This is a genomic window from Sulfurimonas sp. C5, from assembly GCF_029872055.1.
Taxonomy (GTDB): domain Bacteria; phylum Campylobacterota; class Campylobacteria; order Campylobacterales; family Sulfurimonadaceae; genus Sulfurimonas.
Window position 1 is genome coordinate 1 of sequence record NZ_JARXNQ010000001.1, and the last position, 461,373, is coordinate 461,373.

A 461,373-nucleotide genomic window follows, 5' to 3' on the forward strand; every position below is an offset into this window, starting at 1 on the left:
TGACGCAAATACTAAGAAACCTTTCGCACCTGTTACTAACCTTCTATTGAGTAAAAAGAAATAGATGAAAAATGTTATCGGTAGAAAGAAAAATATGTACTCGTAGCTGTTAAATAGCATCTATTATCCTAAACGATATATTTACCAAATTTGTTTGTAAAAAAATGAAGTAATCCAATAAACTTAGCACGTAATTTTGCGCCTTTTTGATCTTCATATAAAAGGATCTTTGTTACTTCATGAATAAACAGGATGTTGAGAATTTTTAACATATTTAATTCTTTTGGAAAATACTTGCCGTATTTACTTGAAAGATATAAATAATTCCTAGCAAAGTAATAAGTTCTTTGAGGATTGTGTTCTCTTTTTGCTCTAGTTTTTTTAGTAAATAGATTTTTTCTTAAAAATACTGTTCCTAATGCATGCTTGACAAAGATATTTGGAAAATATAGAACTTTGAAATTATGTATTTGTGCTTTTATACAATAGTCATAATCAACAAGATCAATAAAGAGTTTGTCTTCAAATTTTCCAATTTTTTCAAATAGTTTTAAATTCAATAGGTTAGCTGATGTAATAGCAGAGAATTTTTCTTCATAACTGCATATAGCTTCATTTGGAATTTCCATCTCTTCATTATAATTAGTGTTTGCACTTAAGATCGCTATCTCATCAGTGTTTTTTAAATTTTCTAGACATGACAAGTAATGAGAAAAATTAATAAATCTGCTATCTTGATCCATTGTTAAGATCCAATCATAACCATCTTCTAAAGCTTTATTACATCCAATGTTTAGAGCTGTCGCTATACCTAGATTGTCATGATTATTGATATATTCTATATTTTGAAAAGTATCCAATATTTTTTGTATAAGTGTTTGGTTGTGCACTGTAGAATTGTCAACTATAATTAATGAACCTACATGTGCAACGTATGAAGAAATATTTTCAAAAATATCATCTTCAGGGTTGAATAAAACAACACATGCAGCAACTTTAGTTCTTTCCATATTTTTCCAAGTACCAATCTATAGTTTTCACAATACCAGTATCAAAGTTTTCATCAGCTTTCCAACCAAGAGTATTTTCCAGTTTTGTAGCATCTATTGCATAACGGCGGTCATGTCCTGCTCTATCTTCTACGAAAGTAATTAACTCTTTATAACTTTTACTATCTTGTGGTACTTTTTCATCTAATATTGTACAAATACGATCTACTATCTGTAAGTTTGTTCTTTCATTTCTTCCACCAATATTATATACATTGGCTTCTAAACCTGTATGGTACACTAGGTCGATCCCTTTACAGTGGTCTAGTACATATAACCAATCACGAATATTTTTACCGTCACCATAGATTGGAATTGGTTCATTCGCAAGTGCTTTACGGATGATTGTTGGAATCAACTTTTCATCATGTTGCTTAGGACCATAGTTATTTGAACAGTTTGTAATAACAGTGTTAAGTCCGTAAGTTTCTTGATATGAACGTACAACCATATCAGAACTAGCTTTACTTGCACTATATGGTGAATTTGGAGCATATGGAGTCTCTTCTGTAAATAGATCTTTTGGATCATCACTGAGTGTACCATATACTTCATCAGTAGAAATATGGTGGAATCTGCATTTATTGTACTTTTCTTTATATGTAAACGGTTTTTCCATCCAATATTTGTATGCTACGTCTATTAAAGTAAAAGTACCGTTAACATTTGTCTCTATAAAGACACCAGGATTTTTAATAGAGTTGTCAACATGAGATTCTGCTGCAAAGTGAATTACCCCTTGAATATCGTATTCATTAAAGATAAACTCTACTAATTCACGATTACAAATATCTCCTTTGATAAATTTATATCTAGGATTGCCTTCACACTCTTTTAGATTATCTAAGTTTCCTGCATAAGTTAACAGGTCTAAATTAACTAGCTTGTATTCCGGATATTTTTCTAAAAAATATGGTACAAAGTTTGAGCCAATAAAGCCTGCTGTTCCTGTTAATAAAATTGATTTCATTATTTTCTTTCTCCCATTTTTCTTAAACACTCATCGAGTGAATCTTTCCAGTATGGTATCGCAATACTGAAAGTTTGTTTGATTTTTGATTTGTTTAGTAAAGAGTAATGCGGTCTTTTTGCCGGTGTTGGGTACTCTTTTGTCTCAATCGGATTGATTGTACAATCAAGCTTTGCCATACGCATAATTTCTTTAGCAAAGTCATACCAAGAAAGCACACCTTCATTTGAGTAGTGGTATATGTCGACGTTACTATTTTCAATCTTTGGTAATATCTCTAAAATTGCTTGTGCTAAATCTTTTGCATATGTAGGAGTCCCTACCTGATCAAAAATAACACCAAGTTGTTCTTTTTCCTTCCCTAAGCGAAGCATTGTTTTTACAAAGTTTGCTCCATATGAGCTATATACCCATGATGTCCTGATAATTATAGAGTTTTTAGGATTTATCTCTTGTAATGCTTTTTCTCCACCAAGTTTTGTTTTTCCATATATACCGTTTGGAGCTACATTATCATCTTCTGTATACGGTTTGTAGTTCTCTCCGTCAAATATATAATCGGTACTAATATGTACGAGCTTGATATTTTTCTCTTTTGCTATCTCTGCCATATTTTGAACAGCTATATGATTTACCAAGTCTGCACTTACTTCATCAGATTCAGCTTTATCAACTGCCGTGTATGCTGCACAGTTGATAATTGTGTCTATATTATGCTCTTGAATATAATTAGATAGGATATTTTTGTCTGTAATATCTAAAGATTCTTTATCTGTAAAGAAATAGTTCGCTGGATAATTATTTGAAAGTTCTTTAATTTCCGAACCTACTTGTCCATTTGAACCAGTAACCAAGATATTAGGCATAATAGTTGACTCCATATTCAAAGAGATCATCTGTTTCGTTTAGTTTTGGTTGTGTTTTGTCTTTTGCAGAGAGATTTAGTTTTTCATGTTCAACTATCCAATCTATACCTATTGATGGATCATCAAAAGCAATTCCGCGGTCACACTCAGGTGAATAGTAACTATCAACTTTATACGCAAAAACAGTGTCATTTTCAAGTACTACAAAGCCATGGGCAAATCCACGAGGTACTAGAAGCTGGCGTTTGTTTTCAGCACTTAATTCAACAGCAACATGCTGACCAAATGTAGGACTTCCTTTACGGATATCTACAGCTACATCTAAAACTTTTCCTTGAATTACACGAACCAGTTTTGTTTGTGCATGTGGAGGAAGTTGGTAATGTAAACCTCTTAAAACTCCATATGAGCTTTTTGATTCATTGTCTTGGCAAAAGTTGATTTTATATCCTAAAAACTCTGAAAGTTTGTCTTCTCTAAAAGTCTCTACAAAATAACCTCTTGCATCACCATGAACAACCGGTTCACAAATAATTACATCAGGAATTTCTGTTCTTATAAAGTTCATTACTTACCAATCCTTCTCGGTTGATTAGCACGTTTAATTAAGTATTGACCATATTGGTTTTTCTTTAGAGGTTCTGCTAATTCTAGAAGCTGCTCTTTTGAAATATATCCCATTTCATAAGCTATCTCTTCGATACATGCTACTTTTAAAGATTGTCTATTTTCAATAGTTTGAATAAAACTACTTGCTTCTAAAAGTGATTCATGAGTACCTGTGTCTAGCCATGCATATCCGCGTCCCATCAATTCGACTTTTAATCTTTCTTCTTTTAAATACATTTCATTCAATGTAGTGATCTCAAGCTCCCCGCGATCTGATGGTTTTACCTCTTTGGCTTTTTTCACAACATCATTCGGATAAAAGTATAGACCTACTACAGCATAATTACTTTTAGGCTCTTCAGGCTTTTCTTCTATGCTGATAACATTACCGTTTTCATCAAATTCTGCAACACCGTAACGTTCAGGATCGTTTACATAGTATCCAAACACTGTTGCTTTACTTTCATCTTGTACATTTTTAACACTTTGTGCAAGAAGTTGTGTAAGTCCATGACCGTAAAATATATTATCACCGAGGACTAAACAAGCATCGTCACCGTCTAAAAACTCTTCTCCCAGTAAAAATGCTTGTGCAAGTCCATCAGGAGATGGTTGAACAATATACTCAAATCTCATTCCTATATGAGTACCATCACCTAAAAGGTTTTTAAAACTTTGTTGGTCTTCAGGAGTCGTAATAATAAGAATTTCTTTAATTCCGGCAAGCATTAACACTGATAGCGGATAGTAAATCATAGGTTTATCATAAAGTGGTACAAGTTGTTTAGAAACACCTTTAGTAATAGGGTAAAGTCTCGTTCCACTACCTCCTGCTAAAATAATACCTTTCATTTTACTGCTCCTTCATTTAGTTTTTCAAGTCCATTAATGCACACATAACGATTTGCATCAAGATTCTTTTTTAAAATTTTATTATTGATTTCACCTTCATTATTGCCAAAACCTTTTTTATGCCAAAGGTGGTAGACATTTGCAATATTTCTACATGAAACAACCTCTGTCCCACTAGCACGAAAACGCCAATTGATATCTACATCTTCACCGATAGCTGGAAGTTTATAGTCTTCATCAAAACCGTTAATAGCAACAATGTCTTTTTTAAAGCAAGAAAAATTACATCCGATAAGATAGTTTATATTCTTTTTTGCAATAAAGTGTTTAAAAATAAAGCTGGTAGGTTTTACGTATATGCCGTCTTCGTAATGTCTTACATTGTCTTTGTGGAGTGAAATAACACGTCTTAAAAAACTATTTGAAAGTTCTTTAATAGACAATTCTTTATCGTAAAGTTTTTGTGTATACCCTTGTCCAAGTTCAACGCGTTTTCCTGCACATACGCGACCTGGTTTTGCACAGCTCAGATGACCTTCAACAAATTTTTCGTGAAGTACTACATCTCCATCAATGAAAATAAGATATTCATTAGACGCTTTTTTTATTGACCTATTAAGTGCAATATTCTTTCTCCATCCTAAATCTTCTTGAGTTAAGTGAATTAAATTTGGAATATTAAGAGAGTCGATAAAAACTCTCATCTCATCAGAATTACCGTCTTCTGACACGATAATTTCATCAATTTTTATAGATTGATTCAAGATAGAGTCTAGAACTAATTCTAATGCTTTGACGTTTTTGTAAACAGAAATAATTATAGTTGTTTTTATATCACTTAGCAATGAATTCAATTACCTTATAATTAAAATTATTTGGATTTTACCACAACTTTGCTGATTTTATACTGTTGTAAACCATCTCTGTCGAGATCTGTTTCATACAAATATTATCACGACATTGTTTCATTCTTTCAGTTTTATAGCAAGGTGAACACTCTAAATTAACACTTAAAATATGTACTTTATTAAAAGGTGTTTTATATGGACCTGTCTGTTCAGCAGGTGTAGGTCCAATAAGTGCAAAAACCTCAGTATTCGTAGCTGAAGCGATATGTGCGGTTCCTGTGTCTGTAGCAACTAAAGCAGAAGCACCTTCTATCACCCCAATTAAATCGGATAAAGGTGTTTTTCCTACCAGATCAACAACATTTTCAGGGTAGGGGTGAAGTTCTTGAAAGAAAGCTTCTTCTCCTTTATTCCCAATGACAACAACTTGAATATGTTTGCTAAGAAGACTAATTAATTTAGTCCATTTACTATTCTCCCATGCACGGTAATTTAATCGTTGTTTTTTTTGATGAGAATTACTAGGACTGATAATTATATATTTTTCTTGAAAAGCATATTTTTTTATTGCATCATCTGATCTTGTTCCAATAATTTTTGGATAACTTGAATCAAGAACTTTCTTGGAAACAACATTTCTATATACATGCTTGATAATATCTACCATATGAATGATATTGTCAGGTATGCCATGAAAATCAAAAAAACTGCCAAATTTCTTTTTTGCATGAATGGCTGTTGTTAAGTCTTTAAACTGTTTGCCATGTTCAAAGTTGATTAAGATATCATAAGGATGTTGTTTTGAATATTTAACAATCTCCCTTTTCTCTTTACTAAAGAAGAGAGGAATCTTTTTATGTTTTAAATTAAAAATTTTATTGATTCTTGGATCGTTTTGAAATAGTTTTGCACTACCTGGGGTACATACAAAATCTATTGTAGTATCTTCACCATATTCTCGTTTTAATGCATCTATAACGCTCGTTGCATACACTAAATCACCTAGTGCCCCGCATCTGATTACTATAACTTTCATAAATTAAGACTCCGGGTAAATATGTTTAATTATTTGTTGTGCAATCTCTTCTAGTGAGAAGTCATTTATATCGATATTTAAATTATGTTCACCCAATGTTCCATATGCGGCAATAATTGTATGATTAAATAAACCTATAGAAGTCGCTTGAGAAGCAGCGGCTAGATGCAAAGGACCTGTATCAGCACTGATATACGCATTACACGCTCGGAAAAATGCACCTAACTCTCTTAAGTTTTTATTGGAATATTCAATTACGTCATCATTGAGCTTTGTAGGAATGTCCGGAGATAAAATATCAATAACAGTGATGTTGCTTTTAAGTTGTTTCATCTGAGCGATTAAATGTTCCCACCATATATCTTCTATTTTTTTGTCAAATCGTGCATTTCTAAAAATAGCTATAATTTTTTGAGTATCTGTTACATTGTTGTTTTGCAGTAGTGTCTGTAAGGTTTGTTCACCCGTTTTAATTTCTTCTTGAGTTAATTTAATATCTAGTTCAAGAGGGTGCTTATAATTAGAGATACCAAAACCATCCAATATCTCTAAAGGTTGCAGACTCGCGTGAGAAAATAGCCATCTATGTGGTACTTTATGTGTGATAGGTACCCAGCTTTTTTCATCTTCAAAACTAAGCGTGTATTTTGAATTTATAAATAAAGTAACTATCTGAGAACTTAAAGAACGAGAAGAAATGTTGATGCAAAGATCATATTTTTTCGCTCGAGCATTTTTTATAAAATGAAAAAGTTTGATGGGATTAATAAGTAGTTTTCTTGAAATATCAATAATTTGATCAACATTTGGCATTGGTTGCACTACTTTTCCAACACTTTGACTGCCTATAAAAAGATCAATCTTTATATCTGGATTCTGTTCATGTATCTCATTGATAAGTGGTGTTAAAAAAATAATATTTCCTATACGATAGTTAGGTCGAATTAGTGCGATAGTTTTTATGTTCTTGATATCTAACAATTCTGTTTGCGCTTTTGGCGGAAAAATTTTTGCTAATAAAGAATTAAATAGAGAATTAAAATTTCTTCTGATTTTTAAATGCAGCGGTATTTTCATTGTTTGTTTGCTCTCCTGATCGTGAAATTGTAGCATAATTTATTGTATCAGAAGTTGTGGTAGTGTAGAATGTTATTGAAATTTAATGGAGAGATTATTTGAAAGAGATTATTAAAAGATTTTGGCCTTATATTAAAGAGTATAAATTTCATTATATTATGGTCGTATTCGCAGGCTTGTTAATTGTTGCAGCTACGGCAGGAAATGCACATATTATGAAACCTTTGATGGATGATATGTTTATTGAAAAAAAAGAGGAGATGCTTTATCTTATTCCTCTTGGGCTTATAGGTATTTATCTAACTAAAGCTATTGGAAAATATTTACAAACAATTTTTATGGAATATATCGGTCAAAGTATTATTACACGTTTTCGTGAGATACTACTTGAAAAAATGATCTCTATGGATATGGCTTATTTATATCAAAACAGAAGTGGTGAGCTGATCTCTAGGGTGACAAACGATATTGCTCGTCTCCAATTTTTTGTGTCAAATATGCTGCCGGATATGTTTCGTGACCTTTTAGCTGTCATCGCTTTGATAGGTTATGTAATTTGGCTAAATCCTGTCTTAGCGTTTTATTCGCTTGTTGTCGTACCTGTTGTTATTTTACCTATTATGTCTATTGCAAAGAAATTAAAAAAATATTCTCACAGGTCACAGGCTAAAAATGCCGATGTTGTTTCTCGTTTAACGGAAGTGTTTAACAACTCTGAAGTGATTAAGGCTAATGCTACTGAAAAATTTGAAGTGAGTCGTTTTGCCGAGCAAAACTGGCAGTTCTTTAAAATTAATATGAAAGCAGTTTATGTCAGTGCAATTGTTTCTCCAATTCTGGAAATAGTTGGGGTTTGTGGATTGGCAACTGTAATTTATGTTGGTGGACGCGAAGTGTACGATGGCAATATGACTGTAGGAGAGTTTACTGCTTTTATAACGGCAATTATACTTGTATTTGAGCCGATTCGTAAACTTGGTGGAACATATTCCAAAATTCAAGATGCTCTTGCAGCAAGTGAGCGTGTGTTTGAAGTGTTAGACGAAGAACCAAACGTTATAAATGGTACAAAAAAATTAGAAGAAGATATTAATAAGATTGAATTTGAGAATGTTTCATTACGCTATGAAGGTTCATATGCGCTTGATAATGTAAATATTACGATCAAAGAGGGTGAAAATATTGCACTTGTTGGAGACAGTGGAGGTGGAAAATCTACATTTATCTCAATGCTACTTCGTTTTTATGATCCAGATAATGGGGTTGTAAAAATTAACGGTGAAGATGTGAAAAATTATGATCTTAACTCTCTCAAGCACCATATCTCTTTTGTAACACAGAGAATTTACATTTTTCAAGATACGCTTGCAGCAAATGTTGCATACGGGGAAGAAAATATTGACGAAGAAAAAGTTTTTGAAGCTTTAAAACTTGCCGATGCATTGACGTTTGTAAATGAGCTTGAAGAGGGAATTCATACTATGATGAGTGAAGCGGGAACAAATCTTTCAGGCGGACAACGTCAGCGTATAGCAATAGCCCGTGCAATATATAAACACTCTTCACTTATTTTATTTGATGAAGCAACATCGGCTCTTGATAATGAAACTGAAAAGAGAATCCAAGCTGCACTCGATAGTTATACGAAAGATAAAATTACTATCACAATTGCTCACAGACTCTCTACGATTGAGCATGCAGATAAAATTTTAGTGATGCAAAAAGGGAAAATAGTAGACAGTGGAACTCATCAAGAACTACTAAAAAGTTCAGAAGTGTATCAACGTTTAGCAGGTGAGATGAAACAATAGTTTTACTTCATATATCGTTTATGTGTTTTTTTGCTATAATCTATGGCAATGAAAGGTGATGACTATGGAGTTAGTTTATAATGTTTTAATTGTAGATGATATAAGCGATAATATTAAAGTTGCGATGAATATCCTTAAAGAGAATAATTATAATTTCTCTTTTGCCCTCAACGGTAAGGAAGCTTTAGAGGTTGTAACAACTAAAAAGTTTGATCTTATCCTATTAGATATTATGATGCCTGAAATGAATGGTTATGAAGTATGTAAACACCTGAAGGCTGATCCTCGAACACAAGATATCCCCGTTATTTTTCTCACTGCAAAAGCTGATGTTGACTCTATCACTGAAGGACTAAAGCTTGGTGCTGTAGATTATATTACAAAACCTTTTCATTCCGAAGAACTTATAGCAAGGGTGACGACTCATTTAGAGCTTTACCATGCAAAAGAGGTTTTAAAACAGAACAACCTTGATTTAAATGTCAAGATTGTTGAACGTGAAAAAAGATATTTAAGTGAACTGGAACAAACACAAAAAGAGATTATCTATCTTTTAACAGAGTTAATGGAATCAACTTCTGATGAAACAGGCAAACACATAAAAAGAGTTGCTGATGCTTCAAAACTATTAGCAACACTTCACGGATCACTCAGTGAAGAAGAGATTCATGATGTTTATTTTGCATCACCGCTCCACGATATTGGAAAGGTAACCATCCCGCATGAAGTACTGAATAAGCCGGGCCGTTATACCGATGAAGAGTTTAAGATTATGCAAGAACATACGACAAATGCACATAGGTTCTTACAACATTCCAAAAGAAGGTTGATCAAAGCAGGTGATGTTATTGCTTATCAGCACCATGAAAAATGGGATGGTACGGGTTATCCTCAAGGTCTTGCAGGTGAGGAGATTCATATTTATGCTAGGATTGTCGCACTAGCTGATGTCTTAGATGCTTTAACTCATAAACGGGTCTATAAAGATGCTTGGAGTTTTGAAGAGGTAGTTAAATACATCACAGGTCTCAAAGGGAAACAGTTTGACCCATATTTGATTGAACTTTTTGAGAACAATTTAGAAAGTTTTAGAGCAATTATTGAAGAAGAGTAATGAAACTGTTCTTTCGAATTTTTTGTCTTTTTGTTCTCTTAATTGTTAGTGCAGAGGCAAATGTAGTTTTTACAAATGAGGAAAAAGAGTATATAAAACAACACCCGGTTGTAACATTGGGAAGTGATTACAGATGGCCCCCTTTTGATTTTGTTGATTCACAGGGTAGGCATAGCGGTTTATCGGAAGATTTTATTCGGCTTATTGAAAAGAAAAGTGGTTTAAAGTTTCGTATAAAATCTGAGGTGTGGGCACAAACACTTCAAAATGCAAAAGAGAAAAAGTATGGCGGACTTGTATGTGCCGTTAAAACAAAAGAGAGAGAAAAGTATTTTAATTTTTCAACACCTTATCTTACTGTACCGATGGTTGTTATTACCCAGATCGGTAAAGATATCCATACCATTGAAGACCTTAAAGGTAAAACAGTTTCTATCAATACGTCCTCTTACATTCATGAATGGCTTCAAGAAAAATACCCACAAATTAAGATAATCCCATCATCTTCCAATGAAGAATCACTTGAATGGGTTTCCTTAGGCAAAGCAGATGCCTATATAGGAAATTTAGCTGTTGGAACCTACATAATCAATAAAAATCTTCTAAATAATTTACGTGTTGTAGAGAAGCTCAAAGAGTTCAGTACCTCTGTAAGTATCGCTATTGATAAAGATAAAACTGTTTTATACGGTATTATCCAAAAATCTGTTGCTGATGTAGAAGAAAGCGAGATGCAGGAGATTAGATCAAAATGGAGTAAAAGTGCTGATTTTACAGGAGGAAGTTTACTCAGTTTAACAAAAAAAGAGCAAGCGTGGATTAAAGAGCACAACACTATTCATTATGTGATTGATAATTATTGGGAACCAGTAGAGTTTCTTTCAAAAAGTAATGGAAAGTATTCTGGAATTGCAAGCAGTTATATGGACTTGATTGCACAAAAAACAGGTTTGAATTTTGTACTGCTGCCAACTCAAGAGTGGTCACAAAGTGTTGAGGCTATCAATTCAAGAAAAGCAGATTTATATACATGTGTAGCTAAAACACCTTCAAGAGAAAAGGTGGTTAACTTTACAAAGCCCTATATCGATATGCCTTTAGTTTTTGTGGCAAATCAAGACGGTGAATTTCTGACAGATATGCAGCAGTTAAACGATAAAAAAGTTGTATTGATTAAAGGGTATGCAATTAATGAGCTTTTGAGAAAAGAGCATCCGCAGATCACTTATATTGAAGTGAATAATCTTTCACAAGCATTTAAAACTATCGTAAATGGTGAAGCAGATGTATATATAGATCTTTTACCAATAGCAAGTAACTATATACAAAAAAAAGGTTTTTCAAATTTGAAAATATCCGGGGTTACACCATATCATCTAAAATTTAGTATGGCTTTACGTAATGACTGGAGTCCTTTAGGGATAAAAATTTTTAACAAGGCAATCGATTCTATTACACCTGAAGAGAAAAACAAAATATATAACCGATGGGTAGATGTAAAGTATGACCAACAGATCGATTATACAACTATTTTTGAAATAGCAGGAACTCTCTTAGTTCTTATTGCGGCTTCTCTATTTTGGAACAGAAAACTCTCTTTAGAGATAGGAAAAAGAAGAGAAGCAGAAGAAAAGTTAAAAGATATGAACAAGCAGTTGATCAAAGCGATGAATGAAGCAAAAAGTGCAAGTGCCGCAAAATCGATATTCTTATCAAACATGAGTCACGAGATCAGAACACCGATGAACTCCATTTTAGGGTTTACGGAACTTTTAGACGAACGAATCGAGGATAAAAAACTCAAATCTTTTATTAAGACAATCCGATCATCGGGACAAACTTTATTGATATTGATTAACGATATTTTAGATCTTTCAAAAATAGAATCTGGAAAAATGGAGATTATAAAGAAAAAAACAGATCTGAATCAAGTATTGCAAGAGAGTGTAGGACTTTTCAGATTACAAGCGGAACAAAAAGGACTTACGTTAGCGCTTGAACTTGATAAAGAGATGCCAAAAGCAGTCATTGTAGATGGAATACGTTTAAAACAGGTACTGATTAATCTTATTGGAAACGCTATGAAGTTTACCGATGAAGGGTTTGTGAAAGTATGTACGAAAGTTTTACCTGTAGAGGGGCATTTAAGTAAAGTTGATTTAGTAATTCGAGTTATTGACAGCGGAGTGGGAATTAAAAAAGAGGCACAGGAGAAAATTTTTCATCTTTTTGAACAGCAAGAGAACCAAGATGTCAAAAAGTATGGGGGTACCGGTTTAGGACTTTCAATATGTAGAAAACTTACACTTTTGATGGATGGAAGTTTGGAGGTCGAAAGTAAACTTGGCAAAGGTTCGACTTTTATATTGAGACTTCAAAATATTCCGATAGCATCAATGCGTGATGAAGGACTTGATAATGAATCGAGTTTTGATATAGAGAGTTTGGAGTTTGATGAAGCAACGATATTAGTTGCTGATGATGTAGCAGAAAACAGATTGCTGGTTAAAGAGAGTTTTTCAGGTAGCAAGGTGAATATAGTTGAGGCAGTGGATGGTGAGGATGCATTGCAAAAGGTAAAAGAAAATAAGATTGACTTGATTTTTATGGATATACGCATGCCTAAACTAGACGGATACAGTGCTACACGGATGATTAAAGAGGAATTTGATATTCCTGTTATTGCGCTGACTGCATCGATTATGCAAAGTGATATAGAGAAATTAAAAGAGCAGCGTTTTGATGATTATTTGAGAAAACCTGTAGCAAAAAAAGATTTATATCAAGTAGTTTCTAAATATTTGAATTATACGAATGAAGCTTCAAAAAGGGAAAAAACAGAGCTCTCTTCAGTACAAAATGAGCAGGAAATTAGAAGTTTTATTGGCGAATTACCTGAAGATATTATAAGATTATTTAAAGATGCAAAAACTACAAATGACCTTTCTTTAATAGAAAAATTTGCAAAACGTCTTGAAACTAAAGCGCAGGAATTTAATGTTTCTTTTATGGATGAGTTTGCAAAAAGTTTAAGTGAAAAAGTTGAGATATTTGAGATCGAAGAATTGAAACAGATGATGCAAGAGTTTGAGAAGCTTTTAGAAGAGTAGCGTTCTATTTAATAGGTTTATTAGTCTTTTTTCGAGATAATCGCGGAATACTTAAAACAAAACAGAGGGGATGAAATGTCATTAGACTTTGCAAAATTTATAAAATACTCAAAACCGGGACCGAGATATACGTCATATCCAACAGCATTGGAGTTCAGTGACGGTTTTGGTTATGAAGAGTATTTAAACAAGTTAGCAAGTCAAGATGATTCTCGTCCTTTAAGTTTATATTTTCATCTTCCTTTTTGTAAAAATGCATGTTATTTTTGTGGATGTAACGTTGTGTTTACTTCAAAAGAAGACAAAATGCTGCGTTACATCGATTATCTTAAACGTGAACTAAAAATCCTCTCAAAACACCTTAATATGCACCGTGAAGTGATTCAGATGCACTTTGGAGGAGGGACACCGACGTTTTTCTCAGCACCACAGCTAAAAGAGGTTATTGATGAGATTAAAGCATATTTCCCAAATTTTGCAGAGGGTGCTGAGATCTCATGCGAAATAGATCCACGTCATATTGATGAGGATCAGATGCGTGTAATGAGTGAAGCGGGATTTAACCGTGTAAGTTTCGGTATTCAAGATTTTAACGAAAAAGTACAAGTCGCAGTACACCGTGTACAGCCGTATAACATTACAAAAAATGCGATGGATTTGGCACGTAAATACAACATGGTATCAGTTAACGTTGACCTTATTTACGGACTACCGTATCAAAATCTTGAGACTTTCAAAGAAACGTTGGAGCTTTCTTTAACTCTTGATCCGGACAGATTTGCAGTATTTAACTATGCACACGTGCCATGGTTGAAAAAGACTATGCGTAAGATTGATGAAACAACACTTCCAGAACCAGATGAAAAGTTGCAGATTATGCAATACACAATCGATTACCTTACAAGTCATGGGTATAAAATGGTCGGAATGGATCACTTTGCAAAACCTGAGGACGAACTTTTCCAAGCGATTGAGAAAGGGGAACTGCATAGGAACTTCCAAGGTTATACGACTAAAGGGGGAGCAGATCTAATTGGTGTTGGGCTTACTTCTATCGGTGAAGGTGTAGATTATTACGCGCAAAACTTTAAAGATATGAAGCTTTATGAAGAAGCGATAGATGCAGGAAAACTTCCTTTTGAACGTGGAGTAGTTCTGAGTGAAGATGATTTAATCCGTCAATATGTGATCATGGAATTGATGAGTAATTTCAAGTTAGATATAAAAAGATTTGAGTCAATCTTCAATATTAATTTTAAAGAGTACTTTAAAGATGCCTTAGAAGAACTGCAAACCTTTGCAAATGAAGAACTTATAACGATAAATGATGATAAAATTGCATGTTCTCAAACGGGAACGTTACTGATCAGAAATATAGCAATGCCTTTTGATGCATATATGCATCAACATGCAGGCAGTAAAAAAACATTTTCAAAAACGGTGTAAAGAGTGAGTGCAAATAAAAATTTAGAAGAGATATTTAATTTCGATAAAACTGCTGATGATTGTGTAAAGTGCGGGAAGTGTATACCAGTATGTACAATTCATAAAGTAAATGCTGATGAGGTAACTTCACCTCGTGGTTTTATCGATCTTTTAGGAGCTTACAAACGTGGAAAACTAGAGCTGGATAAAACAGCAAAAGATATTTTTGAAAGCTGCTTTTTATGTACAAACTGTGTCGATGTATGTCCAAAATCATTACCTACTGATATGGTGATTGAACAAGCTCGTGCTGACATTGCAAAAAAATTCGGTATAGCTTGGTATAAAAAACTCTTTTTCTTATTACTTCGCCATAGATGGTTAAATGATATTGCATTTAAACTAGGATGGGTGTTCCAGACTTGTGGATTTAAAATTCAGTCTGATATAGATTCTATGAAACCAAGATTTTCTCTACCAATGCTCAAAGCGGACAGACTGCTGCCGAGTTTAAGAAAAACATCGTTTTTAAATTCATATCCTGAAGAGATTGATAATGGTGGAAAACGTAAAGTTGCCGTATTTATAGGATGTCTTGCAAACTATAACTTCAAATCAATAGGGGATTCTCTTTTAGAGATTTTAGATACTTTAGGTATTGATGCTTTCTTGGCAAAAGATCAAAAGTGTTGTGGAGCTCCTGCATATTTTACAGGAGATTTTGACACAGTTGATTACAATGCAAAGTTTAATATCGAGTATTTTGAATCATTCGGTGATGATATTGAAGCGATTATAGTTCCTGAAGCAACTTGTTCTGCGATGTTAAAGATAGATTATGAACATTTCTTTCACGACCAGCCTGAGTGGAAAGAACGTGCGAAAAAAGTTATGTCTAAAGTATACATGGCAACTGAGTGGCTGCAAAACCATACGGAGCTAGAAAAAATTCTAGAATCTAAAAAACAAAATACTCGCATTGTTACTTACCATGATCCTTGTCATGCAAGAAAAATGCAAGGGGTTTATCAAGAGCCAAGAAACTTGATCTCGAAAAACTATAAAATCGTAGAGATGAGCGATCCAAATGCATGTTGTGGTTTCGGTGGAATCACAATGCAGACAGAAAAACATCATTTTGCAAAAGCTGCAGGTGTTCCTAAAGCGGCAATGATTGCTAAAACTGAAGCAGATGTAGTAAGTGCAGAGTGTAGCGCATGTCGTATGCAGATCAATGCTTCTATGAGTTATGCAGGGAATGAAAAAACTGTCTTTAAAAATCCGATAGAACTTATTGCTGAGGCACTAAGAAAATAATGGACTATTTCGTCTGGAACGCTGATCCGGTAGCTTTTTCTTTTGGAAGCATGAGGGTGTTCTGGTACGGGATACTCTTTGCAACAGCTATTATCTCTGGTCTGGAGATTATGAAATGGATATATAAAAAAGAGTCTAAAGATCTCCAGGAACTTGATACTATTTTTTTATATGTCGTTCTTGGTGTAGTAGTGGGTGCACGTTTGGCACACTGTCTATTCTACGAACCCTCTTATTATCTAGCACATCCGATCGAAATATTATATGTTTGGAAAGGTGGTCTTGCATCTCATGGCGGCGGGCTCGGTGCATTAATAGGTATATATTTATATAAACGCAAACATACGTTGAACCTTCTTTGGTTTTTAGACAGAATTGCTATTGCTACAGCTATGTTTGCTTTCTTTGTACGCCTTGGTAATTTTATGAATTCTGAGATTTTGGGCAAAGTTACAGATGTATCGTGGGCGATAATTTTTACAAGAGTAGATGAGCTTCCTCGTCATCCTGCACAACTTTATGAGGCTTTTTCCTATTTAATAATCACACTAGTTCTTTTCATTGTTTATACTAAGTATAGAGAACGCTTACAAGATGGTTTCTTATTTGGTCTGTTTTTAACTTTAGTTTTTATTGTGCGTTTCTTAGTTGAGTTTGTTAAAGAGAGACAAGCTGAATATGCAGTAGATATGATGTTCTCAACAGGACAAATATTAAGCATTCCGTTTATTATATTAGGGCTTTATCTAATTGTAAAAGGGATTAAAAGGTGATTGCAGAGGTCATTTTGGCCTGTTTTATATTTATCAACATCAGTTCTTTTTTCGTTTATGGTTTTGATAAATATAGATCTATGAAGAACGGTACTCGCATAAGTGAACGTGAACTTCATACATTTTCATTGTTAGGTGGCTTTTTAGGTGCTACACTTGCAATGACTCTTTTTCGACATAAAGTGAGTAAAATCTCTTTTTTAGTAAAACATATCTCTATAATGTTTATATGGATTGTAGGATTTACTTATCTGTTTTTTCGAGATTTTTTCTCTTTGTGAACAGAACTTCTCCAAAAATGATTTACTAAAAGATATCCGGTAATAGAGCCAAAAATAGAGTATAAAGCTGTACCGAAATAAAGAGGTATAAATATTTTGCCTAAATTATTTGAAAACCAATCGAGTGTTAACTCTACCGGTTGCGGTTCAATACCTAGTATATAAGAGCCCGTTAAATACTCCATATAGTACATCGGTGGCATTGTAAAAGGGTTACTCAGCCAGCACATAGCTAATGCGATCGGAACGTTAAAACGGAAGAAAGGGATAAACAGAAGAACTGCTGCCATCTGCATAGGCATTGGAATAAAGGCGATAAAGAGCCCTAAAAAAACTCCACGCGATATCATCTTTCTATTACCCGATAGATATTCCGGGCGGATTTTGTATTTTTTTATAAAGTCATTTAATTTTTTATTTTTTGTCGTTTTTTTGAGAGTTTTTCTAAGCATAAAGCATAACTTTTAATTTTTTGCTTATTATACTCAGATTTCTATAATTTTTCTTTAGGTTTTTCGATAAAGTAACCTTGTGATTTATCTACACCAAGTTCTTTTAATTTTTGTTCTATATCTTTATTCTCTACAAATTCACCTATTGTTTTAATATGCATCTGTTGTGCAAAGGCTACAATGATTGATGTGATGAGGGCGGATTTTTTATCATGGACTATGTTTTTGATGATACTGCCGTCGATCTTAATATAGTCAGCTTGCAGTCTCATGAGATACTCAAAATTTGAATAGCCTGTACCAAAGTCGTCAATTGAAATTTTTGCTCCATACGACTTTACAGTTGATATGAATTTTTCAATAACGGCAAATTTTTCTATATTTTCACTTTCCACAATTTCAAAAGAGACTTTAGGACCAATTTGGTACTTTTCTAAAGAATCAATAATAAATTGGTTAATTTCAGGTGAGAGAATATCTTCAATAGTAATATTGACTGAAAAGTTATAATCTTTATCTTTGAAATATTCAAAACTTTTCGTAATTACAATTTTTGTAAGCTCTTTATAGAGTTTAGATTTTTTTGCAATATCTAAAAAGTTTGCAGGCGATATAACTTCTCCCTCTGTATTTAAAAGTCGCATTAAAGTTTCGTATTTATTAATATTGCCGTTTTTATTGTCTTTGATTGCTTGATAATAGAGAACAACTCTATCATGTTTAATGGCTGACTTAATCTCTTTTACCCATTTGAGATTGTTTTCATACTCTTTGTTTAACGATATATCTTCCGAGTATATAGCAATGTGCTTTGAATTTCTTTTTGCAAATTTTAAAGCCATACTTGATGTCTCTAAAAGAGCATTATTCTCTTCTAAGGAGATACCTACTGAAATACTAAGAATAACTTCCTGATCATCGATGCTAATCGGGTTATCGTGTAGATATTGAATGATCCCTTTTATGTTTTGTTGTAGAAATTCAGGATCTCTTTCTTCAGATAAAATAACAAATTCATCACCCGCAAGCCTGTAAAGTTCACACGTCTCTTTTTGTTGCACAGCGCTATGTAAAAAGCTACTAAACTCTAAAAGTACTTTATCTCCGAAAGTTTCTCCGTATAGATTGTTGATCTGACTAAAGTTGTCAATATTGATCAGAACCAAAGAGAATCTTTTATTGCTACTTTTGTCTTTAAAGAGTGCTTTTCTGTTTTTTAAACCTGTTAATGTGTCTGTGTAAAGAAGGTTTGTCAGTGTTTCTTGTTTCTGTATCAGTTCTGTAATGTTATAACGGATAGCAATAAACTCAACTATATTATTATCTTTATCCAAAATAGGTGAGATAGCCGTTTCAACCCAGTAAGTTGAACCATCTTTTGCTCTGTTTTTTAATTGACCGTGCCATGTTTTTTTATTTAAAATAGTATCCCATATTTCAGTATAAACTTTTGGATCGGTATCGGGATGGCGAACTAGGTTATGTTTTGCACCTAAAGTCTCGTTTGCATTATATTGAGAAATTTTGTAAAAATTTTCATTGGCAAAAGTGATTTTACCGTCAAAGTCAGTTTTTGTCACAATTAAATTTGTATCTATCGTAGTTTTGTAACTTTGTAAAAATGAGATGTTGTTGTTGACGTCATCTTTGGTTTGACTGATAAAGTACTTTAAAAGGATATAGATTCCTGAAAGAACAGCGGCAGTATTGATTAAAAATAAAATCTCTTTCAATGAGTAATGGAGCATTTGTTTTGTAAGAATAGGTTCAATTGCAACTGAAATACTAAGAAGTACTAAAAATGCTACTAGCCAGTAAAAAGGTTCTTTATTATTTGTATAGAGTAAAGCCATTATCGGTGCCAAAAAAGCCCAAATCATAGTGTTGCTTCCATTCTCAAAACCGCCAAGTGTCCACATCATGAGAAATGGCAGAAGTAAGATTAAAACCATTTGTATACGAACAAGAAGGGTTTCATTACGTGTACGTTTATATAAAAGAAGACTAGACAGAGAAATAAATACATAAATGAGTGTAATAGAAGCGGCAAGTATTTGTCCGAAAAATACATTAGCCAGTGACCAAAATAGAGCAAACGGTAAAATAAATTTTATAAAAGTAATTATCGAAATATTATGTTTATTTAGCAAAACTTTTGCACCTTTGTAAGACGTTAAGTATGAAAAAATATTATATCACATTTTTATCACCATTTTTACTTTGAAAGATGAAAGTTTATATATGTTAAAATATTATAAAAATATATAGCTTGTTGTTAATATATAAAGGTGAAGAATGTCATTTGAAAAATTAGGAGTGTTTAAACCGTTGTTGGATGCTGTGTCGGAGCTCGGATATGAGCAGCCTACACTTATTCAACAGCGTGCAATTCCGCTTATAATGCAAAATAAAGATCTTTTTGCAACTGCCCAGACAGGTACAGGGAAAACAGCGGCATTTGCATTGCCGTTATTACAAAAATTAAGAAAGAAAGATCCAAATAAAGGTGTACGTGCCGTTATAATTTCTCCGACAAGAGAGTTGAGCGTACAAATTTATAAAGATATTAGTGCATATGCTAAATATATGGATATCAAATGTGAAGCGATTATTAGTGGAAAAGATATCGTAAAGCAGATTGCAACATTAAAAGGGGGAGCAGAGGTTATTGTAGCAACTCCGGGACGTCTTTTAGAGTTGACTCAAAATGGGTTAAGACTGAATGATGTTGAAGTATTCGTTCTTGATGAAGCGGACAGAATGCTCGATATGGGTTTTAGTAAAGATATCAAAGCAATTCATCCACTGCTTCCAAAAAGACATCAGACACTTCTGTTTTCAGCAACATTTTCAGAAAAAGTGAGAAAGCTTTCAAAGCTGATCCTTTCATCACCTGCTTTTATAGAAACAGCAAAGAAAAATACGACGGTAGATACGATCAACCAAGTTGCATATCTGGTAGATGCTAATAGAAAAGCGGAACTCTTAGCATACCTGATCGGATCAAGAAACTTTCCGCAGGTACTTGTTTTTACACGTACAAAGCAGAGTGCAGATCTACTAGGAAAAGAACTTGAAAAAGACGGTTTAAAAACAGGTGTTATTCACGGGGATAAAACAAAAGCGAACCGTTTAAAAACTCTTAACCAGTTTATGGAAGGAAAGTTCCGAGTACTTGTAGCGACAGATATAGCTTCTCGCGGACTTGACATTGAAGAGTTGCCGTATGTTATCAACTACGAACTTCCGTCTATTCCTGAAGATTATGTACATCGTGTTGGTCGTACAGGACGTGCAGGACGCGAAGGGGAGGCTATTTCTCTTCTTGATGTATATGAAAAATTTGAGATTCGCGATATCGAAAAACTAATCGGGCAGAAGATCGACAAAGAAGTTATCGAAGGTTTTGAACCAGACCCTAATATCAGACGTGTAGACCGTGATGAAGTGAAACTTAAAGCTGAGCATAAAAAGCAAGAAAAATCTTATTTTCAACCGAAAAAAGCACCAAAGAAAACGACAGCAAAAACTATAAAACAAGCTAAAAAAAGAAAAACAACTAAAAGAGATCCACGCTAATTGTTTGCAAACTACACATTAGAGATAATTTATCAAGATAAATATCTTGTAGCTATTAATAAACCAAGTGGACTCTTGGTCCACAAATCGATGATAGACCGCCATGAGATCTATTATGCGATGAAGATGCTGCGTGATCAAATAGGGCAGTGGGTGTATCCGATTCACCGACTTGATAAACCTACAAGCGGAGTACTCCTTTTTGCACTCGATAAAGATACAGCAAGACTTTTAAATGAACAGTTTCGCTTACGTGAGCCGAAAAAAACATATTTGGCTGTTGTTCGAGGATGGCTGGAAAACGGAATTATAGATTATCCCCTAAAAGAGAAGCTTGACAAAATTGCCGACAAAGATGCTAAAGAAGATAAAGAAGCACAAGAAGCAGTGACTGAGTACAAATCTTTAGGACAAATAGAACTGCACGGGGCTGTAGGAAAATACGATACCGTAAGATATTCATTAGTAGAATTAAAACCGCAAACAGGAAGAAAACATCAACTCCGTCGTCATATGAAACATATTTCCCATCATATGTTAGGAGATACAAAATATGGACGCGGTGAACATAACAAGTTTATCCGAAAAGAATATAATGTGCATAGATTATTATTGCATTGTACAAGTTTGGAGTTTGTACATCCGTACAGTGAAGAGACAATCGTGCTAAAAGCAAAGCTTGATGATACATTTAAAGAGTTATTGAATAAATTTAATTGGAGTATAGATGAGTAGTGAAGTAAAAGAGATATTTTTAAAAGATTATACAAAGCCTAGTTTCAAAATAGAAAGTGTTAATTTGACATTTGAGCTTTTCGAAGAGGAAACAAATGTTACAAATATTATGAAGATTGAAAAACTTGATTCTAGTGCAAACCTAGTACTAGATACGCAAGAGCTAGAACTTAAAGAGATAGTCCTAAACGGCGAAGTGCTTGGAAGTGCTCGATATACACATGATGATGAAACACTTACTATTCTAGACGTACCGCAAACATTTACTTTGGAGATCAGAAATAGAATCTATCCGCAAAAAAATACGGAACTTGAAGGACTGTATAAGTCGGGTGACATTTTTTGTACGCAGTGTGAACCTGAAGGGTTCCGAAGAATAACTCCATATTTAGATCGCCCGGATGTGATGAGTGTATTTACGACGACGGTAATTGCAGAGAAGTCAAAATATCCAATTTTACTCAGTAACGGAAACAAGATCCACTGTCATGAAAGTTTTGATACTCGCCATGGTGTGACTTGGCATGATCCGCATCCAAAACCATCTTATCTTTTTGCATTGGTTGCAGGAGATTTGGATTTTATTACAGATGATTTTACTACAGCCAGCGGAAATAATGTTGAGTTGAATATTTATGTGGATAAAGGCAACAGTTCAAAAGCTGGGCATGCAATGACAAGTCTCATTAATGCTATGAAATGGGATGAAGAGAAATATGGTCGTGAATATGATCTCGATATCTATAACATTGTCGCAGTAGATAGTTTCAATATGGGTGCTATGGAGAATAAAGGTCTCAATGTCTTTAACTCTGCGTACGTACTCGCCGATGCAGATACAGCGACTGATGCAAATTTTATGGGAATTGAGTCGGTAATCGCTCATGAGTATTTTCATAACTGGACAGGAAACAGAATTACATGTAGAAACTGGTTCCAACTTACACTAAAAGAAGGGCTTACGGTATTCCGTGATCAATCATTCTCTGCAGATATGAATTCCGCTGAGGTGCAACGCATTGAAGATGTAAAAGCACTGCGAGAGCGTCAATTTGTTGAAGATGCTTCACCGACGGCACATCCGATCCAGCCTAAGTCATATATCTCTATGAATAACTTTTATACGGCAACTGTTTATGAAAAGGGTGCAGAAGTGATTAGAATGCTGCACACTCTTTTAGGTGAAGAGAATTATCGCAAGGCAACAGATCTTTATTTTGAGACTTTTGACGGTCAGGCAGTAACGACAGATGACTTTTTATGGGCTATGAAAGAAAACGGAGAGTTTGATCTTGAGCATTTTAAACTCTGGTATGATCAAAGCGGTACGCCGACATTGGAAGTAGAAGAGGGGTTTGAAAACGCTACTTATTCATTAACGCTTACACAAAAAGTTCCAAATAAAGTAGATGGTACAAAGCAAGAAGCGATGTATTTTCCTCTAAAAATAGCATTGTTAGATGCTACGGGAGAAGAACTACAAGCAACGACACTCATCATCTCGAAAGAGAAAGAGACATTTAGTTTTGAAGGTTTTGCTGAAAAACCTGTACTCTCTATTAACAGAGATTTCTCTGCACCTGTCATTGTAGAACATAAAAATGTAGATTATCCATTTTTAATGAAACATGATGCAAACAGTTTTACAAAGTACGAAGCGGCTCAGGAATTTGCAATCGAGTCTATCTTTAAACTTATTGATAATGCAGAAATAGAACAGTATATAGAAACTTACGGATATCTTTTAGATTTAGATGTAGATCTTTCTTACAAGGCACTTCTGTTAGAACTCCCTTCAATTTCAACATTGATGCAAAAGCAGGAAGTTGTTGATTTTGAACCTTTATATAGTGCAAAAGAGAAATTGTTAAAAGCGATCGCAAAAAAATATGAAGCAAAACTACTAAAACTCTACTTTGCAAACCATGAAGCCGATAACAGTGAACTTGATAGTGAAAGCGTAGGAAAGCGTACACTTAAAAATAGAATTCTTTCACTTCTTTCAACTCTTAAATCTAAAGAGATAGTACATATTGCAAAAGAGCAATATGAAAATGCTGTGACTATGACAGATAAAATAACGGCACTGGATGTTTTAGAGTCTTGTGATGCACAGCAAAGTGAAATAGCATTTAACGACTTCTACAACAGATATAAAACAAATACTCTGGTTATGAACAAATATTTCGCATTGTTGGCGGCATCTCCTAGAGAAGGTGTACTTGATCGTGTAATGGCACTTCAAAATGATCCCGTATATGATGAAAAAGTTCCAAACTTGGTGCGTTCATTAATCGGTGTTTTTGCGAGAAACTACAAGTACTTTCATTCTAAAGACGGTCATGGGTATGAATTTGTAGCTAATAAGATCATAGAGATAGATAAAATCAATCCTCAGATGGCTTCAGCACTCTCGGGAGCATTTAAAATCTATCCGAAAATGAATGAAACAAATAAAAAATTGATGAAAAAAAGCTTGGAATGTATCGTTTCTACACAAGATTTGTCAAAAAATACATTTGAGATTGTAAGTAAAATTTTAAAGTAAGATAAGATTTTTCAATTAATCTTTTCTTGTTAGAGCGATAGCTTGGGAATTTGGAAAATCTGCGACTATTATAACCTTAGGATATGAGAAATATTTAAGGTTATTATTGTGATAATAATGTGATTTAATTCTGTTAAAGTTGTACTAGAACTTATTAAAGGGGAATGTAAATGGCAAGATTAGTCGTACTAGGCGGAGGTGTTGCAGGTCATACTGCAGCAACATTTGCCGCAAGATGGTTAGGCTCAGCTCATGAAGTTGTTGTTGTGACTCCAAATGCTAAATGGAACTGGATTCCTTCAAATATCTGGGTTGGTGTCGGTGAAATGACGAAAGATGATGTTACTTTCGAATTAGCACCTGTTTACGCAAAAGCTGGAATTACGTATAAACAAGCTAAAGCAGTTTCTATTAATCCTGAAGGAAGTGAATCAACTGACAAACCTTTTGTTACTGTTGAATATACGGGACAGGATAAAGAAGGACAAAGTGAAAACGTTGAATATGATTATCTTATTAATGCAACAGGTCCAAAACTAAATTTTGGTGCAACTCCGGGTCTTGGTGAAGGAAGCCAATTAGGTGAACATACTGTTTCTGTATGTACGGCTGACCATGCTGTTCACGCATCTGAAGAGTTTGAAAAGTGCATTGAAAAAATGAAAAAGGGTGAGCGTCAAAAGTTCTTAATCGGAACTGGACACGGAATGTGTACATGTCAAGGTGCTGCCTTTGAATATATGTTTAACGTTGAACATGAACTAAGAAAAGCAGGTTTACGCGATATGGCAGATATCAAGTGGATCTCAAATGAATCTTTCCTTGGTGACTTTGGTATGGGTGGTCTTCATATGAAAGTTGGCGGTTATGTAGTAAGTTCTAAACTTTTCGCAGAATCTCTTTATGCTGAAAGAAATGTTGACTGGATTGTAGGTGCACATGTTTCTAAAGTTGAAAAAGGAAAAGTTGAATATGAACTCTTAGATGGTTCAAAAGGTGAAGAAACATTCGATTTCTCTATGCTAATTCCACCATTTGCAGGTGTAGGATTAAAAGCTTATAATAAAGTCGGTGAAGATATTACAGCTACTGTATTTGCTCCAAACGGTTTTATGAAAGTAGATGCTGATTATACGGCAAAACCTTATGCAGAATGGACAGCAAGTGACTGGCCAAGGACATACCAAAATCCGACATACAGAAATATGTTTGCAGCGGGTATCGCATTTGCACCACCACATCTTATCTCTGAGCCTATGAGTTCACCAAACGGTACACCAATTAACCCGACTCCTCCAAGAACAGGTATGCCTTCTGGGATTATCGGTAAAGCGGTAGCACACTCGGTGTGTGATCTGATCACTAAAGGTGAGGGTGCACATCTTCATGAAGCATCAATGGCAGAAATGGGTGCAGCGTGTGTTGCTTCTGCAGGTAAAGGTTGGTTTGACGGCCAAGCAGCTGCAATGACTGTATATCCAGTAGTGCCTGATTTTGAAAAATATCCTGGAACTGGACGTGATACAGATCATACATTTGGAGAGATTGGTCTTGCTGGACACTGGATTAAACATATACTACACTATATGTTTATCTACAAAGCTAAACTAAAACCAGGCTGGACGCTAATTCCAGAATAAGAAAGGGGAGATTATGAAAAAAGAAGAAGTAAATTTTGCTAAAAACAGACATTTTAATTTGACTATGATTCCAGGAAAGTTTGCAAGAGCAATGAGAACATGCGTGCTTTGGCAAATTATCAGATTTATTATTATTAATATTAAAATGATTATAGTGGTTGGAAAAAGTCACTAAGTTTCTTTATCCGGGTATTTCCCGGATAATTCGTTAGGTTGGTATGGTAAAAGAAATAATAAAATATCCTACACCGTTAAGTGTTGAATATGGTATAAACGTACGTGTGTTTAATAAAGAGTTGTTTGCATTGATAGATGATCTCAAAGATACTATCAATGAAAATAATTTAGATGCACTGGCTGCTTTTCAAATAGGCAGTTATTTTAATGTCGTTGTTATAAAACAAGATGATGGTACTTTTTTAGAACTTATTAATCCTAAAGTAATTTCCCATAGTGGGGAAGTTGTTACTCAAGAAGTAACGGCTTATTATCCAAATATGAATGCCGAAGTAAAAAGATATGCAGCTATAAGTGTTGTATATCAAGATCGTTTTGGTGAAAAACAAGTTTTAAAAGCAGATGGAAATCTTGCAATTTTAATACAAAGAAAAATTGACTATACTTTTGGTTCAACGTTTCTACCGAAACTTTCTCAAGAAGAGAGAAAACGTTTTGAAGATAGTTTGGAATATGGAATAGATGTAGGATATTCAAACTATTGTCCTACCTCTTTTTTTAAAGATAAAATTATAAGATTTATCAATATCATTATTGCTTTACTTTTCTTTGTTTTTTTAATATCATTCTTTATAGAAGATAAGAAAATATTATCCAGTATTTGGGAATATCAACTTTATACATCATATGCAACAACATTTTTTACTTTAGTGTATGTAGTTTATGGACGGTATGAAGGAACAAAGTATACAAGCTGTACAAGTTGTCAAATAGGTAATATTTTGGGGACAGCATTTCTAGCTCTTGTAAGGTTGTCAATAGTGATGATACTCTCATATATCTTCGTTAAATAAGATCATAAAGAATGAGTATGGCAGAAAATATAGCGGCTTTACGTAGCTTTAAAGAGACCTTTTCCAAATCAAAAAATAATATATTGCAGCAATGGGTTGAATACGAAACTTCTGCAGCAATTTTAGAGCTTCATGAAATCGATCAAAACTATTTTGTAGAAGCATTTGGAAGTGGCGTCTTTGACTATTTTATGGGAGTTATATCCGGTGAAGTAGAAATAGGTAATTGTCCCGTTATGCAGGATTTTTTGGCATATTTGAAAAATCGTGAGATCAGTGCAGATGAACTGTTTGAGCTTTGTAGCCATTTTCGTCGTTCTATGATTGATTTTTCTTACGATGCAAAGATTAACTCCAAAGAGGTTTTTGATGCTATCTCTTATATATTCGATCAGAACTTCAGAGGTATTTTAAAGTACTATACCGATGCAATTTTTCAGAAGCTGGTCGATGCAAGACAAGAAGCACTACTTGCTTCACAAGCAAAAGAATATTTTTTATCAAATATGTCGCATGAGATTAGAACACCTCTCAACGCAATTTTAGGATTTGTAAACCTTTTATTAGATGATGAACTTCCCAAAAAACATAGAAATTATTTAGAGATTATTTTAAATAGTGGGGAAAACTTATTAAGTATTATTAATGATATTTTAGACTTTTCAAAACTTCGCAGCGGTGAATTCCATATCGAAGCGAAAAATTTCTATTTGCATGATGAAATTTCTCATACGATGGAATTGTTTGTAGCAAGTGCCAAGATTAAAAATATCACTATAACATCTTTTATCGATCCGAAAATTCCTGTTGAATTGAATGCAGATGTTTTAAGAATCAAGCAAATACTTTCTAATTTTTTAAGTAATGCTATCAAGTTTACTCCAAACGGCGGGCATATTCATGTACAAGTTTCTTATGATGCTCCGCTTCTTAAAATCAATGTGAAAGACAGCGGGATAGGCATCTCAAAAGAAGATCAGGAAAATATTTTCTTGGCATTTGCACAAGCTCAAGATGCGCAAGAAAGTAGAAGTGACGGCACAGGTCTTGGTCTTTCAATCTCATGTCAGCTTGCAGAATTGATGCAGGGTAATGTAGGTGTTGAGTCTGAAGTGGGTCAAGGAAGTAATTTTTGGATGGAGATTCCCGTTACTGTCCAGACAAACAAACATCTGTTTTTTGATGAAGTAGAGCAGCTAAAAAACTATTCAATAGTTGTTCATGCAAAAAATTATACACTCAACTATAAACACAAATCTTTTCTTGATTATACAAAAGTATTTGATATGGATATCTCTATTGTTAACTCCATAGATATGGATTATGATATCTGTATCTTTTTACATGAAGAGATGAGTTCAGACGAGATTAGAAAAATTATTAGTTCCGACAAAAAATATCTTGCAATCCTTTCTCAAGAGTGTGATATTTATGATAACTACATGCATATAAATACACTTACGTTCCCACTTTATTGTGAGAAGATGAAAGTGAGTTTTGAAGAGTTGTTATATCCACAGGAGTATTTAGAGCATCGTAAAAAAATCTCTAAATTATTCAAGGGAAAGATCTTGGTTGCTGAAGATAATGAAGCGAATCAAGAGCTTATTAAAATTATCCTTTCAAAATACGGTTTAGATTTTGAAATTGTGAACAATGGAGTTGATGCGGTAGAGCTGTACAAACACAACAAGTATGATTTAATACTTATGGATGAGCAAATGCCTCAAATGGACGGTACTGAAGCAGTAGAGAAGATCAGAAAATATGAACAGAAAAACAAACTTAAACATACTCCTATTGCAGCACTTACAGCGAATGTTCTAAAAGGTGCTAAAGAGAAGGGTTTGTCACATGGATATGATGCATTTTTGGGAAAACCAATCATTTTAAAAGATTTAGAACATGTTTTTGATACTTATTTAGAACCTGATTTTAAGAATATATCCTTACAAAAAGAAGATGAAGATAATCAAACACATATTATAGGTTTAGATGCAGAAAAATTGACAAAAGATTTGATGCTAAGTATGGATGAATTAACTATGCTTTTAAACCTTTTTGTCAATAAAATGGAACAGGTTTTACCTGTTTTAGAAGAAGCAATTGAAGAAAAAAATTATCAACTTATTGCCAAAAAAGCACATAATATCAAAGGTTCAAGTGGGAATTTCAGAATAGAGTTTTTACAAAAAACAGCAAGCGAAATGGAACATATGGCAAAAAATAAAGAAGAAAACTATGATTATTTGGAGAGTCTTAAAAAAATTGAAGAAGCCGTAGCTTCTATAAAAGTTGTATAAAGCTTTTAATCTTCTATATAATAACCTATGCCAGAAGCATTTTTAATAATATCTGTAGCAAGTTTATTTCTAAGTCTCCATACAAGTGTACGTACGCTGTTTTCTGTTGCACCCTTGTCTTCCCAAACATAGTTTACTGCCTGATCAAATGTTACAACAGAACCCAGCTGTGCTACTAAAAGGCGTAAAAAAGCATTCTCTTTTTTTGTAAGTTTTAATTTTTTACCTTGATAGAATGTCTCACAAATACTGATATCTAAATGGTAGTTATCTCCAAAAGGAACAATAGGTTCATCGGATGAACGCTTTGCATACAGCATCTTCTCTAAATTTACCTTATCAACTTTAAGATTATCTATATCATGTTGTCTTTCATTTTCAACCTGGAATTTAAAGAGTGCCATTTGAATAGTTGCATGAAGTGAATTTGGATCAAAAGGTTTTACTATATAACCGTAAGGTTCAGTAACTTTTGCTTGAGTAATAATATCATCGTCAGTGTAAGATGTAAGATAAATAAACGGAATATTATGGTTTTCTTTGATATATTTTGCAAGCTCTATACCGTCATCACTCTCTTGTAGAGAAATATCGATAATAACAACATCAGGGTTGTGAGTAGAGATCTTACTTTTTGCCTGTTCTATGTTATCACATACACCGATAACACTGTAACCATGCTTTTGTAAAGATATGTTGAGATTAAGTGAAGTTATTTCATCATCTTCAACGACCAAGATTTTTGCTTTTGGATTCATCTTTACACTTCCTATATCAAAAAAATAATTACTTTGTGATATTACACAATTACTAAAATTATAATATAACTTTTTTTTATTTACAATACTTAATCTAAATAAGTGTAAAATTTGTTACAAAATGACACTAACAAATTATAATATATTTATCAAAGGGGCTCACATGCGCGTTTTTATTGCATTTATATTCATGGCATTTTCAAATTTTGTGATAGCAAACGAGATAGAAAATTTACCTGCTTTAAAGTTGAATCAATTAACAGAAAAAGAAAAATATGTGATTATTGACAAAGGAACTGAAAGACCTTTTAGCGGAAAATATTACAATTTTGATGAAAAAGGAATCTTCCTTTGTAAACAGTGCGGTGCACAACTTTTTATATCAAAAGACAAATTTCACAGTGGTTGCGGCTGGCCTAGTTTTGACGATGCAATTAAAGGAGCTGTGAAAAGGGTAAAAGATGCTGATGGTAAACGAACAGAGATCATTTGTGCAAGATGCGGGGCACATTTGGGTCATGTTTTTGAAGGGGAAGGATTTACTGCTAAAGACACAAGATATTGTGTTAATTCTATCTCTTTAAATTTTCAAAAAGATTTTGCAAATAATCTTAAAAAAGCATACTTTGCCGGAGGGTGTTTCTGGGGTGTTGAATATTATCTTGAAAAGCAAAAAGGTGTACTTAGCGTTGTTTCTGGATACATGGGAGGTAAAAAGCCAAATCCTTCATACAGAGATGTCTCTAGAGGTGATAGCGGCTACTTTGAAACAGTTGAAGTGACTTATGATCCAAAACTTGTTGATTATGAAACGTTAGCGAAACTGTTCTTTGAGATTCACGATCCGACGCAAAAAAATGGACAAGGACCTGACATAGGGTCTCAGTACCATTCAGCAATTTTTGTTAGTAATATACAAGAACGCAACATTATTAAAAAATTGATTAGGGTTTTAAAGTTAAAAGGGTATGATGTCGCAACAGTTATCCGAGACAAAAAAGAGTTTTACAAAGCTGAAGAGTATCATCAAAATTATTATGATAGAAAAGGGAAAAAGCCTTATTGTCATGGGTATGTAAAAAGATTTTAAAAGGTTAAGCAAGTGATAGAATATGCTTTAATGGATGAATATATAGAGTTATATAAACTAATTAAATTATTAGATCTTGTAGACAGTGGTGCTGAAGCAAAGCAGGTTGTTGCTAATGGATATGTAATACGTAACGGTGAAGTAGAAACAAGAAAAAGAGCAAAAATTATTAAAGGCGATGTTCTAAATATCGGTGATGAAGTGACTATAAAAGTTATCTAAACTTTTATAGTACAAACGAACTTATAAGTCCTATAACTCCTCCAAAAACTCCACCCCATACAATGAGCCATTCAAGATGCTCACGAATCAGTTTTTGAACCATCTCTTTAACCATTTGCGGTGTAAATTCATCAAGACGTGTATCAATTACCCCTTCAATCGATTGGAGCATATCATCGTTTAAAGAGGAGTTTTTCAGATGATTATTAAGCGTTGCATGAAACTCTGGAGCTGTAACTATATGCATAATGGCAGATTTGAGTTTATTTGTAAAAGGCTCTCTTAAACCCTCTAGTGCTTTCTCTCCTCCAAACATCCCAAGCATGCCGCCAAAAGAAGAATCCATAACTGTTTTTGTTAAAGCATCATAGGCCGGTGAAAAGTCGCTTTCTTGAATAATAGGTGTCAGGTCTATTTTCTTTTCCTCTTCCTGAAAAAAATTATCAAGTTGCTCTTGAGTAAAGAATTGCTCCATTAAAAGATTTTTGATTGCCAGTTTAAAGGCTTCAAAACGAAGAGGGATAACTCCTGAACCATACAAAAAAGGTACTTTTTCAAACAGCATATAGACAGCCAGTTGATTTGTAAGCGCTCCTGAAAGAGCAAATAAACCTGTATAAAGTAGGGCTTGGGAGAAAATTTTTTCTAACGGAAATAAAAATGCTACAGCTATAAAAACTACTGCAATAGTGTTAGTTATAAAACTTTTATTTAATATCAAATTATCCTCCAAATTTTTGCACAATTATATATTAAAATAGTATTATTACAAAAAAATAGAGGGTGTTATGAAAGAAGAATCATATAAACTATTTGCAACAGCGACACTTGAAGAGATAGTACAACAGATAATTACAGAATTAGATAAAAGAAATGAATCTCCATTTTGGACAGAAAAAGTCGGTCCCTTTACAACAGCAATTTTATCTGTCTTGATACCGTTAAGAGATAATGGAATTTTATTCGATCCGCAAGGTGATTATGTAGATGTTTTAACACCGGAACTCTTTTTGGAGTGGAGCGATTTTGTTTCGCTAAAGATGCTGGTTTTTACGATCGCAAAATCAAATGAAGCAAATGAATTGTTAAGAACAAAGCTTTCTAAAGATGTATGTCAAAAATATAAGCCGATAGATATTGAAAAGCTAGGGACATACTTAAGTAGGTATAGTGTCAATTTGGAAAATGAAGCATTAGATTTTCCTATTGCTAATTACAACTTACATCAGGGAGTAAGTAACGTTATAAAATCGTTACTTTAAAAAGAAAACTAAATTTATTAATAATATAAATTTTCTTTTTCTGTGTTAAGATTAGGTTAGAGTGACTTTATATTTATTTATAAGGAGTTGAGTCATGAAACATATACTACCGGCTTTACCTTATGGTACAAAAGCCCTAGAACCTTTCTTATCGGAACAAACACTTTTATATCATCACAAAAAACATCATGCAGGGTATATTAACAAGTTAAATGCTTTAATAGAAGGAACAGAGTATGAGGATATGAGTTTGGAACATATCATATCTCAATCTGATGGTGCTCTGTTTAACAATGCTGCTCAAGCTTTTAACCATAATTTTTATTGGAATTGTCTTTCTCCAAATAAATCAGTACCGTCTGATCCTCTTGTACAAAAAATCTCTGATGTATTTGGTAGTTTTGAAGAGTTCAAAAGTAGATTTTTAGATGCAGCTTTGACAAATTTTGGCTCTGGCTGGACATGGTTGGTTATGGATCAACACGAACATTTGAAGATTCTAAATACATCCAATGCTCAAACGCCAATCGCACATTCTCTAACACCGCTTTTAACATGTGATGTATGGGAACATGCTTATTATCTTGATTATAAAAATGAAAGAGCAAAATATCTTGAAGGTTTCTGGGAACATATTAATTGGGAAAATGTTTCAAAGATATATGCAGATAAAGAACATTTGAATGTTATCGGACTGACGGGGATTGTCAATAATGATCCAGATGATCCGTTATCGGATTATTTGGATGATTTACAGCATCAAGAAGAGATAACTTCTTAAATATATCTCTTAATAAAATAAAAGATATAAAGCTCCCCATAACAAGAAGATAAAAAAGCCTAATACTGCGAAAGTGATAAGTAAACGCAGTATTAGGTGGAAGAAGAATTTTAAAAACGTTTTCATGGTCTATACGGATATGTAGGAAGTTTTAAACCTTTTGTCGCATAGTCCATCCCACCTTGTAAATTAATCACTTTATAACCGAGTTTTTGTGCCATCCAAGGGCCAACTATAGATGTACGACTTCCCGTATGGCAAATAATAGCAAAAGGTTTTGACGTGTCCACTTTATTATTTAGTTCCTGTAAAAAACGATCTATATTGTAACCGCCTCTCTGATCAAAAAACATAATAGGAATAGCACCTTTTAAAAGACCCGTTTCTCTCCATTCTGGAGGTGTACGGATATCAACTATCGGAGTTTTGGAATTTACAAGTTCTTGCGTGACATATTGACTTTTATAATCTGCAAAAAGAGAGAGTGTAAAGAGTGTTAGAAATAAAATGATTTTTTTCAATTTTTTTTCTCCCGAATAAAATTGTATAATTATAACTATTTTAGACAAATAGGAATACAATGGCAGCTTCGAAAAAAGCGATAGATAATGCAAATAGATTACGCTATATCAGGGCACTGGAAAGATTTCACAAAAGTATAAATTCGTATCTTGCAAACTCTCAGGAGTTATCTAAAGAACAGTTTATTAAGAAAGTTGATAATGGTCTAAAGCTTTTAAATAGAGTAGAAGAAACTCAACTCTATAAGGGTGAACTGCAGGATCTTCAAACTTTGGTAAAAAAGATTATTTCTTATAAAGAGAGTGATGAAGATATTGAAAAAATTAAAGAAGATATTACTTATGCGTCAAACCAGTTAGATAAAAGTAAGAATGCCAGACGTTATAAAAAAGATAAACATACCCAGTCTAAATATCAAGACTGGGAGTAGATAAAATTATTTTTCTGTTGATGGTGTATTTTCACCATGTGCTTCTACAATCATATGGTCAAGTAAATCAAATAGTTCATTTGATGCTACTTCCATTTTATCGAAGTTTTCTATGATTGTATCTTCATGTTCAATAAGCACTTGTTCAGGATTAGCCATATCAATATATTGAAGATTCGTATTTGCTTTATCATGAACAACAGCATGTGCAGACTCTGTTCTTTTGTAAGAAGATGTAGAGCTAAATCTTCTTTTACCTTCACCGCTATACCATTGTCCAAGATTACATTCTGTATGAGAAGTCGGTTTAAGTGCTTTTTGTAATGTCATTAATGAATTATATGCACGCGCTTTATAAAGAATATGGTCAATTTTAGCAAGTACGATAAAGATACTGTTTTCCATATGGTAAGACTGATCAACGATTTTTGAAGAGTTAGAACTTAATTCAATTAATGTATCTTCAAACTGTTCTATTTTTTCTGTTGATTCATCAACAGTTGTTTTCATAGCTTCAGAACTTTCTTGAATTTCGTTCATACCTTGTTGTAGAGACTTGATAGAAACAGAAATTTCACTTGTTGCTTTATGTGTGCGTTCTGCAAGTTTTCTTACTTCATCAGCAACAACTGCAAATCCACGACCGTGTTCACCTGCACGTGCAGCTTCAATAGCAGCATTAAGAGCTAAAAGGTTAGTTTGATCAGCAATATCAGTAATTAGGTCGATAACTGTTGTAATACTGCTTGTTTGTGAAGCTAGTTCTTCAATACTGCCATTATTAGCTGTTACTTGTTGGTGAAGTGTATGGAGTTCACTTACCACTGAAGTGATATTGTCACGAGAATCATTTGCCAAGTCAGATGCAAACTTAGTAGAAGACGTTACAGCTTTTAAGTTCTCAATATTCGTTTTAAGATTTGTTTGAATAAGGCTTAGAGATTCAGTAACATTTGTACTCTTAACACTTAGTTTGGAATTGAATGCATCACGTTTAACTTTTTGACTTTGTTTTTTCATAAAATCAAGGCTTTGTGCAACACTATCGATAGCTAAAACAAATTCACCTTTAAGACCTTCAGAAGAGATGGCTTTTGAAAAGTCACCTTTAGAAGCATTTGTAATAGTTGTGTTGATTTCACTAATGAGTTTTTCTACATGCTCTAGAAGTTCTGACAGGTGGCTGCCCATAATACCAAGCTCTGTTGTATGGTTAGTTTCAATGTTCGATTTATTTGTAAAGTTACCGTTTGCAGCATCCGTAATTAATTCTGTAAAGTTTTGGATACCGCCAGTAATAGATTTTCTAATAATCCATGCTGCAATAAGTACAATAATACCTACGATGACACCTGACACCAGTACAAAATATTTATAAAAAGATATTTTAGTTTGCATATCTTGTGAATCTTGATCAAGTTGTGTTTTCTTTAACTGTACAAGTTCTTTAAAATATTTTCTTGATTCTTCTGCATAAGGAGTCAATTCTTTTCTATATTTTGCATAAATTTCTGCTTTAGAGTTTTCGATCTCGTCAGGTGTTAACGAAGATACCATTTTATATGCATTATTGAGGAAAAGAAGTGTTGAATCTTTAGCTTTTACAGAAAGTTCGTATGAAGAGTCACCTTCTAGAAGTGCATCTAGCTTTTCAAAGTCACTTTTGATTGTTTTTATTGTATTTCTTAGTCTTTCAAGATCTTTTTCACGATCACCGCCTAACATCACAGCTCTATCTGTTCTGCTAACGTAATTCATGTTTTTTTCGATTGCCAATGTCAGTAAGCCAGCTTGTAAAGAGCTTTCATGAAGTTTTTCATAATCGCTGTCCAGATCGCTCATTGCAAAAAATACAAAAATAGTTGCTGCCAAAATTGCAAATGTAGCGATTGATATGAGGTAGTTCATCTTTTGTTTGATACTTAAACCGTTGAACATATACATTCCACCTTTTTTCCGTTGTTTATTGCTATTCTAACACACTCAGCTGAATTATTTGTTTAAAAGAAAAAAAATTTTAAAAAAAATATCTTTTGTGATACAATTGTTGATATAAAAAATAATTATTAACAATCTATAATTTAAGGTAATCAATATGAGCTTCGTGGAAGCAGAAATTAAAAAATTTGAAAGTTCAAACGGGTCAGGGACAAATCTCTTTTATCAAGCTTTAGAAGAAGTGATATACTCAATTGCTCCGCTGCTGGAGTCTGATCCAAAATATACGGAACATGCTATATTGGAGCGTTTAGTCGTTCCTGACAGAATGATAGAATTTAAAGTAACTTGGTTGGATGACAATAACAAGATTCAAGTAAATACAGGGTATCGCGTACAGTTTAATAATGCTTTGGGACCTTATAAAGGTGGTTTACGTTTTCATCCAACCGTGAATGAAGGAATTTTGAAGTTTTTAGGATTTGAGCAGATTTTAAAAAATTCCCTCACTGGCTTACCTATAGGTGGTGCAAAAGGTGGAAGTGACTTTGATCCAAAAGGAAAAAGCGATTTTGAGATCATGAAATTTTGTTCTGCATTCATGACGGAATTGCATAAATACATAGGCCCTAGAATGGATGTCCCTGCAGGGGATATCGGAGTGGGAAGTAAAGAGATCGGATACCTTTTTGGAGAGTATAAAAAGATTACTTCTACATATGAAGGTGTATTAACTGGAAAACCCTTTATATTTAGCGGTTCCTTAATGCGGCCGGAAGCAACTGGATACGGTGTTGTTTATTTTACAGAAACGATGCTGGATATAGAGAATAAAGAACCTCTGCAGGGGAAAGTATGTACTGTAAGCGGTGCGGGTAATGTAGCACTGCATGCTATAGAAAAGTTATATCAGGTTGGAGCTCTGCCTGTAAGTTGTTCAGATTCTCAAGGTACTATTCATGATCCTAGAGGAGTTAATTTAGATCTCTTAAAACAGCTTAAACTAGAGAAACGACAATCTTTGGAATTATATTTGGAAACACACCCCGAAGCAAAATATATACCTGTAGAAGAGTATCCTGAAGGTGGACATGCTGTTTGGGATATCCCTTGTTATGCTGCTTTTCCTTGTGCAACACAGAATGAGTTAACAGAGCTTGATGCACAAAACTTGATTACTAACGGATGTGTCAGTGTCACCGAAGGAGCAAACATGCCTTCTACTCCTGATGCTATCGAATTGCTTCAAACACATAATGTTTGTTTTGGACCAGCAAAAGCAGCCAATGCAGGCGGCGTTGCTGTAAGTGAATTTGAAATGAGTCAAAATGCATCGATGAGTACATGGACATTTGAAGAGGTTGATGAAAAGCTCAAGTTGACAATGCAGAGAATTTGTAAAAGGGTAGCACTCACTGCAAAAGATTACGGTGTTGAAGGAAACTATGTGGATGGTGCAAATATTTCAGGGTTTAAGAAGGTTGCAGACGCAATGATTGCGGAGGGAATCTAAGGCCGCTTCGAGTCAAGAAAAATAAATAATCTTTATTTTAGTATTTTATGATAAAATCACCACTTTGAAAAATTACTAGCTAAAGAGAATCTATGGAAGAAACACAAGCAAGGATAAATATATACGCTTTATTATCACGTATTTTATTACAAGAACTCGATTTAGAAACTTTAAAACTTATTAAAAAAGATGCAAATATTTTAGAGTTTTTTCCTGTTTTAAAAGAATGGGAACCTTTTAATACATTAGATGATAAAACACTTTTAGAAGAGCACATTAATCCAGATTTTGTTAATCTATCGATCTTACACCTTATCCCGTATGAAACATTTTATACACGTGAAGATCAAATGGTAGAAACAGGAGGAGCAAATCCTGTAACTGATATGTATAGTGCTTATGACTTTATGGTTGATTTTGAAGCTGCACGTACAGTTTCATCTGATCATATCGGTGTTGAATTAGAATTTATGCACCACTTGGCAACAGCTGAATTAAAAGCACTTGAAGAAAATGACACAGAAGCGGTAAAAGAGCTGCAAACTGTGCAACATGAGTTTTTAAATAAACACTTAATTAAATGGGCACCAATGTACTTGATTAATATGAAGTATGAGTCAAGAACACCATTATATTATGAAACAGCAGATATGGCATTAGAATTTATTTTAAGTGATAATGAATATCTTACAAAAGAGATCGCTGCGTAGATGCTTACATTAAATGCAGGATTATGTGTTCGCTCACTCAGTGTTGACAGTGGATGTAACAAATGTGAAGTTGTTTGCCCCACTAATGCTATAGTGATTAAAGAAGGCAACCCTTTACCTGCAATAAATTTTTCTGAATGTGTAAGTTGTGGCGCTTGCGGGGGAATATGTCCAAGTGAAGCATTGACACTTGAAGAATTTTCACTGACTGATTTCTTTTTTAATTTTGTACAAGAGAAAGAGATACTTTTATCTTGTAGAAAAAATATTCCATGTATAGCGGCACTCAGTGTTGAACATATTATCTCAATGGCAGTTCTGAAAAAAGAGCTTGTTTTTGATATGGGACATTGTTCAGAGTGTGAAATCGCTTCTACATGTAAAGCACAGATCGAAGCAAATTTCGAAGAAGCAACATATATTTTAGAAGCAATGGAGAGTGATGCCGTTATCTCTATGCAAGATGTAAAATATGAAAATGATGAAATTAACACTAAAGATCGTAGAGAGTTTTTAAATTCACTTAATTTGAAGACAGTGGCAAAAGCAAGAAAATCTTTTGAAGATGAAGTGCAAAAAGCTACAGATGAATTGGTTGAACATAGCCTGCAAAAAACAGATATAGCATTGTTAAAGAAAAAGATTATTCCAGATAAAAGAAAAATCTTTTTTACTGCTATAAAAAGGCTTGAAAAACCTTCTCAGTTTCATATAATTGATGCAACAGAAGTAAGCTTTACATCGCAAAAGCTAATGGATGAAGAGAGTTGTACGGCATGCCAAATGTGTTATAGAGTTTGTCCAACGGGAGCGCTTAGTTCCGATGTAAAAAACTCTAAGATAGATTTTGATCCGTTTTTATGTATAAAGTGTCATATCTGTCACGATGTATGTGTACCGGATGCGATTACTCTGTCCAGTTCATATAAAGTAAAAGAATTTTTTGAACCGGAAGTGGTGAATTTAATCAGTTTCAATGTTAAAAGATGTAATGAATGTAACGTGATTTTTAGTACGACAGGTAATGAAAAGCTTTGTTACAGATGTAAATGTGAAGAGGAAGAAGCCCGAGAATTATGGGGCATTTCAGAGGATATGTAAAATGATGAATAACGATAATAAGATCTCAACTCAAACAAAACTATTTGGTTATATAGGAGAACATGCCGGAGTCAGTCGTTTTTCTGCACTAATCAATAAGATGTTTAAAGAAAATAATGATGATGTTATGATGATTCCGATGAACATCCGCGCGGATGATCTTTATTTTACAGTGAGCAACATGAAGAATTCTCACGTTAATGGAGCGGTGATTTCAAGTGAATACGTAACTGAAGTCGTAGAAATTTTAGATGATGCTTCATCATTGGTAAAAAGAAGTGGTATGTGCGATATCATTTACCGCGAAGAGAACTCTCTTAAAGGTGATATATTTTCTATCCGTGTATTAACAGAACATCTAAAAGACCTTTACGCATCGAAGATTGCTATTATCGGGACAAATCATTATGCAAAAGCATTTTCTTTTTTAGCATGTGGATTTAACGTGAGCTACTTTAACGATAATTTAGAAGAACTTCTGGCTTTTACTGAAGAAGTTGAAATAAAAGATGCGGATTTAAACCGTATTGCACCGGATATGGAGATTGATTTTTCTAATTTTGACGCAGTACTTGATTTTTCAAATATGCAAGATCTTTCAAGTGCAGTAAAATTAGCAAAATACAATCTAGATATGAAAAACACAAAGCAGTTCTCAGCACTGAAAAAACGTTCTGAGGAACTTGGTACATCATATACAAGTTATGATGATCTACTAGAAAAATTAACAAAAAAAGCGTATAGTTTAATTAAGTAAAGGAAAAAATATGAATCATGAAGATTTAGCTGATTTAAGAGCAGAGTTTGATAAATTTGTACAAGATAAATGTTCATTACAACCTGATGAAAATGTTGTACAAAATCCTGATATCGGAGATAAAGAAGATGAAGAACCGGTACCACAGTTTGTTGATGCTTTAACATCAAAACTTTTAGCACCGGCAATTAGCGGTGTATACCTTTCGCGTTTGGATATCAAAAGAATTGCGGAAGGTATAGATGAATCGTTACCTATTAAAGAACGTCTAAAAATGATTAGAGCACTTTTCAGACATACTAATTCGAAAGATTTTTTACGTACAGCATTTGATGAGATCAATAAACACATCAATGGACGTATTGTTATTTATACACAATTAGGTGAAGCATTCCCTGCATCAAAATCTGTATTTGATGAGAATATTGAAAAAGCGAAAAAAACGCAAAAGATGTTTGAACAAATTGTAGAAGATTTTGAAGAGATCGAACCGACTGATGATCCGTTGTTAATCTGAAAATAAAGAAGCGAACTCTTAAAAAAGAGTTGCTGCTTTTAACCAGCCTTGCCAAAGCAGGGCAGAACTGATTCCTGCTGCAAATCCTGCAATAATATCATCACCCATTACTCCGATACCACCTTTGGCTTCTCTATCGATTCTACCTATTATTGAAGGTTTTGTAATATCAAAATATCTAAAGAGTACAAAAGATAATAATGACTGGACTAAAAAGCCGTTATCAAGTGTCAGTACCTGATCAAAACTTATTTGCATTGCTGGTGCTACACTAAGGGCAAACCACATCCCTGCGAGTTCATCTATAACTATTTGTTGGTTGTCATGAATGCCTGAAGCTGTTTCATAGTTATTGATAGCTTTGATCGCAATAACTGAAATTAAAAGTGTTGCTAGAAATAGAGTACCGGCACCGAAATATATAAGTATTAACATTCCAAGAGGAAGAGAAACTAAAGTTCCCATTGTTCCTGGTGCTTTTGGTGAAAGACCACTATAGCCTAGTGTTAAAAAAAACCAATTCATTAAATTCCTTATGTCAGCGATGTTGTTTGGTAAAGTTTCATCAGTTCAAGATAAAAATCTTTTTCCGTATGCTCTTCAAGTAGACCCGTTACCGGGAAAGTATCATAATAGAGCTTTTCAAGATTTTTAAATCTGTTTGGAAATATCTTTGATAATACAAAAGATGAAATCTCTTTTCTGATTAGTACTGCTGGTGGGAGTAAACCGTACTCAAGAATTTCTAAAATAGAATCTGCATGGTAAGAGATCTGATGATGTTGCCCGTGTGGACATGTGTTTTTACTTACAAGCGTTCTACATTGATCGCAGTATACATATTCACTTGCAACTGTAATCTCAATATCAATACCAGTTACCCTGTCAATGATAGACTTATTGGAATTACAATCATAAAACATACCAAGCCCTGCATGATTACGTCCAATTGTCAGCCTGTTACAACCATAATTTTTGGCAACAATGGCATCAATAATGATCTCATTATATCCTGCAAAAATATAGCTGTTTTCAAGTGGAACTATAAGCACTTTATTTTTAGGTAAATAGTTATTGATAAAATATTCCAGAGCTTCTTTTCTGATATCAAAACTAAGATTTGCATTATCATACGGTTTAAGAAGAAAAATAACTAAAAGATCAGTACTTTCCAGTGTTTGTCTAATTAACTTTTCATGAGCACGGTGTAGAGGATTCGCACCCATCACGAGAGATGTTACATGTTTTGCTTCTAAAATCTCTTTTGCATTTTGGATAGCTACTTTCGATTCATTTGGCTTTGGATGTAAAAGTTCATATTCCCCTGAAAGTGCCCATTTTCCAAGTCTTTTGATTGTAGTCATTACACCGGGATGTGTTAGGTCATCTGTCCCGTATATTTGTTTGACTCTCTCTTTGGGATCGATTTCAAAAACTTCATCTACTACCATCGTTGCATATTCTACACCGTCACAAATGATCGAGATCTCTTCACCTGGAGTTAAAGATGTAATAACCTCTTCATTCTTTTTACCTGAAGGTGCTAAAATGAAAGGGAAAGGAAATGTTTTACCATCAATCAAGCCCGTTTTTAAAACGTCCTCAGCCTCTTTTTTATTCATTAATTTAGTTACAGGTAACAATAACCCGTCTTTGACAAGCTCTAAAGCAGAAGCAGCCTCTTTATCAATATATAAAGTTTTATTTTTTCTTGATGATGTCATATTTCTTTCGCTTCTCCCACAAGCTTTTACGACTAATACCTAGTTTTTTTGATAATTCCGTGTCAGGGTATTTATCTTGATAATTTAAAACTATATATTTTACATAGTCCTCGATAGGTAATATTTCATTTTTATCAAAAACATTACTATCACTTTTTATCTCAATAACCCTGTGTACCACTTCATCAATTTTGTCTGTTGAAGATATAATCGCTTTCTTATCGGCTATCAGTTCACAAAAAGCTTTTTTATCTGTTTTTTTAAGTGCTTGATAGTCTATTAAATAGATTATACTGTTTTGTGGCAGATTTTCTATCTCTGTCAGTGCTTTTGGATCACTAAGTGTTACAAAATGTATAGGTAGATTTTGTACTTTTGCATATTCAAATGCAAAAGCATCCGCATATTTTTGAAAATTGGAAGATATAAAGAGTGGTAGTTCAACATTTTCTAAAGAGATTTCATTCTTGACGTTTGCAAAAGTGTAGTCAAGATATTTTTCATAAGCGAGGTTACGCTTTTTTAGTCTTTCATAATCTTGATAATGATCTATTTTTCTGATAAGCTCTTCGATCATAAAAGGTTTTAATATATAATCTTTTGCACCTGCACTAAGAGGTTTTGAAACAGTATCATTACTGATATACGATACCATTAAAATAACGATAGAATTTTTAAACGTTTCAATAACTGGATTGAAATCTTGACCGTTGATATTTGTAGATAAGAGTACTACATCATAGTTGTTACCACGGATTGCATCTTTTGTAGATGTACACATTTCACATACGTGACCAAGTTCACCAAGCTTTGTCGCAATACTTTGCGCTAAATATACTTCATTTTCAATAATTAATATCTTCAATTTACATCTTCCAATTAAAATATTTTAAATTTGCATTCGACCAAACACCTACACCTTCGGCTCTTCCAATAAAGCCAAGTTTTTCAGTTGTCGTTGCTTTGATATTGACTTTTGCCATTTCAATATTCATAATTGATGCCAAAGTCTCACGTATTTTTTCTTTGTAAGCAGATAAACGTGGTTTTTCTGCTGCAATTGTAATGTCTACATTGATAATTACAAAGCCAAAATTGTTTATTTTTTTAACTACTTTTTTCAAAAGTTCTTTAGAATCAATACCTTTGTATTGAGCATCGTTATCCGGAAACATCATTCCGATATCTCCCATCCCTGCCGCACCGAGTAGTGCATCTATCAACGAGTGGATAGCGACATCTCCGTCACTGTGTGCTTTAAAACCAAAGTCAGATTCAATCTTAACACCACCCAGCCACATCTCACCTTTGTCATCAAAGGCGTGAACATCAAACCCATTACCGCTGAAAGTATCGTTTGACGGTGCACTCAAACAAGGAATTTTATTGAGATCTTCTATATAAGTGATTTTATGTGCTTCTTCATCACCTAAAATAAATTCTCTTGTTCCACCGGCTGCTACAATGGCACTACTTTCATCTGTAAACTCTTGCTCTGTTTGGAGTGCTTTTTTTAACATTTGAGTATTAGAAAGCTGAGGCGTTTGTACTCTTTTTACTTTGTCGCGATCGATTGTTTCATTTTCATAAACAATAGTATCATTTGCTTTAAGATAGGGTACAAGACAATCTGCATCTGTTACATAAGTAGTAATACGCGTTAGAAATTCTTCATTGATGCAAGCACGTGCTATATCACTAACAAGTACAGATTCACTCTTAACATATTCAAGAGCATTTTTAAGAGACTGCTGTCTTGTTTCTCCACCACATACAAATTTGTACGAAGCATAGTTTGGCATAAATGCAATATCTTCTTGTGAAGCAACAATAATGATCTCTGAAAACTTTTGTGTTTGTTCAAAACTTTTGGCTACATGGAACCACAATGGTTTGTCATCTATACGCAGCCATTGCTTTTTAACTCCCATTTCAAATCTAGTGGAGTTTCCAGCAGCAAGTAATATCAGTGTCAAGTTTGACAAAGAAGCTCCTAATCCTTAAAAGTGTTACGAAATTATACAGTTCAAATACTTTTGAAATCTTAAATTAGGAGATTATTTGTCTCTTTTTGCAAAATCTTTTAGGTTAAATTAACTTTATTTGACTATATTTCCAATATATATATAAAATTTTAGGAGAGAATATGAGATCTTCATGGGTAAAAGAGCGTGAGAATGATTCTGTTCGTACACAGATGTATTACGCTAAACAAGGCATTATTACACCAGAGATGGAATATGTCGCAAAAATCGAAGATTTATCTCCTGAACTAGTTCGTAGTGAGATAGCTCGTGGTAGGCTAATCATTCCAGCCAATGTAAATCACACTTCACTAGAACCGATGGCTATAGGTCTTGCAGCTAAATGTAAGATCAATGCAAATATTGGTTCATCTGCAATCGCTTCAGATGTTCAGGGTGAGATAGAAAAAGTTCAAGTATCACAACACTATAAAGCTGATACTGCAATGGACCTTTCTACTGGTGGTGATCTTGATGAGATTAGAAAAGCAGTTATTGCAAATTCTAAAATTCCTATCGGAACAGTACCAATCTATCAAATTCTTCATGATGTAAACAACAAGATTGAAGATTTAAGTATAGATGTAATGCTGGAAGTATTAGAGCGTCAGGCACAACAAGGTGTTTCATATTTTACAATTCACGCAGGTTTCTTATTAGAGACTATGCCAAAAGTTGCAAAACGTAAAATGGGTATCGTATCTCGCGGTGGTTCACTAATGGCTGCTTGGATGATGCACTATCATAGAGAAAATCCATTTTATACAGCATTTGATGATATCTTAGATATTTGTGCGAAATATGATGTTTCTTTATCATTAGGTGATTCACTTCGTCCTGGTTGTTTAGCTGATGCATCAGATGATGCACAACTTGGCGAGTTAAAAGTTCTTGGTGAATTAACACTGCGTGCTTGGGAGAAAAATGTTCAAGTAATGATCGAAGGTCCCGGACATGTTCCATTGAATCAAATCGAACGTAATATGAAAATTCAACGTGAGCTTTGTCATGAAGCACCTTTTTACATCCTTGGGCCACTAGTTACTGATATTGCTGCAGGGTATGACCATATCTCTTCAGCAATCGGTGCTGCTGTTGGTGGATGGCACGGTGCTTCAATGTTATGTTATGTAACTCCTAAAGAACACTTAGGTCTTCCAAATGCAGAAGATGTTCGTGAAGGAATTATTGCATATAAAATTGCTGCACACGCTGCTGATATTGCTCGTGGACGTAAAGGTGCTAGAGATATTGATGATGAGATGAGTGATGCTCGTTATACGTTTGACTGGGAAAAACAGTTCGAACTTGCACTTGATAGTGAACGTGCTCGTGAATATCATGATGAAACTCTTCCACAAGATGTATTTAAAGAAGCGGAATTTTGTTCTATGTGTGGACCAAAATTCTGTTCTTACAAAATTACTCAAGAAATTATGGATAATCCTGAAGCAATTGCAAAAATTGCAGAAGAAGCAAAGTTAGCGGAAGCTCACTAGAAAATTTTAGAAAAGGAAAAAACAATGACTGAAGAAATCGTAAAGTCAGCACTTTCAAAAGTTGCATATCCGGGTTTTACTAAAGATATCGTAACTTTCGGATTTGTGAAAGATATCGTAATTAACGGAACAGATGTAAGTTGTACAGTAGATATTACTTCATCTGCTCCTGAAGTAGCACAGCAAATTACTGATGAAGCTACTACAGAATTAAAAAGAGCAGGTGCTACAAATGTTGCTATTAACATTAAAGCTCCTGTAATGCCAAGAGAGTCTTCTTCTCGCGGCAAAAACATTGCTCCACAAGTAAAAAACTTCCTAATGGTAAGTTCTGGTAAGGGTGGGGTTGGTAAATCAACTACATCTGTAAATATTGCTGTTTCATTAGCTAAGATGGGTAAAAAAGTTGGTCTTTTAGATGCAGATATCTATGGTCCAAACATTCCTCGTATGCTTGGTGTTTCAGATATTAAGCCTGAAGTAAACGGCAATAAAGTTCTTCCAATAAAAGCTTATGGTATTGAGATGATGTCTATGGGTTCACTTATGGAAGAGGGACAATCTTTAATCTGGCGTGGTGCTATGATTATGAAAGCAATTGAGCAATTTTTACGTGACATCTTATGGTCGGAACTTGATGTACTAGTTATCGATATGCCACCGGGAACTGGTGATGCTCAATTAACTTTAGCGCAAAGTGTACCTGTAACTGCTGGTCTTACGGTAACTACTCCGCAAACAGTATCGTTAGATGACTCTAAACGTTCACTGGATATGTTTAAAAAATTACATATCCCTATCGCTGGTGTTATTGAAAATATGAGTGGATTTATTGCTCCAGATACTGGTGTTGAATATGACATTTTCGGAAAAGGTACATCTGAGCCAATGGCTAAACAATTCGACACTACAGTAATTGCTGAAGTTCCAATCGAACCAGCAATCAGAACTGGTGGGGATGAAGGTAAACCTGTAAGTTTTGTAGCTCCTGAGAGTGAAAGTGCAAAACGTTATATGCAAGCTGCTGAGTCTATCTGGAACTTCATTGAAGAGATCAATGCAAGCGGTGGCGTTGACAATGCTGCAGTTCAGCCTACAACACCTCCAGGTGTAAGTGCTTGTTCTACAGGTGGAGCAGCTCCACAACAACAATCAAGCGGCGAAAGCTGCGGTACTGGATGTGGTTGTCACTAATGTGACAGCTTCATTCGCTGTATTTTCTTCCTCTTTTCCTTTTTATAAACAATCATATCTTTTAAATTTGTTCAAAATCTAGCGTAGATAGATATTCGCATGAGTTTTTTTAGTATTGATTTTGCAGGAATATTTACTGGGTAAATAGTTATGTATAGAGTGAATGGAAAATTTATTTATATATTATAAAGAAATATGAGGGAAGGAATATATATGTTCCAGGGATTAAAAGTTTTCCCCTTGGAACATCTCTTTCTGGAATTCTACGATTTTATTTCTACCAGTGTTTTTTGCTTCATATAAAGCTGTATCTGCAAATTTGATTGTTTTCCAGATACTATCTGCATCCTCAGGATATTTTGCAATACCAATACTGATCGTTTTTTTCATAGTTTCACCGTTACCGACATCAAATGTAAGAGCCGAGAATGCTCTATGGATTTTACCTGCAACATTTAATGCTCCTTCAGCACTTGCATTATGAAGAAGTACTAAGAACTCTTCTCCTCCGTAACGGATAGCAAGATCAGCTTCACGGATATTGTCTTTAAGCACACCGGCAAGAGCAACAATAACTTTATCACCTATATCATGCCCATAAGTATCGTTAACCATTTTGAAGAAATCTACATCAAGCATCATAATAGTATATGTTTCATCTTTACGGTTTGACTGAGCAATTACTTGATCGATAAACTCTTCTAAAAATCTTCTATTGTATAAACCTGTCATACTATCTCTTAAAGAAGTATCACGAAGTTTTGCAGTAAGAATTCTACTTTCAATAACAGGTTTTGCAGCTTCAAGATAGTTTTTAATACTTGGTGTCAGTGCATTAATGCGATTTACATCACTTTCATCTTTTGCAGCGATATTAAGAACTACACTGTATTCATCATTAATAAGGAAAGGGATACATACGTAATAATCATCTTGCTTATGACATTCTGGACATAGATCGATGTATTCTGTTGAGATTACATCTGATTGTGTTCTAAAGGCACGGCATATATTTGCATTTAAATTTACAGTATTACCACACATCGCCTTATCACTAGTTGCATAAATAAGTTTTCTTTCATTTCTTGCTTGATCTATTTGATAAAATGCAAAATGAAGAACTTCAAATTTATGCTCTAAAGCATCGATAAATCTTTTATAAACAGCTTCTTTATCAAGATCCAATTCTATGGTCTTTTTAAATTTATAAATATCTGAGAGTTCCCCAATAATAGATTTTGCTTCGTGAAGCGGGTCTTTAGATGATACACATCCTTGAGGAATAAACGTAGAGAGATTATATTTGATATTTCCAAATGTCTCTTGCATTTTTGTAAAGAGAGTATTGAGTTGCTCGGCAATATTTCTTGCATCACCTTTAACATTTGTAAAGAATTGGTGTGTAAAATCACCGCTATATGCTTTTGTAATACCTTCTTGCATACTTGAAAAAAGTTTCATATAAGGAGATACATAATGATTTAATAGATAAAGAACGATAACGATAAAGCCAAGATTGATAGCTAGAATTTTTAAGATCGTTACCATACCTGCATTACGCATGTTAGTAATATCGAATTCCATACTAATTGCTCCAAGAGTATCACCTCTTTGCACATCATGACATTGAAGACAGTTTGGTTGAGATGTTGTTGCTTTATAAGGAATAGAAACTCTTAATACAATAGAGTCTGTTCCTTCTTGAATGGTTTCAACCGTTGTTCCGGTTTTAAGTACCTCTTTATCAATATCGTCACGTAATGTTTCGTTTGCAAAACCTTTACCGTATTGTGTAATGACTTTTGGAGAACGAACTATCCATAAAGATTTTACTTCACTGTTATTAATAGAAATTTGGTCCAAAAAGTACTGACGTTTATCCATCATTCCGTTAACCATATGAGCTGTTAAACCATCTTTTACAATTGCTGCGGTCATAACCGCTTTCTCTGTAGCACCTTTTATACTATATTCTCTAAAATTTAGTGATACATTTACAATTGTCGCGACAGCAAGTGCTAGCAACATTATAGTTACAATAAATAACAGTTTAAACTTCGTTCCCATACTTTTCTACTCCACAGTTACACTTTTTGCTAAGTTTCTTGGCATATCTACATCATTGCCCAGTCTGATTGAAACTTCTAATGACAGCAATTGTACCACAACCATCATCTCAAAAAACTCTAACATGTAAAATTCGTGTTTTTTTGTTGCAATAAAGTCATCAGCCTTTTCAAATTGTAACGGACTGATAGCACAAATTGTTGAATCTCGTGCACTTAACTCCTCAACATTACTTTTTGCTTTTTCATAAAGCATATGTTCTGGTAAAAGTGCTATAGTAAAAAGCTCAGGATCTGCAAGTGCAATTGGTCCATGTTTCATCTCTCCACTTGGATAACCTTCTGCATGAAGATAAGAGATCTCTTTAAGTTTTAAAGCACCTTCAAGAGCTAAAGGATAGAAGATATCTCTCCCAATAAAGAAAAACCCATGTCCATGTAGATATCTTTTTGATAACCTTTTAATTTTCTCATGAATCTCATCACGAACTTTTACTGCAGAAGGGATTTGACGAATAAGTTCAATCTGTTTTGTGATCTCATCACTCGTTAGTGTTTTTCTTAAACTTGCCAGATGTAGTGATAACATCCAAAAAATTGTTACTTGTGTTGCAAAAGCTTTTGTAGAAGCTACACCTTTTTCAACACCTGCACGCGTTAAAATTGTCGCATCTGAAAGTCTTACCATAGAAGAGTTGTCGACATTACAGATCGTAAGAGTTTTAAGACCTGCATTTTTTGCCATTTTTAAAGTTTCTAAAGTGTCTGCAGTTTCACCGCTTTGAGAGATAGCAACAAAAAGAGTATCTGGTGTCATTATTGGATCACGATATCTAAATTCACTTGCAACTTCAATAGAAGTTTTTACTCTGGAGTAACGTTCAAAAAGATATGAAGCCGATAGAGCAGCATGATAACTTGTTCCACATGCACATAGTTTTATTTCATTAATTCCGTCAAAAAGTTTTGGATCTAACTCTTCAAAAATTACTTCATTCGTTCCTAGTCTTCCAAGTAAAGTATCTGTGATAACATCATGTTGTTCATAGATCTCTTTTTCCATAAAGAATCTATATCCGTCTTTTTGTGCAGAAAGTTTATTTGTTGCTAATTTTGTAAAATGAGGTTGCTTCTCTTGTTTATTTTTATCAAAAATTTTGATCTCATCAGGTGTTACATATCCGTAGTCACCGTCATCAAAATAGTTAACATCTTCACAATGGCCAATCAATGGAGTATCTGAAGAAGCAAAGTACTTTTCATTGTCGTTATTTTTACCTACAAGCATCGGTGAACCGAGTTTAGCAAAGTAGATAGTATCCTCTTTTGATTTTGTAACAAGTAAGATCGCATAAGCTCCTTGAAGCTGTGATACAGTTTTTTCAAATGCTTCAAATTCTGATGCTGCAGTTTTGAGGTTTTTTTCAAACTGATGTACGATCACTTCCGTATCTGTTTGACTTAGAAAACGTACACCGTCAGCTTCAAGCTCTTTTTTTAATTCAGCATAGTTTTCTATAATACCGTTATGAACAACGTAAGAACACTCGCCTACATGTGGATGTGCATTTAATTCTGTAGGCTTTCCATGGGTAGCCCATCTCGTGTGTCCAATACCCACGGCAAAATGATCCGTAATAAAATCTTTTGTCTTTTCTTCTAGGTTAACGAGTTTACCTACAGCTTTGAAGTTATTGAATTCACCATCACTTAAAACTGCTATTCCTGCCGAATCGTAACCTCTGTACTCTAATTCCTTAAGACCATCCAATAAAATATTTTTTGTATCTTTTGCTCCAATATACCCAACAATTCCACACATACATCAAACCCTAAAATCTTATTTTGTTAACAAATCATAAATTTTGTTGATATTATTACATATATTGTTTTGTTTTTCCATTAAAAAACTATCTCTTACTTTAAATTTACTAGAGTGTATTTTTGCCGTAACAATGTTAATTCCTAGTTGTTCAAACTTATGCATAACATAGGCCAGTAAACCTATCTGATTTTTAGTATGAATGTTTATCTCAGCATCGGTAAGGGAGTGTTCACAATCAATAGTAATATCTTCTTTTTTGATCTCAACATCTCTTAGTTTGACCTCTTTTGTCATATCAAAAGCATCTTCGATTACTGCCGTAATATCTTCCAAAATAGTTGGATCGACATTATGCATAAAATCTATTTTGAAATATTTCACTCCGTCAAAAAGTGTAAAAATTTCCATAGAAACAACATTTAAGTGAGCGAGAGTTGAGAGTAGATAACCTACATTAAGAGGAATCTTTCTAAAAATTTCTATACTTAAAGTCTGATCGTTTGTTATATTGTAAGAATATTTATCGGTTTGTTTTGCCTGAAGTGCGATTTTGACAATATCTTTTGGAGAATTTTTAAAGAAAAACAGATTTGATACAATCGATAAAATCTTATTCTGTAAAAGTTTTGTCTGTTCTTTAAATTCAGGGAGGTTTTTTACTCTTTTTTCAATTATCGTACGTTTTTTAGCATCAGTAATTCGTTCAGTGTTCTGAGCAATTTCTAAAGCATTTATATAAAGCTCATGAAGTAGTTTAGAACTAAAAGTTGTGTACGTATGTCCACCTACACCATCAACACCGTTAATATCTGCATATGTAAGTACATATAATAGTTTCAGATTTTTTTCATCGCCGACGTTAGACATAAATTTATAAAGAGTTTTTTCATTGTGGATGTTGTCTTTAAAAGCAACGGAACTCATTAAAATATGATGTTTGACAAGGTTAATAGCCCTAGAAGTTGCATCACCGTCAAGCTGCATTTTTTTTGTAAATTGTGCGATCAGTTTTGCACCTACTTCACTATGATCCTGTTTTCTTCCTTTACCGCTGTCATGAAATAAAACAATAATTTTGAGTAAAAACTTATCTTTTTCATCCATTTCATCATAGAGTTTTTTGATAAAAGGTTCTCGAATGTTTTCAAGAGCTTCAATACATTTTACAGAATGAAGATCTACAGGAAAATGGTGATAACCGTCAAACTGTGGAAGGTGTAATACCTTTTTAAAATTAGGAAAAAGCTCGTGCAGGATTCCCGCATCGTAAAAAAGTTTTAAAAATGAATAGATATGTTCTTTTTTAAGTAATCGTTTAATCAATGTATATGTTTTTTGAGTTAATGGATGAGGGATATGTGTATAAGTGAACTGATTTAAAAAACCTGCATCATATTTATAATCTTTGTCCTCTAAATTAACTAAAAGTTCCAGAAGTTCATTAATAGGTCTAGGAGTAAGATTGTAAGAAGCAAAGAGTCTGCCGTCTCTTTCATAAATTCCTTTTTGTAGACGTTGAACTCTAAATGCAGCAATGTTTTTTGTATCGTAAACAAAGCTACGAACCATTTTTTTAACAAATATCTGTGTAAAGTTATTAATACGCCAGCCTGCTTCTAATACTTTGCTTGAAAGTTTTTTCTGTGTAGTAAAGCCTAGAAGTTTTGTCACCTGAGGAATATGTTCAAGACGCAGTGTATCTTCTTGTTTTCCAGTAATAAGATGTAATGCACTTCTTACACGAAAAAGTAGTTCGAGTGCTATGCGATACTCTTTATACTCTTCTTCTGTAAAAAGTTCACCGCTTAACTCTTTAATAGATTCCACACCGTAAATTGTTTTGGCAACCCAAAAAATAAGTTGTGCATCACGAAGTCCGCCAACACCCTCTTTAATGTTTGGTTCCATTGAGATAGAGAATTTTTTTCTTCTTTCCTGAGCTTCTTCGATCTTGTTTAAAATATATTCTTTTTGATTATAAAGTCTCATACTGTGTAGTGCTCTACTTGCGGCATGCCAAGTAAAAGTGGAACCACATATAAAACGGGCTTCCATCAAAGCAGTACGAATTGTGATATCTTCATTTGAAGCTTTAAACAAATCTTGAACTTCATGTACACGATGTCCAAGTTTAAGTCCTGCATCAAGTGCCAGGTAAAACAGTTTTTCAATAATAAGTTCGGAGTTATAACCGTGGACATCTTCATAGACGATTAGTAGATCGATGTCACTATGTACACAGAGCTGTTCACGTCCATAACTCCCAAGAGCAACAATGGCAATAGGAATTGAGCTTCTCATAGGAAGGTAATTTCCAAATGTACGGCGTAGTACTGTCTTGTACATAAGCTCTATAATAGAGTCAAGCTGTCTTGTATGACGCACCAGAAAATCTTTTCCCTGATTTTTTTCAAAAAGTTGGTGCAACGAATCTTTATACTCTTTTATATACTGTTTAAAAAGTTTTGAAAGTTCAAAATCTGAACCGTTTTTTTCAATAATATCTTCTATTTGTAATAATATATCCATAGTTTAATTATATATAATATTTTGCTATAATTGCTTAAAAAAAGTGAATAAAAAAATGGCAATTACAAAAAGAGTAACATTTATAGCTAAAGAGGGCAGTGAAGGAAAAATGAAAGAGCTCCTGGCTGCAATGGTAAAACCTAGTAAAGCTGAAAAAGGGTGTGTGTTTTACGAGATAGTGCAATATAAAGAGAATCCAAGAAAATTCATGGCAGTGGAAACTTGGGAAGATGAAGCTGCACTTGACGGACATAGAGCATCAGCTCATTATGCAGTATACAAATCATCATATGAACCGTATTGTGAAGATAAGTATACTAATGAATTAGAAGTTTTAGGATAAAGAATGAAAAATTTATGGGATGAGAAAGCGGCTGCAAAATGTGTGGATCAATTAGATTTTAGAGTATATACATCAAATCTTTTAGGTGCAAATGACGAGTTGGTATTGCACGGCGGTGGGAATACATCTGTAAAAATAGAAGATATCCTTTATGTCAAAGGAAGCGGCTGGGACCTAAGCAATATTCAAAGAGAAGGCTTCTCTCCCGTAAAACTGGATACTCTCTTAGAAATGGCTCAACTTGAAAAACTTAGTGACAGTGATATGGTGAACTTACAACGTGCAGCAATGACAGATAAAGAAGCACCAAATCCTTCTGTTGAGGCTATTTTACATGCGCTTATTCCATGTAAGTTTGTTGATCATACGCATGCAGATGCAGTTGTGACTATTTCAAACTCGAAAAATGGCAAAGAGTATATTGAAAAACTCTATCCAAATTTTTTAATAGTTGATTATGTGATGCCTGGATTTGTTTTAGCTCATAAAATATATGTGATGACAAAAGGGCTTGACTGGGATAGTATTGAGGGAATTATATTACATAATCACGGTATAATTACTTTTGATGACGATGCGAAAAAGTCGTATGACAAGATGATTGAAGCAGTAACTAAAGCTGAAGAGTTTTTAGATGAAAATGCTGCACTTGAGATCCAAAGAAGTTACGAGCACAGCGGTTGTGATATTGCAAAGATTACAAAAACTTTTTCTAAATACAAAGGATATGAAGTTCATATCAATATCAACCAGTCACCTTTGGCATCATATTATGCATCACAACCAAATTTAAAAGAGTTTGCATCCCGTGGTGTTTTAACACCTGAACATATCATTAGAACAAAAAGAGCACCGCTTGTGATGGAAGATACAAATCTTGAAGCGGGAATTGAAAATTTCATTAAAGAGTATGAAGAATATTATATGCGTTATGAAAATGGTGAAATTATGCTGAACCCTGCACCAAACTATATGATCATAAAAAATCTTGCCGTTATCTCTTTTGGCGCAACGAAAAAAGAGTCGGATATTGTCAATGATATTGTAGAACATACAATGAAGGCAGTATTAAGAGCTGATAAACTTGGCGGCTACGTAAGTATTAGCGAAAAAGATAGTTTTGCTATGGAATACTGGGAATTAGAACAAGCAAAATTAAAAAAATAATGGAAAAGTATTTACTTGCCATAGATGCCGGAACAGGGAGTATCCGTGCGGTACTTTTTGATATTTTAGGAAATCAGCTTTGTGTTTCTCAGCAAGAGTGGACACACTTGGAAGAAGAGGGTGTCCCTAACTCTATGAGTTTTGACTTTACAAAAAATTGGCAGTTCACTTGCAATTGTATCCAAGGTGTAATAGAAGCATCGAATGTGAATCCTGAAGATATTTTAGCTTTAAGTGCAACTAGTATGCGTGAGGGGATTGTCCTTTACGATAAAGATGGAAATGAGCTCTGGGGTGTAGCAAATGTAGATGCAAGAGCTTCAGAAGAAGTAAAATATTTAAAAGAAAATTTTCCGGAGATTGAAGAAAAATTTTACCAAACAAGTGGACAGACTTTTGCACTTGGAGCACTTCCAAGGCTTTTATGGCTGAAAAACAATCGTCCTGATATTTATAAACAAGTAGCTTCTATCTCTATGATTGGAGATTGGATCTTGGCAAAACTTTCTGGTGTAATCGCTAGTGATCCAAGTAATGGCGGTACTACGGGAATATTTAGCTTGTCTGATCGAACTTGGGATAGTTATATGGCTCAAAGCATAGGATTAAAAGATGATATTTTTCCAAAAGTGTATGAAGTTGGAGAAGTTCTAGGCAATGTAACGAAAAAAGCTTCTCAAGAGACATCTTTATCAGAAACTACAAAAGTTGTGATGGGCGGTGGAGATGTTCAATTGGGCTCTGCCGGACTCGGTGTTGTAAAAGAGGGTGATGTAGCAGTTTTAGGCGGCAGTTTTTGGCAACAGGTTGTGAACATTAGTTCATATGTAAAACCGCCTAAAGATATGAGTCTGCGTGTAAATCCTCATGTAGTAAATGGTCTTTCGCAAGCTGAGGGGATTACATTTTTCTCTGGACTAATCATGCGCTGGTTTAGAGATGCTTTTTGTGATTTGGAAAAGTTAGAAGCAGAAAAAGAAAATAGAGATGTCTATGAACTTTTAGAAGAAAAAGCTAAAAATGTACCTGCCGGTTCTTACGGGATATTACCAATTTTTTCAGATGCTATGAAATACGGAAAATGGTACCATGCAGCTCCAAGCTTTTTAAACTTGAATATTGACAGTACTAAATCAAATAAAATTTCAATGTTTCGATCACTGGAAGAAAATGCCGCAATAGTTTCAAGTATTAATTTGGAAAATATAAAAAAATTTAGCGGTGTAGAATTTGATACTATTGTTTTTGCTGGCGGTGCAAGTAAAGGTACTCTATGGTCACAGATCTTAGCAGACGTGACCGGATATACGGTAAAAATTCCAAAAGTGACTGAGGCAACTGCACTTGGTGCTGCTATGGCGGCAGGTGTTGGGGCTGAAATATATGAAAACTTAGTAGTGGCATCAGAAAAATTGGTTCAATGGGACAAAACATATACTCCTAACTTTGAAAATAAAAAAGTTTATGATGAGCTAAAAGAAAAATGGCAAAGTGCTTATGAAGAGCAATTAAAGCTAGTTGATGATAATATCACGACTTCTATGTGGAAAGCTCCTGGAGTATAACAGGACTTCTCGAAATTATTAAATATTTAGAAAAAAAGAATGAGCAAGAATGGATAGAATAGATTTTAATACAGCACTAAAACTTTACGATGAAGATCTCTTTGTTTTAGGGGAAATGGCAGATAAAAAACGTAAAGAGCTTCATGGCAATAAAACATATTTTAATATTAACCGCCATATTAATCCGACAAATATTTGTGCTGATGTATGTAAATTTTGTGCCTATGCTGCCAATAGAAAAAATCCAAATCCTTATACAATGACACATGAAGAGATTATGGAAATTGTAGATAAGATTGTAGAAGATGGTGTAAAAGAGGTTCATATTGTTTCAGCTCATAACCCAGATACTGGAATAGAGTGGTATCTTGATATATTTAAAAAGATTAAAGATAAATATCCACAATTACATGTAAAGGCACTAACTGCAGCAGAAGTAGACTTTTTAGCACGTCATTACGGAAAAACATACGATGAAATTTTAGATATGATGGTTGATGCTGGAGTAGATTCTATGCCAGGCGGTGGAGCAGAGATTTTTGATGAAAAAGTGCGTGATTATATTTGTAAAGGGAAAGTAACATCCGATCAATGGATAGAGATCCATAAAAAATGGCATGAACGCGGTAAAAAATCAAATGTAACGATGCTGTTTGGTCATGTAGAGAATCGTGAGCACAGAATAGATCATATGATGCGTATCCGTGCATTACAAGATCAAACAGGTGGATTTAACTGCTTTATCCCACTTGTGTATCAAACAGAAAACAATTACCTGAAAATTGAACATCCGATTACAGCAGATGAGGTACTTCGTACTATGGCTATTTCTCGCCTTGTTCTTGATAACGTACCGAATTTAAAAGCATACTGGGTGACTTCTACCGTAAATCTTGCACTTGTTGCTCAAGAGTTCGGAGCAAATGACTTAGACGGGACTATTCAAAAAGAGTCTATCAATTCAGCTGCTGGAGCAAAGAGTGCTAACGGAATCGAATTAGACGAGTTCGTAGGCCTTATTAAAGATAGCGGGTTTACACCTGTCGAGAGAGACAGTATATATAATGAAATTAAGGTGTGGTAATTGGAGATAACAGTTGTTATCCCTACATTTAACCGCTATGAACTTTTAAAAAGAGCAGTACAATCTGTTCTTCAACAAACTTTTCAAGCTAAAGAGATTATTGTTGTAGATGACGGTTCTACCGATGATACTTCAAGAATTCAAAATGATTTTCCTCAAATAAAATATATATATCAAGAGAATAAAGGGGTTTCTAGTGCTAGAAATCTTGGGATACAACATGCAGTATATGATTGGATTGCATTTTTGGATTCTGATGATAGATTTGTAGAGGAAAAATTAGAAAAACAAGTTGATTTTCATCAATCAAATTTAGACTGTCTAGTAAGTTATACTGATGAAATATGGATTCGGAATAATCAAGAAATAAAAATTCCAAAAAAATTTCAAAAAATCGGTCAACATGTTTTTGAAGAAAATATAGCTTACTGCAATATTGCCCCATCGTCAGTACTTATACACAAAAATGTTTTTGAAAAAGTCGGTTATTTCGATGAAGCTTTAGAAGTATGTGAAGATTATGATTTGTGGTTAAGAATTTCTTTACAATTTCAAATTGCCTTAGTTAATGAGAAGTTGATTAGAAAATATGCGGGACATGATGATCAGCTTAGTTTTAAACATTGGGGAATGGACCGTTTTCGTATAGCTACTTTGGAAAAATTATTACATTTAACAACAGATCAGAAAAAAATAGAAAAAATTAATCATGAACTGTTAAAAAAGTACCAATTATTATTAAAAGGTGCAATCAAATATGATAAAATACACAACATTTCAATCTACAGGAAAAAACTTGAACAGCTTAACAAGAGAGACTAAACTTACAATATTTTATATCCTGTTAGCATTTATATTTTCAGTATCTATGAGAATGATTTGGGTATATCAGTTCAATGACTTCACTCCATTTAAATACAATGACCAGTTTATGATTAACACAAACGATGGTTATTTGTGGGCAGAGGGTGCAAGAGATATTCTTGGTAATACTGTGTATAGGGAGGGGATAGATCAAACACCTGTTACAAGTGCCCCTTCTATACTTACAGCACTTTTTGCTAAAGTTTTACCATTTTCTTTTGAAAGTATTATATTCTATCTACCGGTTTTTCTCTCATCTTTAATTGTAATTCCTATTATTCTTATTGCAAAGCTTCTTAAAAATTTAGAGATGGGGCTTATTGCGGCAATGCTTGCATCAATTGCATGGAGTTATTATAACCGTACAATGGCAGGATATTATGATACTGATATGCTTAATATTGTTCTTCCAATGTTTTTGCTATGGTCTATCATATGGGCTGTAAAAACAAACCAAAATATTTATCTTTTTTTGACTGCTTTAGATATTTTACTATATCGTTTGTGGTATCCTCAAAGTTACTCTTTGGAATTTGCATTTTTTGGACTTATATTAGCATATACACTTCTCTTTGACCGTAAAAATATTTTTAACTATAAACTGCTGGCTATTATGATGTTTGCTATGATGGGACTTGATGGTTATACACGTCTGGCATTGGTGGCAATTTCATATTATATTTTTACACAAGAGAAGTTTAATAAATATGGGTATTATCTTTTAGGTATTGCTGTTATTACTTTTTTTGTTACAGGTGGTTTTAATCCGATTTGGATGCAGTTAAAAGGATATGTCTTCAGTGAAAGCGTAAGTGTAGAACAAGAAGGCTTAGGACTCCACTTTTTTACAGTCATGCAAACTGTAAGAGAAGCTGGGAAAATTCCATTTGAAATGTTTGCCAACCGTATCAGTGGGCATACTTTAGTATTTATTATATCCTTTATCGGATATCTATACTTACTTTTCAAACATAGAATAATGCTGTTGTCACTTCCTCTTGTAGGGCTTGGCTTTTTAGCCTATATTGGAGGATTAAGATTTACAATCTATGCTGTACCTATCTTGGCTTTTGGTGTGGCATTTTTAATTACTGAGATTGCTGCAAAACTTCCAACCACTAAGTTGAAATTTCTTGCAATGATAGCCTTAACATTAGTAATGTTATATCCAAATTATAAGCATATAGATTCGTATAAAATACCGACTGTATTTAATAATGATGAGGTAGATGTTTTGAAACAACTCTCTCAAATTGCAACACCAAATGATTATACTGTAGCCTGGTGGGATTACGGATACCCAATTAGATATTATGCAAATACACAAACTTTAATTGACGGTGGAAAACATAGTGGTGCTGTTAACTTTCCTGTGAGTTTTATATTAACACATCCTCAAGATGTTGCAGCGAAAATGGCACGTTTAGATGTGGAATACACTGAAAAAAATTTAATGAGAAATAAAAAAATTAAAGATGGAGAACTCGAAGGTAATGTCTCTACAATATCGAATATTGAACAAATGACAAGAGATTATGGATTTAAAGATACTAATCAATTCTTAGCATCTTTAAAACAAGATATAAAGTTACCTGTGCAAACAACAGATATATATTTATACCTACCATTTAGAATGACAAATATTTATCCAACAATTACATATTTTTCAAATCTCAATCTAATGAATGGAGTAAAATACCAAGATCCTTTTTTCTATATGAGTAGAAATTTTCAAGAGATTGGCAATAAAATAGTGTTGGGAGAAAATATATTTTTAGATAAATCTAATTTAAGCATTACTATCGGAAATAAATCAGTACCTATTAGAAGATTTGTTAGAACTGCTTATTCTCAAGATAAAAAACTTCATGTTCAATCTCAGCTTGTTAATTTTACATCAAATATGAATCTTATATATTTGGCTTCTTATAATGTTTTTATAGTTTTAGATGAAGCAACATACAATTCGACTTTTGTTCAGTTATTTATTTTGGAAAACTATGATAAAGAGCTTTATGATATGGTTATTAATACTCCAGGTGCAAAAGTATTTAAATTAAAAATATAAAGGTAAAACGTATGCAGAAGAACCACACTATAAGAAAATGTTTATTCCCGGCAGCAGGCTATGGTACAAGGTTTTTACCAGCAACAAAAGCAATGCCAAAAGAGATGTTGCCAATATTAACAAAACCTCTTATTCAATATGGTGTAGAAGAAGCTATGGAAGCTGGATGTGATGTTATGGCAATCATCACAGGACGCGGAAAACGTGCAATCACAGACCATTTTGATATATCTTATGAGCTTGAGCATCAAATCAAAGGTTCTTCAAAAGAGAAAATGTTAGATGGAATTCGACATATAATTAAACATTGTACTTTTACGTATACACGTCAAAATGAGATGAAGGGTTTAGGTGATGCTATTTACAAAGGGAATGTACTAGTAGGATTTGCCAACCCTTTTGCTGTTGTTTTAGCAGATGATTTATGTGTCAATCCAGATGGTGATGGTGTATTAAAGCAAATGGTCAAACTATATGAAAAATATAAATGCTGTATAGTAGCTACTATGGAAGTTCCTAATGAAGAGGTACATAAATATGGTGTTATTGAAGGCAGTGAAATAGAAGATAGCGTGTTTATGGTTTCAAATATGGTTGAAAAACCAGATAATGATAAAGCGCCTTCTAATCAGGCAGTAATAGGACGTTATATCTTAACACCAGATATTTTTGATGTAATTCAAAATACAAAACCTGGGAAAAACGGCGAACTGCAAATTACCGATGCTCTGTGTCAACAAGCAAAAAACGGTATGGTAATAGCATATCAGTTTAAAGGCAAACGTTTTGATTGTGGCAGTGTAGAGGGATTTGTAGAAGCGACAAACTATTTTTATAACCAAGAGAAAGGAAAATAAAGTTATGCACTATAAACATAATTTTAATCCAACAATATCAGATGAAGAGATTTTTGAAAAAATTGTAGCAGAAAAAGAAGATATAGGATATTATTCTCTTCCTTTACAAGATTCGTCAACGTATAAAGAATATGCACAAACGGTTAAACAAAAGAATATAGTTGTAATAGGTATTGGCGGAAGTACATTAGGTACATATGCCATTTATAAATATCTTAAACATTCAAAAAAATTAGATAAAAAACTTTATTTTTTAGAAACAACTGATCCAATCGATATTCAATCAAAATTAGAGCAAGTAGAACTAGAAGATACATTGTTTATCGTAATTTCAAAATCTGGAACAACAGTTGAAACAGTATCAATTTTTAAATATGTACATTCCCTTGTAAAAATTGATCATAATAATTGTGTGGTAGTTACGGAAAATGATTCAAAACTAAGAAAATATGCGGATGCAAATGGGATGAAAAGTTTTGAAATTCCTAAAAATGTTGGTGGAAGATTTTCCGTATTTTCAGCAGTGGGGCTATTACCTTTAGCAATAGTAGGTATTAATATCGATGATATTTTAAAAGGTGCAAAGCTAGTACATGATTCATTCTTCAGTCAAAGAAGTTTTTATTCACGTTTAATTAATAAAGCAAGATTTTTAGTTGAATATAAAAATAGTTTTAATGTTAATGTCGTATTTTCTTATTCTTCACGTTTAGAAGGGTTTAACAAATGGTATATCCAGTTATGGGGTGAGTCTTTAGGAAAAGTCGATATTAATTCAACAAGACAGGGATTGACACCAATAGGTATTATAGGACCGATAGATCAGCACTCGTTCTTACAACTTATTATCGAAGGTAAAAGAGATAAAACTGTTACAGTAATCAAAGTAGAGAATTTTTCTAATGATCTAAAAATACCATCTGTAAATTTAGAAGGTTTAGAAGAATTAAATTATCTGGATGACTTAGAGTTTTCTTCTTTAATTAATAAACAAGCTGACGCTACAATAGAATCAATAAATGCATTAAACGATATACCATGTGATGTGATTACAATTGACGGTATGTGCGAAAGTGCTATTGCATCACTAATGTATGAGTATGAACTATTAACATCATTATGTGCTAAATTTATGTATATAAACGCATACGATCAGCCTGGTGTTGAAAGTGGTAAAAAAATTCTCAAAGAAAAACTTATACAAAAAAAATAACAAATTGCAATATTTTTACTGTTAAAGGCAAAAAATATTATAATAAACCAGATTTTAACAAAAAGGAATAAAATGAAAGTTTTATTAGGTCTGGTTTTAGGATTTAGTTTTTTGTTTTCTGCAGTTGATATAAACAATGCAAATCAAAAAGAGCTTATGAGCATCAAAGGAATTGGTGTGACAAAAGCGAAAGCAATTATTACTTATAGAGAAACTCATTGTTTCCAGAATGTTAATGAATTGCAAAAAGTAAAAGGTATAGGAAAAAAGTTTTTACAACAACATAAAAGTGAACTAAGTGCTGGAAGTTGTAAAAACTAAGAAAATGTCCAGAGTTTATCTCTGGATTTATTTAATAATATGTCCTACAAATTTAGACATGTTATCTAAGATTTCACCGCCTTTTCTAAAGCTGAGACCGCATGCTTCATAAGCAAAAAATACTCCTGCCTGATATTTATCCCCATTATTATCTTTTGCAAATTCTATATACTCTTGATATACCTTTTTATAATTGCCGTAAGGGCCTTCTGTTTGAGAAATAACTTCGGTATTACCATCTAAAACTTTAGTATTTGCCCCTTCACGTCCAAAAACTGGTTTTTCGACCTGTTTAACTTTAAGTGGTTCAAAAGAAGTTTGAAGTAAATACGATGAATCAGGAAAGAGATCACATAAAATTTTTAGCATCCCTTTTGATTGGAATAAAAGAGTGTATGCTGGATTTAAGATAATTGCTTCTTGATTGAGCATAATAGATGTAAGCGTAGTTGCAAGTTCAGGTTCATCTATTGCTATATCTTCCCAAGGGAATAGTTTAAACCAATACTCATATTTATTTTCATGAGCATCATAGATACCATTTTCATCAAACTTGACATTTTGTAAAAATTCAAACGATGTTGCAAAACCTGCATCAGTTGCCATTTGTTGTAACAACTTCGTTGTTGCTTCCTCTTCATCATTTCCTTCTACCGATGAAAATAATATTTTCCATCCATCATAAAACTCATCGAATTTTTCTGTCTCTTCAAAAAGGGTAATGAGTCTTTTAAAATTATTGGAGATAGCTTCATATACATGGTTAAACTGCTGTTCTTCATCCAAACTATTGTGTTTTAAAATTGCCCATTGAAGCAGGGCAGTTTCAAATAGAGCAGTTGGTGTATCTGCATTAAACTCTATCAGTTTTATAGGTTTACCATCGATACCGCCTGCAAGATCAAACCTACCGTAAATATGCCAGTGAACATCATTTTCCCAAGACTTTTTGATAACATCAACTAGATTAAATGGAATGCCAAGTTCAAAAAATAGATCATTTTCAATAACATATTCAGCAGCTTCAACATACATATCATAAAGCTCATTAACCGCATTATAATATGCCTCTGCTTCAGTAGCCGAAACTACTACAAGAGCATTACTGACATATTTACTACCGTCATGATCCGTATGCCAAGAAAAACCAAGTTCTTCTAATTTATCATTACTCAGAGGAGTAACATTTTGGAGTTGAACCACTCTTATCCTCCGAAAGAACTGCTGCCAGTTTTACTAGAATAACTGCCACTGCTTTTATTGTATGTAGAACTGCTTGAAGAACCAAAAAAACTTTTTTTACTACTTGATGTTTTACTAGCTGATGATGTTGCTGAACGAGAGTATGCACTTCTGTTTGTAGTTGCTGCATTTCTTGCAAAACTTTTGTTATTCATGAGTGCATTTCCAATCATATTTCCAAGCAGACTTCCTGCAGCTACTGCGAGTATTGTTCCGGCAAGTCCCATACCTGCATCACCCGCACCGTCATGTAGCGTTTCACTTGTACCGTTTTGTACCTTGTCATATTCTTGTTGTGCCAGAGCTTTCATCTCATCTTCATTCATAAAACGTTCACTAACATTGCCGTTTGCATCACGTTCACGAATTATTGCACGTGTAGGACCGTCAGTCGGCATCTCCTCAACTACTACATATTTCCCGTTAGTTTGTTGTTCAATTACTAAAAACTTGTTTTGAGCCTCTTGTTGCTGTGAACAACCGCTTAAAACACTCATCATAAGTACTCCGGCACTTCCTAGTGCAACACCACTGGCTAAAGATGAAAATTGTTTCATTAAATTTTTCCTTTTATTTTCTTTTTGTCTAAGATGATGATTTTTTGTAGTTCCGTATCGTAGAATGTTACTGTTTTTCTTCCATTATAAAGGATATCTCCATGGTAAGAAAATCTGCTTGTTTGCAGGATTACATTTTCTTTAGAGAGCATATATGCACCGACACTGTTTCCGATAGGGGCAATTAAAGTGGCAAAGCTCAGTAGAAATAAACTCCCGACAAATACAAGGGCCAGTTTTATATTTGTATAAAGCGTTACGTAGCCGATTAAAAGAGTAAAAAACAGAAATATCAAGAAGTCTTGATTATCTGCAAAAAGAATATTGTAATAAAGATCTATCTCATAATAATCGATGTAATTGAGTTTAATTCCCAGAAAAAGAAAAAAGTCTAATATAAATGTAAAAAACATCCCCGATAACAAAGCTTGAAAAAATTTACTCATCGTAATCTCTTTATTTTTTTATTGTTGATCTTAAAGAGTTTAGAAGCTGTTTTTTCTTCCAAATCATTGAGATCTTCTATAATTATATCAGTTTTTGATTGACAAAATTCTCTGTCAAAATTTTTACCACTTTCATTTGCAGAGGTTGAATAAACCCAGTTTAAATTACGCAATATATTTGAATGTAAAGGGTAAGCAGCTATACGAAAGGCTTCATTTTTTACAATAAAGGTACTTTTATTAGCTCTGCGAAGAAGCCTTTTTTGAGTTTTTGGAACTCTTTTATGTGCATCTTGCAAACTTTTCAGAGAATTGTAAACTTTAATAAATGGTTTACTGTTTGGACGAGTTTTTATATCTGCCAACGCATTGGCATTTTGAGACACAAAACCGACAGTAGTATCGGTTTGTGTTAGAATGACTTGTTCGTTTATACTAAAAAGTCTTGTAGTGCTGTTGCTTTTGACCATGAATCATCTTTCATTTCGTCAAGTGCCAGAACTGCAGCACGTGCAGCACTTAAAGTTGTAAAGTAAGGGATATTACGTTTTAGAACTTCTTGACGAATTACAACTGCATCTTTTTTGCTTGTGTTATTATCTGAAGTATTGATTGCCATTGCAATCTCATCGTTTTTCATAGCATCTTCGATGTTAGGACGCCCTTCAGAGATCTTTAGAACCACTTCACACTCTACACCAGCTTGTTCAAGAGTTTGTTGTGTACCTTTTGTAGCCACAAGTTTAAATCCATGACGTACTAAGTCTTTTGCTAAAGGAATAGCATGCTCTTTATCTGCATCTACAAATGATAAGAAACATGTACCAGCTGTCGGGATATTGTTTCCTGCACTTAATTGAGCTTTTGCAAATGAGATACCGAAGTTAGAACTGATACCCATAACTTCACCGGTAGATTTCATCTCAGGAGAAAGAACTAAGTCAGCACCGTAAAGTTTATGGAATGGGAATACCGCTTCTTTAACAGAGATATGACCTTTAAGTTTTGGACGCATTAAACCGTTAACTTCTTCAACAATATTGTATTTATCGTAGTATGCAAGAGAGTCTCTTAAGTTCTCACCCATCATTACACGAGTTGCTACTTTAGCCAGAGGCATACCAGTCGCTTTAGAAACGAAAGGAACTGTACGAGAAGCTCTAGGGTTTACTTCAATTAGGTAAATTTCACCTTCATAGATAGCGTATTGAACATTCATAAGACCACATACACCAAGACCAAGTGCGATAGTTTTAGTTTGTGCTTCAACTTTTTCGATCATCTCTTGAGAAAGGTTTACAGGCGGTAGTGAACATGCTGAATCTCCAGAGTGGATACCGGCTTCTTCAATATGCTGCATAACAGAACCGATATATACTTCATTACCGTCAGAGATACAATCAACGTCTAGCTCGATCGCTTGGTCTAAGAACTTGTCAATAAGAACCGGAGCTTCATTTGAAACAGAGATAGCTAAATCCATATACTCATTTAATTCAGCTTCAGAATATACGATTTTCATACCACGACCACCAAGAACGAATGATGGACGAACAAGTACAGGGTAACCTATTTTTTCAGCGATAGCAGGAGCTTGCTCTTTAGCACTAGCTAAACCGTTAGCCGGTTGTTTAAGACCGTGTTTGTTTACGAAATCAGAGAATTGTTCTCTATCTTCTGCTAGATCAATTACAGCTGAAGGCGTTCCAGAAATTTTAGCACCGATTTTTGTAAGACCGTCTGCCAGTTTAAGTGGAGTTTGTCCACCAAAGTGTACGATAATTCCATCTGGGTTTTCAGTATCAATTACTTCTCTTACGTGTTCAAAGTCAATCGGTTCGAAATAAAGTACATCTGAAGTATCATAGTCTGTTGAAACAGTCTCAGGGTTACAGTTGTACATAATAGTTTCAATACCCATCTCTTTTAAAGCAAATGCTGCGTGTACACAACAGTAGTCAAATTCGATACCTTGACCGATTCTGTTTGGTCCACCACCTAGAATAAGAACTTTTTTCTTATCTGATTCTCTTTTAGAAACAGGAAGTTTTGTGATGTTAGTAGTTGAATAAAGGTATGGAGTCAGTGCTTCAAACTCTGCTGCACAAGTATCTACTTCATTGTATTCTTGTCTTACGCCAAGTTTTTTTCTTGCTTCAAATACATCGTTTTCAGTAACTTTGTTATCAGTATTTTGAGACACTAGTTGTGCAATTCTTTTGTCTGAGAAACCGTCAACTTTAGCGATTCTCATAGCTTCTTCTTCAAAAAGAACTTTATCATCCATAGCTTTTTCAGCTGCAATAAGCTCTTCGATTTGGTATAAGAACCAAGGATCGATATTACAAAGCTCAAAGATGTCTTCAACACTTAAACCGCGACGGAAACCTTCTGCAACATAAAGAATTCTGTCTGCATTTGGACGACGGATTTCGTGTTTAATAAAATCTTCATCAGCATCAATTGGATCAAGACCGCATAGTCCAGTCTCAAGTGAACAAAGTGCTTTCTGAAGAGATTCTTTAAATGTACGACCGATTGCCATTGCTTCACCAACAGACTTCATTGAAGTTGAAAGTGTACTGATAGCTTCAGGGAATTTCTCAAACGTAAAACGAGGTACTTTTGTTACAACGTAGTCAATTACAGGCTCAAATGCTGCTGGAGTTCCCGTAATGTCATTTGTGATTTCATCAAGTGTAAAACCAACTGCAAGAAGAGTTGCTACTTTTGCGATCGGATAACCCGTTGCTTTAGATGCTAGTGCAGATGAACGAGATACACGAGGGTTCATCTCAATTACGATCATACGACCAGTTTTAGGATCAATTGAGAACTGAACGTTTGATCCACCAGTGTCAACACCGATTTCTCTTAGAATAGCAAAAGAAGCATCACGCATTCTTTGATATTCTTTGTCTGTTAGAGTAAGTGCAGGAGCAACAGTAATAGAGTCTCCAGTATGTACACCCATAGGGTCGAAGTTTTCGATTGAACATACGATGATACAGTTGTCCGCTTTGTCACGGATAACTTCCATCTCATACTCTTTCCAACCGAGCATAGATTCCATAATTTCGATTTCATTAATAGGAGAAGCTGAAATTCCTTCTTGAGCAAGTTTCTCAAACTCTTCCATGTTGTATGCTACACCTGAACCACCACCGGCTAGTGTAAATGAAGCTCTTGAGATAACAGGGAAACCTATCTCTTTAGCAACTTCGATTGCTTCTTCAACACTGTATGCATTTTTACTTTTTGGTAAATCCATACCAATTTTAATCATAGCTTCATTGAAAAGGTGTCTGTCTTCACCTTTACTAATAGCTTCAGGGTTTGCACCTAAAAATTCTACCCCTTCTAACATCCCTTTTTCATACATTTTCATAGCGACATTAAGTGCTGTTTGTCCACCCATCGTTGGAAGGATTGCATCAACATGCTCATCTTTGATGATTTTTGCAATAATATCTTCTTTGATCGGCTCAATATATGTTCTATCTGCAAATTCAGGATCTGTCATAATAGTTGCTGGATTAGAGTTGATAAGAACTACACGGTATCCAAGCTCTTTAAGAGTTTTACAGGCTTGTGTACCAGAGTAGTCAAACTCACAAGCTTGACCAATAATAATTGGTCCAGAACCTATAAGTAAAATAGTTTTAATGTCGGTGCGTTTTGGCATTTTTTACCCTCTAAATAGTCTATATAAAATTTAGAGATTATAGCCAAAAAGCACTTAATATTTGATGAAGTTTAGTACTCGAAGTTATATAAAATTGAAGCTAATCCTGAATAAATGTAATTATCTTCAACCAATGGAGAGTTTTTTGCACTGTTTGGGAGATAATCGTATCTTAAATTGAAAAGTGCAGAAAAGTTTTTTGTGAGTGGAAAACCGATGTAAGTTTGTACACCGAACTCAAAACCATCATTTGCTTTATATGCAGGACGATTAAGTGCTAAGTTGACTTCACTATCTTTGACTCCGTAGTAGTAGTTCATAAATTTTTTACTCATATAAAGCATTACAACGCTTGGATAGAAATTTACTTTGCCAATAGAATATTTTGTTCCAAGTTCAGTTTTGTTAAGCCAAGAATCGTGATAACCAAGAAGATCGTGTAGTAACATGTTTTCTATATATGTACCTTTATATTTAGCACTAAAAGCTATACCGCCTTCAATTGAGCTTTTTCTCTCACTCATACCGCTTAAGATTAGTGAATCACTTCCTTTATAACCTAAAGTTCTTGGTTGTGCAGTAAGTGATAAACCCCAAGAAAAATCTTCATTTTTCTCCCCTAAAAAGTACATACCTACGCGTGTCCAACGTACATAAAATATTGAATTGTCAAAAAAAACAACAGGTGAAGGTAAAATAATGTCAGATGTGTTTTTGTATGGCTGTGACTGAATATAAGGACCAAAACCTAAGCTGACTTCTTGTTTTGAATCTTGAGCTAAAAGTAAAGTTGAGAGTAACAATAAGTTGACTAAAAGAAGTCTCATTTTACAACCTTAATCATATAAAAATAGTTTGGTTCTGTAGACTGATAATAGGGTTTGATAATTGCATTTTGATACCCTTCAGACTGGCTGATTGAGATCACTTTTCCAACTTTTAAACCTTTAAAAAAGATGTTGTCAAGTCCCGATGTAACTACTTCATCACCTTCATGGATGATAAACCAAGCAGGTATGAAATTCACTACAATGTTCTCTTCATTATTTCCATGAGCTATGCCAGGTGCCTTAGAATCACCAATATAGACGGCATATGTACTTTTAATGTCACTATTTAAAAGAGCAAGAGGTTTATCATCATATTTAATTACAATACCGGCAACAAGTTCTTTATAAACAAGACCATAAATTTTTGAACCGTTATAATCTTTTACATTCAACCATAAACGATTGAGATTCCCTAATTTTTGGTAAGATATGGTACGAACAAGTTCTACTTCTGGATTGATACTCATGTTTGCATCGTTAGCTTGATATAAATCATCGATTTCAGAAGCAAGCTCCTGCATTACGAGATGGTTGTTCTCATAACGTTGTAACTCTTCTTTGAGTTTGTCTATTGTATCGGCTTGAAAAAAGTGTCTGTTATAGCTGTCTGAGATATATTCTGTAGTGTTGTGGTAACCGTCTTTAATAAAGTTTAGCGCACTAATAAACGGTTTTTGTACTGTTGAGGAGTAATTCAGTGCACCCACAAAGAGTGCAAGAAGTATAAAGAAATATACAATCGAAGATTTATTCATTCTCGAAAAGTTCTTGTAGTAGGTCTATCTCTTCTAAAGCACGACCAGTTCCGCGAGCAACTGCTAAAAGCGGTTCATCTGCTACGAAAACAGGGATTTTAACGATATCTGAAAGATATTTGTCCAGTTGACGGATTAGTGCTCCACCACCAGTTAAGATGATTCCGTGGTTTACGATATCACCTGCAAGATCAGGAGGCATAATCTCTAATACGTCACGAAGTGCTTCAGCAATCTCTTTAAGAGGTTCTTTCATAGCATCACGTGCATCGTCAGATGTAAGTTCAACTGAGCTTAAAAGTCCTTCTACTTGGTCACGACCGTTGATGATCATAGAAAGCGGCTCATCTAAAGTAACAGCAGTACCGATAGTGATTTTAATCTCTTCAGCAACTCTTTCACCGATAAGTAAGTTGTATTTTTTTCTTACGTAGTTGATGATACCTTGATCAATTTTATCACCAGCAGTACGGATAGATTTTGAAAGTACTAAACCACCAAGTGAAACAACACCGATTTCAGTAGTACCGCCACCGATATCAACAACTAAGTTACCTTGTGGTTCACGAATGTCTACACCAGCACCGATTGCAGCTGCCATAGGCTCTTCAATCAGATAAACCTCTCTTGCACCTGCACTCATTGCAGATTCGCGAACAGCTTTTCTCTCAACTTGAGTAAGACCGTAAGGTACACAGATAATGATACGCGGAGAGATAAGTGAACTTCTCCCGTGTGCTTTTTCAATGAACTTTCTGATCATCTTTTCTGTCATATCGAAGTCTGCGATAACACCGTCTTTCATAGGGCGGATAGCTTTGATATTTCCTGGAGTTTTCCCAACCATCTCTTTTGCTTCATGTCCAACAGCAAGCACTCTGCTTTGTCCATATTTTTCTGTTTTTACTGCAACAACTGAAGGTTCATTAATAATAATTCCTCTCCCTTTTGCGATAACGATCGTATTTGCAGTTCCTAAGTCAATCGAAAGATCGTTTGAAAAAAGCCCAATAAATTTATTAAATATCATATCTCACCTTTATGCTGTTTTTTGTGTTGTTTTTTTAATATATGCCGGTTGTTCACCGTTTTGGATAACTTCTTTAGTAACAAGTACTTCATAGCCGCTGTATTCAGGAAGTTCATACATAATATCTATCATCGCTTCTTCTAAAATAGCACGAAGTCCGCGAGCACCAGTTTTACGCTTGATAGCTTTTTGTGCAATTGCACGAAGAGCATCTTCTTCAAAGTTAAGTTCTACATTATCTATAGAGAAAAGTTTTACATATTGTTTGATAAGTGAATTTTTCGGCTCAGTTAGAATGCGCACCATATCATCTTCCGTAATTTCGTTAAGTGAAGCAATAATTGGTAAACGTCCGATTAGTTCGGGAATAAGTCCGTATTGTACTAGATCGTCAGGTTCAACCATGTCAAATGTAGGCTTTTTCTCATCTTTTGTTTTTTTATCGTGTCCAAAACCAAGTACATTTTCACCTTGTTTACGTTTTAAAATCTCTTCTAAACCGTCAAATGCACCACCACAAATAAATAAAATATTTGATGTGTCAACTGCTGTGAATTCTTGGTTAGGGTGCTTTCTTCCACCTTTTGGCGGAATGTTTACAACAGAACCTTCAATGATTTTAAGAAGTGCTTGTTGTACACCTTCGCCCGAAACGTCACGAGTGATTGAACGGTTTTCACTCATACGTGAAATTTTATCTACTTCATCTAAGAAGATGATCCCTCTTTGAGCACGCTCAACGTCACCGTCTGCTGCTTGGATCAATTTTGTAAGGATGTTTTCAACATCTTCTCCAACATATCCCGCTTCAGTTAAACTTGTAGCATCTGCGATGGCAATAGGAACGTTTAATACTCTGGCAATTGTTTGTGCCATAAGAGTTTTACCACTTCCTGTCGGTCCGATAAGTAAGATGTTTGATTTTGCAATTTCTGTATCGTCATCTTCAACGTTATGAGTTTTGAAAATTCTTTTATAGTGGTTATAAACAGCAACACTTAAAAGCTTTCTTGCTCTTTCTTGACCAATGATGTAATCCCCTAAAAAGTTATCTAACTCTTTTGGAGTCATCAGTTTATCAACTGCATCTAAAAGTTCTTTGTGCTCATGTTCGTTTTCAGAGACTTTATCATCACCGAACATAATCTTATATGCAGAAATTACACAGTTTTTACAGATGTAAACACCATTACCGGCTATAAGTGGATTTGTTTCACTCTCACTTGCGTCACAAAAGCTACAATGTCTATGAATCATTTTCTGTTTTCCTTTCAAACGGGATACCACGCTTTGTCTTAATTACAAAGTTACATAAATCGGTTACGTAATGATTTTTTGTAGCTTCTAAAATTTCACTTGCCGTATCTTTTAAAGGTTTACCCGATTCAAAAAGTTCACGATAAGCAGCTTTTAGTGCATTGATGTCATCTCTTTCAATGTGGCGTCTAAGACCTGTCAGGTTTAGACCTCTTAAGTTGGCACGGTTTCCTTCAGCCATACAATACGGTGGAACATCCTGAGAAAGTGCAGATGCACCTCCAATCATTGCATAGTCCCCTATATGAACAAATTGATGTACAGGTGTCATTCCACCGATAACTACATAATCACCAAGTTCAACGTGACCTGCTAACGTAGCGGCATTTGCCAAGATACAGTGGTTTCCGATGATAACATCGTGACCCAAGTGAACGTAACCCATAAAAAGGTTGTGGTTTCCGATAATTGTTTTACCGCCGCCGCCTTTAGTTCCCGGGTTGAAAAGTGTAAATTCTCTGATCTTGTTGTTGTCACCGATAATCAGTTCAACATCTTCTCCTGCAAACTTAAGGTCTTGCGGAATTGAACCAATTACGGCATGAGAAAAGATCTCGTTATTTTTTCCGATCGTTGTTTTACCGTAGATACATGCACCTTGTGCGATCTTTGTTCCATCGCCGATTTTCGCTTCAGAAGATACGAAACAAAACGGTCCGATTTCAACATTTTCACCGATAACTGCACCGTCTTCAATAACGGCAAGTTTGGAAATATTACTCAATTTTTAACCTTATTTATCTACGATCATAGCTTTAAGTTCCGCTTCACTTGTCAACTTGTCATCAACGTAAGCTTCACCTTTAAGTAGCCAAATCGCACCTTTATGTTTGATAACAGAGATTCTGTACTCAAGACGATCTCCCGGTTTTACAGGGTTTCTGAATTTCGCTTTATCGATACTCATGAAGTAAACAACTTTGTTTTTTACTTCCTCTTCGCTTAGGTTATCCATACTTTTGAATGCTAATACACCGCCGGCTTGTGCCATACCTTCTAAAATCATAACACCAGGGTAGATCGGGTGACCCGGGAAGTGACCTTCAAATACAGGTTCTGAAATAGATACGTTTTTATAACCTACAAGTGACTCGTTTTTAACGATTTCTGTAATTCTGTCAACTAGTAAGAAAGGGTAACGGTGAGGTAATATGTTTTGAATCTCTACAACATCCATAATCATAATTTTAATGCCTTAAATGATATTTTTGGGATATTTTATCAAAAAATTCATTATAAAATGATTAGCTTTTCTTTTGTGTCCTCATAAGTTGTAGCATCAAGTTCTATGGAAAGCTTTGTATCCGGGAGGTTTGTAACTACAATTATAGGGCTTAAGTCATAATTGGTATCGTTGACTTTTTTTCTAAATTCAAGCTCTTTTTCGAACGAGAGGGGATTATAGATTAACTCTTTTATCGTTTTATAGTTTGTGGAGTTTTGTTCATTGAAAAATTCTAATGTAACAAACTTGATCTCCTCACGGTTAAAATAAGCAACGTTATGTGCTTCAAACTCTATGCGTCCTTGCGCTTTTTTTCTCGGAAGTGTAGAGTAGGAGAGTGCATAGGCATCAAGCACATCTTTTTTTCCGCTGATAAGTTTAAAATTAAATTGACGGTAGTTTAAAAACTTCTGTTTGATAATATGGTAATTTATACCTTTGTCTTCGAGTTCATTGCGGTGTGCGTACATCTCTAAACGTTCTTCAATCGAAGCAGGCAGAGTTTGTCCAGAAATAGGGGAGAACATCTCATCCATAAGTTTCTCTTGATGCTCTCTTTGCATTGTAAGTCCATAGATACATCCGCAGTAGTCCTGACGGTAGAGTTGTTCCTCTTTTGTTACGCGTGATTGATCCTGTGTGCCGCCGCCGCTTCTGTAATCTACGGCAATAAATTCAACACCGTGCTTTGCATGAAAATCATCGCCGACACGTTTGAGCTGCTCTTGGGATTTTAGCGGGCTTACAAGCAGGGTAGTTGTGATCTTTTTCTCGCCTAGTTCTAGCGCTTTTTTTGCACTCGTGATGAAGCGTTTATCAAAACATACTTCACAGCGGGCACCTTTTTCAGGCTCTTTTTCTAGTCCGCGTACGGCATCAAGCCAAGCTTCAAAATCGTACTCGCCTTCAAGTAAATCAATGCCGAGTTTTTTGCAAGAACGCTGTACATCAAGGTAGCGTAGTTGGTATTCTGAGTATGGGTGAATGTTTGGATCGTAGAAAAATCCAGTCAGTTTTTCTTCGGGAAAATCATGTTGGAGCTTTTCCAAGAAAAAATGGCTGTCAACCGAACAGCAGATATGAACTAGCATTATTACCTTTCAAACTATTTATAGAATTATAGCAAGTTTTATTTACGACAGTTTCATAGTTCTTCTAAGGCTTTTTTGATCGCTTCAGGTAAAGAGATGTCTATTTTGGAACATTCATCAAACATACACATTTCACAAATAGTGCCAGCATCAGTTTCTTCTTGAATTGCTTCTAAATCATCACCGTATTTTTTTACACTTTCTACAATAGAATCATAATCAATATAGGCACATCTGCATACTTTCATTGTATATCCTTAATATCAATATTGACTTAGAAGATTCATAAAGTATTCCGACTTTGAGAGTATTTGGTTAGAGGTTGAAATGAGAGGGTACTGGAGTAGAATATACTCCAGTTTGTAGCAGTTTACGCTCTTTCTGCAAAAATCTCGATAGAGTTGATTGCATCTTGCATTTGGATAGAATCTAAAACTGCCATAGATTCAGCATCGTCAGCTTCAATACCACCAAAAACTGTGTGAACACCGTCTAAGTGTGGACATGGAACGAAACAGATGAAAAATTGGCTACCACCAGTGTTTGGTCCAGCATGAGCCATAGATAATGTTCCTTTTACGTGTCTGTGAGTGTTTTTGTTTGTTTCACAAGCGATCGCCCAGTCAGGTCCGCCAGTACCAGTTCCGTGTGGACATCCACCTTGAGCCATGAAACCTGGGATAACTCTGTGGAAGTTTAAGTCGTTATAAAAACCAGTATTAGCTAAGTAAGCAAAGTTTGCAACCGTATTTGGTGTTTCTTCAGGATAAAGCTTGATCCAGATATCACCTTTGTTTGTTGAAACTTTTGCCCATTGGAACTCATTAACATTTGATAAATCGTACTCTTTTAGTTGTCTTCCGAACATATTGTGCCTTTTTTGTTTTTTGAAATTATAGTGCAAAGTTTATAAATTATGTATAATTCTTTTATGAAAGAATTCTTTATTAAGCTGCAAAACTATTTAGTCTTACGATTTAACAGTGTTACTATTCGTCAGGCAAATATTGTAACGACACTTGTTATTTTGCTTTTTACTATAGTTTTTGCCTACTTGCTTATTAAAGAAAATTACCATGATTATGAGATAACGCTCTCTCAACAGCACCATGAACAAATGGCAGGTACTCCATATAATTATGATGTAGCGCAAGAGAAACTAAAATCCCTTTTAATTAAAAACACTTTAGCGATTGCAACGCTGGCTTTTATCCTTTTTGCGATCATGCTGGGGTTTTACAAGATCTTCAATACTCTGCTCCAAAGAGATATGGAGTCGTTTTTGATCTTCTTTAAAGATGCGGCACACAACGATCAGGTGATTAATCCAAATACGATCTTGTTTAAAGAGTTCAAAACAATGGGAACGCATGTAAACGAAATGGTTGATACAATCAATGAACAAAAGCGTACACTCAGAGAACTGAATTTACATTTGGAAGATAAAGTAAAAGCAAAAACACAAGACCTTGAACGCATTTTGGATGCACAAAAAGAGTTTTTGCGTTATACGGTACATGAAACAAATACACCGCTTAGTGTTATATTGACTTCGTTAGAACTGTATGAGATGAAGTATGAAAAAGATAGACATCTTGCAAAAGTAGAAGCGGCTGCGAAAAATATTTTTAATATTTATGATGATCTTAGTTATCTGGTGAAGAAAGAACATATTAATTATCCTAAAGTATCTATAGATATTAACAAATTCATTAAAAGTAGAATAGACTTTTTCTCTGAAGTGGCAAACCTCTCAAGTGTATCTTTCTCATTTCATAGTGAAGTAGAAGGTGCATATATCTTTTTCAATAAAACAAAACTACAGCGTATTATTGATAACTCTATAACCAATGCAATCAAATATACATATAGAAATGAAGTAGTAGATGTAAAGTTGACTAAAACTATGCATGAAGTTGAGTTTTCCATAGGAAGCAAGTCTCAGCCGATTAAAAATATTGATAAGATTTTTGATGAATATTATAGAGGGGAAGATGAACAAACTTCCAAAATAGAAGGCTTTGGAATAGGGCTTCGACTTGTAAAAAACATATGTGATGAAGAAGGTGTGAAGATTTCACTAGATCGCAGTGATGAAAAAAACACTTTTATATATAGATTTACGATAATGGGTGAATAGATGAAAATACTTGTATTAGAAGATGAAGTGATGCTCAACGAATCGATTTGTGAGTACTTACAATCATTAGGTCACATTGTTGAAGCGTTCTTCGATGGAGAGAGTGCATACGAAGCTATGCAAAACAATAAATACGATCTTTTTCTACTAGACATCAACGTACCGCAAATTGACGGTCTTTCTATTTTAGAACAGCTTCACAGCATGAAGATTCATGTACCTACGATCTATATAAGTGCATTGGTAGATATAGAAGATATCTCCCGTGCATACAATTTAGGATGTTACGATTATCTCAAAAAACCTTTTCATTTGAAAGAATTAGCTCTAAGAATAGACCGGATTGTTATGTCTGCAAAAACTCCAAATGTCCATATGGTGCTTTCAAAGAACTATAGTTACGATCAGGAACACTCAACACTCTATTTTCAACAAGAAGCACAAACACTTACAAAGAAACAATCACAGATTATCGATTTACTGGCTAGAAACCGTGGTTTGGTAGTAGACTTTGACCAGTTTCAAGAGTATGTATGGAATGACGCAATAGTAGACAATGCTACGATTCGTGCCGAGATAAACAGACTAAAGAAGGCTCTTAAAGAGGATATTATAGTAAATGTTCGCGGTATGGGTTACATGATTGAAAAACCTTAGTTACTTTTTTACTCACTTTTAAAACTTTTATATTAATTTTCTTAATAATAGCATTTTGCTACGTTCATGCTATTTTCATTTTTTAGCATTAGACTTGAATACTTTAAATGGGGAGAAAAAATGAAAAAAAGTATCACATTAAGTCTTATTGGATGTGGTCTTGTTGCTGGTGTTAATGCAAATGCAGCAGAAGATCTGAGTTCAATGTTTTCTGAGGGGAAAGCAAGCGGACAAATTAGAGAATTTAGCATTGTAAGAAGTGTTTCAGACACTAGAAGTGCTAAAAGTGACTACACAAGAAAAGCCAATGCTGTTGGTGGATATTTAAAATTTGAAACGGCAGATTTTAAAGGTCTTAGCTTAGGTACTGCATTTTATACTACAAACGGTTTTAACTTAGATAGCCCGAAAACTGACTATGTAAAGGTAGATCCATCACTTTTAGGTCCTGACAACAAGAGTATCTCATATATTGGTGAAGCGTATGTTCAATATAAATATGAAAATACGGTTTTCAAAGGCGGTCGTCAAAAGTTAGATACTCCATTAGCGGGTAGCGATGATGCGAGAATGCTACCAAACTTATTTGAAGCATATCTTTTAATTAATAAAGATCTTCCAGATACTACTATCGTAGCAGGTCATGTAACAAGATTTGCTCAAGGTACTTTCGGTCGTGTATACACTAATGGTATTTTACCAATAACATCAGGTTATTCTGCTGTTGATGCTCATAGTAACGTAGGTAAATTTGTGAATATGGGTACATACGCACTTGGTGAAGGCAAAGATACAAAAGGTGTAAGTGTGGCATCTGTTACATATACTGGTGTTCCTAACCTTAAAGTTCAATTATGGGATTACTATGCTCACGATATTTTAAATGCAGTCTATGGTGAGTTAAACTATAGTATGCCGTCAAATTCAGTATCTCCATATGTTGGAGCACAATTCATTAAAGAAGATGAAGTAGGTGATAAGCTTGCTGGAACTGTAAATGGATTGTATGGAGCTGCAAAAGTGGGTGTTAAAGTTGCAAACTTTAATGTATATGCTGCATACTCACAAACAAGTAAAAACAGTGCTAACGATGCATCTACTGCAAATGCTATTATCACACCATGGGGTGGTATGCCGGCATATACGCAAGGTATGGTTACACGTCATATGTTCCTAGCAGGAACAAAGGCTGCAAAAGCGGCTGTATCGTATGACTGGAAAGATTTTGGTGCGAAACTGACTTCTGCAGTATACTATGCAAACTTTGATATGGCAGCGAATAATGGATACACAGAAGGTGATGCTTCTGAAGTAGGATTTGATGTGATATACTATCCGTCAATGATCAAAAACTTACAAGTACGTTTTAGAGGAAACTTTACAAACGACTTTTATGTAAACAAAACTAATGCTGACACGACTTTACGTGGTGCGGTTGAGTGGGATGAGTATAGATTTATCCTAAACTATAACTTCTAAAAAGGGGAATATTATGGAAAAAGATCTGATTGAAAAGATCAAGTCGAATGCAGACTATCAAACATTGATAAAAAAGAGAACATCTTTTGCAATTGTTTTAACAATTATCATGCTTGTTGTTTATTTCGCATTTATCTTAACTATAGCATTTGATCCGTCACTCTTGGCAGAGCCATTAAATAGTGACAGTGTTACAACAATCGGGATTCCGATAGGTATTGCAGTAATCATTATTGCATTTATCTTAACAGGTATCTATACAAAAAGAGCAAACAGTGAGTTTGATGAGCTTGCAAACAAAGTCAAAAGCAGCATTAAAGGGGATAACTAATGAATAGAGCGTTTTTATTTTTAATACTTGGTTCAATTGCTGTTTTTGCTAGTGGTGCAATTGAAGGTGAAGTTGCGAAGCAAGAGTTGAACATCTCTGCAATCGTAATGTTTTTAATCTTTGTAAGTGGTACTTTAGGTATTACATACTGGGCTGCTAAACGTACAAAATCTGCAAAAGATTTTTATACTGCAGGTGGTGGTATTACTGGTTTTCAAAACGGTATGGCGATTGCAGGTGACTATATGTCAGCGGCATCATTCCTTGGTATTTCAGGTCTTGTATATTTAAAAGGATACGATGGTCTTATTTATTCAATCGGTTTCTTAGTTGGTTGGCCAATCATCCTTTTCCTAATTGCTGAGCCTTTAAGAAATCTTGGTAAATATACATTTGCAGACGTTGCATCGTACAGATTACGTCAAACTCCAATCCGTACATTGGCGGCATTTGGTTCAATTGCGACTGTTATTCTTTATCTGATTGCACAAATGGTTGGTTCTGGAAAGTTAATTCAACTTCTTTTCGGTCTAAACTATGAGATTGCAGTTATCCTAGTTGGTGTACTGATGGTTCTTTACGTAACGTTTGGTGGTATGCTTGCAACTACATGGGTACAGATCATTAAAGCGTTCTTATTATTATCTGGTGCAACATTTATGGCTGTAGCTGTAATGGCTCACTACGATTTTAACTTCGGTTCATTATTTGCAAAAGCAGTTGAGATGAAAGGGGAATCTGTAATGAGCCCTGGTGGACTTGTTAGCGATCCTATCTCTGCTATTTCACTTGCTATCGCTCTTATGTTTGGTACAGCTGGTTTACCACACATCTTAATGAGATTTTTTACTGTAAGTGATGCAAAAGAAGCTCGTAAATCGGTTTTCTATGCAACAGGATTTATTGGTTATTTCTATATTTTAACTTTCATTATTGGTTTTGGTGCAATTGTTATGGTATTCCAAAATCCACATTACTTAGATATGGCAAAACAAGCTATTGAAGGTGGTTCACCGATTTTAGGCGGTAACAACATGGCGGCTATTCACTTGTCTCATGCTGTTGGTGGTGACTTCTTCTTAGGATTTATCTCAGCTGTTGCTTTTGCTACTATCTTAGCGGTTGTTTCTGGTTTAACGTTAGCTGGTGCATCGGCTATTTCACACGACCTTTATGCTTCGGTATTTAAAAAAGGTGAAGTAGATTCTATGCAAGAAATGAGAGTTTCTAAAATTGCTACTATCGTTCTTGGTGTTGTTGCTATCATCATGGGTATTGCATTTGAGAAACAAAACATCGCATTCGTTGTGGGTCTTGCTTTTGCTATCGCGGCATCTGCTAACTTCCCGATTCTTTTCCTTTCAATGTACTGGAAAAAACTTACAACTCGCGGTGCTGTAATCGGTGGTACTTTAGGTTTGGCTACGGCAGTTATCCTAGTTATTCTTGGTCCAATTGTATGGGTACAAATTTTAGGCAATGCGGAAGCAATTTTCCCATATAAATATCCGGCACTGTTCTCAGTAGTTGTTGCATTTGTTGGTATCTGGTTCTTCTCTATTACAGATAATTCTGAAGATGCTAAAAATGAACGTGAACTATTCGAAGCACAATATATTAGAAGCCAAACAGGTATTGGCGCTGAAGGTGCAGTTGAGCATTAATCAATGAGCATATTAGATCAAAGACGTTTAATCGAGTCTATTCACCCATTTGAATTGTTGAGTTCCGTGGAACTCGACAATCTGATGTCCAAAATAGATATTGCATACTATACAAAAGAAACACTCCTTGTTTCGCCAAGACTAGAAAGTATAGCCTTTTACATAATTATAAAAGGACAAGTCTCAGAATATGTTGACAATGAACTGTACAACATATACAATGAGGGTGATAGTTTTGATGCAGACGCTTTGATCTATCAAGAAACATCTTCACGATTTGTAGTAACCGAAGATCTTATATGCTACGAGATCAAAAAAGACGACTTTCTCGATCTTATGCAGAACAAAAAGATCCAAGGCTACTTTCTCCAAGATTTTATCTCACGTCACAAACAACTTAAAGAATACCATAACAGTAGTGAACTCACACCTTTTCTCGTGGCAAGAGTTTCAGACATCTACCTTCATGAAGCATGTATTGTCTCATCTCAAACTTCAATCTATGATGCCCTCCAAAAACAAAAAAGATTCAAAGCAAGTATTATTATAGTTGATGAAAAAGAGTGTGTAGTAACAGATACCGATCTTAAAGAAAAAGTACTCTTAGGCAATGTGCAAATAGATGAACCAATTGAAACTATAGCTACATCAAAAATGGTGAGTGTTGAAAAAGAGGAGTTCTTATTTAACGCACTGCTTGTTATGACACATGAAGAGATTAAAAGAGTTGTCGTTCAAGACGGAGGAAAAATTATCGGAGTATTGGAGCAGCTGGATCTTCTTAGTTTTTTTGCCAACCATTCCCATTTGGTTGCCGTGCAGATAGACAGAGCAAACTCAATTGAAGATCTTCAAGGTATACAAGACGATGTAAAAAACCTGATCTTAGCCCTTACTGCAAAAGGAGTTAAGGTTCGTTACATAACTAAACTCGTCTCGGCACTTAATGAAAAGATTTATAAAAAAGCTTTTGAGATGTGTGTCGATGAGTCTTTACAAAATAAGTGTTCCCTGATTGTCATGGGCAGTGAGGGAAGAGAAGAACAGGGTGTCAAAAGCGATCAAGACAATGCTTTGATCGTAGATGACAGTGTAGACGTCGCTTTGTTTGAAAAACCGATGATGCAGATTAATAGTTTTTTACTGGATATCGGCTTTCCTGAGTGTAAAGGCGGTGTGATGGTAAGCAATCCTTTTTGGAGAAGAAACGTTCGTTCATATCAAGAACTTATAGACGGATGGTCTTCATCTATGGATGAAAGTACATTGCAAAACTTGAGTATATTTTTAGATGCAAAATGTGTGAGTGGAAACTGCGATTTGCTTGATGGGCTAAAAGATTTTCTATTTCAAAGATTTGAAGCTAGAGATGATGTTTTAGCACATTTGGCAAAAGCGACACTCAATTTTGAAACACCTTTATCTGTGTTTTCAAACTTTGTTGTTGAAAAAAGCCATGCAAATAAACTTGATGTCAAAAAAGGCGGTTTATTTGCATTGGTGCACGGTATAAGATGTCTGGCATTGAAATACCGTATAGAACAAACAAATACAGTTGAGAGAATTAAACAACTGAACAATAAAGGTGTGATAGATAAAAATTTTGCATCAGAACTTATTGAGAGTTTTGATACGCTTTCTTCTATGAAGTTAAAAACAATGCTGGGTGCTACAAGTTTAGATGATGACAACTTTATCGATCCGAACTCTTTGGAGAAAGTGCAAAAAGACCTCTTAAAAGACAGTTTTAAAATCGTAAATAAATTTAAGAAGTTTATCACTTTCCATTTCCATTTGGAGATTGTGAGCTGATGTTTGCATCTATCTTTAAAGCTTTTAAAAAGCGTCGAGATTTTAAACGACTCAAAGATAGAGAATTTGAATTTTTATTTCAAAAGAGTGACGATGGTACGGTAGTTGTTTTCGATACGGAGACAACGGGACTAAATCCGAAAGAGGATGAAGTTCTTTCCATTGGTGCAGTAAAAATAAAAGAGAATAAGATAATCACTTCACAGACCTTTGAAGTGTATCTTAAAAATACAAAAGAGATAGATCCAAAAAGTATCGAGATCCATAAAATCCGACCTTGCGATCTAAAAGATGCTAAAGAGAGTCAAGAGGCTATAAAAGAGTTTCTTTACTTTATTGGGAGTTCAAAATTAGTTGGGTATTATTTAGAGTTTGATGTCGAGATGATAAACAAGTACATACGACCGCTTTTAGGAATAGAATTGCCTAATGAGATGGTCGAGGTTTCTGAATTATATTTTGATAAAACAATTACTTTAATACCTCAAGGAAATATTGATTTACGCTTCGATACAATCATGCAAAGCTTAGATTTGCCTCGTATGGGAGCGCACAATGCGGTTAATGATGCGATTATGACCGCAATGATTTATTTAAAATTGACAAATTAATTTAAGGAGAATATTAATGTCAGAGATTCAAGCTAAACCGGTTTTCCAACCAAACAAAGAATTTGCTAAAAATGCAAGAATTAAAAACATGTGTGAGTACAATGCGCTTCAACAAGAAGCTATGGAAGACTATGAAGGTTTTTGGGGTCGCTATGCGAAAGAAAAACTAGATTGGATCGAACCGTTTTCTGATGTTTTGGATGAATCAAACTTCCCATTTGTTAAATGGTTCAAAGGTGGTAAATTAAACGTTGCTAGCCAATGTATTGATCGCCATTTAGAGTCTCGTAAAAATAAAGCAGCGATTATTTTTGAGGGTGACAGAGGTGATAAACAAATTATTACTTATCTTGAACTTTTCTACCAAGTGAACAAATTTTCTAATCTTTTAAAAGAAGATTTCGGTGTAAAAAAAGGTGACCGTGTAGTTATCTATATGCCAATGATTCCTGAAGCTGCATATGCAATGCTTGCATGTGCTAGAATCGGTGCAATTCACTCGATCGTATTTGGTGGTTTTTCTTCAGAAGCTTTACGTGATCGTATTGAAGATGCTGAAGCTAAAGTTGTAATCACTGCTGACGGTGCATTTAGAAAAGAAAAACCATATATGCTAAAACCTGTTGTAGATAAAGCATTAGAAGGTTGTGATGTTGTTGAAAAAGTACTTGTTGTTGAGAGAAACAATGAAGATGTAGAGTGGGTTGCAGGACGTGATTACTCTTACAACGAGTTAATTAAAAACAAATCTTCTGTATGTGATGCTGAGCCTATGGATAGTGAAGATCCATTATTCTTACTTTATACATCAGGTTCAACTGGTAAACCAAAAGGTGTTCAACATAACCAAGCTGGATACATTCTTTGGGCACAAATGACTATGGAATGGGTATTTGACGTAAAAGAGAATGATACTTACTGGTGTACGGCTGATATCGGTTGGATTACAGGTCATACTTACATCGTTTACGGTCCACTTGCAATGGGTGCGACAACTGTTATGTTTGAAGGTGTTATTACATACCCTGATGCTGGTCGCCCATGGCAAATGGTTGAAGAGTATAAAATTAACCAATTCTATACAGCTCCAACTGCAATCCGTGTATTACATAAAACTGGTGAAGATGAGCCTGCAAAATACGACATCTCATCTCTTAAAGTTCTGGGAACTGTTGGTGAGCCTATTGATCCACCGGCATGGAAATGGTATTATGAAGAAGTTGGTCAAAGCAAATGTGCAATCGTAGATACTTACTGGCAAACAGAAACTGGTGGACACATCGTTTCTCCATTACCGGGTGCTACTCCTATCAAACCTGCTTGTGCTACTTTACCGTTACCGGGTATTATGGGTGAAATTTTAGATCCAGAAACTGGTAATAAAGTAGGCGTAGGTGAAAAAGGTTATATGTGTGTTACTCGTCCTTGGCCATCTATGATCCGTGGTGTATGGGGTGATGCTGACAGATTCATCAAATCATACTTCGGTGATGTTAAAAAAGACGGTAAAGCTGTTTACTTCACTGGTGACGGTGCTATCTACGATGAAGACGGTTACATTACAATTACTGGTCGTACAGATGACGTTATCAACGTTAGTGGTCACAGAATGGGAACAGCTGAAGTTGAAGCTGCAATCAAAAAACACTGGAATGTTGCAGAAGTTGCTGTAGTTGGTAAACCACACGAAATTAAAGGTGAGGGTATCTTTGCTTACGTTGTACTAAAATCTGATAACGGTGTAGCTGATGAAGTTGAAGAGATGAAAATCATTAACTCTCACATTAAAGAAGAGATCGGTAACATCGCTGTATGTGATGATATCGTTTTTGCTCCGGGACTTCCAAAAACTCGTTCTGGAAAAATTATGCGTCGTATCCTTCGCTCAATTGCTAAAGGCGAGGAGATCACGCAAGATATTTCAACACTTGAAGACCCTTCAGTAGTTGAGAAAATCGAAACTATGGTTAAGTCTAAATAAGACTTAACCAACAACCTTCTTCTATACTTTTCATTTACAATCTTTTGTGTACTATTATGCAAAGGAATTTCCAATGAATAAAATTACAGTTTTCTCTTTATCTTTGTTTTTAGCATCTTCTTTATATGCAGTTTCAGGAGCATGTTGCTCTTCACAAGGTGGATGTGGAGATCAAAAAAGTTGTCAAATGCAAACTGATCAAAAGGTCATAGAAGAGATGATGAACTTAGAACTAAACGTTATACAAAGAGATAGACTCAGAGCAATGTTGATGAGACACAAAATGGAAAGAAAAAATTCTTTTAGTGCACTTCGAGACAATATGTACAATGTTTTAACTGTAGAACAAAAGCAAGAGTTAGCAAAAAGATTAGAAAAGAAAAAAGTTTTACAAGCTTGTAAATAGATAAAAACTATTTGAAAAATTCTTCGGGTTTATCCCATAACATTATCTGCCCTTGACACTCCTTTGTTAAAAACAGCTCCCCTTCATCGGGTGGAAGTTTAAAAGAGAACGAATCCCCGTTTAAATCAAATTTTAAAGCATAAGCATGCAGATAGCCGCGATCGAGCTTTTTAGCATCTTCAGCAGCTGCATATCTTTCATCTCCGGCAATTGGTGAACCGACAGATTTCATAGCTACTCTAATCTGATGGGTTTTTCCTGTATATGGTTTTACTAAGAAAAGCTTTTCTCCCGGATTTAGAGATACTGAGATAAAACGGGTGATGGCAGGATTGTCTTTAGTGTGCATTAGTTTCCAGCTCCCACGTCTTCCCTTTGCCATGTCACCTACAATTTTTCCCATCTTTTTTTTAGGTTTTCGAAGACTGATTGCCAGATAATATTTTTCAATTTTACGAGACTCAAACAGTTGTAAAAAAGCATTCGCAACTTCAGAGCTTTTGGCAAGGATAACAAGTCCGGAAGTCATCTTGTCCAAACGATGAACTGGAAAAAGTTTACAGTCAAGCATCTCAGATGCCAGTACTACAAAACCCGCTTCATCTTCTGAGTGAAAGTTCATTCCTGCAGGTTTTGAGACAATTGCAAAATCATCATTTTGAAAAAGAAGTTTCATAGTTAGTCAAATGCCTTGTTTAAAATATTAATGACATTATAATGCCGCAATCTTAATTCACTCTAGCTAAATAAGGCGCAATCAAACTCCAAAGTGTTATAATTTCATAAATTAATGTATTGGACTGATTATGGAATTATGTGTTGCACTAGACCTTTCTACTAAAGAGGAAAACCTTGCTCTCGTTGAAAAAATAAAAGACTATAATATTTGGCTCAAAGTAGGGCTTAGAACTTACATTCGTGATGGAGAAGAGTTCTTAAAAGCACTCAAAGCAATCAACCCTGATTTTAAAATATTTTTAGACCTGAAACTTTATGACATCCCAAATACAATGGCAGATGCTGCTGAGTCTATTATGGGCCTTGGCGTTGATATGTTTAACGTACATGCAAGTGCAGGGCGCCGTGCTATGCAAGAGGTTATGGACAGACTTTCATCATATGAGAAACGTCCAATAGTATTAGCCGTGACTGCTCTTACATCATTTACAGAAGAAGAGTTTAGTGCAGTATACGAAAAAGGAATTGCCCAAAAAGCTGATCAGTTTGCAAAAGATGCACATGAGTGTGGACTTGACGGTGTAGTATGTTCTGCATTTGAGAGTGAGTCTATTAAAAATCTTACATCAAAAGAGTTTATGACATTAACACCGGGAATTCGTCCGTTTGGTGAAGATGCAGGTGATCAAAAACGTGTAGCTGACGTAGCATTTGCACAGAGTGCTTTAGTAGATTTCATTGTTGTAGGACGACCTATTTATAAGGCTGAAAATCCTGCTGAAGTAGTAGAAAAAATATTACAACAACTATAATGCTTAAAACTTCTTAGTTTTAAGCAAAGTATTATCTAAAGACTATTATAATGTCGACCTCCAAAGGACAGATGGGTGAGCTGGCTGAAACCACATCCCTGCTAAGGATGCGTATGGGTAACTGTACCGAGGGTTCGAATCCCTCTCTGTCCACCACTAATTAATCTTATACAATTTAATAACACCTAAATAAATCCCTAAAATACGAACTTTAAAAGAAACCACAACCTAATGTAATCTAACTTATGTTATAGTAATCCTCAAAATATGGGGGCTATTATAGGGGCTTAGAAAAATCAAGCCCTTATTGCCAAGATGAAAAGCCCCTATTTAGATGAGGTTATAAAATGGCTAGACCTACAACACAACTCACAGCAACACAAATCAAAGAAGCTAAATCAAAAGACAAGAACTATAAGCTTTTTGATGGTGGGGGCTTATTCCTCGAAGTAACCCCTACGGGTAATAAATCATGGAAATTAAAATATCGTTTCGAAAATAAAGAGAAAAAATATACTATTGGTAAGTATCCAAGTATATCTTTGGCAACTGCAAGACAAAAAAGAGAAGAGTTAAAAACTCTTATTGCAGAAGGTATTGATCCTAATGAGAAAAAGAAACAAGATAAACAACTTCAAGAACTACAGAAAAATAAAGAGACTAACACATTTAAAAAATTAGCATTACAAAGACTTGAGAAAGTACAAGAAGATATTAGTGAAAGTCATTACAAGAGAATGATGAGAGGTTTTGTTAATGATGTCTTTCCGTTTATAGGGGCTAAGCCTATAGATGATGTAACAGCTGATGATATTATCGATATAATGCAAAGAATGGAGAAGAGAGGAGTTAAAGAAAGTGCAAGAAAACTCTATCAAGCTATCAGTAAAACATACAAGTGGGCTGTAAGTAATCGTTATGCTAAAAGAAATCCTGCTAATGATATTGATTTAAATGAACTTTTAGGAAAACGACAAGTAACACATCATGCGACTTTTACAGATGATGTAAATATTTCAAGATTACTATTTGCAATAGAAAAATATCAAGGTGAAATAACTACAAAACATGCTTTAAAACTTATGGCTTATACTAGTTTAAGAACAGCCAATATTGTTGAAGCAGAATGGAGTGAGATTGACTTTAGAAATAAACAATGGAATATTCCTGCTAGAAAAATGAAAACAAGAAGCGATCATATTGTCCCTCTTACAAATACTACACTAAAAATATTTGAAGAGATGAGAGAATATACAGGTAAGAATAAATATATTTTTACTGGTACAAAAGGGAAGAATACACATATTGGTAGTGAAACACCAAGAAATGCTATAAGAAATATGGGCTTTACATCAAAAGAATTTACACCTCATGGATTTAGAGCTATGTTCAGTAGTATCGCACATGAAAAAAGTCCTTTTAAATATGAAGTCATTGAAGTGCATTTAGCTCATAGTATAGGTAATAGTGTTTCTAAAGCATATAATCGTGCAAAGTATCTTGATGAAAGAAGAGAGCTTATGCAATGGTGGAGTGATTATTTAAATGGGGTGATATCTAATGAAACCTAAAATAGATCAAAATGAATTTGATAAGTTTATGTGTATTTTTGAAAAAGAAGCTGACAAAGAACTGATGGTAGACGAATATGTTTCCTATCAACAAAGAGAAGCAATACGAACATATGGTTACTTTTTAGTTCTTGTTGGAGAGGAAAACTATCAGAAAGTAGCTAGTAAATTGGCAACAGAATTAAAATTTTATAATTTCATATGTGAAGATCGCATAGCAGAGATGCCTAATGATACTAAAGTTGAAAGAGAAAAATATTTAAAAATTGCAACAAAATTTAGAAATACTTTAGTTAAACCAGGTAAGCCACGAGAAGATGGTAGAGGTAATCAAAAAAAAATAAATGATTATATAGAGTTAGTCAGATTAATTGACCTATATATTGAAGACCTTCATGAGCCTGAACCTAATCATTGGCAAATATTACCATTCGACAATTTTATTAAAAAATATAAAAAATCAAAAACTAAAATGAAAGATTGTATAAATGAAATCATAAAACAATACAACATTACTGGTTTTTCAAAGGAAGCAAAACAACTTATAGATTATCTAGACGACTTACCAAAATAACTGTACTTTCCCTGCTTTTCAATTCTTTACCAGCTTTTTTTAAAAAATAAAATACTTGGTAAAGCTTTGATCATACTATTTCACTGTTTAAACAATACAAAATAACTTAGTACTAAGTAATCTAAAGGGATTACCACATGAGTAAAAAATATATAAGAGCCAAAGAAGTTGCTCAATATTTGGGTATAGGGTTAAGTACTGTTTGGTTATATGCTAAACAAGGAAAATTACATCCTAAAAAAATTAGTGACAGAGTTACAGTTTTTGAAGTATCAGAATTAGATGCTTTATTTAATAGTGAAGTGGAGGTATAAGATTATGAAAAAGCAAGAGACCTCTAAAAAGAAGCCTATTGATATTATAACAAATACTTTATCAATGAGCTTTGCAAGAGTAAGAAAAGATAAAGTAACAACTTTTGGCTATAAAATGAAACATTTTAACAATGCTGAAGAATTCATAGTTCAACTAAACTCTGAAGCCACTATACCTGTATCTGTAGAAGGTGGACATAGAAAAACTTCAAACATTACTGAGGTGTTTGGTTGGATTAGATTTGATACTGACCTTGAAGGTGAAGCTGATGAGTTAGAGAAATTGTTTATAGAATACAATTTGTGGTTTATTAAAAAACCTTCAACGAATCATAAAAGTAATCCTTATAAGTTTCACTTTTTAATTCAAGTGACTAATGTGGCTCAACATCCAACAGCTTATAAACTTCAAGTGGCTGAATTTATGGAACGTTTTAATGTTCCTAAAATACAGGATATGAGAGCTACAACCTCTTTAGCTCAAAACTTGAATCCCTGTAAAGAAGATGTGTCTTATTGTAGAAAACATACAGTAATAAATGAAGGTGAAGTGGTTGAACTTAAAACAATTGATGAAGAATTTGAACCTATAAAAGAGGGTAGATATGCTAATTGTCAAATTAAAGGTGATTTAGAATTACCAGAGTTTATCGGTGAAAAAGCACTTAAAATTCCACCTGTAAATAAAAAAACGGGTGAAGTACAAACTCCAATACTTTCAAGAGATGGATTTATATTATCTGAAGATGGATGGATTAAGTTTTCAGAAATTGAAGAGTTTTTACATACCCAACCTAAAGGTACAAGATATTCTCAATTAGCTTGTCCAATATGTAATAAAGAACATTCTGATGGTACAGGTTTTACCACTGGGTATGCTTTTGCGTATATAAGTAATAATGAGAAAAAACAGTTAATTGTACAGTGTGGAGGTTCTGGATGTAGTGGACATTCTTTGTATATTTTAGATGATGGAAGAAAAGAAGCAAATAAGACTCTTACACAAACTGAGGTTATGAAGATGATTGAAGATGCTGAGTTTTTTGAATATACAGCAATAGAACCACTTTTAGATGCTATAGCATGTGTAGATGTAAAAGCTGTAAGAGGATCATTGTGTAATCAATTAAAAGATCGTGCTGAAAGAACATACAAATATTCAGTAGTTGATCTAAAAAAAGATGTTGAAAAACGTGTAAAAGATCAAAAAGATGCAACAGGTTCATTTTCACTTACTTCTTTATTTGAACATCCTCTTTTTTGGGATTCTAATAAAGCTGTAATGGCTGAAGTTGGTGAAGGTGTATTTAGAATTTATAAACCTACAGACTTTAATCAGACTGTGGCTAGTAGATCAAAAGGTGCAATTACTGTCAAAGATGTAACTAACTACAGACATACAATACCTGAAAAGATTTTAGTTTATAAACCTGACCATGATAATTCAAAAAAATTATTTGAAGATGGTTTAGAGGCAATTAATATTTATCAAACTCCCCCATTTAAAAGAGATAAGTCTATTAAAACAATGCCTCCTTATACTAAACAGTTTTTAAACACTTTATTTGAAAGTGATAAAAAGGCAAAAAAATATTTTATCCATTGGTTAGCCTATATTGTTCAAAAAAGAAAAAAAACTGGTATAGCATGGGTATTTCATGGTTTACAAGGATCTGGAAAAGGAATTACAGCGACTATAATAAGTCATTTAGTAGGTAAAAGGAACTGTAGATTAAATCTTGGAAATACGGATTTAGAAAGTCAGTTTAATGGTTATATGTTTCAGTCTATGTTTTTAGAATTTAATGAAGTAGCTATAGATATAAAAAGTAGAACGAAAATATCTAATACTTTAAAAACAATTATTACTGATTCAGCAGTAGAGATTAATCAAAAGAATGTGAAACAATTTTCAGCGATTAATTATACAAATGTAATCATAAGTAGTAATAGTTCAAAACCCATCCAAATTGAACCTGATGATCGTAGATTTAATGTTGTAACAACTAAGAATAAATTGATTGAACAATCTTGGTGGAATGAAAAGGCACACGATCAAATAATGTTTGAAGTGGAAGAATTCTATAACTACTTGATGAATTTAGTTATAGATGTAAAAAAGGCTACAAGGGTAATGAAGAATTCTATTGCCAAGGAAAATATGGTTGGATTGACTAATAATAAAATGAATCAGTTAATTGATGCTTTGAGAATAATGAGTTTTGAAAAATTTACAAATCTCTTTGGATTTGAACCGAAAGATAAACAATATCAAGAAGCCAAATGGTCATTTAAACATAAAAGATTTAGAACCACTTTTTTAATTGATTGTCTTGCTCAAAGTGGTATAGAGTCATTTGCGTTTACGAAAGATGAACATAAATTCGATAGAGCTTATCAAACAAGGACAAGTAAATTACTTCATTGTGAATTAAAGTCTATATTGGAGTATGAAAAAAGTTCTTCTATACGAGGTTTTGATAAAAAACAATCAAGTCACCTTATTTTTAAGTGATCTTAGAGAGTGGTGGGGAATGTATATTATATATATTTACCATCATGTAGAGTAGTATTTTTTAAGGTCTTGGAGAGATTATGGTGAACATGGTGAATATATTCTAAGTATTATATTCTTATATAAAGAAAAAATAGTTATAAAAATTATTTCTATAAAATTCTATATTAAAAATGTTCACCATGTTCACCAATTAGTGTATTAAGCCCAAAAATAGGTTTGAAAACGCATAAACATTATATTCACCAAATGTTCAACGTATACCATCACGAAAGTTCCTTATAAACATTAAAATAAACGTAGGAAATCGTAGGAAAATACACTAACCAGAGTGACTTTTGACCGTTTTCTATACCCCTTTTCTTCTAAAATAATCACACAGTACCTTTTTTAAAGAGACCGTTAAGAATTTAGTATTCTATCGGACTGGCACGAAATTTCTAATACTCCAATAAAAAACTATTTATAGTCTTCAACTACTTTATATGTAATATCTAGATTTGTCGCTTTTAACACTTCAATTCGTAAACCCTTGAACCCAATTAAAGTAGTTTCTTTATCATCAAGTTCATATTCAATATTTTGTGTAAAAGCAGGTCTTGCCATATCATTTAAAAATTCTCTAAATGATATTTTAATTTTATTTCCTATTTTACCTTGATATAAAACTATGTATTTAAAACTTTCTTTTGAATATTCTGTTGATTGGATATCTGTATAGTCTATTGGTTTTACTAATTCAAAAAGTTCTTGGCCATTATACAAACTAATATGAGTAAATTGATTTGTATTATTAAGATCAATTAGACATTTATCATAATATGAATAGTTATTATAATTGGCATTAGGAAATGAACAAACTGCTTTTAATTGTTTGTCAGACCATGACACTAGTTTACGACCTATTGAATCAATATTTATTGATGAAGTAGGGATAGAATCACCCCCAGTCATTACATCCACTGCACCATTAATCATATTCCTGAGAGAGTTTAAACTACTTTCATCTTGATTATTATTTACAGTTTTTTGAGAGGCATAATATGTAATTTGCTTATTAACATTTTTTAAGACAACATCTCTTGTATCAAATATGTATAAATAATTTTTTTGATACATATTATCACCAATTTCAACTGTATTAACAATATTTAAGTCAGGTGTACGTAAGGTATGCATACCCGAAGTAATATTTGTATCATGATAAATAGTAGCTAAACTTTTACTGGGCTGTGGTTGCGTACAGCCTGTAATAAAGCTGATAGTCAAAATTCCTAATATTAGGTTGATTTTTTTCATGTTTACTTCCTTGTATAAATTAATGAATAGTTGTATTTATATCAATAACATCTATTTACAATAATAGTTTATTTACAATAAAAATTCAATATACAAGAATAGGATAAAGAAGTTTATAAATAAAGAAATAGGTGAATAAAGGAGCATAAAAGTTGTTTTTTTCTAGAATAGTTTTATTATATTAAATAAAGTTAAAAAAGGAAGTAGTATGTTAAAAAAAGTAAACTTTGGCTCAACCAGTTTTTATGATATTCATGAATTATTTGGATTAGACGAACATGAAGATTTAGAACAACGTAGTTCAAGGTTATTTCCACTTGGAAAATCTGAAAGTGAAACATCTACTACATCAATTTTTTTAGCGACAATGAGTGCTGTTAAAGAGTATAGAGAAGAGCTACTTTCAACTATCGGCATTAAAAAAATCACTAATAAAAATGTGCAACTTCACACATATACTGAATTATCCAATGATGATGGTGATAGACCTGATGGTGTAATAGTTATTACAAGCGGTAAAAATAATCCTATTGTTGAATGGATGTGTTTTGTTGAGTCAAAAGTTGGCAATCAAGTATTAGAACAGACACAAGTAGATAGATATGTGAAATTTGCAAGAGACATAGGTATAACTTCTATTATTACAATTTCAAACCAGTTAGAGACTACTCCTTTTGATAGTCCTCTTCAAGCACCAAGAGGTAAATTTGAGCTATTCCATTGGTCGTGGGCATACTTGAAAGTTATGGCAACAAGATTGATAAGAACAGATAGTATTGAGGATGAAGACCATATTTACATTTTAAATGAATTTAGAAGATATTGTGATACTCATCCATATTTATCTCATTATGAAAACATGGGTAAAGAGTGGAAAGATGCTGTTAATAAAATTCAAGATTTATCCTCTGACCAAAAAGTAGATAATGCATTATTAAATAGTATTATTGATTCATATAAGCAGGAAGAAAAAGACATAAGTTTACAGTTGACTGATAAAACAAAACATTATATTGAGTTGGTAAGTAAAAATGATAGAGTAGAAGAAATGATTAAATCCCTTAATACTAATAAAACTATTACTTCTGAATACACTATTAACCATGATAAAAGTAAAACTTTTTATATAAGAGTTAATTTTCATCAACAGTCTGTAGAATGTTTTACAAATATACAAATTGATAAAGGGAAAGCTCACGCACAGACAACAGCTTTAGTTAAAATGTTAGAAGATGAATCAGGCACAACTGACTTGATAGCTGTAACTGCTTATTACCCAAGAAATAAATGTATAGAACCAGCTTATCTAAGTAAACTGATAGAGGAAAAAGATAAAGCTCTTCAATACTCAATAATTAATAAAGAGCTAGGGGATACGATTAAAACATTCGAAATAAAAACGAAAGATTTATTAGGTAGAAATTTTCAAGGTTCTAAAAACTTTATTACTAATCTTGAAGAATATGCACTTCGTTTTGTTACACAAGTAATGAATAATTTATAATGAATCGTAAGCTTGCTTATTCGCTTTCAAGTTATTGAATTTATGAGGTAGGATAAAACATTGGCATTAAAAGGTAGTGAAAAATTTGTAGCTAAAACTTTAGAAGAACATTTCAAAAAATCATCTCATAGCGTATGTGTTGAAGAAGGCAATGATCCTCCAGACATTTATTTAACAATAGATGATAAAAAAATTGCCGTAGAAATCACCGATATTGATCAAAATGTTTTAAAAAATGCTAAATCTATAAATTATGGATATTTAAATTTAATTGAAAATTTAGAGAAAGAACTTGGAGACTCCATTGATGATGATAAGAAACTGTTTATAGTTTTTTATAATAATCATGTCAAGGTAAGTAAAATAAATAAAAAGTTTAGAAAATATCTTCAAGATTTTATAGAAAAAAATGAATTATCAATTAATGATTTTATTGAAGATAGTATAGACAATGTCAATTTTAAGATATCTGTTTTGGATATGCCAAAAAAAGGGAAAAATAAAATTGCTGGTACTTCAACAACGCATGCTGGTAGATCCCAAAAATCCAGAGATATTAGTGAAGTTAATAATGCAATATACGAGAATGATTTATCAATGCAAACTCTTGATATTCTGGAAAATCGAATAGATGACAAGAATAGAAAATGTGAAAATATTGTGGAGTTAAAATGGTTGGCATTATATGATAACTATTATGATAAATTTACAAATTTTGAGAATGATGAGCATCTTGTGCATTACCAAAATATATTTGAAAGTATTACTGATTTTAAATGTTTTGAAAAAATATTGGTGATTTTTAAAAATGGGGATATTCTAGAGTTCGATAATCAAAAAAGTTGATATTAACAGCTTGATGTCAATAAAAATTTATTTAAGGAATAAAATTGAGTTTATATCTACCTGATGAGTTATATGTAATATTAGAAAAAATTGGATGGGATAAGTCTGAAAATGTAGCTGATTTTTGGTTTAAGCATAGAAATGATATCTCGAAAGAACTCTTTAAATCATTTTCTGAAACAAGCTTTATAGTTTTTGAAAACCAAATTAGATGGAAAAGTGATATTGGTCAAGAATGCGAAAAACAAGTAAAAAGCTTTTTAGAAAATGAAGTGGCAAGAATAAAAAAACTACACGAAGAGGCTTATAAAGTTAGTGCTCAATTAACTTCAAAGCAAAAGACAGTTAATTTTAGTAATTTTACTTTTACTTTTAATGGAATATCATATACACTTAATGACTTTCAACACTATTATAAAAATTGTCCAAAGATCTTTCCTAATGCAAACTTGCAAGGAATTAATTTAGAAGGGATAAAATTACATCATTGCATAATCGAAAATGTTAGTTTTGCATATGCAAATCTTAATAACTCTGCACTAGGGGCTACATTTAGTAATTGTAGTTTTGTAGGTACTATTTTGACGAACTCTCGTTTAGGCTTCAGATTAATGAATAACACTTACATTGAAGGTTCTAATCTAGAAGGTGCAAGGATAAATGCTGTAAATTTTGGTGATGATGCTCTTTCTAGTAAATTTCAATATAAAAAAGTATCATATTTATATTTATTAAAGTGTATGTTTTTAGTTTTAATATTAAGACAAAAACATTTTATTGAAAAAGAGAATCAAAAACATACAGTCTTTATTTCTAATTTTACGGATAGGCTTACAACAACTTATAATAAACCAATTAAGTCTTATATAAATTGGTATGAATATGTATTTTCTCAATTAAGAAACTTTCACTCATTATCGTTTGCAGAAAAAACATTATTTACTATGTCACTAATATTTACAAAGTCGTGGACTTCTTATTTAGTATTAGCGTCTTGGGCATTAATAGCTAATTTATTATTTGCATATTTTTATTATGTTATCTATGTTATTGATGCAACAAGTTTCAATATACCAGAAAAGTCCATCATAGATTATTTTACTATGTTTTATTACAGTATTGTGACTTTTACGACATTAGGTTATGGCGAAATTACACCTGTGACTTATTTTACTAGGTTGCTTGTAATAGGTGAAGTTCTTTTAGGTTATATAACTTTAGGTTCATTCGTATTCTTAATTGGACATAAAGCTAGTGATAGATTTTAAGAATAAGTTTTTAGTATATAAATAGATATAATGAAAAAGAAACGAAAAGTATGATGAAAACATTTTTAATATTACTAATTTTATTACTTAACTTAAATGCTCAATCTTTAAAAGACATAGACTATGGAAATGCTATTGTAGATGAGGTGACAAGCATTTATGATGGAGATACATTCAGAGCAAATATAAAAGACTATCCTAAAGTAGTTGGTTATCGTATGTCTATTAGAATAAATGGCATAGATACACCAGAGATGAAAGGCAAGTGCAGTCAAGAAAAAGATTTAGCACGAAAAGCAAAACAAGTTACAGTATCAATGCTAAGAAGTGCTAAGGTAATAGAACTCAGAAATATAAAACGAGGAAAGTATTTTCGATTATTGGCTGATGTATATGCTGATGATGTATTAATAGCAGATGAACTTATTAAAAAAGGCTATGCTATTAGATATAATGGTGGGACTAAGATAGACTGGTGTAAATAATATACATTAAAGGAAGAAGTTGATTGAAACAATATTAGGCTCAAGTGGATTAACACTTTTTATTTTATGGATTTCGAAAAACTGGATATTAACTAGATTAACTAAAGCCGTTCAACATGAATACGATACTAAACTAACACTATTAAAAAATAATCTTCAACAGAATGAAAAGGCATTAAATGTACTTCGCAATGGAGCTCTTGAAAACTCAGTATATACTCAAAAATTATTATATGAACATAAGCTAAAAGCGACCCATGACCTTTGGGATAATATAATATCACTCGCACCACTAAAGAGTCTTTCAACTCATGTATTTTCATTAAATTATAATGAAATGATGAAACTTTCAGAGCAAGAACCAGAAGTTCAAGATTTCTTTAAAAAAATAGATATGCTCAAAGATAGAGACATAAAAGAAGTATTGGATATTACAAAGGCACAAAAATCTCGTCCCTTTGTATCGCATACAGTATGGGCATTATTTAGTGCTTACCATGCTATTTTACAACATGATTTTGTCCGATATGAACTTTTAAAAATAGGTACTCCAATTGATATGAAAGACTCAAGTGTATTTAAAGTTGTAAAAGTTGCATTACCAGAACATGAAAAGTACATCGAGCAGTATGGTGAAAGCGGTTTATATCACTTAATACAAATTCTTGAGGATAAAATACTAACTGAATTAAAACAATTTCTTCAAAATACTCAAGAGAATTTAGAGAACATAGAAAGAGCTAATGAGATTTTAAATACTGCTAATAAATTGTATGAAGAAAATAATAAGTTAAAAAATGAAGATTGATAAGAAGTTACTTTCAAAATAGGGGCTTTTTTAGGGGCTAATTTTAATAATTGTTTGTTTAGATACCTATTTATTAGCTTATACAATTCCCTCTCTGTCCACCACTACTACTTAAAATCCATAAAATAAACATTTTTACAACATAAAAAATCCAGATGTATTATATTTGTGCCAAAATGTTCAATTAGTTATCTAATAAACTAGTTCTTTTTACTGCATAATATTACAAAAAGCAATGATATAGAAAAGTATTGAAGTATAGAAATTTTTTGAGGGAATAGGGAAGAGACTGCTGATGGCAGTATCTTCCAAGACATATTGGGAATACTAGTTAAAAAAACGTAAAGTCTATAACTTAGAATTCCATCAATAAATGAGGTGACCACTCTGGAATGTAAATTCCAGCATCTTCATACGCCGCCATATGGTGAGCGAATGCATTAGACGCAATAGCTCCAAGAATCATCAGTGTAATTAAAACTTTTTTCATAATTTTTTCTCCTTTGTTTGATGGAGGAAGTATATGATATTTACGTTAGCGGAGTGTTAGCAGTGGAGAAAGGCAGATCCTTACAGTTTTTGTAATACTACGGTAATTTATATCTTTTAAAATTATGATGTTATAAAAAACAAAGGATATAACAATGGCAAAATCAAAACTTAGTACACTAGATAGATTAAAATTAAAAAAACTAAAAAAGAATAAGGCTGCTAGCTGGATGGTTAAATAAGATCATTCATGTCTATGCACTACTTTTTTACGATAAAAATCTAATACACTTATTTTCACCATATCGTTAAATACAAACCAAACCATGGCATACGCCCACATAGCTAATGCCCACGTCCAACCTATAGGCTCCATTATTCCAAAACCGTATACCGCTATAATTGTTCCGATAACTCTACTTAAAAAGGTTGCACTAAAGAGTGTTAAAGAGGGGTAAGGCTTTTTGAAAAACCATTTTTCTGTACGTGTATTGTATATAGTTCCGTGACCTGCTACAACGAGTTTTGCAAAAAAGATGCTCTGAACCAACTCTAATGGTAGTTTCATTACATTTACCGTATACCAAAATAGTAAAAATGACGAGATTACCCCTGCCAGTCCAAGCCACGAGGAAAGTACCAATAGCTCTTTCATATTCCAACGTATAGGCTTGTCTTGAACAATTGTATTGTCGTATGCTATTGCCAAGATTGGAATGTCATTTAGTAGTGCCAACACAATGATCATTAAAGCAGTTACAGGATAAAACTGAAACACTACGATAGCCAGCGTCATAAAGATGATTATACGGATAGTTTCCGCTATTCTGAAAATAGTGTAGCTTTTCATTCTCTCAAACGTAATTCTTGCCTGTTTGATTGCATCTACAATTACATGTAGTCCTGGAGCAGTGAGAATAATGTCCGCTGCAGCTCTGGCAGCATCTGTAGCGTTACTTACTGCAATCCCGCAATCTGCTTTTTTAAGAGCAGGGGCATCGTTGACTCCATCACCCGTCATACCAACTATATGGTTGGCTTTTTGAAGCTCATCAACTATAAAGTATTTGTCTTCAGGGAAAACTTCTGCAAAACCGTTGGCGTTTTCAATTAAGGCAATAATTTCCGATTCGTGTTTTTGAACTGTCCCTGCAGGAAGGTTATGATGCAATTGGTCTTTTACATCGTTGACCACACCCTGCACAAGTCTTTCTAGTTTTGCTTCCGATATCTTTGGATCGACTACTTTGAGAAACGATCGCGATAGGAGTTCTGAAAGATATATGTACTCCTTTGTACTTTCACCTTTTAGATCTCTAATATTTTCTATATCGGTACCAATATTGAGGATGGATGAGATGTATTGAGCAACGGCGATATTGTCACCCGTAATCATCTTAATGGTTACACCCTCTTTGAGTGCTTGTTCTATCGCTTCTTTTGAGTCATCTCTTGGAGGATCATATAACGGGATCATCCCTACGAAAGTATACCTTTCATCCTCATTACTTTTAAAACCTACACCTAGACTTCTAAAACCTTTTAAAGCGTACTGCGATATTTGATTTTCTATTTCTTCTCTGCTACCTGCAGTTGTATCGCTTAAAGAGAGTACAACTTGCGGAGCACCTTTGATGATATTAAAAGTTTTGTTATCTATTTTATAAGTAGTTTCGATCCGTTTCTTTACAGGATCGAAAGGGACATATTTTATAAGGTCTACATTTTGTAGTTTGTCATCTAATTTATGTTCGTCAATATATGCAAATATAGGTTTTTCTATAGGATCTTCATTCTCTTTTTTACTTGCCAAGGCTCCATAGTAATAAAGATCGTTAGCCGTAAAGCCGCCCATTGTAAAAGCTTGGCTGAGAGTCATCTCATTTTTTGTAAGTGTCCCTGTTTTATCTGAACATAGTATATCCATACCTGCCAATTCTTCAATAGCTGAGAGTCTGCTAACAATAGCTTTTTTCTTTGCCAATACTTTTGCACCTACTGCCATTGTAACGGTTAAAACAGCAGGCATCGCTACAGGAATGGCTGAAATGGTAAGAACCAGTGAGAAGATAAGCAGTTCACTTATACTTTCATCTCTATAGTAGCCAATGGCAAGTATTAGAAGGATCATAACAACAGTAAGAGCAATTAAAAAGTTACCTACATTTAAAACCATTTTTTGGAAGTGGCTTTTTTGCTCATGTTGTGCTTTTGCAACAAGACCTACTGTTTTGCCAAAGTAGGTATTTGAGCCTGTATTTGTAACTTTTGCTAACATCTCTCCTTGCTTGATGATTGCATTTGCATACACCTCTTCATCCGCTTTTTTCGTTACGGGTAAAGATTCTCCCGTTAAGGCTGATTGATCAACAAGTAAAAAATCTTCACTAGTTGTGAGTTTAACATCGGCAGGGACAATATCTCCAATTTTTAGCTTGATGAGGTCATCTGGTACCAGCTCTTTTGCTTGAACGGTTTGCCAAACATTATCACGAAAAACCAGCGCACGGTGTTCAAGTTTTTTCTTTAGTACAGCAATAGCATTAAGGGCTTGGGATTCTTGGTAAAAGTCAACAAAAGCATTGACAAAAAGTAAAATCATTATGATGATAAAGTCTTCATATTTGCCAACGGCATAAGAAAGAATTGCAGCGATTTCAATCATCCAAGGGATAGGTCCCCAAAATCTTTGAAAGAGTCTTTTAATCCAACTATCTTCTTTTTCATCAAGTTGGTTATAGCCGTATTTATTGAGTTTTTCTTCTACTTCTTGAGAGCTTAAGCCTTGTAAGTTTTCTGTACCTTTACCCATAATAGACCTTTTATCCTGTAGAAAGATTGTCTATTGTATCATTTTTTTTTAAAGTTAATAAGAATTTGTCAGTAGTAGTGTAGTTGAAAGATAAACTGGTTAAATATGAAGGGTTAGAAATAAAGGATACTCTTCTATGGTTAATATGAGAAAAAGAGTATCCTTAGTTTTTTAATATTCTTCCCACATAATCTCCTCCATCAATTCAGTCGATGGTTCCATGCAGTCAAACTCGAAATTATATTCCAGTTGTTCGAGGTTACATTCGTCAAAATGATGTAAGTAGTGATTCACTCTTTCATCTTCAAACTCTATCATGTTGTATTCATCTGTAGTATTACTATACATTTTTTATTCCTTTTGTTGTGATAAAAAATATAATACATATAGTGTTCCATAGAAAGATTTACAAAAATATAGATTGTAAAATTTCTTTGATATTTTGGAAAAAGTAGGTTTATGCCCCTTGAAGCAGGAATGTAAATCCAATACCAAAAAATAATACAATAAAAAGGATAATTGAAATGGGAAGAAGTAATGAAGTCAGATTGGACTTTTTTAAGCGTTTTTTTAATGAGGTACTTAAATAATAGATACCAAATATAAACAATATTCCAATGATAACAAGGTTTAAAGCGAGTTCTTGGGGAATATTTGTCACTTTGGCAACCCGAATTTTTGAGTAATCAGTTCCCCTTCTTCGTTAAAGTACAGATAATAAAGCATATCTTTTTTCACAGATAATCCTGCAAGATATCTTAGTGCAAGATTTGCTTGTAGTGAAGCTATATGCATAACGATAGGTGCTGCAATCCCTGCTGGAGTTTTTTGGATAATCTTAAAAGCGTCGGAAAAAGAAGATTCTTCAATAAAACAAACTTGTCCGTGAAAAGCTTCAACACTTCCATAAACCCATGGAAGATTTTTCTCTTTTGCGTAAGTGTTAATCTCTCCGCGAGTTGGTAGATTGTCTGTTGCATCAATGATGAGGTCAACATCAATGTTTTTTTGTATCCAGCCTGCAAAATCACAGTTATGAGGAATTGCTTTTGTAAAAGGGCATCTTTGCTCAATGAGCTGTGCATTGACTTCTGCTTTATTTTTACCTTCATCACCAGTTTTAAAAGCAATTTGTCTATGGATGTTATGGAGACTTACTTCATCAAAATCGATCATATGGATTTCGCCTATACCGCTAGCACCCAAAGCAAAAGCTAAAGAGGAGCCAAGTCCGCCAGAACCTATGATCGCAATTCTTTTTGATTGTAAGTTTGTTTGTGTCTCTTCGCCCCAAAGTTGTACTTGGCGGTGAAAGTATTTCATCATAATGCAGCCTTTAACATAAAAAAGTGATTATATCATAAAAAGTTATATAAGTTTTTCTCGTTTTTTGATCGCATCTCTAAAGCCCCATGCTCTTCTGGCACTCACAACCTCTTTATGAAAGAGATCTACGATCATAAGTTCCTCTTTGTTTCCTAAATGAGAGAGTATTTCACCATTAGGTGAAGCAAGTACGGAATCGCCATAAAATTTCCAGCTGAAATCACCGTCTTGGTACTCTCCAATTCTATTGGCACGTAATATATAGCTGTTATTTGTAAAAGCACGTGTAGTAATGAGTGCTTTCCAGCGTTCGTATGAATCAAAAGTTGAAACGCTCGGCATTAAAATACAGTCAACATTTTTGTTTTTCAGTTTTTTAAATATCTCATCAAAATGAAGTTCAAACCCATTAATAACGGCAAACTTTAGATCATCTATTTTAAAAGTTAGCGGTGCTTTTAGTTTTTCTATCTCATTTGCAAAAAATTTCTCTTCGTTCCAGTGTGTATAGTTGATAAGAATTTGTTGCTGATAATAAGATGTAGAGTTTGGTGCAAATTTTGCGATAGCCTTATAAAGTTTCTTTTTCTTTACAAGTACAATCGGTGCAATGATAGTAATCTCATAAGTACTTGAGAGGTCTTTTAAAATTTTTATTTGCTGAGAAGATTGATCTTTAATCATTCCGATCGACATAGAAGTAAGTTCTTTGAAAAAAGGGTTTAAAATATACTCTCCTAAAAGAAGAAGTTTCACCCCTTTTTTATTGGCGATGCGGATATAGTTTAAAAGCTTTGTAGAACTAAGACCTTGTGAACTTAGTTGTAAGACGGCAGCTTTCATTATTTGTTTTTAATCTCTTGGATTTTGATTTGAGCTTCTTCAAGGATTTTTTGTGCCTCTTGCAGCTCTTTCATACCCGCTTCGTACTCTTTTACACTGTCTTCAAGAGTGATTTCCGGATTCATCAATTTCTCAAGCATTTTTTTTGCATTTTCGAGTTTGAGTTCGAAATTTGTTGTTTCTTCCTTAGCCATTCAGCACCTCCGTTATATATGTGTCGAATTTATTTAATTCTACCAAGAAAGCGTCATGTCCGTAATCACTATCTACACATAAATAGTCACAGTTACTTTTTCCCAGTTTGTCCATCTCGTCTGCAATCTCTTTCATCTCGAAATCTCTAAAGAGTAGGTCATTTTTAAAGCTTATAAGGTGTAGATTCGCACTGATTTTATCTAAAGCATCACTCAGTGAATCAAAACCGCGAGAAAGATCGTAAATGTTGATCGCCTTTGTGATATAAAGATACGAGAGGGGATCAAACCATTTCGTAAAATTATAACCGTTATACTCCAGATATGATTCTACTTGGAATTTTCCAAACAGCTCATAAAGTCCGTCTGTACGTTTGTATTCTCTTCCAAATTTACTTTGCATTGACTCAGGAGATAGGAAGCTGATATGACCTGCCATTCTTCCTATTGCCATACCTGAAAGGCCTTGTTCTTTGATCACTTCAGGATCGTAATATCCTTGTTGAAAATCAGGGTCTTTTAAAATAGCTTCTTGCGCTACTTTGTTAAATGCAATTGCCCATGGTTGTGTAGCATGTGTAGTTGCTAGTGCGATTACTTTATTTGCAAAATTAGGATAGTGGATTGCAAACTGAAGTGCCTGCATACCACCCATACTCCCACCGATAATTGCTTCAACTCTATGGATGTCAAGACGGTCAAAAAGGATTCTTTGAGCTTTAACCATGTCTTTGATGCTGATAACAGGAAATTTATAACGGTATGCTTCGTGATGTGGATGTTGTGTACTAATCGGTCCCGTTGAGCCAAAACAGCTTCCAACCACATTAGAACAAATTACAAAATATTTATTTGTATCGATCGCTTTATTTGGTCCTATTAAACCGTCCCACCATCCGGCTTTACTTTCACCTTCGTAAATACCGGCAGCATGGTGTGAACCTGTAAGAGCGTGACAAACTACGATCACATTAGACTTATCTTCATTCAAAGTCCCGTATGTTTCATATGTAATATCATAAGGCTCTAAGATACGACCACTTTCTAAATAAAGAGGGTTAGTAAAGTGCTCCGTATGTGTTTGCAGGTTTAAACTCAAAATTATGCGCTCTTTAAAATTGTTTTTGTAATTCTAGCAAAAGTCACTTAAGGATACCTCATTAAGCATCTAAAGCTTGTTTCATATCTGCAATCAGATCATCTGCACATTCAAGTCCGCAGCTTATACGGATAAGTCCTGATGGTACGCCACACGCTTCTAGTTCTTCTTCATTAAGCTGTTGGTGTGTAGTTGAAGCAGGGTGTGTAATAATTGACTTGCTGTCTCCAATATTTACAACAAGTGAGTAAAGCTCTGTTGCATTTACAATTTTTTCAGCTTCTTCCAAAGAGTCCACTTCAAAACTAAGAAGACCGCTAGAAAGTCCGTTTTTAAAATATTTTTGTGCCATTGCATAGTTAGGATTACTTGGAAGTCCTGGATAGTTTACTTTTTTTACTTTTGGGTGAGACTCTAAAAATTCTGCAAGCTTTTGTGCATTGTTAGAGTGCTCCTTCATTCTGATAGCCAGAGTTTCAATCCCTTGAATAAACAGCCAAGAGTTAAAAGGTGAAACAACAGCACCTAGATCACGTAAAAGAGAGAGTCTTGCACGAAGTGTAAAAGGCGGCAGTCCAACTTCTGTATATACAAGCCCGTGATACGATTCATCTGGTTCATTGAAATGTGCATAACGAGGGTTGTTTTTTAGTTTTTCAACAATGTTTTCTCTTTCAACTAATATACCGCCAATTGCCAAACCTTGACCTGTAGTATATTTTGAAGCACTGTGAACTACTACATCTACACCAAGTTTTAAAGGGTTACATAAAATAGGAGTTGCTACCGTATTGTCAACTACTGTTAAAATATTGTGTTTGTTGGCAATCGCTACAATTGCTTCAATATCGGCAACATCAATACTTGGATTTGTAAGAGATTCAAAAAAGATTACTTTTGTTTTTTCATCAACTAAAGCTTCAATTTCAGAAGGATTATGTACGTTATAAAAACGAGCTTCAATACCAAAACGTTTAAGTGTATGAGCAGTTTGCGTTAAACTCCCACCATAAAGTTGTTTTGCACAAACAATGTTGTCTCCTGCTTCAGCTGCATTTGCAAAAGCGTAAAAAATTGCACTCATACCACTCGAAGTTGCAAGTGCTGCAGCACCCCCTTCAAGTTCTGCAAAACGTTTTTCAAATACGTCTGTTGTAGGGTTATTAAGTCTTGTATAAATGTTCCCTAGTTCTTTTAAAGCAAACAGGTTTGCAGCGTGTTCAACATCACGAAATTCATATGCAGTTGTTTGATAGATAGGAACCGCCATAGTCCCTTGAGAGTCTTTTTCATATCCTGCATGGAGAGCTTTTGTTTGTATATCCATAAATATCCTTTAATTGTTTTCTGTATATTCGTTTTTTAATTTACTAAGAAATTCAAGAATTCTCTCTTGATAGTCTATAGTTTCTTCATCTTTTGTCAGTAAAACTAATGGTTTGAGTAGTTTCATATCTATTTTATTGGCATATCGAGGAACTATTTTTAACTCCTGCTGGATATGTAAAACTAGTTTGTCAATATCTAAACCATTGTCTGTTACAACTTTTTCAACAATCTCTTTAGTGTTAAGCATTAAGAGGTTCGCTCTGTTTTCATCATTGTTATATATATCCATTGCCATCTCTTTGACAAGAATATAGCTTTCTTCAGGCGGATTGTCATTAGCTGCAATCATAAGTGCAAAGACTTTTGCCCGGAATTCTAAAGAACCGTGATGATGTACAAATAACTCTCTAAAAGCATTAAAAAAGCGATATTTTAATTTAAAAGCAAAATTCATCTATATTCCTTAGGTGATATTATACATTGAAATGATATAATTCCAAAAAAAATTGGATTTAAAAGAAAGGAAAAACATGGGTAGAGCCTTTGAATATAGAAAAGCATCAAAACTAAAGCGCTGGGGAGCAATGTCAAAATTATTCCCGAAACTTGGAAAAGTTATCACGATGGCAGCGAAAGAGGGTGGCCCTGATCCCGATCTAAATCCAAAACTGCGTACGGCTATTTTAAATGCAAAAGCTGAAAATATGCCAAAAGACAATATTGACGCGGCAATCAAACGTGCAACTGCAAAAGATCTTGCAGATATGAAAGAGGTAAACTTTGAAGGTAAAGCTCCTCATGGTGTTTTAATCTTCATTGAATGTGCTACTGATAACAATACAAGAACAGTTGCTAACGTAAAATCTATTTTAAACAAAAACAACGGTGAGATGTTAACAAACGGTTCATTGGAGTTTATGTTCTCACGTAAAGCAATTTTTGAATTTGTATTGAAAGAAGATATGGATTTAGAAGAGTTAGAACTAGAACTTATTGATGCAGGTTTAGAAGAGATTGAAGCAGAAGAGGGTGTTGTACTCGCAACAGCTGACTATACAAGTTTTGGTACAATGAACGAAGCATTAGAAGGTATGGGTGTAGAGATGACAAAAGCAACTCTGGAGAGAATGGCAAATACACCGGTTGAACTTACAGAAGAGCAACAAGCTGATATCGATAAAATCTTAGAAAGATTAGAAGATGATGAAGATGTTCAAAAGGTTTATACAAATATAGCGTAATGCAGTATATTCAAGAACATTTTACTTCTACATTAGAGGTGAAGCAATCTAAGTTTATTGCTCACCTTGTCCCTTACAAACTTTATGAAACTACATTAGAACAACTCAAAATTGAACATCCTAAAGCCAGACATTTTGTTACTGCATACCGATATTTGAATGAATATGATCAAATAGTTGAACATTCAAGTGACGACGGTGAACCAAAGGGAACTTCAGGAAAACCTTCATTAATGGTTCTTCAAGGACAGGAGTTAATCAATATAGCAGTCATTATCGTAAGATATTTTGGCGGAACAAAATTAGGTACTGGTGGTTTAGTACGTGCTTACAGTGATGCCGTAAATCAAGTATTAGATGATGCAAAGCTTTTTGAATATGAAAAAGAATTTATAAAAAAAGTTTCTGTTGATTATGCAGATGTAAGATTATTAGAATATGAATGTGAAACACTTGGAGTGAAAATAGTTGATAAAGAATTTACTACACATGTAGTGTATACTTTAAAATCTACAAAAGAGAGTTTAGAAACTCTCTTTAATAAACTAGAACGTGTAATAAAAGAGTTGTAAGAACTAATGCATTCCTTGAACTGCATTTCCCATATCCCACATTGGTAGGAAAATACCAAGAGCAAGTAAAATAACCATACCTGCAATCATAAATAACATGATAGGTTCAATTGCTTCACTAAGACCGTCGATGATAGCATCAAAACGCATTTTGTAGTAATCCGCTACTTTTTTGACCATAGTATCTAAAGTACCACTATCTTCACCGGCACGAACCATCTGTATAATCATATTTTCAAAAAGGCCAGTTTCTTCAAGACCTTTATTAAGTGCTCCACCTTTTTCAACAGTAGCTCTTACAGAAAGCAATTTTTGTTTCAGTGGCAGGTTGTCAATCATACTAATTGATGTATCCAATGCTTCTGCAATTGGAATTCCGGCACGAACAAGCTCAGAAAAAACAAGAGTGAATCTACTAAGTGTTGAAAACATAATAAGGTTTTTAATCAGATATGTTCTTAGTAGAAATTTATGCCATTTGAATCGTATGTGTTCATAATTATTAATCATATATTTAAAAATAATTAGTGCAATAAATAGACCAAGTAATACATAAGGGCCATAATTATTAAAAATATGTTCAAGAGTTAATAATATCTTTGTCGGTAATGGAAGATCTGCATGAAGTTTTTCAAACATCTCTTTAAATTTAGGAACAACATAGGTAATTAAAATTGTAAAGGCGATGGCCATTGCAATCATAACGTTTCTTGGATAGGCCATAGCTTTTTTAAATTTTACTACGTTTGAGCGAATTTCCTCAAGCATATCTGCTAAGGCATAAAGAGCTTCATCCAAGTTACCTGTTTTCTCACCTAGTTGTACCATTGCTATTGTAAGATTACCAACTTCAAAACGGAAGTTTTGCATAGAATTTGATAATGATTGTCCTGAGTTGATATCATCTGCAACTTTTGAAAAAACAGTTTCAAGTGCTTGGTCTAATGTTGCATTGGCAATTTCAGTTAACGAATCATGAATAGAAATACCTGCATTGGTCATAACTGCTAACTGACGTATAGCTGCTATTAAAGAATCTGGTTTTATTTTCTTTTTTCTGTAGTTTTTAAGAAAATCAGCTTTTAACCTTTTGATTTTATCTTCAAAAGGTTCTTCAGCTTCTGCAATTTTAATAATAATACCGGTAAATTTCAGTTTAGCATAATTCATCGCTTCTTTTTTATCTTCAGCATATAAACCTACTAATTCTTTTTTACCGTGTTTTAAGACTGTTGCTTCAAAATATTTCATTCTTTTGCCACCTTTAAAACTTCTTCAATACTAGTGATTCCATCAATAGCTTTTTGAATACCGTTTTGGAATATATTTACAAAGCCTTCTTTTTGTGCTTGTTCAAGTATAGCATCTTTTGATGCACCTTTTGCAATAAGTGTAGAAATTTCTTCAGAAACAGGTAATACTTCACAGATCATTTCTCTACCCATATAACCTGTTCCACCACACTCTTTACATCCTTTTCCTTTAAAAAAGCGTATTCCTTCTGGAACTGCACCATTAATCTCTTCCAAAACTGATGCCGATAATTCATCTTCTATTTTACAATGAATACATATCTTTCTAACTAATCTTTGTGCCTGGATAGCAACTAAAGCACCACTAATAAGATAGTGTTCAATTCCCATATCTGCCATACGAGGAATAGCACTGATAGCATCATTAGTATGGAGAGTTGAAATAACTAAGTGACCCGTTAATGCAGCTTTTACTGCAATTTCAAGTGTCTCTTGATCACGAATCTCACCAATCATGATTTTATCGGGGTCTTGACGAAGAATAGAACGGAGAGCATCTGCAAAGCTAAGGCCAACTTTTGGGTTGACTTGAACTTGCTGAATTAAGTTCATTCTATACTCAACAGGGTCTTCAACTGTAATAACTTTATCTTCTACATTTCTTAGTTCATTTAATGCACCGTAAAGTGTAGTAGTTTTACCAGAACCTGTAGGACCAGTTACTAAGATAATTCCATAAGGGGCTTTAAGTGCTTTAATCAGTTTACTATAACTGACTTGGTCCATGCCGGCTTCTTCAAGTTTTACAAGTGCTTTTTGTTTGTCTAAAACCCTCATTACAATTGATTCACCGTATAGAATCGGTAATGTAGAGATACGGAAATCATATTCTCTAGCTCCAACACTTGTAGAAAAACGGCCATCTTGAGGTTTACGTTTTTCTGCAATATCTAGGTTAGATAACAGTTTTAGGCGAGATGCTAATGGTGGATAAATATCTTTTTCAAAGATAAACATCTCAGAAAGTCTTCCATCGACACGACCACGAACAACACAGTTTTTTTCTGTAGGTTCAACATGAATATCACTTGCACGTCCATTAATACATGTTTTCAAGATAACATCAATAAGTTGTAAAATAGAAGATGCCTCTTGTTGTTCTTCCAAAGATGTAATAGAATTTAATTCATCACGAATCTTTTTTACAAGACCTTTAACACTGTCTTTAAGACCAATTTTATATAAATAAGAAGAAATTTGTTTTTTTGTAGCAAGAGCAATTTTTACTACTTTTCTTGGAAAAAGCCTTTGTAATGCTTCTTGAGCTTCAATGTTTAGAGGGTCATTTATAGCAATAGTTACACTCATATCATCATGAGAGATAGGTATTGCATTGTGCTTTTGTAATTGATTAAGTGGGACTTGTTCTGTAAGGTTATAGTCCATGTCTATTGAATCAAGGTCAACGAACATGAGGTCTAGTTCATGAGCTAGTTTTTCTATAACTATACTTTCTTGAATATAGTCATAATTATCTATAATAGAAAGATCATACACACCATCACGTACTTGCTGGACAATAAATCTTACAAGCCTATCCATAGTCATAAAACCGGAGAGTGTAATGTCTCTAAGAACAAGGTTCTCACTGACACCTTTTGCAAGGAGTCTGTCAACCTGTCCCTTCATAATAGAGCCGTTGGCTAATAAGTCTGTTGTTATTCTATCCATCTAAATTACCAATTACCAATATATATGTCGTTTAATTAACATAGTATCATAATATTCTTCAATTACCATTTTTGAAATTTTATAATCTTTCTCTAGATAGAGTTTATATGAGACTTTATTATTACTTGGATCATCAAAAATATAAAGTGTTCTTTTTTCATGTTTACCTAGCTTTGCATAAAATTCAAATACTTTAGATAACACATAATCGGTAGTTGGAAGATTAAACTTAGATAGGTCATTATCATCCAAAAGAGCATGGTATAAAAGCTTTTTTTGCATGAATATTACAGAAAAATATGCAGAATTCGCGCGAGCTTCAGGAGAAAGTTTCAGCATAGCTATGGGCAAAGCTAATCTATCTATATAATCTGCTTTTAAACATGAAAAAGCATATAAGGAGAGATACTCCTCATCTTTAGTATGTCTGGAAAACTTCTCAAAACCTAAATTACAGGCATCTTCATACTTTTTATTTTGATATAAATTTAAAATATCTTGTTTTACATTACTATATAAATTTATTGCTAGAAAAAAAATAATAAAAATTTTCATTGAAACTTCCCTGTTGTAATATCATCTAAAAGTAGTTCAGCATTATTTGAATGAGAAAACTTTATATATTCACGTAATGCTTTTTTTGCTAACTCAGGTTTGCCCAGTTTTACAAGTGATCTTGAGAAAATCAACCAACTGTCTTCATTTTCTTTATCTAGCTGATTTGTAACAAGTGCATAATTATACGATTTTGAGTAATCTTCAAGAGCATAATATTGTTTCGCTAAAAAAAGACTAAGCGCAGGACTATTGTTCTTTTTGAACCTTGTTTCAGCATCTCTAATATCCTGTAAGCTTGTTTTTTTGGCAATAACAATTTTTTTACTTGGTGCAGCTTTTTCCTCAATTTCTACATCTTCGGTAGTAACAGTTTGTTTAGCCGTAGGTTTCTGTTTTACCTTTGGTGGGTTGGCAGCTGTTGCATAAGATGTATTAAAAGTCTCTTCTTCTGGAGTATTACTATAGTATCCATCAGAAGACTCTTGAATTTTTTTCATAAAGTCTAAAGATGGTTTTAATACAACTTTATTATCTTGCTGAGGTGCTTCAAAAGACACTGATTGCGTATCTATAACATTTGAAATCATAGGCGTTGATTGTTGTTTTTCTTCTTGCTTTGTAGAAGTTACTACTGCTATTTTTGAAGTATTTTCTTCTACAGACTTTGGTTGTAGAATTCTTTGAGAAGAATTATCTTTATTAGCTGAAGAGATGTAAAAAGATACAGATGTAATTATTACAATTAAACTAAGTGTAATAATGGCATGTGGCAAAAAAGATTTGACTTTATATTTAAGCCATCTTCTTTCTAAGTCCCTTGTATTAAGCATTAATGAGTCCTGTATGTATCGCAGCCATTTCAATTAGTTTATTTGAAATTTGATCTGTTTTAATTTCGTAAAGTTGATTGTTTTTTTCATAAGTAGCTAAAATATCAAATAGAGAATAAAGCAGCTTATTAGTGTCTCTATAATTTCCATTCGTTAAAGAATGGATTCTTTTAACAGACTTTTGTGTAAATAAATTAGCACTATCAAAACAATTGGCTTTCATGAGTTTTTTTTGAATATATATTTTTAGTTCTAAACTTGATGCATTTTCTAGTTCAATTGTCTCCCAAATTCTTGTTTGAAAATGCTCTTTAGCAATAAGATCTTCTTTTTCTGTTTTATGTAAAGTTATAACAAATTTAATTGTTCTACTATCAGAAAGGAGTCTGATTTTTTCCATAAGTGTTTCAGAATAAAGCTGTGCTTCATCTAGTAAAACTACAGGAACATGTTCAAGCTCTTTGGAACCGACAATTTTCATAAACTGTGTAAAATTCAATTCACCGTTATATTTTGTATCAAAGATATCTTGAGCCAAAGTTTTGTAAAATTCACTTTCATCAATAATAGGGGTTTGATATAAATAGATGTGGTGTGTTTCTAATAGATCTCTATAAATTTTTGTCAAAAACATACTCTTACCTGTACCCGGCTTTCCAAAAAGAAGAATCATTTTAAGAGGTTTTTTTATAGAGTCTTTCAACGATTGATAAATCGTTGAAACTCTGTCAAGTTGAATATAATCATTTGCATTGACAGTATCTAAAAATACACTTTTAGATTTTATATAGATACTACTCATATATATTACTACCTAGTTTTATTTATCATCATTTGATGAAGTTTCTTTAACTTTAGTAGTAGCTTTATCAATTTGATTTCTTGGAGCTGTTAATAGATCATTACTTAGACCTTCATACCCTAGATCTGATAAAGATAGATTAGCTTTATCTTTATGAATAATATGCGGTTCAATAATGATAACTAACTCTTGTACCTCTTTAACATCTTCTTCATATTTAAAAAGATAGTTAAGTACTGGGATGTCTCCTAAAAGAGGTACTTTGTTGGAATCAACAGAATTTTTAGTATTAATTAGTCCCCCAAGAATAATTCTATTGCCATCTTTTACTGTTACAACAGAAGAGAGTTGACGACGTGTTAAGTCAGGTGGCATATCTCTACCTGTATTACTAGTACCTGTTATATCTTGTGTTGTTTCTGAAAGTGAAGGATTGATTTTTAATGTAATAGTATTGTCATTTGCAATTTCTGGTGTAATTGTTAAAAGTACACCTGCAAATACAGACTGGACAGTATCACTTTGGGTAGTTGCAGCAACGCCACCACCTGTTCCTTGTTGATTAGTTGCAGATTTGATTTTATAAAAAAATTCAGTACCTGCTGTAATAAGTGCAGGCTGATTATTTAGTGTTAAGACCTTAGGGTTTGAAATAGATGTAACATCACCTTGCGTTTTCAGAAATTTAATTACCTCTTTAAGCGTACCACCAGCTTTTACACTCATTAAATGCGCAGCACCGTTAGCCCCTCCAGCGGCGATAGCAGTTTCTGTAACATCAATATTTGTTCCGTCTGTACTATCCCATTTAGTAACATTATTATTATCTAAGTAATGTACACCAAGCTCCACATTTTGAAGTGCGTAAAGTTGCTTCCAATCAATACCGGTAGTTTTACCTTCTTTCATTGTTACAGCTAAGAGTTGAACATCTATAAGAACTTGCAGTTGTACTTTTTCCTGAAGTCTTTTTAGATAATTTTCAAAACGCTTCATCTGTTTATTTGTTGCAGTTACAGTAATTAAACCAGCATTTTTATTAATTATTGGGTGAGATGCTTCATATTTATCACTAGGGCTGTTGAGAACTTTTACAAATTCTTCATCTAATTGATCCCAAAATTTTACTTCATCAGTACTTTCTATTTTAATACCCGTATCAGAAGTTGCAGATGTTGTTGATGAACCAGCTATAGGTTGACCGTCTGGCCCGATCGCTGTTGTCGTTGTTCCACTACTACTTGAACCACTTGTATTTTGAGTACCAGAAGAAGAACTTAAAGTAATATCAGTACTTCCCGTACTTTTTCTTTGTGATAAGATATAGTCTATGTTATAGACCTTAGTTGTTAAATAAGAGATTTTTAATAAATTATTCTCAAGTGTATAAGAGAGGTTGTTTTCATTGAGAATAATATTAAGAACTTCATCAATAGTCAAATTCTTTAGATTTGTCTTATTGAGTTTTGTCTCTAAAAACTTTTCTGCATAAGGATCTGTTACAACGATACTAAATCCACATTCATCACTTAATTGATCAATAAAATCAATAATTTTCGTATTTTTAGCAGAACTAATACTAAAAAGTTCATAAGAACAATCAGCAAAACTACTTGTTGATACTACTGCAGTTAATAAAGCTGCGCAAATTGATGTTTTTATATGTTTCTTCATATCCAATCCCTAATTGTTATTAAATTTTAAACTTTTATGTTTAGTTTTTGTAGATAGTACAATAGTAGTTTGACCTCTTTTTAAAACAACCATCTTGTTATCTACTTTTTCTAGCTTATAGCTATATACATTTTGTCCCTCTTTATACCATTTACCATCAATAAGTGCTGACTTATTAATAATTGCCTCGAGTGAAAGCTTACCTTTTTTCTTTTCTGTGTCTTTTGCACTTTTAGTTGTTGAAGACACTTTAATTTTAGAAGGTGCTCTATATGAGCGAGGCATAGCACCTTTTTTCTTGTCATCTTCTTTTATTATAAAGATAAAAGGATCTTTGGCAGATACAAGATAAGAGTTTTTTGCTCCAACACGAGCTGGTTTAATTGCAGCAACTTGTTCATCAACCCATGAAAGCTCACTCGCTTTACTATTAGAAGTAGTAGAAACAGTAGCAGCGATCAATCCAGTTGATACAAACAATGATGTTATGATTGCATATTGTAAAGTTTTCATTAGTATGTAATCCCCCAAACTGATATATTTAAATCTGAAGAGATTTTTTTATCTTTCGCCTCGACATTGAAGTCATGAAGATCTACAACTAGTTCACTTTGCTCTAATGCATTGATAAACTGCAGGGTATTAGTAAATCTTCCCGTCGATTCTACAGATATATCTAATACGTGACCAAAAGATTGATCTTTTTTTGCATGCTTGTTTATAAAAGTTTGAACTTTCATATTATATCTTTGAGCATGTGTCGCAATTGAATCTATATATTCACCCCAGCTTCTTTCATCATAGATTAGAGCTGAAATAGTTTCAATTTTACTTTTAATATATGCATTGTTCTCTTTTGTAAGAGCGATTTTTTGATTAATAGTCTTAATCTCATTATTTAAATTTGTAATTACAGATTCAGGATTATTCTGTAAATAAACTTTATCAACATTGATTTTATTTTGTAAAGCTACAACATTCGCTCTAGTTTTTTCAAAGCCAGCAAAAGAACTGTCCCAAAATAAAAGGTAAGAGAAAGCAAAGATACCAACAACAATCATTACATAGATTAGTTGAGTGTCTTTTTTAGACTTATCTTTAAACGCCGTATCTATTTTATGTAAATAATCTTCTATATTTATCTTCATGGCAGTTTCACCTTAAGTTCACTAAGATACATTTTAGAAGAATCATCTAACATAATTTTTTCAAGTTCAAAAGTATATTTTCCTTCATAAACTTTTGTCAGGTGTTCAACTAATTCTGTAGTTTGTCTATCTCTTTTTGATGCTAAATAAATAGTGAGAACTTTTTTATCTTTAGTTTCTTCACTATAAGAAGTTCTTGTTGCTTTCACATCATATTTAGACATCTCTTTTGCAAAAAGAGCAAGTAACTTAGCTTTCATCGGATAATCGACTTTTACTTGATGAATTTTAATCAGAGTGTTTTTCTTATCATTATACTCTGTTTCTTCTTTTGTTAAAAGTTGCATCGATTTGTCTTTATCAGCTAGTCTATTCTTAATTGTAGCTTCTCTTGTAACTCTTGTATTATGAAGTTCTTTATATTTCTGTTGTAAAAGATCTTCCTGTAAAGCTTGTGCATATGTTAAAACCCAATAAGTTATAGGATAAGCAAATGCTAAAGCAAGAGAAGCTGCAATTACTGTGATGAGACGTCCACTATCTCTTTCAATAAAGCGAGGAGGGCGTCTATAGTCTGTAAAGTTACATCTATATTTGTTTTCATTAGAAAGGTTTGAGTATAAATGCATCAATGCATGAAGCTGATCAACATATTCATTATTCTCAAATCCATAGTCAAAGTTAAACTGACTAGATGGTATATTTAACTCTGCTTCAATCATTTCATGAAGTTCTGTAACAGTTTGTGTTTGCGAACCAATATAGATATGATCGATTTTGTCAATTTCAAAAGCTCTTTTTGTATACGTTAATATGTCATTAATATTTGCAAAAAGTTCTTTATAAAGTTTGATAATGTAGCTTTTATACTCACTATCAGTTTCTTTGAGGTTTGTTTGCGTAAAGAAGTTTAAGAATTCATGATAATCAATTCTTTCTCCGTAAAGTTCACAAAACCTTTCATGCATATCTATAAAAGAGTATTTAATAGATTTTGTATAGAGAAAATCTTTCTCTGAATAGAGTGTTAAGAATGCGTCGTTTTCTTGAAAATAAATATAACAATGTACACCTGAACCGTCAATTATCTCTTTTGTATATAAAGATTTAATTAATAATGGAACAGGGATGATAACATCTATATATTTGATTTTATCTACAACCGGCGAGAAAGTGTTTGTAACATCTAGCGGATCAACTATAAATACATGGAAGTGTCTGTTTTCTTCGTCAAGATTATTAAAAGATTCTATATATTGTATTTTGTATTCAACAGCTTGGTCAAGAGCAAGCTCATCATACGCTTTATTACTTAGAGCATCGAATACATCTTCTTCTGGAATATTTTTACTTATTTCAATTTGAGCAGTAATAAACTCTTTTGTATTTAAGTAAGAAATAACCAGTTGTTCTTTTGAGAACTCTGGAGATTTTTCTTCGCTAATAAAGCTTGAAATACCTTTAAAATAGTTTTCTTTATATGGATTAACCGATAATACACTTGAGAAAGAGCGTTGTTCTGATTTACTCATAAACTATAATCCTATTTAAACTGTACCAATATCATAGCACAGAATTCATCTTTTTTGTAAAATTCTATCCTATAAACTCTATTGTCTTGATCGATAGAATAAAATTTATTCATATCATCTTTTCTAATAGTTATGTTACTTTCATCCTCTGTGTTTTTGGATGAAAAGCCTATAACGTTTACACGATAACCTTTTATACTTAAAACTTTAAAATCGTCAGATACAAAAAATTTTGAAGCTTTCTTGATGGAAAATAGTTTTCCATCTATCTCGACTGCAAAATTTTCCGGGCTTTTCGGACAAATTTCAAAGTACTGAGGTTTAAGTTTAGTAACTAGGTTGTTACCGATATAAACCTCGTAAACCCCTTTAGACTCTTTGATTTTCCCTAAAGAATGGGAAAAACTAAAGTCGTTACTTTTTGATTTTATCGGAATAAACCTTAAAATTTTTTTTATATTGTTTAAATCTAGGAAAAAATTGCCATTTATGCTTAAAGTACCATAATTTCGCAGAACTTTTGTTATCTCTTTTTCATTGAGTTCAAAGTCTCTACTATATTTAATACCCATTATTTTCATATACTCTTCAATAGCTAAGAGTTGATAAAAAACTTTTTGTGCCAGTGAAGAGAGATTTTTACTTGTTTCAATTGCAAAAGCAGGTTTGTTATGGGTAACCGCAAAATATGTTAGTGAGAGCTGCATAGCTTCATCTTCATATTTTGTTTTTGTGTTTTTCACATCAAACTTGTGGTGTTTAGCCAAAAGTCTTTGGTTGATATTTTTTTTGACATTAACGGCAATGTCGTTCAAGTTTCCAAAAGTTTGGTTTTGCTTGAGTTGGCATTGGTCAATAACACATGTCTGTCCCCATGCATTTGGGTTAAAAATACTTCCTTTATTCTCTTTTCTGTAAAATCCATGTCCATCATGTAAGTTTACAACTAACGAAACATTGGGTGATAATATAATTTGTTTGATCTCATCCACAATCTTTTTATCTTGATCATTTGGTTTAATAAAAGAGAATTTCCTGTTCATATCCCCGTGAATTCCGCGTTCGTTTCTGAGGATGCTTTCTTGATTTAAATTAGGGATAATCCATAAGTTCTTAGAAGTTATTTGATAGTGTGTTGCCAGTAACGAAGCTGCGAAATACCCTCCCGGCTCATTTCCGTGAATTCCACCGATTACTAAAAGTGTTGTATTTGAATCCGGATTTTCTTTTTTTATAAGTTGGATATTTGAAGCGAATAATAGTGAGTAGCCAAAGAGACAGATTAAAAATAGTTGTTTCATCTATCTCTCTGTAATAATAGAGATCCCGTTATTTTGGAATTTCACAATTAAAGTTTTGTCCCCAATAAAAGAAAAAGAATCTGATTTATAGTTTTCTTTAAAAGTGATCTTATAAATATTTTGAGTATCAGGATATGGTAATACATTAATATTTGTAAAGATAATTGTTTTATCTTCTTTTTTATTAAAAATACGTGTTTTATAAGTTGTGAATTGTTCTATATCCATACCGTCAAAACGTTTAAAACTCTGATCGTAAAAACTGAGATACTTTTCTAGATCGTTATAGATCCATGCATATCTCCACTTATATAAATCAGATAAAATGTGTGCAAGAGCCTCTTTTGGAACATCAGTTTTTACATCTGCTTCATCAATGAGAAGAACTGTTTTAGAGATGTCTATGTGTTTGTCTAAACATTCAATACTTGGATTATTGATCGCAATACAACCTTTTGTAAATTCATCTCTTTCTTGATTAAGAGGTAAACCGTGAATCCATATTCCTTGACCTGTTTTATGGCGATATTGATCATAAACGTTAGGATAAGATGTTACAAAAGCTAAAGGACCGTAGAAAGGATCTACTTTAGCTATCTTTTGTGTAAGTTCATAAATTCCAATAGGTGTTTTGAGATCTCCTTCTCTTACTTTATCACCTTTCTCTTTTCCAGTAAATGCACTATACTCTTTCATGAGCTGATATTTTGAAGTGTTTTTGTCTTTGATGTAAATACAAAGTTTTGATTTTTCTTTGTTGCATGCCAATACATTACAGTAAGATTCAAGATAACCGAACTTTGTATCTTTGTTTTTTAAAAAATCTGTCCAGTATTCTTTAGTAGTCAATTCTTTGTCAAGTTGTTTTTGAAGTGAATCTATGCCGTTAACTCTATAACTTGTCAGTATGTCAATACTAGAAGCAGAAATATTAATAGTAAGTGTGAATAGAAAAAAAAGTTTCAAAATCATATTATTTTTCATCATCATAACCTATCTCTTTTAAAAAGTTTTTATTTTTTGACCACCCTTTTTTTACAACAACTTGAAGGTTTAAGTATACTTGTTGGCCACTAAGTTTTTCTATTTTTTCACGTGCAGCTTTACCGATACGTTTAATTGCCGTACCGCCTTTACCTATAATGATCCCTTTTTGTGACTCTTTTTCTAAAATAATTGTTGCGTAAATTTTATCAATCCCTTCATTCTCATAAATTTTATCGATAATTACGTCTGATTCATAAGGTACTTCATCACTAATATTTTCAAAAATTGCTTCGCGGATAAACCCTGCATAAATATCACGTACAAGTTCACTTGTTAAATCTTCCGGATCGAAAAGATAAGGTGACTCAGGTAAATGTTTAGAAATAGTGTTAAGAAGATCTTCATGTCCCACTTTTCTTGGAATAGCAACAGGAATAAGAGCTTCGAATTTATCTGCATACTGGTTATATTGCGCAATCTTTTTAAAAAGCTTTTCTTGAGAAACTTGATCGATTTTACTCAGTGCCACAATATGTTTAATATTCTTTTTGTTTAATGTTAAGAATTTTTCATAGTGTTCTAAAGAATCTGTTACAGGTGCAAGGTATACAATAAGATCACAGTCTCCCATTGCTTTTAAAGCTTCATCAAGCATATATTGATTTAACATTTTCTCTTTTTCATGCAGACCTGGAGTGTCTATGAAAATAATTTGTGTGTCTCCATGCATTACAATAGCGTTAGAGCGTTTACGTGTAGCATTGGCTTTTTGGCTAACCATGGCAATTTTTTCACCCAGAAGGGAATTCATTAGGGTACTTTTACCCGCATTAGGTCTACCTATAAGTGAAACGAAACCTGCTTTTGTCATACAGCTCCTTTAGAGAATGTAACGGGAAAGATCATCATCTTCTACGACAATGTCTAGTTTTTCATGTACGAGTTCACTTGTAATTCTGAACTCTTTACCTTTATACTCATCTGCTTCAAAACTAATATCTTCCAAAATTCTTTCTAATACAGTGTGAAGACGACGAGCACCAATATCTTCAGCAGTTTCATTCGCACGATGTGAAAGCTGTGCAATTGCTCTGATAGCATCATCTTCAAAAATTAGTTCCATCTCTTCAACACCTAAGAGTGCTTGATACTGTTTTAATAAAGAGTTTTCAGTTTGTGTAAGGATCTGATAAAGTGTTTCTTCATCTAAACTTTCTAACTCAACTCTCAGAGGAAATCTTCCTTGAAGTTCAGGAATAAGATCACTTGGCTTACTTACGTGAAAGGCACCTGCTGCAATAAATAAAATGTGATCTGTCTGGATTGTTCCGTGTTTTGTAGAAACCGAGCTTCCTTCAACAATCGGAAGAAGGTCACGTTGTACACCCTCTTTAGACGGATCGTTTCTTCCTTGAGATTTTTCGTTTAAAGCAATTTTATCAATCTCATCTAGAAAAATAATGCCACCATTTTCTGCACGTCTGAGAGCTTCAGCATTTACGGCGTTCATATCAAGAAGTTTTGCACTTGCTTCTTGACGAAGCAGTACTTTTGCATCTTTGACTTTGAGCTCTTTTTTATTTTCCTCTTTATTGATAGATGTAAAAAGTTTTGTAATAGATTCCTGCGCTTTAATCATTTCCGGAGGAAGATTAGTATCTGCAAATTCTACTTGCAGTGAAGCTGTATCAAGTTCAATTTCAATTGTTTTTTCATCCATTTCACCTGAATCAACTCTTTTTTCCATCGCCTCAAGAAGTCTTTGGTAGTCATCTTTTTTTGATTCGCTGGCATCTTTAGGAAGAGGCGGTAAAAGTTTTTCAACAATACGGTTAATCACGTAGTTGTCAATCTTTTCTCTATTCTCAGTTTCTAGTTCTTCTTTAACAATTGAAATAGAGTTTACAACTAAATCTCTTATCATAGATTCAACATCACGTCCAACAAATCCTACTTCTGTATACTTAGAAGCTTCCACTTTGATGAAAGGAACTTTCATCATTTTTGCTAGACGGCGAGAAATCTCAGTTTTTCCTACACCTGTTGAACCGATCATAAGAATGTTTTTCGGTTTGATCTCTTGACGCATTACATCATCAAGTTGCATTCTTCTGTATCTTGTACGAAGTGCCAAAGCAATAGTTTTTTTTGCGTTTTTCTGACCAATAACGTATTTGTCAAGATATTCGACAATCTGTTTAGGAGTCATATCCATTATTTATTATCCTCTAAAATGAGTGTTTTAATATTGTGGTTTGTATAGATACAAAGATCAGCAGCAATAGATAAAGACTCTTTTACTAAAGTCTCTTCATCAAGATCAGCATGTTTTTTTAATGCACGTGCCGCAGAGATAGCATAGTTTCCACCGCTGCCGATAGAAGCGATCTCTCCGTCTTCAGGCTCAACTACATCACCGTTTCCGGTTAAAATAAAAATATGTTCGTTATTTAAAACGATCATCATCGCTTCTAAACGTCTTAAAACTTTGTCTTTTCTCCAAGCTTTAGAGAACTCTATTACGGATTTTAAAATATCCCCTTTTTTATTCTCTAAGAACTCTTCAAACATGTCAAAAAGATTAAAAGCATCGGCAGTACTTCCTGCAAAACCTGCAAGAATTTTTCCATGGTGCAGTGTACGGATTTTTGTAGCATTCCCTTTTAGAACACTGTCCCCGAATGTCACCTGACCGTCACCACCGATAACAGCTTTATTTTTCCCTTTATAGGCAAGTATTGTAGTTGCGTCAAACATGAATTCTCTATTCTCCCTGAACGTCTACGTGAAGTGTAGCATGAATACCGTGACCGAGTTTTAGATCAAGTGAATGCTCACCAATTGTTTTGATCGCAGTTTTGTCTGTAATATGTTTTTTGTCGATCTCTACAGAGTGTTGTTCTGATAAAGCTTGAGCAATTTCATCTTTAGTTACAGACCCGAAAAGGTGACCATTTTCACCTATTTTTTTCGTAATTACAATTTCTGCTTTATCAAGTTTTGCAGCCATCTCTTTTAGTGTTGCGATCTCAGCAGCTTCTTCAGCAGCTAGTCTTTTTTGTTCAGCATCGTGCTCAGCTAACACTTCAGGAGTTGCAGGTTTAGCAAAACCTTTCCCGATAAGGAAGTTTTTACCGTAACCATCTTTAACTTCTTTAATTTCACCAGCTTTGCCTAAACTTTTTACGTCCTTGATAAGTAATACTTTCATTCGACTATCTTTCAATCTCACCAGGGTAAGAAACAATACCATGAGTTAAATTAGAGATTTTTGTATAACCCATATCTGCTAAAATTCTAGCAACGTGAGCAGAACGGCTTCCAACATGACAATATACTAAGATGTTTTCATCTTTTGCAAGTCCTGCTTGGTCTAAAGTTTGGAAAAAGCTACTTGTAGGCACTAATTTGTCTGCACCTTTAATGTGACCCATTTGCCATTCCATATGCTCACGAACATCAACAATTGTAAAATCTACCATACCAAGAGAACGAGCTTCTAAAAGAGCTACCAGTTCATCACCATCTAATTCACTTTTGTTTACTAATGCTTCACACTCTTCTTGTGTCAAGCCTCTTGAATGTGTGTGGGCAGCTTCCTCCATACCCATTTCAATTCTTTGTTGTGCTGCAAATTCTGGCGTACAGAAAATTCCACAGTGACATTTCCCTTCATCTGGGATTTCATGCTCAATTGCAGGTTTACATGGACAGATTCTGTCATCAACACTTCTTGCTTTTCCGTCTACTTCTTCAACCATAAAACAAGGACAGAATCTTTTTCCGTACATCATTTTATTACGTGCAAGACCCATTTGCACACCTTCGTTTACTTCCTCTTGAGGGTTGTAAACCCAACCAAATTGAGCATTTACTTTATCTGTAAATTTAACTGTTTTCTCCATCTCAGCAATAAATTCAGGAGAATTCATATCGATTTTAATCATAACTTTCCTTTTTTAAGTTTTATCTAGCTTTACCAGCAATCATAAAGCGAAGTGCATTCAGACGAATGAAACCTTCCGCATCTTTTTGGTTATAAACATTGTCTGCTTCAAACGTTGAATGTGCTTCTGAGAATAAAGTTTTTGGAGAAGTTCTTCCAACAACCATTACATTCCCTTTGTAAAGTTTCAATCTTACCGTACCTTCAACGTGTTGTTGTGTATTGTCGATTAATGCTTGTAGTGCTTCACGCTCTGGAGAGAACCACATACCGTTGTAGATCAGTTTTGCGTATTTAGGCATAATCTCGTCTTTCAGGTGTGCAGCTTCACGATCTACTGTAATAGATTCGATAGCACGGTGAGCTTTTAACATGATTGTTCCACCCGGAGTTTCATAACATCCACGAGCTTTCATACCAACATATCTGTTTTCAACAATATCGATACGTCCGATACCGTGCTTGTTTCCATAATCATTTAATTTTTTAAGAAGTGTAGCAGGAGACATCTCTTCACCGTTTACTGAAATAGGATCACCGTTTTTATATCCGATAGTGATGTATTCTGGCTCATCTGGTGCATTTACAGGATCTGTAGTCCATAGCCACATTGAATCTTCAGGCTCTGCGTTTGGATCTTCAAGGTGAAGACCTTCATAAGAGATGTGAAGTAAATTTGCATCCATTGAATATGGACTGATTTTTGGATTTCCATTTTCATCAACGTGTTTTTGAGAAATTTCAATACCATGTTCTTTTGCATATGCTAAAAGTTTTTCACGAGAGTTTAGATCCCATTCTCTCCAAGGAGCGATTACAGTGATGTCAGGATTAAGTCCTAAATAACCAAGCTCAAAACGTACTTGATCGTTTCCTTTTCCTGTTGCACCATGGCTAACTGCATCAGCACCCATCTTCTCTGCAATTTCAATTTGTTTTTTTGCGATAAGAGGTCTTGCGATTGAAGTTCCTAAAAGATATTCACCTTCATAGATTGTATTTGCTCTGAACATCGGGAATACGAAGTCTTTTACAAATTCTTCTTTAATGTCTAGAATGAAAATATTTTCAGGTTTAATACCCATTTTAAGTGCTTTTTCACGAGCTGGTTCTACCTCTTCGCCTTGTCCAAGATCAGCTGTAAAAGTAATAACTTCTGCATTGTATTCATCTTGAAGCCATTTTAAAATAATACTTGTATCAAGCCCACCAGAGTAAGCTAAAACAACCTTGTTAACACTTTTTTTCATGTAAAAAACCTTTTTGGTGATAAAATAATTACGCAGATTGTATCGAATTGTAAGTGAGAATTTGCTTATAGCAAAAAAATATATGGAAAGGTTTAAGAAAATGCGAGGAGCAGGGGGAGAATAGTTTTCACCCCTTAGAGTCGAATAGAACCCCACTCACTTCTTGCATTTTTGGTAATAATTGTTGTGCTTTATCAGCTGGAAATCTTCTGATCATTTTATTTGTTTCAGATTCAATAACTGAAACATAAAAAATATCCTGTGAATCAACTCCAAATTTAATGTTTGTGCTAATTGGTCCCATCGCTTTATTTAGTTCTTGAACCAATTCTTGCATATCTTCTTTAGAAGTAATTCTCTTTACTGCCTGTGCTTGAGAAGTTTGTGCAGCTGTTTGTTGTAACTGAGTGTGTTGACTTTGTTCAACACTTCTTCCTTGAAAATCACCTACATGAGACTGTTGCTGTTTTGCAACATTAGCTATGCCATCCATGACCTACTCCTTGTGTTTACTAAAATAATTATCAATTATATCGACCATGAGAAAAAAATCTTTAATAAAATACAAAAAAATTTAACTATATTATGATAACCTTCGCTTATGAAACGATATTTACAACTTTTAAAACATGAGCCTCTTTTACGTCGTCTTTCATCCATTCAATTAATTTCTTACTTCGGCGCTTGGTTTAGTAATGTTGCTATTTATACCTTGCTGATTAAGATGGAAGTTGGTGCTGAAATTGTGTCGTTTGTGGCAATGCTTCACTTTTTAGCAGGTGTTGTTCAAGCACCTTTTTCAGGTGCACTTATAGATAAGCTGCAACCAAAAAAATTGATGTTAACATTAATTGTTGCAGAAATTATAGCGACTGCATGTTTGGTGTTTATTTCAACACATGATGATCTTTTATATTTATATCTATTAATATTTGTGAAAATGGCATCGGCATCATTTTACTTTACAACAGAGATGTCTTTACTGCCAAAAATTTTAGATCCAAAAGTATTACAAAAGGCAAACGAACTCCATTCAATCATTTGGTCATTTTCCTATACACTTGGAATGGCAGTAAGTGGTTATGTCGTATATATTTTTGGTATAAAAATAGCATTTTTACTTGATGCAGGACTATTCATTATCGCATTTTTTCTACTTTATACACTTAAACTAGATGTAGCTCCTATAGTAACTCAGGAAAAGCTTTTGGAGATGATGCAAGATACTTTCAGGTATATTAAAAAAACACCAAAAGCACTTCATTTGATGATAGTTCATGCTTTTGTGGGACTTACTGCTTTTGATGCACTTGTAGCATTAATGGTGGATAAATACTATGCTGGCATAATTGCGACTTCACTTGCTCTTGGACTGTTACATTCTGCCCGTGCAGTAGGCTTGGTTATAGGACCGGTGTTTTTAGGCAAGCTTTTAAATAATAAACGGCTTGTTTATATATTTTTTGCTCAGGCACTAGGTGTATTTTTATGGGCATATGTTATGCAGAATTTTTATTTGAGTTTGGCGGCAAGTGTTGTTGTCGGCTTTTTCACGACGACGCTCTGGTCTTATAGCTATACATTATTGCAGAAAAATATTGAAGAGAAATACTATGGTAGAATAGTGGCATATAACGATATGTTGTTTTTAAGTTCTGCTGCATTTACCTCTTATATGATTGGGTATTTAGCTGTTGCAGATTTTTCACTTGAAAAGATAACTACTATTATGGGAATAGGTTTTCTGATAGGCGGAGTGTATTATATGTTTGTTTTACGGACACAAAAAATTAAAGAGATTTCGCAATGAGTTTTGCAGTCCTTGGAGGAATTTTTCTCAACATCGGAGCATTCCTGACATTTCAAGGCAAAATTTTTCAAGCAGTTATAGTGTATCTATTTGCTGATCTTTGCTGGGTAATTATGGCTTATGAAAGAGATGATTTTTGGGGAATTGTCTCTATTACGATCGGAGTTGTTTTTGGACTTTTAGCATTTTACAAAATGAAAATAGGCGTACTCAAAAAAACATTAAAGAAGGAAGACAATTGATATACAAATCAAAAGAGGGTGATATAGATTTAACCAACTTGGTAAGACTTTATCCTGCAGTTGTTGTAGATATGCAAGGTGAAGTTGCCGAGATGAGTTTGGAATGGATAGAACTCTATAGTGACAAAGTCAAAATCGTACACTATGTACTTGTATTTGATTCAACTCAAAGAGGTGATGAAGAAAAAACAAGAGTAGTTTTGACATATGAAACAAAAGAAGAATTGATGCAAGAGATGCAAGAGGTAGCAAAATTATTCAATTAATTTCACAAGATACAAGAAAAGTTTTCGCTCTTGCTATCCCTGCAGCACTCAAACATCTTGTAGATATATTACAAATTCTCATTGATATGCTTATGGTGGGTGTACTAAGTACTGCAGCACTTGCAGCTGTTGGTATCAGTTTTCAGTTTATGATGATCATCAACGTATTGATGACTTTGTATGTTGTCGGCGGTAATGCTCTTATTTCCCGTTTTATTGGAAGCGGGAGAAAAAACAGGGCATCGTCACTGCTGTATTCTTTAGTGATTTTAGCAATCATTTTTGGCATATTTATCACTATTGTAGGTTATGCAGGTAGTGAATGGTTTTATGCTTTAATGGGAGCAACGCCTGATGTTGTAAGTGAAGGTGGAGCATATTTTCGCATAATATCTCTAGGAATTATTCTTATATTTTTGGATAATCTTCTTTACAATGCACTCTCAGCTGCAGGTGATACGAAAAGTTCTTTGTACATAAAACTCTTCTCAGCAGCACTCAATGCATTCTTAAACTATGTACTTATTTTTGGAAACTTCGGAGCTCCAGAGATGGGGATCGAAGGTGCAGCCGTTGCAACCGTAATTGCATACTTTTTTAATGTAGTAGCCTACTATGTACTAATTAAAAAAATGAATGCAAAACTCGATTTTCTTCCAATAGTGAGAAAAGTGGACGTGGTTCGAGCAATAAAAGTAGGCTATTCTGCATTTTTAGATCGGGGAATATCAAGCCTCAGTTTCCTAATCTTTGTCGGAATTATTACCGCTTACGGTACGGCAGAATTAGCAGGCTATCAAGTAGGGCTTAGAATTGAAGGGATAGCCTTTATGCCTGGTTTTGGCTTCTCAATTGCCGCAATGGCACTTGTCGGGCAAAATTTGGGAGCACGTGACCTTGATAAAGCCTATAATATGGGAATCATTTCAGGGCGGATTGCTTATGTATTTATGGGAACTGTTGGAGTGTTTATGATCCTGTTTCCAGAATATTTAGTTTCATTTTTTACCAAAGATATTGCTACAATCGTTGTAGCTTCACAGTATCTAATTTTGGTAGGTCTTGCACAAATTCCATTGGCATTGATGTTTGTCTACTCTTCGGCACTTCGTGGAGCAGGGGCTACAAAAACAACTTTGTACATTAACGTTGGTTCACTCTGGTTTTTTAGAGTAATTCCTTCATATATCGCTTACAAAATGGGTTTTGGAATTGTGGCTATTTTTATAATTATGAATATTGAGACTCTGATCAAAGGTGTTATCTATTGGTACATCTATTCTAGAAGAACATGGTTGCATACAAAAGTGTAAAACTTTAGCTTCTTTTGATAAAATATCATCATGAATAATCAAGAGTATAAAGAAGCAGTACAATTATTAAACAAATGGGCATATCACTATTATGTTTTAGATGATCCGATCATGACCGATGAAGGGTATGACAAACTTTACCATGAAGTTGTAGATTATGAAGAGGCAAATCCATTAGAGATTCTGAAAGATTCACCTACACAACGTGTCGGGGATATTGTAAGTGATGGTTTTACAAAAGAGAAACATCTCTCTCGTATGTGGTCTTTAGAAGATATCTTTAATGAAGATGACCTAGATAAATGGCTTACAAAAACATATAAGCTTGACTCTAAAATCTCTTTTTATTGTGAGCCTAAATATGACGGTGCTTCACTTGATCTGGTTTATGAAAACGGTGAACTGATAAAAGGGATCACTCGCGGTGACGGTGTTGAGGGTGAGCTTATCACTCAAAACGTAAAAACTATCCGCTCGATTCCACTTACGATTGAGCATAAAGATCTGATCGAGATTCGCGGTGAAGTCGTAATTTTTAAAGATGAATTTGAGAAGATTAACGAAGAGCGTTTAAAACGCGGGGAAGCATTGTTTGCTAACCCCCGTAATGCCGCTGCAGGAAGTCTACGTCAGCTAGACCCTAATATTACTGCTTCAAGAAACCTTGTGTTTTTACCATACGGACTTGGGGAAAATACACTGCCTCATAAACTGCTTCATGAGAAAATGGAATATATCTATTCACTTGGTTTTAGAAAACCGCCTCTTCGTGGCGTATGTCAAAATAAAGATGATATTCAAGAGATCTATAACAAAATGGTGCAAGAGCGTGACAACTTTTCTATGATGTTAGATGGTATGGTTGTTAAAGTTAATGAGATCTCTTCTCAGATAGATATGGGATATACAGTAAAAGTGCCTCGCTGGTCGGTAGCATACAAGTTCCCCGCAGTAGAAAAGATCACTACTGTAAAAGATATTGTCCTTCAAGTTGGTCGTACCGGGGCGGTAACACCTGTAGCAGTAGTAGAACCGACAGATATTGACGGGGTAGTAGTTGAGCGTGCGACTTTGCATAACTTTGATGAGATAGAACGTAAAGATATTCGCTTGGGCGATAAGGTGATAATTCTTAGAAGTGGAGATGTTATTCCTAAGATCATTAAAGTTTTAGAGAATGAAAGAACAGGAAATGAAGTAGAGGTAAAACGCCCGAGTGCATGTCCGGTATGTGGGTCTGAACTGCTGCAAGAGGATGTACTTATCAAGTGTCAAAACCTAGAGTGTGATGCAAGGGTAGTAAACTCAATTATTTACTTTGCTTCGAAACCTTGTTTTAATATAGATGGACTTGGAAACAAGATTGTAGAGCAACTTTTTAACGAAAAGCTTGTAGGCTCTGTTTTAGACTTGTTTAGTTTGACAAAAGAACAGCTGTTAAGTCTTGAAGGGTTTAAAGAGAAAAAAGCCCAGAACCTTTTAGATGCGATTTCAAATGCAAAAGGAAGTGAACTGTGGCGTTTTATAAATGCTCTTGGGATTGAGCATATCGGTGAAGTAGCATCAAAAATGATCGCACAAAAATTCGGGCTGGGATTTTTAGAAGTAAGCAAAGAGCAGCTTTTAGAGATTGACGGTATCGGTGAAGAGATGGCTGAGAGCTTCTTAGAATTTTTGCGTGTCAATGAAGATACGATAAAAAAACTTTTAGAGATTATAGAGCCGCTTGAACCTGAATTAAAAGCAGAAGCTGAAGATAATCCATTTAAAGCCAAAACAGTTGTTCTGACAGGAACAATGAGTGAATCCCGCGGAGCAATCAAAGATATGCTTGAGAACCTTGGGGCAAAAGTTGCAGGCTCGGTAAGTAAAAAGACCGATTATGTGATCTACGGTGAAGATGCAGGCAGCAAGTATGATAAAGCGGTAAGTCTTGGTGTGGCTACACTGACCGAAGATGAGATGAGAGAGCTTCTTTGAGACTTGATAGCTATTTAGTTGAAAAAGGCTTTGCCGAAACCAGAAATAAAGCGCAGACTCTTATTAAAGAGGGACTTGTTCTTATTGACTCCAAAGAAATAACGAAGCCTTCATTTAAAGTTGATGAAGGTATGGAAGTAAATGTTAAAGAGCATAAATCTTATGTCTCACGCGCAGCATATAAACTCAAAGATTTTATAGAAGAGATACATTACGATCCAAGCGGAAAAATGGCACTTGATATAGGATCTTCGACAGGTGGATTTACTCAGGTTTTACTTGAAGCGGGTGCAAAAGAGGTGACTTGTGTAGATGTAGGGAGTGATCAGCTTCATCATTCTTTACGTAATGATGAACGAGTACACGTTTTCGAGAATTGTGACATAAGAAAGTTTGAAGGCGAGACACCGTTTGAATTGATTGTAAGTGATGTGGCCTTTATCTCACTGCTCTATATTTTGGATGACATTGACCGTTTAGCATCTAAGGATATCATACTCCTATACAAGCCTCAGTTTGAGGTTGGGCGTGAAGTAAAACGTGATAAAAACGGTGTTGTGACTGATAAAAAAGCTATAGAAAATGGTATGATTAGATTTGAAGATGCATGTCGTTTAAAAGGGTGGAAGCTGAGAAATAAAGCGCCGTCAAGAACGACAGGGAAAGAGGGGAATCTTGAGTATTGCTACTACTTTGAAAAATAGTACAAGCATCGCTATCGGTGGATTTGACGGGATGCACATTGGGCATCAGGAACTTTTTCACCATTTAGATCAAAACGGTGTGATAGTTGTGATCAATACTGGATATGCAAACCTGACACCAAATCATTTTAGAGAAAAACATACAGAACATTTGATCCATTACTATGATTTAGATGATATTCGTCATTTAGACGGTGCAGGTTTTGTGTCACTATTAAAAGATGATTTTCCAAAGCTACAAAAAATAGTGGTCGGATACGACTTTCATTTTGGAAAAGACAGAAGATATTCGTATGAAGATTTAAAAGAGCTGTTTGACGGAGAAGTACTTGTAGTTGATGAGGTACAACACCATAACGATTCGGTACATTCACATAAGATTCGTCATAAACTCTCAATAGGCGATATTAAAGGTGCCAATGAGTTTTTAGGGCATAACTATACAATATGCGGTAAAAAAATTACGGGACAAGGGATCGGTGCAAAAGAACTGGTAGCTACGATTAACATCGAGGCTAAAGAGTTTTTAGTCCCTAAAGAGGGTGTGTATGTAACAACTACACGTATAGATGATGAGGAACATTTTCATCCATCTGTGAGTTTTGTCGGGCACCGTGTAAGTACTGATGGAAGCTTTGCGATTGAATCACATATACTGGATGGAAAGGTACTCTGTGAAGAGAAAGCTGAGATCAGTTTTATAGCTTACATTAGAGAGAACAAAAAGTTTGAAAGTATCGATGAGCTACGAGATGCAATCAAAAAAGATATTGCAATAGCAAACAGAGAACTTCAACGTTTAGAATTATAAAAAAGGAGTAGCAGAGTAAACCTTTTTTCTTTCCGGCTAAACATTAAAATGTTTGCTCATCAAGAAGGTTTTCACTGTAAAATAAAAATGCAAAGAGAATATTTAGAAGATAAAGAGACACTTTATTTTAAGTTTGAACAAAACAAAGATGACTTTATAGTTGATGAGATAGGAGTTGACTTTAAAGGTAAAGGAAACTTTTTAATTTTAAAAATCAAAAAAGTAGAAATTACAACATGGGATATGATTGCGGCTTTTGCCGAGTTTTTAGGAATAGAAGCCCAAAAAATAGGGTATGCCGGTCTGAAAGACAAACATGCAACAACAACGCAGTATATTTCAGTTGAGGCAAAATATGAAAAAGCCCTCAAAAAGTTTAAACATTCAAACATAAAGGTAGTGGGTAAAACATACCATACACATTCGATCCGTATGGGAGATTTAAAAGGAAACAGTTTTACGATTAATCTCTTCGAAGTTGATCAAATCATGGCAGGACAGATCGAAAAAAGAGCTATGAAAATTATAAAAAACGGACTACCTAACTATTTTGGATATCAGCGTTTTGGACGTGATCAGGATTCAATTGAACAAGCAAAAGAGATGATATCTGGGGAACTACACATTAGTGATGCAAAAGTAAAAAACTTTTTGATTTCTGTTTATCAAAGTCAGTTTTTTAATGACTGGTTGGTTGATAGAGTAGTTTTCAGCCGTGAAAACAATAACGGTGAGTTTGCACTTTTAGAAGGTGATATTTATATGGATGTAAAAGGAAAACTCTTTACGCCGAAAACAACACAGGAAAAAGATTTTAAAGAGCACAAGGTAGTGCCTACGGGATTACTTTGCGGAAGAGATGTATTTCGTGCACGTGACAAAGCAAGAGTAGTAGAGAGAAAGTATGATGATGAATTTTTATATGAAAAAGGGTATCGTCGTGAAGCGATTATTTTCCCTGAGAACTTAAAGTTAGACTATAAAAATAATTTTGATATTTTAACGATCAGCTTCTCACTTCCTAAAGGCTCGTATGCAACCGTATTTTTAGAAGCAATTGCAAACAGAAACTATAAAGCGAAGAAGCTAAAGTAGTTTTACCACTGTTCCTCTTCCTCATTTATATCTGAATCGTCATACGGATCCATATGTGTGAGGATATGTACTTTTTTATCCGGAAAGAGAGCATGTATTTTTGCTTCTACCTTATCGGCTACAAGGTGAGCATCGTATAAAGAGATGCTTACGTTAAAGACTGCATGGTAAGAGATGAAAATATGGGAACCCGATTCTCTAGTTTGAAGAAAATGGAAGTCTGACATCGCCATTTCGCTTCTGATCGCTTTTTCAATTCTTTTAATATCTTCAGCAGGTAATGCAGCATCTAAGAGCATCAAAATTCCCTCTTTAATGATAGGGAACGTTGAATACACCATATAAATTGCTATAGCTATACCTAAAATAGGATCTATCAACTCTTCACCCGTGTAAGCTACGGCACCTAATGCAAATAAAATTGTTCCGTTTGAAAAAATATCTGTTTTATAGTGCAGTGCATCTGCGCGGATAACCATATTGTTCGTTTTCTTTGCAACATAAACTAAAAAGCCTACAAGTAGAGTAGTAATGATGAGAGATACTACCATAACACCTATAGATTCGTTCATATACTCCATAGGGCGCGGGTGAATGATCTTTTGTAATGCTTCATAAAAGATGAAAAAAGCGGAAAACGAGATTACAGTTCCTTCAATTACAGCAGCAAGAGGTTCTATCTTGCTTCTTCCGAAATGGAAAGTGTCATCGGGATTTTTTTCTGCATTGTGGAGGGCAAAATAGTTAAATAATGATACTGTGAGGTCCAACATACTGTCAATTGCTGAAGCAAGAACGGCAATCGAACCGCTTAAAATCCCTACCGTCATTTTAAGTAGTACAAGTACTCCTGCAACAGAAGTTGAAATAACGGTAGCTTTTTTCTCTAAAGTCATAACTATAAAATCCTTATAAAATTTAGCTACAATTATATAAAAAATTTGGACGTTACAGCTTAAATGGATATACAAAAGATCAAAGAAGAACGTAAAAAGTGGATGACATGGAAAAATATTGCTCCACTCAGAGATGCTTTAGAAAAACTACCTGATGTAGAGAGTGAAGTTGAATACGCTGACACAGTAAAAGTAAATGGCAAATTCGATGAAGAACTCATCTATAATACTGCAAAGATGTTGATGCCGTGGAGAAAAGGGCCGTTTGCTATTGGAGAACTTTTCATAGATACGGAATGGAAAAGCAACATCAAGTACAATCTGATTCGAAAACATTTTAATTTAAAAGATAAGAAAGTTGCCGATATAGGGTGTAACAATGGGTATTATATGTTTCGAATGCAGGAGGATAAACCTAAACTTTTAGTTGGTTTTGATCCTTCGCCGCTTTATAAAACACAGTTTGATTTTATAAATCACTTTGCAAAAACAGATATTGTGTATGAGCTTTTAGGCGTTGAACATTTAGAGTTCTATGAAGAGAAGTTTGATACGATTTTCTGTTTAGGTGTTTTATATCATCGTAGTGATCCTGTTGCTATGCTTAAGTCCTTATATCGTGGATTAGAAAAAGAGGGCGAAGTGATCCTGGATACTTTCTATATAGATGGTGAAGATGCGATCGCTTTATGTCCGGAATCTAGTTATTCAAAGATTCCGAACATCTATTTTGTTCCGACGATTAATGCACTGAAAAACTGGTGCTTACGTGCAGGTTTTGATGAATTTGAAGTTTTGGAGACTTCAATTACCGATGCCGGAGAACAAAGAAAAACAGAGTGGATTGAAGGACAGTCTTTGGAAGATTTTTTAGATCCAAATGATAAAACTAAAACGGTAGAAGGGTATCCTGCACCGCAAAGAGTATACGTAAGATTAGTAAAGGATAAAAAGTAATGGCTGAAGATATTTTAGAAGAATTAGAACAAGAAGAAGATTTAGAATTAGAAGAATACTCAGAAAATGAGCAGGTTTTAATAAAAACACATGAAAAAATCAATCATGATCTAAGTGGTGAGGTGATTACCCTTGAAGATGGTTATGTTGAAGTGAGACTAACTACGAGTCCTGAGATGCTGGCTGATAATGTAGGTTTGATTCACGGTGGTTTTATTTTTTCAGCTGCTGATTATGCTGCTATGTTAGCAGTTAATGAAAAAAATGTTGTATTAGTAGGATCTGATTGTCAGTTCTTATCTCCGGTAAAACTACATGATGAGGTAAAAGTCATAGCGCGTGTCAGACATAAAGAGGGTCGTAAAAGAAATGTACATGTAATTGCATATGTACTAGATGTAAAAGTTTTTGAAGGAGAGTTTAAAACAGTTATCACTGAAAAGCATGTCTTAAAATTAAAACTTTTACAAGACAAAGAAGCATTAAATAGCGGTAGTGCTGCAAAGGAAAAGGAGAAGTAATTGTACTAAGCTTCTGCACTTAGTAAAAATACTCCGAATTCACGGTGCGGTTTTTTAATTGTATTGATATTTTCAAAAGATACATTTTTAAAACCGCAGTTTTCTACAATTTTACAAAGTTCCTCTTTATCAAATCCAAAGTGATGCACACCTTCATTATCTGAATGGAATGTTCCATCCTCGCTTTCTAGATCGGCAATAGCTAAAAACCCGTTTTTATTGAGGTTGTTTTTGATTGTAGTAAAAAACTTTTCAAGGTTTTCTACATGGTGTAGTGTCATTGAACTGATAAGTCCGTCAAACTTCATATCAAGCGGAGTTGCTACAATATCTTGATGAATAGCTTCGATATTTAGTTCTGGAGTATTTTTCTCTTTGAGTTTTTCAAGCATTCCGCGTGAAGTGTCTACACCGTAAACTTTTTGTACTTTTTTTGCGATTTCAAATCCAAGTAGTCCAGTACCTACACCGAAATCCATCAGTACCATGTCATCTGACAATTCAAAATTTTTTTCTATCGCTTCGGCAATTGTTTTGGCACCCTGAACTTGGATGTCACCTTTATCCCAATCTTTTGCTTTTTTATCAAATGTACTCATAGTGTGCTTATCCAATAATCTGAATTTTGTTGTTCTTGTTTTATGGTTGTTGTACCGCCGTGACCAGGATAAACTGTTTTATCGTAGTCGAGTTCTTTGAACTTTTGAAGAGATTTTCTCATATCTTCAGGTGATGAATAGGGAAAATCGGTTCTTCCGATACTTCTCTCAAAAATAAAATCACCGCTAAACATAGCATCCCCTATCTCGATAGTACTGCATCCCGGACAATGTCCCGGAAAGTGGCGGAACTTGACTTTAACGCCGCCAAAGTCAAATTCTTGATCGCCCACAACTTCTACATCAGGTGTTGAAGGGGGAAGATCAGGCATCCAGTTACTCCCTTGTAGTAGCATAACATCACCTTGGGGCGTGTAAAGTTTAATACCAAGCTCTTTTTGCAGCTCTGCATTGCTCCACACATGATCAAAATGTCCATGTGTATTTAAAATTGCAACGGGATTTGTAATATTTGCTTTTACCCACTCTGTAGCACCTACACCGGGATCTATTATAAAATCTTTTCCATCTATTGTTACGATATAGCAGTTCGTTTGATATGGTCCCATAGGTTGCATTTTTATCGTCATATTTGCTCCATTTGAGAATATAAATAATGGTGTAACTATTTTTCTCTTTATATTAAAGAATTGTATAGTATTGATACTAATCAAACTCTTAATTTCTTTACCTTAACACAAACGTAAGATATAAAAAGTATAATCACGCTTTTTAAATAATAAATACGGAGAAATGATATGGAACTTATGGCAATTGTTTACGGTGCTGTTTTAGTAGTTGGTGCAGGAATGTACTTCTATTTCAATACAGGTGATCGTGCTCACTAAGTAAAATCAGGTATGATACTTTCGTATCATGCTCTACAAGCAAATAAACTATTTACTCCTACTCCCACCTACTATTTATTTACAAAACACATTCGCTTTTTTAAGAAAAGTTATACCATTATTCCTTTATGGATTTTTACAAAGAATTAGAACAAATTTTGGAATTAAAAACTCCCAAAGAAAAGCTGAAACAATTTAGAACTTTTTATAAAAAATTTCAAAAAGAGGAAATAGACTTTGTTTCACAAGAAAAAGCAAAACTTTTTAGTGAACCTGCATATGAGGGGTTTTGTCAAGTTGTAGCTCCTCAAAAAGTACCAAAACGCTCAAACTTAACTACAAAAGAGGGGCAGATTAATTTACTTCATGCAGTGACACATATTGAGTATTCTGCAATCGATCTTGCTCTTGATGCTGCATATAGATTTCGTGGACTTCCTAGAAAATTTTACGAAGATTGGCTGGAAGTTGCCGATGATGAAGTGCGCCATTTTGAGATGCTCGAAGAGCTTTTAAATAAACTGGGATCTGCTTATGGAAAAATAGAGGTACATAATTCATTGTTTGAAGCAAGTTATAAAACACAGACTTTGATCGAGAGAATGGCTGTTGTACCGAGATATTTGGAAGCAAACGGGCTTGATGCAACACCGATGATTTTAGAAAAATTAAAAAATTATCCTAAAAACGATATGTTAGAAAAAATCAAATCAGCACTCACTATAATCCTGCAAGAAGAGATAGACCATGTTAAAAAAGGGGATGTCTGGTTCTCTTACGCCTGTGATTTAGAAAAAAAAGATACAAGTATATTTTTTGATATTATCCAAAAATATTACCCTCGCAGTTTTTTGCGTCCAGATGATCTCAATATTGAGGCAAGAAAAGAAGCTGGATTTAGCTGTAATGAGCTCAAGCGTATGGCGAATAAAGAAGTTTGTTAATTTTAAAAAGATATAATTTAAAAAGTTAATATTTTTTAAAGGTTTAGTGTATAATTATGAGTAAGTATTCACAAATAACTGATTATCTCGTAAGTTTTTTAGAAAATGAAGTGGGAAAAACAGGGATTAAAAAAGTGGTCGTGGGTCTTAGTGGCGGATTGGATTCTGCCGTTGTCGCCGTACTTGCTCACAAAGCATTCGGTGATGATCTTTTATGTGTTAAAATGCCGTCACATTACTCATCTCAAAATTCACTTGACGATGCAGATGCACTTTGTCAGGATTTTGGTCTGAGAAATGAAACAGCCTCTATTGAACCGATGCTAAAAGCATTTGAAGAGATGCATCCTAATCTTGATAACTTGAGAAAAGGAAACTTCTCAGCACGTATGCGTATGTCTACTTTGTTTGATATCTCAGCACGTGAAAGGGCTTTAGTCCTTGGAACAAGTAATAAAAGCGAGTTGATGCTTGGATACGGAACGCTTTATGGAGATCTGGCAAGTGCCATTAACCCAATAGGCGATCTTTATAAGAGTGAAGTGTTTGAACTGGCTCGTTATCTAGGTGTTACTCAAAGTATTATAGATAAGCCGCCTTCTGCCGATTTATGGGCAGGGCAAAGTGATGAAGCTGATCTGGGATATACGTATGAACAGCTTGATGGTGCAATGAAACTCTATGTAGATCAAAGACTTACAAAAGAGGAAGTTATTGCAAAAGGTGTGGATGCCAAAATGCTTGAGATGATTATCAAACGTATTTTCGGCAACCATTTTAAGCGTAAGATGCCGGTTATTGCAAAACTGACATCTCGGACACTAAACCATGATTTTAATTATCCTAGAGATATAACTTTATAAAGGACATAGTATGGAAATACCATTTAACAAGTATGAAAGTTCTCGTGAAGCACATTCAAATGTTAGTGATGCCTTAGATGGTGAAGCAATCAATCAAGTTGAAGAATTAGAAAATGAATTTGCTTCATATGTCGGTGCGGAATATGCTCTTGCAACTTCTCATGGTACATCAGCTCTTCATTTAGCAATGTTGGCACTTGATTTAAAACGCGGGGATAAAGTCGTATGTTCTGTAAATGCACATCCAAGTGTTCCTGAAGTTGTACGTCATTTCGATGCAGAACCTGTATTTATTGATATTTACGCAGATAACTACAATATGGACCTAGATAAACTAGAAAACTATTTAGAAGACAATAAATCGAAAAAGTTAAAAGCCGTTATCGTAACACATATTGCTGGTGCCACAGTTGATCTCGAACGTGTGTACTCTATGGGGAAAATTTACAATGTAAAAATTGTTGAAGATGCCTGTGATGCTCTTGGTGCTACTTACAAAGGGCAAAAAATAGGTTCGACTGGTGCTGATATTGTGTGTTTTAATTTCTCTCCGCACTTAAGAAAAAATATTTGTAACGGCGGAATGCTTGTAACAAATGATGATGAGATAATTGAACGTGCAAGATTGCTTGCTAATCATGCAATTGTACGTGATGAAGATGCACTAGAATATATTTATGATGTTGTAGATATTGGGAATGATTATTCATTAAGTCAGCTCAATGCTGCATATATAAGAGCACAGATTGAAGAGCAAGATAAGAATATTGCTAGACAGCAAGAAATTGCTAACTTATATAGCAAAAAACTTGAGAGTGTTGACCATGTTACTATTCCTGATATGAGTAACGATGAACATCCGTTTAGTTTATATATCATCAAGATTGACAAAAACCGTGACTCTTTTGCAGTAGAGCTAAGAGAAGAAGGTATAGCGACAGGATTGCATTATATTCCACTGCATCTACTCTCTTACTATAAGTCAAAATATTCGTTAAGAGTAAACGACTTTCCAGTTGCACTAAGATCGTATCAACAAGTTTTATCACTTCCTATTTACGCTCATATGAGTGATGAAGATGTTGAAAAGGTAATTGCTACTGTTAAAAAAATAGCAAAAACAAGAGTTTAATACACTTGAAAAAATCTTTCGTATTTTGGGTTGAAGAGTATCTCTACAACCCGAAGTTTTTCCAAAAAATTCTCTCTTTTTTACTTTATCCTTTATCACTTTTATATTGTTTTATTATGTGGATTCGCTTTAAATATACGACGCCTGAAGACTTTGGTATAGAGATTATCAGTGTCGGAAATTTAGTTGTTGGTGGAAGTGGTAAAACTCCTTTTGTAACAGCTCTTGCTCATAATCAAAAAAATATTGCAGTGGTTTTACGCGGCTACGGAAGAAAATCCAAAGGTTTGGTAATTGTAAAAGATAAAGAGAATATTTTGGTAGATGTGGAACAAAGCGGTGACGAAGCTATGATCTATGCCAAAAAACTTCCAAATGCGGTCGTAATTGTAAGTGAAGATCGTAAAGTTGCAATAAATAAGGCAAAAGAGATGGGTATTGAGAAAATATTTCTCGATGATGCTTATTCAAAACATGATATTAAAAAGCTTGATATTTTACTTGATGTCCCTACTAAAAACAATTTTTGTCTACCAAGTGGTCCTTACAGAGAAAGACTTTGGAAAGGTAAGTTTGCCATGGTATTACAAGAGGATAAAGACTTCAAAAGGGTAACAACACTAAAAGATGAAACATCTAAGATGTCTTTAGTAACGGCAATTGCCAGACCGCAAAGGCTTGATTCTTATTTGCCTGAGGTTGTTGCAAAGCATTATTTTGAGGATCATCATAACTTTACAAAAGAGGAACTTGAAGCAATTTTACGCAAGGATAAAAGTGAAAGTTTATTGGTAACTTTTAAAGATTTTGTGAAAATTGAAAAGTTTGGTTTGCCTTTGTCGTTATTAGACTTGGAGTTGGAACTAAAATACGGTAAAATTTCAGAATTATAACTTTAGGAAAAATAGAGTGAAAACTAAAATAGAAACAGTAAAAACACTTCTTGACGCACTTCCGTTTATCAGGGAGTTTCGTAAAAAGATCGTTGTTATAAAATATGGTGGTTCTGCACAAACATCACCGGAATTAAAAGAGAAATTTGCAGAAGATATTTTACTTATGTATTTAGTGGGTATCAAACCTGTAATTATCCACGGCGGTGGTAAAAAAATCACGGATATGCTTGCAGCTTTAAATATCGGTACAGAATTTATTGAAGGGCAGCGTGTAACTACTCCGGATGTTATGCGTATTGTTGAGATGATTTTAAGTGGTGAAATTAATAAAGAGATAGTTTCACTTTTAAACTCTCACGGTGCTAAAGCTATTGGAGTAAGCGGTAAAGATGCTCATTTCATTAAAGCAAAACCGAAAAATTATGAGAAATGGGGACTGACGGGAAATATCACAGATGTTGATGCCTCAGTTATTCAAAATCTTATTGCTGAGAACTTTATCCCTGTAATTGCACCAATTGCTGCTGATGATGAGATGGGTCACCCTGGATATAACATCAATGCAGACCTTTGTGCATCACAAGTTGCTAAAGCAATCGGGGCAAATAAAATTATCTTTTTAACAGACACTGCGGGTGTCTTAGACAAAGATATGAACCTAATATCTAGCTTAACAAAAGCGGATGTTGAAAATTTAAAAGCAGATGGTACGATACATGGTGGTATGGTTCCAAAAGTTGATGCTTGTTTAGAAGCTATAGACGGTGGTGTACACAAAGCACACATTATTGACGGAAGGTTAGAGCACTCTATGATTTTAGAGTTGTTTACTTCAGAGGGTGTAGGTACACAAATTATTGAAAAAAAGGAAGAAAACTAATGAATTATGAAGCATTATTTGAAGATGAAGAGAGTGTATTTAACGGTTCTCCAAAATCAAAATTTCTAGATGTTGTATTTACTGCAAACAACGATGTTGTAAGATACGACCTTGAACTGCTTATTCAAAAAATGGCAGCTATGGAGTTATTGTTAGAGAAACATCTTGGACATGATGATATCGAAGGTGCAATCAAGCAGTTTGAATTTGAAAACGGTGGAGATTGTGACATCAAAGCAAAATCTTTATATATCGAGTTAACAGGTTCTATCGTTTCAAAAAGCGAATAAACAATTGCGAGTATTTTTACAAGGCTTTATCACACTAATATTACTTTTTAGTGTAGCTTCTGCTGATCAGTACAAGGAAATGAGAAAAATTTCTTTACAAAAGGATCAGCAAAAGAAAATTCTTGTAAAATACGAAAATAAAATAAAACTCTTTACATTTAGATGGACTCTATATGTAAACGGCGGCTTAGTAGTTCTGCGATCGTACGATAAACAAGTAGCGCAAAACGTATTGGAACTAAACCATAAGAACCAAAGCTTTCGAGTAGCTGTAAAGCCTCGGGGAGCGACTAATTTTAATGTGCCGTACATTCTAGTTAAATTTAAAGAGTTTGATTACGAAAAAAACGAAGCTATTTTTGAACTATACAATTTTAATAACAAAGTTCAAGTGACTTTAGAAGATTTGAAAAACAATTAAAGACGAGAGTGATGCAAAGAGTAGAAGAGCAGATCAAAAGACTGATTGATGAGATAAATTATGAAGAAGTAAGCCGTTTATTTGCAACGTTAAGCGGCGGTAAAAGACTTCGTGCTAAATTGATTTTAAAAATTGCCAAAGATCATGAAGATGCTCCGCTTTTAGCTGCAATTGTAGAACTGATTCATGCCGCATCTCTGTTACACGATGATGTAATTGATGAAGCGATGACTCGTCGCGGTAAAGCATCTGTAAATGCAACAGACGGTAGTAAAACAGCTGTAATGCTTGGAGATATTCTTTACTCTAAAGCGTTTACGGAATTAGTAGTGTTTGATAAACTTGTTGCGCAAACTATTGCTGCTTCGGTAACAGCCCTCTCCAAAGGTGAGATGATGGATGTTAAGATGGCAGAATCATTTAACTCTGATGAGCATCTTTATCTTGACATGCTTTATCTGAAAACGGCTACTTTGATCGAAGCAGCGGCTAAAGCAAGTGCACTGCTAGCTGGAAAAAATGCAGCTTCACATGCCCTATATGGTAAAAATCTTGGTCTTTCATTCCAGATTATTGATGATATTTTAGATATTACTTCTGATGCAGCGACACTCGGTAAACCTGCTATGAATGATTTTGTAGAGGGTAAATGTACATTGCCGTATATCTATTTGTATCATGCTATGGATGAACAAGACAAACACCGTCTTGTATCTCTTCATACCAAAGAGCTCTCAAGCGAAGATGCAGAGTGGATTAAAGCAAATATGAAACATTATCAAACAATTGAAAAATCGTTTGCACTTGCACAAAAACTATCAAACGAAGCTCAAGAAGCAATGAAAGATGATGAAGAATTAGTTGCAATTTTAGAAACTATGATAAAGAGAAGTTATTAACGATGCATTATTTAATAGTAAGTCTTTCACATAAAAATAGCGATGTTGCACTAAGAGAAAAATTCACATATACGGATGAACAAAAAGAGACTTGTTTAGAGAATCTTTTAAAATGTGACGTAATCAGTGAGGCTATGATACTTGCTACTTGTAACCGCGTTGAGCTTTATGGTTGTTGTAGTGATATAGAGGGTGCACTTGAACATATGCTTTATCTTCTAACTTCTAAGTCGGGTCTGACAAAAGAGTTCATTAAAGAGACAGCAGAGATTGTAGATGATTCTAGTGCAATTCATCATCTTTTTGCAGTTGCAAGTTCGATCGATTCTATGGTTGTAGGTGAGACACAAATTGCAGGGCAGTTAAAAGATGCTTTCAAATTTGCTCAAGAGAAAGGCTATTGTGAACAAAAGATGTCTAGAGCAGTTGAACATGCTTTTAAAACTGCTGCAAAAGTAAGAAATTTTACGGAGATCTCTTCTAAACCTGTTTCGGTTGCATCTGTAGCTATTGCACAGGTAAAAGAAAAAGTAGCAAATCTTTCTGAGAAAAAAGCACTTGTAATTGGTGTTGGTGAGATGAGTGAAATTTGTGCAAAACATCTGATCTCATACGGTGTAGAAACATACATAACAAACAGAACAAAAGAGAAAGCTATTCAGCTTGCAGATATGTGTGCTGCAAATGTTTATGAATTTGGTGATTTGGACAAAGCAGTAAATGAGTTTGATATCATTTTTACTGCTACAAGTGCACAATATCCTATTATCACAAGTGAACTTATCGAAGATGTTGATTTTGAGCGTTTTTGGTTTGACCTGGCTATCCCTCGCGATATTGAAATAGGATGTAAAAAGGGAATCTACCTTTTTAGCATCGATGATATTAAAGATGTAGTAAATGCTAATAAAGCGCAACGTGAGCAAGATGTAAGAAAAGCACACGGTATTGTGGGAAGAAGTGTAGTTGCTTTTTATGAATGGCTTGATGCTTTAAATGTTGAACCAATGATCAAAGAGATCTATATAAAAGCACAAAAAGCAGTAGAAACAGAGATGGCCAGAGCACTCAAAAAAGGTTTTATTCCAGAGGAATGCGCAACAGAAGCTGAAAAAATGGCAAATCAAGCGATTAAAAGATTTTTACACGATATGACAAAAAAGATGAGAGAAGTATCTACTGAGGCAAAAAGTGACAGCACAACAGGTGCAATGCAGTATATGCTAAATAGCCAGAATGACAACATTCCGGACAAATATAAACATTATATGAAAAAGGATTAATTTTTGAGAAGAAGTAAAGCGTTTATACCTACATCGAAAGAAGTGCCAAACGAGGCGACACTTCCGAGCCATATATTTTTATCTCGTGCAGGTTTTATTTCTCAAGTAGCAGCAGGTCTTTACAACTATATGCCTCTTGCAAAAAAAGTAATCAAAAAGATTGAAAACGTAATCAATGAAGAGATGGAAGCAATCTCGGCACAAGAGGTAGAACTTAGTTTTGTAACACCGGCTGACCTTTGGGCTGAGAGTGGAAGAATTGAAAAATTTGGAAAAGAGCTTTTACGTTTTCGCGATCGCAAAGAAAACCTTTTTGTTTTAGGTCCGACACATGAAGAGATGATGGTTGATTTAGTTCGTAACCGTGTAACATCATATAAAAACTTACCTTTAAACCTTTACCAAATAAAAACAAAATTCCGTGATGAAGCAAGACCAAGATTTGGTCTTATGCGCGGACGTGAATTTATTATGAAAGACGGATACAGCTTTCATAGTTCTTATGAAGACCTTGACCGTGAATTTGATGCTGTTGAAGCGGCATATAAAAAGATTCTTACACGTTTAGGATTAGATTTCAGAGTTGTTGAAGCAGATAGCGGTGCAATCGGTGGAAGCGGTTCAAAAGAGTTAATGGTACTTGCTGACAGCGGTGAAGATACAATTGCTGTATGTTCAAAATGTGAGTACGGTGCAAATATAGAAGCTGCAAAAAGAAGTGCTAGAAAAACAATTCCTGAAGCTCCTGAAGCTACATTTAACAAATTTCAAACACCAGATACAAAAACTATCGAGGATTTGGCAGAGTTCTTTAAAGTTGATCCGTATTACACTATCAAATGTGTAGCTAAACGTGTGATTTACGAGGACTCTAGTGAGATAGTTTTATTCTTTGTAAGAGGATGCGATAATCTACAAGAGGTAAAAGCGGTAAATGCTACAGATGCCCTTGATATTGTAGATGTCACTGAAGAAGAACTGCAAGAGATTGGACTAGTACCTGGTTTTATCGGGCCATTAGATCAAGATAAAGCAAAACATGTAATCGATGTAGATCTAAAAGATGCTGCAAATATGATTTGTGGAGCGAACGAGAGTGATTACCATTTTGTCGGAGTTGATTTAAGTGTTATTAGCGAAGTAGCTTATTTTGCTGAAATTGCCGAAGTAAATGAGGGTGATACATGTCCATATTGTGATGGTGAACTTTCGTTCACTAAAGGGATCGAAGTAGGGCATATCTTCAAGCTTGGTACTACATACTCTGCACCGCTTAAAGCTGAATTCTTAGATGAAAATGGTAAAGCACAGCCGTTTATTATGGGAACTTACGGTATGGGAGTTTCACGTTTAGTTGCTGCCGTTGTTGAACAGCATCACGATGAAAACGGATGTATCTGGACAAAAGAGACAGCCCCGTATATGGTTAATATTATGATAAGTAACATTAAAGATGAAGCTCAGGTTACTTTAGGTGAAGAGCTGTATTCTAAGCTTCAAGAAGCAAAAATTGAAGTTATTTTAGATGACCGTAAAGACAGATTCGGCTTTAAGATGAAAGATGCAGAACTTATCGGTTTTCCTTATACTGTTATTATCGGTAAAGAGCTTGAAAACGGCAACGTACAAATCTATGATAGAGCAACTACTGAAAAGATGGAGGTAAAAGCCGATGCAATTTTTGAGAAGATTATGGAAATGATCTAATGGTATATTTTTTAATATATCTTTTTTTTGAGGTATTGATTTCGGTTAATATCTCATCTGCAATCGGTGGACTTACAACATTTTTAGAAATTCTAGCAAGTGCTTTTGTCGGTATTATGATACTTGTAAACTTCCGCAATACTATTTTCGAAAATATGAAAGCAGTTTCTTATAACTGTATAGACTTACAAGAATTTCAAAGATTAAACCTTTTTACACTTTTTGGAGCAATATTACTTATTCTACCAGGATTTTTAACAGATATTATTGGTGTATTATTACAGTTTAGTGCTATTACGAGTATGATTGTTAACCGTTATAATGTAAAATCAAAACACTGTAATACTTCAGTTTTTGAAGATGAATCAAATTTAAAAAAGGATACCGATGTTATTGATGTTGAGATTATTGAGCATAACTCTTCTTCTAAGTAGTTCACTTTCGGCCAATAGTGCTAATGAAAAACTTGAAGAGTTTTTAACAGATAAATTTGAAGAAAATACTAGAATAGAATCAATTAGTGTTAAAGTGCAAGAGAGTATTCCACTTAAAGAATTAAAAGGTTGGAACGGCTACATTGTTGAAGTTGAAGCACATTTAAAAGATAAACCGGAACAATTAGTGAAACAAAGAATGATCTGGTTTTCTAACGGAGTTGTTGTAACAAAAGAGCTTACAGATCTAGAAAGTGGTCAAAGTCTCGTAGAAAAAATAAAACCTAAATTTCAAAATAAATTTTATAAATCAGAGAATTTAATTTATGGTAATAAAAGTTCAAGACACAAAGTAGTCCTTTTCTCAGATCCTTTATGTCCGTTTTGTAAAGGTTTCATCCCAGGTGCAATCAAAGATATGAAAAAAGATCCAAAGAAGTTTGCAATTTACTATTACCATTTACCGCTTGAAAGAATTCATCCGGCATCTGTGCATATAGTAAAAATGGCGACTGCTGCTGAGATGCAAGGTGTAAAAGACGTCACTCTTAAAATGTATGATATTAAAGTTAACCCAAGAGAAACTAACGTAAAAAAGATTTTAGAAGCATTTAACAAAGCTGTTGGAACGAATTTGACGGAAAAAGATATTAATACACCTGCTGTTTTAAAACATGTAAACGATGATTTTGATGTTGCAAATGAATTAATGGTATCTGGGACACCGACAGTGTATATCGACGGAAAACTTGATGAGAAGAAAAAAGGGTATAAGACGGTTAAGTAATGGAAAAATTAGTAATAGCAACAAGAGTATCAGATCTAGCACTATGGCAGGCGTATCATATTAAAGAGAGAGTAGAAAAAGCATATCCCGAGATTGAAGTAGAGTTAAACAAGATTGTAAGTAACGGAGATAAGGTGTTAGATAAACCACTGGCACTTATTGGTGGAAAAGGACATTTTACAAAAGAGCTTGAAGACCAAATGCTGGCAGGTAATGCACATATGGCAGTTCATAGTTTAAAAGATGTTCCAACTTACATTCCTGAAGGTTTGGAACTTGTTGCTGTAACTGAGCGTCAAGATCAAAGTGATGTATTCTTATCTCATAAATACAGTTCTTTAGATCAATTACCAGAAGGTGCAGTAGTTGGGACTACAAGTTTAAGACGTCGTATGCAACTGCTTTCTAAAAGACCGGATTTAAAAGTAAAAGATTTACGCGGTAATGTAAATACGCGTCTAAGAAAACTTGCTGAAGGGCAATATGATGCTATTATCCTTGCGTTTATCGGTTTAAACAGATTAGACTTACTAAAAGATATCCCTCATGTTGAAAAATTATCACTTGATATGATGATCCCACCTATGGGACAGGCTGCCCTTGGTATTGAGATCGTGTGTGGTAATGAAAAAGTACGTGAAATAGCTGAATCTTTAAAAGATATAAATACATTTATATGTACAGAGATTGAGCGTGACTTTATCTCTAAAATAGGGGCTGGTTGTTCTGCACCTGTTGCATGTAATGCTGTAATTGACGGTGATGATGTTGTGTTCCGTACTATGATCGGTTTTAGCGATGGTACAAATATTATGCAAGAGAAAATGATCAAGAATATTTCTGATAGTCAAAATATGGGACTAGAGATGGCTGAACTAATGATCAATAACGGTGCACTGGAACTTCTTAAACGTGCAGAAGCAGTGGCTTTTAAAGATGAGATGCCACAAAGACTCTAAGAGATGTCATTAGAAGCAAAAATAACAAATAAAAACTGGAGAGATGTTTTAGCTGCAGAGCTGACAAAGCCTTATTTAAAAGAGCTAAAACATACTCTGATTCAAGAACAACTCCAACATACTATATATCCTCAAGATATAGATATTTTCAATGCATATAACACTACCGATTTTAATGATATAAAAGTCGTAATTCTTGGACAAGATCCCTATCACGGTCCAAATCAAGCACACGGTTTGGCATTTTCGGTTTTAAACGGAGTAAAACATCCCCCTTCGCTTGTTAATATTTTTAAAGAATTAAGTGACGATATCGGATGTCCTTATCCGCGTACGAGTGAGCTTACTAAATGGGCGGAGCAGGGGGTATTTCTACTCAATGCCGTTTTAACTGTTCGTGAGGCGAATGCGGCTTCTCACAAAGACTTGGGCTGGGAACATTTTACAGATGCTACAATCAAAGCGATCAGCGACAATAAAGAAAATGTTGTATTTATTTTGTGGGGAAAACCTGCACAGATGAAAGAGAAGCTTATTGATACAAGTAAGCACTATATTTTAAAAGCACCACATCCATCACCTCTCTCTTCTTATAGAGGTTTTTTTGGTTCAAAGCCGTTTTCCAAAACGAATCAATATCTTATGGAAAACGGTAAATCACCTATTGATTGGTGCCTAGAGTAAATTCTGCGATAACAGCCAAGTGATCAGAGTATCCTTGGGCTTTATGTTTTTTCACTTTACCACGGCTCATTTGCCATCTGTAAATACTTTTCCCTTTAAAAAGATATTTCGGGGCAAAGTTGCTAAGAGAGTCTTTTTTATAGTCTATTCCTTTGTGATCTAACAGAGATGATGAAATCAGAATATTATCCAATGCTTCTTTTTTACCTCTATAGATGTAGCTGTAACGCTCATTTTCTTCTATGTCATACCAAAGGTTATATAACTCATTATATTTTATATTTTGAGTAGCAGAACTCTTTTTTTGATAGTTTATTGTTCCTAATATATGATTTATTCCAGTAATACCGTCGGTATCGTTGAGTTTTCTCTTTCTTTTGAAACTTTTGTACTCTTCATAGTGGGAATTAAAGTCACCCAAAGCGATAATATTTTTATTTCCAAGCTCCTGTATCCTTTTTTTAAGGGTTTTTGCATAAGAAATTCTTTGAGATTCAGGTCCTGCTTTTGATTTCCAGTGATTTACAAAGATATAGAGGTCTTCATTATTAACTTTTAATTTCACTTCCAAAATATTTCTAAATGAGTGGGCATATCCCACTACCAACTCTTTTGTATACACAAAAGGGAACTTTGAAAGTATTGCAACTTTGATCGTAGTGTTTTTTGCATTGGCAATTTTTGCATATTGATAATACAAACCGTCACGTTTGAGCTGAAATTTTAGATCATCTAAAGCCTGCTTAGACTCAATCTCCTCCAAAGCAATTATATCTGCATCGATATCTTTGATTACTCTAGAGAGATTTTTTAGTTTCGTTTTATAGTTACGATTATCCCAGTTTGATTGGGAAAAAGGGATATACTCTTTATATTCATGCCCGCTTTTTTGCAGATCAAAAAGATTCTCTACATTGTATGTTGCGATCTTCAAAGTATCACCTCCAAAAGCGAGTATAAATAAAGAGACTAAAAGTAAAAAGACTCTCAAGCATTAATTCCATTTAGTCGTAGTAATTGGTTTGTATCTGCTTCTCTGCCCATAAGCTCTACATAAAGTTCCTGCATAGACTTCGCACCGCCGCCATGTAAAATTACATCACGATATTTTAGTGCTGTTTTTGAGTCAAAAATACCTTCATCAACTACGGCATAAAAACAATCGGCACTGAGAACTTCAGCCCATTTATAAGAGTAATAACCGGCAGCATATCCACCTACAAAAATATGTGAGAAACCATTTTGGAATTTATTGTATGACGGTGTCTTGATAAGTGCTGTTTTCTCTCTAATTGTATCAAGTAAATTTTGTACTTCTTCCCCTTGATAAAGTTTCGTATGAAGTTCAAAATCAAAAAGTGAAAACTCTAATTGGCGTAGCATTCCCATAGCAGAAAGGAAGTTCTTTGCACGTACAAGTTTTTCAATCATTTCATCACTTAAAATTTCACCCGTTTCATGATGTTTTGCAAACATTTTTAAAACATGCGGCTCATATGCAAAGTTCTCTAAAAACTGTGAAGGAAACTCTACTGCATCCCATTCAACACCGTTAACACCGCTTACTTCATTCTCATTTACGTTTGAAAGCAGGTGATGGATGGCATGTCCCATCTCATGGAATAGTGTTACAACGTCATCGTGGCGTAAAAGTGAATGGTTCTTCTCACTTGAAGGTGGGAAGTTACATACGATAAATGCTGACGCTAATTGTTCTTCACCTTTTTCATCCGTGTAATGAGCCTGCCAGTTATTCATCCAAGCACCGCCGCGTTTAGAATCTCTTGCTTCTAGATCGAAGTAGATCTTTGATTTGAGTTTATCGTTTTCATAGATGTGGTATGAATAGGCTTTTTCATGCCATAACTCTTCATGTTGAAGCTCAAATTTGATTGAAAATAGTTTTTCAAGAAAACTCATCATCCCATTTACAACACTTTTTTGCTCAAAGTAAGGGCGGTATTCCTCTTCATCAATTTCGTATTGCTCTTTTTTAAGAATCTCACCGTAATAAGCAGTATCAAAACTATCCAGTTTTTGCGGTGCAATTTTTTGAAGCGTTTTGAGTTCCTCTTTTGCTTGATGCTGTGAGTTATCCAAAAGAGATTCTAAAAACTCAACTACCTTTTCTGTAGTCGTTGCCATTTTAGTTGCGAGTGAATATTCAGCGTAGTTTTTAAAACCTAAAAGTTCACTCATCTCTTGGCGAAGAGCTAAAAGCTCATCTATGATTGCTCCATTTTGAGGTGCGCGAGATACATATGCTTCATAAAGCTTTTGTCTGATCTCTCTGTTTGGACCGTATGTCATGTAAGCAATATATGAAGGCATTTGCAAAGTAAATTTGTATTTAGTTTTGCCATCTTCTTCAAATTTTGCATGTTCTAAATCACTTGCAGGAATTCCTTCAACATCTGCTTTATTCTCAATAATATAAGTAAATGCATTTGTAGCATCTAAAACATTTTGAGAGAAATCGTTTGAAAGTTCACTTTTACGAATATTAATCTCTTGCAGGCGTGCTTTCGTTTTTTCATCTAGATGTGCACCACTGAGTTCAAAGTGTTGAATGTTAAGCTCTAAAACCCTTTTTTGTTCATAATTAAGAGTATCACTTTCATTTGTTTGAATCTTTTTATATGCTTTATAAATATTTATGTTTTGAGAAATTTTTGTCGAATACTCTGTAATGATAGGGAGTGATTTTGTATAAACTTCTTGAGTTTTTTCAGAGTTATTAACACTGTTTAAATGAGAAAGAGGAGTAAAGAAATGCTCTAACTCCTCTTCCATCATCTGTAGTGGTTTTACAAAGTTTTTGTATGTTTTATTCTCTTCTTCTAAAAGAATTTCAATCGCTTTGTTATTCTGCTTTAATTTTTCTTGTAGATCTTTTATAAAATTTTCTAAGTCACAAGTAAAAGTCAAAAATTTTGACATATAAACACCTTTACTTTTTAGCGTATTATAACAAATAACTTAGGGAACACTCAGATTTATAGTCAAGTTATTGAACTTACCATAAAATTAATTAGTAGATGTAATTATAAAAAATTATGTTACAATAGTTACAAGCTTATTTTTAGGGTGGAAATAATGGAAAATCTATATCAATTGGGCATCTTAGTTTGTTTAATACTTATTGTTGGACTTATCTATTATATTATCAGATTGAAGGGAAGGCTTGCCGATATCAAATCGCGTAAGGAAGCACTTGTAAAAGAAGCTTATTTCAATCCGGTTACCAATTTACCTAATAAAAAAAATATTCAGTATGTTTTTGATGAACAAATCGGTAGAACATTAAGACATGATAAAACTTTTACTGTATTAGCTATTAAAATTAATAATTACGAACAAGTAAAAAAAACATCATTAGAACTTGCAAATCAATTTATGTATGAAGCAAGCAACATTATTATTCAATCTACTAGAGATGAAGATTTGTCGGCACATATTGAAGAAGACACTTTCATAATTCTTTTTAATGAGTATTTAGAAGGTGATCTGTATCAAATCGTTATCGATAGATTAAAGAAAAATTTCTATAAAAATACACCTCAAGATATTAAGATTTCATATGATGTCTCTATGGGAGTCAGTATTTATCCTGTTGACGGTACAGATAGTGAAATATTATTAGAAAAAGCAATTAAAGAAGCTAAGTCAAAGCAATTTTAAAGAGAGTTTTTTATATAATACGCAGATTTTATAAATGAAGGTATTGCATGGCTTATAAACGTGTTTTGGTAAAGTTTTCTGGTGAAGCTCTTGCTGGCGAAGCTGGTCATGGTATAGATACTCAGATTCTGAAATTTATCGCTCAAGAGATTAAGTCTCTAGTTGATGCTGGTATTGAAGTAGGGATCGTTATTGGCGGCGGAAATATTATTCGTGGTGTTACTGCTGCTCAAGATGGTATCATAAAACGTACAAGTGGTGATTATATGGGTATGCTCGCTACTGTAATAAACGGTGTTGCAATGCAGGAAGCTTGTGAACATGCGGGATTACAAGTACGTATGCAAACAGCAATTAAAATGGAACAAATTGCGGAGCCGTATATTAACCGTAAAGCATGTAGACACCTTGAAAAAGGGCGTGTTGTTATTTTTGCAGCAGGAACAGGGAACCCTTTCTTTACAACAGATACAGCAGCAACTTTAAGAGCTGTTGAGATCGGTGCAGAAGTAATTGTAAAAGCAACGAAAGTTGACGGTGTATATGACAAAGACCCTATGAAATATAGTGATGCAGTAAAATATGACTCACTAGGATACGATCAGGCATTGCAAGATCACATTAAAGTTATGGATGATACTTCTATTGCGTTAGCAAAAGATAATAAATTACCGATTGTTGTTTGTGATATGTTTAAAGAGGGGAACCTTTTAGACATTTTAGGCAAAGGCAATATGGAAAACTGTTCTATAGTGAAATAAAGGATACATAGATGAAAATTGAAGAATTAACAGCAAAAGTTTTAAATGACAATCCAAGTATGGACCGTTATAAGTTGGCAATTGCAGTTGCTAAAAGATCTGAAGAACTTGAAAACGGTGCAACAAGTAAATTAAGCGTAAGCAGTGCAAATATCAAGTCTACTGACTTAGCACTTATGGAAATTGCAGAAGGCCTTATTACTGTAAAAGGCTTCAACGACTCTAAAAACTAAGAGAGTTTTGCCTTGTCCTTAAGTCCAGTTAATATCGAGAAAGTAAAACATCTCCATGATATTGACTCGGCTATTGCTTACCTTTTCTCCCACATAATCCCTACAGATAAATTAAAAGAAGCTCTTGCATTTGCTACAGAAGCACATAAAACACAGTTTAGAAAAAGCGGTGAACCATATATTATTCATCCTATTTTAGTTGCTGCTATTGTTGCATCGATTACGAATGATGAAGCTATGGCAATAGCGGCGCTTTTACACGATGTAGTGGAAGATACGGCAATTACTCTTGAAGAAGTTGAAGAGAGTTACGGCAAAGATGTAGCCCACTTGGTTTCGGGTCTTACAAAGATCGATTCCATTCGTGATAAAGAGTTAATACCTTCTAGTTCAAATGAAAAACTTATAGTATCTGCTCTTTCATTTAGAAAAATGCTTTTGGCAAGTATTGAAGATGTTCGTGTATTAGTTGTAAAACTTTGTGATCGTCTTCACAATATGCTTACTTTAGACGCTTTACCTAAACATAAACAAAAGCGTATTTCGGAAGAGACTTTAGTTGTATATTCCCCAATTGCACACCGTTTAGGGATTAGTTTCTTAAAAAATATGTTGGAAGATCTTAGCTTTTCATATCTTTTTGCCGAAGAAAAACACTTTATTGATAATTATCTAGATACAAATTATCATGCTATAGAGATGCGTTTAAATGAGTTTAAACAGCATATGTCTAATATCCTTATACAACATGGATTTTGTGAAGATGACTTTGAGATCCTATCACGTATTAAGCACAGATACTCGATCTATCTAAAAATGCAAAGAAAAGGTGTGAGTATTGATGAAGTACTTGACCTTCTGGCAATCAGAATTATAGTTAAGGACCCACTGAAATGTTACGATGCTTTAGGTCTGGTACATCTAAATTTCAGACCGCTTGCATCACGTTTTAAAGATTATATTGCCGTACCTAAAGACAACGGTTATCAGACAATACATACAAGTGTATTTTATAAAACTGCAATTTTTGAAGTGCAAATCAGAACATACGATATGCATAAAACTGCAGAGCTTGGAGTTGCGGCTCATTGGAAGTACAAATCCGGCGGTAATAATATCAAACTTGACTGGCTTGATAATTTGCAGTATCAAAATGAATCGGTTGAAGATTTTTATGAACTTATTAAAACAGATCTCTATTCAGAAGATATTTCGGTATTTTCACCTACGGGAGATGCATTTACGCTTCCACGCGGTGCCGTAGTACTTGACTTTGCTTATGCTGTACATACCGATATCGGTAATAAAGCGGTCTCTGCAATGGTGAATAAAACAAAAACATCTCTACTGACTGAACTCAATAACGGCGATATTGTCAAAGTAGTCATAGGTGATGAAATAGAGACAAGATGTTCATGGATCGATGCTGTTAAAACTTCAAGGGCACAGACAAATATGAAGCTAAATTGTAATGCAAGGCTTCGTGAAATTAATGCTAAAACTGCTGTTAATATAATTGCAACAATTATGGGACTAAAACATTCACGTGTTGAAGAGTGGTTACAGCAAAATAAATGTGAAAACCTTTCTCATATACCGACAGATATAGAACATCTTAAGAATGTAATTCATAATTATATTAGTGATATTGGAAAAAACAGCCGTTTTCAAAGATTTATCTCTCGTCACAGATTTAAAGTAAAAAAATATGAGATATCGAGCTTAGAGCTATACTCAAACAGCAGTATCAGTGATGTTGTATTTGATTATTGCTGTCACCCGAAATATGGTGATGAGGTGATGGCATTTTTAGATAAATCAAAAGCACATGTGCATCATAAAATGTGTCAAAACGCTACAAAAAAATCAGAAAACAATGAACCGATGGTTTTTGTAAAATGGGCAAAAGAGAGAATATTTAAATATAAACTGATAGCATCTCTTCCAAATGAAAAAGGTGCATTAGCAGATTTCCTGGCCTTTTTAGCAAAACAAAACATAGACCTTGTATCTATTGAATTAGGAAAAGATAATTTGGACTATATTCATTATACAGATATAGTTTTTCAGTCTGAAGAAGCTGATATTAATACACTTCGTGCTAAAATAGAGTCAAAAATAAAAGTCGTTGATCTCATACGTAGCGATGATGCATACAGAAATTAACAAAAGAAAGTGAAAAGTAATAAATGATAGAAGAAGCTTTAAGAGAAATAAGCCGTGGAACAGCGGAAATTATTGATATTGAAAGAATTGAAAAACTTTTAAAAGCTTATTTTGAAGAGGGAAAAACATATACTGTAAAAGCCGGTTTCGATCCAACTGCACCAGATTTGCACTTAGGACATACGGTACTTTTACATAAGCTGGCAACATTCCAAAAATATGGTGCTAGAATTCAGTTTTTGATTGGAAGTTTTACAGCAACTATCGGTGATCCGACAGGTAAAAATGTTACTAGAAAAATTTTAACAAAGCAAGAGATTATACATAATATTGAAAGTTATACAACGCAGGCGTTTAAAATTTTAGATGAATCAAAAACAGACATCGTGTATAACGATGACTGGTTAGGAAATATGAGTGCTGCAGAGATGATTTCTTTGGCGTCACATTTAACGGTTGCAAGAATGCTGGAGCGTGATGACTTTTCAAAAAGATATGCTTCAAATACGCCGATAGCACTGAGTGAATTTATGTATCCTCTTTTACAAGGATATGACAGTGTATATCTAAAGTCTGATATCGAGTTAGGCGGGACGGATCAGAAGTTTAATCTTTTAATGGGAAGACAACTGCAAAAAGCTTATGAAGTGAAAAAACAGCAAGCTGTACTTATGATGCCAATTTTAGAAGGTCTTGACGGTGTACAAAAGATGTCAAAATCTTTAGGAAACTACATTGGTGTAAGTGATGACGCTAAGGATATGTTTGGAAAAACTTTAAGTATCTCCGATGAATTGATGTGGAGATATTATGAACTTCTTTCATCAAAATCTTTAGATGAGATAGCAGCACTTAAAGCTGGTGTTGAAGATGGTTCACTGCATCCTAAAAAAGTGAAAGAAGAACTAGCTTTAGAGATTACTGCAAGATTCCATAGTGAAGAAGCAGCTAAAGAAGCAAAAGAAGAATTTGAAAAAGTACATGCACAGAACCAAATTCCTACAGATATTGAAGAGTTCACATCAAATGAAGGTGAGATCTGGATTGCCCAAGCCTTAGTTGATTGTAAGCTTGAACCATCTACTTCACAAGCAAGACGTGATATTAAGCAAGGTGGTGTTAAAATCAACCAAGAAAAAGTATCAGATATGAATCTGCAACTGACAGCAGGGGAGTATTTACTTCAAGTTGGTAAAAGAAAATTTGCAAAGCTAAAGGTTAATTAATGAGTTTTGAATCTATAAAGATCGGAAAGTATACAATAGAAAAACCTATAGTTCAAGGTGGTATGGGTGTTGGAATTAGTTGGGATCAGCTTGCCGGCAGTGTTTCAAAAGAGGGAGGACTCGGTGTTATTTCTGCTGTTGGAACAGGATACTATCAAAATAAAGAGTTTGCCAAAAAATTAGTTGCGGACAGACCTTTAAGTGAAGCAAACTTTTATTCAAAAGAAGGGCTTGAAGCACTGGTTAAAAATGCAAGAAAAATTTGTGGAGATAAACCTCTTGCTGCAAATATCCTTTATGCAATCAATGATTATGGAAGAGTAGTAAAAGATGCTTGTGAAGCAGGTATCGATATTATCATTACAGGTGCAGGTCTTCCTACAAATATGCCTGAGTTTACTGAAGGCTATCCTGATGTAGCACTTGTCCCAATCGTATCTTCTGCTAAAGCTTTAAAACTGATCTGCCGTAGATGGGAAAAACGTTACAACCGTTTACCTGATGCCGTAATTTTAGAAGGGCCAAAATCTGGCGGTCACCAAGGTTTTACTTACGAGCAATGTCTTATGGAAGAGTATCAGCTTGAAAATCTTGTAGCTCCTGTTGTTGAAGAAGCGAAAAACTGGGGTGACATGCCGGTAATTGCTGCAGGCGGTATCTGGGATAAAAAAGATATTGAAGAGATGATGGCTTTAGGTGCTAAAGGTGTTCAAATGGGGACACGTTTTATCGGTACGTATGAGTGTGACGCACATGCTAACTTCAAAAAAGTTCTTTTAGATTCTACAGAAGACAGTATTAAACTGATGAGTTCACCTGTAGGTTATCCTGCACGCGGTGTAGTAACGAATTTGACTCACTTAGTAGAGAAGCGTGAAGGTCCAGATATTAAATGTATCTCTAACTGTGTTGCACCTTGTAATAGAGGGGAAGAAGCAAAAGTTGTTGGTTTTTGTATAGCCGACAGATTAAGTGATGCTTATGAAGGAAATCTTGAAACGGGTCTTTTCTTCTCAGGTACAAATGGTTATAAACTTGATAAGATAATATCGGTTAAAGAACTAATGGACAAACTTACAGAGGGTGAATAAAAGTTAGATGATTCGCTTCTTTGTAACGTTTTTTCTATTTTTTTTGATTACTCTGAGCGGTGCTGATGATTTCGAGCTCCTAAAACGGGCTGATAAGTATGCTTCTTCATCAACAAAAGCAAATCAGTTCCGTGCTTATAATGATTACAAAAACATATATCTTCGTGCACTTATGAATGAAGATCAAAAACTGAAAGTATGTGCACTTGAAGGTATAGTGAAATGCGGTACAAAACTTCATATAGACATTTCTCAATATTCAGAAGAACTGGAAAAATTTCAAGAAAAAAAATCTGTTACCACCCACAAAAGCTTCACCAAACAAACTAATGATATTAGGGTTTCTTCTTCACATAAACTACAATCTATCAGATGGAAAGATGGACGTTTAGTTCTGAATTTTGATAGAAAGCTTTTAAACAATCAAATTAATTATTTTCAATTGTATGATCCAAAAACATCTACTTATAAGTATGTTTTTGATGTACATGCATCGATGTTGACTAAATCACAAACTTTAAAGAAACAAGATATAGAAAAAATAAAACTAGCCCAGTTTAATCCAACTACATTGCGTTTAGTAATTCAAAACTCATCTAAAGTTGCAATATCGTTTAAAAAAGACAAGACCCAGCTTATTATTAAAATGGTTCCGAAGAAGAGTTCAACACCTTTACAAACACCTAAACAGGTTCCTCATAGAACAATAACACCATCACGTTTAGATAGAAACAAAGTAATTGTAATTGATGCGGGACATGGTGGAAAAGACCCGGGTGCAATCGGATACAGAGGTTATAGGGAAAAAGTAGTTGTATTGCAAATAGCACAAGAACTAAATACGATTTTAAAGTCTCGTGGATTTAAAGTATATATGACAAGAAGCAATGACCGTTTTATTAGACTAAGGGATAGAACAAAATATGCAAACCGTAAAAAAGCAGATCTTTTTATTAGCATTCATGCAAATGCCGTAAGTAAAAAACAGGCAAAACAAGCATATGGAATAGAATGTTATTTTCTAGACAAATCGCGTTCTAGCCGTGCAAAAAAGGTGGCAGCTCAGGAAAACTCGGCAGATATGAGTGAAATGGATTATTACGGAAAACAAAGTTTCTTATCGACTCTTAGTTCTCATAATATTGTTGCCTCAAATAAATTGGCAATTGATCTGCAAAGAGGTGCACTTGGCTCTTTGAGAAAAAGTTATAAAGATGTAAAAGATGCAGGAGTCAGACCTGCACCGTTTTGGGTACTTGTAGGGGCACAAATGCCTTCTGTACTTGTAGAAGTGGGTTTTATATCAAACCCAAAAGAAGCCAAAAGATTAGTTAATAGTCAATACCAAAAGAAAATGGCATACGGTCTTGCTAATGGTATTGAAAGATATTTTGTAAATAATTAATTTTTTAAAGAAGTTCAAACTCATTTAAAAGAGTTGCTTCTATATCTGTTATCTCTTCATCAGAAACTTTAACAAGTTTCTGTAATATATTTAATGAAAAATCCGTAGCCGAACTGAAATGATTTTGAGACAGATCTACATTTGAAATTCTTAAGTCTCTCAAAGAGTTCATAAGTTTTTGTATATTTTTGAGATCACTTTGATCAGGAATGATAACCAGTTGATTTTGTTCAAAATAGCCAATAAAGTATTTTATATCTACTTTTTTTGTAGATTTTTGTACTAAATTGGAAAATTCAACTTCTACATGTTTTGCTTCTTTTACCCCATACCACTTTTCAATATTTTGAAAATTTTTTACGGTTAGCAATATCATATAGAGGCTAGAATTACTTTTACGTAATAAATCTATTTTTTCGATCAGAAAGTTTTTATTAGGAATGTGTGTATAAGAATGAGTATAAAGAGCATTATGGATAGCTGTAATGTCTGTAAAAGTGAGTACATAGCCATTTTCGCCTTCAAGTTCCGAAATAGTGACTTTATACTCTTTAGTATTTAGATCGTTAAGGATCCTTACTTGTTTTTTGTTTTCTGGGAATGTAAGCATTTGATGAATGAATTCTTCATTTGTTTGTGCATTGATACACTCTTGGGCATCATCAAAAAGCATTCCTATATCAGGCATCTCTATTTGTAAGGTTTCAAAGGAATCAAATCCTCCGATCTCTAAAAATGCTTTATTTACCATTTGCACTTCATTATTTTGAATTGTAACGATTCCGATAGGTGTTGCATCTATAATGATTTGAGCATTTTTAGATAAGTTTTCGAGTTCATCTTGTAGAATTTTTTTCTGTTTAAAACTATAAATAGATTTGGAAACTCTATAGAGAACGAAAAGAAATTGTTTGTTTTTGAAGGGTTTTTCAACAAATTTATCAATGTTTAAATTAACAAGTTTCATAAGAATTTCACTGTCAACATAGGCAGAAGTTACTACGACATGCTGTTCATTGTTTTTTTCTTTTATAAAGCTAATTAACTCTAGTCCGTCAATTTGCGGTAAAAAAAGATCCGTAATAATGATGTCGTAGTCTCTGCTTTTATACTTTTCAAGTGCATCTTCACCGTCTTGTGCTACAACGATATCGTTAAAAAATTTTTTTAGAAAAGTTTCTGTTTTTTCTCGGGTATACTTATCGTCTTCAACATAAAGAACACTACATAAAGAAGCGTACTTTTTTAATTTGACTAAGTTTATCTCACCCATTACGATGCCTTTTCCTCTCGCAAGAAATTAGATCTTTTTGTACTCTAATTCTCCGGCAACAGATTCCTTTTTAGCAATAATTGACTCCAATTGTATTTTAACTTTATCATAACGGAACTGTTCTTTAAAACCTTGAATCCTTCCACCTGCAGCATTAGGGTGTCCACCACCATCTACCCATTCTTTGGAAATTTGAGCTACACTTACATTGTTATTAGCTCGTAAACTCATTGTCCCTCTGTAACTTATATCGACAATAAAATCATATTCTGGAAACTTTGTTAAAAAACCGTTTCCGATAATAGAAGTGTTCCCCACGCCGTAAGAAAGATATCCTTTATAGCCTTTATAATAGATTGTCTTTTCAGCTTTTGCATTACCTAGTAAATCAACTATATATTCAGTAGCTAGATTATCTAAAGTATTGTCATTTTCTTTTTTAAAGAATTCCTTTTTTAGTGAATGGATTTTTTCATCTAAAATAATAGGAGCATTTTCTTCATCTATGTATTTTACCGCTTCATGTAAAAGAGCAAGTTTGTATTCTGTATCTTCTATAGGGAACATTACACGGTTGAGCTCTCTTGTTTCAGTAACAAGGCGCATACAAACTTTTCCATATTCAAAGTTTTCTTCTTCCTCTTGTTTCCAAAGATCTACAGCATTTACAATGTTAACAAACTTTTCCATCCAACTAGGTTCATCAAATGAAAAGTTTTCTTTCACATAGTCATATACTATTTTTGTAGCACATCTTGTAGTATCCAGAAAATACCAGTCATATTTTTTAGCACTCTCTTCACCGCTTCCATGGTGATCAAGAAGTTGTACTTTAACATCTTTTTTATTCTCATTAAGTTTTTTAACTTCGTGATCCAGCCATTTAGACTCATCGGCAGTAAGATTCAGATCGGAGATAAGTATAAAAGCACTTTCGTTAGATTTTTGTATTTTTTCCAAAATTTCTTCAAGTTTTGCTTTTACTTCTGCTCCATAGTTGGCATTGTAGTTATATTTTGTATAGGGTGTATATCTCATTACAAGCTGGCAACTATAACCATCCAAATCAACATGTGATAAATGGTGGACTATTCTATTTTGCATTTTTTTCCTTATTAATTGTTTTGTTCCATTGAAATTGAACCGAGTACTTCAAAACTTGCACTTGAATCTATCTCTGCATGAGAAAGTGTTACTATATCGAGTGAAAATTTTTCAAAAATTTCTGCAACACCACGACGTATTTGCGGGTCTACAATTACGATAACAGGTGAAATATTCTTTTGTAATACTTCAGCCGCTTTCGTACTGACGGCTTGAATCAGTGCATTTATTTCACCGACATTGAGCATAATGTTTCTTACACCGTCTTGCTCTTGAGATTTTTGTAAAAGCATCTGCTCAGTCTGCGTATCAAAGGTTAAAAGACGAATAACACCGTCATCACCTGAATACATTTGTGTAATTACACGAGAGAGCTTAGCTCTTACTTGTTCAGTAATGAGTTCAACATTTTTTGTATACTCAGCAATATCTGCTATAGTCTCTAAAATATTCAGCATATCTTTGAGAGGAATTTTCTCATGTAGAAGCGCTTTAAGTACACGTTGAATAAGACCTATATTGGCAACTTTAAGCACATCATCAATAATAACAGGATAATCATCTTTAATTTTATCAATAAGCGATTGGACCTCTTGACGAGTAAGAAGCTCTTCGGCATTACGTTTGATAAGTTCACTCATGTGTGTCGAGATAACTGTTGCAGGGTCTACAACCGTATAACCGTTCATAATTGCATCTTCTTTATCTGACGGTGAAATCCATAGGGCATCTAAACCAAAAGCAGGCTCTTTAGTAGCTTTACCTTGTATACCACCCGTAGCCATACCGCTATCCATTGCTAAAAAGTTGTCAGGCATAATTTCACCTTCACCGATTACAACACCTTTTAAAAGTACTTGGTACTGTGTAGGCTGAAGATGCAAATTATCCCGAATACGTACTTGAGGCATTAAAAAACCGTAATCACTTGCAATTTTTCGTCTCATAGAACGGATACGTTCTAAGAGATCCCCGCCTTGAGAAGAGTCTGCTAGTTTAATAAGTTGGTAACCGAGTGTAAGTTCCAACATCTCCACTTTTAAAATGTCCTGTAGGGCACTTTCTTCCTCTTGACGGATCTCATCTTGAGACTTTTTCGGTTTGAGTTTTTCCTGATCCTCTTGAGCCTGTCTCTCTTTAGACGTTAAAATATTTTCAACATCTAAGATGGAGAGTTCACCTTTTTCGTATTTATAAATTGACCAGCCAAGAAGTGCAAATAAGATACCGATAAGTCCCATTGATGCAGTAGGCAGTCCAGGTACAAGAGCAAAAAGAACCATAATTCCGCCTACAATCATAAGGATCTTGGCATTACCCACCATTTGATTAATAGTACCTTCGGCAAAATTATCACCGTCACTTGATGAACGAGTAATCATAATACCTGTAGCAGTTGAAACAATAAGTGCTGGAATTTGTCCCACTAAACCATCACCGATAGTAAGTAGTGTAAATGTTGAAGCTGAATCGCTTACACTCATATCATATTGAAATACACCGATTAAAAATCCACCGATAATATTGATAAGTGTAATGATGATTCCGGCAACGGCATCACCTTTAACAAACTTTGAAGAACCGTCCATTGCCCCATAAAAGTTTGCATCTTGAAGAATTTCTGCACGTCTTCTTTTTGCTTCTGCGTCATCAATCAGACCGGCATTAAGATCCGCATCAACTGCCATCTGTTTTCCAGGCATTGAATCAAGTACGAAACGAGCAGCAACCTCTGCAACCCTTGTAGAACCTTTGGTAACAACCATAAAGTTGATAATTACCAAAATAGCAAAAACAATAATACCGATTACATAGTTCCCGCCTACTACAAAGTTACCGAAGCTGGTGATAATATCACTCACAGCTTCTGGACCTTCATAACCGTGACTTAAAATCATTCTGGTTGTTGCAATGTTAAGTGCAAGCCTAAATAGAGTTAGAATGAGAATTAGTGTCGGGAAAGTTGTCAGATCTGTCGGTTTTGGAATATAAAGCGATATCAGTAGTATTAAAACCGCCATAGCCATAGAGACTGTAAGTAACAGATCAAGTACTGATGATGGAAGCGGTACGATAATAATTGCCAAAATAGCCATTACAAAGACAACAACACTTAAGTCACGTTGTCCGAGTAAAAAGTTAAGGCTGGTACCGATTTGTTGTTTTACAGTTAATTTCTTTTTCGCCAATGTATCTATCTCGTCAATCTAATCTTTTAATATATCTGCTAATGTAAGTTCTTTAAGAAAATCATCTATTTTGTTTTGCAGTTTATTTAAAAACGGCCAAATAGAACACATATTTGCTCGATCAGATGGACAATCTTTTTCTGAGGGGGAACAGTCAAAAACTGCAGGTGCTTTGCTCTCAACATGAGACAATACGTCAAGCATTGTAATCTCTTTAGGATCTTTGTTGAGTGCAAACCCGCCCTTGACACCTTTATATGATTTTAATATCTCGGCTTTTGCAAGTGATTGAAGAATTTTTGCTAAAAAACTTTTAGAAATTGCCAATTCTCTTGATAAAGATTCGCTATCCATAGGCTCTTTTGCGGATGATAAAACTATTAATGAAAGTATTGCATATTCACTTGCTTTTGTAATTAACATCTTTATATTCTTTAATAACTATATTTTGATGATTATTATAGCTAAAAAGCCTTAAATATGTATATAAATAAATTTAAAGAAAAATTTGGTATAATTGCGCTTCAACTTTTCTGCAATTGCATTGGAGTTAGATTATTATACCTATCAGGAGGCTATTATGGCTTTAGATTCGGCTAAAAAAACAGAGATTATTGCAAAATATGGTCGCAACGAAAACGACACTGGTTCAAGTGAAGTTCAAATTGCACTTTTAACACATAGAATTGCAGAGTTAACAGAACACTTAAAAGTGTTTAAAAAAGATCACGCATCACGTCTTGGACTACTTAAATTAGTTGGTCAACGTCGTCGTCTTATGAAATATTTCAAAAGAACTAACAAAGATGGTTACCAAGCTCTTGTAAGCTCTTTAGGAATTCGTGATAACATCTAATTACACTCCTTCTAAGTTTATCCATCTCTTTTTTTGAGATGGATAAATTTTTCTTTCTTTAAAACATTTCAATTACTCTTTAAAAATTTTCCTTTGTACCGCTTTTAGCATATTTATATTTTTACTTTATTTATTGTGTTATTCGTTTGTTAAGATTATATGCTATATTATTTCTCATAAAAAGATGAGGAAGTATTATGAATGATTTTACATATTATAATCCTACTAAAATAGAGTTTGGTAAGGGTAAAGAAAAAAATATAGGTACCTATATAAAAGAGGCTGGATATGACAGTGTATTGTTAGTTTACGGTACAGGAAGTATAAAAAAAAGCAGTTTGTATGATGATACTATTGCCTCTCTTAAAAAAGCAGGTCTTGAATTTGAAGAACTTAGCGGAATTGTCAGTAATCCATCATTAGATAAAGTGTACGAGGGTATACAAATAGCTAAAGATAAAAAGATTCAGGCTGTCCTTGGTGTAGGAGGCGGTTCTGTTGCAGATTCTGTTAAAGCTATTGCTGCAGGTGCAAAATATGATGGAGATGTCTGGGACTTTTTTATCCAAAAAGCACAGATTACAGAAGCACTTCCGGTATTTACCGTAATGACACTTGCTGCAACTGCCAGTGAGATGAACGGAAATTCAGTTATTACCAAGGAAGATACAAAACAAAAATATTCAATCTCATCTGTGCTTGTAAATCCAATAGTCTCTGTTATCAATCCCGAGTTAATGGCAACAGTAAGTAAAGATTATCTTGCATATTCGGCAGTTGATGCAATTGCACACACTATAGAAGTTTATTTTACTGCCACGTCACATCCAAATTTCAATTCGAGAATCGTAGAAGCTATTATAAAAACTATAATGGAAACGACAGAGAACTTGATAGAAAATCCAGATAATTATGATGCAAGAGGTGAGTTTGCATGGGCAGCTACACAAGCACTCAATGGTCTTACTCCTTCAGGAACTTTTGGCGGAAATTTTCCAAATCATATGATTGAGCATGCATTGTCTGCACTTTACAATGTACCTCATGGTGCAGGACTTTCAGTTGTAATTCCTGCATGGATGAAGTGGTATAAGGAAAAAAATCTTCCTCAGTTTGAACGTTTTGCAAAAGAAGTGTTTAATCTTCAAGGTGCAGAAGCAGGAATTAGAGCACTTGAAGCATGGTTTGAAAAGATAGGCTCACCTGTTTCACTAGAACAAGCAGATATTCCTAGAGAGGATATAGGGGAGATTGCTAAAAATGCAGCAGGATTAGCTATACTTTGGGGTATGGGAGATATTTATAGTCAAGAAACAATTGTAGATATTCTAAAAAAAGCATAGGAGAATGTTATGGCAAATGTGCTAATAATAAACGGACATCAAAGATACGATAATATAGCCGAAGGAAAATTAACACAAACCTTTATCGATGCACAAAATGAATTTTGTTTAAAGAATGGATTTGAGGTAAAAAACAGCATAGTTGAAAGTGATTATGATGTTCAAGAAGAGATTGAAAAGTTTGCCTGGGCAGATTACATAATATTACAATATCCTGTATTTTGGATGGGTGTACCTTGGATCACAAAAAAATATATAGATGAGGTATTCTCTGGAGGTGCGGGGAGAGTCACTTATATGAATGACGGTAGAAGCCAAGATGATTCTTCTAAAAAGTACGGTTCAGGCGGGCTTATGAAAGAGAAAAAATATATGTTAAGTTTGACATATAACTGTCCGGCATCAGAGTTTGATAACAAAGAAGGTTTTTTTGATGGGCTTACTCTTGATGAAGCTAATGTTGCAGTCCATAAGACTTTTCAGTTTTGTGGTGCAAAGCCGTTACAAACTTATTCTGTACATGATATCTTTAAAGGTGATATGGATATTGATAGTGAGGTTGAAAAGCTTAAGACAATATTGTCTCAAAACTTCCTATAAATAACAAGTGGTGCAATCCCACTTGTAAAATTATTTTAAAAATATCTCTATAGCTCTTGCAAGATCTTCTTTCGTATCGATTCCAAAACCTGTTGACGCTACTTTTACCATAGCTATTTTTTTCTCATGATAGATGGCACGCAGTTGTTCCAGCTTTTCAATATCTTCGATTGGAGCATCTCCAAGATTACAAAACTCTTGCAGACTTTTTTTAGAAAATCCATAGATTCCAATGTGTCCGAAATATTTTGCTCCGCCACCTGCATTATGAGGAATTTTTGCTCTTGAAAAATATATAGCATTGCCATTTGTATTTAAAACTACTTTAACAAGATTTGGATCTTCTGCAGCTTCGGCATTAATAGCGTTATAACAGCTACCCATAATGAACTCTTCGTTCTCTTCTTGTAGTTTTTTTAGTTTTGTTTGTAAAGATTTTACAACTTCCGGTTCAATAAAAGGTTCATCTGCCTGTACGTTGATAATGAGTTCATCATTAGGCAGATTAAGAAGAGTTGCACATTCGTGAATTCTGTCAGTTCCACTTTTATGGGTAGTAGACGTTAACATGGCTTTTACACCGTGAGCTTCACAAATTTCAACTATTTTTTCATCATCTGCAGCAACTACAACGTTATCTAAATGCTCAACACGTTTTGCAGTCCTTACAACCATAGGTAAACCGCCGATATCGGCTATTACTTTTTCTGGAAATCTTGTTGAAGCAAGTCTTGCTGGAATAATTATCATTTTGTTTTAAATCCCTTTTGATATAATGTCACAATTATATCATAGTGCACTTTAAGGGGTTTAATGATCTTACACCAGCCTGATGAAGGATATTGTTACAACAGCGATTCTCTTTTCTTATATGATTTTATAAATCAGTTCAATCCAAAAGGAAGAGTTTTGGATGTTGGTGCCGGATGTGGTGTAGTTGGACTTTTAGTTGCAAGAGATAATAAAAAAGTTAGTTTAGAAGCTGTTGAAAAACAAGAAGCTTTTGTTCAGTATGCCGAGAAAAATGCGAAGGAAAACTCAATTGAGTATAAGGTGTATCATACAGATTTCACCTCTTTGGAAGTTGATGAAAAATATGATTACATTATTTCAAATCCTCCATTTTATCCTTCAGGTGCACAAAGAAGCGATAATGAGATGCTGTTTCATGCACGTTATGATGTAAATCTACCGATGGAGCAGTTTTTTAAAAAAGTTTCACAGCTTTTAAAACCGAAATCTCATTTTATTTTTTGTTATGATGCAACACAGTTTGGACTTGTATGTGCAGAACTTGCAAAAGTAAAAATGAGAGTTGTAGATGTACGTTTTGTTCATCCTAAAGTTGATCGCGCGGCATCCATAGTGATGGTGCATGCAAGAAACGGCTCAAACGCTTTAATGAAGGTATGGCCTCCTTTTGTCAGTTTTATAGGAAATGAACAAAGCGATGAATCAAAAGAGATATATAAAAAAGCAAATACACAGAGTATAAAATGTCAGATTTAATGAAACAAGAGGGCTTTCCGTACGCATTTAATCCTTCCGCATGTGAAACTTGTGAAGGAAGATGTTGCACAGGGGAGAGCGGATATATTTATGTCACAAAAGATGAGATCTTTGCCATTGCAGATCTATTAGAGATGGATGTTAATGATTTTGCGATAAAATATCTCTTCAAAACAGGGTACAAATACTCTATTAAAGAGAATCAAATCGGAGACTCTTACGAGTGTGTTTTTTATGATCGAGAAACCAATGGATGTAAGATTTATGAAGCACGTCCAACTCAATGTAGAACTTTTCCGTTTTGGGACTATTTTAAAACAAGGGTACAAGAAGTAAAAGATGAGTGCCCAGGGATAGTTGATGTATAAAATTTTTCTAATTTTCTTTGTTACTGTTCTCTTTACGGCTTGTTCAACAATGCAGCAACAAGCACCTGCATCAAATAAAAAAGTATTTGCTCAGGAAGATGCGTATATTATGTTCGCTCTTCGTGCCGAGCAGGTAAAAAGCTATAAAACAGCAGCAGAACTATTTGAAAAACTTTATCAAAAATCTCAAAAAGAAGAGTATCTTATACGCTCTTTAGAAAATAGATATTTGGCTAAAGATTATGAAGATGTTGTAACTCTTGTTAACAAGTATTTAGAAGAAACTTTAAAAGATAAGCGTCAGCTTCTCAGATATAAAATTGCATCCTTGGCAGAATTGCAGAAGATTCCAGAAGCCAAAAGTTTGGCACTGGCATTGGCGAAGAAGACACAAAAAAGTGAAGATTATATTTTAACTGCAGATGTATATATCAAAAATCATGAATATGAAGATGCTCTTAAATATCTTGAAAGTGCTTATGCAAAAGAATATGATGAAAAAATTCTTGATAAGATGGCGATTATTTTATACATTAATCTTTCAAGAAAAAAAGATGCTATAGCAGAATTAGAAACTCATACAAGGGTGCATGGCTGTTCAGAACTCATATGTAACAGACTTATAGGTATATATAGCAATGAAAATAATATTGAAGGTTTACTGAGTGTTTATAAACGTAAATATGCTTTGACAAAAGATAGTGAAATAGCAAAAAAAATCATTCAAATTTACGGATACAATAGAGACTACATAAAGTTGATGAACTTTTTAGAAGAGAGCGGTGAAGATGATGCATTGTTATTACAGCTATATCTCTCAGCAAGAGATTTTCAAAAAGCATTTATTCTAGCAGATAAGCTTTATAAAAATGACGGTTCACTTGAATATCTTGGACAAAGTGCTATTTATGAGTATGAAGCAAATAAAAAAGATCTTAACAAAAAAGTTTTAGACAGTGTTATTGACAAACTTACAAAAGTTGTGAAACAAAACAGTGACAGTCTTTATAAAAATTATTTAGGATATATCCTGATTGATCATGAGATAGACGTAAAACTGGGGATGAAATATATCAAAGAGGTATTAAAAGTAAAACCCGATTCAGGATACTATTTAGATTCACTAGCTTGGGGCTATTATAAACTCGGACAATGCAAAAAGGCAAAAAAACTGATGCTTAAGGTCAAAAAACTCGAAGGTGGCGATGACCCGGAAGTGGATATGCATATGAAAAAAATTAACCAGTGTTTAAAAAATAAAATTCAAAGAGGAAAAAGTAATAAATGATTTTAGATGATATTATCAAGAAAACAAAAGAAGACTTAGCAAAAAGAGAAGCAGAATATTCTATGGATTGGCTTGGGCGTTCACTCGCTTTTAATGCAAGACAACCGCGTGATGTATTTCCATATCTTACTGCAACTGAAGAAGATCCGTATAGAATTATTTCTGAGGTAAAAAAGGCTTCTCCATCAAAGGGTGTTATTCGTGAAAACTTCGATCCCCTTGCAATTGCTCAAAGTTATGAAAGAGGTGGGGCGAGTGCAATATCTGTTTTAACAGAGCCTCATTTTTTCCAAGGAAGTTTAGATTATTTAGCTGGTATTAGAAGATATGTGGGTATTCCGTTACTAAGAAAAGATTTTATCGTTTCAAAATATCAAATTTTAGAAGCACTTGTGTATGGTGCAGACTTTATTTTACTTATTGCCGCAGCACTTTCAAAGGGTGAATTAAAAGAACTTTTAGCATATACAAGACACTTGGGTATGGAAGCTTTGGTTGAGGTTCATGACAAATCTGACCTTGTAAAAGCTATATATGCGGGAAGTGATATTATTGGTATTAATCATAGAAATCTTCAAACGTTTGAGATGGATATGGAACTGTCGTATAAATTAATTCCGCTTATTCCAAACGGAAAAGTGATTGTAGCGGAGAGCGGTATCTATGAGCATGGACAACTTGAAGATTTAAGCAAAGCTGGTGTTGATGCTTTCCTTGTAGGTGAGTCATTAATGCGTCAAGATGATGAAGAAGCAGCTCTGAGAACATTAAAATATGGAAACGCAGGAAACTAGTTTTGCAGATTATAGAACTCTTTAAATACATGATTAACTCTAAAAGTGAAACACCCGATGATGGTGGCTTACTTCTTTTTATTGAAGATTATCTACCGGGATTCACAGCACTAAGAGTTGATGTTGAAGATGTAAAGAACCTCTTTATCTATAAGAAATACGGTGAAGGTGATCATCTTTGTTTTGCGGGACATGTTGATGTAGTTCCTGCCGGAAAAGGATGGGATACAGATCCATATCAGGCGGTAGAAAAAGACGGCTATATTTATGGTCGCGGTACACAAGATATGAAAAGCGGTGTAGCATCATTTACTCAGGCAGTTCGCGATACAACGGACTTTAAAGGGACGCTTTCTTTACTTTTAACATCCGATGAAGAGGGTGATGCGATCAACGGTACGGTAAAGGTTTTAGAATCTCTTAGAGAGAAAAAAATGTTACCTGATTTTTGTGTTGTAGCTGAACCTACTTGTGAAGAGAATTTCGGAGATGCTATTAAAGTAGGGCGCCGTGGTTCTATTAACGGTTATTTAACTATTAAAGGAAAGCAGGGACACGCTGCATATCCTGAAAAAGCGATCAATCCAATCCATCAGCTTTCAAAAGTTCTTGGTGAAATGGCAGGTGTTGATCTTGATAACGGTGATGAACATTTCGCACCGTCAAAATTTGTAGTCACTGATATCCGTGCAGGTATGCAGGTGACAAATGTAACACCGAATGAGCTTAAAATGATGTTTAACGTACGTAACAATACAAAAACGACACAAGCTGAGATCAGAGCATTTGTAGATAAATATCTTGGCGAACTTGAATACGAACTTGAACTTACACAAGGATCGTATCCTTTCAAAACGGATACAAATACGAAGATTGTTCAAAAAATTGATGAAGCAATCAAAAAAGTTACAAACATAAAACCGAAACACTCTACTGCCGGTGGAACAAGTGATGCACGTTTCATTTCAGCATTTGGTGTAGATGTGGTAGAATTTGGCGTGAAAAATGACACTATTCACTCCGTAAATGAGAGAACTTCTAAAAAAGAGGTTGAAGAACTGTGTCAAGTGTTTAAAACACTGATTGAGATTTGGGATAAGTAAAATGAAAAAAATTATTTTGATTTGTCTATTTGCTTTATCGTTATTTGGTTCAGGGATTGACTGGCCACATGATTATAAAAAAGCTTTAGCACAAGCAAAACAAGAGCATAAAATTTTATATGTACTTTTAACGTCTGATAATTGTAGATGGTGTAGAAAATTTGAAAATACGACTTTACAAGAGGATGTTATCAAAGAAAAGTTAGCAAAGAATTTTATAGTAGTACATATCTCAAGAGATAGAGATTTTGTACCTAAGTATTTTGAAACAACACCTGTCCCTAGACACTACTTTGTAGAGGGGAACGGAAAAATAGTATTTGAATCTTTAGGGCATAGAGGTGTTGAATGTTTTGAGACATTTATGGATACTGCACTTGAAGAACATGAAGATAAAGTTAGTAAATAAGGAGAAAAATAGATGAAATTCGTACAAACAAACAACGCACCTTCGGCAATCGGACCATACTCACAAGCAGTAGTAGCAAACGGAATGGTTTACACATCTGGGCAAATTGCTTTAAAGCCAGACGGAAGCGATGACTTACTAAATGAAGATGTAGTCGTACAAGCTGTACAGGTACTGAGAAATTTAGAGGCTGTATTAACTGAAGCAGGCAGTGCTATGGACAAAGTAATTAAAACAACTATATTTTTAGCAGATATGAATGATTTTGCAACGGTAAATGAAGTATATGCTGAAGCTTTCGGTACTCACAAACCGGCTCGCTCAACTGTAGCAGTAAAGACTTTACCTAAAAATGCACTTGTGGAGATAGACGCAATAGCACTTAGCAACTAGCAAGTAAGATAGTGTTATAATTCGCTTTATGACAGAACTAAGTGAATTAACTCCAAGAAAACGACAAAAAAAAGAGCAGATAATGCAAAAGGCATTAGAGCTCTTTGCCAGCAAAGGGTTTTATACTACTACAATACCTGATATTGCCACATCATTAAAGATGAGTGTCGGCAATCTGTACAACTACTTTAAATCAAAAGATATTTTAGCCAAAGAGATTATCAAATATATCTCTAGATACTTAGGACAAAAAATACGGGTCATAAACAGAGAAAAGATCTCTACAAAAGAAAAAACAAAAAAAATTGTCCAAGTCTATTTTGAAACAGCTATCTCAGAACCTGCAATGATAGATTATTTTTTACGTATATATCTTTCAACACGTGAAGTTTTTAAAGACAATTGTGAAGGGATGATGTGCGTAGACGATTTTGTAACCGAATTTATGATCTATTTTGAAGATGGAATAAACTGCGGGGATCTTAGAGATCAGGATTTTTACAGTGCCTTTGGTCTTTTCATGGGATATCTTGGAGGTATGGTTTTTTTAAGAGGAGAAAAGGTTCTTCCAAAAAAACTTGAATCATATGTGGATGAAATAGCAGAAAACATTTATAGGGCATTACGCAAAGAGTAAGTCTACCATGTTTAGGGGTATTTTAAAAATACCCCGGTAACATAAGATGTTTATACATAGGCTTCAACATATAAAGGTCAAATGCCCACCACATCCATCTCGGTTTCTCTATATCTAAAAACGGAATAGTCGGTTTAGGACCTTCATAATTAAACTCCGCCATTATAATCTTTCCGTATTGAGTTTTTAACGGACATACTGTATAACCGTCAAATTTTTCTTTAGGTGCTTTTCCTTTCATAACTGAAATAAGATTATCAGTTAATATTGGACCGTGATGTCTTGCACTTCCGCCTGTTTTTCCCATAGGGATACCACAAACATCACCTATACCGAAAATATTGTTATATTTTTTGTGTTGTAATGAATATTGGTCAACATCAAGCCAACCCATACCGTTTATAAGGTCTGATTTCAATACAGCCTCAGGAGGACTCATAGGAGGGACAACATGTATGAAGTCATACGTTACTTTAACCTCTTCAGAAACACTCTCTTTTGTATATTCGTCAAAATCTTCGTCATATACCTCTTTTTCATATGCATGTACAAAGGTAGCTGTTTTAGCTTTGACATCTATAGATTGTAAAAAATGGGAAAATTTTGTTTCTATCGTATCGTAACGGTGTTGTACTTCTGTCAGAGACTCCGCAACTTTCGGTAAATGAAAGAGAGTTTTTAAACCAGTATAAAATTGATAATTTGCGCCGATTCCAGCTTCTTTAAGGTAGTCGGCACTTAAATAAAGCATCTTTTGCGGAGCCCCTCCACATTTAATAGGACTGTCAGGTTGTGTATAGACTACAGTCGGTCTTTTTGTTTTGGCAACTTCTTTTAAGTCGTTAAACCAGTTCCACATTTCAGATGCTCCTCTGGCTGTTCCTTTTTCTAAATCATTGAGGTAAACACAAGAAATACCGTTTGTACCTATATCCTCTTTTGTTAATCCTTCAATTTTGTCAAAACGATTTACTATACCTGTCGCAACGACCATATAGTCGTATTTTACTTCTTTACCTGCACGGGTAGTTACACTGTTGTTTTTCGGATTAAAAGCAGCCACTTCATCTTTAATCCACTCAACGTCTTTAGGAATATAATCATTGTTGCTTAAGAAGATATCATCATAATCCATCTCTCCTGCAGCAACAAATACTTGCCCAGGCTGATAGATATGTATCTCATTTGGTGCGATGATAGTTATATCAGGATTTTTGATAGCACGATGGAGACGTGAAAGTGCCATGATTGCACCTGAACCACCACCTACTATTAGAATCTTTCCATTGACATCTTCACTTGCATTCATGTCAGTCGGTTTGCTTGAAAATAAAACTGCAGCAGCAACCGGTGATAAACCTATAACTTTGAGGGCATCTCTTCTTGATAAACTCATGGTACACCTTTTCTATGAATTATCCTCATTGTACAAAGCTAATTCTTAGTAAAAACTGAATCATTGTTCATGTTATTTCCTATTAGATAATATTTTATTAACTTTATAGATTATAAGTAATATTAAAGCTTCATTCACATACAATTGAAATTACTGAATGAGTATTCATTTTTAAAATCTTGCAGAGGTGGTGTATTATGGTAGAACAAAGAGAGTCATTAGCAAAGATGTTCAGTGCTAAAAGTTCACGTGTCAATACGAACCGTGGAGAAGCTTATTACAACTCTTTAATGGAGTTAATGACTAAGCGTTTGGAAGAACTTGAAAAAAGCGAAGTTGCTTCTCGTACATCGGTACTTTCAGTTTTAGAAACTGAAGGTGTTTCGAGGCGTGATTTTATGAAGTGGGCAAGTGCTGCTTGTGCTGCTTTGATGCTACCGGCTAGTTTTACCCCTCTGGTTGCAAAAGCAACAGAGTTAATGAATCGTATACCGATTATATGGTTAGAACTTCAAGATTGTGCAGGAAATTCTGAAGCAATATTAAGAACTGATTCCCCGACGATTGATGAACTAGTTCTTGAAACAATCTCATTAGAGTTCCATGAAACACTTATGGCGGCAGCAGGTCATCAAGCCGAAGGACAGCTGGAAGAAGCTATGGAAACTTTCAAAGGAAAGTATCTGTGTGTAGTAGAGGGTTCTATCCCTGTAGGAGCAGGACGTGAGTGGTGTACAATTGGTGCAAAAGGTGAAACTTTTGAAGACCATTTAAAACGTGTATCTGCAAACAGTGCAGCAGTTGTCGCAGTGGGAACTTGTGCGACATTTGGCGGTATTCCAGCAGCATCACCAAATCCGACAGGTGCAGTTGGTGTTCAGGATGTAGTTCGCGGTAAGGCAATTATCAATATTCCTGCATGTCCTGCAAACCCAGCAAATATCACAGGAACTATCTTACATTTTGTCTTAACTGGGCAAGTACCTGAATTAGATCATCTGAATCGTCCGAAATTTGCGTTTGGGTATAGAATTCATGATAACTGTGAAAGACGTGCTCACTTTGACGCAGGTGAGTTTGTAGAGGAGTGGGGTGACGTTGGTGCTCAAAATAACTTCTGTCTATATAAAATGGGTTGTAAAGGACCTATGACATTCAATAACTGTTCAATAGTTCGTTATAACAGCGGAACAAACTGGCCTATTGGTGTAGGTCATGGTTGTATCGGTTGTTCTGAGCCGCAATTCTGGGATAAATATGCTCAAGAGCGTCCTATGGCAGATACACATTTTAAAGCTCCAACAGGAGGAGTTGAAAAAACGGTTGATCAATTTGGTTTGGGATTGTTAACGGCAGCAGGTATAGGTATTGGTATTCATGCAGCAATAAGTGCAGCAGCTGGAAAAAAAGAAGGAGATGAATAATGAGTAAGCATATTATAGTTGACCCGATAACAAGAATAGAGGGACACCTAAGAATAGAAGCCGTAATTGGGGATGATGGTGTTGTAAAAGATGCATACTCAAGTTCAGGAATGTTCCGTGGTATTGAGACAATCCTAAAAGGACGGGATCCTAGAGATGCAGGTTTGCTTGCAATGCGTATATGCGGTGTGTGTACAGGAACGCATTATCAAAGAAGTATAGAAGCTGTTGAGCATGCATTCGGTCTTAAAATTCCTAAAAATGCAAGAATCGTACGTAATCTCATTCAAGGTGCATTATATGTGCATGACCATGTTGTTCACTTCTATCATTTACATGCGCTTGACTGGGTAGATATTACTTCTGCATTAAAAGCTGATCCTGCGTTAGCTGCTCAAGAAGCACTGAAATGGACTGATACTCCATATGGTGCGGGAGAAGGTGATTTAAGAGCTATTCAAGAGCGTGTAGGTAAATTTGTTGCACAAGGAAGACTTGGCATTTTTGCAAATGCGTACTGGGGGAATAAACACTATAAACTCTCACCTGAACAAAACTTAATTGCTGTAGCACATTATTTGCAAGCATTGGATATGCAAAGAGATGCAGCAAAAATGATGGCAATTTTCGGTGGGAAAATGCCTCATCCTCAATCACTGGTAGTTGGTGGTGTGACATGTGTGCAAGATATTCAAAATCCTAAGCGTATAGCAGAGTTCAAATCGTTATTAACGAAATTTAGAAACTTTATCAAAACAGCATATTTACCGGATGTTTTAATGGCTGGTACCGTATATGCGGATGAAGCACTGGATGGAACAGGTGCCGGACTTAAAAACTATATGAGTTACGGTGACTTTAGACTTGATGATACAGGTTTTTACACTTCCTCATTACTTTTCCCTAAAGGGGTGGTTTTAAACGGTGATCTAAGTACTCTTCATCCGTTAGAACAAGAGAAGATCACAGAAGATGTATCACACTCTTGGTACACAGGTGGGGGTGATAAAGGTCTGCATCCGTTTAACGGAGTTACAAATCCTAACTATACAGGGATGGAGAAAAAAGCAGACGGGAATGCTTATCTCAAAACAAACGAGAAGTATTCTTGGATTAAATCACCTCTTTATGATGATACAAGAGTTGAAGTTGGACCGTTGGCGCGTATAGTTGTTGGTCTTGCTGCAAAAGATCCAAATATCACAAAATATGCTACGGACTTTTTAGCAAAACTTGGTAAAACTCTTGGTCTTGGTAAAGCTGCACCTGCATCGGTGATTTTCTCAACTGTCGGTCGTACAGCTGCACGTGCAATTGAAACAAACTTGATGGCAGACGTAATGATGGGTTGGGCAGATGAACTTGCGGCAAATGTTGCAGCAGGTGATATAAGTACTTGGACTGAATTTGATTTTGATGAAGTCAGTAAAGATGCAAAAGGCTTTGGAATGGCTGAAGCACCTCGTGGAGGTTTAGGTCACTGGGTAGTTATTAAAGACGGCAAGATTGAAAACTATCAAGCAGTAGTACCTTCAACATGGAATGCTGCACCTAGAGATTATAAAAACAGAATGGGAGCTTATGAAGCTGCACTTATCGGTACGAAAGTGGCAGATCCTGAGCAACCGTTAGAGATTTTAAGAACTATCCATAGTTTCGACCCATGTATAGCATGTGCCGTTCATATTGTCGATACAAAAGGGAAAGAGCTTGCTCAATTTAAAGTTGGAACAAGCTGCGCCGTATAGAAGGAGTCTGTGATGAGTCGTAAAAAAGTACAAAGAATGACGGCAGCCATGAGAATCAACCACTGGGTGGTTGCTCTTTCTATGGTTGTTGCAGTAGTCACAGGATTATATATCGGGCATCCTTATTACCAGAGTTTTATTGCAGACCCGGCAGCAGATAAATATGTGATGGCATACAATAGATTAGCTCACTTCATCGTAGCAATTATTTTTGATGTGAGCAGTGTGGTTGTAGCTTATCTGTATTTTTGTTCGAGATTTGAAAAAGCATATAAAAAGTTGCTTCCAACACCCAAAAACATTATGGAGTTTTTAGCAGTAGCATTGAATCTTATAACGTTTAACCGTGTGAAAAAGTTTGATTCTTCACATAGTGACAGTTTTAATGCCGTATTCTTTTTCATTTTCCATTTACTCCTTGTGTGGATGTTATTAACAGGTTTGCAACTTTATGTTCACGGACTTGAAAGTGGTGAAAGTTCTATCGGTTCTTGGTGGCCGGCATTATTGCATCTGGCGACTGACTGGACTGTACCAGTTACAGGTGGAACATTTATGGATGTAAGAATTTCACACCATTACACAATGTATTTTATTTTAGCTTGGGTAATGTTTCATATCTATTATCAAATCTGGAGAACTATCTTCTGGCAAGAAGGGGATATTGCAATCGTTGTTGGTGGAAGTAAATTTGTTGAAGATAAAACAAATTAAGATATACTAATATTATCACTGTTTTTTATGCCAAAAAAGTTTCGGCTTTTTTGGCTTTTTTTATTTAAGAGGTGTTATGAAAACAGCTATTATAGGCGCGGGAACAATTATTTTTCAGGATGAAGGGGTTGGCGTATATGCCAGTAAATATATAGAACAAAATTATACATTTCTTGATGATGTGACATTAGTCGATGGCGGAGTATTAGGTTTTGGGTTAATGCCATACTATCAAGAGTACGATAAAGTGATTATTTTAGATACTCTGACTATAGATGACAGTGTGGGTTCTATTTATAATCTTCCTTCAGAAGAGTTACTGGGGCTTGGAAGTTACAAACAAACTGCACATGAAGTTGAGATCGTAGAGATGCTGGAAATTTGTTCTCTTTTAGAAAAGATGGCAGATGTAAATATCATTGGAATAGTTCCAAAAGATATCATTACAGTCGGCGTTGGATTAACAGATGAGCTAAAAGAAAAGTTCGATGCATTTATAAGTGCAGCTATGGATGAAGTAGAAAGAAACGGGATATCGTATAGAAAAAATGATACACTTGTTTCACTAGAAACAATTTTAGAAAATTATGCAAATCCAAAAAGTGAACAGATATGATAAAACAACTCATAAAATATAATAGCAATACAACATATTTTGCAGGTTTTTTACAAAGCTTGATAGAAGAAAGTGGTATAAGCGGTAGTGTTTCTCAAGATGAGCACTATATTACATTGAAATTAGATGCTACACAGCAAAATGAGGCAGAGAGATTTGACAGACTATGTGCAAAATATCTGCCGCATTCTATTTTTCTAGATGAGATCGAAACAAAGCCGTTGGAGTTTGAGATTACACCATCAGGCTTTATAGCTAAAAACTTTGAGATAGCTCCATGTCCTAAATGTTTGGAACTGCTGACAAATCCTTCTAGTGAGTTATACTTAGATGATAATATAGTGTGTAATCATTATAGTAATGAAGGTCTTAAAGTAGATGACTACACAACTTATACACCCCATTATACAGACCAAAATACACTCTTAGTCGTTGATTCTTCAAAAATTAATGAGCTTTTCTATATTACACAAAAAGAGCAAGAAGTCCTTTTTAGTATAGAAAAACCGACTATTAAAGTAACGATCAAAGATGAAGTTCTCAAAGAGTTAACTGGAAAAAACTTTATTAACATCAAAGCACCTTATAGTTTAAAAAGCACATTGGTAGCATTAAATGCAAAAGAGAGTGATGTCGGGTATCTGTTTTTTGATGAACAGAAACCTTTAAGAGCAGTTATTGTGCAAGATAATGTAACTATCATTCAAGATGCCAAAGGTGTAACGAAAAGTCTAGAAACATTAGATGAAGAGAGTGTAATCAACAGATTTTTAAACATTAAAAAAGAAGCAGGTTTTACTAAAGCTGCTATCGGGGCTAATCTCTCAACACATGGAATCTCTTTTTTAGTCTCAAATGAATTGGGAGCTAAAAAGGTATTATCTCTTGGAAAGTTCGATCTTCAAAAAACCTTGCTAAAGATGAAAGAAGATCCAAAGCGTGTAAAACTGCTTGAGAATTTTGCAAATCAAAAAGAAAATTATGCAGCTTTTGAACAGATGCATTCAACAGATCTATTTGCAGTATTATGTGTGATTTTAGAGTTAAGAGAACATAGTTTTGAGGCACTAAGTGACAAAGCATTAGAATTTAGAGGCAACGGCGGACTGAAAATTGATATGTTCTTTAACGAGCAAGGTTTTGATTACGAATCATTTTTAGGTTCCGTTATAAGTTTTTATCTGGCTGAAACAGATGTGCACTATCTTGCTTATTCTATTTTTGAAGCGTTTGCAGATATGGCTATAAGCACACTTACACAACTGCAAAAAAAATTTCATATAGATAATTTTGTGATGATGGGAGATATGTTTGCAAACAGTGTCCTTTATAGTCGCATGCTCTCAAAGTTTCAGATGCAAAAACCTTACTTTTCAAAAGCAATAGCATTAGATGAATAATTGATGCTCATCAGAATCAAGAAATTGTTTAACAAAGGAAAAGAGTGGAGATTCGCAAAGCTTTATTTGTAAAGGGTGTAGTGCAAGGGGTTGGTTTTCGTCCGTTTGTATATAAAACTGCACTTGTAAATAAGTTAAGCGGTTATGTAAGAAATGATGCTGATGGCGTTACAATTGAACTGCAAGGGAAAAAGCAGGATGTTGATGCTTTTTGGAAACAACTCCATAGAGAACTTCCCCCTTTAGCTCATATTGACTCCATTGAAACAAACATTATTGACTTAAACGATGAACAAGGTTTTGTGATTCTTCAAAGCGATGACTCACATACAAAAATGACTCTTATATCTCCTGATATTGCAGTATGTAAAGAGTGTTTGGAAGACCTAAAAACAAAACAAAAGTATCATAACTACTTTGCAGTAAATTGTACAAACTGCGGGCCTAGATATTCCATTATAAAAACACTGCCATATGATCGAGTCAATACATCAATGGCTGCATTTGAGATGTGTGCATCATGTTCCTCGGATTATAACGATCCGACAAGTAGACGTTATCATGCACAGCCGATATCATGCAACAGCTGCGGTCCCAAACTTGATGGAGAGATAGAAACATTTGCTCGCTATATAAAAGAGGGGAAAATAGTTGCCATCAAAGGAGTAGGTGGATTTCATATTGTATGTGATGCAACAAACAATACGGTAATTCAAAAGCTAAGAGAGTACAAAAAACGCCCTACTAAACCGTTTGCACTTATGTGTAAAGATATTGAACAGGTAAAAACTGTTGCAGAGGTAGATTCAAAAGAGAAAGAGTTGTTAAACTCAAAAGAAGCACCTATTGTTATAGTGAGAAAAAAAACGGATGCAAAGCTCTCAGAGCTTATAGCTCCAAATATAGATAGAATAGGATGTATGCTGACATACACACCGTTACATCATCTTTTATTTGAATGTTTAGAAAATCCCATCGTTGCTACAAGTGCTAATTTAGGTGAAGAACCGATAATTACAACAAAAGAAGAGATAGAGAAAAAACTCCCTTTTATTGAGCATATCTTAGATTTTGACCGAGAGATTGTAAATGCGATCGATGATTCACTTGTACAAGTAGTAGACTCTAAAATGCAAGTGCTAAGATTGGGTCGCGGGTACGCACCGAAAGTAGTAAAATTACCCCATAAATCAGACAAAAATATTTTAGCCGTAGGAGCGAATGCAAAAAGTTCCATAGCCTTAGTAATGGAAGATAACATTATTCTCTCACCCCATATAGGTGATTTGGACTCTTTAGAAGCATTTACTTATTTTGAGAGAACCTATGAGAGTTTTAAAGGATTCTACGATTTTAAACCGCAGCAAATTATCTGTGACAAACATCCTAATTATTTAAGTACAAAATGGGCAAATTCTCAAAACCTGCCACTACAAACAATGCAACACCACTTAGCACATATCTATGCAACAAAAGCTGAGTTTGCTCTTGTAGATGATTATTTAGGATTCAGTTTTGACGGAACAGGTTTTGGAGATGACGGTACTTTATGGGGCGGGGAGATTTTTGTAGGAGATGAGCGAAAATACCACTTTAAACCTCTTAAACTTTTAGGCGGCGTAAAAGCTATAAAGGAACCAAGACGTATAGCGTTGAGCTTGTTGTTTGAAAAGTTGAATTTTGATGAGGTCTGTAAGCTTAATCTTGAATGTGTGAAAAGTTTTTCAACAACCGAGTTAAAGATGTTATGCCAAAGTTATGAAAAAAATCTCAATGCTCCTCTAAGCTCTTCTGTTGGACGTCTTTTTGATTTAGTTGCATCATTTGCAGGTTTGGCTCAGCAAATAAGTTATGAGGGTGAAAGTGGGCTTTTATGTGAGAGTATTTATGATGTTAATTTAACAGAAGTATTAGAATATAGTCTTCAAAACGGTGTGATCGAGATAGATTTTTTCAAGTACATATCCGATCAAGATGCAGAGATAAAAAAGTTTCCAACGCTTTTCATTAATACATTAGCTGATATAATTGTTACAATAGCTTTGCAAGAGCATATGGAAGTGATTTTAAGCGGTGGGGTTTTTCAAAATAGAACACTTTTAGAACTGGTAACATCAAAGTTGAAAAAAGCAGGAGTAAAATACTTTTTTCAGCAAACAACTCCCATCAATGACGGGGGAATTGCTCTGGGGCAGGCATATTATTATTTTGATAAACAAAAATAATCAAAAAAGAGCAAAATTAATTTTCTTTTTACTTTAAAAATATAGAATAATGAATAACTATTCATTTTTTGAGTAGAAGTTCATCTTTAAGGAAACGCATTATGAAAATCTTATTGGCATTGATGGCTCTTTCAGCTATGGCATTTGGACACACAACAACTCTAGAGAGTGGTGGTTTTAGCAGTGGTTTTTTACACCCGATTAGTGGGCTTGATCATATCTTGGCAATGGTTGGTGTAGGTATGCTTGCATATGCATCGGCTAGAAAAGGTGCTGTACTTTTAGTTGCTTTTATGGGAGCGATGGTTGTAGCTGCTACTTTAGGTTTTGCAGGTGTTGAATTCGCATATACTGAAGAGGGGATTTTACTCTCTATAGCAGTTGTTTTCGCACTTATCGGTTTTGCTAAAAAGATCTCTATGGGTGCAATCGTTGCAATTATTGCGTTTTTCGGAATGTTTCATGGATTTGCTCATGGTGCAGAGTTCCAAAGCGGAAGCTTTTTAGCATATATGGCAGGTTTTTCTACTTCGACACTTCTTTTACACATCAGCGGTATTGCTCTAGCATATGCATATGCTAAAACTGCGATGAAAAAACAAACACAGTTAGCATAAATATGTGTCAAGATTGCGGCTGTAGTATAACAACTGATGTTCATGAACATACTCATGAACATCACCATCACGATCATGGACATCATCATCATGACCATGGTCATCATCATCACGGAAGTAGTGAAGAACATCAAAAAGCGCATGCACATATTCACGATAATCCTCAACTCAATGACCCAAAAACAATCTCGGTAATCTCAAAGATACTTGATAAAAACGATCATGAAGCAGCACACAACAGAGAGCATTTAAACTCTCATAAGGTGCTCGGAATAAATCTCATGAGTAGTCCGGGAAGTGGAAAAACCACTTTACTAGAACATCTTGCAGACGTAGCTGATTTTAAGTTCAGTGTAGTTGAGGGTGATCTTGAAACAAGCCGTGATGCTGAAAGATTACAAAGCAAAGGGATAACGGCACATCAAATACAGACAGGTTCGGCATGTCATTTAGATGCATTTATGGTGCATAAGGCATTACATCATATAGATTTAGATGCTGTTGATGTTTGTTTTGTCGAGAATGTTGGAAATCTGGTTTGTCCTGCAAGTTATGATGTAGGTACACATTTAAATATTGTACTTGTATCTGTACCTGAAGGGGAAGACAAGATCGCAAAATATCCTGTGATGTTTCGTCAAGCAGATTTAATCCTTTTCACGAAAACAGATCTTTTGCCTTATTTTGATTACAATATTGAAAAAGAGAAAGAGATGGCTCGAAAGCTCAAACCAAATGTAGATATTTTAGAAGTGAGCACAAAAGATGAAGAGAGCTTGAAAAAAGTGGCTTCTTGGATAAAGTTTAAAATGGAGATGCGTTAATGTGTCTTTCTATTCCGTCTAAAGTCGTTCAGATTGATGAACAAACAAATATTGCAACCGTAGATACTATGGGTGTTCAACGTGAAGCAAGTTTGGATCTGATGGCTGAAGGTGATGTAGCGATTGGTGATTATGTACTGATTCATATAGGTTTTATTATGAATAAAATAGATGAAGAAGACGCACTTGCTTCCTTGGAGACTTATAAAGAGATACTTACAGCTATGGATGAGGAGGAGAGGCAAAACGCCATATTAGAGGCTGATAGATGTGAAGGAAGCTGATGGGTTTAGAATTAAAAAATCTTTATAATGATTTCCGTGATGCAAAAACTATCAAAGCTTATGCAAAACTCATAGCACAAGATGCAAAAAAACTGCCCCGTCCCATAAACATTATGGAGGTGTGCGGCGGTCATACCCATACTATTATGAAGTATGGAATACTACAACTTTTACCACCCAACATAAAATTTATTCACGGGCCCGGATGTCCCGTATGTGTCATGCCTAAAGAGAGAGTAGACCATGCTTATGCATTAGCTATGCAAAAAGATGTGATCCTCGTGACGCTTGGAGATATGATCAAAGTACCAGGAAGTAACGGGAGCCTACAAGATGCTCGTGCAAAAGGTGCCGATGTACGTTTTGTGTACTCACCTATGGAGTGTCTAAAAATTTCAAAAGAAAATCCAACAAAGAGAATTATCTTTTTTGCCATAGGATTTGAAACAACGACACCGATGACAGCGGCACTGCTTGAGCAAGTTATAAAACAAGATATACATAATATTTTGGTTCATATAAATCATGTTACCGTTCCCGAACCGATGCGTGTACTGCTTAGTGATGATGAGTGTAATATAGATGCCTTTTTGGGACCCTCACACGTAAGCGTAATCAGCGGTAGTAAAATTTATGAAGAGTTTCCTAAAAAATGGGGCAAGCCTGTTGTTGTGAGTGGATTCGAGCCTGTTGATGTAATGGAATCTATCAGTATGGTAGTAAAACAGTTTGTAGAGTCTCGCTGTGAGCTTGAAGTACAATATAAACGTGCCGTTACATATGATGGAAATCTAAATGCACAAAAGTTGATCGCAAAGTATTTTGAAAAAGCACCACATTTTCGTTTTCGAGGACTTGGAGATATTCCCGAGGGTGGCTTGAAACTGAAAAAAGAATACGATAAATACAATGCAGAGGTGATATACGATGCAATACTCCCTAAAGAGGAGATAGATGATCACAAACTTTGTAAGTGTGGAGAGATATTAAAAGGAAAAGCGACTCCACCGGAGTGCAGCATCTTTGGAACTGCCTGTAAACCAAATACTCCGATCGGCAGTTGTATGGTAAGCAGTGAAGGTGCATGTGCCGCTTATTATAAATATGGTAACCTTTTATAGAATATAAAGTAGGAAAATTTTTAATGACAAATACAATAACTCTAGCACAAGGTAACGGCGGAGAAGAAAATAACGAACTTATCTCTAACGTATTTTATAGAGCATTTGAAAATGAGATACTTGCAAAAAGTGAAGATGCCGCTGTTATAGAATCGGGAAAACTGGCTATGAGTACGGACAGTTTTACTGTATCGCCATTATTTTTTAATGGTGGAGACATTGGAAAGCTTGCGGTTTGCGGTACATGTAACGATCTAGCTATGATGGGTGCAAAACCTAAATACCTTACTTGCAGTGTTATCATGGAAGAGGGCTTTGAGCTTAATCAACTTAAAAGCATTGTTGAGAGTATGAAAAGCGAACTTGCAAAAAACGGTGCTGTAGTTGTCAGCGGCGATACGAAAGTGGTGCAAAAGGGGAGTGTAGATAAAATATTTATCAACACGACTGGTATAGGGGAAGTACTGCAAGAAGGGATCAGCTCAAATAACATAAGTGAAGATGATTTGATTTTAGTGAGTCGTGATATTGGTGCCCACGGTGCCGCTATTTTTGCAGCCCGTGAGGGGATAGAACTCGAAACGGAATTACAAAGTGATTGTGAAAGTTTGTTTTCAACCGTAGAAGCTTTAATAACTAACGGTATACAAATAACAGCAATGCGTGATGCAACCCGTGGAGGATTAGCTGCAGTTTTAAACGAATGGGCAAAACAATCAGATGTATGTATAGAGGTTGAAGAAGAAAAAATCCCTGTAAATCAATATGTGCAAGGTATTTGTGAGATGCTTGGATTTGAAGCGATAGCTCTGGCAAATGAGGGGACTTTTGTATTAGCGGTAAAAGAGAAAGATACACAAACAGCTTTAGATGTTTTACGCAAATTTCATCCAAATGCGCAAATCATTGCAAAAGTAACACAGGAAAAACCTAAAAAGGTAATACTGCATAGTTCTTGGGGAACAAAACGTTTTTTAGAAACTCCTACGGGTGAGTTGCTTCCGAGGATCTGCTAATGCATGAGTACAGTATTGTACAGTCACTTTTAAACAGTTGTGAAGAACACGCTGCAGAGAACAATGCCAGTTCTGTTTCAAAGGTTGTTGTAAAAATCGGTGTGATGAGTGGAGTAGAGCCTGATTTGCTGCAAACAGCATTTGATACTTTTAAGGAAAAAAGTGTTTGTGAAAATGCAGAGTTTGTTATAAATATTCAAAAAGTTATAATAGTATGTAACGAATGTAAAACAGAAAAAGTTCTAGAAGAACTAGAATATAAATGTGATAATTGCGGCAGTATAAATGTTGAAGTAATAGATGGTGAAGAGATGTATTTAATGCAACTTGAGCTAAATTAGTATAAATTTCTGTTTTGATTAAACAAAACTTAAAGCTTAGTTCGGTATAATTCCGCACTTTTTGTAGAAATACATATATATAATTTAAGGACCATAGATGTACGCAATTATTAAAAATGGTGGTAAGCAATATAAAGTTCAAGAGGGTGACGTTCTAGAATTAGATAAAATGTCTCTTGAGCCAGAAGCTACTATCGAAATCAAAGAAGTTCTAGCAGTAAACGCTGGTGAGCTTAAAGTTGGAGCTCCATACGTAGACGGTGCTGTTGTAACTGCTGAAGTAATTAGTGAAGGTCGTGACAAGAAAGTTGTTATCTTCAAAAAACGTCGTCGTAAAGACAGTAAAGTAAAACGTGGTTTCAGAAGAGATCACACTCGTGTTCGTATCACGAAAATAGCTGCATAAGCTTTAATCTAAAACAGGAGAAATAAGATGGCTCATAAGAAAGGTCAAGGTAGTACACAGAATAACCGTGATTCAGCTGGTCGTAGACTTGGTGTAAAAAAATATGGTGGAGAAGCTGTTGTTGCTGGTAACATCATTATCCGTCAAAGAGGAACAAAAGTTCACCCTGGTAAAAATGTAGGTATGGGTAAAGACCACACTATCTACGCTTTAGTTGACGGTGTTGTTTCTTTTGAAAGAAAAGATAAGAAACGTAAACAAGTTTCTATCATTCCTGCTGCATAATTCTACAAGTGTTTGGGGTCTTCCCCGAACATTTTATTAAAACTTCAAAAACCTAAAAATCCAAAATCAAATGTTTAACAATTTACTTTTTATAGAGAAGTAGTATATTGTTAAGTATTTTTCTATGGTAAAATCTCATCATAAATATTCAAAGGAGAACACTTGTTTACAGATAGTGTCGAATTAACAGTTTCATCAGGAAAGGGTGGTGCAGGTTGTGTAGCTTTTCGTCGTGAAAAGTTTGTACTTAACGGTGGACCAAACGGTGGTGATGGTGGAAAAGGTGGAGACATCTGGTTCAAGTGTGACAACAATACTCATACACTTTCACATTTTCAAAGAAAGATGCATATAAAAGCAGATAGCGGTCGTCCGGGTGAAGGTTCAAACATGACTGGAAAATCTGGTGCGAAGAAAATTATTATTGTACCACCGGGGACTCAGATCATAGATATGGAAAGTGGTGAGATCCTACTTGATATGGTAGAAGACGGTCAAGAAGCAAAATTTTTAGAAGGTGGAAAAGGTGGACTTGGTAATACTCACTTTAAATCACCTACAAACCAAAGACCGACATATGCGCAACCTGGACAAAAAGGTGAAACAAGAAATATCAAGTTAGAGTTAAAACTTATTGCCGATGTAGGTCTTGTAGGTTTTCCAAACGTTGGAAAGTCAACTTTAATTTCTACAGTCTCAAATGCTCGTCCAGAGATTGCAAACTATGAATTTACAACGCTTACACCAAAACTTGGACAGGTAAATATCGGAGATTATGAGTCATTTATTATGGCAGATATTCCAGGGATTATCGGTGGAGCACATGAAGGTAAAGGTTTAGGAATTCAGTTTCTTCGTCACATTGAAAGAACTAAAACACTTTTATTTATGATCGACCTTGCTTCATACCGTGATCTAAAAGAACAAATAGAAGTTCTTCAAGACGAAGTGGCACAGTTTTCTGAGAAACTTGGAACTTCAAAATTTGCGATTGCACTTACTCGTGTTGATATCATTAATCCTGAGGATATTAATGAACTTGTAAGTGGTTTTATTGAAATGATGGGACTTACTCCAAGTAACAAATCTGATTTTGACTTTGATCAAAACTTACCGTATTATATTCAAGAAGACGTTGATGAAACATTAGGATACGATAGTTCTAAACCGTATTTCATTTTACCGATTTCATCTGCTACACATAAAAATATTGAAGGGCTGAAGTATGCCCTGTTTAATTTAGTTCAAAGTGACAGGAAAAAGTAATTAAATGAAAAGAATCGTAGTTAAAGTTGGTAGTGCAGTTTTAACACAAGACGGAGCAATTGCATTAGACAGAATGCGTGCTCTTGTTGCATTTTTGGCAGAACTAAAAAAAGAGAATGAAGTTATTTTAGTTTCTTCTGGTGCAGTTGCAGGTGGGTATACAAAATTGCAACTAGATCGTTCTATAGTAGCGAATAAGCAAGCACTTGCAGCAATCGGTCAACCTGTTTTAATGCAAAAATATGCAAATAAATTTGAAAAGTATGACATTATTACAGCACAGGTACTAGTTACCGCAGCAAACTTGGACCGCGAAGATGAAATTCAAAGAATTAAAAATACTGTTGATACTCTACTTGCAAACGGAGTTATTCCAATCGTAAATGAAAATGATGCAACTGCAGTGGAAGAACTTGTAGTAGGGGATAATGATCAGCTCTCTGCCTACATGGCAAAACATACCTGCTCTGATATGTTGATTATCCTTTCTGATATTGATGCATATTATGACAAAGACCCAAGAAAAAATGATGATGCACAAAGATTGAAAGTAGTTCATGAAATAGCAGCAGAAGAGTTGCAAAAAGATGTAACGCCAAATAACCTTTTTGCGACAGGCGGTATTGTTACAAAACTAAAAGCCGCTTCTTATCTATTGGAGAATGATCTTCAAATGTTTTTAGCAAGCGGATTTGACCTTGGTGATGTGAGAAGTTTTTGTTTAGAGAAACATCACATCGGTGGTACATTATTTACAAAGGATGTGTAGTGGATGTTATTTTTATGGGGACACCTTCTTATGCAGATGAGATTTTAAAACAACTGATTAATGACTCTGATATTAATGTTGTAGCAGTTTATACTCAGCCTGATAAGCCGGTTGGCAGAAAAAAAGTTTTGACACCGCCTCCTGTAAAAGTAACGGCACAAGATTACAATATAGAAGTGTATCAGCCAAATAGATTACGTGACCAAGAAACTATTGAAGAACTTTTAAAAATTTCATGTGACTATATTATTGTTGCTGCATACGGACAAATCTTGCCAAGAGAGATTTTAGAACATGCTCCGTGTATTAACCTGCATGCTTCGATCTTACCTCAGTATAGAGGTGCAAGTCCGATCCAACAAACACTTCTAAATGGCGATAGTAAAACAGGCGTAACTGCAATGCTTATGGATGAAGGCTTAGATACCGGAGATATTATAAAAATTTCTGAGATTAATGTACCTGATGATGAGATGGTAGCTACTCTTTTTGACAGACTTACTGTTGTAGCATCTGAGCTGACTGTGGATGTACTGAAAAATTATAAAGAGTATACACCTGTTAAACAGGATGAATCAAAAGCTACACATTGTACAAAGATTACAAAAGCCGAAGGAAAAGTAAGTTTTGATAAGGCCGAAGAGCTTTATAATAAATACCGTGCTTTTACTCCATGGCCGGGAATCTATTTAGAGAGCGGTTTAAAACTGAAAAAAATAGCTTTAATAGACAATAGTTCAAATAACGATGCAGGGAAAATACTTGAAGTTAAAAAAGAGAGTATTATTGTCGGATGTTCTCAAGGAAGATTAGAAATTTTCAATGTACAGCCTGAATCAAAAAAAGAGATGAATGTAATAGGCTATATTAACGGAAAAAGGATAGGTGTTGCAGATACTTTATCTTGATGAAGTTGAATCAACACAGACCTATTTAAAAGCAGAACTAAAAAACGCAACAGTTACACCACCTTTTGCCGTATCGGCAGAACTTCAAACAAATGGTATAGGAAGCAGGAATAATTCATGGACAGGATATGAAGGAAACTTGTTTCTTTCATTTGTCCTTCCTGTGTCAGATCTTCCAGACGATCTTAAAGTGGAATCGGCTTCTATATACTTCGCGTATCTGTTAAAAGAGACGTTAGCAGAGATGGGTTCAAAACTTTTTTTAAAATGGCCAAACGATTTTTATATAGATGAATATAAAATCGGCGGTATGATTACAAATGTTTCAAAGCAAAATATTATATGCGGCGTAGGTATTAATCTTATAAAAGCACCTGAAGGCTTTGCTACTATAGATATAGCACTGGATAAAAAAAAGTTATTAGAATATTTTTTCAAAAAAGTTGAAAAAAAAATCTCATGGAAGAAAGTTTTTAGAAAATATAAGTTAGAATTTCATAACAATCAAAAGTTTTTTACACATATAAAAAATAACAAAATTTCTTTAAGCAATGCAGTACTTGAAGAAGATGGTAGTTTAAATATCAATGGTGAGAGGATATACAGTTTAAGATGAGTGAAGTTATAGTAATCGCGAATCAAAAAGGTGGTGTTGGTAAGACTACGACAGCAGTAAATCTAGCTGCCTCACTCGCCGTTGCCGAAAAAAAAGTATTGTTAATCGATTCTGATCCACAGGCAAATGCAACAACTTCACTTGGTTTTCATAGAAATGATTATGAATTTAATATTTACCATGTTCTTATTGGTGCGAAAAAACTTAAAGACATTATTTTAAAATCTGATCTTCCTACATTGCATCTTGCTCCATCGAATATTGGTCTTGTAGGTATTGAAAAAGAATATTACGATGCAGATAAGGCAAGAGGACGTGAGCTTGTACTTAAAAAAGCTATCGCACATGTAAGAAAAGATTATGATTATATAATCATTGATTCTCCACCGGCTCTTGGTCCAATGACAATCAATGCTCTTTCAGCATCGAATTCTGTCATTATTCCTATTCAATGTGAGTTCTTTGCATTAGAAGGTTTAGCACAGTTATTAAACACTATTAAACTAGTAAGAAAATCGATTAACCCTAAGTTGAGTATCAAAGGTTTTGTACCGACAATGTACTCATCGCAAAATAATCTTTCTAAACAGGTATTTGCAGATCTTAAACAACATTTTAGAGGAAAACTTTTTACAGATAAAGATAGTAAATATATAGTAGTACCAAGAAATGTTAAATTAGCTGAGTCTCCATCATTCGGTAAGCCTGCTATATTATATGATGTAAAATCAATCGGATCAATTGCATATCAAAACTTAGCACAAGCTATTATAGAATAGAAGAGGGGAACTGAAGTAGTGAAAAGTCAAAAGCTTGGTCGTGGATTAGATGCTCTTTTAGGAGAAATAGATGAAGCGTATGAAAACGAAGGTACGCATAGAGATGTCATCTTAGAAATATCTATTAAAGATATTCGTCCTAATCCCTTTCAACCAAGAAAACATTTTGACGAAGAAGCATTACAAGAATTAGCAGATTCTATTAAAAATGACGGTCTGATTCAGCCAATAGTTGTAAAAGAAGATATAGACGGATATGTTCTAATCGCAGGCGAGAGACGTTTTCGTGCTTCTAAACTTGCAAAACTAAAAGAGATAAAAGCAATCGTATTAAATTCCGATGAACAAAAAATGCGTAAATTTGCACTTATCGAAAATATTCAACGTGAAGAGTTAAACGCGGTTGAGTTGGCTGAATCTTATGGTGAACTAATTAAACTACATGATTTAACACACGAAGAGCTCTCTGCCATGATACATAAAAGTAGGGCACATATTACAAATACTTTAAGATTGCTACAACTTTCTAAAAAAACTCTCAAAGCATTAGTGGAAAAAACTATTTCAGCTGGACATGCAAAAATTTTAGTCGGTTTAGATGAAAAAGATCAAGAGCGTATGGTTAATTCTATAATTGGTCAAAAATTAAGCGTTCGTGAACTTGAAGCCGAAATAAAGAGTAGAAAACAGGTTGAAAATGCTCCAAAATTAAAAAATGAACAATTTTTATATGATTTTTCAGATTTAAAAGGAAAAATTGATGAATTTGGCATCAATTGTAAAACTTCTGGAAATAAACTCACCTTAGAATTCTCATCAGAAGAAGAAATACGTGAATTTTTGTCACACTTAGTGTAAAATTTGCAAAATTATTAAATTTTTCTTCTTAATTTAACTATCCTTTCAATTTAAATATAGTACAATCACGCAACTTTTAGGAGGTGCTATGTTAGATATAAATCCAATGTTACTTTTGGCTACATTTGTTGTATTTGTTTCACTTATAGCCGTTCTTAATAGTTGGCTTTATAATCCATTGTTTAGTTTTATGAACAAACGTGATGAAGATATCAAGAAAGACCTAGAAAAAGTAGGTTCGAACGATACTGAAATCGCTGAGTTAAAAGCTAAAGCTGAATCAATTGTTATGAATGCTAAACTAGAAGCTTCGGCCCTAAGAGAAAAAGTTATCGCAGATGCTAAAGAGTTAGCAGAGAACAAGTTGGAAGCAAAGCGTGCTGAACTTGCAGTAGATTATGTTGAGTTTAAGCAATCACTTGCGAAATCTCAAGAAGAGTTGACAAAAGAGCTTATGGCTCAAGTTCCGATGTTTAAAGAAGCTGTTAAGGCTAAAATAAGTCAAATATAAGGATGTAATGTGAAGAAAATTTTAGTGTTATTACTAATGGTATCAACTTACGCATTTGCATCTGAAGCAGGGCATGGTGATACAGATATCATTCAAAGAACTGTTAACTTCTTATTATTTGCAGGGCTTATTTGGTACCTTGTGGCTGAACCGGTAAAAAATTACTTCGCCTCAAGAAGTAATGAAATCGCGGATGAATTAAATAAGGTTCAAGAAAAACTTAAAGAATCTGTTGAACTCAAAAAAGAAGCATTGGCTAAAATCTCAGAAGCTGAAAAGTTTGCTGAAGAATTAGCTATTGCATCTAAAAAAGAGAACAAGATTTTAAATGACAATATCATGGCTCAATGTGATTCTGATCTTGAAATTATTGCTAAACAACATGAAAGCAAGAAAGATTTTGAAACTAGAAATATGGTTATTGAAGTGGTTGATGAAGTTATTTCTGAAACATTAAATCAAAGTTCTGAAGTTTTCGATAGACAAGCTATGGCTAACGTTATTTTAAAGAAGGTGGCATAGTAGTATGGAAGAATTGGTAGCAAAAAGATATGTTAAAGCCCTAGTAGAGGGAAGTGATGTAGCATCAATGGAAGCAATGAGTGATGTTTTTTCTGTTTTATCTGATTCTTTTAAAGATGAGAAGTTTGTTAATGTAGTTACAAATCCAAATGTAACTTCAGAAGACAAATCTAACATTTTATTAGAGGCAGTTAAACCAGCTAATTCTGAGAAACTTAATAATTTTGTAAAACTTTTAGTTCAAAATAAAAGAATTCAAATTATTCCAGCAATTTCAGCTGAACTGAAAAAAGATATAGCAAACTCAACGAAAACTTTTGAAGGTACTGTTTATAGTGACAGTGATTTAGATTCAAAAGTGATTAGTGATCTAAGTAGCGGACTTAGTAAAAAGTTTGATTCTACAATCTCTTTAAACTTTGTTAAAAATGATTTTAACGGAATTAAAGTGACAGTAGAAGGACTTGGTATTGAGATTAACTTTTCTAAAGATAGAATCGATAATCAAATTATTCAACATATTATTAAAGCAATTTAACTTCAAGAGAGGAGAAAAAGAGTGGTAGCAAAAATCCAAGCTGATGAGATCAGCTCAATTATTAAAGAACGTATCGATAACTTTGAATTAAGTGTTGATATTAATGAAACTGGTAAAGTTGTTTCATATGCTGACGGTGTTGCTAAAGTTTACGGACTAAGCAATGTTATGGCAGGTGAAATGGTTGAATTCGAAGACGGAACAAGAGGTTTAGTAATGAACCTTGAAGAAGCAAGTGTAGGTGTTGTTATCCTTGGTTCTGGTGAAAATCTTCGTGAAGGTATGAGTGCAAAACGTCTTGGAAAACTTCTTCGTGTTCCAGTAGGTGATGCTCTTCTTGGTCGTGTTGTTAATGCTCTTGGTGAGCCAATTGACGGTAAAGGTCCAATCGAAGCAACTGAAACTCGTTTCGTTGAAGAAAAAGCTCCTGGAATTATGGAACGTAAATCTGTTCATGAGCCAATGGCAACTGGTATTAAATCAATTGATGCACTAGTTCCAATCGGTCGTGGTCAACGTGAGCTTATCATCGGTGACAGACAAACAGGTAAAACTACTATCGCATTAGATACAATTATCAACCAAAAAGGTAACGGTGTTGTTTGTGTATACGTAGCTGTAGGTCAAAAAGAATCAACTGTTGCTCAAATTGTTCGTCGTTTAGAAGAACACGGTGCAATGGAATACACTATCATCGTATCTGCAACTGCTGCTGAAGCTGCTGCACTTCAATTCTTAGCTCCATATACTGGTGTTACAATGGGTGAATACTTCCGTGATAACGCTAGACATGGTCTAATCGTATATGATGATTTATCTAAGCATGCGGTAGCTTACCGTGAAATGTCTCTTATCCTTCGTCGTCCTCCAGGTCGTGAAGCATATCCAGGTGATGTTTTCTATGTTCACTCTCGTTTACTTGAGCGTGCTGCAAAACTTTCTGACGAAGAGGGTGCAGGTTCTTTAACTGCTTTACCAATTATTGAAACTCAAGCTGGTGACGTTGCTGCGTATATTCCAACAAACGTTATCTCAATTACAGATGGTCAAATCTTCTTAGAAACTGACCTTTTCAACTCTGGTGTACGTCCTGCGATTAACGTTGGTCTTTCAGTTTCTCGTGTTGGTGGTGCTGCGCAAATCAAAGCTACTAAACAAGTTGCTGGTACATTAAGACTTGACCTTGCTCAATACCGTGAACTTCAAGCATTTGCTCAATTTGCATCTGATCTTGACGAAGTTTCTCGTAAACAATTAGAGCGTGGACAAAGAATGGTAGAAGTTCTTAAACAACCACCATATTCTCCACTATCTGCTGAGAAACAAGCTGCAATTATTTTTGCAGGTAACGAAGGTTTCTTAGATGATATGGATGCATCAAACGTAACTCGTTTTGAAGCTGAAATGTATCCGTTTATCGAAGCATCTTATCCACAAATTTTAGAGAACATCAGTAGCTCTAAGAAAATTGATGATGAGACTGAAGCATTACTTAAAAAAGCACTTGAAGAGTTCAAAGCTAGCTTTATAGCGTCGTAAGGGATACTTCATGGCAAACTTGAAAGATATTCAAAGAAAAATTAAGAGTGTTTCAAGCACTCAAAAGACAACTCGTGCGATGAAGTTGGTTTCAACTGCTAAACTTCGCCGTGCAGAAGAGCTTGCAAAACGCTCACGTCTTTATGCAGAGAAAATGAATCAGGTTATTGCCGAAATTGCTGGGCGCATTAGTTGTAGTAAAGTTGGAGGGTTAGACAATCGTTTCTTTGAAACAATTGAAAACCCGAAAATGGTTGACATTGTATTTGTAACTGCGGATAAAGGTTTATGTGGTGGTTTTAATATTCAAACTATTAAAGCTGTAAATAAACTTCTTCGTGATTACAAAGAACAAAATGTTAAAGTGCGTTTACGTGGAATCGGTAAAAAAGGTGTTGAATATTTTAACTACAATGAAGTTGAAATGTTTGATACAGTTGTAGATTTAAGTTCAAAACCTGATAAAGAGAGATCTGATAAGTTCATTGAAGCTTCAATTACAGATTTCCAAGAGGGTAAAATTGATGCTTTACATATCGTTTACAACGGGTATAAAAACATGATTACTCAAGAATTAAAAGTAAAACAAGTTTTACCTGTATGTACTGATGAATTTGAGTGTGAAGAAGTTCAAAAACATTCTACTATTGAAGTTGAAGCATTTGAAGAAGAAAAAATGCTTAACTCTTTAGTTTCAAGATATGTAAGTTATAACATGTACTACTCTTTAATTGATTCTGTTGCTGCTGAGCATTCAGCACGTATGCAAGCAATGGATACGGCAACGAACAATGCTAAAGAGATGGTTAAAAGCTTAAATGTTGAATTTAATAAAGCACGTCAAGCTGCTATTACTACAGAACTGATTGAAATCATCAGTGGTGTAGAGAGTATGAAATAATGGAGAAAAATATGATTGGAAAAATTAGCCAGGTAATGGGTCCTGTTGTTGATGTTGATTTTGATGGTTATCTTCCGGTAATAAACGAAGCTATTGAAGTTAACGTTAGTGTTGAGGGTAGTGAACACAGACTAGTGTTAGAAGTTGCTGCTCACTTAGGTGATGGTCGTGTTAGAACTATTGCTATGGATATGTCTGAAGGTCTTGTACGTGGTATGGACGCTAAAGCTACTGGTGCTCCTATTAAAGTACCAGTTGGTGAAAAAGTTCTTGGACGTATCTTTAACGTTGTAGGTGAAACTATTGACGGCGGTGAGCAAGTTGAAGGTGCTCCAGAGTGGTCAATTCACCGTGCTCCACCACCATTAGTTGACCAATCAACTACTACTGAAATGTTTGAAACAGGTATCAAAGTTGTTGACTTACTTGCTCCATATGCAAAAGGTGGTAAAGTTGGTCTATTCGGTGGTGCTGGTGTTGGTAAAACAGTTATCATCATGGAACTTATCCACAACGTTGCTCACGGTCACGAAGGTTTATCAGTATTCGCTGGTGTTGGTGAGAGAACACGTGAAGGTAATGACCTTTACTACGAAATGAAAGAATCGAACGTACTTGACAAAGTTGCACTGTGCTACGGTCAAATGAGTGAACCACCAGGTGCACGTAACCGTATCGCTCTTACTGGTCTTACTATGGCTGAGTACTTCCGTGATGAGAAAAAACTAGATGTTCTTATGTTTATCGATAACATCTTCCGTTTTGCTCAATCAGGTTCTGAGATGTCTGCACTTCTTGGTCGTATCCCATCAGCTGTTGGTTACCAACCAACTCTTAGCCGTGAAATGGGTGCATTACAAGATCGTATTACATCAACTAAAAATGGTTCTATTACATCTGTTCAAGCGGTTTACGTACCTGCGGATGACTTAACTGACCCGGCTCCGGCTTCAGTTTTCGCTCACTTAGATGCAACAACAGTACTTAACCGTAAAATTGCTGAAAAAGGTATCTATCCTGCAGTTGATCCATTAGATTCAACTTCAAGATTACTTGATCCACAAATTTTAGGTGAAGAACACTATAACGTAGCTCGTGGTGTACAACAAACACTACAAAAATATAAAGATCTTCAAGATATTATCGCTATTCTTGGTATGGATGAACTTTCTGAAGATGACAAAGCTACAGTTGAAAGAGCTCGTAAAATTGAGAAATTCCTATCTCAACCATTCTTCGTTGCAGAAGTATTTACAGGTGCTCCTGGTAAATATGTTTCTCTTGAAGATACAATCAAAGGTTTCAAAGGAATCTTAAACGGTGACTACGACCATATGCCAGAAAATTCATTCTACATGGTAGGTGGTATGGACGAAGCTATCGCGAAATACGAAAAAAACAAATAATTTTTGTTTAAATAAAGGACTGTAATGGATAAGTTTAAACTTGAAATCCTAACGCCTAACGGTGAAATCTATAATGGTAACGCTGTTAGCGTAGTTCTTCCTGGTGAAGAGGGAGAATTCGGCGTACTAGCTGGCCATGCTGCTTTAACTACTTTGTTAGAAGCTGGTGTAGTTGACGTTGAAAAAGAGGATAAATCAGTCGAATCTATTGTTATTAACTGGGGTGTTGCTCATGTTGATGAAGAAAAAGTTGTAGTACTTGTAGAAGGTGCTGCTGCGATTCGTGGTGAAAATGAGTCAGAAATTGCTGATGCTATTGACGCTGCGAAAAAACTTATCAGCGAAATAGCAGATTCAAATGGCGCAATTGCTGCTGTATCAGCAAAAATTGAAACAGCTGCTCAAAAGTTAATATAACAGAATGATTAACAATATAATAGATTTTTATTTAAAATCTCACCCGGTGACTATAGGTGTACTGATTTTACTAGCAGTATATTTTATAGTTTTAAATTGGGTGTTTTTCTACCGCTATTTTTCTCTTAATACGTGGCTAAAAAACGAAAGTGCATCTTTAGAAGCACTTTTGCTTGGTGCCACAAAAGTAAATGAGAACTCTTTTTTAAATAACTTTGTAAAATCAAGTAATTTTATTTCAAAAGAAGTTTTACAACTAGGACAACTTGCATCTACAAAAGAAGCAACTAAGGGACTGTCTATATTGTCTGTATTTGCTTCAACAACACCTTTTATAGGACTTTTTGGTACTGTTGTTTCAATTCTTGATACCTTTACACACATTGGACAAGCAAGCGGTAGTATGTCTGTAATTTCTACAGGTGTGTCTGATGCACTTATAGCTACTGCAGGTGGTATCTTTGTAGCAATATTTGCCTATACATATCATCAGATTTTAAAAAGATTATCGTATGATGTGATTAGTCATATTCAGATGCAAAGTGATGCTTTACTAGCTCGTAAGGTATAAATATGCTATACAACTGGGATGAAAAGCCTGAGCTTAATATTACTCCGTTAGTGGATGTAATGCTTGTACTTTTAGCAATTTTAATGGTAATTGCTCCCAACATAGTTTTTGAGGAAAACATTAAACTTCCTCAAGGCTCTACTACACAACAAATTTCTAAAATTCCACCGGTTCATATTACGATCGACAAAGAAAAAAATATTCAAGTAAATAAAGACAATTTTTTGTTAAATGGGTTTCGTGATAATTTTTATCTCTATGCAAATAAATTAGATAAAAAAGCAACTGTACTAATCAGTGCAGATGAAAGTTTGGACTACGGCATAGTAATGTCAATTTTAGCTGCTGTGAAGCAAGCTGGATTTACTGAGGTCTCTTTAGCTACAAATGGTTAGAGATGATAAATACTTCTATATAAGTGGTGCAATATCACTTACTATTTTCTTTATTTTTTTATTTTTATTTGCCGCAATTCTCTTTAGTGTATCGTCAACGAAGACATACGGTTTAAAAAAAGAGAATTACGTAGCCATTTCACTTGCAACTCCTGAAATTACAAAACAACTTAAGAAAACAAAACCTTCTAAAACTACACCGACTGTCACTCAGAGTAATAGTGTTTCAAATAATATTGACGTAAATGATCTTTTCAGCGATGTGTGGACTCAGAAGATCGATCATACTACAAAGCCTAAAGAGGTGAACTCGAAAAGAATACAAGAGATATCTAAAAGAGTCAAAAAGAGTGAGAAGAACAATGTTGAATCATTGACAGAAAAAGTTGAAAATATTGATAAGTCTGATAGTACTCAAGAAAAACAAAGTAGTTCAAGTGCCGATGAAGTTAATGAATATTTAGCTAAAATTCAAGCAATAGTATATGACAACTTTATACCGCCTATGAATTCTGAAGGAAGTATTGTCAAGATTGTTATAGAAATTGATTCACTTGGAAAAATGATAGATTTTCGTGTTTTAAACTATTCATCTAGTGACGCGTTAAATCAGGAAGCAGATAAGATTAAGTCAAGGCTTGCTCGTGTTATTTTCCCAAAAAATCCTGACAATCGTTCTTTTAGAGCTATTATAAATTTAATTCCAGAAAACAAGGAGTAGTTTTGAAAATTTTATTTGCATTCCTACTAACATCTATAATATTATTTGCTGGTGATGCCACAATAGATGTTATCAAAAAAGTTGATTCATTACCCTCATTGGCATTAGAAGATGCATCGGTTAATTATGACGATACTTTTAAATTACAAGTATTTAAATCTTTAGTTGCAGACTTAAATGTTATATCTATTTTTAATGTCGACAGACATCACAGACTAGCAAACTTTAATGATACAGACGTATTGGTTGAAAATAAAGATGTAAATTATATTCTTAGATACAAAATGGAAGAAGATGATAATGGAGCTTTACAAATTTCTATCAAGCTTTTACAAAATACAGAAGAGGTATTTGCTAAAAGCTATAGAGTAGGTAAACAAGAACTTTATGTTTTCGTTTCACATGCAATTGCATATGATATTAATGAGTTTATGGGAGAGCCTTCAGTTGAATGGATGAAAAGAAAAGTTATTTTCTCTCGTATTGTAGGACCTAAACAAAGTGAAATTGTAATTTCAGATTATACATTACGTTATCAACACGTCATTTTAAAAGGTGGTTTTAATGTTTTTCCTAAATGGGCAGATAATAGACAAAAAGGATTTTACTATACATCTTTAGATGGAAAACCAACACTAAAGTTTGTAAATATTACTACAGGAAAAATTGAAAGTTTAATATCTTCAGACGGTATGTTAGTTTGTTCTGATGTGAGTACTGATGGAAATACTTTATTACTTACAATGGCACCTAAAGGTCAACCTGATATTTATACATATAATGTAAAAACTAAAAAAACAAAACGTGTAACAACCTATAGTGGTATTGATGTAAATGCACAATTTATGTCTAAAGATAAAATAGTATTTATCTCATCAAGATTAGGATATCCAAACGTATTTTCTAAAAGACTTGATAGTAATGAAGTTGAGCAGTTAGTATATTATGGAAAAAACAATTCTGCATGTACTGCACATGGAGAATATGTAGTTTATAAAGCTCGTGAAACCTCTAATAATTTTAGCGAGAATACTTTCAATTTACATTTGATTTCTACTAAGACAGACTTTATAAGACGTCTAACAGCAACAGGTGTAAATGAATTTCCTAGGTTTTCAAAAGACGGAGATGCTATCATTTTTATTAAAAATTATAAAAATCAAAGTTCAATTGGAATTATGAGATTAAAATATAACAAAAATTATCTCTTTCCACTAAGATATGGACGTGTTCAGTCGATGGACTGGTAAATTTAAGTTTTTTTGGTATAATGTTTGTAAATTATATTTTCGAAGGATTTAAGATATGAAAAGTTTAGTACTTTCTAGCGTTGCTGTAGCACTTTTAGTTTTTAGTGGATGTAGTTCTAAAGAGCCTGCAGTTGATACTCAAAACGGTTCTGCAAACCAACAAGCTCAAGAAGTTGAAGCTCCGGCAAGTGAAACAGTTGCTCCAGAAGAGAGTGTAGTTTCTAGTGAAGCATCTGGTATGAGTATGTACGAAGTTGAAAGTAAATTACCAACTATCTATTTTGCTTTTGACAAGTTTGATATTACATCTGATGCACAAACAAAAATTGTTGCTGCTGCTGAGCTTGGTAAAAGCGGTGCAAAAGATTATAGTGTAAAACTAGAAGGTAACTGTGATGAGTGGGGTAGTGATGAGTACAACTTCGCTTTAGGTTTAAAACGTACAGAGGCAGTAAAAAAAGCATTAGTTGCTGAAGGAATTGATCCAACTCGTGTATCAATGGTTAGTTATGGTGAAAGCAACCCAGTATGTACAGATAAAACAAAAGAGTGCTGGGCGAAAAACCGTAGAGTAAACTTTAAACTTCTTCCATAAGTTCGATAAAAATGAAACGCAGTACAATAGCTGTTTTACTTAGTGCTGCTACATCTCTTTCTCTCTATAGTGCCGAACCCTCAGCGTTCGGTGCAGGAGATCTCTCAAGCGATAATCCATACGGATTAACTTCTGACGAAAAAGCCATTTTAGAAACTAAGCAAAAGCTCAGAAAAGTAGATCTTAGTACAAAAACACATGCTTCTCAATTAGACTCGTTAAGAGAAAGAATTGATGGTCTTCAGGATATTATTGAAGCACTAAGTAGAAAATCACATAATAATAAAATTGCATTAAAAGAGTTGCAAGATAAAGATCAAGCAGACAGCAACAGTTCTAACGAATATCAAAAAAGACTCTCTGAATTAGTGCAGCAAAACTCGCAAAATATTCAAACATTACAAGCGCAAACATTAGAGATTTCAAAACTTGTTGATCAAATAAATGAAAATTATGTTTCAAAAAAAGAGTTTAATGATTTAGTGGCAGATATCAACGAATTTAAATCTTTAGTAAGTAAAGAGTTAAAAACAGGTAGTACAAAAACTAAAGCATCTAAGAAGATATCAAGTGCAGATATTTATAACAGTGCGAAAAAGAATTTTGATAAAAAATACTATACAAAAGCAATAGAAGAGTATAGTGAACTAATAGAACGTAATTATAAACCGGCATATGGGCACTATATGATTGGGGAGATGTATTTTAAACGTAATGATTATGGAAAAGCTATATCATACTTTAAAAAATCTTCAGAGTTGTATTCAAAGGCATCGTATATGCCAAATTTAATGTTACATACGGCAATATCGATGGATAAAACTGGAGATAAAGCTCATGCTCAGTCTTTTTATAAGGCAATAATGCAAAAATATCCAAATTCAAAAGAGGCTAAAGAAGCAAAAAAGCTTTTGAATTAATGTTTTTATGTTAAAATCACGAAATTAATTATAAAGGTAAGATAATGGCAATTGAAACAAATCAAATCGTATCTATTGAATACGAAGTACGTGACGGAGATACAGTAGTAGATAGCAATGTAGGCGCTGCACCGTTAGTATTCATGTTTGGTAAAGGTCAAATCATTCCAGGTTTAGAAAATGGAATTAAAGATATGGCTATCGGTGAAAAAGGTGATGTTTTAGTACAACCTGCAGATGCTTACGGTGAATATAATCCTGAAGCTACTCAAGAGGTTCCAAAAGAGCAATTTGCTGGAATTGATTTACAAGAGGGTATGACTCTTTACGGTCAAGGTGAAGACGGTTCTACTGTACAAGTAATTGTAAAAGAGATCAAAGACGCAGCAGTAATTATTGACTTTAATCACCCATTAGCTGGAAAAAGTTTAATGTTTACAGTAACAATTAACAACGTAAGAGATGCATCTGCTGAAGAAGCTATGACTGGTGTTCCAGAAGAGAATAAACCAGCAGAATCAGGATGTTGTGGAACTGGTGGCGGCAGCGGCTGTGGATGTCACTAATTTTGTAACAGCTTCTGAAGCGTCAAGTCAAGCTTTTAAAACAGCAACACTGTTAAAATCGCTTACTATTAATGCCCTGATTATGGGTGAAAATGGTGTAGGTAAAAGAACTTTATCTTCTTTTATCTTACCAAATGCAACAACTATTGATGGATCCCATCATGAAGAACTTCTACAAAGTTTAGAAAGTTCTGATGAAATAATTATTACAAACATAGATAACTTTCCAAATTTAAAACTTTTAATTGATGCTATTAAAGAAAATAAAGTCAGAGTCATTGCTACTTCACAGCAAGCGTTCAGTAATGAGCATCTTGATGATATTTTTAGTGTTAAATTTGATATTCCGCCGTTATCTTCAAGAGATGAAGATGTTAAGGAATTAATCGAAGTTTTTATAAAAGATGCCGTAAAGTTATTTGGTGGTGATAAAAAATTTGATATAAAAAATTTTAAACCGGATTTATCAGATAATGCTAATTCTTTAAGACGACAGGTAATGATAAATTATCTGCTTCAAGATGTTGACGATAAAGAGCTTATGGATATCATAGAAAACTATTTGTTTGACAAACTAGGTTCAAATAGTGATTACAGAAATTATTTATATCTTTATGAAGTCCCTTTAATTAGAGCGGGTTTAACACGTTTTAAATCACAATTACAATTATCTGATAGATTAGGACTCAATAGAAATACATTAAGAAAAAAAATATCTGAAAACAAAGAGTATTTACAAGGAGAAAATGATGAGTAAAATAGCAATGATTTTTGCTGGACAAGGTTCACAAGCAGTAGGAATGGGGAAAGATTTTTATGAAAACTCTGAACTTGCTCGTGAAATGTTCGAAAAAGCCGGTGAGAGAATAGGTGTTGATTTTAAAGCACTTATTTTTGAAGAGAATGAAAAACTAAATGAAACAGCATACACACAACCGGCTATTCTTCTAGTACAGATGATTGCATATAAGCTTTTCAAAGAAGTTTGTCCTGATGTAAAAGCAGAATTATTTTTAGGTCACTCTTTAGGTGAATTTTCTGCTTTATGTGCAAGTGGTGCTATTGATTATGTTGATGCTGTAGAGTTAGTGCATAACCGTGGTGCATACATGCAAGAAGCGTGTTCTGAGATCGAAGCAGGTATGATGGCAATTGTCGGTCTAGATGATGCATCAGTTGAAAAAATTTGTGCAGATGCGCAAGCAGAAGGAAAAAAAGTTTGGCCTGCGAACTATAATCAAGATGGTCAACTTGTTGTTGCAGGTTTAAAACCTGATCTTGTATCGTTAGAGCAAACTTTTAAAGATGCCGGTGCTAAGCGTGCACTTGTTTTAAATATGTCTGTAGCATCTCATTGTGCCTTATTAGAGCCTGCTGTAGCAAAATTAGGTGCTTTAATGGAAAATATGGTTGCTGATAACTTTGAAGCACCTGTAATCTCAAATGTAACAACTAATGCATATAGCTCAAAAGCTGATGCTATAGCTTTACTAAAAGAGCAGCTTACATCTCCTGTAAAATATAAACAATCAATTGAAGCAATTGAAAATGATGTTGATCTAGCAATTGAATTTGGAAACGGTGTTGTTTTAAAAGGTCTTAACAGAAGAATCGGTAAAGGCTTAACAACATTAAATATTTCAGATATGGCCTCATTAGAAAAGGTTAAAGAGGAAATCTGCTCATAAATGAAAATAACTCTCGCACAAACATCTCCTAAGTTAAATAGAACAAACTTAGAAGATGTTGTCTCTATCATCAAAAGCGTAAAAGAAACATCCGATCTTATTGTCTTTCCAGAACTCAGTCTAAGTGGTTATATGCTTCAGGATAAGCTCTATGAAGATGCTTGGCATGAGGAAGAACTTGATGTTTTAAAAGAACTTAGTCATGATATAGATATAGCAGTAGGTGCTGCTATGAACGAGGATCGTCTTTTTAGAAACTGTGCCTTGTATTTTAGTCAAGGAAAATTGTTGTCTAAACATATAAAAGTACATCTGCCAAACTATGGGATGTTCGAAGAAGCACGTTATTTTGAAGGTGGAGATAAATTTGAAGCTTTTGAAGTGAACGGGAAAAAAATTTCAATGTTAGTGTGTGAAGATGTGTGGCATGCAAATGTACACAAAGAGATCATTGCACTTAATCCAGATATTATTATTACACTTGTAGCATCTCCGGCAAGAGGTTTTAACGATGATGGTTTAATTATTGAAGACAAATGGTATACAATTATTAAAGAGCTGTCTAAAGAAGCAAAAGCAAAACTAATCTTTGTAAATCGTGTAGGATTTGAAGACGGTTTAGGTTTTTGGGGTGGAAGCTGTATAGTAGACAACGGAAACATAGTTGAAAAACTTCCAAGATTTAAAATTAATATAGAAACATTTGAGGTATGAAATGAAAATAGCAATTATGGGTGCAATGCCTGAAGAGGTAGCTCCAATATTAGAAAAACTAGGTTCTTATACGACAACTGAGTATGCTGGAAATAAGTATTATGAAGCAACTTATAAAGGTGTTGATGTAGTGGTAGCTTATTCTAAGATTGGGAAAGTATTTTCTACTTTAACTGCAACTACCATGATTGAACACTTTGGGTGTGAAAAACTACTCTTTAGCGGGGTGGCAGGTGCGGTAAATCCAGAACTAAAAGTTGGTGATTTAGTTGTAGCTACAAAGCTTTCACAGCATGACCTTGATATTAGTGCTTTTGGTCATCCTTTTGGCTATGTTCCTGAAGGTGCCGTATATGTTGAAGCGGATCAAGAACTAATTAATATCAGTAAAACAGTAGCTCAGAGTTTAGGTAAAATTGTTCGCGAAGGTATTATTGCAACAGGTGATCAGTTTGTGGCAAATGAAGAGCGTAAAAACTGGATTGGTGAAACTTTCAATGCAGATGCTTTAGAAATGGAAGGAGGAAGCGTTGCAGTTGTATGTAATGCTTTAAATGTACCATTTTTTATCCTTCGTGCCATTAGTGATGCCGCTGATATGGATGCGAGTTTTTCATTTGATGAATTCTTAGAAACAAGTGCTATAGAATCTGCAGAATTTGTTATGACAATGTTGGACGAGATTGTTAAATAATGGGTATTAAACTATCTAAAAAAATTATGTCGAAACTCGGTAAGACAAATGCAGAATTTGGACTTATAGAAGAGGGTGATAAGATCCTTGTAGGCCTGAGTGGCGGAAAAGATTCTTTAACGCTTGTTCATGCTTTAAAAGAGCAACAGCGTCGTGCACCTTTTAAATTTGAATTTATTGCCGTTACAGTAACTTACGGTATGGGTGAAAACTACTCAAACCTTATTGCTCATTGTAAAGAGTATGATATCCCACATTTTTTACAAGAGACAGAAACTTACGAGCTTGCCAAAGAGAAGATTAGAAAAAACTCTTCATTTTGTAGCTTCTTTTCCCGTATGAGAAGAGGATATCTTTATAGTGTAGCCAAAGAACATGGATGTAACAAAGTAGCTCTTGGACACCATTTAGACGATGCTGCTGAGAGTTTTTTCATGAATTTTATTTATAACGGTCAATTACGTTCTTTAGCACCGAAATACACAGCTGAAAATGGTTTAGTTGTAATCCGTCCACTTATTCAGATGCGTGAGCGTCAATTACGTGCTTTTGTCGTAGATAATGAAATTGAAGCTATTGGTGATGAAGCGTGTCCTGCAATGCGTTTTGATGTAAAAATGCCGTATGCCAGAGCAAACACAAAAGATATGTTGGCAAAGATGGAACAAGAACATCCACAACTTTTTACTTCATTGAATGCAGCTTTTAAAAATATAAGTTTCGATAGTTTTTTTCTAACTGAGAAAGAGGAAAAAGAAGTAGGTTTTTAAAACCTAATTAAAAAAAAGGACTTTTAAAAGTTCTTTAGAGAGTATTTCTAAAGAAAGAAAACTTCTAAGAAGTTTTTCTCTTTAGAAAAGCAACTTCCTTAGAAGTCACCTTTAGCAGCACGTGCTGGAACCATTTCCATAGCTTCTTTTACTTTTAATGCAGCTTCTAACATATCTTTTGGAAGTGTTTTACCACCATGAATAGCTAATGTCATATCCATACTTACTAAGTATGCATCACCGTTTCCATATGAAACATACATAATTCTACATGGCATGAAACCACCATAATATCTTGAATAGTTAAGGAATACTTTTGCAGTAGTTAAGTTACATAAAGAATAGATTCTTGCTTCTTTAACTTCATCTGGTGCAGCATCTTCTTTTGTATACATTTTTACATAACCAGTAAGTCTCATATTGTACTCTTCAGTAAGTGCTTCAATAGATTCTTTAACTTCATCACCAGTGATACCTTCATCAACTTTCCACTCAAGCATCATAGCTTTTGCAGGATCACCATCTTCTACAACTTTTGTAAACATTTTATCGTAAGCAGGCATAGCTCCATCATCTAGACCCCATTGACCTGTAACTGCAGTCCAACCCATATGCATTGTTGAACAACCTGACATAAATAATGACAAACCAGCTGCTAATAAAGCTGCTTTTAGACTTTTTTTCATAAATACCCCTATCTTGTAGTTTTGGAAATTAGAGGTTATATTTTACTGAGATATTATAAAAGTAGTTTTAAAAATATCACAAAGTTTTTACATTTTACTCTTATGTGTATATAACTACGGTATGAGCGAGTTTGTCATGGAGAGATTGATTTCTTTTTGTAAACATTATCATAAGAAAACCTAATCCAAATAGAAGTGTTGAAGGGATGTAGCCAAGTGATCTAGTGATAGCTTGTTTATTTGAAATTTCATCTAATGTATCTGCATCAACAATTTTGATATTTACAATTTTTTTTCCCGGTGTAGCACCTTTGAACTTTTCCCAAAATATTATTGTAACAACAAGTACAGAGATTTCAAAAATTGTTTCCCAAAAAAAAGATGTAGTGGGTTGATTGTCTAGTGCATGAGGATTACCGCTCATTGCCATTTGAAGATTTTGTTGATATGTGGTAAAGTCAAACCACTCACCGCCGCTGATTATATAAATAACAACGGCTAAGGGGAGGGCAAGAAAGAAAGTGTCTAAGAGGGAAGCAACAAAACGTATGCCGAAACCTGCGTATTTTACTTCATTCATAGTCAAAAATTATATATGGTAGTTTGGTGCTTCTTGTGTAATAATAACGTCGTGAACGTGAGACTCTTTAAGACCGGCAGATGTAATTTCAACAAACTCTGCTTTATCCCAGAATGCTACAATACTTTCACTTCCGCAATAACCCATAGATGAACGTAAACCACCCATCATTTGGTGAACGATACCGGCAATGCTTCCTCTAAACGGAACACGACCTTCAATACCTTCTGGAACTAGTTTGTCAGCTGCAGTTCCCTCTTGGAAATATCTGTCGTTTGAACCTTTTTGCATTGCACCGATACTTCCCATACCACGGTATGATTTATATTGACGCCCTTGGAACATGATAGTTTCACCCGGTGATTCTTCAGTACCTGCAAGTAATGAACCGGCCATGATACAGCTTGCACCTACTGCTAAAGCTTTTGCAATATCACCAGAGTATTTAATACCACCGTCAGCAATAACAGGGACACCGTGTTTTCTAGCTGCTGCTGCACACTCATCAATTGCAGAAATTTGAGGTACACCAACACCTGCAACGATACGAGTAGTACAAATTGAACCAGGCCCGATACCAACTTTAACACCGTCAGCACCAGCTTCAATTAACGCTTCAGTAGCTTCAGCAGTTGCAATATTTCCTGCAATTACGTCTACTGCTAATGTTGCTTTAATCTCTTTTACAGTATCTAAGATACCTTTAGAGTGACCGTGAGCAGAATCTAGAACTAGTACATCTGCACCAGCTTCAACAAGTGCTTTAGCACGATCAAGTTGTCCAACACCGATAGCGGCACCAACAACTAAACGACCAAAATCATCTTTGTTTGAATTTGGGTATTCAATACGTTTTTTGATATCTTTAATTGTTACAAGACCTTTTAAGAAACCGCCATCATCAATAATAGGAAGTTTTTCAATCTTATTTTGGTGCATAATATCAGCAGCATCATCAAGAGAGATACCTTGTTTAGCAGTGATTAGTGGCATAGATGTCATAACATCAGATACGATTTTTTTCATATCTTTTTCAAATCTCATATCACGGTTAGTAAGAATTCCTAAAAGTTTGTTATGACCGTCTACAACTGGAACACCAGAAATTTTGAATTCGTTCATTAGAGATTCAGCTTCACCAAGTGTTGCATCAGGATGAACATAGATAGGGTCTATAATAATTCCGCTTTCAGATTTTTTTACTTTTCTTACTTGTTGGCATTGTGATTCAATATCCATGTTTTTATGGATAATACCGATACCACCTAGTCTTGCCATTGCGATAGCAGCACGGTATTCTGTAACTGTATCCATTGCAGCAGAAACCATAGGGATTTTTAAAGTGATGTTACGTGTTAATTTTGTTTCTAATGAAACTTCTTTTGGAAGAACTTCAGAATATTGTGGTACTAAAAGTACATCTTCAAATGTGAGTGCGCGTTTACGAATTCTCATGGTTTTCCTTTTGCAGAGTTAAAATGGTTATCGATTATTTAATTTTTGCATTATACCTCTTTTGTTGTTAAAAAGAGGTAAAAGGAGATTACTTTTTCTTTCTAAAAAGGTGATAATTTTCAGCTTCAAGCATATCTTCAATGTATCCTACGACACATTTTGAACATTCTGTCCATATTCCTGAAGGAAGACGAATTTCAAGTTTTTTCTTTTCACGAAGTTTGATGATCTTTTTCGCCGAAAGTACTTTTGTTACAGGTGAGAAGTCAACATCAGTCAGATCAACGTCATTTTTGTAAAAACAAGTTTGTTTTTTAAAGTTTCCCCAACCAGGTACACCATCTTCAGTATATGGTACTTCATAACCGTTTTTAAATTTTACCATCATTTTATAGTACGAATCTTCAAAAACAGAAGTTACTTTTCCCGGACCAAATACAAGACCGTAAACTTTATCTTTTACTTTTACTTTATCAAAATATGCCATAGCCGTTTCCTTTATTTATAGTCAACTTCTTTTTCTAGACTTAATGCACCGTCAAACAGAGTTTGTTCGTTATAAGGTTTTGCAATAAGTTGTAAACCGACAGGCATCCCTTCGCCATTTTTCATAATCGGTAGAGAAAGGGCAGGAAGACCTGCAAGGTTTACACTGATTGTGTAGATATCACTTAAGTACATCTCCATAGGATTTGCAAGTTCACCGAACTTTGGAGCAACAGTAGGTGCTACCGGTGAAAGAATAAGATCAACATCTTCAAAAATTCTTTCATATTCCTCTTTTATCAGGTGTCTTGTCTTTTGTGCTTTTACATAATAAGCTTCATAATATCCGCTACTTAATACAAAGTTTCCAAGTAAGATTCTTCTTTTTACTTCATCACCGAAACCTTGGCTTCTTGTTTGAATAAACGTATCTTCAAGGTTTTTACCGTCAACTCTGTTACCGTAACGGATACCGTCATAACGAGCAAGGTTTGTAGTAGCTTCTGCAGTTGCCGTGATATAGTAAGCTGAAATGTCGTATTTCGCATCCATAAGCTCACGTTCAACGATCTCATGTCCTGCCGCTTTCAACGATTCAATTGCAAGTTTGTAGGCATTTTTAATATCTGCACTTGCATTTTCAATGTATTTTGGAAGTACTGCAACTTTTAATTTTCTTGTCGGATTTAAGTTTGGTACTACTTTGTCATCCATTTTAGCATTTGTAGAGTCTTTCTCGTCACTTCCACTGATGATATCGTAAAGGATAGCAGCATCTTCAACGTTTTGTGTCATAGGACCGATTTGATCAAGACTTGAAGCATATGCACCTAGACCATAACGGCTTACTCTTCCATATGTCGGTTTCATACCAACAATTCCACAATATGCAGCAGGCTGACGGATAGAACCACCCGTATCAGAACCTAATGCTGCGATCGCAAGGCCAGCACCAACTGCAGCTGCACTTCCGCCTGAACTACCACCAGGAACTCTGTCAGATGCATGAGGATTTAGTGTTTTACCATAGAAACTTGATTCAGTTGTAGAACCCATAGCAAACTCGTCCATATTTGTTCTACCAAAAGGCGAAAGACCAGCGTCTAACATCTTGTTGATAACAGTTGCATTATATGGTGCTATATAGCCTTGAAGGATATTTGAAGCTGAAGTTACAGACCAGTCTTTTACTTGAATGTTGTCTTTAATTGCAATCGGAATACCTTCGCCGAAATCTTTTACGTCGATGTAAGCATTAATATCTGAGTTTGCTTCAATTTTTGTTTTTAATTCTTCTTTAAAATTTGCTAATTCTTCTTTTGAGAGTTGTAGGGCTTCTTTTAATGTAATCATTAAATTTCCTATGATCGTAAAATTGTTTTGAGTATTATATCTAAATGTGTTTATTTTTTCTTTAGAACGGTTTCTTGTAGGAGATATTCATACCAGCTTCTCAGATAGAAGAGATATTAAACAGTTCTCTAAGAATATAAGCGGTTGCATATGCTAATGTCGCTGCAGCACCACCTGTAATTAGTGTACGCAATCCTGAAAAGAAAGAGGGTTTTGTCCGTGTAATATTTTTATACATACCGATTAAAAAGAACATGATACCCGCAAGTAAAGCACTGAATATAAATTGTTCTTGTATTGCTAAAAATGGGAGCAAGTAGGGTAGAAGAGGAAAAGTTCCGACAAAAACAAATGCTATAAATGTCACAGATGCAGATCTCCATGGTGAAGGAGAAGTCTTAGCAATTCCATGCTCTTCTGCAAGCATAACATCAAGCCAAACATTTTCATTTTTACTAATTGTGTCAACAATATTTTCAAGTACCTCGTTTTCAAATCCTTTTGCCTTGAAAATCTGTCTAATCTCCTCTTTTTCCCCATCTGGAATCTCTTTTATATGCATCTTTTCAGAAGTTTTAATAGCCTCATGATATTCTTGTTCAGCTTTGATTGATTCATAATTACTTGTAGCCATACTAAAACCATCTGCAAAAAGATTGGCAAATCCAAGAATGATGGCTACAGAAGATGGGAAACCGGCACCGACAGAACCCGAAACTACGGCAAATGTAGTTATACATCCATCTATACCTCCCAGTACGGCATCGGAAACATTGTGTTTTCTTTGTTGAGTGGATAAACGTTTGCGAATCATTTCCGGATGATGCTGTTTTACAAGTTCTTCTTTGTCTACTGTCATTTTCTGTCCTAAAGATTCTATGAAATTATTTAGGTGGATAAACAAAATATCTCATATTTATGTTTTGTAACTCTCCATTATAGCCAATAAAAATAGTTTGTTCTTCAGTAGAAACTGATTTGACGTTTTCTAAGAAGTAATGCTGCATTATATTTGAAACATCTTGAGTTTTATCACAGTATGCAATCCATATAAAGCCTACTTTTTTTAGTAGAGGTACCTCTTTTCTACTTCGCATAATATTGCGTAACTCAGTTTCGATTTTTTTTGGCTCAATTTCATTTGTAAAATGTGAGATCTCAATAACAGCTTCCAATGCATCGTCATCAACAATTTTTTTCCAGCGATCATGAGGAAATTTTTCCGCAAATATGTAGTTTTCGTATATTTTCTTTTTTGAAATAGCATACGAGACACTCTTGATATAGTTAGAGGCATCTTTTTGCAGAAGTGTAATTGTTTTGTCATCGTATGAATGGGCAGATAAACCGTTTGGATCGAAGAAGTTTAAAGAGTTCAGATATTCTAGAATTTGTTTCTCATTAACACGCCCCTTTTCATGTACGATTTTAACAGGATAGTCTTTTATGAAGTAAAGTTCAGGACTGAGTTTGAGAGTGTTTTGAAGTAAAGAAATGATGTCATTCATAGGCTTGTAACTTTTGTTTTTGAATATTATAAAGTGTAAAACATTTGGGTGGCTTAAGTTAGTGATATAATTGCGCATAAAAAAATAAGGTTAAGTGTAAGTGGAAAACTTTTTATTGATATTTTTAGCTATGTTTATCGGCTATTTTTTCAAAATAACAAAGATTTTTGAAGAAGAAATGGCAGCAGGATTAAATAAATTTGTACTTTATATATCACTGCCTGCTCTTATTCTTTTACAGATATCCAAGCTAACATTTTCTTTTGAGGTTTTAATTCCGGTCATTATCTCGTGGAGTGTGATGATCGCATCTGCATTAATTGTACTCGGATTCGCAAAAATTATGGAGTTTTCAAAAGAGATAACAGGGATGTTGATGTTAGTAGCGGTACTTACAAACAGCTCCTTTCTAGGACTTCCGATTATTCAATCCTATTATGGTATAGAAGCTACACCCTACATTATGATTTACGATCAGTTAGGTGTGTTTTTGGCTTTGGCTACATACGGGACTTTCATTACTGCATATTATAGTGCAACAAGCAAGGTGACACCTTCAATCATAGTGTATAAAATAGTCACTTTTCCACCGTTAATAGCACTCATCATTGCACTGTTTTTAAACGGTGTTAAATTTCCTTTTGAGATAGAATCGGTTCTGCATACCTTATCGGCTACAGTTGTCCCTTTAGCACTAGTTGCAGTTGGTTTGCAGCTACAGTTTAAACTGCCGAGTCATGAACTGAAACCGCTAAGTGTTGCATTGTCTGTAAAGCTTATTATCGCACCATTGATCGCAGTGCTGATTTGTTATGTATTTGCTTGGGAGACTTTGGCGGCAAAAGTATCTATTTTAGAAGCGGCAATGGCTCCTATGATCACAGCAGGAGCAATGGCTTCAATGGCTGGACTTGCACCGAGACTTAGCTCGGCTGCAATTGGGTACGGAGTAATCGCTTCGTTTGTTACGAGTTACGTTTTTTATCTTTTTCTATAGCCTGCATCGGTGAAGAGGAAGGGTAGAGAACCTTTCCTGAAGGAACAACTAATGAGGATGTTCTTAAATGATCATCTTGATCATCAAAAAAGATATGTGCCTTGAAAGATCTTAATATATTGCTTTTTTCAACTCCACCGAGAAAAAAAGCTTCATCTACATATACTCCCCAGTGTCTCAGAGTTTTGATAACCCTGAGATCCGCAGGACTATTTCTGGCTGTAACAATGGCAATACGTACGGGAGAATATTCCACTTTCATAGGAAGTCTTTCCTGAAGTTTTGAGAGTTTTTTCAAAAAGTTTGCAAAAGGTCCTTCACTCATTGGGATGTTTTGTGAGTTGTTTTCATTCTCATGAAAAGCTTTGATCCCTTTTTCTTTATAGACTAATTCGCTAGATTCGTCAAACAGTACCGCATCACCGTCAAAAGCTATACGTACCTGATCTTCAGGAATATCACATTTGTATTTTGGCGGAATGGAGAGTACTGCAGATGCACATGCACCCGAGTCAATCACTTTTTGTGCATCGGCTTCGTTTGTCGTTAGGAATAGATCAACATCAAAAGCTTCCAAATAGTCTGCACTTGATTCACCTGCAGTAAAAGCTGAACGAGTAACATTTAGACCTATTTGTCTGATCGTATTTAATACTCTGATTCCTGTTTCAGGAGAGTTTCTTGACATAACAACTACTTCAACGAGAGGAGCTTCATTCTCTTTTTGGTATCTGTTAAGATTCAGAAGTGCTTTGACAAGTGGAAAACCAATTCCCTCATTCAAAGGAATCTCTTCATTTTCAAGCATATACTCCCGGTATTTTTCTATGGCGTGATTAGGATCTCTTTTATATTCTTCTTGAAAGAGTTGATCAGATTCGGAAAGATCAAATAAGGCTGTTGCAGAGATGCCTATAACGAGGGTTTCTTTTAAATCTAAAGGCATAGTCTATTCTCCATAATGTGTCCACATTCTTAAAACTCTTACCACTTTTTCCGGCTCTTTTACTTCATAGATTATTCTATGGTGGTGATTGATACGGCGGGAAAAGGTATTATGCAGATTTCCGATCAGCTTTTCAAAAGAGGGGTGTTTTTGAAACGGATCTATTTTGAGAATCTCAATGAGTTTTTTTGTTTTATCGGCAAGGTTTGCACCTGTAAGTTTTTTAGCATCTTTAAGTGCATGGTGTGAGAAAAGGATTTTATAGTTTACCATTCGATCTCTTCACTAAAAGAACTGTCATCCAACTCTTTTATTTCATGTATCGAACTTATAAGTTCTGGTATGGAATTGAGGTAATGTAATTCTCGTAAAACATTAAAGTGTTCATCGAGGTTTTTATCAAGGTCTATATCTGAAATCGATTCATTGAAAGTATTGAGCGTTTCTAACATTTCCATACCTGTTTAGATAGATGAATTAATAGTTTAGAAGTATTATATGGAGAGTTGCTTGAATTAAAATAAATTTTTTTATTCCCAAATATAAAAACTTGATAATTTGTTCATAATTTTGAGTTCAATATATTTACTGCAAGGGGATTGATGAACACCATAGCATACATGGAGCGGTAGAAGATGCTCCTCTCTTGGATGGCAATATCTTGCATAAGGTGCTTTCGTTTCCCATTTGACCAGTTTGCAAGTTCGTTCGGTTTTTGTAAGCTCTTTGTTTGAACAGGTATCAACCAGCCACTCTTCAAACTGTTCGTTCATCATGATTGTTTCAGGAGTATCTTTCATAAAAAAAGCTTTGAGATTATGAAAGGAAAAGCCTGAACCTACGATCAGCAGATTTTCATACTTTATATTGGCAAGAGCTGCCCCTATTTTTATGTGATCTTCTGGATCAAGGCTGTTGAGTAAAGAGATTTGTACACAAGGGATATCTGCTTCAGGGTACATGATTTTTAATGGGATAAATAATCCGTGATCAAATCCCCGTTCACTATTAAGTTCAGTTTCCAAACCTGTTTTTTGTAATACTTTGTCAACCTCTGCAGCTAAAGCAGGCTCTCCGGAGCATGGGTATTTGATATCGTAAGATTCTTGAGGAAAACCGTAATAGTCATAAATAAGTGAGGGTTTTTTGGCTGAAGTTATGCTAATGAGTTCATCTTCCCAATGGGCACTGATAAGTAAAATAGCTGATGGTTTTTCTATCTTTGAAGCTAACTCTCCCAGCTTCTCAACCATCTCTAAATGCCCTTCATCACCGAGTAAAGGCAAAGGACCGCCACCATGAGATATAAACAATGTACGATGTTTCTGAGTTTCCATAAGTGTTTCCTTTGAATACTAATTACTGGATAACTAAAACTTATTTTTACTAAGAAACATTATAGATCAAAATTTCAAAATACCAAAATATAGTTAAATTGTCAGTTCCATTTTGTAATCATCCATTACATATCCATTGCCTATATCTGCACATACTTCAGCTGTTATTTGAAAATTCATTTTTTTATATGCAGAAATTGTGTCTAAATTGTTTTTATTTACGGTGAGAGTGATTTTGTTCAGTTCAAAAGAGCGGGACAATTGTTTTAAAAAACCGATACTTATTCTTCCAAAACCGTTGTTTCTGTATGGCAGTAAAATATAAAATTTACTTAAGAAGAGTTCTTGGTCTTCTATATTGCTTCCAATGTATCCTATAGGTGTAGTATCTTTGATAATTAGAAAGTATTCATACCCTTTCTTTTTGATCTCATCAGAGATAGTATCTGTTGAGTGAAAAGTTTTTAACATATACTCAACTTGCTCTGCACCGATAATTGGAGTGTAGTGCTCTGGCCATATTGTATTTGCTAATTGGGTCACTGTATCAATTTGTTGTGCTGTTGTTACTTGTTCAAAACTTATTTTTATCATGACCTTACCGTCTCCAAGCCTTTGTCGATCCAACCCCAGTTGATCCCACCGTCTAATTCATACACATTAGTATAGCCAAGTTTTGCACCCATGATTTCACCGACTGTTTTTGTTCTGTTGGCATGGGCACATACTAAAATAAAGGGCTGTTCTTTATCTGTTACAACTTTGCTAAACAGCTCTAAGAACTCTTCAAGATCAAATAACCCAAGATCATTAAAAAACGTAATCTTGTGACTACCTTCAATGACACCGAAAGTTTCCCACTCGTCGGCTCTTCGTATGTCGATGACGGTAAAACCTTCCTCTCTTTTTTCCTGAAACTCTTTTGTTGAAAGAGATTTAAACGGTCCAAAATTTAACATATACATCCTTTTACAGATTATTTGAAAGTATATATGCATAAAGTGTACTAAAGGATAAAAAAAAGGAAATTATGTTTGAAAAAGTTATTAATGAGAATAAAAAAAAGATAGAGAAGAAAAAGTCTAGTTTTAAGAGTTTCTAGACTTTTTCCCAAGTTTTACAAGTACGATGCCTACTGCTACTATAGCAAAGACAACGCCGATTGTAGAGAGGATAAAACTCATCTCTACAGGTTGCGTCATATCAGGCATTACGCTACTACCTCAGAACATCTAGCACAAGTGCAGTCCTCTTTTTCAGCTTGGAATTTCCAACATCTAGGACATTTATGTGCAGTTGCTTTTGCGATCGTGAACGTATCGTCACCAACTTTGAAAGTGCCAAGCGCTTCTTCTTCAGGTTTGTCCTCAAAGATTCCACTTACAACGAACCAGTCTTCAGCATCTGTCGTTTTCATCTCTAGTACAGTTTTTGATTCTGTATAAAGGATAAGTTCTAGAGTAGATTTGATCACTTTTTCTTTTTTCAGTGCATCTACAACTGAACCAAAACCTTCTCTTGCTTTTTCCATATATGCAGCATCAAACGGTGCTTCAACTGTTGGAAGTGTTTCATATTTAAGATCAAAAATGTCCTCAGCATCACCTTTGATAATAGCAGGTGCATTTTCTACGATCTCATCAGCTGTATAAGTTAAAATCGGTGCAACAAGAAGCAGCATCGCTTTTGTGATCATAGCCATTGCGCTTTGGCTCGCACGACGGCGAAGTGCATTTTTATCGTTACAGTAAAGGTTGTCTTTAGTCATATCGATATACATACCGCTTAACTCGTTTACGATAAAGTTGTTAAGTGTATTCATACCGTTAACGAAGTTGTAAGAACTGAACAGTTTATGCACTTCATCAAACTTCTCTTTTGCAACAGAAAGAATCCATTTGTCTAGATCACCCATCTCATCAACATTTACCAATTCTTCTAAGTCATTAATGTTTGCAAGCATGATTCTAAACGTATTTCTTAGTTTACGGTAGTTTTCAGATGTTTGTTTTAAGATACCGTCAGAGATTTTAAGATCCCCTTGGTAGTCTGAAGATGCTACCCATAAACGTAATATCTCAGAACCGTATTCTTTGAGTACTTTCTCAGGAGCGATAACGTTCCCTTTAGACTTAGACATCTTCTCGCCTTTTTCATCAACCGTAAAACCATGAGTCAGTACACCTTTATATGGTGCTGCATGTGTGATCGCAGTTGAAAGGAAAAGTGAAGATTGGAACCAACCGCGGTGTTGGTCACTTCCCTCTACGTAAAGATCAGCAGGGTACGAACCAGCATCATAGTTACGAGATTTTAAAACAGAGAACCAAGTTGAACCAGAGTCAAACCATACATCTAAGATGTCAGTTACTTTTTCTAACTCTTCAGCTTTATAACCGCTTCCAGGGTAAAGAAGCTGTTCAATCGGCATTGAATACCAAGCATCACTTCCTTGCATCTCAAAGATCATAGCTACAAAGTTCATTACTTTTTCATCAAGTAGAACTTCACCTGTAGCTTTTACTCTGAAGAATGCGATTGGCACACCCCAGTCACGTTGACGAGAGATACACCAGTCAGGACGGTTCTCAACCATTGAATTTAATCTTTTTCTTCCTGTCTCAGGGATGAATTTAGTTTTTTCAACTTCAGCAAGTGCAATCTCTCTAAGAGTTCTCTCTTCACCTGCAGGCGTTCCGTCAACTGAGATGAACCACTGTTTTGTAGCACGGAAAATAAGCGGAGTATGACTTCTCCAGCAGTGTGGATAAGAGTGCTTGAATTTAGACACTTTTAACACTGCATCACCCATAAGTTCGATGATGTCATCATTTGATTTGAAAATGTGACGCCCTAAGAAATCTTCTGCATTAGGGATCAGTTTTTCTCTTACGATAGTTTGATCGTAACAACCAGTCTCATCAACAGGCATAATTACATCTAGATCATATACAAGTCCAACACGGTAGTCATCTTCACCATGTCCAGGAGCCGTATGAACACAACCAGTACCGTTGTCAACTAATACATGCTCACCAAGAACGATACGAGACTCTCTACCATTTAAAGGGTTGATTGCTACTAGATTTTCAAATAGTGTTGCATCAAACTCTTTTGCAATTGTTCCGCTGATAACTTCATTTTCAACATTTGCTTCAAACAGCTCTTTAGCAACTATGTAACCATCTGTTGTCAGAACATATTTCTCGTTTGGATTTAAAGAGATACCTGTGTTTGCAGGAATTGTCCATGGTGTCGTTGTCCAGATTACAGGAGCAGCTTTACCAGTGATGCCAAGTTTCGCTTTTGCATCATCATTCAGCTCGAAAGCGATAAAAATTGAATGAGACTCTTTGTCCTCATACTCAACTTCTGCTTCAGCAAGTGCAGTTCTCTCAGCCCAAGACCAATAAACCGGCTTACTACGCTCAATTAAAAGACCTTTGTTTGCTACTTCACAAAGTGCTCTATAGATGTTCGCTTCAAATTTATAATCCATTGTTACATAAGGATTGTCCCAATCAGCGATGATACCAAGTTGTTTAAACTCACCACGTTGTACGTCAACAAATTGAGCAGCGTGCTCACGGCACAGTTTACGGATCTCAGCAGTCTCTAACTGTTCTTTTTTTTGTTTACCGCCAAGTTTTTTCTCAACTTGTTGCTCAATCGGTAGACCGTGACAGTCCCAGCCCGGAGTAAAACGAACAGATTTACCGTTGAAATAGTTGTGTTTAATAATGATATCTTTTAAAACTTTATTGAGTGCGTGACCAATATGGATATGTCCATTTGCATAAGGAGGTCCATCATGAAGTGTAAAATCTTCCGCATCTTTACGGTTTGTTTTCATCTTCTGATAAACATTTTTATCTTCCCAAGATTTGTATCTCAGGGGCTCATTGTTTGTAAGGTTACCACGCATCGCAAACGACGTATTTGGTAAAAGTAGTGTGTCTTTATAGTCCATATTTGCCTCATATGTTTTATTAAAAGTGCGCGGATTATATCTTTTTTGCGTTTAAAAGCGTATAAAATGATATAATAAGCAGATTTTAGACTATAAAAAGGGTAGTGAAACGATGAGATTGCATGTGATGTTTGTCGGGAATAAGTTTATATATAATGAAGTGTTGCAAGAGTATGTTTTAAGACAAATTACCAAAACATGTGATCGTCCTCAAACAATAAGTTTTTTTCAAGACGGTGATAACACGCTATTTTTAGAGATTGAAAAACAATTAAATGATCCGCAGCAACTTATTATAATCACTACCAAACAAAACTTCTCTACAATAGGAAAACTAATCTCTACGGCTACTAATGATGTTCAAGTATTAAAAGAAGGCTCTTTAATGCCGCAAAAAGCACTCGTATATGAAGATGGAAGTTATCTTATAGAACACGGTGAAACACTTGTTAATGTTATGCAGGTGGACGAAGGTGTAAATATCCCTTCTATATTAATGAAAAGTGAGATTACAAATGCAACTATACATGTATTTGATGAAGACAGAGAAACACTCATATCTTTACTTAATCCGATCGCACAAACATATGAAGTGACTTTTGACGTCACTACTCTTATAGAAGGATGGCAGCAAGTAGATATATGTTCTAAGTTATATGGTGATATATCTAACTTTATAAGCGCTTCAAAAAAACTGCTTTCAAATCAACTGATTCCTTCATCGAATGTTTTGGAATACATTATAGAAACACTCACAGCGCAAAATAAAAAGATAACGTTTGCCGAGAGTTGTACGGGTGGACTGCTGAGTTATTATCTTACTAAAAACAATGGAGCTTCTAATATTTTAGAAGGTTCATTAATTACATATTCAAACGCTTTAAAAGATAACTGGTTAGCTGTTAGTAATGATACATTAGAGCAACACGGTGCTGTCAGTGCCGAAGTTGTAAGTGAGATGAGTGATGGTGCGTTAGCTGTAAGCCATGCAGATTTTGCCATAGCTGTAAGTGGTATTGCAGGTGATACAGGAGGGACAGAACTAAAACCAGTAGGAACTGTATATATAGGAGTAAGAAGCAAAACAGCCCATGTGGAAGAGCATTGTCACTTCAGCGGAGATAGAAACTTTGTACAAAACCAAAGTGCTCTTTATGCAATTAAAATGCTCTTACTTTTAGATAAAGAAACTTTTTTTTAAAAATTTTCGAAAAACTCTTGACATATGATTTGGATTTGTCTATAATTCCAGCCTCTTAAATGAGAGAAACAAAATGTCTCGTTAGCTCAGCTGGTAGAGCACGTCACTTTTAATGATGTGGCCGATGGTTCGAATCCATCACGGGACACCATTTTTAAACTAAATGCGGTGGTAGTTCAGTTGGTTAGAATACCTGCCTGTCACGCAGGGGGTCGCGAGTTCGAGTCTCGTCCACCGCGCCATTTGGTTGAAAAAGGGCGCTTAGCTCAGTTGGTAGAGCGCTACCCTTACAAGGTAGATGTCACTGGTTCGAGTCCAGTAGTGCCCACCATTAACAATAACCCTTTGTTAACATAAGTGACCCTTTCGTCTAGTGGCCAAGGACACTATCACTTCATGGTAGTAACAGAGGTTCAAATCCTTTAGGGGTCGCCAATTTCGGTGTTTTTAATTTCCCATTTAATGGGCGCTTAGCTCAGTTGGTAGAGCGCTACCCTTACAAGGTAGATGTCACTGGTTCGAGTCCAGTAGTGCCCACCATTTCTTTTTTCGGTTGCGGTGGTAGTTCAGTTGGTTAGAATACCTGCCTGTCACGCAGGGGGTCGCGAGTTCGAGTCTCGTCCACCGCGCCATCTTTTTCTTAAAATAAACACAATCTTATCAAACAACTTTAGTAATCATATCAATTAATTTATTTTATAAGTTATTTTCTTGCACATTAACTACATTCAAGGTATTATAATTACTTAAAATTATATTTGATAGGTAATGAATATATGAAAATAACAACATTAAAAAATGCCTTCCGTATATCTATTTTAGCCATTACAGTCAGTTTATTCGTATTGTTTTATCTGTTCTCTTCATATGTATATAAAAATATCACCATTACCGAAATCCAAAAAGTTTCCGAATCTTTGTCCAAACAAGTTTTTAACTCTATGTACCAGGTTATGAGAAAAGGTTGGAGCAGGGAAGATCTGCAAGTTTTTTTAACAGAAACACAAAACTCTTTTGAAAACAGTAACTATTCAGTAGAGGTGTATAGGGGTAAAAAGGTTGAAGCGCTTTTTGGAAGCATTGAACAAGGGGAAATGAACAAGAACATTCAAAAGGTTTTTCAGACAAAAGAGAAGATTCTGACTACACAAAATGATACCACTAAAATTATTACACCTATTATTGCTAAGCAAGAATGTATGCAGTGTCATATCAATACCCAAGAGGGAGATGTACTTGGTGTAGTTTCTGTAGAATATGATTTTTCTGAAATTATTGCTAATAGCAAAAGCAAGCACTTATTATTTTTCATTTTTATATTGCCGTTTATGTTCTTAGTAGTTTACATTATTTCAAAACTATTTTTAAACAAGATCAATATCTCATTGGATGCCTTTCAAAAAAAGATACAAAATATTAACAGTGTTAAAGACTTTAAAAACCTTACAATAAAGAAAGAGAAAAATACATACAAAGAGTTTGACCAAATACTCGAAGGGCTTGATATATTAAGCAACAAACTTAAAGATATCGCCGTAGATAAAGATATACTTGAGTTTGAAGTAAAACTGCTTGATAAAATGGTTATCACTTCAGAAATCATTCGTGACTGGAAAGAGTACATTAAAGACCTTTTACATGAGATCAATTTCGTTCTTCCTGTATATTGTTTGATTACAATCTTTAAAACGGAAGAAGATCAGTATGAAGTGGAAGTGTTCTGGTATGGTAAACCGGATAAAAAACTGATGAAACACCTTGATGAACTTTCAAAAGAGATGATCAAAGAGTATCATCATTTAGAGCATAACGGTGCGAAAGTAAGTCATAATTTCAGTGATGAGAACCTTTGTTTAACACAATTGGCAATTGATGATATTGAGCATGAAGCAAAATCTTTACTTTTAGAATCACCGAAAATCGGTGGAATTGTAGGACTTGGAATTCAGGCACGAATGGAAAAAGATTCAATTCACTCTATTGTAATTGATTCAATTTTAACGACACTGTTAAACCTAGTCGGCTCAATTAAGGCAATTAATAAGTATACAGAGCATTTAGAATTTTATGCAACGAGAGATCCTTTAACTGGACTATTCACTCAAAGGGTATTTAGAGATCTTTTAGATTATGAAGTAAGAAGAGCTACAAGACATAAATATGAGTTTACTGTACTTGTAATTGATTGTGACAATTTTAAACCTATCAACGATACTTATGGGCACAGCTTTGGAGATGATTTCTTAAAAGCGTTTGCAAATCTACTAGAAGATTCAAAAAGAGATGAAGATATCTTATCAAGATACGGAGGGGATGAGTTTACCTTAATTTTACCGCAGTCTGATACGCAAGACAGTTTTACTGTAGCAAGCAGAATCCTGGAAAACGTGAATAATTTTGAATTAATAGCACCAGATGGTAAGCCGACAAGTATGACGGTTTCAGTCGGTCTGGCAACATACCCTGAACATGCAAAAACACCAAAAGAACTTTTTGATGTAGCCGATGCAATGATGTATAAAGCGAAGTATGAAGGTAAAAATGCTATTAGATATCCTAACAGTACAGACTTGGAAGAGATATATCAAAAAACACAAGACCAATCACTGATAGTACTTACTGCAATTAAAGAGAAAAAAATAATACCTCATTTTCAACCTATTATGAATGTGAAAACAGATGAGGTAGAGATTCATGAACTGCTAATGCGTATAGAAGTTGAAGATGAACTGATATCGGCAGGTCGATTTATAGAAACGGCAGAAGCTCTAGGTGTCGTGCATCAAATGGATTATATGGTTATTGAAGCAGCATTTGCAAAAATAAAAGAGATCAACTACACAGGTATATTATTTATAAATCTTTCTCCAAAGGCTCTTATTATTGGAGAGTTTATTAATAAAATAGTTACTTTAACTACCGAGTATGAAATAGATCGCAGTAAGATTGTATTTGAGATCACGGAAAGAGAAACTGTAAAAAGTTTTAGCTTGTTAGAAAAGTTTGTTCAGAACTTAAAAATCGAAGGATTCCGTTTTGCAATTGATGATTTCGGTTCAGGTTTTTCAACATTTCATTATATAAAAAGATTTCCTATCGATTATATTAAAATAGACGGTGATTTTATTATCAATATTCATCAAGATAAAAAAGATCTTGCTTTTGTGAAGTCTATTATCTCCCTTGCCAAAGAGTTAGAAGTTGAGACAATTGCAGAGTATGTTGAGAATGAAGATATATTGAAGTTTTTAAAAGAGATAGAGATTGATTATGCTCAGGGGTATCATATAGGAAAACCTTCTAAAGATTTAACTAATAGATAAAATTTTGATCATTTTTCATGATCTATAAAATAGAATATAAGAGATTTCTTGTGTTTAAAGATTAGTTTAAATAATAATTACATACAATCTATAACTACCATTTATATTAATGGAAAGGAAGTATGTATGTTCTCTCTAAAAACTTTCAAAGCAAAACTTATCGCTATGGCTGGAATATCTATTGTTTCCTTCGCTATTTTAGGTGTTTTTTTCTATTACTCTTTCAGTGAAGCAAAGATCTTAAACACCATTAAATATGAAGTGAAAAATATAGAAACACAAATATTGCAGTTGCGACGCAATGAGAAAGATTTCTTAAGTAGAAATGATTTGGCATACTTTGAAAAATATCAAAAAAATTTTAAAAAACTTTCACTCTATATAGACTCCTTATTCGGACAATTTAAAGATGTAAATATTGAATCTGGCGAACTAGATAAACTTAATGGTATTGTTAAAGAATATGCAAATAGTTTTACCGGTGTTGTTGAAGTACAGAAAAAAATAGGGCTGAATCCAAAAGACGGGCTTTATGGCTCTTTGCGAAACAGTGTTCATCAGTTGGAGTCGCTACTAAAAAAAGACAAGAACTATAAACTAAGTGCTGATATGCTTATGCTGCGCCGTGCAGAAAAAGATTTTATGCTTAGAAAAGATCTAAAATATGTAGGAAAATTTGATGCATCCATGAAGGTTTTCTTAGCAGATTTACAAGATGAAAAAATTTCTGATAAAGCTTTGGCTCTAAAGTTATTAGAAGCGTATAAAAGAGATTTTTATAATTATGTTACAGGTGAAAAGCAGATAGGTCTTACTTCTCATGACGGTGCTCTTGGTAAAATGAGAGATACTGTACACCAAACTGACACATATCTAAAAGAGCTTATTGATAGAGTAGATGCAATTATTGTAGCAAAAGAATCACAAGTTAATATGATGTCTGTGACATTATATATACTCTTATTTACCATAATGATTATTTTGACTTGGATGGTGACAAAAACAATCAATAAAAAAGTACAGGCTATTTCAAATTCTATTTTTGAGATGACAAATAAAAAGGACCTTTCTAAATTCTTAGCAGTTGAGGGTGCAGATGAACTGACAAAACTGGCCAAAGATCTTAACGATATGTTAAAAGCACTGCATACTCTTATTAATGATGCAAAGTCAAATTCTTTAGAAAACTCATCGATCTCACATGAACTATCAACGACTTCATTACAGGTTGGAAAAAATGTTGAAGAATCTGTAATGATAATTGAGCGTGCAACGAATCAAACAGAAGAGATTATTCAAAAAATTATGCTTGCTGTTGAAGATGCACAAAAATCTAAAGAGGAAATTTTAGAAGCCAATCATATGCTTAATGAAGCTAGTAATGAGATTGCACATCTGACTGAAAGTGTACACAACAATGCAACTTTAGAAACTGAACTTGCAAATACGATTGAAACTCTTGCAAGAGATATGGATCAAGTAAAAAGTGTGCTCAGTGTCATATCTGATATTGCCGATCAAACAAATTTATTAGCACTCAATGCTGCAATTGAAGCTGCACGTGCTGGGGAACATGGACGAGGTTTTGCCGTTGTTGCTGACGAGGTAAGAAAGCTTGCTGAAAGGACACAAAAAACATTAATTGAGATAGACAGTTCAATTAATATGATTGTTCAGGTAACAAATTCCGCAAGCGAACAAATGACACATAATTCTAAAGAGATGGAAAAATTAGCAAATATCTCTACAGATGTAAAAGATAAAATTGAACAGACAAATGAAATTGTAAATAAGGCTACACTCGTGAGTGAAAGAACTGTTGTGGAATTTGAAAATACAGGTAAGAATGTTAATGAAGTAGCTTCTATTATAGCTAATATTAACGGTATATCAACACAAAATGCAAGAAGTGTAGAAGAGATTGCCAAAGCTTCAGAACATCTCAATCAGATGACTGTATCATTGACACAAAAACTTGAACAGTTTAAGACTTAATGAGTCTTTTTAGTCCAAGAATCTAATTGTCACGTTGCTTTTTTCTTTATGAGTAAATCCTTTACATTCTGAGTAATGACTCTAGATGATACTCCTTTAGAAAGAAGCTTGGAAATTGGATATGGACAATTTAAAGGTTTTTCACCTAAAAGTATTATTTTTGGATTTACAAGTATATACTTTTGATAATATTTTAAAAAAGTCTCAACTCGCATTCTTGTAAGTTGATCTTCAACGACTAACACTTTTACACTATGTTTTAAGGCCCATTTTAAGGCTGATTTTTCATTGATAAATGCTTTTATTTCATAACTAGAACCAAGTTTCTTTAAAGCAGATTCATGATCCATGGCATCTTGAGCAGAAGATGTAAGCACCATTATATGTTCTTTATGAAGTGATGCTAAATAGTCATAGAGTTCAAAAAGTTTTTTAGTATCATCATTCGCTTTAGTATTATCCAGTAGATCTAAATAATATTTTAAATATGTTTTAGTATTTAATTCACCGTCGATGGATGATTGTTGAAAGTGTGATTTGATCGCTTTCGAATTTTTTGCTATATCCCAAAGTTGACTGTCTAGAAAAAAAGCTTGGGCATTTAAAATCTCAAGTATACTGGTTTTATGTTTCTGTGCCGCTTCATTAAATATTTCATAGAAATCTCCCCTGTATTCATCTTCAAATGTTTTTAAAAGTTCCATGTCATGTTTATAACGTTCATCTAATTCTGCCATCATATGAACAGTATCTACATAAGCACCGTTGAGGGATTTAAGCTCATTTTGCAGAAGATCAAACTCTTCCGTATTGATGTTATCTGAAAGCTCTTCTTTTTTTACTTTTAAGATACTGCCGACATGTTTCTCGTTGTTTTGAAGACGAGCCAACCTTTCCATCATGTCTTGAGCACCTCTTTTGATTTTCATATACTCATCTTGGCAGGCTAAAAATACCTCTTCATATGCTAAAGAAGGATATTTCGTTTTTCTCATAAAATCTTCATGAACTTTTCCCATGATTTTAAGATCTTCACTCAAACTTCTGATTTGTGGAGTAATGATATGTATATCTATTTCACTTAAGTTATTAAACATAGTCCATAAAAAACGCTTGATTATAAGATAGTCAAGTTTACCATTTACTTTTTTATATTTTTCTCTGGAATTTATATGGTCTTCGATAATATTGAAATAGTTTTGTACAGCTATTTTCAGATTTAGTGTGAGTGTAACACTCTCTTCTCGAGGCCCATATTCCTCTTCTAGGTCCTCTATACACTCGATCTCTGGATCATCTTGAAAATGTTCAGGTTCATCAGTCTCTTGATTTTCATCTGTTTCTTTTTCATGGTCTGATTCGTTTTCATTGTTATGAGATATAGTTTTTTCTTGAGATTCTACTTTCTTATTGGTAGTCTCTTGCTCAGGTTCATCTCTATTTTCATTTACATCTGTTTTATAGTCATCTTCATCATTTTGAGAAATAGGTTCCTCTTGAGCTTTTACTTCCACATCAACAGTTTGTTGAACAGGCGTGTCACTATCTTGATTATTGTCTATTTCTTCTATTTGTTCTGAATTGTTTTCATCGCTTTTAATAATAGTGTTTTCTTGAGATTCTTCTTGGCTTTTTGTACTTTGTTCTTCAGCTTCAGAGTTTGCTTCAGAAGATTCCTCTTCTAACTCTTCACCTTCCTGTTTTACGATAATATTCTTTACAGTTCCATCTGAGAGTTCAAAAAAAACTTCTAAACCCAATGTAGGCATGACATCAAAATCGTTCCATTCCATTACATTGAATTGAAGTTTTTCTTTCTGTGCAGTTATAATAATTCCCGTAGCCTCTGTAGCATTAAAGAAAAGTATTTTTCCAAGTTTTTTCATATGACCATTCTATCTTTATTATTCTTAAAATTAAACGTCAGCTGTTTTAGTGTTTAGTCAATTTTTTGATTTTTTTGAGTATATTGTTGTAGATATGAAATTTATTTAAAACTTTCTGTAAAAAGTATCTATGTACTACCTTTGTAATAGGAAATACAAGCAGAAGAATAATAAACATCATAAAGAGTAAAATTATGACGTTTGTTGTTCCGTTTGGATCATTACTGAAGAAGAGGTTTTGTGTGTTCATCCCAAAAAAACCTACGATCAAATTTAATGGTAAAAAGATTCCCGATAAAATAGTCAAGACATAAATATTGTTATTGATTTTATCGTTTTTCAGTGAGTTATAGTAATTATAAAGAGTATCGAGCTTGATTGTATGAAGATTTGCAAGTCTCTGATAGCGCTGCGTATGTTCTAAAATATTTGACATAATATCATCTGGAAAATCATCATTGTCACGATTTACTTCGACATACTCTTTTAAAACACTGTCAATTCTCTCCAACATTCTGTCAATACGTGTCAAATCCTTTTTGAGGTCAAACCAGAGATCCAAAAATATAGTAGGTATTTTACGGGAGTACAAAGCATCCTCAAGATTGTCAATCTCATCCAAATAACGTTTTACAAGTCTTTCTGCTTTTTTGGAACGTAATTCAATAGAGCGTAGCATCTCATGAAAAGTATTGTATACAGTAAATTTATTAGTAATACGATCATATTTGAAAATTTTATCTTCTTGAATAATGTAAGGGATAGAGACACCGTGTAATTCATCCTTTTCGATCTCAAAAAATCTTACAATTAATAGATCATAAGAATCAGTAGAAAAATAATATGACGGGTGTTCAGGGTTCTGAATATCTTGGAGATGCAGTGGATCGAGTTGCGAACTAATAGTTTCAAAGTCGATTACAGTAGCCACAAGAACACTCCTTTAGAGAAAACTCTTTGTTCCACTTTTATCATATAAATCTCTATATCTAAAAGTGATAAGATTTTGCATTATAGCAAATAGTATCATAAAATTTAAAAAGCTGCTACCTCCGTAACTGAACATAGGCAGTGGAACCCCTACAACAGGGGCAAAACCTATAGTCATGGAGATATTGACACCCATATAAATAAATATCATAAAGGATATGGAAACTGTAACTACTTTTATATAATAGTCTGTATTAAAAACACCAAGGCTTAAAAGATGCAGAATCAAAATGATATAAATTGATATAAGCAGTAGAGCTCCAAGAAAACCTGTTCTCTCTACAACAAATGCAAAAATAAAGTCACTTGTCGCAATAGGAAGGAATTTCATTTGTGTCTGCGTGGCTTCTTCTTTATTTTTTCCAGTCCAACCGCCAGATCCGATGGCAATGATAGATTGTTGTACGTGATACGATGGTTTTTCACTCAAAAAGTCTTTAATACGAACTTTTTGATAATCATGAAGTGCGTATTTATAAGCAAGAGGAGAAATTAAAAGTATGGCTGCAAAAATAGTCGCTAAGATTTTCCAATAAATCCCTACAAAAAATAATACACCATAGCCGATAAGAAGAAGTACTAATGCTGTTCCAAGATCGGGTTCTTTAGCAATTAAAATAAAAGGGATGAGAATGTAAACACTTAGACGGATAAAGTCTTTTAGTCTGTAACCACCAATGGGAGGGGGCTTTTTATCGATCAGATATGCAAGCATTAAAATAAGTGCAGGTTTTACAAATTCTGATGGTTGAATTGTCGCATTGATAAAAGGGATGTCGATCCATCTTTGTGCTCCGAGTCTTGCGTGCCCAAAAAACTCTACGGCCAAAAGTAAAAGAATATTAAACCAATAAATAAATGGAATTACCCAGCGCATTTTTCTAATTGGAAGCAAAAATACACCTAAAAATGTGATCATTGCTACACCAACGTAAGCAAGCTGCTTGTCTGCCAATGCAGGAACCGCTTCGCCGATCAGCCAGTTAGACATAACAACGAGGGGGATGATAAGAATTATAGAAAAAAAGTCAAATTGTGATAAAATACTCTTATCAAATCTCCACAAATTTGTAACTCCAAAATAAATTATTGTGATTGTAACATAAAGGTATATAATGAGAGATGTAAAAGAGTATATTTGTGAAAAATCAGAACGATTAGATACATTTTTAGCTTCACAAATAGCTCAAACACGTTCGCAGATAGCACAGCTTATTAAGCAGGAAGTTGTCTTTGTCGATGATAAATTAGTAGCACGTCCAGGTGTAAAGCTCAAAGCAGGGCAGAAGATACGAGTAGAGTTTCCGGAATTACAAATTGAAGAAGCTAACACTAACTTGTTAGAAGAAGTTGAGTGGGCAAAAGATGTAGAAGTTCTTTACGAAGATGATGATGTTTTAGTTATCAATAAACCAAGCGGAGTAACAGTACATCCTGCACCCAGCGTTAAAGAACCAACTCTGGTTGACTGGTTAAAGTTTAAAGGGATCCGTCTTTCAACAATCAGCGGTGAAGAGCGTCACGGGATAGTACATCGTCTTGATAAAGGGACATCAGGTGCTATGGTAATTGCAAAAAATAATGAAGCACATGAGTTTTTATCGCAGCAACTGCAGGATAAAAGTATGGGAAGATATTATCTTGCTATAATTGCACCACCTTTAAAAGATGATATTACTACTATAGAGTCAAACATCGGACGCAGCAGTTCAAACCGTTTGAAAATGGCAAGTGGTTTAGAGCATGGAAAAACTGCAAAAACAATGTTTAAACAGCTTCTAATGAGTACAGATGAAAAAATGCAACTGATTGCATGTAAGCTTTTTACGGGAAGAACACATCAAATCAGGGTACATCTTGAAAGTTTAAACAGACATATTGTAGGTGAGCATCTTTACGCGCAAAGCCCAAAAATGGAGAAATCGGAACGGATTTTGCTCCATGCGTACATAATATATTTTGTACATCCAAAAACAAAAGAGCTTCTTACATTTGAAGCAAAATACGATGATAGTATGCAGAATTTTATAGATAAAAAATTTGATATGGAGAAAGTTAATGAAGTTACTCAACTTAGGTACATTACTAACAGCTTCACTGCTGACATTTAGTGCTTGTGCAGGTATACAGCCAAAACCGGACGAACAAACGGCAATCGATGATACACTACCTGTAATTACACTGACTAAAAGTGGAATTATTACAGACATGACAAGTATCGCTTTTGAATGGAATAGTATACAAGATCCGAGAGTTGAGAATATATATGTTTATCGAACATCTCCAAAGTCGGACACTAACAAAGAGATGCAGTATTATGATACTGTCAACAGTCGTTTCAAAACACACTATGTTGATGACAGAGTAGAACCGGATACTACATATGCATATAGTTTTAGAGTATTCGCAAAAGATACCCAGGGTAGAATGAGTGAGGTTTATAAAGTCAACACTAAACCTGTCTTACAATCTATCTCTTGGATCCATAGTATTACAGGACTTCCAAGAAGTGCAAAAATTATCTGGCGTCCCCATTCAAATCAAAGAGTGCAAAAATACATTATAGAGCGTAAAACACTTGAAGATACAGAATGGAAAGAGCTTGATACTGTAAATGACAGACTAACTGCAGAGTATTTGGATACAAGGCTTAAGGATAATTATGTATATATGTACAGAATCAGAGTTAAAACATTTGATGGTATCGTATCTACGCCGTCACAAATGGTAAAAGTTGTTACAAAACCTTTACCAAAAAGTGTTACGGATATCAGAGTAACTACTAATCTGCCAAAAGAGATAAAAATTGAGTGGGAAGCAACTACACAAGAAGATTTTTCTAGATACTATGTATACCGTTCAGAGAGTCTAGACGGTTCATATGAATTGATTGCAAAACTTCATAACAATACTTTTACTGATAAAATTGATGAAGATGGTGCACGTTATTTTTATCGTGTAAGTGTTGTAGATAAAGATGGTCTTGAGAGTGAACATGAAAAACGCAGTATTATGGGGATGACTCTGCCAAAACCTGCTGCACCAGCAGTGTTTAAAGCTGAACTTGTAGGTTCGTCTATAGAATTAAACTGGTCAAAAGTAGATCCGAGATCACAAAGTTATATAGTAGTAAAAGAAGCAAAACAAGGTTGGTTTGATTCTAAAAGAGAAGAATTTAGAGATCTTAGAGGAATGAACTTTACTGATAAAGCTGTACTTCCAGACACTACATATACCTATAGAGTATATAGTCTTGATGCTAATCAAATTATCTCTGAAGCAAGTGAAGCAGTAGTTGTTGTAACTCCTGAATCAACAGAGTTTAAAGCAGCACCAAAAGCAAAAGAAGCAGAAGCACAAAGTGTTGAGAAACCTGTTGATGTACAAGGTAACAAAAACGTTATTGCACCGACAGAAGATTTAGAAATGAACGAGTTATAATGCCACATTTACATATTAAAGAGTTTAAAAAGATAGAACTTCCTCAGACAATTGATGGGGTTCAGTTTGATTTTTTTGCAGAGAATGCAACACGTGATGATGAAGAGTTGATATCTGCAAAAGTAGATGGAGAATCATTCTTTCTGCTTGTAAAAAATGAAGAAAACAGAGTGCTGTTAAAAACGGATAAACTTACCCGTCCTGCATCAATTACACTTGTACATAAAGCTTTACTGGCATATGCAAAAGCAGCAGAGCTTGAAGTTCTTGCTTCAAATGTTATAGAGCGTAAGAATGTCCACTTGGATGAATCTACAGCACTCAAAAAGATTGAGTTTTTTGCAAAGGATTTTCCAACAGATAAAGAGGTGCGTATTGAAGTTGGATTTGGTTCTGGGCGCCATTTACTACATCAAGCAGCGAATAATCCTAACGTTCTGTTTATAGGTATTGAAATCCACAGACCCTCAATTGAACAAGTTTTAAAACAAGTTGTTATTCAAAAGCTTGACAATGTTATGGTTCTTGATTATGATGCAAGACTTTTTATGGAACTGGTGCCTTCAAACTTAGTGGGTGCTGTTTATGTACACTTCCCTGTACCTTGGGATAAAAAGCCACATCGTCGTGTCATCTCCACTGCTTTTATTACAGAATGCAGAAGAGTACTGAAAGAGGGCGGTACACTAGAACTTAGAACAGACAGTGAAAATTATTATGCTTATTCGTATGAAACATTTATAGCATTTCCAAAAACAACACTTCTTATCAATAAAAACAAAGATATAGCCATTACTTCAAAGTATGAAGATAGATGGAGAAAGATGGAAAAAAATATCTATGATGTTATTATGACTAACGATGAAATTTCTCCAGAACTTTCAATTGAAGGCAATTTTTCTTTTGAAACACCAAAGTTATCAGATGAAGAGTTATTAAAACTACATGGCAAAACACATAGATTTGATGGTGGATTTATCCATTTTGAAAGAGTTTATACGACCCAAAACGGTGTAATGCTCAGAATCTCTATGGGAAGTTTTGACAGACCAGAGCATCTTTATGTAATTGTAGAAAATAAAGAGGCCAAATATTATCCTGAACTTCCATTAAAATCACGTATGAATTTAAATGCGCATAAATATCTGGGTGAGGTTTTGAATGGATAAAGTTATAATCGCCGAAAATCTATCTCTATCATACTCTAGTGATGAAACTATTATTAATAAAGCTAGTTTCTCTATAGACTCGAGTAGTTTTGTATTTATTACAGGTGCCAGTGGAAGTGGAAAGTCTACATTGCTAAAGTCTCTTTACGGTGCGTTGAGACCTAAAGAGGGTTCTCTTGTTGTAGGCGGGGTGGAGCTGAAAAATGTTTCAAACTCAAAACTTAACTTTTTACGAAAGCATCTAGGGATAGTTTTTCAAGATTATAAACTTGTCAAAGAGTGGACTATTGAAAAAAACATCATGCTTCCTTTGATTATAAACGGTTATGATAAAACAGTGACTCAAAATCAGGTGGATTCACTTTTAAAACATGTAAGGCTCAAACATCAAGCGGGAAAATATCCTATGGAACTTAGTGGTGGAGAGCAACAGCGTGTTGCAATGGCAAGAGCTTTGGCACACAATCCTATTCTTATTTTAGCCGATGAACCGACGGGAAATCTTGATGAATACTCTTCACAATTAATATGGAACCTTTTAGAAGGTGCAAATGAACAGTTGAAGACAACTGTTATTGTTGTGACACACCATATACCTGAAAATCTGAAAGTGAATTATAAACATTATCATATAGAGTTTGGAGATATTCGTGAAGTCCTTTAAAAATCATATATCGTTAGTCTTAGCTTTACTGGGAATTCTATTTTCTTTACAGGTGTTTATGATTGTAGAACGTTCTATAGATACATATAAAGAAAATTTAGCAAATAATTATGCCTTAGTCATTGTAAGTGAAAAGAATCTCGAAACCAAACAACTTATAGCAATCAACCCTCTTGTTGCAAATGTCGAGGCACTCTCTCCTGATAATATCATCACAAAGCTCAATGCCGGCATAAGTAAGACAAATATGGAGTTGTTGAAAGTAACTTTACCGAAGTTTTACAAAGTCTCTTTAGAACATTATCCAAGTCCTGCCGAGCTTAAAAAACTCACGAAATCATTTTTAAGCAATCAATATATTACAAAAGTGGAGACTTTTGAAAAAACACATGATACTACTTATAGACTTCTAGTACTTTTTAAAAATGTTATTACCGTTTTTGCTTTTACTGTGGCAATAGTAACTATATTACTAATCTCTAAAGAGTTAAGAATATGGCAATTTAAACATAATGAACGTATGAGTATTATGGGGCTTTTTGGTGCACCATCATGGCTTCGTTCTGCGGTACTTTTCCGTTTGGCAATTGTAGATGCACTCATTGCATCATTTTTAGCGTTTATTATTTTTGCATATATAGAATCAATGCCGATTATTGCGCAAGAATTTCAACATATAGGTATAAAAATAGTTTTCTTTGACCATTTATATGATTCTTTATTAATGTTAGGGGTCTCTATATCTGTATCTATTATGCTGGCGATGTTCGTTGTATTAGGCCATAAAGAAGAGGTATAATGAACAAACTGTTATTCCTTTTTCTTTTATCTGTTTCATTGCTTTTTAGTGCAAATGATATTGATACAAAAATTAAAAGTACAAGTAAAAAACTAAGTAGTTTTAGCAAAAACTATTCAAAGATCAACAAAAAGATGGCACAAACTGCAAAGGCTATTATTGATCAAAAAAAAGAACTTGCAAAACAGGAAGAATATTTAGAAGAACTCAAGGCTGAACTTGAATCTAAAGCTACAAGTTATAAAGACAGCAGTGCTCAACTTGAAGAATTGAGAAAAAAACAGGAAATTTTAAAACAAAAACAAGAAAAAATAGAAGAGGAACTTGTTTTTGTAATTGCTCAAAGCGTCTCTTTATCGATTATATTGCAAGAAGATTTTAAGAGTGATGCAGATTCTTTAATAGAATTAGAAGTATTAAAATCTATGTTACATGCTTCACAGCAAAAAGCAAAAGATTTGAGCGATACTTTTGTTATAAATGCAAGAGATATAGAGTTTCTACAAAAGAATGCAATCTCTTTAGAGAGTTCAATTAAAGAGATAGATGATAAACGTAAAAACCTTTTAGTAACGAAAGAGGAAAATAAAAAAGCATTAAAGAAGTTAGAAGTTGCAAAAGCATCATATAAAAAAGAATTAGAAGGGCTTTTAAAAAGACAAAATGCTTTAAAAGATACTCTTTCACAACTCAATCTTATTAAAGTAGATCAACAAAAAAAAGAACAAGAAGAGAAAGAGCGTAAGGAAGCTTTAGCAAAAAAAGATATTTACGTAGATAATCAAAATCTTCCAAAAGTAAAAAAACACGGTAGTTCTTATCAAGCGATGAAAACAATTGAGTATCGTGGACCAAAAACAATTGCTCCATTAAACAATTATACTATCACGAAAAATTATGGGACATATACAGATCCTATTTACGGAATAAAAATTTTCAACGAGTCTATCTCTTTAAAACCTAAAAAAGCAGATGCAAAAGTAAGAACTGTATTTAACGGAAAAGTTATTTATGCAGACAAAACAGCAGTATTAGACAATATTGTTATTGTTGAACATGATGAAGGATTGCATACTATCTACGCAAACCTTTCACAAATCGCTCCAAATATTAAAACGGGTAAAAAGATTAAAAAAGGGTATACGATAGGACGTGTCAAAGATGAACTAGTCTTTGAAGTTACTAAAAAGACGTATCACATCAATCCTATAAGATTATTTAGGTAGATTTAGGTATAATCGCGAAAAATTTTAGATTAGAGAAATGATATGAACTTTATACAAACACGTGGAATTGATCCTACAAAACCTGCGACTGTGACATTTTCACAGGCGATTTTAGATCCGATTGCTTCTTATGGTGGGTTGTATGTTCCTGAAAAACTACCTGAACTAGGTGCAGCATTTTTAGAAAAACATCGTAATTCATCTTACAAAGTTTTAGCAAAAGATATGTTAGATGCTTTTGATATAGATATTGATTCATCTGTAATTGACGAGGCATTAAATCTATATGACAAATTTGATGACGCTAACAATCCTGTACCTGTAGTAAAAGTAAAAGAGAATCTTTATGTAAGTGAACTATACCATGGTCCAACTCGTGCATTTAAAGATATGGCACTGCAACCATTTGGTATTGTACTTTCATCAATCGCACAAAGAAAGAATGAAAACTACTTAATCTTAGCTGCAACAAGCGGTGATACAGGTCCTGCTGCACTAGAAACATTCAAAAACCGTGCGAATGTAAGAGTAGCTTGTTTATACCCAGATGGCGGTACAAGTGACGTACAAAGATTGCAAATGGTAACAGAAAATGCTGCAAACTTAAAAGTAATCGGTATTCACGGTGTATTTGACGATGCTCAATCAGCTTTAAAAAGATTACTGGCGTCAACTGAGTTTAAAAAAGCACTTTCTGAAAAAAATACAAAACTTTCAGCGGCAAACTCGGTAAATTTCGGTCGTATCATTTTTCAAATCATTTACCATATTCACAGTTATTTAGAACTTGTTCGTCAAAATGCGATCACTATGGGTGAAAAAGTATATTTAAATGTACCGAGTGGAAACTTCGGTAACGCTCTTGGTGGTTATTATGCATGGAAAATGGGTCTTCCGGTTGAGAAAATTATCATCTCTTCAAATGAGAACAATGTTTTAACTCGTCTAATTAAAACAGGAAAATATGATCTTAACGGTTTTGATGTAGTAAATACAACTTCACCAGCTATGGATATTTTAAAATCTTCTAACGTAGAGAGAATTCTTTTCGATATGTTCGGAGAAGTAAGAACAAAAGAGTTAATGCAAGACTTAGAAGAAAAAAATGTTTATGAGCTTACAGCAGATGAACTTGCTACTCTTCGCGAGTCTTTTGATGCAGATTTCTGTAATGGGGATGAGGGTAAAGCTTATATCAAAGATACTTTTGAAAATGATTCTTATTTAATGGATCCACATACTGCTACATGTTTTAAAGCTTTTGAAACATGTTGTGATCCAAAAATCAAGTCTATTATCTATTCAACTGCAGAGTGGACAAAGTTCTCTCCTGTAATTGCGAATGCTTTAACAGGTGAAGTTGATGCACAGGATATTGTAGCACTGGAGTCAATTTCTAAAACTGCAAACTTAGAAATCCCTGCAATGGTAAAAGGCCTTTTCACTAAAGAGATTACACAAAAGACTGTTATTAACAAAGAAAATATTGAAAAAGAGATTCTAGATTTTATCTAGTCTCTTTCCTCCACTCTTTTAAATTTCCAAATCAAAAATTAATTTTTCTTATAGCTTTTATACTCGTTTAATAATATATGTCTTACAATGATGCTATACACTAACAGGATTCGTTATGAGTATGGATGAAGATTTAGAACGTAAAAGACATATGTTGTACTATAATCAGCTGTTACAAACCGATAGACGTGAAAAACTCAAAGGTGGTAAGCAGCAGAAGAAAAAGAACAAACTAAGTTTTGGACAACAAAAGGTTGATTTTAAAGACTATGTTTATGCTCCTGATAATTATGAATTTATAGCATATATTGTCTATTTTGTAGCAGTGCCTTATATAGCAGGTGCTTTCTTTTTATTTCTTTTTATTGCCGGTGGAGATTTTGATAATTTTATGCTGTTAAATCTCAACTCTTTTATTATTGTATGGTTGATAGGATATGAGATTGTTGCAGCATTTCTACTATTTTGGATTTTTATTATGTTTTTACAGTATGAAAAAGAGGATGATTACGATCCTTACGGATTCGGATGAGAAAAATTATCTCATTCTCTCCTCTTTTGGTGCATCCTGAGGGACAAGACCGTACTTTGAAAGATCAATGTATATCTCTTTTCTTTTATCTTTTAAAAGTTTTTGCATAACAGGATTACGATCCATTTTATAAGTTTCTGTTTTTACAACATTTCCCTTCTGATCATAATACTTTTTAAGTCCAACTTTATAGTTGTTTTTATAATAAACTTCAGAATAAAGATAACCTTCAAGATCCCACTCTTTCATCACCCCCTCACGTCTACCCATAACATAATTGACTTCAGAACCCAGTACACCGTTATCGTAGAAGATTTTTTGAATACCGTCTTTTTGTCCGTCAACATAGTTTACAACGAGTTTTTTAGTGCCATTATCGTAAAAAGATGTGTAAAGACCATTTTCTTTACCGTCTATAAAATTTACTTGAGACTTTATTTTACCAGTATCTGTATACCAGTATGTCATTCCGTTTCTTTTACAGTTTTTATAAATAGATGATTGAGCATTGTCTTTTACTGTATATTCACCAGGATTTGAACAAAATGACTGTGTATCATTGTTAGCAAGCAATGCCGCTGAGGCTAAAACAAAAGAAAGATATTTAAACATGATAGTTCCTTGGAAAATAATCTCATGAATAATAGCATATAGAAATCACTTTTTTATCACGATAGTTCAGTAGCACGTTTATAGGCTGCCTCAATCGCATCGATACAAGCATTCCTTACATTTCCTTTTTCCAGTGCTGCATATCCTGCTGCAGTTGTTCCTCCTGGACTCATTACACCATCTTTTAGTAGTGCAGGGTGAATTTCATTGATAAGTTTTCCAAAACCTCCAAAAAGTCCACGCATAATTGCCATTGCATCGTCACGTTTTAAACCTTGTTTTACTGCACCATCAGCTAAGGCTTCAGCAATAAGTGCTAAATATGCAGGACCACTTCCTGCAAGTCCTGTAGCAATGTCGAGCTCTTTTTCACTGCCTAGCCAAACTGTAGGACCGATAGAACCGAAGATCTCTATAGCTTCATTTTTAAAAGATTCATCACCTGTCAAAGTTGTCATTGAATGGTGAACTGAAGCTGCAAGATTAGGCATAGTTCTAACAACTGCTTGTGTTTTAAAATTATTTTTTAGTTTCTCTATCGTACTACCTGCAAGAACAGAATAAATGACTCTTGCCTGGCCTTGTAGTTGCTCTGCAACTTCTTCAATATTATAAGGTTTAACACAAAGGATAATAGTCTTGTCTTCAATATTAAAATCTTTCATTAAAGACTTTTCAGCAGAAATCTCCAATGCTTCTTCAAACTTTTCAAGTTTTGTCATATCTCTACCAACAACTTCTATTTTGTATCTGTTTTTCAAGCCTTGAGCAATACTAAGTGCCATATTTCCATTACCTATAAAAGTTATTGTTTTCATATTTCGTCCTCAAATTTTTTTATGTTATTATAGCATTTATATTTAGCGAGGATTTAAGTATGGAACAATTTTTACAAAATGCAAAAAACGGTAGTAGAATTTTAAACACTTTAAGCGGTAAAGAAAAAAATAGAATTTTAAAAGAGATGGCAGAAGCTCTTCGTGCAAATACAATGAATTTAATTGAGGCAAATGCTCTTGATATGGCAAGCGGAAAAGAGAATAATCTTTCATCTGCTTTAATGGACAGACTCTTATTAGATGAAAAAAGAATTGACGCAATGGCAGTTGCAATCGAGGAGATAGCAGGCCTTAAAGAACCTGTAGGGCGTGTACTTGATGGATGGGTAACGGAAGATGGACTTAAAATTGAAAAAGTTACTATTCCAATCGGTGTAATTGGAATTATCTACGAATCCCGTCCAAACGTTACAAGTGATACAGCGGCACTTTGTTTTAAAAGCTCAAACGTATGTGTTTTAAAAGGTGGTAAAGAAGCTGAAAATTCAAATCAGGCTATTGCAAAAGTATTACAAGCGGTACTAGAGAAAAATAGTTTGCCAAAAGAGCTGATCTCTTTATTACCTGACAGTTCTCGTGAAGGTGTTGCAAAACTGATTAAGATGGACAAGTATGTAGACCTTATTATTCCTCGCGGTGGAGAAGGCCTTGTGAGATATGTAAGCGAAAATGCGACTGTAAGCGTTGTAAAACACGATAAGGGACTGTGTCATACTTATATCGATAAAGATGCCGATCAGGATAAAGCTGTAAAAATTGCGATCAATGCAAAGGTACAACGCCCAGGTGTTTGTAATGCAATGGAAACACTCCTGGTAGACCGCGCTGTTGCTAAAGAAGTCTTACCTAAACTCAAAGTAGAATTTGATAAGGCAGGTACAGACTTGAGAGGATGTAGAAATACAAAAGAGTTCATTGAAGTTTCTGATGCGACTGAGGAAGATTACGATACTGAATACTTGGCAAATATCTTAAGTATTAAAGTTGTAGACGGTGTGAATGACGCAATTGAACATATAGTAAGATTTGGTTCAGGACACTCTGAAGCTATCATAACAGAAAATATTTCAACGGCAGAAGAGTTCTTAAACAATATTGATGCAGCAGCATTATATGTAAATGCAAGCACACGTTTTACAGATGGTGGGGCATTTGGTTTTGGAGCAGAAGTTGGAATCTCTACTAATAAACTTCATGCAAGAGGACCTATGGGAATCGAAGGTTTAACAACATATAAATTTAAAATATACGGAAACGGTCAAATAAGATAAAAAGAGTATCTATTGCAGATACTCTTTTATATCTTCAACTAAGAGACCTAAATGATGCTGGTATTGAGGTAAAAGTGTCATATAACTCTCTTCCTCGTCTGAAAGTAGATCTTTCATATGTGTTGCAATATTGTTAAGTTTTATAGCTCCGATGTTTGCAGAAACACCAACTATATCTAAGAGAAGTTTATCAGCTTGTTCTAGTTCTTTTGAATGAAGCAAAGTTGTAAGTTGCTCGTCTGATTGACTGTATGTCTGTAAAAATTCTTTGAGAATTTCATGATAAAAATCTTCATCACCACCACAGATTTCTAAGCCTTTATCGCCATCGAGTTCTATTGTAGAAACTACATTTACTACATCTGCTTCATCTTCTTGCTCCTCTGAAGCACTACCTGAATAAGCATATAAAATATCATAAAGGGAATCCATCTTTAACGGTTTTTCTAAATGTTCCGACATACCAGCTTCTGTCATTTTTCTAATGTCATCAGCTGCTGTATCACCGCTAAGTGCTACAACTACAATATGAGCATAGTCACTGTTCGCACGAATACGTCTAGTAGCTTCAAAACCATCGATGTTTGGCATATGGGCATCCATAAGAATTACAATAAAATCGTTATCATGCTGTAAAATACTTAAAGCTTCTGCACCGTCATTTGCGACAACTACTTCTATACCGCTATCGGCTAATAGTCCTAAAATAACTTTTTGATTAATTAAATTGTCTTCTGCCAGCAGGATTCTCTTTCCGGCAAAATCTTTAAAATCATCTTTTGAAATTTTTCCATGTGGTGGCACATCTCTTTTTTGAAATGCTTTTTTTTGAGTCTCTTGAACCGTTTCTGTCTCCGGTTGAGTTATCTCCTCTTCTTGAACACCAAAGTCACCTTCTTCTGTACCCATATCTTGAGGTTCAAGATCTATAATTTTTTCTTCTTTTTGAGTTACTTCTTCTTCTATTGCTTCTGTTATTTCTTCTTGTTTTTCCGGTTCTTGTTCTGCTGGCTTGGTAGATACTTCTGTTGCATCATATTCATCTTCTGCAACACTAGTTTTTACTTGTGCTTCAGTATCAAGTTCATCTTCTACCAACTCCTCAGAAGAACTTTTCTGTTTTATTTTATAAATTACATAGGCAATTAAAAGCACACCGGCGACAGTCATACCGATTAGATCTAAATTATTTTGTAACTCTTCTAACATCTTTTTCTCTTTTATGTTAAATTTGTAAATATAGTACACTAACTAAAATTAAAGATATATTATACCCTTAACTCGTTACTTTACAATTTTGGGGTATAATCTGAATACAATTATTGTTGAAGGAAAGTTTTGGAAAATATCCCACATATACCGGTTTTATATAGAGAAGTTGTAAATACTTTTGATGATATAAAAGAGGGCATTATTATTGATTGTACAATGGGATATGGCGGGCACTCAAGCCTTATTTTAGAAAACAATCCAAATATTAAACTTGTTGCAATAGATCAAGATCAAACGGCAATTGATTTTTCATCAAAACGTTTAAAGCCTTTTGGCGAGAGGGTAGAGATTAGAAAAGGGCGTTTTTCTAACGTTATTAAAGATATATTACGAGAATACAATCCTCAAGATATTAAAGGTGTATTAGCGGATATTGGCGTGTCATCTTTACAGCTTGATCAAAAAGACAGAGGTTTTTCATACGAGAGTGAAAACTTGGATATGAGAATGGATAAAGACGCACCGCTAAGTGCTTCAAATGTTATAAATGAATATTCTCAAAATGATCTTGAAATCATTTTACGTGAATACGGTGAGATTAAAAATTATAAAAAACTAGCTTCTGTTATTATGCAAAACAGACCTTTTCATTCAGCAAAAGAGTTGAGTCAAAAATTAAATCCGTTTTTGCCTAAAGGAAAAAAAATTCATCCTGCAACATTGTTGATGCAGGCTATTAGAATAGAAGTAAACGATGAGCTTGGAGAATTAAAAAATTTACTTGGTGCACTTGAAGAAGCAAAACTTCCTCATGCAAAAATAGGGATTATCTCATTTCACTCTTTGGAAGACAGAATAGTCAAACAAACATTTGCAAGATGGGCAAAAAGTTGCATATGCCCGAGTGAGGCGATGCGCTGTACATGTGGCAACAATCATCAGTTAGGAAAAATACTCACTAAAAAACCTGTAACTGCACAAGATGATGAATTAAAAACCAATGCAAGAAGCAGAAGTGCAAAACTAAGAGTTTTTCAAATGGAACTGTAATGAGTGATAAAACAGAATTATTAGAAGAGTACGACAATCTCATAAAAGTCAAACAGAGACTTGATTTTAACTATTTTCTATATATGCTGTTAGTGATCACATTTATAGCTGTATTTGCTTTTCCAAAAATATACATCAATCAGCAAATTTATTATACAAGCAGAGACATAGCAAAATTACAGGTAGAATATGAAACATTGCAAGAAGAAAATAAACTTATTAAGTCTTCTGTTGAATCAATCAAGTTCAAAAACCAAGTCTTAGACACTATGTTTTAAATTAAGGAATTGTTTTGATACGTAGTTTTGTAAAATTTTCAATAGAAAAACCCCTTTTAAACCATATCCTTTTACTCTTTATTTTTATGCTCTCTATTTTTGCATATATCAATATTCCAAAAGAGATCTTTCCACCTATGAATATGGACAAGATTGTCATTACTGGCGGATATACGGGAACTTCTGCAGATGTTCTTGATAAGATGGTTGTACAGACGATCGAAGACGATATGCAAAATATTGATGATCTTGAAGAGATTAAAAGTGACATTAAAAACGGTGCTTTTACAATATCTGCAGATATTAAACCAGGTGCGGATAATATTTTAGTTCTAAACGATGTAAAAGATATCGTCAGTGGTGTGAAAAAAGACCTCCCTTCTGATATGAACGAACCGGTTGCGAAGATCAAACTGCATGCTTTTCCTCTTGCATTGATCGCACTTTCAGGTGATGTTTCGAAAGAGGAGCTTTTAAACAAAGCAGATGAATTAAAAACCGAACTTTCAAAGTTTAAAGAGTTGAGTGATATTACGATTCGCGGTGATGCCGATGAAGAACTGGATATTATGCTCAATAATGAGAAAATTCGTGCATATGGATTGCAACCTGAGCTTGTAGTCTCTGCAATTAGCAATATCAGCTCTATTTTCCCTATCGGAACTATTAAACAACAGGCAAACCATCTTTACATTTCAACTTTCAACGGAGAAAAAACAAAAAAAGGTGTTGAAAATACGTTAATTGACGTAGGTGGACAAAAACTGAAAATTGCAGATATAGCTGATGTGAAATTTACACTGAGTGATGAAGCTGAACTCTCCCATTATAACGGTGTAAGAAACGTCTCTGTTAATGTAACAAAAAGCAAAGACGGTAATGCTATAGCCTTGGTAAAAGATATCCGTGGACTATTAAAAGAGTTGCACGAGAAAAACCCTACATATAGTTATGACATTTATACGGATACTTCTGTATGGATTAAAAATCGTTTGAACGTAGTATTTTCAAATATTATTTTTGGACTGATGTTAGTGTTTTTGGCAATGCTTGTTTTTATTAACCGAGGTATTGCTTTTGTCGTTGCTTTAGGAATTCCTGTTAGTTTTATGATCGGTTTGATCGCAACGGAAATTATGGGCGATAGTTTAAATATGCTCTCACTCTTGGGAGCTTTGATTGCCCTTGGAATGTTAGTTGATGAAGCTATTGTTGTCGCAGAGAATATCTACAGACATTTAGAAGAGGGTATGGAGCGTCAAGAAGCCGTGATTCAAGGTGCAATTGAGATGTTCCCTGCAGTACTTACAGCAACGCTGACAACTGTATTTGCCTTTTTACCGATGCTTTTAATGAGTGGTGAGATGGGGATGTTTATCAAAATTATCCCTATTATGATTACCGTGTTATTGCTATCTTCATTATTTGAAGCATTTTATTTTTTACCTTTACATGCACATGAATTTTTAAGAGTCTCAAATGAAGGAAGTTTCACAAAAAAATTTTGGGCAAAAATGTATGAATGGTACAGCACAGTTTTACATTTTTTCTTTAGAAGAAAAGTAACCTCTTTACTCATAATGGTAACGTTAATTATTGGTGCTGAATTTTTTATGGCAAAACATTCTAAATTTCAGATGTTTCCTGATTTTGATACGACACAGGTATATGTTTACGGAAAAGTAGATATTAACAATGAGCTAGAGGATACGGAAAAATATGTTTCTCAGCTTGAAAAAAAGATCCTTGAATATGCTACAAAAGAGAATGTCTCTTCAGTCACATCGGTAATTGGATTTAAAATGGATTCAAAAAATAATGCTGAAGTTGGAGAAAATCTGTTTCACATTTTTGTGGATCTTAAAGAGCGTGCTCCCGTAAACTTTTTTGATACTTATATAAGTCCATATCTTTCAATTGAATATGATCGAAGTGTAAAAACAAGAGACAAAGATGCAAAAGAGATAGAAAAAGAGATTAAAGAGCTGTTAAAAGATGAATTTAAAAACTATGAAGAGCTTGTGGTAAAAACTCCCGGTGCCGGTGTTATTGCACATGATATTGAGATTGGACTTCGTTCAAAAGACGGCAGGGATGTAGTACCGTATCTAAAGCAACTTGAAGATCAAATTGGAAAAATAAACGGTGTCTATAATATCTCTGATGATGCTACATTAGGGGAAAAAGAGTTAAAATTACGCATCAATAAATATGGACAGGAATTAGGCTTTAGCGAACAAAGCGTGGCAAATTCTCTGCGTGCTTATTACCTCAAAGGAGAGTATGGAAAGCTCTTTACAAATAGCGGCTTAGTACGCATTAAAATAGAGAGTGATCTTAATGAAGATATTGAGTCATTAAAAAATTTAGAGCTTCGTGTACCGTCTTCTGAACAATATGTACTACTTAAAGAGATCGCTGACTTTGTATATGTGCAGAGTTATGTTACATTGAAAAAAGAGGATGCGAAGCGTATAAAAAGTTTTTACGCTTCTATCGATAAGAAGATAATTACATCTTCTGAGGTTATGAAGCAGCTCCAGCCTACATTTGAGAAGTTAAAATCTGAAGGGATTTTAATAGATATCAAAGGGGAAGAGAAAGAGAATCAGAAAAATATGCGTGAGATGGGACAGTCGTTCTTGATCGCAATATTTTTAATTTTTATTACGCTTGTATGGTTGTTTGATTCTATAAAGAAATCTTTAATTGTAATCAGTACAATACCGCTTGTTTTACTCGGTGTTTTTGTAGGACACTTTATAATGGGGATTAATCTGACTATGCCTGGTATGATTGGAGTTGTCGGATTAGCTGGGGTCGTTGTTAACGACGGTCTTATTATGGTTGATTTTATCAAAAAAGCAACAAACACAGAAGAGTTAATGTCACGGGCAAAAACAAGACTGCGTCCAATCCTTTTAACGTCACTTACGACGGTACTTGGTCTTTTAACGCTTATTTTCTTTGCTTCCGGACAGGCGATGATTTTACAACCAATGGCAGTGTCTCTAGGTTTTGGTATAGCTTGGGCAACAGTATTGAACTTAATATATGTACCGTTATTGTATGCAGTGGCATATAGAATCAAAACACCTAAAAAATTTAGTTAGGAGAAAGAATGAATTTAGAAACATCATATGCACAATTTGGTGCAAGACCACCTGTTACAAAACCGATTCCGGAGTTTTTGATTGAAGTAGGGGAAGAGGGAATAAGAAAGTTAATTGATGAGCATTACGAGTCTATCAAAACGAGTGAAATAGCACATCTGTTCCCAATGAACGAACAAGATCTGCAAAAGGCTAAAAAGCATGCAGCCGATTTCTTTATTCAGATCTGTGGTGGTCCGGATTATTTCAATCAGAGTAGAGGAGCTCCTCAAATGGTAGGGCGTCATGCACGTTTTCGTATCGATGCAAAAGCACGTGAAGTATGGTTAGAACTCTATAAGCCTTTACTTGAAAAACTAAAAGAAGAGGGTGTAACAGAAACATCACTACAATCGTTTTGGAACTATCTAAATGTCTTCTCTTTGTGGATGGTAAACACACAAGGATAGTAAGCTATTTCTAAGCAACCGATGAGTATAATTTCGCCCTACTTAACAACTGCGTGGGTCGTTAGCTCAGTTGGTTAGAGCCCTCCGCTCATAACGGAGTGGTCCCGTGTTCGAGTCACGGACGACCCACCACTTTTAATCGCATAAAACTAGCAATATTCTTACAAAACATTTCATTAGTTAACAAATTCTATAAAATTCTTTTACACATATTTTACACTGTAACACTATACTTCGATTAAAAAAAGTAAGTAGCATGGAAAATTATATAGAAGACTTAAATATTATTAATATATGTGCATTCACACTAGGCTTAATGTATGGTTTAGTAGCTCAATACACTCAATTTTGTTTTAGTGGTGCAATAAAAGATTATATACAAATAAAATCTACAAGAAGAGCCAGCTCTATTTTGGTTGCTATCATTACAGCAGTAATTTTATCTCAATCAATATCTATATTTTTTCAAATTGATTTTTATAAGACTATATATTTCAAGGATGAGATCAATTATCTTGCGATCGTAATAGGAGGAATTGTATTTGGGATAGGTATGATGTTGGCTGATGGATGCAGTAGCAGACAACTGATCAAACTCTCTCAAGGTAATATTTATTCTTTAGTAACGATATTATTTATTGCTATTTTTGCTTATATAACATCAAAAGGATTGTTTTCATACTTGATAAACTTGCTTAATCACAATGAATTACTACTAAAACTATCATCATATTTGCCTAATATGCAATTGTCTATTTTATTGGTTCTCCCAGTTCTTTTATTTTTGTTATGGAAAATGGTGCCAAATATAAAAAGCTTACTATTATGTTTTGACGGTTTAATTATTGGGGTATTAATTAGTTTAGCATGGTTTGTTACAGGCGTAATAAACGTAAATGAATTTGAAATATCAACTCTTGAAGGGTTGAGTTTTGTATATCCATCTGGAAAAGCTCTTGAATATCTTATGTTCTTTAGTGGAACTACATTGTCATTTGGTGTCAGTGTAATACTTGGTCTATTGGCAGGTGGAACTATTATGGCTCTTTTCAATAAAAAGTATAGAGTAAGTTGTGCGCCAAATGATAAAGAGAATAAATTAAAAAACTCAATTATTGGCGGTAGTATGATGGGTATTGGGGGTATCTTGACTTTAGGGTGTACGGTTGGTCAAGGACTTACAGGGGTATCGACTCTTGCTTTAGCTTCGTTTATTGCTATTAGCTCTATTGCCTTATCAGCTTATTTTACTGCTATATATCTGCATAAAAGAAATGCTTTACCTAGTTGTTATCTTTTCGAATGGAATCAAAAATAAACAAGTACCTTATTCGAGTCCTTAAGGATCCAGTACTTTCAACTTCACAAATATTTTTTTCTGATATAAACCATAATTATATAATTTGTGGTATATAATAGTGTGATTTTAAAAAATGGGGAAAATTATGCAACAAAAATATACTGTTTTATATCGTGTATGGCACTGGTTGATGGCAATTTCAGTTATAGGGCTTTTATTGACTGTTTTATTGCGTAAAACTTTTTTGAGTTATAAAACAAATGCGTTGATTATTCAAGAGAAGTTGGCATCTATGGATATTGATATAAGTATTGAAAATGCAAAAATCATTGGTAAAGCTATACGTACACCAATGTGGGAGTGGCATTATATCTTTGGCGCGATGTTAGGTATTTCATTATTGATACACCTATATATGATAATTACTAAGAGAATGTCTTTACCGTGTCTTGCACTAATTAAGGCTCAAAGTTTCGAAGAAAGAATGAAAAAGGGTGTTTACTTTTTGATATTTATTGGTATTGTTATCATGAGTATTACAGGAGGGACAATTTACTTCTACAAAGATTTAGGTTTAACAAAAGAAAATGCACAACTGCTAAAAGAGTTGCATGAATCTTTACTTTATCCTATGTTAACAGTGGTGGTACTACACTGGATAGGCGTTTTTCGTCATGAAGTAAAAACGAAAGAGAGTATCATCTCTAAAATGGTTCACGGGGAGTAATAAACTCCTCATGAACAAAATAGTTCTTATTACTCTTTTGGATATTTAAAATTTACTGTTTCAACTTGAATATTTTTATATTTTGATTGAGTAATATAGTCTTTAATCAATTCTACAACATCATACGCAACTGCTTTGGACTTGGAAAAATCTAAGATAACTTTTGAATTTTCAGGTATGGCATCTAAAACTTTTAATACACTTGCTTTATTAAAAAATGACACTTCTTCAGCCATAACTATATGATGTACAGATACTCCATCTTTATCGGTAACAGTATCTTTTAAGTGATATGAATTGCGATAACTGTGATGAAGTGTAAAAAATATACTAGCAACTAATCCAAGAAGAACTCCTGTTAAAAGATCACTAATAAGCATTGCTACAATTGTCACAACAAATGGTACAAATAGTTCTAACCCTTTACGGTATATAGAGATAAACATACTAGGTTTTGCTAGCTTATAGCCTACAACAAGTAAAATAGCTGCAAGAGAAGCAAGAGGAATCATGTTTAACAATGGAATAATTGTAAGTACACTCACTAAAAGAAAAAATCCATGCAATATTGCAGAAAGTTTTGTTTGAGCTCCAAAGGTAATATTTGCAGAACTTCTAACAATAACTTGTGTAATAGGTAGTCCGCCAATTAAACCTGAAACAATATTACCAAGCCCTTGAGCCTTAAGTTCTCTATTTGTCGGAGTAATCTGTTTCTGAGGATCTAGTTTATCTGTAGCTTCGACACTTAGCAATGTCTCAAGACTCGCTACAACAGCCATGACAAAAGCAATTTTTATAACATCTAAAGAGGCAAAACCTGAAAAATCAGCAAAGGTAAAAACATTTTTTAGTTCGTTGAAGCTCTGGATTTCAGGAAGAGATACCAGTTGTTCTTTTGATATAGTAATCCCGTATTTTTCCAGAACTACTGTAAATAATATACCGATTAATACAACAACAATTGGTCCTTGAATGATTTCAAATATCTTATTTGATTTTGTCAGATATTTATCCCAAATAATTAAAATCCCTAAGGATATAACTGAAATAACAATAGCCGTAGGAGAAAAAAGACTGAGTGCATGTTCAATAGCTGTGAATGTATTCTCGCCGTTTAACTGTGAAAAAGCCTCTTCTCCCAAATAATCTGAATGGTATCCAAATATAAAAGGTATTTGTTTTAGAATAATTAAAAAACCGATACCTGTGAGCATACCCGTTACAACTGAAGTTGGGAAAAAATAAGCAATAAATCCAGCTTTAGCGTAACCAAATATGATTTGGAAAACTCCTGCAAGAACTACAGCAGCAAGAAAAAGTTCCCATGAACCAAGTGTTGCAATAGCATCAAATACAATTACAGCTAATCCTGCTGCTGGACCACTTACTCCAAGTCTCGAACCACTGGCAGCACCAACAAGGATACCACCAATAATACCTGCAATAATACCTGCAAAAAGAGGTGCTCCTGAGGCTAAAGCAATTCCAAGACAAAGAGGTAGGGCTACGAAAAATACAATGATACTTGCGGGCAAATCATTTTTTATTTTCTTAAAAGTTATATCCATCTTACGCATCCTCTTCTAGAGGTAAAAAATCACAAATATCAGGATCATAAAATTCTATAGCTCCACTCTCGATATCATAAAGCCATCCATGAATAAACAATTCTCCATTATCAAGTTTTTCTTTAACATATGGATATGTTAAAAGGTTTTCTATCTGAAAAACAACATTGAGTTTTTCACTTAGACGAAAAAGTGCATCTTTTTGTGCATCTCTGCCAAGTGCCAGTACAGCATTTATTTTTGCTTTATGCCCTAAAGAGAGCCATTTCTTTGTATGAATAAACGGTTTTGTTTCTATATCACTGTAAAGTGAAGCAATGGCACCACAATGGGTATGTCCACAAATGATAATTTCCGATACATTTAAGGCAGATACTGCATATTCGATCCCTGCTGCTGTTGAATGATAATCTTCATCCGGTTTGTAAGGTGCAACGAAATTACCGACATTACGTACAACGAACAGATCACCTGGAGGTGTGTCTGTGATGAGGTTTGGAACAACGCGTGAGTCTGCACAACCTATAAAGAGTGCTTTTGGGTGCTGACCGTTTTTAGCTAATTCTAATAGCTCTTTTTCATGTTTTTTAAAATAACTTTTTTGGAATTTTTCATTACCTTGTAATAATGAACTTTTTGGCATAGATTATCCTTTTATATAAAAATATTTTTTGTTTTAAAATAGTTATTGATTGTTTTATGTGTAATTATAAAAGGAATTTTGGGGGTTTTAATAAGGATGAAGTATCTGCGTACGAGTATTCTTTTTGTATTGTATTAGCTTGATCTAAGAAAGTATTTTTGAACAAACTTGCGGAAATAAAATATAGCTCTTTGTCTTCAAAATCAGAAGATTCATATTTTTCTGTTTCCGTCTCAGCGACAATCACTGTTGTTGATTTATCTACACTCTGTAATTCACTTGCAGCAATTTCAACTGTAAATAATGTTAACAATAATGCTAATACAAATACAATATATACTTTCATGGGAAAAATTATAAACTCAGTAGGTGAATAAATTGTAAACGATCTGACGTAATGTCAAATATTACTAAAGAGCAGATGAACAATAATGAGTATTAATTGTAACAAACTTTTTAATGTATTAAAAATAGTGATATAATATGATTAATCAGTGTTTATCATTTATTGAGTAGTTAGATATTAGTATCTATTTATAAAGGTGCGTGATGGAAGTCAAAAATATAAAACAAATCGAACAGGCGCTTCAAGAATGGGTAAGTGCCTTGGATGTTTTAGACGATGCTATTTTTATTCACGACCAAGAGTATCGTATTCTTCGCTGTAACAGTGCTTATCAGCGACTTGCTTCTCTTCCGTTTAAACAGATCATCGGTCAGCCTTATTTTAAAGTATTCCCAAAATCAAAAGAACCTCTGCCACATTGTTCAGTAAGCATAGATAAAAATTGCACAGAAGAGAATGAAAATGATATTTTGGTAGATGGTGTACTTTACCGTTCTCGATCTTACATAATCCGTGATAAAGAGGGTATTTATCACTATTCGATTCAGATACTACAAGATATTACTAAAGAGCAAGCTGATGAAGAGAGATTGAAACAAAACGAAAAGTTCATTAAAGCAGTACTTGACAATCTTCCTATAGGTATTGCCGTAAATACGATTGAACCAGAAGTAAAATTCAACTATATGAATGACAACTTTCCAAAACTCTACCGTACAACACGCGAAGCACTAAAGAATCCAGATGATTTTTGGAAGGCTGCATACGAAGATATAAATTTTCGTAAAAAGATCAAAAAACAGGTTATAGATGACTATGAAAGTGGTGATCCGTTACGTATGCACTGGAATGAGGTCCCACTTACTCGCAAAGGGAAAGAAACAAGTTATATCTCGGCGCAAAATATTCCATTGCCAGATATGAACTCTATTATTTCAATGGTCTGGGATGTAACGGAACGCAGGAATATGGAAGAACTCTTACTCAATGAAAAACGTTTTTCCGATAAGCTTATCGAAAGTATTCCTGATATTTTCTTTGTGCTTAATGGAGAAGGAAAATTTGAACGTTGGAATAAAAAGATAGAAACTCTTTTTGGGCTAACGTCTGAAGAGTTAAAAGATCGTAACGCGCTCTCTCTTATCTATGAAGATGACCGCCCCGAGATCGCAAAAAAAATAGAAGAAACTTTAGCGCTGGGGTATACTACTGTAGATACACGAGTGATGGCAAAAGAAGGACTTTGCTACTATAAGTTTACTAGTAAACGGATCACCACACCTAATGGTACGGGAATCATCGGTATAGGCCTTGACATGACTAAGCGTAAGAATATGGAACTGCAACTCAAAAGGGAGAGAGACTTTTCTGACCGATTGATCGAAACAGCTCCCGTCATCGTCTTACTGCTTGATAAAACAGGACACATAGTCAGATACAACCGCTACATGGAACAGCTTTCTGGTTACCCGCTTGAAGAGGTGGCAGGGAAGGAGTGGTTCTCGTTAGTTCTCCCTGAAGCGACTCGTGAAAAGACTAGAGAAATCTTCCTTGAAGCTATTAATGATCTAGATAGCAAAGGAAATATAGACAGTATACTTACCCGTTGGGGTGATGAGCTTCATATTGAATGGTACAGTAAAACTATTAAAGATGCTGAAGGAAAAACAGAAGGACTACTTGCCATAGGCGTGGATGTTACCGAGCAACAGAAGGTTCAGGAACGGTTAGAATTGTTTCATACTCTTTTAGAAAATTCTACGGATGCTGTTGAAATTATTGAACCGGGTACCCTAAAACTACTTGATGTTAATGACACGCTTTGTCGTGAACTGGGCTACAGTCGTAAGGAACTGCTTGAGATGACTATCTATGATATAGATCCAACAGTTACACCCGACATGGTTAAGACGATTAAAGAGAAGATCGATACAGAAGGGAATGTAATCTTTGAAAGTTTGAATAAACGCCGAGATGGAACTATATATCCTGTCGAAGTCTCGCTATCACTCAACAAACTTGAACATCCCTATTTATTAGCGATTGTACGCGATATTACAGAACGCAAGGAAGCAGAAGAGCATCTTAAAGAGAGTGAAGAAAAATTCCGTACTATGACTGCTTCCGCGCAAGATGCAATCTTGATGATAGACTCACAGGGAAATATCTCCTACTGGAACGAAGCAGCGGAAAGAGTCCTTGGTTATTCGGCTGATGAAGCTATGGGGACTAATTTGCATAAGTTGATTACTCCAGAGCGTTTTATGGATGCTCATCTAAAGGGGTTTAAAGAGTTTCAGCGTACAGGTCAAGGTGCTGCGGTTGGAAAGACTGTTGAACTAGCAGCTATAAAAAAAGACGGTACGGAGTTTCCTATTGAACTCTCTTTGTCCTCAATACTTCATAAAGATGGATGGGGTGCTATAGGAATCATGCGTGATATAAGTGAGCGTAAAGCATCTGAAGCTGCACTCAATAGGGCAAATCGAGCTCTTAAAACTCTTTCTGCCGGGAACTTGGCACTTGTACATGCAACAAGTGAAGAAGAGTTGCTTAAAGAGGTAACCAGAGTGATCGTTGAAAGGGGTGGGTATAGTCTTGCCGTCGTTGATTATGCAGATGATGGTCCTGAGAAAAATCTCACTCCTGTCGCTTGGCATGGTTTTAGCGGTGAAGAGTACTGGTTAAATGACCTATGTTGGAAGGATACTGGAAAAGGTGTCCTCCCCGCCGGAGCAGCTATTCGCGAGGGGGTAACACAGATTTTTAGAGATATTAAAGATCCTCTTACTTGTCCTAATTGGCGAGATGCTGCAATAGAACGTGGATATGTTTCACACATATCTCTGCCGCTTTTTGATGGAAAAAAGCCTTTTGGAGTATTGAGTATCTACTCATCTCAAGAAGAGTCTTTTGATGAAGAAGAGATCCATTTGCTTGAAGAGTTGGCCAATGATCTGGCTTATGGTATTGGCAATCAGCGTACGCGTGATGTGAATAAAAAGCACGAAGCTATTTTACGAGAGAGTTTAGAGCAGACAATTCTGGCAATTTCTGCTACTGTAGAGTCACGTGATCCTTATACGGCAGGTCATCAGAAACGTGTTGCTGAACTGGCAACGGCCATTGCCAAGGAGATGGGGTTAGGTCAAGAAGAGATAGAGGGGATTAGGTTTGCAGCTATTATTCATGATCTTGGAAAAATTCATATCCCTGCAGAGATTCTTGCTAAACCTGGACGTTTGACAGATATTGAGTTTATGCTTATTAAAACACATCCCCAAGCGGGTTACGACATTATTAAAGATGTAAATTTTCCTTGGCCGATTGCTCAGATAATTCTTCAGCATCACGAACATGTTGACGGTTCGGGTTATCCTCAGGGACTTAAGGGAGATGAGATCCTCTTGGGAGCAAAGATTATTACCGTAGCAGATGTGATTGAAGCTATATCTTCCCATCGTCCATATCGTTCGGCTTTAGGTATTCAAGTAGCTCTTGACGAAGTAACAAAAGGACGAGGAACAAGATATGATAGTGTAGTTGTAGATACCTGCATGAAGCTTTTCAAAGAAAAAAAGTTTACATTTAATACTGACTCTAGTATGCTCGCTATTTAAACTTATATAAAAAAATTTTGTTATCAATGGAATTAAATAGCATGGAAGCAACTAGTAACAAAGTTTATAATTAGGGAAATTTGCAATCCTAACAGAATTTTGTATAATGTTATACGTTATAGTTCTAAAAAGAAGGATATTAGTTGAATAGTTCTATTGAGGAATCTCCGTTTGAACATAATTCTTTGAAAGTCATTGAGTCATTAATCGACATGCATAAAGATTTAGTATTTGTTTATCACAATAACAAACCGATTCTTTTCAATCAAGCAAGTAAAGTGTTTTTTGGAGTTGAAACTCTCAAAGAGTTTGCAAGAGAGTTTGGAACTTTAGAAAATAGATTTGTACCGCATGACTCTTACTTCCATGTATCAACAATAGACAATGAACATCCTTGGCAACAATCAATAATGTCAATAGAAGAATCTGACAGAATAATAAGTATGTTGGATCGTAAAATTAAGCCCCATGCATTTTCAGTAACTGTTGAGATACCGTTAGATGGGTATGAACTGATTTTTTTTAATGACATTACATCTCAGCTTATCAAGCGTATTATGACAGAGAACAAAACAAATCTTGATAGTAACACTCAAGCTTATAACCGAACATATTTTGAACACGTATCACCGATAATTTTAACCGCTGCAACATTTAATGAAAAACTTATAGGGATTTGTTTAGTAGAGTTTGAACATGAAGAAGTTGAATTTGCTCAGAGTATTTCAGAAAGTATAAAAAATCAAATACGTGAGGATGATATGCTCGTCCGTTGGAATGATAAAAGCTTCTTACTTCTCTTTTTAATCAGTTCTGAAGAAGATGCACATTCTGTTAGTCAGAAAATTAGAGATACTCTTAATCAATTTCAAGCGACACATAAAACTCGTGTGTGTATGGGCTTAAAAAATAAGCATGAGAGTATAGAAGCAATTATATCTCGTTGTGAAAATTCACTCACAGATACACAAGAAAATTTCATCTCATTATAAAAATATTCATATATAAAGTAATCCAGATTTCAGTAGAGATAGTGTTCTGATATGCTACACTTTTTAATCTGAAAATACTAAAAAGATTTTATTATGAAAACTACCATTGATTTATTGCAAAAACACAAAGAATTAAAAGTTATTAATACTGAATTAGATGTCTATTTGGAAATTCCCCATGTAGCATATGCTGAGGTGAAAAAAGGGGAAGAGGGGAAAGCTCTCCTTTTTACTAATGTAATTGATAAGAAGACAGGACATAAATATGAAGAACCAGTATTAATGAATGTATTTGGTTCATTTAAAAGATGTGAGTTGCTGTTTGGTCGTAAGATTGAGAGTGTGGCTGATGAGATTACAAAACTGCTTCATATGAAACCGCCTGCTTCTTTTAAAGAAAAGCTTTCTATGGCCGGGGAGTTGTTCCAGTTGAAAAATATTTTTCCAAAACGCTTAAAATCAAAAGGGGTGTGTCAAGAGATAATCCATCTTGAACAAGATATAGATCTGACAAAACTTCCTGTACTTACAACTTGGGAACAAGACGGCGGGCCATTTATCACGATGGGACAGGTATATACTCAGTCTCTTGACGGTGAAATGGTTAATCTAGGAATGTACAGACTGCAAGTGTACGATAAAAACCATCTGGGAATGCACTGGCAGATTCATAAAGATTCTTCTCACTTTTTTGATCAGTATCAAAAAGCAGGAAAAAAGATGCCTGTTTCAATCGGTATAGGTGGAGATCCTCTTTATACTTGGTGTGCGACAGCACCACTTCCTTACGGTGTAAATGAACTGTTAATGTATGGACTTATTAAGAAAAAGCCTGCAGAACTTGTAAAATCAATTACAACACCGCTTTATATTCCTAAAGATGTAGATTATGTAATTGAGGGTTGGGTAGATCCTAGCGAATTGAAAATTGAGGGTCCTTTTGGAGATCATACGGGATATTATACTTTAGAAGAGCCGTATCCTGTGTTAGAAGTTTCAGCTATTACGATGAAGCATGACAGAACATTTTTAGCAACTGTTGTCGGAAAACCGCCATTAGAAGATAAATACATGGGGTGGGCGACAGGAAAGATCTTTTTTCCATTACTCAAAACAACGACACCGGATCTACTGGACTATCATATGCCTGAGAATGCAGGTTTTCATAACCTTATTTTAGCAAAGATGCAGCCGCTTTATAAAGGGCATGCAAAACAGTTTATGCACGCTTTTTGGGGAGCAGGACAGATGAGTTTTGTAAAACATGCTGTTTTTGTAGATGAAAATGCTCCGTCATTAGAAAACTATGAAGCATTTGCAACTTATGTACTTAATCGTTTTACTCCGAAATCTATGTTTATCACAGAAGGGATTTTGGATGCACTGGATCATTCATCACCTGAAGCATTAGTAGGTGGAAAACTTGGTATTGATGCTACATCTGCAAATAAAGTGGAACCACCACATCTTCTTGGTGATGAAGAGTTATTACATAAAGTTCAAGAACTTATTCCGGATGCTGTAGATCTTCATCAGTTTATGAGAAGAACCAATAATCCAATTACAGTTATCAGTGTAAATAAAGCGAAAAATGCAAAAGAGTATTTTGATGCATTATTACCTCTTTCAACAAACATGAGAATAGTGGTATTTGTAGATGCTCAAAAAAATGATGTTAGAAATGCATATATGTTAGTATGGAGAGTTACGAACAATATTGATGCTCTTCGTGATATTTACAAGTCAGGACTTATGATAGGTGTTGACGGTACAAATAAAAATGAGTTAGACGGCTTTACACGAAGATGGCCTGATGATGTAGATTGTACGATGGGCGTAGTGAATCATTTGAAGAACCTTGGCGTCTGGGATTTAGACGAAGAATTATTTAAAAAGTTTCAATTGTAATAAAATTGTGAGAATTGCATATAAATTGTTAAGGGTCTAAGCTTAGTATAATAATTTCTAATGTAATATGACTTCTATTTATATTTTAAGGCGTAGAAATGGGTAAATTTGTATTTATTGCATTGTCAATTTTAATACTATCATTCTCGACAGCTGATGCAGCTATATATAAGGGGCAAAAGGAATTTGTAAAAAACTGCCTTAAGTGTCATGATTCTGGACAAACTTTTGTTGCAAGTCATAAAATGAAATACTGGAAACATATGATGGCTAAAAAAGGTCAAAAATTGGCAGAGCTTCATTTAAAAAGTGAGAAAGCGCAAAAGTCATGGAAATATTTTGAAAGTAAAAAGTATACTAGAAAAGTAAAACACCTGAAACAATTTTTAGTCGAGTATGCTAAAGATAGTGGAAACGTACCTGCTTGTAACTAAAAACTTCATTTATATATAGACTTATTTTTTTAAGTCTATATCTTCTTTTTGTAAAATCATCTATATTTCGATAAAATATCAAACTTTTTTAAAAAATTTCAAGGAAACTCTTATGGATAAAATGTGGTCAGGTCGTTTTAGCGCAAGTGCATCTAGCTTATTAGACCAATTTAACGCTTCAATTATGTTTGATAGAAAACTCTATCTGGAAGATATTGAAGGTTCTACTGCTCATGCTACTATGCTTGCTAAACAAGGGATCTTAACTAAAGAAGAACTCGAACAAATCAAACAAGGTTTACAGCAAGTAAAAAAAGAGATCGAATCAGGCGAATTTGAATGGAAAATTTCTGATGAAGATCTTCATATGGGGATCGAAAAACGTTTAACGGCACTTATCGGTGATGCCGGAAAAAAATTACATACTGCACGTAGTAGAAACGATCAGGTTGCAGTAGATTTCAGACGTTATGTCCTTCGTAAAAACAATGAGATTGTAGAAGCTATTAAAAAACTTATGTATGAGGTTCTAGTAGTAGCAGAACAACATACTGAGACACTAATTCCTGGTATGACACACTTACAACATGCACAGCCTATTAACTTTGGTTTCCATTTAGGTGCATACCTTTCGATGTTTAAACGTGATATTGAAAGATTTCAAAGCTCATATGAGAGAAACAATATCTCTCCGTTAGGTTGTGCGGCATTAGCAGGGACTCCACATAAAGTAGACCGTGAATATACTGCAGAACTTCTTGGTTTTGACAGTGTGAGTGTAAACTGTTTGGATACTGTAAGTGACAGGGATTTTGCCTTAGAAATTTTATTTAATATCTCAACAATGATGATGCATATTTCACGTCTTAGTGAAGAGCTTATTATGTGGTCTTCATATGAATTCGGTTTTGTTGAGCTAAGTGATGAATATTCAACAGGTTCTTCAATTATGCCACAAAAGAAAAATCCAGATGTACCGGAACTTTTACGTGGAAAAACAGGACGTGTATATGGTTCACTTATGGGACTGTTAACAGTTATGAAAGGGCTTCCATTAGCATATAACAAAGATACTCAAGAAGATAAAGAAGGTGTTTTTGATGCAGTTGAAACTGCTGAAATTTCTTTAGAAATCTTAAAAGAAGCTATTAAAACAATGACTGTTAAACCGCACAATATGGAAAAAGCATGTGCAATCGGCCACTTAAGTGCAACAGATTTAGCAGACTATTTAGTAGAAAAGTGTGATATTCCATTCCGTGAAGCTCACTTCATCACTGGACGTGCAGTGGCTAAAGGGGAAGAACTAGGTGTTGATTTAAGTAAAATGGAATTTAAATACCTTAAAGAGATTGATGAGAGAATTAACGAAGATGTAATGGAATTTTTAGCACTTCGTCACTCTATGAATGCAAGAACATCTCAAGGTGGAACTGCAACGGTAAGAACACTAGAGCAATTAGAATTTTTTAGAGAATATTTAAATAAAGCAGAGGAGACTTTACTCATATGAAAATTACAGTAACACATCAAGATGCAATGAAGTTTGAGGCTAAGACTGAAAAGTCTAGCTTTATAATTGACTGTCCAACTATTTCGCCGATAGAGTATTTTTTATCGGGGATTATTACGTGTAGTGCGACGGATATCGTTATGATTCCAAAAAATCAAGGTAAAACTGTTACTGACTTAGTGGTTGACGGTGAAGTGGTTCGTGCTGAAGACCATCCAAGAAAGTTTGTTAAACTTCATTTGACATACAACTTCAATTCAGATGCAGATGACGATACACAAGCAGCTCGTTGGGTAATGGCTTCGGTAGAGACATATTGTTCAACAATCAATACTATTCGTGACACGACTGAGATCTCTTACAGCATTACACATAACGGCAAACTTATCCGTGAAAATGAAAAAATGATTAGCGGCGGCGGTAGTAAAATCGATATGGGTGAAATTGACGCCTGCGGCAACTAGGAACTTTTCCTAGCTTTGCTGATAAATTTTTTCGTAAACTTTTTTTCTTTCCGTAACTCTTTGTAAATACACTTTCGGCTCATTATATTTTAAATCTCTCAATAATCGTCTATAAACTTCATCAGGTGTAAGTTCGTTGATGATCCTAGCAGCGGCATTAACATCATTGGTACCTACAAAAGCACGAGCAACATTACCCGCACCAGTATTATATGCAGCAACTGTACAGTAAAGTTTACTTTGCGGATTTTTAATGGCTCTTAAATATTTATAATATAAAATGTGAAGATAAGCACTCCCAATTTCAATATTATTTTCTGAATTGTAAAGATAACTGCTCGATAGAAGTCTCTTTTTATTGTAGAGATATTGATAGGCATCAATTCCTGCAGTTTTTGGGACTATCTGCATAAGGCCATACGCCGGAATATGTGATCGCGCCATTGGATTATAGGAACTTTCAGAATGGATAATGGCAAAAATTAGATGCAAAGATATATCTTGTTTTTGGGAATTTTTTAACACCTCTTGATAATAATCCTGTGAGCGTTTATAAGTAGTATTTTTAGGAAGTTGTACATCTACAAAATAGATTTTTTTCCCTTTTTGTTTTGAAGAGTCTTTGGAAAGAATATTTGTTGTATTATTTAGCACATACTTGGATACATCCTCTTTTGTAGGGCTTGTTGTAAAGACAATATTTTTTAAAATAGGTTTTGCGTCAGGCTGTGCATCTACTACCTCTTTAGGTTTTTGAATTTGATTGATACGCTGTTGCAAAGGATCTGATTCATAAGCACTTTTCGTGTCTTGTGTAACAGCTTTTGCAAGGGCAATATGAATGTTTTCCTGCGCCTCTTGCTCAGAGTCGGCAATTGTCTCAATTGTGATCTTCTCTTGTTCAAAATTAACGTCGGTTCTTGTTTTTTTATCTGTTGTATAGGTAATCCATTCTTTTTTATTGGAAAGTTTAGGTTTTTCCCAAAAAATACCTAACTCTTTTTGATAATCTGTAAATGCTTTTTCTTGTGCTTTTTTATAAGTTTCAAAACTGTTTTTTTCAATTTGAAAACTCTTTTTTTGTACTTGTTTGTATTGTTGAAAAGCTTCAAGTTCAGATTTGTAATTATTAGGATTTTCGGCGGAAAGAAGAGTCGCCGCCGCAAAAGAAAAAAGAAGTGTTTTAAAAAAAGGCATCAGATCATATTCTTTGGATCAGAATCGCTGAAATGTCCCCATTTGAGTTTTGCACCGCCTAAAACGTGGAAATGGAGATGTTTTACCTCTTGTCCACCATTTTCACCGATATTTGAAATAATTCTATAACCTGTATGATCAATACCTGTTTCTTTTGCAATATCTTGCATGAAACTAGTTAGTCCTGCCATCATTTCAGGTGATACTTCATGAAAACTGTCAACGTGTAATTTTGGGATAGCTAAAATATGCACAGGTGCTTTTGGATTGATGTCATGAAATGCTAAAAAATCATCGTTTTCAGCAATAATATTTGATGGGATCTCTTTATTTACAATTTTACAAAATATACACATTTAAAATTCCTTGTTTTTTGGTTATTGTAGCACATAATTTACGAAATGAAGCTATTTATAAACAATATTTGCTATAATCCCTTTTAAATTTTATAACTTTGGGTGAATAGATTTGAAAGAGTGGTACGATAAGATAAACGAAGCACAGAATGTGGACTCTATAGAAGAGATTCGCATCGCTGTTTTTGGGAAAAAGGGTGTCTTAGCAGCTGAATTTGCAAAAATGAAAACAGCTTCTAATGAAGAAAAATCTCAAATAGCAAAAGATTTAAATACGCATAAAGCAGCATTGACAAATGCACTAAATGTGAAAAAAATTGAGCTTCAAACAAAAGAATTAAAAGAAAAAATGGAAGCAGAATCTATTGATGTTTCTATGTTTAGTCAAAAAAGCTCGGCAGGAGCATTGCATCCTGTAATGCAGACTATGGACAGAATTGTTGAATATTTTGTTTCTATGAATTTTGCAGTAAAAACGGGAAATATGGTAGAGGATGACTTTCACAACTTTGAAGCATTAAACCTGCCAAAATACCACCCAGCTCGTGATATGCAAGATACTTTCTATTTTAAAGATGAGATGTTACTAAGAACACATACGTCTCCTGTACAAATTAGAACAATGATGGCTGCAAAACCTCCGATTCGTATGATTGCACCGGGTGCTGTTTTTAGACGTGACTATGACTTAACACATACACCGATGTTCCATCAAATTGAGGGACTTTTAGTAGATGAAACGGGAAAAGTATCATTTGCAAACTTGAAGTATATTTTAGAAGACTTTTTAAAATATATGTTCGGTGATGTAGATGTTCGTTTCCGTCCATCATTTTTCCCGTTCACGGAACCTTCGGCAGAAGTGGATATTTCATGTGTTTTCTGTAAAGGAGACGGATGTCGTGTATGTTCACATACTGGATGGTTAGAAGTTCTTGGATGTGGAATCGTTGATCCAAATGTTTTTGAAGCGGTAAAATATGAAGATGTTAGCGGGTATGCGTTTGGACTGGGCGTTGAGCGTTTTGCAATGCTTATTCACCAAATAGGTGACTTACGTTCACTTTTTGAAGGAGACATAAAACTACTGGAGCAATTTCAATGATAGTAACAAGATCTTGGTTAAATGAATGGATAGATTTAGATGGCATTTCAACAGAAGAACTTGCTAAAACATTTAATTCTATCGGTCTTGAAGTAGATAGAATTGAAGAATTTAATGTTCCTAAAAAAGTTGTTTTCGGTAAAGTTTTAGAGTGTGAAAAACATCCTGATGCTGATAAGCTGAATGTTTGTAAAGTTGATCTTGGAACGGCTATACGTCAGATTGTATGTGGTGCAAAAAATGTTCGTGCCGGACTTACAGTAGTTGTTGCAACAATCGGTGCAGAGCTTCCAGGGGGGATGGTTATTAAACCTGTTCAACTTCGTGGTGTTGATTCTGAAGGTATGATCTGTTCACCTGGTGAAATTGGATTACATAGTTTTTGTGATGGAATCATGGAAGTTGATACAAGTGTTGGTGAAATAACACTAGGGGCAGAAGTGTGTGAAAATCCATACTTTAATGATGCACTTATAGAAATTGAGCTAACAGCAAATAGAGGTGATTGTCTGAGTATTCGCGGTGTTGCACGTGATCTGAGTGCTGCATTTGACAGACCTTTAAAAGATTACAGTGTGTCTGATAACGATGATATGCGCGGGATTGGAAGAATTTTATCTTTAGTACACGATAAAGAATTGGATATCAATTTACGCTATAAAGCACTAGAACTTGATACTTTGTCACTTCCATTTTTAGTAAAAATGAGACTTGCGCAAATCGAAGAGAGCAGAGAAAGTGACGTCGAGTCAATTATGTTATATGCGACACACTCAACAGGTGTAATCATGAGAGCATATAGCCATAGTTTTTTTGCAAATGATGATGAACAAAAGATGGCAAGAGTACATCTTAGTGAAGATGAAGAAGGTTTTGCATCTATCACTTCTGATGAAGCTCAAATTGCTTCAACGGTGGGTGTTATTCAAAAAGAGGAATCAAAAGTTACGGATAATAACGGTGTTATTCTGATTGAAGCAAGTTATATCCCGCCTGATATCATCTCTAAAAAAATGGATGAAAACAAAGTTGAATCAGGTCCACTCTTTTACAGAACTTCACGCGGAAGTGAACCTGAATTAGAAGCAGGACTTTCATTCTGTATCGATTTAATTGAAAAGTATTCAAATTCGTCAACTTTCAGTGGTACGATTGAATTAAGTAACTCTGTTAAAGAAAAAATTATTACTGTTTCAAAACAAGAAATTGATGAAATTATTGGTGCAAAAATTGATAAAGCAGTTATAACAAAAATACTTAAAAATTTAGGTTTTAATACAACAAAATCTACAGTAGATAATTATGTGATTTCTGTACCTCAATATCGCCATGATATCGTGAATAAACAAGATATCGTTGAAGAGATTGTAAGAATGGTCGGGATTGATAACATTCCAGCAAAACCGTTTGTTTTAACAGAAGATAATCGTTTAGAAGATAACTATTTTGAGTATAAAAAACGTATGCATTATAGAATGCGTGGAGCTCAAAGCGGTTTCTTTGAATCTGTACATTTTGTTTTTGATGAGAAAAAAGTACTGAACTCTTACGGTTTTGAAACGACAAAAGCAGAGTTGGAACTTTTAAATCCTATTGTACAAACACTTGATACTTTAAGACCGACACTATTAACAGGGCTTTTAAAGGCAGCTTCACAGAACAAGAAAAACGGTTATAGTTCTGTAAAACTTTTTGAAGTTGGTTCAGTATTCTCTCCGACAAGAGAAGAAAGCCTGAAAATGGCATTTATCTTTAGTGGAGATAAAGAAGCTGAAACACTACTCAATGCCGGAAGACCTGCAAAAGTAGATTTTGGAACTTTTGTACAAAAAATAGCTGATGTAATCGGTGATGTAGAACTCCGTCAATATGAAACTACACATTCTCTTTCACACCCTTATCAATGTGCTGAAGTATATGTAGCGGGTAAAAGAGCAGGGGAATTGTTTAAAGTACATCCTGAAGTTCAAGAAGCATATGATTTAGAAGATACTTTCATGTGTGAATTAGACTTTGATGCATTGACATATGAGTTGAAAGTAGCGCGTAAAACTTCTAAATTTCAAGCATCTTTTAGAGACCTTAGTTTATTAGTCTCTAAAGATATAACATTTGAAGCTATTAAAACAGTTATTAATACTAATGCTACAAAAGAACTTGTAAGATTCTATCCTGTAGACAAATACAGTGACGAGTCTTTAGGAGACAACATCAGTTTAAGTTTACGTTTTGTATTGCAATCTGATGAAAAAACGCTTGAAGAAGAAGATATAACTAACGCAATGGAGTCTATCCTTAATGCGTTAAAAGATGAATTAGGAATCGGTCTGAGATGAGTTTAGTAGAAGTTTTTCCGGCAAAATCATTTTCGTTTGCGACGTCTGAAATAGCACCTGACAAATCTATTTCACATAGAAGTGTTATGTTTGCAATGTTAGCAGAAGGTGTAAGTACAATTGATAACTTTTTAAGAGCAGAAGATACTCTGAACTCTTTGGAAATTGTAAAAAACCTCGGTGCGTCGGTAGAAGATGATGGAAAAACTATTAAGATCTCTTCAAATGGGATACAAGAAAGTTTTGAAGTATTAGACTGCGGAAACTCAGGGACTGGAATGCGTCTTTTTTGCGGACTTTTAAGCTCTGCTAACGGTCATTTTGTTTTAACGGGAGATAAATATCTTCGTCGTCGTCCTATGAAAAGAGTTGCGGATCCTCTGAAAAGTATCGGTGCAAAAATTGATGGACGTGAGAATGGAAATTTAGCTCCACTATCAATTCGTGGTGCATCGCTCAAAGCTTTTAATTATGAAAGTAAGATCGCTTCAGCACAAGTAAAATCTTGTATGATTTTAGCGGCATTAAGAGCTGACGGTAAGTGTACATATACAGAGCCTGAACTTTCACGTGATCATACTGAAAGAATGCTCAGAGGGATGGGAGCAGGTATTGAAGTAGACGGATTAAAAACTACGATTAAGCCAATGGAAAAGCTTTTATCGCCATTGACAATCAGGGTACCTGCTGATCCATCTAGTGCATTCTTTTTTGCGGTAGCTGCTGCGATCACTGAAGGAAGTGATGTAATACTAGAAGGTGTGACACTTAATCCTACACGTATAGAAGCATTTAAAGCACTAGAAAGAATGGGGGCTGATATTACTTATACTCTTACAGAAGATAAGTATGAGCCTATAGGGAATATTCATGTGAAATATGCTCCTTTACAAGCAATTACAGTAGAAGACAATATCTCATGGCTTATAGATGAGCTTCCGGCACTCAGCATTGCTATGGCATGTGCAGAGGGTGATAGCCTTGTAAAAAATGCAGAAGAACTTCGTGTTAAAGAATCAGATCGTATCTCTACTGTTGTAGAAGGTTTAAAAGCTGCTGGTATAACAGTAGAAGAGTACGAAGACGGTTATAAAATAACAGGCGGAAAGCTACAAAAAGCAAAAGTTGATAGTGACGGTGATCACAGAATTGCAATGAGTTTTATTATTGCAGGTCTGAAATGCGGTATGGAAGTGAGTGATTTAGACTGTATTAACACTTCTTTTCCAAACTTTTTTGAGATCTTACAAAAAATTACAAAAGTGGAATTTAAATAAATTTTCTTCTCACTATAAAGTGAAGCTTTAGTGAGAGGAATTTATCAAAGAATTTACTTCTTTGATGAAGGAGACAGATAATGATGAATATTGAATTAGCAGAAAATTACGGTTTTTGTTTTGGCGTAAAACGTGCAATTAAAATTGCTGAAGAGAACCAAAATGCAGCAACTTATGGTCCGCTAATTCACAATTCAAGAGAGATTGCCCGTTTAGAGAAAGATTTTAAAGTTGGGCTTACTGACAATCATAAAATTTTTCAAGCAGGTGATAAAGCGATTGTCCGTACTCACGGTATTCAAAAACAGGAACTACAAGAACTTAAAGAACGGGGTGTAGATGTTGTAGACGCTACATGTCCGTACGTAACGAAACCTCAAGAGATTGCTCAAGAGATGAGTGAGCTTGGATATAGTGTAGTGATTTTTGGCGATGAGGAACATCCTGAAATTAAAGGTGTTAAATCATATGCGACAAATGGTGCTATCGTTGTGATGTCACCTAAAGACCTTGAAGGTGTAAAACTTCACGAAAAAATAGCTCTTATTGCACAAACAACAAGAAAAGTTGAAAACTATATGGAAGTTGCCAATTATTTGATCCCTCGTTATAAAGAGGTACGGGTATTTAATACTATATGTAATGCAACCTTTGAAAATCAAGACGCAGTAAGAAAACTTTCAAAGAAAGCCGATGTAATGTTGATTATCGGTGGAAAAAATTCATCAAATACGAAGCAATTATTTAATATTTCAAAAGAAAATTGTAAAGATTCTTATCATATAGAAGATGAAAAAGATCTTGACTTTTCATGGTTTGACAATAAAAAACTGTGTGGAATTTCTGCAGGTGCTTCAACTCCAGACTGGATTATCCAAAATGTAATTGAGGCAATAAAGTCCAAAATCACACAAAATTAGCACCTAATCTCCAAAATTCTTTCAATTCTTTATAAAAAGATAATCATATTTTAGATATAATGCAATAATTTTTATTTAACAGAGGATAGGTAATGGCGTTCGATAACGAATCATTCGAAGAAGAAGAGAGTTTTGCAGAGCTTTTTGCTGCAAGTGAAAGAGAACAAGAAACAAATCGCATCGTAGAAGGTGAGATCGTAGAGATTCAAGCTGATGATAATAGAGCATTAGTTGGTGTTGGTGACAAGTTGGAAGGTATTATTAGCCTTGATGAGATCCGTGATGAAGCTGGTGAGCTTAAATTCGGTGTAGGCGATAAAATCAAAGTTATGATTACAGGATACTACAATGAGCGTCCTAAAATCTCATATAAAAAAGTACTTGAACAAGAAAAAACTATTGAGTTCATTGATGCTCATAAAGAGAACTTTGAAGATTTAGTGATTGACGGTGTAATTACAAAGAAAAACCGTGGTGGTTATGTTGTAGAAGCTGATGATGTAACTTTCTTCATGCCACGTTCACTAGCTGCATTTAAAGACAGTGAAGATGTGGTTGGTAAAAAGATTAAAGCACAAGTTGTAAAAATCGATCCGGCAGACAATTCAATTGTACTTTCTCGCCGTAAACTTTTTAACGAAGAGCGTAAAAAGAAAAAAGAGATTATTGATAAAATTATGGCTGATGACGTAGTTGTTGAAGGTGTAATCAAAAAAATTACAAGCTACGGTATGTTTGTAGATGTTGGCGGTGTTGACGGTTTAGTACACTACAACGAGATCTCTTATAAAGGTCCTGTAAATCCAGCAAAACTTTACAAAGAGGGTGATACTGTAACTGTTAAAGCTATCGCTTACGATAAAGATAAACGTCATCTTTCATTATCTGTAAAAGCAGTTCAAGCTGATCCATGGGCTGAAGTTGAGTCTGAATTAGATGAAGGTGATACAATCACTGTAACTGTTTCAAATATTGAAAACTACGGTGCATTCGTTGACCTTGGAAACGATATTGAAGGTTTCTTACATATTTCAGAAATTACATGGGATAAAAATGTAAAAAATCCAGCTGATTATTTAACTCTTGGTCAAGAGATTGACGTTGAAGTTATCGAAATTGATCCAAAAACTCATAAACTTCGTGTATCTTTAAAAAGATTACTTCCAAAACCATTTGATGAGTTTATGAAAAAACACTCTGAAGGTGAAGTTGTAAGTGGAACTGTAACATCTTTAACTGATTTCGGTGCATTCGTTCGTATTGACGGTGTTGAAGGATTATTACATAACCAAGATATCTCTTGGGATAAAAATACTAAAGCAAAAGATGTATTAAAATCTGGAGATGAAGTTGAAGTTAAAATTGCTAAAATTAATGAAGCTGACCAAAAAATCTCTTTAAATAGAAAAACTTTATTAGAATCACCAATTGACAAGTTCGCTGCAAACAATAAAGTAAACACTGTAGTAAGTGGAACTATCCGTGATATCAAAGATTTCGGTGTATTCGTATCTTTAGAAGACGGTGTAGATGCACTTATCCGTGACGAAGATTTAGCTCCTTTAAATAAAGAAGAGTTAGAAGTTGGTCAAACTATTGAAGCTGCAATCGCTAATATTGATACTCGTCGTGACCGTATCCGTTTATCTGTTAAAAAATTAGACTATATCAAAAATCAAGCGATGTTAGAAGAGATTAATGACACTGAGTCTCACTCTTTAGGTGACTTGATTAAAGATCAAATCAAAAAATAATAATTTATGCAAACTCTTTTAAAATGGCTTACTCCTGCGATAGCGTTGGGAGTTGCCATTTTTATACTATTTTTTCTTGTCTCTATTAATTCACAAGAACCTATAGTAAACACTAAGCCTTTAGAATTAAAAACCGGACTTTTTCCATCAAAAGAGGAAAAAGTGTGGTTAAACCATTTTTCTGAATCTGAAAGAAAAGGATATATATATCCTGTTAATGAAGTTTATGTAAAACTTGATTTAGATGAAAAAATAACTAAAACTATAACCTATAAGTTATCTGCTAAAGTAAAAGATCCTTACCAGTTATTTTGTTTACAAGAAGAACTTAAAGGGCGTCAATTAAAATATTTTCTAAAAAAAGACAGAGCAGGGATAGATTTACTTATTTATTCACAACATGTTGATAAATTAAATAACTTGGTTAAAGTTTTAAAAAATTATAAAATTCAAGCTCAAATAGAGCTATACAAAGAGGAATATTAAAATGCAAAAACATACTATTGTAGTTTGTGACCATATACATACAGCTGGTCTGGAAATGCTTCAAAATGATGAAAATGTAAACTTTATTATGGCAGCAGATGAGCCAAAAGATAAACTTGTTACAGAGATTATCCCTCAAGCTGATGTTGCTATTACTAGAAGTTCAACAGATGTTGACGCTTTCTTCTTGGAACATGCAAAAAAACTTAAAGCACTTGTACGTGCAGGTGTTGGTGTAGATAATGTTGATATTCCTGGTTGTTCTAAACAAGGTATTATTGTAATGAACGTACCTACTGCTAATACAATTGCTGCAGTTGAACTTACAATGGCTCATATGCTTTCTTGTATGAGAATGTTCCCATACTCTCATGACCACCTTAAAAACCAACGTATCTGGAAGCGTGAAAAATGGTACGGATATGAATTAAAAGGGAAAAAACTTGGTGTAATCGGTTTTGGTAACATCGGTAGTCGTGTTGCTAAACGTGCAAAAGCATTCGAGATGGATATTGTGGCATATGATCCGTACATCCATCCGTCAAAAGTTACAGATCTTGATATGACATATACAAAGAACTTTGATGATATCTTAGCATGTGATGTAATTACAATTCACACACCGAAAAATAAAGAAACTATCGGTATTATCGATGAAGAAGAGATCGCAAAAATGAAAGACGGCGTAGTTTTAGTAAACTGTGCACGTGGTGATCTTTATAACGAAGATGCTTTATATAATGGTCTAAAATCTGGAAAAATCCGTTTTGCAGGTATTGATGTATTTGGTAAAGAACCGGCAACAGATAATAAACTACTTGATTTAGATAACATTGTAGTTTCACCTCACCTTGGTGCAAATACATATGAATCTCAATACAACATCGGTACTCAAGCTGCTGAAAACGCAATTGCAGCTGCTAAAGGTATGGCTTATCCACATGCACTGAACTTACCTATTGACGAGTCAAAAATTCCATCGTTTGTAAAACCTTTCTTAGAAATGGGGCAAAAAATCGGTTTCTTGGCATCTCAAATCAGCAAGGCGCAAATTATTTCTATCAAAGTGACAGGACAGGGTGAAATTGGAAACTATGTAGATTCTCTTTCAACTTTCGTAACTGTTGGTGCTATGAGCCAAAGCTCTGACAAAATCAATTATGTAAATGCTGACTTTATTGCAAAAGAAAAAGGTATTAAAATAGAATCTGACAACTTAGGTGATTCTAGCGTATATAAAAACCTTATCACTGCAAAACTTACAACTTCTGAAGGTACTACGACTATTAGTGCTACTATCTTTGACGACGGTGTTCAAAGAATGGTTGCTTTAGACGGTTTTGAGATTGAAGTACCTTTAAAAGGGAATATGATCATGTTTAAAAACTCTGATGTTCCTGGTGTAATTGGAAGTGTTGGTACTACTTTAGCAAACAACAATGTAAACATTGCTGACTTTTCTTTAGCGCGTAATGCCAATAAAGAAGCTTTAGCTGTTATATTAGTTGATGAAGCAGTAAGTGACAAAACATTAAAAGAGTTATCTGCACTAGATGCTTGTTTAAATGTAAGCCACGCTAGTATATAAATACTTTAACTTTTCTCTTTTATATGAGGCTCTTTGAGCCTCATCTTCTATTTACATTTAAAATCCATAATTATTGAAATTGATTGTTGAAAGTACGAAGATTTTGGCATGAACAAAATGTTCATACCTTAATTAGATAGCTTTTGTATTGTCCATAAGTACAGGAACGAAGATTATTGAAACGATAACCGCTACCACTGTTCCTGAAATCAGTGCGACACCAAGACCGCCAAATACAGGATCACTTGCAAGCAGTGAAGAACCTAAGATAATGGCAATAGCAGTTAATAAAATAGGTTTGAGCCTTGTTGCACTTGCAATCGCAATAGCACGTTTCTTCTCGATACCGTTATTTTTGATAAGCTCTTTTGTAAAGTCAACGAGAAGTAAAGAGTTTCTTGAACTAATACCGATAAGGGCAATGAAACCTATCAAACTTGTGGCTGTTAAGAAAAACACATCCTCAGTAAAGATATTAGCTACCCAATGCCCTAAAATAACACCTATAATAGATAGGAAGCTACCACCTAAGATAATACCGCTGATAGCGTATGATTTATAATAAATTACCATCAGTAAAAAGATAAGGATAAGTGCAGCAATAAAAGCAGCTCCTAGGTCTCTAAAAGTATCAAGAGTTACTTTCATTTCTCCATCCCAGCGAAGCAGGTATTCTTTACCTGTTTTTTTATCTACTAATGTTAAATCAAACATATATGTAGAGATACCAGGCTCTTTTTTAACTTCATAACCTTCTTGTGAGAAGTACTCGATCATTTTATCTCTGGCATCTAAAAGAGGATAGACTTGACTTTGATTGTCCGTCTCAGCTGTAACATTGATCATTGTCTTTAGATCTTTATGATAAATAGTTCTCTCAGACTTCATCTCTTTAATATTTACAACCTCTGTTAAAGGGATCATCATCCCTTTTGTATTCATAAGGTATAAAGAGCTTAACTTTGTTCTTAAAGAGTTTAAAGAGTTTTGATTTATATCTTTTGTTTCATCACTGAGTGAAACAAAAATACCTACTTGGTCATTAAGTTCAATAGTGTTTTTTACAGCAACAACCATCCCTTTAAAAGCGAGATAGAGTATTTGATTTACTTGCTCAACTGTTAAGCCGCTTCTTGCAATTTTTTCAGATATCGGTACAAGCTGAAATTTATCATAAGGTGTTTCAGTCATCACATCAACATCTACAATTTTATCTGTCTGTTTTAGTACTTTTGATACTTCATTTGCAATGCCGGCAACTTTTGTATTCGAATCTCCATATACCTCTACAACAATAGAAGCCATTGTTGGAGGACCTGCAGGCATCTCAATCATCTGGATAACCGTACCTTCTATTTTTGATTCACATTGGTTTTTGATGACAGGTCTAAGACGTTGTACCATAATAAAAGATTTTTCATCACGATGGTGCTTATCGGTAAGGTTTACTACCATTTCGGCATATCTCTCCCCTTGTTTCATACCGCTTCCTTTTACAAGTCCGGCATAATCAAGAGGAGCACCTTCACCTATAAAACTTTCAATATCAGTGACTTCTTTTTCAGGTTTTAAGACATCTTCAACACATTGAACAACCTCTTTAGTTTGAGAGATTGAACTTCCATCAGGTGTCTTGACATATACACTAAATGTATTAGAGCTTTTACCAGGTAACATTCTAGCAAGTACCACTTCTGTAGGAAGCATTAAAATTGTTCCAAAAAGAGATAGAAAAATAAGAGCTGTCACTAAAATTTTTTTAGAACGATGTTGTAAAATATCATAAATAAAATTTTCAAACTTTTTTCCCTGATGTTGATGTGACATTAGAGGCTCCCTTTATTGTTTTCTTTTGGATGGTGTGCACCGTCATCTTTAATTTTTAAAAGTTTTTTACTTAAATAAGGTGTAAAGATATAGGCTACTATTAACGAAGCTATAAGTGCTACAGGAACATTGAGAGGAATCGGTTTCATAAAAGCACCCATCATGCCTCCTACAAATGCCATAGGCACCATCGTTAAGATAATTGCAAGTGTCGCAACGTTAGTCGGTGCTCCAATCTCATCAGTTGCTTTTACTACTAAGGTATCAATATCTTTATGGTCACTGTTATGTGCATGCAGATGTCTATGGATGTTTTCAATTACGATGATGGCCGCATCTACAAGTAAACCTAATGAGAGTAAAAATGCAAACAGAGTCATTCTATTGATCGTCTGTCCACTTAGATATGCAACAAAAAGAGTTGCTGCAAGAATTGCAGGTACCGTAAACATTACGATCATACTCTCTTTATATCCAAGGAAGAATACAAGCATTACGGTAATAATTACAATTGTAATAATAAGATGTTCTACAAGCTCATTAACCGCTTCGTTTGCACGTTGTCCGTAATCTCTTGTAATGGTATATCCAATCCCTTGAGTTTTTAATTTTTCGTCATATTTAGTAAGAAGTGCCTTAACGTCATCTGCAACAAATACGGCATTTGAACCTGCCAGTTTTGAGATAGTCAATGTTATTTGGGAGTATGAGCGTTTTTCCTCTATATCATTCAGCGTAATTTTAGCCGAGAGCTTATCATTGTTATTGATTCCATCTTTTACAGATGCAACATCTTTGAGATAGATTGGAGAACCCATATATTGTGCAACTATTATGTTCTGTACATCTTCGATATTCTCAATAACATTTTGTACACCGAATACGACAAGTTTTTTATCTTTTGTATTAGTATTTACGTTTGGAGCTTTGATAGAGATTGCTTTTATAGCTTGAACAATTTGTCCTAATGAAAGGTGATACCCTTTAAGCTTATTGAGATCAACATCTACATTGAATTGTTGTTTATGTTCACCTTTTAGGTCTGTTTTTGAAACATTGTCTATTTGTGCAATTTTGATTTTAAGATCTTGAATAGTTTTTAAAAAATCTGAATATACAAGAGTCTCATTCGTTTGATAAAAAGCAATATTTACAATAGGGATATCAATGTCTATATCAAAAGGCTTAACTAGTGGCTGCATCACCTCTTTTGGCATCAGATCCATATTTTGCATAACTTTATCGTAAAGTTTTAGGTTTGATGCTTCCCTGTTTTGTCCTATATAATACATTACATTGATGACAGCAGCATTTTCCATACTCATTGAGTATATGTGCTCAACACCGCTAATCTCACGAATTTTTTGCTCTAATGGTTGAACGACGATTTTTTCAACCTCTTTTGGAGAAAGTCCCGGTGCTGCAACAACAATACTACCGCCACTCAGAGCTATTTGAGGGTCCTCTTCACGAGGCATAACTTCTAAAGAGATATACCCGATTGCCAATAAAAATACAGCTAAAATAGCTGTAAGAGGGTTATATAAAAATGATTTTGCAAGTTTTCCTGCGTAATCGCTAACTTTTATATTGCTAACATCATGTTCTTGCATAACTATTTTACCTCAATACCGATTGTAGCATACATACCGGGATAGATATTTTTGTTTTTGCTTAGTAAAGAAATTTTTACTTTGAAAGTATGTGTCATAGGGTTTGAACTTGGAATGATTGCTGAGATTTTTCCTATCATTTGAAGACCTAAAGATGGTATTTCTACACTTACTTTTTTCCCAACGTATACACTTTTCATATCTTGTTCTGCAATTTCTATTTCTACTTTTAAGTTACTTAGATCTGAAAGTACAATAGCCGGCATACCAGGGATAGCCATTTCACCGACTTTGATGCTTTTAGAAATAACAACACCGTCATTAGGTGCTTTAATTCTTAAGTATTGGTATTGGTTTTCAACCTCTTGAAGTCTTGCTTGAGCGATATTAATCATATCTTGTAAATTTTTTGCAGCCAGTTCAAGCTCTTCAACTTTATATTTTGCAACCATATCTTGTGCATAAAGTTTTTTATGACGTTCTAGATTGATAATTACATTTTCGTATTGATTTTTATACATTTGCAGTGCAGCTTCTGCTTGACGTTTTGCCGAATCGATTTCACGAGAATCAATTGTATAAAGGAGTTGGTTTTTCTTTACTCTATCACCTTCACTTACAGTTACATTTGTAACAAAGCCCATAAAACGGCTTGTAATCATCTTTTGATTGTCTGAAATCACACTTCCGGACAGTGTTAACATTTCAGCAAATAAAGATGCCGTAAGTGTGATAAGTAGTATGGTTTTTTTCATTAGTTTTCTCCGTTTGCTAGTTTTTCAAGTTCAAAAATCTTTTCATTTCTTTTGTTTTTAGCAACCAAAAGTTCTAAAATCTTTTCAATTTGAGATGATTGTTTGATGATTACATCGTTCATAGAAATAAGTTTTTCTTTATATCTTGCTTCATAGTTTTTATAAATGGCATCTGCTAGATCTAATTCTTTTTTTAAAGATTTGATCTCTTGGTTGACACTTTTAATTTCTGTGCGTATTTTAGCAAGTTTTAGTGCGATTCCTTGTTTAGCAAGTTCAACTTGTGAGTGCATTTTTAACTCTTCAACTTTTGCTTTTTCTATGTTCGCACTGTCAATACCACCGTTAAAGATATTCCACGTGAGTCTTGCACCTACAGTATAAGCTTTGTGATCATTTGCATTACCTAAAAAAGTATTGTCGGCAGTTGCTACTTCTGCAAAAGCACCAACTGTGGGATAGTATGATGCTTCATTAGCATCTAACATATTCTTTTTGAGCTCCAGTGCAGTTGTTGCTTGTTTAATATCTAAGTTTCTGTCTAAAACCATATCTTTACTAATATACGGTTCTGTAATCTCTTTTGCAGGAAGTTCAATTTTGTCAACTTTTTCATTAAGCAAAAAACTGATGTAATGGTAAAGCAGTTCTTCATTTGCTTTCATCTGTACAAGAAGTCTTTCTACATTTCCTTTTTTTGCTTTTACTTCAAGAAGATCGACTTTTTTGGCATACCCTACGTCAATCATAGTTTTCGTCGTTTTTTCTAAAGAATTGATATTTGATAAAATAGTTTCCATATTATGAATTGACGATTCAAGAAGAGCCATATCGTAATAACTCTTTTTTAATTGGAATACTTTTTCGTTGAGTACTTTGTCTTTATCAAGAGTTTTAATATTTTTTACTTCTTGCATCACTTTTGTATAACTTGAAATTGCAAAGCCTGTAAATAAAGGTACTTCATAACGAAGTTTTGATTGAAAAAAGTTTTGATCTTTTGGATAGTTTAGATCGTGTGGTTTTACCGTCAAGATATTTGGATTAGTTAAACTAAAATCACGAAAACCAAAATCACCGAATGTTGCTTCGCGAGATGTAAGTTTAAATCCAAACACATTTCCCGCATCGTTTGAACGGGCAACGTCTTGTGTGAAATCTAACTTACCCCAGTGCAAGCCGGTAGTTTTGTCAATATCTTCTTGAGCACTTTTTACCTCTAATGTAGCAGTTTTTATCTCTAAATTGTTGTTTTTTAATATTTCTAATGCCTGAGACAAACTCAAAGGATCATTAGATGCAGATAAAAACCATGGTAAAAGGAGTGCACTCACAACTTTTTTCATATTTGATGTCCTTGTTTATAATAGTTATAATTTGAGAATAAATTATAACATAAATTTTTATATATTATAGTATAAACTTATTAAAAAAACTCTAATTTAAAAATTAAATTTAGAACTTCAAGTATAAGAAAAAAATATAGTTAAAGTTTAAGGAAATGTGATTAAAATTTGATAATTCTTTTACTTGAAGGGAAATAACAATGTCTGTTTGTCCATTGAATTTTGAAAAAGTTGATGCTAATGTAACAAGATTTTCTGCATTATTTGTTGCTGCTTTAGTTGGACTTTATCTTTATACTCATAATGTTTTTATACTCTATTTTTTAATTTTCGATTTTGTTATGAAACTTTTTTTAAACCGTGGTATTTCACCTATCAGTATGTTGGCAGAATTTTTTAAAGGCTTATTCAATATAAAAGACAAACTTGTAGACGGTGGTGCAAAGCGTTTAGCAGGTTTATTTGGTTTCTTATTTGTATTGTTATTACTTGTAACACACTATTTTGATTTATGGAGTGTCTCTTTAGGGATAGCAATCATTTTTCTTTCATGCTCTTTACTAGATGTATTTTTTGGTTTTTGTATAGCATGTAACATATACTTCATTATTAAAAAAATCTATCCAAATTTTATGAATAACCTATAGTTGTTTATTTATCTAGTTGTACAATAGTGTTAAGCAATTAATACTAAAGGATAAACAATGGATGCTGTAATCAAAGACCTTATTTCCAGAAAAGATGAAATTCAAGCAGAAGTAGAAACAATTTTTAAAGCAAATATGAAATTTACAGACTGGAATGTTCCTGAGGCTGACGATAAAGAGGCTGCAAAGGTAATTCTTGATATGATTCAAGAAAAATTAGATAAAATAAAAGCTGACGTTGAAGCTGGAAAATACGACAACTATTAAGGACAAATAGATGAATGAAAAAATTAGAGAAAATTTAGAAGCAATTAGAGATAAGGTTTCTAAAACAGATCTTCTTGATGAAAGTCAAAAAACTGACAGTGTTAAAAGAATTGAAGAGTGGGTTTTAGAAGACAAGGCTTTTGGAACTTTAAAAGACGAGTTAATTGAAACAAGCGTATTTTTTGAAAAACTTTTTGCAGAATTAGGTATCGAGTAAGGATATATTATAGATATGCAAATGGTTGTTGATTCCCTTCGTACAAAGGGAAAGATTTTTAAAAAAATGCAAGAAGTAAATCCTAAGGAATTAGGAATCAGAAATAAGATTAAAATTTATGTTGCTACAGATATAAATGGTTATTTTTGGGCTATTTTTGCAGTGAGCCAAAAAAGCAGATTGCTTATGAAAGATGTACATAAATTTGAAGAGATTTATTCAAAACTTACACTTTTCTGCGAACATAATTTTAAACAAAAGATTCTCTTCATAGATGCTCCTTTATGTTCTAAAGCACAAAAAGCTTTTAAAGAAGTAGGCTGGAAAATCCAGTAATGCTTCTTTGTGATATCGGAAATACCTCTTACCATTTTAATAACTCTACACAGGATTTTAAACACTCTGTAAAAGACTTTAATCCTGCATCTATTACCGAGAAAGTTTTTTTTATCTCCGTAAATGTCCAAAGCAAACAAAAACTGCAAATACTTGATAACTGGATCGATTTAGAACAGTTTATCGACCGCTCAAAATATTATGAAACAATGGGTATTGACCGCATCGTTGCTCTTGCTTCTGTAACTAATGCAGTTGTAATTGATGCAGGCAGTGCGATTACTGTTGATGTGGTAAAAAAAGGTAGTTTTGAAGGTGGTTTTATCTATCCGGGTATGAGAGCGATGCAGGAATGTTACAAAAATATCTCTTCTGCACTCGATTACTCATTTAACTTTGAGCTAGATTTGGGTAAAATGGCGAAAAATTCTCAAGACGCGATCAGTTACGGGTATCTCAAACCATTTGTTGATGAGATAAAAAGTAAAAATTTACCGATTATTTTAACTGGTGGAGACGCGTCAGAGTTTAAAAAACTATTTCCCGATGCCATACTCGATCAAGAGTTGATTTTTAACGGGATGAAAAAGATTATAACAAAGGCTGGTTTATGCTAACAGTTGCACTTCCAAAAGGTCGTATAGCAAAAGAAACACTAGAGATTTTTGAAACTATTTTTGGAGACAGTTTCAAATTTGACGATAGAAAACTTATTTTAGATACTCCAAAATTTCGCTTTTTACTTGTAAGAAATCAAGATGTTGCAACATATGTTTATCATCAAGCGGCAGATATCGGTGTAGTTGGACTAGACACTTTAGAAGAGCAGGGGCTTGACGTTGTTCGTCTGCTTGATCTAAGACGCGGTGTTTGTAAAGTGGCTATAGGGATGAAAAAGGGTGAGAAGTTAGACCTGACAAAGCCTGAGTTAAAAGTAGCATCTAAAATGGTAAACATCACGAAAAAATACTTTGAAGAACGTGCTGTAAGTGTTGAAATAATCAAACTTTACGGTTCGATTGAACTTGCACCGCTTATCGGTTTAGCTGATATGATTGTAGATATTGTTGAAACAGGCACTACAATGAAGCAAAACGGTTTAGAAGTTGTTCAAGATATTATGACAAGTTCGACTTATCTAATCGCAAATAAAAACTCTTATGTTGCAAAAAAAGATGAAGTTTTAGATATCTATGAGAAGATCAATAAAGTAATTAAAGCTGAGCAAAACGCTTAATGACAAATTTAGACCTATATGCAAAGGCTGAACACCTTTTAGGGATTGAAGAAGCAACAGAAGCACTTTATGATCTGTACCGTTCGGAATTAGAAGATTATAAGGTAAAAACACTTTTAGATGTAGGCTGTGGACGCGGCGGTTTTATGCGTCGTATGATTAGTGATGGTGTACAATGTAAAGGTGTTGATTTAAGTCAGTTCATGATAGATGAATGTAAAGAACAAGGCTTAGATGCAGAGTGTATTGACGTGAGTGAAGTTGAAGGCACGTATGACGCAGTCGTAAGTATTTTTGACGTACTTAACTTTATGGATAAAGAAGCACTGACAAAGTTTTTAGATGCAATAGCGCTTAAACTCAATGATGACGGAATATTTATCGCCGATATCAATACTATCTACGGCTTTAAAGATGTTGCAGAAGGTTCAATGAGTAATGATAGTGACGATGAGTTCTTAAGTGTTGATGCCATTTTTGAAAACAATGAACTCCATACAAAATTTACACTGTTTGAAAAAAATGAAGATGGAAGATATACAAAGTATCAAGATACGATTGTTCAGTACTTTCATAAAATAAAATTCTTTCAAAACCTCACATCATTGAAATTAGTTGACAAACAAACTTTCTCACTTTACGATACAGAAGATAAGACACTTTTAATCTTTAAAAAGCGATAATGAATATATATGATTACAGTATATATCAGTTAAATAAAAAGGATTAAAATGAGTAAACATAAACCAAAGATCGAAAAAGTTTTTGAACATCCAATTGCCGGCAATATTGATGTAACGAAATTAGTTCATGCATTAGAGCATTATGGGGTAGAGATAGACATGTCAAAAAAACATCGTTTATTATTGCACTATGAAGGCAAAGAGCATTCAATATCTCTTTCACATAACAATGAGTTACATAAAGATTCTATAGTACAGTTACGCCACTTTTTAGAAGAAGTTGGATTAACTCCAGACAATTTAGACTAAAAGAGGAATTCCTCTTTTAGTTAATATCCGGTAGTGGAGTTTTATCAGTAGAAGCTGGTAAAATTGGCATTGTTATAGCCGGTTTTCTTCCGTCTAAAGCTTTTAAGAAAGTCTCAATTTCACTTACTTGTTTGTCTGAAAGATCTAAACCTAATTGAACTCTACCCATCTCTTTAATTGCTGCAGGTAATGTTTTCATCATACCATTATGAAAATATGGTCCAGTTTGTGTAATATTTCTAAGTGTCGGTACTCTTACCATACCATTTGCATCACCTTTAAAGTCACCTACATTATTGTATTTGTAAGTGTTTACAGCGTTAAATACATTTAATTCTCCACCAAGTCCTACACCAGTGTGACATGTTGTACAACCAACTTGGATAAAAGTTTTTAATCCTTCTTGTTCTGCGTTTGTAAGTGCTTTGGCATCACCGTTTAAAAAGTCGTCATATCTAGATGGAGTTACCAGAGTTCTTTCAAATACAGCAATAGTATCTGCTACTTTTGCCAGATCAATTTTTACATCATCTCCGTAGATTTTTTTAAATGCACTTACATATTCTGGCATAGAACTTACAACTGCTGCAACATGTTCTTTTGTTGCTGCCATTTCAGGGGCTGCTTGCATAGGACCTTGCGCTTGGTCTTCTAAGTGTGGGCTTCTTCCATCCCAGAATTGAATAGAGTTAAATACAGAGTTATATACAGTTGGAGAATTTAAATGGTGTGGATTTACTGTCCATTTATGACCAATAGCAGCTTCTAAACCGTCATCACCACCTTCACTTAAATTGTGACAAGAATTACAAGAGATAAAACCACTTTTAGATAGTCTTGGATCAAAATAAAGTTGTTTACCAAGTTCAACTTTTGCATCCGTAATAGGGTTGTTTGGATTGTCAATCAGTTTCATAAGTGCTTTTTTATCACTTGGAATTGGTGCTAAACCAGCATCTTTTGCTTCTTGTGCTACAGTATTTGCCATTAAAGAACTTGCAACTGCTACAGATAATAATAGTAACTTTTTCATTATATACTCCAATTTAAAATGTATTAAAGGAAAAAAATTATCCTTTAAGGATGCCAAAATTATAACCTCTAATGCTTAAGTATATATTAGCAAAGTTTAATTATTTATAAAGTTTAATGCAGATTTTATTGCATTGATATAACTAAGGTTTTGTGCCTTGTTTTGGTAGGCTATATCAAAAGCAGTACCGTGATCTACGGATGTTCTAATAATTGGAAGATTGAGTGATATATTGACACTTTCATCAAAGTAAAGTGCTTTTAGAGGTGCTAAGCCTTGATCATGATACATTGCTACATAGTAGTTAAAGTTTTTTCTAAATGAGGGCGTAAATGCAATGTCTGGAACGATACATCCATGAAACAATTCTTTATCTAAAGTTGTATTTACATGAGCAATAGCTTTTTCAATCTCACGTTCTTCACTCCCGAGTACACCGTTATCTCCTGCATGAGGATTTAGCCCTAGAACTGCTACTTGTTTATCTCCCAAACTTTTTTGCAGATCAAAAAGAAACCGCGATATTTTTTCGTAAGTAATATGAGAAGGTACCTCTTTTAACGGCATATGCTCCGTAAAGAGTGCTACAAACATCTCAGGGCATCCAAGCATCATTATAGCTTCTTGGTTGAAGTGTTTGCGGAGCAGGTCGGTATGACCTACAAAATCAAGTCCTGCAAGTTTCCAAGCTTCTTTATGGATAGGCATGGTCACGACTGCATCGGCTTGTTTGTTTTCACAAAGTTTGATAGCTTCCATAAAAGAGTTATAGGAGTATAGACCACTCTCTTTACTTACTTGTCCTGCTTCAATAGTAAACTCTCCATCGATTTCGTGAAGTTGCAGATCCTCTGGGAGTTCATGGTTAAGAAGTTTCGCACCTTGATGCAGCATTGTGTAGCTGATACAGTAAACAGGGGAACAAAATTGTGAGATTGCCTTGTGAGATTTTAAGGCAATTTCCAGACCTACGCCGTTAAGATCCCCAATGGAGATCGCAATTTTTGGTTTCATCTGCTTGTGAGTCTTTTCATCTCTTGTACAGCTTTATCAAGACCAGTAAAAACACTGCGTGCAATAATACTTTGACCGATGTTAAGCTCAATAATTTCCGGAATATTTACCATATTATCTACGTTATGATAGTTTAGTCCGTGTCCTGCAGCTACCTCTAAACCAAGCTCATTTGCAAGTTTTGCAGCTTCTTTAATTTTTTCGATCTCTTGTTGCAGTCCTTTTTCAAGTTCAGAACGTGAAAGCTCTAACTCTTTGACTGAGTGGTTAGAGTATGGAAGTGCAGAGTTTAGCATTGCAAAAAGATTTGCAAAGTGACCGGTATGTAACTCTACCATTTGTGCACCTAACTCTTTAGATTTTTTCATAGCTTCTATGCTTGGGTCTACAAAAAGTGAAACAGGAATCTCTGCTGCATTTAGTTTATCGATTGCATACTTTACATATGTTTCATTACTGAAAAGATCTAAACCGCCTTCAGTAGTTACCTCTTGACGTTTTTCGGGTACGAGTGTCGCACGGTGCGGTTTGTTCTCACATACAATATCGATAATCTCTTTATTGATAGAACACTCTAGATTCACAGGTACTTTTGAGAGCATCATGATATTTTTAACATCTATATCTTGAATATGGCGTCTGTCTTCTCTAAGATGAATTGTAATTTGATCCGCTCCGTTTTGACAAGCAACGTAAAGTGCTTGTAAAATATCTGGATCGTTTACCTCTCTAGCTTCACGAAGTACGGCAACATGGTCAATATTTACACCTAATTTCATCTATTATAAACCTTTTTCTAATGATGTTTTATAGTGAGATAGATATTTCTCTTCTAAGTTTTGATAATCCACTACATCACCGATATGTACTTTAACTATGTATGTATCTTCAAATGGAGAAGCTTGAAAAACTTTTTCAAGCTGATCGTTAATATATACGGGAACTACTTTTAAGTTGTTAGCTTTTGCAATTTTTTCAGCACCGCTTTGAAACTCTTTAATACCTTCTGATTTATATCTTTCACCTTCAGGGAAGATATAAAGGTTCATATTGTCTACTTTGTTAAAAGTATTTTTGATAGTTTTAAAAAAACTTATTAACCCTTTTTTAGTTTCAAGATCAACACTGATACAGCCGCTATATTCGAAAAACTTTCCGTAAAAGCTGTCGAAAAGTTCCTGTTTTGCGATCCATGTGCCGTTTTTGTTATATCTTGAAAAAATGTTTTCCATTACGATGATGTCAAGCAGTGAACGGTGGTTGATAGCATAAAGGATCTTATCCTCTTTTGGAAGTTCACCGTCAATCTCTACTTTGATATTTAAAAATTCTAAAACTTTATTTGAATATGCTTGGCGTGATTTTGAGAGTTCTTCGTAAGCATACTTTTGTGAGATAAAAGGATGAAAAAAAGTTTTCTTAAATATACCGATATACTTGTACCCAAGCTTTATCATAAATAAGTATTTGCCAAGATCTTTAAACATAGCTACCCTCAAAAATATAAAAGGAGATTATAGCCAAAAAAGATTAATTTTTAGTGCTTAGTAAACTCATTTCTCTTTCCATGAGCCTGATTTCGTCTTGGGCTGAAATTTTGATTTCATTGTCGGTAATGAGTTCTTCTTGCTCTATTTTATTTGGATAATCGAAATGACTGAGAATATGTTTTATGGTATTGATTCTTGCTTTTTTCTTATTGTCTGAACGTATTACTGTCCACGGAGCATGAGAGGTGTGTGATGCCATCAGCATGGAAAATTTCGCTACTGTATATTTGTTCCAAAGTTTTTGTGATTTGAGATCAACGGGAGAGAGTTTGTATTGTTTGAGAGGATCTCTTTTTCTTTTTAGAAATCTTTTTCTCTGTTCACCTTTTGAAACAGAAAAATAAAATTTAAAAATACGGATATCTGAATTGACTAACATTTTTTCAAATTCCGGTACTTCACGTAAGAACTCCTCGTGTTCTTCAAGAGTACAAAAGCCCATAACTGGTTCTACACCTGCCCGGTTATACCAGCTTCTATCGAACAAAACAATTTCACCTGCAGATGGAAGATGTTCTGCATAGCGCTGAAAATACCATTGAGTTTTTTCAGTATCACTCGGTTTGTCCAGGGCAACAACTCTGGCACCACGAGGATTTAGATGCTCAGTAATACGCTTTATTGTACCCCCTTTGCCGGCAGCATCACGCCCTTCAAAGATCATAAGCACTTTTTGCCCTGTATCTTTGACATGGTTCTGCATCTTTAAAAGTTCAATCTGAAGCCTTTTTAGTTCACTCTCGTACTCTAAAACTTCTTCTTTTACCCAAACAGATACTCTTTTTTTCTTTTTTGATTTTCTTCTGTCTTGTTTAGTCTTGGAAGTAACTGATTTACGGCGATCTTCATGGACAATTTCTTCAAGTGCCGAACCTTCTGCCAATTCGTCTGCAACCATATTCTTTTTGCCCATAAAATGCTCCTTATAAACTTTTTTGTATCAGTTCGTCTATTTGATCAATATCTGAAGTATTTGCAAAACAGCTTTTTTCTCCACAGATCATAAAATCTTTGTCATCACTTGATTTAAGAATCGTAAACGGATAACTTATAGCTCCAAGTTTACTACGATTTTCTTTGAGATTAGTTAAAGTCGATTTAACAATCCTATCACCTTTGATGTAACGTAGTGCTTGAATCATCATATATGGATAATAAATCGGACGGCGTCCAAGATCATAAGAATTGTATTCCATCGTTTTAAACGCAAAGTGTGTATATTTTTCATCCTCTAAAAGCATTCCAAGCGTGAGAAGTACGTCCACAATAATACTAACACTGCTTGTGTATGTATTGTCAGTCACTTCAGCTTTAGTTTTAAACTCTCCTACACTGAAGTTCCATAAGCCTTTCTCATAAAAGTTTTCAAGCGCTTTATTTGCCATTCTTTGTGCTTGGATGAGATAATATTCATCCTGAGTTATTTTGTATGCACTAAGCAGTGCTTTTGCTAAAAAGGCATAATCTTCTAAGAATGCTTCAACTTTAGGTGTTTTTTCAGGCAGAGATGTATGGTATAGCGTGCCATTAACAAACATTTTTGCTAAAAGTGCATCAAGTGCCTCTATCGCTTTTGTTTCATAAGAGCCATCAACACTGCTTAGTTGGAAAAGGGAATAGATCATCATGGCAGACCAAGATGTTTGTACTTTTCTGTCAATAAACGGATATGCTCTTTTGCCACGGATCGATTGTAAAAGTTTTTTTACATCAGCAAACCATGTCGGGACTTCGTTGTCAAAGCGGATAATGTTTTTTCCTTCAAAGTTTCCTTGTAAAGTTACATTCATCTTTTCACACATTGCACCTGGTTCATCATAACCGTGTTGCGTAAGAAGATCATAGACTTCCTCATATGTGTAAGTAAAGTAAGTTCCCTCTTCACCTTCGCTGTCAGCATCACTTGCACTGTAAAAGAGGTTCTCTTCACTCATATGGTTAAACCAGAAGTCTGCTATCTCTTTAGCGGTATGTAAATACTTTTCATCTTTGTAAGCCAGATAAGCTTCAAGGTAGTTAGAACAAAGCAGAGCATTATCGTATAACATTTTCTCAAAATGGGGAACTAACCATTTTTCATCTACAGAGTAGCGGCAAAAACCACCGTCAACGAGATCATACATACCACCTTTTTTCATCTCGTCCAGTGTGTGTGTAATCATCGCTTGAATGGCTTTGTCATCATATAAGTTGTCTATCACTTGCAGCGCTTTGAGTGTGGAAGCGTGCGGGAACTTCGGTTCCACTGAAAATCCTCCGTATTTTGGCTGGAAGTTGCTTTTTGCCTGATTGATAAACGTAAGGTAAAACTCCGCTTTTAAAACAGTAGCCTCTTTTGGATGTTCAACATGCTTGATAAAATTTTCCACTTCATCGGCATTTTCGTAAAGTTTTGGATCATTTTCTTCAATTTTTTGAGCAATCAGTGATGTAAGGTCTTTAAAGCCCATACCTTCAACATCTCCTGTATGTGCTTCCGGAGGAATATAAGTGCCTGCAAAAAACGGTTTGTTCTGTGGTGTACAAAAGATTGAAGTTGGCCATCCGCCTGCACGGCGGTTTAAGAGTTGATATACTTCCTGATAGTGTTTGTCAATATCGGGACGCTCTTCACGATCAACTTTAATGGAGATGAAGTTCTCATTTAAAATTTGTGCACATTCTTCATTTTCGAAGACCTTCTCCTCCATCACATGGCACCAATGACATGATGAGTAACCGATGCTTATAAAAATTGCTTTATTCTCTTTTTGTGCTTTTTCAAATGCCTCGTCACACCAAGGCCACCAATCTACAGGATTGTTTTTATGTTGTTGAAGATAGGGTGAATCCTCTTTTTCTAATCTGTTTGCCATAAAATCTCTCGTTATTATATTTTAGTGTAGAGTAAGATAAAGAGGCTAATTTTGCGCTTAAAGAAAAGAAAATGTTACAATTACAAAAAAAATATTTAAATTTGGTTTTTTTTATGAAAAAAATTTATATAGCCGGTCCTGATGTTTTTGAACAAAATTCGATTGAAATCGGTAAAAAACTAGTAGCTTTATGTAAAATATATGGATTTGAAGGCTTATATCCTTTAGATAATGTAGTAGATTTTTCCCAGCCAAAGCAAAAAATTGCACAAGATATATATGAAGCCAATGTAGGAATGATACAAAAAGCAGATATCGTCATTGCCAATCTTAACAGTTTTCGAGGAAAAGAGCCTGACAGCGGTACCGTATGGGAATGCGGTTATGCCTGTGCTTTAGGAAAAGAAGTTTATGGATATATGCAGAGTACCAAGCCTTATATAGAAAGTTTTTCTAATGATGAAAAGTTTATAGAAGAGGAACATTTTTTGGATACACAAAAGAGAATAATAGAGGATTTTGATTATCCGATCAATTTAATGATAGCCTGTTCTATAAAGAAAATTTATGCAGGAAAATTTGAAGATGTTTTAAAGGCACTAACAACATAATGAGAATTTTAATTATTTCCCTCCTGTATATAGTGAGTTTATCTGCTGCTACTGTAGAAGAAAAAAAACTTGCAAAGATCTCTTTGCAACTGAATGGAAAATATCAGTTTGAATTTGCAGGTTTTATTGCTGCATATGAGAAAGGATTTTATAAAGATGTAGGTTTGGATGTACAGCTTAAAGAGTATCAAGACTCTACACAAATAGAAGAGGATGTTCTCAGCGGTATTTCTACTTACGGTATATATAACTCTTCAACTTTGATCGACTATCTAAAAGGCAAACCTATTAAACTGGTTGCTTCTTTCTTTAAACGTTCTGCTTTAGTCATGATTGTACATCCTGAAATAAAGTCCCCCAAAGACCTAGTAAACAAGAAGATTCTCTCTTCTACGAAAGAAGATTTTATATTAAACTTCAAACCGTTTTTAGATTTTTACAACATTAACATAGATGATATTCAACTGTTAAACTATAAATATACTATTGATGATTTTATAGATGGTAAAGTAGACGGAATGACTGTATTTATGTCTGATGAACTATACAAGCTCAATAAAAGAGGGATTAAATATCATGTGTTTGATCCAAGTAATGAGAACCTTTATATACTACAGATGGAACTCTTTAGTTCAGCAGATGAGATCAAAAATCATCCATCAAGAGCAATCAACTTTAGAAATGCATCTATCAAAGGGTGGCAGTATGCATTGGCACATAAAGAAGAGATTATAGAACTAATACATAAAAAATATGCTCCTGAACTTTCTAAAGAGGACCTTCTTGACGAAGCTTACGGAATTGAAAGGCTTATACTCCCGTATACATATGATATAGGCTCTATAGATAAAAACTTTTTAAACAAGCAGATGTCTTTTTTTAAAAAGCAGTACAACCTTGATCAACAAAAAGGACTTTCAAATTTTATTTTTAATTATGACTACGTAAATAAAAGCCTGTGTTTGAGTGAAGCGGAAAAACAGTATATTCAACAAAACCCAGTTATTAATGTTTGTACGTATTCTGATCAATATCCTATAGATGGGGTAAAAAAAGAAAAAATGACAGGAATAATGTCAGATGTTTTTAACGATATAGCTCAAACAACATCGCTCAGTTTTGAAGCTGTTCCTTCAAGTTCAAAAGAGGATTTGCAACAAAAAGTAAAAGATGGTGAATGTCAAATTCTTTCTGCATTTGGAACAAATTCTGACGAGTACCCGACACTTCAAGCTACGAAACCTTTTATCAATGTGCATTACACTTTAATTAGTAAATTAGATAAATCGTTCGTACTCTCTCCTGAAGAGCTGAAAGACAAAACAATAGTTGTACAGATGCCTTCATTTAAGGAGTATTTGCATTCATTGTATCCCTATATTAATTTTGTTGTAGAAAACGATAAAAACAAGATGGTGAAAATGGTGCTTTCATCCAAGGCATATGCTATAGCTTCACTGGATTTACAGGCTGATTATCTTATAGATAAATATGGATACGGTAAGCTTAAAATCAATGGATTTTTAGCAAAAGAATATCCTGCTCCTGCAAGTATAGGTGTACAAAAATCAGAGCCCGTTTTATATACAATTATTGAAAAAGCTTTAACTAGAATTTCTAAAGATAGAATGGACAACATACTAAATACATGGAGAACAACCCGTTATCAAAAAACAATGGATTATTCACTTGTAATTAAAATTGCAGGAGTGATGGGAGTTATTTTATTGGTGATGCTTTATTACCAAAGAAAACTAAGATCGTTTAATAAAGAACTTGAAAAACAGGTTGCAGAACAAACAAAACGGCTGCGTGACTACAATAAAACCCTTCAAGACAGTGTAGAGCAAAAAGTAGAAGAACTTATAGCAAAAGATGAGCTTTTAACACATCAGTCTAAACAAGCCGTTATGGGTGAAATGGTAAGTATGATCGCACATCAATGGAGACAGCCGTTAAATACGATTACATTACAGATTTCACAGATACAACTGCAGTATCTTTTAGAAAATAAATTAGATAAAGAAGAGATTTTAAAAACGTTTGAGGCTATTAATGCAACAATCATCTATTTATCTGACACAGTAGATGATTTTAAAACATATTTCTGTAAAGACAAAGAATTTGTAGAGATAGAGTTAGAAGAGTTGATCGAAAAAGCTATTACATTAATTAAAGCTAGGTTGAAAGATATAGAAGTAAATGTAGAGATCTACGAATCTATTAAGGCACAAGTCTATGTCAATGAACTTGTACAGGTACTTCTAAATATTTTAAACAATGCGATTGACGCGTATGAAGCATCAAACATGCATCATAAAAAGATCAATATCTCTTTAAGACAAGAAAAGCACAGAATCGTAATTGCTATTGAAGATAATGCAGGTGGTATACCAAAAGAGCATTTAGAAAAACTGTTTGAACCGTATTTCAGTACAAAAGGGAAAAACGGTACAGGTTTGGGGTTATATATGTCTCAAATGATTATAGAGAAACATTTTGGAGGTTCAATTAAAGTTGAGACAGAGGAGGGGAGAACGATTTTTAAAATCTATCTACCTACAGTTTCCCCTGTTTCACAAGAGCAATAACAAGAGGGATATTGATCCCGTCATTATTAAAACCTTCATCGTGACAAGCTTCACACTTGTCACCCATTGGACATTCACTATTTTCTATAGCTTCTTGTAATGTTTTTAGATTATGCTTTTTAATACACTCTGCAATCTCTTTAGCAGTAAGTGAATTACATATACATACTTCTGTATTTGAATCTAACATAGACATTCCTAAATTAAAGAGATTGAAGGTGTTCTAAGAACTTCTTAGGCTTTGTAAAACCTACGATTGTTTTTGAATGTATAGGTTGAAGCTCTTTATCAAAAAAGATAATTACAGGAGGACCGAACACTTTATACTTTTTACTAAGTGCTTTTGCATTTTCATCGTTAGCAGTTACATCTGCACGTACAAGTACATATTTTTTAAGCTCTGTAATCACTGCAGGATCAGCAAATGTGACTTCATCAAACTCTTTACAAGCTACACACCATTCAGCAGAAAAATCAAGCATTATTTTTTTACCTTTGTTTTTTTCTAAAACAGTATCTAGTTGTTCTAAAGAAGTTACAACTTCAAATTGAAGTTCTTCTTGCTTGGTTGTTTGTACACTTGTCGTTGAAGCTGCTAAAAATCCAAGAGGCTGAGTCATACTTGTCTTGCCTGCTAAGAAACTTAAAAACAGTGTAAGAGAATAGATAAAAAGTATAACACCGATAGTACGTTTAAAGATATGAGTTTGGTTTTCAAATGCACCCAGATAAAGTGCAAAACCGATACCTACTAAAGCATAAAGAAGGATTGTAATCTCATTTGAAATCACTTTATCCAGCATCCAAATAGCAACACCGAGCATGATAACACCGAAGATTGCATTTACCATAGTCATCCATGCACCAGGTTTAGGCATAAATTTACCAGCACTTACTCCTACTAATATAAGCGGTAATCCCATACCGATACTCATACTAAACAGTGCAGTAGCACCTAAAAATGCATCACCGGTTTGTCCAATGTAAACAAGTGCACCTGCAAGTGGAGCTGCAACACAAGGGCCTACAATTAATGCAGATAAAAATCCCATAATGGCTACACCGATATAACCACCTTGAGATGAGTTTTGACTTACTTTAGAAACAATGACTTCAGGTACCTTTAATTCATAAAATCCAAACATTGACATAGCAAGTGCTACAAAAACACCAGCGAATGAATAAACTACCCATGGTGTTTGAAGAGCAGCTTGAAGGTTTGAACCAAAAAGTCCTGCTAACACACCGGCAATTGTATATGCAATAGCCATAGCAAGTACATAAACTACAGAAAGAGCGAACGCTTTTCTAGTTGTTAAACCATGTCCTTGAGAGATAATAATACCTGAGATAATAGGGATCATAGGAAACACACACGGTGTTAAAGAAAGGAGAATACCGAAAATGAAAAATGTTGCAATAATAACGAAGAAACCACTGTGTTTGATAGTATCTGAGATGATGTCTGTTTCAGATTTTGTATCTTCTTCTGCAACAGGCAATTGCTTTTCTTCAGTATTTGAGACAAGTTTTGAAGTATCGACTTTTAAGTCAAACTCTTTTGTATAAGGCTCGTAACATAAACCTTGTTCTGAACATCCTTGGTAAGATATTTTTAGTTTTAGGTCCTTAACACCTTTGTTTGCAGATGTATCTTGAAGTGTTAAGATGTATTTTGGAGATTCTATATAAACCATGTCACCGTGGTGTTCAACCGGTGCAGGCTTGTTTATATTTTTGATAGAGACATCTTTTGTATTGAGAAGTTCCATTTTTAGTTGCTTTTCATATACGTAGATCTCTTCTCCAAGAGTTATTCCCGCTTCTATTTCCATCTTGTCATTGACTTTTGCATATGGTTGAAATGCTTGATCCGGCATTAAAAAACCTGCTGCCAAGCTTGATGTAATTGATAAAATGAATATGAGGATAGCTTTTAAAAGAAATTTCATTATTGTCCTATTTTAATAAATTAATTGATTTTAAGTATAACATAGAATTACATACGAAAAACGTAAAGTTCTACTTTATATTATTTTTTTATCCATTGTGCTACTTTTTCGGAAGAACCGTGTTTAAGATACTCACGTAAAAGTTTGGCATTCTGTAAAAAATCATCTCGATTATAGTTGTTAAAACACTCAAGCAAGTTTTTAGCTGTCACTTCATCTTGTAAGAACTCTGGATGAAGTGTAATGTTCTTGTACTTCTCCAACAAAATATTACCCAGCCCTACATGATCAAGCTTTACAAGTCTGCTGCCGATGAAATAATCGAGTGCTTTAGCTTTATATACCAAAATAAAAGGCGTTCCGATTAGAGAAGCCTCAAGTGTTGCCGTCCCGCTGCAAACAAAAGCAAAATCTACAGCATTGAGTGTTTTATGTGTATCGTGTGAAATAGTCACACCGCTGAGATCTCCGTAAAGGTCTTTAATCTCCTCTTGTGAGAAATGTTCTGGGATGACTATAGTAGCGTCAAGATTGAGAGTTTGAATTAACTCTTTGTAAACAGGCATAAGACGTCTGATCTCACTTTTACGGCTTCCAGGTAGATAGGCGATAGATTTGATCTCTGCATTTAACTGCTCTTTAAAAACAGTGATCTGATCCATTAGAGGATGTCCTACATATTTTATATTTGCCTCTTGCGGGTAGTATGAAGGCTCAAAAGGTAAAATAGATGCCAGTTTGTCAATAGTTTTTGTAAGTACAGGTATACGCTTTTTTTTCCATGCCCATGCTTGTGGCAGGATATAGTAAATGATCTCTTTGTCTGGATATTTTTTCTTGATTTTTTTTGCTAGAGGCAAGTTGAATCCGGAAGAGTCAATAAGCAGTACTTTATCAGCTTCTGCAGAGAGTTCTACCATCTTGTCTGCCAGCTTGAAAAAGTAGCGGATCTTTTTAATTGCATCTACAAGTCCCATAATCGCAAGTGATTGCAGATCTACGATAGGATTACCTAGTTTTTTATCAAATATTCCTAGTAATTCAACATCATCACCTAACTCTTTTGTTAGTGATGTTAAATGTACATTTGCCGAATGCTCCAGTGCCGATACGAGTAGTTTCATGATCCGCCGTCTCCCCAAGTTTGATAGCTGTCATCGTAGCGTTCAGCATTTTTATCATCATGATAGTTTTCTAAGTATGTAGTTAAGTTGTCTATATCTTCATCGCTTAACGTACTTGTAAACATGATCATGATCTCTTGCTGTTGTGTATCTGCTTTACCGCTTCGAAAACGTTTTAGTTTATATGTAAGAAATCCTTTTGCCCGGTTGGCTAGGTAAGGGGAGCGTTGCATTCCTTCGGCTCTATTGCCGTGACAATTATTACACCCTTTTTGCATATAAAGTATTTTTCCTTTTTCGTAAGGAGTTTTTGCAAAAAGTGACATAGAAAGTAAAAAAATTGTTAGGATAACACGCAACTCTTAAGCCTTTTTTCTTTATAATGTCATAATTATATCAGAGGTGGTGTAAACATGGTAATAACAAATGCGATAGTATGCGACGTAAACGGCTCTAAAGAGGTGGACGTTAAAGTAGTTGACGGAAAAATTGTAGAGATAGGTACATCATTGAAAGATGATGAAGTTATTGATGCAAAAGGTGCTTATCTTATTCCGTCTTTAGTAGATAAAAACGTAAGTTTGTTAGATGCTACACTCAATGCAAAAAATATTCATGCTATCGCAAATGAGGCAAAGCAAGGTGGTGTTGGAAGGGTTATAATCAATCCAAACACTAAGCCTGCCATAGATAACGAAGTTGTTCTTGAATTTGCACAAAATAGTATTAAAGATATTGACGATGTTCAAATTGATCTAATGCTAAACACTCTTCAAGAGGACCTTAGTCTTTCTAACATTGCAATTTTACTTAAAAAAGGGGCTACATCTCCATATATGAGTACGATAGCTAAAAACAATACTGCGATCAAAATTGCCGAATATGTAAAGATGTACGACACGACACTTTTTTGTAAAGCGGAAGACAACTCTTTAATTCAGTCAGGTGTGATGTTTGACGGTGACGTGAGTTCACATCTTGGACTTACTGGTATTCCTGAACTGAGTGAAGTATTACACGTTTCAAGGATGATCGAGATCGCAAGGTATTTTGATATTAAAATTCTTTTTAAATCTATCGCATCACCGAGAAGTATAGACCTGATTTCAAAAGCTAAACAAGAGGGTGTAAAAGTTTCTTGTGAGGTTTCTATCCACCACTTGGTACGTTGTGACGAATCGTGCAGAGACTTTAATACGATCGCAAAAATCAATCCGCCGCTTGCTTCACAAGAGGATATGCAAAGACTCCAAGAGTTATTAAAAGCAGGAGAGATAGATACACTTACAACACTTCATCAGCCAAACTCGCCTGTAAACAAAGAGGTGGCATTTGATGATGCGGCATACGGATGTTCTGCACTTGCAGATGCACTTCCACTTTACTATACAAAACTGGTAAAAAGCGAAATTATAGATATGCAAACGTTATTGAAACTAACGACTGATAATGGGACAATTGAAGTTGGGAATGATGCCGAACTTGTTTTATTTGATCCGACACAAAGTTATAAAGTGAACAATTTTGATTCACTTTATAATTCTGAAGAACTTTTTGGAACTGTTACTCCAGTATAATATCTGGAGTAGGTTCAGCAAAAAGATAACCTTGAAATTCATCTATTCCTAAATCTTTACAAACTTTATATACCTCTTGGGAATGAACAAACTCTGCAACCGTTATAATATTTGATTCTTTGGCAAATGTAATAATCGATTTTACAACTTTTTGTGCTCTCTCGTCCGTATCGATATTTTTAATCAATGAACCGTCTATCTTAATCAAATCAGGATTAATTTTGAGAAGATATGAAAAGTTTGAATAACCTGTTCCAAAGTCATCGATCGCAATTCTTGCACCTAGTTTTTTAATCTCTTGAAAAAACTCTTCTATCTCAGGAAGGTTATATATCTCTTCTGACTCTAAAATTTCAAAGATTACATGGTTCGCATTACTGCAAGTATGTAACTGTTCTTTGATGAAATTCTTTGTATGCTCGTTTAAAATATCACTGGCACTTATATTGATTGAAAATATACACTCTGTTCCTCTGAATTTTTCAAATGTTTGTCTGAGGACCTCTTTTGTAATGCTTGGGTAGTACTTTGTTTTCTGTGCAATGTCGATGAAATAATATGGTGATAAGATCGTTCCGTTGTCATTGAGTCTTACAAGTGCTTCGTATTTGCAAAGCTTTCTGTTTGGATTGACAATACGTTGAAAATAAACAAGAATATCATTATTCTCAAGAGCTGTCTTGATTTTGTTAATAGTATTTAGATTTTGAGTATGTGTATTTTTTTCTTCATCATCTTGAGTATAAATTACATATTCTTTATTTTGATTTTTAGCTTTTGTTAGAGCCATTTCCGCTTTTGCAAGTTTGTCGCTCATATCGAAACATATCCCGGCATACATCTCGACCGAAATGCTTATGTCGTTTTCCGTTTGTATAGTGTTGTTTTCAATTAACTGCATAATGTATTGAATAAACTTGGTAAAAGAGTCTTTACTTAGATGTTTATGGTTTTTAATGATGAACTTATCACTTCCTATTCTGTAAAGACTGTATTCTTTCTCATTGAGCTGGAATTGAGCTGTTTGTGTCACTTGTTGTAAAACAAGGTTTCCAATTTCAAAACCGAAAACATCATTAATCTGCTTAAAGTTTTTAATGTCAAGAAGTGCTAAAAAGCTTTTTGGATCATTATTTAAATCTTCAAAGAGTTTGTTTCTGTTTGGCAGTTGTGTCAGTGTGTCATAGTAAAGCTGTGTAAAGAGTTGTTCATCTTTTTCTCTGTTCTCTTCTTGTAAGCTGTTATATCCTTTTTCAAGTTCCAAGCCCATGGAAATAATGTTATTTTGAAGTTGTGCCAAAGAGTGTTCGTTTTTTTCGTCCAATGAGATTCTATGTAAAAGTTTGAACTTTTTGCTTTTTATTTTATTTGTCAAATTCTCTAGGAAGTTAATCTTCTTTAAAACACTCAGTGTTCTTCTTCTTGTAAGGTAAAAGATAATAATTGCCGTTGCCAAAATGAGAATAAAATTTTTCAGAAACTCTATCTCATATTTTTTGAAGAACTGTTCGAGTGTGCTGAGAGTCCCTACATAACCCATTACTCTTTGATTAAAATCAACAATCGGATAGATATTGAGGTAATATGTTTTTCCGTGCAGTTGCACTTTTTGAATTTTTTTTGTAAAGTCCATCCCTTTGATATCGTCAGGGCTGATTTCAATAGTATGATCCGCTAAGATGTAATCACCGATAATCTCTTTATCTTTAATGAAGTCGTCATAGTATTTTGTCATAAGAGAGTTTGTTGCTTTTCTGTTATAAACTAAAAATGCTTCATGTTCTGAATTCTCTTTTAAAACACTTGGGATCCACTCTATTTTTTTTCCTAAAGAGAGTCCTCCGAGAATTTTTCCGTTTTCATCAAAAATAGGGCTTGTAGCACGTAAACCTGCATATGTTTTACACATAAGCAAGTGGGTACTCGGTTGAAACGATGTTGTTACCCATTGAATGTCTGTTCTAACGTTTGAGAGGTTTTTACCTAGAGAGTTGAAGTTTGAGAAGTTTACAAACGAGATTGCAGGCGGTTTAAAAAAGTGGATCTCATATGTCAGCTTTTCATTACGCACTTTATTCCAAATTGGTCCTATGTGTTCTTTAATAATTTCTGGGTTGTCTTCTTCATATCCTTTTAGGACAAATTCATTTGTAGATAAAAGGTCAGAGAGGATTCTGACATTTTCCAGTTGAGCTTTCATCAGATTGTTCAAAACACTTTGGTCTTTTTGATAAACGGCTTGTTTCTCTTTCTCCAAACCAAACCAAAATGACGACACTTCATTAACTATAAAAAATGCGATTGCAGTAAGTGCAATAAAATAAATTGATTTATTAATTTTTCCCATATATCCCATGAAAAATATTTTATCTTTTATATATAAATAGCATACTTAAAAAAAGTATTAAACCTGATCTTTTAGCCTAAAACTTATTAATCTAGAAGTTGTTTAATTAATTCAAGCTCTTTTGCACTTAAAGAGAGTTCTGAAACTTTCAGGTCATCTATCATATGTTGTTCTGACGTCGTGCCATCAAGGGGAACAATGTTTTCTGATATTAAAAAAGCATATAAAATTTGCGCTGCTTCAACACCGTGTTTCATTGCTGCGCGTATAACAGGTTCACTTTCTAAAAGATGCGGATTTGCACTGAGACTCCAAAAACTTTGGTATTGGATATTGTTTGCATTACAAAAATTACGTAGCTCTACATCATAGTCGGTATCCTTGTAAAAACGGTTTTGCAATACGGCAGGTTTTATTTCAGAAGCTTCATATAAACGTTTCAAAGTCGTAAGATCGTAACAGTTACTAATTCCCAGCTGTTTTACTTCCCCTTGATGAACAAGTTTCTCCATAGAATTCCACACCTTCAATAGATTTTGAAAAGGAAAAAGAGGGGAATGGAGGATATACGAGTCTATATAGTTTGTTTGAAGATTGATTTTTGATTGCTCAAACGATTGGAAAACTTGAGTCTCTAGCGGAGCGTTTTTATCATAGGGGATATTATGGGGATCCTGACCTTCAACGGGAGTAAATTTTGTTTGAACAAATATTTTGTCACGTTCCAGACCTTCTGATGCAACACGTTTTAGTGCTGCACCGACGCTTGCTTCGTTATAGTGACGGGGTTGACAGGCTGTGTCAATCCCTCTAAAACCCAATTTCAATGCTTTTTCTACAAGTTCAGCAGTTTTCTCTTTTTTCCATGCTGTTCCATAGAGAAGTTTCGGTGTTTCTGCTTTAATGTTTGTCATGTGAACCGCAGTCACATCCTCCAAGCATACCAATTACAAAGTGATCATTCACTTCTGTAATGTCAAATTCATGTTTTCCGCAAAAACTGTTTTGCATAAATGCCAACTGCTTAACGGCAGCATCTTGAGCAGTCTCTTTATCTTCAAAAGATGTGATTTGTCCCATCCCTTCACGTTTTGCACAACTACAAAGTTTTTCTACTATTACATGATGTAATTCCATTTTGCATCCTTTTTCAGAGTTCTAAAAGAATATACATTCTATGTTCCGTTATAAGAAAAATATGTCTTGTAGTATAGAATATGCAAAAAGAGTTTTAACTTCTTTTCGCGTAAAACTCCGCTTTAAATTCTGCAAAACGATCTTCTAAAATCGCTTGACGTACTTGTTTCATAAGATTGAGATAATAGTGCAAGTTATGGATAGTCGCCAATCTAAAGTAAGCGATCTCACGTGAACGGAAAAGATGGTTGATGTATGCACGCGAGTATGTTTTACATGTCAAACATTCACACTCAGGATCGATCGGAGCGTCATCCTCTTTAAAAGCCGCACCTTTGATGTTTAACTTTCCAAATGAAGTAAATAGCGTACCGTTACGAGCATTACGTGTCGGCATAACACAGTCAAACATGTCTATTCCGCGCTCGATGTTCTCTATCAAATCTTCAGGAGTTCCAACACCCATCAAATAACGTGGTTTGTCTTCTGGCATATACTGAGTAGTGTGCTCAACGGTGTCGTACATATCTTGGTTTGCTTCACCTACCGAAAGACCACCGATTGCAAAACCGTCATATGGCAGGGCACATAACTCTTGTGCACTTTTTGTACGGAACGCTTTATCAGTTCCCCCTTGGATGATCGCAAAAATGTTTTGATCAACACCGACACCCTCAGCTTGTTTCGCTCGGAAATACTCGATCGATTCCTCTGCCCATTTTGTAGTACGCTCAATACTTAGTGCTATACGCTCTTGTGTATTTGGAAGTGCTACAAGGTCATCTAAGATCATCATAATGTCTGAGCCTAGGTTTAACTGGATGTCGATAACTTTTTTCGGTGTAAAGAAGTGTTTACTTCCGTCAATATGTGAGCGGAACTCGATCCCGTCCTCTTTCGGTTTAGAATTGTCACTCAGTGAGAATGCCTGAAAACCGCCGCTGTCAGTTAAGAAGCTTTTCGGATACTTTGTAAAACCGTGAAGTTTCCCCATCTTTTTAACCGTTTCATCTCCGGGGCGTAAGTACATATGGTAAGTATTTGCAAGGATGATTTCAGCACCTAAAAGATCTAAAACATCATGTACGTCAAGAGATTTGACACTTCCAACAGTACCTACAGGCATAAATACAGGTGTTGTAATTGTAGAGTGAGCAGTTTTTATAGTCGCAGCACGTGCTTTGCCGCTTGTCGCTTCGAGCTTGAATTCCATAAAATAATTCCTAAAATTGGTAACTTTTAAAGGAATTATACCATTTGGATACTTATGTAACTAAAGTAGCAAAAAAAATTTTATTTAATTGCAATAATACTGTTCTCAAAAACATAAATTCGCATATAAGGAGTCAATCATGTATTTAACAGCTTTTGATCCATATAGAGATTTCAGAGCTTTAGAGAAAAGAATGATGCAACCATTCAGTATGAAAGACAAAGAGGGTGGCATCAGTGCATTTACACCTAGTGTAAACACGCGTGAAGGTGAGTTTGCTTACCACGTTGACGTTGACCTGCCGGGTGTCAAAAAAGAGGACATCAAGGTAGATGTTAAAGACGGAAATATTACCATCTCTGGTGAGCGTAACTTTAAAGAGGAAGTGAAAGAGGAAGACTACTACAAAGTTGAAACAAGCTTTGGAAAGTTTTCAAGAAGTTTTTCCCTTCCTGATGATGCCGACACTGAAAACATTACGGCAAGTACAGATAACGGTGTTTTAGAAGTTGTAATCCCGAAAGTGGATACATCAACTAAAACAAAAACTATAGAGGTTAAGTAACAACCTTTTCCCCTTTTCTAAGTTCTCCTTTACATTCCCATTCTTCTCCTAATGGGAATGGTAACTTCTGTTTAAAGCTTCTTCAAATTATACATTTAGATAATTTCAAGCTACTCAATATATAATGCATAAGAAAAGCAAATTAACGGAGTCCTCTTATGAAAAACATAGTTCTTAAAAAAGCTTTAACATACTTCGCAATTGTTTTCACAATGGGTTTTGTTTTGGGGACGATCAGAGTCTTATGGTTGGAGCCGAAACTGGGTACTAGAATGGCAGAACTAAGTGAGATGCCTATTATGCTTGTTACTATGATAATAGCGGCAAATTTTATTATGAAACGGGGAGAACAGTTAACTAAACGCATTCACGAATTGGCTGTCGGTGCAATTGCCTTAGTTCTTCTTTTAGCTATAGAGTTTAGCGTGGTATTGTGGCTGCAAAATATCTCTATCGGGCAGTATTTAGATAGCAGAGACAGCATGGCATTTACGGCATACACAATTTCACTGCTGCTTTTTATGTTTATGCCGTATTTGGTAAGTAAAAAGTAGTCTATTTACTAAGACAAAATACTTTTGCGAGAGTATGAATTAAACGCTCTGTTTTGCTCAATAACCTCTAAAACACCGTCCCAGAATTTTATTCTTGCTTCGATCGCATTGATCGCAGCTTGTTTTGCTTCTTCGATCTTGATCGGATCATTTTCACAGAGTATCTCCAACATTTTTAGCGACATTGGTCCGTGGTGATCAGTGTCTAGTTCTATATGACGCTCAAGGTAGTAGTGAAACACTTCGGTGTCTTCTTTTTTGATAGCCATTTTTTCCAGCAGTGCACGAAACATTTGAGGGATGATGTGTTCACGACCAAGAGCAAATGCTGCCGCTATGAGATGAGGTTTATTGCTATTTATAAAGCCAAATGTCGTTTTCATAAATTCTGTTGAAGCAAAAGGTGCAATCTCTGTTTGTAGTGCTGATTCCACAGAAGAGGCTTTAACAGTCTCTAAAAACTGAAATACGTTTTGAGAACTTCCGACTCTTACTTCTTCCATCGCTTGAGCATAAAGGCTGAAATGGCTTGTATATGTCGGAGTGCCGTCAGCAAGAGGCAAGCCTTGATCAGATTCCTCTTCTAAAACAATGTCGTTTATAAATCTTTGTACGTCTGTGTTGCCAAGAGGCATCCACGGTGTTTGCGCAGGGGCAAAACAGTTTTGCAGGTATTTTACCAAAGACATGAAGTCCCAGACAGAGTAAACATGGTGCTGCATAAACAGAGTTAAATCATCTAGGTTTTTAACTGCCGCATACACTGGATGTTGTGCTAATTTCTTTCTATATTCTGCTATCTCTTCAAGTGGGAACTTTGACATCTTTATACTCGCAAATAATTTTTTGGTAATTCTATCGAAACAATGTGAATTTAGGGATTTATTTTATATTTTTGGTGCTATAATGTTTATAAATTAGCGATATGGATGTGTTTATGGATAAAAAAATAATCGGTAGACGGGAGAAGATATCTATCATCGACCTAGAACTATTTGATCTAGATGCAAAAGTAGATACTGGTGCAGATTCAAATGCATTGCATTGTGATGACATAGTTGTAGAAGATGGTGTTGTTCATTTTACTCTTTTAGATGATGTACATGAGGCATATAACAATAAACGTTTTTCACTGCCTATATACAAAATTAAAAAAGTAAAAAGTTCTAATGGAGAGTTACAGATACGCCCCTCAATTAAAGTAGAAGTAGAGTTTTTCGGGAAAAAGTATCATGGTGTTATCTCTTTGACAGATCGTAAAGATATGAAATTTCCTATGCTTATAGGAAGAAAATTTTTAAAAGATAAATTTTTAGTAGATGTTGCGTTAGAGTATGTAGCAAAATAAAAGGGTTGATATGAGAGTTTATATATTATCGAGAAATGAAGAATTATATTCTACAAAAAGATTAGTTGAAGCTGCCAAGCAAAAAAATTGGGATGTAAGAGTTATAGATTATTTGAAATGTTCTATCGAGATTATGAAAGGGGAGTTGAAGATCAATTATGAAGGTAAACGTCTTCCTGCTCCTGATGCTATTATTCCACGTATCGGTGCGAGCCGTACATTTTACGGAACTGCAATGGTGAGACACTTTGAGATGATGGATGTGTTTTCAACTTCGGGCTCTTTAGCGATTAAAAGAAGTAGAGATAAACTAAGAAGTCTGCAAATTCTTTCAAAAAATGGCGTGGATATGCCAAAAACTGTTTTTGCTTCGAATAAATCAAGTGCAAAAGACGTGATAGCACTTAGCGGCGGTGCCCCTTTGGTTCTTAAAATTTTGGAAGGGACACAAGGTGTCGGTGTTGTTTTAGTTGACAGTGAAAAAGCGGCAAAATCGGTTTTAGATGCATTTTACGGAATGGATGTAAACCTTCTTGTTCAAGAATATATTGAAGAAGCAGGCGGTGCTGATATTCGTGCATTTGTAGTAAACGGTGAAGTTGTAGGTGCTATGCGTCGCCAAGGTGCTGAGGGTGATTTTAGATCGAATCTGCATCAAGGTGGTAAGGCTGTAGCACACAAACTGAATCGTAAAGAGAAAGCGACGGCACTGGCAGCTGCTAAACATATGGGACTTGGTATTTGCGGTGTAGATATGATTCCGTCAAAACGTGGACCGCTTGTTATGGAAGTAAACTCTTCTCCGGGTCTGGAAGGGATTGAAAAATCTACGGGACTTGATATTGCGGGAAAAATTATGGATTATATTGAATCAAACGTAACACCGGCAGCAAGTACAACGAAGAAAAAAAGACTTAAAAAAGATAACATCGGAGCATAATGTGGCAAATGAAGCCTTAGTAATTGGTGGTGTAGAGGTTAAAAAAGGGACATTTAATACTATAAATATCCCTTTGCCTAAACTCTATAATACTCCTACAAATCTCCATTTAAATGTTATTAGAGGTAGGAAAGACGGTCCTATTGTATTTATAAGTGCCGCATTACACGGAGATGAGTTAAACGGTATTGAAATTATACGCAGACTGAAAAAGCTCAATCTCTTAAAAAAGATTCGAGGTACTTTGATTTTAGTTCCTGCGGTTAATGTATACGGGATGATGAACCTCTCTCGTTATCTGCCTGACAGAAGGGACTTAAACAGAAGTTTTCCCGGGAGTTCAAAAGGCTCTTTGGCAGGAAGAATTGCAAAAATATTTTTTGATGAGGTAGTACTTAAGTGTTCTTTAGGGATAGACCTGCATACAGGTTCTATTCATAAGACAAATTTACCTCAAATCAGAACGAATCTTGATAATGAATATACGGCAAAACTTGCTAAAGCTTTTGAAGCACCTGTCGTATTACACTCGGCATTATTGGACGGTTCTATGCGTGCCGAAGCACAACAAAATGGAGTGCCTATTTTACTATATGAAGCAGGGGAAGCACTCCGTTTTGATGAGAGTTCAATTCGTATTGGTGTAAAAGGGATTATCAACGTTCTTCGTGCTAACGGAAATTTACCTAAAGTGACAAAAAAAGAAACGAAGAAAAAAACTCCTATTGTTACAAGAACAAGCAAATGGATCCGTTCAAGTCATAGCGGTATTCTTAGAACTGTAAAAAAACTAGGTGATATTGTTGAAAATGATGATGTTTTAGCTTATATCGACGATCCTTTAGAAGATGTTTCTCATGAGATTAAAGCTCCGTTTAATGGGGTAGTTATAGGAAAGTCACAAATTCCTCTTGCTCAAGAGGGGGATGCTATTTTTCATATTGCAAATATAACAAACCTGAACATTGCAGAGGATAAAATAGAGTATTTTAGTGAAGATGCAATCCAGCAAAGTGAATTTGACGAACTTCATAATGAAGAGATAATCGAGTAACAATGAGAACACTGTTTTTTCTTCTAACTTTAAGTATTTTTCTTTTTGCCGAAGAAGCAGAGAAAAATATTTGGGACACTGACAATGTGTGGATTAAGTCTTATATAAATGCAAAAAATTATAAGGTTATCATCAATAACATTGTAAAGTTGGAAAGTAGAATAAAAAGGGTACAAAACAACCCAACTCTGTCAGAGGAACTGCATCAAAGACTGGAACTGCAAAAATCAAAACTCAATTTGTATGAGCAAAATAAGGGGTTTGACACATTGTTATACCCTTATAAGATTGTTAAGCCGGAAGTAAATCTTTATGAGTATTTAACACATAAAGGAAGTAATGAACTTGAGTATAAAATTGAAAGATATATCATCTTAAAAAATGATTTTTATTTAGCACTTTCAATGCTACAAAATGATTATAAAAAGAATAAAAATCTATACGTATCAAAAAAAGATATTGCTTATTTTGAAGAGTTCAAAGAGAATATTGATAAAACATATTCAAATCTGCTTGATGCAAAAACAGACTTGTATGAGAGTTATAAAGAGTATGAGACACATAATTTACTCAAACATATAACTACGATTTTGGTACTGTTGTTATCGTATCTGCTTTATAAAGGTGTGTATTGGTATACAAGCATGAAGAACAGATTTTTTACAGGGATCTATGTTCTGTTCATTTTCGGTTTTTTGGTCGTTCGTTATATCGATGATCTGCTTTATTTTATAACTTTTCTAAGTGTTGCCGCAGCTGCATTGACATTGGCAATGCGTGAGGTTATTTTAAACCTGGCGGCATCAATTTACATACTATTTAGCAATGTAATCAGAATCGGTGACCGTGTTATGGTACAGTTTGAGACAAAGCATACAATTGGAGACATTGTAGATATCTCTTTGATGAAGATAAAGCTTCATGAGATTGAGGATTATACAAACCTCAAAGAGGTTAAAAACGTAGGGCGTACAATCTATTTGCCAAACAGCTATATTTTCACAAAAGTTTTTTACAACTATTCAAGAAAAAAAGATGGTTTTATCAATAACCTTGTAGAGTTTGAGTTCTCCGTTGACAGTGACTTTGACGAAATAGAAAAAGTAACACATGAGGTTATGAAAGAGTTAGGGCTATCACATAGTATTTCTTTCGCCCTGAATAATACAAAAACAGCTGTGATAGCTACAATATCTTATCAAACAAATTATCAGATGGCTTCAAAACATAGAGGGGAAGTTTCCATTAAACTGCTTCGTACGTATAAAAACAATGAAAACATTGTTCTAAAAGCATCAAAAGCACCGGCAAAAAAAGAGGAAGATGCTAGTGAATAGCATCCTCTTTTTCTTTAGATTTTTTTGCTAGTTTAACTATAGGTTTTTGTAAGAACATGTTATTAGGATAAAGAACGAGATTTTTCTCATCATCTTCGATTTCGATCTGAAAAGGGGTAATCTCTTTGATTTCACCTATCACCGAATCATCCCCGTCAAGCACTTTTACTCTGTCTCCCACACGAGCGGGAAACGTAAAGAAAATAATAATGCTCGATGTAAGATTACTCAAAATTGACCACTGAGCAAAAAGTGCAATCCCTATCACTGCAAACATAGAAGATAAAAATACCATTAAACCGTTAAACTCAACACCCCAGATAGTCGCAAGAACTATAAAAAGTGAAACATAAATAATGATATTAAAAAACTTTAATATATAAAACAATCGTCTATTACTTACATTTTTAACACTTGCTATCTTCTCAATTGAAAAAGAAAGCGTTTTTAGCGTCATAAAAGTGATAATAAGTGCGACAATTGTATAAAATATATTCATAGATATGCTTACCTTAGCTTTGTAACTGTTTATAAAGTGAATTAAGATCACCTAAAACATTGATAGAAGCTATTTTAGAGTTTCTAAACTGAAAAAAAGCTGCACCTGTATAGTTAAATTTATTTTTTGTTGCTTCACAACCGAGAATAGTGCCGACGTGTTTCCCTGTATAAGTTACATATACGGCTGCTAAATTGTTTTCAACAACAGTAATTTCAACTGCATGATAAAGATCACCGAATGCAGTCGTAAGCATTTTTGCATACTCTTGAAATTCGTCAAGACCTTTTACTGCAATATCTAGCGAACCTCTGAAACTGATGTTTTCATCTAAAATTTCAGATGCTTTGTCAAATTCTCTTTTGTTCCACATGTCGTAGTATTTTTTTATAAGTTCTTTATTACTTACCATTTAAATGCTCCTAAATTAAAAAAAAAGGTACATAAGCTTGTCCTTAAAAAAGTCAAAGTTAGGGCTCAATGTAGAGTGAAATTATACATCATAAAATTTATTTCTAAGCAGATTTTTTGTAAAATGCCCAAAAATTTCTAACAAGGTGTTTTCATGGCAACAATTGGTATGGGAGATATCAAGAAAAACGTACGTCTTATCATAGGTGAAGTTCCGTACAAAGTAGTTGAATTCCAACACGTTAAGCCTGGTAAAGGTGCGGCATTCGTTCGTATGAAAGTAAAAAGTTTCATAAATGGAAAAGTGGTTGAAAAAACTGTTCACGCAGGTGACAAGTTTGAAGTACCTGAAATTACTTACAAAACTATGCAATATCTTTACGATGACGGTGAAATGTTTCAGTTTATGGATAACGAAACATACGATCAAATCGGTCTTACTCATGAGCAATGTGACGATGTGTCTATGTGGTTCAAAGACGGAATCAGCGTAGATATCGTTTTCTACAAAGGTGAAGCTATTACGGTAACTCCTCCTGAAACTATGGAGCTAGTTATTGCTGAAACACCACCAAACTTCAAAGGTGATACTTCAAGTGGAAGTAAAAAACCTGCTACACTTGAGACTGGTGCAGTTATTCAAGTACCTTATCACGTATTAGAAGGTGATACTGTAAAAGTAAACACTGTAGAGTGTGAATACTTAGAAAAAGTAAAATAGGTTTTTCCTATTTTACACCTCTTTAAATAAATCAACTTTCTTACTTCTAATTAAGTCAATTTCACTATAATCTCTTTATATATTTTTGCTAAAAATAAAGGTTGTGATTTTGTCAAAATATCCTTTTACTCACTTACATTTACATACTGAATATTCACTGCTTGACGGGGCAAATAAACTGACAAATTTAGTCTCTCGCGTTAAAGAACTCGGTATGACATCTGTTGCTATGACTGACCACGGTAATATGTTCGGGGCAATCGATTTTTACAAACAGATGAAAGATGCCGGTATTAAACCGATTATCGGAATGGAAGGATATATCCATAACGGTGAGACGATGGATGATAAATCTACAAAACAAAGATTTCATATCTGTCTGTTTGCAAAAAACAGAAAAGGGTATGAGAATCTTATGTATCTTTCTTCTCAAGCATTCATTGAAGGTTTTTACTATTTCCCTCGTATAAACAAACAAGTACTTCGTGAACATTCAGAAGGTATTATTTGTACATCTGCATGTCTGCAAGGTGAAGTAAACTGGCACCTAAACCTTAGTGAAAGAAATCTAAAGTTCGGTGCAAAAGGGTATGATGAAGCAAAAAGAATTGCCCTTGAATATAAAGAGATTTTCGGAGATGATTTTTATCTTGAAATTATGCGTCACGGTATTGGTGATCAGCTAAACATTGATGAGCAGATCTTACAAATTGGTAAAGAGACGGGAATTAAAGTTGTAGCTACAAATGATACCCACTATACATTTCCTGATGATGCACAGTACCATGAAGCGTTTATGTGTATCGGGATGAATAAACTTTACGATGATCCAAACCGTATGCGTCACTCTGTTCACGAATTTTACATCAAATCACCAGAACAGATGGCAAGACTGTTTGCAGATATCCCGGAAGCCTTGGTACATACGCAGGAGATCGTAGATAAATGTGAAGAGTTTGAGCCGATCGTAAAAACTCCGACGCCTCCAAACTTCAAGTTTACAAAAGAGTATGCAAAAGAGGAAGGCTTAAACATTGACTTTCCAGATGATGCACCATTATCGGCAGATGCTAGTGACGATGAGAAGAAAAAGTGGCTTAGTGCTGCGGATAAAAACGATGCAGAATACTTTGCATACAAATGTAGGGAAGGGCTTGAAAAGCGTTTAGAGATAGTTCCAAGCGAACGTCATCAAGAGTATAAAGATCGTTTGGAATTTGAGATAGATGTTATCAACTCTATGAAGTTCCCAGGGTATATGATGATCGTTTGGGACTTCGTAAAAGAAGCGAAAAAAATGGGAGTAGCCGTTGGTCCTGGACGTGGTTCCGCTGCCGGTTCGTTAGTTGCGTATGCCTTAGAGATCACAGACATCGATCCGATGAAATACGATTTGCTCTTTGAGCGTTTCTTGAACCCGGAACGTGTATCTATGCCCGATATTGATATGGACTTTATGCAGGCTCGCCGTGGGGAAGTTATTGATTATGTAACTCGTAAATACGGGCGTAATCAGGTGGCTCAGATCATTACTTTTGGTTCGCTCTTAGCTAAAGGAGTTATCCGTGATGTTGCCCGTGTACTTGATATGCCCCTTTCTCAAGCAGATAAAATGGCAAAACTTATCCCTGATGAACTTGGGATTACCCTTAACGGAAAACAAAAGGGTGGAGAGTTTAAAGATGGAGCTTTCCAAAAAGAACCGAAGCTTCGTGAACTTATAGATACAGATACACAAGCTGCTCGTGTTTGGGAATTTGCTAAAAAACTTGAAGGTCTCAAACGTAACTCCGGGATGCACGCTGCAGGTGTTGTTATCTCGAATGAGGAACTTTGGAAAAAAACACCTATCTATAAGCCATCGGGAGAAGATACTTTTGTTACTCAGTACTCGCTGAACTATATGGAAGATGTTGACCTAATTAAATTCGACTTCTTAGGTCTTAAAACTCTTGATGTAATCGACAATGCAAAAAAACTTGTAAAACTGCGTTACGGGCGTGAGGTTGATTGGACACAGATCGATGAAAACGATCCAAAAGTGTACGAGATGATTCAAACGGGTAATACGATTGGAATGTTCCAGATAGAGTCTTCTGGTATGCAAGACCTTAATAAACGCCTAAAACCTTCAAACTTTGAGGACTTGATCGCCGTTCTTGCACTTTATCGTCCAGGACCGATGGAATCGGGGATGTTGGATGACTTTATTGAGCGTAAACATGGAAGAAAAGAAGTTTACTATCCATTTGAAGAGGTAAGTTTCGACATCTTAAAAGATACTCTTGAACCTACATACGGGATGATCGTATATCAAGAACAGGTTATGCAGATTGTACAAACGGTTGGGGGATTAAGTCTTGGCGGTGCGGATATCGTTCGTCGTGCCATGGGTAAGAAAAAAGTTGAAGAGATGGATAAATTTAACCGAATCTTCTCAGAAGGTGCTCAAAAGCTTGGACTTGATTATAATAAAGCAAGTGAACTGTTTAAACTGATCGAAAAATTTGCGGGATACGGTTTCAATAAATCTCACTCTGCAGCATACGCAATGGTAACGTTCCAAACGGCATGGCTGAAAACTTACTATCCAAATGAGTTTATGGCGGCACTTTTAACTTCTGATAAGGACAATACCGAAAAAGTTGTCCGTTATATTGATGAACTTAAACGTATGGGGATTGAGCTTGGGCCTCCTGATATTTGTGACTCACTGTTAGAATTCTCTGCAATCGAGAAAGAAGGGCAGGATATTGTTCTTTTTGGACTTGGTGCGATTAAAGGCGTTGGTGGCTCTGCAATTCAATCAATGCTTGCTGAACGTCGTGAAAACGGGGATTATAAATCTCTGCAGGATTTTGTAAATAGAATCGACCCTGCAAAAGTAAATAAGCGTGTAATTGAGAGTGCCATAAAAGCAGGAGCATTTGACAGATATGGATATTCAAGAAAAGCTCTTTTAGATCAGATTGAAGAGATAGTAGAAACTGCTAAGAAAGCTAATGAGGCAAGAAAAAATGCCATGGGTTCTCTTTTTGGTGATGATGCCGAGATTACAACGGTTGAATTAAAACTCACTAACTCTGATGAGTATGAGTTAAAAGAGATATTAGAGTTTGAAAAAGATACTTTAGGTTTTTATGTATCAGGTCATCCAATGGACAGTTACCGTGAAGAGCTTGATAAACTTACCTATTCACTCTCTTCTGAGATTGAGTCAATTAAAGACGGTTCATTTGCGATCTTTATCGGTAAAGTGGAAGAGATCCAAAAGAAGATCTCTAAAAAGGGGAATCCTTTTGGGATTGTAAGTCTTATGGACTTCCATGGAAATATCGACATGATGCTTTTTGAGGATAAACTCAAAGAGCTTGAAGAGATGGACCTAGAAGAGCCTGTGGCATTTAAAGTGAAAATTACCCATACGGAGATGTTTACCCGTATAGGTGTAACAAAGCTGATGTCGCTTAAAGAGGCGAAAAAAGAGTGTAAAAAAGTAAAAACAGAAATTCAGGAAGTACCGCTTGAACCTATCAATCTAGCAGTAAAATTGAGTGAAAAAACAGATGTACTTGAAAATCTTTATACTTTAATCAGACAAAATCCTGGAAACAGAGAACTCAAAGTAACAATTGTTTCAAAGCTGCATAATGTAGTAATAGACTCTTCGATCAGAGTTAGTACTTCGCTTATCTCTGCGCTTGAAGGCAATGAAAATATAGATATTATATAAAAAAAGCCGTCTCACATTGGCATATTTCTTGCATCTCTATTTTTATGGAAGAAGAAGAGTATAAATTAGATAAATATGAGAGTTTTTTAGGTGAAGTAAAAAGTGATGGCGGGCACTGGGAGAAGATAAAAAAGCGTACAGCTACTCTCTTTCAAGTACTTATGGATGGTGACTTACGGGAGCTTGTCTTTGTACTCAACCATTATCCACAGTATATAGAGATAGTGTGTGAACATTTCCGATATCTTTATAATTATTCAGAACAAAGCGCTGACATTTTTGCAGCAAGCAAACTATTATGGATGAGTACTGAGTATCACCAAAAACAGTTTGTACGCAATCTAGTACGAAAATTACCAAAACTTGATGAAGATAACTCTTCACAAATAAAAGAGTTATTTGATTCGCTCAAAACAAATCAGGAACGTATTCATCCTATTATTATCGGATACTACAAGTCCCAGCTAGAACACTATTTACAAAACGCATCTTTGCATATTTTACAGAAGAAAATTCTGCAAAAGAATGCATCTGAGCTGATTGGAGATAACAGCTACGACTTTAGTGCAAATGACCGCGATGCCAATTTGGATATTCCCTATATGATGTAATGATTACTGATGTTTTTGGTACAATATCGTATCTATTTAGTATATAAAGGTTTATAATGACCAAACAAGATTTTAATGAAGGACTTTTAGGTTTTCTAGATGCTTCACCTACACCGTTTCATGCAACTCAAAATATGGCTGGAATGTTTGCAAATGCAGGTTTTATAGAACTTAATGAAAAAGATAAATGGAGCCTTGAAGCCGGGAAAAAGTATTTTGTAACTAGAAATGATTCTTCGATCATCGCTTTTACATATCCTAAAAATGAAAAAGAGTATTTACTTGTTGGCGCCCATACAGATTCACCAAATCTAAAACTCAAACCAAATCCAATCATTAAAGATTTTGAAGTAGTTAGATTTGCAGTCGAACCTTACGGAGGCTTATTATTAAATCCTTGGTTTGACCGTGATTTAGGTCTTGCCGGAAGAATTAACTACAGTGATACATCCAAAAAGATACAAAGTGTTCTTATAGACATCAAAAAAGCTATCGCTATGATCCCTTCACTTGCTATTCATCTTGATGATAAAGCAAATAAAGAGAGAACAGTGAATAAGCAAACAGATATTTCCCCTGTATTGACTTGTAACGGTGAATTTGATTTTGATATATTTATTAAAAAAGAGCTCGAAAAATTAGGCATAATGGATGTTGAAGAGATATTTGCACATGAACTCAGCCTGTACGATGTACAAAATGCTTCGTATATAGGACTTGAAGATGACTTTATAGCAAGTGCAAGGTTAGATAATTTACTCTCTTGTTATGTTGGAATGCTGAGTATTTGCAGTATTGCCGATGATAAACCTATGATCTTCATTGCAAATGATCACGAAGAGGTTGGAAGTGATTCAACAAGCGGAGCAGGGGGAAATTTCTTAGAAGCAACTCTTAAAAGAATGTTCCCAAGCCATGAAGAGTATATGGCAATGGTAAGAAGTTCTATGATGATTAGTGCCGACAATGCGCATGCTATCCATCCAAACTATCCGGACAGGCACGATGAGAGACACACTCCTTTTATCAATAAAGGTGTTGTAATCAAAGTAAATTCAAACCAAAGATACGCTTCAAATGCGACAACAATTGCAAATTTTTTAGCAAATGCAAAAGAGGCAAACGAACCTATCCAAAAGTTTGTGACACGCAGTGACATGGGATGTGGTTCAACTATAGGTCCAATTACGGCAACTCGTATAGGTATAGATACTATCGATATAGGACTTCCTACTTGGGGTATGCATTCTATCCGTGAGATGGCGGGAAGTGACGATGCATACAGTTTATATAATATTTTAGTAGGGTTTAAAATCTAATGAGTGAGAGCATTACGGTAGAAGAACTCAATCTTTTAATTGAGCAGACCTATAAGGTTGAAAACGAGTTTAATGAACTTAAAGCCTCGTATGAACATCTGCAAAATACCGTTGAGAAAGTTGTTGAGTTTTTACCGAATGCTATTTGGATTTTAAATGACGATAACACCGTCTTCTTACAAAACTCAAAAGCAAGAGAGTTATGGAGTCTTTTAAAGCTTATCGAATATCAAGAGGATGATTATGAGATCCAGTTTGAAAACCGCTCTTACATTGTCAAAAGTTCTACATATAAAGACAAAATGATGCTCAGTGCTACCGATATAACGGAGCAAAAGAGAAAAGAGAACCTGGCTACTATGGGACAGATGGCTGCGCACCTTTCCCATGAGATCCGTAATCCTATCGGTGCTATCTCTTTAATGAGTTCAACTCTTAAAAAGAGAGTAATTCCGGAAAATATCCCCATTGTTGAAGAGATTCAAAAATCTGTTTATAGAATCGATCGAATCATCAAAGCGACTCTTATGTTCTCTAAAGGGATCGATGTTAAAAAGAAAAGATTTCACTTTAGTGAATTACGCCAATCTATAGATATGGCTATAGATTATTACGGATACTCTAAAGAGATTACTTTCGTTTTTCCAGAAAACCAGATAGAACTTGACGGTGACAGGGATCTTTTAGAGATGTTGTTTATCAATTTTATTGCTAATGCAATTGATGCAATAGAAGAGGATGAAAACGAAAGCGGTAGAATAGAGATAAATTACACACAAGATCCAAAATACCATAGGTTCCAAATATGCGATACAGGTGTAGCGATCCCTGATGAAGACAATCTTTTTGAAGCTTTTAAAAGTACAAAAGTAAAAGGGAACGGTCTGGGTCTTGTATTGTCTAAACAGATTGCACAAGCACATGGCGGAGATGTTAATTTCATAAAGGGTGAGAAAAAAATATTTGAGGTTACACTTTTAAAACATTAAATTGGAATAACTTTTGCTAATACTTCTTAGAAAATATTTTTATGGAGTATTTCGATGCCGATTATCGATGAAAAAATTCTTTATCTTTTAGATTATGTAAAGATAGACAGTGTTTCGATTGAGTGTCATTTTAAATGTAAAGAAACAAACAAAGAGGTTGTCTCTGAAGTTGCATTTGAACCATATGACGGCAAGATAGAGATCACATGGAAAGATATTTTATTACATCCAATAGAATCTTATAATAGATATTATCACACTCCAATTGTAATTTATTCTCATGATACACATGATACAATTATCTTAAAAGCATTTAAAAAAGTTGCAAATAAATTCAGATGGAATCCTGAAAAAATGCAATATGTTTGCCGTTAATTTGGCATACTTCTACTTATAGTTCTTCTCAATTTTTAACATTTTAAGTTATCACAATATAACATAACACATTTTTATTAGATTTTATTAATCTCCCTATAATTCAGGCTCTAGAGTATATTTTTATTATTAATTGCTATAACTATTATAAGAATTATTAAAGTGGTTATCACATAACTATCACATCAAAAAGATTGAAATAGTAAAAAATGTGATATATAAGAAAATCTTACTTCTTTAAAGTTTAATTAAATAATTAAATGTAATACTAGCCTTGAACTTTAATTAAGGGGAGAAAACAGAGAATGAATAATAAAACATTATTAACATCTCTAGCTGCGTCTGTTGCTTTTATGTCAATGACTGCAACTACTGCTTTGGCTTATGATAAGAACCCACCGTTCAAACTCAATAAGCTAAAGAAGTATACAGAAGTTGATGCTAACGGCAAGAAAACAGTTGGTTATGAACCAAAAAATGATTACAATGTATTCATTAACTACGAACTAGGTATGCACTGTGTTGGTTTTAGTATGGATTATTGTTGTGTGATTCCACCATACAACTCGATCCAAGCTCAAGCTATTACAACAGGTAAAAGTGGGAAGCTACCGAAGCTTTTAAGTCCGGATGATGATGTTAAACTTTATTACTACACTAAAGACAACTCTTATAGTGAAGGTAATAAAATGAGATATTGGAACGTTGCCAAAGATACTGATGGTGACGGTCACTTAGATTCTGCAGGTGATAATGTTGCAAACTACGTTTGGACACACCTTTTTATCTATAAAGATCTTGAGGGTACTATCCCTGCGGGTGTTACTGACAAAGATCGTCTACGTGTAGGTATGCAAATTCCTGTAAATATCGATGCTGGACCTTCTGGTAAACCACTTTCTGGTGGATACTTGGATTATGCTGGAAAAGATGGTACAAACGTTGTTATGACTGACACACTTGTTCCACCTGTTAAAAATGTTAAGCTTGTTCTTACTGCTTCTCACCTATGGGATGCACTTGGACTTCCTTTAACTGCGTTTAATGACTCTACAAGAAGAGGAACAATTCGTTCTGTTACTGAAAAAGATTTTCAACCATTCCAATACTCTACTGTTGAAATGCATGATAGAACTGGTAAAGGTATGAAAAACACTGACGGTACAGATGTATCTTACTTCGGTACAAACCCTGTTGATATTCCTAACTGTTATGCTTGTCACTCAAGAAACGGTAAGGCTGCTCAAATGGCACGTGACGAAGGTTTAAAATATAGTGATCAAGAATATGATTACTGGAAGAAAACTTACTCAGATGAGAGTGAGTATATGGCTAGACTTTCTGAAGCAAGTATCAATATTCTTTCACTTCACGATGCTCACCATGGTACTACATTCTTAAGTGATTTCAAAGCGAATGCTTCAAGTAACAGACTTGGTAAAACTGGTATGGTAAACTGTGCTGACTGTCACGGTGATAACGTTTCTGGTAACTTACAAGAGCCTCGTCCGACGGCAACTGGTTATAAAGCTGTTAAAGCAAAAACTTTAACTGAAGCTATTCACGGTTTCCACTTAGCTATGGTTCCAATGCCTGATGCTGCTGGTCGTTCACAAGCGTGTCAATCTTGTCACCCTACACACTTCCAAAACCCTAATATGAATGATGACTCTAATCCATTTAGAGTAACAGACAGATACGGTGAAGGTCGTTTTGCTAAAGGTGATATCAGACAATCTGGCGGTGGATGTTATGTACGTCGTGATGCTCACTCTAATCCAAATGCTAAACCTCCATTCTTCTTAAATAACTACGGTAAATGGCAATATCAAAATGTTGCTAAAAAAGACGAACATGGTAAAGATGCTGGTGAGTTAAGAGGATTATACTGTACTAACTGTCATACTAAAGTTGCTCAAGAGTTCCAAAACTATGACAACCTTACACATGATTCTAAACAAGAAGGTAAAACTTTAAGAAATAAATCTCTTAAAGAGATGATTGATGTTATTGCTGGTGGCGATGCTAAGAAATTTGCTGCACTTGCAGATCCAACATCTACTGGTAACAACGAAGTTCTTAAATACTATACTGAGCATAAATCTGCTACTTTAGTTAAAAATGCTGGTAAAGACGGTGCTTTAGATCTTAAACCTTGGAATCATCCAGAGGGTGGAGATGTTCCTTATGCAGCGGCTTCTGGTGGTAATGACTGGTGGTTAGCAGCAGCTGAGCCTCATTGTGCGGATTGTCACTTAGCTCCATTCGTTGAACAAGATACAGGTGGAAAATACTTCCCAATCGATTTACCGAATAAATACTCACTATTTAGATACTCTAAAGCGCATGGTGATATTGCATGTCAAACTTGTCATGAGTCTACACACGGACTTTATTCAACAAGATATGACGGTAAAGAGCGTTCTGTTGATGTAACGACACACGAACAAGCACTTCAATACTCACCAGATGGTGAATATGCTGGTCCTGTTACATGTTCTGCATGTCATACAGTTAACGAAAAAGGTGTGCCATTGCAACTTCAAGGTACTGAGTACGAAAATGATTACTGGGCTTCAGTAACATTAGCGCACTACATGAGAGGCGGAGACCAAAAACTTTCTGTGAAACAATTAGTAGAGAAATATCCATATGATAAAGCTGCTAAAGTTGTAAGAGACGGTTGGGAATAATCCAAATCAATAAAACTATCCCTTTAAGGGGTAGTTTTTATTTTAGTTAAAGTGTATGTTTATAAATTTTAACTAGAATAAAATCTGCATTATGAAGTAATTGGAGTAAATCTTAATTTTTTATGGCTAAATATTTTCAATATTTGCTCATCAAAACAAGGGAACCGCTCGCAAAGCGATGTTTCTTTAGAAAGGGATTTACACTGCAAGAAGGAATTTTTATGAATAAATATATAGGCTCATTATTGGTAGCTTCATGTCTAAGTGTGTCTTTGTCGGCTGAACTTGTAAAAAGTTATTTTGAAACAGGTGAGCTCAAAGCGGAAACAAACTATAGAGACGGTACAAGAACAGACAAGAGAGAAGGTGTTAAAGAGGGTATTGAAAACATATACTATCAAATGGGTCAGCTTGCATATAGCGTGAATTATATTGACGGAAATCGTGATGGTGAACTTGTCTGGTACGATAAACAAGGACGCATACTTGCGAAAATGAATTACGATCATGGTAAAATGCAAGGGCAAGAAACAGCGTATTTTGTAAACGGACAATTAAAACATGAAGTAAATTATGTAAATGATAATAAAGAAGGTTTACAAAAAGAGTATTTTGATAATGGTCAGTTAGCTTTAGTAGTTCCATATAAACACAATAAAAAAGAGGGTCTACAAAAAGAGTATGATGAAAATGGAAAATTATTTAGTGAAGTAACATATAAAAATAACTACAAAGAAGGGTACCAAACATGGTATGATGCTTCAGGTAATGTTATTAAAAAAGAGTTCTTCAAAAATGACAGACCTGTTAATCTTATGAAAGAAGTTCAGAAAAAACAAGAAGATCAGACTGAAATTATCATCAAAGATTTAGATTTCTCTCCTCAAAAAGCAAAATAGTATTAGAAAAAGCTATTTTGCTACCATCCATTATCTTTACTTTATTAGAATTATTTTTTTAAAAGGATAAACATATGAAACAAGTTTTATCGCTATTTAGTTCCATGAAAACAATGGCAGTTTTAATGTTGATATTTGCATTTTCTATTGGGTATGCAACGATCATTGAAAACGATTTTGGAACAATGACGGCAAAGGCTGAAATTTATAATGCCAGATGGTTTGAAGTACTTTTAGGACTTCTTGCATTTAATCTATTTTTGAATATTATCAACTATAGAATGTTTACGGCAAAAAAAGCTCCTATTTTTATTTTTCACATAGCTTTTTTTGTGATCTTATTTGGTGCCGCAATTACTCGTTATGCAGGCTTTGAAGGTACTATGCATATCCGTGAGGGTTTAACGATGAGTTCTATTTTAAGCTCTGAAGTTTACTTGGATGTGACGGCAAAAGAGAAAACTGATTCTGCTTCATCTGAACAAAAAGTATTTCTCTCAAAAAGAAGTACTAATAATTTAGGTACTCAATTAACTGTAAACGATAAAAATGTAGATGTAAAACTTGTGGAATATATTCCTGATGCAATAGAATCTATCGTTGCAGATCCAAACGGTAAAGCAATGTTAACCCTTATGGTTACAGGTGGTGGACAAGGGCAAAAAGTAGCACTTGCAGAGGGTAGCTACTATGATGCAGGAAATTTTGTACTTGACTTTGGAAGCGGAAGCACGTTTAATAAACCTGTTATATCTATATTTATGAAAGATAATGCACTATATATGAAGCATGATATGAAACTTTCATATTTTAAAATGGCTGATCGTTCTAAAGGTGAGCTTGTTGCAAATGCTAATGAAGTGTTCAATACAAGAATGCTCTATAGTACAGATCTTGGAAGCTTTGTTTTAAGAGAATTCTTGCCAAAAGCGGTGAAGAAAATTGTAAGCGATCCAAATGCAAAAGCGAAAATGGCAGGACTTGACGTACTCCGTTTTAATGTTAGTGTCGGTGATACATCAAAAGAGGTACTTTTATACGGAAGACAGGGTGTTGAAGGTGTACAAGAACACGTAAATCTAGATGGAGTAGATGTAAGTCTTCGTTATGGTGCAAAAGAGATCCCCGTACCACTGAGTATTACATTAAAAGATTTCCAACTTGACAGATATCCTGGTTCAATGTCTCCGGCATCATATGCGAGTGAGGTACAAGTGGTAGATAAAGAAAATGGAGTTGATATGCCATATAGAATTTTTATGAATCATGTACTAGATTATAAAGGATACAGATTTTTCCAAGCATCTTACGATCGTGATGAAAAAGGTACTGTACTTTCGGTAAACCATGACCCGGGAACACTTCCTACATACTTTGGATACTTTTTATTAGCACTTGGAATGTTCTGGTCACTTTTTTCTAAACATAATAGATTTTCAAAACTTGCGGCTAAAGCAAAAAAAGCGGCTGAGTGCCAAGTAGTACCTGCATTACTGGGAGTATTTTTAGTACTTGGTGTTACTAACGTAAAGGCAGATGTCGATCCTGCAATCAAAACTATGCTTTCTTTCGATAAAGCACATGCTGATAAGTTTGGAAAGCTAATTGTCCAAGATACGCAAGGACGTATGAAACCGCTTGATACTTTAGCTACAGAAGTTCTTGCAAAAGTACACAGAAGTGCGAAACTGAATGTCGGCAGTGAATCTCTTGATCCAAACCAGGTAATAATCGGAATGATGATCAGACCTGATATCTATAAAGATGTAAAACTGATCCGTACAGGTGATCCGAAAGTGAACGAGATCCTTGGTGCTGCAAAAGATGCAAAATATGTATCGTTTGCTCAGTTTTTCCATGATCCGGACAATATGCGTGGATATAAACTTGCAGAAGTTGTAGATGAGGCGACAAGAAAAGCACCGAAAGACAGAAACAAGCTAGATAAAAAAGCTTTAGAAGTTGATGAAAAAGTTAATGTTGTATATATGGTATTTACAGGTACACTCATTAAAATTTGGCCAAAACCTCAGGATGAAAATAATAAATGGCTTGCAACAATTGATGCTATAGAGACATTGGCACCTCAATATACGTTTATTATCAAGACATTGGCATTTGATTATTTTACGGCAATTGACAAGGCTACACAAGACGGTAACTGGACGGATGCGGATAAAGCTTTAGAGCATATTGAAAAGTACCAAAAAGATTTCGGTAAAGCTGTATACCCAAGTGCAAACAGTATAAAAGCAGAAATTTTCTACAACCATGCGAATATTTTTGAAAGACTATATCCTCTGTATCTAATTATGGGATTTATTCTTTTAATTCTTAGTTTTATTAAGATAGTTAAACCGACGTTTAAAATGGGAATCGTGGCAAAAGGCTCACTTTATCTTTTAGTGTTGTTCTTTATTGCACATACTATTGGTCTTGCTCTTCGTTGGTATATCTCCGGACATGCTCCATGGTCAAACGGATATGAGTCAATGATCTATATCGGTTGGGCGACGGTTCTTGCAGGATTTATTTTCTCTAAACGCTCACCAATGACTTTGGCATCAACATCAATCTTAACTGGTCTTATTCTATTTGTAGCGCACTTAAATTGGATGAATCCTCAAGTCACAAACCTGGTACCTGTACTTAACTCTTACTGGCTAAGTATTCACGTTTCGATGATTACAGGTTCATACGGTTTCTTAGGTCTTGGTGCATTACTTGGGTTCATTACATTATTACTGTTTATCTTTAAAACAAAAGCGAATGAAAAGCAGATCTCTCTATCTATTAAAGAGTTAAATGCTATCAATGAGATGAGTTTAATGATAGGTCTTGCAACACTGACAGTTGGAAACTTCCTAGGCGGTGTCTGGGCAAATGAATCTTGGGGACGTTACTGGGGCTGGGATCCAAAAGAGACTTGGGCACTTGTAACTATCTTAGTGTATGCAGTTGTAGTTCACTTACGCTTTATCAAGTCAATCTACAATGAGTTTAACTATAGTGTAATCTCACTATTGGCATTTACATCGGTTCTTATGACATATTTCGGAGTAAACTATTATCTTGCAGGTATGCACTCATACGCAAAAGGTGACCCGGTGCCGATTCCTGATTTTGTACCGATAACTTATGCTATTATTTTTGTTGTAATTGCACTGGCATTTAGAAATAGAAAATTAGCGTAAGGATTTACTTGGAATTTAACGGTTTTAGTAAAAAGACACTACCGTTTTTAGAGTCTATTCGACAAAATAACAACAAAGAGTGGTTTGAAGCTCACAAATCAGAGTATCAAGAACTCATTTTAAACCCGTCTCGTGCCTTTGTGGAGGAGATGGGTGAACACCTCATGGCTTTAGAGCCGACAATCAATTTCGCACCGAAAATCAACCAATCGCTTTTTAGAATCTACCGTGATATCCGTCGAATGGGATCAAACAAGCTTCCGATCAAACACCGTATTGGGATTATATTTTGGCAGGGAAGGGCAAAGAGACTGCAAAGCTCCTCTTTTTATATGCACTTCTCTCCCGATGAGCTTTTTGTAGCTGTTGGTGTACGTTGGTTTGAAAAGCCTCTGTTAGATGCTTATAGAGAGTATATCAAGAATGATAAAAAACGTGCAGAGCTTGCAGAGATTTTAGAAAAGATCACTTCAAAAGGTTATAACATAATTGAAAAAGGGTACAAAAGATACCCTAGGGGATTTGATAAAGAGATGGAGAATGTAGAACTTTCTCTATATAAAGGGATGGCTACATACAAGACTCTTGATCCTCATTTGATTGAAGAGGGTGAAAAGCTAATAGATACTTTGTATAATATCTATGAAGATATGCTCCCATTGCAGCAGTTTATGTATGAAGTAAGCCTAAGAGTAAAAGATGAATGAGAAATTTTTTGAATATTCCTTACCTGAAGTAGATAGTGAAGAATTTACAACTTTACTTGAACATAAAAATGTTAAAATTAGCCGCATAATAAGTAATACTTTACAAACAGAACAAACATTTTGTTCTGAAAAAGATGAATGGGTAATTGTTTTGCAGGGGTGTGCAAAGTTAGAGATGAATTCTCATGTTCATAAACTTAGAAAAGGCTCTAGTCTGTTTATCCCTGCCGGTACTGAGCACAAATTACTAAAAACTAAAAAAATTGTCGTATGGTTGGCAGTTTATATAGATTAGGATAGAGATGAAAAAAGAAGCAGTATTGTTATTAAATATGGGTGGACCTAACAACCTTGAAGAGGTTGAAGTGTTTTTGACAAATATGTTTAACGATAAAAATATTTTGACGATGAAAAGTTCTTTACTCAGAAAGTTTATCGCTACAATGATCACTTTTACAAGAACGGAAAGTTCACAAGAGATATATAGAGAACTAGGTGGAAAGTCTCCACTTGTCGGACATACTCAAAAACTTGTCGATAAACTGCAAGCAAAACTGGGTGATAATGTGATCGTTGATTTTGTTATGCGTTATACGCCCCCGTTTGCTCCTGAAGTCATAGAAAAACTCTCTAAAGAGAATGTAGATAAAATTTATCTGATTCCAATGTATCCTCAGTACTCTACAACAACGACGAAATCATCTTTAGAAGATTTTGAAGAAGCTTATCATGATAGTGAGGGTGATGCACTTGTAATTGAGATCAAACACTATTTTGAAAATGAAAAGTACAATAAAGCAGTCCTTGAAAAGATCAAAGAGAGTATAGGGGAAGATAAGTATGAAGATTTTGACATTATTTTCTCAGCACACGGATTACCTCAAAAGATAGTAGATGCAGGTGATGTATATGAAAAGCATGTAAATCGTCATGTAGATATTTTAAAAGAGATGATGGCAAAAGAAAATATGAACTTTCACGAGGTGCATTTAGCATATCAATCAAAAGTAGGGCCTATGAAATGGTTGGAACCGTCTTTGGAGGATAAGCTTAAAACTGTACGTAACCGCGGTGTGATTATCTATCCTATCGCTTTTACGATCGACAACTCTGAAACAGACTTTGAGCTCGATATTGAGTACAGAGAAGTTGCAGAAGAACTGGGATTTAAAGAGTACAGAGTTGCAAAATGTCTCAATGACAGCGACCTTTTTGTAGACGCACTTTTAGAGATATACGAGAAGATGAGATCATAATGCAAAAGATAGTTATCTTTGATATGGACGGGACTTTAATAGACTCGAAAAAAGATATCACTATCTCTATTAACCATGTTCGCGAACTTAATCATGGACTTGAGCCTTTGAGCGAAGATTTTGTTGTAGAGGCTATTAATATGCACCAGAGAAATCTGGCAAAACTTTTTTACAATACAGACTTGTATGAAGAGCGCGATCGTGTGATTTTCGAGAAGCATTATAAAGAGCAATGTATTCAAAATCCGTATCTTTATGAAGGTGTCGAGGAGCTTTTACATATTTTAAAAGAAAATGATGTGCAACTCTCTGTAGCTACAAATGCACCTACTGTTTTTGCACAAACAATGCTGGAATCTTTAAAAGTTAAAGAGCTTTTTGACGTTATCATAGGTGCGGACAAAGTTGAAAAATCAAAACCGAATCCGGATATGCTGCATCACATTTTAAACAACTATAAGTATTCAAATATACAAGACCGTGCATGGATGATAGGTGATAATTCCAAAGATATGGAAGCTGCTCATAATGCCAACATAGATGCTGTATTTGCTGCATGGGGATTTTCAAGTTTCGGGACTCACGATTTAATAGCATATACTCCACACGAGGTTGCTTCTATAGTTTTATAAAAAATTATGATAGAATAAGCTACACAAGAAAATAATCTGGAGCGTTTGATGGTATCCGCAGATTTTTTAGTTAGCTTTTCCTTTATGGCATTACTCTTTTTAAGACAGGTATATATTCTAAAACAGCCTAATAAAATTAATTATGCTCCATTGATGCTTTCAATCGGTTTTATAGCAACTCTTTTACACTTTCTTACATATCAAAACAACGATATGATGGCACTAGTACGTGAATCTTTACTCCCTTTACTTGTTTCGTTAGTACTCTTTTTTATTATGAATATTTTACATCAAACACAACAATCAGAACTTGCCAAAAATCAAGAGCATTTTGCTAAAACTCTTGCAAATGAACTTTCTGAATTAAAAACCTTTATTCTTGAGCTTGAAAAAAGAATGATACAGGCACAGCAAGAAGATAGGGCATCACAAGAAGAGATAATAGGTAAGTTTAAAAGTGATCTAAGTGCACTTGAAAAAATTTTATCCAACCAAATGAAGTTTGTAGATATGTTTAAAGATGTTGAAGACTCTTTGGCAGATGTTAAAAAAGAGTATAAGTACTTCAGTGAAGTACAGGTACCGGAACTTGATAATGTTGTGCATAAACATATAGATATATTACGTGTTTCAGAACAGGAACATTTTAACAGCATAAAGTCAATTTTGACAAATAAAGAAGAGATGATAGATATCTCTAAAGAGGTTGAAGAGCTTAAAAGAAATATCGAAGGTATAAAAAATATCTACAGTGAAATAGCTAACTCTATCGTACAGCACACACTCTCCCAACTCTCCGGAGTTACTAAGTCGTACGAGAATCAAATAAACCTTTTAAAAGCGCATAGTGAAGGGATTAAAACTACACTGAGTGAAGACGATACTCTTTTAACAAACATTCGTGCTCAGAGTGAAATGCTTTTAAAACAGATGAGTTTAATGGCAAACAAAATGACTGATTTTCAAATGAAGCAAGCAGAATTTAGTGACGTTTATAAAAATGTAGCAGTACTTATAAACGATATTGAAGCGATTAAGTCAGACTATGTAAAAGCGCAGTCACAGCTTTCAAAGATCTCAGTAGAGCTGCTTGAGACGAAAGATGAAAAAGTTGCCGAGATGAAACAAAATTTAGATGAAATAAGTGAGAAGCTTTCAAACAAGATAGATGAATCTTTGGAAAAGCTCCATGAACATTATCATATCGCTAGAAAAGATATTACTCAAAGTGTTCAGTTATTGAGCAAAAAAGCACAATTGCAAAGAGGATACGGGGAGAGTTAAAGTGGTGAAATACCACTTTAAAAATGCTTACTTTGTCTGTGTAGAGTGTTCTTTGTATTCTTGCAGCATCTTGTCAAGAATAGTGAAAAGAGTTTCACTTGCATTTTCCATTTTAGTAAACTCTTCTATAATAACCGGATTGTTTTTTTCATCATAACCGTTTTCAGCAATTGCAACAGCTTTATGCGCAGCATCGTGCACGACTGTATGGGCTGCTTTTAGTTGTGAAAATGCAGATGTAGTGTCGCCGAATTTCTCTTGAGCATCTTCTGCTTTCCAATGTGTTAAGCGACATGAACCGCGATCTTTAAGATCTGCAGCTTTTTGATGTTTCATCACATGGCTAAACGCATCAGATTTAAAGAGGATATGATCGATTTTAACAAGTATAACCATTAAGCTGCTTTCTAGATCTTGGGCACCTTGTTTCATTGAATTGGCATTAAGATTAAAGTTATCAAGAACACTTTTGAAGCTTTCAATCATCTGTGTAGCTTCATCTGATACCTTGCTCATTACATCTGCGGCTTCAGATATAGAACCAGTTTCTTGTTGTAATGTTTGGATAGAGATACTAATCTCGCTTGTTGCTTTTTGTGTACGCTCTGCAAGTTTTCGTACTTCATCAGCAACAACGGCAAATCCGCGTCCATGTTCACCGGCACGAGCAGCTTCGATAGCGGCATTAAGCGAAAGAAGGTTTGTTTGTTCTGCAATATCTTTGATTAGATTGATCACTTCACCAATTTCGTTTGTTCTGCTTTGAAGAGAATCAACTGCTTGGTTGTTGTTTTCTATAGATTCCGTCAGTGTAGAAAGTTTTGTAATGATTTCATTGGCTTCATTAATACTTTGGTTTGACGCTACAGCAGTTTCATCTGCTTTTTCAGCTGTTTCATTGAGTTGTTGCACACCTTCGGCAAGTTGTGTTTGAATCATACCAAAGCTTACATTTAGAGGTTTACCCGTTTTACCGAGTTCTGCAGCAAAATTCTTTTCTTTTTGCGTAAGATATTCATCCCTCATGGCATCTAGTGCCTGATTGATTTTATTTGCAGTTTTTTCGTATGTATAATTTAAACCATTGGCATCAACTCTTCTGAAATATTTGTTTTTAGATGCATAGTCAATTGATGTATTTACCTCTCTCATAAATACTTCTAATTGATCCATAAAATAGTTGATGTCCCAAGCTAGTCTTCCAAGAGTTCCTTTTTCATCTATATGTGTTAAACGTATTTCAAAGTCACCCTGTAATGCACTTTGAAAAACTTTTTGAGATTTTTCGATATTTTTCTCAGCTTTTTTAAGATAAACAAAAATATAAATAGCTAAGAAAATATTTGCCAGATTAAAAAGCATAGTTACTATGTGAAAATCATATAATAATGAAGTAATACCGGTAGTAATAAAAACTGTAATTAAAATAGCTATATTTGCGTAATGGACTTTAGACAGTGAGGATAAATTCTTCATAGCTCACTCCTTTTTCTTTTAATAAATTATTTAGATATTCTATTGATGCTTCCATACCGCGATTTTTTTCAATTTGTAATAATGTTGCATAAAGATCGGAGATAAAGCTTATTGCTTCTTTTGAAGGTTTACGTCTTACTGAAAAGTAACCGATAATATTGTCATTTTGATCAAATGATGGAGTAACATTTGCAAGGACCCAATAGTAAGAACCATCTTTAGAAAGATTTTTTACATATGCATTAATCTCTTCTTTTGATTGAACTGTATCCCATAAAAGTTTGAAAATTGCTCTAGGCATATCAGGATGTCTTAGTATGTTATGAGGTTGATTTAAAAGTTCTTCCTCTTCATAACCACTCATACGGATAAAGATCTCATTTCCATATGTGATTTTTCCCTTTTTATCTGTTTTAGACACAATGATCTCATGATCGTTAAAAGTTATTTCGTTATTTCTAGGTATTGGTCTTACCATTTTTCCTCCATGAAAAAAGAGTGTAATTTTAGCGAAACTAAAATAAAGGTAATGTAAATGTAATCAACTGATGTTATAGTTTAAAATTTTTAAATTTAAAATAAGTAGCATATGCAACTTTTTAATATTTGATTAAAGTTGCATATGCTACTATTTGAGATATATTTTGTTGGAGGGATAATGTCTTATACTTTAGAAAACTCTATAGGCTACCAAACAAACTTGGTAGCTACAATGTTAAAAACAAGCTTTACAAAATTGCTGCAGCCACGTTTTGGAATTGCGGCAGAGCAGTTTGCAACGCTAAAAATAATTGATGAAGATCAAGAAGTTACACAAACGCAAATGGCAGAGATGTTAGGAAAAGATAAAACGACAGTGGGGCGTTCTATTGAGTCTTTAATCAAAAAAGATCTTCTAAAAAGGGAAGATTGTTCTTTAGACAAGCGTGCAAACAGGATCTCTTTGACTCCAAAAGCGAAGGAGATTCTAGAACAGGCAGTACCTTTGGCACATAAAGTAAACGAAGCTATCAAAGCAAAACTGAGTGAAGAAGAGTTAGAAAGCTATTTTAGAGTTTTAGACATTATCTTACAAGAGAGTAAGAATTTTGAAGAAATTATAGGAGAAAAGTAATGGGTACAAAGTTGATGAAATTTTCATTAGTCGCTTGTTTATTAGTGGGAAGTGCATTAGTGGCACAAGAACAGGCGAAACAACAACAGATGGCACCAAAAGTAGATGTATATATTGTTAATGAACAAAAACAAGTGCCGGTTTCTTTAGAATATCCTGCACGTATAAATGCTGCAAAAGAGGTAACAATTACTGCAAGAGTATCCGGTGTTTTAGAACAACAGCTTTATACGGAAGGTGCACAGCTTACTAAAGGTTCTGCAATGTATAAAATTGAGCCGGATATTTATGCAGCAGACGTTGCAAGTAAAAAAGCTGCACTGGCTGTAGAGAATGCAAAGTTTGAAAAGGCACAAAAAGATTGGGAACGCGCTCGCGGTCTTTATGAAGAAAAAGCAATTAGTGAACAAGATAAAGACAGTATGTACTTCGCATATTTAAGTGCTGAGGCAAATGTAAAAGTAGCACAGGCTGAACTTCAAAAAGTACAAGTAAATTTAAACTATACAAATGTACCTGCAACAATTGACGGTATTGCAGGGAAAAGAATGGTTGATGTAGGGGATTATGTAACTGCAGGTACAGCTTTAGTACAAATGCGTCAGACAGATCCTATATATGCGGAATTTTCAATTCCAGAGATTTCAAAACTGAAACAAAAATATTTACTTGCAAACGGAACTTGGAATAAACTGCAAGATGCAAAATTACAAGCGGTTCTTGTAATTGATGGGAAAGAGTATACTCAAAAAGGGTATGTAGATTTCGTAGACAGCCGTGTAGATGATGCAACTTCGACAATGAAAGCACGTGCAGTATTTAAAAATCCTGATGCACAGCTTGTAGCAGGTGAGTTTGCGAAGATTAAAATTATAGGTGTAGTTTCAAATAATGTGCTTGCTGTTCCGCAGCAAGCAGTACTGCAAAATCCTCTAGGTACTATTGTTTTTGTAGTAGTTGACGGAAAAGTAGGTGTAAGACCTGTAAAAATTATTGAGGCTTCAGGTGATAAGTTTATTGTTTCAGGTGTAGCACCAAAAGATGTAGTGATTGTAAATAATTTTTTTAGAATTAAGCCAAATACTCCTGTAACGATAGATAAAACTATTAATACTCAGGAAAAATAATGTTTTCTAAATTCTTTATAAATAGACCGATATTTTCGGCGGTTTTATCGATAATTATCATTATCGCCGGTGTGATATCTATTAAATCACTACCGGTACAAGCATACCCAAGTGTTGTTCCTGTTCAAATTAACGTTCAAGCGACATATCCGGGTGCAGATGCACAGACGCTTTCAAAAACTGTTGCGGCACCTTTAGAAGAAGCAATCAACGGTGTAGATAATATGATCTATATGACATCGACAGCTTCACCGAGCGGTATTATTACAGTAAGTGTTTTATTTAAAATTGGAACAGATCCTGATCAGGCAAACGTAGATGTAAACAACCGTGTACAATTGGCAATTTCAAAACTGCCTCAAGCAGTTCGTGATCAGGGAGTGAGTGTTAGAAAACGCTCTCCTGATATGTTAAAAGTACTTGCTTTTACTTCCAAAGACCAAGTACACGATACGATATATTTATCTAACTACGTTCTTGTAAATGTTTTGGATGATATCAAGCGTATACCTGGAGTTGGTGATGCTTATATCTTCGGAAGTAAGGATTATGCTATTCGTGTATGGATTGACCCTGATAAGCTGGCAAACTATAATCTGACTATTACGGATGTGGTAGATGCTATTAAAAGTCAAAATAACCAGTACGCAGCAGGGCAGTTAGGACAAGAGCCTATTAACTCTCATCCTGTATATACGTATACTGTTCGTGCACAGGGAAGGCTGCAGTCTCCTGCAGAGTTCTCGAACATTATATTGCGTTCTAACAGTGATGGTTCAGCTCTGAAACTTAAAGATGTGTCAAACGTTGAACTGGGATCAGAGTCGTACTATTTCCAAGCAACGTATAACAAAGAACCAATGATGCCTGTAGGTATTTTCTTGGCACCAGGAGCAAATGCTTTAGAAGTTTCGGCTAAGCTTGATCATACATTGGAAGAGCTTTCGAAAAAATTTCCTGAAGATATTAAGATCAGCGTACCGTATGATCCAACGGAATTCGTAGAGCAATCTATTGAAGAAGTAATTTTCACACTTGGTTTGTCTATTTTACTTGTTGTTGCAATTATTTACTTGTTTTTAGGAAATTTTAGAGCGACAATCATTCCGGTTCTTGCAATTCCTGTTTCTATTATAGGGACGTTTGCAGGTTTTTATGCAATGGATTTTTCGATCAACTTGCTGACTCTTTTTGGACTCACGTTAGCTATTGGTCTGGTTGTTGATGATGCTATTGTTGTAATTGAAAATGTTGAAAGGATTCTCAAAGAGAATAAACATTTAAGTGTTAAAGAAGCGACAACTAAAGCGATGCAAGAGATCACTGGACCTGTAATTGCGATCGTACTTGTACTTTCAGCGGTATTTATTCCTGCTGCATTTATGGGTGGTTTTAGTGGAAAGCTTTATCAGCAGTTTGCCATTACAATTGTTATCTCGGTAACTATTTCAGGAATCATCGCTTTAACATTGACACCATCTTTATGTGCACTGTTCTTAAAACATGAGGAGCCTACACCGTTTTGGCCGATTCGAAAGTTTAACGAGTTCTTTGAAAAAGCTACTGAGAGTTTCACATCGGGTGTTAAACGTGTAATCCGTTTTAGCGTCTTTAATATCCTGCTCTTTCTAGTGATGATAGCTGGGGCGTATATGATGATGATGCGTTTACCTACAGGTCTTGTTCCCGGTGAGGATCAAGGGGTTGTAATGGTTATTCAAAATATGATGCCTGGAACTTCTTTACAACGTACTAAAGCTGTAACTGATGAAGTAAGTAAACAGTTTTTGGATGATCCCCAAGTAACAAAAGCTGCAGGACTTTCAGGTCTTGATATTACTACTTTTGCGTATAAAACGGATGCTGCAATTTCGTTTGTACACTTAAGCGACTGGAGCGAGCGTAAAGATGCGGCTTCATCAGCTTCTGCTATCGCAGGTAAATATATGGGAATGTTCTCACAAAACAAAGAAGCCTTTTTGTTTGTAGTGACACCTCCACCAATTAGAGGTATGAGTACGACAGGCGGATTTGAGATGTATATCCAAGATAGAACAGGGGGAGAATTAACAACTCTTAACGGTTATGTACAGGAGATTTTAAAACAGGCAAATCAACGTCCGGAACTTATGGGTGTTAGAACTACGTTAAACACAAATGTTCCTCAGTATATGATTACTGTTAATGAAGATAAAGCAAAAGCTTTAGGTGTGAGTACAGCTGATATATATACAACGCTTCAAGCAACATTTGGACATAAGTATGTAAATGATTTTAACCTTTTTGGGCGTACGTATCATGTAAACCTTCAATCGCAAAGCGAGTACAGAGAAGGTATACAAAACTACCAAAACGTTTTTGTAAAAGCTGTAGGCGGAGCATTGATCCCAATTAGTGAGATGGTAGAGATTAAACGTATAGTGGGACCAAGCATTATTCAAAGGTTTAATATGTTTGATGCAGCAAAGATCTCTGGTATGGCAAAACCTGGATACAGCTCGGGAGATGCTTTAAATGCGATTGAAGAAGTAGCAAATAAAGTTTTACCTGAAGGTTATACTATAAGCTGGGCAGGAACATCATATCAAGAGAAGCAGCTTGCAAATACAAAGAATATGGCATTTATTTATGCTATTATTTTTGTATTCCTAATTTTGGCAGCACTCTATGAGAGCTGGAGTATTCCGTTCGCCGTTATTTTAGCAGTACCTTTTGCATTCTTCGGAGCTGTGCTTGGTTTATGGCTAAGAGGATTAGAAAGTGATATATATTTCCAAGTAGGGCTTATTACCCTTGTAGGACTTTCGGCAAAGAATGCTATTTTAATGGTTGAGTTTGCAATGCAGCGTTTAAAAAGCGGATTGAGTTTGTTTGATGCAACGGTAGAAGGAGCAAAAGTTCGTTTTAGACCTATTGTTATGACATCATTTGCATTTATTATGGGTAGTTTGCCGCTTGCAGTAAGTATCGGAGCAGGTGCAAATAGCCGTCATATTATAGGTACAACGGTTGTTGGCGGTATGATCGCCTTAACATTGATCGGTATCTTTTTTGTACCGCTTTTTTACTATTTGATTATGAAGGTAAAAAGTAAATTTTATAACAAAGGAGGCTTAGATGAAAACTAAAACTTTGTTAGTACTGAGTAGTTGTGTTTTCTTTCTTTCAGCTTGTTCTTTAGCACCTGAGTATACAAAGCCTGAATTAGAGCTTCCAAAAGCGCAAGAGGAAGTAAAAGTTAACGTAGAATGGTTTAAAGCTTTCAATGATGAGAAGTTAAATCTTCTCATTACAGAAGCGCTGAAAAACAATGATGATCTTAAACTTGCAGTAGAAAACGTACAAAAAGCACGTGCACAGTATGATATTAGTGATGCAGAACTGTATCCGCAAGTCGATTTGGCAGCAGCTGCATCAAGACAGAAAAGAAGTCTAAATGCATTTCCAGGTTCTTTTGGCGGGATATATAATGATTACAGTATGAGTGCTTCTGTTGCTTACGAGATTGATTTGTGGGGGAAAAATTTCAATCAGAGGGATGCTAATTTAGCAAACTATCTGGCAGTAGATGCGAATAAAGAAACAGTTCGCATCTCTTTAATTACAGATGTTGCTTCCTACTATTTTAATCTTGTAGCAGCAGAGGAACAGATTCGTATAGCAAACGAGAATTTAAAAAACTACGAAGAGACTTTAGCATATAGAGAAAAAGAGTATAAATACGGTGTTATCGATTCTTTGGTAGTTGCTCAGACAAAAGCAGAACTTGCTTCGGTAAAAACAACTATAGAAGCGCTCAATGTTACAAAAGTAAAACTGCAAAGTGCTTTGGTTGTTTTACTTGGACGTTCACCTAAAGAGATATTTGAAAGCAGTATAGCAACAAAGACAAAGTTACCTGAGTTTATAGAGATTCCTGCAAATTTACCGACAAATCTTTTACAAAATCGTCCGGATATTAAAGTAGCAGAAGAGAATTTAAAAGCCAAGACTGCATTGATTGGTGTTGCTAAAGCAGCATATTTTCCAAATATCTCATTAAGCGGAAATGCAGGATTTCAAAGTCAAAAGTTCAGTAATCTCACAAGTAATGATTCACAAGTATGGGGAATTGGACCAAGTATATATATGCCATTATTTGATTTTGGAAGAATCTCTGCAAGTGTGGAGATGAGTAATTCAGAACAAAAAGCAGCTTTAATTATGTACTCTAAAGCTGTTAAAAATGCTTATAAAGAAGTATATGATTCATTACAGTCAATGAAAGCTATAAAAGCAAAACAGGCAGCTGTTGAGCAGCAAGTAAATGCCTATCAAGAAGCTTATGATGTTGCTAACAAAAAGTATATGGTTGGAACAACAAGTTATTTAAATGTATTAATAGCTCGTAATTTATTACTTAACAGCCAACTTTCGTATGTTACGACAAAATCACAGCTATTGATTGAAGAGGCGACTTTTTATAAAGCACTTGGCGGCGGTTGGTCACAAAACTAAATAATTAAAGCTATAAAACGTACTTATTGCTCTTTAAGAGAGCTTGTCTTATACTTATCCATAGAACAAATTCAAGGAGTATGGTATGAGACAGTATGAAACATATAGATGCAGTGTATGTGGTAATGAAGTAGAAGTACAGCATGTCGGAGGCGGTACACTTGTATGTTGCGGTAAACATATGGAATGTATTACAGAAGATCTCACAGCTGTAAATCTTATGAAAGCATTTGCAGGTGAATCTCAAGCTAGAAACAAGTATGAATTTTTCGGAGAACTGGCTCGTGAAGCAGGATGGCATGCAATAGCGGATCATTTTGCAGAAGCTGCCATGAACGAAAAATACCATGCCAAAGCAGAATATGAAGCATACAACAAATTGAAGTACGGCATCGAGATGCATGAAACTCTGAAAAACCTTGATATAGCCATAGAGGGTGAACATTACGAACATACACAAATGTACCCGAATTTTGCCGAAATAGCAGAAGCTGAAGGGCATAAAGATATAGCACGTCTTTTAAAAGCGATTGCAAAAGTGGAAGTGGAGCATGAAAGGGAATATGCTGCACTCAAAAAAGCGTTGGAAGATGAGGGCTTTTTTAACAGTAATGAAGACGAGTACTGGGTATGTGAGGTATGTGGTCATGTTCATCGTGGTAAAAAACCGCCTAAAGCGTGTCCTTTATGTAAAGTACCTCAAGAGTATTTTAAAAGGGAACATCTTTATTAAAAATAGGCTTTTGCCTATTTTCAAGTTGAAACAACTTTATTTCTACCGCTCTCTTTTGCTTTATAGAGATTATCATCCGCACGTTTTAAAAGCGATTCTATCGTATCACCTTCACTATATGCAGCTACTCCGAAACTAGATGTTTTATGACCCACTGTTGTAAAGTTGTAGGCGGCAACTTTTTCTCTAAGATGTTCTGCCAAATCATATGCACCTTTAAGGTTGGTATTTGTACAGATGATAAGGAATTCTTCACCACCCCATCTACCGATGATATCGGTGTTTCTTATATTTGTTCTTAAAAGTTTTGTCAACTCTATAAGAACAGAATCCCCAACTTGGTGTCCATATGTGTCATTGACCGATTTAAAATGGTCTATGTCAAGGATGATTAAAGACAACTCTACATTGTAACGCGCAACTCTTTGAAACTCCTCTTCCAAGGTTTTATCAAGTTTATGTCTATTGTAGATATTAGTTAGTTTATCATGCTCGGAAATTAATTGATAAAGTTTTTTACTTGTAATGTCTGAGGAGATAGACATATAGCCTGTGAAAATATGATGCTCATCATATAAAGGGAGGATTGTAGTTTCCAACCAAAACAGGTCACCATCTTTATTTTTATCTTGCAGTTCACCATGCCATGCATTACCGCTACTGATTGTATCCCAAAGTTTTCTATATGTTTCATGAGATGTATTGCCGCTTTGGAAAATAGAAGCTTTTTCCCCTATGAGTTCTGATCTTTCATATCCAGTTAAATTGCATAATGCTGTACTAATAGTGTTAAATCGTCCGTCAGTATCTGTTGTAAATGTTAATACATACTTATCGATAATATCTGTCTTTTTCAGGTTTTCATTTAAAGTGCGATGGAGTGCCTCTTGGATTTTAGCGGGTTTAAATGCAATAATAATTCCTGTTGGAACCGAGATAAAAAAGATTAGCAGTGCTAAGTATAATGTTAATTTGGAACTATCTTCATGTAATGATGCCAGATAGTTATCATGGGTACGTAGTACAAGGTGGATATCTTCACCATTTTTGAACACTTTTTCTAAAGAAAAAGAGTACATGTTATCTCTCTGATAGCTTTCATTTTGTAAAAACTTTTTGGGTGTTTCATTGACAAATTCATTCATTAATGTATATTTGGTTCCAAGGTAACGGCTCCAGGATTTTTTATTATCTGGATGAAGAATAAAATAACCCTCTTTATCAACTAAATATACATAAAACTCATTAGAGGTTTGCAGCAAGTGAAGCAGGTCTGACATATCAACATTGATAATTACTAGTCCCTGAGATTTATTTTTAAAAGTTACAGGTATGGAAATCCTCATAGTAGGGCGGTATGGTTCTTCGATCTTTTCATGCTCTACATTGAGATCCAGTTTGGAATACCAATATGTTCCATGTTCATGCTTAATAGTCTCTTTAAAGTAGTATCGTTGTGATTTATCCTGTAAATTTTTTTCATCAACAATAAAGGCTTTATTATTCCCTTTTTGTCTTTCGATACGGATAACTTCTTTTCCTTGTGAATTGATAAAACGAAGTTGAAAGTAAGCCTTATTTGCCATCAGTACATTTAAAAATAGCTTTTGTACTAAAGTGAGGTTTTCAACAGAAGAATCTTTTATATAATCAAGAAATAAAGGATTGTTTATGATCGAATAGAGATCCTGTTCTAAATGATGTATATAAAGTCTACTCATATTCTCTTGTGCTTCTACGAAATGCTGGGCATTTTTTCTAATCTCTTTGGTTATATTTTTAGATTGCACAATAGAGTTTATGAAAAATGTAGCAAAAGATACAACTAGACCAAAGAGAAGAAAATAAATGATGAAACGAAGATATATTTTACTATTCATTTATAGACTTCTCCAAAGTTGGTAACTTTATTGTACAACAAAATACAAAAATTTGAAAATTTAGTGATTTATTATAAGGTTAACTGGGATTACAATACAATTGCAAAATTTTTTGCAAGGACGATAATGAAGTTTTTTATTCTCTTTTTAACTATCTTTTCATCTTTATACGGAGTTGTAAGCGTTGCTCCGGTAGAAATAGGTAAAAATCCAGGTGTCAGCGGAGTCTTGGAAGCATCTATTGAAAATGCCAGAGGAAATACTGACAAAGACGAATATAAAGGTGGACTCAAAGTTCAATATGACAATAACAGCTCTTATGTGATATGGGCAGAAGCTAGTGTTAATTATGCTGAAGTTGAAGGTATAAAAAATACAAATAAGTCATATGGGCATTTACGTTATATCCATACTTTTTATGAGAAACAAGATGTCAATTACGAGTTGTTCGCTCAAGTACAAACAAACGAGTTCACAAAAATAAAAAACCGTTCATTAGCAGGTGGGGGGTATCGTTTTTATCTTGTTCATGAGTCGATGGGAAAACTGTTTGCAGGGATAGGTGGATTTTATGAATATATACAATATACGACAAATATAGACCCTCATGAAAATAATCTAAGAACTAATTTTTATTTATCGTATACTAATCAACTTGGAGATGACTCAACAATCAGTTATGTAGGATATTACCAGCCGAAATTTGGAGACCTGAACGACTACATAATTACAAATATTTTAGAGCTACAAGTACATATATATAAAAAGTTTTTTATCTCACTTAAAGTGAATTACGATTATGATTCAAAACCTGCTGTCAGTGTAGAAAAAAGAGATTTTACTCAAACAACAAGTTTAATTTTTAAGTTCTAATACAAAGGGAAAAAGATTATATTTTTCCCTTTTATATCAATTAAAACTACTAAAAGACTCTCTTGATTAATTATTTGTTTTTTAATAAAATGGCATAACAAACAGAATATAGTTCATTACAAGTGAATGCCATGAAATACATAGTTTTAATACTCTTCCCTTTATTGCTTTTACAAGCTGTCGATAATACTGATTATAAAATAGGAAACGGATACTCATTTGACAAGATGCTGACAGTTGGTGGTTATTTTTCAACTGAATACGCACAAGGTGAATATGAACGTTCATTTAAAGTAGATGACGTAGCCGTAATGGCATACGGTGAACTAACACCGCAGTTAAACTATATGGTTGAGTTTGAAGCTGTGAGTTTTTATACTTATGACTTTAAAGCTCATAATGATAAAAGTAATACACCTTTTCATGCCGAGAGAGTTTATCTTGATTATCGTTTTTCAGATAATTTTGGAATACGTGCAGGAAAGCAGATTACGCCAATAGGTTATTGGAATTTTCAGCCTATTAATGTTTTACGTGACACAACATCAAATCCATTATATTCACGTTACCTTTTTCCAAAATTTCTTACAGGTATTGCACTTAGCGGTTTTTTAGGCAGTTCATACGATACAACATATCATGTGTTCGCACAAGAAACAGAGGATTTAGATAAATCTTACATCAATATCTCGACCGATCATTTTGTCGGGGCTACTTTAGAGCATGAGCTTACAATGGATAGTTCAATAGGTGGAGGAATAGGGCAGTTTACTACACTGCAAAATGAAACATATAATTTTGTACAAATTAATGCAAAATATACGGGTGAACCTGTTGAAGTAAGCGCAGAATATATGCTTCGAAAAAGTACTTCTAAAAACTTGCAAAACGACAAGTCTATGGGTGGTTATGTTCAAGTGCTTTATCCGTTTTCAGAACAACATGCATTAGTATCCCGTTATGAGTATTTTGATGATAACGACCTCATAGGTAAAGATCAGATTTTCCTTTTTGGCTACAGTTACAGACCGATTTATCCTGTTTCTCTAAAAGCAGAATATCAATGGCATGAACAAAGTAGCCAAAATAAATTGTTAGCTTCATTTTCGGTACTATTCTAATGTTAACGAGAACTGTTTTTTTCATCTTTTTCATGGCTGGCATTTTACAAGCAGCAGAGTATGCCGTCATTGTAAAAGCAGATTCTCCAGTGAATAAAATATCTCAGAACGAATTGCGCAATTTGTATCTTCGCAGACAAAACTTTATTGAAAATCAAAAAGTGATCCCTATAAATACGCTGGCTAACAATGAGGGACGCCTGGAATTTGAGCAACGTGTTTTAATAATGCAGCGTAATAAATTAAATAAGTATTGGATTAAGCAACATTTCAAAGGTATAACACCACCTTCAACAGTCGCTTCATATAAAGCTGCATTGTTATTTGTGAGTAATGTTGAAGGAGCAATTGCCTATATACCTTTGAGTATGGTAAATCAAACCGTAAAGGTGATTTATGAGTATTAAAATTAAAACTATTTTATTTCTTCTGCTTATCAGTTTAGTACCCTATACAATTACGATGTTTTTCTTTGGAACATCTCTGCAAGAAGAGCAGTTGCAACGTATTACCAAAGAGCTTGAAACACAGCTTGATATGACCAATGATCGTATTGACCAGCATATCAAAAATATTCAAGACGATCTTGCATTTATTGCTAAGTCCGAGATAATGACTGATATATTTACAGAAGACTTAGATCGTAGAATCAGCCGTTTGTTACAAAATAAAAAACAGGACTTACATCTAAAAGGAGATCTTTATATTGTCAATCTTGCAGGAAATATCATAGCATGCAGTGACTTTGCGCAGATTGGACAACAGTTTAATGACACACCTATATATCATATTGATGTCTATTCTCCGTTTGATCATTCAAAAATAGCAGTGTTGTACCTAGAATATGAACTGAGCAATCTTCAAACATATTTTCACAATACGGTAACACGTCAATATTTTATTCTTGATAGAGATGGAAAAACATTTTTTAGACCTTATGAGTTCAGTGAAAAAATTGCCGTTAAAAAAGAATTAAAAACACTCCCTTCTATCACAATTGTATTGGAAGAAGACAAAGATGAAGCATACGGAATTGTAAAAAAATATCGTTTATGGTTTTTTATTACTCTGCTTATCGGCGGTTTGATGATTTTACTGTTTGCTTTATATTTTGCAAACTCTTTAATCCGTCCGCTAAGCCGTTTGTCTAAGACGGCACGAGATATTACAGTAACGCAAGATTATACAACACAGGTAAGTGTAGAGAGTAATGACGAATTGGGTCAAATGGGTAATTCTTTTAATAAAATGATTTCAAGTATGAAAGATGCCATGGATGAGATTAGAGCCTTAAATACAGAGATCGAAGATACTCAACGCGAAGTTGTGTTTACAATGGGTGCCATCGGTGAAAGCCGATCCAAAGAAACTGGTAACCACGTCAAGCGTGTTGCAGAATATTCTCGTATATTGGCACGTCATTACGGACTGAGTCAAGAGGAATCGGAGATGTTAAAACAGGCTTCTCCTATGCACGATATCGGTAAAGTTGCAATTCCAGATGCTATTTTGAATAAACCGGGTAAATTTACGGATGAAGAGTTTGAAAAGATGAAAGAGCATGCGAGACTCGGATACGATATGCTCAACAGCTCTCATAGACCACTTCTTAAAGCTGCAGCTATCGTAGCACATGAACATCATGAAAAGTGGAACGGAAGAGGCTATCCTAGAGGATTAAAAGCTGAAGAGATCCATATATACGGCCGTATTACTGCATTGGCAGATGTCTTTGATGCTTTGGGTAGTGATCGTGTATATAAACAAGCGTGGCCGGATGAAAAAATCTTTTCATTGATTGAAGAGGAACGGGACGAACACTTCGATCCGGAACTTGTAGATATATTTTTTGAATACTTGGATGAATTTTTAGCGGTTCGTGAAAAACTCAAAGATACTTTTTAAAAAGAGTTCCAGATAGTACAAAGCAGTCTAAAAGCGAGACCTTTGTATAATTAATAGCATTTATTTACGTTTTGAATATATGAATTTTTACCTAGGTGATTAAATAATGAAAATTAGAGTCTATTACGAAGATACAGACACGGGAGGGATAGTTTACCATTCAAATTATCTGAACTTTTGTGAAAGAGCCAGAAGTCAGGCATTTTTTGACAAAGGATTGACACCTGTTTTAGATGATGGACACTTTGTGGCTAAAAAAATCATAGCAGATTACCTTAAAAGTGCAAAACTTGGTGATATTTTAGATGTAAAAACGGAACTGATAGAGATGAAAGCAGCTTCTTTCACGTTAAAACAAACTGTATATAAAGAGGCTGAAAAACTTTTTGAACTAGAGATATTATTGGCACATATATCGTTTGAAGGTGCCATTAAAAAAATGGATAAAGAGACTAAGGAGTTAATTCTCAGTCTCTTCTAATTCAGGCTCCGGTGGTTGTGAAGGGATATATTTTGCGAACTTTGTTCTCATAGGTCTTAAAAGCTCAATATCATAAACTACTTGAGCATCTTTTATAGCAAGATCATATACTCTTGCTTCCCCTGTAACTTGTGAATAGAAATAATCAACACCGACAATAGTAGAGTAATTGATCCAATCGTATTTGATATCATTGCCGATAAGTGAATTCATCTCTATTTGTACATTGTCTTGTTTTGTAATTGAGTTAGCAATCACCATATTTTCTCTATCTCTGTATTGTGTCATAGAAAGGAGTAGGGGATTGTAATTAATTTGTGTTGAAAGTACATTAGTCGCATTCGTATCGTATAGTGTTAATTGCGACATAATCATCCCTGTTTTTATGATTGGTGTATTAATCAAAAATGAACCTGCTACAATCTCTTCATTATCTTTCAAATAGTTTTCCAGATTTGTTGTTCTTGTTGATATGTAATATTTGAAAACTTTTTTAGGAGTTTCATCCGTTTGAGTAGGCATCACAAGCTCATGATCAGGAGAAAATGCGCTAGGCTCTACATGTTCAATATTAGGGTGTAAAAATCTATCTTCTTGATAAAGTGCAAGTTTTTTTCCTGTTTCTGAAGTACCAGAGAATATAATAAGTCGAGATACGGCTTCTCTTAAAAGCATATCGCTTTGTGCTGAATAATCTATACCTCCGAAACTTAAGTATGGAGAAGTTGTTTCAACATCTTTTTTATTCGTTGTAGGAAAATATATACTTAGTTCAGGATCAATAGAGATGATATTTTCTACACCTTCTTTCGTTAGGGGTGCAATTACAAACTCTATACCGTCTTGTTGAATTTGTTGCAGTGCTGCTTGAATAGTGTCATAGCTTTCATCTTCGATGGTGTAGCTTTTCATATCAAACGGTGTACTTTTTGTTACTAGATAAGCAAAAACTGCATTTGTCGTTGATGTTGCATACTTACCTATGCGTTTATATGGCAGTAAAAGAGCTATACGAAAGTTTGCATTTGTATTGGAAGCACCAATGTTGAAGATTGCTGCATTGATCATTCTTGCTTCTTCAAGCTCTTTATTTGGAAGTTTTCTATGTGCATGTGCTAAAAAAGAAAAGATTTGATCCTTTTCTAAAAACTCTTGTAAACAATCTTCATCACATTCATAAGGATCGAGATCCAATACATATGTTTTTGGAAGAGGAATGTCTGAAACAAGGTAACTCTGCGCAAAAATGGCAAAAGGTACTAATAGAATTAAAAATAATTTTTTCATAGACAACTCTTTATAGTGTTTAAATCATTTAGTGTTATCTTCTTAGATTCCGGATTTCTAAGAAGATATTGAGGATGATAAATCGGGATAAGTTTATATCCTTTAAAATCTATCACATGTCCTCTGACATTTTCAAAATTGTTCGTATCGCCAGTTAGGTGTGCATATGCATCTTCCCCTAATGTAACAATAACTTTTGGTTTAATAAATTCAAGTTGAGAAAAAAGATAATGTTTACATGAATTCCATTCAGACTCTGAAGGTTTGTTTGTATGTAAAGGTTTACATTTTATGGCATGCGTCATATAAATGGAATTATGATCAATTTGTAAAACATTTTCAATCATCTTTTTCAATGTCTCTCCACTTCTTCCTGTAAAATAGTTATTGGCAGTATCTTGAGATTCTGAAACAACATAGTCTAGCATAAAAAGGGAAGCATTTGGATTCCCAAACCCATACATACTTTGTGATCTGGATTTACTAAGATCACAAAGGTAACAAGAACGTATGTTTGAGATTAATTCGTCTAGAGTTCTTGCTTTTTCGTAACTTTTTTTCTCATTTATATCAAAATGATCGATGTATTCAAAACCAAGGTGTTTTAATCTGTAAAGATTTTGTAATAATACAAGGTTTTGAAATGATTTCAAGTTTACCACCGTCATTTAAAATATTGTATGAGTATATAAAAAGTGGGATTAAAATATACTTTGATATTTTCATAATTATGGTATTATTACATACCAATCGAGGGATATATATGAAGAAAAAGAATAATGACTTAGCACTTTACCGATTTAAAATAAAATCATCTACGGAAGTTCCAACTGTAATTTCCGAAGTACAAAAATGTTGTAAGTTTATCCCTTTATTTCATATTAGCTCTTTTATCCACAATACAGTTTTAGTACAAAACTTAATCCGTGAACTCGAGAAAAATTTTCCTGGTGCCAAAGTTGTTCTGTTAAAACATGACGATAGAAATATGACATGTTTAAGTGTGTACGATTATCAGGTAGAAAATCCGGAGCAAGTGAGTGATGAAGTTCTAAATACATTGCATGAAAAATATGAACATACACATCTTCATATAGAAGATTATAGAAATCAACTCTTTTTACGTTACTTTACCGATCATTTAACAAACTTGCCAAATCTTTACCAGCTGAGAAAAGATTTACATGATGAAGAAGATAATACTTTAGTGATTATCAAAATAGATAATTTCCAGATGATTAATAACTTTTATGGTTTTGTAGTCGGTGATTATGTTATTGAATATGTCAGTACATATTTAAAAGAGCTCTTCGAAGCCACTTCAATTTATAGACTCTCTGGAACGGAATTTGCCGTTATATTAGATGATAAATATGATTTTTACAAGTTAAAAGAGTATCTCAATAATCTTTATAAATCTTTACAAAATTTAATGATTAATTATCAAGAGACACATATCTTTGTAAACTTTACATTGTCTTCTTGTGTTTCACAAGACAACAGCAATTTATTCTCAAAAGTTTCAATGGCTTTAAAGTATGCAGAAGATAATGCATTGCCGTATTGGATATATGAAGATTCAATGAATTTTGAGAATGAATACGAGAAAAATTTAAAACTTTCTCAAGCAGTTCGTGAGGCTGTAGATAACAACAGAGTCATCCCATATTATCAAGCCATTTATGATAATAATCAAGGTGCCGTGACTAAGTATGAATGTTTAGCACGTCTTGTAGATAAAGAGGGGAATGTTCTCTCTCCTCAAGTATTTATCCCTATAACTAAAAGTTTGAAGATCTATAATAAAGTAACAAAAACTATTTTAGATAAATCATTTGCAGAATTTGAAAAGAACGATTATGAATTTAGTATTAACTTATCGATCGAAGATGTAATGAATAATGAAGTTTTTCAGTATATCATTGAAAAACTAAAAGCTTTTCCTGATCCTTCACGTGTTACTTTTGAACTTTTAGAGTCTGAAGCTATTTTAGATTTTAGAAAAGTGGGTAGATTTATCGATGAGATAAAACGCAGAGGCGCAAAAATTGCGATTGACGACTTCGGAAGTGGATATTCTAACTTTGCATATATTATTAACCTCAAAGTCGATTATATTAAAATTGACGGTACTCTCATTGAAAACATAGCAACTGATAAAACTTCATTAATTGCCGTTGAAACAATTGTAGGACTTGCGAAAAAGCTTGGAGTCAAAACAGTTGCAGAATATGTATTTTCAAGCACTATTTTTACACAAGTACAAAGTCTCGGTATAGACTATGCACAGGGCTTTTATATAGACAAACCTTCACTAAGATTTTCAGACGGTTTACCTATATAGTATCCTTGTAAAAGAACTGCTCCTAGTTCTATGAGTTTATCTGCCACTTCTTTTTCTTCGACAAACTCTGCAATTACTTGTGAATTTAACTCTCTTGCAAATGATAAGATCTGTTTAATAACTATTTCATAGCGTTCATCTTTGAGGATATTTTTTACTAAAGAACCATCTAGTTTGATATAATCAAAATGTATATCGATTAAATGTGAAAAATTAGAATATCCGCTTCCGAAGTCATCAATAGAGAGCTTAATATTGTGTTCTTGTGCTTCTTTGGCAAAATTGATGAGTGCTTGGAAGTTTTTAAAATCCTCACTCTCCAAAATCTCTAAAGTTATTTGTTTTTCAACATTGTTTTTAACAATAGTCCGTAAAATATTGTTTTTTATAGATTCATTTTCAATATCAATAGCAGATATGTTTATTGAAAACCCTATATCTTGGTGAAGTTTTGCTTTTTGCACCACACGTTCCAACATCTTTTTTGAAATATGTTTATATAAGCCTGTATCTATAGCAGTTTGTAAGAAATACCAAGGTGCGACAACTTCACCGGTTTCTTTCTCCATTCTTACTAGTGCTTCATACTTTTGTACAGTTTTAGTTTGTGTATTATAAATTGGTTGAAAGTAAGGGAAGATTTTATTGTTTTTGATAGCATAGTTAATATCGTCCAATACTTTTCTTTTGCCTGTAGTTTCATTTAACTCTTCATGAGTACCAGAATACGATAAAACTTTTTTTCCCGTTTTTTTTGCATTTTCTAAAGCATATTCTGCAGCTAAAATCGGGTTGCCGATATCTTCTGTATGTGTTACACCTGCAGTGTATGTGGCACTTACACTATATGTCTTATCCTTAAAATGGATTTTTTCCATTTTTCCTAAAAGTTTAGAAATATACCTTTCAAAATATCTTTTATCAACATTTGTTGATGTAATACAAAAGAGATCATTATCGAGTTTATATAAATTCATATCATATTTAATAATCGAATGTAGTTCGTATGCAAGATGTTTTAAAAACTTGTCTGCAAGCTTAACACCGTATATTTCGTTAATAGCTTTAAAGTTATTAATATCTATAATAGCCAATACTATTTTACGGTTTTTTCTTAGATATTGAAGTAGTTTTGTTCTGTTTGGCAGGTTTGTAAGTTTATCTGTCTCAAATACTTTGCGCAAACGTAAAGTTTTCTCATTAATTGTCTTTTGAGTTTGTTTCATATTCAGAGCAATAATTAAAAAGTACAAAACAGTCAGTAAAACAAGAGGAAGAAAGACCCAAAGTGTTTTTTTCGTTTGAGAGAGTTGTAAAGATTTAATATCTGCAATTTTATAGTCTGCACCAACTACATACATAGAACCATCTTGAGCTTGCAAGGGGATATAAACACTTCTAAAGTTACCCCAGCTATCACTTGTGTTTTCAAAAACTGTTTGATTTGTTTCAAAAACTTTAGCAACCGTTTGATCATTATAGACTGCAAAAGAGTAGATATCTTTTTTCCCACTTTCTATATGTTCATAAGGAGCACTTGAACTTGAAAATCTGATATCACCGTTTTTATCTTTTATAAAAGAATAGATATATGCTAAATTAGTATGTTGGACGTATTTCTGTAAGTCTTTCATATGGTGGATATCTTGTTCTTGTGAAACACTATGAAGATCTTTATGATGATAATCTTCTTCCAAAATTGTGGAAACAGCATAAGCACCTGCTAAAAGTTCTTTATCGATGTTTTTAAAAAGATCGTCTTTTTCATTAATATAGGTGTGCATTCCGACTGATATTATCAATATAAAGAAAAAGAGAGAGAGTAAAATAACTAATTTATTGCTATACATGAAACTTTGTCCCTTCTTATAGTTGCGTAATCATATTTCTACCATTACTTTTTGATTGATAAAGTGCAGTATCAGCTCGTTTGATAGCTGTATGAATACTTTCTTCTTTAAGTAGTAGTGTAGCTCCGATACTACATGTAATATTTCCTACAGTTGTAAAAGTATATTCTTCAACCGATTTTCTTATTTTTTCAAGTATTGTACCTATTAATGTTTCATCAGGTACCGTTATAATTACAATAAACTCTTCACCACCCCAACGTATGAAAGTGTCAGTTTTACGTAATACTGTTTGGATTATCTCTACAAACTGCTGTAAAACAACATCACCGATATCATGTCCGTATGTATCATTGACCTTTTTGAAATGATCTATATCTAAAAATGCCACTACTTTAAAATCATCATCATAACGGTTGAGATTACCTAAACTTTGTACATTTGCATCAAAATAGTTTCTGTTATATATACCAGTGAGTTGGTCATGCATAGCTTTTTTTGTCAACTGTTGTTGTTCTAGATTGGACTCCGTTATATCATTAAAATCAATAACATACAATGATGCACTAGGCATCTTTTCAATCGAGACATTGAAAATTCTTAATAAATGGAATTGTGAACGTATTGCAACTAAACGTTGTTGTGGCACTAATTTTTTAAGATCTTCAATCCAGTTGTCATCTTCACTTTTTTTATAGTAGCATCCCTCAACTTTAGCAAATGTGTCACATATACAATCATAATGCTTGAAAAACTCATCATTATCTTTAAAACCGAAAAAATCCAAACCTGTTTTGTTGATAAATTTAAGTTCTTTTCCATCACTTACTACAATGATGGTTGATTGTTTATTGAGGATCTCTTCTAAAAACTTTTGGAATTGATGAATTTGAAGATGTGTTTGGACTCTGGCCAAAAGTTCTTGAGGATGAAACGGTTTTGTGACATAGTCATTACCACCAATCTCAAAACCCTCTACAACCGATTCTTTATTTGTATCGGAACTTAAAAAGATAATTGGAAAATTCGAATGTTTTTTTTCTTGTCTGATCTTTTTTGCTACTTCAAAGCCATTCATTATCGGCATTTGAATATCTAGCAAGAGTAAATCTATATCAATTGAATGGATCGCTTTTAGAGCTTTTTCCCCGTTATGAGCAACTCTTAGATCATATTTGTTACTAAGAATTTTGGAAACTATATCAATACTGGTTTGTTCATCGTCAACAACTAAAATAATTGGTTTAGTGTTCATTCATAAGCTCCTTTGCTATAGATTTTAAAATAGGTTCTATTGCTTCATCGTCAAAACTTCCAAAAAGTTTGGAAAGTTCAAAAATTCGTTCTTCATCAATGTATGCTTTTAAAGCAGCTAAAAGCGTTGTTATCTCTTTTTGGTCAATATACTGCATATTTGCTAATTTACGGACAACGGTATTAATTTTGTCGATCACTCCCTCTTTTGTCAGATGAAGAGTTTCTGAAGATGTCAGCAAAGGTAGTATTTTAGTTGCAATCTCTTCTAAGATAGTTTCAAGTGATTGCTGAAATTGTTTTATACCTTCTATTGATGTTCCCATTTCTTCAATTTCAATACATTGTTTGTATATGGAGTCTATTTGTAAGTTCCCGCTAGCTCCTTTGAGTTTATGAATAAAGGCATAGAATGCTTGAAGATCATTAGTATAAAGTTTATCTATAAGTAAAACACCTTCACTAAATGTAGTGTAGAAGTTCTGATACAGTCTATAAATACTTTCTTTGTCAATTGCTAAGTTTTGTTCCATTTTTGTTAAATTGATACCGTTTATCTGGAGTTCGTTTTCTATCTGTTTGTCAGTTTCTACTTCCTCTACTGCAAAGTAGTGTGAAATCACGCATTCGAGTTCTACTTTGTTAATCGGTTTGGCAATATGATTATTCATACCGGCTTCTTGTGTCCGTACTTTATCTAATTGCATTGTCGCGGCACTAAGTGCTACAATTGGTGTTTTCTGATCAAATTTTCTGATCTCTTTTGCAGCATCAAACCCATCCATGACAGGCATTTGAAGATCCATGAAAATAATATCGTATTCGTTTGCTTCAGTCATATCAACCGCTTCCGCTCCATTATTAGCAACAAAGACAATAAAACCGTAGTGTTCTAAATAACTTGTTGCTACGAGCTGATTTGTAATATTGTCTTCTACAAGCAGTGCTTTTTTCGCTTCGACTAGTTTAATTTGTTTAGATGATGATCTTATTAGGTTTTCATTAGAAGATGGTTGTTCTGGAATAGGGCAGTCTTTATATTTAAATGTGAGTGTAAAATGAAAATTTGAGCCCATGCCAACTTGGCTTTTAATCCAGATATTACCACCCATAAGCTCCGTTAATTGTTTAGAGATCATAAGACCGAGCCCTGTACCTCCGAATTTTCTAGTAGTAGAACTGTCTCCTTGTTCAAATGCCTGAAAAAGTTTTTTCTGGTCTATCGGTTCAATGCCTACACCGCTATCTTGTACAATGAATTCCAGAGTTATATCAGAATCGTTTCTAGAAAGAAGCTTGATATCTATATGGACAAAACCTTCGGATGTGAATTTAATCGCATTACCGACAAGGTTATTGAGAATTTGTGTTAAGCGAAGAGAGTCTCCAATGAGAATATTTGGTACATTTTCATCAATTTTAATCTCAAAATGAAGACCTTTGTTATGTATTTGAAAACTAAAGAGATCGACAATGGTATTGAGTAAGTCACTGAGTTGAAATTCTGTATGTACGATATCGACTTTACCGGCTTCAATTTTAGAATAATCTAAAATATCGTTTATGACATGTAAAAGGGCATGTGATGAAAGATGTACTTTGTTAAGATATTCTCTTTGTTCATGGGTTAAGTTTGTGCTTAGGACTATATCTGTAAGACCGATTATTCCATTTAGAGGTGTACGGATTTCATGTGACATGTTTGCTAAAAACTCAGATTTTGCCGCATTAGCCTTATCAGCAGTTTGTTTTGCTCTTTCAAGTTCCAGTTCATTCTCTTTTTGCTCTGTAATATCAGTTATATAACTTATAAAATGAGTAATTTCACCTTTATTGTTTTTTTGTGTAACTGCATAGTCTAATAGCCAGCGTACTTCATTTGATTTTGTGACCACTCTATAGGGTTTATGTCTGAAATAATCGGAATTTTTTTGGAGAGATCCTCTAATCTCTTGAATTACCTTATCCAAGTCGTCTTTGTGGATACATTCTGAATAAGTTATTTGATGTGTTTGGAACTCCTGTTTTGTATAGCCCAAAATTTTTGCGACGTTTTCAGAAACATAATCAACACTCCATGCCTCGTCATTTTTCCATTTAAACAGTAATGAATCACCTTTATCAAAAAGAGACAGAAGAGAATTTTGTTCAATGAGAAGTCTTTCCTGTTCTTGTCGTAATAGATTTGATACCGTAATATCTCTAACAGATGCATAAACATACTGTTGGTTGTTCAGTGTAATTTTTGCACCAGTAATAGAAGCTAAATAGGTTGAACCGTCTTTTCTTTTATGAATCCTTTCTATTTTTATATCTGAGGTATCCATTATCTCCATAAGATGTTGATATTCTTCATGGGTTATATCATCCCAGTCAAAGACGCTAAGTTCTTTCATCTCGGCATCTGTATAGCCAAGTAGTTGTTTGGCCTTCTCACTGTATTCAAAGAGCTTACCATTATCTGCACTTAGAATTAAAATACCGTCAGAAGCCAGACTCATTAATTTTTGATATCGTTCTTTTTCATCATTGATGGTATTTGTCAGTTCTTGAAGCTGTGTAATGTCATACACTGTACCTAAGGAACTTAGAGGGTTCCCTTGCTCATCATACTTTGTATCACATTGTTCTTGAACATATTTGACTCTTCCATCTTTCATTAAAAGTTTATGGACTATTTGATAACTTTTTTTTGTTTTTAAAGAGTTGGTATAAGCTATTTCAACTTTTTCCCGATCATCAGGGTGGATTGTTTCGATGAACTTTTCATATGAGGGTGTGAACTGTTCTTTATCTAATTCAAAAAGTTCATAAATCTCATCAGACCAAGTCAGTATGTTATTAACGATATCATATTCCCAAATGCCGAGATTAGCTATTTTTTTTGCCTGCGAAAGCTGGGCAAGAACTTTTTTGAGTTTGAGCTCATTACCATGTTCCTTCGTAATATCAATAATGATTGAAAACAGAAGTTCATCATCATCAGTATGAATAGGGGATGAATGAACTTCAACAGTACGTATCTCTCCAGATTTTAATTGATGTTCAAATATAAAAAAATTGCGCTTATGATGGAGAGCTTCTTTTTGACGTTTGTGTATTTCTTCTACTGAAAGAACATTGATCTGTGTAATATTCATATTACAGAGTTCTTCATGTGTGTAACCGTAAAATTTAGAGGCACTTTTGTTCGCATCGATAATGGAACCGTTTTGAGGATTGACTAAAAGCATAACGGCATCATGGTTATCAAACATACTGCTAAATTGTTGATTTGTCTTTTCTATTGATTCATGTAGCTTTTCAGTTTTATTAATATTAATATGGGTTCCTGCAATGATAGTAGCTGCATTATCTTTATCTCTTTGACATATCTGTCCTCGATCGAGAAGCCATGTATATGTTCCATCTTTACATAGAACACGTATTTCAAATTGGTAAAGTTCTTTTTCACCATTGAGAAGCTTTATGAACTCTTCAGAAGCTTTTTGAAAATCATCCGGATGAACTATTTGTTTCCAAGTATTGTAATCTAAAGTAAGTTCATCTTTTGTATAGCCTAGTGTTTTGTATATTTGATCAGAAAAATACAATCCATTATCGTCTAAATGGTATTCCCAATATGAGTCTCCATTTGCCTCAATCAGTTTAATGAAGTTTTGTGTATCCTGTGTAAACTGGACGGGAGTGGGCTGTTTTTTCATAGATATACTTTCAAATACTTAATCTATATTTATTATACTGTGATTTTATAACAATGTTGAAAATTTAGAATGTGTATCACAAATTTTATAATGAAAATACTAAACTTTATAAAATAAGAAATTATTATAGAAAGTGAAATTTGGCTGATGTTTTCCTAAAAATATATCAAATTAGAAGAGTGTAGTTTAATAGAGTTTTAAAGAAAGACTCAGGATAATTGAATAGATTCATACTTCAAAAGGGGATAAATGGGGATTTTTAAGTCTTTTGGTTTTGTACTCATGTGCTTATTAATAGCTACTGGTTTAAATGGTAATGAAATATCTAAAAAGAAAAAAATAGCTTATTTGGTTTCTGATACAAGCATACCTTATTGGACAATCATGGCAAAAGGAATTGTCAATGAAGCGAATAATAAAGGTTATGAAGTTGAGGTTTACAATGCAACAAATAGCTTAAAAAAAGAGTTGAAAAATACAGTTGCCGCAATTAAAAGTAAAATTGACGGGATAATAGTCTCCCCCATAAATTCTTCATCGTGTGTTACAATCTTAAAACTGGCAAAACGTGCTCATATCCCTGTCATAATCTCTGATATAGGTACAAATAAAGGGGAATATCTTTCTTATATATCATCAAATAATTATCAAGGTGCATATGATATCGGTAAAGTTTTAGTAAAACGTATGAAACAATTACATTTCGAAGACGGTACAGTGGGCATCATTGCAATTCCGCAAAAACGTTCTAATGGAAAAGCAAGAACTTCAGGGTTTTTAAGAGCCCTTTATGAAAATAATATTCAAAGTTCAGATTTAAAACAACAAGTTGATTTTTCGTATCAAGAAACATATGATTATACTAAGCAAATGATTCAAAGTGATCCGAAGCTAAAAGCGATTTGGCTACAAGGGTCAGATAAATATCAAGGTGCATTAGATGCGATCGAAGATGCAAAAAAGAGTGGTGAAGTTTTATTAGTTACATTTGATGCAGAACCTGTTTTCTTGGAACTTATCCCCAAAGGTATATTACTTGGAGCTGCAATGCAGCAGCCTTTTTTAATGGGAGAAAAAGCAGTTGATCTGTTAGACAGACATTTTAAAGGAGAAATTATCGGCAAAAATATTGAATTACCAATTTTAGCTATATCTAAAGAAAATATAACACATGAACTTCCTGTTATAAAAAGAAACGTGTTAGGAATAAAATAAGATGAACAATAAACTTCGTTTAAATTCATTACAAGTTCAACTCAGTCTTATTATTTTCGTAACCGTTTCAATTCTCTTTGGTATTCACTCTTTTTATGTGTATGTACAAACCAAAAAAGAGCTTGATCATCAAATAAAAACAGAGATTACAAGAAATTTAGATTCTATTTCTGGAAGTATTGCAGCATTTATGGAAGCGTATTCCCCTAATGAATATCAAACAATTATTGCCGAACTTATTCAAAAACAAGATATCTTGGCAATAGTAGTTCATGACTACAAGATGCAAAAAATTTTGGGTGAAAGTGATTACAAAGTAGGGTATATCAAAGAACAAAATAGAATAAAAGAGTTGAATTTTCAAAATATAAAGCAAATGAAACTATTGGCATCTTCTTATTATAAAGAGAGTTTGGTGATCTCAAATAAACAAGGGCAGGAGATAGGAAAAATAACATTTTATATATCTGATGATGCACTCAAGGCAGAGATAGAAGAGATTATTTTTGACAATATTCGTTTAGCCCTTTTAATTTCGAGTATCATGATTGTAACTTTGTTATTTTCAATCCATTATTTTATTGTCAATCGTTTAACGAATATTATAAATGTGATCAATACTCGTGATGATTACGGTTTACCGCTTCAAGAGATTGAAAGTCAAGGTTCTATAGAGATTCGTTATATAATAGATACGATCAATAATATGATTGGAACTATCAAGGGATCACGCCTTGAACTTCAAGAAAATTATAAGTTGCTGCAAGATGAACGAGATAGATTTCAGTTGGCAATTGAAGCTACAAATGATGGGATATGGGACTGGAATCTAAAAACTAATGAAGTGTTTTTTTCAGAACGTTGGAAAAGTATGTTGGGGTATCATGGAGATGAGATCGGCAATCATGTTGATGAATGGAAAAAAAGAGTTCATTCTGAAGATTTAGAAAAAGTTATTAAAGATGTACAAGCACATTTAAACGGTGAAACTGAGCTATATGAAAATGAACACAGAGTACAGCATAAAGATGGACACTGGGTATGGATTTTAGACCGAGGAAAAGCTTTATTCGATAGTAATGGTGAAGCATACAGAATGTTGGGATTTCATACAGATATGACACAGCGACATATGTTTATTGAAACACTCAAAGCAGAACAACAAAGATATAAAAATTTACTGGAATTATCGAGTGACGGGATACATCTTCTTGATACAAATGGCAAACTTTATGAGTATAGCAATTCATTTCTAAAGATGTTGGGATATACAAAAGAGGAAGCAAAAAATTTAAATGTCAAAGATTGGGATGTTTCGATTCCAAAAGAAAAAATCCTTCCTACAATCCATGAGTTAATGGTAAGACCAAACTCTTTTGAAACTGTACATAGACGTAAAGACGGTTCAACTTTTATAGCAAATGTTAATGCAAAAGGTATCATAATAGACGGGCAAAAATACTTATATGCTTCAGTAAGAGACGTAACAAAAGAGAAAGAACATCAGTTGGAAATAAGAAATAAATTACAAAAAGTAATTGATTCTCAAAGTTCTATAGTTATTGTAACTGATGCAGTCAAACTGAGATTTGTAAATAGAAGATTTTTAGAGTTTTTCGGATACAAATATCTTGAAAACTACTTACAAAAACACCGTTGTATCAGTGAAAAGTTTATAGAACAGGAAAAGTTTTTTGATTTAGGAAAAATTCATGAAGGAGAGAAAAACTGGATAGAGAGTTTACTTAACCTTTCGGGTAGACAAAGAATTGTAGCAATGCGTAATAATGAAGGGATTTTACATGCCTTTAACGTTTCAATTAACAAGTTTGAAAAAGATGAGTATATCGTTGGTTTTACGGATATTACAGATACTATGACGGAAAACTTGGAACTTGCTCAACAAGCGTCAATAGATACTTTAACCAATGCATATAACAGAGCATATTTTAATAATAATATTGAATATATTTTAAAACGACATAAAAATGAAAATATGTACACAGGCATTATTATGTTTGATATTGACAAGTTTAAAGATGTAAACGATACCTATGGACATGATGTTGGGGATTATGTACTAAAAACTTTGATACAAATAGTTCAAAGATATACCAGAAATCCTGATAAAATAATTCGATGGGGCGGTGAAGAGTTTATTATTGTATGTGCTACACAAGATAAGACTACACTAGGAAAAATTGCGGAGTATCTACGTTCAATGATTGAAAGTTATAAATTTGATTATGTAGATAATATAACATGTAGTTTTGGATGTGCATTGCATGAACAGTCCCAAGATATATTAAAAACGATTAAAGAAGCTGATGTAAAACTCTATCAGGCAAAAGAAGAGGGAAGAAACAAAGTTGTTTGTTAAGAAGAAAGGTATTTACTTCTCCTCTAACGAGGAGAAATAAAAAGGAAATTATTCAGCTACAGCTACTTCAACTGGAGTTGATTCCCAGATACCGTGTTTAGTACAGTAACCGTGAGCTACTAGGTTAAGTTTTTTACCCATTGGACGGATGTTGAATGTTACTTCAGCATGAGATTTTTCGTTACCTAATGTACCTGGTACGAATGTAGCCATAGCAAGTTTAGTTTCACCATTGAAAAGAGTGATGCTTTCAATGTAATGATCGAAATCATCCGGGTGAGTATACTCTTGTCCCATTTTTACGTTTACTGATAGCATTTCACCTTTTTTAGCTTCACCTTGAACTGTGATGAATGGAGAGTGACGATCGATTAAATCTTTTTTAGCTTCTCTTTCTACTGTGTCGATATCAACATACTTGTTAATAGTTGGCATTATGTGTCCTTTTGTTTAGTTTAATATATAGTATTGTAACCATGAAACTTTTAGGAAAAAATAAATCAGAGTAAATTTGTCTTATTTTAAGAAAAATTTTATTTTTTAAAGTTTGACTGTTCAATGATTACAGGGTAAAAATAACCATATCCAAAATCTTTGTCTTTTGCCAATGTACCGCTTGCAAATACAATGTCACCGGCTTTAGGTGTCTCTTTTACAGTTGTAAAGACAAGATCATCCATATTCATAAATCTGCTACCGTCTTCAATGTGTACCCAGTTTTTTCCCATAATACCTGATGAAACTTTTGTGACTTCTGCATGAACTGTAATAGTTTTTCCTACATATTTTTCTCTATTCTTAAAAACTTCGGCAATAGTAAGGGTATTTTTTGTTTGAAACTTTGAAGTCATAATATTTGGTTTGTATTTCACTTGTTCTTGTTCTTGCTGTGTTACAGTATCTCCTGCAAAGAGGATATTGTCAAATGTACGGTTGAGTGTTTTAGAATGAAAATTTTTCATCCAGCCTTGTTCAGTAAAAGATATATTTGAACCTTTTTTTACATCTCTTTGTGTCATTGCTATCCAGTAACTGTTTTTACCGTCATTAACTTTCATATATGTATATCCACCGCTGTTCATGCTCTCTAAAACTGTAGCAGTATGGGTACTCGCCGCATAAAGTGATATTCCAAGAAGTAAAGAAAGAGCCAACTTTTTCATTCATAACCTTTTTGTTTTTACATGATTGTACATAAGATTAAATAACAGGAAAATAATATTTACAAGGGTGTTTTGAATTATCGTAATAATGTTATTAAAGAGTTTACTAGTTTTTCATTTATTTGTGATGACATCTCTTTTTTCATCATCATCAATCCATCAAAACTTGAGTATTTTTTTCTAAAGGTTCTTTCTGTAGTTAATGCGTCAAAAATGTCACAAACTGAAAGTATTTGCGCATAGAGAGGAATTTGTGGACCAACAAGATTGTTAGGATATCCTGTACCGTCTAATTTTTCATGATGCAATTCAATAGCATTTAAAATTTCAGGCTTTGTAACACCTAATTCTTTTGCTAGCTGAACACTTTTTAGTGGATGAGACTGCATGATATCCACTTCTTTTTGATCTAAAAGAGATGTTTTGTTTAATATCTCCTGTTCAATAGCCGATTTTCCGATATCAAATAAAATAGCTGCAGTAGCAATTTCGCGTAATTGAGAATGTTGCATTCTTAAATTTTTTCCTAATGTGGTTGCTAAGAAACTTACATTTACATTATGGGCTGCTTCAGTATATTCATCCTGGAAAAAGCTTACAAGTTTTCCTAAAGAAACCTGAGAATTTTCTATGCTGGAAACAAGCTCTTCTATCCAACGAAATAGTAATTCTTTTTTTAGACCGGAGATCCCTTCTTCAAAAAAGGGATCCATTAATCTGATACCTTTTTTATACACATTTTTTAAGGCTAAATGTGCAGTTTTTTGAAGAGTTTTTTTCACTTTTGCATGAACTATACTTGGAGAAAATGGCTTGGCAAGATAATCATAAGCACCTAAAGTTAAAGCTTTTTCAACAAGTTCTTTTTCATGGGATGCAGACATAAAAATAATAGGAATATCTATTTCTAGTTGCGTTTTTAGGGATTTGGAAACTTCAAATCCGTCTGGAGAAGGCATATGAAGGTCAAGTAATATTAAATCAGGTTCAATGCTTTTTGCCGCTTCAACTGCTTCAGAACTGTTTTTAATAAGAGAAACCTCATAGTCACTGGTAAGTATGACACCTAAGTAGTGCAGGTTAGTAGTTTCATCATCAACAATTAAAATCTTTTTTTTATTACTATTCATGGATAGATGATATCTCTTATAATTAGTTTTTTACATTGTATCATATTATACAAAGATGTTTAGAAGGAAGTTTTTGTGAATAAAGTTAATCATTCTTACTAGATATGTTACAGGCTTTTGAAGTGTTGTGAAATGGTACAGAAAAACTGTACCATAAACTACATAATATCGCCGCCACACTGTAGGGTTTCAAACCAATCAAGAAATTTTTTGACATCTTCCCCTTTAAAAATTGCACCGTGTTGAGGAGCTATCATATCTACTTCATATTTACGTACATTGTGAACCCATTTTTTTGTAAAGTTGTTTCCTGCCATATAACGCTTATGAAATGCTTCAAGCAATGTAAGGTGACTTTCAAAATCTGTAATCTCTTTATAAATATTATGTGTCGGCATAACGGCAGCACCAATGTCTCCACTAAATACAATTTTTGATCTACTGTCATAGACAGTAAAGTTTCCAGGTGAGTGGAGAAAATGGGCAGGTATGAATTGAATGTAGTTTTCACCAAAATTAATTTTCGCACCCTGATCAGGTAAAGCCATAATACGGTCTAAATCCATAAGTCCGTAATGACTCATAAATCTGCTCCAGAGTCCTGAAATAATGATTTTTGCTGGAGATGACACGCTCCATTCTGCAATCGAACCTGCAACATCCGGATCTTGATGAGAATAAAAAACATATTTTAATTTATCGACACCTAAATGGCGTTCTACTGCATCATACATCTCATCAAAAGCTGATTGACTTCCCGGATCGATTAAAATACCACTGTTATTTTGGATAATTAAAAACTGATTTACGGCAAGATAACTTTCTGCTTGTTCCTCATCATCAAAACTGAACATAATGCACTTGTGCACACCGTCATCGTAAAGTATTGTTTCATTTTCCATATTGTAATCCTTTAAATTCTCTAATTAATGTCATTTGGCGTTTTGAAAGGTAGCCAATTAAATCTTTTTGTGCTGTTTGATTTGGTTTGAGTGTTACAACGACATGAAATTCATGCTTTTTTTCTATAATATACATAACTTCTCCTTCACAGTTAATAATGAGAGGTTGGCGTCCTACTGTAAAAACCATGTCTACATGAACTTTTTCTTCAGCTTGAAAACCTGCTGGAAGAGAAAGTAATGAAAGTCTTACGGCATTGGCAGAAATATCAAGTATTTTAACATGATCTCCAAATTTATGCTCTTCATAAAAGAGTGAAACTCTATGGTCATCTTCCGGAACTAGACGAACTGATTTGCGTTGTGTAGGAGAATGTTGTAAAAATTGCATATCATCTATAACAATACTTTGATTTTCATAGTCAACATATTTAATTGTTTGGCAAAGGATGTCTGCCGGAAATAAAGAGTTTGAAAGTATTATCTTACCTTCATAATGTGCACATCTTTGTTGAAGATAACTGGTCTGGATTGAAACTTTATCTTCATCAGCATTTACAATAACTCCTCTGTTTGTTACTGTAAGACCTTTATAAAGATTTAATAACTTTAATTCATCATTATTTCTTTGAACAGATTGTAGAAGATGAATAAAGGTTTTTTTGTTTTCTTTCATCTCATCAAGATTTGCCTGCTCTTCATCAAAAAGTCTTAATAAGTCCAAATCAGTAATATCATCAAAAGAAGCAAGATAGTAATCATCACTAGTATCAATTTTTGTCATTCTAAAGATGAAGTGATGAAACTTGTCATTTGGATCAATCATTTTGACATGATAGAGTGTATTTAAATTTTTAATTGCTTCTTGGTACCAATGACGCTCCTCGGTATTGTATAAAAAGCTTTTGTGCTCAAGAAAATGATTTCCAAGCTCACCAAATTTAATTTTAAAGCTTTCCAAATCATCAATCTGAAAATATTTTAGAAATGTATCATTTACAATAACAGGTTTTTCGTGTCGATACAGAACAAGTAGGTTATGTTGAAAGTTAAAAATGTTTTGTATGTAATGGTCAAAAAGACTTTGTTCTTTTTTAAGCTTGATCTCATGTAATGCATCGTTGAGTGCTTGTGTTAACTTATCAACAGAAAGAGGTTTTGCTAAAAAACGATATACGCCAATATCTATAGCTTCGTGTAAATTTTCGGTATTATCAAAAGCAGACGTTATGATAACTTTCGTGTTAGGGGATAGCTGATGAATTCTACGCGTCATTTTTAAACCATCCATATTAGGCATCTTTATATCTGTGATTACTATAGGAGGATGATTTTTTTGAAAAAAATTCAATCCTTCTTCTCCATCTTGTGCCGTGATGACATTATCAAAAAACTTTTTTAATAACAGTGTGACTTTTTCACGTATCCCTTGATTGTCTTCTACATATAAAATAGTTGTATTTTTAGCTAGTTTTTGAAGTTCTAATAAAGTCTCTTTGTTAATATTTAAACTCATGAGACTAATAATAACAAAAAAAAGTTCAAAACATTCAATAAAATATACTTATCCACTTAACAAGAGTTTAACCAACAAATGGGTACAATCGCGATAATTTTATAAAAGAGTATGGATTATGTTAAAAACTTTACTGATAGAGATAGGTGTTGAAGAGTTACCGGCTGTTCCACTGTTAAAAGAACTAAAAAATATAGAAAAAAAATACGCTGATATTTTAGAAAAACAGAATCTTTTATGTGAATTTGAGTTTTACTATACACCTCGCCGTTTAGTAATTTGGCATAGAGAATTTAAAGTTGCACAAGATGATTCTGTTGAAGAGTTTTTCGGTGCTCCTCTAGCAGTAGCTTATAAAGATGGAGAAGCTACTCCTGCAGCACACGGTTTTGCAAAAAAATGTGGTGTTTCATTAGATGAAATTACAACAGCTGACAAAGAAGGTAAAGAAGTGCTTTACTATAAAAAAGATGTAGCTGGAAAAGCATCTGCTGAATTACTTCCTGAGATCATTGAGGCATGGATCAAATCACTGGATTTCGGTAAATCAATGAGATGGGGTTCTTTAGATGAAAGTTTTATCCGTCCTATCCGTTGGGTAAACGTACTTTTAGGTGATGAACTTGTAGATATGGAACTCTACGGAGTGAAATCTTCAAAAACTACTTTTGTTCATCGTATTGCAAATTTTGATGCCGTAAGTATTGACGGTGCTAAAGAATATTTTAACAAGCTTTCTGAAAACGGTGTATTACTTTTCCCTGAAGAGCGTGCACAAAAGATTTTAAAAGATATTGAAGCGCTTGAATCTCAAAACTCTATAAAAGTTGAAATTGATGAAGAGTTATTTCAAGAGGTTGTTGCAATCAATGAAAATCCGACAGCACTACTCGGGTCATTTGATGAAGAGTTCTTAGCACTACCACCTGAAGTAATCATCACTTCTATGAAAGAACACCAAAGATACTTTCCAGTATTTAAAGATGGACAACTGACAAATAAGTTTGTTGTCGTTGCTAATGCATATACAAATGACTTTTCAGAAGTTATTGCAGGAAACGAAAGAGTACTTCGTCCACGTTTGGCTGACGGTATGTTCTTCTGGGAAAATGATCTTAAAAATGGTCTAAGTACTGCAGGACTGGAAAAGATTACATTCTTTAAAGGTCTTGGAAGTGTTGCAGACAAGATCCAAAGAGAAGCTAAAATAGCAGGAATCCTATTTGATAAATTTGCTATAGATGCTTCCAAAGAGGATCTTACAACTGCAGTCGAACTGGCAAAAGCCGACCTTATGAGTGAAATGGTATATGAGTTTACAGAGCTTCAGGGTTTAATGGGATACTACTATGCTCAAAAAGCGGGTTACAGTGATGCAGTAGCAGTTGCAATTAAAGAGCAGTACCTTCCAGACGGTGAAGAGAGTGAACTACCATCAACACCATTAAGTGCAATTGTAGCTCTTAGTTTAAAACTTGATACTCTTTTGGCACTTTTTAGTATTGATCAAATACCAACAGGTTCACGTGACCCGTTTGCACTTCGCCGTGCAGTAAACGGTATTGCAAGAATTGTAAATGAGTTTGGTTTCAAATTTGATATTGTGAATGATGTTAAAGAACTTTCAGCTCTTTATGAAAATAAAATTGATGTTGAAAAACTAGAGGGATTCATTTTAGAGCGTATTAAACGTTATTACAAAGTAAACCCTTCAATCATTGAAGCAGTTTTAGCTTCAGGTGAAAGAGAACTTTTAGCACTTGGTCAAAAAATCGATGCTCTGAATAATCTTGTAAACTCTGACGGATTCTCTGAAGTGAGTTCAACATTCAAAAGGGTTGCAAATATCACTAAAGATATGGATATTTCTCAAGAATTTACAATCAATGAAGCTCTTTTTGAAGATGAAAGTGAAAAAGCTTTATTAGCTCGTTTTAATGAAGTTACATCAAAAGAGTATGAAACCTATGAGTATGAACTTGATGCTCTTTTAGGATTAAAACCAGAGTTAGATAAATTTTTCGATTCTGTAATGGTTAATGCTGAAGATGAAGCGGTTAAAAATAACCGTAAAGCACTTGTAAGTTCGATCTACAAAGCTATTTTCAAAATAGCAGATATTAAAGAAGTTAGTATTTAACAAATGTATGATATTGCGATCGTAGGGGCTGGAATAAACGGCTGCCTAGTCGCATATCAATTAAAACTACTTGGTCAAAACGTTATAGTTTTTGACAAAGAAGGAATTGCTGCAGGCGGCAGCGGTGCAGCAGGAGCATTTTTATCCCCAAAGTTTGCCAAAAATGGGGAGTTAAAAGAACTTCTAAATTCTTCGTTAGATATTGCCTTAGATTTTTACACTACACATTTTTCCAAGCACGTACAGCATTATAATCTTCTCCATATTGCCAAAGATGAAAAAGATGCAGATCATCTGCGTTTTTGTAAAGAGAATGATAATCTTGAACTTTTGGATAATCCTCCATTTATTCCTGAAGATGAATATATTTATACTTCAAAAAGTGCAATCGTCGATGCTCAAAGTATATGTAATGCCTTACTTGAAGATATAGAATATCAAACAGAGTCTATTGATACCTTGGAGTATCTACAAGGATATTGGCTTTTAAACAAGCATTACAAGGCAAAAAAAGTGCTATTGGCAACGGGAGCATACGAGCATAATTTTTATGAACAGCCTTATAAAAATATACGCGGGATATGGGGTCACAGAATAGATGTCAGTACTTCTACCAAGAATGATATTTCAATTCATCAGTTTGTTTCAATCTCTCCGGTAAAAGATAAAAAACTTGCAATCGGGGCTACACATAACGTTCATTATCATCCGCAAACTTCAAATGAACCGTATAACTATGAAGCAGGGCGCTTAGAGCTTTTAGAAAAAGCAAATAGAACTTTAGAACTTCAAGATGTACAAGTACTTAAAGATTACGTTGGACTTCGCAGTGGAAGTGTTGACTATATGCCGTTAGTTGGTCAGATAGTTGATGTAAAGAGCAGTTTGGGAAAATTAACACGCAGAGAGATTGAACAAAAAAAGCCCGACTTTTCAAAATTGGTATATCACAATGAACTTTATATGATTAATGGAAGTGCAGGGTATGGATATGTTTTAGCACCATATTTGGCAATAACTTTGGCAAAAGCTATAGTGCAAAATGAAGAGATCCCCTTAGAATTGCTCCCGGCAAGATTTTTTTACCGCTGGGCAAAAAATAATAAGACTACCTAAGGAAGTCTTACGTTTTTTGGTGGAATTTCTGCAAATACTTCTTTAAAAGCGTTGGTAACAGTATCTTTTAGTTTACCGCCCATAGACGGAGAGATAAAGTAAGCTATTTTCATGGCTTCTGCTTCATCGTAGTTTTTGTCGTAAATAAATACAATTTGTTTGTCGAGTTTTTTCACGTGTTCTACCAAAGAGATAGCATAGAACGGAACCATTTTGTGTAAACGCTCATATTTATGTCCCATACCAAAAAACACAAACTTGCCTGTCAGGCGTATATCTGAAAAATCGATGTAATTAAGTTCACGATCAAAATGTGTCAGCTGCATAGAGTTAAGTTTGTCTATATCTTTCTCAAAAAGATCGATAGTCGCATCATGTAATCCCTCGCGGTTATAGTTAAAAAGGTATCTAATCTCTACAAGTTTACCTGGATAAACTTTTTTCATCCCTGCATTGATCACATGGCTGACTGCATTATCGGAAAGCTCTATAAATTCATCATATTGTTCAAATCCTTCCTCTTGCAAAAACTTGCACACTTTCATCCCTTTAGGAGATGTTTCAGGATTTTGTAAATAGATTGTTCCTACAACATGTTTTCTCTTTTTTTTGAGCATATTTTCTAAATCTTGAGTCGTAATTTGCTCATCACCTTCATTGAAGTATATATAATGCTCTACAAGGTAATCCATATCGAAATTTGTTTTGTATTTCCCAAATATTTGCATTCTTTACTCCAAGGTTTAAATTATTAGTGAATTATACTAAAATAACATTATGATTTATATAGCCTTTATACTCTTTACCTTATTTATCCTCATTTTTGCTTTTTATCAATGGCAATATTTTATGATATTTTCCCCTACATATATAGTCGATAGACGTTTGTGTAATCAATGTCAGATGCTAGAGATAGTAACTGATGATGAAGTAAAGTTAGAAGGTGTAGTGTATGAACCAAAAGACTTTAATGCAACTATGCTTTTTTTTGCAGGAAGAAGTCATGACAGTATAGCTCTCATTCAGAAACTTCAAGCTGCTTATCCTAAAACAAGAATTATTACCTTTAATTACCGTTCTTACGGACTCAATAAAGGAAAAATATGTGAGAAAAAAATGTTTGAAGATGCACTTCAAATTGCCAAAATTGTACATAGAAATTACGGAGACTTTTATCTTTTAGGATTTTCCATCGGTTCAAGTTTGGCAAGTTATGTTGCTTCAAAAATGGATGTGAAAGCTTTGTTCTTAATAGGAGCATTTGACTCTATTCCTGCTATTGCACAAAAAAAGTTTGGTTTCAGAATAGCTGAATCATTAATTCGTTATAAATTTCCCACTATTGAATTTTTAAAAACTGTTCACGTTCAGACATATCTTTTTGTAAGTACTGATGATGAGACTACTTATATAGAAAATGCCAGAAAGTTGTCTGAAAACATAAACAACTTAGTGTTATATAAAGAGTATGAAAACCGTACGCATAAAGAAGTTTTATGGGATGAAGATGTTATTACAAAAATAAACGGAGTACTAAATAGATGAGTTTTGGATTATTTATAAAGAAGTTTGTGAGTTTCTTTTTTGAGCCTATAGGTATCGTTATTACACTGTTTGTGATAGGATTATATTACCTTTATCAAAAAAAACACTATAAAGCAGAACAGTTTTTACTTGGAAGTGTCTTAGTACTTGCATTGTTTGCTTATCCTCCTTTTTCAAATTTTTTGGTCAAGAAATTAGAAAACCAATATCCAAAATATGATTACTCTCAAAATATAAAATATATACATGTACTTGGAAATGGGCATACTACTGATTCTACACAGCCACTATCTTCTCAAATAGCTAGTTCTGGAGTGAAGAGAATTTTAGAAGGGATTATCATTCACAATAAGATACCGGGATCAAAAATTATTTTTACCGGATATGCAGGAAATACAGATGTGGCAAATGCAGTCATGAATGCAAAACTTTCCTATGCTCTAGGAACAGATCAAAATAGTACTATTATCAATCCTAAACCTGAAGACACACGTGAAGAAGCAGAGTTTACAAAAACAATTGTAGGTGATGAGCCTTTTGTTTTAGTAACTTCGGCTTCACATATGCCACGTGCGATGATGCTGTTTCAATCTTACGGGATGCATCCTATCGCAGCACCGACAGCATTTTATAAAGATAATAATATGAGTTGGTTAAGTGCACCAAACAGTGGAGCTTTATTTGTATCTACACTTGCTATGCATGAATATATAGGTATGTTGTATGCAAAAATCAGAGGAGTTTTTTCATAAGCTCTATATGGTAAGATTCTTGAAAATTTATAAAGTCAAAAAACTTACTTAACTTCTCATCTTTAATCGCTTCACTGAGTTGTTTACACATCTCTTTTGCAGCTTCCTCTTCAGCTATGCCATCTATAACAAATTTATTTAGATCTGTAACCATATATGTCATTTCATGAAGTTGTCTAGGGACCGATAGTATCCCTAACTTTGACATCATATTTCCAAAAGATTTTAGATGAAAATGCGATTCATCAATAAGGTCTTGAAATATGTTAAAATGGAGATGATTTTTTGTTCTTGCTTGCATATATGCATAGACTAAAATTAATTCATACTCCTTATACGATTCTTCAAATAAAAAGAGTGTTAAGGCATCAATACTTGATTGATCAAGATTTTCCCACTCTCTTTGCATATTAAAAGCGGTTACGGTTTGCTTTTTATTCTCATCTGTCAGGAGTTGATCAATATATTCTAATAAATAAGCATCATCAGTTTTTAATCGTTGACCTAAAATAGAAGCAGGGTAGTATTGTTGAGTTGTAAAGATTTGTATTTTTAAAGTTTCTAAGATTTCAGATACATTTTGATGTTTTTGGAGTTGGTAGTCTCGATCGTAGTTATAGTCATCGTTACTTTCTAAAATATCACTTCCCAGCCATTTCATATGACGAAAAGCAATTTGGGAGAAATCATATAAGCGTGCTTTGATCTCTTCATCGTTGATTGCAAAAGAGCTAAATAAAATACCTAACCAAAGTTCGTGTTTCTTTTGATATGTTTTATTCATTTTCTTCCACCTCACAACTCTCTTTCATTTTTAGAACATGCAACTCTTCTTTTGCACCGTTGAGAATATTTTCATAGTTTTTGATTGAAGCTATAAATGCAGTAAAAACAATATCTGCACATACTTTTTGTTGCGGTGTCATACTTCCTAGTTTTTCATTCATTTTTTGAATTGCTTTATTCGCATATTCTAAAGTATTATTTTTAATCATTTCTGTATACATCGAACCTATAACGACGGTGTCTTGACACCCATTTGTTGCAAAACGAACATCTGTAATAGTTTCGTCTTCAAGCTTTGTATAGAAAATAACGTATTCTTTTGTTTTTTCATCTAGTGCTACTCCTACACCATCAGCACCATCCAGTTTACCGTAGTTTTTAGGATTCATTAAATGTTCAAGAGTTTCTGGATTTATCCCTTCTGGAATTTTTACATTTTCAAACATGAAGAGTCCTTTTTAATATTTCACTTTAGCAAGATAGAGACCATTGGCAGGTGCAGGTTTGAGCTTGTGATTGATTTTACAGTTTAGTTTTTCGTGAATCTGCTGACTGCTTAGATCAAGCAAAGCACCAACCATAAAACGTATTTGTGTACGTAAATAACCGTTTGCTTCAAAATAGAGGACGATATACTCTTTGTGTTTATACGCAAATGCTTTATATATTTCGCGTACGGAGCTTTTTGTATCACTGCCTGTTTTCATAAAGTTTGCAAAGTCATGTTGACCGATGAAGAGTTTTATATTTTGCTGTAAGATATTGAAATTAGGTTCTTCAAGAAAAGTTACAAAATCTGCTTCAAAAGGGTTTGATTGTCCCGTTTTAATAATATATCTGTATACGCGTGATTTTGCGGAGTATCGGGCATGAAAATTATTTTGAACATGAAATACTTTTTTGACCTTTATGCTGGATGGAAGCATCTCATTTAAAACACGTTTGAGTTTATTTAAGTCTGTCCAGAAATCGGGCAAATCAACATGAGCTACTTGATATGAAGCATGTACACCTTTATCTGTCCTACCGCTGGCAACAGTTTTTTCTTCAATACCGAGTCGTCGTAATACATGCTCGAGTTGACCAAAAACAGTATTGTGTGAACTTTTTTGGACCTGAGAACCTAAAAAGTGCGTACCGTTGTAAGCCAGAACAAACGCTACTCTCATAATTAAAATCTTTTAGTAATAGTTTGTCTATAAATATAATATGTTCCTAAAAGCCACAAAGTAGTTACAAGGTAAATTGCATGAAAACCAAGAACACGATGTAAGGACATAGAAGTTGCATAATATAGAATAATACTCAAAAAGATATAGAGGTAAATCTTAGATTTTTGATGTCTAGCATGGACAACTCCTATAGCTACTACTAAAAAGATTGAAAGTACCGGAAAAAGGCTCAATAATGTATTAGTAATTATAAGTCTTTCTCGTGTTTTACGGGTTTGGTTTTCTAACCATTTTTCCGCATACGTCATACTGTCTATATTTTTTGGTAGCCAATATTCAAGAGGAGTTTTGTATGCTCGTTGGTATGATTGTAAACTATTATAAATAGTCATTTCATCAAAATTTATTTGGGTAAATTTTTTTTCTGAATAACTATATCCTTGACCGGTTTTTAGTTCAAGTTGTAGTGCACCATCCTCATTAATTACATTTGCATGCTTTGCAGAGATGAGGATCTCTTCATTATTCTCTTTATTAAATAACAAGACATCTTCATATCTTCTATTCTTTTTATCTTCTTTACCAATATACAATAACCAAGGACCGAAGTTGTTTCCAAATTCGCTAGCAGAGAGATTGAATTTTGCTTCATTCTTTTTTTTATCAATAAAATTATCAGAAAGGTTATTTGTGTGTGGATAGAGTACAAGGTAGTCTATAAAAAGTAAGGTTGTTAGTAAAAATGCTGGAATAAATAATATTTTAACCAAAAAAGATGGTTTGATTCCAAGGGCAAAAATTACGACTATTTCATTATCGTTAGAGAGTTTGAATATCGAGAGTACTGCCGCTACAAAAAAAGATATAGGAAGTGTGTAAAACAAGATATCAGGCAACACAAACATATAGAGTTTAATCATGTCTAAAAGCGAAAGTTTAATAATTGCGGTATACGTCGCCAGTTTAATTGAAAAGATCATAGATGCAATTACAAACAGTGGTAAAAACATCGATAAAAATACTGAAGAAAGATTAGAAAGTATATAACGTCTTAATTTATCCATTAAAAGTTTGCCTCAAGAAAAGCTAAAAATTGTGAGTCATAGACAAAAGTAATAATTGTCGCCAGTGCCAAAAATGGTACAAAAGGTACACGTTGCTCTTCTGCTGGTCTCTTTAATAGTAAAAGCATGACAGGAAGTGCTAAAATTGCCGATAAAAAGATTGCGAAAAGGCCCAATTTAATACCAAGCAATGCTCCCATAGTAGCCGCTACCATAATATCACCTTCCCCCATTGCTTCTATCATAGGTGTACGATCAAAATATTTATTCCATGATGTTTTTGTTTTGAGTCCAGCACGATATACCGATGATGTAAGATAATAAGAAAGTGCAAAACGAAGTAGTGTAAATCCACCTGCAAACAAAAGTGCATTTTGAGCATGTGTTAAAAATATTTGCGGTGAAGAAGCCCCTGCAACAGCAAAAATAATGGCTAGGAGATTGAGTGAATCTGGAACCATTTTGTATTTAAAGTCAATCATGGAAAGTGCTAAAAGCATTAAAAAACTCATAGCGATAAAAAAAGCAGGAATATTAACTCCGTATTTCGAAGCAACCAGAAAAAAAATAATTCCTGAACTTAGCTCTATTATAGGATATTGCATAGAAATTTTAGCTTTACAATATGCACATTTCCCACCTAAAAATATCCAAGACAAAAGAGGAATATTATGCCACGGTTTTAGCGGTGTATTACATGATGTACAATGAGAAGGTATAAAAATAACACTTTCCCCTTCAGGTATACGTAAAATAACGACATTTAAAAACGAGCCAAATAAAATACCAAAGAGTGCTGCTAAAAGTAATTCCATCATTTTAATCCACCAAACCTTCTTTCAACTTTTTTAAATTTCTTTATAATTTTTTCAAACTCTTTCGTACTAAAATCTGGCCAGAGAGTATCAGTAAAAAAGAGTTCCGCATAAGCAGCTTGCCAGAGTAGAAAATTTGAGAGTCTGTGATCGCCACCTGTACGGATGAGAAGATCCACATCAGATTTACAATCAAGTGCATTATCCAGCATCTCTTTTGTAATTTCGCCCTCTTGATGTTTAAGAGAATTAAACGCTCGTAATACTTCATCTTGACTACCGTAATTTAAAGCTAAAGATTGCACTAAACCGTCACAGTGAGCTGTTTTTTCTTGTGCCATTAAGAGCGTTGCTTGAAGTTGTTTGGAAAAAGCTCGAAGATCACCGATAGGTTCAAAACGAATATTGTTTTTGAGATAGGTATCTAGTTCTTGTTTAATATACTTGTCAAGCAGTTTCATTAAAAATTCAACTTCTAGACGTGGACGTTTCCAGTTTTCTGTAGAAAATGCATAAAGCGTTAAACGTTCGATTTCTTCATGAGCAGCACAAAACTCTGTAATTCCGCGAACAATTTTAGCACCGGCTTCATGTCCATCAGAGCGCTTTTTATTATGCAGTTCTGCCCAGCGTCCATTTCCATCCATTATAATTGCTACATGACCGAGTTTATTCATATTAGTTTTCTAACTCTTTTGCATTGTTCAAAATTTCAAAAGCAACATTTAGTTTTGAATCTTTTGGAATCATTACAGATTTATTCTGTATGATGAATTCTATTTCATTTGTATCGGTACCGAAGCTTGAAGAATTTTTGAGAATATTTAAACAAACTGCATCAATGCTTTTAGAATTTAGCATATTTGTTGCATTCGTTTTTGCATTTTGTTCATCCATTTCTGCTTTAAAGCCTATAACTTTGATACCATCTTTATCAATCGAACTTAATATGTCGACATTCTTTTTCATCTCAATTGACCATTCGTCGCCAAGCATCTCTTTTTTTAGTTTACCGCTTTGTACAAATGCAGGTACATAATCACTCACTGCTGCCGCCATAAAGAGATAAGGTGTTTTTTGGATTAGATGAATATGTTCATCACGCATTAGTGTTGCTTTGGAAACTTTCCCTTTTTTAGCAATTCGGATAGAATCAACTAAATATTCCAGCATCTCAGCACTGTCTTCTACATGAAGTTTATGCATATCCTGCGGTAGATCCGAAGGTAGATTTGTTGAGATAAGGTTGACATCAGCACCTCTTAAATAAAGAGACGTTGCTACTGCTGCCGCCATTTTTCCGCTTGAAAAATTAGAAATATAACGGACATCATCAATCTTCTCAATTGTTCCACCACCTGTAACCATTACCATTCTATCTGCCCAAAAATCTTCTTTAAGAAGTTCTCTGGCAGTTGCATAAAAAATATCTAACGGTTCGGCAAGTGCACCATCACCTGTTGTTTTACATGCCAGTTCTTTTGTTTGCGTATTTAAAATTGTATAGTTTGCAATTCCCAGCATTTTAAGATTTGCTTGAGATATTGGATGCTGGATCATATTTGTATTGGCCGCAGGGGCTAATATTTTCATATCCGGAAATGCAAGAGCTACTTGAAGCAAAATATTATCAGCTATTGCGTTGGCAAGTTTTGCAATGGTATTTGCCGTAGCAGGAGCAATTACCATAATATCTGCCCACTGAGCCAGTTTTATATGGTTGTGATCGTTTGTCCAGTCCTCATTCGTATCATCGAGGACTTTGTTTGATGTTAAAGTTTCAAAAGTTAGTGGTGTGACAAATTTTTTTGCAGCTTCACTCATCACTACACGAACTTCTGCACCTGCTTTAACATACAAACGTGCAAGTTCGAGTGCTTTATATACTGAAATAGAACCAGTAACAGCTAAAATGATTTTTTTATTTTCAAGTAAATTCGGTGAAATATTCATTGTATATCTTTTACTATAGTCTTTATAGTGTGTATTTTACCCTAAAATACTTAGAGTTACTTCCAAGCTATTTTTTCTTAAAGAATTTGTAATAAAAATTTTTTATGAGTTTCATCTTTGTTCGGCTGATTACAAGGTTTCCACTATCAACTTCACCACTTGTTACTGTCGTTCCGGCTGCAATCATTACATCATCGGCAATTGTAACAGGAGCCACAAGCTGGGAATCACTTCCAACAAAGACATTTTTACCAATTTTTGTTTTGTATTTATTTATTCCATCGTAGTTACAAGTGATTGTTCCTGCACCGATATTTGTACCTTCATCAATTTCGGCATCTCCAAGGTAGCTTAAATGTCCAGCTTTTACACCTTTTAGCGTTGCTTTTTTTACCTCTACAAAGTTACCGATATGTGTATCTTCTATTGATGAAGCAGGGCGGAGATGTGCTAATGGACCTACGTCTGAATTTTTTACTATACTATCTTCAATTACCGAGTGTGCTTTAATTTCTGAATTGATAATTTGCGAATTGCCTGTGATTCTAACACCGTTTTCAACTCTACATTCACCCTCAAATACAACTTCATTTTCTATATAAATAGTTTCAGGAAGTTGCATGCTGACACCTGCTTCCATCCATTTCGTTTTAATGCGTTCTTGCATAATAACTTCAGAATCAGCAAGGTCCTTTTTAGAGTTAACCCCTTTAAAATGTTCTTCATCAACAAGTAACGGTGCAATCGTTAATCCGTCTTTTTTTGCCATGGCAATGACGTCTGTAAGATAATATTCCTCTTGTGCATTATCGTTTGAAAGCAGAGGGATATATTTATTTAAAACTTCTTTTTTAAATGCATAAATACCTGCATTTACAGTAGTAACGTTAAGTTCTGCAGGGTTTGCGTCTTTTTGCTCTACTATATATTGTACTTTATTATGATCAATTACTACACGTCCGTAACCGTTTGGATCTTCAAGATCAAAAATACTCATAATAATATCTGCATCGTTTTGTAGAAAGCCTTCTAAAGACTTTGCAGTGATAAGAGGCATATCTCCATTGAGAACAAGAACTTTGTCATTCTTTGGTGCTACATTTTTCATAGCTCCGCCTGTTCCTGGAAAGTTTTGAGCATCTTGTTCAACAAAAATAATATCGTCAAAATAAGATACCATCTCTTTTTTTACTTCCTCTTTTTGATGCGCGATTACAACTGAAACATCATTTGAAATCTCTTTAGAAGCTTTAATGATATGGTATAGCATAGGTTTACCAGAAATTTCGTGTAAAACCTTTGCTTTATTTGATTTCATGCGGCTCCCTTTACCTGCCGCTAAAATAACGATACTAATATTGTTTAAATCCATTACAACTCTTTCTATTTGTGTTTAATTTCAAAATTTTACCATAAAAGTTAATTTAACTTGTGGTATTATAATGTGTTTATAAAATTTTATAAGGTTTGTGATGGATTTAGGTACGGTCATTGGTCTAGTGTTAATTTTAGCCCTTTTATTCGGGGCTATGGCGATGGGTGTAGGTATCGGCCCTTATATTGATATCCCCTCTGTTTTAATCGTAATCGGTGGTTCTATCGGTTCATTGATGATTGCATTTAAACCTGCTCAGATGAAAAAGTTTACAAAAGTCTTTATGGTGGCAATAAAGCCTACTGAAGAGGATGTAAATGAACTTATAAAAAAACTGGTTGAATTCGCAACAAAAGCTAGAAAAGAAGGTATTTTGGCTTTAGAAGGCGATGTAAACAACGAAGAAAATGACTTTTTGAGAAAAGGTTTGTCTATGGCAATTGACGGAAGTGAACCGGATACAATCCGTGAACTTTTAGAAATTGAAATGGAGCAAACAAGTACTCGTCATAAATCACAGGCTGCAATTTTCTCAACATGGGCAGGACTTGCTGGAGCGATGGGTATGATTGGTACTCTAATCGGTCTTGTTGCGATGCTTTTAAATATGGCGGATCCTTCAGCGATCGGACCATCTATGGCAGTTGCCTTACTTACAACTATGTATGGTGCTATGATTGGTAATATATTTGGTGCACCGATTGCCAATGTTCTTAATATTAGAGATGATGATGAAACGATTGTAAAATTAATCATTTTAGAAGGTATCATGTCTATCCAAGCAGGTGATGCACCGAGAGTTTTAGAAGCAAAATTACTTGCATATTTAGCGCCTGCTGAACGTGTAAGTCAATTTGATTAATGGATAATTGATGGCAAAAAAGAAAAAGTGTCCTGAGTGCGAAACATGTATGCCGGCATGGTTGGCTGCGTTTGGAGACCTTATGTCTCTACTTCTTTGTTTTTTTGTGCTTCTTCTTTCTATGTCAAGTATGGATGCCAAAAAAGTTTCTGAAGCGATAGGATCACTTAGCGGTGCTATGAGTGTTTTAGAGGGTGGGACACAAACAGAAATCTCTAAAAAACGTATTCAGGAATCTACGCCTATAGAAACTAAAGATGAAACGAGTGAAGTTGTAAATAGAATTCAACAAGCTGTTGCTGATGCAAATGAGATGGTGGAAAAACAACAAGGTCCGGAGATCACTTTAGAAGAAGCTCAAGAAGGTTTTGTAATTAAAATGCCGGCGGCACTTTTATTTAAGGCTGGAAGTGCAACAATAGACAATCAAGATGCACTTTTGTTTTTAAAAAGAATGTCTTTACTTATTGATGAGATGCCAAACGATGTTGAAGTAAGTGTACAAGGGCATACAGATGACAGCGGACCAGGTCTTAACAGTCCATTTAAAGACAACTGGGAACTTTCAACTGCAAGAGCGATATCAGTACTTAAAGAACTTGAAATTGACGGCGTTGATCCAAAACGTATGAATGCGACTGGATATGCACAGTATCAACCTGTGGCAACGAATGCTACAAGAATAGGTAGAGAAAAAAATAGAAGAGTTGAACTTCACTTTTTCGGGAAAAAAACAGAGGCTTCACAAAAAAAAGCTACATCTATACTTGATAAAGCGAAGTAGTAAAAAATGATAAAATTTTTTACACTGCTTGTAGTGTTTTCTAGTATATTGTTTGGGGCTGAAAGCGTAACTGTTCCGACGGTTAATCTTTCTCTATCAGCTCCTGATACACCCCAACAACTGGTATCATCACTGAATGTTTTACTTGTTTTAACACTGCTCTTTTTAGCACCGTCACTTGTTATGGTGATGACGACATTTACTCGTTTTGTTATCGTATTCGGTTTTTTGAGACAAGCACTTGGAACTCAACAGGTCCCACCTACACAAGTATTAGTTCTTTTAGCGATGATTCTGACTTTTTTTGTGATGGAGCCTGTGGGTCAAAAAGCATATGATCAAGGGATTAAGCCTTACGTGGCAGAAAAAATTGGTTATGAAGAAGCTTTTGAAAAGACAACGCTTCCTTTTAAAAATTTTATGATTAGAAATACGAGAGAAAAAGATTTGGCACTTTTTTTACGTATTAGGGAGATGGAAAACCCAAAAACAGTTGCAGATGTACCTTTATCGGTTGTAATTCCTGCTTTTGTAATCAGTGAGCTAAAAACGGCATTTGAGATAGGTTTTTTAATTTTCTTACCGTTTCTGGTAATTGATATGGTTGTTGCATCTATTTTAATGTCGATGGGTATGATGATGCTTCCGCCTGTAATGATCTCTTTGCCATTTAAGATACTTGTATTTGTCTTAATTGACGGTTGGAATCTACTCATTGGAAATTTAATAGCCTCGATAAAGTAGGTAAGTATATATAAATAGGATTTAGTATTGGAATGTAAACATTTTGGTGAATGTGGTGCTTGTAGAGTATATGACAGCGGTTATGAAGGACAGCTGCAACAAAAAGTAGATATCAATAAAGAAAGATTTTCAAACTTTTTTACGGGAGAGATAGAAGTCTTTCGTTCACCTACAAAAAATTACCGTTCACGCAGTGAATTTAAGATATGGCATGTTGGTGATGAATTGCACTATGCTATGAACCACATTGAACACAAAGGTGTAGTACTTATTGAGGAATGCCCTCAAGTAAATGATTATATCAATGAACTGATGCCTAAGTTATTAGAAGCAATAGAACGTTATGAGCTTGGATTTAAACTTTTTGGTGCAGATTTTTTAAGTTCTAGCAGCGGCGAGATAGTTGTTTCCCTTTTATATCATAGACAATTAGATCAAAAGTGGCAGGAAATAGCTGCACAAATCGCCGATGAGTTAGGTATTTATATAATTGGACGTGCTAGAAAGCAAAAACTTGTAGTAGGTCAAGATTATATTACCGAAAGCTTGACACTTCAGGATAAAATATATCAATTTAATTATATAGAAAACTCTTTTACTCAGCCTAATCCAAGAGTGAACGAAAAAATGATTACTTGGGCCATGGATGCGTTTGCCGGACATCAAGGTGATTTACTTGAACTTTATTGCGGTGCAGGGAACTTTACCATTCCATTTGCAAATACGTTTGACAAAGTACTTGCAACTGAGATCTCTAAAAGCTCTATAAATGCTGCAAAAACAAATATGGCGTTAAATGATGTAGAAAATATAGAGTTTATCCGTATGGGTGTAGAAGAATTTGTTGATGCCCTTAAAGGTACAAGAGAATACAATAGGATGAAACATATAGATATGCAAAGTTATAATATTGATTCTATATTTGTAGACCCTCCACGTTCGGGAATGGATGAGTTTACATGTAAGTTCTCTGCCCAATACGATCATATAGTGTATATCTCTTGTAATCCTGAAACATTAGTACGTGATCTAGAAATATTGACACAAACTCATGAAATTAAATCTATGGCATTATTTGATCAATTTCCATATACACACCATGCGGAAATGGGTGTGAAATTAGTTAAAAAGGTTTAAAATGAAGTTCTTTTTCTTTATATGTTTTTTATTGATTTCTCTTAATGCAGATGAGATGCAAAGGCTTGAATCAATTGTTAAAGATATAGAAAAATTGCGCATTGACTATGAATTCTCTCAAACAAAACTTCAAGAATGTCAAACAAGCCTCCAAACACAAAAAGAAAATTTAGCAAATAATGAAATATATATAAATAAAATAAAAAATTTGGAAAACCAAATAAAAAAACTAGAAAACTCTTTAAAAAATAAAAATAAAAATACTGTAAAAATAAAAGAAAAAAAGATTATTAGTTTGAATAATAAAATAAATACAGATAAATGCATAGAAAAAAAGGACAATGAATTTCCAAATCTAAAAATGAGAGAGAAACAAGAGAAGGATACTACTCCGACTACATATAGACTCAATCAAGATAGTATAATATATTCATCGATAGATGGGAAAGAGATTGCTAAATGGGAAAAGTCAACCTCTTTTACCTCTACACTGCGTATAGGGAAGTGGATCCAAATAAGCGGCTACTTTGTAAATAAACAATGGCAAAAAGCACAAAAGCAGATCTGGGTGAAAGCTTCGAATGCTTTGAAAAGAGATTAAATTATGAAAAAAATACTTATCATCAGTGATGGAATCATTGGACAGCATTTTATTCAAAGGGTAAGTGAAACTTACACTACTGACAATATTTATTATATTGTGCAAACAAAGCCTGTTACTTATGATGGAGTTAATCCTGCAAGATTTAAGTTCTTTGAATTCGATCCGACAAGTTTTTACAAGCTTGCCAATTTACTTAAAATGGAATTTATCCAAGTTGTTATTGCTATGGAAAATCAAGCGGATGTAGAAAATACAATTAAAAATATTCGTTCGATCAAAAAACAACTTCGAGTTATTGTGCTTAATCAATGGAATATGATTAATCATGATGCTAATGTTGTTTTAGTAAATTCAAATGAGATCTTAGCTTCCCGTTTACTGGATTATCTTCCTAATGTACCTGTGATCGCTCAAAATGTCGGAATAGGCGAGGGTGAAATCATGGAAGTACTCGTTCCTTTTGGAAGTTCATTCGTCTATCGTCATATGGGTGTAATTGAGCAGAAAAACTGGCGTATAGTTGCTATTTATAGAAATAGAAAACTTATTATGCCTTCACGTCGTAGAATGATACAGCCGAATGACCTATTATTACTTGTTGGTGAACCGGCAGTACTCAAGTCTGTATATCGTGCCATTAAACAAGAACTTGGTCAGTTTCCTGAACCTTTTGGCTCAAACGTATTTTTATTTATAGATATGAACATTGTTGACAAGGAAAATATTAAAAAACTTGTTCGCCGTTCAATCTATGTGTATTCGAAATTAAAGCATAAGCTTGTAATTAAAATTGTTAATCCATCGGACATTGAATTAATACAATATATAAAAGATTATAGAAGTATTGATGTGACAATAGATATAGATTACGAGAGCATTAATTTAAAAGAGAATTTCTTAAATGATATTAAATCATATCATGTCGGTTTGGTTATTGTTGCGCGTGAAATGTTTGCTGATTATTATGTGAGAAAAGCCCTTTATGAAGCGCATGTACCGGTTTTAAAACTGGCAAACCGTGATTTTAGTACACTTAAAGATGCATCACTGATTTTATCAGATAACAGAGATTTGGAAAAGATCTCTGCTACTATTTTTGATATCTCGGAACAGATGAATTTCAATCTTGAACTTTACAATTATTTGCAAGAACATCAAGATGACAAAGAGCAGGTAATTGAACATTTTAATAACCTTGCTACTATCTTTTCAAAATCGATTAAAGTGTTTAAAGAGAAAGAAAATCCAATTAAAGTTTTAAAACAAAAAGAGAACTTTATTCAGATCCTTCCGTTTACGTCAAAATTGACAAAACGCAGAATGAGTTCATTACTTTCAACTGACAGTGAAAGACTTTATTTTAAACTTGATGAATTTCATCAGATTTTTATCCCTGTACAACTCTAAAATCTTTTAGATTTATTCGTTTTTTAGTAATAATTAAGTATTATCTACCATAATTAATTTATTTTGGAAAGATAATGGAAGTCAATATACCCTTAAAGCAAGTTATAGATAACTCATACACAATAACAATCGATCAATTACCACAGATCAACTTAGATACAAAAGTAGCGATAGTAACAAACCCTAAAGTTGCAGGATTGCACCTATCGTACTTACTTGCAAAAATCGATGCTAAAGAACTTTACATCATTACAGTTCCTGATGGGGAAGAATATAAAAATCAAGCAAGCATAGATATGATTTTAGAATCACTTTTCAACCATCGTTTTAACAGAAAGTCTATGTTAATTGCCTTTGGCGGTGGTGTTATTGGTGATATGGTTGGATACGCGGCAAGTATTTATCAAAGAGGGATCGATTTTATTCAAATTCCTACAACACTTCTTTCTCAGGTAGATGCAAGTGTCGGCGGGAAAACGGGTATGAATAACAAATACGGCAAAAATCTTATTGGTGCTTTCCATCAGCCTCGTGCAGTATATATTGATCCTCATTTCCTGTCAACGCTTCCAAATCGTGAATTTGGTGCAGGTGTAGCAGAGATCGTAAAAATGGCAGTAACTTTCAACAAAGAGTTCTTTGAATATCTTGAGAGTGCCGATCTAAAAGATCCAAAAGTATTGCAAGAAGCTATTAAACAAGCAGTTGAAACAAAAGCATCTGTTGTAGCACAAGATGAAAAAGAAAGAGGACTGCGTGCAGCATTGAATTATGGACATACATTTGGTCATGTAATCGAAAATGAAACGAAGTATAAAACGTATCTGCACGGAGAAGCAGTAGCTATCGGTATCATCATGGCAAACCAGCTTGCAGTTAAGCTGGGAATGATGAGTGAAGATGAAGCTTTTCGTGTTGCAAAGGTATTCAATAAATATGATTTACCGACAAGTTATGCAATCAAAGATGTACAGGCTTTTTATGAAGCATTTTTTTTAGATAAAAAAAGTTCAGATGCAAATATTATGTTTATCGTGCCTGAATCAATCGGCGGTGTGCAAATGTTAGATGATATTCCAAAAGAGACTGTAGTTTCAGTACTAGAACAATTTGGAGAACATTAATGAAAAAAAGTTTGCTGTTTTTCTTACTTTTATTTTTTCAAACATTGCTATTGGCTGTGGAAGATGCAAATCTTTCAATTCCTAATGATTTACAAGTACAAGAACAAATAAAAGAGTATGAAGATCAGCTTTTAGATATAAGTTCAGCAATATCAGATGAAAATGTTTGGATTAAAAGTTATGCAACATATTTAGCGGCTTTACGTGTTAAAGATGAACTTGATAAGATTAAAGAAAGAATTCAATGGCTCACGAAACATGGACGAAGTGCAAGAGAGATTGATGAGTTAAACGGTCTGATTGCAAAAGAGAGTATTTTAACAACGCAAATCGGTCAGCTAAAAGATGAACACTATACGCCGTTTTCAGAACTTATTACACCTCCGAAAATAGAAGAGAGCCCTGAAATTACCAATCCATTTGATATCTTTACAGGGATGTCTCTGATTAAAACACTTAATAATAATCTGGAAGATTATAAGAAGAAAAAGAAAAATCTTGCAGAACTGATAAGCGTTTTAAAGAAAGAGCTTGATATTCATAAAAAGCTTGCAGAGTTTGATAATGAAAAATATGCAGAAGAGTTAAAAGAACAACAATTGCAGGTTGCGCGTTTTGAACGTGCACTTGATACAATGAGTGCTACTTTAGAAGTGTATCAAAAAAGACTTGATATCGCAGCGGTAAATATAAATAAAGGGATTGAAACACAGGTTTATAGACTGATTAAAATCGGTATAGCTATTCTTGTAGTATTTTTTATCTTTTTAACGCTGAAACTTATTGTTAAAAAATATATTACGGATAATGAACGTTTTTATATGGCAAACAAGATCATCACCTTTACAAACTTTACGATCATTATCTTAATTATATTTTTTAACTATATTGAAAATGCTTCTTATCTAGTAACTATTTTAGGATTTGCATCTGCCGGTATCGCCATTGCAATGAAAGACTGGTTTATGAGTATCTTAGGCTGGTTGGTAATCGTAATAGGTGGTAGTATCCATGTCGGAGACAGAATTCGTGTGGATATGGACGGTATGCAGTATGTAGGAGATGTTTTAGATATCTCACTTCTTCGTATTACAATTTTAGAGGATGTTACTTTAACATCTGTTGTCCATAACAGAAGAGCAGGTCGTATCATTTTCATACCAAATAACTACGTATTTACTAAGATGATTGCAAACTATACGCACAATTCACTCAAAACTGTTTGGGATGGAATTAAGATCACTATTACTTTTGATTCAAATCATAAAAAAGCGATGTATTTAGTAAAAGAGATCACGAAAAAGTATTCAAAAGGGTATACGGATATTACGAGAAAACAGTTAAACAGATTACGCCAGCATTATAGTTTAAAAAATACAAATGTAGAACCGAGAATATATTCATTTATCGAAGATAACGGTTTAAATATTGAAGCGTGGTATTTGACAAATGCATATGCTACATTGACTTTAAGAAGTGTGATCTCTACAGAGATTATAGATGCGTTTAATGATGAAGATGACATCACCATAGCATACCCAACACAAAAACTTCATGTAGATATGAAAAGTTCAAAACCTTCTGCAATGCCAGAAAATGAGTTGGTGTAAATGAAAAAAGTTTATTTTAAAACATTTGGATGCCGTACAAATCTTTACGATTCTCAAGTAATGATGAGTGCTTTAAAAGAGTATGAGATTACGGAGAATGAAGCTGAAGCAGATATGATTGTAATCAACTCTTGTACGGTAACAAATGGTGCTGATACTCATGTGCGTTCTTATATTTCACAAATAGAAAAAAGCGGCAGCGGTGCGAAGTTATTCCTTACCGGATGTGGAGCACATACAAAAGGGGAGTCTCTTTTAAAAGAGAATCGCATTCACGGAGTATTTGGACAGAGTGAAAAACAAAAGATAGATTTTCTTTTGAACCAAGAACAGCCTTTTTACGAAAAAGGTGATTTAAATCATGTTGATGATGCGGTTGTAGGTGAATTTATCGGTAAAAGTAGGGCGTTTATCAAGATCCAGGAGGGGTGTAATTTTCGTTGTTCTTACTGTATTATCCCTTATGTACGCGGTGATGCAAGAAGTATGGATGAAGAGCGCATTGTTGAACAGGTATCGAAATTAGCACTTAATGGTTTTGGTGAGTTTATCTTAACAGGAACAAACGTCGGCTCATACGGTCAAGATACAAAAACATCGCTGGCAAAACTAATGAAGCGTATGAGTATGATCCGTGGAGTTCGCCGTATTCGTTTAGGAAGTGTCGAACCGATTCAGATTACTGATGAGTTCAAAGAGGTTTTAGATGAACCTTGGCTAGAGAAACATCTTCATATTGCTCTGCAGCATACATCTCCAAAAATGTTGAAAATTATGAACAGACGTAATGTATACAAGCAAGACAGGGAACTGTTTGAGATGTTAGCAGACAAAGGTTTTGCAATTGGAACTGATTTTATTACAGGACATCCTGGAGAGAGTGAAGAGCTTTGGAAAGAAGCAATGGAGAATGCGCGTAATCTTCCTTTGACTCACTTGCATGCTTTCACTTACTCTAAACGTGACGGTACGCCTTCAGCTACAATGAAACCTGAAGTAAATGGTAAAATAGCAAAAGAGAGACTTCATGAGTTGGAAGCCTTAGTTGCGCAGAAAAATTATGATTTTAGAAAAAACTTTTCTGGGGAATTGGAAGTTTTGGTAGAATCTTTTAAAGATGGTCATTTTCATGGACTAGACCAGCATTTTAACAAAATAATTATTGATTCGGATGAAGATTTATTAGGAAACTGGATTACTCTCAATGATTACGAGATAAAAGAGGAGTTTAATTATGCTAAATTCTAAAAAAAATCGTATAGCGCTTATCGGTTCTGCTTTTTTTATCATTATTTTAGTGCTTTTTGCTATTCTGCGTGATAATGCAGACAGTATTACTCTGGCTCAAGCTAGTGCAATGTTACATGACAGAGATGTAAAAAAAGTTGTAGCAACAGAAGAATATGTATATTTAAAAACAGATAACGGTTATTTTAAAATAGCATCTTCTCAAGTAACACCGCAGATGTTTACAGACTATAAAGTGGAAGTTGGCGGTGACTCAAACATACTTGTATATATCCTTCTTTTAGTACTTTTCTTAGGATTGGGATCTATATTATTACGGTTTTTGCAAAAACGTGATGGATTACAAATAACGAAAAACGGAATTAGCAGAGACGTCTCGACTAAACCTGAAATTTCAGCACCTATAGAGGCAATAAAAACAGATGTCAGTTTTGATGATATCGGCGGAATAAGTGACGTTAAACTTGAAATAGAAGAGATTATAGACTTTATGAAAAATCCAAAACGTTATAAAAGTTTTGGAGCTCGTCTGCCACGCGGTGTTTTACTTGTAGGACCTCCGGGAGTCGGGAAGACTATGATTGCAAAAGCGGTTGCAAATGCTGCTGGTGTACCGTTTTATTATCAAAGTGGTGCTTCATTTGTACAGATCTATGTCGGTATGGGTGCAAAGCGTGTCCATGAGCTTTTTGCTACAGCTAAGAAAAATGCACCGAGTATCATATTTATTGATGAAATTGATGCTGTCGGTAAAAAACGTGACGGACAAAGAAATGATGAACGTGAAGCAACGCTCAATCAACTCCTTACAGAAATGGACGGTTTTGAAGCTTCAAGCAGCGTAATAGTGATTGCAGCTACAAATAACATTGGTGTTCTTGATCCGGCATTGCTTCGTGCAGGACGTTTTGATCGTAGAATCTTTGTGGAATTACCTACAAAAAAAGAGCGTGCATCTATCTTGGAAAAATACTTGGCAAAAGTACCACATGAAGTGGATTTAAAACAAGTTGCCGATATGACTGTAGGGTTTAATGGTGCTGCTTTGGCTGCACTTGTAAACGAAGCAGCACTCTTAGCACTGCGTCAAAATGAGTTTCAAGTAACATTGGAACATTTTTATCAGGTAAAAGACAAAGTGATGTTTGGCAAGAAAAAACTTCAAATGCTTAACGATAAACAAAAATCTTATTTAGTGACTTACCAAGCTGGAAAAGCATTTGTTGCGACTTATTTTGATCTTCCATTTGAGAAACTTATGCTCTCAAACGAAAAGCTTTTACCTGTGAGCAATGAAGCATTTCTACAACAAGATTTAGAAGCGCAGGTAAAGATGCATTTAGCTGGAGCTGTGACGTGTGATCTAAAATATCAACAACACTCTAGTTCTGCAAAACAAGATCTTGATGAAGCAAAAGAGATTGTACAAAGAATGTGTCAAGAGTATGGTATGAGTTCTTCGATCTTAGCAGCAGAAGAGGAACAAAAAGTTGTACTTGACAAGCTCTATCAAGAGACACAAACACTATTAGAGTCCTCTTTAGATGTTATTGAGAAACTCGAAGCAGTTCTGTATGAAAAAGAAAGCATCACTAAAAAAGAAATTCTAAAGTATTTAGGATAGGCATGGCTCAGTTCTTTAGCGGTTTTTCTTTAAAGGATGAAGCATACCTGTTTCAACCATATATAAAAAATAGTGAATATGCTGTCTGTGGATTTAGTTACGGTGCCATAAAAGCTTTTGAAGCTGTACAACAGTCTCTTAAAGAGTCAAAAAGGGTAGATACCCTGCAACTCTTTTCACCTGCTTTTTTTCAAACAAAAGATGAGAAATTTAAGCGTTTGCAGTTGATGTCGTACAAAAAAAATAAAGAAGTATATCTGCAAAACTTTTTAGATTCTTGTTTTGCTCCGTATGAGAAAAAAATAGTCAAAACAAATGATACAGATACAATAGACGATTTACAAACACTATTAGAGTATGAATGGGATTTAGAATCTTTGCAGAAAATAGTTGATGCAGGTGTAGTGATAGAAGTATATCTCGGTTTTGAAGATAAAATTATAGACCCGCACGGTGCATACCAGTTTTTTAGGCAAGTTGCGAATGTAACTTCGATCAAAAGAGCAAACCATTTTTTACAAATGAACTAAGAAAGGAAAACAATTATGAGTGAAATTAAAATAGGTGTAATTACAGCTAGTGACAGAGCGAGTAAAGGGATTTATGAAGATATCTCTGGTGTGGCGATTCAAGACACTATGAAAGATTATTTAAAAAGCGAGTTTGAAATTGTTTACAGATGTATTCCTGATGAACAAGATCATATTGAAGCGACAATGAAAGAGCTATGTGATGAAGCGGGGTGCTGTTTAGTTGTAACAACTGGCGGGACTGGTCCAGCACCGCGTGACGTTACACCAGAAGCTACTGAAAATGTTTGTGACAAGATGATGCCCGGTTTTGGTGAATTGATGCGTCAAGTAAGTCTTCAGTATGTTCCAACAGCTATTTTATCTCGACAAACTGCTGGAATTAGAGGGAAATCTCTTATTATTAACCTACCTGGAAAACCAAAGTCAATTCGTGAGTGTTTAGATGCAGTTTTCCCTGCAGTGCCTTATTGTATAGACTTGATCGAAGGTCCGTACATCGAAACAAATGAAGATGTAATCAAAGCATTCAGACCAAAGGCAAAGTAAAATGATACTCGCAAAATCCAAATATGCAGAGGACGCTTTAAATGTAGTTACAGAATTGCAAACTTACTTTGCAAGCCAACTAAGTGGAGTAAGTAAAAAGTTTGGTGAAAATAAACCTTTTGAGAAAGTGGAGTGGTTACGCGATAATGGAAATCATGGTGGTGGAAGCCGTTATGAAGCACGTGATAAAAGTATTTTTAACAGAGGTTCTGTAAATGTTTCTCAAGTACATTACGATGATGATGAAACAAAAAAATTAAGCTCTGCAACTGCTATCTCTACTATTATCCATCCGAAAAACCCAAGAGTACCGTCGATGCATATGCATATTTCCCTGACAGAGATGAGAGATGGAAAGATGTACTGGAGATTGATGGCTGATCTCAACCCTTCAATTGCTAATGAAGATGATAAAGAAGCTTTTGAAGCAATGCTATATAAGGCAAGCGGACCATTTTATGAAGAGGGAAGTGCACAAGGGGATCGCTATTTTCATATCCCCGTTTTAAAAAGAACTCGTGGAGTGAGCCATTTTTATTTAGAAAACTTCAGTAGCGGTGATTTTGTAATTGACAGGACTTTTGCACTTAGTTTTGGTAAAGCAGTAATCGATCAGTATATTTCTATCATCTCTGCGGCAATTGAAAATAATCCAGAGATTAATGAAGCAGATCAAAAAGAACAGTTGGCTTATCATACAACGTATCTTTTCCAAGTTTTAACACTTGATCGCGGAACTACATCGGGACTTTTAGTACATGACCAAAACGATGTTGGTATTATGGGCTCTATCCCATCACATATAGATGTTGAATTGCTTAAAAGTTGGATAGAATTGATGCCTCAACCACAAGACAAACTTTTAGAAAGTATTATAGAAGCTTTAGGCGAGGGTGTAGTTAATGTTGAAGAGAGTGTAAAAAAAAGATTGGCAAATGCAGTCAGAACTCACTACAAAACATATCCTGAAGCTATCTCTATGCAGGCTTCAGGTGCGATTGTACCGCCGACAGTACAAAATCACCAGTAAAAACTCCTATTTGGAGTTTATCTCCTCTTTCAGCGACTGCTTAAGTAGTTTATAAGTAGAACGATTAAAGATATACTCTTTGGCATTAAAGAGTGTATCAAACATGATTTTCCAAAGCAGCGAAAAATTCTCTTCCGTTTTTACATCGCAAAGCTCTTTTTGCATCTGTTGTTCAAGTTTTGCTAGTTTTTGTGCATGTGAGAGATATTCTTTGAGTATGTTATAACTGACTCCAACTTCTAAAAAATGCTCAACTAGTGTTATGATAGTAGCATCTTTTTTTGTAAAGATATTCTCATGTATAGGGAGTATGATCTCATCGTTTAAAAGCTCTTCTAATAGCTCTACATTGATATCGAAATGTTCTATGAACTCATCTTTTTTATATTGTTCAAAACCGCTTTCACCGCTAAGTGTATTCATAAGAGGGGCGAGCATGGCATAAGAGCCTGAAAAAGAATCGTTTTTCTTCTCTAAAGCGAGTTTGATCTCCTCAATAGAGCTTCCCATACTTTCTTGCATATACTTTATATATTTGATTAATTCTATATGCTCATCACTGTATTTATGTACATTCGCTTTAATTTTTTTTGCTTCAGGAAGTAAACCCTCTTTGATGTAGTAGAGAATAGTTGATTTTGGAACATTCGTTTTTGTCACTACCTCTGAGATCTTATATTCCATACACTGCCTTTAAATAAAAGTTAAGAATTATAGCATATAATTTTATCGTTAAGTGTTACTTTACGCTTTTTATTTTTATGGAGGAATGAATGCCTAGATATATACCGTGGTGGGTAGGTGGGATAATGATGAGTATATTATTTATCTTCACTTTTTCGGAATGGGGTGCAGACCGTCCTATAGGTGCATCTACAGGAATGGCCTATCTATCGACAATTTTATTTGGTTTAGATGAGTCAAAATATGAATATGTAGAACAGATTAAAACAGTAGGTTCTTGGGAAGCAGTAATGCTTATAGGCGTATTTATCGGTGGACTATTTACATCTTTAGTACTTACAAAAAGTTTTAGAATCAGTTGCATCCCAACATTATGGAAAGAGAGAAAAAACACCTCTGTAAAATCAAGAATGTTCTGGAGTTTTATTGGTGGTTTTCTTTTAGTGTTTGGAGCAAGACTAGCAGGTGGATGTAATGCAGGTCATGTACTTTCAGGCGGATCACAAATGGCTGTGAGCGGTTTTGTATTTACAATAGTAGCTCTTGGAACGGGAATGTTGTTTGGCAGGTTCTTTTACAAGAAAAAGGTTAAAAAAGATGTTTGAATTAGTACAAAATCAAGAACACGGCTCTATAGCTTTAGTATTGTTCATAGGCTTTTTATTTGGACTTATCATAATGTATTCAAGACTGGATAAATTTGAAAAAATGGCAGGGTTTTTACTTTTTGAAGACACTTTAGCTATACGTATGGCGATGACGACTGTAGGAATATCAAGTATAGGTTTTTATATACTCGTAGCAAACGGTTATGCAACATTTAGCCCGAAAACTGCAATCATAGGCGGTTTGATTTTAGGCGGAGTAATCTTTGGTATAGGTTTGGTAATGCTTGGCAAATGTCCATCGGCATTTTTCGTATCTGTATCAGAGGGTAGAATAGATGCTTTTGTAGGAGTTATAGGCGGTATGATAGGCGGACTGATTTTTACATACAGTTTTCCATTTATAAAAAGTATATTGGGTCCGGATTATGGACAAATTAGATTACCTGATTTTGCGATCGAGTATGGTGGTATAATAACAATAGGTTTTGGAATTATCATGCTTATTGGAGCATATATGTTGCCGACGCTTAATTATGTAGATAAAGCTGAAGAAGAAAAAATTAATACAAGGAAATAAAATGGCATATATAGATTTACCGGAATTTGAAGAGATGAGTACGGACATTCAGGAAAAAGCACGTCCGATTTTAGAAAAAACAGGCAGTTTAGGTGAGATTTTTAAACTTTTGGCTATTGATGAAAAGATATATTTTGCGACGGATAATATGGTGCAGTCTTTCTTATTGGATGAGACATATCTCAGTTATGACATAAAAGAAGCTATCGCATTACTAATCTCTAAAGAAAATAGCTGTAAAATGTGTGTCGGAGTTCATAAGAACATAGCTAAAATGTTAGGACTTAGTGAAGAGAAAATAGAAGCTATTTTAAACGGCATCGATGCTATGCAGGTAGAAGAGAAAGAGAAAGAACTTCTTCGTTTTTGTATAAGAGCTTCGCAAAAAGATAATTATAAAATTATGCAAGAGGATCATCAACACCTATATCAACTAGGTTGGAGTAAGCACGAGATTCTTGAGGCAGTTGCGATAGTAGGGTATTTTAATTATATCAATACAATGTCAAACGTTTTTGGATTAGGGGAGTAAATATGGTAAAAAATTTCTTTGTTGTTTTGTTGTTAGTTTTTTCATTTAGTTTAAATGCTCAAGAGAATACGGTTAAAGACACTAAAAATAAACTAGAATGGGAAGATAGTAATGAAGCACTTGTAGAAATTTGGAAACTTGCAAACGGTTACTGCAAGCAGCTTCAGCTTGCAGGACACAGAGATTGGAGACTACCTACTAAAGATGAGCTAATAAGCTTGTCAAAGAATACTGCACTTAAAAAGAAGTTTCACAATTTCACTGAAAATGTCTTTTGGAGCAAAGATTCCGATCCAAAAGATGAGTATAATATATTTACTATATTTAGCGGCAACGGTTTTGTTTCAGCAAGCGATACGTGTGAAGAGTATGCTACTATGTGTGTACGGGATCTTCATTGAAAAAGCTTTGCTTCTTTCCCTTTTTTATAAAATAAAGACAGATATATCCCTAAGGCGATCAAAGCAGCGCCGAGCAGATGATAATTTTCCAAGGTTTCTTTTAAAAATATGGAAGCTAAAATGATGCCAAATACAGGCATCAGGTGAGTAAACTGTGCCGTCTTTGATGCACCAATCTGATCGATCCCGTAATGCCATAGATAGTACGATGTTATCGATGCAAAAACAGATACATACAAAAAGACTAAATAGTTGTTTTGTAAGACCTCTAACTCTTTTTGAACTGAATACCCCTCAGATAGATAAAATGGCAATAAGAAGATCAGACCTATAGTCACTATAGTGGCAAAGTATTCAAAATCATTTAAATCTTTTGGCTTGAACTTTACCAAAACAGAGTATAAAGCCCAAGAGACTGCAGATATAACAATAAGAATATCACCTCTGTTAAACTCCAAAACAAATATGTTTGCAATGTCGGCTTTGAGCATTAAAAACACTACCCCTACAGTTGATAAGAGTATTCCCGTAGTTTGATGGAAGTTTATCTTTTGTTGTAAGATGAAATAGGACAATACAAGTACTAAGATTGGTACGGTTGAGTTGATAATCAATGCATTTGTAGAAGTTGTATCTGTTAAGCCTATGTATAACAGGGTATTAAAAGTTGTAATTCCAAGTATTGCCAAGACAGTTAAAATTATAAAATTTTGTTTGAAAGCACGTACTATGTTTTTATATCTGCTTATTAAGATAGGCGAGATTATTAAAAAGACGAAAAACCATCTAAAAAATGCCAGTTCTAACGGAGTTATGTCATCTTTGATAAATCTCCCGAGTACAAAGTTTATAGACCAAAACAGTACACATAAAGTTATCAAAAAGTAAGTTTTGATTTGTTTTTCCTTTTATCGTTTAAGTATTTTATTATTGTGATTGTATCTTTTTCAATCTTATGAATTTATAGGTTTCATGAGATACAAGGACGAGTATAGGAAAGGGTATAAGGATCCATAAATCGGAAAGCGGTATATACGCCGTATTAAAGATTTTTTGTATTGCCTCAACATTGAGCATTGCCCAAATCCAAATGAAAACTGCAACATTAGAAAATAGCAGCATTTTGTTTGAAGTCAAACTCATATTCCAAATATTAAAATCCCAACTTCTCATAGTCCAAACATTTGCCAATTGGCTTGTTACAGCTCCAAGAAGAGTCATGGTCATTGCCTGGGCATGAAACACAGGATCATTTAAATGAATTTCTCCATATTGCCAACCGTGAGCAAGTAAAAATGTAATAAATGCAAACATAGCAGCACTTGCTTCGATGATACCTACAAAAAAGTAACCACGTTTAAATACTTCCCAATCGAGTATTTTTTCATTTTTCCCAACGGGTGGTCGTTTCATAATATTTTTTTCCGGCTTTTCACTTCCTAGAGCTAGTCCCGGAAGCATATCTGAACCGAGATCGATAGAGAGAATTTGTATAACCGATAATGGATTTGGAATTTTTAGAAAAAAGGAAAGAATATATGGGACAATCTCCGGAACATTTGAGGAGAGGATATAAGTGACAAATTTTTTAATATTAAAGTATACAGTTCGTCCCTCTTCAATAGCTGCTACTATAGAGTTGAAGTTGTCATCAAGTAAAACCATATCGCTTGCTTCTTTGGCAACATCGGTACCACTTCCCATAGCTATACCGATATCGGCTCTTTTAAGCACCGGCGCATCGTTGACTCCGTCACCCGTCATGGCAACCACTTCACCGTTTGCCTGAAGAGCGTCTGCTACTTTTAGTTTCTGATTACTAGCCATTCTTGCAAAAATATATGTTTTTTCCATAAGAATTTTTTGAAGCTCTTCATTGCTGAGTGCTGCTGCATCATCTCCGCTGATAACTCCGTCAAAACGTAAACCTATCTGTTTGGCAATAGCTGCAGCGGTATTTGGATTGTCTCCTGTAATCATAATTGTTCGAATTCCTGCACTATAGCATGTCTCAAGTGCTTCTTTTACTTCAGGACGAGCAACATCCATAATAGCACTTAAACCTAAAAGGGTTAAATTTTCTTCATTGTTTTGATCGTTAATGGCAATGGCTAAAACTCTGTAAGCTTTGTTTTCCAGTTTCTCTAAAGCTTGTTCCATTGTATTTTGAGCATTTTGATCAAAGGGTTTGACTCCATCGCTGTCTCTGTAGTAGGAACATTTTTCAAAAATAATCTCCGCAGCCCCCTTAACAAAAAGAAGCTCTTTAGAGTCCACTTGACCAAAAGTGGACATCATTTTTCGTTCGCTTGTAAAAGGTTTTTCGGCTATTTTATGAAACCTGTATTCGAGATTATATTTGTGTGCCGCTACTACAAGTGCAAGTTCCGTCGGATCACCGATAGGCTGATTTTCTTCTATCGTAGCACGTGAGTTAAACCAGCAGGCTTCTAGAAAACCTTTTAAAAGCTCTTTGGAGTTGTCTTTTTCGTTTATGATTGTAAAATCCCCTTGGGTAGCATAACCGCTGCCGCTGATAGAGATCTCTTCACCGCTTGTTAGATAGATCTCTTGTAAAGTCATCTCGTTTTTTGTTAAAGTCCCTGTTTTATCTGTACAGATAGTCGTAACGCTACCGAGTGTTTGTACAGAAGCTAGATTTTTTATAAGAGCGTTGCGTCTTGCCATACGCTGTGAAGCTAAAGAGAGAGAAAGTGTGATAGTCGGTAAAAGTCCTTCTGGAACGTTTGCAACGATTAAAGAGAGGGCAAAGATAGCTGCTATTAAAATCCCTTTATCTGAAAATATTCCGAGAATAAAAAATATGACTCCAGCAAACAAGGCTAAGGCTGTTAAGATTTTAGTCATATTGATTACCTCTTTTTCAAGAGGTGTAAGACCTTTTTCAATAGTTCCGGTCATAGTTGCAATCTTGCCAAATTCGGTTGCCATGGCTGTAGAAATCACTACCGCTTCACCGCTTCCGCTGACAACGCTTGTACCTGCAAAAACCATATTTTTTGCTTCAATCGCACGGTTTGCATTTGTATTTGGGTGGAGTTCTCTTTTTGAAGGTTTTGACTCTCCGTTGAGTGAAGATGTATTTATATAGAGTTCAGCAGCTTCAAGAAGTACCGCATCGGCCGCAATCTTGTCACCTTCTTCCAAAATTATAATATCTCCGGGTACTATTTCACTTGCATCGATCTCCTGTAATGTACCTTCTCGTCTGACTTTTATAATTGTGGGCATAAGTTTGAGTAGGGCTTCCATCGCCTTATCGGCTTTAAAGTTTTGCCAAAAGGTAAAAGTGGCATTAATAAAGACTGCACCAAATATTGCAAAGCCTAAAATATTGTTTCCCTCATGAGGCTGATAATGGTGTGCAATAAAAGCGAGTATGCCTGCAATCTCAAGTAAAATAGGGAAAAACTCTATATATTGTTTAAAATATTCATAAATATAATTTTTCTCTTTAGTCGTTTTTATATGATTTTTTCCAAATTCGTTAAGTCTTTTTGAAACCTCAGAACTGTTAAGTCCTTCTCTTTGTGTTCTGAACTGATGCAGAAGCGTTTCATGTGAGAGTTTAAAAGGTAACATCGGCTACTCTTCGTAAGGGATAAAGTAGACGGTATTTATAAGAGGGTTTTCAAACAAGGTATCTATTGGGTGGGAGAAGAAAAAACTTGAACTTGTATGTGCTCCCACAATTGCCAAATCAAATTTATTCCGGCCAATATGGGAACGAACCATTTTTCCTTCTCCGTAAGCAAAATCGTGTTTGAGGGAGAATTTGAAGTTAAGCATATTAGCAAGTCTAAAATAGTGTCTCAGATGAAATATTATCTCTTTTAAGCGTGTTGTTTCTGTCTTCTCAAAAAAACTTGATTTGTATATTTTATCTATGGAATAGATCTCTGCTTTTGCATTGTATCCCAAGACGAATGTAGAAAACAGAGTAAATTTTTTTACTGAGAGTTTTGAACTTCTGATCGGTAATACCACATTTTCTACACGATTGGCATAGCCTGTATTTAACACCTTTACAATTGCAAAATCTACTTTTAGTTTTTTATGTATGAGTATTTGTACAAAGGAGGGATCAAAGAGTGAATGTTTGTATCGTGTAGAGCAAAATATCATATCTATATCTTTTTGTTCTATAAAGGTTGTAAGCTCATTTAGTGTATCAAAGATCGTAAAGCTAGATTCTACATCTTTCTCTTGTGCTAAAGCAAATAGATCATCGGCACTTTTTTGTACTTCTTCAAGAGAGTCTTTCCCTTTCACATGAAGAATATAAAGAGGGAGATTTAATTGTTTTGCATAGTGCAGGGCATATATAGAGGAGGTTTGAGAACTTAATGAACCGTTTATAAGAGTAATGACGTGCATAGATATATCCCTTTAAAAAGCATATCTGTCTATTGTACACAAATTTTAGATAATTTGCGTTGTGTGTTTTAATTAGATGATATGTTTTTAATTTCGGATGCGTAGTGTTCGAGGTAACGTTTAAGTTGAGAAATATTTGAGCCGTAGGGTCATATATTTCTCTCCAATGATTTGTTATCAAAATTAATTTGAATATAGTTCTATAGAATCAAGATTGTTTGATTCAATTTTTACAAAAATTTTGTCTGTTAATAATAAAATACTTCTATATTTTTCTATTTTATCTATAAATTGTTTAGCTATATTTTTTGCTTTAGTAAAATCATTCTTTACTTTTAACATTTCACCATCAAATGATTCTAAATCCTCTAATAATGGTAAGTATATTGATTGCACACTATATGGAGATAAAAAAGGTAAATTTTGGACAACTAATAATTTTAATTCTTCAACACTTATAGATAACTTTTTAAATTCTTGTTCTACTTGATACATTTTATCTTTAAAATTATCATCGTCATCTTGTATATTCAAAAAGACATATAATGCTATGTTGAAATGGTATGTAACAACGTTTGCAGATTTATATGTTTCTATTTGATAGTCAGAATATTTAAGTGCTAATGCTTGCTCATATGCAATGTCTTTTTTTTTACTATCTATTAAATATAAAGATACAAAACCTATTAATATTAAAGTAAAAAATAAAGCCACTTTATCATAAATTATTTTTTTTAAATCACTTAATTCATATTCTTTCACTATACTTCCTTATATTTTAAATTCAGCTCTACTGATAACGTTTGAAATGAGCAATCAAAAAGCCGCTCGCGGGTTTTTGATTGGTCTCCTGTGATTTGTTAGGCTTTTGCCTATTGGCAAGCATCTGCCTGCCGTGCTCCGTAAGTTGCTTGATCCACGGTGTATTTGTCTCCGTAACTCGATGAAAGTTGTTCAATGAGGCCCTTGCACGAAAAACCTTGCATGCTAAGATATTGCTTAGCAGATCTAACTGCGTTTTTCTGAGGCCCAGTTAAACTTTCAGCCCAAGTAGGTACGGCAGCGAACAAAGTAGCAACCAATGCTATTATGAAAAGATTCATTGTGTTTTCTCCTTGTGTAAAGTGTAAGACTAACGTTTATCTTGAGAAATAAGTCGCCGCTAGGCTACTTATTTCTCTCCTAGTATTTGTTATAAGTCTTTACTGCATTTACTACATTTATGACTATTCATGTTTGTATAAATTGTAAAACATACAATTAGTAAAATAAATCCACAAAATACTTCATATACCGTCAAAAATTGAGGGAACCAATGAGAAGGAGATATATCTCCATAGCCTAAGGTAGTTATTGTTACTCCACTAAAATATATACTAGATTCTATATTGTTTGGTGAATTACAGTCTTTCCAAAATTCCATTGGTAATAAGAAGTAAATGATTGCAAAGTTAATAATTAGTTCAAGATAGCTTTTTAAAGACAAGGTTATTCTATCTGAAATAGAAAGGCTAGTATTATTTATACTATTATTTAATTTATCAAAAGCATCATTTAGAAAAGCAATGAATATTTCATTATTCCTTGACATTAAAAAATAGCCCCAAAGGATTAGCAATATTAGTCCAACATCATTGATTAAAACGTCTCTTGTTATATTAAACATAGCTAATAAAGTGGCACTAATTAATGCAATTCCTAAATATATGGAATTTAGAGTTTTTATAGTGTTCGTTTTATCAAATATACTTTTTAGTCCAACTGCTAGTGCTAGTGTCGGTGATAAAATATATTTTACTAATTTCATAATACTCCTATGTTCTTATAACGTTTAAAATGAGCTGATGAATTGCCCGCAGGGTAATTTATTAGCTCCTCTGATTTGTTATACATTAGTTATTTTCTAATCTATGACTTGCCTTTACTTCATATAAAAGTAATCCAATAAATAATAAATATACTAAATAATTAGCAATATGATTTACTATTTTTTGTTGAGAAATTTGTTTATTGTAAATAATTAGTAATTTTTCATACTTTTTATTTAAAGATATAATCTCTTCCCCATAGCTTCTTATAGGTTCAAGAAGGTAATCTGGTTTTTTTAAACCAAATTTTGAATTATATTTAATTTTACCAATTAGTATTACTAATGGTATTTCTGCCATTACAGAATCTACTAATTTTTTTGTCTTATCCTTTTCATTTGATAATTGGTTGATTTTATTATTAGACTGAACAGATTGTTGTTTAATTGTTACTCGTAAATCATTGATTTCTTTATTTTGTTTTTCTATTTTATCCCTAATTAAAATTAGCTGTTTGATACTCTTATTAATTTCTTTAATTAGTATTGAATCATTTTTAGATATATCATCTATATTTAAATTTTCTAATATAAATACAATGTCATCCATTATAAATTGAGCATTTCTATTAAGTTCTAATATCATTCTTGACAATTGTTGCATTTGAGCAATATATTCATTGTACATATTTAAATATTCTATGGTATTAATATTGTTTTTTGTTTTAAAGTCTTTAGAGTGAATTTTTAATTTTTGTAATAAGTTTTGTTCTTTCATTTTATCTAAATATAAATATATTTCATTTCTAAAATATGCCTGTTGGAACCAATACTGAGAAACTTTACTATTCTGTTTGTCAGAAACTGGAAATAATGTTGCATTTATAAAATAAAGTAAAAATCCGCTACTTAATAATATAAGTAAAAATTTAAATTTAATATTCATTGCTTGATGCCTTATGTATAACGTTTAAAATGAGCCAATGAATTGCCCGCAGGGTAATTTATTAGCTCCAATGATTTGTTATGTTCTACTCGTACCAATCTTTAACTTTCCAAAATAATAGCCGACTACAACCAAAGCAATGTTACTAAGAACATTTGGTATTTCCATGCCTAGCAATGGCAGCAAACAAATTGTAGCTACTATAAAAACAGCTAAAAATGCAGGTAAGTTTTCAGTAATATTGGCAAGGTTCAATTTTTCAGGTGGTGCTATCCATCGGACAATTCCTGCAAGAATGAGAAGTACCAAAATAGGAGAGAGAACAGAAATGGCTTTATTTGCTATTGGAAGTAAAGCTCTCCAAACTTCCATCATAGTGCTTTGAATAGTTGATGCTGCTGATGGAGAAATTTCATCAATTGCACCTGATATGATTAACAAGTACCCAAATGCAAGAACGACGATTACTATTACTGGTATTAAAACTATAGTTCCAACAATGCCAACAATACGATGTAAAACATCGTAAATATTTTTTTCGACTTCCTTCGGTTGTTCTTCAGGCATATTTTTCCTTTTTTACATAACATTTAAAATGAGCAATCAAAAAGCTGCCCCGAGTTTTTGATTGGTCTCCTTTGGTTTGTTAAATTTCTCAATCTGGTGAAAATATTCTATGTATTATTTTTTCATTTTTCAGAATCTTTTTGGAAAATTCTTCTGAAAGAATGGATGGTTTAAATAAAACTGTAACTAGAATGCGGTCTTTGGTAGTTACATTAGATGAGATACCTGATGGCGTATTTTCATTAATTGATTTTGGAGCTAAAACAATATTAATCATTGACGTATATGGAATAGTTTGGTCATGAATAGTTAACTTGGATAAATATTTCATGATCGGAAGTCTTAAATCAACGTGAGCTAAAGCATTAGGAAGTAGCATTGCATCAAATGGAATTGAAATAGATATAGAGGGAAGAGGTCTCATTACCGCATTAGGTTCATCCAATGGATAGGTAAAAGGTGTGATTCCAATCACTTCCATATGTAGTGCATCAATAGGAACTTTTCCAATATTTTTAATTGTTAGAACATTTTTCAAATCTTCTTGCAAAGTATTGGTATTAGTAAAATCAAACTTTTTATTTTCTGTAATTATTTCAATTGCAGGGAGTTCTTTAACTAAACCCAATGAAATCTCATTTGATTGACGAGAAATTTTCAAAGCCTCTTCTGCCAAGCGATTACTGTTTTCAGCATTTTTTGTAGAAATATAAATTGTGAATAGACTCACAATAATACTAATTACAGCTAGCAAGAGTGTCAATTTTTCATTTTCTGTCATTAGTTTCCTTTTAGATTTAACTATTTATTAGTAGTGCATTATATACAAGTTAGCTATAAAACTACTTAATATCGTATTATTTAAAGTGTAATACTATTAAGTTATGTTAAACATTCCAACTAAGGGGTTATAATATAAAAAGATGACAAATTGCAATATTTTATAACATATTTTAAAGATTTTTGTATCGTTTTTTATGTATAACTATTAACGTATATCTGTAATATCTTATCAAAATGTCAAGATATCAAGCAAAAATCGTAATAGTTTAGCAAAATGACAAATATATCAGGAGTAGATTATGGCAAAAAAATTACTTGATATTATGAGAGACAAAATACGATTTAAACATTACAGTATAAAAACAGAACAAAGTTATATAGGCTGGGCTAAGAGGTGAAATTAGGTAGTAGCACTATAGAATTATAGTGCTATTTTAATTCCGACAGGGCAGTGATCTGAACCTTCGATGTAGTCAAGTATAAACGCGTCTTCCAGGTTTTCTGCCAAATCTTCAGAGATAAAAAAGTAATCAATTCTCCATCCAACATTTTTGAGTCTTGCATTGGCACGATACGACCACCAGCTGTATCTGTCTAATTCATCACCGTGAACATATCTGAAAGTATCTATATAGCCATGTTCTAAAAGTTTGTCGATCCAGGCACGCTCGATTGGCAGGAATCCTGATGTTTTAGAATTTGCCTTTGGATTTTTAAGGTCTATTTCACGGTGTGCGGTATTAACATCTCCGCAGATAATAATACTTTTACCTTCTTCTCTTAAACCCTCACAATGTTCTAGAAATCTGTCGTAGAACTCCATTTTATAGTTTAGTCTGTCTTCATCTTTTTGACCGTTAGGAAAGTAGACATTAAAAAGCACTATGTCATCAAAGTGTGTTTCAACAATACGTCCTTCATTTAAAAGGTCAATATGGTTCGCTGTTGATGTAAGGGTAGTTGATAAAGAAGTGTACGTTGCCGTACCGCTATAACCTTTTTTCTCGGCTGGGTTGACATATCTTTCAAGGTAATTCTTTTCAAACATATTCTCAGGGATCTGATCTTCTAGTGCTTTGATTTCCTGAAAACATACTATATCTGGATCTCTTTCATCTACCCATTTGAGGGCTTCTTTGTTTGCAACTGCACGGATACCGTTAACATTCCATGAAATTATTTCGATTGAATCTGACATTTTTTGCCTTTTGTAAAGTTATATAAAATGAGTTTTATTCAGAAGAATTATATTGAAAGAAAGCATCAAAGGTGCGCGAGCCTTCTGCTGAAGAAAACGCAGAGTTATCGCAGCTAAAGAAATTACTTTCTTTAGCGTACTAAATAGTGTCTTATACGAAGTCTACTTTAGCAACGTGGTGTTTTAAACCAAGCTCAGCTGGTGTACAACCAAGAGCAAGACCTAACATTTGTTGCATATGAAGTACAGGAAGTTGTACTTCACGACCGATTGCTTCAGAAGCATGGTGCGTTTGAGTATCTAGTTTTAAGTGACATAATGGACATGGAGTTACCATCCAGTCAGCATCACCGTCCATAGCACCTGCAATTGCATTACCAGTTAAAATAGCTGCAGTTTTTGGAGCTTGAAGCTCAACGTGGAAACCACAACATTTGTTTTTCTCTTCGTAATCAACATTTTGACCACCACATGCGATGATTAAGTCATCTAATGAAGTAGGGCGGTATGCTGATTCTGGAGTTTTGTGAGTTTCATTTTGAAGCTCTGATGGACGAATATTGTGACATCCATAAAAAGGTGCAATGTTAAATTGGCTAAGTGGTGTAACAACCATCTCTTTAATTTTATCTAGACCAAAGTCATCAATGATAGCATATAAGAAGTGAGTGATTTGTGAAGTACCTTTGTACTCTAAACCAACTTCAGCAAGCTTTTCATTTACTTTAGCTTTTAATTCAGAATTATTGTCTAGTTTATGTTTTGTCATAGCTGTATTTAATTGACACGTATTACAGATAGTAACCATTGTAAGACCGTGTTTTTCAGCATATGCAATATTTCTAGCATTTAAAACTAGAGATAAAAATTCATCATAATCTTGTAAGTGTGAAGCTCCACAACAAGAAGCTTCTGTTAATTCAACTAGCTCAATACCAAGTTTATCAGCAACAGCTAAAGTTGACATCATTTGCTCTGGTGTACTTTGTTTAGCAGTACAACCAGTAAAAAGTGCATATCTTAATTTTTCCATATTATTGTCTCCTAAAACTTCGCAGTTGTAGATGATTTAACAAGTGTTTTAATCTCATCCATATTGTCTGATTTTGGTAATTGCCATGGCATTGGGATCTTACCTTTTGTAAACATTTTGAATGCTACCGGTAAGTGTTTAACGATTGCCGGACCTTCAGAATAAAGTACTAAGCCACCTTCATCAAGTACACCGCGTTTTGCAATCGAGTGGATAAATCCAACTGCGTGACGTGTAGCAACATTAGATTCTGCTTTTCCTTCTTGGAAAAGTTTTTGGTGAAGTTTAGTGATTTTACCGATTGGATCAATCTCTTTAGGACAAACTTCTTTACATTCGAAACATTTAACACAGTCCCAAACACCTTGACCCATTTGATTAACATCCATAAGTCTAGACTCAGATTCATCACGAACATCAGCTTCAAATCTGTATGCAGCAGCGAATGCAGCAGGACCAAAGAAGTCATCATTTACTTCAACTACAGGACAAGCATAATGACAAGCACCACATTGGATACAAAGATCAGCTTCATCAAGTGCTTCAGCATCGTGAGGTGATACAAGGTTTTCAATCTCAGGAGCTTCATCAACATCTGTTACAACATATGGTGTTACAGCAGCGTGTTTGTCCCAGAAGTCAGCTTTGTCGATAACCATATCTTTAATAGCACGTTTTTTGCTTAACGGCTCAAGAACAAGTTCATTTCCGAAAAGCTCAACCATATCGTTCATACTTTCTTTACAAGCAAGAGTAGAGCGACCGTTTACTTTAATAGCACACGCACCACAGATACCGTGACGGCAAGATCTTCTATAAGAGAAACTTCCATCGTGATCCCATTTGATTCTGTTTAAAATATCTAAAACAACCTCTTCAGAAGTTACTTCCATTTCATAATCGTCATAATATGGAAGGTAATCCTCTTCAGCATTGAAGCGGAATACTTTAAACTTTACTTTTTGTGTAGTAATTGTATGTTCCATAGGTTATCCTTAGTAGTTTCTTGCTTTTAGTTCGTGTTTGCCAAGAACAACATCCATATAGTCTAAAGAGATGTCTCCATTCTCATCCATATATGCCATTGTGTGTTTTAACCAGTCTTGATCGTCACGCTCTTGGAAATCTTCTCTATAGTGAGCACCACGGCTCTCTTTACGAGGAAGTGCAGATTCAACGATGAATAGTGAGTAGTCTAACATATGACCAAGCTCAATAGCTTCTTGCAGCTCAGTGTTGAATACTTTAGATTTGTCTTTAATACGAATATTTTTAAATCTTGCTCTTAGCTCTTTTACTGTTGCAATTGCAGCTTTGATAGTTTCTTCAGTTCTGAATGCACCAGCGTTTGCAGTCATAGCTTGTTGCAGTTCTTCACGAATTTGAGTAACTGTTTCGTCACCGTTATTGTTAATGATGAAATCAACTTCAGCTAAAGCAGTTGCAGCATCTTCTTCAGTTGCTTTACGTAAAAGGATGCTATCGATCTCTTCAACCATTGTTTTACCAACGTAACGACCAAATAGAAGTGCTTCAAGAACAGAGTTTGCACCAAGACGGTTTGCACCGTGAACAGATACACAAGAACACTCACCAGCTGCATAGAAACCTTCGATGAATTCGTCGTTGTTTTTACGAACATTACCAGCGATATTTACCGGAATACCACCCATAGAGTAGTGTGCCGTTGCAGAAATTAGGATTGGTTCTTTGATCATGTCTAAACCTAAGAATGTGATAGCAAGTTCACGTAATTCAGGAAGTTTTTGCATAATAAGGTCTTTACCAAGGTGTGTTACATCTAAATACACAGCATCTTTTCTTGGACCAACACCGCGACCTTCTCTGATCTCGTTTAAGATAGCACGAGATACAACGTCACGAGAAGCAAGCTCTAAAGCATTAGGAGCATATTTTTCCATGAAACGCTCACCTTTAGAGTTGAATAGACGTCCACCTTCACCACGAGCAGCTTCAGAGATTAAAACACCGTTTCCTGAAAGTCCAGACGGGTGGAATTGTACGAATTCCATATCTTCTAGAGGAATACCGTGACGAGCAACGATAGAAAGACCGTCACCTGTATTTGCGTGAGCATTAGAGTTGATTTTGTAACATCTAGCATATCCACCAGTAGCGAACATTACAGATTTTGCATTGAAGATAGCCATTTGCATGTCACGGATATTAAATGCTACAACACCAGATACTTTTCCATCTTTATAGATGATATCTGCTGCATACCATTCATCCCAGAATTGAACACCTGAACGGAATGCTTGCTCATAAATAGTTTGTAATAATGTAAGACCTGTTCTGTCTTTTGCAAAACATGCACGTGGAGAAGATTGTCCACCAAAAGGTCTTTGAGCAATTTTACCATCTTCAGTACGGCTAAATGCTGCACCCATTCTCTCTGCCCAACGGATAGTTTCAGGCGCATTTTTACACATAAATTCAACAGCATCTTGGTCCGCTAAATAGTCAGCACCTTTTACAGTGTCAAATTCGTGAAGTTCAACGCTATCAGCATCGCTAAATGCAGCGTTAACACCACCTTGAGCAGCACCTGAGTGGCTTCTTAGTGGGTGAAGTTTTGTAATTACAGCAACTTTTTTGCCTGCGTTTTGCAGTTCTCTTGCTGCCGCACATCCTGCCAGACCTGCACCAACAACAACTGCATCGTAAGTATAAATAGGAATACTCATTAAATTTCCCTTCGTATAAAGAACTAAAATAATGCTGATTATATCGCAAATAGACTTATGCTAGATTAAATAAGGGTTATATGAAAAAGAAGATGAAGAATGTTACGATTTTGGACACTAGAGAATCATGTGTTACGATAATTCTCTTTGTGCCATATCTCTTGTTTGAAATATTTTGTTTTTTCCTGTTGTTTTTGCGTAATTTAGAATATCTTTAGCTTGCTTGATGGCTTCGTCTAATGCAGTGTTGTTTGGTTTAATAATATGACCACCTGTCACAGTAATACGCTCTGTTCCAACATTAGGTACATTGAATTTGAGATCAGCAATACTTTCTCTAATTAGATCCGCATCTTTAAAACATTGTTCTTTTGATGGACGAGATAAGATAATAGTGTACTGATTATAATCAGTTCTAGCAATTACATCAACAGGTTGTTCATATAGAGATATAGTGTAAGCAATCTTTTTAAGTATTGACTGAGTAATATCTTGAGGATATGGTCTATGTGTTTTTGAAAAGTTGTCAACATCAAACACTGTTACAGATGTAAAATTACTGTCTTTTAAACCTTTTTTATGAGAGTAAGAATTTAACATACCTTTATAGTTATTTATACCTGTTACTTTATCAAGCATTGTAGGGTTGTCGTTTGATACTGTTTTTCTGTTCATTCTTAAAGCAATAGCATCTGCTTCTACAGAGAAAATTTCATACCCCTTCGTGTCTTTATCAACTTGATATAAAAATGCAATATCATTATAAATTTTATTGAGTCTGCTTCTATACCAAAAAGTTAATAGTGCTACTATAAGGAAAAGAGAAAGTGATACTGTTTTAATAACAGAAAATTTTCCTTCATCATATTGAAGATGTTTTAAAAGCATATGGTCGATATGATGAAGAACCTTATTTAATGAAATGTCTAGAGCCTCTTTTGCATCAAGCTCTTTTTGAGTTTGATATGAATATTGTTTGTTTTTTAGAATATCTTCATAATAAACATGCGCAGCATTGTTGAAATTATCAATCAGTTTTGACAGAAGATTTAGATCGTTATTATATTCATTCGCATTACCTACGAGATATTGCTCTGTAAAGTTATATTTGTATATAACTTTTAACTTATCGATATCTTGTTGTAGACGAGTACTTTTACCATTAAACTGAATCAGTGCCAATTCTATATCGTTTTTATCCAATTGTGCCAGCTTTTGAACTACATCTTTTTGTTTTTCAAGGTTGTTAACCTTCTGTATAGACATATCGTGTTCGAAAACAAACAGTACTAAAACCGATATCATCAAAAATAAAAACAGAAGATAGGTTTTTATACTGTTGAAGATTTTTTTGATTGAACTTTTCATATCATATTTCCCAAAAATGTTATAATATCATCACTTATTCTATATCGATAGAAGTTAATATATCCTTAATATAAAGAAGATTTTTTGAATTTAGAAAATTATTTTATATCACAATTTAACAATAAACATATTGGTGATGATGGTGCAGTGATTGGAAAATATGTTTATTCAAAAGATGCTTTTTTTGAAAATGTCCATTTTAAAAGAGAGTGGCTGAGTTTTTACGATATAGCAAAACGTGCAATGTTGGTAAACATTTCTGATGCTTTTGCTATGGGGGCTATCCCAAAATATGCACTTTTAAGTATTGCTATGCCTAAGTCTATGAGCAGAGAGGATATGAAAAATCTTGCAGAAGGCTTTAAAGATATTGCAGCAAAATTTAATATAGATATTATTGGTGGAGATACGATTAGTAATACAAAACTGGATATTACAATAACGATAATTTCTGAAGTACATAAAATTTTAACGAGAACAGGGATTAAAGAAAATTATTTATTTGCTTATACTGGAACTCTTGGAAACTCAGCAAAAGATTTAAAAAAGTTGCTCAATCTCGGTAAAATTCATCAGAAATCTAGGTTTACAAATATACAATTACGTCATCAGTTTCTTTATAAATCGCTCAAGCATTTAAAAGCGGGAATGGATATTTCTGACGGCTTGTACAGTGATTTGGAAAAACTTACTGATGCAAATCGTATCGGAATTGAATTTTTTCAAAGAATACCAAAAAGAATTGGTTGTAGCGGTGAAGAGTATGAGATGCTAGTTGCTTTTGCTCCAAGAGATCGAAAAAAAATACTCAGAATTGCACAACTAACACGTACGAAACTTACTATTTTTGCAAAAGCAGCAAGAAATAGTTACAAAAACAGATGTAAAGCACATCATTTTTAGGAAAAATATGGATAGATTTTATTCACTTGCTCACGCAAGTATTGATTTTCATTTTAAACAAAGTGCCAGAGACTTCGTGGTTGATGAGATCCCATTATATGAGTTTAGTGGAGAAGGGGAGCATTTAGTTTTACATGTAAGAAAGAAAAATCTTTCCACTACAGACATGGTCGGCATTATCGCTCGTTACCTTGGCATTAAAAACAAAGAGATTGGCTATGCGGGTCTCAAAGATAAAAATGCAATGACAAAGCAGTATATATCTTTACATAAAAAGTATGAAGAAGCGCTAGATGCATTTAACCATGAATCAATCAAGATACTTTCCAAAACTTACCATAACAATAAAATAAGAGTAGGGCATCTTAAGGGGAACAGATTTTTCATTCGTCTGAAAAAAGTGAATCCGACAAGTGCTGCAAAAATTGATGAAGCTTTGAAAAATATAGATAAGCAGGGATTGCCTAACTTCTTTGGTTATCAACGTTTCGGTAATGACGGGGACAATCATATATTAGGTGAAAAGATTGCAAAAGGGGAAGCAAAAGAGCGTAATCCTAGAGTAAAAAAATTACTTATTAATGCATATCAGTCACATCTGTTTAACCTGTGGCTTTCACGCCGTTTAGAGATCAATTCTTTAGTAAGCAGTTTTGGTGTAGATGAATTGGCACCGTTACTCAATTTACCAAAGCAAGAACTACAAAAAATGAAAGTACAAAAACACCCGTTTAAACTTATTAGTGGTGACTTGATGGAACATTATCCACACGGCAGAGTATTTGAGTATGAAGGTGAAGAGCATGACTTGGAGCGTTTTCATACAAGAGATATTAGCGTAACGGGACTATTGTGCGGTAAGCGTGTGAAAAAAGCATCGCAATTTGCCGGAGATATAGAAAAAGATTTTGATGATGAGCTTAAAGAAGACGGTGCAAGACGTTATGCTTGGGTATATCCTACAGAGATAGAAGGAAAATTCAATCCTGTCGAAGCTCAGTACGAAATGAATTTTACATTACCAAAAGGCTCTTATGCTACGGTCTTGGTTGAAGAGATTGCAAAGCGTAAGCTCACTTAAAAACGAAAAAATATAAGGAAATAACAGATATATGGAAAAAAGACACATTACAAGTTTATTATCTCAAGCATTTGGCAAGTTTGCTTCAAAAGAGTTCCCACATTGGTTTCAAAAGATTGTCAACAACTCATATGTAGGGCTTATGGGATTAGATATGACGGAGTTTCATGCTCCAAACACATATAAAAGTCTAAATGCACTCTTTACAAGAAAACTAAAAGAGGACAGACACTATTCTTTAGATGCAGAGGATTTTATATCACCATGTGACTCTTGGATCTCTGAACTTGGACACATTGACAATGATTATGCCTTGCAAATTAAAGGGATGCGCTATAAAGTGGCAGAGCTTTTAGGGGATAATTTCAGTGATGAAGAGAAAGGGATTGTAGAAGATGGTGATTTTATAAATTTTTATCTCTCTCCGAAAGATTATCACCGTTACCATATCCCGACAAATCTAAAAGTATTAAAAGCTGTACATATACCAGGGAAGTTTTATCCTGTAAACGTACCATCACTAAAAAAACGTTTGAATCTTTTTATTGAAAATGAGAGAGTGGTACTTCTTTGTGAAGCTACAAACGGTAAAAGATTTTATATGGTACTTGTGAGTGCTTTAAATGTTGGTGTAATGAAAGTCGATTTTGAACCAAGAATTCAAACTAATGCAAGTGCAACGACTCCTCAAGTATATGAGTTTGAAAACACCTACTTAAACAAAGGGGATGATTTCGGTTGTTTTGAGATGGGCTCAACGATTGTAATTCTTTCTGAAAAAGATATGTTCAAAGAGATCAACCTTGAGATGGACCATCATGTGCAGTATGGGCAAACTATAGCAAAAATATAGTTGTCTACAACACTATTTTAAAAAGTAGTAAACTAAAAGCCATTAAACCCATTCCTAGGGCAAGTCCCAAAATAGTAGTGTGTGCATTTCCGTATAATCTTGCTGCCGGTAAAAGTTCATCAAATGAGATGTAGATCATGATCCCGGCAACTAAGCTAAACGATACTCCAAGAGTGACATCACCCATAAGTGGAAGAAGTAAAAAGAAACCGAGTAATGCCCCAAGGGGTTCGGCAATACCGCTGAGAAGTGCATAGTAAAATGCCTTTTTCTTATCACCGGTTGCATGATAGATCGGTAATGATACAGCCATCCCTTCAGGAATATTATGAATAGCGATTGCAAGTGCGATCGGAATTCCCAAAGCCAAGCCGTTTAAAGCAGAAACGAAAGTTGCAAATCCTTCTGGAAAATTGTGAATACCAATTGCAATAGCTGTAAAAATACCTGTACGTTTTAATGAGAGTTTTTGAAAATTGTTATCATATTGTTGAAGCTCTTTGAGCTCTGTATCAGTTTTTAATTCGTGAGGATTGACATCATCAGGAATAATATAGTCTATAAGGGCAGAAAGTACAAAACCTCCAAAGAAAGCAAGTAGAGTAAATACTTCACCTTGAATCTCCCCATATATAGCTGAAAAGTTTTTTTGTGCCTGTATAAGCAAATCCCCGAAAGAAACATATATCATAACACCGGCAGAAAAGCCCATTCCAATCGAGAGAAACTTATGATTGTTTGTACGTGAAAAAAAAGCCAAACTTGCACCGATTCCGGTAGATAAACCAGCTAATAAAGTGAGAAAAAATGCTGAGTAAAACAAAGTTGTATCTGCTGTTTCCATGCTTTAATCATACAGCGCTTCTTCTTATGTGAAAGTTAAAAAATTTTTGAAAATTTATACCGAAATGAAGAGAAAAATATCAATAACTAACTTATAATTTAAACATACCCTTAAATCCTCTTGTTGTATAATAGTAAAATGAAACAATATAAAACACTCATTACGTATCAGCATAATACTTTAGAAGAATCGGATAAAACCTTAAATCCTATTCTAGATATCATAATGGAAGGGACATGGGACTGGTCTACAAAAACTGGTCATGTAGATAGAAACCCGAGCTGGTACCGCATGCTTGGTTATGAGGTGGGAATATTTTTAAAAGATGTTTTTACATGGGAAAATATTATTCATCCTGATGATTATCCAAGGGTAATGCAACATTTTGAAGCTTATATTAGCGGACAAACCGATAAATATGAAATAGAATACAGATGTAAAAAAGCCGACGGCAGTTATCTGTGGATAGTGGACCGAGGTAAAATTACAGAGTGGAATGATGATGGAAGTGTCGCACGGATGATAGGTGCACATGAAAATATTCATGATCGTAAAATGTTTGAATCTGAGCTTCTGAGTAAGAATAAGTTGCTCCAAGAGGGAAATGCAACACTGCAAGAGCTTCTAGAAGAAAAAAATCTTGAACTACAAAAAGCCAATGAAGAGTTGGAAAAGAAAATTGAAGAGATTGAACGTATTTCAAGAACGGATGCTTTGACGCAAATAGCCAACAGAAGATGTTTTGAAGAAGAGATAAAGAAAGAAGTTGAACGCGCTAAAAGATATAAACATCCCTTATCTCTTGCAATGTTTGACATCGATTTTTTTAAAGATGTCAATGATAGATACGGACATATTGTAGGTGATCATATCTTAATTGAGCTAAGTAGTTTAATTGCAAAGAGTTTACGGGTGCATGACTCTATCGCCAGATGGGGTGGGGAAGAGTTTACTTTACTTCTGCCAAATACATCTTTGAACGTTTCAATTAGTGTGATTGAAAAACTGAGAAAGCTTATCAAACATACGAATTTTGATCAAAACATATCAATAACTTGTAGTTTTGGTCTTATAGAATATGATAGAGAAGAATCAGTGGAAGAGTTTTTTAAAAGAGCTGATGATGCCCTCTATAAAGCAAAACATTCAGGCAGAAATACACTGATTTATTAAGCTTTACAGGAGACAGTGTACTTAGACGTTAAATCTAAAGTGCATTACATCGCCGTCTTGAACAATGTACTCTTTACCTTCCAAACGCATTTTACCTGCTTCTTTGGCTTTTGCTTCACCACCGCAAGCAATATAGTCTTCATAGCTGATAACTTCTGCACGGATGAAACCTTTTTCAAAGTCATTATGAATAGCAGCTGCAGCTCTTGGAGCTGTTGAGTTTTTACGGATAGTCCAACTACGTACCTCTTTTACACCTGCTGTGAAATAGCTCATAAGACCAAGTTTGTCAAAACCTTTATGAATAATTTGCTCTAGACCTGATTCAGTAACACCAAGTTCATCTAAAAACTCTTTTGCTTCTTCATCGTCAAGACCGATCAGTTCCTCTTCAACTTTTGCACATAGTTTGATAAGTTCACAGTTGTTTTCAGCTGCATGAGCTTTTAGTGCTGTTACATACTCATTGTCTTCTAAAAGACCGTCTTCATCAGTGTTTGCACCGTACATGATCTCTTTATCTGTTAAGAAACGAAGTTCACGAGCAAGTTGTTGATACTCTTCAGAGTCCGCTTTTTCAAAGTTTCTTGCCAGTTTACCTTCACCAAGATGCTCTAAAAGTTCATTTGCAACATCTACTATGCCTTGAGCTGATTTATCAGCTTTTGCCTGTTTTTTAAGTCTTTCAATTCTGTTTGAAAGTACTTCGATGTCTGCTAAAATAAGCTCACCTTCAATGATCTCAACATCACGAAGCGGATCGATGCTTCCTTCATTATGAACAATGTTTTCATCTTCAAAACATCTTACAATCTGTAAGATAACTTCTGTTTCACGGATGTTTGAAAGGAATTTGTTTCCTAAACCTTCACCCTGAGAAGCACCTTTTACAAGACCTGCAATATCTACGAAGTCTAAAGTTGAGTATTGAATTCTCTCAGGATTAACAATTTTTGCTAGTTCTGTCAGTCTCTTATCCGGTACAGGTACAACTGCTTTATTTGGTTCAATCGTACAAAACGGATAGTTAGCCGCTTCTGCGTTTTGTGCTTTTGTTAAAGCATTGAATGTTGTTGATTTACCTACGTTTGGAAGTCCTACTAAGCCTATTGCTAATCCCATATCTAACCTTTAAAAAACTTTTTGTGGAATTATATCTAAGAAAAGCTAAAATTATAGATGATACAATTTCGGAAAAAATTTTAGAAGGTTTGTCATTGAAATTAAACGAGAAGAAACTTATTATTTTTGATTTTGACGGTACACTTATCGACAGTGTCCCTGATCTTGCGGCTTCAGTGAATTTTATGCTTAGAAAACTCAATAGAAAACTATATAGTGATGATGAGATTAGAGAGTGGGTAGGCAACGGTGCACAAACACTTGTAAAGCGTGCTTTAACGGGAAAAAAAGATTTTCAAGAAGAAGAAGTAAATAAAAATCTTTATGAGCAGGGACTGCCTATCTTTTTAGAGAGTTACGAAGAAAAACTGTGTGAGCATACTTACCTCTATGAAGGTGTAAAAGAGACACTAGAAGACCTCAGACAAAGAGGCTACAAGATGGCGATAGTGACAAACAAACCTTATAAATTTATATTGCCTATATTAGAAGCATTAGGGATAGAAAAATATTTTGAACTTTTATTGGGTGCTGACAGTTTAAAAACAAAAAAACCATCCCCGGAACCATTATTGCATGCGATGAATCACTTTGAATGTAACGAAAAAGAGTGTGTAATGGTAGGAGATTCTAAAAATGACATATTGGCTGCAAATAATGCAAATATGCATTCTATTGCTGTAAGCTATGGATATAACTACGGGGAAGATATCTCAAAGCACAATCCAAGTATTGTGATCGAAAATTTCGCAGATCTGATCAAGCATCTGGATGTGTAATGGATAAAACAAAAAAGATAGCGATTGTAGGCGGGGGTATTGCTGGGGCATCTGTTGCACTCTATCTTGCACAAACAGGTTTAAATATTACACTGTTTGATAAAGAGAAGTCTCTTGTAAGCGGTCCGCCTATGTGTCATCTACATGCAGGCGGGAATCTTTATAGAGAAATCGATGACAATCAATGTAAAATGCTTTTAAAACAATCTATTGAACTACTTCGATTTTATCCTTATGCTATCGACTTCAGACCGACGGTAATTGCCACACCGACCGTAGATGAATCTTCTCCAGATGAGTTATTGCCACGTCTTAAAATGTTGCAGTACGAATATGAAAAGATGATCGAAGAAGATCCGAATAATAAAGTACTTGGAGAGAGTGCAGAGTATTTTAAATGTTATTCAAAAGAAGATGTTTTAGCTCTCAGAGAACAAGAGAGTGTAAAAAATCCTCATACTTTGGATGAATGGATGATTCCCGTTGTAAACAATATAGAACTTGACAAAATTAAGTATCCGCTTATTATAGTTCAAGAGTATGGTCTAAATGTTTTTAGAATATCTGCAAGTGCAACTTTAGGACTTCAAAAATTTGATAATGTATCTGTGAAAAACGAGACTAAAGTTATTGATATTAATAAATATGATAACGGCTTTACTATTGCGTATAAACACGATAATCAAGAGTTTTCAGAGGATTTTGACTATCTCATCAATGCTGCAGGGTTTAGGAGCGGTGAGATTGACGATATGCTTGGAATCAAGCGTGACCGTTTGGTGGAATTTAAAGCTGCATATGTCACAAAATGTGAAAAATATGACACATTATGGCCGGAAGTCATTTTCCACGGTAAAAGGGGAACGCCTCAAGGGATGGCACAGTTTACTCCATATCCTGATGGCTATTTTCAACTCCACGGTATGACAAAAGATATTACACTATTTGATGATGGACTTGTACGCAGTAATGCTTTAAGTGCACAACCGAAACTGGATGATAAGTTTATAAAAAAGATCGACCAAGGGTGGTGTTTTACCGTAACACAAAGCAGAACCCAAGCGGCAATAGAGCATATGGCCCAGTATATTCCTGCTTTTAAAGATGCAAAAGTGGCTTCAAAGCCCCTCTATGGTGCACAACAGATACCGGGAGAAGATGCAGATTTAAGAGCTTCGGAGGTCTCGTTTGAAGGGGAAAGATATGCACGATGCGAGATTGTTAAAGCTTCCTCGATCTTGACAATGGCAGATGCAATCGTACAAAAGCTGATCGGACTTGGATTTGTAGATAGCTCTTTTTACGGACAACGCGATTTCTCAACAGCCGAACAAATAAAAAAAGAGGAAATTGATATATACGCAGAGAAAACGTGTCAAGAGCGTGAGTATCCATCTTCACTCGCTTTTGTAAACAAATCTTATTAAATTCATAGTATAATGACCTATTATTTCTTAATAGAATTGGTGGGTTATTATGAAATTTATCAAATACTTTGATCAAATCGGAATTGAGGATGTCGACAATGTCGGCGGTAAAAATGCTTCATTAGGTGAGATGTATCAAAACCTATTACAAAGTGGTGTAAAAGTTCCTTACGGTTTTGCAATTACCGTTGATGCTTATAACTATCTTCTTGATGAAAACAATCTTTTAGAAAAATTGCATAATGAACTCGACACATTAGATCCAGATAATGTGGCACAATTGCAAGAGCGTGCCAAAAAGTGTCGAGGGTATATATTAGAAGCTAAAATTCCTGATGACTTACGTTTAGAGATACTTCAGGCATATAAAGCTTTACAAGAGCGATATGGCACCTCTATTACCTTGGCTGTACGCTCTTCTGCAACAGCAGAGGACTCGCCAGAGGCTTCATTTGCAGGACAAAATGAAACTTATCTGAATATTGCCAATGAAGAAGAACTCCTTAATGCATACAAAAGTTGTATAGCTTCAAACTTCACAGACAGATCAATCCACTACAAATATGACAATAATTTTGAATATTTGAAAGTATATTTGAGTGTTACGGTTATGAAAATGGTACGTAGTGACTTAGCTGCAAGCGGTGTAATGTTTAGTATAGATACAGAGAGCGGTTTTGAAGATGTTGTACTCATAAACGGTGCATACGGACTGGGAGAAAATGTAGTACAGGGAAGTGTCGATCCAGATAACTTTTATGTACATAAACCTACATTGGAAAAAGGCTACAAAGCAGTACTTAAACGTTCCCTCGGAAGTAAAAAGATTAAGATGATTCATACATCAGAGAATGTGGATGTTCCTGAGGAAGATAGAAAGAAATACTGTATCAGTGATGAAGATATTGTACAACTTGCCGAATATGCTATTAATATAGAAAAACACTATTCCAAAAAAGCGGGATATAGAAAACCAATGGATATAGAGTGGGCAAAAGATGGTGAAGATGGTGAACTTTATATTGTACAAGCTCGTCCAGAGACAGTTGAATCAAGACAGGACAAACTGACGTATGAGAGCTATAAACTAAAAGAACAGGGTGAACTGCTTGTCAGCGGAAGTGCAGTAGGGAGAAAGATAGCTTCGGGAAAAGTACGCAAGATAAATGACATATCTGAGCTTTCGACATTTAAAGCAGGAGAAGTACTGGTTGCCGAGACCACTACTCCTGATTGGGAACCAGTAATGAAGATAGCTGCAGCAATTGTTACAAACAGAGGCGGGAGAACATGTCATGCAGCAATCATCTCTCGTGAACTTGGTATTCCTGCCGTTGTCGGATGTGACAATGCCACAGAGGTATTACATGATGCAGACTCTGTAACTGTTGATTGTGCGGAGGGTGAGATAGGGCATGTATATGAAGGTGCATTGGAGTTTGAAGTTCTTAGAAGTGACCTTAGTGAGATTAAAGAAACAAAAACAAAAATTATGATGAATCTTGGAAATCCCGATCTCGCATTTTCACTTTCATCCTTGCCGGTAGATGGAATAGGGCTGGCACGTATGGAATTTATTATTAATCAGTCTATAAAAGCACATCCTATGGCTTTAATTCATCCAGAAAAGTTAGATGAAGAAGCAAAAAAAGCTGTTACTCAGATTACACATGGTGAGGATGCCAAGGAGTTCTTTGTACGTAATTTGAGTGAAGGTGTCGCTACAATCGCTGCAAGTGTGTACCCAAAACCGTGTGTAGTACGGATGAGTGACTTTAAAACAAACGAGTATGCAGATCTTTTAGGTGGGAAATTCTTTGAGCCTGTAGATGCGAACCCTATGATTGGTTTTCGTGGAGCGGCACGTTACTCTCATCCTGCTTATGAAGAAGGGTTTGCACTTGAATGTGCAGCAATGAAGCGTGTACGTGATGAGATGGGATTTACAAATGTAATATTAATGATACCATTTTGTAGACGTGTAGCCGAAGGTGAAAAAGTAATTGCCACAATGGAAAAATATGGACTCAAACGTGGAGAGAATGGCCTAGAGATATACGTCATGTGTGAAATTCCAAACAATGTTATGAGCATAGACGGCTTTAGTAAAAGTTTTGACGGTTTTAGTATAGGGAGTAATGACTTGACACAACTCACTTTAGGCGTGGACCGTGATTCTGAGATTGTTGCTTTTGATTATGATGAGAGAGACGAAGGGGTACTCAAAATGATTGAGCTTGCTGTAGAAGGTTCTAAAAGAAATAATCGTCACAGCGGTATATGTGGGCAGGCACCATCAGATTATCCTGAGATGGCTGAGTACTTAGTGAAGCTTGGAATTGATTCAATCAGTTTAAATCCCGACAGTGTGATAAAAACACGTCAAAACGTAGCAGAATTAGAGGCAAAACTCGGAATATAAATATGGCTTGTTGAAATAACAGCTGTCAAACAAAATATGTATACACTGGGAAACTACTTATATGATGAAAATAAAATAATTATATTCATTAAATTATAAGAGTTTTGCTATAATCTAAATTATGAATAAATTTACACTGTATTTGTTATTTCAGACTGTATTATGTGCAGCAGATTTAATCACACCCATACCGACTACCATAAATGTTGATGAAGAAAAAGTTGCTTTAGGAAAAGCATTGTTTTTTGATACCAAACTTTCTAAAGACAATACAATTAGTTGTGCTACTTGTCATCAATTAGATAATGGTGGTGTTGATCATTTAGCTGTTTCTATAGGGGTAAACGGACAAACAGGTTCAAGGAATGCCCCTACAGTATATAATGCTGTATTTAATTTTAAGCAATTTTGGGATGGACGTGCAGGAACTTTACAGGAACAGGCATTGGGTCCGATTGAAAATCCTGTAGAGATGGCACATAATTTAGATAAGTTGATAATGGAGTTAAACAGCAGTGCATATAAATCAGAATTTGAAGCTATATATAAAGAAGGTGTAACAAAGGAAAATATCGGTGATGCGATCGCAGAATATGAAAAAACTTTAATTACACCAAATGCTCCTTTTGATTTGTACCTGAAAGGAAATCTCAATATCTTAACTAAAGAGGAAAAAGAGGGGTATGAACTTTTTAAAACAAAAGGGTGTATAGCCTGCCATCAGGGGATAAATTTAGGTGGAAATTCTTATAACAAATTTGGGATCTATCAAGATAGTAACAGTACTGATTTAGGACGTTATAATATCACCCATAATGAAAGAGATAAATATTATTTTAAAGTTCCTTCTCTTCGCAATGTAGAAAAAACAGCACCGTACTTTCATGACGGTCGTACTAAAGATTTAAAAGAAGCCGTATCGATTATGTCTCAATATCAGCTTGGACGTAAAATCACCAAAGATGAGATAAACAAGATAGTTTTATTTTTAAAATCGTTAAATGGTGAACTGCCGGCAGAAGATGGATTAAATAAATGAAAACATTAAGACATATTGACTTTATCAGTATATTGTTGGTTTTGTTTGTTTTTTTATTGTTATTCATTTTTTATTCTATGTATAAAATTCAAGAGGGTGTTGAAAATTATCATAATAACCATGACCGTATTGTTAATATGCAGTTATTAAACAAAGGGTTTGATGACTTTGCAAGTTCTCAAAATGAGCTGGTTAATTATTACCAAATTAATCAAGATATAGAAAAATTTAGATCTTTATTTATTAAACTGCAAGAAACTGTTAAAGCACATCATCCCGAAGAAGATGCCTTATTGACACAGTTGGAATGGATACGAAAGTTATTTGAAGAAAAAGTAAACGATCTTGAGTATTATAAATCATTGAATTCATCACTTTTAAGCGGTTACCATTTTCTTTTTGATCTACAAAGAAGTATTTCTGAATCAAAAGATATTTCTGCAAATACAAAAAGTATTGTAAATGAAACACTTTTTTTACTGTTTCAATATAGCAGAGGGAATTACATTGAAAGAGAATATGTTGAAAACAAGTTAGATGATATTCATCACGTGATGAGAAAAAATAAAAATCTTTTAATTGAAAACTTTTATAAGCAATCGAAAGTTTCACTGGATACCATATCTTCATTTAGACAAATATCAAATACAATTAAAGAAAGTACAATAGATAAGCATCTTCATAGTCTTAAATTGTATCTTCATAATAGATATGATTATTATATCCTTGGACAACAACTGATAGCTACATTCTTTTTTATTGCCACTATAGTTATCTCGATAATTTTATTTTTCCTGTATCTTCGTTCAAATAAAAATCAAAAAGAGTTACGTGCTTTTAATTATGCAATACAACATAGTGACAACTCCGTTATGATGACTGATTCTGATAAAAATATTGTCTTTGTCAATGAAGTTTTTGAAAAAACAACAGGATATACAGAAGAAGAGGTTTTGGGCAAAAATCCTCGTATACTAAAATCAAATCTTCAGGATGAACGCATTTACAAAGAGATGTATAAAAAACTAGAGCGCGGAGAAAGCTGGGAAGGGGAATTAATTAACAGACGCAAAGATGGTTCTTTATTTTATGAAAGAGCTTCCATTATGCCTGTTTTTCTTAACAAAAAACTGATAAATTATCTTGCAATTAAACTTGATATTACAAAATATATTGAACAAAATAATATTTTAAGACAAGCGGCAAGTGTATTTGAAAATACTGAAGAAGCTATTATCATAGCAGATGCAAACGCAAATGTGGTTTCTGTAAATCAGGCTTTTACAAAGATGTACGGTTATACAATAGATGAGGTTCTGGGTAAAGATTTAAGTATTTTACACTCAGGGATTCAAGACACAAATTTTTATCAACGTATGTGGGATGAAATAGATCACAAAGATGTTTTTAAAGGGAAAATAGTCAATACTACAAAAGATGGGGATATACTTCCTGTTTGGGTTACAATTAAGGCAGTAAGAGACCAGTCCAAGCGCATTGTAAATTACACAGCTGTACAAACGGACCTAAGAGCTATTGAAACATCGGAAGCAAAAGCGGATTATCTTGCATACCATGATCCTTTAACATCTCTCTATAATAGAGTGAGTTTTGAAGAGTTTTTATCTAATGCATTACTGATGGCAAAAAGAAATAAAGAAAAATTTGCAGTACTTTTTATTGACCTTGACAGATTTAAAATTATTAATGATACTTTAGGACACGATATAGGGGACCAGGTTCTAATCCATGTAAGTAAAAGGTTGAAACACATATTACGTGAGAGTGATTTTATAGCACGCTGGGGCGGTGATGAATTTGTTGTTATTTTACACGATGTGGCATCAGAAAGTTTAGTTGCAACGGTTGCGCGAAAGATTATTGATGAACTTAAAGCACCTATCAATGTAAAACACCATTCTTTTTCAATTACTGCAAGTGTAGGTATTTCAATGTATCCGGAAAACGGTGATGATACAAAATCATTAATTAAAAATGCAGACAGTGCAATGTACTCTGCAAAAGACAGTGGAAAAAATAATTTCTGTTTTTATACGGACCAACTCTCTTTACAAACGGAAGAGAGACTAATAATCGATACGGCACTTCACAATGCTTTGGATAATAATGAGATTACGATGGTATTTCAGCCTCAATACAGCATAGCAAATAGGGAAATTATATCTGTTGAAGCACTTGTGCGTTGGGAAAATGAAAAACTGGGTGTTGTTTCGCCTGAAAAATTCATACCAATTGCTGAAGATAACGGCTTTATTGTTGAGCTAGGATATTTTATTTTTGAAGAGTCATGTAAACGATTTAAAGAGATGCAAAAAGCAGGTCTCAGTTTACAAAGAGTTGCAATAAATGTTTCTAGTATTCAGTTTAGAGAACCTGGCTTATTGGAAGCTTTACTCTCTATAGTCAAACGTTACGAAATGGATCCTTCAGAAGTAGAGATAGAAATTACAGAACGTTTCTTAATGGATAATACGGAAAGTAATATTAAAAACTTACAAAGCTTCAGACTAGAAGGTTTTAAAGTGTCAATAGATGATTTTGGTACGGGATATTCATCTATGTCTTATTTAAAACAGCTCCCTATCGATACGATTAAAATTGACAAATCTTTTATAGATGACATTAGTCAGAAAAGTTCAGACAATGCAATAGTAAAAGCGATTATAGTACTTGCTAAAACATTAAATTATTCAGTAGTTGCAGAGGGGATAGAAACAAAAGAACAAGAAGAGTTTTTAAGACAAAATAGATGTGACATTGGACAAGGATTTTTCTTTTCTGAACCGTTACAAGTGAATGAGTTGATCGAAAAATTCAAGTAAGATAAGTATTTAGGTATATGGAGAAGAGATATGAAAATCGAAGATGGCTTTCAAAAAAATCTCCTAGTACTTGCAAAACTCTATAACAAGCTAAGTCTTGAAAGTGACAGCGAAGTTTTACATAAGTATCGTATAGCTATTCGTAAAATGGAGGCATATTTATATGCCTATGGATACCTATATGAGCAAAAGCAGAAAAAAAAGATGCAGAAGTTTTTGAAAAAACTTTTACATCCAACATCCATAATTCGAGATCTGGATCTTTTTTTAATTCAAATTCAACAACTTTCTTGTGACCAAGAAGCAAAAATCACCTTATACAATACGTTTTATTTAAAAAGAAAAAAACTCTTAAATGCACTTCTTCGCAGTAAAGAGCATAAAAAAAGTTTTTCTAAACTTCGTACATTAGTGAATACACAAATGTATGCTGTAAATGATATAGAGAATGAGAGTGCCTTTAGAGTACTACAAATTTTATATAAAAAGTTTTTAGATGAATATGCTGCAATAGATAAAGAGGGTGATTTTGAAGAGTTGCATGAGTTACGAAAAGAACTGAAACTGCTACGTTATGCATCAGAATTTTATTATCAACATTTCACACATAGTACAGACTTTTTAGAAAAACTGGATGAATTTAAAGTAATGCAGGATTTGTTTGGCAACTTACAAGACAATGTAACTCGATTAAAACTAATCAAAAGTAAGAAGAAAAAGTTTACAAAGAAAGATTATAAGTTTTTTCAGGGATATTATACAACTGAAATAGAGAAGGCAAAAGTAGAATTATTGAAATTTTTAAAAAAAGTCATAAAGTGATTTTTAGAGGAAGAAAATATGATGGATGAAAAAGAGGTTTTTTATACACAGCTTGTCGACATTGCATATAAGCAACTAAAAAGTTCATCACTCTTTACTTTTATGAATGCTATTGTTTTAGCATTTATTTTGTATCCGTATGTAAACAGTATTCAGCTTGGAATTTGGATTGAATTTGTTTTTACAATCTCTTTATACAGATACTTAATGGCAAAGAGTTATCAAACCAATCCAATGCGCTATTCACGGCAAAAGTGGAGAAAAAAGTTTTTCAATACACTGATTATCTCAAATATTATATGGAGTATTCCTCCTGTTTTATTCTTTCCCAATCAAAATTACATGGTTCAAGCAGCAATTATAATTTTGTATACAGCTTTAAGTGCAGGGGCTATGAGTTCATTCTCATCATTTCCAAGGGCTATACGAATTTATCTGATTATGTTTTTAGGTCCGCTAATTATTGTACTTTTTTTACAAAACACACAACTATATACAGCAATGGGAATATTACTTAGTTTATATACGGGGCTTTTAATAGGAATTGGCAACAAGTTTTATACAAATTACCAAGAATTTTTTAAAATGAATCAATTGTATGAAGAAGAGAAAGAAAAATTTAGTGTTTCTGAAGAACGTTTTGAAGTTATTTTTAAAGGTGCACCTGTAGGGTTTTTCTTTTATGATGAGCATTTAATAATTAGAGAAGTCAATCAGAAACTTATAGATTTTTTCAAAATACCAAGAGATAAATTAATAGGTTTGGATTTACATAATATTCTTGATCGCAGAATTTTACCAGCACTTCAAACTGTTCTTGAAAACAGGAATGGCTTATATGATGGAAAGTTTATATTAAATTCTTTGAAAAAAGACATTTATATAAACTTGCAAACTTCTCCTATGCGTAACGCTGAAGGAAAAGTGATGGGAGGGATTGGTATTGTCAATAATGTGACAGAGAAGATGGAAGCTCAACAGAAAATAGAAAGGCAGGCAAAATATGACATATTAACTGATATTCCAAATCGTTTAATGCTGCATGAACAAATAAAACATGAAGTGCTCCGTTATCAACGACATAATATTATTTTTGCCGTATTATTTTTAGACTTAGACCATTTTAAACACATTAATGACTCACTAGGACATGATATTGGTGATAAGCTACTCATTAAAGTTGCACAAGTATTAGAAAGGATAATTCGTACACAAGATATTGTAGCCCGTTTAGGAGGCGACGAGTTTGTAATCTTATTGCCTGACCTATCTTTAGATCGAAAAATGGCGGCAAGAAAAGCTGAACTAGTTGCTAAAAAAATATATGATGCTCTTGAAGCAACTATAATGATTGACGGGCATCAATTTAATATCTCTACAAGTATAGGTATATCATTGGTTAACTCTGTAGATGAAACTGCTGAGGATATTTTAAAACATGCAGATTTAGCTATGTACCAAGCGAAAAAAGATGGAAGAGGGGTAAGTCGTTTTTATGAAAAACAGATGGATAGTTGGATCAAAAGAAGACTCGATCTTGAAAACGGTTTAAAAAATAGTCTGCATAACGGGGAATTACAAGTATATTATCAACCTATAGTAGAGGTAATAAGTGGAAAAGTCATCGGTGCAGAAGCTCTGCTTCGTTGGAACTCAAAAGAGTTTGCTGATGTGTCTCCGGAAGAATATATATCCATAGCAGAAGAGAGTATGTTAATTATACAGATAGGAAATTTTGTAATGCAAAAAGCTTTTGAAGAGTTTGTAGTATGGAAAAAACAGTTTGCTAATGAGACCACTTTAGAAAAAATTGCTATTAACGTGAGTATACGACAGTTTAATTGCGCAGATTTTATTGAAAACCTTAAAGAAGCGATGAAAAAAAGTAATATAAAACCTGAAGATGTAGAAGTAGAGCTTGTTGAATCACTTGTTATAAATGATTTTGAACAGGCAAAAGAAAAGATGTATGAACTTCGAAATCTTGGAATAAGATTATCTATTGATGATTTTGGAACAGGGTATTCATCACTCTCTTATTTGAAACAGTTACCATTTTCTACGCTGAAAATTGACAGAGAGTTTATAAAAGACATAGAAGAAGATCCAGAAGATAAAGAGTTGGTTGAAACTATTCTAAATATAGCAAAAAGGTTTGATTTAAAAGTTGTTGCAGAAGGTGTAGAGACTCATGGACAATATATGTTTTTACTAGAGCAGCGATGTGACTTTTTTCAAGGTTTTTACTGTTCAAAAGCTTTGGATGCAGATTCTTTTGTAAAATTATTAAGGGAACAACATACCTATTGTCCTCTTGGGATTTAATTTATTTTTTGAAAAATATTTTAATCTATCTGTGTTATAGTGGCACAAAAAATTTGAAGGAATAATATATGAGTGTACTTCTGGAATTTGCAATGTTTCCAACAAGTGATAATTGCCGTGAAGGTGCATCGGTTTCAAAACAAGTAGCAAAGATTATTGATGCAATTGACAAGAGTGGAGTGACTTATAAACTCACACCAATGGGTACTATTGTAGAGACTGAAACGATGAGAGAAGCTTTAGATGTTATTGAACTTGCATATGAACAAGTAAAAGATTGTGAAAGAGTATATAGCTCTTTGAAGTTTGATATTAGACACAGTGACAAAAACAGACTTACAACTAAAATAAAATCGGTTGAATCTCACTTGCAAAGAGAAATTGAAAAATAATAACTTTTAATAATTTTTACTATATAATTCGCTCTATCTTTTATTAGGAGAATTATATAGTGGCAAATCTATTTGCTCCAAAATTCTTTACGCTTTTAAAACAAGGCATCCCCAAAGAACAGATTTTTGCAGATATGATGGCAGGTGTCATTGTAGGAATTGTAGCTCTACCGCTTGCCATTGCTTTTGCTGTAGCTTCAGGAGTTTCACCGGAAAAAGGTATCATTACCGCAGTTGTAGCAGGATTCTTGATCTCGTTTTTAGGCGGGAGCAGAGTTCAGATTGGTGGTCCTACCGGTGCATTTATTGTTATACTTTATGCAATAGTTCAAGAATACGGGTATGATGGGCTTTTGATCTCGACAATTATGGCGGGAATTATCCTTATTCTTTTTGGTGTTTTACGGTTTGGCAGTTTATTACGCTATTTCCCTCAACCTTTGATAGTAGGTTTTACAAGTGGAATCGCTGTTGTGATTTTCTCTACACAAATTAAAGATGCACTTGGTTTAAACATAGAAAATTTACCGTCTGACTTTTTTTCTAAATGGGCTGCGTATTTTCAAAACTTAGATACTTTAAATATCTACGCTCTTGCTATAACAATTGTAACAATACTGATTACTATATATTCAAAGCATATTACAACTAAAATTCCGGGCGCATTTATTGCAATCATTGTACTTACAGTAGTAGTAAGTGTGTTTGAGTTTCCTGTTACAACAATTGAAACATTTTTTGGAAATATCAATGGAGATATTCAGATCTCATTACCACATTTTGAATGGAGTAATTTAACGACATATATTGTGCCTGCTTTTGTTATAGCCCTCTTAGGTGGGGTAGAATCACTTTTATCTGCTGTTGTGGCTGATGGTATGATAGGATGTAAACACAGATCAAATACAGAGCTTATTGCACAAGGTGTTGCAAACATAGTTACACCTTTTTTTGGAGGAATTGCTGCAACAGGTGCAATTGCTAGAACGGCAACAAATGTAAAAAATGGTGGACGTACACCAATAGCAGGGATGACACATGCTATTGTTCTATTGTTTATTATGCTGTTTTTTATAGATTACGCAAAATTAATCCCTATGGCAGTCTTAGCTGGGATACTAATTGTAGTGTCGTTTAATATGAGTGAGTACAAATCATTCTTCTCTATTTTAAGAGGTTCACCATATGACTATATTATTCTTTTAACAACGTTTTTATTAACGGTTATTGTTGACCTTACTGTTGCAATTCAGATAGGTATTGTTCTGGCTGCACTTTTATTTATGAAACGTATGGCTAATGTAGACGGTAAAAAATTTGTTCAGAGTGATGACCCGGATGATATAGATAATTATGCCAGTTTACCATCTTGTATTGCCGTATATGAAATTGGAGGTCCTCTATTTTTTGCTTCGGCAAAACAGTATGCCCAACAGATTCAAGAGAGTGGTGTGGCTTGTGATATTTTGATCCTTCGTATGCGTTACGTTAATTTTATTGATGCAACGGCATTACATAATTTTAAAGAGACATTATCGCTTTTAAGAGAAAATGGTACGACGATTTTAACTTCCGGAACGAATGATGAAGTATTTAGTGATCTGGATAAAAATAAAATTGTAAGTATTATTGGAGAGGGGAATATGCACAAGACTTTCCCAAGGGCTCTGCAACATGCAAAAACTTTAGCGAGTGAGATGGAAGTTTAGTACTTCCATCTGCTATATTAGAGTGATTTTATAAACTCACTCATCATTCTTACACCGGCACCTGTTCCGCCGTAAGTATGTACATCCCATGGCGATTCTGTATATGCACTTCCCGCAATGTCAAAATGCAGCCATTTCTCTTTGTTTTCCTCTTTAATGAAGTTATCTAGGAATAATCCAGCCGTAATAGCACCACCGTAAGGTTTATTAGAGATATTACAGATATCTGCAATCTCACTTTTTAGCTGTTTTTTCAGGTGTTTGTTAAACGGAAGAGTTCCGATCAATTCTCCAGAATTGTTAGCAGCTTCATATAGCTTGTGTTTTAATTCATGTGAATTACCCATAACACCTGTAGTATATTGTCCAAGAGCTACCATACAAGCACCTGTAAGTGTCGCAAAGTCAAAGATATAGTCAGCTTTTACTTTCTCTTGAGCATAATCTAAAACATCTACAAGTACTAAACGTCCTTCAGCATCAGTATTTCTTACTTCAATTGTTTTTCCGCTTCTACTTACCAGTACATCGTCAGGTTTATAAGCATCACCGCCGATCATATTTTCAACTGCGCCTACAAAAGCATGTACTTCAACATCAAGTTTCAACTCACTGATTGCCTTGATAATACCAAGAACTGCACAAGCTCCGGCTTTATCCATTTTCATAGTTACCATGGAAGTACCCGGTTTAAGACTAAGCCCACCAGAGTCATACGTTAAACCTTTTCCTACAAGTGTTATAACTTTTTTAGCTTTTTTCTTCGGTTTATAAGCAAGGTGGATAAGTTGAGATTCGTGGCGAGATGCACGACCAACTGCCAGCATAGCTCCACATTTTTCTTTTTTAAGTGCTTTTTCCCCTAAGATAGTACATTCCAGAGTATTTTCTTTTGCAAGGTTACGAGCTAATTCTGCCAATGTTTCAGGATGGATATCTTCAGGAATAGTGTTAACGATATCACGTGTAAAACATGTCGCTTCTGCAATAATTACCGCTTCTTCAAAATCTTTCATAAGAGCTTTTATATCCTTACACACAAGGTCCACTCTTTTTAAAGCCGTTTTTTTAGGTTCAGATTTATATCTGTTAAATTCATAACCACCCAAAATAAGACCTTCAACAATAGCTTTCATACACTCTTTTTCTACATTAAACGATGCAGATTTTACATTGGATGCTTTAAGTGTTTTGATAGCACTTGCAGTAGCAGTTCTGATGTTTTCAGGACTTTGATCTTCTGTACCCACAAGTAAGAGATCTTGATCATATAAAAAACATACGCTGTCTTGAGCAGCTTCAAAGTTTGCTTTATTGAGTATCTTTTTAAATTGATGTTTTGCAACATCTTTTTTTGTCATGAACTCTACATGTACATCTGATTTGATTTGTGTTACTAATTCAATTTTCATTTTTTTCCTTTTATAGATAGATTTTTATATTATAAATCCTGAAATAATAGTTAAAGCACCTAATAAAATAAGTATAGATGCACTCATAATTCCTGTTTTATTTTTAGCAAATATATATGCAGAAAATGCTTTTAGAATATTGTTACTTCCAGATGCAATTAAAATTGCTGTCGCCGCACTGTCAATACTGATGTCGAATTTTGAAGACAATATAGATAAAACAAAAGGATCAGTGTCGGTAAAACCAACGATAAACGATAACATATTTAATCCCATTTCTCCATAAGTATTAAGAACAAAGTGAGTTACCGTAACCATTAGTAAGAAAAGTATAGCAAAGAAAAAGGCTGTACTTAACTCTAGGGGGTTTTTATCTCCGTTTTCTTCTACTATTTTACTTTTGTCATTTCTTGAACGATGGTATAAAACAGCAACGATAATGATACTCAGCAGTACGAGTAAAGAGTAGGGCAGGATAAGTTTATAAGCAATATTTACATTAAATGCAAAGGCTATACCTATAAGTCTAAAATACATCAAAGTCGTCGCTATTACAATGGCTGATGTAAAAAGATATGGCGTAGAATTATCAGATGCTTTTTTTGCCAAAACTACTGTTGTTGCAGTACTGGAGTAGATACCCCCTAATATACCAGTTAAAAGATAGCCTTTTTCATGAAAGAGATATTTTTTAAGTATATAACCGACATATGAAAATAAAGATACTATTACGACAGCCAGCCATATTTTGAAATACGAAATTGGAATAAAGTCTGCAATTTGTTCATGTGGCAATAACGGTAAGATTACACCGCTTACCAAAAGCAGTTTAGCAAAGGTTTCTACCTCATTGGCATCAAAAATTGTATAAAAGTGTTCTAAGCGTCTATTGAGATTGTAGATAAACACGACGACAACAAAAATGATGAGTAAAAACCATATGCTGTACTTGACGACTACAATACCAAAGCTGTAAACAAGAGTAAAAAGGAGAAAAATACTGATACTGCTGTATTTGTCTTTGAGTCTGAAATAGTAAAAAATGGAAAAGTGAACTACGATGGCCAAATAACCAACCATGTATAAAAACATGTCTGTTTTGGCAAAGATATATCCTATGAGGGCTATAAAGGTAAAAGTTCTTACACTGCCTATCTCTTTTTGTGCTTCATTACCTCTTCTATGGGTTTTGATCTCAAGACCAATTAAAAACCCCGCAATAATGACAAGAACAAGTTCAATCCAAGGCGTATGTAAGAAATTTTCTAACATATTGGTTATCCTATTTTTGGATCCTAGTCAAAATTAAGTATATCTTTTGCCTGGATCATATCTTTATCACCACGACCTGAAAGGTTAACGATGATAAGTTTATCTTTGATATCTGGCAGTTTCTTTAAGTAAGCTACTGCATGAGATGATTCAAAAGCCGGGATAATTCCCTCTTTACGAGAAAGCCATACAAATGCATCAAGTGCTTCCTCATCAGTAATATAATCATATTTTACACTATTATTATCATTATGAAAAGCGTGTTCAGGACCGATACCAGGATAATCAAGTCCTGCAGAGATAGAATGTGCTTCTAGAATCTGTCCATCTTCATCTTGGAGAAGATAACTCATTTGACCATGAAGGACACCCGGACGGCCTTTTTTCAAAGAACATCCATTTTTATCATCAATACCAAGTCCACCGGCTTCAATACCGATACATTGTACACCTTCATCTTCTAAAAAGTGTTGGAACGTTCCAATCGCATTGCTTCCCCCGCCTATACATGCAATAACGTGATCAGGAAGACGGTTTTCTTTTTCTAAAATCTGTGCTCTTGCTTCCCAACCGATAATTGCCTGAAAGTCACGTACCATAAGTGGATAAGGATGAGGACCTGCTACAGTTCCGATGATATAGAATGTATCACGTGCATTTGTTACCCAGTGACGAATAGCATCATTCATTGCATCTTTTAATGTACGGCTTCCACTCTCAACAGCATTTACTTTAGCGCCGAGTAGTTTCATACGGAATACGTTTAACTCTTGACGTGCAACATCTTTTGCACCCATAAAAATTTCACATTCTAGTCCAAGTAATGCTGCGATTGTAGCTGTTGCAACACCATGTTGCCCAGCACCTGTTTCTGCAATAACTTTTTTATACCCTAAACGTTTTGCCATAAGTCCTTGGGCAATAACATTATTTACTTTATGTGCACCTGTGTGGTTTAGGTCCTCACGTTTAAAATAAACTTTTGCACCAAGTTCATTAGAGATGTTTTCTGCAAAATATAGTGGAGAAGGACGTCCTACATAATCTTTTAAATAGTAATCAACCTCCGACCAAAAATCTTTATTAAAACGAATCTCTTCATATTCATCACGAAGTTTTAAAAGTGCCGGCATAAGTGTTTCAGGAACATAGCGTCCACCAAAGATACCGAAGTGGCCATTTTCATCTGGATCGTATTTTGAAGCAGTTGGTATATACATTAATTAACCTCTATAACGCTGTAAACGTTTGTAATTTCTTTTAAATTTTTTATTCCGTCTAAAAAGCTTAGACCTATAATAAAACAACATTCGACACACTCTGCACCTGTTTGATTTACAAGCGTTGCAGCAGCACTTGCTGTACCGCCTGTTGCGATTAGATCATCAATTACAAGTACTTTTGCACCTTTTTCTTTTCCAAAGGCATCAATATGCACTTCGATCTCATCAACACCGTATTCAAGAGAGTATTTTTGAGAGATAGTCGTATAAGGAAGTTTTCCTTTTTTTCTGATAGGAACGAAACCAATACCAAGCATTTGTGCTAAAGCTGCACCAAAGATAAAACCACGAGCGTCTATTCCAGCTATATAGTCAAGATGAAGCGATTTGTATCTTTGGTAAAGGTGATTCATTAACACACCATAAGCTTCTTTATTGTTCAAAAGGGTAGTGATATCTTTAAAAACAATTCCAGGTTGTGGAAAATCCTTAATATCTCTAATTGCACTTTGAATGATTTTTTTCTCTGTCTGACTTAAAGTAATCATTTTTCCATCCTTACAGTAACGCGTCTATACGACCCTCTAGGGCTTTAATTTTATTGTTAAGTCTATCAACTTCTTGTCTATGTTTTGAGTTTCTTTGTTTGAGCACTTTTAGCTCGTTTCTCAGTTTCGATAACTCTTCCGTTAAGATATCAACATTTCCAAGTGCACGTTGCAGTTGAATCTGATATTTTCTTATAAGTATCTCTGCTTCTTGAAGCGTGAGTTTCATAAGATCGTTACTACGTTGCTCTTTGTTTGTAATACTTTTAAAGTAAAACATCTTTACAAAAAGATATATCGAAACAAGAGAGAGGATAGTTAGAAGTGACCATTCCCAAAACATATATATTCCTTACAGTTCTATTTTTTCAACACGTCCACAGTGTCTGCCACCGTCAAAACCACTTTCCAACCAAGAGTTAATGATAGACTCTGCAACGCCAAGACCTACGATTCTCTCTCCGAAACAAAGTATGTTTGCATCGTTATGACCGCGTGCCACCATTGCAGTGTATGCATCGTGACAAAGTGCAGCACGGATTCCCGCATGACGGTTTGCAGCCATACTCATACCGATACCGCTGCCGCAGATTAAGATCCCTTGGCTTCCTTCATCTTCTAAAACGCTAGTCGCAACTTTGTGTGCATAGTCAGGATAATCAACTCTGTCTTTTGAGAACGGTCCAAGGTCAATAACTTCATGACCTTTCTCTTTTAAAAATTCAACTGTCCAGTTTTTCAGATCAATTCCTGCATGGTCTGTTGCTATGTAAAATTTCATACTTTCTTTCCCTTTTTTAAGATAATAATAAACCGATAATAGTTTGTACCGGCCATAAGATAAGATATTGATGCAGTGGCGTCATCAAAATAATAAGTATTATAATTATGCCATATCTCTCATTTTTATAGAAGAATTCTGCAATCTCAATTTTTCTAAACTTTAAAGCAAGGTGTGCTAAAAAGTGTGCACCGTCAAATTGTGGGATAGGAAGTAGATTAAATACTCCTAATACCACATTGATGATAAGTAACTGCATAGCAAGCAGATATATAAAAATATATTCTAGACCATCAGCTGTTGTCGGTGCATGCATTGCTGTTAGAGCTATTGCCGCTAAAGCTGCTAATGTGAAATTATATACAATTCCAGCAAGATCAACTTGCATAGCAGCATTATAACCACCGCGATTAACTACAGTAAGTGTGTTGATTGGAACCGGTTTTGCCCAGCCAAATAAAAATCCACTGTCGCCGCCAAGAAGTATTGGCAGAAAGTACATCATCATAGGTACTAAAATAGTCCCGACAAGATCAATGTGTGAAATTGGATTGATTGTTAAACGACCGGCATTTTTTGCAGTTGTGTCTCCATACATATAGGCAACCCAACCGTGCATAATTTCATGACCGATAATTGCAATGGCAAGTGCTAATACAGCTGCACCAATTTTTAAAAAATCAAGTAATTCCATAATAATCTTTGTCTTGTTCTTCTCTTTCTTTAATAGCTCTGTCAATATAAGGAGACTGTTCTAGATCAGTTGGTGTTTTACCTATTCTATCCCATCTAATTTCCCAATTGTCATCAATAGAGAAGTATATGAACCAAGGTGTACCTTCAATGTTTTCATACGGTACAGAACCCCAGAAACGGCTGTCGTTTGAGTGATCACGATTATCGCCCATCATAAAATAACGACCTTCTTCAACCGTAATCATCGGTGTATTAAAAACAGGTGGGATTAAAAGACGAGTAGGAGCAATTCTCTCATCAGGCTTAGGTTTAACAGAACTAAGTTCACCTGCTTGGATAGATCTTTTAATATGACCGTTAAGATCTACTATAGTAAAAGAGTCATAAGCCATTTTATCATCATGATGAATACCTTTATGCTCTTTCATATATGGATTAACTACCCATAATTTACCTTCAAATTCAACTATTTTATGCCCTTTATAGTTTTCTTTGATCCACTCATCACCTTCATGTGGATGTAAATAAAGATCTTTGTTCTCTACAAAAAGTTGATCGCCAGGGAGGGCTACACAACGTTTAACAAAGTGAGTTTTTACATCTTTTGGAGGACGGAAGATAACAATGTCTCCACGTTTAGGTTTGTCACCGTCAATCAGTTTTAGATCATTGCTCCAAGGCATAATAGAAACTTCTAAAAACGGGATATGTGGCATTGGGATACCGTATGCAAACTTTTTCCCAAATAGATGGTCACCGATTAAAAGAGAGTCTTTCATACTCCCGCTTGGGATTCTAAATGCTTGAGCTATAAAGAAGATTACAAACAGAACTATGATGATAGTTCCAGTCCATGAGTTAGAAAATTTATATGCTTTTAATAGGAAGTTTTTCATATTATTTTGCTTCAGCTAATTTTTGAGCATTAATTTTTGCTGCTTTTAGGGTATTGCTTAGAAGCATTGCAATTGTCATCGGTCCAACACCACCAGGACTTGGAGTGATGTAAGAGCTTTTTTTGCTTACATTTTCAAAGTCAACATCACCGACAAGTTTTCCCTCTTTTGTTCTACTTACACCGATATCGACGATAATTACATCGTCTTTTACCATATCTTCCGTAATAAGGTTAATTACACCAACACCGCATAAAACGATATCTGCATTAAGTGTGTGTTTTTTAAGATCGTCTGTAAATATATGACAAATTTCAACTGTAGCATCTGCATTTAAAAGCAGAGCAGCCATTGGTTTTCCAACAATGTTTGAAGCTCCAACTACACAACAGTTTTTACCTTTAACATCTATGTTGTACTCTTTTAAAAGTTCCATAACACCAAGTGGCGTACATGGTACAAAACCATCAAGGTTTGTTACAAGGCGGCCAACGTTATATGGATGGAAACCGTCTACATCTTTTGCCGGATCAACTAGTTCTAGAAGTTTAGTAGTGTCTATATGGCTTGGAAGTGGAAGCTGAATTAAGATTCCATCTACATTTGAATCGTTATTTAATCCAATGATAGTTTTTTCAATCGCTTCTTGAGAAATAGTTTCAGGCATTTCATGAGTAATAGAGTAAAAACCAACTCTGTCACATGCTTTTTTCTTCATGTTGACATAAGCAGCACTTGCCGGGTCTTGACCAACTAGTACAACAGCCAGTCCTGGTGTACATCCACATGTAGATTTTAATTCTTTTACTTCATCACTAACTTTTTGTTCTATTTTTTTTGAGAGAGCTTTACCATCTAATAACTGCATTTAAACCCCATAAATAAATTTTTTGTTATTATACCTTTTTAAAATAATATTAGGCTAATAATGAAATATATACTCTTTTTAATCCTCGCAAATTCTTTATTTTGCGAGAGTACGTTTATTACTCCGATGGAATATGCATCATCACTTTATAAAAACCCGAGAGGGATAGGATGTCAAAAATGCCACGGAGAAAACGGTGAAGGGTTATTGATTGCAAAATATATCCACAAGGGGAAAGAAAAAGAATTTATAGGACCTCAAATCAATAATATCTCCTTTGAAAAATTTGCAAATGAACTGAGTAAAAGAAAACGTGGGATGCCGAGATACTTTTTAACAGATAGTGAAGTACAGGCACTATACAGATATCTACACAGAAACGATAAAAAAAGTGAGAAAAAAAACTAACTTTACTTATAAATCATTAACTATTTTGTCATATAATTAAAAACGTTAAGTAGTACTTTACATTTTTCCTATTGTGTCTTTAATAACAATGAAGATTATCGTCGTTAGATATAATAAGAAATGAAGTAATACTAAAACACTTAGGAATATATAGAAGATGATAGATGAAATAATAAAGAGCTATGAAGCCAGAGATTTAGAAGCTTTAGATCGTTTAGCTGTACCAAAATATAGAGAACTTAACAAAACGAAAAAATTTCGTTCGGCTTTGATGCTCTCTTGTAACAACATTAAACATCTTTCCAAAATAGAATCTCTTGAAGCAGATTGTATTATGTTAAACCTTGAAGACGGCGTTAGCAAAGAGGAAAAACCTTTTGCACTTGCTTTATGTGCAATCTTTCTTTCACGTCTGCAAAAGTGTGATAAAAAACTTGTAGTACGTGTCAATGCTTTGGATGAAGGCGGGTATGATGAGATCACATACCTCAACCAGTTTATGCCTGATGCGATTCGTATACCAAAAATCAAAACTGCTGAAGAGGTACGTGCTGTTCATGCTTTGGTTCAGGATGAGATAGAGATACATCTCTCTATTGAAACTGCTGAAGCATGGAATAATTTGGCAGAATTGTCGGTTAATAAACGTGTCAATACTTTTTATATGGGAATTTTAGATCTTTTTGCAGATATGGGGCTTTCTCAAGGATTAATCCAGCTTGAAAATCCGACGATGCAATATATGCTCAGCCATTTTTTAATCACTTGTAAATCTATAAGAGTAAAACCTGTAAGTTTTGTCTTTCAGGAGTTTAGAGATCTCGATACTTTTACAAAATGGATTGAGCTCGAAAAATCTATGGGATATGATGCAAAAGGGTGTATATCACCAAAACAGGTAGAGCTTGCGAACGAGGTGTTTGTAGATAAAGAAGAGGAGATTAAACGAGCAAAAGTGATCGTAAAACTCTTTGAGATGCATCAAGAAGAGGGTATCAGCGGTTTTGTAGATGAAGAATACGGTTTTATAGATGAGCCTATCTACAAAGGTGCATTAAAATTATTAGAAGGTATAGAATGAAAAAACTGTTTTTAATGTTAAGTCTGGCGGTAACACTAACAGCTAGTACTATGTATACACTGAGCGGTGTACAAAAGGTGTATCCGATCGTAGAAGTATCTGGACAAGAGATACCAAAAGAGTTTAAAGATACGGCAAAAGAGGAGATGCTCACTGTTATTGATGAACTGGGCATTGCACATAAAGGATATGATCAAAGAGCGTTGGCACTTCTTGTAAACAGCACACATATTGAAAATACACTTTTTATTACGATGAAACTAGTGATTGGAGAACAGGTTTTACGTATCGATTCAAAAGAAAAAACATTTGCTATGACCTATGAAAGTGTTGAAAAGATTCAAGTACAAAATATAGATGATGTAGCCGATAAATTAGAAGACGGCTTGATGGTGCTTTTAGACAGGTTTAGCGAACAGTATACGGAAGAGAACAAAAAGATTGTAAAAGTAAATCTTGAAAATGATGATTTTTTTACGCTTGGTTATGAGACAAACTACGATCAAGCGGTAAAAAAAGCACAAAAATTCAAAAAACCTATTTTACTTGTATTAGTAGCAAATTATTGTCCTTGGTGTAGAAAGTTTGAGGAGAATGTTCTTCGTAAAAAAGATGTTCACGAAATGATTATGAAAAATTATATTCCTGTCATCATCAATAAAGAAAAAGGTGGCTTTCCAAAAGAGTTTGATATTTCATTTACCCCTATCACACATTTTATAGACTATAAAACACTGAAAAGCGTGAAAATGATAGCAGGATATAACAATAAAGATGAATTTTTGTATACTTTAAGGAATTTTACTTCAAAATAAAACTCTAAGGAGTTTTTATGAAACATCACAATGATACCATAGATGCAAACGAGGCCGTAGCACGCATTGCTTACAAAATTAATGAAGTAATTGCTATTTATCCTATTACTCCGGCATCTGTAATGGGTGAGTTGTGTGATCTTTATGCCTCTCATCAAGAGAAAAATATTCTAGGAACTGTTCCTGATGTTATAGAGATGCAAAGTGAAGGAGGGGCAAGCGGTGCAGTTCACGGTGCGCTGCAAAGCGGAGCACTTACTACCACGTTTACTGCTTCTCAAGGTTTACTTCTTATGATGCCAAATATGTATAAAATTGCAGGAGAACTTACTCCTACTGTTTTTCATATAGCTGCACGTTCTATTGCAGCTCAAGCACTTTCTATTTTCGGCGATCATAGTGATGTTATGAGTGTACGACAAACCGGCTTTGCAATGCTGTGTTCAAACTCTGTGCAGGAAGCTCATGACATGACTTTGATCTCTCAAGCTGCAACATTGAAATCCCGTATCCCTTTTTTACATTTTTTTGACGGTTTTAGAACTTCCCATGAAGTAGACAAGATAGAACTACTTGAAGATGAAACAATTCATTCTATGCTGGATGCAAAGCTGATTCAATCTCATAGAGAAAGAGGTCTTAGCCCTGATCATCCATTCATTCGCGGTACTTCACAAAATCCGGATGTTTATTTTCAAGGAAGAGAGAGTGTCAATAGTTATTATGCAGTTACTCCGCAGATTGTACAGGAGTGTATGGAAGAGTTTGCCAAACTAACAGGGCGTGAATACCAGCTTTTTGATTATATCGGTGCTAAAGATGCTGAACGTATAATTATTTTGATGGGCTCAGGTGCCGAAGCTGTCCATGAAACAGTTGAGTATCTCAATCAGCTCGGTGAGAAAGTAGGGATACTTAAAGTGCACCTTTACAGACCTTTTTCAATAGAGCATTTTTTGTCGGCTTTACCAAAAACTCTTAAATCAATTGCGGTACTAGATCGTACAAAAGAAGCTGGTTCTGTCGGTGAACCACTTTATCTTGATGTGGTAAGTGCACTTAATGAGGCAAAAGAAGAGGGTAGTTTAGCTTTTGATACACCTTTTGTAATAGGTGGACGCTATGGGCTTTCATCTAAAGAGTTTACTCCTGCTATGATAAAAGCAGTATTCGATGAACTTAAAAAAGAGAAACCGAAGATCCATTTTACGGTAGGGATTTATGATGATGTGACACATACATCACTTGAATATGATCCAAGTTTTACACTCCCTAAAAATGATACATTTGAAGCTATATTTTTCGGACTTGGTTCTGATGGTACTGTCGGGGCAAATAAAAACTCGATTAAAATTATAGGTACGCAAACTTCTAATTATGCTCAAGGGTATTTTGTATATGATTCAAAAAAATCTGGTTCTATGACAACTTCCCATCTTCGTTTTGGTCCCTATCCAATACGCTCTACCTATTTAATTGACAAAGCAGACTTTGTAGCATGTCATCAAAGTGTATTTATGGAGAAATTTGATATTTTGCAACATGCAAAAGAGGGTGCTGTCTTTTTACTAAATACCCCTTTTGACAAAGAGCATGTATGGGCTCATCTTCCACGTTCAATTCAGCAGGAGATGATTGAGAAAAATATAAAATTCTATATAGTTGATGGGTACAAAGTAGCCAGAGAAAGCGGGATGAACAGACGGATTAATACTGTTATGCAAACCTGCTTTTTTGCAATCTCTGGAGTTCTTGAGCCTGATGAAGCAATCAAGCAGATTAAAAAATATATAGAGAAAAGTTACGGTAAGAAAAGTAAAGAGTTGGTTGAGTTGAATTTTAAAGCGGTTGATCATGCACTTTCACATCTATTTGAAGTTCAACTGCCAAAAGAAGCCACTGGAAAACGGGAATTTAATTCACCTGTAAAAGGCAAAATAAGCAAGTTTGTAGCTGATGTGACTTCAAAAATTATTGAAGGGGAAGGGGATGCCCTTCCTGTAAGTATGATTCCGGCTGACGGTACATGGCCAAGTTCTACGACACAGTTTGAAAAACGGGATATCGCCCTGGAGATTCCTGTATGGGACCCTTCAAGTTGTGTCCAATGTAATGAATGTGTGCTTGTATGCCCTCACGCCGTTATCAGGGCAAAATTGGTGGATGATTCAGACCTAATTGATTTACCTGAAAGTTTTAAAGCAGTAAAAACCAAGGGGAAAAGTTATCTTGAAAATGGAAGCTTTACACTACAGGTTTCGGCTGAAGACTGTACGGGATGTTCTTTATGTACAGAAGTATGTATAGGGGAGAATAAAGAGCAAGAGGGTCTAAAAGCGATTAATATGACACCGATGGATCAGATTGATAAAGTTCAAGAGGAAATTAACTGGGAATACTTTTTAAATTTACCAGAGTTTGATCGCAATAAACTTAATCATGCCAAAGTAAAGGAGAGTCAGTTTTTACAGCCTTTATTTGAGTTTTCAGGTGCATGTCCGGGATGTGGAGAAACACCGTACATTAAACTAGCAACTCAGCTTTTCGGTGATCGTATGATTGTTGCCAATGCTACTGGATGTTCTTCGATCTACGGAGGAAACCTTCCTACAACCCCTTGGGCAAAAAATAAAGACGGGCTTGGTCCTGCATGGTCAAACTCACTCTTTGAAGACAATGCGGAATTCGGACTTGGTTTTCGTTTGACAATAGACAAACATGAAGTTCAAGCAAAAGAGCTATTGCAGGAGCTTCGTCAAAAAGTGGGTGAGGACTTGAGTGATGAAATTTTAAATGCACAGCAGAGCACCGAAGAGGAGATTTTTGCTCAACGTGCACGTGTCCAAGAACTCAAAAATATACTGAAAGTACTTGAAGCGGAAGATGATAATGCTTGTGATCTGTTAAGTCTTGCTGATTATCTAGTGAAAAAATCAGTATGGATTATAGGTGGTGACGGTTGGGCGTACGATATTGGTTACGGTGGTCTTGACCATGTTTTAGCAAGTGGAAAAAATGTCAATATTTTAGTTCTTGATACGCAAGTGTACTCAAATACGGGTGGACAACAATCAAAAGCAACACCTGAGGGTGCGGTTGCTAAGTTTGCAGCCAGTGGAAAACCTTCAAATGCAAAAGATTTGGCACTGATGGCCATGTCATATGAAAATGTATATGTAAGTCGTGTAGCGATGGGTGCAAATTATTCTCAAACTTTAAAAGCATTCACTGAAGCAGAAGCCTATGAAGGTGTTTCTATTATCATTGCATATTCTCACTGTATAGCCCATGGATACGATCTAAAATTTGGAATGGATCAGCAAAAATTGGCAGTAGATTGCGGACTGTGGCCAATGTTCAGATATAATCCGGAACTTATAAAAGAGGGAAAAAATCCTATGCATTTGGATTATAAAGGGCCGAAAATTCCTGTAAAAGAGTATATGTATAATGAGACACGCTTTTCCATGGTACATCAAGCAGATGCCACGACGGCAGAAGAGTTTCTAAATGCTGCAGAACAACATGCACAAGATCTCTTTATAAAATATTCAAAGCTGGCTGAGGAGTAAATGATGGATTATCAAAAAATATTGGAAGAGATAGCCGAAGAGATTAAACCACTACTACATAAAGGTAAAGTGGCTGATTATATTCCAGCACTCTCAGAAGTTAGTCCGGAACATTTTGCCTTATCAATAACACTTTCTGACGGAACTCAGTACCATGTCGGGGATTCTCAAACACTTTTTTCCATACAAAGTATCTCCAAAGTTTTTACATTTATATTATCTTTGAAGGCTTACGGTACACATATGTATGATCGTATTGGAGTTGAACCTTCAGGTAATCCTTTTAATTCGTTAGTACAACTTGAATATGAACATGGCAAGCCACGTAATCCTTTTATAAACGCAGGTGCCGTGAATGTTACAGATGCTCTTGTGAGTCACTATGGCAGCTGTGAAATAACAATTTCAGAGGTACTCAGATTTATCCGATCAATTGCAGATGATGAGAGTATTGGCTTTAGTGAAAGGGTGGCTGCTTCAGAGATGGAGCACGGATTTAGAAATATGGCCTTAGCAAATCTGATGAAAAGTTTTAATAACTTTGACAACTGTGTTGAAGAGGTTGTCAAAACATACTTTAAGCACTGTGCTATTGAAATGAATACAGCAATGCTTTCGCGTGCTATGTTGTTTTTGTCTAATTATGGAAAAGATCCGATTAACGGTAAAACTTACATTACGCCGCAACAAGCTAAAAGGGTGAATGCCGTAATGCTTACTTGTGGGCATTACGATGCTTCAGGCGATTTTGCTTTTCATGTAGGACTTCCTGGAAAAAGTGGTGTTGGAGGAGGTATTGTAGCCGTACTGCCTAATATAATGGGTATTGCTGTATGGTCCCCAGGTTTGAATGCTCAAGGCAATTCACTTGTAGGTACAAAAGCACTGGAACTCTTTACAACAAAGACGGGTATTTCAATCTTTTAATAATTTGCTAGATGATAGTATACATTGTAGCGAATAAGTGTTTTTTCTTTGGGACGAGGGTACTTGCTGTAAGCATACTCAATAGTTTCTTTTGTCGTATCATCAAGGATGTAATAACCGCTCTTAGATAAAAATTTAAAATCACTTATATCACCATTTGGATGGAGATAAAACTGTACAACATTGTAACGGTTTACGTTTAGATCTCGAGGGATGTTTACACGAGCAACACGGTTAAGGACTTGTTGTGTTATACGTCTCATAATCTCTTGGTTGTCTAAGATATATTTTTGCTGTCCAGGAGAGAGTTTACCGAATTCCTCACCGTAAAGTTCTTTAATGTCTTGAGAGATGTTTCCACCGTCTGAATAGCTTTTTTGTTTCTGTTTTTTCTCATATTTTGATTTGTCTTCATACATCCATGAAAGAGCATCTTTTGGTTTTTCTTTTACAATCTCTTCTGTCTTATTGAGATCTTCTTGTTTTGTAAAAAGAGGAATATATGGTTTTTTAGGTGGTAAAGGTTCAATTTTAGGTTCTTTTTTCTTGACTTTTTCTTCCACCTTTTTAGGTTTATTCAGTTTTGTTGGTTTTGGGGGCTGCTTCGGTTCATATTTTACAGGAGGCTGTTTAACTATCTCTTTTAGCTGTGAGCCTTTAGGCATAGGGGGAGCCATTTTTGGTTCGGGAGTTTTTTGTTTTGTAAGTCCTGATTCTTTATGTTTTTTAGGAAGTTCTTTCAAAGAAATTTTGATCTTTCTTTCCTCTTTTGACTGTGTCTTTTTTACGTCAGGAACGTAGTGTACTGCAATCCATAAGAATAAAAATATGAGTAAGTGAATAAGAATGGCAACAAAGAGTGCAAAAGTCGATCTATTCAAAAAAGTTCCATGGTTATTAATTTTGGCACGATTATAGCAAATCAATATTAATACAACTTCGATATAATAAGCAAAAATATTTATAAAAGGCAATTGTAAATGGGTACAGAAACATCTAAAAAAGCATTTGAAGAAGCACAGGAACTTATACCGGGTGGTGTAAATTCTCCGGTTCGTGCGTTTAAAAGTGTTGGAGGGACACCAATATTTATCACAGAAGGTGAGGGTGCGTATTTAAAAGATGTAGATGGAAACAAGTATGTTGATTATGTGCAAAGCTGGGGACCGTTAATTTTCGGTCACAGAGATGAGAGCATAGAAGCGGCAGTAATTGAGGCAGTAAAACACGGTCTGAGTTTTGGAGCGCCGACTCAAGCAGAGACGGAACTTGCAAAACTTGTTGTTGGTTTGTTTGATTCAATCGATAAAGTAAGATTTGTAAGCAGCGGAACCGAAGCTGTTATGAGTGCAATCCGTCTAGCACGCGGTTTTACAAATAGAGATGATATTGTAAAGTTTACTGGTTGTTATCACGGGCATAGTGATTCACTTTTAGTTGAAGCTGGAAGCGGTGCTGCAACTTTTGGATCTCCAAGTTCACCTGGTGTTCCGGCTGACTTTACAAAACACACGCTTTTAGCCGAGTACAACAACATTGAAAGCGTAAAAAAATGTTTTGCAGATTCAAATAACATTGCTTGTGTTATCATTGAACCAATTGCCGGAAACATGGGACTAGTTCCAGCTGATAAAGAGTTCTTACATGAACTTCGTGAATTGTGTGATGCAAACGGTACATTGCTAATCTTCGATGAAGTTATGTCAGGTTTCAGAGCTACACTAAACGGTGCAGAGTCGATTACGGGCGTAAAACCTGACATCGTTACACTTGGAAAAGTGATCGGCGGCGGTATGCCTGTTGGAGCATTCGGTGCAAGAGCTGAGATTATGGCAAAACTAAGCCCGGAAGGTCCAGTTTATCAAGCGGGGACATTAAGCGGTAACCCTGTTGCTATGGCAGCAGGATACGCAGCGCTTTCAAAGTTAAAACAAAACGGCAGAGTAATAGATGTTCTCAACACTAGAGCAAAAAGACTTGTAGAAGGTATGAAAGCAGCAGCTGATGAGTGTGGTGTGCCAATGCAGATTGATACACGCGGAAGTATGTTTGGTTTTTTCTTTAATGAAAACCCTGTTAAAAACTTCAATGATGCTACTAAAACAGATGCTGAACTTTTTGCTGCGTTCCATGCAGGGATGTTAAAAGAAGGGTATTACTTTGCTTGTTCACTGTATGAGACAGGCTTTATATCAACAGCGATTACGGATCAAATGATCGAAGACACTATAAAAGCTAGTGAAAAAGTACTAAAAGAGATTACAAATGGATAAACAAAATCAAGAGGAACAACCTCGTTTTAAACCGTTAATTGAAGCGGCAGATCACCTTTCTTTAGGGATCTCGATCGTAGTTGCCGTACTTATGGGTGTCGGTATCGGCTGGTTATTACAACGCTGGACTGGTGCAGGCTGGACTATGTTTATCGGTGTATTTATCGGTGTAGCTGCGGCAATACTGAATGTTTACAAAGCATACTCTAAACAGTACAAAGAGTTTGAAGAGTTGGCAAAAGAGAGAAGTGAGCGTATGAAGCCTCATTTTGACAAAGATGACGATGATGAGGACTATGGTGAGAAAAACTATTAGTCTTGTTTTGATCTCTCAGGGGCTAATCCTTTTAGCTTTCTTGATCTCTAAAGAGGCATTTTTAAACATAGAAGTGGCTTTTTTTAGCTCTTTCTTGATCATTCTGGGTTCATCGTTTGCGTATAGAAATATGGTCAATAAAGATCTTGAATCAGGTAAATATGAAGAGAAACGTGATCTACTTGATGAGATCGATGACAAGTATGAACTTTATGATGATGAGCCAATTAATGAAGCCCCTATTGAAGAGCTAGATCTTAAAACGATTGTAAAAGAGGAAAAAGCGAAGATCAAAACTTTTAGCCTCAACTCTATGAAGTATGGTACAAAGGGTGGTTTTTCTCTTTTTAGACTTGTACCGTATATATTTTTAATTTTAGGTTTTATCGCTCTTAAAAACAATGAACTATTAAACCTTGCCTATTACCTGCCTGCACTCGCATTTGGAATAGTTATCGCCTCTTTAATCTCTAAAGAGACAATAGCCTAATCCTCTGCGTTTCTTTTTTCATATTATATATTTTAATAATTTACTAAGAGAAAGTAAGTTAGATTTTAGCTAGTGTTAAAATTTTGGAGATCCTTATGCATAAGAAGAATCAATGGCATAGTATGGACATCAATGCGGTATATGCAAGCATAGAAAGTAATGAAAAAGGTTTGAGTAGTATAGAAGCGCAATCCCGCCTGCAGCTTCATGGACTGAATAAACTTCAAGAAGAAAAAAAACAAAGTGCATTGATGCGTTTTATTCTGCAATTTCACAATGTTTTAATCTACGTACTGATTTTTGCTGCAATACTTACTTTCTTTCTCGGTCATACAACAGATTCTATTGTTATCATAAGTGTTGTACTCATCAATGCGATCATAGGATTTATACAAGAGCATGGAGCTCAGAACGCTCTTGAATCAATACGTAAAATGCTTGCATATACTGCCGTCGTTTTTCGTGACGGGCAAAAACAAAAATGCGATAGTGAAGAACTTGTCGTTGGTGATATCATACAGCTAGAAGCTGGAGATAGAGTTTTAGCCGATATCCGAATCATAAAAGCGCATGGCCTGAGTGCCGAAGAAGCGATTTTGACAGGAGAGTCTGATACTGTTGAAAAAACTCCTGAGAGTGTCGGTGAAAATGTAACTATCGCCGATCGAAGTTCTATGGTGTTTGCAGGGACTACAATTGCAAGTGGGATAGGCTTAGGAGTGGTTGTAGAAACTGCTAAAAAAACAGAGTTAGGGCGTATCAACAGAATGTTAAGTAGTGTACAAACACTGACAACACCATTAGTTGAACAAATGGATAGATTTGCAAAATTGCTAACGTATATCATTCTTCTTTTTTCAGTTGCAATTTTGTTGATAGGTCATTACTTGCAAAATATGCCGTTTAATGAGATCTTTATTGCTGTAGTCAGTTTGTTTGTTGCTGCTATTCCTGAAGGATTACCTGCCGTAGTTACGATAACTTTGGCTGTGGGTGTTCAAGCTATGGTGAAAAGAAATGCTATTGTTAGACATTTGCCTGCTATAGAGACTTTAGGCTCAGTTTCAGTTATATGTTCCGATAAGACAGGAACACTGACACAAAACAAGATGATGGTAGAAACGATTCAAAGTACAATAATGCAGTATGTTGTAAAGGGTACAGGGTATGATCCTACAGGTGCTATCTATACGTCAGCAGGAAAAGAAGTAGATTTTAATCAAGACGATTTTATAAAGATGATGGCAAAATGTTCTGCACTTTGCAGTGATGCTAATTTATACAATGAGAATGGTCAATGGAGTATTGATGGAAGTCCTACAGAAGGCGCATTAGTAGCATTTTCTCATAAAGTGGGTTTAGATACGAGTGAGATCCGTACTAAGTATCTCAGAAGTGATTTTATCCCTTTCGACTCCAAACACAAGTTTATGGCAACTCTCAATCATTCTCATGAAGATGAATCTTTGAGTATTATTAAAGGTGCTGCAGAGATTATTTTGTCTATGTGTCATTATCAATATATCGATGCAAACAATATAGAGATTTTAAACAAAACATTTTGGGAACAAAAAGCAAAAGATATAGCAACACAAGGGCAAAGGATTATTGCAATTGCGTATAAAAATGTACCTGCAGAAAAAACTTCTTTAAGTTTTAATGATCTCGAAAACGGGCTTATCCTAGTAGGTTTTATAGGGATTATAGATCCACCGAGAGTTGAAGCTGTTGATGCAATTAAAGAGTGTTATAGTGCATCTATAGAAGTGAAAATGATTACGGGTGATCATACGGTAACCGCTTCAGCTATAGGCAAAGCAATAGGTCTTAGAAATTCTGAGATTGTAATGAGTGGAAAAGATATTGAACATCTAAGTGATGAAGAGTTGCAAAAAGCAGTTCTAACGACAAATATTTTTGCACGTACGACACCAGAACATAAACTACGTTTAGTTAAAGCTTTGCAGGCAAATAATAAAATTGTAGCAATGACTGGTGACGGCGTTAATGATACTCCTGCATTAAAAAGGTCCAATGTAGGTATTGCAATGGGGAAAAAGGGTACAGAAGCAGCGAAGGAATCAAGCGAATTTGTTTTGATGGATGATAATTTTGCTTCAATCGTTCATGCAGTACGAGAGGGTAGAAAAGTATATGACAATATTAAAAAGGTTATCGGCTGGACACTACCTACGAGTGTTTCTGAAGCATCTGTAATCATTATGGCAATACTCTTGGGGATGGCAATGCCTATTACACCTATTCAAATATTATGGGCAAATATGATAACAGTGGTAACATTGGGAGTTGCATTGGCATTTGAAAAAGAGGATCAAAACATTATGAAAAGAAAACCACGAGCAATAGATGAAGCAATTTTGAATAGAACAGTAATATGGCAGATAGTTTATGTCACTATTTTATTTTTAATAGCTGTATTTGGAATTTATACATATTCAATCAGTAGTGGTGCACAAATTGAATATGCGCAAACACTGGCTTTTAATACACTTATTTTTATGGAGATCTTTTATTTATTTTATGTCAGAAATATGAATACACTTATCAAAAGTATCAGAGAAATTGTGGACTGTCCTGTAGTATGGACTGCTGTTACAATAGTGGTTTGTGCTCAAATTATTGTAACTTATACACCATTTTTCCAAAATATTTTTACCACAAAATCTCTTTTATTATCAGAAATTTTGTTAATTCTTTGTGTCGGTTTTGTAATGTTTTTTTTATTGGAAGTAGAGAAGTATATTCGATTAAGAGTTTTAGGTTTTACATCATAAAAATAATTTTATGATGTAATCATAGGGATATTGATAGTAACTGCAGATTTACTCATATCAAGATAAATATTATAGTTTTCGGCAACAGCTTTGAGCTCGGCTTCTTTCGCAGAATTTATTGCATCTCCTGCTATTTCTATAGAAAAGATACTATATTTTTTGCCATCAAATTTAATATGTTCACCGACTCTATAGAAAACTTTTGTATCAACTGCTTCACTTTGTGAAAAATATGCATATATTTTATTAAGCAGCTTAATAACAGAGTTAGATTCTAAAATGATTTCAGGAATGGTAGGGTCATATGTTTTTGTAAAATTGATAGTACTGTTGATAGAGTTAGATGATATACATAGATCTAAAATAGTATAGATATTTGTAAGCTGACCGTCTGGTTTTTTTGCATCAAGCTTGAATGATGGTGCCTGATAAAGTTTAATACCTATTTGCTCTTCATCTTCATATCCTACCGTGATACCAAAAAACTTATATCTACCGTATTCAAGTTGTACAAATGTTGTTTTAAAACCGAAACTGATACTTGCATATGTCTTTGCAAGTTCAAAAAGTTCATTTGGATTTGCAATCCCTAAAAGGAATTGCGCTTCTGCATTTAGCGAAATGATTTTTCCATTTTCATTAAACACAATAAAAGGGTTGTAATCGTATTCGATCCAACTTTGCTCAAATGTCATTAGTGTTTACTCTTCTATATAGTTTTTCAGTCTACGACCAACTTTAGGGTGTTTTAGTTTCTTGATCGCACTTGATTCAATTTGACGAACTCTTTCACGAGTTACATTTAACTCTTTACCAATCTCTTCTAGTGTTCTGTCACTCTCATCATCCATGATACCGAAACGAAGTTTGATAACAGCTTTCTCACGTTCATTAAGTTGTTCAAGTACTTGTTCGATCTGAATTTTAAGGTCATCTTTTAAGATTGCTTCAGAAGGTGAAAGGGAAGTTTTATCTTCAATAAAGTCACCAAAACGTCCATCCTCTTCACTTCCGATAGGAGCTTCAAGAGAAATAGGTTCTTTTGTAATCTTAATAACATTTTTAACTTTCTCTACTGAAAGACCAACCTCTGCTGCAATTGTCTCAACATCTGGCTCTTTTCCATGTTCTTGAAGGTGCTTACGCATAATTTTATTGATACGGTTAATTGTCTCAATCATATGGATAGGGATACGGATCGTTCTTGCTTGATCAGCGATTGCACGTGAAATAGCTTGACGGATCCACCATGTAGCATATGTTGAAAACTTGTAACCTTTTTGGTATTCGAACTTATCAACGGCTTTCATAAGTCCTATATTTCCCTCTTGAATTAAGTCAAGGAATGGTAAACCTCTGTTTGTATAACGTTTAGCAATAGATACAACAAGACGAAGGTTTGATTTTGCCATTTTTGTTTTTGCTTTTTCAGAAATATTTTTACCACGTTTGATTTGTTCTAAAATATCTGAAAGTTTTTCAGGTTCCATATCGAAACTATTTTTACTTGCTTCTTTTGTTTGAACAAGTTTTTTAATCTCCATATATGTTGAAACCATTGTCGCTTCAGGAACCATATTTACAATATCTTCTTTGCTAAGATCTTGAATCTTATCTACTAATACCTTATGGTTTGCTCTTAGAGTTGCGTTAAATAATGGAAGTTTGTACTCAAGACGTTTTAATTCTTTATCGTACCCTTCATCAGATTTTAAAGCAGTTTCCATAGCTTTTACTAGCTCATTGATAAGTTTCGAAGTTGGACCAAGATCTAATAGTTTCTCTTTTAAAACTGCTTTTTTGAATGTAACTGAAAGTTGGTAAAATACTATATCTTCCGTTAAGTCTCCATCTAAATCTTCAGGAGCTTTTTCCGTAAGTTTTACCCACTCTTTTTTAGCTTTTTCAAGTGCTTTAAAGCTTGTTGTGACTTTTTCGACACGAGACTTGTCTTTTGCAGACAATGTCTTTTCTTCTACATTGTCGTTATCTTCATTATCGTTATCGTCATCATTGTCGTTATCGTTATCGTCATTATCGTCCTCAAAGCTTTTAAATAGCTCTTTAACACGACGTTCACGGTTAATAAGCGGTTCTTTATAGTCTAAAATGAAATTAATAAGATATGGAACTGAACAGATCGCATCAATAATGATACTTTCACCTTTTTCAATTTGTTTAGATATATCTATCTCTTCCTCTTTAGTAAGTAGAGGGATTTGTCCCATTTCACGTAAGTACATACGTACAGGAGAATCTGAACGAGACCATTCAAGAAGTTCGTGTTCTTTTAAGATGTCAAATTCATCGTTGTCGCTGTCTTCGATCATTTTACGTTGAGCTTCTCTACGAGCCTCTGCTTCTTGATCGTTTAGTTTTTTTGCATGTTCACTTGATGTGTAGATACATTTATTGTGCTTTTGTAAAAGCTTATAAATGTTTTTTGCTTGAGCACCAGTAGGCTGTTTATCATAAAAATCAATGATTGATTCATATGTAATACATTCTTTAGACTTATGCTCTTCAAAAAAGTTTTCTAGTGCTTGATTGAGTTCTTTTGCCGTCATTTCGGAGTATTCTCCATATCTTTGTAGTTTAAGGATTTTAAAAGGTGGATTATACCGAAATTTCTTTAAAGTAATCTTTTCCCAAGATAATGAAAAGTTATCAATAAAATTTTGGAACACTCTTTGCTTTTTCAAGAAAACTAATTAGAAAAATCAAGAGGAAAGTGGATGCAAACAGGGTACTACAGTTCTGCTGCAGGGATGGTGACACAGTTTAACAGACTTGATACTATTGCAAATAACCTGGCAAATGTAAATACGGCAGGTTATAAAGAAGATAATGTCATAGTAGGTGATTTTCTCCGTATGTTAAAAGAAGCAAGAGATGACTTGCCAAATGCTAACCAAACAAAAGAGGGTGCAGCATTTTTAAACAGAACGCTAACAAAATCTCCACAGGTAGTAGATAGCTTTACAGACTTTTCTGTCGGTGATCTTACAAAAACATCAAACACTCTTGATTTTGCACTTTCTAAAGATGATCTCTTTTTTGCCGTAAGAACACCTCAGGGGATTAGACTTACGCGTGACGGCTCTTTTACTTTAAATCCTGAAGGTAAACTAGTTAATAAACAAGGTTATGAAGTTTTGGGTGAAGATTATAAAACTTCAAATGCCGGTATAACTTTTGCTCAAGATGATGCAGTAATTACAGCTGATAAAAACGGACAGATATCTACAAATGTGCCAGGCAGCTTCAATATGGTTGTAAAAACAAAACTTTTGGTAGTGCAGCCTGATAATCTTCGTGAATTGAAAAAAGATGGTGATAATTTATATCGTCTTGAGAATGAAGAGAGTTTTAATGTTGTAAAAAACAGTGGTGCTGTTTCGCAAGGTTTTATTGAAAAAAGTAATGTGAATGCTGTAAAAATGATGACACAGCTTATTGAGGCAAACAGACTTATCGGAATGTATCAAAAAGCGATGGATACACAAATGAACGATATGAATACTGAAGCAATTCAAAAACTTGCAAAAAAAGCTTAATTTAGGGTAGGGAGAACAAAACTATGATGCAATCATTATACACAGCTTCAACAGGTATGTTGGGGATGCAACTTCAAATTGATACGACGGCAAATAATATTGCCAACGTAAATACGATCGGATTTAAAAAATCTCGTGCGGAATTTGCTGATCTTATGTACCATACTATGGAATATGCAGGAACGGCTACAAGTGATACGACACAAAGTCCGACAGGGATTGAAGTGGGACTCGGTGTGCGTTCAACTGCTATCAATAAAATTTTTACAGAGGGTTCACTTAAACAAACTGACAACCCTTTAGATATTTCTATTACCGGAAACGGATTTTTTAAATTAGAACTTCCAGACGGTACGGAAGTATATACAAGAAACGGTGCTTTTAAACGTGACCAAAACGGAACGGTCGTAAACTCTGACGGATATGCGCTTGTACCACAGATTGTTATTCCTGAAGATGCAACGAATATCAGTATTGGTACTGACGGAACTGTGAGTGTTGTTCAAGCTGGTCAAACACAGGCAACTGTAATTGGTCAGATAAATACAACTGCTTTTATTAATCCTGCGGGACTTCACTCAATGGGAGACAACCTTTTTATGGAAACTGATGCTTCAGGCCAACCGGTTGACGGTACTCCTGGTCAAAACGGTTTAGGTGTAATCCGTCAAGGTTTTGTTGAATTGAGTAATGTGGAACTAGTAGTTGAATTAACTGACTTAATTACAGGTCAAAGAGCATACGATGCAAACTCAAAAATCATCACAACTAGTGATGAAATGTTGCAAACTGTAAATAATTTAAAACGTTAATAATTCCCTAAAATAGCATTGATACTTTTTAATATCAATGCTCCCTGCCTAAATTTAATACGAAAATTTAAAGAACAAACAATCACATTTTCGGTATAATCGCGAAATTATTTAATCAAAATAGTAGGAATTTATATGCAAAAAGCAAACATAAATGGAAAAGTTTGGAGATTTGGTAAAGATATCGATACAGATTTAATTATTGCTGCCCGTTATCTTAATACTTCAGATCCAAAAGAACTTGCAAAACATGTTATGGAAGATGCAGATCCAGAATTTGTAAATAAAATGAGTGTAGGTGATGTAATAGTTGCTGATGAAAACTTTGGTTGTGGAAGTTCACGTGAACACGCTCCAATAGCTTTAAAAGCAGCTGGTGTTGCCGCAGTTGTTGCTCCGACATTCGCAAGAATTTTTTATCGTAATGCTTTTAATATGGGTCTTCCTATATTTGAATTACCAGAAGCAAGTGAAATCAACGAAGGTGATAAAATCTCTATCGATATGGATAACGGTACAATCACAAACGAAACTACAAATAAAACATACAACTTTACTCCAATTCCACCGTTTATGCAGGAATTAATTGATGCAGGTGGGCTTATGAGTTTTGCTAAAAAAGAGATCGAGGAAGGAAAATAATGAAAACTTACAAAATTGCACTAATTAAAGGTGACGGAATCGGACCTGAAATCGTTGATGAGGCGGTTAAAGTTTTAGATGCTGTTGCTTCATGTTCAGGTTTCAGTCTTACTTACGATGAACTTTTAATGGGTGGTATCGCTTACGATATTACAGGTGATCCATTGCCACAAGAGACTATTAACGGTGCATTAAACTCTGATGCTGTACTTTTTGGTGCTATCGGTGGTGAAAAATGGGATACTCTTCCTCGTGAAAAGAGACCAGAGAGCGGACTGCTACGTTTTAGAAAAGAGTTAGGCGTGTATGCTAACCTTCGCCCGGCAGTTGTATATGACGAACTTGCAAACGCATCTTCACTTAAACCAGAGATCGTAAAAGGTGTTGATCTTATGGTTGTTCGTGAGCTAATCGGCGGTATCTACTTTGGTGAGCCTAAAGGGCGTGACGAGAATAAGGGATGGAATACTATGGTTTATACAAAAGATGAGATCGTACGTATTGCACACCAAGCGTTTAAAATTGCTATGAACAGAAACAAAAGAGTTTGTTCAATTGATAAAGCAAACGTACTTGATGTTTCTCAATTATGGCGTGAAACTGTAGAAGAAGTAGCTAAAGAGTACCCAGAAGTAGAACTTTCACATATGTATGTAGATAATGCAGCTATGCAGCTTATCCGTGATCCTAAACAATTTGACGTAATGCTTACGGGAAATATTTTTGGAGATATTTTATCTGATGAAGCAAGTATGCTTTCTGGTTCTATCGGTCTTTTACCTTCAGCTTCTGTTGGTGCAAAAATCGGTGTATATGAGCCAATTCACGGTTCAGCTCCAGATATTGCAGGTCAAGGAATAGCAAATCCGATTGCTACAATCTCTTCAGCGTCTATGATGTTAAGATTTGCTCTTGGTGAAAATGACGCTGCAGATAAAATTGATGCCGCTATTAAACGTGCTCTTAGCGAAGGATATAGAACAGGAGACCTTGCTCAATTTGATGCAAAAGAGGTTTGCTCAACTTCAGAGATGGGTTCTATTATCGCTAACTATATAGTAAAGTAAATAGTAAATGCAGACATTAACTTTAGCAAACATCTATGAATTACAGGGTTTAAAAGAGGAAGCTTTGGAGATCTATAAAGAGATCTTAAAAAAAGATCCTTCTAACTCTGAAGCAAAAATTGCTATAAGAAGATTGTCTGGAGTTAGAAAAAAATTTTTAAAAGTAAATACTCAAATGAAAGAGTTTTTCATTAAGATGGATACTGAAGTTGAGTTCAAAGAGTTTGAAAGGTGGTTATTAAAAGCATGGAATTAAAAGATATGATACTCTCAACTTTAGAAGAGATTGAAGAGGAATTGCCACCTGTAGATATGAAGCAAGAAGAAAATGCTCATAAAACTTTTGAACCTGTCGAGAATTCGACAAAAGAATCAAATGATATTCCTTCTATGACAAAAAGTTCAGTAGATAATGAACTGTTCTTTTTAAAATCTATCAGAGAAAGATTATTAGTGCTTTTTGAAGGTTTTCAAGCACCTAATAATTCTAATATAGAAGCAAAAATAGATATGACTCTTAACTTTTTAGAATATACTCTTGCAACGATTGATGAGAGAGTTAAAGTGTTAGAAAAGGATAAAATATAAATGAAATACCGCGTTTTAATTGATGCAAATGATGAAAAAGGCTTAGTACACAAAGTATCAAGCGTATTTTTCAACTATGACCTAAATATTTTATCTAACAGTGAATTTGTTGACAAAGAGAGCAATAAATTTTTTATGCGTAGTGTTGTTGACGGTGATGTTAATAAGGAAGATCTTTCTAAAGCTGTTCAAGAGGTTTTACCAAAGAACTCTACTGTAAAAGTGATAGAGCCTAAAAAGAAAAATATTATTCTGATGGCTACAAAAGAGCTACATGCTTTAGGTGATATTCTTGTTCGTCATGAAGCAGGGGAGTTAGAGGCAAATATTTTAGGAGTTATCTCTAACTATGATCTCTTAGAACCTTTTGTTTCTAAATTTGATATTCCGTATATCACTGTTTCTCATGAAGGTTTAGAGCGTGCTGAGCATGAAACTAAAGTGATTGAAGCAATTAAAAGCTTTGAAGATGTTGACTATATCGTTCTTGCAAAATATATGAGAATTTTAACTCCGAGATTTGTAGAGGAGTTTGAAGATAAAATTATTAATATTCACCACTCTTTCTTACCTGCATTTATCGGTGCAAACCCTTATAAACAAGCGTATGATCGCGGTGTTAAGATTATTGGTGCAACAGCTCACTTTGTAAACAACAATCTTGATGAAGGACCGATTATCGCTCAAGATACTATCCATGTAAATCATGCTCATAGTTGGAGAGATATGCAAAAAAACGGTAGGGATGTTGAAAAAGTAGTACTTTCTCGCGCACTTAAATTAGCACTTGAAGACAGAATCTTTGTGTATGCAAACAGAACGGTTATCTTTTAATGGCATTTAATCTTGTTTTAGTACATCCACAGATCCCAAATAACACGGGTGCCATCGGGCGTCTTTGTGTAAATGCGGGTGCAAGTCTGCACCTTATCAAGCCTATCGGATTTGACATAGATGAAAAAGCTGTACGTCGTGCCGGACTTGATTATTGGGATAAGCTTGACTTGCATGTTTGGGAATCTTTAGATGATTTTTTTGCAAACAATGAGATTACGGATAATGCATATTTTGCAACAACAAAGACAGATAAACCTTATTTTGAAGCTACATTTAAAGATGGTGATTATATTTTCTTTGGGAGTGAAACAGCAGGAATTCCAGAAGATGTACTCAACAAACATAAAGAGCAATGTATAACAATTCCGATGACAAAAGACGGAAGAAGTTTAAATTTGGCTATTAGTACAGGTATCGTACTTTATGATGCTATTAGACAAACTTTCGATACATTTCCTAGAGGGTAAGTAATGAGTATTTTAGATATTATAATGCTTGTTGCTTTTCTCGGCTTTATGGTATTTATTTTCGGTGGTTACCACAAAACAAAATTTGAGCAGCGAGAGCGTCAAGACAAAAAAGATAAAAACTCTTAGAAAATTTTAGCTGCCCAGATCTCCATTTGACTTTCAAATCTTTCAAAAATAGTTTCCGCTTGTTTAATTAAGATAGACATTTTTCATCCTTTGTTTATTTTCAAGTTGCAAAAATATTACACCTAAAATAAAATATGAAATAAAAATATGTCAAATTGTCATAAAAATATTGAATTTTTTGCAAATTTTGATTATACTATGACAATTTAATATAAAAAGGGGACAAAATGAATAGTTTTTCTGACATTGTTGAAGAGATTAAAAGTATTTTATCTTCTGACTTTTCACCAAAAAAGGTTTTCGATAAAGATGTTGCAGAATCAATTGGGATCTCTCAAATGAATTTTGCCACAATGAAAAAAAGAAATAAGATACCTTTTAGTGAACTTCTGGATTTTTGTGCAAGAAGAAGTATTTCGATCAATTGGCTTTTATACGGTCAATCACCTGAAAGTCTTGTTGGTCCTACAAATAACTATATGATTAGATATTTTAATGATATAAATGCAAGTGCAGGTGGCGGTAGCAATAATGATTTTGAAGAGATCGAAGAACTTGCTATCCCAGAGCAGTTTGTGTTTATGCTCGGAGGTGAGAGAGAGTTAAAATATATAGAAGCGATCAATGTAAGCGGTGACTCTATGGAGCCTACTTTTAGCTATAATGATATAGTATTTATTAATAGAAATAAAACAGATATCAATCGCGGCGGTATTTTTACTATTCGTACGGAAGCAGGACTTTTTATTAAAAGAATTCAAAAACGAATTGACGGTAAAATAGATGTTATTTCAGATAATTCTGTTTATAATACACAAACATTAGATCCTCAAGAGATAGAAGTTATAGGGCGCGTTGTAAGCCGTTTTGGGGATGTTGATTAAGGAATTTTTTTGAAGTATTCTTATCTTCTTTCTTTATTATTGCTATTTAATGCCTGTTCCCATAAAGAAACAGTCCCTAAAAAAGAGGTGATTGTTGAACAGGAATATGTGGAAGACTTGGTAAAAATACCCCAAGATCCTGGTTTTTATGCTTCTAATATAAATGACAAATATATCGGTCATATCGAAACATTTGCAGATAAATATTTTCGGCCATGGAATATAAAAAAGATCTCTATCAATAAAGAACAGGCTTCATGGGCATATGTATACGACAACAATAATAGTTATACATATACACTACAGCCTATAAAAGAAGATTTTTTTACAGATATCAAAGAAAATGCCAATCTTGAAGAGTTTGCAACATTAAATCAACAAGGTCTCAGTCTTAAACTTTTAGATATGAGGGCACTGCCAACCGATAAACCAATCTTTTTGGATCCAAGTAAAGCAGGGGAAGGATATCCTTTTGATTATTTGCAAAATACATCGCTTGCACCGAATAAACCTCTATTGATTTCGCACTATTCAAAAGATAAAAAATGGGCTTTTATAGAGTGTAGTTTCGGTTTTGGCTGGGTAAAAGCAAAAGATATCGTTACATTAGATAAAGAATATACTACATTATGGAAAGAAGCTCAGCAAATCTTTCTTACAAAAGATAATCAGCCAATTTACGATCAAGAAGGGAACTATCTTTTTGATTCACGTATAGGTATGGCTTTGGCACTTATAGACGAAGATGCTGATGCTTATACTGTTTTAACCGTATCAAAAAACAAAGAGAATAAAGCTCTGTTTTTAAAATCTAAAATATCCAAGACAATAGCGCATAAAGGACTTTTAGAGTTTAATAGCATAAATATAGTACAGCTACTTCATGAGATCCAAAATGGAAAATACGGGTGGGGCGGCATCTACGGTCAACGTGACTGTTCTTCTACTCTAAGAGATTTTTATACTCCATTTGGCTTTTGGTTACCGAGAAATTCATCAGTACAAAGTCATATAGGTAATGTTGTAGATTTAGAAGAGTTTTCAAATGAGCAAAAAGAGGAAGCAATCAAAGCCCAAGCGATACCTTTTAAAACACTTGTATATAAAAAAGGGCATATAGGACTTTATGTCGGTATATATGAAAATAACCCGATTATTTTTCAGAATGTTTGGGGTGTAAAAACGAAAAAAGATAATGTTGAAGGAAGATTTATAATTGCTAAACCAATTTTTAGTACGTTAGAAGCCGGAAAAAACTTACCCGAATTTGACTCAAATGCTTCAATGCTTACTCAGCTAAAAAGCATAAATACTATAATTGAATAGTTTTTTATGCTTTTAAATCAAGCAGAGTACCCATTACATCATCTTGTGCTTTAATAGCAGTAACATTGACCTCTGTTGTACGCTGAGCAATGATCTGATTAGGAATCTCTTTTGATAAGTCTGTTTGACTTCTTTCTGCACCTTCATTGTCTGTTGAACGTGTTTCAGCGACAGGAGCTTCACTTCCCTGATTTGTTGCAATAGTGTCTTGCGGTACAAACCCATCTGTATTTACATTTGCAATATTATTTGCAGTTGTATTTAAGAGTGTTTGACTTGTCTGAATTGATGATACGTTGTTTGAAATATTCATAATACACTCCTTCTTAGTACCATTATAGTACTAAGAAGATAAAAGTTATCTAATAAGAAAATATTAGTGTAAATCAGCGTTAAGCTTGATCTCTCTAGTTGAACGAGATGCAGTAATCTCTCCAGTTAGAGAGTTTTGTCTGAAGTGAAGACCATTTAGACCTGCTAGTTGTTTCCCTTTGAAAACTTCACCGTCAAGTGTAACGCCTTTGTTTACTTCATTGATTTTTGCAAGTTCTGCAGGGTAGATGCCAACTTTAGTTCCCTCTAAAATTGCAATACCAGCATCGATGATACATGCATCACCTAATGGGATACCACATACAGAGTTAGCACCTAAAAGACAGTTTTTACCAACTGAGATAGGGTTACCGTCAGTTCCGCTAAGAACTCCAAGAATTGAAGCACCACCACCAACGTCAGAACCATCACCAACGATAGCAGAAGAACTAATACGTCCCTCAACCATAGAAACACCTGTAGTTCCTGCATTAAAGTTGATGTATGAAGCACCTGGCATTACAGTAGTACCAGCTGCTAGTTGTGCACCGAAACGTACTTTTGAAGTATCTAAGATACGAGTATTGTCAGCTGGGATGATGTGTTGTAAGAATCTAGGGAATTTATCTACAAAATCAATGTGCGGGTACTCACCAGCAAGTTTTAATTCGATTTCAAATTCTCTTAGGTAATCTAATTCAATTGGTTTACCAGCTGACCATGCAACATTTGGTAATGCACCGAATGCACCGTTTAGGTTAATCTCACGAAGACCTACTTTTGCTAAACTCATTGCGTAAAGTTTAAGATAAGTTGCTTCAACGCTTTCAAGTGGAGCATCTTCGAAGATGAAACATACTTTGAACTCACCGTCTTTGTAACCGTCGTTAATCATTTGGTTATAAAGTGCAGAAACTACTTGAATATTTTTATGTGCATCACCAAATGCTTCGTCACTGTATGGTGTAAAAGCATTTAAACATGCTTGTAAAAAATCTAAGTTAATGTCAAAAACTTGCTCGTTTTGAGAAAAATCTACTGTTAAACCTTGATCAGCTAATGCTTGAATAAAAATAGCTGCACTTCCAAAGTTCTCATCCCAGTTTACTACAGGGTAAGTTGCTTGTAAAGCTTTATCCGGATTTAACTGCCCTAAATCCACTCTAGCAATACCGAATGCTAAAGGATCTTTATACCCCTTTGTATCTTTTTTAATGTTTTCGATCAATGCTTTAAATGCATCTGTTGTCTCAATAACTTCCATATGAATTCTCGCTTAATTAATTTATTGGTGCAATTATAATTAAAAATTACTAATGAGAATTGATCTATACTTGCAGCATGAATAGTAAATGGACAGAACTTTTAAATAAAGACGATTATTTAGGGATCAAAAAGTATCTCAAAACTGATGGAGACATTTCAGAAGAAAATGACTCAGGGGAGGGTGTTCTTGCCTGTGCAATTCGTGCAAGATGTAGCTTTGAGACTCTTATGCTTTTGATTGAATTCGGAGCTGACCCGTTTGATTTTGATGATGAAGGTGTAAGCGTATTTGATATAGCAATCACATATGATAATCGTGAAATGGTTAACTACCTTATAGAACATGGCAGGGATGTAAATCAAACAAATAGAAGAAGCGGTTTTACCCCTTTAATGGCTGCGGCATGTTATGGAAGAACAGAGATCGCAAAAATACTTGTAGAAAGCGGTGTAGACCAAAATGCAAGAGATTCAAAAGGTTTTACAGCAGCGGACTTTGCGAGAAAGATGAATAAAAAATCTGTTTTGGAAGTTCTTGATTACGATGAGAATTCGCCAAAGAATACTAACTACGCAAGGTAGCTAGTCGAAAAATTTCCCTTGTTTTTCATTATCAAGTGGTTTTCGTTTCTCTTTAGCAAGCCAATCTTGTAAAAGAGACTCAACTACTTTACTTAAACTCATTTTATATCTTACACGAGAATACTTCATAGCATCATCCCATGTTTGTTTGTCTATAAGCAGACTACGAGTTACTTCATCTTTTGGTTTCAATAATACTCCTTCTTAAACTTCTTGTAATAGATTGATAAAGTTTTTGTAACTATCTACAATTTTTTGATTTTTTTGATTTTCTATATAGAATTCTATAGCTTTTTTTCCAAGTCTCGGGATTTCATTTTTTACGGCCCAGCTTGAAACTGTACCTTCTGGAACCTCTAAGATCTCGGCAAGCTGTTTTTGTGTAATATCCAACTCTTTACATATATCTTTTACTACATTGTTTTTTTGTTTTTGACGTTTTTTTGTTGAGGAAGTCTCACTCTTTGTTACTTGAGGAACTGTTTTTGTGATAGTGTTTGTTTCTATTGAAGAATCACAGTTGTCATTGAGCCACTTTAAAACATCAGATGCACTTAAAACCCAGTCTCTTGAGTTTAATTTTCTTATAACATCCGCTACAAATTTAGATGTACACTCTTTTGCAATCTCTTCACCTGCAATTTGATAAAGTATTGAGAATGCGAGCTGAGTAGCCCCTTTAGAACTGTTACCCCATTCAAATCCACTGTTAGAAGATGGGAAAATATCATATCTCGTTGGAAGTTCAAGTTCGCCGTAAGTAACGTACTTACTTCCAAGCAATGCCCTATGCCCTTTAAACACATGATTATTCATTACTATTGCCATATAAGTCTCTTATATTTTAAAGGTGTAATTGCGTTTAGAATCCTTTTTAACTTCCACATCATCAGATAAAAAAACAACTCTATAAACAATATATGCAAAAGCAAATAGCAAAAAAAGTACCAATAACCAAATTAACATGACAAAATTCCTTGACTAATGATAATTTAGATATCGGTATTTTAAAAAATTACATTAATTTGTATTCAATGTTTTTGTTTTTAAGTTCACTAATAAAGAGCTCAAAGTAGTATAAAACTTCATTTTCTTCTTCACCGTATAAAGAGAGCTCCACATTTGGAATATTATTCACAAATATCGGTAATGACGAGAGTTCAATAGTTGAAGGGACTTGTTTCATAATGGAAATAAGGCTGTTTTCACTTGTATATGCATAGAGTGTTTTTCTAAATTTTTCTTTTGAGTGAGAAAAGTGTTTTTTAATTGCTTCTGTTAACATAGGATGTGCCATCGAAGGAAATCCAGGAACAAAAAAATAACGATTATCCAATGAAAAACCGGACATATTGTTTACAGGATTAAAAAGAAGATCTGACTTTGGCGGCAAGTCTGCCATATGAATTCTATGGGGATACGCTTCATCTCCAAACTTTTCAATAATGTCATTAAAAAACTTTTGATGAGTTTGCACATTAGAGTTTCTAAAAACATTGGAAGCTATTTCGCGTGTCAGATCATCTGGAGTTGAGCCAATCCCACCAAAAGAGAACATAACAGCGTCTTTATCTGTTTGTATCATCTCGTAAGTTTTAATGATCAGTTCTTTGTCATCTTTGATAACAAAAGAAGCAAATAGGTTATGTCCATATTTTGCCAATTCATTTTTTAGAAATTCAAAATGTTTGTCAACTCGTCTGCCGTTTAAAATCTCTGTTCCTATAATTACTACGTAAAAGTTCATTATTAGCTTATTTCCATCCTTATTAAGTTAAAGATTATACCATTGATAAATTTATAGAAAAATAGTATACAATTCAAAAACTATTTAAAATTCCTATTAAGGGCAAATCTATGATAAAAAAATCTATTGACAATGTAGAAGCGATCAAGCAGCAAGCGGGCGAAGGGGTATCGATGAAAATGTTGCTTTCTCCTGAAGAAGCTTCAAACTTCGCAATGAGGCAGTTTTGCATAAAAGCAAACGGCCATATGCCGCTTCACACTAATAGTGTTGAGCATGAGCAGTATGTTCTAAAGGGAAAAGCCAAAGTAACAGTCGGTGATGAAATATTTGAAGCAAAAGCAGGAGATATACTTTACATCCCTGCAGGTGTTGCTCATATGTATGAAACAGTGGGTGAAGAAGATTATGAGTTTTTATGTCTGGTACCTAAAAAAGAGGATACTATAAACATTATCTCTTGTTAAATATTTTTTAATTGCTTGTTATGTAGCTTGCTTAGGAATATAAGCGATATAACCCCTCCAAAAAGGGCATACGCCATATCGGATTGGGTATCCCAAATATATCCTTGTGTTCCTAAAAAAGCATCCGCGTTTTCTCCGGTTGCCAAGGCAACCCACCATTCAATAAGTTCATAAAAAGCACTTACACCCAATACGATTGAAAGGCTAATAAAATGGAGCCACATACCGTTTGGAACCACATTTTTACGCAGTAAAATTTCACGTGCCAAAATGATCGGAACAAAGCCTTGAAAAAAGTGCCCGATTTTATCGTAATTATTTCTCTCAAAACCGAAGAACTCTTTAAGCGTGTCACAAAACGGTACCTCTGCATACGTATAGTGTCCGCCAATCATTAAAACGACACAATGCACTAAAATCAGTATGTACAAAAGCGGTGTTAAACGAAAAGTATTATAAGTGAGAAGTAGCAGAACTCCTGCAATCAAAGCAGGTGTAACCTCTAAAACCCACGTAAATGGATCTTTTGGATTGATAACAGACCAAATAAGCACTGTAAAATAGATAGTTATCCAAATATATTTTTTCATTTTATTCTTTCATAGAAAATTCTAAATAATCTTTTTGATTATGCAAGTATATAATAACTTCCAGATCCATATCTGTTTGTTCAAAGCTCTTTTTAATTATTGAAAAAACTTTTTCTTTTTCTAAACCGCCGACACCGCATCCTAAAAGGGGGATTACAAGTTTGGGGTTTTCAATATGCTCATTTTCAATTTTTTCATTGACGATATTTATTGTGTTTTTTAAAGCATTCTTGATATGCTCGTATGTTGGAAGAGGGGATTTTGTAGGATCACTATAGTTCATAACTGCTATATGCAGTGCATATTGAAAGTTTGTAGCAGTGCCTGAGCTTGATATTAGAACATCTCCTTGACGTATAGTGTTAAAATTCTTTTTCAGTTCATTTAATTCTTCTTGAAAAGAGCTGCCGCCGCATTGTTCGTAAAAAGCTCTTGAGACCCCGCTGCCGAGTTGCAGTTCCGTATTAGAAGCATTAA

At 34.4% G+C, this 461,373-nt stretch carries 448 protein-coding genes and 8 tRNA genes (1 of these 456 only partly in view); 277 read left to right on the top strand and 179 right to left on the bottom strand.

Translation table 11 applies throughout. The features are described from left to right. Positions 1-128: 128 nt before the first annotated feature. From P6N22_RS00005 to P6N22_RS00040, 8 genes are read right to left on the bottom strand one after another with little or no spacing between them, the layout of a single operon-like run. Positions 129-1,010 (bottom strand): glycosyltransferase, encoded by an 882-nt coding sequence (locus P6N22_RS00005; RefSeq protein ID WP_280328967.1) that lies wholly within the window; start codon positions 1,008-1,010, stop codon positions 129-131. Then, on the bottom strand, positions 997-2,019 hold the full coding sequence (rfbB, locus tag P6N22_RS00010; protein ID WP_280328969.1) for a dTDP-glucose 4,6-dehydratase: 1,023 nt from the start codon (positions 2,017-2,019) through the stop codon (positions 997-999). Before rfbB ends, P6N22_RS00005 begins: the two co-directional genes overlap by 14 nt. Next, entirely contained in the window at positions 2,019-2,885 is an 867-nt protein-coding gene (rfbD, locus tag P6N22_RS00015) for a dTDP-4-dehydrorhamnose reductase (protein ID WP_280330452.1), read from the bottom strand. The genes rfbB and rfbD overlap by 1 nt, the downstream gene beginning before the upstream one ends. Beyond that, positions 2,878-3,453, bottom strand: coding sequence for a dTDP-4-dehydrorhamnose 3,5-epimerase (rfbC, locus tag P6N22_RS00020; RefSeq protein ID WP_280328972.1), 576 nt, complete (start codon positions 3,451-3,453; stop codon positions 2,878-2,880). Before rfbC ends, rfbD begins: the two co-directional genes overlap by 8 nt. Next, positions 3,453-4,346: a glucose-1-phosphate thymidylyltransferase RfbA gene (gene rfbA / locus P6N22_RS00025; RefSeq protein WP_280328973.1), complete on the bottom strand. Its 894-nt coding sequence runs from the start codon at positions 4,344-4,346 to the stop codon at positions 3,453-3,455. Before rfbA ends, rfbC begins: the two co-directional genes overlap by 1 nt. After that, positions 4,343-5,191 (bottom strand): glycosyltransferase, encoded by an 849-nt coding sequence (locus tag P6N22_RS00030; protein ID WP_280328975.1) that lies wholly within the window; start codon positions 5,189-5,191, stop codon positions 4,343-4,345. The genes rfbA and P6N22_RS00030 overlap by 4 nt, the downstream gene beginning before the upstream one ends. Positions 5,192-5,228: 37 nt before the next feature. Then, positions 5,229-6,230 (bottom strand): glycosyltransferase family 9 protein, encoded by a 1,002-nt coding sequence (locus P6N22_RS00035; RefSeq protein ID WP_280328976.1) that lies wholly within the window; start codon positions 6,228-6,230, stop codon positions 5,229-5,231. Between the two features lie 3 nt (positions 6,231-6,233). After that, positions 6,234-7,343, bottom strand: coding sequence for a glycosyltransferase family 9 protein (locus P6N22_RS00040; RefSeq protein ID WP_280328978.1), 1,110 nt, complete (start codon positions 7,341-7,343; stop codon positions 6,234-6,236). A gap of 62 nt (positions 7,344-7,405) precedes the next feature. Here P6N22_RS00040 and P6N22_RS00045 point away from each other — a divergent pair, with 62 nt between their 5' ends. The 7 genes from P6N22_RS00045 (at position 7,406) to P6N22_RS00075 (ending at position 17,138) form a co-directional block, all read left to right on the top strand. Further along, on the top strand, positions 7,406-9,118 hold the full coding sequence (locus tag P6N22_RS00045) for an ABC transporter transmembrane domain-containing protein (protein ID WP_280328980.1): 1,713 nt from the start codon (positions 7,406-7,408) through the stop codon (positions 9,116-9,118). A gap of 64 nt (positions 9,119-9,182) precedes the next feature. Beyond that, positions 9,183-10,232 (top strand): HD domain-containing phosphohydrolase, encoded by a 1,050-nt coding sequence (locus P6N22_RS00050; protein WP_280328982.1) that lies wholly within the window; start codon positions 9,183-9,185, stop codon positions 10,230-10,232. After that, positions 10,232-13,342 carry a transporter substrate-binding domain-containing protein gene (locus tag P6N22_RS00055; RefSeq protein ID WP_280328984.1) on the top strand — a complete coding sequence of 1,037 codons (3,111 nt, stop codon included), beginning with the start codon at positions 10,232-10,234 and terminating at the stop codon, positions 13,340-13,342. Before P6N22_RS00050 ends, P6N22_RS00055 begins: the two co-directional genes overlap by 1 nt. 75 nt (positions 13,343-13,417) lie before the next feature. Continuing rightward, positions 13,418-14,788, top strand: coding sequence for an oxygen-independent coproporphyrinogen III oxidase (hemN, locus tag P6N22_RS00060; RefSeq protein ID WP_280328985.1), 1,371 nt, complete (start codon positions 13,418-13,420; stop codon positions 14,786-14,788). 3 nt (positions 14,789-14,791) lie between these two features. Further along, a complete protein-coding gene (locus tag P6N22_RS00065; RefSeq protein WP_280328987.1) occupies positions 14,792-16,084 on the top strand; it encodes a (Fe-S)-binding protein in 1,293 nt (430 codons plus the stop codon). Further along, positions 16,084-16,857 (top strand): prolipoprotein diacylglyceryl transferase, encoded by a 774-nt coding sequence (gene lgt, locus P6N22_RS00070; protein WP_280328989.1) that lies wholly within the window; start codon positions 16,084-16,086, stop codon positions 16,855-16,857. Before P6N22_RS00065 ends, lgt begins: the two co-directional genes overlap by 1 nt. Next, on the top strand, positions 16,854-17,138 hold the full coding sequence (locus P6N22_RS00075) for a DUF1294 domain-containing protein (RefSeq protein ID WP_280328991.1): 285 nt from the start codon (positions 16,854-16,856) through the stop codon (positions 17,136-17,138). Before lgt ends, P6N22_RS00075 begins: the two co-directional genes overlap by 4 nt. On the opposite strand, the gene P6N22_RS00080 is transcribed toward P6N22_RS00075, so the two are convergent. Together P6N22_RS00080 and P6N22_RS00085 are read right to left on the bottom strand one after the other, a co-directional pair. After that, positions 17,105-17,590: a DUF2062 domain-containing protein gene (locus tag P6N22_RS00080; RefSeq protein WP_280328992.1), complete on the bottom strand. Its 486-nt coding sequence runs from the start codon at positions 17,588-17,590 to the stop codon at positions 17,105-17,107. The genes P6N22_RS00075 and P6N22_RS00080 overlap by 34 nt on opposite strands. Positions 17,591-17,631: 41 nt before the next feature. Then, entirely contained in the window at positions 17,632-19,740 is a 2,109-nt protein-coding gene (locus P6N22_RS00085; protein ID WP_280328994.1) for an EAL domain-containing protein, read from the bottom strand. A gap of 145 nt (positions 19,741-19,885) precedes the next feature. Here P6N22_RS00085 and P6N22_RS00090 point away from each other — a divergent pair, with 145 nt between their 5' ends. The 7 genes from P6N22_RS00090 to P6N22_RS00120 all read left to right on the top strand — a co-directional run bounded on the left by P6N22_RS00090 (position 19,886) and on the right by P6N22_RS00120 (position 29,426). Beyond that, positions 19,886-21,169, top strand: a complete 1,284-nt coding sequence (locus P6N22_RS00090; RefSeq protein WP_280328996.1) for a DEAD/DEAH box helicase — start codon at positions 19,886-19,888, stop codon at positions 21,167-21,169. Continuing rightward, a complete protein-coding gene (gene truC, locus P6N22_RS00095; protein ID WP_280328998.1) occupies positions 21,170-21,904 on the top strand; it encodes a tRNA pseudouridine(65) synthase TruC in 735 nt (244 codons plus the stop codon). After that, positions 21,897-24,452, top strand: coding sequence for an aminopeptidase N (gene pepN / locus P6N22_RS00100; RefSeq protein WP_280329000.1), 2,556 nt, complete (start codon positions 21,897-21,899; stop codon positions 24,450-24,452). The genes truC and pepN overlap by 8 nt, the downstream gene beginning before the upstream one ends. Positions 24,453-24,622: 170 nt before the next feature. Further along, positions 24,623-26,092: an FAD-dependent oxidoreductase gene (locus P6N22_RS00105; protein ID WP_280329002.1), complete on the top strand. Its 1,470-nt coding sequence runs from the start codon at positions 24,623-24,625 to the stop codon at positions 26,090-26,092. Between the two features lie 13 nt (positions 26,093-26,105). Beyond that, positions 26,106-26,267, top strand: coding sequence for a hypothetical protein (locus tag P6N22_RS00110; RefSeq protein ID WP_280329004.1), 162 nt, complete (start codon positions 26,106-26,108; stop codon positions 26,265-26,267). 43 nt (positions 26,268-26,310) lie between these two features. Continuing rightward, positions 26,311-27,123, top strand: a complete 813-nt coding sequence (locus P6N22_RS00115) for a peptide deformylase (protein ID WP_280329006.1) — start codon at positions 26,311-26,313, stop codon at positions 27,121-27,123. Positions 27,124-27,140: 17 nt separating this feature from the next. Next, a complete protein-coding gene (locus P6N22_RS00120; RefSeq protein ID WP_280329008.1) occupies positions 27,141-29,426 on the top strand; it encodes an ATP-binding protein in 2,286 nt (761 codons plus the stop codon). 5 nt (positions 29,427-29,431) lie between these two features. Here the strand turns inward: P6N22_RS00120 and P6N22_RS00125 are convergent, their stop codons facing one another. Further along, entirely contained in the window at positions 29,432-30,184 is a 753-nt protein-coding gene (locus P6N22_RS00125) for a response regulator (protein ID WP_280329010.1), read from the bottom strand. 247 nt (positions 30,185-30,431) lie between these two features. Here P6N22_RS00125 and P6N22_RS00130 point away from each other — a divergent pair, with 247 nt between their 5' ends. Both P6N22_RS00130 and P6N22_RS00135 read left to right on the top strand, forming a co-directional pair. Further along, positions 30,432-31,274, top strand: coding sequence for a bifunctional methionine sulfoxide reductase B/A protein (locus tag P6N22_RS00130; protein ID WP_280330454.1), 843 nt, complete (start codon positions 30,432-30,434; stop codon positions 31,272-31,274). Positions 31,275-31,286: 12 nt separating this feature from the next. Then, positions 31,287-31,496 carry an RNA-binding S4 domain-containing protein gene (locus P6N22_RS00135; protein ID WP_348542132.1) on the top strand — a complete coding sequence of 70 codons (210 nt, stop codon included), beginning with the start codon at positions 31,287-31,289 and terminating at the stop codon, positions 31,494-31,496. A gap of 4 nt (positions 31,497-31,500) precedes the next feature. Here the strand turns inward: P6N22_RS00135 and P6N22_RS00140 are convergent, their stop codons facing one another. Continuing rightward, positions 31,501-32,217, bottom strand: a complete 717-nt coding sequence (locus P6N22_RS00140; protein ID WP_280329012.1) for a DUF445 domain-containing protein — start codon at positions 32,215-32,217, stop codon at positions 31,501-31,503. A gap of 67 nt (positions 32,218-32,284) precedes the next feature. Between P6N22_RS00140 and P6N22_RS00145 the strand changes: the two genes are divergently transcribed. After that, complete coding sequence (locus tag P6N22_RS00145; protein ID WP_280329013.1) at positions 32,285-32,758, top strand: hypothetical protein; 474 nt, start codon at positions 32,285-32,287, stop codon at positions 32,756-32,758. Positions 32,759-32,852: 94 nt separating this feature from the next. Further along, positions 32,853-33,539, top strand: a complete 687-nt coding sequence (locus P6N22_RS00150) for a superoxide dismutase (RefSeq protein ID WP_280329014.1) — start codon at positions 32,853-32,855, stop codon at positions 33,537-33,539. Positions 33,540-33,661: 122 nt separating this feature from the next. Here P6N22_RS00150 and P6N22_RS00155 read toward each other — a convergent pair whose 3' ends face one another. After that, positions 33,662-34,060, bottom strand: coding sequence for a rhodanese-like domain-containing protein (locus P6N22_RS00155; RefSeq protein WP_280329016.1), 399 nt, complete (start codon positions 34,058-34,060; stop codon positions 33,662-33,664). Between the two features lie 59 nt (positions 34,061-34,119). Between P6N22_RS00155 and P6N22_RS00160 the strand changes: the two genes are divergently transcribed. Continuing rightward, on the top strand, positions 34,120-34,491 hold the full coding sequence (locus P6N22_RS00160; protein WP_280329017.1) for a hypothetical protein: 372 nt from the start codon (positions 34,120-34,122) through the stop codon (positions 34,489-34,491). 6 nt (positions 34,492-34,497) lie between these two features. Here P6N22_RS00160 and P6N22_RS00165 read toward each other — a convergent pair whose 3' ends face one another. After that, the gene (locus P6N22_RS00165; RefSeq protein ID WP_280329019.1) at positions 34,498-36,429 is read right to left on the bottom strand and encodes a methyl-accepting chemotaxis protein; all 1,932 of its coding nucleotides are present in this window, start codon (positions 36,427-36,429) and stop codon (positions 34,498-34,500) included. A 157-nt stretch (positions 36,430-36,586) separates the two neighbouring features. On the opposite strand from P6N22_RS00165, the gene gdhA reads away from it, so the two are divergent. The 5 genes from gdhA (at position 36,587) to P6N22_RS00190 (ending at position 41,027) form a co-directional block, all read left to right on the top strand. Beyond that, a complete protein-coding gene (gdhA, locus tag P6N22_RS00170; RefSeq protein ID WP_280329022.1) occupies positions 36,587-37,942 on the top strand; it encodes an NADP-specific glutamate dehydrogenase in 1,356 nt (451 codons plus the stop codon). A 92-nt stretch (positions 37,943-38,034) separates the two neighbouring features. Then, positions 38,035-38,652 (top strand): molecular chaperone TorD family protein, encoded by a 618-nt coding sequence (locus tag P6N22_RS00175; RefSeq protein WP_280329024.1) that lies wholly within the window; start codon positions 38,035-38,037, stop codon positions 38,650-38,652. Next, on the top strand, positions 38,653-39,753 hold the full coding sequence (locus tag P6N22_RS00180) for a 4Fe-4S dicluster domain-containing protein (RefSeq protein WP_280329025.1): 1,101 nt from the start codon (positions 38,653-38,655) through the stop codon (positions 39,751-39,753). It abuts the gene before it with no gap. 1 nt (position 39,754) lies between these two features. Further along, positions 39,755-40,510: a hypothetical protein gene (locus tag P6N22_RS00185; RefSeq protein ID WP_280329027.1), complete on the top strand. Its 756-nt coding sequence runs from the start codon at positions 39,755-39,757 to the stop codon at positions 40,508-40,510. A 10-nt stretch (positions 40,511-40,520) separates the two neighbouring features. Beyond that, complete coding sequence (locus P6N22_RS00190; protein ID WP_280329029.1) at positions 40,521-41,027, top strand: hypothetical protein; 507 nt, start codon at positions 40,521-40,523, stop codon at positions 41,025-41,027. Positions 41,028-41,045: 18 nt separating this feature from the next. Here P6N22_RS00190 and P6N22_RS00195 read toward each other — a convergent pair whose 3' ends face one another. From P6N22_RS00195 to P6N22_RS00210, 4 genes are read right to left on the bottom strand one after another with little or no spacing between them, the layout of a single operon-like run. After that, a complete protein-coding gene (locus tag P6N22_RS00195; protein ID WP_280329031.1) occupies positions 41,046-41,552 on the bottom strand; it encodes a phosphatidylglycerophosphatase A in 507 nt (168 codons plus the stop codon). A gap of 8 nt (positions 41,553-41,560) precedes the next feature. Continuing rightward, positions 41,561-42,751 (bottom strand): sulfate adenylyltransferase, encoded by a 1,191-nt coding sequence (locus P6N22_RS00200; protein ID WP_280329032.1) that lies wholly within the window; start codon positions 42,749-42,751, stop codon positions 41,561-41,563. Further along, positions 42,729-43,616 (bottom strand): response regulator, encoded by an 888-nt coding sequence (locus P6N22_RS00205; protein ID WP_280329033.1) that lies wholly within the window; start codon positions 43,614-43,616, stop codon positions 42,729-42,731. Before P6N22_RS00205 ends, P6N22_RS00200 begins: the two co-directional genes overlap by 23 nt. Before the next feature lies 1 nt (position 43,617). Continuing rightward, positions 43,618-44,736 carry a bifunctional 2-C-methyl-D-erythritol 4-phosphate cytidylyltransferase/2-C-methyl-D-erythritol 2,4-cyclodiphosphate synthase gene (locus tag P6N22_RS00210; RefSeq protein ID WP_280329034.1) on the bottom strand — a complete coding sequence of 373 codons (1,119 nt, stop codon included), beginning with the start codon at positions 44,734-44,736 and terminating at the stop codon, positions 43,618-43,620. A 161-nt stretch (positions 44,737-44,897) separates the two neighbouring features. Between P6N22_RS00210 and thiC the strand changes: the two genes are divergently transcribed. Together thiC and P6N22_RS00220 are read left to right on the top strand one after the other, a co-directional pair. Beyond that, the gene (gene thiC, locus P6N22_RS00215; protein WP_280329035.1) at positions 44,898-46,274 is read left to right on the top strand and encodes a phosphomethylpyrimidine synthase ThiC; all 1,377 of its coding nucleotides are present in this window, start codon (positions 44,898-44,900) and stop codon (positions 46,272-46,274) included. Positions 46,275-46,298: 24 nt separating this feature from the next. Then, entirely contained in the window at positions 46,299-47,468 is a 1,170-nt protein-coding gene (locus P6N22_RS00220; protein ID WP_280329036.1) for an Mrp/NBP35 family ATP-binding protein, read from the top strand. A 225-nt stretch (positions 47,469-47,693) separates the two neighbouring features. On the opposite strand, the gene P6N22_RS00225 is transcribed toward P6N22_RS00220, so the two are convergent. The 3 genes from P6N22_RS00225 to P6N22_RS00235 are packed head-to-tail and all read right to left on the bottom strand — an operon-like array spanning position 47,694 to position 53,888. Then, the gene (locus tag P6N22_RS00225) at positions 47,694-49,496 is read right to left on the bottom strand and encodes a GGDEF domain-containing protein (RefSeq protein WP_280329038.1); all 1,803 of its coding nucleotides are present in this window, start codon (positions 49,494-49,496) and stop codon (positions 47,694-47,696) included. Positions 49,497-49,541: 45 nt separating this feature from the next. Then, positions 49,542-51,356, bottom strand: a complete 1,815-nt coding sequence (gene glmS / locus P6N22_RS00230; RefSeq protein WP_280329040.1) for a glutamine--fructose-6-phosphate transaminase (isomerizing) — start codon at positions 51,354-51,356, stop codon at positions 49,542-49,544. An 18-nt stretch (positions 51,357-51,374) separates the two neighbouring features. Then, positions 51,375-53,888, bottom strand: coding sequence for an HD domain-containing protein (locus P6N22_RS00235; protein WP_280329042.1), 2,514 nt, complete (start codon positions 53,886-53,888; stop codon positions 51,375-51,377). 55 nt (positions 53,889-53,943) lie between these two features. Here P6N22_RS00235 and P6N22_RS00240 point away from each other — a divergent pair, with 55 nt between their 5' ends. From P6N22_RS00240 to P6N22_RS00280, 9 genes are all read left to right on the top strand, one after another. Continuing rightward, complete coding sequence (locus tag P6N22_RS00240; protein WP_280329044.1) at positions 53,944-54,231, top strand: putative quinol monooxygenase; 288 nt, start codon at positions 53,944-53,946, stop codon at positions 54,229-54,231. 3 nt (positions 54,232-54,234) lie between these two features. Further along, positions 54,235-55,398, top strand: coding sequence for a class II aldolase/adducin family protein (locus tag P6N22_RS00245; RefSeq protein ID WP_280329045.1), 1,164 nt, complete (start codon positions 54,235-54,237; stop codon positions 55,396-55,398). Continuing rightward, positions 55,398-56,963 carry an autoinducer-2 kinase gene (gene lsrK / locus P6N22_RS00250; RefSeq protein ID WP_280329047.1) on the top strand — a complete coding sequence of 522 codons (1,566 nt, stop codon included), beginning with the start codon at positions 55,398-55,400 and terminating at the stop codon, positions 56,961-56,963. Before P6N22_RS00245 ends, lsrK begins: the two co-directional genes overlap by 1 nt. Before the next feature lie 49 nt (positions 56,964-57,012). Then, positions 57,013-58,047 carry an aminofutalosine synthase MqnE gene (gene mqnE / locus P6N22_RS00255; RefSeq protein ID WP_280329049.1) on the top strand — a complete coding sequence of 345 codons (1,035 nt, stop codon included), beginning with the start codon at positions 57,013-57,015 and terminating at the stop codon, positions 58,045-58,047. Further along, the gene (locus P6N22_RS00260) at positions 58,048-58,869 is read left to right on the top strand and encodes a glycosyltransferase (RefSeq protein WP_280329051.1); all 822 of its coding nucleotides are present in this window, start codon (positions 58,048-58,050) and stop codon (positions 58,867-58,869) included. After that, entirely contained in the window at positions 58,805-60,979 is a 2,175-nt protein-coding gene (locus P6N22_RS00265) for an STT3 domain-containing protein (protein ID WP_280329053.1), read from the top strand. Before P6N22_RS00260 ends, P6N22_RS00265 begins: the two co-directional genes overlap by 65 nt. 11 nt (positions 60,980-60,990) lie before the next feature. Further along, positions 60,991-61,836: a UTP--glucose-1-phosphate uridylyltransferase GalU gene (gene galU / locus P6N22_RS00270; protein ID WP_280329055.1), complete on the top strand. Its 846-nt coding sequence runs from the start codon at positions 60,991-60,993 to the stop codon at positions 61,834-61,836. Between the two features lie 4 nt (positions 61,837-61,840). Continuing rightward, complete coding sequence (locus P6N22_RS00275; RefSeq protein WP_280329058.1) at positions 61,841-63,049, top strand: glucose-6-phosphate isomerase; 1,209 nt, start codon at positions 61,841-61,843, stop codon at positions 63,047-63,049. Positions 63,050-63,121: 72 nt separating this feature from the next. Beyond that, complete coding sequence (locus P6N22_RS00280; RefSeq protein ID WP_280329060.1) at positions 63,122-63,370, top strand: helix-hairpin-helix domain-containing protein; 249 nt, start codon at positions 63,122-63,124, stop codon at positions 63,368-63,370. A gap of 27 nt (positions 63,371-63,397) precedes the next feature. On the opposite strand, the gene P6N22_RS00285 is transcribed toward P6N22_RS00280, so the two are convergent. From P6N22_RS00285 to P6N22_RS00350, 14 genes are all read right to left on the bottom strand, one after another. Then, on the bottom strand, positions 63,398-64,573 hold the full coding sequence (locus P6N22_RS00285) for a glutathionylspermidine synthase family protein (RefSeq protein WP_280329062.1): 1,176 nt from the start codon (positions 64,571-64,573) through the stop codon (positions 63,398-63,400). A 2-nt stretch (positions 64,574-64,575) separates the two neighbouring features. Continuing rightward, positions 64,576-65,169: a hypothetical protein gene (locus P6N22_RS00290; protein WP_280329063.1), complete on the bottom strand. Its 594-nt coding sequence runs from the start codon at positions 65,167-65,169 to the stop codon at positions 64,576-64,578. Beyond that, complete coding sequence (locus P6N22_RS00295; RefSeq protein ID WP_280329065.1) at positions 65,169-65,615, bottom strand: hypothetical protein; 447 nt, start codon at positions 65,613-65,615, stop codon at positions 65,169-65,171. The genes P6N22_RS00290 and P6N22_RS00295 overlap by 1 nt, the downstream gene beginning before the upstream one ends. After that, entirely contained in the window at positions 65,612-66,085 is a 474-nt protein-coding gene (locus P6N22_RS00300) for a Sua5/YciO/YrdC/YwlC family protein (protein WP_280329066.1), read from the bottom strand. Before P6N22_RS00300 ends, P6N22_RS00295 begins: the two co-directional genes overlap by 4 nt. Next, on the bottom strand, positions 66,046-69,300 hold the full coding sequence (gene carB, locus P6N22_RS00305; RefSeq protein WP_280329069.1) for a carbamoyl-phosphate synthase large subunit: 3,255 nt from the start codon (positions 69,298-69,300) through the stop codon (positions 66,046-66,048). The genes P6N22_RS00300 and carB overlap by 40 nt, the downstream gene beginning before the upstream one ends. A 71-nt stretch (positions 69,301-69,371) precedes the next feature. Continuing rightward, positions 69,372-70,127: a MipA/OmpV family protein gene (locus P6N22_RS00310; RefSeq protein WP_280329071.1), complete on the bottom strand. Its 756-nt coding sequence runs from the start codon at positions 70,125-70,127 to the stop codon at positions 69,372-69,374. Beyond that, positions 70,124-70,885: a rod shape-determining protein MreC gene (gene mreC / locus P6N22_RS00315; protein ID WP_280329073.1), complete on the bottom strand. Its 762-nt coding sequence runs from the start codon at positions 70,883-70,885 to the stop codon at positions 70,124-70,126. The genes P6N22_RS00310 and mreC overlap by 4 nt, the downstream gene beginning before the upstream one ends. Next, on the bottom strand, positions 70,878-71,915 hold the full coding sequence (locus P6N22_RS00320) for a rod shape-determining protein (RefSeq protein WP_280329075.1): 1,038 nt from the start codon (positions 71,913-71,915) through the stop codon (positions 70,878-70,880). The genes mreC and P6N22_RS00320 overlap by 8 nt, the downstream gene beginning before the upstream one ends. 9 nt (positions 71,916-71,924) lie before the next feature. Beyond that, a complete protein-coding gene (gene clpX / locus P6N22_RS00325) occupies positions 71,925-73,172 on the bottom strand; it encodes an ATP-dependent Clp protease ATP-binding subunit ClpX (protein ID WP_280329076.1) in 1,248 nt (415 codons plus the stop codon). After that, the gene (gene lpxA, locus P6N22_RS00330; RefSeq protein ID WP_280329078.1) at positions 73,162-73,956 is read right to left on the bottom strand and encodes an acyl-ACP--UDP-N-acetylglucosamine O-acyltransferase; all 795 of its coding nucleotides are present in this window, start codon (positions 73,954-73,956) and stop codon (positions 73,162-73,164) included. The genes clpX and lpxA overlap by 11 nt, the downstream gene beginning before the upstream one ends. A 9-nt stretch (positions 73,957-73,965) precedes the next feature. Continuing rightward, a complete protein-coding gene (gene fabZ / locus P6N22_RS00335; protein WP_280330458.1) occupies positions 73,966-74,412 on the bottom strand; it encodes a 3-hydroxyacyl-ACP dehydratase FabZ in 447 nt (148 codons plus the stop codon). A 53-nt stretch (positions 74,413-74,465) separates the two neighbouring features. Beyond that, positions 74,466-75,548 (bottom strand): epoxyqueuosine reductase QueH, encoded by a 1,083-nt coding sequence (locus P6N22_RS00340; protein WP_280329080.1) that lies wholly within the window; start codon positions 75,546-75,548, stop codon positions 74,466-74,468. Positions 75,549-75,601: 53 nt separating this feature from the next. Further along, the gene (locus P6N22_RS00345) at positions 75,602-75,796 is read right to left on the bottom strand and encodes a (2Fe-2S)-binding protein (protein WP_280329081.1); all 195 of its coding nucleotides are present in this window, start codon (positions 75,794-75,796) and stop codon (positions 75,602-75,604) included. A 122-nt stretch (positions 75,797-75,918) separates the two neighbouring features. After that, positions 75,919-76,416: a peptidylprolyl isomerase gene (locus P6N22_RS00350; RefSeq protein ID WP_280329083.1), complete on the bottom strand. Its 498-nt coding sequence runs from the start codon at positions 76,414-76,416 to the stop codon at positions 75,919-75,921. A gap of 63 nt (positions 76,417-76,479) precedes the next feature. Between P6N22_RS00350 and P6N22_RS00355 the strand changes: the two genes are divergently transcribed. The 9 genes from P6N22_RS00355 (at position 76,480) to P6N22_RS00395 (ending at position 86,629) form a co-directional block, all read left to right on the top strand. Next, positions 76,480-77,688 carry a HAMP domain-containing sensor histidine kinase gene (locus P6N22_RS00355; protein ID WP_280329085.1) on the top strand — a complete coding sequence of 403 codons (1,209 nt, stop codon included), beginning with the start codon at positions 76,480-76,482 and terminating at the stop codon, positions 77,686-77,688. Then, positions 77,689-78,345 carry a response regulator transcription factor gene (locus tag P6N22_RS00360; RefSeq protein WP_280329087.1) on the top strand — a complete coding sequence of 219 codons (657 nt, stop codon included), beginning with the start codon at positions 77,689-77,691 and terminating at the stop codon, positions 78,343-78,345. A 120-nt stretch (positions 78,346-78,465) separates the two neighbouring features. Then, positions 78,466-79,824: an OprD family outer membrane porin gene (locus P6N22_RS00365; protein ID WP_280329089.1), complete on the top strand. Its 1,359-nt coding sequence runs from the start codon at positions 78,466-78,468 to the stop codon at positions 79,822-79,824. Positions 79,825-79,837: 13 nt separating this feature from the next. Next, complete coding sequence (locus P6N22_RS00370; RefSeq protein WP_280329091.1) at positions 79,838-80,155, top strand: DUF485 domain-containing protein; 318 nt, start codon at positions 79,838-79,840, stop codon at positions 80,153-80,155. Then, on the top strand, positions 80,155-81,819 hold the full coding sequence (locus tag P6N22_RS00375) for a cation acetate symporter (protein ID WP_280329093.1): 1,665 nt from the start codon (positions 80,155-80,157) through the stop codon (positions 81,817-81,819). The genes P6N22_RS00370 and P6N22_RS00375 overlap by 1 nt, the downstream gene beginning before the upstream one ends. Before the next feature lie 3 nt (positions 81,820-81,822). After that, a complete protein-coding gene (locus P6N22_RS00380; protein ID WP_280329095.1) occupies positions 81,823-83,631 on the top strand; it encodes a putative nucleotidyltransferase substrate binding domain-containing protein in 1,809 nt (602 codons plus the stop codon). Next, positions 83,631-84,242 carry a 3'-5' exonuclease gene (locus P6N22_RS00385; protein ID WP_280329097.1) on the top strand — a complete coding sequence of 204 codons (612 nt, stop codon included), beginning with the start codon at positions 83,631-83,633 and terminating at the stop codon, positions 84,240-84,242. Before P6N22_RS00380 ends, P6N22_RS00385 begins: the two co-directional genes overlap by 1 nt. A 16-nt stretch (positions 84,243-84,258) precedes the next feature. Further along, on the top strand, positions 84,259-86,223 hold the full coding sequence (gene acs / locus P6N22_RS00390; protein WP_280329099.1) for an acetate--CoA ligase: 1,965 nt from the start codon (positions 84,259-84,261) through the stop codon (positions 86,221-86,223). Between the two features lie 73 nt (positions 86,224-86,296). Continuing rightward, entirely contained in the window at positions 86,297-86,629 is a 333-nt protein-coding gene (locus tag P6N22_RS00395) for a hypothetical protein (protein WP_280329101.1), read from the top strand. A gap of 7 nt (positions 86,630-86,636) precedes the next feature. On the opposite strand, the gene P6N22_RS00400 is transcribed toward P6N22_RS00395, so the two are convergent. After that, the gene (locus P6N22_RS00400; RefSeq protein WP_280329103.1) at positions 86,637-87,305 is read right to left on the bottom strand and encodes a TIGR01621 family pseudouridine synthase; all 669 of its coding nucleotides are present in this window, start codon (positions 87,303-87,305) and stop codon (positions 86,637-86,639) included. 130 nt (positions 87,306-87,435) lie between these two features. Here P6N22_RS00400 and pyrF point away from each other — a divergent pair, with 130 nt between their 5' ends. From pyrF to P6N22_RS00430, 6 genes are all read left to right on the top strand, one after another. Then, the gene (pyrF, locus tag P6N22_RS00405; RefSeq protein WP_280329106.1) at positions 87,436-88,119 is read left to right on the top strand and encodes an orotidine-5'-phosphate decarboxylase; all 684 of its coding nucleotides are present in this window, start codon (positions 87,436-87,438) and stop codon (positions 88,117-88,119) included. Between the two features lie 65 nt (positions 88,120-88,184). Next, positions 88,185-88,275, top strand: a tRNA-Ser gene (locus tag P6N22_RS00410). Positions 88,276-88,466: 191 nt separating this feature from the next. Next, positions 88,467-89,690 carry an integrase arm-type DNA-binding domain-containing protein gene (locus P6N22_RS00415; protein WP_280329107.1) on the top strand — a complete coding sequence of 408 codons (1,224 nt, stop codon included), beginning with the start codon at positions 88,467-88,469 and terminating at the stop codon, positions 89,688-89,690. Further along, on the top strand, positions 89,680-90,264 hold the full coding sequence (locus P6N22_RS00420) for a hypothetical protein (protein WP_280329110.1): 585 nt from the start codon (positions 89,680-89,682) through the stop codon (positions 90,262-90,264). Before P6N22_RS00415 ends, P6N22_RS00420 begins: the two co-directional genes overlap by 11 nt. A 137-nt stretch (positions 90,265-90,401) precedes the next feature. Then, positions 90,402-90,578, top strand: coding sequence for a helix-turn-helix domain-containing protein (locus tag P6N22_RS00425; protein ID WP_280329112.1), 177 nt, complete (start codon positions 90,402-90,404; stop codon positions 90,576-90,578). A gap of 4 nt (positions 90,579-90,582) precedes the next feature. Then, complete coding sequence (locus tag P6N22_RS00430; RefSeq protein WP_280329115.1) at positions 90,583-93,093, top strand: primase-helicase family protein; 2,511 nt, start codon at positions 90,583-90,585, stop codon at positions 93,091-93,093. 459 nt (positions 93,094-93,552) lie between these two features. On the opposite strand, the gene P6N22_RS00435 is transcribed toward P6N22_RS00430, so the two are convergent. Further along, a complete protein-coding gene (locus P6N22_RS00435; protein WP_280329118.1) occupies positions 93,553-94,392 on the bottom strand; it encodes a hypothetical protein in 840 nt (279 codons plus the stop codon). 208 nt (positions 94,393-94,600) lie between these two features. Between P6N22_RS00435 and P6N22_RS00440 the strand changes: the two genes are divergently transcribed. The 5 genes from P6N22_RS00440 to P6N22_RS00460 are packed head-to-tail and all read left to right on the top strand — an operon-like array spanning position 94,601 to position 99,303. Beyond that, a complete protein-coding gene (locus tag P6N22_RS00440; RefSeq protein WP_280329121.1) occupies positions 94,601-95,896 on the top strand; it encodes a hypothetical protein in 1,296 nt (431 codons plus the stop codon). Between the two features lie 60 nt (positions 95,897-95,956). After that, the gene (locus tag P6N22_RS00445) at positions 95,957-96,742 is read left to right on the top strand and encodes a hypothetical protein (protein ID WP_280329123.1); all 786 of its coding nucleotides are present in this window, start codon (positions 95,957-95,959) and stop codon (positions 96,740-96,742) included. 44 nt (positions 96,743-96,786) lie between these two features. Further along, positions 96,787-98,010, top strand: a complete 1,224-nt coding sequence (locus P6N22_RS00450) for an ion channel (protein WP_280329124.1) — start codon at positions 96,787-96,789, stop codon at positions 98,008-98,010. 50 nt (positions 98,011-98,060) lie between these two features. After that, complete coding sequence (locus P6N22_RS00455) at positions 98,061-98,495, top strand: thermonuclease family protein (protein WP_280329126.1); 435 nt, start codon at positions 98,061-98,063, stop codon at positions 98,493-98,495. 19 nt (positions 98,496-98,514) lie between these two features. Next, entirely contained in the window at positions 98,515-99,303 is a 789-nt protein-coding gene (locus P6N22_RS00460) for a hypothetical protein (RefSeq protein ID WP_280329128.1), read from the top strand. Positions 99,304-99,658: 355 nt separating this feature from the next. Here P6N22_RS00460 and P6N22_RS00465 read toward each other — a convergent pair whose 3' ends face one another. From P6N22_RS00465 to P6N22_RS00505, 9 genes are all read right to left on the bottom strand, one after another. Then, the gene (locus P6N22_RS00465; protein ID WP_280329130.1) at positions 99,659-99,793 is read right to left on the bottom strand and encodes a hypothetical protein; all 135 of its coding nucleotides are present in this window, start codon (positions 99,791-99,793) and stop codon (positions 99,659-99,661) included. 243 nt (positions 99,794-100,036) lie between these two features. Further along, positions 100,037-102,604, bottom strand: coding sequence for a plasma-membrane proton-efflux P-type ATPase (locus tag P6N22_RS00470; protein WP_280329132.1), 2,568 nt, complete (start codon positions 102,602-102,604; stop codon positions 100,037-100,039). A gap of 171 nt (positions 102,605-102,775) precedes the next feature. Then, a complete protein-coding gene (locus P6N22_RS00475; protein WP_280329133.1) occupies positions 102,776-102,952 on the bottom strand; it encodes a hypothetical protein in 177 nt (58 codons plus the stop codon). A gap of 309 nt (positions 102,953-103,261) precedes the next feature. After that, positions 103,262-103,930 (bottom strand): ThiF family adenylyltransferase, encoded by a 669-nt coding sequence (locus tag P6N22_RS00480; protein WP_280329135.1) that lies wholly within the window; start codon positions 103,928-103,930, stop codon positions 103,262-103,264. A 42-nt stretch (positions 103,931-103,972) separates the two neighbouring features. Then, positions 103,973-104,773, bottom strand: coding sequence for a carbon-nitrogen hydrolase family protein (locus P6N22_RS00485; RefSeq protein WP_280329137.1), 801 nt, complete (start codon positions 104,771-104,773; stop codon positions 103,973-103,975). Continuing rightward, positions 104,773-104,967 (bottom strand): exodeoxyribonuclease VII small subunit, encoded by a 195-nt coding sequence (gene xseB / locus P6N22_RS00490; protein ID WP_280329138.1) that lies wholly within the window; start codon positions 104,965-104,967, stop codon positions 104,773-104,775. Before xseB ends, P6N22_RS00485 begins: the two co-directional genes overlap by 1 nt. After that, on the bottom strand, positions 104,960-106,066 hold the full coding sequence (locus P6N22_RS00495) for a homoserine O-acetyltransferase (protein WP_280329140.1): 1,107 nt from the start codon (positions 106,064-106,066) through the stop codon (positions 104,960-104,962). Before P6N22_RS00495 ends, xseB begins: the two co-directional genes overlap by 8 nt. A gap of 61 nt (positions 106,067-106,127) precedes the next feature. Continuing rightward, positions 106,128-107,393 carry an O-acetylhomoserine aminocarboxypropyltransferase/cysteine synthase family protein gene (locus P6N22_RS00500; RefSeq protein WP_280329142.1) on the bottom strand — a complete coding sequence of 422 codons (1,266 nt, stop codon included), beginning with the start codon at positions 107,391-107,393 and terminating at the stop codon, positions 106,128-106,130. 9 nt (positions 107,394-107,402) lie between these two features. Further along, on the bottom strand, positions 107,403-107,849 hold the full coding sequence (locus P6N22_RS00505) for a hypothetical protein (protein ID WP_280329144.1): 447 nt from the start codon (positions 107,847-107,849) through the stop codon (positions 107,403-107,405). A 76-nt stretch (positions 107,850-107,925) separates the two neighbouring features. On the opposite strand from P6N22_RS00505, the gene P6N22_RS00510 reads away from it, so the two are divergent. Both P6N22_RS00510 and P6N22_RS00515 read left to right on the top strand, forming a co-directional pair. Next, positions 107,926-108,636: a YebC/PmpR family DNA-binding transcriptional regulator gene (locus tag P6N22_RS00510; protein ID WP_280329145.1), complete on the top strand. Its 711-nt coding sequence runs from the start codon at positions 107,926-107,928 to the stop codon at positions 108,634-108,636. Beyond that, on the top strand, positions 108,636-109,208 hold the full coding sequence (locus P6N22_RS00515) for a YigZ family protein (protein ID WP_280329147.1): 573 nt from the start codon (positions 108,636-108,638) through the stop codon (positions 109,206-109,208). Before P6N22_RS00510 ends, P6N22_RS00515 begins: the two co-directional genes overlap by 1 nt. Before the next feature lie 3 nt (positions 109,209-109,211). Here P6N22_RS00515 and P6N22_RS00520 read toward each other — a convergent pair whose 3' ends face one another. The 18 genes from P6N22_RS00520 to P6N22_RS00605 form a co-directional block, all read right to left on the bottom strand. Then, positions 109,212-110,459 (bottom strand): type II secretion system F family protein, encoded by a 1,248-nt coding sequence (locus P6N22_RS00520; RefSeq protein WP_280329150.1) that lies wholly within the window; start codon positions 110,457-110,459, stop codon positions 109,212-109,214. Beyond that, the gene (locus P6N22_RS00525; RefSeq protein WP_280329152.1) at positions 110,456-112,192 is read right to left on the bottom strand and encodes a type II/IV secretion system protein; all 1,737 of its coding nucleotides are present in this window, start codon (positions 112,190-112,192) and stop codon (positions 110,456-110,458) included. Before P6N22_RS00525 ends, P6N22_RS00520 begins: the two co-directional genes overlap by 4 nt. Before the next feature lie 12 nt (positions 112,193-112,204). Then, complete coding sequence (locus P6N22_RS00530; protein ID WP_280329154.1) at positions 112,205-112,747, bottom strand: hypothetical protein; 543 nt, start codon at positions 112,745-112,747, stop codon at positions 112,205-112,207. Beyond that, positions 112,744-113,580, bottom strand: a complete 837-nt coding sequence (locus P6N22_RS00535) for a hypothetical protein (protein ID WP_280329156.1) — start codon at positions 113,578-113,580, stop codon at positions 112,744-112,746. Before P6N22_RS00535 ends, P6N22_RS00530 begins: the two co-directional genes overlap by 4 nt. Next, positions 113,573-114,382: an ATP-binding protein gene (locus tag P6N22_RS00540; RefSeq protein ID WP_280329159.1), complete on the bottom strand. Its 810-nt coding sequence runs from the start codon at positions 114,380-114,382 to the stop codon at positions 113,573-113,575. The genes P6N22_RS00535 and P6N22_RS00540 overlap by 8 nt, the downstream gene beginning before the upstream one ends. Positions 114,383-114,400: 18 nt before the next feature. Next, a complete protein-coding gene (mshL, locus tag P6N22_RS00545) occupies positions 114,401-116,056 on the bottom strand; it encodes a pilus (MSHA type) biogenesis protein MshL (protein WP_280329161.1) in 1,656 nt (551 codons plus the stop codon). Positions 116,057-116,065: 9 nt separating this feature from the next. Beyond that, positions 116,066-116,569, bottom strand: coding sequence for a hypothetical protein (locus P6N22_RS00550; RefSeq protein WP_280329163.1), 504 nt, complete (start codon positions 116,567-116,569; stop codon positions 116,066-116,068). Next, on the bottom strand, positions 116,569-117,204 hold the full coding sequence (pilO, locus tag P6N22_RS00555) for a type 4a pilus biogenesis protein PilO (RefSeq protein WP_280329165.1): 636 nt from the start codon (positions 117,202-117,204) through the stop codon (positions 116,569-116,571). Before pilO ends, P6N22_RS00550 begins: the two co-directional genes overlap by 1 nt. Then, positions 117,201-118,736, bottom strand: coding sequence for a hypothetical protein (locus P6N22_RS00560; protein ID WP_280329166.1), 1,536 nt, complete (start codon positions 118,734-118,736; stop codon positions 117,201-117,203). Before P6N22_RS00560 ends, pilO begins: the two co-directional genes overlap by 4 nt. Positions 118,737-118,747: 11 nt before the next feature. Beyond that, complete coding sequence (locus P6N22_RS00565; RefSeq protein ID WP_280329167.1) at positions 118,748-120,037, bottom strand: M99 family carboxypeptidase catalytic domain-containing protein; 1,290 nt, start codon at positions 120,035-120,037, stop codon at positions 118,748-118,750. Next, entirely contained in the window at positions 120,038-121,009 is a 972-nt protein-coding gene (locus P6N22_RS00570) for a L,D-transpeptidase family protein (protein WP_280330459.1), read from the bottom strand. It abuts the gene before it with no gap. A gap of 1 nt (position 121,010) precedes the next feature. Next, a complete protein-coding gene (era, locus tag P6N22_RS00575) occupies positions 121,011-121,895 on the bottom strand; it encodes a GTPase Era (protein WP_280329169.1) in 885 nt (294 codons plus the stop codon). Positions 121,896-121,904: 9 nt separating this feature from the next. Then, on the bottom strand, positions 121,905-123,239 hold the full coding sequence (gene hslU, locus P6N22_RS00580; protein WP_280329171.1) for an HslU--HslV peptidase ATPase subunit: 1,335 nt from the start codon (positions 123,237-123,239) through the stop codon (positions 121,905-121,907). Then, complete coding sequence (gene hslV, locus P6N22_RS00585) at positions 123,239-123,781, bottom strand: ATP-dependent protease subunit HslV (RefSeq protein WP_280329173.1); 543 nt, start codon at positions 123,779-123,781, stop codon at positions 123,239-123,241. The genes hslU and hslV overlap by 1 nt, the downstream gene beginning before the upstream one ends. A 7-nt stretch (positions 123,782-123,788) precedes the next feature. Further along, positions 123,789-124,235, bottom strand: a complete 447-nt coding sequence (gene rplI / locus P6N22_RS00590; protein WP_280329175.1) for a 50S ribosomal protein L9 — start codon at positions 124,233-124,235, stop codon at positions 123,789-123,791. Between the two features lie 4 nt (positions 124,236-124,239). Next, complete coding sequence (locus P6N22_RS00595) at positions 124,240-124,971, bottom strand: ferredoxin-thioredoxin reductase catalytic domain-containing protein (protein ID WP_280329177.1); 732 nt, start codon at positions 124,969-124,971, stop codon at positions 124,240-124,242. Positions 124,972-124,990: 19 nt separating this feature from the next. Beyond that, the gene (locus P6N22_RS00600; protein ID WP_280329180.1) at positions 124,991-126,220 is read right to left on the bottom strand and encodes an argininosuccinate synthase; all 1,230 of its coding nucleotides are present in this window, start codon (positions 126,218-126,220) and stop codon (positions 124,991-124,993) included. A gap of 127 nt (positions 126,221-126,347) precedes the next feature. After that, positions 126,348-126,713: a flagellar protein FlaG gene (locus P6N22_RS00605; protein ID WP_280329182.1), complete on the bottom strand. Its 366-nt coding sequence runs from the start codon at positions 126,711-126,713 to the stop codon at positions 126,348-126,350. Between the two features lie 108 nt (positions 126,714-126,821). Here P6N22_RS00605 and P6N22_RS00610 point away from each other — a divergent pair, with 108 nt between their 5' ends. From P6N22_RS00610 to P6N22_RS00645, 8 genes are all read left to right on the top strand, one after another. Then, on the top strand, positions 126,822-128,030 hold the full coding sequence (locus P6N22_RS00610; protein ID WP_280329184.1) for an MFS transporter: 1,209 nt from the start codon (positions 126,822-126,824) through the stop codon (positions 128,028-128,030). Next, positions 128,027-128,272 (top strand): hypothetical protein, encoded by a 246-nt coding sequence (locus P6N22_RS00615; RefSeq protein WP_280329185.1) that lies wholly within the window; start codon positions 128,027-128,029, stop codon positions 128,270-128,272. The genes P6N22_RS00610 and P6N22_RS00615 overlap by 4 nt, the downstream gene beginning before the upstream one ends. Continuing rightward, complete coding sequence (locus P6N22_RS00620) at positions 128,269-128,538, top strand: hypothetical protein (protein WP_280329187.1); 270 nt, start codon at positions 128,269-128,271, stop codon at positions 128,536-128,538. Before P6N22_RS00615 ends, P6N22_RS00620 begins: the two co-directional genes overlap by 4 nt. A 35-nt stretch (positions 128,539-128,573) precedes the next feature. Further along, on the top strand, positions 128,574-129,851 hold the full coding sequence (locus P6N22_RS00625; protein WP_280330461.1) for an MATE family efflux transporter: 1,278 nt from the start codon (positions 128,574-128,576) through the stop codon (positions 129,849-129,851). 30 nt (positions 129,852-129,881) lie between these two features. Then, positions 129,882-131,831, top strand: coding sequence for an NAD-dependent DNA ligase LigA (ligA, locus tag P6N22_RS00630; protein WP_280329190.1), 1,950 nt, complete (start codon positions 129,882-129,884; stop codon positions 131,829-131,831). Further along, positions 131,828-132,535, top strand: coding sequence for a TlyA family RNA methyltransferase (locus P6N22_RS00635; protein WP_280329192.1), 708 nt, complete (start codon positions 131,828-131,830; stop codon positions 132,533-132,535). The genes ligA and P6N22_RS00635 overlap by 4 nt, the downstream gene beginning before the upstream one ends. Further along, positions 132,507-133,346 (top strand): bifunctional riboflavin kinase/FAD synthetase, encoded by an 840-nt coding sequence (locus tag P6N22_RS00640; RefSeq protein ID WP_280329194.1) that lies wholly within the window; start codon positions 132,507-132,509, stop codon positions 133,344-133,346. Before P6N22_RS00635 ends, P6N22_RS00640 begins: the two co-directional genes overlap by 29 nt. An 87-nt stretch (positions 133,347-133,433) precedes the next feature. Beyond that, complete coding sequence (locus tag P6N22_RS00645) at positions 133,434-134,441, top strand: tRNA pseudouridine(13) synthase TruD (protein ID WP_280329196.1); 1,008 nt, start codon at positions 133,434-133,436, stop codon at positions 134,439-134,441. A gap of 2 nt (positions 134,442-134,443) precedes the next feature. Here P6N22_RS00645 and P6N22_RS00650 read toward each other — a convergent pair whose 3' ends face one another. Next, positions 134,444-135,337: a cation diffusion facilitator family transporter gene (locus tag P6N22_RS00650; protein ID WP_280329197.1), complete on the bottom strand. Its 894-nt coding sequence runs from the start codon at positions 135,335-135,337 to the stop codon at positions 134,444-134,446. Positions 135,338-135,400: 63 nt separating this feature from the next. Between P6N22_RS00650 and cmoB the strand changes: the two genes are divergently transcribed. After that, a complete protein-coding gene (cmoB, locus tag P6N22_RS00655) occupies positions 135,401-136,294 on the top strand; it encodes a tRNA 5-methoxyuridine(34)/uridine 5-oxyacetic acid(34) synthase CmoB (RefSeq protein WP_280329199.1) in 894 nt (297 codons plus the stop codon). Continuing rightward, positions 136,294-136,815, top strand: coding sequence for a PaaI family thioesterase (locus tag P6N22_RS00660; protein WP_280329200.1), 522 nt, complete (start codon positions 136,294-136,296; stop codon positions 136,813-136,815). Before cmoB ends, P6N22_RS00660 begins: the two co-directional genes overlap by 1 nt. A gap of 5 nt (positions 136,816-136,820) precedes the next feature. On the opposite strand, the gene P6N22_RS00665 is transcribed toward P6N22_RS00660, so the two are convergent. Both P6N22_RS00665 and P6N22_RS00670 read right to left on the bottom strand, forming a co-directional pair. Next, positions 136,821-137,414 (bottom strand): class I SAM-dependent methyltransferase, encoded by a 594-nt coding sequence (locus P6N22_RS00665; protein WP_280329202.1) that lies wholly within the window; start codon positions 137,412-137,414, stop codon positions 136,821-136,823. After that, positions 137,411-138,004: an MBL fold metallo-hydrolase gene (locus tag P6N22_RS00670; RefSeq protein ID WP_280329205.1), complete on the bottom strand. Its 594-nt coding sequence runs from the start codon at positions 138,002-138,004 to the stop codon at positions 137,411-137,413. The genes P6N22_RS00665 and P6N22_RS00670 overlap by 4 nt, the downstream gene beginning before the upstream one ends. Before the next feature lie 386 nt (positions 138,005-138,390). Here P6N22_RS00670 and P6N22_RS00675 point away from each other — a divergent pair, with 386 nt between their 5' ends. The 14 genes from P6N22_RS00675 (at position 138,391) to ung (ending at position 150,441) form a co-directional block, all read left to right on the top strand. After that, positions 138,391-139,206: a ferritin-like domain-containing protein gene (locus P6N22_RS00675; RefSeq protein ID WP_280329208.1), complete on the top strand. Its 816-nt coding sequence runs from the start codon at positions 138,391-138,393 to the stop codon at positions 139,204-139,206. 56 nt (positions 139,207-139,262) lie between these two features. Continuing rightward, positions 139,263-140,069 carry an NAD+ synthase gene (locus P6N22_RS00680; protein ID WP_280329210.1) on the top strand — a complete coding sequence of 269 codons (807 nt, stop codon included), beginning with the start codon at positions 139,263-139,265 and terminating at the stop codon, positions 140,067-140,069. Between the two features lie 10 nt (positions 140,070-140,079). Next, a complete protein-coding gene (locus P6N22_RS00685) occupies positions 140,080-141,201 on the top strand; it encodes a DegT/DnrJ/EryC1/StrS family aminotransferase (protein ID WP_280329212.1) in 1,122 nt (373 codons plus the stop codon). A 5-nt stretch (positions 141,202-141,206) separates the two neighbouring features. Continuing rightward, on the top strand, positions 141,207-142,094 hold the full coding sequence (locus tag P6N22_RS00690) for a tetraacyldisaccharide 4'-kinase (protein WP_280329213.1): 888 nt from the start codon (positions 141,207-141,209) through the stop codon (positions 142,092-142,094). Positions 142,095-142,110: 16 nt separating this feature from the next. Then, positions 142,111-142,977 (top strand): acetylglutamate kinase, encoded by an 867-nt coding sequence (gene argB, locus P6N22_RS00695; protein ID WP_280329215.1) that lies wholly within the window; start codon positions 142,111-142,113, stop codon positions 142,975-142,977. Next, the gene (locus P6N22_RS00700; RefSeq protein ID WP_280329217.1) at positions 142,977-143,267 is read left to right on the top strand and encodes a DUF2018 family protein; all 291 of its coding nucleotides are present in this window, start codon (positions 142,977-142,979) and stop codon (positions 143,265-143,267) included. The genes argB and P6N22_RS00700 overlap by 1 nt, the downstream gene beginning before the upstream one ends. 79 nt (positions 143,268-143,346) lie before the next feature. Further along, the gene (locus P6N22_RS00705) at positions 143,347-143,688 is read left to right on the top strand and encodes a hypothetical protein (protein WP_280329218.1); all 342 of its coding nucleotides are present in this window, start codon (positions 143,347-143,349) and stop codon (positions 143,686-143,688) included. An 11-nt stretch (positions 143,689-143,699) separates the two neighbouring features. After that, entirely contained in the window at positions 143,700-144,587 is an 888-nt protein-coding gene (locus P6N22_RS00710) for a polyprenyl synthetase family protein (RefSeq protein ID WP_280329220.1), read from the top strand. Positions 144,588-144,589: 2 nt separating this feature from the next. Then, positions 144,590-145,870, top strand: coding sequence for a glutamyl-tRNA reductase (gene hemA / locus P6N22_RS00715; RefSeq protein WP_280329222.1), 1,281 nt, complete (start codon positions 144,590-144,592; stop codon positions 145,868-145,870). A 3-nt stretch (positions 145,871-145,873) separates the two neighbouring features. Next, on the top strand, positions 145,874-147,577 hold the full coding sequence (locus P6N22_RS00720; RefSeq protein ID WP_280329224.1) for a proline--tRNA ligase: 1,704 nt from the start codon (positions 145,874-145,876) through the stop codon (positions 147,575-147,577). Beyond that, the gene (locus P6N22_RS00725) at positions 147,577-148,011 is read left to right on the top strand and encodes an FxsA family protein (RefSeq protein ID WP_280329226.1); all 435 of its coding nucleotides are present in this window, start codon (positions 147,577-147,579) and stop codon (positions 148,009-148,011) included. The genes P6N22_RS00720 and P6N22_RS00725 overlap by 1 nt, the downstream gene beginning before the upstream one ends. Next, positions 147,974-148,798 carry a thioredoxin domain-containing protein gene (locus tag P6N22_RS00730; RefSeq protein ID WP_280329228.1) on the top strand — a complete coding sequence of 275 codons (825 nt, stop codon included), beginning with the start codon at positions 147,974-147,976 and terminating at the stop codon, positions 148,796-148,798. Before P6N22_RS00725 ends, P6N22_RS00730 begins: the two co-directional genes overlap by 38 nt. Next, positions 148,798-149,757 (top strand): hydroxymethylbilane synthase, encoded by a 960-nt coding sequence (gene hemC / locus P6N22_RS00735; protein WP_280329230.1) that lies wholly within the window; start codon positions 148,798-148,800, stop codon positions 149,755-149,757. Before P6N22_RS00730 ends, hemC begins: the two co-directional genes overlap by 1 nt. A 3-nt stretch (positions 149,758-149,760) precedes the next feature. Beyond that, the gene (gene ung, locus P6N22_RS00740) at positions 149,761-150,441 is read left to right on the top strand and encodes a uracil-DNA glycosylase (RefSeq protein ID WP_280329231.1); all 681 of its coding nucleotides are present in this window, start codon (positions 149,761-149,763) and stop codon (positions 150,439-150,441) included. On the opposite strand, the gene P6N22_RS00745 is transcribed toward ung, so the two are convergent. Together P6N22_RS00745 and P6N22_RS00750 are read right to left on the bottom strand one after the other, a co-directional pair. Next, complete coding sequence (locus tag P6N22_RS00745; RefSeq protein ID WP_280329233.1) at positions 150,419-151,375, bottom strand: endonuclease/exonuclease/phosphatase family protein; 957 nt, start codon at positions 151,373-151,375, stop codon at positions 150,419-150,421. The two genes, ung and P6N22_RS00745, sit on opposite strands and share 23 nt — an antisense overlap. Before the next feature lie 53 nt (positions 151,376-151,428). Then, on the bottom strand, positions 151,429-153,381 hold the full coding sequence (locus tag P6N22_RS00750; RefSeq protein ID WP_280329236.1) for a M3 family metallopeptidase: 1,953 nt from the start codon (positions 153,379-153,381) through the stop codon (positions 151,429-151,431). A gap of 231 nt (positions 153,382-153,612) precedes the next feature. Between P6N22_RS00750 and P6N22_RS00755 the strand changes: the two genes are divergently transcribed. The 7 genes from P6N22_RS00755 to P6N22_RS00785 are packed head-to-tail and all read left to right on the top strand — an operon-like array spanning position 153,613 to position 161,004. Next, positions 153,613-154,122 carry a GGDEF domain-containing protein gene (locus tag P6N22_RS00755; RefSeq protein WP_280329238.1) on the top strand — a complete coding sequence of 170 codons (510 nt, stop codon included), beginning with the start codon at positions 153,613-153,615 and terminating at the stop codon, positions 154,120-154,122. Positions 154,123-154,169: 47 nt separating this feature from the next. Then, a complete protein-coding gene (gene pyrH, locus P6N22_RS00760) occupies positions 154,170-154,883 on the top strand; it encodes a UMP kinase (protein WP_280329240.1) in 714 nt (237 codons plus the stop codon). A gap of 11 nt (positions 154,884-154,894) precedes the next feature. Then, the gene (gene rpoZ, locus P6N22_RS00765) at positions 154,895-155,116 is read left to right on the top strand and encodes a DNA-directed RNA polymerase subunit omega (RefSeq protein WP_280329241.1); all 222 of its coding nucleotides are present in this window, start codon (positions 154,895-154,897) and stop codon (positions 155,114-155,116) included. Positions 155,117-155,128: 12 nt separating this feature from the next. Further along, entirely contained in the window at positions 155,129-157,282 is a 2,154-nt protein-coding gene (locus tag P6N22_RS00770; protein WP_280329243.1) for a RelA/SpoT family protein, read from the top strand. A 23-nt stretch (positions 157,283-157,305) separates the two neighbouring features. After that, positions 157,306-158,508, top strand: a complete 1,203-nt coding sequence (tyrS, locus tag P6N22_RS00775) for a tyrosine--tRNA ligase (protein WP_280329244.1) — start codon at positions 157,306-157,308, stop codon at positions 158,506-158,508. Further along, positions 158,508-159,599 (top strand): nitronate monooxygenase, encoded by a 1,092-nt coding sequence (locus tag P6N22_RS00780; RefSeq protein ID WP_280329245.1) that lies wholly within the window; start codon positions 158,508-158,510, stop codon positions 159,597-159,599. Before tyrS ends, P6N22_RS00780 begins: the two co-directional genes overlap by 1 nt. A 7-nt stretch (positions 159,600-159,606) precedes the next feature. Further along, positions 159,607-161,004: an N-acetylmuramoyl-L-alanine amidase gene (locus P6N22_RS00785; RefSeq protein WP_280329247.1), complete on the top strand. Its 1,398-nt coding sequence runs from the start codon at positions 159,607-159,609 to the stop codon at positions 161,002-161,004. 4 nt (positions 161,005-161,008) lie between these two features. Here P6N22_RS00785 and P6N22_RS00790 read toward each other — a convergent pair whose 3' ends face one another. From P6N22_RS00790 to P6N22_RS00805, 4 genes are read right to left on the bottom strand one after another with little or no spacing between them, the layout of a single operon-like run. Then, on the bottom strand, positions 161,009-162,277 hold the full coding sequence (locus tag P6N22_RS00790) for a response regulator (protein ID WP_280329248.1): 1,269 nt from the start codon (positions 162,275-162,277) through the stop codon (positions 161,009-161,011). A 27-nt stretch (positions 162,278-162,304) separates the two neighbouring features. Then, positions 162,305-163,381, bottom strand: a complete 1,077-nt coding sequence (locus tag P6N22_RS00795) for a phosphoesterase (RefSeq protein ID WP_280329250.1) — start codon at positions 163,379-163,381, stop codon at positions 162,305-162,307. Between the two features lie 11 nt (positions 163,382-163,392). After that, positions 163,393-165,537: a flagellar biosynthesis protein FlhA gene (gene flhA, locus P6N22_RS00800; RefSeq protein ID WP_280330463.1), complete on the bottom strand. Its 2,145-nt coding sequence runs from the start codon at positions 165,535-165,537 to the stop codon at positions 163,393-163,395. Between the two features lie 51 nt (positions 165,538-165,588). Beyond that, positions 165,589-165,993: an Rrf2 family transcriptional regulator gene (locus tag P6N22_RS00805; protein WP_280329253.1), complete on the bottom strand. Its 405-nt coding sequence runs from the start codon at positions 165,991-165,993 to the stop codon at positions 165,589-165,591. Positions 165,994-166,150: 157 nt separating this feature from the next. On the opposite strand from P6N22_RS00805, the gene rpsO reads away from it, so the two are divergent. The 3 genes from rpsO to P6N22_RS00820 all read left to right on the top strand — a co-directional run bounded on the left by rpsO (position 166,151) and on the right by P6N22_RS00820 (position 168,369). After that, positions 166,151-166,426, top strand: a complete 276-nt coding sequence (gene rpsO, locus P6N22_RS00810; protein ID WP_280329255.1) for a 30S ribosomal protein S15 — start codon at positions 166,151-166,153, stop codon at positions 166,424-166,426. A gap of 197 nt (positions 166,427-166,623) precedes the next feature. Then, complete coding sequence (locus P6N22_RS00815; protein WP_280329257.1) at positions 166,624-167,769, top strand: iron-containing alcohol dehydrogenase; 1,146 nt, start codon at positions 166,624-166,626, stop codon at positions 167,767-167,769. 9 nt (positions 167,770-167,778) lie between these two features. Next, positions 167,779-168,369 carry an NAD(P)H-dependent oxidoreductase gene (locus tag P6N22_RS00820; protein WP_280329259.1) on the top strand — a complete coding sequence of 197 codons (591 nt, stop codon included), beginning with the start codon at positions 167,779-167,781 and terminating at the stop codon, positions 168,367-168,369. A gap of 30 nt (positions 168,370-168,399) precedes the next feature. Here P6N22_RS00820 and kdsB read toward each other — a convergent pair whose 3' ends face one another. Beyond that, positions 168,400-169,119 carry a 3-deoxy-manno-octulosonate cytidylyltransferase gene (gene kdsB, locus P6N22_RS00825; protein WP_280329261.1) on the bottom strand — a complete coding sequence of 240 codons (720 nt, stop codon included), beginning with the start codon at positions 169,117-169,119 and terminating at the stop codon, positions 168,400-168,402. A 63-nt stretch (positions 169,120-169,182) separates the two neighbouring features. On the opposite strand from kdsB, the gene P6N22_RS00830 reads away from it, so the two are divergent. Genes P6N22_RS00830 through P6N22_RS00865 form a run of 8 tightly spaced genes read left to right on the top strand, consistent with a single transcriptional unit; the run spans position 169,183 to position 174,870 of the window. Next, entirely contained in the window at positions 169,183-169,878 is a 696-nt protein-coding gene (locus tag P6N22_RS00830) for a methyltransferase (protein ID WP_280329262.1), read from the top strand. Beyond that, a complete protein-coding gene (locus tag P6N22_RS00835) occupies positions 169,866-170,246 on the top strand; it encodes a YkgJ family cysteine cluster protein (RefSeq protein WP_280329264.1) in 381 nt (126 codons plus the stop codon). The genes P6N22_RS00830 and P6N22_RS00835 overlap by 13 nt, the downstream gene beginning before the upstream one ends. Continuing rightward, a complete protein-coding gene (locus P6N22_RS00840; protein ID WP_280329266.1) occupies positions 170,239-171,534 on the top strand; it encodes a hypothetical protein in 1,296 nt (431 codons plus the stop codon). Before P6N22_RS00835 ends, P6N22_RS00840 begins: the two co-directional genes overlap by 8 nt. Next, positions 171,531-172,328, top strand: coding sequence for an indole-3-glycerol phosphate synthase TrpC (gene trpC / locus P6N22_RS00845; protein ID WP_280329267.1), 798 nt, complete (start codon positions 171,531-171,533; stop codon positions 172,326-172,328). Before P6N22_RS00840 ends, trpC begins: the two co-directional genes overlap by 4 nt. A 2-nt stretch (positions 172,329-172,330) precedes the next feature. Continuing rightward, on the top strand, positions 172,331-173,431 hold the full coding sequence (gene dapE, locus P6N22_RS00850; protein WP_280329269.1) for a succinyl-diaminopimelate desuccinylase: 1,101 nt from the start codon (positions 172,331-172,333) through the stop codon (positions 173,429-173,431). Position 173,432: 1 nt separating this feature from the next. Further along, entirely contained in the window at positions 173,433-173,840 is a 408-nt protein-coding gene (locus P6N22_RS00855; protein WP_280329271.1) for a thioredoxin family protein, read from the top strand. 12 nt (positions 173,841-173,852) lie between these two features. Next, entirely contained in the window at positions 173,853-174,233 is a 381-nt protein-coding gene (locus P6N22_RS00860) for a RidA family protein (RefSeq protein ID WP_280329272.1), read from the top strand. Between the two features lie 28 nt (positions 174,234-174,261). Next, a complete protein-coding gene (locus P6N22_RS00865) occupies positions 174,262-174,870 on the top strand; it encodes a TetR/AcrR family transcriptional regulator (protein ID WP_280329274.1) in 609 nt (202 codons plus the stop codon). 22 nt (positions 174,871-174,892) lie between these two features. Here the strand turns inward: P6N22_RS00865 and P6N22_RS00870 are convergent, their stop codons facing one another. Then, positions 174,893-176,266 carry an FAD/NAD(P)-binding oxidoreductase gene (locus P6N22_RS00870; protein ID WP_280329277.1) on the bottom strand — a complete coding sequence of 458 codons (1,374 nt, stop codon included), beginning with the start codon at positions 176,264-176,266 and terminating at the stop codon, positions 174,893-174,895. A 197-nt stretch (positions 176,267-176,463) separates the two neighbouring features. Between P6N22_RS00870 and P6N22_RS00875 the strand changes: the two genes are divergently transcribed. The 39 genes from P6N22_RS00875 to P6N22_RS01065 all read left to right on the top strand — a co-directional run bounded on the left by P6N22_RS00875 (position 176,464) and on the right by P6N22_RS01065 (position 209,201). Beyond that, positions 176,464-177,690, top strand: a complete 1,227-nt coding sequence (locus tag P6N22_RS00875; RefSeq protein WP_280329278.1) for a hydrogenase small subunit — start codon at positions 176,464-176,466, stop codon at positions 177,688-177,690. After that, entirely contained in the window at positions 177,690-179,438 is a 1,749-nt protein-coding gene (locus P6N22_RS00880; RefSeq protein ID WP_280329279.1) for a nickel-dependent hydrogenase large subunit, read from the top strand. Before P6N22_RS00875 ends, P6N22_RS00880 begins: the two co-directional genes overlap by 1 nt. Before the next feature lie 12 nt (positions 179,439-179,450). Then, complete coding sequence (locus tag P6N22_RS00885) at positions 179,451-180,152, top strand: cytochrome b/b6 domain-containing protein (protein ID WP_280329281.1); 702 nt, start codon at positions 179,451-179,453, stop codon at positions 180,150-180,152. Positions 180,153-180,228: 76 nt separating this feature from the next. Continuing rightward, positions 180,229-180,768 (top strand): HyaD/HybD family hydrogenase maturation endopeptidase, encoded by a 540-nt coding sequence (locus P6N22_RS00890; protein WP_280329282.1) that lies wholly within the window; start codon positions 180,229-180,231, stop codon positions 180,766-180,768. Continuing rightward, a complete protein-coding gene (locus tag P6N22_RS00895) occupies positions 180,765-182,168 on the top strand; it encodes a hydrogenase (RefSeq protein WP_280329284.1) in 1,404 nt (467 codons plus the stop codon). The genes P6N22_RS00890 and P6N22_RS00895 overlap by 4 nt, the downstream gene beginning before the upstream one ends. Before the next feature lie 44 nt (positions 182,169-182,212). Next, positions 182,213-184,393 (top strand): carbamoyltransferase HypF, encoded by a 2,181-nt coding sequence (hypF, locus tag P6N22_RS00900; protein ID WP_280329286.1) that lies wholly within the window; start codon positions 182,213-182,215, stop codon positions 184,391-184,393. Positions 184,394-184,494: 101 nt separating this feature from the next. After that, positions 184,495-185,010, top strand: a complete 516-nt coding sequence (locus tag P6N22_RS00905) for a HupE/UreJ family protein (protein ID WP_280329288.1) — start codon at positions 184,495-184,497, stop codon at positions 185,008-185,010. Positions 185,011-185,012: 2 nt separating this feature from the next. Further along, entirely contained in the window at positions 185,013-185,834 is an 822-nt protein-coding gene (gene hypB, locus P6N22_RS00910) for a hydrogenase nickel incorporation protein HypB (protein ID WP_280329290.1), read from the top strand. After that, complete coding sequence (locus P6N22_RS00915) at positions 185,834-186,118, top strand: HypC/HybG/HupF family hydrogenase formation chaperone (protein WP_280329292.1); 285 nt, start codon at positions 185,834-185,836, stop codon at positions 186,116-186,118. The genes hypB and P6N22_RS00915 overlap by 1 nt, the downstream gene beginning before the upstream one ends. After that, a complete protein-coding gene (gene hypD, locus P6N22_RS00920; RefSeq protein WP_280329294.1) occupies positions 186,118-187,239 on the top strand; it encodes a hydrogenase formation protein HypD in 1,122 nt (373 codons plus the stop codon). The genes P6N22_RS00915 and hypD overlap by 1 nt, the downstream gene beginning before the upstream one ends. 23 nt (positions 187,240-187,262) lie before the next feature. Beyond that, the gene (gene hypE / locus P6N22_RS00925; RefSeq protein ID WP_280329296.1) at positions 187,263-188,255 is read left to right on the top strand and encodes a hydrogenase expression/formation protein HypE; all 993 of its coding nucleotides are present in this window, start codon (positions 187,263-187,265) and stop codon (positions 188,253-188,255) included. Continuing rightward, positions 188,255-188,596 (top strand): hydrogenase/urease nickel incorporation protein HypA, encoded by a 342-nt coding sequence (hypA, locus tag P6N22_RS00930; RefSeq protein ID WP_280329298.1) that lies wholly within the window; start codon positions 188,255-188,257, stop codon positions 188,594-188,596. The genes hypE and hypA overlap by 1 nt, the downstream gene beginning before the upstream one ends. 97 nt (positions 188,597-188,693) lie before the next feature. Further along, the gene (gene rplU, locus P6N22_RS00935) at positions 188,694-189,002 is read left to right on the top strand and encodes a 50S ribosomal protein L21 (RefSeq protein ID WP_280329301.1); all 309 of its coding nucleotides are present in this window, start codon (positions 188,694-188,696) and stop codon (positions 189,000-189,002) included. A gap of 27 nt (positions 189,003-189,029) precedes the next feature. Then, entirely contained in the window at positions 189,030-189,287 is a 258-nt protein-coding gene (gene rpmA, locus P6N22_RS00940; protein WP_193114403.1) for a 50S ribosomal protein L27, read from the top strand. 162 nt (positions 189,288-189,449) lie between these two features. Further along, positions 189,450-190,553, top strand: coding sequence for a GTPase ObgE (obgE, locus tag P6N22_RS00945; protein ID WP_280329307.1), 1,104 nt, complete (start codon positions 189,450-189,452; stop codon positions 190,551-190,553). A 4-nt stretch (positions 190,554-190,557) separates the two neighbouring features. Continuing rightward, a complete protein-coding gene (gene proB / locus P6N22_RS00950; RefSeq protein ID WP_280329309.1) occupies positions 190,558-191,322 on the top strand; it encodes a glutamate 5-kinase in 765 nt (254 codons plus the stop codon). After that, positions 191,322-192,230 (top strand): methionyl-tRNA formyltransferase, encoded by a 909-nt coding sequence (gene fmt, locus P6N22_RS00955; RefSeq protein WP_280329311.1) that lies wholly within the window; start codon positions 191,322-191,324, stop codon positions 192,228-192,230. The genes proB and fmt overlap by 1 nt, the downstream gene beginning before the upstream one ends. After that, complete coding sequence (locus tag P6N22_RS00960; RefSeq protein ID WP_280329312.1) at positions 192,208-192,846, top strand: biotin--[acetyl-CoA-carboxylase] ligase; 639 nt, start codon at positions 192,208-192,210, stop codon at positions 192,844-192,846. The genes fmt and P6N22_RS00960 overlap by 23 nt, the downstream gene beginning before the upstream one ends. Beyond that, entirely contained in the window at positions 192,843-193,625 is a 783-nt protein-coding gene (locus P6N22_RS00965; RefSeq protein ID WP_280329314.1) for an AAA family ATPase, read from the top strand. The genes P6N22_RS00960 and P6N22_RS00965 overlap by 4 nt, the downstream gene beginning before the upstream one ends. An 18-nt stretch (positions 193,626-193,643) precedes the next feature. After that, positions 193,644-194,483 (top strand): ParB/RepB/Spo0J family partition protein, encoded by an 840-nt coding sequence (locus tag P6N22_RS00970; RefSeq protein WP_280329316.1) that lies wholly within the window; start codon positions 193,644-193,646, stop codon positions 194,481-194,483. Positions 194,484-194,571: 88 nt separating this feature from the next. Then, positions 194,572-194,994, top strand: coding sequence for a FoF1 ATP synthase subunit B' (locus P6N22_RS00975; RefSeq protein ID WP_280329318.1), 423 nt, complete (start codon positions 194,572-194,574; stop codon positions 194,992-194,994). A gap of 9 nt (positions 194,995-195,003) precedes the next feature. Beyond that, positions 195,004-195,516 (top strand): F0F1 ATP synthase subunit B, encoded by a 513-nt coding sequence (locus tag P6N22_RS00980; protein WP_280329321.1) that lies wholly within the window; start codon positions 195,004-195,006, stop codon positions 195,514-195,516. Between the two features lie 4 nt (positions 195,517-195,520). Next, positions 195,521-196,054, top strand: a complete 534-nt coding sequence (locus P6N22_RS00985; protein WP_280329323.1) for a F0F1 ATP synthase subunit delta — start codon at positions 195,521-195,523, stop codon at positions 196,052-196,054. Positions 196,055-196,075: 21 nt separating this feature from the next. After that, positions 196,076-197,593 carry a F0F1 ATP synthase subunit alpha gene (gene atpA, locus P6N22_RS00990; RefSeq protein ID WP_280329325.1) on the top strand — a complete coding sequence of 506 codons (1,518 nt, stop codon included), beginning with the start codon at positions 196,076-196,078 and terminating at the stop codon, positions 197,591-197,593. 10 nt (positions 197,594-197,603) lie between these two features. Continuing rightward, positions 197,604-198,494, top strand: a complete 891-nt coding sequence (gene atpG, locus P6N22_RS00995; protein ID WP_280329327.1) for an ATP synthase F1 subunit gamma — start codon at positions 197,604-197,606, stop codon at positions 198,492-198,494. Positions 198,495-198,505: 11 nt separating this feature from the next. Further along, positions 198,506-199,900, top strand: coding sequence for a F0F1 ATP synthase subunit beta (gene atpD, locus P6N22_RS01000; protein ID WP_280329329.1), 1,395 nt, complete (start codon positions 198,506-198,508; stop codon positions 199,898-199,900). Between the two features lie 24 nt (positions 199,901-199,924). Continuing rightward, positions 199,925-200,317, top strand: coding sequence for an ATP synthase F1 subunit epsilon (atpC, locus tag P6N22_RS01005; protein ID WP_280329331.1), 393 nt, complete (start codon positions 199,925-199,927; stop codon positions 200,315-200,317). 4 nt (positions 200,318-200,321) lie between these two features. Then, positions 200,322-200,888 carry a MotA/TolQ/ExbB proton channel family protein gene (locus P6N22_RS01010; protein ID WP_280329333.1) on the top strand — a complete coding sequence of 189 codons (567 nt, stop codon included), beginning with the start codon at positions 200,322-200,324 and terminating at the stop codon, positions 200,886-200,888. A 2-nt stretch (positions 200,889-200,890) separates the two neighbouring features. Next, positions 200,891-201,283 (top strand): biopolymer transporter ExbD, encoded by a 393-nt coding sequence (locus P6N22_RS01015; protein ID WP_280329334.1) that lies wholly within the window; start codon positions 200,891-200,893, stop codon positions 201,281-201,283. Continuing rightward, positions 201,276-202,004 carry a TonB C-terminal domain-containing protein gene (locus P6N22_RS01020; protein ID WP_280329337.1) on the top strand — a complete coding sequence of 243 codons (729 nt, stop codon included), beginning with the start codon at positions 201,276-201,278 and terminating at the stop codon, positions 202,002-202,004. Before P6N22_RS01015 ends, P6N22_RS01020 begins: the two co-directional genes overlap by 8 nt. 2 nt (positions 202,005-202,006) lie before the next feature. Then, the gene (gene tolB / locus P6N22_RS01025) at positions 202,007-203,254 is read left to right on the top strand and encodes a Tol-Pal system protein TolB (RefSeq protein ID WP_280329339.1); all 1,248 of its coding nucleotides are present in this window, start codon (positions 202,007-202,009) and stop codon (positions 203,252-203,254) included. 55 nt (positions 203,255-203,309) lie between these two features. Then, on the top strand, positions 203,310-203,849 hold the full coding sequence (locus tag P6N22_RS01030; protein WP_280329341.1) for an OmpA family protein: 540 nt from the start codon (positions 203,310-203,312) through the stop codon (positions 203,847-203,849). A gap of 11 nt (positions 203,850-203,860) precedes the next feature. Then, the gene (locus P6N22_RS01035) at positions 203,861-204,769 is read left to right on the top strand and encodes a tetratricopeptide repeat protein (protein ID WP_280329343.1); all 909 of its coding nucleotides are present in this window, start codon (positions 203,861-203,863) and stop codon (positions 204,767-204,769) included. A 44-nt stretch (positions 204,770-204,813) separates the two neighbouring features. Further along, on the top strand, positions 204,814-205,335 hold the full coding sequence (locus P6N22_RS01040; protein WP_280329345.1) for a peptidylprolyl isomerase: 522 nt from the start codon (positions 204,814-204,816) through the stop codon (positions 205,333-205,335). Beyond that, positions 205,307-206,092 carry a Fis family transcriptional regulator gene (locus tag P6N22_RS01045; RefSeq protein ID WP_280329347.1) on the top strand — a complete coding sequence of 262 codons (786 nt, stop codon included), beginning with the start codon at positions 205,307-205,309 and terminating at the stop codon, positions 206,090-206,092. The genes P6N22_RS01040 and P6N22_RS01045 overlap by 29 nt, the downstream gene beginning before the upstream one ends. After that, entirely contained in the window at positions 206,085-207,023 is a 939-nt protein-coding gene (fabD, locus tag P6N22_RS01050; RefSeq protein WP_280329349.1) for an ACP S-malonyltransferase, read from the top strand. Before P6N22_RS01045 ends, fabD begins: the two co-directional genes overlap by 8 nt. Further along, a complete protein-coding gene (locus P6N22_RS01055) occupies positions 207,024-207,737 on the top strand; it encodes a nitrilase-related carbon-nitrogen hydrolase (protein ID WP_280329351.1) in 714 nt (237 codons plus the stop codon). Position 207,738: 1 nt separating this feature from the next. Beyond that, entirely contained in the window at positions 207,739-208,431 is a 693-nt protein-coding gene (locus P6N22_RS01060) for a 5'-methylthioadenosine/adenosylhomocysteine nucleosidase (protein WP_280329353.1), read from the top strand. After that, on the top strand, positions 208,431-209,201 hold the full coding sequence (locus tag P6N22_RS01065) for an ATP-binding protein (RefSeq protein ID WP_280329356.1): 771 nt from the start codon (positions 208,431-208,433) through the stop codon (positions 209,199-209,201). Before P6N22_RS01060 ends, P6N22_RS01065 begins: the two co-directional genes overlap by 1 nt. 98 nt (positions 209,202-209,299) lie before the next feature. Here P6N22_RS01065 and P6N22_RS01070 read toward each other — a convergent pair whose 3' ends face one another. The 7 genes from P6N22_RS01070 to P6N22_RS01100 all read right to left on the bottom strand — a co-directional run bounded on the left by P6N22_RS01070 (position 209,300) and on the right by P6N22_RS01100 (position 215,269). Further along, positions 209,300-209,887, bottom strand: coding sequence for a DUF302 domain-containing protein (locus tag P6N22_RS01070; RefSeq protein WP_280329357.1), 588 nt, complete (start codon positions 209,885-209,887; stop codon positions 209,300-209,302). Positions 209,888-209,987: 100 nt separating this feature from the next. Then, positions 209,988-210,467: an RDD family protein gene (locus P6N22_RS01075; protein ID WP_280329359.1), complete on the bottom strand. Its 480-nt coding sequence runs from the start codon at positions 210,465-210,467 to the stop codon at positions 209,988-209,990. A 9-nt stretch (positions 210,468-210,476) separates the two neighbouring features. Continuing rightward, positions 210,477-211,922, bottom strand: coding sequence for an IMP dehydrogenase (gene guaB, locus P6N22_RS01080; RefSeq protein ID WP_280329360.1), 1,446 nt, complete (start codon positions 211,920-211,922; stop codon positions 210,477-210,479). A gap of 88 nt (positions 211,923-212,010) precedes the next feature. Continuing rightward, complete coding sequence (locus P6N22_RS01085) at positions 212,011-212,409, bottom strand: hypothetical protein (RefSeq protein WP_280329362.1); 399 nt, start codon at positions 212,407-212,409, stop codon at positions 212,011-212,013. 11 nt (positions 212,410-212,420) lie between these two features. Then, complete coding sequence (gene gatA / locus P6N22_RS01090) at positions 212,421-213,761, bottom strand: Asp-tRNA(Asn)/Glu-tRNA(Gln) amidotransferase subunit GatA (RefSeq protein WP_280329364.1); 1,341 nt, start codon at positions 213,759-213,761, stop codon at positions 212,421-212,423. A gap of 100 nt (positions 213,762-213,861) precedes the next feature. Continuing rightward, positions 213,862-214,620 (bottom strand): VIT1/CCC1 transporter family protein, encoded by a 759-nt coding sequence (locus P6N22_RS01095; protein ID WP_280329366.1) that lies wholly within the window; start codon positions 214,618-214,620, stop codon positions 213,862-213,864. Positions 214,621-214,645: 25 nt separating this feature from the next. Then, the gene (locus tag P6N22_RS01100) at positions 214,646-215,269 is read right to left on the bottom strand and encodes a hypothetical protein (RefSeq protein ID WP_280329368.1); all 624 of its coding nucleotides are present in this window, start codon (positions 215,267-215,269) and stop codon (positions 214,646-214,648) included. A 100-nt stretch (positions 215,270-215,369) separates the two neighbouring features. On the opposite strand from P6N22_RS01100, the gene P6N22_RS01105 reads away from it, so the two are divergent. Further along, positions 215,370-216,266, top strand: coding sequence for an AEC family transporter (locus tag P6N22_RS01105; protein ID WP_280329370.1), 897 nt, complete (start codon positions 215,370-215,372; stop codon positions 216,264-216,266). On the opposite strand, the gene P6N22_RS01110 is transcribed toward P6N22_RS01105, so the two are convergent. From P6N22_RS01110 to ileS, 8 genes are all read right to left on the bottom strand, one after another. Beyond that, entirely contained in the window at positions 216,235-217,212 is a 978-nt protein-coding gene (locus tag P6N22_RS01110; protein WP_280329372.1) for a 5'-nucleotidase, read from the bottom strand. The two genes, P6N22_RS01105 and P6N22_RS01110, sit on opposite strands and share 32 nt — an antisense overlap. Before the next feature lie 3 nt (positions 217,213-217,215). Further along, positions 217,216-217,485 (bottom strand): Txe/YoeB family addiction module toxin, encoded by a 270-nt coding sequence (locus tag P6N22_RS01115; RefSeq protein WP_280329374.1) that lies wholly within the window; start codon positions 217,483-217,485, stop codon positions 217,216-217,218. Then, positions 217,479-217,664: a hypothetical protein gene (locus tag P6N22_RS01120; RefSeq protein ID WP_280329375.1), complete on the bottom strand. Its 186-nt coding sequence runs from the start codon at positions 217,662-217,664 to the stop codon at positions 217,479-217,481. The genes P6N22_RS01115 and P6N22_RS01120 overlap by 7 nt, the downstream gene beginning before the upstream one ends. 78 nt (positions 217,665-217,742) lie before the next feature. Then, positions 217,743-218,549, bottom strand: coding sequence for a class III extradiol ring-cleavage dioxygenase (locus P6N22_RS01125; RefSeq protein ID WP_280329377.1), 807 nt, complete (start codon positions 218,547-218,549; stop codon positions 217,743-217,745). 93 nt (positions 218,550-218,642) lie between these two features. Further along, positions 218,643-219,143: a GNAT family N-acetyltransferase gene (locus tag P6N22_RS01130; RefSeq protein ID WP_280329378.1), complete on the bottom strand. Its 501-nt coding sequence runs from the start codon at positions 219,141-219,143 to the stop codon at positions 218,643-218,645. Then, positions 219,140-219,508 carry a rhodanese-like domain-containing protein gene (locus P6N22_RS01135; protein WP_280329380.1) on the bottom strand — a complete coding sequence of 123 codons (369 nt, stop codon included), beginning with the start codon at positions 219,506-219,508 and terminating at the stop codon, positions 219,140-219,142. Before P6N22_RS01135 ends, P6N22_RS01130 begins: the two co-directional genes overlap by 4 nt. Before the next feature lie 129 nt (positions 219,509-219,637). Next, entirely contained in the window at positions 219,638-219,760 is a 123-nt protein-coding gene (locus P6N22_RS01140) for a hypothetical protein (RefSeq protein WP_280329383.1), read from the bottom strand. Beyond that, positions 219,760-222,519 carry an isoleucine--tRNA ligase gene (gene ileS, locus P6N22_RS01145; RefSeq protein WP_280329385.1) on the bottom strand — a complete coding sequence of 920 codons (2,760 nt, stop codon included), beginning with the start codon at positions 222,517-222,519 and terminating at the stop codon, positions 219,760-219,762. Before ileS ends, P6N22_RS01140 begins: the two co-directional genes overlap by 1 nt. 112 nt (positions 222,520-222,631) lie before the next feature. Here ileS and P6N22_RS01150 point away from each other — a divergent pair, with 112 nt between their 5' ends. The 9 genes from P6N22_RS01150 to P6N22_RS01190 all read left to right on the top strand — a co-directional run bounded on the left by P6N22_RS01150 (position 222,632) and on the right by P6N22_RS01190 (position 229,038). Continuing rightward, positions 222,632-223,720: a CinA family protein gene (locus tag P6N22_RS01150; protein WP_280329387.1), complete on the top strand. Its 1,089-nt coding sequence runs from the start codon at positions 222,632-222,634 to the stop codon at positions 223,718-223,720. A gap of 75 nt (positions 223,721-223,795) precedes the next feature. Then, a tRNA-Lys gene (locus tag P6N22_RS01155) sits at positions 223,796-223,871 on the top strand. A 14-nt stretch (positions 223,872-223,885) separates the two neighbouring features. After that, positions 223,886-223,962 (top strand) — tRNA-Asp (locus tag P6N22_RS01160). Between the two features lie 13 nt (positions 223,963-223,975). Then, a tRNA-Val gene (locus tag P6N22_RS01165) sits at positions 223,976-224,051 on the top strand. Positions 224,052-224,079: 28 nt separating this feature from the next. Further along, a tRNA-Glu gene (locus tag P6N22_RS01170) sits at positions 224,080-224,155 on the top strand. A gap of 29 nt (positions 224,156-224,184) precedes the next feature. Beyond that, positions 224,185-224,260: transfer RNA gene (locus P6N22_RS01175), tRNA-Val, on the top strand. A gap of 15 nt (positions 224,261-224,275) precedes the next feature. Next, positions 224,276-224,352, top strand: a tRNA-Asp gene (locus P6N22_RS01180). Between the two features lie 144 nt (positions 224,353-224,496). Further along, entirely contained in the window at positions 224,497-227,043 is a 2,547-nt protein-coding gene (locus P6N22_RS01185) for a bifunctional diguanylate cyclase/phosphodiesterase (protein ID WP_280329389.1), read from the top strand. A 126-nt stretch (positions 227,044-227,169) separates the two neighbouring features. Continuing rightward, positions 227,170-229,038 carry a methyl-accepting chemotaxis protein gene (locus P6N22_RS01190; RefSeq protein WP_280329391.1) on the top strand — a complete coding sequence of 623 codons (1,869 nt, stop codon included), beginning with the start codon at positions 227,170-227,172 and terminating at the stop codon, positions 229,036-229,038. Positions 229,039-229,067: 29 nt separating this feature from the next. Here the strand turns inward: P6N22_RS01190 and P6N22_RS01195 are convergent, their stop codons facing one another. The 3 genes from P6N22_RS01195 to P6N22_RS01205 are packed head-to-tail and all read right to left on the bottom strand — an operon-like array spanning position 229,068 to position 232,980. Beyond that, positions 229,068-230,924 carry a hypothetical protein gene (locus P6N22_RS01195; protein ID WP_280329393.1) on the bottom strand — a complete coding sequence of 619 codons (1,857 nt, stop codon included), beginning with the start codon at positions 230,922-230,924 and terminating at the stop codon, positions 229,068-229,070. 46 nt (positions 230,925-230,970) lie between these two features. Continuing rightward, positions 230,971-231,855 carry a CorA family divalent cation transporter gene (locus P6N22_RS01200; RefSeq protein WP_280329395.1) on the bottom strand — a complete coding sequence of 295 codons (885 nt, stop codon included), beginning with the start codon at positions 231,853-231,855 and terminating at the stop codon, positions 230,971-230,973. A gap of 12 nt (positions 231,856-231,867) precedes the next feature. After that, the gene (locus P6N22_RS01205; protein WP_280329397.1) at positions 231,868-232,980 is read right to left on the bottom strand and encodes an FtsW/RodA/SpoVE family cell cycle protein; all 1,113 of its coding nucleotides are present in this window, start codon (positions 232,978-232,980) and stop codon (positions 231,868-231,870) included. A 49-nt stretch (positions 232,981-233,029) separates the two neighbouring features. Between P6N22_RS01205 and P6N22_RS01210 the strand changes: the two genes are divergently transcribed. From P6N22_RS01210 to P6N22_RS01245, 8 genes are all read left to right on the top strand, one after another. Continuing rightward, a complete protein-coding gene (locus P6N22_RS01210; protein ID WP_280329399.1) occupies positions 233,030-234,025 on the top strand; it encodes an RluA family pseudouridine synthase in 996 nt (331 codons plus the stop codon). Next, entirely contained in the window at positions 233,973-235,355 is a 1,383-nt protein-coding gene (locus P6N22_RS01215; protein WP_280329400.1) for a hypothetical protein, read from the top strand. The genes P6N22_RS01210 and P6N22_RS01215 overlap by 53 nt, the downstream gene beginning before the upstream one ends. Further along, a complete protein-coding gene (gene trmB / locus P6N22_RS01220; RefSeq protein ID WP_280329402.1) occupies positions 235,355-236,524 on the top strand; it encodes a tRNA (guanosine(46)-N7)-methyltransferase TrmB in 1,170 nt (389 codons plus the stop codon). The genes P6N22_RS01215 and trmB overlap by 1 nt, the downstream gene beginning before the upstream one ends. Beyond that, positions 236,517-237,188: an ABC transporter ATP-binding protein gene (locus P6N22_RS01225; RefSeq protein WP_280329404.1), complete on the top strand. Its 672-nt coding sequence runs from the start codon at positions 236,517-236,519 to the stop codon at positions 237,186-237,188. The genes trmB and P6N22_RS01225 overlap by 8 nt, the downstream gene beginning before the upstream one ends. Positions 237,189-237,246: 58 nt before the next feature. Next, the gene (locus P6N22_RS01230) at positions 237,247-237,987 is read left to right on the top strand and encodes a cell division protein FtsX (protein ID WP_280329406.1); all 741 of its coding nucleotides are present in this window, start codon (positions 237,247-237,249) and stop codon (positions 237,985-237,987) included. Further along, positions 237,987-239,213 carry a peptidoglycan DD-metalloendopeptidase family protein gene (locus P6N22_RS01235; protein ID WP_280329407.1) on the top strand — a complete coding sequence of 409 codons (1,227 nt, stop codon included), beginning with the start codon at positions 237,987-237,989 and terminating at the stop codon, positions 239,211-239,213. Before P6N22_RS01230 ends, P6N22_RS01235 begins: the two co-directional genes overlap by 1 nt. A 42-nt stretch (positions 239,214-239,255) precedes the next feature. Further along, entirely contained in the window at positions 239,256-240,728 is a 1,473-nt protein-coding gene (gene thrC / locus P6N22_RS01240) for a threonine synthase (protein ID WP_280329409.1), read from the top strand. A 115-nt stretch (positions 240,729-240,843) separates the two neighbouring features. After that, positions 240,844-241,260 carry a hypothetical protein gene (locus tag P6N22_RS01245; RefSeq protein WP_280329411.1) on the top strand — a complete coding sequence of 139 codons (417 nt, stop codon included), beginning with the start codon at positions 240,844-240,846 and terminating at the stop codon, positions 241,258-241,260. Positions 241,261-241,266: 6 nt separating this feature from the next. Here the strand turns inward: P6N22_RS01245 and P6N22_RS01250 are convergent, their stop codons facing one another. Both P6N22_RS01250 and P6N22_RS01255 read right to left on the bottom strand, forming a co-directional pair. After that, complete coding sequence (locus P6N22_RS01250; RefSeq protein WP_280329412.1) at positions 241,267-241,872, bottom strand: toxin-antitoxin system YwqK family antitoxin; 606 nt, start codon at positions 241,870-241,872, stop codon at positions 241,267-241,269. A gap of 56 nt (positions 241,873-241,928) precedes the next feature. Next, the gene (locus P6N22_RS01255) at positions 241,929-242,690 is read right to left on the bottom strand and encodes a pyrroline-5-carboxylate reductase (protein ID WP_280329414.1); all 762 of its coding nucleotides are present in this window, start codon (positions 242,688-242,690) and stop codon (positions 241,929-241,931) included. Between the two features lie 59 nt (positions 242,691-242,749). Here P6N22_RS01255 and P6N22_RS01260 point away from each other — a divergent pair, with 59 nt between their 5' ends. Beyond that, the gene (locus tag P6N22_RS01260) at positions 242,750-243,982 is read left to right on the top strand and encodes a glutamate-5-semialdehyde dehydrogenase (RefSeq protein ID WP_280329417.1); all 1,233 of its coding nucleotides are present in this window, start codon (positions 242,750-242,752) and stop codon (positions 243,980-243,982) included. A 9-nt stretch (positions 243,983-243,991) separates the two neighbouring features. Here P6N22_RS01260 and P6N22_RS01265 read toward each other — a convergent pair whose 3' ends face one another. Beyond that, complete coding sequence (locus P6N22_RS01265; protein WP_280329419.1) at positions 243,992-245,191, bottom strand: response regulator; 1,200 nt, start codon at positions 245,189-245,191, stop codon at positions 243,992-243,994. Positions 245,192-245,320: 129 nt separating this feature from the next. On the opposite strand from P6N22_RS01265, the gene rsmH reads away from it, so the two are divergent. The 7 genes from rsmH to P6N22_RS01300 all read left to right on the top strand — a co-directional run bounded on the left by rsmH (position 245,321) and on the right by P6N22_RS01300 (position 252,111). Beyond that, positions 245,321-246,244 carry a 16S rRNA (cytosine(1402)-N(4))-methyltransferase RsmH gene (gene rsmH / locus P6N22_RS01270; RefSeq protein WP_280329420.1) on the top strand — a complete coding sequence of 308 codons (924 nt, stop codon included), beginning with the start codon at positions 245,321-245,323 and terminating at the stop codon, positions 246,242-246,244. Continuing rightward, a complete protein-coding gene (locus P6N22_RS01275; protein ID WP_280329422.1) occupies positions 246,244-246,522 on the top strand; it encodes a hypothetical protein in 279 nt (92 codons plus the stop codon). Before rsmH ends, P6N22_RS01275 begins: the two co-directional genes overlap by 1 nt. 14 nt (positions 246,523-246,536) lie before the next feature. After that, on the top strand, positions 246,537-249,635 hold the full coding sequence (locus tag P6N22_RS01280; RefSeq protein ID WP_280329424.1) for an efflux RND transporter permease subunit: 3,099 nt from the start codon (positions 246,537-246,539) through the stop codon (positions 249,633-249,635). Positions 249,636-249,643: 8 nt separating this feature from the next. Continuing rightward, positions 249,644-250,084, top strand: a complete 441-nt coding sequence (locus tag P6N22_RS01285; RefSeq protein WP_280329425.1) for a globin — start codon at positions 249,644-249,646, stop codon at positions 250,082-250,084. 55 nt (positions 250,085-250,139) lie between these two features. Then, positions 250,140-250,216, top strand: a tRNA-Ile gene (locus P6N22_RS01290). 124 nt (positions 250,217-250,340) lie between these two features. Next, positions 250,341-251,402, top strand: coding sequence for a YeeE/YedE family protein (locus P6N22_RS01295; protein WP_280329427.1), 1,062 nt, complete (start codon positions 250,341-250,343; stop codon positions 251,400-251,402). Between the two features lie 127 nt (positions 251,403-251,529). Continuing rightward, positions 251,530-252,111 (top strand): cytochrome b/b6 domain-containing protein, encoded by a 582-nt coding sequence (locus P6N22_RS01300; RefSeq protein WP_280329429.1) that lies wholly within the window; start codon positions 251,530-251,532, stop codon positions 252,109-252,111. A 29-nt stretch (positions 252,112-252,140) separates the two neighbouring features. On the opposite strand, the gene P6N22_RS01305 is transcribed toward P6N22_RS01300, so the two are convergent. The 3 genes from P6N22_RS01305 to P6N22_RS01315 all read right to left on the bottom strand — a co-directional run bounded on the left by P6N22_RS01305 (position 252,141) and on the right by P6N22_RS01315 (position 254,671). Next, positions 252,141-253,682, bottom strand: a complete 1,542-nt coding sequence (locus tag P6N22_RS01305; protein ID WP_280329430.1) for a SulP family inorganic anion transporter — start codon at positions 253,680-253,682, stop codon at positions 252,141-252,143. 1 nt (position 253,683) lies between these two features. Next, positions 253,684-254,325 carry a carbonic anhydrase gene (locus P6N22_RS01310; protein WP_280329432.1) on the bottom strand — a complete coding sequence of 214 codons (642 nt, stop codon included), beginning with the start codon at positions 254,323-254,325 and terminating at the stop codon, positions 253,684-253,686. Between the two features lie 64 nt (positions 254,326-254,389). Then, the gene (locus tag P6N22_RS01315; protein WP_280329434.1) at positions 254,390-254,671 is read right to left on the bottom strand and encodes a hypothetical protein; all 282 of its coding nucleotides are present in this window, start codon (positions 254,669-254,671) and stop codon (positions 254,390-254,392) included. Positions 254,672-254,874: 203 nt separating this feature from the next. On the opposite strand from P6N22_RS01315, the gene P6N22_RS01320 reads away from it, so the two are divergent. The 6 genes from P6N22_RS01320 (at position 254,875) to P6N22_RS01345 (ending at position 263,602) form a co-directional block, all read left to right on the top strand. Continuing rightward, the gene (locus tag P6N22_RS01320; RefSeq protein WP_280329436.1) at positions 254,875-258,291 is read left to right on the top strand and encodes a PAS domain S-box protein; all 3,417 of its coding nucleotides are present in this window, start codon (positions 254,875-254,877) and stop codon (positions 258,289-258,291) included. Between the two features lie 143 nt (positions 258,292-258,434). Next, positions 258,435-259,283 carry a hypothetical protein gene (locus P6N22_RS01325; protein WP_280329438.1) on the top strand — a complete coding sequence of 283 codons (849 nt, stop codon included), beginning with the start codon at positions 258,435-258,437 and terminating at the stop codon, positions 259,281-259,283. Positions 259,284-259,376: 93 nt separating this feature from the next. Next, entirely contained in the window at positions 259,377-261,191 is a 1,815-nt protein-coding gene (locus P6N22_RS01330) for a menaquinone biosynthesis decarboxylase (protein ID WP_280329440.1), read from the top strand. A gap of 98 nt (positions 261,192-261,289) precedes the next feature. After that, positions 261,290-261,625: a cytochrome C gene (locus P6N22_RS01335; RefSeq protein WP_280329441.1), complete on the top strand. Its 336-nt coding sequence runs from the start codon at positions 261,290-261,292 to the stop codon at positions 261,623-261,625. A gap of 112 nt (positions 261,626-261,737) precedes the next feature. Further along, the gene (argH, locus tag P6N22_RS01340; RefSeq protein ID WP_280329443.1) at positions 261,738-263,138 is read left to right on the top strand and encodes an argininosuccinate lyase; all 1,401 of its coding nucleotides are present in this window, start codon (positions 261,738-261,740) and stop codon (positions 263,136-263,138) included. Beyond that, positions 263,135-263,602 (top strand): OsmC family protein, encoded by a 468-nt coding sequence (locus P6N22_RS01345; protein WP_280329445.1) that lies wholly within the window; start codon positions 263,135-263,137, stop codon positions 263,600-263,602. The genes argH and P6N22_RS01345 overlap by 4 nt, the downstream gene beginning before the upstream one ends. Positions 263,603-263,611: 9 nt before the next feature. Here the strand turns inward: P6N22_RS01345 and P6N22_RS01350 are convergent, their stop codons facing one another. Both P6N22_RS01350 and P6N22_RS01355 read right to left on the bottom strand, forming a co-directional pair. After that, positions 263,612-264,799 carry a murein transglycosylase domain-containing protein gene (locus tag P6N22_RS01350; RefSeq protein WP_280329447.1) on the bottom strand — a complete coding sequence of 396 codons (1,188 nt, stop codon included), beginning with the start codon at positions 264,797-264,799 and terminating at the stop codon, positions 263,612-263,614. Further along, complete coding sequence (locus P6N22_RS01355; protein WP_280329449.1) at positions 264,799-265,155, bottom strand: histidine triad nucleotide-binding protein; 357 nt, start codon at positions 265,153-265,155, stop codon at positions 264,799-264,801. The genes P6N22_RS01350 and P6N22_RS01355 overlap by 1 nt, the downstream gene beginning before the upstream one ends. A gap of 112 nt (positions 265,156-265,267) precedes the next feature. Here P6N22_RS01355 and pheS point away from each other — a divergent pair, with 112 nt between their 5' ends. The 7 genes from pheS to serA all read left to right on the top strand — a co-directional run bounded on the left by pheS (position 265,268) and on the right by serA (position 274,621). After that, a complete protein-coding gene (gene pheS / locus P6N22_RS01360) occupies positions 265,268-266,260 on the top strand; it encodes a phenylalanine--tRNA ligase subunit alpha (protein ID WP_280329451.1) in 993 nt (330 codons plus the stop codon). Further along, positions 266,257-268,596, top strand: a complete 2,340-nt coding sequence (gene pheT / locus P6N22_RS01365) for a phenylalanine--tRNA ligase subunit beta (protein ID WP_280329454.1) — start codon at positions 266,257-266,259, stop codon at positions 268,594-268,596. Before pheS ends, pheT begins: the two co-directional genes overlap by 4 nt. Beyond that, a complete protein-coding gene (aroA, locus tag P6N22_RS01370; RefSeq protein WP_280329456.1) occupies positions 268,593-269,873 on the top strand; it encodes a 3-phosphoshikimate 1-carboxyvinyltransferase in 1,281 nt (426 codons plus the stop codon). Before pheT ends, aroA begins: the two co-directional genes overlap by 4 nt. Positions 269,874-269,956: 83 nt before the next feature. Then, positions 269,957-270,793, top strand: coding sequence for a 4-hydroxy-3-methylbut-2-enyl diphosphate reductase (locus P6N22_RS01375; RefSeq protein ID WP_280330465.1), 837 nt, complete (start codon positions 269,957-269,959; stop codon positions 270,791-270,793). A 92-nt stretch (positions 270,794-270,885) separates the two neighbouring features. Next, positions 270,886-272,547 (top strand): 30S ribosomal protein S1, encoded by a 1,662-nt coding sequence (locus P6N22_RS01380; RefSeq protein WP_280329458.1) that lies wholly within the window; start codon positions 270,886-270,888, stop codon positions 272,545-272,547. A gap of 6 nt (positions 272,548-272,553) precedes the next feature. Continuing rightward, the gene (locus P6N22_RS01385; RefSeq protein WP_280329460.1) at positions 272,554-273,033 is read left to right on the top strand and encodes a hypothetical protein; all 480 of its coding nucleotides are present in this window, start codon (positions 272,554-272,556) and stop codon (positions 273,031-273,033) included. Position 273,034: 1 nt separating this feature from the next. Further along, complete coding sequence (serA, locus tag P6N22_RS01390) at positions 273,035-274,621, top strand: phosphoglycerate dehydrogenase (RefSeq protein ID WP_280329461.1); 1,587 nt, start codon at positions 273,035-273,037, stop codon at positions 274,619-274,621. Positions 274,622-274,753: 132 nt separating this feature from the next. Here the strand turns inward: serA and P6N22_RS01395 are convergent, their stop codons facing one another. Genes P6N22_RS01395 through P6N22_RS01410 form a run of 4 tightly spaced genes read right to left on the bottom strand, consistent with a single transcriptional unit; the run spans position 274,754 to position 280,162 of the window. Beyond that, complete coding sequence (locus P6N22_RS01395) at positions 274,754-276,448, bottom strand: efflux RND transporter permease subunit (RefSeq protein WP_280329463.1); 1,695 nt, start codon at positions 276,446-276,448, stop codon at positions 274,754-274,756. Next, positions 276,448-278,061 (bottom strand): efflux RND transporter permease subunit, encoded by a 1,614-nt coding sequence (locus P6N22_RS01400; RefSeq protein WP_280329465.1) that lies wholly within the window; start codon positions 278,059-278,061, stop codon positions 276,448-276,450. The genes P6N22_RS01395 and P6N22_RS01400 overlap by 1 nt, the downstream gene beginning before the upstream one ends. A 2-nt stretch (positions 278,062-278,063) precedes the next feature. After that, the gene (locus P6N22_RS01405; protein WP_280329467.1) at positions 278,064-278,816 is read right to left on the bottom strand and encodes an efflux RND transporter periplasmic adaptor subunit; all 753 of its coding nucleotides are present in this window, start codon (positions 278,814-278,816) and stop codon (positions 278,064-278,066) included. Beyond that, positions 278,816-280,162: a TolC family protein gene (locus P6N22_RS01410; RefSeq protein WP_280329469.1), complete on the bottom strand. Its 1,347-nt coding sequence runs from the start codon at positions 280,160-280,162 to the stop codon at positions 278,816-278,818. The genes P6N22_RS01405 and P6N22_RS01410 overlap by 1 nt, the downstream gene beginning before the upstream one ends. Positions 280,163-280,362: 200 nt before the next feature. Here P6N22_RS01410 and P6N22_RS01415 point away from each other — a divergent pair, with 200 nt between their 5' ends. The 8 genes from P6N22_RS01415 to P6N22_RS01450 are packed head-to-tail and all read left to right on the top strand — an operon-like array spanning position 280,363 to position 283,858. Then, positions 280,363-280,809 (top strand): DUF4395 family protein, encoded by a 447-nt coding sequence (locus tag P6N22_RS01415; protein WP_280329472.1) that lies wholly within the window; start codon positions 280,363-280,365, stop codon positions 280,807-280,809. A 57-nt stretch (positions 280,810-280,866) separates the two neighbouring features. After that, positions 280,867-281,076 (top strand): hypothetical protein, encoded by a 210-nt coding sequence (locus tag P6N22_RS01420; RefSeq protein ID WP_280329474.1) that lies wholly within the window; start codon positions 280,867-280,869, stop codon positions 281,074-281,076. 10 nt (positions 281,077-281,086) lie between these two features. Continuing rightward, complete coding sequence (locus P6N22_RS01425) at positions 281,087-281,293, top strand: hypothetical protein (RefSeq protein ID WP_280329476.1); 207 nt, start codon at positions 281,087-281,089, stop codon at positions 281,291-281,293. A 15-nt stretch (positions 281,294-281,308) separates the two neighbouring features. Then, on the top strand, positions 281,309-281,629 hold the full coding sequence (locus tag P6N22_RS01430; protein ID WP_280329478.1) for a hypothetical protein: 321 nt from the start codon (positions 281,309-281,311) through the stop codon (positions 281,627-281,629). Next, positions 281,629-282,246 (top strand): type III pantothenate kinase, encoded by a 618-nt coding sequence (locus P6N22_RS01435; RefSeq protein WP_280329479.1) that lies wholly within the window; start codon positions 281,629-281,631, stop codon positions 282,244-282,246. Before P6N22_RS01430 ends, P6N22_RS01435 begins: the two co-directional genes overlap by 1 nt. Beyond that, positions 282,240-282,866, top strand: coding sequence for an ATP phosphoribosyltransferase (gene hisG / locus P6N22_RS01440; protein WP_280329481.1), 627 nt, complete (start codon positions 282,240-282,242; stop codon positions 282,864-282,866). The genes P6N22_RS01435 and hisG overlap by 7 nt, the downstream gene beginning before the upstream one ends. After that, positions 282,866-283,549 (top strand): class I SAM-dependent methyltransferase, encoded by a 684-nt coding sequence (locus P6N22_RS01445; protein WP_280329483.1) that lies wholly within the window; start codon positions 282,866-282,868, stop codon positions 283,547-283,549. The genes hisG and P6N22_RS01445 overlap by 1 nt, the downstream gene beginning before the upstream one ends. A 48-nt stretch (positions 283,550-283,597) precedes the next feature. Then, on the top strand, positions 283,598-283,858 hold the full coding sequence (locus P6N22_RS01450; RefSeq protein ID WP_280329485.1) for a hypothetical protein: 261 nt from the start codon (positions 283,598-283,600) through the stop codon (positions 283,856-283,858). Between the two features lie 16 nt (positions 283,859-283,874). Here P6N22_RS01450 and P6N22_RS01455 read toward each other — a convergent pair whose 3' ends face one another. The 6 genes from P6N22_RS01455 to P6N22_RS01480 all read right to left on the bottom strand — a co-directional run bounded on the left by P6N22_RS01455 (position 283,875) and on the right by P6N22_RS01480 (position 290,310). Then, a complete protein-coding gene (locus tag P6N22_RS01455; RefSeq protein ID WP_280329486.1) occupies positions 283,875-284,891 on the bottom strand; it encodes a cytochrome-c peroxidase in 1,017 nt (338 codons plus the stop codon). Between the two features lie 96 nt (positions 284,892-284,987). Beyond that, the gene (gene pdxA / locus P6N22_RS01460) at positions 284,988-285,905 is read right to left on the bottom strand and encodes a 4-hydroxythreonine-4-phosphate dehydrogenase (RefSeq protein WP_280329488.1); all 918 of its coding nucleotides are present in this window, start codon (positions 285,903-285,905) and stop codon (positions 284,988-284,990) included. Continuing rightward, complete coding sequence (locus tag P6N22_RS01465) at positions 285,902-286,684, bottom strand: pyridoxine 5'-phosphate synthase (RefSeq protein ID WP_280329490.1); 783 nt, start codon at positions 286,682-286,684, stop codon at positions 285,902-285,904. The genes pdxA and P6N22_RS01465 overlap by 4 nt, the downstream gene beginning before the upstream one ends. Positions 286,685-286,687: 3 nt before the next feature. After that, positions 286,688-287,392 (bottom strand): lysophospholipid acyltransferase family protein, encoded by a 705-nt coding sequence (locus P6N22_RS01470; RefSeq protein ID WP_280329492.1) that lies wholly within the window; start codon positions 287,390-287,392, stop codon positions 286,688-286,690. 43 nt (positions 287,393-287,435) lie between these two features. Continuing rightward, positions 287,436-288,368 carry a polyphosphate kinase 2 gene (ppk2, locus tag P6N22_RS01475; protein ID WP_280329494.1) on the bottom strand — a complete coding sequence of 311 codons (933 nt, stop codon included), beginning with the start codon at positions 288,366-288,368 and terminating at the stop codon, positions 287,436-287,438. A gap of 10 nt (positions 288,369-288,378) precedes the next feature. Next, complete coding sequence (locus P6N22_RS01480) at positions 288,379-290,310, bottom strand: thioredoxin domain-containing protein (RefSeq protein WP_280329495.1); 1,932 nt, start codon at positions 290,308-290,310, stop codon at positions 288,379-288,381. Between the two features lie 113 nt (positions 290,311-290,423). On the opposite strand from P6N22_RS01480, the gene P6N22_RS01485 reads away from it, so the two are divergent. Together P6N22_RS01485 and P6N22_RS01490 are read left to right on the top strand one after the other, a co-directional pair. Beyond that, positions 290,424-290,921, top strand: coding sequence for a nucleoside 2-deoxyribosyltransferase (locus tag P6N22_RS01485; RefSeq protein WP_280329496.1), 498 nt, complete (start codon positions 290,424-290,426; stop codon positions 290,919-290,921). Further along, complete coding sequence (locus P6N22_RS01490) at positions 290,921-293,512, top strand: ABC transporter substrate-binding protein (protein ID WP_280329499.1); 2,592 nt, start codon at positions 290,921-290,923, stop codon at positions 293,510-293,512. Before P6N22_RS01485 ends, P6N22_RS01490 begins: the two co-directional genes overlap by 1 nt. Here P6N22_RS01490 and P6N22_RS01495 read toward each other — a convergent pair. The 4 genes from P6N22_RS01495 to P6N22_RS01510 form a co-directional block, all read right to left on the bottom strand. Further along, positions 293,481-293,702 carry a (2Fe-2S)-binding protein gene (locus P6N22_RS01495; protein WP_280329500.1) on the bottom strand — a complete coding sequence of 74 codons (222 nt, stop codon included), beginning with the start codon at positions 293,700-293,702 and terminating at the stop codon, positions 293,481-293,483. The two genes, P6N22_RS01490 and P6N22_RS01495, sit on opposite strands and share 32 nt — an antisense overlap. Before the next feature lie 13 nt (positions 293,703-293,715). Then, positions 293,716-295,464, bottom strand: a complete 1,749-nt coding sequence (dsbD, locus tag P6N22_RS01500) for a protein-disulfide reductase DsbD (protein ID WP_280329503.1) — start codon at positions 295,462-295,464, stop codon at positions 293,716-293,718. Between the two features lie 80 nt (positions 295,465-295,544). Further along, positions 295,545-296,588, bottom strand: coding sequence for a lipid-A-disaccharide synthase (gene lpxB, locus P6N22_RS01505; protein ID WP_280329505.1), 1,044 nt, complete (start codon positions 296,586-296,588; stop codon positions 295,545-295,547). Further along, positions 296,585-296,947 (bottom strand): cytochrome c, encoded by a 363-nt coding sequence (locus P6N22_RS01510; protein WP_280329507.1) that lies wholly within the window; start codon positions 296,945-296,947, stop codon positions 296,585-296,587. The genes lpxB and P6N22_RS01510 overlap by 4 nt, the downstream gene beginning before the upstream one ends. 54 nt (positions 296,948-297,001) lie before the next feature. On the opposite strand from P6N22_RS01510, the gene P6N22_RS01515 reads away from it, so the two are divergent. After that, positions 297,002-298,165 carry a dihydroorotase gene (locus P6N22_RS01515; protein WP_280329509.1) on the top strand — a complete coding sequence of 388 codons (1,164 nt, stop codon included), beginning with the start codon at positions 297,002-297,004 and terminating at the stop codon, positions 298,163-298,165. On the opposite strand, the gene P6N22_RS01520 is transcribed toward P6N22_RS01515, so the two are convergent. The 4 genes from P6N22_RS01520 to tgt form a co-directional block, all read right to left on the bottom strand. Beyond that, positions 298,152-300,521: a bifunctional diguanylate cyclase/phosphodiesterase gene (locus P6N22_RS01520; RefSeq protein WP_280329511.1), complete on the bottom strand. Its 2,370-nt coding sequence runs from the start codon at positions 300,519-300,521 to the stop codon at positions 298,152-298,154. The genes P6N22_RS01515 and P6N22_RS01520 overlap by 14 nt on opposite strands. A 77-nt stretch (positions 300,522-300,598) precedes the next feature. Continuing rightward, positions 300,599-301,441 (bottom strand): aldo/keto reductase, encoded by an 843-nt coding sequence (locus P6N22_RS01525; protein WP_280329513.1) that lies wholly within the window; start codon positions 301,439-301,441, stop codon positions 300,599-300,601. Further along, on the bottom strand, positions 301,413-301,649 hold the full coding sequence (locus tag P6N22_RS01530; protein ID WP_280329514.1) for a hypothetical protein: 237 nt from the start codon (positions 301,647-301,649) through the stop codon (positions 301,413-301,415). Before P6N22_RS01530 ends, P6N22_RS01525 begins: the two co-directional genes overlap by 29 nt. Positions 301,650-301,743: 94 nt before the next feature. Beyond that, positions 301,744-302,862, bottom strand: a complete 1,119-nt coding sequence (gene tgt, locus P6N22_RS01535; protein WP_280329516.1) for a tRNA guanosine(34) transglycosylase Tgt — start codon at positions 302,860-302,862, stop codon at positions 301,744-301,746. Between the two features lie 139 nt (positions 302,863-303,001). On the opposite strand from tgt, the gene P6N22_RS01540 reads away from it, so the two are divergent. Both P6N22_RS01540 and P6N22_RS01545 read left to right on the top strand, forming a co-directional pair. Further along, positions 303,002-303,427 carry an Hsp20/alpha crystallin family protein gene (locus tag P6N22_RS01540; protein ID WP_280329518.1) on the top strand — a complete coding sequence of 142 codons (426 nt, stop codon included), beginning with the start codon at positions 303,002-303,004 and terminating at the stop codon, positions 303,425-303,427. A gap of 158 nt (positions 303,428-303,585) precedes the next feature. Continuing rightward, positions 303,586-303,981: a hypothetical protein gene (locus P6N22_RS01545; RefSeq protein WP_280329520.1), complete on the top strand. Its 396-nt coding sequence runs from the start codon at positions 303,586-303,588 to the stop codon at positions 303,979-303,981. A gap of 8 nt (positions 303,982-303,989) precedes the next feature. Here P6N22_RS01545 and P6N22_RS01550 read toward each other — a convergent pair whose 3' ends face one another. Then, positions 303,990-304,805: a DUF3050 domain-containing protein gene (locus P6N22_RS01550; RefSeq protein ID WP_280329522.1), complete on the bottom strand. Its 816-nt coding sequence runs from the start codon at positions 304,803-304,805 to the stop codon at positions 303,990-303,992. Between the two features lie 113 nt (positions 304,806-304,918). Here P6N22_RS01550 and P6N22_RS01555 point away from each other — a divergent pair, with 113 nt between their 5' ends. The 4 genes from P6N22_RS01555 to P6N22_RS01570 are packed head-to-tail and all read left to right on the top strand — an operon-like array spanning position 304,919 to position 308,660. Then, positions 304,919-305,329, top strand: coding sequence for a RimK/LysX family protein (locus P6N22_RS01555; protein WP_280329524.1), 411 nt, complete (start codon positions 304,919-304,921; stop codon positions 305,327-305,329). Positions 305,330-305,339: 10 nt separating this feature from the next. Continuing rightward, positions 305,340-306,269: a 30S ribosomal protein S6--L-glutamate ligase gene (rimK, locus tag P6N22_RS01560; protein WP_280329526.1), complete on the top strand. Its 930-nt coding sequence runs from the start codon at positions 305,340-305,342 to the stop codon at positions 306,267-306,269. 1 nt (position 306,270) lies between these two features. Next, complete coding sequence (locus P6N22_RS01565) at positions 306,271-307,323, top strand: succinylglutamate desuccinylase/aspartoacylase family protein (protein WP_280329528.1); 1,053 nt, start codon at positions 306,271-306,273, stop codon at positions 307,321-307,323. Positions 307,324-307,325: 2 nt separating this feature from the next. Continuing rightward, complete coding sequence (locus P6N22_RS01570) at positions 307,326-308,660, top strand: mechanosensitive ion channel domain-containing protein (protein ID WP_280329530.1); 1,335 nt, start codon at positions 307,326-307,328, stop codon at positions 308,658-308,660. Here P6N22_RS01570 and P6N22_RS01575 read toward each other — a convergent pair. Then, positions 308,650-309,159: a mechanosensitive ion channel family protein gene (locus P6N22_RS01575; RefSeq protein WP_280329532.1), complete on the bottom strand. Its 510-nt coding sequence runs from the start codon at positions 309,157-309,159 to the stop codon at positions 308,650-308,652. The two genes, P6N22_RS01570 and P6N22_RS01575, sit on opposite strands and share 11 nt — an antisense overlap. 13 nt (positions 309,160-309,172) lie before the next feature. Then, positions 309,173-309,571, bottom strand: coding sequence for an ester cyclase (locus P6N22_RS01580; RefSeq protein ID WP_280329535.1), 399 nt, complete (start codon positions 309,569-309,571; stop codon positions 309,173-309,175). Between the two features lie 153 nt (positions 309,572-309,724). On the opposite strand from P6N22_RS01580, the gene efp reads away from it, so the two are divergent. From efp to P6N22_RS01650, 14 genes are all read left to right on the top strand, one after another. Continuing rightward, entirely contained in the window at positions 309,725-310,291 is a 567-nt protein-coding gene (gene efp / locus P6N22_RS01585) for an elongation factor P (RefSeq protein WP_280329537.1), read from the top strand. Positions 310,292-310,400: 109 nt separating this feature from the next. Next, positions 310,401-314,024 carry a DNA polymerase III subunit alpha gene (dnaE, locus tag P6N22_RS01590; RefSeq protein ID WP_280329538.1) on the top strand — a complete coding sequence of 1,208 codons (3,624 nt, stop codon included), beginning with the start codon at positions 310,401-310,403 and terminating at the stop codon, positions 314,022-314,024. A 44-nt stretch (positions 314,025-314,068) separates the two neighbouring features. Then, positions 314,069-314,635, top strand: coding sequence for a hypothetical protein (locus P6N22_RS01595; RefSeq protein ID WP_280329540.1), 567 nt, complete (start codon positions 314,069-314,071; stop codon positions 314,633-314,635). A 56-nt stretch (positions 314,636-314,691) separates the two neighbouring features. Continuing rightward, positions 314,692-315,954 carry a M18 family aminopeptidase gene (locus tag P6N22_RS01600; RefSeq protein WP_280329542.1) on the top strand — a complete coding sequence of 421 codons (1,263 nt, stop codon included), beginning with the start codon at positions 314,692-314,694 and terminating at the stop codon, positions 315,952-315,954. Next, positions 315,954-316,943: a HAMP domain-containing sensor histidine kinase gene (locus P6N22_RS01605; RefSeq protein ID WP_280329544.1), complete on the top strand. Its 990-nt coding sequence runs from the start codon at positions 315,954-315,956 to the stop codon at positions 316,941-316,943. Before P6N22_RS01600 ends, P6N22_RS01605 begins: the two co-directional genes overlap by 1 nt. A gap of 54 nt (positions 316,944-316,997) precedes the next feature. Beyond that, positions 316,998-317,318, top strand: a complete 321-nt coding sequence (locus P6N22_RS01610) for a hypothetical protein (protein WP_280329546.1) — start codon at positions 316,998-317,000, stop codon at positions 317,316-317,318. A 305-nt stretch (positions 317,319-317,623) separates the two neighbouring features. Further along, entirely contained in the window at positions 317,624-320,011 is a 2,388-nt protein-coding gene (locus P6N22_RS01615; RefSeq protein WP_280329548.1) for a hypothetical protein, read from the top strand. 221 nt (positions 320,012-320,232) lie between these two features. Beyond that, the gene (locus P6N22_RS01620; protein WP_280329550.1) at positions 320,233-320,910 is read left to right on the top strand and encodes a toxin-antitoxin system YwqK family antitoxin; all 678 of its coding nucleotides are present in this window, start codon (positions 320,233-320,235) and stop codon (positions 320,908-320,910) included. A gap of 74 nt (positions 320,911-320,984) precedes the next feature. Next, on the top strand, positions 320,985-324,104 hold the full coding sequence (gene ccsA, locus P6N22_RS01625) for a cytochrome c biogenesis protein CcsA (RefSeq protein WP_280329552.1): 3,120 nt from the start codon (positions 320,985-320,987) through the stop codon (positions 324,102-324,104). Positions 324,105-324,112: 8 nt separating this feature from the next. Then, positions 324,113-324,811: a DUF2461 domain-containing protein gene (locus P6N22_RS01630; protein WP_280329554.1), complete on the top strand. Its 699-nt coding sequence runs from the start codon at positions 324,113-324,115 to the stop codon at positions 324,809-324,811. Further along, positions 324,804-325,106 carry a cupin domain-containing protein gene (locus P6N22_RS01635; protein ID WP_280329557.1) on the top strand — a complete coding sequence of 101 codons (303 nt, stop codon included), beginning with the start codon at positions 324,804-324,806 and terminating at the stop codon, positions 325,104-325,106. The genes P6N22_RS01630 and P6N22_RS01635 overlap by 8 nt, the downstream gene beginning before the upstream one ends. Positions 325,107-325,113: 7 nt before the next feature. Beyond that, positions 325,114-326,067: a ferrochelatase gene (gene hemH, locus P6N22_RS01640; protein WP_280329559.1), complete on the top strand. Its 954-nt coding sequence runs from the start codon at positions 325,114-325,116 to the stop codon at positions 326,065-326,067. Further along, complete coding sequence (locus P6N22_RS01645; RefSeq protein ID WP_280329561.1) at positions 326,067-326,699, top strand: HAD family hydrolase; 633 nt, start codon at positions 326,067-326,069, stop codon at positions 326,697-326,699. Before hemH ends, P6N22_RS01645 begins: the two co-directional genes overlap by 1 nt. 84 nt (positions 326,700-326,783) lie before the next feature. Next, on the top strand, positions 326,784-327,983 hold the full coding sequence (locus tag P6N22_RS01650) for a hypothetical protein (RefSeq protein WP_280329562.1): 1,200 nt from the start codon (positions 326,784-326,786) through the stop codon (positions 327,981-327,983). A gap of 27 nt (positions 327,984-328,010) precedes the next feature. On the opposite strand, the gene P6N22_RS01655 is transcribed toward P6N22_RS01650, so the two are convergent. Further along, positions 328,011-329,459 carry a methyl-accepting chemotaxis protein gene (locus P6N22_RS01655; protein WP_280329565.1) on the bottom strand — a complete coding sequence of 483 codons (1,449 nt, stop codon included), beginning with the start codon at positions 329,457-329,459 and terminating at the stop codon, positions 328,011-328,013. Further along, the gene (locus tag P6N22_RS01660) at positions 329,434-329,937 is read right to left on the bottom strand and encodes a PAS domain-containing protein (RefSeq protein ID WP_280329567.1); all 504 of its coding nucleotides are present in this window, start codon (positions 329,935-329,937) and stop codon (positions 329,434-329,436) included. Before P6N22_RS01660 ends, P6N22_RS01655 begins: the two co-directional genes overlap by 26 nt. Positions 329,938-330,117: 180 nt before the next feature. On the opposite strand from P6N22_RS01660, the gene P6N22_RS01665 reads away from it, so the two are divergent. The 5 genes from P6N22_RS01665 to P6N22_RS01685 all read left to right on the top strand — a co-directional run bounded on the left by P6N22_RS01665 (position 330,118) and on the right by P6N22_RS01685 (position 336,930). Further along, positions 330,118-330,573 (top strand): MarR family transcriptional regulator, encoded by a 456-nt coding sequence (locus P6N22_RS01665; protein WP_280329569.1) that lies wholly within the window; start codon positions 330,118-330,120, stop codon positions 330,571-330,573. Next, the gene (locus P6N22_RS01670; RefSeq protein ID WP_280329571.1) at positions 330,573-331,700 is read left to right on the top strand and encodes an efflux RND transporter periplasmic adaptor subunit; all 1,128 of its coding nucleotides are present in this window, start codon (positions 330,573-330,575) and stop codon (positions 331,698-331,700) included. The genes P6N22_RS01665 and P6N22_RS01670 overlap by 1 nt, the downstream gene beginning before the upstream one ends. After that, a complete protein-coding gene (locus tag P6N22_RS01675; protein ID WP_280329573.1) occupies positions 331,700-334,828 on the top strand; it encodes a multidrug efflux RND transporter permease subunit in 3,129 nt (1,042 codons plus the stop codon). The genes P6N22_RS01670 and P6N22_RS01675 overlap by 1 nt, the downstream gene beginning before the upstream one ends. Beyond that, on the top strand, positions 334,818-336,197 hold the full coding sequence (locus P6N22_RS01680; protein WP_280329576.1) for an efflux transporter outer membrane subunit: 1,380 nt from the start codon (positions 334,818-334,820) through the stop codon (positions 336,195-336,197). The genes P6N22_RS01675 and P6N22_RS01680 overlap by 11 nt, the downstream gene beginning before the upstream one ends. A gap of 85 nt (positions 336,198-336,282) precedes the next feature. Further along, a complete protein-coding gene (locus P6N22_RS01685) occupies positions 336,283-336,930 on the top strand; it encodes a ferritin family protein (protein WP_280329578.1) in 648 nt (215 codons plus the stop codon). 20 nt (positions 336,931-336,950) lie between these two features. On the opposite strand, the gene P6N22_RS01690 is transcribed toward P6N22_RS01685, so the two are convergent. Next, positions 336,951-338,810 carry a diguanylate cyclase gene (locus P6N22_RS01690; RefSeq protein ID WP_280329580.1) on the bottom strand — a complete coding sequence of 620 codons (1,860 nt, stop codon included), beginning with the start codon at positions 338,808-338,810 and terminating at the stop codon, positions 336,951-336,953. A gap of 126 nt (positions 338,811-338,936) precedes the next feature. Between P6N22_RS01690 and P6N22_RS01695 the strand changes: the two genes are divergently transcribed. From P6N22_RS01695 to P6N22_RS01715, 5 genes are all read left to right on the top strand, one after another. Next, on the top strand, positions 338,937-339,683 hold the full coding sequence (locus P6N22_RS01695; RefSeq protein ID WP_280329582.1) for a DUF481 domain-containing protein: 747 nt from the start codon (positions 338,937-338,939) through the stop codon (positions 339,681-339,683). A gap of 131 nt (positions 339,684-339,814) precedes the next feature. Continuing rightward, positions 339,815-340,804, top strand: coding sequence for a porin (locus P6N22_RS01700; protein ID WP_280329583.1), 990 nt, complete (start codon positions 339,815-339,817; stop codon positions 340,802-340,804). 32 nt (positions 340,805-340,836) lie between these two features. After that, on the top strand, positions 340,837-341,211 hold the full coding sequence (locus P6N22_RS01705; RefSeq protein ID WP_280329586.1) for a hypothetical protein: 375 nt from the start codon (positions 340,837-340,839) through the stop codon (positions 341,209-341,211). Next, positions 341,201-342,709, top strand: a complete 1,509-nt coding sequence (locus tag P6N22_RS01710; protein WP_280329588.1) for an HD domain-containing phosphohydrolase — start codon at positions 341,201-341,203, stop codon at positions 342,707-342,709. The genes P6N22_RS01705 and P6N22_RS01710 overlap by 11 nt, the downstream gene beginning before the upstream one ends. A gap of 106 nt (positions 342,710-342,815) precedes the next feature. Next, entirely contained in the window at positions 342,816-343,190 is a 375-nt protein-coding gene (locus tag P6N22_RS01715) for a YbgC/FadM family acyl-CoA thioesterase (RefSeq protein WP_280329590.1), read from the top strand. On the opposite strand, the gene P6N22_RS01720 is transcribed toward P6N22_RS01715, so the two are convergent. After that, positions 343,170-344,477 carry a hypothetical protein gene (locus tag P6N22_RS01720; RefSeq protein ID WP_280329592.1) on the bottom strand — a complete coding sequence of 436 codons (1,308 nt, stop codon included), beginning with the start codon at positions 344,475-344,477 and terminating at the stop codon, positions 343,170-343,172. The genes P6N22_RS01715 and P6N22_RS01720 overlap by 21 nt on opposite strands. Continuing rightward, entirely contained in the window at positions 344,474-345,145 is a 672-nt protein-coding gene (locus tag P6N22_RS01725) for a uracil-DNA glycosylase (protein WP_280329594.1), read from the bottom strand. Before P6N22_RS01725 ends, P6N22_RS01720 begins: the two co-directional genes overlap by 4 nt. 95 nt (positions 345,146-345,240) lie before the next feature. Between P6N22_RS01725 and P6N22_RS01730 the strand changes: the two genes are divergently transcribed. Beyond that, complete coding sequence (locus tag P6N22_RS01730) at positions 345,241-346,821, top strand: GGDEF domain-containing protein (RefSeq protein ID WP_280329596.1); 1,581 nt, start codon at positions 345,241-345,243, stop codon at positions 346,819-346,821. Here the strand turns inward: P6N22_RS01730 and P6N22_RS01735 are convergent. The 3 genes from P6N22_RS01735 to P6N22_RS01745 form a co-directional block, all read right to left on the bottom strand. After that, entirely contained in the window at positions 346,773-348,605 is a 1,833-nt protein-coding gene (locus P6N22_RS01735) for an EAL domain-containing protein (RefSeq protein ID WP_280329598.1), read from the bottom strand. The two genes, P6N22_RS01730 and P6N22_RS01735, sit on opposite strands and share 49 nt — an antisense overlap. A gap of 82 nt (positions 348,606-348,687) precedes the next feature. Beyond that, entirely contained in the window at positions 348,688-349,926 is a 1,239-nt protein-coding gene (locus tag P6N22_RS01740; RefSeq protein ID WP_280329601.1) for a diguanylate cyclase, read from the bottom strand. Next, entirely contained in the window at positions 349,916-353,629 is a 3,714-nt protein-coding gene (locus tag P6N22_RS01745; RefSeq protein WP_280329603.1) for a PAS domain-containing protein, read from the bottom strand. The genes P6N22_RS01740 and P6N22_RS01745 overlap by 11 nt, the downstream gene beginning before the upstream one ends. A 249-nt stretch (positions 353,630-353,878) precedes the next feature. Between P6N22_RS01745 and P6N22_RS01750 the strand changes: the two genes are divergently transcribed. After that, the gene (locus P6N22_RS01750) at positions 353,879-354,844 is read left to right on the top strand and encodes a substrate-binding domain-containing protein (protein ID WP_280329605.1); all 966 of its coding nucleotides are present in this window, start codon (positions 353,879-353,881) and stop codon (positions 354,842-354,844) included. 1 nt (position 354,845) lies between these two features. Next, a complete protein-coding gene (locus P6N22_RS01755; protein ID WP_280329607.1) occupies positions 354,846-357,224 on the top strand; it encodes a sensor domain-containing diguanylate cyclase in 2,379 nt (792 codons plus the stop codon). A 48-nt stretch (positions 357,225-357,272) separates the two neighbouring features. On the opposite strand, the gene P6N22_RS01760 is transcribed toward P6N22_RS01755, so the two are convergent. The 5 genes from P6N22_RS01760 to P6N22_RS01780 all read right to left on the bottom strand — a co-directional run bounded on the left by P6N22_RS01760 (position 357,273) and on the right by P6N22_RS01780 (position 361,935). Continuing rightward, entirely contained in the window at positions 357,273-357,659 is a 387-nt protein-coding gene (locus P6N22_RS01760) for a class II SORL domain-containing protein (RefSeq protein WP_280329609.1), read from the bottom strand. A gap of 98 nt (positions 357,660-357,757) precedes the next feature. Beyond that, a complete protein-coding gene (locus P6N22_RS01765) occupies positions 357,758-358,387 on the bottom strand; it encodes a GW dipeptide domain-containing protein (protein WP_280329611.1) in 630 nt (209 codons plus the stop codon). A 77-nt stretch (positions 358,388-358,464) separates the two neighbouring features. Beyond that, positions 358,465-359,517 (bottom strand): HD domain-containing phosphohydrolase, encoded by a 1,053-nt coding sequence (locus tag P6N22_RS01770; protein ID WP_280329613.1) that lies wholly within the window; start codon positions 359,515-359,517, stop codon positions 358,465-358,467. A 158-nt stretch (positions 359,518-359,675) separates the two neighbouring features. Next, complete coding sequence (locus tag P6N22_RS01775; RefSeq protein WP_280329615.1) at positions 359,676-360,419, bottom strand: MBL fold metallo-hydrolase; 744 nt, start codon at positions 360,417-360,419, stop codon at positions 359,676-359,678. After that, positions 360,409-361,935, bottom strand: a complete 1,527-nt coding sequence (locus P6N22_RS01780) for a response regulator (protein WP_280329618.1) — start codon at positions 361,933-361,935, stop codon at positions 360,409-360,411. Before P6N22_RS01780 ends, P6N22_RS01775 begins: the two co-directional genes overlap by 11 nt. Before the next feature lie 118 nt (positions 361,936-362,053). Between P6N22_RS01780 and glyS the strand changes: the two genes are divergently transcribed. Together glyS and P6N22_RS01790 are read left to right on the top strand one after the other, a co-directional pair. Further along, positions 362,054-364,075, top strand: a complete 2,022-nt coding sequence (gene glyS / locus P6N22_RS01785; protein ID WP_280329620.1) for a glycine--tRNA ligase subunit beta — start codon at positions 362,054-362,056, stop codon at positions 364,073-364,075. Positions 364,076-364,078: 3 nt separating this feature from the next. Beyond that, the gene (locus P6N22_RS01790) at positions 364,079-365,191 is read left to right on the top strand and encodes an FAD-dependent oxidoreductase (RefSeq protein ID WP_280329622.1); all 1,113 of its coding nucleotides are present in this window, start codon (positions 364,079-364,081) and stop codon (positions 365,189-365,191) included. Here the strand turns inward: P6N22_RS01790 and P6N22_RS01795 are convergent. Next, positions 365,188-365,919, bottom strand: a complete 732-nt coding sequence (locus tag P6N22_RS01795; protein WP_280329623.1) for a hypothetical protein — start codon at positions 365,917-365,919, stop codon at positions 365,188-365,190. The two genes, P6N22_RS01790 and P6N22_RS01795, sit on opposite strands and share 4 nt — an antisense overlap. Before the next feature lie 175 nt (positions 365,920-366,094). On the opposite strand from P6N22_RS01795, the gene P6N22_RS01800 reads away from it, so the two are divergent. Together P6N22_RS01800 and P6N22_RS01805 are read left to right on the top strand one after the other, a co-directional pair. Next, the gene (locus tag P6N22_RS01800; RefSeq protein WP_280329625.1) at positions 366,095-366,736 is read left to right on the top strand and encodes an alpha/beta hydrolase; all 642 of its coding nucleotides are present in this window, start codon (positions 366,095-366,097) and stop codon (positions 366,734-366,736) included. Continuing rightward, positions 366,733-367,488 carry an ElyC/SanA/YdcF family protein gene (locus P6N22_RS01805; RefSeq protein ID WP_280329626.1) on the top strand — a complete coding sequence of 252 codons (756 nt, stop codon included), beginning with the start codon at positions 366,733-366,735 and terminating at the stop codon, positions 367,486-367,488. Before P6N22_RS01800 ends, P6N22_RS01805 begins: the two co-directional genes overlap by 4 nt. Here P6N22_RS01805 and P6N22_RS01810 read toward each other — a convergent pair. The 8 genes from P6N22_RS01810 to glmU all read right to left on the bottom strand — a co-directional run bounded on the left by P6N22_RS01810 (position 367,469) and on the right by glmU (position 374,650). Next, positions 367,469-368,272, bottom strand: coding sequence for a ferritin-like domain-containing protein (locus P6N22_RS01810; protein WP_280329628.1), 804 nt, complete (start codon positions 368,270-368,272; stop codon positions 367,469-367,471). The two genes, P6N22_RS01805 and P6N22_RS01810, sit on opposite strands and share 20 nt — an antisense overlap. Beyond that, a complete protein-coding gene (locus tag P6N22_RS01815; RefSeq protein ID WP_280329629.1) occupies positions 368,265-368,720 on the bottom strand; it encodes an iron-sulfur cluster assembly scaffold protein in 456 nt (151 codons plus the stop codon). The genes P6N22_RS01810 and P6N22_RS01815 overlap by 8 nt, the downstream gene beginning before the upstream one ends. Positions 368,721-368,732: 12 nt before the next feature. Then, positions 368,733-369,443: a tRNA pseudouridine(38-40) synthase TruA gene (gene truA / locus P6N22_RS01820; RefSeq protein WP_280329631.1), complete on the bottom strand. Its 711-nt coding sequence runs from the start codon at positions 369,441-369,443 to the stop codon at positions 368,733-368,735. A 2-nt stretch (positions 369,444-369,445) separates the two neighbouring features. Beyond that, positions 369,446-370,510 carry an LptF/LptG family permease gene (locus P6N22_RS01825; RefSeq protein WP_280329633.1) on the bottom strand — a complete coding sequence of 355 codons (1,065 nt, stop codon included), beginning with the start codon at positions 370,508-370,510 and terminating at the stop codon, positions 369,446-369,448. Next, positions 370,510-371,325, bottom strand: a complete 816-nt coding sequence (locus P6N22_RS01830; protein WP_280330467.1) for an A24 family peptidase — start codon at positions 371,323-371,325, stop codon at positions 370,510-370,512. The genes P6N22_RS01825 and P6N22_RS01830 overlap by 1 nt, the downstream gene beginning before the upstream one ends. Beyond that, a complete protein-coding gene (locus P6N22_RS01835; RefSeq protein ID WP_280329635.1) occupies positions 371,325-372,002 on the bottom strand; it encodes a di-trans,poly-cis-decaprenylcistransferase in 678 nt (225 codons plus the stop codon). The genes P6N22_RS01830 and P6N22_RS01835 overlap by 1 nt, the downstream gene beginning before the upstream one ends. Before the next feature lies 1 nt (position 372,003). Beyond that, positions 372,004-373,278, bottom strand: coding sequence for a bifunctional phosphopantothenoylcysteine decarboxylase/phosphopantothenate--cysteine ligase CoaBC (coaBC, locus tag P6N22_RS01840; RefSeq protein ID WP_280329636.1), 1,275 nt, complete (start codon positions 373,276-373,278; stop codon positions 372,004-372,006). 67 nt (positions 373,279-373,345) lie between these two features. Continuing rightward, a complete protein-coding gene (gene glmU / locus P6N22_RS01845; protein WP_280329638.1) occupies positions 373,346-374,650 on the bottom strand; it encodes a bifunctional UDP-N-acetylglucosamine diphosphorylase/glucosamine-1-phosphate N-acetyltransferase GlmU in 1,305 nt (434 codons plus the stop codon). Positions 374,651-374,750: 100 nt separating this feature from the next. Between glmU and P6N22_RS01850 the strand changes: the two genes are divergently transcribed. The 13 genes from P6N22_RS01850 (at position 374,751) to P6N22_RS01910 (ending at position 387,906) form a co-directional block, all read left to right on the top strand. Then, the gene (locus P6N22_RS01850; RefSeq protein WP_280329640.1) at positions 374,751-375,515 is read left to right on the top strand and encodes a motility protein A; all 765 of its coding nucleotides are present in this window, start codon (positions 374,751-374,753) and stop codon (positions 375,513-375,515) included. Between the two features lie 10 nt (positions 375,516-375,525). Further along, positions 375,526-376,299, top strand: a complete 774-nt coding sequence (locus P6N22_RS01855) for a flagellar motor protein MotB (RefSeq protein WP_280329642.1) — start codon at positions 375,526-375,528, stop codon at positions 376,297-376,299. Between the two features lie 6 nt (positions 376,300-376,305). Continuing rightward, on the top strand, positions 376,306-377,043 hold the full coding sequence (fliP, locus tag P6N22_RS01860) for a flagellar type III secretion system pore protein FliP (protein ID WP_280329644.1): 738 nt from the start codon (positions 376,306-376,308) through the stop codon (positions 377,041-377,043). Between the two features lie 27 nt (positions 377,044-377,070). Next, positions 377,071-378,180 carry a tRNA (uridine(54)-C5)-methyltransferase TrmA gene (gene trmA / locus P6N22_RS01865; protein WP_280329646.1) on the top strand — a complete coding sequence of 370 codons (1,110 nt, stop codon included), beginning with the start codon at positions 377,071-377,073 and terminating at the stop codon, positions 378,178-378,180. 1 nt (position 378,181) lies between these two features. Beyond that, entirely contained in the window at positions 378,182-378,781 is a 600-nt protein-coding gene (locus tag P6N22_RS01870) for a hypothetical protein (RefSeq protein WP_280329648.1), read from the top strand. Between the two features lie 3 nt (positions 378,782-378,784). Further along, entirely contained in the window at positions 378,785-380,191 is a 1,407-nt protein-coding gene (locus tag P6N22_RS01875; RefSeq protein WP_280329649.1) for a TrkA C-terminal domain-containing protein, read from the top strand. A gap of 74 nt (positions 380,192-380,265) precedes the next feature. After that, complete coding sequence (aroB, locus tag P6N22_RS01880; protein ID WP_280329651.1) at positions 380,266-381,315, top strand: 3-dehydroquinate synthase; 1,050 nt, start codon at positions 380,266-380,268, stop codon at positions 381,313-381,315. Beyond that, positions 381,315-382,925, top strand: coding sequence for a mechanosensitive ion channel domain-containing protein (locus P6N22_RS01885; protein WP_280329653.1), 1,611 nt, complete (start codon positions 381,315-381,317; stop codon positions 382,923-382,925). Before aroB ends, P6N22_RS01885 begins: the two co-directional genes overlap by 1 nt. Then, complete coding sequence (gene mtaB / locus P6N22_RS01890; protein WP_280329655.1) at positions 382,926-384,173, top strand: tRNA (N(6)-L-threonylcarbamoyladenosine(37)-C(2))-methylthiotransferase MtaB; 1,248 nt, start codon at positions 382,926-382,928, stop codon at positions 384,171-384,173. Next, positions 384,160-385,797, top strand: a complete 1,638-nt coding sequence (locus P6N22_RS01895; protein WP_280329657.1) for an AAA family ATPase — start codon at positions 384,160-384,162, stop codon at positions 385,795-385,797. The genes mtaB and P6N22_RS01895 overlap by 14 nt, the downstream gene beginning before the upstream one ends. Before the next feature lie 2 nt (positions 385,798-385,799). Continuing rightward, positions 385,800-386,327, top strand: a complete 528-nt coding sequence (gene bioV, locus P6N22_RS01900; RefSeq protein WP_280329659.1) for a pimelyl-ACP methyl ester esterase BioV — start codon at positions 385,800-385,802, stop codon at positions 386,325-386,327. A 15-nt stretch (positions 386,328-386,342) separates the two neighbouring features. After that, positions 386,343-386,876 (top strand): molybdopterin adenylyltransferase, encoded by a 534-nt coding sequence (mog, locus tag P6N22_RS01905; protein ID WP_280329661.1) that lies wholly within the window; start codon positions 386,343-386,345, stop codon positions 386,874-386,876. A gap of 1 nt (position 386,877) precedes the next feature. Beyond that, positions 386,878-387,906 (top strand): coproporphyrinogen III oxidase, encoded by a 1,029-nt coding sequence (locus tag P6N22_RS01910; protein WP_280329663.1) that lies wholly within the window; start codon positions 386,878-386,880, stop codon positions 387,904-387,906. Positions 387,907-387,912: 6 nt separating this feature from the next. On the opposite strand, the gene P6N22_RS01915 is transcribed toward P6N22_RS01910, so the two are convergent. Beyond that, a complete protein-coding gene (locus P6N22_RS01915) occupies positions 387,913-388,590 on the bottom strand; it encodes a MerR family transcriptional regulator (protein ID WP_280329665.1) in 678 nt (225 codons plus the stop codon). Positions 388,591-388,679: 89 nt separating this feature from the next. Between P6N22_RS01915 and P6N22_RS01920 the strand changes: the two genes are divergently transcribed. From P6N22_RS01920 to P6N22_RS01935, 4 genes are read left to right on the top strand one after another with little or no spacing between them, the layout of a single operon-like run. Further along, positions 388,680-389,195 (top strand): YeeE/YedE thiosulfate transporter family protein, encoded by a 516-nt coding sequence (locus tag P6N22_RS01920; RefSeq protein WP_280329667.1) that lies wholly within the window; start codon positions 388,680-388,682, stop codon positions 389,193-389,195. After that, positions 389,188-389,775 (top strand): YeeE/YedE thiosulfate transporter family protein, encoded by a 588-nt coding sequence (locus P6N22_RS01925; protein ID WP_280329668.1) that lies wholly within the window; start codon positions 389,188-389,190, stop codon positions 389,773-389,775. Before P6N22_RS01920 ends, P6N22_RS01925 begins: the two co-directional genes overlap by 8 nt. A 1-nt stretch (position 389,776) precedes the next feature. Then, positions 389,777-390,307, top strand: coding sequence for a carboxymuconolactone decarboxylase family protein (locus tag P6N22_RS01930; RefSeq protein ID WP_280329670.1), 531 nt, complete (start codon positions 389,777-389,779; stop codon positions 390,305-390,307). A 2-nt stretch (positions 390,308-390,309) separates the two neighbouring features. Then, positions 390,310-390,708 (top strand): DUF1566 domain-containing protein, encoded by a 399-nt coding sequence (locus P6N22_RS01935; RefSeq protein WP_280329672.1) that lies wholly within the window; start codon positions 390,310-390,312, stop codon positions 390,706-390,708. Here P6N22_RS01935 and P6N22_RS01940 read toward each other — a convergent pair. From P6N22_RS01940 to P6N22_RS02000, 13 genes are all read right to left on the bottom strand, one after another. Then, entirely contained in the window at positions 390,702-391,589 is an 888-nt protein-coding gene (locus P6N22_RS01940; protein WP_280329673.1) for a DMT family transporter, read from the bottom strand. The genes P6N22_RS01935 and P6N22_RS01940 overlap by 7 nt on opposite strands. A gap of 46 nt (positions 391,590-391,635) precedes the next feature. After that, positions 391,636-394,311, bottom strand: a complete 2,676-nt coding sequence (locus P6N22_RS01945; protein WP_280329675.1) for a cation-transporting P-type ATPase — start codon at positions 394,309-394,311, stop codon at positions 391,636-391,638. Positions 394,312-394,314: 3 nt separating this feature from the next. Beyond that, entirely contained in the window at positions 394,315-395,106 is a 792-nt protein-coding gene (locus tag P6N22_RS01950) for a hypothetical protein (RefSeq protein ID WP_280329677.1), read from the bottom strand. A gap of 183 nt (positions 395,107-395,289) precedes the next feature. Continuing rightward, entirely contained in the window at positions 395,290-395,868 is a 579-nt protein-coding gene (locus P6N22_RS01955) for a hypothetical protein (RefSeq protein ID WP_280329679.1), read from the bottom strand. Between the two features lie 430 nt (positions 395,869-396,298). Then, positions 396,299-396,913: a potassium channel family protein gene (locus tag P6N22_RS01960; protein ID WP_280329681.1), complete on the bottom strand. Its 615-nt coding sequence runs from the start codon at positions 396,911-396,913 to the stop codon at positions 396,299-396,301. Positions 396,914-396,998: 85 nt separating this feature from the next. Further along, a complete protein-coding gene (locus P6N22_RS01965) occupies positions 396,999-397,859 on the bottom strand; it encodes a hypothetical protein (protein ID WP_280329682.1) in 861 nt (286 codons plus the stop codon). Positions 397,860-397,937: 78 nt separating this feature from the next. Further along, on the bottom strand, positions 397,938-398,426 hold the full coding sequence (locus P6N22_RS01970) for a hypothetical protein (protein ID WP_280329684.1): 489 nt from the start codon (positions 398,424-398,426) through the stop codon (positions 397,938-397,940). A gap of 88 nt (positions 398,427-398,514) precedes the next feature. Then, entirely contained in the window at positions 398,515-399,207 is a 693-nt protein-coding gene (locus P6N22_RS01975; protein WP_280329686.1) for a hypothetical protein, read from the bottom strand. Positions 399,208-399,630: 423 nt separating this feature from the next. Continuing rightward, entirely contained in the window at positions 399,631-400,407 is a 777-nt protein-coding gene (locus P6N22_RS01980) for an exodeoxyribonuclease III (protein ID WP_280329687.1), read from the bottom strand. Between the two features lie 151 nt (positions 400,408-400,558). Then, positions 400,559-401,440 (bottom strand): CoB--CoM heterodisulfide reductase iron-sulfur subunit B family protein, encoded by an 882-nt coding sequence (locus tag P6N22_RS01985; protein ID WP_280329689.1) that lies wholly within the window; start codon positions 401,438-401,440, stop codon positions 400,559-400,561. 11 nt (positions 401,441-401,451) lie between these two features. Continuing rightward, the gene (sdhB, locus tag P6N22_RS01990; protein ID WP_280329691.1) at positions 401,452-402,426 is read right to left on the bottom strand and encodes a succinate dehydrogenase iron-sulfur subunit; all 975 of its coding nucleotides are present in this window, start codon (positions 402,424-402,426) and stop codon (positions 401,452-401,454) included. A 9-nt stretch (positions 402,427-402,435) separates the two neighbouring features. Continuing rightward, positions 402,436-404,148, bottom strand: a complete 1,713-nt coding sequence (gene sdhA, locus P6N22_RS01995) for a succinate dehydrogenase flavoprotein subunit (protein WP_280329692.1) — start codon at positions 404,146-404,148, stop codon at positions 402,436-402,438. Positions 404,149-404,280: 132 nt separating this feature from the next. Then, complete coding sequence (locus P6N22_RS02000; RefSeq protein WP_280329694.1) at positions 404,281-405,516, bottom strand: diguanylate cyclase; 1,236 nt, start codon at positions 405,514-405,516, stop codon at positions 404,281-404,283. Between the two features lie 84 nt (positions 405,517-405,600). On the opposite strand from P6N22_RS02000, the gene P6N22_RS02005 reads away from it, so the two are divergent. The 3 genes from P6N22_RS02005 to P6N22_RS02015 are packed head-to-tail and all read left to right on the top strand — an operon-like array spanning position 405,601 to position 408,353. Continuing rightward, entirely contained in the window at positions 405,601-406,419 is an 819-nt protein-coding gene (locus P6N22_RS02005) for a thiamine-phosphate kinase (RefSeq protein WP_280329696.1), read from the top strand. Positions 406,420-406,426: 7 nt separating this feature from the next. After that, positions 406,427-407,500, top strand: a complete 1,074-nt coding sequence (gene truD, locus P6N22_RS02010) for a tRNA pseudouridine(13) synthase TruD (RefSeq protein ID WP_280329698.1) — start codon at positions 406,427-406,429, stop codon at positions 407,498-407,500. 31 nt (positions 407,501-407,531) lie between these two features. Continuing rightward, positions 407,532-408,353 carry a phosphatidylserine decarboxylase gene (locus tag P6N22_RS02015; protein WP_280329700.1) on the top strand — a complete coding sequence of 274 codons (822 nt, stop codon included), beginning with the start codon at positions 407,532-407,534 and terminating at the stop codon, positions 408,351-408,353. Positions 408,354-408,357: 4 nt separating this feature from the next. On the opposite strand, the gene zupT is transcribed toward P6N22_RS02015, so the two are convergent. Further along, positions 408,358-409,197: a zinc transporter ZupT gene (zupT, locus tag P6N22_RS02020; protein WP_280329702.1), complete on the bottom strand. Its 840-nt coding sequence runs from the start codon at positions 409,195-409,197 to the stop codon at positions 408,358-408,360. Positions 409,198-409,335: 138 nt separating this feature from the next. On the opposite strand from zupT, the gene P6N22_RS02025 reads away from it, so the two are divergent. Beyond that, entirely contained in the window at positions 409,336-410,370 is a 1,035-nt protein-coding gene (locus P6N22_RS02025) for a sensor domain-containing diguanylate cyclase (protein WP_280329703.1), read from the top strand. 21 nt (positions 410,371-410,391) lie between these two features. Here P6N22_RS02025 and ychF read toward each other — a convergent pair whose 3' ends face one another. Beyond that, positions 410,392-411,492: a redox-regulated ATPase YchF gene (gene ychF / locus P6N22_RS02030; RefSeq protein WP_280329705.1), complete on the bottom strand. Its 1,101-nt coding sequence runs from the start codon at positions 411,490-411,492 to the stop codon at positions 410,392-410,394. Between the two features lie 23 nt (positions 411,493-411,515). Between ychF and P6N22_RS02035 the strand changes: the two genes are divergently transcribed. From P6N22_RS02035 to P6N22_RS02075, 9 genes are all read left to right on the top strand, one after another. After that, positions 411,516-412,271, top strand: coding sequence for a phosphoglycolate phosphatase (locus P6N22_RS02035; protein ID WP_280329707.1), 756 nt, complete (start codon positions 411,516-411,518; stop codon positions 412,269-412,271). Continuing rightward, positions 412,271-413,698, top strand: coding sequence for an FAD-dependent oxidoreductase (locus P6N22_RS02040; protein ID WP_280329709.1), 1,428 nt, complete (start codon positions 412,271-412,273; stop codon positions 413,696-413,698). The genes P6N22_RS02035 and P6N22_RS02040 overlap by 1 nt, the downstream gene beginning before the upstream one ends. Before the next feature lie 49 nt (positions 413,699-413,747). Further along, entirely contained in the window at positions 413,748-416,120 is a 2,373-nt protein-coding gene (gene ppsA, locus P6N22_RS02045; protein WP_280329711.1) for a phosphoenolpyruvate synthase, read from the top strand. Positions 416,121-416,241: 121 nt separating this feature from the next. Beyond that, entirely contained in the window at positions 416,242-417,159 is a 918-nt protein-coding gene (locus tag P6N22_RS02050) for a cytochrome-c peroxidase (RefSeq protein WP_280329712.1), read from the top strand. Continuing rightward, entirely contained in the window at positions 417,156-420,002 is a 2,847-nt protein-coding gene (locus P6N22_RS02055; protein ID WP_280329714.1) for an EAL domain-containing protein, read from the top strand. Before P6N22_RS02050 ends, P6N22_RS02055 begins: the two co-directional genes overlap by 4 nt. Positions 420,003-420,032: 30 nt before the next feature. Then, positions 420,033-420,824 (top strand): CHAD domain-containing protein, encoded by a 792-nt coding sequence (locus tag P6N22_RS02060; protein WP_280329716.1) that lies wholly within the window; start codon positions 420,033-420,035, stop codon positions 420,822-420,824. 18 nt (positions 420,825-420,842) lie between these two features. Beyond that, entirely contained in the window at positions 420,843-423,149 is a 2,307-nt protein-coding gene (locus tag P6N22_RS02065) for an EAL domain-containing protein (protein WP_280329717.1), read from the top strand. 68 nt (positions 423,150-423,217) lie between these two features. Continuing rightward, a complete protein-coding gene (locus P6N22_RS02070; protein WP_280329719.1) occupies positions 423,218-423,541 on the top strand; it encodes an MTH1187 family thiamine-binding protein in 324 nt (107 codons plus the stop codon). A gap of 59 nt (positions 423,542-423,600) precedes the next feature. Continuing rightward, a complete protein-coding gene (locus tag P6N22_RS02075; protein WP_280329721.1) occupies positions 423,601-425,250 on the top strand; it encodes a SulP family inorganic anion transporter in 1,650 nt (549 codons plus the stop codon). A gap of 17 nt (positions 425,251-425,267) precedes the next feature. On the opposite strand, the gene P6N22_RS02080 is transcribed toward P6N22_RS02075, so the two are convergent. From P6N22_RS02080 to folD, 9 genes are read right to left on the bottom strand one after another with little or no spacing between them, the layout of a single operon-like run. Further along, positions 425,268-426,662, bottom strand: coding sequence for a leucyl aminopeptidase (locus P6N22_RS02080; RefSeq protein WP_280329723.1), 1,395 nt, complete (start codon positions 426,660-426,662; stop codon positions 425,268-425,270). Between the two features lie 24 nt (positions 426,663-426,686). Beyond that, positions 426,687-427,934 (bottom strand): DUF4010 domain-containing protein, encoded by a 1,248-nt coding sequence (locus P6N22_RS02085; protein ID WP_280329725.1) that lies wholly within the window; start codon positions 427,932-427,934, stop codon positions 426,687-426,689. Between the two features lie 23 nt (positions 427,935-427,957). Next, complete coding sequence (trpB, locus tag P6N22_RS02090) at positions 427,958-429,154, bottom strand: tryptophan synthase subunit beta (protein ID WP_280329727.1); 1,197 nt, start codon at positions 429,152-429,154, stop codon at positions 427,958-427,960. Further along, positions 429,154-429,702, bottom strand: a complete 549-nt coding sequence (locus P6N22_RS02095) for an adenine phosphoribosyltransferase (RefSeq protein WP_280330469.1) — start codon at positions 429,700-429,702, stop codon at positions 429,154-429,156. The genes trpB and P6N22_RS02095 overlap by 1 nt, the downstream gene beginning before the upstream one ends. A gap of 13 nt (positions 429,703-429,715) precedes the next feature. Continuing rightward, positions 429,716-430,048, bottom strand: coding sequence for a hypothetical protein (locus P6N22_RS02100; protein WP_280329728.1), 333 nt, complete (start codon positions 430,046-430,048; stop codon positions 429,716-429,718). 9 nt (positions 430,049-430,057) lie between these two features. After that, entirely contained in the window at positions 430,058-430,486 is a 429-nt protein-coding gene (gene rpiB, locus P6N22_RS02105) for a ribose 5-phosphate isomerase B (protein WP_280329730.1), read from the bottom strand. Positions 430,487-430,502: 16 nt separating this feature from the next. After that, positions 430,503-431,180, bottom strand: coding sequence for a site-2 protease family protein (locus tag P6N22_RS02110; RefSeq protein WP_280329732.1), 678 nt, complete (start codon positions 431,178-431,180; stop codon positions 430,503-430,505). Continuing rightward, on the bottom strand, positions 431,167-432,078 hold the full coding sequence (lepB, locus tag P6N22_RS02115) for a signal peptidase I (protein WP_280329733.1): 912 nt from the start codon (positions 432,076-432,078) through the stop codon (positions 431,167-431,169). Before lepB ends, P6N22_RS02110 begins: the two co-directional genes overlap by 14 nt. Before the next feature lies 1 nt (position 432,079). Beyond that, positions 432,080-432,946 carry a bifunctional methylenetetrahydrofolate dehydrogenase/methenyltetrahydrofolate cyclohydrolase FolD gene (gene folD / locus P6N22_RS02120; RefSeq protein ID WP_280329734.1) on the bottom strand — a complete coding sequence of 289 codons (867 nt, stop codon included), beginning with the start codon at positions 432,944-432,946 and terminating at the stop codon, positions 432,080-432,082. 60 nt (positions 432,947-433,006) lie between these two features. Here folD and P6N22_RS02125 point away from each other — a divergent pair, with 60 nt between their 5' ends. The 5 genes from P6N22_RS02125 (at position 433,007) to P6N22_RS02145 (ending at position 439,749) form a co-directional block, all read left to right on the top strand. Beyond that, positions 433,007-433,354 carry a c-type cytochrome gene (locus tag P6N22_RS02125; protein ID WP_280329736.1) on the top strand — a complete coding sequence of 116 codons (348 nt, stop codon included), beginning with the start codon at positions 433,007-433,009 and terminating at the stop codon, positions 433,352-433,354. 157 nt (positions 433,355-433,511) lie between these two features. Further along, positions 433,512-434,435, top strand: a complete 924-nt coding sequence (locus P6N22_RS02130; protein WP_280329737.1) for an aldolase/citrate lyase family protein — start codon at positions 433,512-433,514, stop codon at positions 434,433-434,435. Beyond that, positions 434,432-435,250 carry a thioredoxin family protein gene (locus P6N22_RS02135; protein WP_280329739.1) on the top strand — a complete coding sequence of 273 codons (819 nt, stop codon included), beginning with the start codon at positions 434,432-434,434 and terminating at the stop codon, positions 435,248-435,250. The genes P6N22_RS02130 and P6N22_RS02135 overlap by 4 nt, the downstream gene beginning before the upstream one ends. A gap of 17 nt (positions 435,251-435,267) precedes the next feature. After that, positions 435,268-438,822, top strand: a complete 3,555-nt coding sequence (nifJ, locus tag P6N22_RS02140; RefSeq protein WP_280329741.1) for a pyruvate:ferredoxin (flavodoxin) oxidoreductase — start codon at positions 435,268-435,270, stop codon at positions 438,820-438,822. 3 nt (positions 438,823-438,825) lie between these two features. Continuing rightward, a complete protein-coding gene (locus P6N22_RS02145; RefSeq protein WP_280329743.1) occupies positions 438,826-439,749 on the top strand; it encodes a glutaminase in 924 nt (307 codons plus the stop codon). Here P6N22_RS02145 and P6N22_RS02150 read toward each other — a convergent pair. Further along, positions 439,746-440,630, bottom strand: a complete 885-nt coding sequence (locus P6N22_RS02150) for an energy transducer TonB (RefSeq protein ID WP_280329744.1) — start codon at positions 440,628-440,630, stop codon at positions 439,746-439,748. The genes P6N22_RS02145 and P6N22_RS02150 overlap by 4 nt on opposite strands. Before the next feature lie 99 nt (positions 440,631-440,729). Between P6N22_RS02150 and hemL the strand changes: the two genes are divergently transcribed. The 4 genes from hemL (at position 440,730) to P6N22_RS02170 (ending at position 445,623) form a co-directional block, all read left to right on the top strand. Continuing rightward, positions 440,730-442,022 (top strand): glutamate-1-semialdehyde 2,1-aminomutase, encoded by a 1,293-nt coding sequence (gene hemL / locus P6N22_RS02155; protein WP_280329745.1) that lies wholly within the window; start codon positions 440,730-440,732, stop codon positions 442,020-442,022. Next, positions 442,015-442,338, top strand: coding sequence for an AtpZ/AtpI family protein (locus P6N22_RS02160; protein ID WP_280329747.1), 324 nt, complete (start codon positions 442,015-442,017; stop codon positions 442,336-442,338). The genes hemL and P6N22_RS02160 overlap by 8 nt, the downstream gene beginning before the upstream one ends. Then, the gene (locus P6N22_RS02165) at positions 442,319-442,828 is read left to right on the top strand and encodes a hypothetical protein (RefSeq protein ID WP_280329749.1); all 510 of its coding nucleotides are present in this window, start codon (positions 442,319-442,321) and stop codon (positions 442,826-442,828) included. The genes P6N22_RS02160 and P6N22_RS02165 overlap by 20 nt, the downstream gene beginning before the upstream one ends. Positions 442,829-442,923: 95 nt before the next feature. Then, entirely contained in the window at positions 442,924-445,623 is a 2,700-nt protein-coding gene (locus tag P6N22_RS02170) for an HAD-IC family P-type ATPase (protein ID WP_280329750.1), read from the top strand. Positions 445,624-445,631: 8 nt separating this feature from the next. Here the strand turns inward: P6N22_RS02170 and P6N22_RS02175 are convergent, their stop codons facing one another. Both P6N22_RS02175 and rpoD read right to left on the bottom strand, forming a co-directional pair. Beyond that, positions 445,632-446,318 carry a hypothetical protein gene (locus P6N22_RS02175; RefSeq protein WP_280329751.1) on the bottom strand — a complete coding sequence of 229 codons (687 nt, stop codon included), beginning with the start codon at positions 446,316-446,318 and terminating at the stop codon, positions 445,632-445,634. 6 nt (positions 446,319-446,324) lie between these two features. Beyond that, positions 446,325-448,190 carry an RNA polymerase sigma factor RpoD gene (rpoD, locus tag P6N22_RS02180; protein ID WP_280329752.1) on the bottom strand — a complete coding sequence of 622 codons (1,866 nt, stop codon included), beginning with the start codon at positions 448,188-448,190 and terminating at the stop codon, positions 446,325-446,327. Positions 448,191-448,358: 168 nt separating this feature from the next. Between rpoD and P6N22_RS02185 the strand changes: the two genes are divergently transcribed. The 11 genes from P6N22_RS02185 (at position 448,359) to P6N22_RS02235 (ending at position 455,932) form a co-directional block, all read left to right on the top strand. Beyond that, entirely contained in the window at positions 448,359-449,180 is an 822-nt protein-coding gene (locus tag P6N22_RS02185) for a flagellar hook-basal body protein (RefSeq protein ID WP_280329753.1), read from the top strand. A 23-nt stretch (positions 449,181-449,203) separates the two neighbouring features. Beyond that, complete coding sequence (flgG, locus tag P6N22_RS02190; RefSeq protein WP_280329755.1) at positions 449,204-449,992, top strand: flagellar basal-body rod protein FlgG; 789 nt, start codon at positions 449,204-449,206, stop codon at positions 449,990-449,992. A gap of 135 nt (positions 449,993-450,127) precedes the next feature. After that, on the top strand, positions 450,128-450,634 hold the full coding sequence (locus P6N22_RS02195) for a 3-isopropylmalate dehydratase small subunit (RefSeq protein ID WP_280329757.1): 507 nt from the start codon (positions 450,128-450,130) through the stop codon (positions 450,632-450,634). Next, the gene (leuB, locus tag P6N22_RS02200; protein WP_280329759.1) at positions 450,634-451,701 is read left to right on the top strand and encodes a 3-isopropylmalate dehydrogenase; all 1,068 of its coding nucleotides are present in this window, start codon (positions 450,634-450,636) and stop codon (positions 451,699-451,701) included. Before P6N22_RS02195 ends, leuB begins: the two co-directional genes overlap by 1 nt. A 7-nt stretch (positions 451,702-451,708) precedes the next feature. After that, positions 451,709-451,957, top strand: coding sequence for a tetratricopeptide repeat protein (locus P6N22_RS02205; protein WP_280329760.1), 249 nt, complete (start codon positions 451,709-451,711; stop codon positions 451,955-451,957). Then, positions 451,948-452,289, top strand: a complete 342-nt coding sequence (locus tag P6N22_RS02210) for a hypothetical protein (RefSeq protein WP_280329762.1) — start codon at positions 451,948-451,950, stop codon at positions 452,287-452,289. The genes P6N22_RS02205 and P6N22_RS02210 overlap by 10 nt, the downstream gene beginning before the upstream one ends. After that, on the top strand, positions 452,290-453,123 hold the full coding sequence (gene purU, locus P6N22_RS02215) for a formyltetrahydrofolate deformylase (RefSeq protein WP_280329764.1): 834 nt from the start codon (positions 452,290-452,292) through the stop codon (positions 453,121-453,123). It abuts the gene before it with no gap. Continuing rightward, complete coding sequence (locus P6N22_RS02220) at positions 453,123-453,593, top strand: tRNA (cytidine(34)-2'-O)-methyltransferase (protein ID WP_280329766.1); 471 nt, start codon at positions 453,123-453,125, stop codon at positions 453,591-453,593. Before purU ends, P6N22_RS02220 begins: the two co-directional genes overlap by 1 nt. Before the next feature lie 3 nt (positions 453,594-453,596). Then, positions 453,597-453,722: a hypothetical protein gene (locus tag P6N22_RS02225; protein WP_280329767.1), complete on the top strand. Its 126-nt coding sequence runs from the start codon at positions 453,597-453,599 to the stop codon at positions 453,720-453,722. Between the two features lie 227 nt (positions 453,723-453,949). Beyond that, the gene (locus tag P6N22_RS02230; protein WP_280329769.1) at positions 453,950-454,606 is read left to right on the top strand and encodes a LexA family transcriptional regulator; all 657 of its coding nucleotides are present in this window, start codon (positions 453,950-453,952) and stop codon (positions 454,604-454,606) included. Between the two features lie 9 nt (positions 454,607-454,615). Continuing rightward, positions 454,616-455,932, top strand: a complete 1,317-nt coding sequence (locus P6N22_RS02235) for an SH3 domain-containing C40 family peptidase (RefSeq protein ID WP_280329770.1) — start codon at positions 454,616-454,618, stop codon at positions 455,930-455,932. 4 nt (positions 455,933-455,936) lie between these two features. Here P6N22_RS02235 and P6N22_RS02240 read toward each other — a convergent pair whose 3' ends face one another. Continuing rightward, a complete protein-coding gene (locus P6N22_RS02240; protein ID WP_280329772.1) occupies positions 455,937-456,245 on the bottom strand; it encodes a flagellar basal body rod C-terminal domain-containing protein in 309 nt (102 codons plus the stop codon). A gap of 63 nt (positions 456,246-456,308) precedes the next feature. Then, positions 456,309-457,508, bottom strand: a complete 1,200-nt coding sequence (locus tag P6N22_RS02245) for a tetrahydrodipicolinate N-succinyltransferase N-terminal domain-containing protein (RefSeq protein ID WP_280329774.1) — start codon at positions 457,506-457,508, stop codon at positions 456,309-456,311. A 77-nt stretch (positions 457,509-457,585) separates the two neighbouring features. Here P6N22_RS02245 and P6N22_RS02250 point away from each other — a divergent pair, with 77 nt between their 5' ends. Continuing rightward, positions 457,586-458,092 carry an ankyrin repeat domain-containing protein gene (locus tag P6N22_RS02250; RefSeq protein WP_280329776.1) on the top strand — a complete coding sequence of 169 codons (507 nt, stop codon included), beginning with the start codon at positions 457,586-457,588 and terminating at the stop codon, positions 458,090-458,092. Here the strand turns inward: P6N22_RS02250 and P6N22_RS02255 are convergent, their stop codons facing one another. The 3 genes from P6N22_RS02255 to P6N22_RS02265 form a co-directional block, all read right to left on the bottom strand. Continuing rightward, positions 458,093-458,284, bottom strand: a complete 192-nt coding sequence (locus tag P6N22_RS02255) for a hypothetical protein (protein ID WP_280329778.1) — start codon at positions 458,282-458,284, stop codon at positions 458,093-458,095. Positions 458,285-458,296: 12 nt separating this feature from the next. Further along, positions 458,297-458,920: a DUF6166 domain-containing protein gene (locus P6N22_RS02260; RefSeq protein WP_280329780.1), complete on the bottom strand. Its 624-nt coding sequence runs from the start codon at positions 458,918-458,920 to the stop codon at positions 458,297-458,299. A 187-nt stretch (positions 458,921-459,107) separates the two neighbouring features. Further along, a complete protein-coding gene (locus P6N22_RS02265) occupies positions 459,108-459,839 on the bottom strand; it encodes a molybdopterin-binding protein (RefSeq protein WP_280329782.1) in 732 nt (243 codons plus the stop codon). A gap of 110 nt (positions 459,840-459,949) precedes the next feature. Between P6N22_RS02265 and P6N22_RS02270 the strand changes: the two genes are divergently transcribed. Further along, positions 459,950-460,306, top strand: a complete 357-nt coding sequence (locus P6N22_RS02270) for a cupin domain-containing protein (RefSeq protein ID WP_280329784.1) — start codon at positions 459,950-459,952, stop codon at positions 460,304-460,306. Here P6N22_RS02270 and P6N22_RS02275 read toward each other — a convergent pair. Together P6N22_RS02275 and P6N22_RS02280 are read right to left on the bottom strand one after the other, a co-directional pair. After that, positions 460,303-460,896, bottom strand: coding sequence for a DUF2238 domain-containing protein (locus P6N22_RS02275; protein ID WP_280329785.1), 594 nt, complete (start codon positions 460,894-460,896; stop codon positions 460,303-460,305). The genes P6N22_RS02270 and P6N22_RS02275 overlap by 4 nt on opposite strands. A gap of 1 nt (position 460,897) precedes the next feature. Next, on the bottom strand, positions 460,898-461,373 hold the 3' portion of the coding sequence (locus P6N22_RS02280; RefSeq protein ID WP_280329787.1) for a macro domain-containing protein. The gene runs 55 nt beyond the window's last position; the window shows 476 of its 531 coding nt (coding positions 56-531); its start codon lies beyond the right edge, outside the window; its stop codon occupies positions 460,898-460,900.

Excerpts from the sequence above, each read along its gene's own strand:
- P6N22_RS00475 (WP_280329133.1), bottom strand. The coding sequence starts at position 102,952 with ATGTATAGTAATACTACAGATGAATACAACATGATAGAGTTTGAAGAT.
- P6N22_RS01195 (WP_280329393.1), bottom strand. The coding sequence starts at position 230,924 with ATGAAAAAACTTGGAAAAATACTTTTCTTTAATGCTACAGAGGCTACG.
- P6N22_RS00560 (WP_280329166.1), bottom strand. The coding sequence starts at position 118,736 with ATGAGTAAATCAGAACAACGCTCTTTCTCAAGTGTATTATCGGTTAAT.
- rfbB (WP_280328969.1), bottom strand. The coding sequence starts at position 2,019 with ATGAAATCAATTTTATTAACAGGAACAGCAGGCTTTATTGGCTCAAAC.
- P6N22_RS01085 (WP_280329362.1), bottom strand. The coding sequence starts at position 212,409 with ATGGCATATTTTGATAAAGTAAAAGTAAAAGATAAAGTTTACGGTCTT.
- P6N22_RS01425 (WP_280329476.1), top strand. The coding sequence starts at position 281,087 with ATGAATGAAAAAATTAGAGAAAATTTAGAAGCAATTAGAGATAAGGTT.
- P6N22_RS00055 (WP_280328984.1), top strand. The coding sequence starts at position 10,232 with ATGAAACTGTTCTTTCGAATTTTTTGTCTTTTTGTTCTCTTAATTGTT.
- P6N22_RS01725 (WP_280329594.1), bottom strand. The coding sequence starts at position 345,145 with ATGACGGTGGTAAACTTGAAATCATTTCAAAACCTTGTATTATTACAA.
- P6N22_RS02240 (WP_280329772.1), bottom strand. The coding sequence starts at position 456,245 with ATGAATATTTCAAACAACGTATCATCAATTCAGACAAGTCAAACACTC.
- cmoB (WP_280329199.1), top strand. The coding sequence starts at position 135,401 with ATGGATATACAAAAGATCAAAGAAGAACGTAAAAAGTGGATGACATGG.
- P6N22_RS01825 (WP_280329633.1), bottom strand. The coding sequence starts at position 370,510 with ATGGATAAATTAAGACGTTATATACTTTCTAATCTTTCTTCAGTATTT.
- P6N22_RS02000 (WP_280329694.1), bottom strand. The coding sequence starts at position 405,516 with ATGAAAAGTTCAATCAAAAAAATCTTCAACAGTATAAAAACCTATCTT.
- P6N22_RS02085 (WP_280329725.1), bottom strand. The coding sequence starts at position 427,934 with ATGTTAGAAAATTTCTTACATACGCCTTGGATTGAACTTGTTCTTGTC.
- hemH (WP_280329559.1), top strand. The coding sequence starts at position 325,114 with ATGAAAAAAGAAGCAGTATTGTTATTAAATATGGGTGGACCTAACAAC.
- P6N22_RS01265 (WP_280329419.1), bottom strand. The coding sequence starts at position 245,191 with ATGTTAGAAGAGTTACAAAATAATTTAGATCTAATCGGTATGACTGTC.
- sdhA (WP_280329692.1), bottom strand. The coding sequence starts at position 404,148 with ATGAGTATTCCTATTTATACTTACGATGCAGTTGTTGTTGGTGCAGGT.
- P6N22_RS00080 (WP_280328992.1), bottom strand. The coding sequence starts at position 17,590 with ATGCTTAGAAAAACTCTCAAAAAAACGACAAAAAATAAAAAATTAAAT.
- P6N22_RS01875 (WP_280329649.1), top strand. The coding sequence starts at position 378,785 with ATGAAAAAAATACTTATCATCAGTGATGGAATCATTGGACAGCATTTT.
- P6N22_RS00310 (WP_280329071.1), bottom strand. The coding sequence starts at position 70,127 with ATGAGACTTCTTTTAGTCAACTTATTGTTACTCTCAACTTTACTTTTA.
- P6N22_RS01260 (WP_280329417.1), top strand. The coding sequence starts at position 242,750 with ATGGAACAATTTTTACAAAATGCAAAAAACGGTAGTAGAATTTTAAAC.
- P6N22_RS01910 (WP_280329663.1), top strand. The coding sequence starts at position 386,878 with ATGATACTCGCAAAATCCAAATATGCAGAGGACGCTTTAAATGTAGTT.
- P6N22_RS02260 (WP_280329780.1), bottom strand. The coding sequence starts at position 458,920 with ATGGCAATAGTAATGAATAATCATGTGTTTAAAGGGCATAGGGCATTG.
- P6N22_RS00240 (WP_280329044.1), top strand. The coding sequence starts at position 53,944 with ATGGCAATTACAAAAAGAGTAACATTTATAGCTAAAGAGGGCAGTGAA.
- P6N22_RS01795 (WP_280329623.1), bottom strand. The coding sequence starts at position 365,919 with ATGCAAATATTTGGGAAATACAAAACAAATTTCGATATGGATTACCTT.
- P6N22_RS00235 (WP_280329042.1), bottom strand. The coding sequence starts at position 53,888 with ATGGATATATTATTACAAATAGAAGATATTATTGAAAAAAACGGTTCA.
- bioV (WP_280329659.1), top strand. The coding sequence starts at position 385,800 with ATGGCTCAGTTCTTTAGCGGTTTTTCTTTAAAGGATGAAGCATACCTG.
- P6N22_RS00520 (WP_280329150.1), bottom strand. The coding sequence starts at position 110,459 with ATGAAATATTTTGAAGCAACAGTCTTAAAACACGGTAAAAAAGAATTA.
- rpiB (WP_280329730.1), bottom strand. The coding sequence starts at position 430,486 with ATGAAATTTTACATAGCAACAGACCATGCAGGAATTGATCTGAAAAAC.
- P6N22_RS01850 (WP_280329640.1), top strand. The coding sequence starts at position 374,751 with ATGGATTTAGGTACGGTCATTGGTCTAGTGTTAATTTTAGCCCTTTTA.
- P6N22_RS01305 (WP_280329430.1), bottom strand. The coding sequence starts at position 253,682 with ATGGATATAACTTTTAAGAAAATAAAAAATGATTTGCCCGCAAGTATC.
- P6N22_RS00465 (WP_280329130.1), bottom strand. The coding sequence starts at position 99,793 with ATGAAAAAAGTTTTAATTACACTGATGATTCTTGGAGCTATTGCGTCT.
- guaB (WP_280329360.1), bottom strand. The coding sequence starts at position 211,922 with ATGAGAATTCGTAAACGCGCACTCACATTTGAAGATGTACTTTTAGTA.
- P6N22_RS01775 (WP_280329615.1), bottom strand. The coding sequence starts at position 360,419 with ATGGAAAATGAAACAATACTTTACGATGACGGTGTGCACAAGTGCATT.
- lepB (WP_280329733.1), bottom strand. The coding sequence starts at position 432,078 with ATGAAAAACTTCCTATTAAAAGCATATAAATTTTCTAACTCATGGACT.
- P6N22_RS00505 (WP_280329144.1), bottom strand. The coding sequence starts at position 107,849 with ATGAATTTTGCTTTTAAATTAAAATATCGCTTTTTTAATGCTTTTAGA.
- P6N22_RS01255 (WP_280329414.1), bottom strand. The coding sequence starts at position 242,690 with ATGAAAACAATAACTTTTATAGGTAATGGAAATATGGCACTTAGTATT.
- hisG (WP_280329481.1), top strand. The coding sequence starts at position 282,240 with ATGCTAACAGTTGCACTTCCAAAAGGTCGTATAGCAAAAGAAACACTA.
- P6N22_RS01965 (WP_280329682.1), bottom strand. The coding sequence starts at position 397,859 with ATGAATATTAAATTTAAATTTTTACTTATATTATTAAGTAGCGGATTT.
- P6N22_RS00005 (WP_280328967.1), bottom strand. The coding sequence starts at position 1,010 with ATGGAAAGAACTAAAGTTGCTGCATGTGTTGTTTTATTCAACCCTGAA.
- P6N22_RS02080 (WP_280329723.1), bottom strand. The coding sequence starts at position 426,662 with ATGAAAATTGAATTAGTAACACAAATCAAATCAGATGTACATGTAGAG.
- P6N22_RS01470 (WP_280329492.1), bottom strand. The coding sequence starts at position 287,392 with ATGTTTAAAGATCTTGGCAAATACTTATTTATGATAAAGCTTGGGTAC.
- P6N22_RS01285 (WP_280329425.1), top strand. The coding sequence starts at position 249,644 with ATGAATTTAGAAACATCATATGCACAATTTGGTGCAAGACCACCTGTT.
- P6N22_RS00500 (WP_280329142.1), bottom strand. The coding sequence starts at position 107,393 with ATGGATATACAAACAAAAGCTCTCCATGCAGGATATGAAAAAGACTCT.
- P6N22_RS01690 (WP_280329580.1), bottom strand. The coding sequence starts at position 338,810 with ATGAATAGTAAAATATATCTTCGTTTCATCATTTATTTTCTTCTCTTT.
- trpC (WP_280329267.1), top strand. The coding sequence starts at position 171,531 with ATGATTTTAGATGATATTATCAAGAAAACAAAAGAAGACTTAGCAAAA.
- P6N22_RS01465 (WP_280329490.1), bottom strand. The coding sequence starts at position 286,684 with ATGAAATTAGGTGTAAATATTGACCATGTTGCCGTACTTCGTGAAGCT.
- P6N22_RS02165 (WP_280329749.1), top strand. The coding sequence starts at position 442,319 with ATGGTGAGAAAAACTATTAGTCTTGTTTTGATCTCTCAGGGGCTAATC.
- P6N22_RS02065 (WP_280329717.1), top strand. The coding sequence starts at position 420,843 with ATGATGGATGAAAAAGAGGTTTTTTATACACAGCTTGTCGACATTGCA.
- P6N22_RS01300 (WP_280329429.1), top strand. The coding sequence starts at position 251,530 with ATGCAACAAAAATATACTGTTTTATATCGTGTATGGCACTGGTTGATG.
- P6N22_RS01030 (WP_280329341.1), top strand. The coding sequence starts at position 203,310 with ATGAAAAGTTTAGTACTTTCTAGCGTTGCTGTAGCACTTTTAGTTTTT.
- P6N22_RS00480 (WP_280329135.1), bottom strand. The coding sequence starts at position 103,930 with ATGATGAAATACTTTCACCGCCAAGTACAACTTTGGGGCGAAGAGACA.
- trpB (WP_280329727.1), bottom strand. The coding sequence starts at position 429,154 with ATGTATATACCAACTGCTTCAAAATACGATCCAGATGAAAATGGCCAC.
- P6N22_RS01575 (WP_280329532.1), bottom strand. The coding sequence starts at position 309,159 with ATGAATATATTTTATACAATTGTCGCACTTATTATCACTTTTATGACG.
- P6N22_RS01400 (WP_280329465.1), bottom strand. The coding sequence starts at position 278,061 with ATGCAAGAACATGATGTTAGCAATATAAAAGTTAGCGATTACGCAGGA.
- P6N22_RS01745 (WP_280329603.1), bottom strand. The coding sequence starts at position 353,629 with ATGAAAAAACAGCCCACTCCCGTCCAGTTTACACAGGATACACAAAAC.
- P6N22_RS00420 (WP_280329110.1), top strand. The coding sequence starts at position 89,680 with ATGAAACCTAAAATAGATCAAAATGAATTTGATAAGTTTATGTGTATT.
- P6N22_RS00700 (WP_280329217.1), top strand. The coding sequence starts at position 142,977 with ATGAATTATGAAGCATTATTTGAAGATGAAGAGAGTGTATTTAACGGT.
- P6N22_RS02015 (WP_280329700.1), top strand. The coding sequence starts at position 407,532 with ATGGAAAAAAGACACATTACAAGTTTATTATCTCAAGCATTTGGCAAG.
- P6N22_RS02265 (WP_280329782.1), bottom strand. The coding sequence starts at position 459,839 with ATGAACTTTTACGTAGTAATTATAGGAACAGAGATTTTAAACGGCAGA.
- xseB (WP_280329138.1), bottom strand. The coding sequence starts at position 104,967 with ATGGCTAAGGAAGAAACAACAAATTTCGAACTCAAACTCGAAAATGCA.
- flgG (WP_280329755.1), top strand. The coding sequence starts at position 449,204 with ATGATGCAATCATTATACACAGCTTCAACAGGTATGTTGGGGATGCAA.
- P6N22_RS01885 (WP_280329653.1), top strand. The coding sequence starts at position 381,315 with ATGAAAAAAAGTTTGCTGTTTTTCTTACTTTTATTTTTTCAAACATTG.
- P6N22_RS02170 (WP_280329750.1), top strand. The coding sequence starts at position 442,924 with ATGCATAAGAAGAATCAATGGCATAGTATGGACATCAATGCGGTATAT.
- ychF (WP_280329705.1), bottom strand. The coding sequence starts at position 411,492 with ATGGGATTAGCAATAGGCTTAGTAGGACTTCCAAACGTAGGTAAATCA.
- P6N22_RS01120 (WP_280329375.1), bottom strand. The coding sequence starts at position 217,664 with ATGTTAGAAACGCTCAATACTTTCAATGAATCGATTTCAGATATAGAC.
- rplI (WP_280329175.1), bottom strand. The coding sequence starts at position 124,235 with ATGAAAGTATTACTTATCAAGGACGTAAAAAGTTTAGGCAAAGCTGGT.
- clpX (WP_280329076.1), bottom strand. The coding sequence starts at position 73,172 with ATGATTCATAGACATTGTAGCTTTTGTGACGCAAGTGAGAGTGAAACA.
- P6N22_RS00455 (WP_280329126.1), top strand. The coding sequence starts at position 98,061 with ATGATGAAAACATTTTTAATATTACTAATTTTATTACTTAACTTAAAT.
- P6N22_RS01760 (WP_280329609.1), bottom strand. The coding sequence starts at position 357,659 with ATGCCAACTATTAACAAGTATGTTGATATCGACACAGTAGAAAGAGAA.
- P6N22_RS00610 (WP_280329184.1), top strand. The coding sequence starts at position 126,822 with ATGAAACGATATTTACAACTTTTAAAACATGAGCCTCTTTTACGTCGT.
- P6N22_RS01750 (WP_280329605.1), top strand. The coding sequence starts at position 353,879 with ATGGGGATTTTTAAGTCTTTTGGTTTTGTACTCATGTGCTTATTAATA.
- P6N22_RS00320 (WP_280329075.1), bottom strand. The coding sequence starts at position 71,915 with ATGATATTTAATAAATTTATTGGGCTTTTTTCAAACGATCTTTCGATT.
- pdxA (WP_280329488.1), bottom strand. The coding sequence starts at position 285,905 with ATGAAACCAAAAATTGCGATCTCCATTGGGGATCTTAACGGCGTAGGT.
- P6N22_RS01275 (WP_280329422.1), top strand. The coding sequence starts at position 246,244 with ATGAGTGATAAAACAGAATTATTAGAAGAGTACGACAATCTCATAAAA.
- P6N22_RS00190 (WP_280329029.1), top strand. The coding sequence starts at position 40,521 with ATGAATCATGAAGATTTAGCTGATTTAAGAGCAGAGTTTGATAAATTT.
- carB (WP_280329069.1), bottom strand. The coding sequence starts at position 69,300 with ATGCCAAAACGCACCGACATTAAAACTATTTTACTTATAGGTTCTGGA.
- P6N22_RS00975 (WP_280329318.1), top strand. The coding sequence starts at position 194,572 with ATGTTAGATATAAATCCAATGTTACTTTTGGCTACATTTGTTGTATTT.
- P6N22_RS00375 (WP_280329093.1), top strand. The coding sequence starts at position 80,155 with ATGAATAGAGCGTTTTTATTTTTAATACTTGGTTCAATTGCTGTTTTT.
- pheT (WP_280329454.1), top strand. The coding sequence starts at position 266,257 with ATGATAGTAACAAGATCTTGGTTAAATGAATGGATAGATTTAGATGGC.
- P6N22_RS01755 (WP_280329607.1), top strand. The coding sequence starts at position 354,846 with ATGAACAATAAACTTCGTTTAAATTCATTACAAGTTCAACTCAGTCTT.
- P6N22_RS00295 (WP_280329065.1), bottom strand. The coding sequence starts at position 65,615 with ATGAGTAAATTTTTTCAAGCTTTGTTATCGGGGATGTTTTTTACATTT.
- P6N22_RS00865 (WP_280329274.1), top strand. The coding sequence starts at position 174,262 with ATGACAGAACTAAGTGAATTAACTCCAAGAAAACGACAAAAAAAAGAG.
- P6N22_RS00435 (WP_280329118.1), bottom strand. The coding sequence starts at position 94,392 with ATGAAAAAAATCAACCTAATATTAGGAATTTTGACTATCAGCTTTATT.
- rplU (WP_280329301.1), top strand. The coding sequence starts at position 188,694 with ATGTACGCAATTATTAAAAATGGTGGTAAGCAATATAAAGTTCAAGAG.
- P6N22_RS00165 (WP_280329019.1), bottom strand. The coding sequence starts at position 36,429 with ATGTTCAACGGTTTAAGTATCAAACAAAAGATGAACTACCTCATATCA.
- P6N22_RS00385 (WP_280329097.1), top strand. The coding sequence starts at position 83,631 with ATGTTTGCATCTATCTTTAAAGCTTTTAAAAAGCGTCGAGATTTTAAA.
- P6N22_RS00425 (WP_280329112.1), top strand. The coding sequence starts at position 90,402 with ATGAGTAAAAAATATATAAGAGCCAAAGAAGTTGCTCAATATTTGGGT.
- P6N22_RS00200 (WP_280329032.1), bottom strand. The coding sequence starts at position 42,751 with ATGACATCATCAAGAAAAAATAAAACTTTATATATTGATAAAGAGGCT.
- P6N22_RS02245 (WP_280329774.1), bottom strand. The coding sequence starts at position 457,508 with ATGGAAGTTATTGAGACAACAGATGCATTTAAAGCATTGATCGAAAAC.
- P6N22_RS00615 (WP_280329185.1), top strand. The coding sequence starts at position 128,027 with ATGAGTTTTGCAGTCCTTGGAGGAATTTTTCTCAACATCGGAGCATTC.
- dsbD (WP_280329503.1), bottom strand. The coding sequence starts at position 295,464 with ATGAAATTTCTTTTAAAAGCTATCCTCATATTCATTTTATCAATTACA.
- P6N22_RS01150 (WP_280329387.1), top strand. The coding sequence starts at position 222,632 with ATGAGATTGCATGTGATGTTTGTCGGGAATAAGTTTATATATAATGAA.
- P6N22_RS01345 (WP_280329445.1), top strand. The coding sequence starts at position 263,135 with ATGAAAATTACAGTAACACATCAAGATGCAATGAAGTTTGAGGCTAAG.
- P6N22_RS01515 (WP_280329509.1), top strand. The coding sequence starts at position 297,002 with ATGGTAATAACAAATGCGATAGTATGCGACGTAAACGGCTCTAAAGAG.
- hslV (WP_280329173.1), bottom strand. The coding sequence starts at position 123,781 with ATGTTTGACGCAACTACAATACTTGCCTATAAAGGGAAAAATAAAGCT.
- P6N22_RS01740 (WP_280329601.1), bottom strand. The coding sequence starts at position 349,926 with ATGAACACTAAACCAATTATTTTAGTTGTTGACGATGAACAAACCAGT.
- P6N22_RS02050 (WP_280329712.1), top strand. The coding sequence starts at position 416,242 with ATGAATAAATTTACACTGTATTTGTTATTTCAGACTGTATTATGTGCA.
- P6N22_RS01695 (WP_280329582.1), top strand. The coding sequence starts at position 338,937 with ATGAAGTTTTTTATTCTCTTTTTAACTATCTTTTCATCTTTATACGGA.
- ppsA (WP_280329711.1), top strand. The coding sequence starts at position 413,748 with ATGAAATTTATCAAATACTTTGATCAAATCGGAATTGAGGATGTCGAC.
- hemA (WP_280329222.1), top strand. The coding sequence starts at position 144,590 with ATGCATTATTTAATAGTAAGTCTTTCACATAAAAATAGCGATGTTGCA.
- P6N22_RS01700 (WP_280329583.1), top strand. The coding sequence starts at position 339,815 with ATGAAATACATAGTTTTAATACTCTTCCCTTTATTGCTTTTACAAGCT.
- P6N22_RS01670 (WP_280329571.1), top strand. The coding sequence starts at position 330,573 with ATGGGTACAAAGTTGATGAAATTTTCATTAGTCGCTTGTTTATTAGTG.
- P6N22_RS00110 (WP_280329004.1), top strand. The coding sequence starts at position 26,106 with ATGAAAAAAGAAGAAGTAAATTTTGCTAAAAACAGACATTTTAATTTG.
- atpC (WP_280329331.1), top strand. The coding sequence starts at position 199,925 with ATGGATAAGTTTAAACTTGAAATCCTAACGCCTAACGGTGAAATCTAT.
- P6N22_RS01060 (WP_280329353.1), top strand. The coding sequence starts at position 207,739 with ATGAAAATAGCAATTATGGGTGCAATGCCTGAAGAGGTAGCTCCAATA.
- aroB (WP_280329651.1), top strand. The coding sequence starts at position 380,266 with ATGGAAGTCAATATACCCTTAAAGCAAGTTATAGATAACTCATACACA.
- P6N22_RS00525 (WP_280329152.1), bottom strand. The coding sequence starts at position 112,192 with ATGGATAGAATAACAACAGACTTATTAGCCAACGGCTCTATTATGAAG.
- efp (WP_280329537.1), top strand. The coding sequence starts at position 309,725 with ATGGCAACAATTGGTATGGGAGATATCAAGAAAAACGTACGTCTTATC.
- rimK (WP_280329526.1), top strand. The coding sequence starts at position 305,340 with ATGAGAGTTTATATATTATCGAGAAATGAAGAATTATATTCTACAAAA.
- rpmA (WP_193114403.1), top strand. The coding sequence starts at position 189,030 with ATGGCTCATAAGAAAGGTCAAGGTAGTACACAGAATAACCGTGATTCA.
- argH (WP_280329443.1), top strand. The coding sequence starts at position 261,738 with ATGGATAAAATGTGGTCAGGTCGTTTTAGCGCAAGTGCATCTAGCTTA.
- P6N22_RS01225 (WP_280329404.1), top strand. The coding sequence starts at position 236,517 with ATGGATAAAGTTATAATCGCCGAAAATCTATCTCTATCATACTCTAGT.
- hemC (WP_280329230.1), top strand. The coding sequence starts at position 148,798 with ATGGAAAAATTAGTAATAGCAACAAGAGTATCAGATCTAGCACTATGG.
- P6N22_RS01810 (WP_280329628.1), bottom strand. The coding sequence starts at position 368,272 with ATGAATAAAACATATCAAAAGAAACACGAACTTTGGTTAGGTATTTTA.
- P6N22_RS00220 (WP_280329036.1), top strand. The coding sequence starts at position 46,299 with ATGACTGAAGAAATCGTAAAGTCAGCACTTTCAAAAGTTGCATATCCG.
- P6N22_RS01935 (WP_280329672.1), top strand. The coding sequence starts at position 390,310 with ATGGTAAAAAATTTCTTTGTTGTTTTGTTGTTAGTTTTTTCATTTAGT.
- P6N22_RS01975 (WP_280329686.1), bottom strand. The coding sequence starts at position 399,207 with ATGACAGAAAATGAAAAATTGACACTCTTGCTAGCTGTAATTAGTATT.
- fliP (WP_280329644.1), top strand. The coding sequence starts at position 376,306 with ATGATAAAATTTTTTACACTGCTTGTAGTGTTTTCTAGTATATTGTTT.
- serA (WP_280329461.1), top strand. The coding sequence starts at position 273,035 with ATGCAAAAACATACTATTGTAGTTTGTGACCATATACATACAGCTGGT.
- mqnE (WP_280329049.1), top strand. The coding sequence starts at position 57,013 with ATGGATAGAATAGATTTTAATACAGCACTAAAACTTTACGATGAAGAT.
- P6N22_RS01705 (WP_280329586.1), top strand. The coding sequence starts at position 340,837 with ATGGCTGGCATTTTACAAGCAGCAGAGTATGCCGTCATTGTAAAAGCA.
- trmB (WP_280329402.1), top strand. The coding sequence starts at position 235,355 with ATGCCACATTTACATATTAAAGAGTTTAAAAAGATAGAACTTCCTCAG.
- P6N22_RS00725 (WP_280329226.1), top strand. The coding sequence starts at position 147,577 with ATGGTATATTTTTTAATATATCTTTTTTTTGAGGTATTGATTTCGGTT.
- P6N22_RS00565 (WP_280329167.1), bottom strand. The coding sequence starts at position 120,037 with ATGAAACAACTATTTTTAATCTGTCTCTTTGGCTACTCACTATTATTC.
- glmU (WP_280329638.1), bottom strand. The coding sequence starts at position 374,650 with ATGGATTTAAACAATATTAGTATCGTTATTTTAGCGGCAGGTAAAGGG.
- P6N22_RS00805 (WP_280329253.1), bottom strand. The coding sequence starts at position 165,993 with ATGTTAATTACAAAAGCAAGTGAATATGCAATACTTTCATTAATAGTT.
- P6N22_RS01855 (WP_280329642.1), top strand. The coding sequence starts at position 375,526 with ATGGCAAAAAAGAAAAAGTGTCCTGAGTGCGAAACATGTATGCCGGCA.
- P6N22_RS01960 (WP_280329681.1), bottom strand. The coding sequence starts at position 396,913 with ATGAAATTAGTAAAATATATTTTATCACCGACACTAGCACTAGCAGTT.
- P6N22_RS01530 (WP_280329514.1), bottom strand. The coding sequence starts at position 301,649 with ATGGAATTACATCATGTAATAGTAGAAAAACTTTGTAGTTGTGCAAAA.
- P6N22_RS02175 (WP_280329751.1), bottom strand. The coding sequence starts at position 446,318 with ATGACATTTGAGCAAAGTTGGATCGAATACGATTACAACCCTTTTATT.
- P6N22_RS01335 (WP_280329441.1), top strand. The coding sequence starts at position 261,290 with ATGGGTAAATTTGTATTTATTGCATTGTCAATTTTAATACTATCATTC.
- hypE (WP_280329296.1), top strand. The coding sequence starts at position 187,263 with ATGACAAATACAATAACTCTAGCACAAGGTAACGGCGGAGAAGAAAAT.
- P6N22_RS00440 (WP_280329121.1), top strand. The coding sequence starts at position 94,601 with ATGTTAAAAAAAGTAAACTTTGGCTCAACCAGTTTTTATGATATTCAT.
- mog (WP_280329661.1), top strand. The coding sequence starts at position 386,343 with ATGAGTGAAATTAAAATAGGTGTAATTACAGCTAGTGACAGAGCGAGT.
- P6N22_RS00730 (WP_280329228.1), top strand. The coding sequence starts at position 147,974 with ATGTTGAGATTATTGAGCATAACTCTTCTTCTAAGTAGTTCACTTTCG.
- P6N22_RS00830 (WP_280329262.1), top strand. The coding sequence starts at position 169,183 with ATGATCTTACACCAGCCTGATGAAGGATATTGTTACAACAGCGATTCT.
- P6N22_RS01135 (WP_280329380.1), bottom strand. The coding sequence starts at position 219,508 with ATGTTAAATTTTGGACCGTTTAAATCTCTTTCAACAAAAGAGTTTCAG.
- P6N22_RS00595 (WP_280329177.1), bottom strand. The coding sequence starts at position 124,971 with ATGATTAAAATCGATATGAATTCTCCTGAATTTATTGCTGAGATGGAG.
- P6N22_RS01015 (WP_280329334.1), top strand. The coding sequence starts at position 200,891 with ATGCTATACAACTGGGATGAAAAGCCTGAGCTTAATATTACTCCGTTA.
- P6N22_RS02220 (WP_280329766.1), top strand. The coding sequence starts at position 453,123 with ATGGCATTTAATCTTGTTTTAGTACATCCACAGATCCCAAATAACACG.
- P6N22_RS02110 (WP_280329732.1), bottom strand. The coding sequence starts at position 431,180 with ATGGAATTACTTGATTTTTTAAAAATTGGTGCAGCTGTATTAGCACTT.
- P6N22_RS00680 (WP_280329210.1), top strand. The coding sequence starts at position 139,263 with ATGAGTAAGTATTCACAAATAACTGATTATCTCGTAAGTTTTTTAGAA.
- P6N22_RS01915 (WP_280329665.1), bottom strand. The coding sequence starts at position 388,590 with ATGGAATATAAGATCTCAGAGGTAGTGACAAAAACGAATGTTCCAAAA.
- P6N22_RS00530 (WP_280329154.1), bottom strand. The coding sequence starts at position 112,747 with ATGAAAATTTTTATTATTTTTTTTCTAGCAATAAATTTATATAGTAAT.
- P6N22_RS02275 (WP_280329785.1), bottom strand. The coding sequence starts at position 460,896 with ATGAAAAAATATATTTGGATAACTATCTATTTTACAGTGCTTATTTGG.
- P6N22_RS00400 (WP_280329103.1), bottom strand. The coding sequence starts at position 87,305 with ATGAAACTTCTTTTTCAAAATGATGATTTTGCAATTGTCTCAAAACCT.
- P6N22_RS00185 (WP_280329027.1), top strand. The coding sequence starts at position 39,755 with ATGATGAATAACGATAATAAGATCTCAACTCAAACAAAACTATTTGGT.
- P6N22_RS00430 (WP_280329115.1), top strand. The coding sequence starts at position 90,583 with ATGAAAAAGCAAGAGACCTCTAAAAAGAAGCCTATTGATATTATAACA.
- P6N22_RS01450 (WP_280329485.1), top strand. The coding sequence starts at position 283,598 with ATGAGTAAACATAAACCAAAGATCGAAAAAGTTTTTGAACATCCAATT.
- P6N22_RS00350 (WP_280329083.1), bottom strand. The coding sequence starts at position 76,416 with ATGTTCGGAAGACAACTAAAAGAGTACGATTTATCAAATGTTAATGAG.
- rpsO (WP_280329255.1), top strand. The coding sequence starts at position 166,151 with ATGGCTTTAGATTCGGCTAAAAAAACAGAGATTATTGCAAAATATGGT.
- P6N22_RS01805 (WP_280329626.1), top strand. The coding sequence starts at position 366,733 with ATGAGTTTTGGATTATTTATAAAGAAGTTTGTGAGTTTCTTTTTTGAG.
- P6N22_RS00515 (WP_280329147.1), top strand. The coding sequence starts at position 108,636 with ATGCAGTATATTCAAGAACATTTTACTTCTACATTAGAGGTGAAGCAA.
- P6N22_RS01110 (WP_280329372.1), bottom strand. The coding sequence starts at position 217,212 with ATGCCTTTAGATTTAAAAGAAACCCTCGTTATAGGCATCTCTGCAACA.
- P6N22_RS00785 (WP_280329247.1), top strand. The coding sequence starts at position 159,607 with ATGATTCGCTTCTTTGTAACGTTTTTTCTATTTTTTTTGATTACTCTG.
- P6N22_RS00395 (WP_280329101.1), top strand. The coding sequence starts at position 86,297 with ATGAATAAAATTACAGTTTTCTCTTTATCTTTGTTTTTAGCATCTTCT.
- P6N22_RS01645 (WP_280329561.1), top strand. The coding sequence starts at position 326,067 with ATGCAAAAGATAGTTATCTTTGATATGGACGGGACTTTAATAGACTCG.
- P6N22_RS01925 (WP_280329668.1), top strand. The coding sequence starts at position 389,188 with ATGTTTGAATTAGTACAAAATCAAGAACACGGCTCTATAGCTTTAGTA.
- tgt (WP_280329516.1), bottom strand. The coding sequence starts at position 302,862 with ATGGAATTCAAGCTCGAAGCGACAAGCGGCAAAGCACGTGCTGCGACT.
- P6N22_RS01815 (WP_280329629.1), bottom strand. The coding sequence starts at position 368,720 with ATGTTTGAAAATGTAAAAATTCCAGAAGGGATAAATCCAGAAACTCTT.
- P6N22_RS01655 (WP_280329565.1), bottom strand. The coding sequence starts at position 329,459 with ATGAAGAATTTATCCTCACTGTCTAAAGTCCATTACGCAAATATAGCT.
- P6N22_RS00710 (WP_280329220.1), top strand. The coding sequence starts at position 143,700 with ATGCAAAGAGTAGAAGAGCAGATCAAAAGACTGATTGATGAGATAAAT.
- mtaB (WP_280329655.1), top strand. The coding sequence starts at position 382,926 with ATGAAAAAAGTTTATTTTAAAACATTTGGATGCCGTACAAATCTTTAC.
- P6N22_RS01405 (WP_280329467.1), bottom strand. The coding sequence starts at position 278,816 with ATGAAAAAAACCATACTACTTATCACACTTACGGCATCTTTATTTGCT.
- P6N22_RS00125 (WP_280329010.1), bottom strand. The coding sequence starts at position 30,184 with ATGAATCCAAAAGCAAAAATCTTGGTCGTTGAAGATGATGAAATAACT.
- P6N22_RS01635 (WP_280329557.1), top strand. The coding sequence starts at position 324,804 with ATGAATGAGAAATTTTTTGAATATTCCTTACCTGAAGTAGATAGTGAA.
- P6N22_RS01035 (WP_280329343.1), top strand. The coding sequence starts at position 203,861 with ATGAAACGCAGTACAATAGCTGTTTTACTTAGTGCTGCTACATCTCTT.
- P6N22_RS00840 (WP_280329266.1), top strand. The coding sequence starts at position 170,239 with ATGTATAAAATTTTTCTAATTTTCTTTGTTACTGTTCTCTTTACGGCT.
- P6N22_RS01130 (WP_280329378.1), bottom strand. The coding sequence starts at position 219,143 with ATGATAAAAATAAGTTTTGAACAAGTAACAACAGCACAACAAATTGAT.
- P6N22_RS02195 (WP_280329757.1), top strand. The coding sequence starts at position 450,128 with ATGCAAAAAGCAAACATAAATGGAAAAGTTTGGAGATTTGGTAAAGAT.
- P6N22_RS02210 (WP_280329762.1), top strand. The coding sequence starts at position 451,948 with ATGGAATTAAAAGATATGATACTCTCAACTTTAGAAGAGATTGAAGAG.
- lsrK (WP_280329047.1), top strand. The coding sequence starts at position 55,398 with ATGGAAAAGTATTTACTTGCCATAGATGCCGGAACAGGGAGTATCCGT.
- P6N22_RS02205 (WP_280329760.1), top strand. The coding sequence starts at position 451,709 with ATGCAGACATTAACTTTAGCAAACATCTATGAATTACAGGGTTTAAAA.
- P6N22_RS01385 (WP_280329460.1), top strand. The coding sequence starts at position 272,554 with ATGCAAACTCTTTTAAAATGGCTTACTCCTGCGATAGCGTTGGGAGTT.
- P6N22_RS01520 (WP_280329511.1), bottom strand. The coding sequence starts at position 300,521 with ATGGGATATATGGGAAAAATTAATAAATCAATTTATTTTATTGCACTT.
- hypB (WP_280329290.1), top strand. The coding sequence starts at position 185,013 with ATGTGTCAAGATTGCGGCTGTAGTATAACAACTGATGTTCATGAACAT.
- P6N22_RS00300 (WP_280329066.1), bottom strand. The coding sequence starts at position 66,085 with ATGGTCAAAAGCAACAGCACTACAAGACTTTTTAGTATAAACGAACAA.
- P6N22_RS01970 (WP_280329684.1), bottom strand. The coding sequence starts at position 398,426 with ATGCCTGAAGAACAACCGAAGGAAGTCGAAAAAAATATTTACGATGTT.
- P6N22_RS00245 (WP_280329045.1), top strand. The coding sequence starts at position 54,235 with ATGAAAAATTTATGGGATGAGAAAGCGGCTGCAAAATGTGTGGATCAA.
- P6N22_RS01610 (WP_280329546.1), top strand. The coding sequence starts at position 316,998 with ATGCCGATTATCGATGAAAAAATTCTTTATCTTTTAGATTATGTAAAG.
- P6N22_RS02270 (WP_280329784.1), top strand. The coding sequence starts at position 459,950 with ATGATAAAAAAATCTATTGACAATGTAGAAGCGATCAAGCAGCAAGCG.
- P6N22_RS02160 (WP_280329747.1), top strand. The coding sequence starts at position 442,015 with ATGGATAAACAAAATCAAGAGGAACAACCTCGTTTTAAACCGTTAATT.
- P6N22_RS00835 (WP_280329264.1), top strand. The coding sequence starts at position 169,866 with ATGTCAGATTTAATGAAACAAGAGGGCTTTCCGTACGCATTTAATCCT.
- P6N22_RS01420 (WP_280329474.1), top strand. The coding sequence starts at position 280,867 with ATGGATGCTGTAATCAAAGACCTTATTTCCAGAAAAGATGAAATTCAA.
- P6N22_RS01730 (WP_280329596.1), top strand. The coding sequence starts at position 345,241 with ATGAAGAAAAAGAATAATGACTTAGCACTTTACCGATTTAAAATAAAA.
- P6N22_RS01185 (WP_280329389.1), top strand. The coding sequence starts at position 224,497 with ATGAAAATAACAACATTAAAAAATGCCTTCCGTATATCTATTTTAGCC.
- P6N22_RS01020 (WP_280329337.1), top strand. The coding sequence starts at position 201,276 with ATGGTTAGAGATGATAAATACTTCTATATAAGTGGTGCAATATCACTT.
- P6N22_RS01665 (WP_280329569.1), top strand. The coding sequence starts at position 330,118 with ATGTCTTATACTTTAGAAAACTCTATAGGCTACCAAACAAACTTGGTA.
- P6N22_RS00225 (WP_280329038.1), bottom strand. The coding sequence starts at position 49,496 with ATGTTGCTAGCACTTGCTGTCGCGACAATTGTAAATGTATCACTAAAT.
- pyrF (WP_280329106.1), top strand. The coding sequence starts at position 87,436 with ATGGAATTATGTGTTGCACTAGACCTTTCTACTAAAGAGGAAAACCTT.
- pyrH (WP_280329240.1), top strand. The coding sequence starts at position 154,170 with ATGGCTTATAAACGTGTTTTGGTAAAGTTTTCTGGTGAAGCTCTTGCT.
- P6N22_RS00370 (WP_280329091.1), top strand. The coding sequence starts at position 79,838 with ATGGAAAAAGATCTGATTGAAAAGATCAAGTCGAATGCAGACTATCAA.
- P6N22_RS01445 (WP_280329483.1), top strand. The coding sequence starts at position 282,866 with ATGACAAATTTAGACCTATATGCAAAGGCTGAACACCTTTTAGGGATT.
- P6N22_RS01065 (WP_280329356.1), top strand. The coding sequence starts at position 208,431 with ATGGGTATTAAACTATCTAAAAAAATTATGTCGAAACTCGGTAAGACA.
- P6N22_RS01115 (WP_280329374.1), bottom strand. The coding sequence starts at position 217,485 with ATGGTAAACTATAAAATCCTTTTCTCACACCATGCACTTAAAGATGCT.
- P6N22_RS01190 (WP_280329391.1), top strand. The coding sequence starts at position 227,170 with ATGTTCTCTCTAAAAACTTTCAAAGCAAAACTTATCGCTATGGCTGGA.
- P6N22_RS01210 (WP_280329399.1), top strand. The coding sequence starts at position 233,030 with ATGAGAGATGTAAAAGAGTATATTTGTGAAAAATCAGAACGATTAGAT.
- thiC (WP_280329035.1), top strand. The coding sequence starts at position 44,898 with ATGAGATCTTCATGGGTAAAAGAGCGTGAGAATGATTCTGTTCGTACA.
- P6N22_RS00470 (WP_280329132.1), bottom strand. The coding sequence starts at position 102,604 with ATGGGTAAAGGTACAGAAAACTTACAAGGCTTAAGCTCTCAAGAAGTA.
- P6N22_RS01720 (WP_280329592.1), bottom strand. The coding sequence starts at position 344,477 with ATGAAAAAATTATTTTTAATTCTATTAGTACCTTTTGCCATTTTTGCG.
- P6N22_RS01620 (WP_280329550.1), top strand. The coding sequence starts at position 320,233 with ATGAATAAATATATAGGCTCATTATTGGTAGCTTCATGTCTAAGTGTG.
- proB (WP_280329309.1), top strand. The coding sequence starts at position 190,558 with ATGAAAAGAATCGTAGTTAAAGTTGGTAGTGCAGTTTTAACACAAGAC.
- P6N22_RS00180 (WP_280329025.1), top strand. The coding sequence starts at position 38,653 with ATGCTTACATTAAATGCAGGATTATGTGTTCGCTCACTCAGTGTTGAC.
- hemN (WP_280328985.1), top strand. The coding sequence starts at position 13,418 with ATGTCATTAGACTTTGCAAAATTTATAAAATACTCAAAACCGGGACCG.
- P6N22_RS00870 (WP_280329277.1), bottom strand. The coding sequence starts at position 176,266 with ATGAGTTTATCAAGAAGAGATGCCCTCAAAGTTATAGGTTTATCACCG.
- P6N22_RS02185 (WP_280329753.1), top strand. The coding sequence starts at position 448,359 with ATGCAAACAGGGTACTACAGTTCTGCTGCAGGGATGGTGACACAGTTT.
- P6N22_RS01920 (WP_280329667.1), top strand. The coding sequence starts at position 388,680 with ATGCCTAGATATATACCGTGGTGGGTAGGTGGGATAATGATGAGTATA.
- P6N22_RS00705 (WP_280329218.1), top strand. The coding sequence starts at position 143,347 with ATGAGAAAAATTTCTTTACAAAAGGATCAGCAAAAGAAAATTCTTGTA.
- mreC (WP_280329073.1), bottom strand. The coding sequence starts at position 70,885 with ATGAATAAATCTTCGATTGTATATTTCTTTATACTTCTTGCACTCTTT.
- P6N22_RS00750 (WP_280329236.1), bottom strand. The coding sequence starts at position 153,381 with ATGTCAAAATTTTTGACTTTTACTTGTGACTTAGAAAATTTTATAAAA.
- P6N22_RS01580 (WP_280329535.1), bottom strand. The coding sequence starts at position 309,571 with ATGGTAAGTAATAAAGAACTTATAAAAAAATACTACGACATGTGGAAC.
- P6N22_RS01095 (WP_280329366.1), bottom strand. The coding sequence starts at position 214,620 with ATGACAGTAGACAAAGAAGAACTTGTAAAACAGCATCATCCGGAAATG.
- P6N22_RS00895 (WP_280329284.1), top strand. The coding sequence starts at position 180,765 with ATGATAAAACAACTCATAAAATATAATAGCAATACAACATATTTTGCA.
- P6N22_RS00670 (WP_280329205.1), bottom strand. The coding sequence starts at position 138,004 with ATGACGATAAAAATGCAACCTATGGGACCATATCAAACGAACTGCTAT.
- P6N22_RS01555 (WP_280329524.1), top strand. The coding sequence starts at position 304,919 with ATGGATAAAAAAATAATCGGTAGACGGGAGAAGATATCTATCATCGAC.
- P6N22_RS02230 (WP_280329769.1), top strand. The coding sequence starts at position 453,950 with ATGAATAGTTTTTCTGACATTGTTGAAGAGATTAAAAGTATTTTATCT.
- P6N22_RS01680 (WP_280329576.1), top strand. The coding sequence starts at position 334,818 with ATGAAAACTAAAACTTTGTTAGTACTGAGTAGTTGTGTTTTCTTTCTT.
- P6N22_RS00120 (WP_280329008.1), top strand. The coding sequence starts at position 27,141 with ATGGCAGAAAATATAGCGGCTTTACGTAGCTTTAAAGAGACCTTTTCC.
- P6N22_RS01650 (WP_280329562.1), top strand. The coding sequence starts at position 326,784 with ATGGCATTACTCTTTTTAAGACAGGTATATATTCTAAAACAGCCTAAT.
- P6N22_RS01710 (WP_280329588.1), top strand. The coding sequence starts at position 341,201 with ATGAGTATTAAAATTAAAACTATTTTATTTCTTCTGCTTATCAGTTTA.
- P6N22_RS01660 (WP_280329567.1), bottom strand. The coding sequence starts at position 329,937 with ATGGTAAGACCAATACCTAGAAATAACGAAATAACTTTTAACGATCAT.
- P6N22_RS02250 (WP_280329776.1), top strand. The coding sequence starts at position 457,586 with ATGAATAGTAAATGGACAGAACTTTTAAATAAAGACGATTATTTAGGG.
- P6N22_RS00885 (WP_280329281.1), top strand. The coding sequence starts at position 179,451 with ATGAGTCGTAAAAAAGTACAAAGAATGACGGCAGCCATGAGAATCAAC.
- hslU (WP_280329171.1), bottom strand. The coding sequence starts at position 123,239 with ATGGATATGACTCCTAAACAGATTGTCGAATATCTTGACAAATACGTT.
- P6N22_RS01455 (WP_280329486.1), bottom strand. The coding sequence starts at position 284,891 with ATGAAAAAGTTACTATTATTATCTGTAGCAGTTGCAAGTTCTTTAATG.
- P6N22_RS02145 (WP_280329743.1), top strand. The coding sequence starts at position 438,826 with ATGGATTATCAAAAAATATTGGAAGAGATAGCCGAAGAGATTAAACCA.
- ccsA (WP_280329552.1), top strand. The coding sequence starts at position 320,985 with ATGAAACAAGTTTTATCGCTATTTAGTTCCATGAAAACAATGGCAGTT.
- P6N22_RS01950 (WP_280329677.1), bottom strand. The coding sequence starts at position 395,106 with ATGCACGTCATTACTCTTATAAACGGTTCATTAAGTTCTCAAACCTCC.
- kdsB (WP_280329261.1), bottom strand. The coding sequence starts at position 169,119 with ATGATAATTATTCCAGCAAGACTTGCTTCAACAAGATTTCCAGAAAAA.
- P6N22_RS00915 (WP_280329292.1), top strand. The coding sequence starts at position 185,834 with ATGTGTCTTTCTATTCCGTCTAAAGTCGTTCAGATTGATGAACAAACA.
- fabD (WP_280329349.1), top strand. The coding sequence starts at position 206,085 with ATGAGTAAAATAGCAATGATTTTTGCTGGACAAGGTTCACAAGCAGTA.
- gdhA (WP_280329022.1), top strand. The coding sequence starts at position 36,587 with ATGAGCTTCGTGGAAGCAGAAATTAAAAAATTTGAAAGTTCAAACGGG.
- sdhB (WP_280329691.1), bottom strand. The coding sequence starts at position 402,426 with ATGGAACATACAATTACTACACAAAAAGTAAAGTTTAAAGTATTCCGC.
- P6N22_RS01410 (WP_280329469.1), bottom strand. The coding sequence starts at position 280,162 with ATGAAAAAAGTTGTGAGTGCACTCCTTTTACCATGGTTTTTATCTGCA.
- P6N22_RS00605 (WP_280329182.1), bottom strand. The coding sequence starts at position 126,713 with ATGGATGGCATAGCTAATGTTGCAAAACAGCAACAGTCTCATGTAGGT.
- P6N22_RS00160 (WP_280329017.1), top strand. The coding sequence starts at position 34,120 with ATGGCAGCTTCGAAAAAAGCGATAGATAATGCAAATAGATTACGCTAT.
- rfbA (WP_280328973.1), bottom strand. The coding sequence starts at position 4,346 with ATGAAAGGTATTATTTTAGCAGGAGGTAGTGGAACGAGACTTTACCCT.
- P6N22_RS00510 (WP_280329145.1), top strand. The coding sequence starts at position 107,926 with ATGGGTAGAGCCTTTGAATATAGAAAAGCATCAAAACTAAAGCGCTGG.
- P6N22_RS01765 (WP_280329611.1), bottom strand. The coding sequence starts at position 358,387 with ATGAAAAAGTTGGCTCTTTCTTTACTTCTTGGAATATCACTTTATGCG.
- nifJ (WP_280329741.1), top strand. The coding sequence starts at position 435,268 with ATGAAACATCACAATGATACCATAGATGCAAACGAGGCCGTAGCACGC.
- P6N22_RS00660 (WP_280329200.1), top strand. The coding sequence starts at position 136,294 with ATGGCTGAAGATATTTTAGAAGAATTAGAACAAGAAGAAGATTTAGAA.
- glyS (WP_280329620.1), top strand. The coding sequence starts at position 362,054 with ATGTTAAAAACTTTACTGATAGAGATAGGTGTTGAAGAGTTACCGGCT.
- P6N22_RS01870 (WP_280329648.1), top strand. The coding sequence starts at position 378,182 with ATGAAGTTCTTTTTCTTTATATGTTTTTTATTGATTTCTCTTAATGCA.
- P6N22_RS01945 (WP_280329675.1), bottom strand. The coding sequence starts at position 394,311 with ATGTTACCTTTTAAACTCTCACATGAAACGCTTCTGCATCAGTTCAGA.
- rfbC (WP_280328972.1), bottom strand. The coding sequence starts at position 3,453 with ATGAACTTTATAAGAACAGAAATTCCTGATGTAATTATTTGTGAACCG.
- P6N22_RS00650 (WP_280329197.1), bottom strand. The coding sequence starts at position 135,337 with ATGACTTTAGAGAAAAAAGCTACCGTTATTTCAACTTCTGTTGCAGGA.
- P6N22_RS01675 (WP_280329573.1), top strand. The coding sequence starts at position 331,700 with ATGTTTTCTAAATTCTTTATAAATAGACCGATATTTTCGGCGGTTTTA.
- P6N22_RS01570 (WP_280329530.1), top strand. The coding sequence starts at position 307,326 with ATGAGAACACTGTTTTTTCTTCTAACTTTAAGTATTTTTCTTTTTGCC.
- P6N22_RS01040 (WP_280329345.1), top strand. The coding sequence starts at position 204,814 with ATGGCAATTGAAACAAATCAAATCGTATCTATTGAATACGAAGTACGT.
- P6N22_RS01800 (WP_280329625.1), top strand. The coding sequence starts at position 366,095 with ATGCTAGAGATAGTAACTGATGATGAAGTAAAGTTAGAAGGTGTAGTG.
- ligA (WP_280329190.1), top strand. The coding sequence starts at position 129,882 with ATGAATAATCAAGAGTATAAAGAAGCAGTACAATTATTAAACAAATGG.
- truD (WP_280329698.1), top strand. The coding sequence starts at position 406,427 with ATGGATAGATTTTATTCACTTGCTCACGCAAGTATTGATTTTCATTTT.
- P6N22_RS01780 (WP_280329618.1), bottom strand. The coding sequence starts at position 361,935 with ATGAGTTTAAATATTAACAAAGAGACTTTATTAGAACTTCAAAAACTA.
- P6N22_RS00795 (WP_280329250.1), bottom strand. The coding sequence starts at position 163,381 with ATGCAAAATAGAATAGTCCACCATTTATCACATGTTGATTTGGATGGT.
- P6N22_RS00535 (WP_280329156.1), bottom strand. The coding sequence starts at position 113,580 with ATGCTTAATACAAGGGACTTAGAAAGAAGATGGCTTAAATATAAAGTC.
- hemL (WP_280329745.1), top strand. The coding sequence starts at position 440,730 with ATGGGTACAGAAACATCTAAAAAAGCATTTGAAGAAGCACAGGAACTT.
- P6N22_RS01415 (WP_280329472.1), top strand. The coding sequence starts at position 280,363 with ATGTCTGTTTGTCCATTGAATTTTGAAAAAGTTGATGCTAATGTAACA.
- P6N22_RS01070 (WP_280329357.1), bottom strand. The coding sequence starts at position 209,887 with ATGAAAAAAAGTCTAAAAGCAGCTTTATTAGCAGCTGGTTTGTCATTA.
- P6N22_RS01930 (WP_280329670.1), top strand. The coding sequence starts at position 389,777 with ATGGCATATATAGATTTACCGGAATTTGAAGAGATGAGTACGGACATT.
- ung (WP_280329231.1), top strand. The coding sequence starts at position 149,761 with ATGTCATTAGAAGCAAAAATAACAAATAAAAACTGGAGAGATGTTTTA.
- P6N22_RS00485 (WP_280329137.1), bottom strand. The coding sequence starts at position 104,773 with ATGAAAGCTGCCGTCTTACAACTAAGTTCACAAGGTCTTAGTTCTACA.
- P6N22_RS01600 (WP_280329542.1), top strand. The coding sequence starts at position 314,692 with ATGACCAAACAAGATTTTAATGAAGGACTTTTAGGTTTTCTAGATGCT.
- P6N22_RS01295 (WP_280329427.1), top strand. The coding sequence starts at position 250,341 with ATGGAAAATTATATAGAAGACTTAAATATTATTAATATATGTGCATTC.
- ileS (WP_280329385.1), bottom strand. The coding sequence starts at position 222,519 with ATGGACTATAAAGACACACTACTTTTACCAAATACGTCGTTTGCGATG.
- P6N22_RS01835 (WP_280329635.1), bottom strand. The coding sequence starts at position 372,002 with ATGAATAAACTCGGTCATGTAGCAATTATAATGGATGGAAATGGACGC.
- P6N22_RS00415 (WP_280329107.1), top strand. The coding sequence starts at position 88,467 with ATGGCTAGACCTACAACACAACTCACAGCAACACAAATCAAAGAAGCT.
- P6N22_RS01550 (WP_280329522.1), bottom strand. The coding sequence starts at position 304,805 with ATGTCAAAGTTCCCACTTGAAGAGATAGCAGAATATAGAAAGAAATTA.
- P6N22_RS01075 (WP_280329359.1), bottom strand. The coding sequence starts at position 210,467 with ATGAATGAAGTAAAATACGCAGGTTTCGGCATACGTTTTGTTGCTTCC.
- P6N22_RS00355 (WP_280329085.1), top strand. The coding sequence starts at position 76,480 with ATGAAAGAATTCTTTATTAAGCTGCAAAACTATTTAGTCTTACGATTT.
- P6N22_RS00675 (WP_280329208.1), top strand. The coding sequence starts at position 138,391 with ATGGATTTTTACAAAGAATTAGAACAAATTTTGGAATTAAAAACTCCC.
- thrC (WP_280329409.1), top strand. The coding sequence starts at position 239,256 with ATGAACTTTATACAAACACGTGGAATTGATCCTACAAAACCTGCGACT.
- P6N22_RS00380 (WP_280329095.1), top strand. The coding sequence starts at position 81,823 with ATGAGCATATTAGATCAAAGACGTTTAATCGAGTCTATTCACCCATTT.
- P6N22_RS02100 (WP_280329728.1), bottom strand. The coding sequence starts at position 430,048 with ATGTTTTGGGAATGGTCACTTCTAACTATCCTCTCTCTTGTTTCGATA.
- P6N22_RS01245 (WP_280329411.1), top strand. The coding sequence starts at position 240,844 with ATGAGTATGGATGAAGATTTAGAACGTAAAAGACATATGTTGTACTAT.
- rfbD (WP_280330452.1), bottom strand. The coding sequence starts at position 2,885 with ATGCCTAATATCTTGGTTACTGGTTCAAATGGACAAGTAGGTTCGGAA.
- P6N22_RS01250 (WP_280329412.1), bottom strand. The coding sequence starts at position 241,872 with ATGTTTAAATATCTTTCTTTTGTTTTAGCCTCAGCGGCATTGCTTGCT.
- mshL (WP_280329161.1), bottom strand. The coding sequence starts at position 116,056 with ATGAAGAAACATATAAAAACATCAATTTGCGCAGCTTTATTAACTGCA.
- P6N22_RS02040 (WP_280329709.1), top strand. The coding sequence starts at position 412,271 with ATGGATAAAACAAAAAAGATAGCGATTGTAGGCGGGGGTATTGCTGGG.
- P6N22_RS01895 (WP_280329657.1), top strand. The coding sequence starts at position 384,160 with ATGCTAAATTCTAAAAAAAATCGTATAGCGCTTATCGGTTCTGCTTTT.
- era (WP_280329169.1), bottom strand. The coding sequence starts at position 121,895 with ATGACAAAAGCAGGTTTCGTTTCACTTATAGGTAGACCTAATGCGGGT.
- P6N22_RS00790 (WP_280329248.1), bottom strand. The coding sequence starts at position 162,277 with ATGGGTGAGATAAACTTAGTCAAATTAAAAAAGTACGCTTCTTTATGT.
- P6N22_RS00665 (WP_280329202.1), bottom strand. The coding sequence starts at position 137,414 with ATGAGTACATTTGATAAAAAAGCAAAAGATTGGGATAAAGGTGACATC.
- P6N22_RS01235 (WP_280329407.1), top strand. The coding sequence starts at position 237,987 with ATGAACAAACTGTTATTCCTTTTTCTTTTATCTGTTTCATTGCTTTTT.
- rpoD (WP_280329752.1), bottom strand. The coding sequence starts at position 448,190 with ATGACGGCAAAAGAACTCAATCAAGCACTAGAAAACTTTTTTGAAGAG.
- P6N22_RS00365 (WP_280329089.1), top strand. The coding sequence starts at position 78,466 with ATGAAAAAAAGTATCACATTAAGTCTTATTGGATGTGGTCTTGTTGCT.
- P6N22_RS00645 (WP_280329196.1), top strand. The coding sequence starts at position 133,434 with ATGCAAAGAGAATATTTAGAAGATAAAGAGACACTTTATTTTAAGTTT.
- P6N22_RS00340 (WP_280329080.1), bottom strand. The coding sequence starts at position 75,548 with ATGCTAGTTCATATCTGCTGTTCGGTTGACAGCCATTTTTTCTTGGAA.
- P6N22_RS00105 (WP_280329002.1), top strand. The coding sequence starts at position 24,623 with ATGGCAAGATTAGTCGTACTAGGCGGAGGTGTTGCAGGTCATACTGCA.
- P6N22_RS00040 (WP_280328978.1), bottom strand. The coding sequence starts at position 7,343 with ATGCTACAATTTCACGATCAGGAGAGCAAACAAACAATGAAAATACCG.
- P6N22_RS01490 (WP_280329499.1), top strand. The coding sequence starts at position 290,921 with ATGAGAATTTTAATTATTTCCCTCCTGTATATAGTGAGTTTATCTGCT.
- purU (WP_280329764.1), top strand. The coding sequence starts at position 452,290 with ATGAAATACCGCGTTTTAATTGATGCAAATGATGAAAAAGGCTTAGTA.
- P6N22_RS01595 (WP_280329540.1), top strand. The coding sequence starts at position 314,069 with ATGGAAGAAGAAGAGTATAAATTAGATAAATATGAGAGTTTTTTAGGT.
- P6N22_RS01375 (WP_280330465.1), top strand. The coding sequence starts at position 269,957 with ATGAATATTGAATTAGCAGAAAATTACGGTTTTTGTTTTGGCGTAAAA.
- P6N22_RS01230 (WP_280329406.1), top strand. The coding sequence starts at position 237,247 with ATGATTGTAGAACGTTCTATAGATACATATAAAGAAAATTTAGCAAAT.
- P6N22_RS00965 (WP_280329314.1), top strand. The coding sequence starts at position 192,843 with ATGAGTGAAGTTATAGTAATCGCGAATCAAAAAGGTGGTGTTGGTAAG.
- P6N22_RS01215 (WP_280329400.1), top strand. The coding sequence starts at position 233,973 with ATGAAGTTACTCAACTTAGGTACATTACTAACAGCTTCACTGCTGACA.
- P6N22_RS00600 (WP_280329180.1), bottom strand. The coding sequence starts at position 126,220 with ATGAAAAAAAGTGTTAACAAGGTTGTTTTAGCTTACTCTGGTGGGCTT.
- P6N22_RS01125 (WP_280329377.1), bottom strand. The coding sequence starts at position 218,549 with ATGGAAACTCAGAAACATCGTACATTGTTTATATCTCATGGTGGCGGT.
- P6N22_RS00855 (WP_280329271.1), top strand. The coding sequence starts at position 173,433 with ATGAAAAAAATTATTTTGATTTGTCTATTTGCTTTATCGTTATTTGGT.
- P6N22_RS00985 (WP_280329323.1), top strand. The coding sequence starts at position 195,521 with ATGGAAGAATTGGTAGCAAAAAGATATGTTAAAGCCCTAGTAGAGGGA.
- P6N22_RS00875 (WP_280329278.1), top strand. The coding sequence starts at position 176,464 with ATGGTAGAACAAAGAGAGTCATTAGCAAAGATGTTCAGTGCTAAAAGT.
- P6N22_RS02125 (WP_280329736.1), top strand. The coding sequence starts at position 433,007 with ATGAAATATATACTCTTTTTAATCCTCGCAAATTCTTTATTTTGCGAG.
- P6N22_RS00780 (WP_280329245.1), top strand. The coding sequence starts at position 158,508 with ATGAGTTTTGAATCTATAAAGATCGGAAAGTATACAATAGAAAAACCT.
- galU (WP_280329055.1), top strand. The coding sequence starts at position 60,991 with ATGCAGAAGAACCACACTATAAGAAAATGTTTATTCCCGGCAGCAGGC.
- P6N22_RS00815 (WP_280329257.1), top strand. The coding sequence starts at position 166,624 with ATGAATGATTTTACATATTATAATCCTACTAAAATAGAGTTTGGTAAG.
- P6N22_RS00345 (WP_280329081.1), bottom strand. The coding sequence starts at position 75,796 with ATGAAAGTATGCAGATGTGCCTATATTGATTATGATTCTATTGTAGAA.
- aroA (WP_280329456.1), top strand. The coding sequence starts at position 268,593 with ATGAGTTTAGTAGAAGTTTTTCCGGCAAAATCATTTTCGTTTGCGACG.
- P6N22_RS01685 (WP_280329578.1), top strand. The coding sequence starts at position 336,283 with ATGAGACAGTATGAAACATATAGATGCAGTGTATGTGGTAATGAAGTA.
- P6N22_RS01315 (WP_280329434.1), bottom strand. The coding sequence starts at position 254,671 with ATGAAAGTATATATTGTATTTGTATTAGCATTATTGTTAACATTATTT.
- P6N22_RS02060 (WP_280329716.1), top strand. The coding sequence starts at position 420,033 with ATGAAAATCGAAGATGGCTTTCAAAAAAATCTCCTAGTACTTGCAAAA.
- P6N22_RS01545 (WP_280329520.1), top strand. The coding sequence starts at position 303,586 with ATGAAAAACATAGTTCTTAAAAAAGCTTTAACATACTTCGCAATTGTT.
- tyrS (WP_280329244.1), top strand. The coding sequence starts at position 157,306 with ATGATAGAAGAAGCTTTAAGAGAAATAAGCCGTGGAACAGCGGAAATT.
- P6N22_RS00035 (WP_280328976.1), bottom strand. The coding sequence starts at position 6,230 with ATGAAAGTTATAGTAATCAGATGCGGGGCACTAGGTGATTTAGTGTAT.
- P6N22_RS00540 (WP_280329159.1), bottom strand. The coding sequence starts at position 114,382 with ATGAGTAGTATCTATATAAAATCTAAAAGTGTATTTTTAGATACTGTC.
- P6N22_RS00090 (WP_280328996.1), top strand. The coding sequence starts at position 19,886 with ATGTCATTTGAAAAATTAGGAGTGTTTAAACCGTTGTTGGATGCTGTG.
- P6N22_RS01320 (WP_280329436.1), top strand. The coding sequence starts at position 254,875 with ATGGAAGTCAAAAATATAAAACAAATCGAACAGGCGCTTCAAGAATGG.
- P6N22_RS00570 (WP_280330459.1), bottom strand. The coding sequence starts at position 121,009 with ATGATTTTGAAACTTTTTTTTCTATTCACACTTACTATTAATATTTCT.
- P6N22_RS01495 (WP_280329500.1), bottom strand. The coding sequence starts at position 293,702 with ATGTTAGATTCAAATACAGAAGTATGTATATGTAATTCACTTACTGCT.
- P6N22_RS01830 (WP_280330467.1), bottom strand. The coding sequence starts at position 371,325 with ATGGAATTACTTTTAGCAGCACTCTTTGGTATTTTATTTGGCTCGTTT.
- P6N22_RS00150 (WP_280329014.1), top strand. The coding sequence starts at position 32,853 with ATGAAACATATACTACCGGCTTTACCTTATGGTACAAAAGCCCTAGAA.
- P6N22_RS01055 (WP_280329351.1), top strand. The coding sequence starts at position 207,024 with ATGAAAATAACTCTCGCACAAACATCTCCTAAGTTAAATAGAACAAAC.
- P6N22_RS01605 (WP_280329544.1), top strand. The coding sequence starts at position 315,954 with ATGAGTGAGAGCATTACGGTAGAAGAACTCAATCTTTTAATTGAGCAG.
- folD (WP_280329734.1), bottom strand. The coding sequence starts at position 432,946 with ATGCAGTTATTAGATGGTAAAGCTCTCTCAAAAAAAATAGAACAAAAA.
- pilO (WP_280329165.1), bottom strand. The coding sequence starts at position 117,204 with ATGAAGATAAATATAGAAGATTATTTACATAAAATAGATACGGCGTTT.
- P6N22_RS01735 (WP_280329598.1), bottom strand. The coding sequence starts at position 348,605 with ATGCACACCTATATTAATGAAAAAGACGATCTTTTTAAAAACATCGAT.
- lgt (WP_280328989.1), top strand. The coding sequence starts at position 16,084 with ATGGACTATTTCGTCTGGAACGCTGATCCGGTAGCTTTTTCTTTTGGA.
- lpxB (WP_280329505.1), bottom strand. The coding sequence starts at position 296,588 with ATGAAACTACTCGTATCGGCACTGGAGCATTCGGCAAATGTACATTTA.
- P6N22_RS02135 (WP_280329739.1), top strand. The coding sequence starts at position 434,432 with ATGAAAAAACTGTTTTTAATGTTAAGTCTGGCGGTAACACTAACAGCT.
- P6N22_RS01770 (WP_280329613.1), bottom strand. The coding sequence starts at position 359,517 with ATGAATAGTAATAAAAAAAAGATTTTAATTGTTGATGATGAAACTACT.
- P6N22_RS01350 (WP_280329447.1), bottom strand. The coding sequence starts at position 264,799 with ATGCCTTTTTTTAAAACACTTCTTTTTTCTTTTGCGGCGGCGACTCTT.
- P6N22_RS01985 (WP_280329689.1), bottom strand. The coding sequence starts at position 401,440 with ATGGAAAAATTAAGATATGCACTTTTTACTGGTTGTACTGCTAAACAA.
- P6N22_RS01395 (WP_280329463.1), bottom strand. The coding sequence starts at position 276,448 with ATGTCACATCAACATCAGGGAAAAAAGTTTGAAAATTTTATTTATGAT.
- P6N22_RS02025 (WP_280329703.1), top strand. The coding sequence starts at position 409,336 with ATGAAACAATATAAAACACTCATTACGTATCAGCATAATACTTTAGAA.
- P6N22_RS00360 (WP_280329087.1), top strand. The coding sequence starts at position 77,689 with ATGAAAATACTTGTATTAGAAGATGAAGTGATGCTCAACGAATCGATT.
- P6N22_RS02130 (WP_280329737.1), top strand. The coding sequence starts at position 433,512 with ATGATAGATGAAATAATAAAGAGCTATGAAGCCAGAGATTTAGAAGCT.
- P6N22_RS01485 (WP_280329496.1), top strand. The coding sequence starts at position 290,424 with ATGAAAAAAATTTATATAGCCGGTCCTGATGTTTTTGAACAAAATTCG.
- P6N22_RS01790 (WP_280329622.1), top strand. The coding sequence starts at position 364,079 with ATGTATGATATTGCGATCGTAGGGGCTGGAATAAACGGCTGCCTAGTC.
- P6N22_RS00265 (WP_280329053.1), top strand. The coding sequence starts at position 58,805 with ATGATAAAATACACAACATTTCAATCTACAGGAAAAAACTTGAACAGC.
- P6N22_RS01615 (WP_280329548.1), top strand. The coding sequence starts at position 317,624 with ATGAATAATAAAACATTATTAACATCTCTAGCTGCGTCTGTTGCTTTT.
- P6N22_RS00275 (WP_280329058.1), top strand. The coding sequence starts at position 61,841 with ATGCACTATAAACATAATTTTAATCCAACAATATCAGATGAAGAGATT.
- leuB (WP_280329759.1), top strand. The coding sequence starts at position 450,634 with ATGAAAACTTACAAAATTGCACTAATTAAAGGTGACGGAATCGGACCT.
- P6N22_RS01330 (WP_280329440.1), top strand. The coding sequence starts at position 259,377 with ATGAAAACTACCATTGATTTATTGCAAAAACACAAAGAATTAAAAGTT.
- P6N22_RS01430 (WP_280329478.1), top strand. The coding sequence starts at position 281,309 with ATGCAAATGGTTGTTGATTCCCTTCGTACAAAGGGAAAGATTTTTAAA.
- P6N22_RS00050 (WP_280328982.1), top strand. The coding sequence starts at position 9,183 with ATGGAGTTAGTTTATAATGTTTTAATTGTAGATGATATAAGCGATAAT.
- P6N22_RS00890 (WP_280329282.1), top strand. The coding sequence starts at position 180,229 with ATGAAAACAGCTATTATAGGCGCGGGAACAATTATTTTTCAGGATGAA.
- hypA (WP_280329298.1), top strand. The coding sequence starts at position 188,255 with ATGCATGAGTACAGTATTGTACAGTCACTTTTAAACAGTTGTGAAGAA.
- glmS (WP_280329040.1), bottom strand. The coding sequence starts at position 51,356 with ATGTGTGGAATTGTTGGGTATATTGGAGCAAAAGATACAAAAAATATT.
- P6N22_RS00195 (WP_280329031.1), bottom strand. The coding sequence starts at position 41,552 with ATGAATTGGTTTTTTTTAACACTAGGCTATAGTGGTCTTTCACCAAAA.
- P6N22_RS00685 (WP_280329212.1), top strand. The coding sequence starts at position 140,080 with ATGGAAATACCATTTAACAAGTATGAAAGTTCTCGTGAAGCACATTCA.
- P6N22_RS00860 (WP_280329272.1), top strand. The coding sequence starts at position 173,853 with ATGAAATTCGTACAAACAAACAACGCACCTTCGGCAATCGGACCATAC.
- ppk2 (WP_280329494.1), bottom strand. The coding sequence starts at position 288,368 with ATGGGCAAAAAGAATATGGTTGCAGACGAATTGGCAGAAGGTTCGGCA.
- P6N22_RS02225 (WP_280329767.1), top strand. The coding sequence starts at position 453,597 with ATGAGTATTTTAGATATTATAATGCTTGTTGCTTTTCTCGGCTTTATG.
- P6N22_RS01540 (WP_280329518.1), top strand. The coding sequence starts at position 303,002 with ATGTATTTAACAGCTTTTGATCCATATAGAGATTTCAGAGCTTTAGAG.
- P6N22_RS00145 (WP_280329013.1), top strand. The coding sequence starts at position 32,285 with ATGAAAGAAGAATCATATAAACTATTTGCAACAGCGACACTTGAAGAG.
- P6N22_RS01355 (WP_280329449.1), bottom strand. The coding sequence starts at position 265,155 with ATGTGTATATTTTGTAAAATTGTAAATAAAGAGATCCCATCAAATATT.
- P6N22_RS00905 (WP_280329288.1), top strand. The coding sequence starts at position 184,495 with ATGAAAATCTTATTGGCATTGATGGCTCTTTCAGCTATGGCATTTGGA.
- P6N22_RS01310 (WP_280329432.1), bottom strand. The coding sequence starts at position 254,325 with ATGCCAAAAAGTTCATTATTACAAGGTAATGAAAAATTCCAAAAAAGT.
- atpD (WP_280329329.1), top strand. The coding sequence starts at position 198,506 with ATGATTGGAAAAATTAGCCAGGTAATGGGTCCTGTTGTTGATGTTGAT.
- P6N22_RS01435 (WP_280329479.1), top strand. The coding sequence starts at position 281,629 with ATGCTTCTTTGTGATATCGGAAATACCTCTTACCATTTTAATAACTCT.
- P6N22_RS01715 (WP_280329590.1), top strand. The coding sequence starts at position 342,816 with ATGAAAATTAGAGTCTATTACGAAGATACAGACACGGGAGGGATAGTT.
- P6N22_RS00175 (WP_280329024.1), top strand. The coding sequence starts at position 38,035 with ATGGAAGAAACACAAGCAAGGATAAATATATACGCTTTATTATCACGT.
- pepN (WP_280329000.1), top strand. The coding sequence starts at position 21,897 with ATGAGTAGTGAAGTAAAAGAGATATTTTTAAAAGATTATACAAAGCCT.
- atpG (WP_280329327.1), top strand. The coding sequence starts at position 197,604 with ATGGCAAACTTGAAAGATATTCAAAGAAAAATTAAGAGTGTTTCAAGC.
- P6N22_RS01380 (WP_280329458.1), top strand. The coding sequence starts at position 270,886 with ATGGCGTTCGATAACGAATCATTCGAAGAAGAAGAGAGTTTTGCAGAG.
- P6N22_RS01010 (WP_280329333.1), top strand. The coding sequence starts at position 200,322 with ATGATTAACAATATAATAGATTTTTATTTAAAATCTCACCCGGTGACT.
- P6N22_RS00290 (WP_280329063.1), bottom strand. The coding sequence starts at position 65,169 with ATGAAACAATTTTCATCTTTAGCCAGTGGTGTTGCACTAGGAAGTGCC.
- acs (WP_280329099.1), top strand. The coding sequence starts at position 84,259 with ATGTCAGAGATTCAAGCTAAACCGGTTTTCCAACCAAACAAAGAATTT.
- zupT (WP_280329702.1), bottom strand. The coding sequence starts at position 409,197 with ATGGAAACAGCAGATACAACTTTGTTTTACTCAGCATTTTTTCTCACT.
- P6N22_RS01980 (WP_280329687.1), bottom strand. The coding sequence starts at position 400,407 with ATGTCAGATTCAATCGAAATAATTTCATGGAATGTTAACGGTATCCGT.
- rpoZ (WP_280329241.1), top strand. The coding sequence starts at position 154,895 with ATGAAAATTGAAGAATTAACAGCAAAAGTTTTAAATGACAATCCAAGT.
- P6N22_RS00880 (WP_280329279.1), top strand. The coding sequence starts at position 177,690 with ATGAGTAAGCATATTATAGTTGACCCGATAACAAGAATAGAGGGACAC.
- P6N22_RS02055 (WP_280329714.1), top strand. The coding sequence starts at position 417,156 with ATGAAAACATTAAGACATATTGACTTTATCAGTATATTGTTGGTTTTG.
- P6N22_RS01480 (WP_280329495.1), bottom strand. The coding sequence starts at position 290,310 with ATGGCAAACAGATTAGAAAAAGAGGATTCACCCTATCTTCAACAACAT.
- coaBC (WP_280329636.1), bottom strand. The coding sequence starts at position 373,278 with ATGAATATTTCACCGAATTTACTTGAAAATAAAAAAATCATTTTAGCT.
- P6N22_RS00115 (WP_280329006.1), top strand. The coding sequence starts at position 26,311 with ATGGTAAAAGAAATAATAAAATATCCTACACCGTTAAGTGTTGAATAT.
- truA (WP_280329631.1), bottom strand. The coding sequence starts at position 369,443 with ATGAGAGTAGCGTTTGTTCTGGCTTACAACGGTACGCACTTTTTAGGT.
- gatA (WP_280329364.1), bottom strand. The coding sequence starts at position 213,761 with ATGATTACATTAAAAGAAGCCCTACAACTCTCAAAAGAAGAATTAGCA.
- hypD (WP_280329294.1), top strand. The coding sequence starts at position 186,118 with ATGGGTTTAGAATTAAAAAATCTTTATAATGATTTCCGTGATGCAAAA.
- P6N22_RS00280 (WP_280329060.1), top strand. The coding sequence starts at position 63,122 with ATGAAAGTTTTATTAGGTCTGGTTTTAGGATTTAGTTTTTTGTTTTCT.
- P6N22_RS00550 (WP_280329163.1), bottom strand. The coding sequence starts at position 116,569 with ATGAAAACTTTACAATATGCAATCATAACATCATTGTTTGTATCAACT.
- P6N22_RS01100 (WP_280329368.1), bottom strand. The coding sequence starts at position 215,269 with ATGAATGACATCATTTCTTTACTTCAAAACACTCTCAAACTCAGTCCT.
- P6N22_RS02070 (WP_280329719.1), top strand. The coding sequence starts at position 423,218 with ATGAGTGTACTTCTGGAATTTGCAATGTTTCCAACAAGTGATAATTGC.
- P6N22_RS01140 (WP_280329383.1), bottom strand. The coding sequence starts at position 219,760 with ATGCCTGATATGACGCAACCTGTAGAGATGAGTTTTATCCTCTCTACA.
- P6N22_RS00820 (WP_280329259.1), top strand. The coding sequence starts at position 167,779 with ATGGCAAATGTGCTAATAATAAACGGACATCAAAGATACGATAATATA.